This is a genomic window from Ruegeria sp. BF12 (assembly GCF_056538705.1).
Window position 1 is genome coordinate 1 of record NZ_JBQFTP010000002.1, and the last position, 452,770, is coordinate 452,770.

Below are 452,770 nucleotides of genomic sequence, written 5' to 3' on the forward strand. Positions count from 1 at the left end.
CATCTGCTCAGCAGTCAGCCAGAAAAGGTCGCTCATATCACCGCTCCGGTTTTCGAGCCGTGAATCACGCAGCGCTTTGAAAATCAATGCACCCTGACCCTAATGTATTTCGCTGCGAATTTTTCAAAAGTGGTGTAGCCGTGTGCGATTGCCTTGTCGCGCAGTTCTGTTGCCAATCGTTCCTTAGCCAACTGTTTTGCTGCCCGCGCGGATTTGGCCGTGACCCGCGTCCTCTTGCCACTAGGCGTGTAGTAGGCCTGCACCCAATAACTGTTTCCATTTACGATTTCGATCCGCGGGTCACCGGAAAGGCGAGTTTTCATTTTGGACAACTCTTCACCTCAAACATGGACAATGAATAGAGCCAACCACCAAAATATCTCTGAGTTAATGTCCGTAAATATTTGTCTTTAAACAGAAAAATTTAGATTTTTGTCATTTATTGTGACCAAGTCTTTAAGCGATCTCTATTTAAAACAACAATGACAAAAGTACTTACAAAATCTACTGCCCAAATTGCTGCCCAAAGTTTTTTCCGATTCATTTAGTGATTTGAAATACAGAAGATTCCCTCGAAGTTCGGGGTCTCTTGTGGATCCAGAGGTCCCCTGTTCAAGCCAGGGAGGCGGTACCATCTTCCTCAAATATTGGCTCCACATCGGGATCTCGCCGGCAGTTTACGTAAGTCAGAAAAACGGACCTGCAATCGCAAGCCCGTTTTCATCAAAACATTGTGGGAGCGATCAGCGCGCCAGGTTTAAACGGAACCGCATTTTGGCTTTTCGCGCCGCCGGCAAATGGCGGTTCAATCGCTTGTTGACCAGCCCGAACCCCCCGACGATCACCAGCGTCAGCAAGATGAAATAGAAGGCGAGAATCGGGTAGGGGATAAACGGGTTGAACGTTTTGTCCGCGAAATAGCTGGCATAATACAGCGCGTCACCGCGTTGTTGCCAGGCCGGGAAGGCCGAGAAAAAGACCAGTGTGGTGGCGTGGAACAGGAAGATCGCCTCGTTCGTGTAGGCGGGCCATGCCAGACGCAGCATGGTCGGCCAGATGATGCGACGGAACCGCGACCAGCCCGACATGCCATAGGCATCGGCTGCCTCGATATCGCCCTTGGGGATCGAACGCAGCGCGCCATAGAAGATTTCGCCCGAATAGGCTGCGGTGTTCAGGAACAGAACGATCAGTGCCCCCAGCCAGGCCGACGTCAGAGCGTCGAACATGGGGTAGGACTTTTTCAACGACAGGAAGAAGAAGTAGGCAAAGAAGAACTGGATGAAAAGCGGAGAGCCGCGGAAGATAAAGATGAACCATTCCGACGGTTTGCGCAGCCACTTGTTGGCGGACGCCTTGCCCAGGGCCACAGCGGTGGCCAGAAAGAACCCGGTCGCCAGCGCCATGATGCCGAAATAGATGTTCCAGATCATGCCTGAACCGATCAGGGTGAACTGTTCACACAGGGTAAAGTCGTTGCGTGGCAGCAGACGTTCGCCGAGGCCGATGGAGCGCAGGCCGTAGTCCTGGATGGTTTGGATGCAGCTCATGCGGTGGTCTCCTTGCGCAGAAGCTCTCCGCCCGATGTGGCCTGACCATGGGACAGGCGGCGCATCAACTTTTCGAGCCCCAGTTCTGACGCACGGGTCATGCCGAGGTAGAATATCAGCAGGGCCAGAAAGTACCACATGCGCCAGTCGCCGTGGGGGTATTGTGTGAATTTTGAGGTCTTGGTGCCGCCCAACTCGCGGGCCCAATAGACGATGTCTTCGATGCCCAGCAGGAACAGCAGCGGCGTGGCCTTGATCAGCACCATCCACAGGTTCGACAGACCGGGCAGGGCGTACACCCACATCTGCGGAACCAGAATGCGCCAAAAGGTCTGGCGGCGCGTCATGCCATAGGCTTCGGCGGTTTCAAGCTGCGCATGCGGAACAGCGCGCATACCGCCGAAAAGTACGTTGGCCGCAAATGCACCGAAAACGATCGAGAAGGTGATGACCGCGAGGAAGAAACCGTAGGTTTCATGCACCCATTCCGGTGCGGCACTCAGCGGCAGTTTTGCCGATTGGCATACGATGAAGTCGTTGCCCTGACGGATCGGGTCCGTCCAGTCGGGGCACAGAATCTTGTGCCGCGTCCATTCAAAGGCCTGATCCAGTGCGATCACGAAGAACATGAAGAAGGCGATATCCGGTACGCCCCTTACAATGGCGATGTAACCTTTGCCCAGCCAGCTGACGGGCGGGATATGTGATCGGGCGGCCATCGCGCCGACGAACCCAAAACTCAATGCCACGGGGGCGGTGACGGCCAGCAGTAGCAGGACCTTCAGGAACGACAGATAGAACGACCAGTGTACGCCGTTGGTCAGATAGCAGGAAAACCAGCGGAACGTGCCCAGCGTATCGGGATCAGTGCAAAACGAGAAAATGGCGGGCCTCTTGAGGTGCTAAGGCTCAGGGGCTGCGCGCCCCGGTAATCAGGGCGCGCGACCTGGTTCAGATCAGAAGGTCGATGACACTTCCCACTTGGTGATCAGCTCGTTCAGGCTGCCGTCGTCCTTCATGGACTGGATGGCTGCGTTGAGCTTCTCTTTCAGCTCGCCGTCCGACTCGCGGACACCGATGCCGACACCACCGCCCAGCGGGACGTCTTCGGCAACAAAGCGCAGGTCTGCGTCTTCGTCCGCGATCGGTGCCAGGAACGACTTGTCGGCCAGCACGGCGTCAGCTTCGCCGTTGCGCACAGCCGCAATCGTTTCTTCGGGGCTGGCGAACTCGACCAGAGTTGCACCGGATTCCGCGATGTACGCAGCCTGAATGGTGCCTGTCTGCGCGGCAACAACGCCATTCGCGACATCAACGTCGTCCGAGGTTGCAACATAAGCCGACGGATCCGGCGGCGTGTAGTTTTGGGTGAAATCAATCACTTCGTCCCGCTCGTCGGTGATCGACATGCCCGCGATGATGACGTCATAGTTGCCCGACACTAGGTTCGGAATGATCGAGTCCCAGTCGTTCTTGACCCACTCGCATTCCAGATTCGCACGCTTGCACAGCTCATCGCCCAGTTCACGCTCGAAGCCGTCGATCTCGCCGGCGTCATTGATGAAGTTCCACGGAGGGTAGGCGCCCTCGGTGCCCATGCGGACAGTGTCGGCCATGGCCATCCCAGCGCTCAGCGCCAGTGCAGCGGTTGTCAGAATCAGTTTTTTCATTGGTTACTCCCCTTATTGGTTCTGTCCTGAATTTATGCCGCCTTGGTGGCGGATAGAAAGCCCTGAAGCCGCGCGGATTCAGGGGTCGTGAAGATGTCTTCGGGCAGACCTTCTTCTTCGATGAGGCCTTGATGCAGGAACACGACGTGGCTTGAGATATCAGCGGCCATTTTCATATCGTGCGTCACGATGATCATGGTGCGGCCTTCGGCGGCCAAGTCCTTTATCACCTTGATAACTTCCTGTTCCAGTTCAGGGTCCAGCGCCGAGGTCGGTTCGTCGAACAACAGGGCCTCGGGCTCCATGCACAGACCGCGGGCGATCGCGGCGCGTTGCTGCTGACCACCTGACAATTGCGCAGGATAGACGTCGCACTTATCGCCGATACCGACCTTTTCCAGGTACTTGCGGGCACTGTCCTCAACCTCGTCCTTGTCGCGGCCCATGACGGTCACCGGGGCCTCCATCACGTTTTGCAGGATAGTCATATGGGCCCACAGGTTGAATTGCTGGAACACCATCGACAAATTCGTGCGAATGCGCAGCACCTGTTTCGGATCGGCCGGACGGCGGTGATGCGTGTTTCCGGTCCAGCGCACAGGTTCGCCCTTGAACAGGATCTCACCTTCCTGGCTGTCCTCCAAGAGGTTACAGCAGCGCAAAAGTGTCGACTTTCCGGAACCTGACGAGCCGATGAGTGATACGACATCGCCGCGTCTGGCGGTAATATCCACCCCTTTCAATACCTCAAGATTGCCAAAGCTCTTGTGTAGGTTCTTGATCTCGATGACCGGAGTGGAATCTGTCACGGGTGGTCCAGTTGTTATTGGTGTTGGTGCGGTACTAGGGCTTAAAATTTTGCGCAATGCAATGCGCAAATGACGCGGAACGGGCCTGAAACCGTCAAATTGACCAGACGTTCTGACCAAATTGGTTACATATCGAGCAATTCGGTCGCGCCGGGCGGCGGATTGGGAACTGCCAAGTATTGGTCGGCGGGGATGTCAATCAGACCGTTCAAATGCAGAACCTTCCGGTCTGCGAGCGACAGGTCATCGATGGCCGCGCGAACCGCGCGGGCGATGTCCGGCGCGTCTTGCCTGGCGGCGGTGATGTAAGGCAGGGCAGGCGAAGGTTGGGTTCCCGCAACTTCACGCAGTTCACCACCCAGATTCGTATGCTCTTTGAGCAGCTCCCAAGTCAGCGCATCCAAAGAAGCATAATCGGCGCGGCCCTCGGCAACGGCGGTTGCAGACAGGGCGTGGCCACCAGTTTCCAGAACAGCCGTGGGAAGGTGGCTGTGTCGGGACAGATGCACCATGGGGGCTGCCCAGCCAGACTGTGAAAGCGCTTCGTTATAGGCGAACGTACCGTCTGCCAATTGATCCAGATCGCGCGGATCGTCCTGACGGGCTACGATAATGGACCTGTAGTATCCCGTAGGACATTCAGGCAACCCATAGTCAGGCGTGCCTACAAGCTGCACCTTGCCGTGCAGGCGCGTGCGATAGGGCATGCCGCAGGTTTGGGCAAAGACAAGGTCGGGACTGTGCCAGACGTCCCAAACGTCGGCACCTCGGGTCAAATGCGTCGGCCCGAAGCCAATATGGCCTCGAATCAACGACCAGAACCGATCATTGGCCAGTTGCAGAGCGGGCATGTCGTACATGCCCAGCATCGCGATCACGATTTGGCCGCCTTCTGTCGGGCCAGTGCCGAATCAACGTCGCTGACCCCCAGTAGACTGACAACCAGACGCAGCAGAGAGTCCTCTTCCTCTGTGCGATGCCCGTCAGCAAGCACCACAGACCACAGGGCCTGCACAACTCCAAGTCGGTCTTCGTATGCGACGGCTTCTTTGATCGCGCGGGTAAAACGGACTGTGTCGGGGGCTTCGGCCTCCAAATCCTCGGCGCGGGCGCGGAGGCCTGCCGCTTCGAAGGGCGACAGACCATAGCGTTCGGCCGAAATCCTATCGATTCGGGCCATTTCGCTGTCGGCATAGTCATTGTCGGACCGGGCGATGCGCACCAGAAGGGCCGTCAGGGCCAACCGGGCGTCATCATCGGCAAGTGGATCGGGCTGAGGCTGCGTGAGCCGGGACAGAAAATCGCTAAACATGAGAAAGATATAGAAGGGGACTACTTCTCTTCCAAGCGCCTTTGCACCCGTTCTCGCGCTTCCTGACTGTCGTTATAGCTCAGACCCATAGCGATGCGGGCCTCCTCGACGATCTTCATCTCGCCTTCGTCCGAGTTTCCGTCGGCCAGAACGACTTCCCACAACGCGTCCAGCGCAGCCAGGCGTTCGTGCAGATCGGTGGTCTCTCGGATCAGTTTGCCAAACGTGTCGGTCTCAGGTGCGGCTGCGTGCAGTTTTTCGCATGTGGCCCGAACCTTGGCAGCTTCGATCGCGTTGTGCTGGTAAAGCCGCGCAAGAATGCGGTCGATCAGGCTGATCTCTTCCAGCTTGTAGTCCCGATCCGCCTGCGCCACGCGGACCATCAAAGCACCCAGCGCCAGCTCGGCATCCGGGTCGGGCAAATGATCGTGTTGTGGCGGGCGGAAAGCCTGGAGGAATTTTTTCAACATACCGCGAGGTTATTCCATATTTTGTGCACCGCCAAGCGCTGACCACCCGTCATAGCCATGAATGGTCGCAACTTTGCCGGTTTTCGCTTGTCGGGCATTACATCGTATAGAAGATCAATTGCCTTTTTGCAGTGCCTGCTTTGCCTGTTCCTGCAACCAGCCCAGCATATGCCGGTACGGCACAGGGCCATAGCTGATCCGTGCGACGCCCAGCGACGCCAGCGTCGCGGTATCCGGCGTGCCGGGCAAGGCGATGATATTCACCGGCAACTCGGTCGATTCGCAAAGACGTGCGATCATTCCCTCGTCTTTTAGTCCCGGGGCGAAAAATCCATTGGCACCTGCATCGGCATAAGCTTTGGCACGGGCCATGGCATCCTCCAACATGGCCTCATCATGTGTTTCCGGGGCGGCCTTCAGGAAGATGTCCGTTCGCGCATTAATAAAGGCGGGCACACCAGCAACATCGCATCCTTCACGCATCGCGCTGACGCGGGCAGCCTGCGTTTCGATGTCATGCAGGTCTTTCGTGCCTACGACCTGATCTTCAAAGTTGAAACCAATGACGCCTGTCTCAAGCGCACGCTGGACATTGCTGATGATGCCCTCGACGCCCTCGGCATAAGCCCCTTCGAAATCCAGAGTTACGGGAATTTCGACGGCACCAACGATCCTGCGGACGTTATCCAGGGCAACGTCCATCGGGATGTTCTGGCCGTCGCTGAACCCCTGCGCCATTGCCACCGGTGCGCTGCCTGTCGCAACTGCTTTGGCTCCGGCGTCCCGCACGGCCCCAGCGCTGCCTGCGTCCCAGATGTTGTAGAGGATGACCGGGTCGCCCTTTTTATGCAGGGCGGCAAAGGTTTCTGCGCGCGTTGTCTGGTTTGTCATGACCGGTCTCCTGTCGCTGTTATGGCGGCAGTTAACCGTGCAAACCCTCGGCGCGTAAAGATGTTTTGCGCCAAAGGGTACAATCCCGTTACCGGCCCGTGATCAGACCAGACGCGATGTATCTTTTGCTGCGCGCACAAAGTCGCGGAACAGCGGATGGGGGTCAAACGGTTTGGACTTCAATTCGGGGTGATACTGCACCCCGATGAACCACGGGTGGTCCGACCATTCGACAATCTCGGGCAGGCGGCCATCGGGCGACATGCCCGAGAAATTCAGGCCAGCTTTTTCCAGCTTATCGCGGTATTTGATATCGACCTCGTACCGATGACGGTGACGTTCCTCGATATTGGGGCCACCATAGACTTCGGCCACTTTGGACCCTTCGGCCAACACGGCATCATATGCGCCAAGACGCATGGTGCCGCCCTTGTCGTCGCCGACTTTGCGTTCGACCTTGTGGTTGCCCTGTACCCACTCTTTGAGGTGATAAACAACGGGTTCGAAACGCTTTTTACCAGCTTCGTGGTCGAATTCCTCGGATCCGGCCTCAGTGATCCCTGCAGCGTTGCGCGCGGCTTCGATCACAGCCATCTGCATGCCGAGGCAGATTCCAAGATAGGGAACCTTATGTTCGCGCGCGTATTGCGCCGCCTTGATCTTGCCTTCGGTACCACGCTCGCCAAATCCGCCGGGGACGAGGATCGCATGGAACCCTTCAAGATGCGGCGCAACGTCTTCTTTGTCGAACACCTCGGCATCAACCCATTCAACCTTGACCTTAACGCGGTTGGCCATGCCGCCGTGGGTCAGGGCCTCGGCAATCGACTTATAGGCGTCTTCCAACTGAGTGTATTTGCCGACGATGGCAACTTTCACTTCACCTTCCGCATTGTGGATACGGTCGCTGACGTCTTCCCATTTCGCCAGATCGGGCTTGGGTGCGGGGCTGATCTGGAACGCGTCCAGAACGGCCTGATCCAAGCCTTCGCGGTGATAGGCCAGCGGGGCATCATAGATGGTGCTGAGGTCCTGTGCTGCGATAACGCTGTCGGGGCGGACATTACAGAACAGCGCCAGCTTCTCGCGTTCCTTGGTGGGGATCGGACCCTCGGACCGGCAAACCAGAATATCAGGAGCCAGTCCGATCGAGCGCAGCTCTTTCACCGAGTGCTGGGTCGGTTTGGTTTTCAGCTCGCCAGACGCTTTGATATAAGGCAGCAGTGTCAGGTGCATAAACAGGCATTGACCGCGCGGCTTGTCCTGACTGAACTGACGGATGGCCTCGAAGAAGGGCAAGCCTTCGATGTCGCCTACGGTGCCGCCGATTTCGCAGAGCATGAAATCGACCTCATCTTCGCCAATGGCGATGAAGTCTTTGATTTCGTTGGTGACGTGCGGGATTACCTGAATGGTCTTGCCAAGGTAATCGCCGCGGCGTTCCTTTTCCAACACGTTGGAATAAATCCGGCCCGAGCTGACCGAGTCGGTCTTGCGGGCGGCAACACCTGTGAAACGTTCATAGTGGCCGAGGTCCAGATCGGTCTCGGCCCCGTCGTCGGTCACGAACACTTCGCCATGTTCAAACGGCGACATCGTACCCGGATCCACGTTCAGATAGGGGTCCAGCTTGCGCAGACGCACCGAATATCCCCGGGCCTGCAACAGCGCGCCCAAAGCCGCCGAAGCCAGTCCTTTGCCCAAGGATGAAACCACACCACCAGTGATGAAAATAAAACGCGCCATGTTTTCGGCTGCTCCCGTGAGACGTCAAAATCAGCTGCCCGGCGGTTCCGAAAAACCGCTGCATCACGGGACTTCACGTATAAAGGATTCGCGCCAATAGCGCAAGAGAACCGCAAGATGCTGTTGCAGTCCTCTTTCAGGTTTCTAGGTTTTGTGGATCAGTTGGCCTGCGGGATCAGCGGCGCGTTGTCGCCTTCTGCCGGAGGCAGCAGATCATCAGCCGACGGCACCGCCGGTGTGCTTTCTTCGGTCGCCGCAGGGGCCGGAACGCCCAAACGGTCGATCACCGAGCTGCCCGAGGACTTCTGTGCGGCCAGAATGGTCAGCGTGATCGAAGTCACGATGAAACATGCGGCCAGAATCCAGGTCACCTTGCCCAGAGCAGTCGCTGCGGCGCGACCGGTCATAGCACCGCCACCACCGCCACCCATGCCAAGGCCACCGCCTTCGGACCGCTGCATCAGAACAACGGCAATCAGGCCCAGGGCCAGGAGGAGATGGATGATGAGAACGACGTTTTCCATGGTGTTCCTGTACAGCGTGGCGTGTATCGCGTGGTATCTATGCAAGTTTGCCATCGGGGGCAAGGGATGAGTTGGCATCAAGAACGGTGATGTTCCAGATCACGGTAAAGGGACTGGACAGCAAGCCTGCACCTCGCGCAGGCTGCGGCCATGCCACATGACGATCATGACCACCCGCACGCCCATTTGCCGCCTGAACCCGCGTTGCGCGTCAAGGCGCTGGAAACGATTCTGACCCGGAAGGGCCTGATCGATCCGGCCGCGCTGGATGAGATAATCGACACCTATCAGAACAAGATCGGTCCCCAGAATGGCGCGCGCGTTGTTGCCAAGGCTTGGGTTGATCCGGACTTCAAGGCCGCTCTGCTCAAAGATGCCACGCCAGTCATTGCGGATCTTGGCTATTATGGGCGCCAGGGCGAACACATGGTGGTGGTCGAGAACACGCCCGACCAGCACAATATGGTCGTGTGCACCTTGTGTAGCTGCTACCCATGGCCGCTGCTGGGTATTCCACCAGGTTGGTACAAATCCGACGCCTACCGCGCCCGGGCCGTGCGTGAGCCGCGCAAAGTGCTGGCAGATTTCGGGGTGAGCTTACCTGAAACGACTTCGGTTCGTGTTTGGGATTCGACTGCCGAGGTGCGGTACCTCGTTCTCCCGATGCGCCCCGAGGCAACAGATGGCCTCAGTGACGAGGAACTGGCCGCTCTGGTTACCCGCGACAGCATGATCGGCACCGGATTGCCAAAGGTGCCCTCATGACCCGCGTTCACGACATGGGTGGGCGGTTCGGCGACGGGCCTGTATGCCCTGAGCCCGAAGACGCTCCGAACTTCGCAGAAGATTGGCACGCTAGAGCGTTGGCAGTGACGGTGGCCGCAGACTCGTTGGGTCAGTGGAATATCGACGTAAAACGTCACGCGCGCGAGCGTCTGTCGCCCAAGGACTACACGCGGTTCTCATATTACGAGAAGTGGATTTCAGCTCTGGCCGATCTGTTGGTCGAAACTGGCGTGCTGACCGAAAAGGATTTGCGCGGCCAGGCGGGTGACGACTCACACCCGCTGGCAGGCCGCGCTTTGAGGGCTGAAGCCGTTGCCGGTGTATTGGCTAGCGGCGGGCCGGCAGATCGTCCCTCGGACGTTCCGGTGAAATTCGAAGTTGGGCAAGAGGTTGTGACCGCTAACCCGGCAGCAAACCGCCTTGTCGACGGCGGGCACACCCGGTTGCCTATGTATGCCGCCGGAGCGCAAGGCCGCATCCTAAGGGTGCATGGAACGCATGTGCTGCCGGACTCAAATGCGCATAGGTTGGGCGAAGTCCCCGAGCCACTTTATGCCGTGGCCTTCCCCGCGTCCGAGCTTTGGGCAAACCCCGAGCATTCAAAGGACGAAGTCGTTCTGGACCTCTGGCAAAGCTATCTGGAGCCCGCATGAGCACTTGTCTTAACCATACCGCGCCCGAACCGGTTTTCGCCGAGCCCTGGCACGCGCAGGTATTCGCTGTGACGGTCGCTTTGAATGAGGCAGGGCGATTAGGCTGGCCGGATTGGGCAACTCGGTTCTCGGCTACCCTGAAACGTCACGGGCTGCACCGCGAACTAAATGGCGGCGACGACTACTTTTTCGCGTGGCTCGAAACGCTCGAGGCGCTATTGGCCGAGCAGGGGGCTGCAGCCTCCGATGATGTCAGCCAACTGCGCGACAGATGGGAAGAGGCTTATCTGACCACGCCACACGGGCAGCCGGTGCGGTTGGCCAAGGCGTAGGGGGCACTGCCCCCGCCGCCCTTGCGGGCGCTCCCCCAAGGTATTTTCAGCCAGATGAACAAGGGATCCGGGCTTCATCTGGTCAAAAACACTTCCGCCGGAGGCATCGTGCGAAGCGCGATTGCAGCATGCGTCGAATTACCGGTTTCCCTACCGCATTCCCCCCGTTATACGAGCCGAGTTTGATAACTCAGCGCAAAAGGACCTGATATGGCCAATGTGGTTGTTGTCGGCGCCCAGTGGGGTGACGAAGGAAAAGGCAAGATCGTCGATTGGCTCAGCGAGCGGGCAGACGTGATTGCACGCTTTCAGGGCGGACATAACGCCGGTCATACACTGGTCATCGATGGTGAGGTCTACAAGCTGCACGCGCTGCCCTCGGGCGTTGTGCGCGGTGGTAAGCTGAGCGTTATCGGCAATGGCGTCGTTCTGGACCCATGGCATCTGATCAAAGAGATCGGAACTATCCGGGCGCAGGGCGTCGACATCTCGCCCGAGACGCTGATGATTGCGGAAAACACCCCCCTGATCCTGCCCATTCACGGCGAACTGGATCGCGCCCGCGAAGAAGCTGCCAGCAAGGGCACCAAAATTGGAACCACCGGCCGCGGTATCGGCCCGGCCTACGAAGACAAGGTTGGCCGCCGCTCTGTGCGTGTAGCTGACCTTGCGGATGAAGCGACGCTTGAAGCGCGTGTTGACCGGGCGCTGCAACACCATGACCCTTTGCGCAAAGGTCTGGGTATTGAGCCTGTCGACCGGGACGCGTTGATCGCTCAGCTGAAAGAAGTTGCGGCAGAAATCCTGCCCTTCGCGGCACCGGTCTGGAAAGTGCTGAACGAAAAGCGCAAAGCCGGTAAGCGTATCCTGTTCGAAGGGGCGCAGGGCGCGCTGTTGGACATTGACTTTGGTACCTATCCTTTTGTGACATCGTCGAATGTCATCGCGGGTCAGGCCGCCACAGGTGTCGGTATCGGGCCGGGGTCTATCGATTTCGTTCTGGGCATCGTCAAAGCCTACACAACCCGCGTGGGCGAGGGACCGTTCCCGACCGAGTTGGACGACGACGACGGTCAACGCCTCGGCGAACGTGGGCACGAGTTCGGAACCACGACGGGGCGCAAGCGTCGTTGCGGTTGGTTTGACGCCTGCCTTGTGCGCCAGACCTGTGCGACCAGCGGCGTGAACGGCATCTCGCTGACCAAGCTGGACGTTCTGGACGGGTTCGAAACCCTGAAGATCTGCGTCGCGTATGAGCTGGACGGCGAACGTCTGGATTATCTGCCGACTGCCGCCGACCAGCAGGCGCGCTGTACACCGATCTACGAAGAAATGCAGGGCTGGAGCGAATCCACCGAAGGTGCACGCAGTTGGGCGGATCTTCCCGCAAACGCCATCAAATACGTGCGCCGCGTTGAAGAACTGATCGAATGCCCCGTCGCATTGCTATCCACCAGCCCGGAGCGGGACGACACCATTCTGGTGACCGACCCGTTCGCCGACTGATGGGTGAGGGGCAGAAAAGCGGCCTCAGTTACAAGGCGCGCCGCCGCTGGTCGCTGGTGCTGCTGCTGATTGGTCTGCCGCTGTACATTGTGGCGGTGGTGACGGTCGTGAACTGGCTCGACCGTCCGCCGATCTGGCTGGAGCTTCTGGTTTACGTGGTGCTAGGCATCCTGTGGGCCTTGCCCTTCAAATTCGTCTTCAAGGGCGTCGGAAAAGAAGACCCGGATCAGTCGCAGGACTGATCCGGTTTTCCTTATCCCGCATCTTTCGCCTCTGTTTGCGGCCAGCTTAGGATGGCACGAGCCATCGCATGATATTCACCCGAAATCTCTTCGGCCAGGCTGAATGGGGTGGGCCAGGGGGCGGCGACGGTCGCCTCTACCTGCCCGGTGATGAGGTTCAGATCCGCTTTGTGCTTCAGCGCCAGCCGCCGCATCTTTTGGTTCGTAGCCAAGCACAGCATATGGACTTCACGTATCCCGCGGTTACGAGCCGCTGTTATGATCCGCGACAACAGAGCATCGCCCACTCCTTGATCCTGCCATGCAGGTTCAACAGTAAACGCTGCCTCGGCCACGTTGTTTCGGCTGTCGGGGACGATGTGTAGCTCACCCACGCCGCGCAGGTGGGAATCGGGGAATGCGCCGAAGACCAAAGCGGCGTTGTCAAACAACCCGGACAAGTAGAATTCCACGAATTCCGGATCGACCGGGATACCAAAACGCGATTTCAGAGTTTCTTGGTCCAGGCTTCTGAAATGGCTGACGATTTTGGATTTGTCGAAAATTCGCAGACGACGGATCGGTAGTTCGTACATGGCGCAGCCTCTGCTTGAACGTGGGTATCAGGGAAACTCAGACCCTATTGATTCTACCATTTTTCTGCAGCGCAGCATAGGCGGCAGGCAAGCGGAGCCAGCTTTCCTGAGGCTATTGGACCAAGGCGCACAAAAAAAGGGGCCAAAAGTTAACCTCGGCCCCTAAACTTGACGTTTCGTGAGTGGTTTTAACCCGCGGCGCGCTCATCATCGGGGCGGAACCCGATCTGCGTGGATGCCGCGAAACGACCGCCACCGGCTTTCTCGATCTTGCCGTCACGCAGCAGCTGACCGAAAGAGCGCAGGCTTTCTTCGCGATTGAAGTCGTCCTGCTTGAGCGAGCGGATCTTGTTCATCAGTTGCGGGCGCGAAAACTGTTCCTGACCTTCGATGAATGACAAATACGCTGCGGCGGCCTCCAGAAGATCGGGCAACGACTGAGCGCCTTGCTCCTGAGCGAACAGGGCAAAACCACCTTCCTCGCTGGTCTCCTCTTCCGAACTCGAAGTCACGCGACGGGGGGTCACCGGTCCTGCGTCTTGCTCATTGGTGTCGACGCGCTGTTCCGCCACCAGCTTCAGCGGCGTGGACGTATCCGACTGCGGGCGCATGCTGGTGACCTGGATTTCCGGACGGCGCGGGCTGACGACCGAAGTCAGATCGCCGCGATAGCCGCTTTCAACCGAGTCATCGTCTGCCTTGTTTTGATCTGCGCGTTCAGCTTCGGTCGCAGCGACAGCCGAGCGCAGATGCGAATAGGTTTCGCGCTGCTTGTTGGTGGCTGGATCGTCCATCTGAACGTCTGCCTTGTCCATCAGACGCGACATGTCCTGATCCAGAGCGGTCTCGTCAGACGAGGAATGCGATGTAAGACTCGCCATCGTGGCCTCAACCTTCGAGATTTCGCGGAGCACGTTCGTCTCATCCTCGGCGGTCAGATAGCCCTCTCTGGTTTCGGCGACTTCGTCGGTTTGCTCACCCTCGGCCTCTTCGCCCAGAATATTGCCGGCCTCATCTGCGTCTGTGCTTTCCTCAAGATCAGTGAACAGAACGGATGGAGAGGGTGTTTCTTCTTCGTCCTCGTACTCGGTACCCGCACCCATGGCGAACGATTGGGTCGGTTCAATCGGCTCCTCGGCGGTGTCGTCTTCTTCGGCCTGTATCTCCGGCTCCGGTGGGGTGACGATGTTATCGGTGTCTTCCGCTGCGAACGTTGAAGTCGTCGCCTCGGTCACCGCTTCCACGGTGTCTTCTGTTTTCGCTTCGGTCGTATCGGTCAAGTCCGAGGATTCGAGCGAGCCGGCCTCAAACGCGGCTGCGACTGCGTCCATGGGGGCGGCTGGTTGGTTGACCAGGTTTGTTTCTTCGTCTTCGGCATAAATGACCGAATTTTCCTCGGAATGGGACACAACGGCGCGAATGCGCTGCAGTTTGGCGGCGATGCTATCCGCCGCTGGGGGCGGAGCGTTTTCGACTGGCTCGGCGTCGGCAAAGAAGGATGCGGACCCCTGAGCGGGCGGCGTGTTGCTGAGGTGCGTTGGTTCGGGTTGTGCAGTTGGCGAAACCGCCGCGGGCGCGGGCGCAGCCGCTGGCTGGGTCGCGCGCAGCAGCAGGCCCGAGTCGCTTTGGCTGGCTTCTACATGTTTCGAGGCTTCGCGTTGCGCTATCCGTGTCAGCATTTCGGCGTCCGGCTGCGGTGGCTCTGAACCGAAGTAACGATCATCGGCAGCAAGATCACGGAAGTATTCGGCAATGGCTTTCATCGTTTCGAATGAATCGTCAAAACCTTCCAATGTGCAGGAGAAGGTTCCATAAGAAACGGTCAATACCTTGTTATTCTGTACCATCAGACGCACGTCCTCTACAAACTACGAGAGCCAACCAGCCTTGTGCAGGCACACGCATTGGCTCGGAACTCTATGCATGAACCTATCATTTTGTGGTCTCAATGTGTCCAAATCCGGAAAAAATGATCAATCTTAGAAAAAAACAGTCAATTGTGCGGTCAAACGAGCCAATTGCGCTGGTTGGCGGCGGTCAAATTGGCCCGGAGGACCTGAATCTGGTGACGATTCGCGCCGAAACGGTTGTGGCCGCCGATGGCGGGGCAGCCCCGCTGGTGGAATCAGGTCGTATTCCGGATGCGGTGATTGGTGATTTCGATTCGCTTCAAAATCGGCACAAAGACCGGATACCGCCGGACCGTCTGTTTCCGATACGTGAACAAGACAGTACGGATTTCGACAAGGCGCTGCGCAGCATCGACGCGCCTCTTGTGCTGGGTGTCGGTTTTCTGGGCGGGCGGCTGGATCATCAACTCGCGGTGCTCAACACGCTGATTGAAAGACAGGATCGGCCCTGCGTCCTTTTGGGTGAACGTGAGGTGGTTTTCCATGCGCCACCCCGGATTGCCCTCAGCATAACGCCGGGGGACGCGGTTTCCTTGTTTCCGTTTCGACGGGTAACCGGAACGAGCCGGGGGCTGGAGTGGCCGATCGACGATCTTGTGATGGAACCCGGCGGGCAGATCGGCACGTCCAACCGGGCATTGGCCGAGGTCGAGCTAACTGCGGACGCGCCGGGGATGCTGGTTATGGTGCCACGTTACGCTTTGGATCAGGTCACGCAGGCGTTTCTGTCGGGACAGATCGGGCACTGGCCCGCTCGCGAAGAATGACATAAAGGCCCGCCGCGACGGTGATGCCGATGCCCATTGCTGCCAGGCCATTCGGCAGGTCATGGAAGATCAGCCAACCAAAAAACGTTGCAACCGGGATCTCAAGGTATTGCATGGGGGCCAGAGTGGCCGACGGCGCATACCGCAACGACCAGGTCATGAACAAATGCGCGACTGTTCCCAACACACCTATCCCGATGAGCAGGAGGTGGCTGTCGCTTGCGGGCACCACAAGGGACAGCTGCCAAACTCCGCCATGCGTTCCAGCTATCAGAACAGGCAGCAGCAGGACCGTCGCGATCACCCCGGACACGGCTTGCAGCGCAATTGGGTCGGTCTCTTTTGCGATCTGACGCGTCACCAACATGAACAATGAGAAGACCACAGCAACGCCCAAGGGCAAAAGGGCGGCTGCACCGACCTGAATAAAGCTGGGCTGAATGACCAGCAAAGTACCACCGAAGCCGACAATGCAGGCGATCAGGCGACGCATGCCGACCTCTTCGCCCAACACGTATTTTCCAAGCAGCAACATGATGAAGGGCATAACAAATGCGATGGCAACCGCATCCGCCAGCGGCAGGTACAGAAGCGCACTGAACATTGCTGCGATGCCGAGGATGTGCAGAACCGTGCGGATGATTGCAAGCCGCAGGATGCGCCTGCTCATGCGCCAGGGCCGACTAGTCAGTGCTACCAGCGGAATCAGAATCAGCGCCTGAACAGCAAAACGAATGAAGACCAGAATGCCGACCGGGGTCGTCTCGCCCAACAGCTTGGCAATTGAATCGCCCAGCGGCGCGAGCACGCAAAAGCATAGCATCAAGAAGATGCCGAATACGGGACGGTCCTGTGTCATACCCGCGACGCTACGGGTTTTGTCAGTCGGTTGAAAGCGCTTAGGGCAGGGGCTGAACCTTGGTGTAGTCCGGCCCGATGCAAACAGGCAGGTCGTCATCCAGTTTCAGCCATGTCAGCCTTTCTTCGTGGGCGACATGCAGTGTCGGCTGCAGCTGGTTGGGGTCTTCCAGCGTGGCGACATACAGGTGCAGCACGTCTGACATGGATTGTGAGCGGAACGAGATCGGCGTTCCGCAATTGGGGCAAAAGCTGCGCTCGACCCCAGGGGATGAGTTGAAGGTCTTTGGCAGTTCTCCCGTCCAGCGCCATTGCCCGTCCCGCACGCCGAAATAGGTCGTCATCGGGGCAGCGCATTGCCTGCGGCAGCTGTCGCAATGGCAGCTCACGCAGGACAGGACCGGAGGATCAACTTCGTACCGGATGGTGCCGCACAGGCAATGCCCTCGCATCGTTGTCCTCCGTTGCTGTCTTTGTCAGCAGTTTGGCACGTTCACCGCCAGTCCGCCCAGAGACGTTTCCTTGTATTTCTCGTGCATATCATGCCCGGTCTGGCGCATGGTTTCGATTACCGCGTCCAGCGGCACGAAGTGTTTCCCATCGCCGCGCAGCGCCAGCGACGCTGCCGAGACAGCCTTGATCGCCGCCAGCCCGTTACGTTCGATGCAAGGCACCTGCACCAAACCGGCAACCGGGTCACAGGTCATGCCCAGATGATGCTCCAGCGCGATCTCTGCCGCATTCTCCACCTGCTCGGGCGTTCCGCCCATCACGGCGCACAGCCCCGCCGCTGCCATGGCCGAGGCGCTGCCGACCTCGGCCTGACAACCCGCCTCAGCGCCCGAGATCGACGCGTTGTACTTGACCAGACCGCCAATGGCGGCTGCCGTCAGCAAAAAGTCCTCGATATGGCTTTCCGAGGCACCCGGCACATGATCGAGGTAATAGCGTAGCACGGCAGGCATTGTTCCCGCCGCCCCGTTGGTGGGAGCGGTGACGACTTGCCCGCCCGCAGCGTTTTCCTCGTTAACTGCCATCGCATAGACGCTCATCCAATCGTTAATGGTGTGCGGCGCGTTCAGGTTCATGCCGCGCTCGGCCAACAGCGCGTCGTGAATGCCTTTGGCGCGACGGCGTACATTTAGCCCGCCGGGCAGGATGCCGTCGGTCTTCAGACCGCGTTCGATGCAGTTGTTCATGACCTCCCAAAGGCGTGCAGTGCCTTTGGCGAAACTGTCAGCGCAGCCGCGTGCGATTTCGTTCTCGCGCTTCATCTGGGCAATGCTCTTGCCGCTTGTCTTGGCCATCTCCAGCATTTCGGCTGCCGAATGGAACGGGAAGGGCACGGGCGGTCCGTCGTTGGTGGCCTTGCCCTCGGCCAATTCTTCTTCGGTCAGGACAAAGCCGCCGCCGACGGAGTAGTAGACCTGACGCAGGATCACGTCGCCTTGCGCGTCGGTGGCCATCAGGATCATCCCGTTGGCGTGGCCGGGCAGGTTGTGATCGTAGTCGAAGATCAGATCGTTTTTCGGATCGAACTTCAGGGTCGGCAGCCCCTCGGGCGTGACGGAGTGTGTTTTGGCGATAGCGGCCAGTGCGGCCTCGGCCTTGTCGTTGTCATAGGTGTCGGGCACAAACCCCGCCAGCCCAAGGATTGTGGCGCGATCGGTTGCGTGACCGACCCCGGTAAAGGCCAGTGACCCGTGCAACGATCCGCGTAGTCCCGCAAATTCAAACGGAGACTCGCGCATCAGGTCCAGGAACCGTGCGGCGGCAACCATAGGCCCCATGGTGTGTGACGAGGACGGGCCGATGCCCACTTTGAACATATCGAAGACAGACAGGAACATATCAGGTAGCAGAGCCTTCTGGAGGTTTAGCGTAAGCTGGACTGGTGAAGGGGGTAACCCCCAACCCCTCTGCCGAGATGGCAGCCCGGGTTGCGGGGCGGTTTTCTAGGTGCGTCAGAATGGTTTGCAGATAAGGCGTATCCGCCAATTGATACCAACTGCGATCAGCTCGGGCCGGATAAAGGGCCATCCAACGCATCTGGCAGGCAATGTAGTAGGTCAGCACCGAAGGCTGGTCGGTGTGCAACCAGTTGGGTGCTTTACGGGCTACGTCATCAAGAACCCGAAGATGCCGGCGCAGCCGGGGGCGGATACCGTGACGCAATGTGTCGGCTTGCGCCGCTTCGATGTATTTTTCGGCGTAGAACAGAACGCGCAGATCCGCGTGCAGCGTGTTCGAGGCAAAAAAGAGCCACTTTAGGAACGCTGCCCGATCCGGGCTGTCCAGGGCAGGCGCCATCTGGCCGTGCGTATCGGACAGCCATAACAGGATCGCCGCCGTCTCAAAGATTGGGCCTTGCGGTGTTTCGAGAACCGGGATCAGACCGTTTGGGTTTAGCGCCCTGTAGGCCGGACCGTCCTGCGCGTTTTGCCGACGATCCACCAGCGCCGTTTCAAACGACAGGCCCATCTCTTCCAGCACCAGTCTGATCACCAGGGAGGCGTTGTCGGGGGCATAGTGCAGTCTGTAAGGCGCGTTCATGGGGTGTATGTATACACTAGCTTCGGTGTCCAACGCGCCGATTGCGACGTTTCCAATCGGAAACGCGTATTTTTGCGTCATCTTAGCTCAGGCGACGGGCGAATTGGCGCTCGCAGTTGAGCAGAGCATTTCGTATAAGTCCCTTGGTACTATAGGGGAATGTTGCCATGACCGGAGATCTGTCACCCATCGACAAGGCCAAATATGTAGCTGCGCGCCGTGCCGCCGAAATGGTTCAGGACGGAATGCGCGTCGGGCTGGGCACCGGATCGACTGCCGCCTGGATGGTTCGGCGTTTGGGTGAACGGGTGCAGGACGAAGGATTGCGGATCAAGGGCGTTCCAACGTCGACCCGCACCGCGCAACTGGCGCGTGAACTGGGGATCGAGGTCGTCTCGCTGGATCAGGCCGGCTGGCTGGACCTGACCATCGACGGCGCGGATGAGTTCGACGGCGACCTGAACCTGATCAAGGGCGGCGGTGGCGCGCATCTGCAGGAAAAGATCGTCGCAACGGCCAGCGACCAGATGGTGGTGATTGCGGATGCAGGAAAAGAGGTCGAAACGCTGGGTGCGTTCCCTTTGCCGGTCGAGGTGATCCCATTTGGGTGGCAAACCACGCGGACCCTGATCGAAGAGGCGCTGGATACGATGGATGTGCTGGGCACCTCTGGCGCGCTGCGTATGAACGGAGAGGCGCCGTTTGTCACCGATGAGGGTAACCACATCCTTGACCTTCACCTTCAGCGCATCGGAAACCCCCGGCAACTGGCGCTGGTGTTGAACCAGGTGCCGGGTGTGGTCGAGAACGGGTTATTCATCGACATCTGTGACAAAGTTGTGATCGGCCACGGCGATGGCCGGGTCGAGTTGCGCGATATTAACGAAGGAACGATCGAGCTGGACCAGTTGGTCGGGGGCGGAGAGAACCTGTTTTCGGATCTGGCGGACTAAGGGTTGGATGCGGGACCGACCTATTTGGTCAGGGAAACTCGGCTGACGCGATCTATGCGTTTGATGGTCAGGGGCGGCGGGGCTACGTTGCTGGGGCTGATGCCGATTGCCTACTTCAGGTACGCACCGCGCTCGGAAGGTCCAATCGCTTTTTTCTATGATTTGACGTTTGGCATTCTGGCTGTGAGCATCCTTATCTATTTGGTTCAATTGTTACGCAGGACAGATATCGTAGCCTCTGTCGCACCCGAGGGGCTATGTTTTGCTTACAAGAAGCCGGGCGGACTGTGTGAATTAGTATCCTGCGGCTGGAGTGAATTAAGGGCGATTGAGGTTCTGCGGGTTAAACGGTGGGCGCCTATTCCAGCCCGAACAATCTGTATTCGCCTTCGAAACGACCACAGCTTCGCGGATTTTCCGTTGAAAGGCATACCGCAGAGCATATCTGACGAGTTCATCAACGCGTTGCGTCAATATTGGCCGGATTTGGATGCCCTCTGGGAGGCTCAGCTTGCCAATCGGAAGGCTATGGACAGCAGCGCGAGATAGAGTACACCCCTTTGCAACGTCTTTGTGGCGATTGCTGAAGTTTGGAAGAGGCAGGACAAATGAGCTTTGACTATGATCTGTTCGTCATCGGCGGAGGTTCAGGCGGGGTTCGCGCCGCGCGTGTTGCAGCCGGCGAGAACGGAGCCAAGGTGGCGCTGGCGGAAGAGGATCGCTATGGCGGTACTTGCGTCATCCGGGGCTGTGTGCCCAAAAAGCTGATGGTCTTTGCCAGCGAGTTCTCGGGCATGGTGGGCGATGCGCAGGCCTATGGCTGGGACATTCAGCCCGGCGCGCTGGACTGGAAAACCTTCCACGGCAAACTGGTGGCCGAACTGGACCGACTGGAAGGCATCTATCGCAATATCCTGAAGAACAACGGTGTCGAAAGCTTTGATCAGCGTGCCACTGTTGTTGATGCCCACACGGTCGAGCTGGCCGACGGCACATGTAAGACGGCCAAGCACATCCTGATCGCTACCGGCGGTCGTCCGGTCGTGCCCGAATTCCCGGGATCGGACCTGGCGATCACGTCGAACGAAATCTTCCACCTCGACAAGCTGCCGGAAAGCATCCTGATTGTCGGCGGCGGTTACATCGCCAGCGAGTTCGCCGGGATTATGAACGGGATGGGGGTGAAGACCACTCAGTTTTATCGTGGCGCGCAAATCCTGCGCGGCTTTGACGAAGAAGCGCGCGGTCTGATCTGCGAAGAAATGCGCCAGAACGGCATCGACGTTCGCTTGGGCACCAATGTGCTGGAGATGACCAAAGTGGGTGACAAGATCCGCGTCAAAGCCACCGACGGCACCGAGGATCAGTTCGACCTCGTGATGTATGCGACTGGGCGCGCTCCGAACGCTGACAATCTGGGCCTTGAGGCGCTGGGCGTTGAGCGTGGCCGCAAAGGTGAGATCGTGGTGGATGAGTACAGTCAGACTGGCGTGCCGTCGATCTATGCCATCGGGGACGTCACTGATCGCGTGAACCTGACGCCCGTGGCAATCCGTGAAGGCATGGCATTTGTAGAAACCGTGTTCAAGGGCAACCCCACACCGGTGGATCACGAACTGATCCCGACCGCGATCTTTACGCAGCCGGAATTCGGCACGGTGGGCCTCAGTGAAGAAGACGCAGCGGCACAGGAACCGATTGACGTTTATGCGACTTCGTTCAAGCCGATGCAAAAGGCGTTTGCCGGTGGAACACAGCGCGTGCTGATGAAGCTGATCGTCAGCAAGGCGACCCGCAAGGTTCTGGGCTGCCACATAGTTGCACCCGGCGCGGGCGAGATGATCCAGCTGGCGGGTATTGCCGTCAAGATGGGCGCAACCAAGGAAGATTTCGACCGAACGGTTGCCGTTCACCCGGTAATGGCCGAAGAACTGGTGACAATGCGGCAACCTGTGCGCACTGCTTGATTTGCAACCGCGCGCACACAAGTTACAAGGGAACCCGTGATCACACGGTCCAACACGAAGGAATTGATACATATGGCGGGCAACAGCGGTGGCCCCTGGGGGGGCGGAGGCTCATCCGGAGGCGGAGGAAATCGGGGTGACAACGGGGACGGGCGCAAGCCCCCCGAAGGCGACGGCCCGCAGATCCCCGAGATCGATGAGCTGATGAAGAAGGGTCAAGAGCAACTGCGCGTCCTGATGGGCGGCCGCGGCGGTTCGGGCCGTGGCGGCGGTCAGGGTGCAGGTGGGGGCGGTCCCATCTTTACCAAAGGCACTGTGCTGATCGGTGTGGTTGTTGCGGCTGTGCTTTGGGGCGCAGCCAGCTTCTATACCGTCAAGCCCGAAGAACAGTCCGTTGAGCTGTTCCTGGGCGAGTTCTCGGCCGTCGGCAATCCGGGTCTGAACTTTGCCCCATGGCCCTTTGTGACTGCTGAAGTCATCCCGGTCACCCGTGAACAAACCGAAGACATGGGCGGCACGCGTGGCAGCGACGATGGTCTGATGCTGACCGGTGACGAAAACGTGGTCGACATTGACTATCAGGTCGTCTGGAACATCAGCGACCCGGCTAGATTCCTCTTCAATCTGCGGGACCCGCGTCAAACAATCCGAGCGGTTTCGGAATCGGCGATGCGCGAAATCATTGCGCAAAGCGAACTGGCCCCGATCCTGAACCGGGATCGTGGTGTCATCGCGGACCGGCTGCAGGAACTGATCCAATCCACAATGGACAGTTATGATTCAGGCATAAACATCGTACGCGTGAACTTTGACAAGGCCGATCCGCCGCAGGACGTGATTGCCGCATTCCGCGACGTTCAGGCCGCTGCACAGGAACGTGACCGTCTTCAGAACGTGGCCGACGCCTATGCGAACCGCGTTTTGGCGGAAGCGCGCGGTGAAGCTGCACAGGTTCTGGAAGAAGCCGAGGCGTATCGCGCCCAGCAGATCAACAGCGCGCAGGGTGAAGCCAGCCGCTTTAGCGCGGTGCTGGAGGAATACTCCAAAGCCCCGGACGTGACCCGCAAACGCCTCTATCTTGAGCGGATGGAGCAGGTTCTGGGTGACGTGGACAAGATCATTCTTGACGAAAACTCGACCGGTCAGGGGCAGGGCGTCGTGCCTTATCTGCCGCTGAACGAACTGCGCCGCAACCAGGCCGAGGGGAGCAACTGATGCGTAAGTCACCTATCATTCTTATCCTCGTCGTGATCCTTGGCGTTGTCGGGTTGTCTTCGATCTTCATTGTGGACGAGCGTGAACGCGCGCTGGTCCTGCAGTTTGGTCGCGTCGTGGCCGTAAAAGAAGAACCCGGTCTGGCATTCAAGATTCCGGTGATTCAGGAAGTTGTCCGCTATGACGACCGAATCCTGTCCATCGACGTTCAACCGCTGGAGGTTACGCCTTTGGACGACCGTCGTCTGGTTGTTGATGCCTTTGCCCGCTACCGGATCTCGGACCTGAACCGGTTCCGTCAGGCCGTTGGTGTAGGCGGCATTCCTGTCGCCGAAGACCGCCTTGACCGTATCCTGCGCGCTGAAACGCGTGAGGTTCTGGGTTCGGTATCGTCCCGCGATATCCTCAGCTCGGACCGTGCCGCGCTGATGCTGCGTATCCGGAACAGTGCAATTGCCGAAGCGCAGGCGCTGGGCGTGAACGTGATCGACGTGCGTTTGAAGGCCACCGACCTGCCACAAGCCAACCTCGAGGCGACGTTCGACCGGATGAAAGCCGAACGGGAACGTGAGGCGACCGACGAACGCGCCCGTGGTAACGAAGCCGCGCAGCGCGTCCGCGCGCAGGCTGACCGGACCGTGGTTGAACTGGTGTCGGATGCCAATCGTGAGGCCGAGATCATCCGCGGTGAGGCTGACGCCGAACGCAACGCAATCTTTGCCGAAGCCTATGGCGCGGACCCAGAGTTTTTTGAGTTCTACCGTTCGCTGAGCGCGTATGAGAACGCTCTGCAGGGCGGAAACAGCTCGATGGTGCTGAGCCCGGATTCCGAGTTCTTCAATTACCTGAAGTCACCCACCGGGCAGGCGGGCCGGTAATGGGACTGATCCTTCTGGCCTTTGGGCTGGTACTGATTGTCGAGGGGCTGGCCTACGCGCTGGCCCCTTCGCTTATTGAGCGTATGTTGGAGGCGTTGCGCTCCATCCCCGAACAGGCCCGGCGGCTGACCGGGCTTTTGTGTGTCGTGACCGGTCTGGTGCTGCTTTGGGGCGCGTATCAGGTCGGGTTTTGATACTGTCACCTCAATTGCCGGTGATTTCCCCGCGATCCCGAGTTGCGGGCTTGGACAAACTGACTACATTGGTTCCTAAGAAAGGCTGCCTGCGGGCGGTTCGGCAAGATTTGTTGACAAGGAGTTCCCAAGTGCAGGCACAAGCACGCAGTATTTCGGTCCGGCAGGACGAGGGTGTTGGTTTAATGCGGTTGATGTGGCTGGTCTTCGTAGGGATGATGCTTGTTCTGGCTCAGACCGTCTCGGCCCAGGCGCGGGGCGAAAGCCTGGCGCCTCTGGCGGAAAAGATCAGCCCGGCTGTGGTCAATATCACAACTTCCACGTTGATCGAGGGCCAGACTGGACCGCAGGGAATCGTACCCGAGGGATCCCCGTTCGAGGATTTCTTCCGCGAGTTTCAGGACCGCAACGGCGATGAAGGCAACCGCCCGCGTCGCAGCAACGCTTTGGGCTCTGGTTTCGTGATTTCAGAGGACGGCTATATCGTCACCAACAATCACGTTATTGCGGAAGCGGATGAGATTCTGATCGAATTCTTCCCCGGCGATGGCCAGCCCAAGAAAGAGCTGCCTGCCAAAGTGATCGGCACCGACGAGAAAACCGATATCGCGCTGCTCAAGGTCGAAGCTTCAAGCCCGCTGCAGTATGTGCAATTCGGCGACAGCGATATTGCACGCGTCGGAGATTGGGTCATCGCCATGGGCAACCCGCTGGGTCAGGGTTTTTCGGTTTCCGCTGGTATTGTTTCGGCGCGGAACCGTGCGCTGAGCGGATCATATGACGATTACATCCAGACAGACGCGGCAATCAACCGGGGCAACTCGGGCGGTCCGCTGTTCAATATGGACGGCGAGGTGATCGGCGTGAACACTGCGATCCTATCGCCCAATGGCGGTTCGATCGGGATTGGCTTCTCGATGGCATCCAATGTCGTTGTGAAGGTGGTCGATCAACTGCGTGAGTTCGGTGAAACCCGGCGCGGTTGGTTGGGCGTGCGCATTCAGGACGTGACCGAGGATATGGCCGAGGCGATGGGATTGGACAAACCCGGCGGCGCGCTGATCAGCGATGTGCCGGACGGGCCGGCCAAGGATGCCGGGCTGCTTGCCGGTGACGTGATCCTCAGCTTTGATGGGGTCGAAGTCGAAGATACGCGCGGCCTGGTACGTCAGGTCGGCGAGACAACGGTCGGCAAATCGGTGCGCGTCGTGGTCCATCGTGACGGTGGCACACAGACGGTTCTGGTCACGCTGGGCCGTCGTGAGGACGCCGAGCGGGCAGAAGACGGCGATGACGAAACCTCTGAGGCTCCGACCGAAGAAAACGCCGACATTCTGGGCCTGACCATCTCGCCGCTGACCGACACGCTGCGCACGGATCTTGGTCTTGAAGAGGATGCCGAAGGGTTGGTCGTCACCGAAGTTGACGAAGCCTCGGAAGCCTTTTCCAAGGGCCTGCGCGCCGGTGATCTGATCACCGAAGCCGGTCAGCAAAAGGTGACGTCGATTGAAGACCTTGAGGCGCGCATGGAAGAAGCGCGTGAGGCTGGACGTAAATCTCTGCTGTTGCTGGTGCGACGCGGGGGTGACCCACGCTTTGTTGCGCTGAGCCTGGGCGAGTAACGCACCACTTCAATTGTTGTGAAAGGGCCGGGGCAATTGCTCCGGCCCTTTCAATTCTGGCGCCGCTGAAAGCAAGTGAGCCACACGCCGGGGAGGCGCGTGGCTCTGGTACAGGGAGAGGCCAGTGGACAGATATCGGGGATGATTCTCTGACCTCCTACGGTAACGCTTCTCAACATAGCTATTGCGCCGCCTTTCGTATGTGAAGGAGGTCACAAGCTCTCGAATTGAGTTAGATGAGGTCGGATTCGGCCAATTCTTTCAGGGCTTCAAAGTCCTGGATCATCAACCCACCGCGAGAAGCCTCGACGACATTGTCCCGCTTCCATGTGGAAATCGTTTTGGACACGGCCTCACGTGTGGCTCCCACGAACTCGGCCAGTTCGCTTTGCGACAACGTGATGCGGCCCACCGGTTCGCCTTGAAGGGCGGACAAATGCAGCAATTTGCGCGCCAGACGAATGGGCATCGGCAAGAACACCTGTTCATTGAGTTGCGAGCCCATCCACCGCATGCGCAAACCGGCCAGTCGGATCATATCGACGGCAAGGTCGGGATGCTGCCGGATCTGGTCCATGACGTCGCTCCGGCGGACGCGCAGAACCCGCGATGGTTCGACCGCCGCGATTGTGGCCGTGCGCGGTCCGCTGTCAAAAAGCGCGATCTCACCGAACACCTCACCGGGCTTCATAAGGGTCAATGACAACTTGCGGCCACTCATCGCCAAGAAGGAAACTTCAAGCGTGCCTTCCAGAATGGCATACAGCGCGTCGCCTTCGTCCCCTTGTTCGAACAGAACTTCCCCTCGATCCAAAGATATCTCGGATGCCTGCGCGGAAAGCATCGCCCTAAGCCGGTCTGATGCCTCGGACAGAAAGCCGCTGTTGGGGATAGCCGTCATGTGGTTGAGAGTGCTCCGGCTGTTGGTATGAGTGGTGCCCCAATGTTCCACAGCCGGGCAATAAAACCAAGGATTTTGTCGGGTTCGACGCAGCTAGGATACGTCGGCGCCCCGTTTTCCGTGCGAACGCATAGGCAGAATGCGTTTTTTGCCGTTTCGCCTATTGGTGGTCGGGGTCATCCATGTAGCTTTGCAGAAGGCTGAACTGCAGCATCAGAAACACCATCAACGCGATTGGAAAAGCGAAGGTTTCGATCTTGACCCATAGGTCAGTCGACATGGTGCGCCATACAAATTCGTTGGCCACGGCCAAAACGGCGAAGCAACCGCACAGGCGCCGGGTCAGGATCATCCACCCCTCATGGCGCATGGGAAGCATCTCATCCAGAACATACGCCAGATAGGATTTCCCCTGCAGCAGACCAATTCCCAGGATTACCGAGAAGAACCCGTACACCAACGTGGTTTTCATCTTGAAGAACCGCTCGTCATTGAACCAGGCCGTTAGTCCGCCGAAGAAAATGACCATAAATGCGGTGAAGATCTGCATCCGGCTAAGCTTGCCCGTCAGGTACCAGAGGATCCCCATGGCGGCCAGCATCAGCGGTACAAAGATGATGGTGGCCACGATGAAGCCAGAGTATTCAGTTCCACTGATCATAAAGCTGTCGTCCCGCAAGCGCAGGTAGATGAAGAAGAAGGCCAGAGGGGGGCCAAGCTCCAGCGCCTGTTTCAGAAACGGGTTGATTTCTTTTTTGCCTGACATGTCGGTTTCCTGCTGCTTACCCGCCCATTTCAACTATTACGGCGCCCAATGCAATCAATGCCATCAGCGCAATCCGCCTTGGCCCCACGGTTTCCTTCAAAACCAGCCAGCCGATGAGAGCGGCAAACACGGTCGAGGTTTCACGCAGAACAGCGGCCTCGCCGACTTTGTCCAGTCGGGTGGCCAGCATGATCGCTCCGAAGGACATAGGTGCGATGATGCCGCCTGCCAACCCGCGCAACATCAGCGGACCGATGGCGGGGCGGTTGATCATCGCGCGCCACCTGAGGAAGGAATAGATCGGCATGGCGGCCCCGTCGATCATGAAGAACCACGCCAGAAAGGTGAAGGGATCGGCGGTGGCTCGGATGCCGTAGGCGTCATAGGTGGTGTAGAGCGCGACGAACAGGCCGGTTGCGATGGCCAGCGCCAGTGCGATGCCCAGTGTTTCCCGGTTGGTTTCGAGAAACCGAAAGTTATAGGCCGCCAACCCAAAGATACCTGCCAGCAAAACCAGAACGCCAAACCATTGCATGCCCGTAAAGGTCTCGCCGAACAGCAGATAAGCACCGATCACGGTGAACAAGGGGCCGGTGCCGCGCACCACCGGGTAAACAACGGTGTAAGATCCCTTGGTGTAAGCCATTGCCTGCAGCGTCTTGTAAGCAATGTGGATCAGCCAGACGACTGCAAAGATTGGCCACATATAGGGTTCTGGCCACGGCACCACGAAGAACGCAAAGGGGGCTGCCATCAGGCAGTAGCTTGCGTCAATGGCCCCGCGTGACAGCCAGGGGTCGTGGCGACCCTTTTGCAGCGCGCCGAAGACGGCGTGCAAAAAAGCCGCCATCAAAGCGAGACTCAAGGCCAATTGGTGGCCAGCTTCGGTGCCTTCAAGAGAGATCAGCCAGTCGCTCAAGTGTCAGTCTTTTCGCTGGGTGTTGAGGCAGGGGGATTTCCACCCCCAGACGCACGGAAGGTATTTTGGGTCAGATGAAGTTTCGGATCAGCTTTGTTCAAGGCCGGTCAGGGCGGCGGCAAATTCTTCGGGATCGAAGGGCGCGAGATCGTCGATCTGCTCACCGACGCCGATTGCGTGGATGGGCAGGCCAAACTTGTCTGCCAGCGCGACCAGCACGCCGCCCTTGGCGGTGCCGTCGAGTTTGGTCATCACTAGGCCCGAAACATCGGCCAGATTGCGGAAGGTCTCGACCTGGCTCAGCGCGTTCTGCCCGGTTGTGGCGTCCAGAACCAGCAAAGTGTTGTGCGGGGCGGTATCGTCGATCTTACGGATCACGCGGACGATTTTGGCCAGTTCCTCCATCAGGTCGGCCCGGTTTTGCAAGCGACCAGCCGTGTCGATCATGAGAAGGTCCGCACCGTCTTGCTGGGCGCGGGTCAGTGCGTCAAAGGCCAGTGAGGCCGGGTCGGACCCTTCGGGTGCAGTCAGGACGGGCACGCCCGCGCGATCACCCCAGACCTGCAGCTGTTCAACGGCGGCAGCCCGGAACGTGTCTCCGGCAGCGATGACGACCTTCTTGCCTGCGGCTTTGAACTGGCTTGCCAGTTTGCCGATGGTCGTGGTTTTGCCTGATCCGTTCACGCCAACGACCAGCACCACCTGCGGACGTTTGGGGTAGATCGGCAAGGGCTTGGCGACTGGCTTCATAACGCGGGTGACTTCCTGCGCCAGCAACTGCTTGATCTCTTGTGTGGACATTTTTCGGCCCAACCGCCCCTCGGCCATGTTGGAGGTGACGCGCAGCGCGGTATCCACACCCATATCTGAGGCGATCAGCAGCTCTTCGAGTTGCTCGAGCATGTCGTCATCCAACGTGCGCCGAATGATGGTTTTTGTTTCGCTGCGACCAAACAGTCGCCCGAGAACACCCTTGGATGGCGCAGTCTCGGGTGGCGGCGGGGCAGGCGTGGGGTCGACTGGTGCAGGTTCAGGCGTTTCTACTGGCTGCGGCACTGGCGCTGGGTCCGGGGTTTCCGGCACCGGCTGAGGAACTTCGGGAACCGGTTCCGGCTGCGGCTCAGGATCGGGTATAATGGGATCGGGGGCGGCAGTTTCCTCACCACCATCTTCTACGATGGCGTCCAGCCCCTGTTCGAGACGGGACGAGGATTTGAACAGCTTGTCCTTTAGCTTTGAGAAAAACGCCATTTTTGGTCTCCGCAGGTGTTCCCCTCACCTAATGCGGATTTGCGGCAAGTGCAAAGGGTCACGACAACGCAAGTAGCAGCCCCGCCTGCGCGCACCAATACAGGATCCAGATCATGAAGGGTGTAACCCTGAGGGCCGGATGGCCAGCGGGCAGCAAAAACTTCTCGGTCGCCAGGATCAGATCCGACGCGATGAATGCCAGCGCAGCGGGCAAGGCCCATCGCAAAGCGCCCGCTTCGGGTAAGGCAAGAACCGTAACGCCCATGCCAAGGATGATCGGAATGTACCCCAGAACCGGAATCTTGAGGTCTCCGGCGCGTGGGGCCAGCAGGGCTGCAGCCACGATCCCAAGGATGATCAGCGTCCAAAAGATGCCCGGTCTGTCAAAGATCAGGGCGGCGTCACTGGCAGGGTTGCTCAGAAACAATGCGATATAGGCCAGATGACCTGCGGCGAATGCGCCGATACCTGCCATGAAGGTCGACTCCGTTTCGCGCGACAACAGCGCATCGCCTGCGGCGCACAAAGCCAGCGCAATGGTCAACAGGACCGGAGCGCCGCTTAGCGCTGCAACCAGAGCCAGCAGCGCGACTGAGGCAGTTTTGAATACTGATCGCAATGCGCTGGCAGGTCGCGGCGACATGGGCAGGTAAGCCAGTGCGCTTGCGGCGGCGATCCAGATTAATGCCATCGTCATGAAAGGTCCCCCGTTGGCGTTTTTCAAGCAACTTCACCGGGAACGCATGAACAACTCAAGCAGTGACGTTAAGGCAGCTGTGGCGGGGAATTGTCTGTTGGCGATGCGGAACCGCATCTGACAAAATGCGTCCATGCTGACGCGAATTGCGATTCTCTTGATTCTGACCGCTCAGACTGCCGCGGCCCAGCCAGCATTGTCGGGGTCCGAATTCGACAGGTACACACGCGGAAAGACTTTGTTCTATGGATTCCAGGGGACGGTGTACGGGGTCGAACGCTATTTGCCCAACCGGCGCGTGATCTGGTCGTTTCTGGATGGAAGGTGCAAGGAAGGTGTCTGGTACGAACAGGGTGAGCAGATCTGCTTTATCTACGAAGACCGTCTTGATCCGCAGTGCTGGGTTTTCACTGAATCCGGCGGCGGCCTGATCGCTCAGTTCGAAGGCAATCCGGATATGACGGTGTTGTACGAGGCCGACGACATCGATGAAGAGATGGTCTGCCTTGGCCCCGATGTTGGCGTTTAGCGAGCTTAGGTTTAGAACAACGATCCCTGATCTGGCGCGTCTTTCTTAGCGGGATTCTTCGAGGATGTCCGGGCGGCCGGAACCTGCCCGGTCTTCAGTACTCCATCTGCGAACTCGATCTCGAATGCGCTGTGTTTCGATGCCTGCTCTTTAGTTGTCAGAACTTGATCCTCGGCCCGGACAACCGCGTAACCCCGTTGCAGAGTTGCTTTGTAGCTGAGCGTTTCCCTCAACCGGTCGGCGGCATCCAGCTTTTGCCGCATGCGATCCAAACGAGTGACTTGCGCTGCATTCATGCGGTCGGCCAAGCCGTTGATATTCTGCCGCTGTTGCTGGATTTCCCGCTGGATCGGTCGCAGAGATAACCGCGACGATAGATTTCGCAGAGCCTCATTTCTGTTCGAAACCAAATTCCGCAATGTAGACGGTCGCAGATGTGCTGACAGTTCAACGACTTGCAGGCGACGGTTTTGAACGCCGCGCTCTAAAGCAGGTGTGAGTCGATCTGCAATTAAGTCAAGGCGTTGGCGCGGTGTGTTCAACAGGCTATCGGGGCGCGGCAACGCTCGGGACAGGTCGCGCAAGCGCTGAGAACGCCGCTGTACAGCATCTGTGGCCGCCCGGGACAGGCGCGCGCCTTGTTCGCCCGTCCAGGCCAGCAATTCCATGCGAACAGGGACAGCAAGCTCTGCGGCGGCCGTTGGCGTCGGTGCGCGACGGTCCGAGACAAAGTCTATCAGCGTCGTATCCGTTTCGTGGCCTACCGCCGAAATCAAGGGAATCTCCGAGGCGGCGGTAGCCCGCGCGACGATCTCTTCGTTGAACCCCCAAAGGTCTTCGATTGATCCGCCGCCACGCGCGACGATGATCAGATCAGGGCGGGGCAGCGCGCCGCCCGGCGTCAGTTTGTTGAACCCATCAATCGCGCGCGCGACCTCTGGCGCGCAGTTGGCACCTTGTACGGCAACGGGCCAGATCAGCACCTTGCGCGGAAAGCGGTCACGCAGGCGGTGAAGGATATCCCGGATCACGGCCCCGGACGGAGAGGTCACAACGCCAATGATCTGTGGCAGATAGGGCAGTGGTTTTTTCCGCTCGGGAGCGAAAAGGCCTTCGGCTTCAAGCTGCTTCTTACGCTTTTCCAGCAGGGCCATCAGGGCACCTTGTCCGGCGACAGCGACCTCATCGACGTTCAGGTTGTACTTTGACTGAGCGCCGAAGGCCGTCAATCGACCGGTGACGACAACTTCAAGACCTTCTTCGGGAACGACAGACAGACCGGAAATCTGACCTTTCCATGTGGTGCAGGCCAGAACATTCCGGTCATCCTTGATGTCATAGTACAGGTGGCCCGACCGTGCCTTGAACACGCGGCCGACTTCACCGCGGACACGGATTCGCCCGAACGCGCCTTCAAGTGTGCGTTTCACCTCGCCCGAGATGTCCGAAACGGTATATTCAGGGGTGTTTTGGCCCGGGATCGGGTCATCAAGCAGGTCGGACATTTCAGCGCCTTGTGTCAAATGCCCGCCCAGCTTAGAACGCCCGGAAGGCGAGGCCAAGCAGATCGGAGACCTTCATGAACATCCTTATTCTCGGCAGCGGCGGGCGCGAACACAGCCTCGCCTGGGCGGTGATGCAAAACCCCAAATGTGACCGACTGATCGTTGCGCCGGGAAATGCCGGGATCGCTCAGATCGCCGAGTGCGCAGCGCTGGATATCGAGAACGGTGGCGCGGTCGTCAGCTTTGCCGAAGAGAACGCGATTGATTTCGTGATCGTCGGCCCCGAGGCCCCCTTGGCCGCCGGTGTCGCAGATCGGCTGCGTGAAGCGGGCGTTCTGGTCTTTGGCCCGTCTGCCGATGCGGCTCAACTGGAGGCGTCAAAGAGCTTTACCAAGGAAATCTGTGACGCCTCGAATGCGCCTACGGCAGCTTATGCCCGGTTCACTGAGGCTGAGCCCGCCAAAACCTATATCCGCGAACAAGGCGCGCCTATCGTCGTCAAGGCTGATGGTCTGGCGGCAGGCAAAGGCGTGATCGTCGCGATGGACGAACAGACGGCGTTGGACGCCATCGACGACATGTTCGGCGGCGCGTTCGGAGGTGCAGGGGCCGAAGTGGTCATCGAAGAATTCATGGAGGGCGAAGAAGCGTCGTTGTTCGTGTTGTGTGATGGTGAGGACATTCTGTCCATCGGCACAGCCCAAGACCACAAACGTGTCGGAGAGGGTGACACAGGTTTGAACACCGGCGGCATGGGTGCGTATTCCCCCGCGCCAGTTCTGAGTGCCGAGATCGAAACGCGAGCAATGGAAGAGATCGTGCGCCCGACCATGGCCGAAATGAAGCGCCGCGGCATGCCATTTCAGGGCGTTCTGTACGCGGGTTTGATGATCAAGGACGGTCAGCCTCGGCTGGTTGAATACAATGTTCGATTTGGCGATCCGGAATGCCAGGTCCTGATGATGCGGCTTGGAGCGCAAGTTTTAGACCTGCTGCACGCCGCTGCCGAAGGGCGGTTGAGCGAGACGCAGGTGAACTGGGCCGACGACCACGCAATGACGGTTGTAATGGCGGCGCAGGGGTATCCCGGAAACTATACTAAAGGAACCGTAATCAAAGGTTTGGATGCGCTTCCTGAAGACAGCAGTAACATGGTCTTTCACGCAGGCACCAAGGCCGTTGATGGGCAGTTGCAGGCTGCGGGCGGACGGGTTCTGAACGTCACCGCGCGCGGTGAGACGCTAAAAGAAGCGAGGGATCGGGTTTACGAGATGGTCGAAGGTGTTGATTGGCCAGAAGGCTACTATCGTCGCGACATAGGGTGGCGGGCGCTCTAAGGGACTGATCGGCTAGGGGGCTTTGCCCCCTCGGCCTGCGGCCTCGCCCCCCAAGGTATTTTTAGCCAGATGAAATAGCGGATCAGCAGGTCGTGGCACGCTTCAGGCTTTTGGGGCCAGTGAAGGGGCCGAGGTCAGTGGAGATCCAGTCTTGCTGGAATGAGACGCTTTTGACACGCGTCCAGTTGTCATTGACGAGTATCAATTCCGGGGTGTCGCCGCAGTCACGCAGGCCGCCCGAGATAAAATCCTCGCCGATGCGATGATTGGTGAGGTTGGGCAGCGAGGCGATCTCGGTCAGCTTTCCATTTTCGAAGCGCCAGATGCGTAAGGTTTTGGCCAAATGCGGGCGGTCGACATAGGCAATTTCGATATTCCCATCCCCATCCAGGTCGGCGGCTCCGACCGGAGCAAGCCAGCGGAAGCGGGTGCCGATATGGGGCGTGGCGGCGATCTTTTCGCCACGTGAGTCGTAGATTGCCAGCTGTGCACCTTCACGAATACTGGATTCGATGACGATGACTTCGGATGTGCCGTCCTGATCGACATCGACGATGCGCGGCTCCAGGTCTTCGAAGACGCGATCAAACGGTAGATTGACCGTGACTGTCGAGTATTCGGAGGCGGGCTGGTTCAGACGTCTCTGGGACGCAGCGTTGGAAGCCGTAATCTCCAGCGTGCCATATTCGATGTTATCGCCCAAGACTCCATGAGCGTAACGATCTGTTGGTTCAGTGAAACGTGCGCTTATGGCAGTTTCGGCAGCCGCGGAGGCCACGCCGGCCAGCCACGCGCACACCCCGAATAGCGCGCCGCGCGCCCGACCTTGCCAAACGCGGACGGGCAGGCGCGGCGCTTTGGAGGGCATTAGATTTGCTTTTCGGGCATCTGAACGACGAGGCCATCCAATTCGTCGGTGACTTTGATCTGGCAGGTCAGGCGAGAACGGGCGGGGTCGGGCTCGTAGGCAAAGTCCAGCATGTCCTCTTCCATGTCATCCTTGGCAGGAACCTTCTCGACCCAGTCTGGGTGGATGTAGACATGGCAGGTCGAACAGGCGCAGGCGCCGCCGCAGTCGGCCTCGATGCCGGGGATATTGTTGTCGCGGGCACCTTCCATGACGGTCAGGCCGTTGGCGACGTCAACAGTGTGTTCGGTACCGCTGTGCTCGACATAGGTGATCTTTGCCATTGCGTGCGTCTTCCTCTTTCGCTTGTCGAATTCTTCCTTAGTGAAGGCATTTAGCTCTTTCCAGTCTCATTTGCGACTCGTCGCGCCGCCTCTGGACTTTCCTTACGTATGTTCTATCTTTGTTCCCATGATTGTGCTGTCTGCCCGCCCTGCATCCTCGGACCGGACCTGGCCACGCCCACCCGCGTGCCTGCCGGCCAATCGGCTGGATGACCCACCCGACGGCGCGCTGGTGGCCGTTGCGGGGCTGGTGATCCTGCGGCAGAGGCCGGGCACTGCCAAGGGCGTGATCTTTGTCACGCTTGAGGATGAGACCGGCATCGTGAACGTGGTGGTCTGGCGCAAGATCTACGAACAATTCCGCCGTGCGGTGATTTCGGGAAGGCTGCTGCGGGTCACTGGTCGGATGCAGCGGGCGCATTCGGTGACTCATGTGATCGCGGAAGAGGTCGAGGATATCTCGGGAATGCTGGATGTGCTGGTGCGGGGGGAGCATAAACCGCCAACATAACGGCGGGTGCCTGCCAAACTGACATCAGTTGGTTGGAAACGTCATGATTTCGCCAAACTTAAGTGAAGAAAGTGCTGCAACTTAAAGGCGATAAATTATGAACAACAAGTATTTTTACCGTATTATCCGGTTGCGCAGACTCATCATAGCCTGTCTTTTGGCCATATTCGTACAATGGTCACTTGGCTGGTGGCTCTTTGGGCCTTCTGCATTGTTACAGGCCCCCCTGATCCGAGCTGGTGCAGCCCTGTTCTGTATTACGGTCATTATGAGTTTAGTACTTACTTATCCGCGCGTCTGGTGGGAAACGCTTACCACAGCAATTGTGCTTGGGCTGGTTCTGATGCTCTTTCCACTATTCGAAACCTTGCAGGCAACCGCGCCGGACCACAATCGCGGACAAGCCACTGCCTGGTTGATTTTCGGAGTCGTATTCGGCGGATTTTTTTTGTGGCTCGGGCTGAATTGGCTACCCAGTACATTTGAAAAATACTCTCTCGGAACCAAGCGAATGTACTCGCGTATTCGAACGGGCATACCCCCGAATGAGGCGTTTCAAATTCTCAAATCCGCACCAGATAGCGCCGATGATCGCACTAAATCCGGTCCTGTGGGTGAGAATGGGCTCTTTCTCGTTAACACCAACGTTAACACCGTGAACGCTGAGACCCTCGAGCCAGAGGTCGAGATGCTGAGCTATTACTGCAGGATAGAGCAGGAGGATGACCTCAATCAGGTAATTTCAGTATATCATGAGATTGATGGAGAGGCGCGTGTCGAGGTTGAATATCTCAGCGTCCGCCCTGCGGGGCGAATGACCATTTGCGAAAAACGCACAGTATTCGACCAAGCCAATATCCACGCGGAAGCAGGCTTCTGGCTTACGGACTTTGCGGGTGACCACATGTACGGGCAGTTGATGCGGGCACAAGGCCGCGAATCTATTGCACTGGTCGATCTTCCTCACACCTCTCCACTGGTTGGCCTTGCGCGATTTTTTGAACAATTCAACGATGACCCTCCAAGTCGCAGCGGTGGGTCAGTGTAGAAGCTATAGGCAGTCGTCAAGACCACAGCTCGGGCGCATTTCTTAGCGTTTGAACAAAACTTCTTGCGCCTGTTTGTCCCTATGATCGCCTCGCAGCTCGGCGTGTAATGCGCGTCCTGCCTGGACCGCCGGGCGGGCGCTCACCGTTTCAAGCCAGCGGGTGAAATGGGGTTTGTCCTCCAATATCTGCTGCTGACCTTCCCACAGGCTGGCCCAGCCCCAGATCGACATGTCGGCGATCGAGTAGAAATCGCCCGCGACGTATTCGTTCTCGGCCAGCCGTCGATCCAGCACGCCATACAGCCGCCCAACCTCTGCCCGATAGCGGTCTTTGGCGTAGGGTAGGTCCTGTGGTGGGTCCATGTTGGGCGCGTATTTCAGGAAGTGATGTGCCTGACCCGCCATCGGGCCGACACCGCCCATCTGCCACATCAGCCATTCCTCGACCGCGATCCGGTCCCGCTCGGTTTTCCCATAGAAGCGCCCGGTCTTCCGCGCGAGATACATCAGGATCGCGCCGCTTTCGAACACTGAGATCGGTTCGCCGTCCGGGCCGTCGGGGTCCACGATGGCGGGCATGCGATTGTTGGGGGCGATCTTCAGGAATTCGGGATCGAACTGGTCTCCCTTGCCGATATTGATCAGGTGGGTGGTATAGGGCAGGTCCATCTCTTCCAAAGCGATAGATACCTTCCAGCCATTCGGCGTGGGCCAGAAATACAGGTCGATCATGGCGTCTCCTCAAGTTGAGAAGAACATGAGGCTTTCTGCGCAAACGGCAAGAGGTCGTGCGGGCGAGGCAGCGCAAAAAGCCGTGACCAACTGCGGGCGGACTGTTCCGGGATGCTGCCGCGCAGTTGGTGCAGGCTTAGGTGGTCCTGATTGCGCAACAGGGCGTTGTACAGGCGCAGAACGCCGGGACGGGTGTAACTGTACCAGTGGCAGACACGGCGTTGCGGGGCGCCGACCGGGAAGATCATGCGCGAATGATGGTCAAGCGTATCAGAGCAATCGATCTGCAGGGGCACCGCGTTTGGAGCGTCGAACCCGAGGCCGATGCTACGGTCGCCGCGCTGGGGTGGCTGGATCAGCCATTCATACATGAAATCAAACATGTCGTTTTCTCGGCTGGTCACGTTGATGAACTCGGCCTGACGACCTGCCGGGGTTTCCAGCGCGCTCAGCGTTCGGCTTTGATACGCGCCGCCGGTCATCGAAATGATGCGGCTCAGCGATCCGGTTTGGATGTGGTGCAGAGCTTCCAGCGCCAGTTCCGTACCCATCGAATGCTCGATGAAATGGATCGGTCGATTCGGGTTGAGACGGCGCAAGTAGCGGATCACATCCGCAAGCGCACGCCCGGCGTCAACGGCACGTCGGCGGCTCGCCGACAATGGTGCCCGCGCATTCCATCCAAAGGCGATGCCCAGGCCCTCATCATCGAAACCGGAGCCAAAGCCCGTTGTTGCGGACAGCTGGCGCAATGCCACGACATCGGCGTTGGGTGAGGGGACAAAAATATGCCGGTGCGGGCACGCCTTGCCGTCTTCTGGCCGATACTTGAAGCCGTGGGTCATGATGATGACCGGCCCCTGTGTATCTCGGGTCTGACGCAAGGCGCTGCGGGGTGATCGGGGGCTGCGGTGCCGGGTGACGGTGTCTCCGATGGCATTGATCCTGACAACTGGCTTGGCTCCGCCTCACACAAGATGTTGTGGTGCCGATGTGTCATAACGCTATAACGCTTTGGTGAAAGAGCGGTTACAGAACCGTGACGTTGCCCCAGTCAGGGTTGACGAATTCGCAAGTGCGGCGTAAGGGCAACGGCACCACGTGGCGATTTGTTACCGGATTGCGGGCCACGCTAAACAAAACCGCTAAAAGGTCAGGATGAAAGGCCCCTTTCGCTTGACCGCGTCTGGGGTTTTTTTGATGCCCTTGCCTGACAAGGGTCGAGAGGAATGAGATGAGCGAGAGCTGGAACAAACGCACCCAAGCCGTCCATGGCGGCACCCGTCGCAGCCAATACAATGAGGTCAGCGAAGCGATCTTTCTGACGCAAGGCTTTGTCTACGAGACAGCCGAGCAGGCCGAGGCGCGGTTCATTGAGACCGGCCCGGACGAGTTCATCTATGCCCGCTACGGCAACCCAACCGTGTCCATGTTCGAACAGCGTATTGCGGCGCTGGAAGGCGGCGAGGATGCGTTTGCCACTGCGTCGGGCATGGCTGCGGTAAACGCGGCACTGACCTCGATGCTGAAGGCGGGCGATCATGTGGTGTCGGCCAGAGCTTTGTTCGGGTCGTGCCTGTATATCCTCGAGAACATCCTGACCCGCTTTGGTGTTGAGGTTACGTTTGTGGACGGCACCGATCTGGACGCGTGGCAGACCGCTATCCGGCCGGACACGAAAGCCGTGTTCTTCGAATCCATGTCGAACCCAACGCTCGAGGTGATCGACATCGCGGCAGTTGCCGAGCTGGCTCATGCGGTTGATGCGCTTGTGATCGTGGACAATGTCTTTTCCACGCCTGTCTTCTCGCGCGCGATCGAGCAGGGGGCCGACGTTGTCGTCTACTCCGCGACCAAGCATATCGACGGTCAGGGGCGTGCTCTGGGCGGTGTCATCATCGGTACCAAGGACTTCATCCGGGGAACCGTTGAACCCTATCTGAAACACACCGGCGGCGCGTTGAGCCCGTTCAATGCCTGGATCATGCTGAAAGGTCTCGAGACAATGGCGCTGCGCGTTAACGCTCAGGCCGAGACAGCGCAGGTTATTGCCGAGGCGCTGGAAGGGCATTCGGCGCTTGAACGCACCTTGTATCCCGGCCTGAAAACCCACGCTCAGAATGCGTTGGTTCAGACCCAACTGGGCGGCAAGGGCGGAACCGTTCTGTCGCTGGATATCAAAGGCGGTAAGGAAGCTGCGTTTGCGTTCCTGAACGCGCTGACAATCCCGGTGATCTCCAACAATCTGGGGGATGCCAAATCGATCGCGACACACCCGGCCACGACCACCCACCAGCGGCTGAGTGATGAGCAGAAGGACGAGTTGGGCATTACACCCGGCCTCATTCGCTTTTCCGTGGGGTTGGAAGATGCCGGCGATTTGCTTGCCGACATCAAACAGGCCCTGGATGTGTCGCAACGTTAACAGCGACGGCGGTTTACCGAAATCCGGATCGAAACTAAGTGAAAATGACGCAACTCATGCGTTATTCGCCGAATTTCGATCCGGACTGTGATTTCCAGCGTATAAAGGTACACTGGAAAACGCGCCGAAGCTGTATATAGTCCGGCGATCAACCGAGGAACCCGATCGATGAACGTGCACCCCCGCGACATTGAGGACACGCCCGGCAACGACGAAGCCGAAGCCGCACTGAAGACATTGCGGAAGTGGGCCGAGTCAGCGACCGAAACCGAGATCAGTCAGCTGGACCCGGCGATTGCTCGGCTGGTGCCCGGTCTGGTTCCGGTAAATTACCCGTCGTTATCGCGTAACTACCCCGAGGGGTTCGCAGTCGACAGCGCGTATCGCGCCACATTGCCGGACCTACAAAACGGTCCGTCCAGCCTGATCCGCGGTGCCAAGCAACAGATCCAGCATGTCGGGATTTCCAATTTCCGCCTGCCGATCCGGTTCCATCGCAAGCATGGCGAAGACTTAACGCTCGAAACCTCGATCACCGGAACGGTTAGCCTTGATGCCGAAAAGAAAGGTATCAACATGTCCCGGATCATGCGCTCGTTCTACAAGCATGCCGAACGCACCTTCAGCTTTGAGGTGATGGAAGCGGCGCTTGATGACTACATATCCGACTTGGACAGTTTCGACGCACGTATTCAGATGCGGTTTTCGTACCCTGACCGGGTAAAAAGCCTGCGATCTGGCCTGCAAGGGTACCAATACTACGACATCGCGCTTGAGCTGGTAGAACAGGGCGGCGTGCGTCAGAAGATCATGCATCTGGACTATGTCTACTCTTCGACTTGCCCTTGTTCGCTGGAGCTCAGCGAACACGCGCGTTCAACTCGCGGGCAGCTGGCAACGCCGCATTCGCAGCGGTCGGTGGCCCGAATTTCGGTCGTGGTCGATTGTGACGCGGATTGTCTGTGGTTCGAGGACCTGATCGCCATTTGCCGACGTGCAGTGCCGACAGAAACCCAGGTGATGGTCAAACGCGAAGACGAACAAGCCTTTGCAGAGCTCAATGCCGCCAACCCGATCTTCGTCGAAGATGCGGCCCGTCTGTTCTGCGCCGAGTTGCTGGCCGACCACCATGTCGGCGATTTCCGTGTGGTTGCCAGCCATCAGGAAAGTCTGCACAGCCACGACGCGGTCTCGGTTCTGACGGAAGGTCCGACCTTTGTTTCGGCCAGCCTGGATCCAAGGATGTTCAGCACTCTGTTCCACGTCGGGTGACCGTTCAGAACAGACAATAAAAGTATCAAAGTTAGACTAACGGCGGTTTTCCGCCGCAGCGCAGCGAATATTGCTGCGCTCGCACGGTTGTTCGCGGTACACTGGCACGGAATGCAGCCGTGGCAGGTGCGCATTTTTTGCAGGGTCTGCCACCCTGAAAGGAAGCTGGGACGTGCGACGCTCAGAGTTGGTTGACTGCGCAATCCGCCCGAGAAATCGGGACGGGCAGGGCCCTTCACTCTTTTGTCGGCTGCATCGATTTCAGAGGAGAACTAACGTATGAACCCGATTTCCCAACCGCTGGAGTTTCAGGCTGCGGCCATTCGTATGGCCGGATATGCGGTTAGCAACCAAATGAAAATAATGCAGATTTTGACCCGCTCGGCAATGGAACTGCCGTTTGTGTCAGTGCACGCTTTGCACGCGTCAGCCGCAGCTCCGACACCGGTTGCACCATCGGAACAGGTCAAACCCAAGGCAAAACCGGCTGCAAAGGCCAAGCCAGCGCCGGTCGCGAAACCCAAGCCCGTCGCCCGCAAGAAAACGGTTACCAAACCAAAGGTCGAATCACCCAAGCCGGCCGCGCCAAAGACGGCTCCGGTAGCGGCAAAAACTGCCGAGGTTCCAAGTAAACCGGTGGCAAAACCCGCTGTCGCGAAAAATCAGCCGGCAGCGAAACCAGCAATAGCTGCCAAACCGAAGCCGGTTGCGCAAAAACCGGCGGTCGCGAAAACGCCTGCGCCTAAAGCTCAGGCCGCCAAGCCAACGCCGCCTCAGGTGAGCGTCAAGACCGAGGCGCCAAAGGCTCCGGTCAAGCCGGCCGTTAAACCAGTTGAGGCCCAGCCGGCAAACGTAAATCCGTCGGTTGCTGCGTCTGAGGCGGCAAAACCGGCAACGTCTCAAGCGGCTGAGGCTCCGGTGCGTCGTACACGGGCACCGTCCAAACCGCCTGCGATGCCATCACCTGCGGTTAAAACGAAAGAGTAAAACCGGACACCGCTTGACACAGTCGTGCAGGCGCGCCAACGCTGCGCCTCATGACGGACATGCGCCCGGTTGGATATGTGATTGGCCTGTTGGTCGCCATTCTTGGGGCGACCATGATGCTGCCCATGCTTGCGGACTTCATTGAAGGCCGGGGTGAGTGGCACGTGTTTCTGGAAAGCGGCGTCATCACGATTCTGACCGGCGTCATTCTGGCGATGAGCTGTTCCAACGGGGTGGGCGAAGGTCTGACGATCCGTCAAACCTTTTTGCTGACCACCGGCGTTTGGGTCGCGCTGCCCTTTTTCGGAGCGATACCGTTCCTGTTCGGTGCGACCGAACTGCGTTTTGTCGATGCTTACTTCGAGGCAATGTCTGGTCTGACGACAACCGGTTCGACCGTTCTCTCGGGGCTCGATAACCTGCCGCGGGGCCTGTTGCTGTGGCGGGGATTGCTGCAATGGCTTGGCGGTATCGGCATCATCGTCGTAGCAATGGTTTTCCTGCCCGAACTTCGCGTCGGTGGTATGCAGATCTTCCGATCGGAAGGATTTGAAACCATGGGGAAAATCTTGCCGCGCGCGCAGGAGATCGCGGGCCAGATTTCTCTGATCTACGTCTTTTTGACCGTTGTCTGCGCTTTGGTTTACGCGGGCCTGGGGATGGGTTTTTTTGATGCCGTGGTTCATTCACTGACGACCATTTCAACCGGTGGCTTCTCGAACTACGATGCGTCCTTTGGGACGTTTTCCGGCCCTGCCGAATATGCGGCCTCGGTCTTCATGATCCTGGCGGCGCTGCCATTCGTCCGATATGTCCAGTTCGCAAATGGCAATACGAAATCGATTTTTCGCGACAGTCAGATTCGAACTTTCCTGGCTACTATTTTGGTATTGGTTGTCATCATGGCAGTCTTTCTGACGTCTGTCTTTCCACATCATTGGGAACAGGCCGTTCGGGAGTCCTTGTTCAACATAACGTCGATCATTTCTGGCACGGGCTATGCCAGCGTCGACTATATGGGCTGGGGCAGCTTTCCGATCATGATGTTCTTTCTGATCGGTCTGATCGGCGGGTGCGCGGGGTCTACCGCCTGTTCGATCAAGATCTTCCGGTATCAGCTGCTGTTTGCCTCGATCAAAACCCAGATCCGCCGGATTCGTACACCACATGGTGTCTTTACACCTCAGTATGACGGCCGCACGATTGGGCCTGATGTTCTGACCTCTGTGATGAGCTTTTTCATGTTTTTCGTGGTTTCGCTGGGTGTGCTCGCCTGGGCGCTGGCGCTGACAGGACTGGATTTCATCACATCGGTCTCTGGGGCAGCCACAGCTTTGGCCAATGTCGGGCCGGGGCTGGGGGATAAAATCGGACCGGCTGGCAACTTTGCGGGGCTCAGTGACACCGCCAAGTGGTTGCTTTCTATCGGTATGTTGGTCGGACGGCTTGAGCTGTTGGCCGTCTACGCTCTGTTCACTGTCCAATTCTGGAGAAACTGATGAAAAGACCCCTTGGTGCGCAAATTTCGCATATGCTCAGGGATCGCGGTGTGGATGTCATCTTTGGCATTCCCGGCGTGCATAATCAGGAAATGTATCGCGGGATCGAAGAGGCGGGCATTACGCACGTTTTAGCCCGGCACGAGCAGGGCGCGGGCTTCATGGCCGATGGCTATGCTCGAGCGACTGGAAAGCCGGGCGTCGCCTATGTCATCACGGGGCCAGGGCTGTGCAATATCATGACGCCGATGGGGCAGGCCTATACGGATTCGGTGCCGATGCTGGTTTTGTCGTCCTGTCTGGACGAAGCGCAGGCTGTGCATGGCCAATTGCATCAGATGAAAGATCAGCGGGCGGCAGCCGAAACCGTGACTGACTGGTCGCGTCAGGCCAATACGGCTGAGGCAGCCTATGGGTTGGTTGAACGCGCCTTCGAGGAATTCGAACTCAGCCGCCCACGTCCAAAGCATATTCAGGTGCCTATTGCGCAGCTCGAAGCTGACGCTGACCCTGCACCGTTTCCAAACCAACCTGCGTTGCCGACAAAGGTCCTGCCGCCGGACATTGCACCGGTGATGTCCATGCTGAATATCGCGCGGCGTCCGTTGTTCATTCTGGGCGGCGGGGCACGATCCAACTTGTGGCGGCAGATCCTGACCGAATTGGGTGCGGCCTGTTTCACCACCTATGCCGGGCGTGGAATGGCCGGGCTGGGTTATGCACTGGATTTTGGAGCCATGCTTCCACGACCAGGCAGCGCGGATGTCATCGCCTCAGCAGATCTTGTGGTCGTGGTGGGCGCGGAATTGGGCGAAGTGGACCTGTGGCGCGATTCATTGGGCAACTCTGCCAATCTGGTGCGCGTCGATCTCGATCCGAAAGTTCTGTCTGATCGCCACCGGGCAGCGGTCAAGCTGCAGGCAGATGGTGAAAGCTTTGCTCGCGCGCTTTTGGAAGCCACTGATCATGTGAAACCTGCGACCGGCTGGTCAGCGGCAGAAGTAGCCGAGGCGCGCAACCGCTGGCGGGCTGAGGTCGATGTGGAACGCCCTGGCATTGTTCCGGTCATGGACGCATTGCGCGAAGCCATGCCGGGCGACACCATGATCTATTCAGACATGACCCAGTTCGCCTACGTCGCCAAAGAAGTCTGGGACATGGCTTATCCCTACCATTGGCACCACCCAACGGGGTTCGGCACTTTGGGCTATGCGCTACCGGCTGGGATTGGTGGGGCTGTGGCCCGCAGGGGGAAACCGACTGCGGTAATCGCAGGCGATTATGGTTTTCATTATACAATGCAGGAGCTTGGCGTCGCCGTCGAAATGGGCCTGTCTCTGCCGATCATCCTTTGGGACAATGGGAAACTCAAAGAGATCGAAGACAGCATGGTCAGGGGACAGATCGCCCCGAATGCAGTCGTGGCCCGCAACCCGGATTTCTGTAAATTGGCCGAGGCGTTTGGCGCTTTGTCGGCTGCGCCGTCCAATCTGGACGAGATGCAGGCCGCAGTCCGTTCGGCATTCGACGCGCCGGTTCCGACCCTGATCCGCGTCACGCCGGATATCCTCTAGCCAACAAAAAGCGCCGCCCGAAAGAGCGGCGCTTGTTTCTCACTTGGCGCGTATCAATCCCAGCAATGGACCAAAACGGTCATCCCGGTGGCACGTCGGCTAAGCTCGTTGGGGGAAACTTGTGCTGCGGATTGGCCCGATTGGCCCGACACTCCGGCCTTGGCTAATGCCTCGTTTAGTCGGTTCGCAGTGGCGGCAAGGCTGACGGTTTCGGGCAGGGTGCGCCCCTCGGTCGGCGTCGGCAGCAGCATGCCAACAACCTGGCCATTGCCGTCAAAAACCGGCCCGCCAGCGTCGCCCGGCTGAGCTGCCAGCGCCAGACGCTTTACTCCGTCTTCGCCATTCAATCCGCGCAGGTCAGCGATTTGGCCGTAGGTGAGCGTTGGCGCACCCAATGCGCCTTGATAGGAAAACCCGGACACTGCGACCTCGGATTGGATGCGTGGAGCGTCTGTGCTGAATTCTGCCACGTTGACCGGAACCAGATTACGGTTGGGCCGCAGAACAGCGATTCCCAGATCCGCGTCCGACCAGGCGACCTGAAGCTCCTGATCGCCATCCAGCGTGATACGCGTGCAGTTATTGACCGCCTCGGACACGGTCAGGACAGTGCCAGCGGCGTCGGCAAAAAAGCCCGAGCGGGACAGGCGAGGTTTGCGGATCTGCAGGCCTGAGACCAGATCGATACGTTGCTCAGCGTCCGCTCCGGCCGAAGCGTCCAGCACCGCGCCGGTTGGGGTGAAGCTGGCCTTGATTGCCGCCAGCACTCTGGCCCAACGGGCATCGTCGCCCTCGGGCCAAACCAGGGTAAATCCTTTGATCTGGCCGTTATCCAGCCGCGCCTCGCTATAGGACACGATTCCGTTGCCGCGACCTTCAAGGGTGAAGCTGTCGCCACGCAACTGCCGGGGGCCGTCGAGCGGAACGATTTCCAGCGACTGCATCACCTCGTACAAGGCGCGCAACGTGGCTTTGTCGCCTTTCTGGCTGATCAGCAGAGCCTTTGCGCCCAGATCGGTCGAGTTGTTGAAGTGGACAAACGGTGCTTCGTACCGGTCAAACGCAATGACACCCATCGGCAGATCTACATTGATACCGGCCTGCGCGTCCGAATGGCGATCCATCCCCACGCTCAGCAGGGGGGCGTTAAAATCATCCATCAGTGCTTTACGCTGCGCGGTTGTCAAAACGCCGGTCGCCTCGTAGCCGTTGAACCGCTGCCAATCGCCCATCGAACGGCGCGTGCCTTGACCAAACGCACCGTCGATTGTCGAGTTATAGAAGCCAGCCGCCTGAAGGGCTGTCTGCAGGTCCTGACGTTCTTTCGCGGTCAGCAGGCGTTCGCTTTGCAAAGCTTGCGACCGCGTTTCATCAGACGCCTGCGGTGTCAGCCCGACCGACGGCTGTTCCGGCTGGGGTTCAACGGGGGCCGTCGCGACACCCCGGTCGAGGATATTCGCGCCGATTGGCCAGAATTGCTGACCCAGCGCATTCGAGAATGCGATGTAGCTGTCTGCCGGTATCTGCCCCTCGGCCCGGTAAACACGCAAAACCTGCTCGGCGTCATTGCGCAAATAGGGCCCGATAACAATGGCATACCAACCAGAGTTCAGACGAAATCCGTTTACGTCAGGCAGGAAATTTGCATATGCCTGCGCCCGTTCCTGCGCTTCACGCAGCGACGGTTGCGCTTCGACCTGTACCCACACACCAGCATCCTGCTGTGCAAAAACGGCTCGCGTGCCGCATAGAAAAAGAAACAATATAGCCGTGAATATGCGTGTCATTGTCTGCCCGTGTCCGCAGTGTTTTATCTTTGCCGGAGACTACGCGATTTGATGCGCGGAACGCCATGCCCGGAATACGGGGAATTTCCAGTGTGGCCGCGCAGTGACAGCATGGGCGCTGACGCCCGTTGACGCCCGTTGGCCCCTTGCATAGGAAGGACAAAACCGACCGGAACAGGGCGCGGATGTGCCCAAAGGGAATGTCATGACCGAACCGTCCAGCGCACCACGTTCTTTTCAGGAGATTATCCTGCGACTGCAGTCCTATTGGGCCTCGAAAGGCTGCGCCATTCTGCAGTCTTATGACATGGAGGTCGGGGCAGGGACATTCCACCCGGCGACGACTTTGCGCGCTCTGGGCTCCAAAGCCTGGGCTGCAGCTTACGTTCAACCCTCGCGCCGCCCGACGGACGGACGCTACGGTGAGAACCCGAACCGGTTGCAGCACTATTACCAGTATCAGGTGCTGATCAAACCCAGCCCGCCGGATCTGCAGGAACTGTATCTGGGCTCGCTCGAGGCGATCGGCATCGACATGAACCTGCACGACATCCGATTTGTCGAGGATGACTGGGAAAGCCCAACCCTTGGCGCCTGGGGTCTTGGTTGGGAAGTTTGGTGCGACGGTATGGAAGTCAGCCAATTTACCTATTTCCAACAGGTTGGCGGTCACGATTGCGCGCCGGTTTCGGGCGAGTTGACCTATGGTTTGGAGCGTCTGGCAATGTATGTGCTTGGCATTGACCACGTGATGGACATGCCCTTCAACGACCCTCAGTCGCCCAGCCCGCTGACCTATGGCGACATCTTTAAGCAGACCGAAGAAGAATACGCCCGCTGGAACTTTGACGTGGCCAACACCGAGGTTCTGCTGCGCCACTTCGAAGAGGCTGAGGCCGAATGCGCGGCCATTCTGGCGCAGGAACATGACGACCCAAAGACTGGCAAGCGCATCATCATGGCGCACCCGGCTTATGATCAGTGCATCAAGGCCAGCCACGTGTTCAATCTGCTCGACGCGCGCGGCGTGATCTCGGTAACCGAGCGCCAGGCCTATATCGGGCGAGTGCGGGCTTTGGCGAAACAATGCGCGGATGCATTTCTGTTGACCGAGGCAGCCGGGTTCGAGGCTTAATGCGCCGCTCAGGCCAGTCCGGGCAGCAAGACCTTGAGGCCAGCCGCGATCATCCCGATCGCGATGGCCGACAGGATCATGCCCATGAACCGGCTCATGATGACGCGCGCGTTTTCGGACAGGCGTTTCGCTATGGCCGAAGCGTTCCAGAACGTCACGAACAGCAGCAACAGAACGATCAGAAAAACACCTGCGTAAACAGCGGCATCGATGGTGTTTTTGATATGGTGCGCATACAGGATCAGCGTCGTTATCGTGCCCGGTCCCACAAGAATCGGGAAGGCCAGCGGGTAAAAGGCGACCGTATCCGGCTCGGGGTAAGATTGCCGTTCCCCTTCGGTCCCATGGTGCGACGTGCTGGGTTTGCCGTTCAGCATGTTCAGCCCGATCATCAGGACAACCAGACCGCCAGCGACGCGCAGATCATCCACGCTGATACCAAACAGGCCCAGCGTCTGGTTGCCAATGGCCGCAAACGCACCGCCGAGGATCAGGCAGTAGATGGCGGTCTTCGTCGCAACCTTTCGTTGCTCGGCAGGTGGCAAGCCGTCCGTGACGCTGAGGAAAACCGGCAGGTTCGTAATGGGATTCATGATCGCAAAAAGCGCTCCGAAAAATCCTACGGCAAGGGTGCTGTCCATTCCAAAAGTCTCTTTGCGGCCTGTAAACAATTGGAACCTGTCCTATTTTTACCGTTCGTGAAAGAGGCATCGTGAGCAGAAGGAAAAGACGATGACAGGAAAATTGCTTGCGATCATTCTATTGGTCTCGGCTGTTGTGGCCGGTGTCGGGATGTATTACCTGCAGATTTACGGCTTTTACTATGATGTTGAACCCAAGCCGGGGCAGGACGTCATGTTGATGGTGGAAGGCGGCGAAGAGCCCACGCCGATTTCCTACAGCGCGTTTCAGGCGATTGACGCAGACAGCTCTCCTATCCGCTACCGAGCCTGTTTCGAAACCGATTTGACGCCTGCGCAGATCGAGGAAGCTCATATCGTCGTCGAGGATGCAGAGCCGCTGACAGCACCCCGGTGGTTCGATTGCTATGACGCAGTCGCATTGGCGGATGCCCTGAAATCCGGCGATGCCAAAGCATTCATGGGGGCCAAGAACATCCATTTTGGCGTTGATCGTATTGTTGCGGTTACAAATGACGGTAAAGGATATGTCTGGCACGTCCTGAACAATTGCGGGGAAAAGGCATATGACGGCACCGTGATTGGCGAGGAATGCCCGGACCGGCCACAGAATTGAGGACAGGATGACTGCCGAAACCCTGCAGATACCCGATTTTCTAACAACCACGCTGGGATTTGCGGTGTATCTTCTTGGGGCCGAGATCAACACGCGCATCGCCACACTGCGTCAATTCAACATTCCCGAACCCGTTACGGGCGGATTGCTGGCCTCTCTGGTCGTTCTGTTGCTGTATCTGGTCTTCGATATTGAACTGTCCTTTGATCTTGCAGCACGGGATTTCCTGTTGGTGGTGTTCTTTGCAGGTATCGGGTTGAATGCGCGGATTTCCGATTTGATTTCGGGTGGTAAGCCACTGTTTTTGCTGCTGATACTGACGTTGATCACGATCATAGCGCAAAATGGGATCGGCGCGCTGGGGGCGTCGATGTTTGGCTACCCGGCACAGGCTGGGGTTCTCTTCGGCTCGGCTGCGCTGATCGGTGGACACGGCACCGCAATTGCCTGGGCGCCAGAAGTGGCGGAGGCCACCGGCCTGGACGGGGCGACTGAATTGGGGGTCGCTGTCGCAACGCTCGGGCTGGTGCTGGCCGCACTGGTCGGGGGTCCGATTGCAAGGCTTCTGGTCGAAGGGCGCAACCTCAACCCCGCGCGTCCTGATGAAGAGCATACTGTGGGCCTGCCCGCCGACGGGGATGATGCGTCCAGCAGGATCGACCACCTGTCGATCATGCGGGTTCTGCTGTTCCTCAACCTGGCAATCATCGCGGGGTATTCGCTGGGCGAGGCAATCAGCGCTGCCGGTCTGAAGCTGCCTCTGTTCGTCCCCTGTCTGATTATGGGCATTGTGATTGCAAACCTGCGCGCCTGGCTTGCGCCCAACCGGCCACCGGTCGAACGCACGCCTTCGTTGGCGCTGATCTCTGAATTTTCGCTGGGTGCCTTTCTGGCGATGTCTCTGATGAGCCTGCAGCTTTGGACCATCGCGGAGCTCGGCCTGGCGATCGTGGTTATCATGTCCGCCCAGACGCTGTTCACAGTTGCCTTCGTGATCTGGGTTCTGTTTCCTGTCATGGGCTCCAACTATCGCGCCGCCGTTCTGGCCGCCGGGTTCGGAGGTTTTGCTCTGGGTGCCACCCCGACCGCTATTGCAAATATGACCGCAGTCACCAAGCGATATGGCCCATCGCCTATTGCCTTTATCGTGCTGCCCCTTGTATCCGCATTCTTTGTGGATATCGCTAATGCCATCGTCATTCAGACGATCGTCAATTTCTAAGGACCGAATATGCCCGACCTGCTGATCGAATTGTTTTCCGAGGAAATCCCCGCGCGCATGCAGACCCGCGCCGGTGAAGACCTGAAAAAGCGGATCACCGATGGTTTGGTCGAGGCTGGTTTGACCTATGCTTCTGCCGCTTCGCTGACAACACCGCGCCGTTTGACGCTGGCGGTAGAAGGGTTGCTGGCCGAAAGCCCCACCACCCGCGAAGAACGCAAAGGTCCGAAAGTGGGCGCGCCGGACAAAGCCATCGAGGGCTTCCTGCGCGGCGCAGGTCTGAACCGCGATCAGCTGGAAGAACGCGAAACACCCAAAGGTGCGGTCTATTTCGCCACCATCGAAAAACCCGGCCGTCCGGCGGCTGAGATCATCGCCGAGGTTCTCGAGGTGACGATCCGCAACTTCCCCTGGCCGAAATCGATGCGCTGGGGCAGTGGTGGTTTGCGCTGGGTGCGCCCGCTGCACTCGATCCTGTGCATTCTGACCGACGAGACCGGCGCGCAGGTTGTGCCGATGGAGATCGACGGCATCAAGACCAGCGACACTACCGAAGGCCACCGGTTCATGGCACCGGGGCGTTTTGCCGTGTCGTCCTTCGAGGACTATGCCGCCAAACTGAAGCGCGCCTTTGTTGTGCTGTCGCCTGCGGAGCGCGCAGAGCACATCTGGAACGACGCCCAGAATCTTGCCTTTGCGGCGGGACTGGAAGTGGTCGACGACAAGGGCCTGCTGGCCGAGGTTGCCGGTCTGGTCGAATGGCCCGTGGTCTTGATGGGCCAGATCGATGACGAGTTTCTGGAACTGCCGCCCGAGGTTCTGCAGACCTCGATGAAAGAGCATCAGAAGTTCTTCTCGGTTCGCAATCCCAAGACCGGCCGGATCGAACGGTTCATCACCGTTGCCAACCGCGAAACCACCGACAATGGCGCGACCATCCTGGCGGGGAACCAAAAGGTATTGTCGGCGCGTCTGGCCGATGCCAAGTTCTTCTGGGAGAATGACCTGCGCGTTGCCAAATCGGACATCGCCCAATGGACCCGTGCGCTGGAGAATGTGACGTTCCACAACAAGCTTGGCACGCAAGCGGAACGGATCGACCGTATTGCCGCGTTGGCCCGTGAGTTGGCCTCGGTAACTGGCGCAGGTGCCGATCAGGCCGAGAAAGCCGCGCGTCTGGCCAAGGCCGATCTGAGTTCCGAGATGGTCTATGAATTCCCAGAGCTTCAGGGGCTTATGGGGCGGTACTACGTCGAAGCCGCAGGCGAAGACGCCGCCGTGGCCGCCGTGGCGGAGGAGCATTACTCGCCGCTTGGCCCTTCCGATGACGTCCCGACCGCACCGCTGTCGGTGACCGTAGCGCTGGCTGACAAGCTGGACACGCTGACCGGATTCTGGGCGATTGATGAGAAGCCGACCGGCTCGAAAGACCCGTTTGCGCTGCGTCGCGCGGCGTTGGGCGTGACACGGTTGATACTTGAAAACGATTTGCGTCTAACTTTGGATCGGCTTTTTGACAGCCAGTTGGTACGTGCAGAAAGTGCCATCAACGATTCCTTGCCGAAATCGAATGTTGAAGATCTGTTGGACGAAATTGCGGATCACGGTGTCTTCGGTGCGGCCTTCCAAGCGGTCAAAGACAAACTAGGAGACAGCCCGGCTGCTGATTTTCTACGACTGGAAAACAGTGTTCCAGACGCGTCCGACGATCTGCTCTCCTTCTTCCACGACCGCCTCAAGACCTTCCTTCGCGACGAAGGCATCCGCCACGACATCATCGACGCCTGTATCGCGATGGAGGGGAATGACGACCTCAACCTGTTGGTCAAACGTGCCCGCGCTCTGAACGCGGTGATCTCGACCGAGGATGGCGAGAACCTCGTGCAGGGCTTCAAGCGCGCCAACAATATCCTGACGCAAGCCGAGGAAAAGGACGGGGTCGAATATTCCTATGGTGCCGATATCAAGTTTGCAGAGACCGAAAGTGAAAAGGCTTTGTTCGGCGCGTTGGAAGCTGCACAGGCCAAGATTGATCCGGCGCTGACGGCCGAGGATTTCCCCGCCGCCATGTCGGCCATGGCCGATCTGCGCGGCCCGGTGGATGCGTTCTTTGAGGATGTTCAGGTCAATACGGACAACGACATCCTGCGCCGTAACCGTCTAAACCTGCTGAGCCAGATCCGTCAGGTCTGTTCCAGTGTTGCCGATCTGAGCCGCATCGAAGGCTGATCCAGAACGCCCTTGCGCCATTGGTGCAGGGGCTTATGCTGCGTGCAAACCAAAAGGTGCCGCAGTGCAGAATAATCCGAATACCACGCTGATCACGTCCGAAGCCCCCGTTGCCGCCAATACCCATGGCGGCCGGGCGAAATGCCTGCAACGTCTGGTCCGGTTGGACCTGCCGGTGCCGCGGACGGTTGCCTTGTCGTTTGACGCCGTTCATCAGATCTCGGACGGGTTGGTGCCGGACATTAGCGCCATTCTTGACCAGTTCGACCAGACCGCTCTGTTATGTGTTCGACCCAGCTCTGAAGACCCGGACTGGGGCGGCCCGGGAGCCATTCTGAACATCGGCATGAATGATGCACGCTATGTCGACCTGTCGGATTCAATGGGTGTCGAAGCAGCCGCTGCGCTGTACCTGCGCTTTGTGCAAAGCTACGCCGTTCATGTTGCCCGCCTTGACCCGGACGTGTTCGACGAGATCGAAGCGGATGGGCGCGAGGGGCTGAAGGAATCTCTGCGCGCCTATGAGGACGAAACCGACGAAGCCTTTCCGCAGGATCGGGGCGAGCAGTTGATCGCTGTTCTGCGCTCAATGGCGCGGGCATGGGATGGCACCTCGGCCCGGTTGCTGCGTCAGGCCAAGGGTGCGCCTGCGGATGCGGGGCTGGGGCTTGTGATCCAAGAGATGATCCCGGGCGTCGGTCAGGGCGAGTGCGGGTCGGGGGTTCTGCAGCTGATCGATCCGACGACCGGATTGCCTCAGATAACCGGTCGGTATCTGAGCCAGAGCCAGGGCAGGGACGCGTTGGGAGAAGGCGTTGCCGCGCTTTACCTTGAGAAGGACCCGCGCGGAGCGTCTTTGGAAGATGTCGCGCCCGAGGCGTTTGCAGATCTAAAAGCGCATGCGGCGCTGATGCGGATCAAGCTGCGCGAGGAAATGCAGGTCGAGTTTGTGATCGAAAACGGCCATGTTCATATTTTGGATGGCGTGCGTGTGCAGCGCAGTGCCCGGGCTGCGATGCGGATCGCCGTGCGTTTGGCCGAGGACGGTATTATCCCGCCACAAGAGGCGGTGATGCGGGTCGATCCGCACTCGCTGAATGAGTTGCTGCACCGGCAAGTCCATCCGGATGCGCGTCGGGACACGCTGACCACCGGTATCGCCGCCAGCCCTGGCGCAGCGACAGGCAAGATCGTGTTCACCTCGGCTGAGGCGCAGGCAAGCGCCGCGCGGGGCGAGCCCTGCATTCTGGTGCGCCGTGAGACGTCTCCGGAAGACGTGCGTGGGATGCATGCAGCGGTGGCCGTGCTGACCGAAAAGGGCGGCATGACCAGCCATGCGGCGGTGATTGGCCGTGGTTTGGGGCTGCCCTGTATCGTCGGTGCGTCAGAGATGCGCTTTCAGACCAAGACAAAACAGCTGACCGCACCGGACGGGCGCGTTTTCAAGACGGGCGACACACTGACTATCGACGGCAGTTCGGGGCAGGTGCTGGCAGGGATGCCAACTATGCTGGAAGCCGCCTTGGATGACTGTTTCCAAACCCTGATGAGTTGGGCCGACCAAGAGCGCGACATTGCAATTCGCGCCAACGCCGACACGCCGGCTGACGCGCAAACTGCGCGGAATTTCATGGCGCAGGGAATCGGGCTGTGCCGGACCGAGCACATGTTCTTTGATCCCGGTCGTCTGATCGTGATGCGCGAGATGATTTTTGCGCAAACGTCCTCCGGCCGTGCAGCTGTGCTGGAACGCTTGCTGCCGATGCAGCGCGACGACTTTGTGCAGCTATTCAGAATCATGGAAGGGCAGCCCGTCTGCATCCGCCTGTTCGATCCGCCATTACACGAATTCCTGCCGACTACGCGCGGAGGGCAGCACGAGCTGGCCGAGGCTTTGGATTTGCCGGTCTCGGATGTCGAGCGCCGCGTCGCCGCAATGACCGAGTACAACCCGATGCTGGGCCTGCGTGGTGTTCGTCTGGGTGTCACAGTGCCGGAAATCTATGACATGCAGGCGCGTGCGATTTTCGAGGCGACGCTTGAGGCCAGCAAAGATGGTGCGCCGGTCGTGCCCGAGGTGATGATCCCGCTGGTGTCCGCCAAACGCGAGGTCGAACTGGTCAAGGCGCGCATCGATTCTGTGGCTGCCTCCGTCGCTGCCGAACGCGGGCAGGAGTTCGAATACCGACTGGGCGTGATGGTCGAAACTCCGCGGGCTTGCCTGCGGGCCGATGAGATCGCGCCACAGACTGCGTTTCTGAGTTTCGGCACCAACGACCTGACACAGATGACCTACGGGCTGTCTCGGGATGATGCTGGCCGGTTCATGTCGGCCTATGTGCGGCAGGGTGTCTTTGTCGAAGATCCGTTTCATGTGCTGGACCCGGACGGGGTAGGTGAGCTTCTTAAACTTGGGGCTGAACGTGGACGGCAGGCACAACCGGATGTGACCCTTTCGGTTTGCGGTGAACATGGCGGTAACCCCGAATCAATCGCCATTTGCCGTGATTTGGGGTTTGACTATGTGTCCTGTTCCCCCTTCCGAGTCCCCGTCGCTCGGCTGGCTGCCGCTCAACTGGCGATTTCGTCCAGACTTGGGGGTTGACAGCCAACTCCGAAACTAGAATTAGTAGGAGACAGAGATCGCCGTCGTCAAATATTGTTGACGAAACGGCGATTTTCCACTTGCTTTTTCCTCAGAACTGGACGTGGCCGATTGAATTCGGTAAGAGCCTCGTCGCGCCCGCCGGGGGAGGGTATGGCGCAGAATGTGCCTGTGCGAGGTTATCTGATGCTACGATACATAATGGCTGTTGCCACGATGGCGGCAACCGTGCTGCCGAGTGTTTCTTTCGCTGAGAAAGAAGCCACCGAATCTGCCAAACGTGAGCTTGTGACCCGGAGCGAACTGCCGGGACAAAACTTTCGCGACTATCTGAATCTGTTCAAGCCCCGAAAGGCGCCTGTACTGCAAAAAGTCTCTTACTCGAAGGCTTGGCTGGATCAGTTGCCAAAGGCTAACGGGGATGAGCACTTTAAATGCTTGGCCGAAGCGCTGTACTTTGAAGCGCGCGGCGAAAGCGTCCGCGGGCAGTTTGCCGTGGCCGAAGTGATCCTGAACCGGGTCGAAAGTGGCCGCTTTCCGAACTCGCTCTGCGGTGTGATCAAGCAGGGGACGGGCAAGAAGTACCAGTGCCAGTTTACCTACACCTGCGACGGCCAAAAGGAAGTGATCCGCGAGAAAAAGGCCTATGAGCGTGTGTCCAAGGTCGCGCGCGCCGCAATCGACGGCGTTGGCGTTGGGCTGACCGAAGGGGCGACCCACTACCACACCAAAGCGGTGCGCCCGTCCTGGTCGCGCGTCTACAAAGAAACTGCGCGGATTGGCGTTCACATTTTCTATCGCCACAACTACCGCACTGCGAGCAACTGATTGACGCACCCGCGCTGGAACCTTGATGGCGCGGGTCGTTTTATGACCTAAGTAGCGGACCAGGAGGTCCGCCATGATGTTATCCCGCAGACGGTTTCTGCAAACTTCGACCGCTTTGTTGCTGCTGCCCAAGGCTGCGCAGTCGGTCGGGGCTGATCTGGTCGCGCAAGAAGCAATGCAGCAGATCGCGCCGGACGGTTATCCAGCTACTCCCGTTTGGACTTATGGCGGCGGCGTTCCCGGTGTGGAAATCCGATTGCCTCAGGGGCAGCGTGTCAGCCGCACGCTGGTCAACAAGCTTCCTCAGCCGACCGCAGTACACTGGCATGGTATTCGGATCGACAATGCTATGGACGGCGTACCGGGGCTGACGCAGGACGCCGTCGAGCCCGGAGGGAGTTTCGATTACGACTTCCTGGTCCCGGATGCCGGGACATATTGGTACCACTCGCACAATCGATCTGTTGAGCAAGTGGCACGCGGCCTTTATGGACCACTGATCGTTGAAGAAGCCAGCCCGCCGGATGTTGATCAGGATCTGACGTTGATGCTCGACGACTGGCGGCTTGATCCGGAAACCGCGCATATCGTCAATGATTTCGACAATGGGCACGACCTCAGCCATGCGGGGCGACTGGGCAACCTTGTGTCTGTCAATGGCGGCTTTGATCCCGCATATTCCGTCGGATCGGGTGAACGGTTGCGATTGCGTCTGATCAACGCTTCAAACGCCAGGATTTTTGATGTGGCATTGGACGGGCTGACCGGCTGGGTTGTAGCCTTGGACGGGATGCCGTTGGCTGAGCCAATGCCAGTTTCGGATAGTTTTCCTCTTGCCCCGGCGCAGCGGGCTGACCTTTTCGTGGATGTTACCTCTGCTGCTGGCGATGTCGCCAGTCTCGTCAGCGTCGAGGGGGATGGGGGATTTGGGCTTGCGCGGTTCCCGATTTCCACTGGGTCCGCAGCAAAACGGCGGCAGGGCATTGAGCCGTTGCCCGCGAATAACATGCCGGATCTTCAGATTGATGCCGCACCCCTGCACCGCATGGTTTTGCAGGGCGGTGCAATGCGCTGGCTTGAAAGCGCCAGCCTGGGGGATACCGAATTGACCGGCCGAGAGTTGGCCCAGTTGGGCCGGTTCTGGGCATTGAACGGGTATGCGGAGCGCCCCAAAGATCCGTTTCTCGACGCCAGTTTGGGCCAGACTTTTCGGGTTGAGTTTGTCAACGAAACGGCCTTTCCCCATGCGATGCACTTGCACGGCCACCATTTCCGGCTAGTCCTGCCGGACGGCAGCTTGGGGCCTTGGCGTGACACGGTATTGGTCGAGCGGGGCCAGACCCGACAAATTGCGCTTGTTACCGACAATCCCGGCGATTGGCTGCTGCATTGCCATATGCTCGGGCATGCCTCTTCGGGTATGATGAGCTGGTTCCGGGTCACCTAACGCCGCATTCGGTGGCTGGAAAGACGCATGTCGCGGTGTTATACGCGCGCGCATCGTTTAGTTTGGGCAAACACGTCCACGAAGCCCGAAAAGGTTTGCCGCATGAGTTCTGAAATCCGTCTCGCCTTTGCGCATCCGTCCGAGCGGTCCGAAGCGACCGCCACCCGGGGGCCGCTGGATCGTATTTCGCTGCGCGACCACATCGTCGAGGTTGAGATCGGTGCTTTCCAGGCCGAGCGCGGAACGACGCAGCGCATTTGCTTTAACATCGTGGTTGAAGTGCGCCCGTTGACTGACCCGATCGACGATGACGTGGATCGCATTCTGTCCTATGACCGTGTGACCGAAGCCATCGCATATGAGCTCGCGGCTGAGCGTCTCAATCTGCTTGAAACCCTTGCGGACCGCGTGGCAGAGAGGATTCTGCTTGAACCTCAGGCTGTAAGGGCTTTTGTTAGAATAGAAAAACTGGATCGTGGTCCCGGTGCATTGGGCGTCGAGATTGTGCGCGGAAAGGATGCCCTCCACCACGACATGGTCGAGGAAGAACGGCCGCATCCGCGTTTGGTTTTTCTGTCGAACGAAGCAATTGGCTCACCCAACCTGACCGGTTGGATTGATCAACTGGAAAACCGCCAGCGCCCGCTGATCCTTTGTGTCGGCGCGTCGGAAATGCCCGTCGCTCAGACAGGTCACGCGATGACCCAGCGCCGGATTGATCTGCTGGCGATCGAACAGAACGCATGGGTTCTGGCGGCACGCGATCATCGTTGTGTCGTTGTGTCGACGCGGACTGAGTTGGATTGGGCCATGAAGAACGGCCAGATCTGCGTCTGGGCACCATCGAAAATCGTGTTGGACGCCGTTGATGGCCCGTCTGCCGCACCATCGGATGCCGTCGCGCTGGCCGCGTGGTTCGCAGCCACATTCGAGGCAAGTGAGATGCTGGTGATCGGCGGTGCGCTGCCTGATGCGCCGAAAACGCCCTTGCGTGCTGTGCCTGTGGATCAGGCGCAACTGTGACCGAGTACTTCCGGCCTTTGATTCAGCATGGTGCGAACCGGCCTTCGGGTGCGGTGCCTTTGGCTGGGCAATCGCTGTGGTTCACCCATGTTGAACGGCTGAGCCGATCAGAAACGCCGCAGATCCTTGCGGCACAGGATGTCCCACAAGACGCTCTGAGCCGCCTGACGCGTCCGCGCGCGGACATTGCGGGTCTATCCATGGATCGACCGCGCATCATGGGTATTCTGAACGCGACACCGGACAGCTTTTCGGATGGAGGAGTGCACAACTCGGTCCAGGCCGCGTTGTCTGCGGCGGAGCATATGGTGTCTCAGGACGTCGCCATTCTGGATATCGGCGGCGAATCGACCCGGCCAGGCGCGACTTTCGTGCATGAAGGTGAGGAGATCGCCCGGACCCGTCCGCTGATCGAAGCCATCAGAACCCACACTGACGCGTTGGTGTCCATCGATACGCGCAAATCCGCCGTTGCCAAAGCCGCGTGGGAGGCCGGAGCAGGGCTGATCAACGATGTGTCCGGCTTTACATTCGACCCGGAACTGGCTCCGTTTTGCGCCGAAGTCGGCGCTCCGGTTTGCGTGATGCATATGCAGGGCGATCCGGCCACAATGCAGGACGATCCGACCTATGACGACGTTCTGCTGGACGTGTACGATTTTCTTGAAGGGCAAGTGGCCTATCTCGAAAAGCTCGGGTTGAACCGGGATCAGATTGTGGTCGACCCAGGCATAGGCTTTGGCAAAACCGAGGCGCATAACCTTGCCTTGCTGCAGGGTATCAGTTTGTTCCACGGGTTGGGCTGTCCGATTCTGTTGGGCGTGTCCCGAAAAGGACTTATTGGCCAGATTGGCAAAGAGCCGCGCAAGGACGCTCGGGCACCGGGATCAATCGCCGTAGGGTTGGCCGGATTGTCACAAGGCGTGCAGATTCTGCGCGTGCATGACGTAGCCGAAACAGCTCAGGCCTTGCGCCTGTGGGCTGCCGTCCGGTAATCCGGTCGCAGGCAAGAAATAACGGAGTGAAGTAATGCGCAAGCTGTTCGGAACCGATGGTGTGCGGGGCACCGCCAATACGCATCCGATCACGGCCGAGATGGCTTTGCGCATCGGGGCTGCCGTGGGGCGGTATTTCCGCCGCGACCAGTCCGGCGCGCACCGGGTCGTTATCGGAAAGGATACGCGCCTGTCGGGCTATATGCTGGAAAACGCGTTGACCGCCGGACTGACATCGACCGGTATGAACGTGTTGTTGCTTGGTCCGGTGCCGACACCAGCTGTTGGTCTGATGACGCGATCCATGCGTGCGGATTTGGGGGTCATGATTTCGGCCAGTCACAACCCGGCCGAGGACAATGGCATCAAGTTCTTTGGGCCGGATGGCTACAAGCTGTCGGACCAGGCCGAGGTCGAGATCGAAAAACTGATCGAAGAGGGTGTCAAGCCCGCGCAGGCCCAGAATATCGGTCGCGCCCGCCGAGTAGACGACGCTCGGTTCCGTTATGGTGAACGCGTAAAGTCCTCGCTCTCCCGCGACTTGCGACTGGACGGGCTGAAGGTCGTGGTCGATTGCGCCAACGGCGCGGCACACCGAACAGCGCCCGAGGTTCTTTGGGAGTTGGGTGCGGACGTGATCCCAGTGGGCATCGCGCCAAATGGTAAGAACATCAACCTGAATTGCGGATCAACCAACCCGCAGCTGGCTGCAGAGACGGTTGTGGCCCATGGTGCCGATGTCGGCATATGCCTGGACGGTGATGCTGATCGCGTTGTCATGGTCGACGAGCATGGACAGGTGGCGGACGGCGATCAGTTGATGGCGCTTTTGGCGACAAGCTGGGCCGCGGCGGATCGCCTTAAAGGTGGCGCACTGGTTGCAACCGTGATGTCGAACCTGGGGCTGGAGAGGCACCTGACCGAACATGGACTGCGTTTGGAGCGGACGGGTGTCGGAGATCGATACGTTGTGGAGCGGATGCGCGAAGGCGGGTTCAACCTGGGCGGAGAGCAATCGGGCCACATCGTCATGAGCGATTACGCGACAACCGGTGATGGTCTGATGGCCGGGCTCCATTTCCTGGCCGAGATGGTCAATACGGATCTTAAGGCATCAGAGTTGTCGGTCCAGTTCGAAACCGTGCCGCAAATGTTGAAAAACGTGCGCTACGGCGAAGGGCAGACTCCGCTCGAAGCGGCCAGCGTTCAGGCGGCGATTGCCGATGCTGAATCGCGGCTGAACGGGCAGGGGCGTCTGCTGATCCGCAAATCTGGAACGGAACCTCTGATCCGGGTTATGGCGGAGTGCGAGGACGACGCCCTGTTAACGCAAGTTGTCGATGGGATCGTCGCCGAGGTCGAAGCAGTCGCGGGTTAACGCCCGATCAGCATTTTGCGCAGGCTGAACCACTGGCTTATGGCCAGTCCGGTCAGGATCATGGCAAGCGCCACGTAAAAGCGCAGCGGCAGCGCTTCGGACAGGACCCACGCGCCAAAAACCATTGACCAGATCGGTACTTGGTAGTTGACCAGTGTCATGAACACCGATCCCGCACTGCGAATGACGGAGACTCGTAGCAGCGTTGCAAATGCAGTGGGTACAAGTCCGAGCACGATGATGGCAACGCTGGGGCGGCTTCCTTCCCAGGTTGGCACGCCTTCCGTTACGAACATGATTGGCAGCAGGATTACCGCTCCGACCAGCAGGGTCAGCGCGGCCAGAACGACCGGATCAATCGGCGGGCATTGTCGCGTCAGGATCGACGCGCAGGAGTAGCACAGCGCAGCGCCAATGCAGGCCAATTGGGCAAGTGGTTCCGACCCTTGGCCAAGTTGTGTCAAACCGGGGCCGATCAACACCAATGCACCACAGAAACCGAGGGTGACGCCCACGAACCGACGTAAGTTCAAAGGCTCGTCCGAAAAGAAATGCGCAAGCGGCAGCACCATTAGTGGAATCGCTGCCATGGACAGTCCGGCAAAGGCCGACGGCACGTATTGCTGCCCCCAGCTCAGCAGAACGAAGGGCAGCGCAGTTGACAGGATTCCGATTATGATCACCGACGTCCAAAGGGCTGCTGACCCGGAAGGTAGTTTGCGGTTCGTAACTGCCATCAGCCCCAACAGCATCACTGCGCCAAGGGTGGTCCGTGCTGTCGCGACAGTAATCGGCCCGTATCCCTCAAGTGCCATGGCAACAACCATGAAGGTGCCGCCCCAAATGAGGCCCAGAGTAATAACGCCGCTCCAGTCGCGGGATGTCGGGTTCTGGACCATTTGTGGCCTTGGCTCCGAGGGGGACAAAAAAGGGCGACCCGCAGGGCCGCCCTTTCGCGAACTCAGGTTTGGATCAGTTCTTTTCCTTGTCGACCATTTTGCCTGCCGAGATCCAAGGCATCATGGCGCGCAGTTTCGCACCGGTCTCCTCGATCATGTGCTCGTCATTGGCGCGGCGCGACGCTTTGATGGTCGGCTGACCAACAGCGTTTTCCAGCATGAAGTCACGAACGAATTTACCCTGCTGGATGTCGTCAAGAACCTCTTTCATACGCGCTTTGGTTTCGTCGTACTTAAGGATACGCGGGCCGGTGACGTACTGACCGTACTCAGCAGTGTTCGAGATTGAGTAATCCATGTTTGCGATGCCGCCTTCATAGATCAGGTCGACGATCAGCTTCACTTCGTGCAGACACTCGAAGTAGGCCATTTCCGGCGCGTAACCGGCTTCGACCAGCGTTTCAAAACCGCAGCGGATCAGTTCGACCAGACCACCACACAGAACGGCCTGCTCGCCGAACAGATCGGTTTCACACTCTTCGCGGAAGTTGGTTTCGATGATGCCCGAGCGGCCGCCACCGATGGCCGAGCAATACGACAGGCCGATTTCCAACGCTTTGCCGGTTGCGTCGTTGTGTACAGCGACCAGGCAGGGCACGCCGCCGCCTTTGACATATTCGCCACGCACAGTGTGGCCGGGGCCTTTGGGGGCCATCATGATGACGTCGACGCCTTCTTTCGGCTCGATCAGGCCGAAGTGGACGTTCAGGCCGTGAGCAAACGCGATGGCCGAGCCCGGCTTGATGTTGTCGTGGACGTATTTCTTGTAGGTTTCGGCCTGCAGCTCGTCGGGCATGGTGAACATGATGACGTCGCACCAAGCGGCCGCTTCGGCGATGCCCATGACTTCCAGGCCTTCAGCTTCGGCTTTCTTGGCCGATGCGGAACCTTCGCGCAGAGCGACGACAAGGTTCTTCGCGCCAGAGTCGCGCAGGTTCAGTGCGTGGGCGTGCCCCTGCGAGCCATAGCCCAGGATCGCCACTTTCTTGTCTTTGATCAGGTTGATGTCGCAATCGCGATCGTAATAAACGCGCATGTCGCCGGTCCTTTCCGTTTCGATTGCCGAGGTTCTACTGCGAGTTCGCAAGGATTGCGATGCTCATATCCTTGATTTCTGCGCCTGAACGTGAGAACTTATTCGTAATTTTTACGGAAAGTAAAAAATTCATGCTCGATGATGTTGATAGGCGAATCCTGCGCCATTTTCAGGCCGACCCCAGCCTGTCAGCAGGGGAACTGGCCGAGCGTTGCCGGATCAGCCAAGGCGTCTGTTGGCGTCGGCTTGAAAAGATGCAGGCGGCTGGGATCATCCAAGGACAAGAGGCAGTGATTGACTGGGCGACGCTTGGCTACGCGGTCGAGGTTTCGCTGCGCGTTACGCTCGACAAAACGCAGCCACGTGCCTTCGATGAGTTCACGGCCGCCGCCCGACAAGTCCCCGAGGTCATCGAATTGCAAACCTTTTTGGGGCGCGTGGATGTTCGCCTTTCTGTGCTCGCCCGGAACATGTCTCACTATCAGCAGCTGTACCGAGACCGCATTCTTACCCTGCCGCATATCGCGGATATCGAGGCGCTGATGCACATCGCCAGGGTCAAAAGCGAAGAGGTCCTGCCGGTATGACAGACCTTGATGAATTGGACCGAAATATTCTGCTCGCCCTTGCGCAGGACGCCTCGCAAAGTGCCGGGGCGTTGGGGCGCAAGTTGGGCTTGTCGCAACCAGCGACCTGGCGTCGAATTCGGAGGTTGGAAACCGCTGGCGTCATCAAAGGGCGCAGGTTGCGATTGAATGCCGAAGCGCTTGGGTTTGGCGTCACCGTATTCCTCGGTGTGAAACTGGCGCGCAAGGGGCAGATCAGCCTGGAGGACTTTGAGCGTGCAGTAAGCGCCATTCCAGAAGTTCAAACGGTCGAACACGTTTTGGGGCTGTACGATTACCGTCTGCGTGTGGTCGCGCGTGATCTCTCAGACTTTGAACGAGTGCTGCGCCGACGGATCATGACATTGCCCGGCGCAGGGGATGTAGAAGCCAACGTCCTGCTGAGTGAGGAGCGATTGCCCGGCCCGATTGGTTAGGCCGCGTTAATACCGGGTGCGGATGCAATATCCGGGGTGGTGTGTCATCCGTGCAAATGTCATTGGCTGACCGTTTTTCCAGGTGGTGCGTTCCAATTGGATCATAGAAGTGCCCGCGGTTGTACCCATGAATTCAGCCAACCGGCCATCGGCTGAAATCGCGCAAAAGGCGACTTCGGCCTCGGTAAAGGGGGCTGCGTGCAACAGCCACTCGTGCGGGCCATGTGTGTTCAGATCGGCATGTTCCACCTCTGGCACCGCATCGATGTTGATCCAGCGTTCCTCTAGCTGAAACGGGCGATTGTCGGCGTAATGCATGCAAATGACGTGCAGGATGCGCGCGTCGGATGTAACGCCTATCTGCGATGCCAACCAGCCGGGGATATCCACGACATTACGCTCGACCAGCGAATAGCGGTAGGTTGCGTTTTGGCCTTCAACTGTCTGGCGTGTCAGGGAAAATTCAAGTTTTGCATGCTTGCTGGGTTCTTTTTTGACTCGCGTTCCGCTTTTGCGTTTTCTTTCTACAAAGCCTTGTTCTGCAAGCTCACGCAGGGCACGGTTGACTGTGGCGCGTGCGCAATTGAACTCTTCGGCAAGTTGCGTTTCCGTCGGTAGCAATGATCCCTGAGGCCAAACGCGGCTTTCGATCCTTCGTTTAACTTCGTCCCGAACAACTTGAAAACTGATCCGCTTATGCGCATTCACGTGTCGAAATACCTTTCTTCCACAAAGTGAACGTATCTGGTCAGAAACACGTCAAAGTGTAAAGGGTTGCTGACACTAATTGGCGTCATTTGTTGTTTCATTGGACGCAAAATTAGTAAATTAGTCGTTAATATTTTGGGTTCCCTTGGGTCAAGATTTGGGTTTGAGTGCTGGCTGAGAGATACGTGCTGGAGGCGTGAGCCAGCAGTCGACAAATCGAAAGGACAAACCATGCCAGCGCTATTGGATACCGTTGACCCCAATGGGCTCGAAGAATTCTCGGTCGTGTTCACGGACCGGTCGCTGAACCACATGTCGGTTCAGTTTCAGCAGGTGATGCGTGACATATCGGGTCTTTTGAAAGAGGTGTATAACGCGGACGGCGTTGCGGTCATTCCAGGTGGTGGCACCTATGGGATGGAGGCCGTGGCCCGGCAGTTCGCGCGCAACGCCAACGTTCTGGTCGTGCGGAACGGGTGGTTTTCCTATCGTTGGAGCCAGATCATCGAAACAGGCGGGCTGACCGCGTCTGCTACTGTGCTCAAGGCGCGCGAGACCGGCAACTCCAGCCCGTCCCCCTTTGCGCCCGCGCCGATCGAAGAAGTCGTCGCCACCATTCGTGAGCAGCGCCCGGACATCGTGTTTGCGCCGCACGTGGAAACTGCGGCCGGCGTCATTCTTCCGGATGACTACGTGACCGCCATGGCAGCGGCGGCGCATGAGGTCGGAGCTCTGATGGTACTGGACTGTATCGCATCCGGCTGCGCCTGGGTTGATATGAAGGCGACTGGCGTGGACGTTCTAATCTCGGCCCCGCAGAAAGGATGGAGCGCGTCGCCTTGCGCCGGTCTGGTCATGTTGTCGGAACGGGCCGAAGCGCGGTTGGAAGAGACAACCTCGGACAGCTTTGCCGTCGATCTGAAGAAATGGCGTCAAATCATGCAGGCCTATGAAAACGGCGGTCACGCCTACCATGCCACCATGCCAACGGATGCATTGAAGGCCTTCCGCGACACGATGATTGAGACCCGCGACTATGGGTTCGAAAAACTCCGCGATGCGCAATGGGCACTAGGCGATGGTGTCCGGGCAATGCTGCGGGACAAAGGTATTGTTTCGGTCGCTGCGGACGGTTTCGGTGCCCCCGGCGTTGTTGTCAGCTACACGTCCGATCCCGAGATTCAGAATGGCAAGAAATTTGGTGCTCTGGGCATGCAGATCGCAGCTGGCGTTCCCCTGCAATGTGATGAGCCCGAAGGGTTCAGCACATTCCGTCTGGGGCTGTTCGGTCTGGACAAGCTGTATGACGTTGACGGCACAATCGCGCGTCTCAAGCGCGTGTTGGACCAGGTTCTGTGACCTTGGGGGGCCTCAGCGTACGCCGAGGCCCATCTGCATGAGTGTCTTGCGAACAGGCGGCAGGGAGTAGAGTGCGTTCAGCCCCATCGCCCGTACGTCCCTCAATGGCCGTGCTTCGATCATCGACGCGCGGTTCAACAGGTCGATGCCTTTGACCCGCATCTCAATCTCGGTGTGGCGCGCCTTGTGATAGGCGTCCAGCATCTGTGCGTCACCCAAACCATCGGGTCGAGCCTGCGCAAGATCCAGCAGGCTGCGCAAATCGCCCAGTGACATGTTCAGGCCTTGCGCACCGATCGGGGGCACCACATGGGCTGCCTCGGCCATCAGTGCAATTCGCTCACCGGACAAGCGCTCTGCGGACTGGCTGATGATCGGCCAGATCGTCCGGCGCGAGGCCAATTTCAACGGTCCGAACAATCCGCAAGACCGCTCGGTCATCAGCGCCTCGAACGCCTCGGGCTCGGTATTCAGCAGTTCAACCGCGCGGGGGCCGCGCTCCATCCACACAATTGCGGACGACGGCTGACCTTGCCAGTCGGGGAGGGGGACCAAGGTGAATGGCCCGCCTGAGCGGTGGATCTCGGTCGAGACGTTTTCATGAGGGATGGGGTGTGTGACCGCAAAGGCCAGTGCCTTTTGGCCATAGCGTGTGGTGTGAACGTTGATCCCAGCCGCTTCTCGCATGGGGGAACTGCGCCCGTCAGCAGCCACCACCAACTTACAGCGGATGCGGCTGCCGTCACTCAGACCAACGCGCGCTTCGGCGGTGCGGGTGAACAGGCTTACTGTTCCGGTCCCGGGGCGGAAGTCAACATTGGGCAGCTCGGCCAGACGTGCTACCATCTCACGCCGCAGCAACCAGTTGGGCAGGTTCCAGCCAAAGGGCTGGTCCGAGATATCGGCGGCGTTGAAATCACGTACAACGCGGGGTTCAGGCACGTCGCCGCCGGCATCGACAATTCGCATGATCTGCAGGGGGGCCGCGTGTGCGTCCAACCGTTGCCACAACCCACATTGTTCAAGAAGCCCATGTGCCGGTTGCAGAAAAGCGGTGGTCCGCAAATCGGATCCGTCTACGTCGCGTTCGGTAATGGGCGGTGAGGGGTCGACGCAGACTACGTCGAACCCGGCAGTTCCAAAGGCCGCCGCAGCAGTCAGTCCGGCGATTCCGCCGCCGGAAATCAGGATGTCACAGCTGTCTTTCATGGCCTTGGCCTCCGTGTCTTGCGCAGAACCTAGTGCGGTTCCGGGGGGCGTGCCAAGTGACATCCTGTCTCGTGTGTTAGCCGCGTGAAATCAGGATGAGGATCAGGAACATAACCGGCACCATCATCACCGCCGGGATATAAAGTCCGGGCAAGCCAAACAACAGGGCCGAGCAGCCCCACATGCTGAAAATCGCAGCTGCGGTATAGCCCCAATCTTCGCCCTTCGCATGAGCGGCATCGCGGGCCATCCAGCCAAACAGGGGAATTGCAAACAACAGGCGCTGCCAGATTGGCAGGCGCCGAGGCATCTCGATCGCGCTCATGGGGTCTCCAGTTCTGTTCGTCGCAGAAGCGCATATAGGGGCGATTTCGCACCTGCAGAATGTGCAGATCGTCGCAGTGTGACAGCCTATCGCAGGCGGGCCAAAAACGCGGTCAAATCATCGGTGTAATGGTGTATGTGATCAGCTTCATGCGGCTCGGGGGCGACATGAACGGTGCGCATTCCCATCGCGTGCGGAGCAGTCAGATTACGTGGGTCATCCTCGAACATTGCTGCCTTGGCGGTATCAATGCCATCCTTGGTAAATATCGCTTCGAACGCGGCTTTTTCGGGCTTTGGCCGGTATCCTGCGTGCTCGACCCCATAGATGGCATCGAACAGCCCACTCAGGCCCCGTGCCTCCAAGACCCGCTCAGCATAAGGCGCACTCCCATTCGTGTAGACGATGCGACGTCCGGGCAGGGACCGGATGTGGTCGGCAAGTTCGGCGTCAGGGTCCATGTGGCTCATGTCCACCTGATGGACGGCATGAAGATACGGATCGGGGTCCAAGTTGTGTTCGGCCATCAACCCGGCCAGCGTGGTGCCATATTGCCGCCAGTAATGCGAGCGAAGCCGATCCGCTTCGACTCGGTCGACGCCAATAGCCTGCACCACGTAATCCGTCATCAGCACCTCGATCTGATCGAACAGGCGCATATGAGGCGGGTAAAGAGTGTTGTCGAGGTCGAACACCCATTGGGTGACGTGAGCAAAGGAAGGTTTGACCATGGCTTTGGGTTTAGGGCGCGGGCGCATGGTTTTCAATGGTGCACTTGATTGCGGGGGCCAGAGGCGGATAGACATGTCCGAACGAGGAGACAAAACACCCCATGCCGCAATCCCGACAACCCAACAAAGACGCCTACAGCCTTATTCTCGAAGCGATTGACGTGGGCGTGTACAAGCCCGGCGACCGATTGGTCGAAAGTGAGTTGGCGGAACGTTTCGGCGTGTCCCGCACACCGATCCGCGAAGCGCTGCAGCGGCTGGAGACGCAATCCCTGCTGGAACGCGACGGGCGTTCGCTGATCGTGGCCTCGTTGGACCACAATCAGATGGCCGAATTGTATGTTGTGCGGCGCGAGCTTGAAGGGTTGGCAGCAAAGCTGGCTGCAAAGCATGCCACCGAGGAAGAAATCAAAGTGCTTCAGGATATGGTTGAAGCAGATGATGCGCTGGTGAACGACCCGTCGGCGCTGTCTCGGGCGAACCGTCGGTTTCATGAACAGATCCATCTGGCCTCGCACAACCGGTATCTGGTGCAGCAACTGGACCTTGTTCATCGGACCATGGCGTTGATGGCGACCACATCCCTGGCCGTCCAGGGGCGCGGTGAGATCGCGCAAAGCGAACACAAAGGCATTGTCGAGGCGATCGCCGCGCGGGATGAAGAGGCCGCCGAACGCGCGCTGAAGGACCATATCTCTGTCGCGTTCATGACACGTCTGAAACAGGATGCGGTGCTGCGCGAGAACTGATTTCTAGAGCGGCTTAACTTCTTCACTGGCCTGCCCATGCTGGGTTTTGTCCCAGAAGAACGGGTTGCTGGCCAATTCCCACAGCGCTTTGTAGGCGGCGAGAACGCCAAGTGGAAAATACAGAGGCATGGTCGGAACCCATAGCATGAGGAACCGCCTTTCCCGAGCGCTAACCGCGAGCATTCCGGCAATCAAATTCGTGAGTTCGGCAGCAAGAAAAAGGCTGAGCAAGGCGTAGAACACACCTTTGGACAAGATTGGATCGAACGGGCCTGCAATGCCCAACGTCGCCAGCCAGAACACCCACAGCACAGGGGCCAGCAGAAACTGACCGATGGTGCCAAGAAAAAACGCCTGGACCCCAAGAAAACGCTTTAGCCCAAGTTCCCTGAGCAAACGCATCGGCGCGCGCATATGAACCAGATAGGTCACCATGAAACCCTTGAGCCAGCGCGAGCGCTGTTTGACCCATGGCCAAGCGCGAAAGTTCGCTTCTTCATATGTCGTGGTATCGACCATCTCGGTCCGATAACCCGCGCGACTGAGGCGGACACCCAGATCAGCGTCTTCGGTCACGTTGTGGGCATCCCAGCCGCCTAGTTCCAACAGTTTATCTCTGCGGAAAAAGAAGGTCGTGCCGCCAAGCGGAACTACCAGACCCAGACGCGCAATACCCTGCAGGATAATCCGAAACCAGCTGTTGTATTCGATGGTAAAACACCGTGATCGCCAGTTGGTTCGGGGATTGTAGTAATCCAGAACGCCTTGCAAACAGACAACATCCTCACCGGCCCGTGCGAAATGCCCGACGACGCGTTCTATCTGATCGGGCTGCGGAGCGTCCTCGGCATCCCAAACGCCCAGAATGTCGCCACGGCAAAAATTCAGCGCGTAATTCATCGCGCGGGGCTTTGTGGTTAGCCCGTTTAGTTCAGGGACTTCAACGGTACTTATCCAACTGGGCAGATTGACCTTTTTCAGCGCGGTGCGCGTGACATTATCCGAAACTTCGAGAACCAGAATGACGTCGAGCAAGGCTTTGGGATACGTCAGGCGATGAAGCCGCTTTATCAGAGCGCCTGCGATCTCTCTTTCTTTGTAAAGTGGCACCATGACCGAAACACGTGGTAATCGCAGCGGTACCGGAACGGTTTCGGAGTTTGTACGATTCTGCCTGCGTTGCCCAAGGAACGAGAGTAATCCGGCCAGGCGCAAAACCATAAACAGGACCAGGGAAGCAACGGCGGCAGTCAGAAGGATGGTCAGACCGGCAACAGGGAAGGCCGCCAAAAAACAAACGAGCCCGACCAGCGCCACGACAGGCCCCGCGCGGGCCGTTGGCGTCCAGGACCGGCAGCTTTGATCCTCATCAACCCGCGTTTCCGCAGCCTCGGCCAGCGCACCGGAGAAGGTTTGGGCAATTGCCCGATCAATCTGGCTTGCCGACGCAAGCACGGGTGCAATTGTGTGTTCGGTGTCCGACAACGCGGCACGAACAGCAGCAAAGCGATCCGGGCACGCGGTTGCCACCAACAAAATCGGCCCGATGCGCTGCCATGGGACCACATTGTGTTCCAACCAGAAGTCGACAGGTCTGATGTCACACAAATCCCGCGGCGGCGCCATGTTTTCGAGGTCTGCTATTTGCAGGCAGTGCTGTTCCGATAGCGCTTCCATGACCTCCTGGCGGCTGACCCAGCCTTCACCCACAAGAATCTCGCCCAGCGGGGCCTGTTGTCTGGATTGCAGATGCAGCGCTTTTTCCAGTTGCGGGGGAGTAATGCAACCACGCTCAACCAGGCAGGTGCCCAGGGGTTTTCGCGCCCGAACAGAAATCGGCGCGGCGCGCGCGAATTGCTGCAGGTTCAGTTCGACCATAAAAAAACCCTGACGCGGTGACCCGGCGTCAGGGTTGCTCAATCAAGGTTAACAGCGGGTTAACATCGAACGATGAGGCGATTAAGCCTTCGCCTTCCGACCCGCCATCGCCTCGGCAAAGCGTTCGAACAGGTAGAAGCTGTCCTGCGGGCCGGGCGAAGCTTCGGGGTGGTACTGAACCGAATAGACCGGGCGATCCGACATCCGAATGCCGCAGTTCGATCCGTCAAACAGTGAGCGGTGTGTCTCGACTACGCCTTCAGGCAGGGATTGTGCATCCACCGCAAAACCGTGGTTCATCGAGGTGATTTCGACCTTGCCGGTATCCAGATCCTTGACAGGGTGGTTCGCGCCGTGGTGGCCGTGGTTCATCTTGACGGTCTGACCGCCCAGAGCCAGCGCCAGCATCTGGTGGCCCAGACAAATACCAAAGACGGGCAGGTCAGTGGTGTCCAAAACCTCTTTGATCATAGGCACCGCGTATTCACCCGTGGCCGCCGGGTCGCCGGGGCCGTTCGACAGGAAAACGCCGTCGGGGTTGTGGGCCAACACTTCGGCGGCGGTGGCCGTGGCCGGCAGTACGGTCACATCGCAACCAGCGGAGGCGAGGCAGCGCAGAATGTTCCGCTTTGCGCCGAAATCGACGGCGACGACCTTATGCACGGGGGCTTCCTGACGCTTGTAGCCGTCCGGCCAAGCCCACCGCATCTCGTCCCAGCGATAGCTTTGGGCGCAGGTGACGTCTTTGGCCAGGTCCATACCTTCGAGACCGGCAAAGCCACGTGCGGCAGCGACCAGAGCCTCGATGTCGAAATTGCCCTCGGGATCATGCGCCAGCGCCACATGTGGTGCGCCCTGCTGACGGATGGCACGGGTCAGGCGACGGGTGTCAACGCCACCGATGGCGATCCGTCCGCGGCGTTCAAGCCATGTTTTCAGTTCTTCGGCCGAGCGCCAGTTCGACGGCTCTGTCGGGTCCCACTTGACCACCATTCCGGCCGCAACCGGGTCGCCGGTCTCGTCATCCTCGGGGTTCACACCTACATTACCAATATGAGGGAATGTGAAGGTCACGATCTGTCCCGCGTAGGAGGGGTCGGTCATGATTTCCTGATAACCGGTCATGGCGGTGTTGAAGCACAGTTCGGCAACGGTCTGGCCGGTGGCGCCGAAGCCCATACCGTAGAACAATGTACCGTCGGCCAATGCCAGACATGCGGTGGGCTTGGACGGGGCGTTCTGGGCCATGGCGCGACTCTCCTGCAAGGTAAACCGGCGCATACCTAAGGGGGTTGAACGCTCGGGTCAAGTCTGTTCAATTTTTGGGCTATTGTTTTAAATCAATGGGTTAGGTATATTGACCCCCTGTTGTATCGCGCTTTTTGTTTCGATATGGTCAGGGTTCCTTTGCCATGGGGATGGACAGAACATATGGATATGCGATCAAGGGTCAACACAGCCCTTAAGCAAGCAATGAAAGATAAGGACGCCGAGCGGTTGTCGACGCTGCGGCTGATTAATGCTGCGATCAAGGATCGTGACATCGCCTCGCGTGCGTCTGATAACGAAGAAGCCAAAGGTTGCGGCGACGCCGAGGTGCTTGAAATCCTTGGTAAAATGACCAAACAACGCAAGGAAAGCGCCCGTGCCTACGAAGAGGGCGGCCGGCTGGATCTGGCCGAGCGGGAGCTGCGCGAGGTCGAGGTCATCGAGGAATTCCTGCCCAAGCAATTGGACGATGACGAAGTAACCAAAGCCATTCAGACCGCGATCACTGCCACGGGCGCCGGTTCGATCCGCGATATGGGCAAGGTGATGGGCGAGCTCAAAACCCGTTACACCGGCCAGATGGACTTCGGTAAGGTCGGCCCAATGGTCAAGGATCAGCTCTGCGCCTCAAACGGCGGCTGCTGAGCGCTAATCAATCAGAGAATTCTAAGGCTGCGCGACCGGTTCGCGCAGTTTTTTTGTGAGCTCATCATAAAGAGCAATTCGCTCTTCTTCCGACAGAAAAGCACCGATTTCCACTTCGCGCCCCTCTCCGATCAGCGTGACGTAGTTGGGAACCGGGCCTCCATACACGTGCATCTCGGGGCGCGCCCAATAGCGATTGCAGCTCCACTCTTGCTGACCCCGACGCGGATGGTGGTGCACCAACCGGGCCTGCGTGCCGTTCAGCGTCAGAATCTCGAACACGCTGCGTGCCTTGTAATTGGACTGAATCGCCAGCCATAGCCCCAGGACTGTCACAAGTAAAAAGGGCAGCAATCCCCACAGAAGAACCGAGCCAAGCACGGCGAGAAGGGGAATCAGGCCAAACAGGAATACGGAAAACACCACCCACATGGCCCAGCGTGGGGGCAGGGAGTTATGTGGCCACAGGCGCAACTCCTGCTCGGAACTGGAGGTTTGATTCCATCGGTAAGGCATGGTTCAAAAATAGCGCAACACCATCGGGTGTCGAATGGGAAAGATCAGGTGACGTGGCCGACTCTGGCCCAGGACAAAGCGTCGTCAAGGCGGTCATCGCCCCAAAAAACCTCTCCGCGCACGACTAGGCTGGGGGCACCAAATACGCCCAGCTTCGTGGCCTGATCGGTTTGCGTTTCCAGCGCCGCAACTGTGTCGGGGCTGCGGGCACGGGCCAGCGTCAGGCGCGGGTCCTGCTGGCAGCGGTGCAGGGCTTCGGATATGGCCGCTTCGCTTCCGGCTTCGATCCCGTCTTCGAACCAGATGCGGTACAGGTTCTGTGTAAATGCTTTGCCCCAACCGTCCGACATCCCCAGCAAGGCCACCTGATTGGCCAGAGCGAGATCCGAGATCGGATAGGGCGCGGGAAGCTGGGCATGAAGGTGATACTTGGCGGCGCGTCGTTCGATGTCGCGCCACATATACGCGGATTTTATCGGCTTGCCTGCGAAGGGAATATTCTTCTGTTCGGACATCACGGTGCGCACGTTGAACGGTCGCCAGTTGACCGTCGCGTCATGTTCGTCGCACCATTCATCGAGGCGCATGATCGTCAGGTAGCTGTAAGTGCTGCCAATGGAATACCAAAAATCTAATTCGGGCATCTGTTTACTCCGATCGCAGAGTTTCAGAATGCATGATACCCTAAAACCGTCAGGTTTTCGAATTTGCCCTAAAAGCGGGCGGCCAGCCCGCTAATGACCGGTAACTTAAAACAGAGCTTTTTCGATGGGTTGCGCTGGTTGAGGTGCAACCCCACATTCGGTTATCTGACGCAGATCGATTTCGATTGTCCGGCACAAGGCCGAGATTGGGACATCGGTGACATCGCCTTCGAACGGATCTTCCATTGAGGCGCTGACGCGTTCGGTGACGAAGAAAATCCAGCACACCAAAGCGCCAAACGGGGCAAAGGTGAGCCAGTCGACCATCACGGCCTTCATCATCGAAACGTCGTCCCCGGTAATGACCGAACGCTCGTCGTTGAAGGCAAGAGGCAGCATGAAGATGAAGATCCAGCTGAACATGCGGCCGACTTCGGCCACCTGGCGGGGAAAGGGGGTGTTCTTGAGACGCTCACACTGACCTTGAGCCGCTGTGAACCGGCCCAGGCGGTCCATCAGCGATACGTGCCAGTAGGGTGAGATCTTGCCGTCCTGCGCCATTCCCGACAGCCGCCGGGCCTGCAGGTTCAGTAGGCAGGCTGCGCGATTATTCTTTCCCTCAAGGCGCGGCAAGTCCATGTCCAATTGGCTTTTCTGCCAGTTCTCGGGTTTCTGATGCAGCTCTTCACGGTCGGACAACGGCGAATGGCCGAACATCCAAGGCCTGCGTGTGCGTCCACTGGGGGAAGGTTGGCGCAGTTGATAGGCCAGCATGTTCAGCCAGGCGATATGCCGTTCAACCAACTCGCACCTCAGCTCTGGTTCGATCTGAGTGCCGTCCGGTTGGACGAGCGTACCGATTGTGTTCCCCCAATCGCGGCTTGAATTGGCGATTTCGCCCCATACGCGTCTTGCTTCTGTCCAACGCCCATACGCGGATGTGTTCTTGAACCCCAGGAAGAACGCAACGGCCAATCCCAGCATGGCGACCGGCGGGCTGGGGTTCGAAATCAGGTCAATTGGGGTGAGCTCATCGACCACCAAAACCAGAAAGATCCACGCCAGCACGATACAGATAAAGCCAGCGGATCCTTTGATGAGCTTCCGAATAGAAATGCCGTCGTGAAGTAACATGGTTAAGTATCGTCTGCTTGGGCGTCGCTAATTCCTGTTTTTGAATACTATTCGGACGATCTTGCGTGTGTCTACGTGTGCGTCGCAACAGGCAGCGAAAGGCAGGCAAGAAAAAAGCCCCGCACTGGGCGGGGCTTTGATCGGTTTCTATAGTGCCGGGATCAGTGCGCGTGGCCTTTGTCCCAGTCTTCCTGCTTCGGCAGCTGCTCGAACGTGTGCTCGGGCGGTGGTGTGGGCAGGGTCCATTCCAGCGTGTCCGCGTATTCGTTCCACGGGTTCGGACGCGTCTCTTTCGCACCGCGCAGCAGGGCGTAGATCACGATGCCGAAGAACAGCAGGAACGAGGCGAACGAGATGAACGCACCAATCGACGATACAAAGTTCCACTGGGCAAATGCCTCGGGGTAATCGATGTAGCGGCGCGGCATGCCCTGACGGCCCAGGAAGTGCTGCGGGAAGAAGGTCAGGTTGGCGCCGATGAAGAACAGCCAGAAGTGAACCTTGCCCCAGAACTCGGAATACTGACGGCCCGTCATCTTGCTGAAGTAGAAGTAGACACCAGCAAAGATTGCGAAAACGGCACCCAGCGACATCACGTAGTGGAAGTGCGCAACGACGTAGTAGGTGTCGTGATAGGCACGGTCCACACCAGCCTGCGACAGCACAACGCCAGTCACACCGCCAACGGTGAACAGGAACAGGAAACCAAAGGCGAACAGCATCGGCGTCTTGAACTCGATGGAACCGCCCCACATGGTCGCAATCCACGAAAAGACCTTAACGCCGGTCGGAACCGCGATGACCATCGTGGCCAGCATGAAATACGCCTGCTGACGCAGCGACATGCCAACGGTGTACATGTGGTGCGCCCAAACGACGAAGCCCAGAACACCAATCGCGATGATCGCCCAGACCATCGGCAGGTAACCGAAGATCGGCTTGCGTGCGAAGGTCGCAATCACGTGGCTGATGATGCCAAAACCGGGCAGGATCACGATATACACTTCCGGGTGGCCGAAGAACCACAGGATGTGCTGATACAGGATCGGGTCGCCGCCACCGGCCGGATCAAAGAAGGTGAAGCCGAAGTTGCGGTCCATCAGCAACATGGTGATCGCGCCCGCCAGAACCGGCAGCGACAGCAGAATCAGCCACGAAGTCACGAAGATCGACCAGCTGAAAAGAGGCACCTTGAACAGGGTCATGCCCGGGGCACGCATGTTCAGGAAGGTGGTGATCATGTTGATCGCGCCGAGGATCGAGGAGGCGCCCGATACGTGCACGGCGAAGATCGCAAGGTCCATGGACATGCCGCCTTCGGTCGTCGACAGCGGTGGGTAAAGCACCCAGCCCACGCCCGAACCCAGCTGGTCGTTACCGCCGGGGCTCAGCAGCGAGGCCACGCCCAGCGACGTACCAGCGACATACAGCCAAAAGGACAGGTTATTCATCCGCGGGAACGCCATATCCGGCGCACCGATCTGCAACGGCATGAAATAGTTGCCAAATCCACCGAAGAGGGCAGGGATAACAACGAAGAACATCATCAGAACACCGTGGTAGGTGATCATAACGTTCCACAGGTGTCCGTTGGGGGTACATGGGTCGGCCATGAAGCCTTCCAGGCACATGTACTGAACACCGGGGTGCATCAGTTCGAGCCGCATGTAGACGGTCATCAGAACCGAGATCAGACCGGCAAGTGCCGAGACGACCAAGTAGAGAATCCCGATGTCCTTGTGGTTGGTCGACATGAACCAGCGCTGGAAAAAGCTGCGCTCGTCTTCATGCCCATGACCATGAATGGCTGCGTCTGCCATTAGGTGCCTCCTGTTGCAACTACACCGCACAGTTGGACCTCTCCAACGCGCGGGATTCCTGCTGGTTTTAGAATGCGCAGAGGGCACCTTCAATGGTCGAGTTTGATCTGGATCAAGATTAATTGTCGCGGGTAGGAGGCTGACCCGCGGAAAATCGACCAAATTCCGCACTCATTTGGGGATCCGCGCCGGGAATTCAAGGGGGCGAGCCTTTGAGTGCTTTCGCCGCTTGACCCGCGCCCAGGTGCGCCGCAGAACTGTGGCGACGTTGCAACCGGAGACTTGAAATGGCCGCATATGATCCCGAGAACATCTTTGCCAAGATTTTGCGTGGGGAAATCCCTTCGACCCGTGTGTACGAAGATAACGAAACGCTGGCGTTCATGGACATCATGCCACGGGCGGACGGGCATTTGTTGGTGATCCCGAAAACGCCGTGCCGCAACATTCTGGACGCCTCGCCCGAGCAACTGGCAGCCGTGATGGCAACAGTTCAGAAACTGGCGAAGGCTGTGGTCAAGGCATTCGATGCGGATGGCGTCACGATCCAGCAATTCAATGAGGCCGCCGGTGGTCAGGAAGTGTTCCACCTGCATTTCCACATCCTGCCGCGCTATGACGGTGTCGCGGTGCGTGCGCCCGGAACGATGGGCGACTTTGATCTGATCGCAGAGCATGGCGAAAAGGTCAAAGCCGCGCTGAACTGAGCGACCCGATTTACTTTGTATTCGAGTGCGCACCCATGCATTCGCTATGGTTACCAAAGGCGTGAAGCACGGCGCAGACGTGGTCGTGCTTTCCGTCGCAAGCCGCTGAAATTCGGGTCAGTTCAGCCTCGAGATTTTGCAGGCGGGCAATACGGTCCCTGAGGTCGGCCCGTTGCTTCTCGGCAATTTCGTGTGCCCGGTTGAGGTCGCTGCCCGACGCGCCCTCAAGGGACAGCAAGCCCACGACATCGGCCAGCGGCAATCCCAAATCACGGCAATGGCGAATAAAGAGCAGCCGTTTCAATGCTGTCTCATCATACCTGCGCTGATTGCCCGCCGTTCGCTCTGGCTTGGGCAACAGCCCTTTGTCTTCATAAAACCGGATCGTCGGAACTTTTACCCCGGTCCGGCGCGACAGACTTCCAATCGAATGCATATTTTTTGCCTTGGGCTCTTGAACCTCTAGTAACTAGAGGAATTACATGCGGTGTGGAGTCGTAACAAGGGACACACAAAAAAGATGCCGCATGATCATTCTCACAAGGGGCACAGTCACGCGCACACTCACATCGACCCCGAAGCAGGGGATGCGCGAGTGATTTGGGCGATTGCCGTCAACATGTTCCTGACACTGGCGCAGGTTGTAGGGGGTATCTTCTCTGGGTCGCTGGCGCTGATCGCGGATGCCCTGCACAATTTCTCGGATGCTATTGCGTTGGTCATCGCCTTTTTCGCCCGCAAGATTGCCCGGCGTCCGGCAGATCCCCGCATGAGCTTTGGCTATGGCCGGGCCGAGGTCGTCGCCGCACTGGTCAATTACACAACATTGATCGTGCTGTCAGTGTACCTGTTCTACGAAGGCGTCATGCGGTTTTTCGAACCAGAGCCCATTAACGGCTGGATCGTCGTCTGGATCGCAGCCTTGGCCCTGATCGTAGACCTCATCACTGCTGCGCTGACCTATACGATGGCCAAGGAAAGCATGAACATTCGGGCGGCCTTTCTACATAACGTAGCTGACGCTTTGGGCTCCGTTGCAGTCATCATCGCCGGCAGCGCGGTGATCCTGTTCAACTGGACATGGGTGGACCCGACAGTCACGATCATGATTTCTATCTACATCCTGTGGCACGTCAAAAGCGAGATTGGCGAAACCATCCGCGTCCTGATGCTGGCCGCGCCGCCCGAACTCGACCCCGAAGAGGTTGCCTCCGCCATTGAGAGCCTGCCAGGTGTCGCCGAGGTTCACCATATCCACCTTTGGAGCATGCAGGAGCGCGAACCCGCTCTGACGGCCCATCTAGTCATTGAAACCCAAGCTTGGTCACGCGCAGAAGGGGTCAGGTCCAACGTCAGGCAAGCGCTGAGTGATCGGTTCGGTATCGGGCACGCGACGCTGGAGATCGAACAGGAGGATTGCGCCTGCGTCGGGTCATCGCGTTTCGGGCATGGGGAAGGCTAAGCGCGGTGTGGGATGAGAATTGCCGCTCCGATTTGGGGTCGGAACGGCAGACTCGTTAACAAAGAACTTTTCCGACTTCATGGGATGACCCAAGATCACCGGTTAACACACCACTCACTCTAAGAACGGTAAATTCATATTACCCTTAAACGCGCGGGATGTATCTATTTGAGTGAGTTTTTAGTAATTTTACGCCAATTAAACCGTAGCTATTGGGAAATTTTCGATCGCTATGGAAACAGAAGGTGGCTGTTTCCCGGTATTGTTAACCTATAGTTAATACTAAATGATTCGCAGTATCACGCGTTGATCTGGTCAAAAATTTCCGAAAAGGTTTTTTGCAAAGCTATGTCTACATCGGCCAAAGTGACCGGCAGACCCAAGTCGACCAGTGACGTCACTCCATGTTCGGTGATGCCGCAGGGCACAATGCCCGAGAAGTGATCCAGATCCGGTTCAACGTTGATCGATATTCCGTGGAAGCTGACCCATTTGCGCAAACGCAACCCGATGGCGGCTACCTTGTCTTCCGCAGGTTTGCCGGATGCGGTCAAAGGTTTATCGTTGCGTCGCACCCAAACCCCGACGCGACCGTCCCGGATTTCCCCGTGCACGTTGAACTCGGCAAGCGCCGCGATCACCCATTCTTCAAGTTGCTTGACGAAACGGCGCACGTCTTTGCCGCGTTTGTTCAGATCAAGCATGACATACGCTACACGTTGGCCGGGACCGTGATAGGTATACTCGCCGCCGCGTTTGGCCTCATATACCGGAAAGCGATCCGGATCGGTCAGATCCTCGATCCGGGCCGATGTACCAGCAGTATAAAGTGGCGGGTGCTCCAGCAGCCAGACGCATTCGTCTGCTTCGCCAGCCGCAATCGCGGCCACGCGCGCCTCCATAAAGGCGACAGCATCGTTGTAGTCGGTCAGCCCGTCAGTGATCTTCCATTCCATGGCGGTTCCTTATCGCTGGGGCAGGGCGAAGAAAAGAGGTCACGCGGCCTCGGCCAGGCACCGCTGCAGAACGTTCGTGTACGTCTCGGTCCCCTGAGCCCCTGTGACCAAGTACTTCCCACCGAACACCATTGAAGGGACACCGGAAACACCGTTGTTCGTCCAGAATTGCTGTTTCTCACGAACCGGGGCGACGTGATTGCCAGATTCCAGAGCCGCGCGGGCCGCTGCCCGGTCCAGCTCTGCGGCCTGGACGGCATCCAGCAGGACTTCGATCTTGGAGACGTCCTTTTGGTCGGTGAAATATGCCGCGAAAAGGGCCATCTTCAGAGGATGCTGGCGACCCTGAGACTCGGCCCAGTCCAACAGTTGATGCGCGGCAAAAGTGTTCACCATGCGGCTGTCATCACTGAAATTGAAGGTAAAACCAAGTTCATCCCCGAGCTGGGTCAGCCGGTCACGCGCCTGCTGGCTTTGTTCGGCTGTCGAACCGTACTTTTCCATGATGTGCTCTCGCAGGTTCTGACCTTCGGCGGGCATGTTCGGGTTCAGCTCGAACGGATGCCATCTGAGCTGAGCCAGTACGTTTTGTTCCCGCAAAGCCTGGTCTAGTTGGCGAAAGCCAACGATGCACCACGGGCAGACAACGTCCGAGACGATATCAATCTGAACAATTGGACGTGATTCTTGCGCGGTCATGGACGGGCTCCGAGAACAGGGGCGATTAGCGATGTACGCGCTACAGATATGGGCAGTAAAGAGGAATTCAAACCAGCGTGTTTTTTGCCTCTTCACATCCTGTTCGCCACCGTCTATACGCGCCTCTACCAAGTCACTGGCAGTGCGGTCGTGGCGGAATTGGTAGACGCGCAGCGTTGAGGTCGCTGTGGGGTAACTCCCGTGGAAGTTCGAGTCTTCTCGACCGCACCAACATCTAACCCAAACTGATGAATTGTCAGTGCATCTGCTGTGTACAGTTGCACCAGTTCGCGTTGGAATGCTCTCCCGGCAATTTCCTGTCTCGCCCGCGCGGATCGGGATGTGTATGTGTGAGGCAAGACAGTTTCGGGAAGGGTATTAATGTCTCAGTCGATCACCGTATTCACAACGATGAAGAACGAAGGCCCTTACATGCTGGAATGGGTCGCGTTCCACAAAACGTTGGGTGTCGATCATTTTGTGATCTTCACCAATGACTGTGACGACGGAACGGACAAGATTGCAGTTAGGTTGCAAGAGCTGGGCCTGGCCACCCATGTCAGCAACGAGGTGAAAGAGGGCGGGAATCCTCAGCACCAGATGCTGCGCCGTGCGCGGCGCCAACCCAAGGTCAAAGAGGCCGAGTGGCTGCTGTGTCTGGACGTGGACGAATTCTGGAATATCCGCTGCGGCGACAATGGTTTTGGTGCTCTGATCGCTGAAGTCGAAAGCCGGGCAGGGCAGCCGGTCGACGCTATCTCGTTTGCGTGGAAATTGTTTGGGAGTTCCGGGAACATCAGTTTTGAGGACAGGCCGGTGACCGAAACCTTTTCGATGAGCGATCAGGAGTATCCCTATCATTCGGGCCGCGCCTACGGTCTGAAAACGCTGTTTCGGAACAACGGCAAGTTTACGCGATTTGGGCCGCATCGCCCGAAAGGGTTCGAAGAGGAAAAAGCGTCCGAGATTGCCTGGTCCGATGCTGGCGGCAAACTGTTCCCGGCTGAGAAGGTCGGCTGGCGGGCATGGCGCAGGTTTGACCATTCGCTGGGGCGGCTTCATCACTATTCGGTTCGGTCTATGGACGGTTTCCTGATCAAGCGTGATCGGGGGCGGACGAACCATATCAAGGTGGATCAGGGGCAGTCCTACTGGCAGGACATGAATGCCAACAAAGAGACCGACCAGTCCATCCTGCCCGCGGTGCGCCGCGCTGCGCCATTGCTGGAAGAGTTGAAATCGGATGCGGAACTAAAAGAGCTGCACGCGCAGGCCTGCGATTGGCATCGCGCCAAGGTGTCCGAAATCAAGATGCGTCCGGAATGGGTCGAGTTTCGCTCATGGCTGGCCGACAATCTGATCTGATGGCCATGGCAGACGAACTTTCAAAAGAGCAGCTGAAACCGGAACATCCCGACCGCAAGACCGGGTATGAGCGTATTCTGACCGACCCCGCTCCGCCATGGTTTGTAGAGCTTTATCCCGGTGGAGACGGAACCGGTTTCCTGCAAAAGCTGGAGCGTCATTCGATCCTGTTCCATCAGCGCGACACCACACGGCTGGTGGTCAGCTTCGACAATATCGCAAATGCCAACGACCTGTCATTCGCGCGCGAGCCTTGGGGGTGGAAGTTCTTTCGGGACGAAGGGTGGTCTCACATGGGGGTCTTTGCGCGCACCAAAGCGTGGTATCGCGACGCCGAGGTCCTTTCGTATTTCGAAAGCAAGGTCGCTGAAGGGTTTTTTGAGCGGTTCGATCAGGTCGTTTTCGCGGGTGCGTCGATGGGGGGCTTTGGGGCTTTGACTTTTTCGGCGCATGTTCCCGGCGCTAACGTGATTGCATTCAACCCGCAAACGACGCTCGATGAACGACTTGTGCCCTGGGAAACGCGGTATCGGTTCGGTCGTGTGCAGGACTGGGACCTGCCGATGAGCGATGCGGCGCAGACGGTTCAGGCTGCGGGTAAGGTCTACGTGTTCTATGACCCGTTATTCGATCTGGACCGCCAGCAGGTTGGGCGTCTGCAAGGCGACAACGTGATGTTGCTCAAGACGTGGTATTCGAACCACTTTGCTGCGCCGATGCTTCGAAAACTCGATATCCTAAAGCCGGTCATGCTGGGGGCGATGGATGGATCGTTGGATTCAACCGAGTATTACAGGATGATGCGCGCGCGGCGCCGACTGCCACTGTATATGCGGGGGATCGAAGCCGCCGGAGGGGAGCGGCACCCGGATTTGGTGCAGCGGGCGAGGCAGCGGTTTCGCCGACTGCGCCGACAAGCGATGGCCGAGATGGCAAAGGATGCCCAATGACCCCCGCCAAGGGCGTGTTCATCGGCCAGCGGAAGGACCGCATGGGCGCACGGTTGCTGATGATGCTGACCTGCATACGTCTGGCCGAGGATTTTGGTACAACCTTTCGGGTGAACTGGTTCCCTCAGGGAGCTGATGCACCGGAACTGAATCACCCACAGGAGCTGTTTGCGCAAGGATGGATGGATGAACACTTCCTGAGCCAGGAGGCATTCAGCGCCCTTGCGCAGGATGCTCTACCAATCTGGTCTTTTCAGAACGACGCGTCACCTGATCGCCTGATCGCACATCTCAATTCCGGCAGTTCGGTGCTGGTTGAGGAAGGGTTCGAGGTTCTGGCTTTTCCCTGGGAAGATATCGAAGCCATTCGCCCAAGATACCGCGACTTTATCCGACAGGTCGGATTCACCGAAGAAATCCGCAAAGTGATGGACCGCGCGGATGCCAAGCTGTCAGGGCAGGGCGTGTCGGCCTATCATATCCGCCGCGGCGACATTCTGAACGGATTACCATGGAAACACACGACCTGGCCCGCGAAAATCGAGCCAGAAGAGTTGTATGAGGCGCATCTAGAGAAAAATGCCGATAAGACAGCGATCATGTTTTCTGATCAGCCCGAGCTGGTCAGGCGGTTCCAGAAACGGTTTCCGAACCTGCTGCAAATGTCCGACATCGCCGATGTGTCCGGGATGACCCGAGCCAAGCGCGACTTTCTGGAGCTTTATACGATGTCGCGGGCGGATCAGGTAATTGCGCCGGTCATCTCTGCCTTCTCCATGGCCGCCGCCCGCATCTCGGGGCAGCAGCGCAAAGTGTTTCGGGATGTGTTGACCGAGGAAGAGATTGCTCGGGCGAATGAAGTCACTATTAAAAAACTGCACGCAGGTTCAAATGGGTTTTTGAACGCATCCGAAGCGTCGCACATTTATTCCAAAGCGCTGTTTCACATGAACCGATTGCATTCGGACGATCGGACTGTCGAGGCGACGAGTATCGCAGCGCGGCTTCTGGAAGACGGCGCGGACAACGCATTTCTTCCTCTTCTTCAGGCGCTTAACCTGTTTTATGCAGGTAAATGGGATGCGTCTGCCGAAATGGTCGAAAAGGCCCTGCAAGACCCCAATGTTTGGCCTGAAGACCACGCGGTCTGCGGTGCCATGAAGGCCGCGGTATTGGGGGAAAAGCGAAAGCGCTGGCAGGCAGGGCAGGCATTCAGTCGCGCGTTTTGGGCTAAGCCGATCAGACCGGACGTTTTGGTTTTCGGCTCTCGGGTCGTTTATCGGGACCAAATCTCGCTGCGGCTGTTTCCTCCTACCGACTGGTCGCTGCAAAAGGTGATCCGCAGGCCGTGGTTCAACTTCAATTCCCATGTTGCTCAGCGCAAAGTATTGGTGCGCCTTCCATGCAATTTTGATTTCCTGCTGCTGGACTGGTCAGAACTTTCTCTGGACCAAAAGGCTCGCAGACTGTTCGAAAACCAACCGCGTCTGAATCAGCTGCATGATGGGCTTGTTCGCATGACCGACATCCCGGAATCGGACCCGCGCGTTCAGAGTTTCAGTGCCAAACTGGCTGTACATATGGGTGAGACTTCGATTGCAAAGGCAATTGATTCAACGCGGATGGTTTTGGCCAGTGTGCCAGACAATCCGCTCTATCATAAACGATTGGCCGAGCTCCTTCAGGCCGACGGAAACGGGTCTGCGGCTCGGATCACAATGGCGGATGCGTTGGCGTGCGACCCGGGCAACGCCTTTCTGGTTTTTGCGATGGGGCAGCTGCTGGAAAAGAACGGAGCAGTGGAACAGGGTCAGAACCAGATCATTCAGGCGGCAGAGCTTGACGACAACACAGCAGCCATTCAAGGCGAGGCCGGGCGCATTTTGTTGCAGCGCGGTGAAAAAGACGCGGCCCGTGCGTTTCTGCAAAAAGCACGGGACTTGTGCCCGACGCTCAAGAGGTTTTCCAATCAGTTAAAGCGGGCCGGAGGGTAAATGATCGCATTTCCCCTTGGTAGTTCCATCAACTCAACGTAATTTACACACAAATTCTAAATGACCCCAATCTGCATTGGGCAACAAAAAACGAACAGGGCAGTCACGTATGGCCGATCAGGACCCGCGATACATCAGCATCACACCGATGAAGAACGAAGGCCCGTTTGTGCTGGAGTGGGTGGCGCATAATCGCGCGATTGGTGTCGACCAAATGGTTGTGATGACCAACGACTGCACGGACGGAACAGATGCTTTGTTGCAGCGCCTGGACGACACAGGCGTTCTCACCCATGTCGACAACAACTCGCGCCGGAAAACCAGCCCGCAAAAACGGGCTTACAAGACCTTTCTCAGGATGGAGGTTGCACGACCGCAGGACTGGGTCATCGTCATCGACGCCGACGAGCACATCAACGTCAAGACAGGGGATAACACTCTGCGGGCACTGACGGACGCCATCCCCGATGCAAAAACGATTTCAATGACCTGGCGGTTGTTTGGAAATGCTGGGGTCGTGCAATACGAGGATCGATTTTTGTCGGATCAGTTCCGGCAAGCGGCGCCAGAGCGGATATTTCGACCGCCTCAGGCGTGGGGCTTTAAAACCATGTTCCAACGGGGAATTTGGGACGCGCTGGGCGTTCATCGCCCCAAGCGGCCAACGGTTGAGACCATGGAAGAGTGCCACTGGTACAACGGATCGGGTCAGTTGATGCCCGAGCGCTATTTTGACAAAAGCTGGCGGTCGGCACGGGACTCTTTTGGGTATGATCTGGTGCAGGTCAACCATTACGCGTTGAAGTCCTGCGAAAGCTATCTGGTCAAAAAGATGCGCGGTCGCGCCCACCATCTGGGCGAAAGCCTTGGTTTGGAATACTGGAACATGATGAACCAGAATGCCGAGACAAATACCTCGATCGACGCCATTCTGGATCGCAAGCGCGCATATTACTATGAGATGCTGTCCGATCCCGAGACTGCTTCACTGCATCACGCATCCTGTGATCTGCATCGACGGCAGATCGAACAACTGCGCGACTTGCCCGAGATGCAAGACCTCATGCAGCAGATGACCGCAGGGTTCGCGGCAAGCCAACAGGCATGACGCGAAATTTCTCAGGGACAGGAGCGCAATAATGCTTTGGCTGCATATGGGAATGCCCAAGACCGGCACAACTGCCCTGCAGGGGTACTTGCGCGGAAATCCGGGTGTCCTGAACGAGATCGGTTTGCGGTACATGGAAACCGGCCGACGAAGGCTAGAGGGTAAGAGGCGTCTCGCGGTAAGCCACAATATCATTGCGTTTCATATCAATCAGACCTCTCAGCCGATGGATCAGTTTCGCGCTGCCATGACCAGTGAATACGATTCGCATGCCGATCAGACCTGTCTTGTATCTTCCGAGATGTTCTATTCCTGTGATCTGAACAGGTTGGCCGAAGTGTTTGCTGATATACCATCGCGATCGCTGCGGATCACATTCTATTGTCGCCGCTACTCCGACTTTTTCGAAGCGGACTACAAGCAGCGCGCCAAAAACGGGCGATTGCCCAATGGTGGGACCGAGTATATTCGCCATCAATTGGATCAGATCCGCGATAGGCCAGAAATTTATAGTCTTTCCGCCAAGCTGGCGCAGATCCGGACTGCCTTTCCTGGTGTCTCGGTGGCTCCGCTTTTGTACGAACGCTCCGAAATGGTTCAGGGCAGTGTTGTCGATGATTTCCTGTCGCGGATCGGTACGCCGCTGGAGGAAGGCCGTACCGGCGGCCATGCGTCAAACCCGTCTCAGTCGCGTGCTGCCAGCGAGGCATTTGGAATCGTCTCCCGTGCGATTGGCCGCAAGAAAAGCCGTCAATTGCGTCGGCTCGTCGTTGAGGATCCGGTTATGGTGCGCCGAAATGACGTGTTGGAACCCGACGAACGCGCGTGGCTGGACGAGTTTCTAGCCAACGAAGACATCGCGTTCCGGCAGGAGTTCTTTCCCGACCGGTCCGAACTGTTCAGCTCCAAGCAATTGGATGAAGGGGATAAGACGTTCCGCAGGGATTCGCCCGAAGAGTACGAGGCATTGCGCAAAGCGTCAGAAATCGTGTTCCGGATGGCATTGGACAGCTGACCATCATTCCGCGATAGGGATTTCCTGACGCTGCTTTCCGGTCGTCTTGTCGAAGATCAGGATGCGGTTGTCGTCGGTGACGACTGCGTACCAGTTGTTGCCGATCGTTACGGCTTGCGCCTTTGCACCGTCCGGCAACTCGATCTGGTCGGGCAGGGTGGGGGTTCTGTCCGATAGTCGGATGACAATCAGTGCGAATGTCACTAGAACCCCGCCAATCATCACCGCGGTCAGCAGCATGACCATTCTCCGCAGCAGGCGTAGCTGTGGCGTTTCCTGCGGTTCTTGGGGTTCGGAAGGGACAGTCATGGGCACCCGTCAGATTGAATTTCACATCGCGGCCGATCCGCCGCCTCGCCTTGATAAGGCGCTTTCACGGGATGTGCCAGCCGATGAAAACCTGTCCCGAACGCGGCTGACCCGGTTGATCGACGACGGTGCCGTTACGATCGACGGCGCTGAGGTCCGCGACCCCAAGTCCAAGGTGGCCGAAGGGGCGGCGATCGTCATCACTGTGGCCGAGGCTGAGGACAGCCACATAGGTCCCGAAGATATCCCGCTGGAGATTATGTTCGAAGACGCGGACCTGATCGTTATTAACAAACCGGCCGGTATGGTCGTGCACCCAGCGCCGGGATCACCCAACGGCACTCTGGTCAACGCTCTGTTGCATCATTGTGGCGAGGATCTGTCTGGCGTAGGCGGTGTCAAACGCCCCGGCATCGTGCACCGCATCGACAAAGAGACCAGCGGATTGCTGGTCGTCGCCAAGTCGGATGCGGCGCATCACGGGCTTGCGGCGCAGTTCGAAGCACATAGTGTGGAACGCTATTATCGCGCGATTTGCTATGGCGTGCCGGATGCAAATGATCCCCGGTTGCGCGGAATCAAGGGTGTCAGTTTTGAGCCGGGCAATATCATGCGCCTGACCACGCAATTGGCCCGGCATAAGACTGACCGTCAGAAACAGGCTGTGCTGTTTCATGGCGGTCGACACGCGGTGACGCGAGCGCGGTTGGTTGAGACATTTGGTCATCCTGCTGGCATCGCCTTGATTGAGTGTTGGCTGGAAACCGGCCGTACGCATCAGATTCGCGTGCATATGGCCCATGCGGGGCATGGTCTGGTCGGCGACCCTGTGTATGGTGGTAAGCGCAAACTCGCCGCAAAAGCGTTCGGTGCTGCCGCTGCCGAGGCGGTGCGTAGCTTTCCGCGACAGGCGCTTCATGCTGCCGTTTTGGGCTTTGAGCACCCTGTAACCGGTGAAACCATGCGGTTCGAGGCAGATTTACCCGATGACATAGAAAATCTGATTGAACAGTTGCGCGCGCCGCTGACATAATACGCAAAGTTATGTGAGTAACGCGTTCTTAGCTTTCCTTTATCAATCGTTAATTTCAGACTGTTAACGGTACCTCTTGAATGGATCGGGACCTGTTCCCATATCCTATGTTAACAAGGTAAACATTTGTCGGAGGGACATGAAACATGGCAAATTACGCAAATCTCCCCGCGCCGACGCCCGAGGGCGGCCTGAACCGCTATATGCAGGAAATTCGCAAGTTTCCCCTGCTAGAGCCGGAAGAAGAATACATGCTGGCCAAGCGCTGGGTCGAAGAGCAAGACACTGAGGCCGCGCATAAGATGGTCACGTCGCACTTGCGGCTAGCGGCCAAGATCGCCATGGGCTATCGCGGCTATGGACTGCCTCAAGCCGAAGTGATTTCCGAGGCCAACGTGGGCTTGATGCAAGCCGTCAAACGGTTTGATCCGGAAAAGGGATTCCGTCTGGCGACTTATGCGATGTGGTGGATCCGTGCCTCGATTCAGGAATACATCCTGCGGTCGTGGTCATTGGTAAAACTGGGCACTACGTCGGCGCAGAAGAAGCTGTTCTTCAATCTGCGCAAGGCCAAAGCCCGCATCGGCGCCTTGGAAGAAGGCGACCTGCGCCCCGAGAACGTCAAACAGATCGCCAACGATCTGGGTGTGACCGAAGAAGAAGTCATCAGCATGAACCGCCGGATGTCCGGCGGGGACGCCTCGCTGAACGCGACCGTCGGGTCCGAGGGCGAAGGCACTATGCAGTGGCAGGACTGGCTTGAGGATGAAGACGCAGACCAGGCCGGTGACTACGAAGCGCGCGATGAATTGGATGCGCGTCGTGAACTGCTGGCTGCTGCGCTGGATGTACTGAATGACCGTGAAAAGGACATCCTGACCCAACGACGTCTGATGGATCAACCCGTCACGCTGGAAGAGCTGAGCACGCAATACAACGTCAGCCGCGAACGTATCCGGCAGATCGAAGTGCGCGCGTTCGAAAAGCTGCAGAAGAAAATGCGCGAGCTTGCGCGTGAAAAAGGAATGTTGGGCACCGTCTGACCCAACAAGCATCAGCCCGCCGAATTGGCGGGCTGATTTGTTTTACGCGAAGATGAAATCGTTTTCGGACAATTGGCCAGGCCAGACGCCGGTCAGGTCAATGCTGTCGCCGTCATCCAACTCGATCGTCGTGCGGAATAGGCCACCCGAGATGTCGTCTTCGATGTCTTCAAAGCTGGAAATGCCTTCATAACCAGATAGGTCGATCTTGTCTTTTCCGACTTTGAAATCGACAATCCAGTCATCGCCGTCACCGTTTTCAAAGACGAACATGTCTTTGCCGCGACCGCCGAACAGGGTGTCATTGTCGGCTCCGCCATCGATCACATCCGACCCTCGGCCGCCGAATATCGTGTCTTCGCCCTCATCACCGCGCAGAATGTCCTTTCCGCGCCCTCCAAAGATGACATCATTACCGGCGCCACCCAGCGCTACATCATCACCTTTTCCTGTGTTGATGACATCCCGTCCGCCACCGCCATGGACAAAATCCTGACCGCGACCGGTAAAGTAAAACTCGTCCGAGTCATCGCCGAGGATGAAGTCGGTGTTTTTCTGACCCAGAATGTCGCTAACGGATACGGGCAGCAAAACGCCGTTGAGGATGTGGATGATCCCGTTGGACGCTTCCACATCAAACCCGATCAGGCCAGGGTCGGCAATGCCGTCATCCGCGTCGCCCAGGCTTGGCGGCGCGCTTTCCAAATTCAGCTCGACTGATGAGCCCTGAAGCGTCTCGATCTGAGCGCCGTTGCCCAAACCAGCCACTGCTTCGAGATCGAAAGCACCGTTAACCACATGGTACTTCAGGATGTCCGTCAACAGGGGTATCGGGTCTCCGCCACCTAACAGGGTCAGTGCTTTGACAATGTGCCCAAGCGCGCCCGCCTCGTCCGAGCCGGTGTAGCCCAACGTTTGCGCCAGACCGACGAACGCTGCGTCGTTCGGCGCGAAAACGGTCAGGCTGGCTTCAGGATCGTCCAGTGCTCCAGCCAGCCCGGCGGCGACGACGGCCTCGCGCAGGATGTCGAAATCTTCGTTGTTCTCGTCGAACGAGCCGACGGCACCACTCATTAACACGGTTCCCGTGATCGTCGGCGTCATTGTGTCTGTCGGTGTTGGCATTTCTGGCTATCTCCCACCCAGTTGGTCACAACATAAATCCCGGGCGCTCCAGCGGCACACAATGCCAATTGCCCGGTGACATAGTTGCTACGTCGGAGAAAATGAAACGGATCAAGAAATTCAGAGGATTGCTGATGTTGCGCTGATTCATCAGTGGGGAAATTGAAAGTTTTGTGTTTGTTTTTTCAGTGTGTTAGCGCTGCCGCTACTGAGCCTGCGAAACAGTGTTCGCAATCTAATTTCGACAAGCTCAATCCGGGTCCGCAGCCGTTCCCAGTGCCCTGACCGTTGTGAAAAAGTTGGATCGGGAGGAGTTTCAATCTGCCGACGCCAGCCGTTATCAAGACCAAGAAAAACCTGACTTACCCCCAGTTGATTGATACAGTTAGCGCAAGCAGTCAGACAATGAGGATGCGTCATGCAGCAGCCGGTTCAATGGGGCGTTTTGGGTGCCGCGAAGTTTGCGCGCCAACATATGGCTCCAGCAATTAACGCAGCCGATGGTGCACGGTTGGCAGGCTTGGCCACGTCGGATGCAGCCAAAGCTGAGCCGTTCCAGCGGTTCTGCCCTGATCTGACGGTTTACGGCAGCTATGACGCGCTTTTGGCGGATCCCAAGATCGAAGCAGTCTACATCCCGCTGCCCAATCACTTGCACGTCGAATGGAGTCTAAAGGCGCTGGAGGCCGGGAAACATGTGCTGTGCGAAAAGCCGATGACCATGGCGGCGACCGAGTTCGCGCCATTGATCCAAAAGAGGGATGAGACCGGTTTGCTGGCCGCCGAGGCCTATATGATCGTGCATCACCCGCAATGGCAGTTCGTGCGCCAACTGATCGCAGACGGAGCGATTGGAAAGCTCGTGCATGTAACCGGGGCATTTAGCTTTGATAATCGTGCAGACACTGGGAACATCCGCAATAGGGCAGAGACCGGCGGCGGAGGGTTGCGGGACATTGGAGTCTACGTAATCGGCAGCGCCAGGTTTGCGACGGGGCAGGAGCCTCTGTCCGTCGAATCCGCGATCCGGTGGGAGGACGGCATAGACGCCTTTACCGAAATTCGGGCGCAATTTCCGGGCTTTACCTACTCCAGCTACGTGTCCATCCGGATGCATCCGCATCAGGAAATGGTGTTTCATGGCGAAGGCGGCGTAATCCGCCTGACCGCTCCGTTCAACGCACGTGTATTCGGTGAGGCGCGGGTGGAACTACACCGACCGGGCCTTGAAGTGCAGGTCACACGCTTCCCCGGCGATGACCACTATAAGCTTCAGGTCGAAGCCTTCTGCCGTTCGGTCCGCGACGGTATCGATTACCCGTGCCCCTTGGAGTTTTCGCGCGGTACGCAGGAGATGATCGATCAGGTGTTCGAGGGCGCAGTCGCGCTCTGACTTGCCACGTCGCGCCAGGCCGGTCTAATCTGACGGTCACCCGATCAGGAGGGAGACCATGGCAGGCGGCTGGGCCCGCGACGGCGCGGTGAGTGAACAGATTGAAGCGTCCATTTCGGATGAACTGGCCCGGATGCAGGCGCAAAGGCGGCCTGTCGGGGAAAGTCTGACTCATTGCGCCGAATGTGAAGAACCGATCCCTGAGAAGCGGCGCCTAGCTTTGCCCGGGGTGAAATTGTGCCTCGATTGCCAGCAAGAGCGGGACGGGGCTTTCAAGGCCCGGTCTGGCTTAAACCGTCGCGGGTCCAAAGACAGTCAGCTGAAATAGGCAGGGCGAGAGGATGCCCGAAACCAAAGTGAAACAGCCGCTTTTGCAGAATGGGCTGGTTCTTGGGTTTTTGGCGGCGTTCTTGTGGGGCACACACAGTGTCATTGTCCGCTATTTGACCAGCGATCTCGGCGGGCTGCAGATCGCTGTGACGCGATTGTTTATCGCGGCGCTTGCCATCTATTGCATGCTGCGGGTCATGAAGGTCTCGGTGTCGATCCGGATCGGCGACTGGAACTTTCGGCTGGCCGTATTGTCCACGGTGGTCAACTACATCCTGTTTCACATCGGGCTTGAACATACAGGTGCGGCGAACGCCATGGTTCTTGAGAATACAGCGCCGTTCTTTGTGTTGGTTTTCCTGTATTTCTTTGCGGATACACCCGTAACACGCACGGATGTTCTGGCAACGGTCCTGGCAATTTTTGGCGTGTTCCTAACGGTTTATCAGGATTTCCAAGGAGGTGGAGAACCTCTGTTCGGTGATCTTCTTGAAATAGGAGCGGGCCTCAGCTGGGCCGTATTCCTGATTTCCAGCAGCCGGGCGATGCGAAATTCGGAATCAACCGGCGAGCGTTTGAATTTCCTGTTCGGGATCTTCCTGTGCTCAGGGGTGTTGCTGCTTCCGTTGGCTATCTTTTCACTGCAGGTCCCAACGGCCAACGACGTGGTATTCCTGATTCTGCTAGGGGTATTGCCGACTGCCTTGGCTTACTACCTGTGGTACGAGGCTGCGGCGCGGGTTTCGACGCTGACAGCTACGTTGATGTTCGCCGCTTCCGTGGTATTCACGTTCATCAATTCGGCCTTGTTCCTGGGGGCCGCAATCACTCCGATCGCGGCCCTTGGGGCAGTGCTTATCGTGGCCGCAGTGTTCCTGACGACCAAAGCCAAAAGCGATTAATCTTCCATCGCTTCCAGCTCGTCGATAAAGCCGGAAATCATCGACAGGCCTTTGTCCCAGAACTTCGGATCGCTTGCGTCCAGTCCAAACGGGGCAAGCAGTTCCTTGTGGTGCTTCGACCCGCCGGCGCGCAGCATCTCGAAATACTTGTCCTCGAATCCTTCCGATCCGCTTGCGTAAACGGAATAGAGCGCGTTCACCAAGCCGTCGCCGAAAGCGTATGCGTAAACGTAGAAGGGTGAGTGTACGAAATGCGGGATATAGGCCCAGAAGGTTTCGTACCCATCCATGAATTCAAATGCGGGCCCAAGGCTTTCTGCCTGGACGCTCATCCACAGGGCATTGATGTCATCCGGGGTCAGTTCGCCTTCGCGGCGGGCGGCATGCAGTTTGCATTCGAAGTCGTAGAATGCGATTTGGCGAACGACCGTGTTGATCATGTCCTCGACCTTGCCGGCCAGCAGCACCTTGCGCTGTTCGGGGGTTTCGGCCTTGTCCAACATCTTGCGGAAGGTCAGCATTTCACCGAACACGGATGCCGTTTCGGCCAGCGTAAGCGGCGTTGACGACAGCATCTCGCCCTGATCGGCGGCCAGCACCTGGTGGACGCCGTGGCCCAGTTCATGCGCCAGCGTCATCACGTCGCGCGGCTTGCCCAGATAGTTGAGCATCACATAGGGGTGCACCTCGGTGACGGTCGGATGCGCAAATGCGCCCGGTGCCTTGCCCGGCTTTGCAGCTGCGTCAATCCAGCCTTTCGAGAAGAAGGGCGCCGCAATTTCACCCATGCGTGGGTCAAACGCATTGTAAGCGTTCATCACCGTCTTTTCCGCTTCGTCCCAACCGACAATGCGGGTGTCTTCCATCGGCAAGGGAGCGTTACGATCCCAAACCTGCATGACGTCCAGACCAAGCCATTTGCGTTTCAGTTCGTAATAACGATGGCTCAGTTTGGGATAGGCGGCCACAACCGCCTCACGTAGGGCTTCAACCACTTCAGGTTCCACGTCATTGGATAAATGGCGTCCGGTTTGCGCGGTCGGCATGTTGCGCCAGCGATCAACGATTTCCTTTTCCTTGGCCTGCGTGTTGTGGACGCGGGCAAAGGTCTTGATGTTGTTCTGAAACACGCTTGCCAACTCGCGCGAAGCGGCTTCACGTTTGGCGCGGTCCTGCTCGGTCAACAGGTTCAAAGTGCCTTCGATGTTCAGCTCTTCGCCGTCGACGGTGAACGTCAGACCGGCGATGGTTTCGTCGAACAGACGTTCCCAAGCATCGCCAACGACGCCGAGATCGTGGAGGAATTTTTCAAGTTCGTCAGACAGTTGATAGGGCTTCATCGCGCGAATGCGGCGGAAGACGGGCTCATAGCGCGCCAGATCGGCGTTGGCGTCAAAATGAGCCTTCAGCACGTCATCGTCGATGCGGTTGATCTCGAGCGTGAAGAACACCAGCGGGGTGGTGAAAATCGTAATCTTTTCCTGCATGTCTGACAGGAACTTGGCGCGCTCTGCGTCGGTGGTCAGCTGATAGTAGCGCAGACCAGCGAACGACATGACGCGACCTGCGATGGCGTTGATCTTTTCATTGCGTTGAACACAATTCAGAAGGCCCGCGGCGTCCAACTTTGCCAGCTTGCCCTCGTAATCTGCGGCAAACGAGGCGCATTCACCTTCCAGCCAGTCCAGATCTCGGGATAGCTCGGGCGCGTCTTCTGACGTGTACAGATCGGTCAGATCCCATTCCGGCAGGTCGCCCAGATTTTCGGCACCTCCGACTGCGTTTGCGTCACGTACGGGAAAGGGAAGGTCGCGCATGGATCACCTCGATAATAGCTTTCGCCAACATCTAGGCGCGCAAGGCGGGGATCACAAGCGGTGCATGTTCTGACCTAAGAAGACAGAACCGGTTCCGGCACCGCATCAGGCAACGCGGCCTTGAAATGAGCGGCCAGTTGGTCAAAGACCGGCCCGCGCACATCGGGCGCCTCCATCAGAACTTCGTGCTCGCCATCAGGGATTTCGACCAAAGTGCCACTGGGCCAGTTCGCCATGCGGGCGCGAATGGCCTTGCGGTCGACGATCTGTTCATGGCTGCCCAGGAAGGTCAGACTGGGAGTTTCAGGAGCTGTTTGTTCCATCAACCAAGCGCATTCATCCAACGCCTCGCGCAACCAGATTGTCGAAGGCGCGCCAAGGGCAAGTTCAGGATGTGCGGCCAACTGGTCCTTCATCATCTGGAACATTGCCGGATCGCGGGTCAGCACATTGCCTTCAAAGCATTGGGATGCGACGTAGCTCTCCAAAGACGTGGTGGGTGGAGTTTTTTCCCCCAACCCGATCCGGGGCCCCCAATAGGCAGTCAGACGGCTGAGCGGCTTCATGATCGGTGTGAAGAAGATGCCCCACATCGGTCCGGTAAACGCGCAGGCTGCGAAACAGTTCTTCTCCAACGCGGCGCGCAGGCCGATTGCACCGCCCATGGAATGTCCAATGACGAACCATGGCTTTGGCAGGTTAAGCTCGGTCGCCAGATCCAGGGTGGCCTGGACGTCCTTTTGATAGTCCGTGAACTTGTCGACGTGACCAATCCTGGGATCATCCAACAGCCGGTCCGCCAAGCCCTGACCGCGCCAGTCGACGGCCAAAAAGGCAAATCCCCTGCCGGTAAACTCGGCAGAGGCGTCGCCATATTTCTCGATGTATTCAGTACGGCCGGGGAACATCATAACCGTGCCGCAGGCATCGCCTTCGGGCAGCCAGTGGCCAACCCGAATGCGTGTATCGTCCGCTGTGTTCAGCCAATGGGCTTTACCACCGGCGGGGACGCCGGCCATGTCATCAAAGAAAGGGGCCGGCGACAGTTTCATCAGGCCAGCACCGACGCCAGCTGCATGGCCACGCCCATGTCGCCATCTACGGTCAACTTGCCGGACATGAAGGCACCGGTTGGGTTCAGTTCACCGCTGAGGATTTGTTCGAACGTCTCGGCATCCGCGCTCATGGTCACGTCGGTGTCTTCGTCGCTGACGCGCGCACCGCTTGCGTCCAGAACGATCGAGCCCAGATCGGCGATGGCAAATTTTGCCGATGCGCTAAAATCGCCGCCCGACAGTTTTTCGTTCAATGCGGCTGCGGCTTTTTCCAGAGTGTCGCTCATGATTCTCCTCACTATGTTTTGTGCGCCGGGAATGGACATCCACGGGCGCTGCGCTACACTGAACGTTGTTATGAGCATTGCAAGCACCAATCTCAAAGGTATCGTTGCGGCAACAGCGCTTCTAGTCACGTTTTCCTTCCCTTGTTCTGCACAAACGGCGGATTCCCGGGATGAGGAACAGCTATTGCAGCAATTGTCGCAGGCAACCCCCGAACAGTCGATCAACATTGATCGCCAGCTCAAGGCGTTGTGGGCGCAATCCGGATCAGCCTCGGCAGATTTACTGCTGGAGCGTGGTCGAGAGGCGCTGGATGATGGGGACACACAAGCCGCAATTGAGCATCTGACGGCGTTAACGGATCACGCGCCTCAATTTGCCGAAGGTTGGCATGTTCGGGCGTCCGTGTTCTTCGGGATCGATCGTTTCGGCATGGCCGCAGCCGATCTGGAGCATGCGCTGACGCTGAACCCGAACAATTACGAGGCCATCTACGGATTGGGCCTGATTTTCGAGATCATCGGTCAGCCCGACAAAGCTCTGGAAGCCTATGACCGTGCTTTGGCTATACATCCCCATCACGAAGAAGTAACCAATGCCGTGAATCGACTGAAGCCTCAGGTCGAGGGCTCGGCCCTCTAAAGAACCGGGGCAGGGGGCAAAGGTGAGCGGGTCATCCCGAATCGTGGCCGTACTTGGCCCGACTAACACAGGTAAAACCCATTACGCGATTGAGCGGATGCTGGGGCACCGGACTGGTGTGATCGGCCTGCCGCTGCGTCTGCTGGCACGCGAGGTCTATGATAAGATCGTCGCGATCCGGGGGCCGTCGGTTGTGGCGTTGGTAACTGGAGAAGAACGGATCGTACCGCCGCGCACTCAGTATTGGGTCTGTACGGTTGAGGCGATGCCCGAAGGCATGGGGGCGGATTTCGTCGCCATCGACGAAATCCAGCTTTGTGCTGACCCCGAACGTGGCCACGTTTTCACCGACCGCCTGCTGCGTTCGCGAGGCACCAGTGAAACTTTGTTCCTGGGCTCCGATACCATGCGCGGCCCGATCTCGGCGCTTGTCCCCGAGGCACAGTTCGTGCGCCGCGAGAGGATGTCGCAGCTGGTCTATTCCGGCTCGAAAAAGATCAGCCGGATGCCCCCGCGCAGTGCCATTGTCGGATTTTCGGTCGAAAACGTCTATGCCATTGCCGAACTGCTGCGCCGTCAAAAGGGCGGTGCGGCAGTGGTCATGGGGGCGCTCAGCCCACGGACCCGGAACGCGCAGGTAGACCTCTATCAGTACGGTGAGGTCGACTATCTGGTCGCCACGGATGCGATTGGGATGGGCTTGAACCTGGATGTGAACCACGTGGCGTTCTCGTCGCTGACCAAGTTCGATGGCCGGCGGATGCGCCCGCTTGCGCCAAACGAACTGGCTCAGATTGCCGGTCGGGCGGGGCGAGGCATGTCGGACGGAACCTTTGGCGTGACCGGTGAGGCCCCGCCGCTGGACGAAGGTGTCGCGCAGGCGATTATGGACAGCCGGTTTACGCCGATGAAAAAGCTGAACTGGCGGAATGCCGCCCTGCGGTTTGGCTCGGTTGAGGCCCTGATTGCCTCCCTTGAGGTTAGCCCGGACAGCGAACATCTGATCAAGGCGCGTCCTGCGGACGACCTGAATGTGCTGAAATCGCTCTCGCAAGTTGCAGAGGTTGCGGCGCGCGCCAGTGACGGTCCATCGATCCGATTGTTGTGGGATGTGTGCCGAATCCCCGATTTTCGCGGTATCAGTCACTCCGAGCACGCCAGCTTGCTCGAAGTTATCTACGGCCACTTGCACGAACGCGGTTCGATCCCAGATGATTTCATGGCGCGGCAAATCCGCCGTATCGATAAAACGGACGGAGATATTGATGCGTTGTCCAAAAGGTTGGCATATATTCGCACTTGGACATATGTTGCGCAACGAAACGGCTGGGTCCGTGACGAATCGCATTGGCGCGCCGAAACGCGCACTGTAGAAGACAGGCTGTCGGACGCTCTGCACGATCGTTTGACTCAAAGATTTGTGGACCGGCGCACATCTGTGTTGCTGCGCCGGCTCAAACAGAAGGAGGCCCTTTTGGCCGAAGTAAATGACAAGGGTGAAGTGACCGTCGAAGGAGAATTCGTCGGTCGTCTGGAAGGGTTCCGGTTTATCCCGGACAAAAGCGCGCAAGGAACCGAGGCGAAAGCTTTGAAAACGGCTTCCCTGCAAGCACTCGCGCCGCAATTCCATCTGCGTGCCGACCGTTTCTACAATGCGCCCGATACCGAAATTGATTTTACCGATCAGGGTGGCCTGATGTGGGGCGAATATGCCGTCGGCAAGCTGGTTGCCGGGGCAGAGCCACTCAAGCCGATGGTCGAGGTGTTTGTGGATGAGGCCGCAGGCCCTGAAGTCGAGCAGAAAGTGCAGCGCCGCCTGCAGCACTTCATCGACCGCAAAGTGGCCGCTCTGTTCGAACCGCTGCTGAATCTGTCGCGGGATGAAGAACTGTCGGGCCTGGCCAAAGGATTTGCCTTCCGTATGGTCGAGGCGCTTGGTGTTCTGCCCCGTGCGGGAGTCGCGCAAGAGGTCAAGGATCTGGATCAGGACGCCCGTGGCGCATTGCGCAAGCACGGTATCCGGTTTGGCCAGTTCACCATCTTCATGCCGCTGCTGCTGAAGCCCGCCCCGACGCGTCTGCGTCTGGTACTGTGGGCACTGGCCGGCGGTCTGCAGGAATTCCCCGATGCGCCACCTCCGGGTCTGGTCACGGTTCCGGTCGCCAAGGATGCGCCCGAGGGCTACGACACCATGTGCGGCTACCGCGATGCAGGCGAACGTTCCATCCGTATCGATATGCTGGAGCGTCTGGCCGACATGCTGCGCGCAGAAGACAGCCGGGGCGGGTTCGAGGCCAAGCCTGACATGCTGTCGATCACCGGCATGACGCTTGAACAGTTCGCAGACCTGATGCAGGGCCTGGGCTACAAAGCCGAGCGCGGTGAGCGTGAAAAGGTGAAGGCGGCATCGGTTGAGGCCGAAGAGCCCGCGGTAGAAGCGACCGAACAACCTGCCGACGCAGAAACACCGGCACCCGAGGCCGCGACTGAAGAGGTCGCCGTACCCGCCGAGGCAGCAGCCGAGGCCATCGAAAGCACGGAGGCGGCAGCCGAGGCTCCCACTTCGGATGAGACTGAGGTTGAGGTATTTTATACCTTCACCTGGGGTCGTCCGCGTCAGGCCAATCGAGGCCCGAGACGTGAACAGCGGCAGGGTCAGGGGCAGGGCAAAGGCAAGCCGCGTGGCAAGCCTCAGGACGGCCGCGGTAAGCCACAGGGCAAGAAGGGTGGAAAACCGCAAGGTGGTAAGACCTTCTCGTCCCGTCCACCCCGGAAGGAAAAGGCGATCGATCCGGATAACCCGTTCGCAGCAGCGCTGATGGGTTTGAAAGACGGTAACTAAACGCCTATGGCCGAGGCCAAGCTGCGGATCGACAAATGGTTGTGGCAGGCGCGGTTCTTCAAGACCCGCAGCCTGGCCGCCAAGCAGGTCAGCGGTGGCCACGTCAGGTTGAACGGAAACCGGGTCTTGAAACCGGCGCAGGCCGTGGCCCCCGGTGATGTTCTGACCTTCCCGCAGGGCCGTATCGTGCGGGTTGTACGGGTTGAGAAGTTGGGCGATCGCCGCGGCCCGGCACCCGAGGCGCAGACGTTGTACTCTGATATGACGGAAAAGAAGGACGTGCCTTCCAAAAATCCGGGATTTGAGGGAAAAGGTCGTCCGACTAAGAAAGATCGACGCGCGCTTGATCTTTCTCGCACCAAAGAGGGCTGATCCGCCCTTGAAGACAGTATAATACTGGATTAGCTAGACGCCCAAACCGCTAATGGGAATCCCACAATGACCTATGTTGTCACCGAAAACTGCATCGCCTGCAAATACACCGACTGCGTCGAAGTATGCCCGGTGGACTGTTTCTATGAAGGTGAGAACACACTGGTCATTCATCCCGATGAATGCATTGACTGCGGCGTGTGCGAACCGGAATGCCCCGCCGACGCCATCCGCCCCGACACCGAACCGGGCATGGATCAATGGGTTGAGTTCAACCGGAAGTATTCGGAACAGTGGCCGGTGATCGTGACCAAAAAAGACCCTTTGCCCGGTGCAGAAGAACGCGACGGTGAAGAGGGTAAGATGGAGAAGTATTTCTCTGAAGCACCCGGCGAAGGTGGCTAAGCGATTCGCTCATTGAACCGGTAGGTTCAATTGCCAATTCAAGACGTATGCCCCTGAAAAACATCAGGCTTTCTAAGGTTCAGGGGCGCTGGCCTTTCGGGCGTCGCAATTTTGTGATATACTCGGAAGCTGAATGATGAATGAGATGGGGATGACTCCGTAAGTATGCACACTTTGGAGTTCTGATTTTTTGACAAATTCACAGCCTGACCGGGCCTGATGATGGCACGGTTTGGGGTATTTTGTTGTCTGATCCTCGCTCTCGTAACCAAGGATGAACCTGTATGTCTAAGTCGAAAAAGCTTGAGTTCCGCCCGAACGACTATGTTGTCTACCCCGCCCATGGCGTGGGTCAGATCATCTCGATCGAAGAGCAGGAAGTCGCGGGATACTCACTCGAGCTGTTTGTCATTTCCTTTGAGAAAGACAAGATGACCCTGCGGGTGCCGACCAATAAGGTCACGGAATCCGGTCTGCGCTCGCTTAGCTCGCCGGACGTTATCAGCCAGGCGATGAAAACGCTGAAGGGCAAGGCCAAGGTGAAACGCGCCATGTGGTCGCGCCGGGCACAGGAATACGAGCAGAAAATCAACTCGGGTGACCTGATCTCCATCGCAGAAGTTGTTCGTGACCTGCACCGCACCGATGACCAACGCGAGCAGAGCTACTCTGAGCGTCAGCTGTACGAAGCCGCGCTGGAGCGTCTGACCCGCGAAGTCGCTGCTGTTTCCGGTGCCGATGAAGTGTCTGCTGCCAAGCAGGTTGATGAGGTTCTGACCTCGCGCGCTGCTGCCGCGTAACCGCAACAGTTTTCAATGTCCAAGCCGCTCTCGAAAGGGGGCGGCTTTTTTGTGTTCGCGGCTTGGTGAATGTCTGAATTGCCGTTAATTTCCCAATAGGCAGAGGCACGTAGATGGTGAATTTGAAGCAAACAGTTAAGTATCTGTATGTTGGGCACGACCCGATTTCGGTCTGGTTTCGGTATGTCCTGATCTTGTTTGATGCGGTCACAATCATTTTCTTCGTGGCCACAGCTAGGGGCGAGCACGGTCTGGGTTTCACAGTTGCCAGTCTGATCATAGGGTTTTTCATCGTTCTGGATTTTTCTGCACGGATGTGGATTGCGAAAGATCGGTGGAAGTTGCTGCGCAAAATCTACACGCTGGCCGATATAGTTGTGATCGTTTCTCTTCTGGTTGATCTTTTTTTGCCGTGGAACCTGGCGTTCCTGCGAATCTTGCGTGCTTTGCGTCTGATCCATTCCTATCATTTGCTCAGGGATTTGCGGCGCGACAGCGATTTCTTTCGCACGCATGAGGACGCGGTAATTGCAGCGATCAACCTGTTGGTCTTCGTATTCGCCACCTCGACGGCGGTTTTGGTGTTCTTCATCCCCGAAAATAGTCCGAACGCTTATATCGACGCGCTCTATTTCACCATGGCCACTCTAACCACGACCGGGTTCGGAGATATCACTCTGGCCACGCCCGCGGGAAAGCTGTTTTCGGTCTTTATCATGATTGTCGGCGTGGCGTTGTTCGTCCGGTTGGCCCAGGCAATCTTCATGCCGCAGAAAGTGCGCCACAGGTGCGCAAATTGCGGCCTGTACCGGCACGACCCCGATGCAGTGCACTGCAAACATTGTGGCGAAACGCTTAGGATTGAAACCGGTGGGACGAGTTAGATCGCTGCGGTCACTGCAGCCAAAAACGTAAGCTCTGCCAGTTGTTGTGATGCGCCCAGTACATCCCCTGTCTGACCGTTGATTTTGGCTTTGGCCAGCATAGCAAGGCAACCGACGGCCAGAGCCGAAAAAACAGTGGGGATCAAAGCGCTTGATCCAAGCAGCAATAAGGACAAGCCAAAAGCAAGGCCGAAACCAATTGCTGCAGTTTCGGCCTTTGGGCCTCCGACCGAATGGCTCAATCCGCTGTTTCGGGCGTTCGGCAGCACGGACATAAGCATCGGCATGAATGCGCGAGAAATGACGCAGGCCGCCAGAATTCCTGCGTATTCGTTTGCGGCCAGTAGGGCTGCAATCAATGCGACGCGTAGCAATTGCGTGAAGATCAGAGTCAGGACACCGTAGGCACCAATATGGCTGTCTTTCATGATTTCCAGCCGACGCTCGGTGGTGAAACCGCCCCAAAAACCGTCGACCGTGTCTGCAAGCCCGTCCTCGTGCATTGCTCCCGTAGCTATGACCAGACCCGCCACCAGGATCGCCGCGCTAGCCACTGCGGGCAGGCCAACAGCCATAACTGCCCAGCCGAAAGCGCAGGCCAGAAGGCCGACCACCAGCCCCACCAGTGGAAAAGCCCAGGCCGCGTTGGCTTGCCTTGAAAACACGTTTTCCGGCAGGCGCGGTATCGGCAGGCGCGTCAGCAGCACCAGCGACAGCGGAAAATCCCACGCGGAAAAGAGTTTGGTGTCGTTTTTGTTCACTCTCGCGCCTTTCGGGGTCTTGTTGGTTCGGACGCTTCGGTTAAACACACAGGACCACTCTGATGCAACGAGGCTTTGGATGCTGCCCGAACTGAATGACCTGAATACTCTCCGAGAAGCTCTGAAGAACGCGCCGGGACCGGATGGCGACGCGCTACAGGGCGCCGCTGACCGAAACGGACAACTGACGAAACCCCCTGGCGCATTGGGACGGCTAGAGGATCTGGCGATTTGGTACGCTGGCTGGCGTGGGGATGCCCGGCCGCAGATCTCTGCCCCGCAAGTCATCGTTTTTGCTGGCAATCATGGCGTTACTGCACAGGGCGTATCGGCTTTTCCACCAGAAGTGACCGTGCAGATGGTCATGAACTTTGAACATGGCGGCGCGGCGATCAACCAACTGGCCAAGGCGGCCGGTGCGACGATGGATGTCCACGCGCTGGATCTGGACCGGCCAACTGCAGATTTCACCACTGGCCCGGCCATGTCCGAGGATGAACTGCTGGAGGCGCTGCGTGTAGGGTGGGCAGCTGTCGACCCTGACGCGGATTTGCTGGTGGTTGGCGAGATGGGGATCGGCAACACCACCCCGGCGGCTGCCATCGCTTGTGCTTTGTTCGGCGGTGAGGCCGCGGACTGGACCGGTCGCGGTACCGGTGTCGACGATGCTGGTCTGGCCAATAAAACCCGCGTCGTGGCCGAAGGTGTGGCCCTGCATGGCGGATCCGGCGATGGGCTGGAAATCCTACGCTGTCTGGGTGGGCGTGAAATCGCGGCCATGGCCGGTGCCATCGCTGCAGCCCGTGCCCTGCGTATTCCGGTCATTCTGGATGGCTTTATCTGTTCGGCTGCTGCGACCTGCCTGGCCGATGCGTCCGAGGGCGCGCTGGATCACACCGTCGCAGGCCACCAAAGCGCCGAAGGGGCGCACGGTGCTGTGCTGGCCAAACTTGGAAAGGAACCGCTGTTGAGCCTTGGGCTGCGACTGGGCGAAGGCTCGGGCGGGGCGCTGGCCATCAACATCCTCAAAAGCGCTGTCGCGTGCCATTCCGGTATGGCGACATTTGCCGAAGCGGGCGTTTCGGACGGCTGATCAAAATGGCCTGATCCGCAAAAACGGGTCAGGCCGATTTCTTCGCGTGTTTTTCGGCCAGTTCCAGCAATTCGGTCTCAAGGTCTTTCTCAAGCTGCTGCGCGCGTTCAATGTACTTCTTGTTGTCTGCGGTTGGCATACCGGGAATCCACAATTCAGCCAGATCACGCACAGAAGACCGGTCATGGTGGTAAAAGGTCTGCTCGGCCTGCGCGGCCTCATATTCGCTCAGTCCAATGTTCTCCAGGACATAGCGGCCCGCCCGTAGCGACCCGTCGAACATCTCACGCACAATGTCGTTTGCACCGGCCTGATACAGCTCGTAGACATGGGTGCGATCATGCGCCCGTGCCACGATATGCAGGTCGGGGCGTTGGCGGCGGGCATAGCCGACCAGTCGTGTGACCTGTTTGGGGTCATCCATTGCGGCCACCAATACGGCCGCCTTTTCAATTCCAGCGGCGCGCAGCAACTCGGGCCGTGTCGGGTCGCCTAAGAATCCTTTGACGCCAAATCGGCGCATCAGTTGGATCGTCTCGATATCATGGTCCAGCACAACTGTCTTGAATCCGCTGGCCCGGACCAGCCGGTTTACGATCTGACCAAAACGCCCAATCCCCGCGATGATGACCGGGCCTTTTTCGTCGATCTCATCCGGCTCGGCCTGAGGAACGCCGTCACCGATACGGCGCGATAGCTGGTCGTAGATGATGAACAAAAGCGGTGTGATCAGCATGGTCAGCGCGATGATCATCAGCAGCTTTTGGGACAGATCCGGAGGAATGACGTTCTGCTGGGTCGAAAAGGCCAGCAGGACAAAGCCAAACTCGCCCGCCTGAGCCAAGCCCAACGTGAACAGCCAGTGATCCCGGCCGCGCAACCGGAATGCGCGCCCGACCAGAAACAGAATGATCCCTTTGGCCAATATGACCAGCAGTGCCAGCCCGATCAGGTCAAGCGGGTCGTTGAAAAAGTACCCGACATCAATGCCAGCGCCGACGGTGATGAAAAACAGCCCAAGAAACAGTCCCTTGAACGGTTCAAGATCGCTTTCCATTTCGTGCCGGAACTCCGAGCTGGCCAGAACAACGCCCGCCAGAAACGCGCCAAGGGCAGGGGAAAGTCCAACAAGGGTCATCAGGAAGGAAATGCCCACGACGATCATCAGCGCCAGCGCCGTATACATCTCGCGCAGGCGCGTGGCGTGTATGAAGCGGAAGAGGGGGCGTGTCAGGTAGATGCCCGCCAGAATGACAAAGGCAACCGCGCCAATCGTAACCAACGTGACGGCCCAGCCCGGCAAGCCTTCGACCAGAGACAGGCTGTGATGAGCCGCGTCATGCGCTGCGCCCGTACCTCGATCAATCGAGCCGTCGCTTTCGAGATGGGGAATTGCTGGCAGAGCCAGTAGCGGCAGCAAGGCCAGAATTGGAATGACAGCGATATCCTGGGTCAGCAGCACCGAGAACGTGGCCCGACCGCCATTTGTCTGCATAAGTCCCTTTTCCGAAAGGGTCTGCAGAACAATCGCGGTCGAGGACAGAGACAGGGTCAACCCGACAGCCAAAGCGACGGACCACGGGTGGTTTGCATACATGGCTACAGCGGCGATCGCGGCTGTGGACAGCAGAACCTGCAGGCCCCCAAGACCCAGTAGCCGATCCCGCATGTCCCATAGCGCCCTTGGTTCCAGCTCAAGCCCGATCAGGAACAGCATCATGACGACGCCGAATTCGGCCACATGCTGCAGGCTTTCAGTCTCGGCGCCGACCAGTCCAAAAACGGGACCGATGACAATGCCAGCAGCCAGATAGCCCAGAACTGACCCTAACCCCAGACGTGCCGACAACGGCACTGCTATCACGGCGGCAGCCAGATAGATTGAAGCCTGGTAAAGGAAATCGTCCATGTTTGTCCTCTCGGTCCGGTCAGGTAGGCAACGGCGCGTCGCGTTTTAGTTGGTCCATCACGATCTGGCTGTGCACCCGTGCCACTGCAGGATGCGGCAGTATCACTTGGTGAAGCAAGCGATTGAGCGCGGAAAGATCGTCGCAAAAGACATGCAGCAAGTAATCTGCCTCACCGGTCATCGTCCAGGCGCTGGTGATCTCGGGCCGTGTGTTCACCATGCGGGCAAAGCTTTCGGATTGTTCCGGTCCATGGGTGCCCAGATGCACCTGAATGAAGCCCTGAACCTGCAGGCCCAGTTTCAGTGGATCCAGCCGCGCGGCATAACCGGTGATGTAGCCTTCGGCCTCTAACCGTTGACGTCGACGCCCGGCCTGGCTTGGTGAAAGGTTCAGCATTTCACCCAGTTGATGCGCAGTCAGGTGGGCGTCCTTTTGCAGGGCAGACAGCAGACGCGTATCGGTGGAATCCAGCATATGCGGAATTTCTCCAAAATATCTTAAAAATGTGCGTGATTTGCGCGCATGAACAGAGTTTACACAAAAACTATGCGCAGAAACAGCGCTTGATAAGGCGTATTTTGGAATCAGCAAAGAAATTCCTGTTTTTACGGAGACGCGCCATGGGTCCTTTCCCGCATAACGCCCCGAAATCTGTCATCAGCCCTGAAAATCCCGCCGGAACCGATGGGTTTGAATTTGTCGAATTCGCCCATCCCGAACCTCAGGAACTGCGGGATCTTTTCGCCAAGATGGGATTCGAACTGGTCGGGCACCACAAGGAAAGGCCTCTGGTCGAACTGTGGCAGCAGGGCGATGTAACTTACATCCTTAATGCCGATCCCGAGAGCTTTGCCGCCAAGTTCGTCGAAGAGCACGGACCCTGCGCGCCCGCGATGGGATGGCGTGTTGTGGACGCGCAAAAGGCCTATGAGCACGCGGTTTCAAAAGGGGCGAAGCCCTATGACGCTGCCGACAAAACCATGGACGTCCCGGCAATCAAGGGCATCGGTGGGTCGCTTATCTATTTCATCGATCAGTATTACGAAACATCGCCTTACAATCACGAGTTCAACTGGACCACCCAGTCGAAACCGCGCGGCGACGGGTTCTATTACCTCGATCATCTGACCCACAACGTCTACAAGGGCAACATGGACAAGTGGTTCAAGTTCTACGAGGACCTGTTCAACTTCCGCGAAATCCGGTTCTTTGACATTCAGGGCAAGTTCACTGGCCTGTTTAGCCGCGCGCTGACGTCGCCCTGTGGCCGTATCCGCATTCCGATCAACGAAGATCGGGGCGAAACCGGGCAGATCGTGTCTTACCTGCAGAAATACAAAGGTGAGGGTATTCAGCACATTGCCGTCGGTAGCGAAGATATCTACGCCTCGACCGATGCGATTGCCGAAAAAGGCCTGAAGTTCATGCCGGGTCCGAACCAGGCGTATTACGAGATGTCCAGGGACCGCGTCGCGGACCATGAAGAGCCTTTGGACCGGATGATGAAGCACGGCATTCTGATCGATGGCGAGGGGGTTCTGGACGGCGGAGAAACGCGGATCCTGCTGCAAATCTTCTCGAAAACCGTGATTGGCCCGATCTTTTTCGAGTTCATCCAGCGCAAAGGTGATGATGGCTTTGGCGAAGGGAACTTTCAGGCTCTGTTCGAATCCATCGAGCGCGAGCAGATCGAAAGCGGTGAAATTTCAGCCGCTTAAAAGTTCTTCTTGAATCATGTGAAAGGCGGTCATTTAGGCCGCCTTTTTTGTGCCTTTAGCTTCGAGGCATCTTCAAGGTCACGTTCTTGCCACGCTTTTGATATCGCAGCTCGCTGTCACCGATGGCGATGACGCTGCCGCCGTCCAGCCTGTCTCCGACTTTCAGCTTTTTGTACCGGCCACTCGGCAACCGGACCAGGGCGCGCCGGTTGGCCGGGGTGCCGTAGACACCAATCAGGTTCAGTTTACGCAGGTTGATCGCATTGTCGATCGTCGCCTGTCGTGCCACCGAAGCGGTCGAGGGTATTTTGGGCGCAACGCTTTTCGGTTGGAAAGACCCTGGCTCATCGGAGCTTTGATCAATCGCAGCGGTCGACCCAAGATTAGCGGTCTGAGTGCTGGTCGGCGGCGCAAGCCCGGCGGGTCGCGTTTTGGGTCGTGGTACCCGAACGACAGCCAAAGCGGTCGGCGTGTGATCAACCTCGGTCTCTTCCTGCACGGACGCGGGGCGCAATTTCGGGCGCAGTACAGCCAGTTCCTCGCGCGTGCGCCCGCCCAGTTGCTGGCGCTCAAAGCTTTCCAACAGGTTACTGGGCCGTGGTTTTGGGCGGTATTGCGCCAGCCGGTCTGCTGGGTCTTCCTCAATTGGTTCCTGTTCGAACCTGACCGGAACGACCGGAGGAACTTTGGCTGGACGGCCCAGATAAACAACAACCCCGTCGGGGTTCAGTGTTCCATCGGCACTGGGCGTGACCAGGCCGCGTTCGTCCAGATCGAATTGAGCACCAGCTTGCGCAGGCAGCGCGGACTGTTCGAACGGCAGGTCGGTTTCAAAACTGCTGACAGGGGGCAGCGCCACGGCGTCCTGCGACAGGTCTGGTTTGTCCAGTGTTGCAAGATACAGGTCTTCGGGCGGTGCCAGTATCGGGTCAGGCAGAGGGCCTGGAGCGGTAATCTCGATACTTGTCTGCGTTGCAGATTGCTGAGGCTCGGCGTCTTGCTCGACCTGTTCGACGGCGGTCGGCGCAACATTCAGCGCCTCTAGGATCGCGGCGTCGGTGGCGCTCAGGTCCGGAGCCGTTTCCTCGACAAGATCCAGTGCCGCTTCTTCATCCGGCGCAGGTTGCTGGGCTTCCGGTGGGGTAATGACCGCAATTTCCGGCTCGTCGACTACCTCTGGTTCCGGCGCTGCTTGGGTAATCTGGGTGTCACTGGCCAAGGGTTCAACGGCTGACTCGGTATCCTCGACCTGAACGGTGTCCGCTGCGGTAAGTTCCTCATCGTCGGGACCTGTCAGTGACCATATGGCCGCGGCAATGCCAACGATCACACAGGCCGCAGCCGCAGGAATGGCATACCGAGTGATGGGCTGAGTTGCAGGTGCGTTGGCTGGGGACTTCACCGTCGGGGCGGAGCGAAATTCTGTCGGGGTCTCGGATTCGGCAATTGCATGAACGGCGGGGCCGGGTTCGTTGGCAGAGGGTGCTTCTACCTCGTCTGGCTCAGCTACCGTCGGGGTGTTCGCATCGTCGACGTGGAACGTGGGTTCAGACGGGAAGTCCTGTCCTTCGACCAGGGTGCTGTATTGAACGGGGACAAACCCATGCTCAGTCGCAAAGCTCCGCGCTTCTTCCAGGGTTTGTTTGGCAACCGCCGCTACATGGATGACCGGACCATCTGTCGCTGTGTCAAAGGCCAATTCATCCAGTTCGTAAGGCGTGGCATCGGCCAGTTCGGCGCGCGCTTTGTCGGCGCTTTCTTTGGGGCCAAGCCCGTCGGTCGTTATGGACAGAAATCGCACCTGATCCGTTGGGATAACCAGCTTGCAGTTCAGGTCGTTTTCGAGGGCAAAGCCTTTGTCTCGCAATGCGACGATCTGCGTATTCAGGTCCGGCGCATCCAGAGAGACCTCGCCAACGCAGAACCAATCGTCGTCCGAATGGTGGTGCAAGGATATTCCGGTGCTAGAAAAAGACAGCGCAAAGGCGGGTTTCATAATCCGGAAGAACCATAATTGTCAGCATCTGTGCAAACGACTGTTCGTTCGCAGAGTGACATTAAAGCAGGATCCCGCCGAGGGAAAGAAAAAGCCGGTCTTTCCCCTTGTTCGGCAGACCACCGCCACCCCATGTTGGGACAAAGCAAATCGGAGGGAAGACCTTGAATAAAATCGCTTTTCTGGCCGCAGTATTGTCGATGTCGGTGGCCGGCCTCGCCCATGCGGAAGAACGTCGCATCACTGTTGACGCTGCGGGAACTGTGCAGGCCGCGCCTGACATGGCGACCATAACGCTGGGCGTCACCAATGAGGACGCGCAGGCGTCGAACGCCATGAAAGCCACATCGGACGCCGTGGCGCAGGTGCTGAATCGCCTGCAAGAGCTTGGGATCGAAACGCGCGACGTGCAGACCCGTGATGTGTCTTTGTCGCCGGTTTGGAACAATCGGAACAGCTCGACCGGAGATCGGCCGGAGATTTCCGGCTTTGTTGCATCGAATCGCGTTTTCGTCCGCGTTCGTGACCTGTCGCAGCTTGGAACGATCATGGACGCAGTTATTCAGGACGGCGCCAATGACTTTGGCGGGCTGAGCTTTGGTGTACAAGATCCCAAGCCGCTGGAAGCGCGGGCGAGGGCCAATGCGGTTGCAGAAGCAACGGCCAAGGCCGAACAGCTTGCACAGGCGGCAAACGTGACGCTCGGACCGGTTCAGGAGATCAGCGAACAGGTCGGCGGAGTTCGTCCCGTGGCTATGATGCGTGAATTCAGCGCCGCAGAAGCGGGTGGCGTACCGGTCGCTGGCGGAGAGGTTTCCGTTTCGGTCACCGTTACGATGGAATTCGAAATCTCTGAGTGATCTCAGGTGTTGGCGCGGGCCATCAGCGGTTGTCGTTGTTGGCCCGTCTGATCGAAATTGTCCGGTGATAGCCACGCCTCGAAAGCGCTGCGGATACGGGGCCATTCGCTGTCGATGATGGAATACCAAGCAGTATCCCGATTGCGGCCTTTATAGTGCGTAGCCTGTCGGAATGTGCCTTCGTAGGTGAAACCCAACCGCTCGGCCGCCCGGCATGACGGCGTGTTTAGTGCGTCGCATTTCCATTCATAGCGACGATATCCCAACTCGTCGAAGACGCGGCGCATCATCAGGAACATGGTTTCTGTCGACTGAGGTTTCCGTTGCAGCAGGGGCGAGAAGTGGATGTGCCCGACCTCAATCGCTCCCGCCGCGGGTTCAATCCGCAGGAACGAAGCCATGCCGACGGGTGTTTCGTTGCTGTCCAGTACTGTGTGAAACATTGGATCGGCGTCCATACAGTTTGCACGCGCCCAATCTTCAAACGCGTGTTCACTGTCGAACGGGCCATAGGGCAGGTAAGTCCAATTGTGGCCATCCGTGTCGTTGGCAAACGCCCGGAACAATCCGGGCGCGTGCCGGTTCACGTCCAGCGGCACGACGGAACAATGGCGGCCGCCCATCGGCGTATAAGGCGGGGTCGGGCGAGGGAAGTCGCCTGACACCGGCAGTCCGATGGGTTGGCCCAGATCGTTGGTATCGTGCCCGCTCATCTGTCAGGCCGATGCTTTGGCCAGCGCCTGGTCCAAATCCGCGATCAGGTCATCTGCGTCTTCGATGCCAATAGACAAACGCACAACGTTCGGGCTCGCGCCTGCGGCTTCTTGCTGCTCTGGCGTCAACTGACGGTGCGTGGTCGAGGCTGAATGGATGATCAACGACCGTGCATCGCCCAGGTTGGCCACGTGGCTGAAGATTTCCAGCGCGTTGACCAGTTTGATGCAAGCGTCATAGCCGCCTTTGACCGCGAAGGTGAACAGCGCACCCGCGCCCTTCTTGTAATGCGCCTTGACCCGTTCGTGATAGGGCGAGGAGGGCAGGCCAGCATAGGTGACGTATTCCACGCGGTCATCTGCCTCAAGCCAGGCCGCAATCTTTTGCGCGTTTTCGACGTGACGCTCCATCCGCAAGGACAGCGTTTCAATGCCCAGCAGCGTGTAATGCGCCGCCTGTGGGTTCATCGTCATACCCAGATCGCGCAGGCCGATAGCAATCCCGTGGAAGGTGAAGGCAAGCGGGCCGAAGGTCTCATGGAATTTCAGGCCGTGATAAGCCTGCTCCGGCTCGCTCAGCGAGGGGAACTTGTCATTTGCCGACCAGTCGAACTTGCCTGAATCCACGATGCAACCGCCGGTGACGGTACCGTTGCCGGTCAGGTACTTTGTGGTCGAATGCACCACCAGCGTCGCGCCCTGTTCAATGGGGCGGCACAGGTAAGGCGTGGCCGAGGTATTGTCGACGATCAGCGGAATGCCCGCAGCGTCAGCCACATCGGCCAAAGCGCGGATATCGGTGACATAACCACCGGGGTTGGCGATGGACTCGCAGAACACCGCGCGGGTGTTTTCATCTATGGCGTCCTTCACGGCGTCCAGATCATCGGTGTCGACGAACTTCGCCGACCAACCGAACCGTTTGATGGTCTGGCTGAACTGCGTAACCGTGCCGCCGTACAGACGGGTCGAAGCCACCACGTTGCAGCCCGGTCCCATCAGCGGGAACAACGCCATGATCTGTGCCGCGTGGCCCGAAGAACAGCACACCGCGCCGACACCACCTTCCAGCGTGGCGATGCGTTCCTGCAGTACGGCCACGGTCGGGTTGGTCAGGCGGGAATAGATGAAGCCAACCTCTTGCAGGTTGAACAAAGCGGCCGCGTGGTCTGCGTCGCGGAATACGTAGGCCGTGGTCTGGTAGATAGGTGTCTGACGTGCGCCAGTTGCCGGATCGGGCCGCGCGCCCGCATGAATTTGAAGCGTGTCAAAACCGTAGGTAGGGCCGTCAGACATCTTGGAAATCTCCTGTTGGAATGTGTGTTGCTGAATCTCTAGGCGATTGGGCCCGCGCGCACAACAATCCTGTCAACGCATCCAAAGGCCTTTGCTGCGTATCTGATTGCGAATGACCTGCTCGCGCTGGGGCAGGTTTTCACGGTCGAACAGTGCCCGGATCTTGTGGCCCTTGCGCTGAATAACCAGCTTCTTGATCGGGTCATAGCCCTTGAGCACCTTCTTGATCCGGTTTGGTGCCACAACGGTTTCCAGCACCTCGACCGCGTGATCGCTTTCACGGGCGTAGAGCAGCGGAAACAGCCGGTAGTGACAACTGACGGAGCCATCCAGCAGGCCCGGGGGCAGGGCATCACGGCCGCCGCCAAAAGAATGGAGGACCAACGGCAGAGCGGCCTGATCCAACCACGGATCAAGGTTCTGGCCTGCCAGTTCCGGAATATCCCCATCCCGGATCGTGCGGGCATATTCCAGAAAACGCGCGCCGAACTTTCGCGGGCAGGAATAGAAGAAATACCCGGCGTTGAAGTACAGATAGCGCCGCCAGTAATCCAACGGTTGACTGGTATCCAGCGAGCTTTCGAAATCCAGTCCGAACCTCCGGTAGAGCGCGCTCCAGATGCCATCAAATCCGGGGCCGTAGAGAGTGGGCTTGGGCCAGGTGCCTTCAACCTGCAGTGAGGCGCCAGGGCGATCGAAATCAAAGGGCACACTGTTGAGGTCACCGGTGATCAGCGTGTCGCTGTCAAAAAAAACAAACGGTTCGCCCTCGGGCATGGCCAGAAGCGCTTCAATCTTGTTGCCATGCGGATAGCTGTTACCGAAAACCGTGTTGTCGAATGGCAATATCTCAGCATCCAACTGGCGCAGGGCCTTGAGAACGTCCTCATTTTGAATGCTGGGGTCCTGTGGCCAGCGCGGCCCGGGTTGGGGAACAGCAACAAGTAATCGACCGGCAAAATCGGGGCTGCTGTGCCGCAAAGACGCGGCGAATAACAGGGCCTCGTATTGAAGCCGATTGTTTTGCCCGATGATGACGATGTTAAATTTCTGGTCGTTGGCCTTCATCGGGTCACTTTCAGAATTTTCCTGCCGAATTCCGGCGCTGCTCGGTTTGTCCTCGACGTACAGTACGCAGCGCGGGTCGTCAAAACCAGATGTGAAGGATTTTCCAGACGGGAAATTTGAAAACGGTCGAGGCGATCCCATGTAATGCTTTGGGCGTGCAAAGGAGAGGGCTTATGAGGGTCAACGCGGATTTCACCAAGCGGGTCGCAGTTCATTTCGACCAGAGCGAATGGGTCGCGTCACCTGCCGCTGGTGTCGAGCGCAAAATGCTCGATCGTATTGGCGAAGAGGTGGCGCGGGCCACAACTATCGTTCGTTTCGCCCCGGGTAGCGCATTTGCCCCGCATACCCATGACGGGGGCGAAGAGTATCTGGTGCTGGATGGTGTTTTTCAGGACGAAACCGGTGACTTTCCTGTTGGCAGCTATGTTCGCAATCCTCCGACATCTTCCCACACGCCGTCGGCCAAAGAGGGCGCGACGATCTTGGTCAAGCTGCACCAGTTCGACCCCGAAGACCGGACCGAACTGCGCCGCTCGATCAATGGTGAAGGCACGGTTCGGCTTTTTAAGGACGAACATGAAGAGGTTCGTGTTCTTAATCTGGAACCGGGTGAGACACTGGATCTGGATGCAGCTCAGGGTCTGGAACTGTTCGTGATTGAGGGCGGGCTTCAGGAATCTGGTGAAGAATTTGCGACCTGGGATTGGCTGAGATTGCCGCCCGGAACGCAGTCCAACGCCGTCGCTGGGTCGTCAGGAGCGCGTATCTGGGTGAAATCCGGTCACTTGTCCGAAATGATTTGAACATCCATTTGCGTGAAAAACAGGCGAAACCAGCTGAAAACCGCGCCTCGATGCGCGGTTTTTTGATTTTTTGACCATTTGGCAAATTTTACCAATTGATAAAAAATCAGATTGTGGCAAGCTGAGGTCATAACGAACATATCTACAGGGAGTAGAGTGATGGCACAGGGCCAGATTGCCTCCGGCATTGTCTCCGGGCGGCTGTCCAGCGATGAGCTGACCTCGAATTTCACGGATCTGCATCCGCCTCTGGCCGCGCATGAGGCGGCTGTGGCAGCAGATCGGTGCTATTTTTGTTACGACGCGCCATGTGTGACGGCTTGTCCAACGGATATCGATATTCCGCTGTTCATGCGGCAGATACAGGCTGGCCAACCCGAAGCTGCGGGCGAGACCATTCTGGCGCAGAACATTCTGGGCGGCATGTGCGCCCGCGTTTGTCCCACTGAGACATTGTGCGAAGAGGCCTGTGTGCGCGAAACTGCAGAAGGGCAGCCGGTTGAGATCGGTCGTCTGCAGCGCTACGCGACAGACAGTGTCATGGTGGCCGGAGATCACCCGTTTGAGCGGGCTGCGCCCACGGGCAAAACGGTTGCCGTGATCGGGGCAGGGCCAGCAGGCCTGGCCTGTGCGCATCGGCTGGCGATGCTGGGTAATGACGTAGTAATCCACGAAAGTCGCCCCAAACCCGGCGGTCTGAACGAATACGGGATCGCTGCGTATAAATCGACCAACGACTTTGCCCAGGCCGAGGTCGACTGGTTGCTGAAAATCGGCGGGATCTCGATTGAAACGGGTTCTGTGCTGGGTGAAGGCGTCTCGCTGGACGGTCTGGTTGAGAATTACGATGCCGTCTTCCTGTCTATCGGCCTTGCCGGGGTGAACGCCTTGCGAGCGCAGGGTGCTGATCTGGACGGTGTCCGCCACGCGGTCGATTTCATCTCGGACGTTCGGCAAGCCTCGGACCTGTCGCATCTGCCGGTGGGCCGCAATGTCGTGGTGATCGGCGGCGGAATGACCGCAGTGGACGCTGCGGTAAAGTCGAAACTGCTGGGCGCTGAACATGTCACGATCGCCTACCGCCGTGGCCGGGATGCCATGGGGGCCAGCCGGTATGAGCAGGATCTCGCGTCCTCGCACGGCGTCAAGATCATGACCAACGTGCAGCCCGTGGCTGTTCATGGAAACGGGGCAGCGGCCGAGATCGAATTGGAGTATACTTCCAGTCAGGACGGTCAGCTTTCCGGCACCGGAGAGATGATCCGCGTGCCCGCTGATCAGGTGCTCAAGGCCATTGGGCAAAAGCTGGATGGCGCGCCTGAGGGGCTAAAGCTGGATGGCAACAAGATTGCTGTGAATGAGGCCGGGCGCACATCGATGGCCGGTGTTTGGGCGGGTGGCGACTGCGCGGCAGGTGGAGAAGACCTGACCGTGACAGCAGTGGCCGAAGGTCGTGACGCCGCGATGGATATCCACGCAAGTCTGACCGCGTGAAACACAAAAACATGGATGCTGAATCGCATCAGGGAGGCCGGATAAATGGCTGATTTGAAGACAAACTTTCTGGGAATAGAAAGCCCGAACCCCTACTGGCTGGCGTCCGCGCCGCCGACGGACAAGGAATACAATGTGCGCCGCGCATTCGAGGCTGGATGGGGCGGAGTTGTGTGGAAAACGCTGGGATCCGAAGGGCCGCCGGTCGTGAACGTGAATGGCCCGCGCTATGGGGCAATTTACGGGGCTGACCGTCGGTTGCTGGGGCTGAATAACATCGAACTCATCACCGACCGGCCGCTTGAGGTGAACCTCGAGGAGATGGCCCGGGTCAAGGCTGACTACCCGGACCGCGCGCTGATCGCCTCGATCATGGTGCCGTGCGAGGAAGAGGCTTGGAAAGCCATCCTGCCGCGCGTGGCCGAGACCGGCGCAGACGGGATTGAGCTGAATTTCGGTTGCCCTCACGGGATGAGCGAACGCGGAATGGGATCGGCCGTGGGGCAGGTGCCGGAATACATCGAAATGGTGACCCGCTGGTGCAAGCAATACTATGACCGTCCGGTCATCGTGAAGCTGACGCCAAACATTACCGATATCCGCAAGCCCGCCGAAGCTGCTAAAAATGGTGGTGCGGATGCTGTGTCACTGATCAACACGATCAACTCGATCACCAGCGTCAATTTGGACACGTTTAGCCCGGAACCGTCAATTGACGGCAAGGGCAGCCACGGTGGGTATTGTGGTCCGGCGGTGAAGCCGATCGCTCTATCCATGGTGTCCGAGATTTCGCGGGCGCAGGCCACGCATGGCCTGCCGATCTCGGGTATCGGTGGCGTGACCACATGGCGCGATGCGGCAGAGTTCATGGCATTGGGATGCGGCACCGTTCAGGTTTGCACCGCGGCCATGACCTATGGGTTCAAGATCATCGACGAACTGACGGCTGGCCTATCCAAATGGATGGATGAAAAAGGTTACAAAGACGTCTCTGAAATCGTTGGCCTGGCTGTTCCGAACGTCACCGACTGGCAGTATCTGAACCTGAACTACGTGGCCAAAGCCAAGATTGATCAGGATCAGTGCATCAAATGCGGCCGGTGCTACGCGGCCTGTGAGGACACCAGCCACCAGGCGATCTCGATGTCCGAAGACCGGGTGTTCGAGGTTATGGATGACGAATGCGTCGCCTGTAACCTATGCGTGGATGTCTGCCCGGTAGACGGGTGTATCTCGATGGTGCCAATGGAGGCCGGAGAGGTCGATCCGCGTACCGGACGGGAAGTTCAGCCGGAATACGCGAACTGGACAACCCATCCGAACAACCCGATGGCAAAAGCCGCCGAGTAGGTCGACTGCAAAAACAACAAAGGGCTGGCAAATGTTGGCCCTTTTTGGGGAGCCGAATTTCCGTTGACACATTTGTTCGTCCTTCGAAATGACAGCGGTATGTTTGCCCGGTAAAAGCCCCAATGGTCCGCTATTAATTATTATCTATAACCAAAGGGTGAGTTTCCGCCCGGCGGGAAAAACGTTCAAAAAGAATACCTTGCTTAGCTGAGTGCCAGCTAAGTCACCGGGGTAACGGCCAATACATCCCGTGTGTTTGGTGGAAAGAGAGAGACCTCGAAAAAGCCGGGCTTTCTCAAAGCCGCTCAAAAGCCAAAAGGCGGGTATTTTGAAGTATTAGACTTTTTGGGGAGCCATCGTTTTCGCTACCGTCGGTATCTTAGTAATCGTAATCGTCATCGTCTTTGTCTTTGCCGCTGCCTTTCCCTTTGCCCTTACCTTTGCCGCCGCCTTTCCCCTTGTCACTGCCCTTACCGCTGCCAGCACCTTTGCTTTTGTCGCTTCTTTTGCTGTCGCTGCTTTCGCCGAAACGCTTGTCGCCGCGCGTGTCCGTAGCACGGTTACCTTCGTCGAAGTTGTTTCTGCCAACCTGGGGGCTCGTGATTAGGCCTTCGAGACTACTGTTGTTCACTCTGTCGGTCCCATTATCTTTTTCGGAGGAAGCGCGTTCGAAACGGCCGGATCTTGTGCTGCTTGAAAAGCTATTTTTGCGGGGATCACATTCGTTGCGAGACCTCCATACGAAACTGCGCAATTCCCTTGATAGCTCGTCGTCGCCTGTAAGCGCGAAGGGGCGTGCAACCACGTATCGCCACACTTCGCAGTTGCTGCCATGACGGAAAAAAGCTGAGCGACTTTGAGCAGTCTGAAGTAGAAACGCAGCTACGCCAGAATATTGGCAACGCCAAAGCCGCCGCAGGTCGCCTTATGGTCGCGCGCGGAAGTTACTTGCTATGGCCGTCGCACGTTCCCTTTGTCAGGGCGTCAGTAGTTTACGATAAAGCGTATCGATAAACGGTTCGGCCCCCTCGAACGGGTCTTCATGGCCCAGGATCGAACGGACCTGAACATCGAAATCCGCGTAGTGCTGCGTCAGTGCCCAGATCGAGAAAATCAGGTGATAGGGATGCAGCCGTGCTATTTTTCCGTCATCCATCCAACCCGTCAGAATCGCGGTCTTTTCATCGACCAGTGCCTTAAGGTCATTCGAAAGCGCCTCGTGAATGCGTGGTGCGCCCTGAACTAGCTCATTGGCGAACAGGCGGCTTTCGCGCGGTAACTCGCGGCTCATCTGCAGTTTTCGGCGGGTATAGGAGAGGATCTCTTCCATCGGGTCGCCGGATTCGTCGAGATCATGTAGCGGCGCCAGCCATGTTTCCAACAGGCCGGACAGCAGGGCGGTGTGGATCGCCTCTTTGGATGGGAAGTAATACAGCAAGTTCGGCTTGCTCAGCCCGGCCTCAGCGGCGATCTGGTCAACGGTTGCCCCGCGGAAGCCATGCGCGGAAAACACGTTCAGCGCAGCCTCAAGAATCGCGGCGCGGTTCTTTTTCTGAATTCGGGTCGGGGCGCGGTCTTTGGGCATGTTTCCTGGTCGTCTCTTTTTCCACCAAGCGGGCACCAAATATGCCGAATTTTCCGGCGGCACCATGCAATTTCTTGACTGATGTCGAACCCGTGATAGCGTGAGTTTGACCAGATGGTCAAATCAAGACACCAAAAGCGAGCTAAATCGCAAGCAACAGGGAAGAACAAGATGGCAGCTCCGGCGCAAAACCTCAGGATCAATGGCGACAGACTTTGGGACAGCCTGATGGAGATGGCCAAGATCGGCCCCGGTGTTGCGGGCGGCAACAACCGTCAGACCCTGACGGATGAGGATGCGGAAGGGCGCGCCTTGTTTCAGAGTTGGTGCGAGGATGCGGGTTGCACCATGGGGCTTGACCAGATGGGCAACATGTTTGCCCGCCGCGAAGGGACCGACCCGGACGCGCTGCCGGTTTATGTCGGCTCGCACCTGGATACCCAACCTACCGGTGGCAAGTATGACGGCGTGCTGGGTGTGTTGGGCGGTCTGGAGATTATCCGCACGCTGAATGATCTGGGAATCAAGACGAAACACCCGATTGTGGCGACCAACTGGACCAACGAGGAGGGCACGCGTTACGCCCCGGCAATGCTGTCCTCGGGCGTGTTTGCCGGGATGCACACGCAGGACTGGGCCTATGACCGCGAAGATGCCGAGGGCAAGAAGTTCGGCGATGAGCTGAACCGCATTGGATGGCGTGGAGATGAAGAGGTCGGTGCCCGCAAAATGCATGCGTTCTTCGAGTTGCATATCGAACAGGGGCCCATCCTTGAGGCCGAGGGCAAGGATATCGGCGTCGTCACGCACGGGCAGGGCCTGAGCTGGACCCAAGTCACCGTGACCGGCAAGGACGCGCATACCGGCTCGACCCCGATGCCGATGCGCAAAAACGCCGGGCTCGCGATGGCGCGTATTCTGGAAAAGGTGGACGAGATTGCGTGGTCTCATGCCCCTCACGCTGTGGGTGCGGCCGGGCATATCGATGTCTATCCCAATTCTCGTAACGTGATCCCCGGCAAGGCTGTGTTCACGGTCGATTTCCGCTCGCCGGAATTGGACGTCATCACCGATATGGAAAATCGCCTGCAAGTCGCGGCCAAGGATATTGTCGATGAGATGGGCCTGCAGATCGAATTCGAAAAAGTCGGCGGCTTTGACCCCGTGAAGTTCGACGAGGGCTGTGTCGCAGCAGTGCGCGATGCGGCCGAGCGGTTGGGATACTCGCACACCGATATCATCTCGGGCGCAGGGCACGACGCCTGCTGGATCAACCGGGTCGCGCCGACCGCGATGGTCATGTGCCCTTGCGTTGACGGTTTGAGCCACAATGAGGCAGAAGAGATCAGCAAGGAATGGGCCGCGGCAGGTGCGGACGTCTTGTTTCATGCCGTCGTCGAAACCGCAGAAATCGTTGAATAAAAGGGAATTGGCCTAACCGTCGTATTCTCAAGTTAAAACAACATGAGGCGCAAAGCGCCCGCAGGGAGAAAAACATGTCTACTGTGATCAAGAACGGAACCGTCGTTACTGCTGATCTGTCGTACAAAGCCGACGTCAAAGTCGAAGACGGTATAATCACCGAGATCGGAATGGGCCTGAAGGGTGACAAGGAACTGGACGCCACCGGTTGTTATGTGATGCCGGGCGGGATCGACCCGCATACGCATCTTGAGATGCCGTTCATGGGCACGTATTCCAGCGATGACTTCGAAAGCGGCACGCGTGCCGCGCTGGCTGGCGGCACGACAATGGTTGTCGATTTCGCCCTGCCAAATCCGGGTGAAAGCCTGTTGGATGCTCTGAAGCGCTGGGACAACAAATCAACCCGCGCAAATTGCGACTACTCGTTCCACATGGCCGTGACTTGGTGGGGGGAGCAGGTGTTCGATGATATCAAGACCGTGATCGAAACGCGGGGGATCAACACGTTCAAGCACTTCATGGCCTACAAGGGCGCGTTGATGGTGAACGACGATGAATTGTTCGCCTCGTTTAAACGTCTGGCCGAACTGGGCGGTATCGCGATGGTGCATGCCGAGAACGGGGATGTTGTGGCCGAACTCAGCGCCAAGCTGCTGGCCGAGGGCAACACCGGACCCGAGGCGCACGCTTATTCCCGCCCGCCGCAGGTTGAGGGCGAGGCGACCAACCGCGCCATCATGATCGCTGACATGGCAGGTGTGCCGCTCTATGTGGTGCATACGTCCTGCGAAGAGGCGCATGAAGCGATCCGGCGGGCCAAGATGCAGGGTAAACGCGTGTGGGGGGAACCTCTGATCCAACACCTGACATTGGATGAAAACGAATACTTCCATCAAGACTGGGATCACGCCGCGCGCCGGGTCATGAGCCCTCCATTCCGAAACAAGCAGCATCAGGACAGCCTTTGGAACGGCCTGCACTCCGGCACTCTCAGCGTTGTGGCTACGGACCACTGTGCGTTCACCACCGAGCAAAAGCGGTACGGAGTCGGCGACTTTACCAAGATCCCGAACGGTACCGGAGGGTTGGAGGACCGGATGCCGATGCTCTGGACACATGGGGTGAACACCGGGCGCCTGACGATGAACGAGTTTGTGGCGGTTACATCGACAAACATCGCCAAGATCATGAATTGCTATCCGAAAAAGGGCGCGATCCTTGTCGGAGCCGACGCGGATATCGTCGTTTGGGACCCCGAGAAAACCAAGACGATCAGTGCGGATTCTCAGCAATCCTCGATCGATTACAACGTGTTCGAAGGCAAAGAGGTGAAGGGCCTGCCACGCTATACACTGACCCGCGGTCATGTGGCTGTGCATGACGGGGAAATTCGCACACAAGAAGGGCATGGCGATTTCGTGGCGCGTGAACCCAACGGTCACGTGAACAAAGCGTTGAGCACCTGGAAAGAGCTGACAGCGCCGAGGCCGGTTGAACGGACGGGCATCCCGGCTACCGGAGTATGATGGGTGCGGGCCGCAAAACTGCGGCCCAAAATCAAATCTTTTCAAGGCTATGGAATGAATACTGAAAGCACTACCCAGCCCGTGATTGAGGCAAGGCAGCTTGATCTGACCTTCCAAACCAATGACGGACCAATCCACGCGCTGAAAGATGTGAACCTGACCGTCGGAAAGGGCGAATTCGTCAGTTTCATCGGTCCCTCGGGCTGCGGCAAAACCACTTTTCTACGCTGTATCGCTGCGCTTGAAACACCGACCGGAGGAACCCTGACGGTCAATGGTATGACCCCGGATGAGGCGCGGCGGAACCGTGCTTACGGGTACGTGTTTCAGGCTGCGGGTCTGTATCCATGGCGCACCATCGCCAAGAACATCAAGCTACCGCTTGAGATCATGGGGTATTCGGCTGCTGAGCATGATGAGCGTGTGAGAAACGTTTTAGAACTCGTTGATCTTGAAGGGTTTGGTGGGAAATTCCCATGGCAACTGTCCGGCGGAATGCAGCAACGCGCCAGTATTGCCAGAGCGCTGGCTTTCGATGCGGATATCCTGTTGATGGATGAACCGTTTGGAGCGCTGGACGAAATTGTTCGCGATCACCTGAACGAACAACTTCTGGCACTTTGGGCAAGGACGGAAAAGACCATCGGTTTCGTCACGCACTCGATCCCCGAGGCCGTGTATCTCAGCACCAAGATCGTGGTAATGAGCCCGCGACCGGGACGGATAACGGATGTGATCGACAGCCCGCTGCCAAAAGAGCGGCCGTTGGATATTCGAGACACGCCCGAGTTCATAGAGGTCGCTCATCGCGTGCGCGAGGGCCTGCGGGCAGGGCATGCGGATGAATAGTACAGGGATCAAAACTATCGGGGCGGTCCTGACTGTGGTTGGCGTCATTATCCTGTTCTGGTACGCCGCTAGCGTACCAATGAACATCAAGGGCGTTCTGACCGAATTTGAACGGGCAGGAGAGCAGGTTGATCCTCCTAAGGCGGTTGATCGGCGCGATATGAGCGAGTTTGAACTGGTAATCGACAACCCCTACGCCATTGATGAGACTTGGGAGCAAGACCGACCACGCTTGCCTGCTCCGCATCAGGTGGCTGAAGAGTTGTGGGAGACAACAGTCGAGAAGAAAATCACCTCGAAACGGTCCCTGATCTATCATGGCTGGGTCACGCTTAGCGCGACGATGCTGGGCTTTGCGATCGGCACCGGTCTGGGAATTTTGCTAGCGGTGGGGATCGTGCATAGCCGGGTTATGGACTTGTCAGTCATGCCGTGGGCCATCGTCAGCCAGACGATTCCTATCATCGCTTTGGCGCCGATGATCATCGTGGTGCTGTATTCGATCGGCATTCAGGGGATCATCCCCAAAGCAATCATCTCGGCCTATCTGAGCTTCTTCCCCGTCGTGGTCGGTATGGTGAAGGGGCTGCGCAGCCCCGACGCAATGCAACTGGACCTGCTGCGCACCTACAACGCAAGTCGATCTCAGGGCTTTTGGAAACTGCGTTTGCCGGCCTCGATGCCATATCTGTTTACTTCATTGAAGATCGGTGTCGCAGCATCGTTAGTGGGGGCCATCGTGGGTGAGTTGCCGACGGGTGCCGTCGCCGGACTAGGTGCACGCTTGCTGGCAGGCAGCTATTACGGCCAGACGGTTCAAATCTGGTCCGCTTTGTTTGCGGCAGCCATTCTGGCGGCCTGTCTGGTCGGGTTGCTTGGCGTACTAGAACGCTCGGTGCTAAAGCGGATGGGGATGTCGCAATGATCCTTGTTCTCTTTGCAATCTTCCTGTGGCTATTTGGGTGGTGGGTGAACAGCCGTCTCGCCAGCGGACCGCAGGCTGACAGTCGCGCGGTACGGTTTTTGGCCCCGATGATCTTTGGCCTGACCATCATCGCTATGTGGGAACTGGTGGTCCGAGGTCTTGAAGTACCCTTGGTCATCCTGCCTGCGCCATCCGTCATCGCGGTACGCTTCGCCGATAGCCTGCCGATCCTTTGGGCAGACTTCTTTCAGACCATCATCAAAGGGGCGCTCAGCGGCTATATTATTGGCTGTAGCGCCGCCTTCCTGATGGCGATCGCCGTGGATCGGTGGGATTTCCTGCGGCTTGGGCTTCTGCCAGTTGGCAACTTTGTGGCAGCTTTGCCCATCGTCGGTACGGCGCCCATTCTGGTGATGTGGTTCGGGTTTGACTGGCACTCCAAAGCTGCCGTGGTCGTGGTGATGGTCTTCTTCCCGATGCTGGTGAACACCGTCGCTGGTTTGCGAGAGGCCACGGCCATGCAGCGCGACCTTATGGAGACCTACGCGGCAACTTACTGGCAGAGTTTCCTGAAGCTGCGCTTGCCAGCCGCGATGCCCTTTATCTTCAACGGCTTAAAGATTTCTACTACTCTGGCGCTGATCGGCGCTATCGTGGCAGAGTTCTTTGGCTCGCCAACGCTTGGCATGGGCTTCCGGATTTCGACCAGCGTCGGGCAGTTGTCGCTTGATATGGTCTGGGCCGAGATCGTGGTGGCGGCATTGGCCGGGACAGCATTTTATGGGCTGGTCGCAATGATCGAAAAGGCGGTGACATTCTGGCACCCGTCGCAACGCGGATAACAACAATAATTCAACAGACCCCGAAAATGGGGCACCAACAGAAACTAGGAGATATGAAGATGAATAAGCTACTCAGCGGGGCGATAGCCGCCTTTAGCCTGGCCGCCAGTTCGGCTTTCGCTGCGGATGAGGTGACATTGCAATTGAAGTGGGTCACGCAGGCGCAGTTCGCAGGTTACTACGTCGCTAAGGATAAGGGGTTCTACGAGGAAGAGGGGCTGGACGTCACAATTCTGCCCGGTGGCCCGGACATTGCGCCAACGCAAGTTATTGCCGGGGGTGGTGCCGATGTAACCGTTGAATGGATGCCCGCCGCTCTGGCCGCGCGGGAAAAAGGTCTGCCGTTGGTGAACATTGCGCAGCCGTTCAAAAGCTCGGGCATGATGCTGACCTGCTGGAAAGACGCCGGTATTGCCGCGCCCGAAGACCTTAAAAACCGCACGCTGGGCGTTTGGTTCTTCGGCAACGAATTCCCGTTCATGAGCTGGATGAGCCAGTTGGGTATCGACACCGGTGGCAAAAGCGAAAGCGGTGTTGAGGTGCTAAAGCAAGGTTTCAACGTCGACCCGCTGCTGCAACGTCAGGCTGACTGCATCAGCACGATGACCTACAATGAGTACTGGCAGGTCATCGACTCCGGCGTCAGTCCCGATGAGCTGGTGACTTTCAAATACGAAGATCAAGGTGTCGCGACGCTGGAAGACGGTCTGTATGTTCTGGAAGAAAACCTGAGCGACGCGGCTTTCGTCGACAAGATGGAACGGTTCGTTCGGGCATCCATGAAAGGCTGGAAATACGCCGAAGAGAACCCGGAAGAAGCGGCTGACATCGTGCTCGAGAATGACGCGACAGGTGCACAGACCGAAGAGCATCAAAAGCGCATGATGGGTGAGATTGCCAAGCTGACTGCCGGTTCAAACGGCGCGCTCGACCCAGCGGATTTCGAGCGCACAGTGGCAACGTTGCTGGCCGGTGGTTCTGATCCAGTGATCACCAAACAACCGGATGGCGCTTGGACGCATCAGATCACGGATGCCGCTCTGAACTGATCTCTGTCGCACTGAGAATTTGGCGCGGTCCCAATTGGGGCCGCGTTTCCTGTTTCTAGTGTCGGAATTGTGTCTGTACTTGGGTAGGAAAAAGCGTAGAATTCTATGAATAACAGCGCATTTCGTACGAAATGGCAGATTGATTGGATAAAATGCAGGGATTTGCAACAGAATTCAGCACTGCTTTCGCCCTGATCCTGAATGGGAATCCAGAGCTTTGGGCGATTGTGCTGCTTTCCCTGAAAGTTTCCATTTTTGCGGTGTTGATTTCCGCTTTGATTGGAATGCCTGTTGGCGCTGCATTGGCCGTTGCGCGTTTTCCCGGGCGACGGGTGTTGATCATTCTCATGAACGCATTGATGGGCTTTCCGCCGGTTGTCGTGGGTTTGCTGGTCTATCTGATGTTATCGCGGTCGGGACCTTTGGGGGTTCTTGAACTGCTCTACACACCAACCGCGATGATCATCGCACAGGTCGTTCTGGTGACGCCAATCGTGGCTGCGCTGACGCGCCAGGTGGTTGAGATGTTGGCCGAGGAATACTCGGAACAGCTCCGTTCGCTGGGCGTGTCTCGTTTGGCCTCTGTTCCTGTGCTGCTGTGGGACGCGCGGCTGGCGCTTGTTACTGCCCTGTTGGCGGGGTTCGGCCGCGCCATTGCCGAAGTTGGTGCGGTCATCATCGTCGGCGGCAACATAAACCACGTCACCCGCGTCATGACGACGACCATCGCGTTGGAAACCTCAAAGGGAAATCTGGCGCTGGCGCTGGCGCTAGGGGCGATCCTGATCGGTATTGCGGTGGCGGTGAACGCGATGGTCAGCACGCTCAGCCTGCGGGCCGAGAAGGAGGGGTTGCGTCATGCGTGACCTGGTCCCTGAAACGGTTCGTCATATCTCGGTCAGTGGATTGCAGATCTCAAAGAAGGGCACCGCCTTGCTGGATGTTCCGCGCTTGGATTTGGATGGGCCGGGGCCGACTTTGATCCTTGGGCCAAATGGGGCAGGTAAAAGCCTGTTGCTGCGGTGCCTGCACGGCTTGATTGCACCCGACAGAGGGCGCGTGGAACAGGATGGTGTTCCCTTGAATAAGGACCACAAGGCGCGGCAGGCGATGGTCTTTCAGATACCCGTTCTGTTGCGCCGGTCAGTCGCGGCCAACATGGGTTTTGTTTTGAAACGGCAGGGTCTGCATCGCACGGCTCGTAAGGCGCGCATCGCGGAATTGCTGGCCGAAGGCGGGCTGGAAAGCAAGGCGCGCCAATCCGCCAGATCACTGTCTGGTGGTGAGGCGCAAAGGCTGGCCATATTGCGCGCGCTGGCGTTGGACCCGGACACGCTGTTCCTGGACGAGCCGACGAGCGCTCTGGATCCCAGCGCCACACAGATGATCGAACGGATGATCCTGCGCGCCTCGACCCGCGGGGTGCGGATCGTCATGGTCACGCATGACATTGGTCAGGCACGTCGACTGGCGGCGGATATCGTAATGATGCACGGTGGCCGTGTGGTTGAACACGGGGACGCACAGCAGGTATTGGATGCCCCCCAAAGCGATGCCTCTCGCAGGTATCTGGCAGGTGGCTTGGTCACATAACAAAAAAAATGGAGTTCGGAATGATCCGGAACGTCTTTCGGGCAGCATTAGTTTCACTTGGCTTTTTTGCAGGCCCGGCACTGGCCGAAGAGCCTTTTATCGTGGTGCAATCGACAACCTCGACCCAGAATTCGGGGCTGTTGGATTACATACTTCCGTGGTTTGAAGCAGAGACCGGGATCGACGTGCGCGTTGTGGCAGTCGGCACCGGTCAGGCGATTCGAAACGCGATCAACGGGGACGGCGACGTTCTGCTGGTCCATGCCAAAGCGGACGAGGAGCAGTTCGTCGCAGACGGTTGGGGCGTTGAACGGTTTGATGTCATGTACAATGATTTTGTTCTCGTCGGGCCAAAATCCGATCCAGCCAAGATTAAGGGCAGGTCAGATATTGTGGCAGCTCTGACTGCGGTGTCCGAAGCGAAGGCACCATTTGCCTCGCGTGGGGATGACAGCGGCACCCACAAGGCCGAAATGCGCCATTGGAATGCCGCAGGTGTCGATCCGACCGATGTCTCGGGCACTTGGTACCGCGAAACGGGCTCCGGCATGGGGGCGACATTGAACGTAGCCAGCGGCATGGATGCTTATACATTGACCGATCGTGCGACGTGGGAATCATTTGGCAACAGAGGAAACCTTGAAGTGTTGGTCGAAGGCGACCCGCTTCTGTTCAACCAGTATGGTGTAATCCTCGTGAATCCAGAGAAACATTCTGGCGTGCGTGCGGCGGCCGGACAGCGTTTTATTGACTGGCTTGTCGGCCCGGACGGGCAGGCGGCCATTAAGTCTTATCAACTGAATGGCCAGCAGTTGTTCTTTCCGAACGCAAACTGAGGCAGATCACCCGCTGGCACCATTATGGTGGATGGTTCCAAGTCCGGAAAGGTCGTAGCCACCGAACTCATCCGCGCGGATTGCGAACCTTTCCGATTGCAGAAAACTCAGCAGTTTGAGCATCGGTTCGTCGAAATAGGCCCGCCGCCAGATCGCAAGATCCAGACGTTCGGAATGCGTGGGGACAAACCCAAGGTCGTACAGCCCGGCCAGTGCGCCTAGCCCGAAACCGGCCTCGGCCTTGCTGTCATGCAGGGCTATGGCCAACTCCTCTTCGGTGCGGGCGCAGGTCGGCAGGGTTTCCAGATCGTCACGTGTCATGCCGTGGGCGTCCAGTTGTGCATCGAACAACCTTTGGCTGGCCGCACTGTCCTGACGCAGGATGACGCGTCGGCCTTTTAAGTTCGCAAAGTCCTCGATATCCGCCGCGCTCGGAGCCAATAGCAATCCACGCTGCCGTTGCGCGACTTCGAACAGAACGACCGGCGCCTCACCCAAAGCGTCTCGAAGGTTCTGGGTGTTGAACCCGTCATCTTCATGAATATGCAGTGCCGCTGCCTGTGCCGTTCGATCCTTGAGGCGCGTCAATCCGTCGAATGATCCGTCATAGTACGTCGCCAGACCCGAACCACTTTCGCGCAGCGCCCAGTCCAGCAGCGGATCATGGCTGCCCGCGACAATCGGGGGCAGGGGTGGCTTTGCCACCTGCGGGCCGGAACGCGAGGCGTTCAGCCAGGCAATCACCTCGGCCCGTGGAAACAGCAGCTTGCCCATGGCGCGCACGCAGGGAACCTCGCCCGACGAGGCGAGATCGTAGGCCTTCCGCTCGCCAATGCGCAGCAGGTCGGCCAGTTCTTTGGTGGTCAGGTATTCGGACATTCAGTCGAGACGCACAGCCGAGCCGGTCCCTGCATCTGCTGCACTGAAACCGATCTGTTGCAGCGCAAATGGCGCGGCGACAGTTATCACCGCCATTACGGCGACAGCTACAAGAAAGGCTTTCATAGTCTCCTCCGGCTCAGTTTTCCGGTGCCGTTGCGCGGCGCAGGAAGGCGATCAGGTCGTCCCGGTCCTGAGGTTGAGTAATCCGTTGCATCGGCATCTTCGACCCCGGGATGTAATGGTCCGGCCCTTCGTCAAACAAAGTGTTTATCGTTTCGTCATTCCAAATGATATCAGAGTCTTGCAGCGTGTCCGAGTAAAAATATCCCGGAAGTGTACCTGCTTTGCGCCCAAACACGCCATGCAGCGTCGGACCTGCTCGGCGTTGGCCATCCGGGGTCAGGCTATGGCAGATCGAACATTTGCGGGCGAACTGACGTTCCCCATTTTCCATTTCCTCGGGATCTTTCAGAAAGCTGGGCTCAGCCGCAGCCATCTGTTCCTGATCTCCTAGCGCAGCGACTGGCCAGCTATACATGGCCTCGTCAATGCCGCCCGCGTGCAGGTTCTGCCCGTCAGTGGAAAAGGCCAGCGCCCAGACCGGGCCGCGTAAGGTGGCCCTGAAATCCTGCGCGATACGCCATTCGACCGTGTCGATCACCATGATGTAGCCTTCGCCGTCCCCTACAGCCAGCATGTTACGATCAGGGCTGAGGGCCAATGCCAGAATCGGGCGGCGTTCCAGCGTGAAATCGCGTTCGTCCCCGGTCGTCAGATCAAGGATGCGGGTGACGCCGTCAACTGCACCATAAGCAATCCAGTTGTCCTGCTCGTTCAGCACCAGCTCATTGATGCCAAACCCGTGTTCCACGAACCGGTTGGTTTCCTGTCCGCTGGCAACGTCCCATATGCGTAGTGAACCATCGATACCTGCGGAATACAGTTCCGAACCGTCTGCAGAGAATTCGACGGCATTCACACCGCTTCCAGTCGGCCCGAGTAACGATGGCGCCGAGCCATCGACTGGCCATAGTCCGATGGTTCCATCCCAACTGGCCGTTGCCACATGGGTTTTCGACGCGGCGATACCAACAATTTTGCCTTTGTGTTGTCCGACGACCTGACCTCCGGGCCATTGGCGCAAGGTGAAGTCGTCTCCGGCCGAATAGATCGCAGTGCCATTGAACACCACGGAATTTACGGCCGCTTCGTGGCCCTCCAGCCAATTTGGGGTTTCATCCGTCCAAACTCCGACCGAGTTGTCAAAGCTGGCTGTAGCGATCCGTCCGTCTGGTGCCGTGGCAATGCCCATGATGGGTCCGCCATGGCCCTTGAGCGTAAAGAACTCGGCCATCGCGGGCAGGGGCAGCAGCAGCAGTGCCAGAGCAAGCCTGCGCATTTATTCGGCGGGCGAGGCCGCTCCTTCGCTGGCCTCTTTTGCCTGCACCTCTTCCAGCCACAGCGAATGATGCTCGCGGGCCCATTGCTCTTCTACCTCTCCGGTTCCCATGGCGTCGAATGCACCCTCCATTCCGACCGAACCCAAGTAGATATGAGCCAAAATAATGGCGATGAAGGCGTAGGCGACCATGACGTGCCAAACTTGGGCGTATTGCATTTCCTCCTGCGGGGACATTTGCACCGGCAGGTTCAGCCCCAGCATTTGCGGGATGCCTGTGGCGTTGGCGATCGAGAATGTCTTGGCAAACAGCGGCATTTCAAACGGGAACAGCAGCGACAATCCGGACAGACTGATCGAAACGCCAAGCAGTATGCAAAGCCAGAAGATGATCTTTTGTCCGGCATTGAATTTCTTGGCTGGGGGATGGCTGCCTTTCGTGAAAAGGCCGCCGCCCGCGGCGAGCCATTTCAGGTCGACCCGGTTGGGGAAGTTATGGCTGATCCAGTTCACGGTGACGATGATCAGCCCCAGCATGAAAGCCCATGCGAGGTTATTGTGCAGCCATTTGCACCCCTGAGCGATTGCCGCGAAACCTTCCTTGCCGAAGATCGGGATCAGGAAGTCGCGACCGTAAAGGGTCAACAAACCTGTGATGCCCAGGATCAGGAATGACCCGGCAAACAGCCAATGGCCGAACCTTTCAAAGCCACCAAAGCGGGTGACGGTCCGCCCCGTCTTTTCGCCGTCGATCCTTATCTTGCCCCGGATCAGGAAGAACAGCAGCAGAACGACAAGCATTCCGCCAATAATATAGCTGCCATATTCACGCAGCGGACCGGTACGGAAGTTCAGCCACCACATGCCGCCGTCCTGAATTAGTACGCCGGCCGCCGGGCCTTTGGACGACACTGTCACATCAGCCGAACCATAGCGCAGCGCGCGATAGACATCGCTGTCCGAGGCAACTCCGCGCGTACCCAACTGACCAAGTAAACCTTCGGCGTTGTCCTGGCCTGTATTGCCCGAGCGATAGCTGTTATCCACCTTTTCACCGCGCTGTCGCGCCATGATATCCTCAAGCGTCGTCGCGCCCCCGGTCTGCGCCCTGTCAGTAGGGGCAGGGGCTTCGGCTTCACTTGATTGGGCCACAGCGGTCTGGGCCATCGTACACGTCAGCAGCAATACGGCGAGTAAGCGGAACATCTGAACCTCGGTCAAAATCCCTGTTCAGACGACCCACGAACGCGGGTCGTCTGTCTGGTTCCCAAAGACGGTTTTACCCGTCTTTCTGGTCGTAGGCCGTACCCCAACCCCAAGCACCCGAGCCAAACCCGCGCGCGACGACGCGCTCACGGTAGATGGCGGACACAACGTCGCCGTCACCGGCGAGCAGGGCCTTGGTGGAACACATCTCGGCACAGATGGGCAGTTTGCCCTCGGCGATCCGATTGCGACCGTATTTTGCGAACTCTGCGGTCGAGTTGTTTTCTTCGGGACCACCGGCACAGAAGGTACATTTGTCCATCTTGCCGCGCGAACCGAAGTTGCCTGCTTGTGGGTATTGCGGCGCGCCGAAGGGGCACGCATAGAAGCAATAGCCACAGCCAATGCACAGGTCCTTGGAGTGCAGGACGACGCCTTCTTCATTCTGATAGAAGCAGTCGACCGGGCACACCGCCATGCAAGGCGCATCCGAACAATGCATGCAGGCCACCGAGATCGAGCGCTCGCCCGGGTTGCCGTCATTGATCGTCACCACCCTGCGGCGGTTGATGCCCCACGGCACCTCGTGTTCATTCTTACACGCGGTTACGCAGGCGTTACACTCGATGCAGCGTTCAGCGTCGCAGAGAAACTTTGCTCTAGCCATTATCGTCCTCCTTACGCTGCCGAGATCTTGCAGAGAGTACACTTGGTCTCCTGCATCTGGGTCACTGAATCATAGCCATAGGTCTGGGCGGTGTTGGTACTTTCACCCAGCACATAGGGGTCAGCGCCGGCGGGGTATTTGTGCCGCTGGTCTTCGCCCTGGAAATGGCCACCAAAGTGGAATGGCATGAAGGCCACGCCGGCACCGACCCTGTTGGTCAGCATCGCCATCACCTTGACCTTGCCGCCCTCGGGACCTTCGACCCAGACCTGTGATCCGTCACGAATGCCAAGGTTGTTGGCATCGCGGGGATTGATCTCGACGAACATGTCTTGCTGCAGCTCGGCCAGCCACGGATTTGACCGCGTCTCATCACCGCCGCCTTCATATTCGACCAGACGACCAGACGTCAGGATTATCGGGTAATCCTTTGAAAAGTCGTTCTTTTGGATCGAGGCATAAAGGGTGGGCAGGCGATAAGCCTGACGGTCCTCGTAGGTTGGATAATCCTCCACCAGATCGCGCCGCGGTGTATAAAGCGGTTCGCGGTGCAGTGGGATCGGATCCGGGAAGGTCCAGACGACCGCGCGTGCTTTTGCGTTCCCGAAGGGCGCACAGCCATGCTCGATCGCGACCCGCTGGATACCGCCAGACAGGTCGGTTTTCCAGTTGGTCTCTGGTCCTGCAACGGCGTCGATTGCTGCCCGCTCTTCAGCGGTCAGGTCACCGTCCCAACCAAGGTCCATCAGCATCTGCATTGTGAATTCGGGATAACCATCCTGAATTTCCGACCCAGCGCTGTAGACCCCTTCGGCCAGCAGGTTGTCGCCATCACGTTCCACGCCAAAGCGGGCACGGAAGGTCAGGCCACCTTCGGCCACCGGTTTGGACATGTCATAGAGGTTTGGTGTCCCTGTATGACCCATCTCCGGCGTTCCCCAGCAGGGCCAGGGCAGACCGTAATACTCGCCGTCGTTCGGGCCACCAATGGCCTGCAGCGTGGTTCTGTCGAACGTGTGCTGGTTGGCCATATGGCTTTTCAGACGTTCCGGCGACTGACCGGTATAGCCGATGGTCCAGAGGCCCGAGTTGAACTCACGCGTGATGCTTTCAACATTCGGTGTTTCCGGGTCGTCCATTTCGATGTTACGGAACAGACGGTCCGCCCAGCCGAATTTGTTGGCGAACTTGGCCATGATGACTTCGTCCGGCAGGCTTTCGAACAGCGGTTCCACCACCTTGTCACGCCACTGCAGCGAGCGGTTCGATGCCGTGACCGAGCCACGGGTTTCGAACTGCGTACAGGCGGGCAATAGGTAGACGCCATCGGTACGGTCATGCAGCACGGCCGAGACGGTGGGATACGGGTCGATAACGACCAGCATGTCCAGCTTCTCCATCGCCGTCTTCATTTCCGTCATCCGGGTCTGTGAGTTGGGCGCGTGGCCCCACAGCACCATGGCGCGGACGTTGTTGTCCTGATCCATGTTTGCCGGGTCTTCCAGAACACCGTCGATCCAGCGGGAAACAGGGATGCCGCGTTCGTTCTGAAGCGGTTTGTCCTTGCCTTCCTTGTCTTTAATCGTGGCAAACTGGCCAGCGAGCCATTCGGGTTCTTCACCCCAGACGCGTGCCCAGTGGCCCCATGCACCCTTCGACAGGCCATAGTAGCCGGGCAGGGTGTGAGACAGAACACCAAGGTCCGTCGCGCCCTGCACGTTGTCATGGCCGCGGAAGATGTTGGTGCCTCCACCCGAGGTGCCCATGTTGCCCAGAGCAAGCTGAAGCACGCAGTAAGCGCGGGTGTTGTTGTTACCGTTGGTGTGCTGCGTACCGCCCATGCACCAGATCACCGTACCAGGACGGTTGTTGGCCATTGTCCGTGCAACACGCTTTAGCTGTGAGCCTGGTGTTCCGGTGACACGCTCAACCTCGTCCGGGTTCCACTTGGCAACCTCTTCACGGATCTGGTCCATGCCCCAGACACGGGTGCGGATGAATTCTTTGTCTTCCCAACCGTTGTCGAAGATGTGCCACAGAATACCCCAGATCAGCGCAACGTCCGTGCCAGGGCGGAAGCGGACATACTCATCCGCATGGGCCGCGGTGCGTGTAAAGCGCGGGTCGCATACGATCAGCGGCGCGTTGTTTTGCTCTTTCGCGCGCAGAACATGCAGCAGCGAGACGGGGTGCGCCTCGGCCGGGTTGCCGCCGATGATGAAGATGGCACGTGAGTTATGGATGTCATTGTACGAATTGGTCATGGCGCCGTAGCCCCATGTGTTCGCAACACCCGCAACAGTGGTCGAGTGGCAGATACGGGCCTGATGGTCCACGTTGTTCGTACCCCAATAGGCGGCGAACTTGCGGAAAAGATAGGCCTGTTCGTTGTTATGCTTGGCCGAGCCCAGCCAGTAGACGCTGTCCGGCCCGGATTCCTCGCGGATGCTCATCATGCCGTCGCCGATCTCGTTGATCGCCTCTTCCCAGCTGATGCGCTTCCACTCGCCGCCTTCCTTTTTCATCGGATACTTGAGGCGGCGCTCGCCGTGGGCGTGCTCGCGAACCGCAGCCCCCTTGGCACAATGTGCACCCAGGTTGAACGGGCTGTCCCAACCGGGTTCCTGCCCGATCCAGACGCCGTTCTGCACTTCGGCGACGACTGTACAGCCGACCGAGCAGTGGGTGCATACGGATTTGATATTCTCAACGGCCTGATTGGCCGCGGTCTGGGCACTGGCTGGCGTCACGGTTCCACCCGTGGCGCTGATCGCGGCGAGGCCGCCGATCGTCAGGCCCGAGCCACGCAGGAATGCGCGGCGATCGACGGTTTTCTCGCCGATTTGGGACAGGATACTTGTCCGCTGGGGGCGTCTCGCAACCCCGTTGGTCTTTTTCCTAAGCATTTCGTTCCTCCCTTGCGCGCCGTGTAAGCCACGGCTGGCTTGGTACTGCTGATGCCGACGTCAGGGCCAATCGCAACCGTCAGTCGGGTGTGACGTCGTCCGGGTTAGAACCGGGCGCTGTCGAGATATGCGCGGGTATGCGCGGTGTCCTGCATCCGGTTTTCGTCCGCTGGCAGCTCGGCTGCTTCGGCCTGTCCAGTCAGGCTGGCAGCGGCAACGGCAGCAGGTGCAGCGGTTCCGGCCAGTTTGAGGAAGTCACGGCGGGTTGCGCCTTCTTCCTTGGTCTTGCTCATGGGTTTCTCCTCTCCCATTTGCACTTTGACGCCTTTCAGGGCGTCGGCGAATGACAGCGCTTTACGCCGTCGTCATTCGGAAGGCCTCGCGTTCGATTTCCATGAACACCCGACCAGCAGTGCCGACCGAGGCATAGAGAACCGAGTTTTCAGCACCTTCCAAATCCGAATAAAAATGCGTGGCCCAAGGGCCGATGTGTTTGCTCCAGAAAGCCTTCTGGTCTTCCAAAGACGCAGGCTGACCGAAACGCCCAACGATCATGCCTGCCATCATCTCCATCAGCGAGGCGATGTTGTCTTCGGGCTCGAACACGTTTTGGGCGCGGGTGATCCCGCGTGCGGCCATGTCATTGCGTAGCTGTGCTAGTGGTTTCTCGTTCAGGAATCCCGTGAGGTAGAAACTGGCATAAGGCAGAAGCTCGCCACGGCCCAACCCGATGAACAGCGCGTTGAATTCGCGCTCTGCCGCTGCGGGCTTTGTCACTTTCGCGACACGCGCCATGGTCTGAATGGCCTGACCCAGATCGGTGTCGTCTCCGGTCAAACCCGACACCTGATCCAACAGCATCTGATCCGGCGGGGCTGCCAGCAGCAGCCCAAGAAAGTTGTAGAAATCCGCGCGCAGGCGATCCTCGGCCGAGACATCCAGATTTTGCGCGTTGCTTGCGGTCATAGGGTTATCCTTCGAATTCAAATTTCATGCGGCGCGGGGCAGGAGGGCTATCTTCCTCTTCCGGTTCGTCGACTACCGCCACAAACACCGGCTTTGGTGCGGGCTCCTCGGTGGCCACAGGTTCTTCTGACGGCACTTCAATGTTGAGCGTCTCGTCAGTCTCATCTTTGTCAGTCTCGGCCGCCAGCGCTTCGACATGGGCGAGCATGCCTTTTCCCACCTGATACGCGGTCTGGATGTTTTCGATCACGCAGGCGGCGTCCGTGTAGTCTTCGCCATAATCCACCAGCCCATCAACGTTGGCCAATACCGGGTTCAAGCGCCAAAGCCGGCGCAAGGCCCGGCGGCGCAGCCGGTCAGGGACCGCTTTGGCCATAAAGCCAGAAACGTCGTCACCAGCCTGCAGCTGATCGGGGTCGGGAAGATTGAATTCGGCCAGAATCTCAGCGTCGCTCTTTTCTTCCAGCTTGGCCTGCTGAAGGGCAACATCCTGTTTCTCGGCCGCGACAACCTCGGCCTCGGCTTCCGCCTGAACGGCGGCCTTGCGACGGGACCAGAAATCGCGGACTTGGGTCATTGCACGATCCTCCGCGGGGCGCGGTAGACGTCTGACTCCTGCCGGATACGGGCATCACCCTTGCCTTCCTCAACAAGGTCGGTCCGTTTCTTATCTCGGCGGCGTTTGACGAAAACTTCTTCCCGGTGGTGTTCCAGCGCGAAATCCCGAACCCAAGCGATCAATCCTTCGGTCATTGGAATTTTCTCGACGATCTCTTCGCCGGTATCCGCGTAATCCTGTCCTTCGAACGGAGACGCCGTGACCAGCACCGCATTCAGGGGCTGTTCGCCCTTTAGCTCATCACGCAGAACCAGATAGATGGATGGCTGCCCGTCAGAGAGGTTGACCATGTAGGCTTCGCTCTCATCCGCCCACAATGTCAGAGGGAGTGTGGCGGCGTGGTACTCGACAGCTTCGCCCTCGCGGCGCATTTCAAGCCAGTCCGCAGGACCTGCACCGGGCAGGACGGCAACGGCACGCCAGTTCCATTTCGCCCAGCGGGTTACACCGGGTGTTTTGCGCACAACGACGCCTATCGGCATTTCTACCTGGCTTGCGGCCTTGGCCACTGGCTCCTCCCCGAAAGACTCTCCCCTGTCTTTCCTCGGGTCCACTATGGTACACAAAGCGCTTTGGTGCCAAGCCCAAGCCCTACGACCTTAGTCGTAGTCCGGGGTAGCATATTCGTGATTTCATCGCGCAGATGCCTGTGTTTCTTTGATAAGACAGGCATTTGCGTGTGAAATCGCCTCGATTTGTCAAAGGGTTTACATTGCCGCGGGCGGGATACAGCCTACGAAGCGGAGCGACGGAGACTTTCCGGGGGAGGATCATGAGCACCAAACTACTTCTATGCGATTGCGCTGGGTCTCAGCCTCTGAATGCCGAGGAAATTGCCTCAGCCTGCGGGGCCGAATGCTCAAAAGTTCACACTGCGCTATGCACACGCGAACTGGAGCTAGCGGCGGTGTCTATGCAGGGCGGAGACGTCATTATTGCCTGTGGGCAGGAACAGGACACATTCCAGACCCTTGCCGAAGAGCGAAACGTCGAAGTCCCCGGGTTCGTCGATCTGCGTGATCGGGCTGGTTGGTCCGAGCAAGGCGCGGATGCGACGCCCAAGATGGCCGCGCTGGCGGCGGAGGCTATGTTGCCGCAACCTGTCACGCCCAGCGTCGATGTCTTCAGCGAAGGGACGTGTTTGATCATTGGTCCAGGCGAAATTGCCTTTGGGCTCGCTGATCGATTGTCGGGCACACTTGCGGTAACGGTACTGCTCACCGACGAAGCAGAGCCTATGACACGCGCCTTTGACGTTGTGCGGGGTCGTATCAAAACGCTCAGCGGTGCGTTGGGTGGGTTTACTCTGCAGTTAGACGCGTTTCAGCAACTTGAGCCCGGCGGGCGGGGTGCGTTTTCCTGGACTGATGCCAGGGACAAGGCGCGTTCAGCCTGTGATATTGTTCTTGATCTGACAGGGGGAACGCCCTTCGTACAGGCCCCGGCCAAGCGCGAAGGGTACTTGCGGGCCGATCCACAGGACGTATTGGCCGTGGAGCGACTGGCCTTTGAAGCGGCTCAGTTGGTCGGGACCTTTGAAAAGCCGTTGTATGTGCGGATGGAAGAAACGCTGTGTGCCCATTCGCGCGCCGAGCAGGTCGCCTGTACGAACTGTCTGGATATCTGCCCGACTGGAGCCATCACACCAGCCGGAGAACACGTAGAGATTGACCCGATGATCTGCGCTGGCTGTGGCGAGTGCGCTGCGGTTTGCCCCTCGACCGCAATCACTTATGAGGATCCACCGGTATCGGCGTTGTTGTCACGCATGCATATTCTCGCGCGCACTTACCGACGTGCAGGTGGGACTGCACCGCGGCTATTGGTTCACGATGCCCACGGGGCCGAGATGATCCGTCTGGCGGCTCGTTTTGGGCGCGGGTTGCCTGCGGACGTGATCCCACTGGAACTGAACGTGATTTCGGGCTTTGGCCATGCCGAGATGCTGGCCGCTCTGGCCCATGGCTTTTCGCGCGTCGATGTCCTGTTGGCCCCGACGACCGAGCGTGATGCGCTGGATCGAGAACTTGCGCTGGCCCAAGCAATCGCTGCCCCGAATGCTCTGGGTTTGATTGACGAGGCTGATCCGGTCGCCATGTCTGACATTCTTTATCGGCAGGATGTGCCAGAGCCCTTGACTGACCCGGTTCTACCCTTGGGCAACCGCAGACAGATCGCTCGGTTGGCGGCGCAAGCTTTGAATCCGGGCATTGAGGCACCATTGCCGCTGCCGGATAACGCACCCTACGGCGCAATTGCGGTGAACACGGATGCCTGTACCCTGTGCCTCAGCTGTGTGTCGCTGTGCCCGTCGGGCGCGCTGATCGATAACCCGGATAAACCGCAATTGAACTTCCAGCAGGATGCCTGTCTGCAATGCGGCCTGTGCAAAGGTATCTGCCCCGAAGATGCAATCGCGCTCGTTCCACAATTTGATCTGAGCGACGCGGCCCTGTCTCAGCAAGTCCTGAACGAAGAAGAACCGTTTGCCTGCGTGGAATGCGGGGCCTTGTTCGGTGTGAAATCCACTGTTGAGCGGATCATGGAGAAACTTTCGGGCACGCATCCGATGTTTGCCACCTCGGACAAGGCGCGGATGATCCAGATGTGCGACAACTGTCGTGTGAAGGCCCAGTTCCAGCAGCAGGACAATCCGTTTCAATCCAACCCAAAGCCTCGTGTTGTCACGACCGAGGACTACTTCTCAAAACGAAAGGATCATTGAAGCTGTAGCGGGGCACCCAGATCTGCCGCGCTGATGACTGAGACGAAGGCAAGAATGGCTTCAAGGTCCTCAAGCGTCATCTCGACCGGGTATATGGGCGAAGGGCGTTGAGGATCAAACGGGGCGGTCAGCCCGTCAATCTGCGTGAATGCGGGGTGGGGGTTCAAGGCAAAGAACGCCTCAAACCGCTCCGACCAGTCAGGCATGGCGCGCAGGACCGCGAAAGATGGTGTCGAACCCAGCCCGTTCATCCGGTTCTTTGGTCCGATTACGTGGCACCTGCCGCAATGGGTCATCGACAGTTCTTCGCCACGCAGGGCATCGCCGTCGATCACCGTTTCGGTTTCCGCAGCCGCGACATCGAAACTGGCCGAGAAGGGCGCGCCCTGATCCGGCGCAAAGCTTTCAACTGTTCGCTTGCCGATATCGGATAACAGCCAGTCACGGAACCGTTCATGTTTGGCGTCGTCTTCGATCCGCAGGTGATAGATCACACCATCGCGGGCAAAGACGGGATCACCGGGCGGGGCGGTTTCCAAAACCAAAACGCCCGAGTCATCTGCAATAACGCGTATCCCGGTCTTGAGAGAAAAGCGTGGAAGGATATGTTGCAGCAGACCAGAGTCTGAAACCTCAGCCGGTGCTGCAAGACCAATTGCCTCTTGCGACCAAGAGGGGGTGGCAGAGAGCGTCAGGCTCAGGCACAAGAGGACAAAGCGCATGCCGCAACCTAACGGTATGGCACTAAATGCGTCAATTAAACTGAATGAGACGGAGACACATGCAATGAGCGGCAACCACAGCTTGTCGATACGCAGAGCCCTATCAGGCGGGTTCCAAAAGGAGAATGACGCATGAGTGTTCGTGACGCGGTTCTGGCGAACCTGAGAAAAATCACCGACCCCGTTTCCGGACAGGACATCGTAAGTGCCGGTGTTGTCCGCGCATTGAACGTTGAAGGCGACACGGTGCGCTTTGTTTTGGAGATCGATCCGAAGCAAGCCGAGCGGATGGAACCCGTCCGCGCTGCCGCTGAACAGGCCGCTCAGATGGTTGAGGGCGTCGACAAGGTGTCGGCCATGCTGACCGCGCATTCCGATAAGGCTCCGCCAGATCTGAAGCCTAAGCCGAAACCCTCGCAAACCGGCCCGCAGGCTGTCCCCGGTGTGGACCGGATTATCGCGGTCGCTTCGGGAAAGGGCGGCGTCGGCAAGTCGACCGTGTCGGCCAACCTGGCCTGTGCGCTGGCCGCCGAAGGCCGCCGGGTCGGTCTGTTGGATGCCGATGTCTACGGCCCGTCGCAACCCCGAATGCTGGGCGTTTCCGGCCGACCGGCCAGCCCGGATGGGAAGACAATCCTACCGCTGCGCAACCACGGCGTGACCATGATGTCGATGGGGCTGATGACCAATGAAGGGCAGGCGGTTGTATGGCGCGGTCCAATGCTGATGGGCGCTTTGCAGCAGATGATGAGTCAGGTGCAGTGGGGCGCTCTGGATGTTCTGATCGTCGATCTGCCACCGGGCACGGGTGACGTGCAACTGACGCTGAGTCAGAAGTTCAAGGTGGACGGTGCCATCGTTGTATCGACCCCGCAGGATGTCGCCCTGATCGACGCCCGCAAGGGGATTGACATGTTCAACCAACTCAAGACGCCGATTGTCGGGATGATCGAGAATATGTCGACCCATATCTGCTCGAACTGCGGGCATGAGGAGCATGTGTTCGGTCATGGCGGTGTCGCCTCCGAGGCTGAGGCGCTGGGCGTTCCGTTGCTGGGTGAAATCCCGTTGCATCTGGATATTCGTGTGGCAGCAGACGGTGGCGCGCCAATTGTTGTTAGCAAGCCTGACAGTCCGCAGGCTGAGTCCTTCCGCAAGATCGCACGCGACATGATTGCCAAGGGCAACGCATGAACGAGCCGGTCTTCCCCCCTTTGCTGACGGGCCACCCGGTGCAGGGCGGGGAAGACCCGTTCGAGCGCGCGCAGGCGATGGCCGCGCTGGGCTGCGATGCGGGGACGGTAGTCTACAATATTCAGGCAGATCGCCTGCGCGTCGCGATCGTTTTTGCTCCGGAGGTTCTATTGCGCGATGCGATGGCGATGATGCCGCTTTGCGCCGTGGGGTTTCAGAATGCGCTGGGCGCTTTGGCACCGCCCGAGGTCGCGGTTCATCTTGGCTGGGAAGGGTTGATTTGTGTCAATGGCGCGAAATGCGGCATGTTCCGCGTTGCGGCCTCGGGCACGGACGTGGAAACAGAGCCGGACTGGCTGATCGTCGGCTGGGAACTGGCGCTGTTGCAGACCAGCGATGCGCCGGGAGAAACGCCGGATGTCACCGCCCTATATGACGAAGGCTGCGCGGACGTATCGGCAACGCAGCTTGTCGAAAGCTGGTCACGTCATATGCTCACATGGCTCAATCGCTGGCAGGAGGACGGCAACGCCCCACTGCACGCCGAGTGGATGGGCCTATTGAACGGCGTCGGAGAGCCATACGGGGAAGCAGGCGTGTTTCTGGGAACGGATGAGCGGTTCGGGATGTTGATCCGCTCCGGTTCCGACACACAACTTCGCCCACTGACGGAATTGTTGGAGAACGAATGATGAAACTGGCCCGCGCGATCCATTTCGATGAGAGCGATATGAACGTGTTCCACTCTCCGGCCCGAACGGGCGAGTGGTGCATTTCGGGTGGGTTCGAGTTTTCGAACTGGGGCGAAGGCGATCTGGAAGGTAAGTCGCGACAGGCGTTTGCAAACGGTTGGCTGGGGGTTGAAACCTTTGGGCGTGTGACATTTGTCGCGGTCACACAGGTTGAACCTGCTGAACTAGACGGAATTACCCAGAACTTGGCCGAGCACTTTGTCCAATTCTATGGCGCACCTTCGGTTGAGGCCGCCATGGATGTCGCGCGCGCAGAGGTCGCGCATATGTCCGAACTGTGTGATGAGCACGGGCCGAATACTCTGCTGACCGTAGCTCGGGAGTTGTCTGTCACGGGTGTGCGTGAAGCGTTTCGCGTAATCATACCGCAAGAAACCCAGCTTGAAGCCTTGGCCGTTCACGGGTCATTGGACGAGTAGACGTCAGATCAGATCCGCAAAACCGCCGAATTGGCCGCGTTTGAAGATTAGGCCTTCTCCGGTGCGGTACATAACCTTCTGAACCTCGCCGACAAGGATCAGGTGATCGCCCCCATCATGTCGGGCGTGGACCTGACAATCGAACCGGGCCAGGCAACCGGATAGATGTGGTCTGCCGTCGGAATCATGTGCCCACTCGGCATGAGAGAAATCCCGACCGTCGCGCGCAAACCGTAGGGCCTGTTCCTGCTGATCCAGCGCCATCACGTGAATCGAGTAGTGCTGACTAGCGTTGAAGTCATCGAACCGGTTGGATTCTTTGGCCAAACACCACAAGACAAGGGGAGGGGCCAATGAGACCGAGGCGAAGGAGTTGACCGTGATGGCCCGCGGTCCCTGCGCAGTGTTCGTGGTGACCACCGTCACACCGGTGCCGAAACACCCCAACGCTTCGCGAAATGCGATGCTTTGATCCGGAGTTGGGGTAAAGTGTTTTTCCGTCATTGCGCGTTCATCCCGTGGCCGCGCCTGAGGTGCCATGGCGCGCCGGGATTGTCCATGAAAAGCTGAGTTCGGCTCGCGTATTTTTCAGCTTAGTTCAGGTCTTCCAACAGGCGGCCATGTTGTCGTGTTGCCTCAATAACCAGGCCAAAGGTCCTCATTCCGCGCGCCTGTAGCATCGGCAGCATTCTGACCAACGCCTCGGCGGTCGCGACAGCATCCCCCAGCGCCGTATGGCGCAGATCTTCAGGAATGGTGACGCCGAGCCTTTCGCACAAAGCGTCCAAAGTGTGTTTGTCGCTTGCGCCGAACAGGACTGCGGACAGCAGCACCGTGTCCAGGATTGGATGGTCCCATTCGACATTCATACGCTTGGCATGTCGCCGGAGGAAGGCCATGTCAAAGGGGGCGTTGTGGGCCACGATCACCGCGTCACGCGCAAACTGATGCAAAACGCGACCAGCCTCGGCGATGTCGGGGGCGCCCTGAACCATCCGGTCGCTGATCTTGTGTACCTTGGTCGAGGCCGGTGGGATAGGGATTCCTGGGTCGACCAACAGGTCCAACCGCTCGCCGTCGACGATGCGCCCGTTGATAACCCGGACGGCTCCGATCTGAACGATTTCGTCCTTGTGAGGCAGCAGGCCGGTGGTTTCGGTGTCAAACACGACAAAACACAAATCACGCAGCGCGAGACTTTCAAAGGCGTCATCGCTGGCCGCGCTTAGCAGATTGAAGTCGTACACCAAGGGCCGGGCCGCTTCGGGCGCGATATTGGCCGCGCTGTCGTCGAAAATCAGCATGTATCCCGGCGCATCACCCAGTGGTTTCAGACGCGCGCTATAGCTTTGCGTGCCGTCGATGCTGGTCAGGGTGCAGGCGACCTCAAATCCGGTTTTTGCCAGTTTTGCGTATGCGTCCTCCAGCGGACCACGCTTCAGGTACTCAAAAAGGGACGCGTTCAGGCGCGGGTGCGCAATTTGCGCCAGAACTTCGGCCGCCTGACCGTCGTACAAAACAATCTTATGGGTCGGGCTGGCCAGCAGCATCGCAACCGGGATGTCCGTCAAAAGGGCGGTCAGACGCTTTTTTTCCGCCGCGAGGTGTGCAGTTTCTTCGGCGACGGCCTGTGCCACATCCATCGTTTTGTCTGACAGCTGATCTGCCAGTCCGGCTGCTGCAGGCGCCAGATCTCCCAGGTATCGCGCGGCCTGCACGTCCATTTCAGCGCTGACGCCCGCATGCGCCCGCGCCCGAAGTTGGGCCGAAATTCTTTCGATTGGCTTGGCGACGTTGTCATCAAACAAAAGCCAGACCGCCGCTATCAGGGCAAGAAAGCCAAAGGCCATCACGATTTCCGCAAACACGAAAGCGTTGGCCAATTCAGGGTTCGCGGCGCGCCGATAGCTGAACCACAAGGCCAGTGTGCTGACTGCAAGCGACCCCACAGCCAGAAGGCAGAAGAACAGAAAGATGCGCAGGCGCAGGCTCAACCGGGTCAACATGTTACACTCCGCAGGTTGCCTCGACGATCGGGTCGTTGGCGGTGACGTCGATCCAGTCTGCGTTCAACAGGCGGCCGTCATCACCAAATTCGGCTCCGTCCGCAAGGTTTGCGCGGCTGAATGCCTTGCAGTCGACGGCTACCGGTAGTTTCGAAACCGGGGCCCAACGACCGAATAAATACAGATCAACCAGACGCTGTTCGGGTATTTGTTCGTTGGTGCGCACGGTACCCGCATCAATGGCGGCAAAGCGGTCGACGAAGGGCACGGCATAGGTCCAGGGGCGGTAGAAGGCGCGGCTTTCGACCTCTTGGATAACAGTCATACCCTCGGGAAGCGCGTCGCGCGTCCGGTCATACCACGAGTATTCGCTGGCAATTGTCACGCCGATCATGCCCAAGCCAGCAGCGACAGGGGTTATCCAGCGGGGCAGACGGCCACCTGTAAGCTTGTTCAGCACCATTACGATACCGGCAAAGGCGAAGCCTGCAAAAATGGTGCCGATCAGTTCCAGAAACATGATGTCTCTCCGTAGTTCAGGCGCTTCCGCCGATCTTGATTTGCCGGATCTAGCCCAGCACTCCTTTGCCGTGGCCCACCGCAGATTGCATGGTTTTTACCACAACGAACGCATCCCGAAGATGGCTTCTCTCAAAGTCCGAAAGGTCTGAAGGAGGCAGAAAATTGTCCGGCTTTTGGTCTGCTTTTACAAGCCTGACCTGATGTTCCAGACGGGTTTCGGCAATCAAATCATAAGCATCCAGCAAATCCCGCGCGCCAGAGGGGCTGAGGATATTGGCGGCTCCCGCCGCTTTCAGTCGGGCACTGGTATTGGCTTCGGTCAACTGGCCCTGAAGGCTGTAGATGCGCGCAAGATCGACCACCGGCACAACACCGTTGTGTTTGAGGTCCAGTGTGTTGCGATGCTCGCCGGAGCGGATCGTGGCAATCCCGCGCAACAGGCCCAGCGGAGGCGTGTGCTTTAGTGAGTTCGAGATCATATGCGCGACAAAGATCGAGTTTGCCTTGGCCGCCGCCAGTGTTTCGGCCTGCAGATCATCGAACAGGTGGAAGGCACCGCCAATCGGGCGCAGATCGAACATGACCGAGGCGAGCATCTGCGCCTCGGGGTCTGGTTTGGCGATCCAGCCGCTGAAGTAATCGCGCCAGACACGCACTGGCTGACACCACCGCGGATTGGTCGCCATCATATCGCCCGGGCAGTAGAAATACCCGCAAGTGTCGAGACCGTCCGAAACAAACTTCGCAAGGTCCGCGAAGTACCCCATGTCCGCGTCGGTTACGCTGTCATCCAGCATCAGGCAATTGTCCTGATCCGAGACGCCGGTCTGTTCCTGCCGCCCCTGCGATCCGCAGGCCAGCCACAAGTAGGGAACGGGTGGGGGGCCCAGCTTGTCTTCGGCCAGCGAAAGCAGACGGCGGGTGGCCGTGTCTGCGATGTCGGTAATCAGGCGAGTTACGATTTCATGCCGGTTCCCTGCAGCAACCAATTGCACCAGAAGTTGAGGGATTTCAGCGGTCACAACCGCCATTTGATCCGCTGACGTCGCCTGCGCAATCCGACGGACCAGTTCGGCCGAGTTGACCGCCTGATAGTGGGTCAGATCCGTCTGCGTCACGATACCGACCAGACGTCCACCCTCGCTGATCGGAATATGGCCGATCCCGCGTTCCATCATCACGTGAAGAACATCCGAACCGATATCCGAAGGCGACAGTGTGATCGGGTTTGCCGTCATGATCGACGAGATTGGCGTGTCGGCGGGCATGCCGTTGGCCACGTATTTACCCGAGATATCGCGCAGGGTGGCAATGCCCAGAAGGTCATCCGCCTCGGTAACGCAAAGCGAGGAAATGTGCCTGTCGCGCATCATCCGGGCGGCTTCTTGAACCGGCGTGCCCGGTGGGCAGGTCGCGGGGTTATGTGCCATCAGAACATCAATTGCGCTGGTGGCCAGGCTCTGCGGGCCGGACCGGTTCGATCGGGTCCGGTTGAAGAATTTCGAAACGACCTCGTGACCGTCAATGAGCTGGCGCACCAGATCAGGAGGCAGGACCAGCAACACCGATGGCGTATGCGCCCGCGCTTTGGTAGCGGCCTTACCGTCCTTCAGCAGACCGCGCTCTCCGAACGAGTTCCGCAGGCCAAGATGGGACACGACGGCGTCGTTCTCATCGGTAATTTCAACTTGCCCCTCGTAGATCACAAAGACGCCGGGCAGGGTGTGGCCCAATTCGTAGACGGGAAAGTCCTCGTCGACCTCCCACACCTCGATCTGCTTTGCCACCTGATCTAATGTTTCCGGGGGCAGGGCATCATAGGGATGTACGGACTTTAGAAACCGGGTGATCTGGTCATGGGACAGGGGCATCAGTCACTCCTTGGTTTCTGGTTGAAAAATCCCGCCCGGTTGAGTGCCGGGCGGGAACAGTAGATCGAAAAACGCGGCATAAGGAAGTTTACCATATGCCGCATCATGCTCATTTATTCTGAGCTGCGCCTGCGCCACGGGGAATACGCACGCTTTCGACCAATTCTACGATCTCCGGCGGAGTCTCTTTGGTCATTCCAGCGACGACGTAAGCAACGCCGAAGTTGATCATCGCACCGATGGCGCCGAACGAAGTCGACTTGATCGGACCCAGAAGCGGGTCAGCATCGGTGAACGAGTTGGTATCCGGAATGAACAGCCAGCCCTTGTGCAGGAAGATATAGACCAGGGTCACGGTCAGACCAGCCAGCATACCTGCGACGGCACCGGTGTTGTTGATGCGGGTCGAGAAGATCCCCATCATCAGCGCCGGGAAGATCGAGGCAGCCGCCAGACCGAAGGCCAGAGCCACCGTTTGCGCCGCAAAGCCCGGTGGGTTCAGGCCCAGGTAGGTTGCAACAACGATGGCGACAGCCATTGCGATCCGCGCCGCCAACAGTTCCCCTTTTTCAGAGATTTGCGGGTTGATCGCACCTTTGACAAGGTCGTGGGATACCGCAGACGAGATCGCCAGCAACAGACCCGCAGCGGTCGACAGAGCAGCCGCAAGACCACCGGCAGCGACCAGACCGATCACCCAACCCGGCAGGTTGGCGATCTCGGGGTTGGCCAGAACCAGGATGTCGCGGTTGAACTTGGTCAGCTCGTTACCGACCCAGCCTTTTTCTTCCGCAAGCGCCTGCATATCGGCGTTCTGATCGTTGTAGTACTGGATCTTGCCGTCGCCGTTCTTGTCTTCCCAATCCAACAAGCCGGTTTTCTGCCACGTCTGCATCCAGTCGTAACGCGGATCGGTGTCAATCTCTTCAACCGAAACAGCGCCACCTTCGATGCCACCGTTGGGCCACATCATGTCGGTGATGTTCAGTCGGGCCATTGCGCCAACCGCGGGGGCGGTCAGGTAAAGCAGCGCGATGAAGACCAGCGTCCAGCCAGCGGACCAGCGGGCGTCAGACACTTTCGGCACGGTGAAGAAGCGCATGATCACGTGCGGCAGACCAGCGGTACCGATCATCAGCGACAGAGTGAACAGAACCATGTTCAGCGTGTTCGAGTGGTGCGCCGTGTACTCGGCAAAGCCCAGCTCGGTCACGATTGCGTCCAGTTTGGTCAGCAGCGGCTCACCACTTGCAGTGTCGCTGAACAGACCCAGCGCCGGAACAGGCGTACCGGTCAGTTGCAGCGAGATGAAGATCGCCGGGATGGTGTAGGCGGTGATCAGCACGCAGTACTGAGCGACCTGAGTATAGGTCACGCCTTTCATCCCACCGAACACCGCGTAGGCAAACACCACACAGGCGCCGATCAACAGACCAGATGTGTTCGACACCTCAAGGAAACGGCCAAAGGCCACGCCCACGCCGGTCATCTGACCGATCACGTAGGTCACCGACGCGACGATCAGACAGATCACCGCAACAACACGTGCGGTCTGGCTGTAGAAGCGGTCGCCGATGAACTCCGAGACGGTGTACTTGCCGAACTTACGCAGGTAGGGCGCAAGCAGCAGAGCCAGCAGAACGTAGCCACCGGTCCAACCCATCAGGAAGGTCGAGTTGTCATAACCTGTAAAGGCAATCAGGCCCGCCATCGAGATGAACGAGGCCGCAGACATCCAGTCCGCCGCTGTCGCCATACCGTTGGTGACCGGGTGAACGCCGCGACCGGCGGCGTAGAATTCGGATGTGGAGCCCGCACGGGCCCAGATCGCGATGCCGATGTACAGCGCAAAGGACGCGCCGACAAACAGCAGGTTGATGGTAAACTGGTCCATGCTGCTTACTCCTCATCCACGCCGTATTCAGCGTCCAGCTTGTTCATGCGCCAGGCGTAGTTGAAGATCAGCACCAGAAAGACCAGGATCGAGCCCTGCTGGGCGAACCAAAAGCCCAGATCGGTGCCGCCGACTTCGATGCCGGACAGCAACGGACGCAGCAGAATGCCGAATCCAAAAGACACCAGCGCCCAGATGACGAGGCTGATGTAGATGAGACGCAGGTTGGCCTGCCAATAGCCTTTGTCGGCTTCGGCAGTCTGCGCGGAGTTTGTTGATTGATCCGCCATTGCGGGTTCCTCCTTCGCTTCCTCCTAGGGCGGCCCGTTGTCTTATTCCTCCAGCGCGCGGGGCCGCTTTTCGATATGCCGAACGCCGGCTTGGCGTCAGGCAAGACTTCTCCGGTCCGCCAGGGCGGGTCCATTGAAGTTTTCCTTTAGGAATTCGGCCCTTATTCAGGGCAGGCCGTCTTCCCTTAGTTCATCGCGTCGCTGACGATCCTTTCCAGATTGCCAGCGATGTCTTCGATATTGCCCATGGCGTTCAGGCCTTTCAGAACGCCATGGTCTTGGTAATACGTAATCAGCGGCGCGGTTTGTGCGTGATAGGCCGCAAGACGCGAGGCGACGGTCTCGGCGTTGTCATCAGCACGGCGCTTGAACTCGGTGCTGCCGCACTTGTCACATTCACCTTCAACCTTCGGGACCTTGAACGTATCATGGTAACCTTCGCCGCAGCCGCCGCAGGTGTAGCGCCCCGAGATGCGGATCACCATTTCCTCGTCCTCGACCTCAAGACTGATTGCGGCATTGATTTTCTGCCCGGTTTCCGCCAACAACCCGTCCAGCGCTTCGGCCTGAACCGTGGTGCGCGGGAAGCCGTCCAGGATTACGCCCTTGGTGCAATCAGGCTCGGCCAGCCGGTCGCGCAGGATGGCGATGACAATCTCGTCGCTGACCAGATCGCCGGCTTCCATCACCGCCTTCGCGGCCTTGCCCGCCTCGGTGCCCGCAGCAACGGCCGCACGCAGCAAATCACCGGTGCTGAGTTGCACCAGCCCGAACTTGTCTTCCAGCATCCGCGCCTGTGTGCCTTTCCCGGCGCCCGGAGGGCCGAGAAGGATCAGTACGGCGGGAGTTATGGTCGTGGCAGCGTCCATCACATCCTCACTTGTTCGCGCGGTTTTCGATCAGGTCTTCGACAACCGACGGATCGGCCAGTGTCGAAGTGTCACCCAGCGAGCCGAAGTCGTTCTCGGCTATCTTGCGCAGGATACGGCGCATGATCTTGCCCGAACGGGTCTTGGGCAGGCCCGGGGCCCACTGAATTACATCCGGTGAAGCGATCGGACCAATCTCGGTCCGGACCCAGGTGCGCAGTTCTTTCAGCAGCTCATCCGACGGCTCTCGGTCATTCATCAGAGTGACATAGCAATAGATACCTTGCCCTTTGATATCATGGGGATAGCCAACCACAGCGGCCTCGGCCACCGCGGCATGTGCGACCAGGGCACTTTCGACCTCGGCCGTGCCCATGCGGTGACCCGAGACGTTGATCACGTCGTCAACACGGCCCGTGATCCAATAATCGCCATCCTCATCGCGACGGCAGCCGTCACCGGTGAAGTAGTAGCCTTTGTAGTCCGAGAAATAGGTCTTCTCGAAACGCTCGTGATCGCCCCAGACGGTGCGCATCTGTCCGGGCCAGCTGTCTTTGATACACAGAACGCCTTCGACGCCATCGCCTTTGATCTCGACGCCGGATTGCGGGTCCAGAACCACCGGTAGGATGCCAAAGAAGGGCTTCATGGCCGAGCCGGGTTTCATTGCGTGGGCGCCGGGCAGGGGGGTCATCAGGTGACCGCCCGTTTCGGTCTGCCACCAGGTATCCACGATCGGGCAATTGCCTTTGCCGACAACCTCGTTGTACCAGTTCCACGCTTCGGGGTTGATCGGTTCTCCCACGGTTCCAAGGACCTTCAGGTCGCTCAGGTCGCACTTTTCAACAAACTCATTACCCTGACCCATCAGGGCACGGATCGCAGTCGGAGCCGTATAGAACTGGTTCACCTTGTGCTTTTCGCAAACCTGCCAAAAGCGGCTGGCGTCCGGATAGGTTGGAACACCTTCGAACATCAGCGTCGTCGCACCGTTGGCCAGCGGGCCATAGACGATGTAGCTGTGGCCGGTGACCCAGCCCACGTCAGCGGTACACCAGTAAACGTCGCCATCGTGATAATCGAACGTAATCTCGTGGGTCAGCGACGCGTAAACGAGGTAACCACCAGTGGTATGCACAACACCCTTGGGCTGACCGGTCGAGCCGGAGGTGTAAAGGATGAACAGCGGGTCCTCGGCGCTCATCTCAGCAGGCGCGCAGTAGTCATCCGCCTCAAGCGCCATTTCGTTGTAGTCATAGTCACGACCGTTGATCCACGTGGTCTGACCACCGGTGCGCTTGACGACCAGACACTTCACGGTGTCCTTGCAGTGCAGCAGGGCGGCGTCCGCGTTGGACTTCAGCGGGGTTTTGCGACCGCCACGCGGTGCTTCGTCAGCGGTGATGACAACCTTCGCGTCACAGCCATTGATCCGTGCGGCCAGAGCGTCGGGAGAGAACCCAGCAAAAACAATCGAATGGATTGCACCAATCCGCGCGCATGCCAGCATGGCATAGGCGGCTTCGGGGATCATCGGCAGATAGATCACGACCCGGTCGCCTTTGCGGACGCCCATCGATTCCAGAATGTTGGCCATCCGACAGGTGCGACGGTGCAACTCGGCATATGTAATGTGCTGCGCTTCGTCGTTTGGATCATCCGGCTCCCAGATGATCGCGGTCTGATCGCCGCGGGTCTTCAGGTGGCGGTCCAGACAGTTTGCAGAAACGTTCAGCGTACCGTCCGCATACCAGTTGATTCCAACCGAGCCGAAGTCATAGCTGACATCCTTGACCTGCGTGTAGGGCTTGATCCAGTCCACCCGCTTGCCTTGTTCATCCCAGAACGCCACAGGGTCATTGATGGAGGCCGCATACATCTCGTTGTATTTTTCAGCGTTGACATGCGCACGGGCTATAGTGTCGGCGGACGGCGGAAAGGTCGTGGCTTCTGCCTGGGCAGCGGTTGTCATTCTGAGGCTCCTCCCTCTGGACTATATTGAACTGGGCCGATTTTGCCTGCTGAACTGGCAATGTCGACCCATATCCTCCCTGCTTCCAATAATACGGAGAGCTGAAAACAATGAAATAAATTACAGAAATCTCAGGATTAGTTTGTAAATTCATTTCTTTCATTTCGCGAAAGCTGTAAACAAAAACTCAAGAAAATGAAAAATAATAATGAAAACAACATTTAGGATGTAACGGAATTCTACAGTGGCAGCGGCCCGTCCAGTGTAGTGTTGAAGTCATTTGGGACTCGTCTTTTGGTTGTTAGCGTATGACGGCTGCGCTTACCGCTCGTAGGGAATGATGCCCGGGGGTTGGCACATACCGATGTTGGCGCTAGCTTTGAGCGCAAGCGCCTCGGCAAGGGGGTGCAACAAAGGGAGAAATCAATATGAAAAAGATGTTGAGCGGCGCCGCTGTGGCCGCTTTGGGTGTTGCGTTCGTGTCCGAGGCCGCCGCAACCGAGTGGAATGCCTCAGTCTGGGGCAAGCGCCGCGCATTTACCGAACACGTTGAAAAGCTCGCGGAACTGGTCAGCGAGAAGACCAATGGCGATTTCACCATCAACGTCAGCTATGGCGGGCTGTCCAAGCCACGCGAGAACCTTGACGGGATTGAAATCGGCGCGTTCGAGATGGCGCAGTTCTGTGCCGGGTACCACCGCGACAAGAACCGCGCGATTACCGTTCTAGAGCTGCCGTTCCTTGGCGTCAGCAATCTGGATGAAGAGGTCGCGGTCAGCCACGCTGTTTACGATCACCCCGCCGTCAAAGATGAGATGGCGCAGTGGAACGCGCGCATCATCATGACCTCTCCGATGCCGCAGTATAACCTGGTTGGCACTGGCGAGCCGCGCGATGAACTGGCCGAATTCGAAGGGATGCGCGTTCGCGCCACGGGTGGTCTGGGTCAGGCGTTCGAAGCCGTTGGTGGCGTTCCGACATCGGTGCCTGCGACCGAAGCTTTCAACGCGATGGAATCTGGCGTTGTGGACACAGTGGCCTTCGCCCAGCACGCGCATCTGTCCTTCGGCACGATCAACGAGGCCGACTGGTGGACAGCCAACCTGAACCCCGGCACCGTAAACTGCCCGGTCGTGGTCAACATCGACGCCTATGAAGCACTGCCCGCCGAGCATCGCGAAGCGCTGGATAGCTCAATCGACGAAGCGATTGATCACTATCTGGCCAACTACGGCACTTTGCTGGAGCAGTGGGATGGTGTTCTGTCCGAAAAAGGTGTTGAGAAAGTGCAGATCGACGATGCGGTGATCGCCGAGTTCCGCACAAAGGCTGCTGACCCGATCCGCGAACAGTGGATTGCGGACATGTCCGCTCAGGGCCTTCCCGCGCAGGATCTGTATGATCTGGTCCAATCCACGCTGGAACAACAGCGCAGCGGTAATTAATCGCGACATCCGGGTGCCCATGGGGGCACCCGGACAACAATCAAAATACAGGGGAACACCGGTATGGCAGGACAGGCCACGGTGCTTGAGGACAACAGCCTCCTGAGTTCATTGGATCGTAAGCTGCTGAGGTTGGAGCGATTTCTCGCGCTAATCAGCGGTGTTGCCGTGTTTGGGCTTATGGTTCTGGCTGTTGTTTCGGTCAGCGGTCGCAATGCGATCAACGCTCCCTTGCCGGGGTATGTCGACTGGATCGAACAAGCGATGCCGTTGATTGCGTTTTTGGGGATTTCCTACGTTCAGCGCGATGGCGGCCATATCCGAATGGATATTGTGATCTCGCGCTTGCACGGGCGGGCACTGTGGCTGTTCGAGCTGATCTCGGTGATTTTGATCCTGGTGCTGATGCTGGCGCTTGTTTGGGGCAGCTGGTCCCACTTTGACCGCTCGTTCGACTTCGGTGCCCCGATGTGGAGTCGCGACAGTTCAATCGACATCGGCATCCCGCTCTGGCCTGCCAAGCTGCTGGCCCCGGTTGCATTCTCGGTTCTTTGCTTGCGGCTGCTATTGCAGGTTTGGGGCTATGGTCGTGCCTTTTTACTGGGGGTTGAAAGCCCGGTTGCGGTGCCTCTGATACAGGATGCGGCGGCGCAGGCAGCCGCCGAAGCCGAGCAATTCGAAGGGCAGGACTAGCGTATGGACACGATTGAGATTGGCCTGTGGGTCACAGGTGGCCTGCTGGTTCTGGTTGTGACCGGAATGCGCGTGGCCTTTGCTGCCGGTCTTGCGGGGCTGATTGGCTTGGTCTGGATATTCTGGGCGAAGTTCGGCTATGACCCCGACCGCTTTGGCAAAGCACTGACGGTCGCCGTCAAAACGGCGGGGCAGGTGCCGCACTCCAAGGTTGCAGCGCACACGCTCAGCCTGATCCCCACATTCATCCTGATCGGCTATCTGGCCTATTACGCGGGGCTCACGCGCGCGCTGTTCGAGGCCGCGAAACGCTGGGTCGCGTGGGTGCCCGGGGGGCTCGCGGTTTCAACTGTATTCGCGACTGCGGGTTTCGCGGCAGTATCTGGTGCCTCGGTGGCCACATCCGCCGTGTTCGCACGGATCGCGATCCCCGAGATGCTGAAGGTCGGCTACAACAAGCAATTCGCGGCCGGGGTTGTCGCTGCGGGCGGAACGCTGGCATCGCTGATCCCGCCGTCCGCGATCCTTGTGATCTACGCGATCATTGTCGAGCAGGATGTGGGCAAACTGCTGCTCGCCGGGTTTATTCCAGGGGCATTTTCTGCCGTTGTGTACGGCCTGCTGATCGTGGGCATCGCAGTTGTATTCAAATCCGTCGGCCCTCCGGTCACAGGGTTCACTTGGAAACAGCGCTTTGCATCCCTTCCGGGTGCAATTCCGATTGTCGCGGTGATCCTGATCATCATCTGCTTTGTCTATAACCCGTTCGGTGAGAAGGCCTGGGGTACACCGACTGAAGGTGGTGCGATCGGGGCCTTCATCGTGTTCTGTTTTGCCCTGTTTCACGGTATGCGGTGGCCCGAGTTGAAGTCGGCACTTCTGGAAACCGCGAAACTGACAGCCATGATCTTCACGATCATCTGGGGTGTGCTGATCTATGTGCGTTTCCTCGGTTTTGCGGATCTGCCGGGCGCGTTCTCGGATTGGATCACCTCTTTGGAAATGTCGCCGATGCTGATCCTGATCTGCATCCTCTTGGCCTATGCCGTGCTTGGCATGTTCATGGACGCGATTGGGATGCTGTTGCTGACCTTGCCGGTGGTCTATCCGGCAGTCATGGCCCTGAACGGTGGCGAAACAGTCAGTGCTGCCGACAGCGCTTTCGGCATGTCGGGGCCGATGTGCGCCATCTGGTTTGGTATTCTGGTGGTGAAGATGGCGGAATTCTGTCTGATCACACCGCCCATCGGTCTGAACTGTTTCGTGGTCGCAGGCGTGCGCCCGGATCTGAGCGTTCAGGACGTGTTCAAAGGGGTGACGCCGTTCTTCATTGCCGATGGCGTGACCATCGCATTGCTTGTGGCGTTTCCTGGCATCGTACTCTACTTGCCGTCATTAGCCGGATAGAAAAAGCCCCCGGTGGTGAGCCGGGGGCTAGTCGACGTGAAGTGCGGGTTCTTCAGCTCGCCCGCATCAGCATCCCGTAGAGGTCACGCGGGTCATCAGGGTCGGCCAGCATGTCCAGAGGTTCAAAGAAATCAGTGCCTTCGATGGCGGACTGGATGTATCGCAGGGCCGAGAAGTCCTCGATCGCGAAGCCAACGCTGTCAAACAGCGTGATCTGGCGGTCATCCAGGCGACCTTTGGCCTGACCGGTCATCACCTGCCACATCTCAGTGACCGGATGATTGTCATCCAACGCCTGAATCTCGCCTTCGATACGGGTTTGTTCGGGGTATTCGACAAAGATCTCAGACCGCAGCAGGATATCGCGATGCAACTCGGTTTTGCCTGGGCAGTCGCCGCCAATGGCGTTGATATGCACGCCCGGGCCAACCATGTTGTCGGTCAGGATCGTGGCGTATTTCTTGTCCGCCGTGCAGGTGGTGATGATCTGCGCGCCCTCGATGGCATCCTCGGCTGTTTTGCACTGCACGACAGTCAGACCGGAGTTCTTTAGGTTTGCCGCACATTTCTCGGTCGCTGCGCGATCGGTGTCGAACAGACGTACCGTGTCGATCCCACACATGGCCTTGAACGCCAGACATTGGAATTCAGACTGCGCGCCGTTCCCGATCATTGCCATGACGCGTGAGTTTTTCGGGGCCAGATAACTGCCCACCAAAGCCGAGGTCGCGGCGGTGCGCAGCGCGGTCAGCATTGTCATCTCGGTCAACAGGGTCGGGTAGCCGGTATAGACGTCAGCCAGCAGGCCAAAGGCGGTGACGGTCTGCAGACCCTCGGATGTGTTCTTGGGGTGCCCGTTGACGTATTTGAATCCGTAGGCCTCACCGTCCGAGGTCGGCATCAGCTCGATCACGCCATGGGGCGAGTGGGCTGGGATGCGGGGTGTCTTGTCAAAGCTCTCCCAGCGTTTGAAATCGGATTCAATTTGGGCCGCGATCTGGGTGATCATCTTTTCAAGCCCGATGTGATGCACCAGCCGCATCATGTTGTCGACGGATACAAAGGGCACAAGCGCCTTGTCAGAAGGTTGCATCATGATCTCCTATCGGCGGGAAAGGTGGATACCGGCGATCATGCAACGTACTGATCCACCGGCTGTTTCTATGGTCGGAACCGACAAAGGCAGCAGGGTTGCGCTGTCTTCGATGATGTTGATCTGTTTGGGCGTCAGCGCATCCCTGGCGCGGCTGGACAATGCCAGCACAAGGCCGTCACGCCCGCTGAGCTCAATGGTGTTTCCGGCAAAATTCGCGATCTGGTCATGCGACAAGTCGATGACAGTGCGACCGGATTCTTCCAATCGCGCCCGCACGGTTGCACGGCGTTCGGCGTCGGTGATCATGTCAAGACAGATCAGAGCATAATGCGTACCGATCCCCATCAGGACATTGGTGTGATAGACATCTCTGCCTTCAGCATCCCGAGCTTCGAACGCGATGGGTTCGTAGTTGAAGTTCGTGCAGAACCGCTCTAGCAGAACAGGATCAGCGCGGTTGGATTTGACCGTGTAAGCAATGCGCCCGACGTGATCGAGAACCATTGCTCCGGTACCTTCCAGCGCAAGGTTATCCTGTTCCAGCCCTGAATAGTCAATCACGTCCTGAACGCGGTATTCCTGCTTCAGCAATTCGATAACATCTAAGCGGCGTTCGCGTCGGCGCGACGGAACAAACATCGGGTAAATCGCGACGTGCCCACCGGGATGTGTCGAGAACCAGTTATTGGGAAAAACGCTGTCAGGCGTGTTCAATTGGCCGTGATCGTCAAAGACATGAACGGTTACACCTGCCTCGCGCAGTTGTTCGACCGCGCGATCATGTTCGTCGCGCGCGGCTGCTGAAGTCGCTTCGGCGGATCGGTGTGCCAGCGTCTGAAACGCATTGTCGTGGCGTGTCTCAGGGTTCGAAACAAACTCGTGCGGGCGTACCATAACGACGGCAGAGGGAGATTGAAGGGAATTCATCAGAAGCTCCGGGTCGGGCGGTCGAAGATGCGGCGACCCAGCAAGGAGGCGGCCAGATCAACCATAAGTTTCGCAGTGCGTCCACGTTCATCAAGGAACGGATTCAGTTCGACCAGATCCAGTGAGCAGACCAGACCGCTTTCGTGCAGAAGTTCCATCACCAGATGGGCTTCGCGTTCGGTCGCGCCTCCGGGAACGGTGGTGCCCACGGCTGGGGCGACAGATGGGTCCAGAAAGTCGACATCCAGCGAGACGTGAAGAAGGCCGTTTGCCGCCCGGACACGGTCCAGGAATGCAATCAACGGTGCCTTGATGCCATGTTCATCGATGCTGCGCATATCCGCCAGCATGGCCTGATCCTGCTCCAGTCGGGCGCGTTCTGCAGGATCCACGGACCTCAGACCGATCATACCCACGCGGTCTGTCGGAACGGGGGCGGCTAAAGGTGGGAAGGCGTCAAACCCGGGTTGCCCGGTGAAGTAGGCTACGGGAGTGCCGTGCAGGTTACCGCTGCCGGTGCTGTCCGGAGTGTGAAAATCGCTGTGCGCATCCAGCCAGAGCACAAACAGCGGCCGCCCGATCCGGTTGGCATGTGCGGCCATGCCAGCGACGGTGCCCATCGACAAGGCGTGGTCACCTCCCATGAAAATCGGCAGGCCCTTGGGTGCTGTTTCCTGCGCCGCGCGGCTGAGCGCACCGGTCCAGCCTACACATTCGGGCAGGGCGACAAGATGCGGGTGCTCTGGCACATCCGACGGATCGGCGCTGACATTGCCGATATCCGTTACTTGATGCCCAAGATCTGTCAGGGCTTCTTGTAGGCCCGCCACCCGATACGCGTCGGGACCCATGCGGCACCCCTGACGGCGTTTGCCAGCGTCCATCGGCGCACCGACCAATATCACGTTTTCAGTATCCATATGACTATCTAGCCACTCAGGGTGGCTTGCGAAAAGGCAGCAAAATGTTCAAAATGACACTTAGATATACGAACCGGAAAGCAATCATGGACGATTTGGATAGTAGGCTGCTGAGCGCTTTGCACCGGGATGCGCGGGCATCGCTGTCTGAACTCGCTGAAACGCTGGGTGTGACACGCACGACCGTACGCAGCCGGTTGCAGCGCCTGAAACAGTCAGGCGAGATCGTTGGGTTCACCGTTCTCACCCGTCAGGACGTGGCGCAAAGCCCCGTGCGCGGCTTAATGATGCTGGAAATCGAAGGCCGGGGAACCGAGCGCACGATGGCCCGCATCGCCGCCATGCGTCAGGTGCGCGCTGTGCATTCCACGAACGGCAGCTGGGACCTGATCGCTGAAATCTGGACCGAAACACTGGCCGAGCTGGACGAGGTTCTGTTCCAGATTCGCCGCATGGAGGGGATAACCCGGTCCGAGACCAACCTGCTGCTCTCGACCCGAAAGGGGCGGTTCTGACCGCGTAGTGCTTTGAGCCTGAAAGAAAATGTGCAAAAGTTGCTTTGCGTGATCCAACCGCGCAGGACGTGAAAAGGCCTGAGAGCAGGGACAAAGCATGGCAACGCAAGAGAACGTCGAAGAACTCTGGGCTGTACGCTTGGCGGAACGGGTGTCGGGGTTTCTTGAAAAGCCCGTGGTCAGGATCGCAATACCGATTCTTGTGACCCTCATCGCACTGATTGTTCTACACGAGCTGTCATCCCACGTGAAATGGGCTGATGTGCAGACGGACGTTGCGAACACATCGTGGAAACTGATGCTCATCGCGCTGTGTTGGACAGCGTTTAGCTTTTTCTCACTGTCGCTCTATGACGTATTCGCGGTGCAAAGTGTGGCAGATGGAGAGGTGCCGTTGCCAGTGGCTGGCATGGCCGGGGCCTGCGGGTACGCGGTGTCGAATTGTCTTGGATTTTCCTACATTACGGGCACGGCGATCAGGTATCGGATCTACGCGTCTCTTGGACTGGATTTAGGCAGGGTCGCGGGTGTTATTGCCACCTCATGGATCGCTTTCTGGTCGGGTTTTGTTTTGCTGTTGGGCACATTGCTAACGCTGCATCCGGACGGAATCTCCAAGATTTTGCCCATAAGTGATGTCACCGAAACCGTGATCGGTGTGTGCTTGCTGGCAGCGCTGGCAAGCTTGTTCATTTGGCTTTCCAGAGGCGGGCGCAGACTGGCTACGGGAGGGTTGGGCTTCAACCTGCCGGGCGGCAAACTGGCCGGACTTCTGACGCTGGCCGCGGTCGGTGATCTGTTCGGGGCATCGATGACCCTATACGTTTTGATGCCGGATGACATTGGGGTTGGATATCCGTTCTTCTTCACAATCTACATTGGCGCCATCGCCGTCGGCATCCTCAGCCACGCCCCAGGCGGGATCGGCGCGTTCGAAGCAACTCTGATCGCTGGACTAGGAGCCTCGGGGCGGTCCGACGTGATCGCAGCGCTGTTGCTTTATCGGTTGGTCTACACGTTTCTGCCGTTTGCAATTGCCACATTGTCCATCGCGGTTGCGTCAGCGCTGACGCACCGCCACCACATCAGCGGGGCGGCGACATGGGTTTATCGCGTGATCCGCCCGATCATCCCGATGGTTGCCGCGGGGGTTGCTGCCGTCGCCGGGGTCATCCTGTTGGTGTCCGGAGCATTGCCCACAAATAGCCAGAGCCTGGGCGCATTGCGTGACTTCCTGCCCCTGTCATTCGTTGAGGCGTCTCACCTTGCCGGCAGTGCGGTTGGGGTTTTGCTGCTCCTCGTGTCGCGGGGGCTGTTCCGCAAGCTGTACCGAGCCTGGGTGGTCGCCATGTTGTTGATGGTCGCGGGGTTCATTGCATCGCTAACCAAGGGCCTAGACACCCACGAAGCAATCACAATGCTTGGCACCATCGCCCTGCTTGCCACGTTTCGCGGAGCCTTTTACCGGGTCAGCGGCGCGTCGATCTTCCGCCTGAATATTCCGTGGCTGGTCAGCGTTATTGCCTTGCTTCTGGTAATCTTTTGGATCGGACTGTTCGCTTATTCACATGTCGAATACCAGAACGCCCTTTGGTGGGAATTCGCCTGGAACGGTAACGCCTCGCGCTTCTTACGTTCCAGTCTCGTTGTGGCGGTCATCCTTGGTATTGTGGCCGTAAACTCGCTGTTTGGGCGAGAGGTTCCCGAGCCGATGCGGACCGAGATACCGGAAGTTGTCGAACGGCTGGCGCTGGAAAGCGAAGACACCGAGGCGCAAATTTCCCTCACCGGCGACAAACAGTTCCTTATTTCCCCAGACGACAAGGCGTTTCTGGCCTATGCCGATACCGGCAACGCACTGATCAGTAAAGGCGAGCCTGTGGGGGAAGAAAAGGCTGGCCAACAACTGATCTGGCAATTGCGCGAGATGGCGGATCGCGAGGGCAAGCTGTGCGCGTTCTACAGCGTCTCGACCAAGTACCTGCCAACGTTTCTGGATCTGGGCCTCTCGATCCTGAAAATCGGAGAGGTTGCGCGTGTTCCGCTGAAGGATTTTTCACTGGACGGAAAGCCGCGCAAAAGGTTCCGTCAGGCCAAGCACAGGGCCGAACGCGAAGGATACGTGTTCGAGATCCTTCCAAAGGAAAACCTGGCCCCGGCGCTGCCAGAGTTGCGCAAAATCTCAGATGACTGGTTGGAGCACAAGGCCGGAGAGGAAAAGGGCTTTGCGCTCGGTGGCTTTGACGATGAATACCTGTCCTATTTCGATTTCGCGGTGCTGAAAAAGGCTGCTACCGGAAAGATCGTGGCCTTTGCCAACCTCTTTCAGGGCGGGCATAAGTCGGAACTATCGCTGGACCTGATGCGGTATGAGCCTGATGGGTCGAACTTTATTATGGACGCGCTGTTCGCCGAGATGATGACCTGGGGGGCAGAGCAGGGGTTCCATTGGTTCTCGCTCGGGGCTGCACCGTTTTCCGGGATCGAGAACAGGCAACTGGCATCCTTCTGGAACCGGGTTGGCGGGTTCGTTTATGAACATGGCGAGCAGTTTTATCACTTCGAAGGGCTTCGGTCCTTCAAGCAGAAGTTTGACCCGGAATGGAGCCCGAACTATCTGGCCAGCCCTGGTGGTCTGGCGGCCCCGAGGATTCTGTACGAGGTGAATATTTTGATCTCAGGCGGGTTACGCGGGCTGACCAAGTAAGGGTCAGTTCAGGCTGGCGCGCGTTGGGGTTTTCTCCAGCAGGTCGCCCCAATCGGTGCGATATGCCATCTCAGCCAGAACGGTTTCGGGCAGGAATTCCTGGTTTTGGCGGATTTGCCAGCCGCCGCCCAATCCTTTGTAAACAGCAACCAAATTGCTGGACACTTGCTGACGCGCTTCGATCAGATTGGCCTGCGACCGCAGCAGGGAAGTCTGCGTGTTTAGGATCCGAGAATAGCTGGCGATGCCGTCCCGGTACTGGTCGATGGCGATCTCGGCCGCTTTGCGCGAAGCCGCGACGCTGTTTTCATAAAACCCGACCTGCTTGCGGGACTGTGCGTAGGCCACCATCGCGCTTTCAACCTCGGAATAGGCGGTCAGGACCGTATTCTGATAATTGGCGATCAGCGCCTGATAGGCAGCATCCTGCGCTCGCACGTTGTTTTTAATCCGGCCGTAGTTCAGCACGTTCCAGACCACACCAGCATTGGCCAGTCCCGTGCTGCTGGTCGACGAGAACAGGTCACGCCCGCCCGACGCCTGCAGGCCAATTGCGCCGGACAGGATAAACTGCGGATACAGATCCGCCAGCGCGATACCGACCTGAGCTGATTGCGTTGCTGCTGCCAGTTCCGCCGCGCGGACGTCGGGGCGGCGACGCAGCAGTTCGGCCGGAACACCGACCGCCACGTTGGAACGTGCCGACGGGATGCGACCAGAGTTACCCAGCAGGCTGGTCATCCGGGAAGGCGTCGCGCCAAGCAAGACCGCCAAAGCATTCTTAGCCTGTTGAAGGTCGCTTTCGATTTCGGGAACCAAAGCCTTGGTGTTGTTCAGCAAGGCTTGCGATTCCTGAACGTCCAGTTCGGTGGTCACGCCGTTGTTAAACCGCAGCTGGGTCAGGTCGGCGGACTCCTGTTGTAGTTGGATGTTCTCGCGCGCGACCGCCAGCGACTCCTGCAGCGCCCGGATGTTAACGTAGAGCGCCGCGACATCTCCGGTCAGTGTGACCAGCGCGTCGTCATAGTTTGCCACCTGCAAAGCCAGATTGGAGCGCGCGGCCTGTACGCCGCGGCGTTGCTGGCCCCAGACGTCCAGCTCCCATTGGGCGTCGAACCCGACTTGAGACGTTGAAAACTCGGTGTCGAGCGGGATGATCCTGCGGATATCGGAAATTGGCCCGAGGTTGTCGCTGACCTGGCGGCGTTCGATGGATGCGCCGATGGCCTGCGATTGCGGATAGAGCTCACCGAAGGCGATGCCCAATTGCGCGCGCGCTTGCAGGACACGGGCGCCCGCCACCTGCAGATCAAGGTTCTGGGCATACGCTTCGGCGATCAGCTTGTTCAGCGTGGGATCGTTGAAGGTTTCCCACCATTTAACCACCGGTGCGCTGCGCGAGGTCAGCCCACTTTGTCCCGCGCTTGGACTGTTCACCTCGATCCACTGCTTGACGACCGGAGAGTTGGGCCGCACGAAATCCGGACCGACCGGTGCGCACCCCACGAAGAGCGTTGCACACAGGGCCGTGCCCATCAATCGGCGGTAAAGTCTGGCCCGGGTCATGCTAAGCGTCCTCAGATATCCAATGGTCGAATGAAGTTGGCGAAGGAATACAGCCGGATATTGATCCGCCGCAAAAATTCAAAGCTCTTGCCTTGCCCGGTGTAGATCGCGACGGCCGCGTGACCGCCAGCAGGGAAGGTGTGATCGTCAGGGATGTCGACCGAGATCTGCACCGCGATACGTCCTGGCAGTTTCGGCAATTCAAACCCGGGCAGGCGGCCCGAGGGAAGATACTGACCCTGTCGGGTGGCCCACCAGATTGCCTCGACCTTGCCAGTCAGGATTTCTCCGGGATAGAGGTCAAGCGCGACCTCGACGGGTTGACCGACTTCGACAAACTTCAGATTCTGTTGTCTGTAAGTGGCCAGAATGTAGGGGTTGTCCTTGGTTACAAAGCTGGCAATCGCCCCCAGACGGATATCACCAACGACAAGCCCCGGCCGCGCCTGTTGAGACACGATCATGCCGTCTTCGGGTGCATAGATCGTGGTATTGTCGAGAAAATACTGAGCCTTATCCAACTGAGCCTGCGCCTGCAGGATGCCGGTATTGATCCCGTCGATCTGCGAGTCCAAAGCCAGATTGGCCTTCTCCAGATTTGCTTCGGCCTCTTTGATTTGTGCCTGATCCTCGGTTACCTGTTCGTTCCAGCGATCCAGCTCGTCCTGACGCGCACCACCTGCAGGCACCAGATTTTCGTACCGCGCCTGCTGAGTCTGCGCATAAGCCAACTGGGCATTCGCGCGCTCAACGGCTTCGGCCGCGACAATCACGTCCTGTTCGAGGATTTTGGCGTTCTGCTCTGCGGCCACCAATTGCGCGGTAGCGGATTCAACCTCAAGTGAGAAGACCGTGTCGTCAAAGCGATAGAGCGGATCACCTTTGAGAACGGGCGTGTTGGGCTCCACCAGCACTTCGGTCAGGATCGTCGGTTCGGTCAGGCGCGGGACGATCTGGATGGTCGAACGGACCACATGGCTGTCGATCGAGAAGGGTTGGAAGAACCGTAGTGCAACCAGAAAGACCAACAACAGGTGGGCACCCACCCAGAAGGTCACGATCCCCCAAGTGATACTGAACTTCAGCCACTTCACTTTGAAGAAGATAAACCAGACGAAGATGATGTAAAAAAGCGTAATGCCGAGGGCGACGAACATATTTTGTAGTTTCCTTTGGCCTTAGCTTTTTTGCGTCTCGTCCGGGTCAAGCGGGTCGCGGTACTCTTCCGTCAGCTCACCACCCAACCGCTTGATTTCCTTGCGAACAGCCTCCCGTTCATCGTCGGGCATGCGGCGAATATCGACAACGGTTCCGTCGTGGAAAGCCCAGATAAAGGCGTGGACCCATGGGACGATGGCCAGAAACCCCATCCACCCCATGATCTTGATCGCCTCAGCATGAGGGTGGTTACGTTTGATCGCGATGCGTCCCGGTAAACCCATGACGAACAGGAACAGAGCCATCACCGCCGCCAGCAGCAATATCAATGCAAGAAACGTCAGGTAGTCATAGTAGTCCAGCGGCTGCCCAAGTAACCCCATGTTCGTGCCTCCGTTTGGGAAGGTTATCCCATCCTCAATTGTTGGTGCCTAGTTCGTCAATCAATTTGTAGCTGGTTGGCGGGTCGGCGCAAATTCCCGGGCCGCACTCGATCAAGGTTGAAACTGCGTTCAGCACAGCGAGCCCAAGCATGACGAAGAACGCCGTCTTTGCCAAAGTGCTGCCGCCAAAGCGCGGTTGGTCCGACGTGTCGGTGGCATATTGGCGTTCAAACATCAGCATGATTGCCGTGCCCAGCAGGATCAGAAAAAAGCAAATGGCGGCCCAAGTGTAGTAATGCAGTCCCAGAACGGGTGAGCCGTAATGACCGGTGCCCGGTACGATGTGCAGAAGGATTTGCCGCACCGCGACGCTGCCGCCGAACAATGCGGCAATCAGCATTAACGCATAGTGTTGGGGGCGGGCTCCGTATAGAAGGTTCAGTCCCAGACCGACGCCCACGGCGACAAAGCCAACGCGTTGCAGCAGGCAAAGCGGGCAGGGCAGTTCATACAGCGTCAGCTGGTAGATATAGGCCAGCAATAGCACGAGGCTCACGGCAAGCATGCCGATGGCATTCAATGTTCGGGACAGGTCCGGTGTCATCGCCGCCCCCTACAACTGAATCGTCAGCTGGCTGGTGGCGTGAAACTTCAGCCAGTACACACTCAACGCCAGCGTGAAAATGAACAGCGTGTTGGCTGCCGTTGTTCTTCGAAAATAGTTCAGCCCCATCGTGGCTGTAAGTAACGCAAATAAAAGCGCTATCATGGCCCGGTTCTCCCCTTCCGTGCAACGATCGCAATACGGGGATACTGTCAGGCGAAATGGTATCTGGCAAGGAAAGGGTTGCAAGGTTCACCTTTTAGGCGAACCACTTACGCTGTTATTGGCATATGCGCACGGTAGTATCCCATTCGTTGCACCGGTCGCGCAGATAGGCTGTCAGCGGATGGTCGGTGTAGAACGTATCGATTTCGGCCAAGGATGAGATGCGGGCCGGAGCTGCCCTTTGAAACTTCGAATGATCGGCCACAAGAAATGTGCGCCGTGTCTGGGCGAGAATTGACTGGCTGACGTGGACCTCTTGAAAATCAAAGTCCAGTAGATCGCCGTCGGTATCCAGCGCAGAGCAGCCGATAACGGCGTAGTCGAACTTGAACTGCCTAATGGTCGATATCGTCAGATTGCCAATCAGCCCGCCATCCGAACGACGCAGGACGCCCCCTGCAACGACAATTTCGCAATTGGGGTTTTCCACCAGAATGTTGGCGACGTTCATGTTGTTGGTGACGACCATCAGATCCTTATGGTTTAGCAGCTGGCGCGCGACAGCCTCGGTCGAAGTGCCGATATTCATAAACACCGACGCGCCGTCCGGAATGTCACCAGCACAGGTCAGCGCAATACGTGCCTTGGCATCTTCGTTCAGCGCACGGCGGTCTTCATAACCTATGTTTGAGACGCCGGACCGCAGGACCGCACCGCCATGCACGCGGTCCAGTTTCCCCATATCGGCCAGCTCGGAAAGGTCGCGGCGAATGGTTTGGACCGTCACACCGAACCGGTCAGCCAGTTCTTCAACCATTACCCGACCGTCTTTTCTGGCTACGTTCAGAATATCCGACTGGCGAAAGGAAAGAGACATGTTTGGCTCCGGATAAATAAGTAAGTTCGTTTTTGTTCGAACTAGAGGATTTTGCAAGCATTCGAACGCGAATTCAGTGAGTGAAGGTCAAAATTAAACAATCCAACGCTGTTTGGAAGTAAAAACGAAAAAATACGAATAATCGCATTGACGAAACGCGCTTGCGCCGGGTTAATGGCCGCGACTTTTCCAGCATAGGGAATCATCCGGATATGGAACGGCAAAGTGGCGAGGTCACAGACCTTTTCATCATCGGTGGCGGGATCAACGGGTGTGGTATTGCCCGTGATGCGGCCGGGCGAGGGATGTCTGTCACCTTGGCAGAGATGAACGATCTGGCGTCGGCAACTTCTTCGGCTTCAACCAAGCTGTTTCATGGCGGATTGCGATATCTGGAATTCTTCGAGTTTCGCCTGGTGAGAGAGGCTCTGATTGAGCGCGAAACACTACTGCGGGCGATGCCCCATATCAGTTGGCCGATGCGCTTTGTGCTGCCGTATCACGCTGACATGCGGTTTGACTCCGAGACACCGACGTCCCGGTTGCTGAGTACCGTGATGCCGTGGATGCGGGGACAGCGCCCGGCGTGGCTGATCCGTTTGGGGTTGTTTATGTACGACCACCTTGGTGGTCGCAAAATCCTGCCGGGAACAGCTTCGCTGAACCTGCGCAGCGCTCCGGAAGGTGCGCCGCTGCAGGATAAGTTCGAAACCGCTTACGAGTATTCCGACTGCTGGATCGAAGACTCCCGGCTGGTGGTACTGAATGCCCGCGATGCTGAGGCTCGCGGCGCGAAAATTCTGGTGCAGACTGAAGTTCTCTCCGCTGAACGGGTCGATGATCTGTGGAAGGTCACAATCCGCGATCAACAAAGCGGAGAAACAAGTGAAATTCGCGCCAGAATGCTGATCAATGCGGGTGGACCGTGGGTCGGAGACATCATCCAGACCAAGATCCGGATCAACTCCCGCGAAGGAGTTCGCCTGGTGCGTGGCAGCCATATCGTGACGCGCAAACTCTACGACCACGACAAGTGCTATTTCTTTCAGGGTGAAGACGGGCGCATCATCTTCGCCATTCCGTATGAGCGGGACTATACGCTGATCGGTACAACGGATCAGGACCATCCGGACCCGTCGGAGCCACCGGTCTGTACCGAGGAAGAGCAGGATTATCTGTGCGCGTTCGCTACAAAGTACTTCAAGCAGCCGGTGACGCGCGATGATATCGTATGGACCTATTCCGGTGTCCGTCCTCTGTACGACGATGGGGCCAGCAGTGCGACAGCTGCGACTCGCGATTACACGCTGAAGGTCGACGCGCAGGGCGGGGCGCCGGTGTTGAATGTGTTTGGAGGAAAGATCACCACCTACCGGCGCCTGGCGGAAAGCGCCATGGAAAAGGTGGCCGAGCATTTCCCCGATTTGCCCGGCCCATGGACAGCTGGCGTTGCGTTGCCCGGAGGTGACTTTCCGGTCCATGGCGTGCAGGATCTGGTTGAGGGACTATTGGCGGCCTACGGGTTTCTTGACCGCCCTTGGGCCGAGCGGTTGGTCCGCGCCTATGGCACCGAAGCCCGGACAATTCTTGGGGAAGCCACGTCTGCAGCAGATTTGGGCGAAGACTTTGGCGCGACTCTGAGCGCGCGGGAATTGGCGTGGTTGATGGACAAGGAATACGCCCGCACGGCCGAAGACGTCGTGTGGCGCCGGAACAAGATGGGCCTGAGACTGACCGCAGAGCAAATCGAGCACATTCAGCGCTGGATGGATCATCAAAACGCGCCGGCGGTCGTTACGGCCTAGGCAAACGGCCCGAAAAAAGCCCCGCCGGATTGGCGGGGCTTTTTGTTTTGGATCACGCGGCTTCCTCGGATGGGTCGGGATCGTTCTTGGTTCCCTTGATCCACTCCCGCAGGCTTTGCATCAAGGCGTAGAGGACCGGCACAAGGATAACGCCGACCAGTGTGGCCGCCAGCATCCCGCCGAATACGGCCACACCAATTGCCTTCTGGCTCGCTGCGCCCGCGCCGCTTGCTGCGAGCAGCGGAACCACACCCAAGAGGAACGACAAGGCTGTCATCATCACCGCGCGGAAACGCTGATAGGCGGCTTCGGCGGCGGCGTCCCGGATCGACAGGCCTTTGGCCCTTTGCTCCATCGCGAATTCAACGATAAGAATGCCGTTTTTCGAGGCGAGCCCCACAAGCATGATCATCCCGATCTGCGTGTACAGGTTGATGTCGCTGCCAACGATGGCCACAGCGGCCACAGCACCAAACAGCGCCACGATCACCGACAGCAGGATCGATACCGGCATAGTCCAGCTTTCGTATTGCCCCACGAGGAACAGATACCCAAACAGGATCGCCAGCCCGAGGATCACGATGACCAGACCACCCGAAGCCAACTGCTGTTGCGCAGTCCCGGTCCATTCAAAGGCGTATCCAGGTGGCAGGGCGGTGGCCGATTCTTCGGTCATCACTGTGATCGCATCCCCGGTCGAAAGACCCTCAGCCGGAACCGCTGTCACAGTCGCGGATCTGAACAGGTTGTGACGCTTCAGCAAAACCGGGCCCAGAACGTTTTCGACATCGATGAGCGTACCCAAGGGCACCATCTCACCTTTGGTCGAACGCACGTAAAGGTTCGAGATATCGTCGACATTGTCGCGATACGACCCTTCGGCCTGGATCATTACACGATAGACCCGCCCGAACAGGTTGAAGTCGTTCACGTAATACGACCCCAATTGCGCCTGCATCGTCTGGAAAACCTCGGCGACCGAGACTTCCAGCGTTTTGGCTTTTTCGCGGTCCAGATCGACAAACAGCTGTGGCACGTTTGCGCGGAAGGTGGTGTAGGCCTGTCCGATTTCGGGGCGCTGGTTCGCCGCATAGACGAACGACCCCACGGCCGAGGCCAGATCCTGCGGCGTGCCGCCGCCAGTTTGCTGAACCTCCATCTCAACACCTGCCGAGTTCCCGAGGCCTTGAATTGGTGGCGGGTTGAATGCCACGATCGAAGCCGCGGACTCACCGTATGCGATGGCCAAGACCTTTTGCAGAATAGCATCCGCACTCAGGTCGTCTTCTTGACGGTCGTCCCAGTTGTCGAGGTTCACAAAGATCGCGGCGCCGTTTGTGGTTGTGCCGTTGAGGATCGAGAAACCGTTGATCAGAACCGTGCTCGCCACGCCCGGGATCTGCTGAATCTGATCGTCGACCCGGCCGGACACAACCTCGGTCCGTTCCAGAGTCGCGGCATCGGGAAGCTGAATATCAACAAACAGATAACCGTTGTCCTCAAGAGGAAGGAAGCCGCTGGATGTGTTGGACATGATCGTGCCCGTACCCATGGCCAGCACGACAATGACGCCCAGCCCGACAACCGGCAGAATAAGCAGCTTGCGAACAATCGCGACATAGCCCGTCCGAATGGAGCCGATAAAGTTTTCAAACAACGCCAACAGTCCTTTGGGCGGGCCTGAGCGCGGTTTCAGCACAAGCCCACACAAAGCGGGCGAAAGGGTCAAAGCATTGATCGATGAGATCACAACCGCGGTTGAGATCGTCACGGCGAATTGCGAATAGAGCCGCCCCGAGATGCCGGGCATGAAGGTCACAGGCACAAACACCGCCAACAGAACCAGCGTGGTTGCAATCACCGGACCGGTGATTTGCCCCATGGCTTTGCGTGTCGCCTCAGCCGGTGGAAGACCTTCATCTGCGATGATCCGTTCGACGTTTTCGACCACAACGATGGCGTCATCCACCACGATCCCGATGGCCAGCACCAGCGCGAACAACGAAATCGTGTTCAGCGACATGCCGAACAAGAGCAGGAAGGCAAATGTACCGATCAGTGAGACCGGGATCGCAACCGCGGGAATGATGGTTGCCCGCCAGCTGCCAAGGAAAACAAACACAACCGTGATCACCAGCGTGAAAGTCAGGATCAGGGTTGTAACCACGTCATTCAAAGACTGTTCTACAAAGTCAGTGGTGTTGAAGGGGACGTCGTATTCCACATCCGTCGGGAAGGTGCGTGACAACCGTTCCAGTTCGGCTTCGACCCGTTCAGAGACCGCCAGCGCGTTCGCGCCGGGGGCCTGATAGATGCCGATAACGGTGGCAGGAACGCTGTCGAAATAGCCCGAAGCAGCATAGTATTGCGCGCCTAGCTCCACCTTGGCGATATCTTTGACACGCACGATTGACCCTGCATCACCAGTGCGGATGACAATGTCACCAAACTCGGCAGCCGAGGTCAGGCGGCCTTTGGTCTTGATGGTGTATTGAAAGGTTTGTCCTTCCGGCACCGGCGGCGCGCCGATGGAACCGGCCGATACCTCGACGTTCTGTTCACGAATGGCGCTGATCACGTCCCCTGGAGTGATGGACAGAGCTGCCATCTTGTCGGGGTCCATCCAGATACGCATGGCGTATTCCAGATTGGTCAGAACGTCCGCCTTACCAACGCCCTGAACCCGCGCCAGCGCGTCTTTCAGGTTGATCGAGGCATAGTTGGAAAGGAACACGCTGTCATAAGTGCCGTTCGGTGATGTTAGCGTCACCAGCAACAGCATGTTGGTCGACGCTTTTTGCGTGACAACACCTGACGACGTTACCTCGGACGGCAGCGAGGACATCGCCTGCGCCACGCGGTTCTGCACGTTGACCGAGGCAATATCGGGATCGGTGCCCACTTCGAACGTGATATTCAGCGAATACGAGCCGTTATCGGACGAGGTAGACGTCATATAAATCATGTCGTCCACACCGTTGACTTGCGCCTCGATCGGCGCGGCAACGGTGTTTTCCACGGTTTCGGCGTTTGCGCCGGTGTAGGTGGTCGTTACGCTGACCACAGGTGGTGTAATGTCCGGGAACTGGGCAACCGGCAAAACCAGATAGCCGATACCGCCCATGATGGTCAGGACAAGCGAAATAACAAGCGCCAGCTTGGGCCGGCTGATGAACAGGGCCGAGAACATCCGTTATTCTCCCGGCTGTTCAGAGGCGACGACGGCATCTACCGCCACACCTGGGCGAACCCTTTGCAGGCCCTCGACGATCACGCTTTCGCCTTCGCGCAAGCCATCCAGCACGATGATCGCAGTTCCGACGGTATCGCCAGTGGTGATATAGCGCTGTTCGACCAGTTGCTTGTCATTGACCACCAGAACAAACTCGCCACGCTGATCGCGCTGCAATGCGGCCTGCGGGACCAGCACCTGAAGCGTGGGCTCAAGCGCCTCGATCTGAACGCTCAGGAATTGTCCATCGATGATAAACCGATTTTCGTTAGGGAATTCTGCCCGAACCGTGATCGCACCGGTCAGTGGGTCGATGCGGTTGTCGACAAACACAATTCTGCCGGTCTCATCCAAATCTGTTCCGTTGGGCAGTGTGAGGTGCACATTCGGGCTTTTGTTGCTTTCGGCCAACGACGCAGCGCTTTCGCCGTATTGTTCAAGAACCGTGGTGAACTGCTTTTCATTCAACGAGAAATTCACGTAGATGGGTGCCTCGCTCACAAGGTTCACGAGCGGCGGGTTTGTTGGCCCCACCACGTCGCCGACACTTGTTTCCACGCGACCGATCCGGCCCGCAAACGGTGCGTGGATCTCGGTATAGCTCAAATCCAATTCGGCTTGCTGAATGGCCGCATGTGCCGCTTTGACCTCGGCCTCGGCGACCAGTTCATTGGCGCGGGCGATGTCACGCTCGGATTCTGGCGTGGCGTCGCGTTTATACAACTCTTCCTTCCGGGCCAGATCGACCTTGGCCAGTTCAAGATTGGCCTCGGCTCGGTCCAGATCAGCCTTGCGGGCTTCCAATGTCGCCTCGTAAAGATCGGGTTCGATAGTGAACAGCAGGTCGTCTTTTTGAACCAGCGCACCGTCTTCAACATCCTGGGTTTCCAGGAACCCGTTTACCCGGGCAACGATGTCGACCTTGTCGATCGCCTCGGCGCGCCCGATGAACACGGCCTCATCCGTTATCTCTTCGGTATAAGCGGCTGCAATCGAGACTTTCGGTGGCGGGGCTTCGCTTTGGTCCTGTGCGACGGCGGCATTTGCCAGTCCCAGACAGATCACAGCGGCGGAAGGCCAGATGAGCTTGCCGGCACGGCTGCCGTGATGGGATTTCGAAAACGTCGGTACAAGGGACATGGCGATTGCCTCGTTGAAGAAAACTATATGCGACCCGAACCGTCACTGACGGGCCGAGTCGCTGGAACTTTTCGTCAGGATGGCGGGTTTGAATGTATTTCTCAACCTTGTTCACGCCTGTTACCGGAACACGGATCCTGAAATTATCATGACAGGTGGCAGGTTTACCGGCACTTTTCGATAAGTATTCGGCGGATTGGTGCCGTGGCAATAGGCGGGCTCAGCGGATGACCAAAGAAAAGGGGGGGCAAAATTGCCTTCCCGGTTGGTCGTCTGAATGACTTTTTAGTCCCGCGTGCCTGCGAACCGGGACTGCCAGTCTTCACGTTGATCATCCGTGATTTTGGCGAACAGCACATCCGGGACCGTGAAGTCATGTCCGGCGGGAAGGGCGCTCAACGCGGCAGACACATCTTCGGGCCAGCCAGTATCAAGCGTATTCATCGCGCTGAGCATTTTTGCCGAAGTTTCCGGAATGAACGGTGCGCTGAGTACTGCATAGAGGCGGATCAGGTTGAGGCCCAGGCGCACCTGGGCAGCGGCCTGTTCCGGGTCTTCCTTGAAGGTCGACCACGGCGCGGCGGCCTGAAGGTATTCGTTGCCCGCGACCCAGATCGCGCGCAGTTCCTGCGCGGATTTGCGAACCTCCATTGCCTCCAGATGCCCCTCATAGGCGCGGACGCGTTTGGTCAGATCGTCGATCAGGGCTTGCTCACGCTCGCCGTATGCGCCGCCCTCGGGAACGGCCTCACCGAATTTCGAGCGACAGAATTTCGTGATCCGGCTGACAAAGTTGCCCAAAACGTCGGCCAGATCCTTGTTCACCGATTGTTGGAAGTTCTCCCACGTGAACTCACTGTCGCTGCTTTCCGGCGCGTGGCTCAGCAGCCACCAACGCCAGAAGTCGGCGGGCAGGATATCCAGCGCCTGATCCATGAACACGCCACGACCCTGAGAGGTCGAGAATTGGCCACCGTCATAGTTCAGGTAGTTGAAGGATTTCAGGTGATCGACCATCTTCCACGGCTCGCCCGAACCCAGAATGGTCGCCGGGAAAGACAGTGTGTGGAAGGGCACGTTGTCCTTGCCCATGAACTGGACATAGCGCACGTCATCCGCGCCCTTGTCGGTGCGCCACCAGCGTTCCCAGTCGGCATCAGATTTGCCATTCGCATCCGCCCATTCCTTGGCGCAGGCGATGTACTCGATGGGCGCATCGAACCAGACATAGAAGACTTTGCCTTCCATCCCCGGCCAGTCCTGATCGCCCTTCTTGACCGGTACACCCCAGTCCAGATCGCGGGTGATACCACGATCCTGCAGTCCGTCACCATCATGTAGCCACTTCTTGGCAATGGATGTCGTCAGGATCGGCCAGTCGCTCTTGCTGTCAATCCATGCGTCCAACTGATCTTTCATCGCAGATTGACGCAGATACAGGTGCTTGGTCTCGCGCACTTCCAGATCGGTCGAGCCGGAAATGGCCGAGCGCGGTTCGATCAGGTCAGTCGGGTCCAGTTGCTTGGTGCAGTTTTCGCACTGATCACCGCGCGCGCGCTCATACCCGCAGTTGGGGCAGGTGCCCTCGATGTAACGGTCAGGCAGAAAGCGGCCATCGGCGTTGGAATAGACCTGTTTCTCGCTCACTTCGCGGATCAGGCCCGCGTCGTCCAACTTACCGGCAAAATGTTGCGTCAGATGCTTGTTCTGCTCGCTGGAAGATCGGCCAAAGTGGTCAAAGCTCAGCCCAAAGCGGTTTGCGATGTCGGACTGTACGCCATGCATCTCGGCGCAATACTCTGCGACCGGCTTACCTGCTTTTGCGGCCGCTAACTCGGCCGGTGTGCCGTGCTCGTCCGTGGCGCACAGGAACATGACCTCGTTCCCCCGGCCGCGCTGGTAGCGCGCGTACAGATCCGCCGGCAATTGCGAGCCGATCAGGTTTCCGAGGTGCTTGATCCCGTTGATGTAGGGTATCGCCGAGGTGATGAGAATCCGAGCCATGTTCCGTATCCGCGTAACTGTCTGCGCGCCCGTCTACATTATGTAACGGGCCAGCAAAACCCCGCATTCGCGGATAAGCGACCGAAAGGCTGGTAAGAGCGGGTCTGACACGGGCTTTCGCGTAATTTCCCGTAAACGTGTATAATTAGGTGCATCAGTCACGCGGGGGGCAATATGAAACTATTTTCGGTTGAACGCCTGAAACATCTGACCGTTATTCTCTGTTTGGGCCTTTTTGCGGTACCACCCGGCGTTTGGGCCGATCAAAGTAAAGCCATGGACGCTGTTGGGGCCTTCGACAAAGCGATGCTGTCGATTTTTCGCCGGGGTCAGGATGCGCTGACAGCAGAAACCCGGCCGGTTATGGTGATCGCGCGGGACGTCACCATCATGTCCGACAATGGCGAGGTTTCGTTCCCGAGGGGTGCACCGAACTATCTCATTTTCAAGTCAACTTCTCACGTTCTGCTTGGGATTATCGGAGCAGTCACCCCATGGCCGAACGAAGGCAGCGAGAATCCGCGCTGGAAGCAGGATTTTGCAACGATCGCACAGGAAATCGACACCCTGCTGGCCGCGATCAACGACCTCGACCTTCCGAAAGAAGAAATCGCCCGGCAACGGCAGATGCTGGAAGGCGCTAGTAGCTTTGTCAGCGGGGCGGTCAAACGCGGGACACTCACGCGGCAGGACGTGACAGATGCAATCAACGACATGCGCCCGATTTGGGCGGCCAACATGCGCGAAGCGGCGCGGGCCGAGCTGGCCACGTTACACAAGGCGGTGTCGGACGCGCGCGCTGCGGTCAGCAAAGAAGTCTGGGACGATATGTATGTCGTTCATCACGGTGGGTCGAATGTGACGGGAATAAACGTCGTCGAACTGTATCTGGAGCGGGTGATGCCCGAGAAAGTCGCGGCGGGCCAGGTCATGTTTGCCGAAAACGCGCATGGGAACAAAGCGATGGCCGATTTCGTCGGCTATGAGCGAATGCAACGTCTTGTCGGTGCCTGGGCGTTCGGGGATCCGGGGCGTATGGAAGTTGACCTGCTGGGTTATGAAGCGGGCTCGCTTTTGGATGAAATGATCCCGTCCCCGCCGCCGTCGGAGTAGCATTCCGGGCTCCACCCCCCGCGCAATCGCTTGAGAGGTTGACCATCGAGCAAGTCGATGAGTTCGGATCGGTTCACGAGGAATCTGTGGCCAATCGATAACGTTGCCAACCCGGGAAACTCCCGCCTCTTGTGCTATCGCCCTTCGCGGGACCGTTTCAGCAAGCGGCCAATCGTGAACGACGTGCGTGGCGCATAGACATAGTTGGTTCTCTCTTCCGGTGTCGGACGCGACCGCATTCGTGCAAGGCCGAAAACAATCAGGAACACATGCCCCAGTGCCACGAAGGCAAACAGTGCACCCGGGCCGAACTGTTGGATCAAGGTGGACGAAACATAGGGCGAGGCAATTGCACCCAGCGCGTACCAGAACATCAGCGCGGCCGATAACTCAACCCGTTGTTCCGTTGTGGCAAAGTCATTTGCGTGCGCCGATGACACCGAGAAGATGGGGAACGTTGTGAAACCAAACAGAACGGCGGCCGTCATGACGCCTATCGTGCCTGTTCCGCTTGCTGCCATTGTTACTCCGCAACTCAGAACCGCGGCAACGGAAAGCCAGATCAATACCCAGCGCCGGTCGTATTTGTCCGCAAGCCAACCCATCGGATACTGGGCAAGCGCCCCGCCCAGAACAAAAGAGGCCAGAAAGAAGGCGATTTGATCAACGCCCAGTCCAACCTCTTGCCCATAGACGGGGCCCACCATCCGGAATGAAGCCGAGCTCAACGCGGCCACAATCACGCCAGCGACCGCCAATGGTGAACTGCGCCAAGCCAGTTTCGGTCGCAGGCGCGGAGCATCCGGCGTTTCGGGCTGACTGGCTCGCGTCATCGTAAGGGGCAAAAGAGCGGCGCAGCATAGAATCGCCAACAGGTTGTAAGAGACATAAGATGCGGGTGGCAGAACGGCGATGATCAGCTGCGCGCCGAGGGAAGCCCCCATATCGACGATGCGGTAAGTGCCCATGGCGCGCCCGCGCGTCTCATTGGTGACCTTGGTGTTCAGCCATGCCTCGATCACAGTATAGCTGCCCGCGACGCAGGTTCCGGATGCGATCCTAAGCGCTGCCCAGATATACGGGTTGTCGGTCAGGGTGTGACCGATCAGTCCCATCGCACCCAAAGCAGTGCAGACCGCAAAGGCGCGAGAGTGGCCGACGTTGCCCATAAGCCGCGGGGCCCACCAGCACCCAATAAAAAATCCAAGAAAATGCGCCGATCCCAGCAAACCGATTTGTTCGGTTGAGAAGTTTAGCGTCAGGCCCGAAATGGCGTCCAATGGTCCCACGCCGCCCGTCGAGAGCTGCAGAAGAATGACCGAAAGAAATAGGGCGGCAAAAGAAATGATCGTGCGCATAGTAGGGCCAGCATTACTGTATTAGCCCGCATTGCGCGTGCTAATTCGACTTTTGCGCGTCGTTTTTTGCCTTTCGTGTGTCAGGTCTTGCGGACCAGTTCGGCTCGGATGTTGAGAGAGACGGTGTCCGCGACCAGATCCGGGTATCCGGATGCGCCAAACGCATTGCGGTTCAATGCACCGGATAGCCGAATGGACAGAGCGCTCAGAGCATCCGCCGCAGTGCCGGGTCTGCGATAGAGATTGGCTCTGAGCGTCACCGGGCGCGTCACACCGCGAACGGTCAGATCTCCGGTTATGGTCGCGCCTTCGGAGATGCGGCCGGTTGGGCCAAGCTGAATTTGGGTGGATTTGAATGTGATGGTTGGAAAGTCCTGTGCGTTCAGAACGCTTTGACTCAGCATCGGGCCGCGGGCAAAGGGCAGCCTGGTGCGTGCAGCGGCCACATTCAAAACCACGGTGACGCGGCTGTTTTGCAACTGATCGGTGTCGATTTGGATGTTGGCGGATTGGATCGGCATCGTGCCTGACTGGGCGACCCCAGAGAGCGTGAAGGAAAAGCCGACAGATGTCCCGACCGGAGACAACATGTAAGGAATCAAAGCGGCCTGCGTTTGTCGTGCCAACGGCAACGTCGCCAGACCCGCCAGCATGAATCGTCTTGTCAGCGCTCTCATGCCGGAACCTCTTGCCTGCGCGGCCGGGAACGGCTGAGCAGGAACAGCAGAATGCCGATATTCAGGCCGTTCCAGAGGATGCCGTTTATGAAGGCCAGTTGGTAACTGCCGGTGACGTCGTAGATCCAGCCGGACATCCATCCTCCCAAAGCCATGCCCATGATGGTCATCATCATGACAAACCCCACACGTGCACCTGCTTCTTGAGGGGGCATGTATTCGCGCACCACTAGGGCATAGCCGGGGACAATGCCGCCTTGTGACAGTCCAAAGAGCAGGCTGATCACGTACAGCGTAACCATCCCGTCGTAGGGCAGGAACAAAAACAGGGCGAGGCATTGCAGGACCGAGCCAATCAGGACTGTTCGAACGCCACCCAGTTGATCGGCGACAAGGCCCGAGATGACTCGGCTGATGACCCCCCCGAACAGCATCAGAGACAGCATCTCGGCACCAACTGCGGGTCCATATCCCAACCCGACGCAGTAGGACACGATATGCACCTGTGGCATCGACATCGCGACGCAGCACGAGACCCCGGCCAACCCTAGAACATACTGCAGCGTCCGGGGTGATATTCCGACGCTTCGCGCTTTGATTTGCGCCGCGAATGCGGCGGTGCTGTGCGCCTCGTCCGGGACTTGGCGACGCAATAGCAGGGATAGGGGGATGACGACGACCAACGTTATGACCGCCAGTGTCAGGTAAACCTGCTGCCAGCCTTCTCGCGCCAATATGCCGGACAGTAAGGTGGGCCAGATTGCCCCGGACAAGTAGTTGCCGCTGGCCACGAGGCCCACTGCGATCCCGCGTCGCTTCATGAACCAGTGCGAGATATCGGCGATCAAAGGTCCAAAGCCGATTGACGCACCGAGACCCAAAAGAAGATGTGCGACGGACAATAGAACAATGCTGGGGGACAGCGTTGCCAACAGATAGCTGACGGCGCTTAGGATTGCGGCCCCGATCAGGGCTTTGGTTACACCCAGCCGGTCCACCAAATGCCCCATCCACAGATTGCCCAGAGCAAATCCGATCATGGCCAGCGTGTAGGGCATCGCCGCTTCGGCTCGTCCGGCGCCGAACTGCGCTTCGACAGCGGGCATCACGACGATGACGGCCCACATTCCCACATTTGCCACGGTTGCGATGATCAGGGTGATCGCAAGGCGCAGCCAGGAGTACGAACTATCGTGGATCGCGTGGCTCATGCGGAAACGCTAGGGCTCGCCCCATGTTTTGGCCAGTCACAACTCCCGTGAGGGGCGCATGATCACACGGGTGTGTCTTCTGTGGCGATCTGCTGCAGGTGCAGGCCAGCACGCGGTTTGGTCTGGGTGGCGTGCCAGCTGACCGGGGGCAGGGCGCGGGCGCGTCGGCGGGTCAGGGTCCAGCGTCGGGCCTCGGCCTTGTGGGTCGCCGCCATGTGCCAGCGCGTCTCGACCCCCTGCGCGCCGTCGTCACCGGGCGTCAGCAGCAGCCCCAGTGGAGCCCGCCCCATCGCGCCGCCTTGTTCTGCGGCCAGATGCATCCGCCGCACTGGCGTCAGGCCCGGCGCGCCCGGCAGATCACCGATGACCAACGGGATGGCCCCGCTGCGCAGCGCCTCTTCGATACACCACAGCAGGTCTTCGGATCGGGTCGGGCGGACGAACAGGAACCGGGCCGGATCGGCAAAGGCCATCATCCCGTCAGGGTTCAGCTGCCCCGGTTCCCACGCGGGCGAAATCCACAGCACCGGCCCCTGTGCCTGACCAGCCAACCACATGGCAAAGCTGCGCCGGGCAGGGCCGCAGGCCTCGTGCACGCGGGCCAGTTGCAGGCTGATCTGCGGATGGAGATGTATCCCCGGCGCCTCACGCGCGGGTTTGCGGCCAAGAAGGTTTGTAGACATGCCGTCAGATTAGCATGTTCTCACTTTGTTCTCAATTAAGGAATGGGGCCGTTGACCCGTTCAGCGCGCCAAAATCAGACGGCCATCGGCGAACTGGATATTCGAGAACCGATGCAAATAATCCATGCCCAACAGCGATTGATGCAACTCACCCTCATTCACCCAGGCTGACACGTTTCGGTCGGTGATCGGCCCAAGGGTCAGGGTATCGAGTCGCACCGGTGCTGTGCGAACCTCTCCGTTCGCGGTGGCGGCGCGACCAAAATAGTTCAGTTGGTCGGGATCAACGCCAATGCGCTTGGCGTCTTGTTCGCTCAGGACAATCTGGCTTGCGCCCGTGTCGACAAGGAAGGTGATCGGCTCTCCATTCACCTCAACAGGCAGGTAGTAATGCCCGTCATAGGCGCGCGGAACCTCGACCGTTTGGCCCGTGACTGTCATCTGCGGGGCGGGGCTGACGGTTGTTCGGATGTCCTCCCACAGGCCGACAACAGCGATGACGCCGATGAAGATCAGCACCCAGGCAACCACCTGTTGCAGCGTCTTGTTCAGCGATTGGCGATTTTGCGAGAAAAACCACGCCGCCACGGCCGCGCCAAGCAGTCCCAGATACGCCAAACGTGCAATGCTGTCGCCATCCATACTGTTACCCTAACCAATTCACCTTAAAGGTATATGGGGATTTATGACGCAAATCCAAAGGCCTTAAGGCCATCCAGAATGAACTGAACCGACAGCGCCGCCAGCAACATGCCCAGCAACCGCGTCAGCACGTTCAGTCCGGTTTTGCCCAGCATGCGCGCAATCAGGCCGCCTGACAGAAAAAACGTCAACACCACGGCCATGACCGCCAGCATGACGATGCAGGCTTCGGCGATGCCGAGAATGCCGGGATGTTGTCCGGCCAGCAGGATGATCGTCGCAATTGACCCCGGTCCGGCGACCAGCGGAATGGCCAGAGGGAACACCGACGGGTCCGGGTGTTCCTCTTCTTCTTCGACCCGATCCTCGCGGCGTTTGGTGCGGCGCTCGAACAACATGTCCAGCGCGGTCAGGAACAGCAACGCGCCTCCGGCGACCTTGAACGCCTCCATAGAGATACCGACAAAGCCCAAAACCGCCTCGCCGAAGGCGGCAAAGGCGATCAGGATGCCTGAGGCCGTCGCACAGGTACGCAACGCGACCTTACGGCGGGCGCGGGAGTCCATACCCTGTGTCAGCGCCACGAAGATCGGCGTTGTGCCAAAGGGGTCGATCACCACGAACAGGGTAGTGAAGGCGGTGATAAAAAAGGCAAAATCCATCATGCCGCGTTCTCAGCGTTTTCGAGGCGTTCGGCGGCGGCGACCCAGAGGGCCTCGGCCTTTTGCATGGCTTCGACCACTTCGGCGAACTTGCGGTTCCACGCCTCAAGATCGTTGATCTTGTTATCCTCGTACAGGGCAGGGTCCGCCAGTTTGGCCGAGAGCTTCTCGTGCATATCCGTCAGTTTCTCGATCCGGTCCTCGCATTTGCGCAGGTCTGCGCGCAGCGCGAGCACCGCCTCGCGCGAGGGGCGCTTGGGTTTTGCGGTCTGCGGCTTTTCTTTTATCGGTTTGTCGCGGGCCAGCAGCATGGTGCGATAGGTTTCAAGATCGCCGTCGAAAGGTTTGACCGTTCCGTCCGAGACCAGCCATAGCCGATCCGCAACCAGCGACAGCAGGTGCATGTCGTGGCTGACCAGAACCACTGCACCGGAATAGGCGGTCAGCGCCTCAACCAGTGCCTCGCGGCTTTCGATGTCCAGGTGGTTGGTCGGTTCGTCGAGGATCAGCATATGCGGCGCGTCGATGGTGGCGATCAGCAACGACAGCCGTGCCTTTTGACCGCCGGACAGCCGACCGACCAGAGTTTCCGCCTGATCCGCGTTCAACCCGAACCCGGCCAGACGCGAGCGCCACTTGCCGGGAGCTTCATCCGGCCGCAGCCGCCGTAGGTGGTCCAGCGGCGTCTCGTCCACATGCAGTTCGTCCACCTGATGTTGCGCAAAATAGCCGATGCGCAGCCTGTTGCTGCGGGTCATCTTGCCGGCCATCAGGGGCAGGCGGTCGGACAGCAGCTTGGACAAGGTCGATTTACCTTGGCCGTTCTTCCCCAACAGGGCGATGCGGTCGTCCTGATCGATGCGCAGGTTCAGACGGCGCAACACTTCAGTTTTGCCATAGCCGGTCGCACCGCCTTCGATCTGGATGATCGGTGGGGACAGTTCCTCGGGCTCGGGGAATGAGAACGCGCGCAAAGCAGCCTCTTGTGGGGTCGAGACCAGTTGGATGCGTTCTATCATCTTCAGGCGAGACTGCGCCTGAACCGCTTTGGACGCCTTGTAGCGGAAGCGGTCCACAAAGCTTTGTAGATGGGCGATGCGGGCCTTGGCCTTGGCGTTCTCGGATTCAGCCTGTGCCAGACGTTCGGCGCGGCGTTCTGCGAACTTGTCATAGGGAACCGCATAGTAGGTCAGCTTGCGGTCTTCCAGATGCAGGATTGATCCGACCGCCCGGTTCAGTAATCCGCGGTCGTGACTGATGATGATGACCGTGTGCGGATACTTGGCCAGATAGCTTTCCAGCCACAAGGCACCTTCGAGGTCCAGATAGTTGGTCGGTTCGTCCAATAACAGCAGATCAGGCTGGGAGAACAGAACCGCTGCAAGAGCAACCCGCATTCGCCAACCGCCCGAGAAATCGGAACAGGGGCGCAACTGGTCCTCGTCATCAAAGCCCAGACCTTTGAGGATCGAGGCCGCGCGCGCCTCAGCCGACCAGGCGTCGATATCGGCCAGACGGGTTTGGATCTCGGCAATTCGTGCGGGATCGGTGGCGCTGTCGGCCTCAGCCATCAACGAACTGCGTTCGGTATCGGCCGCCAGCACCGTGTTGATCAGCGAGACATCGGAGGAAGGCACCTCTTGCGCCACTCCACCAATCCGGGCGCGTTTCGGCAGCACGATATTGCCCGATTCCAAGGCCAGCTCACCGCGGATAAGTCGGAACAGGGTGGTTTTCCCCGTGCCGTTCCGCCCCACAAGACCAACCTTGTGGCCGTCGGGAATTGTCGCACTGGCCCCGTCGAAAAGGGGGCGGCCTTCAACCGCGTAGGTTATGTCTTCGATCCGTAGCATGACGCGCTCTTAGCAGAGCGGTGATGCAGCCGCCAGCAGCTTGACATGTTCAAAGCTCAGACGATGTGTTAGCGCTGGTCCGATTGATTTTTCTCGACGGTTTTCCTCATGCGCGCGGCCAAGACGCCCCCTTCTTTGATCACATTGATTTTCGCCACGGCGCTGTCGGTGTTGTCGTTGAACATGTTTCTGCCGTCGCTTGCGCGGATGGGAGAGGACTTTCAGGTCGACTACGCCCTGATCAACCTGTCGGTTGCTGGCTATCTGGCTGTGTCCGCCGTACTGCAGTTGATCATGGGGCCTTTGTCGGACCGATTTGGTCGCAGGCCGATCCTGCTTATTTCCATGGGTATTTTCGCGCTCGCCTCTTTGGGTTGCGTCTTGGCCGAGTCGATCTGGGTATTCCTTGGTTTCCGCCTGCTGCAAGCGGCCGTCGTGGCCGGGCCTGTGCTGTCCAGCGCGTCGATCCGCGACCTGTATACCCCCAATGAGGCCGCCAGCAAACTCGGCTACGTCGCTATGGCGATGGCTCTCGCTCCGATGCTGGGACCGATGCTGGGCGGCGCGTTGGATACGCTGTTTGGCTGGAGGGCCGGGTTCGTATTGTACTCCGCTCTTGGTTCCGGAATGCTGCTACTGTTGTGGGCGGACATGGGCGAGACGAATACGAACCGATCCGCAACGTTCTCTGCCCAATTGAAGGAATACCCGCATCTGTTTCGTGCGCGCCGGTTCTGGGGCTATGCGCTGTGCGCCGCTTTCTCGATCGGTGCCTTCTTTAGCTTTATCACCGGTGCGCCCCTTGTGGCCGCTGTTTGGTTTGATCTGAGCCCTGCCTTGCTGGGCCTCGGGATTGGTATCATCACCGGTGGTTTCATGGTCGGCAACTTCATTACCGGGCGGATCGCGGCCAGAACGCAGCTGACGACGATGATCCTGATCGGCCGGGTTTTCGCCTCGATTGGACCTCTCTGTGGCTTGCTACTTTTCCTGGCGGATCAAGGGTCAGTCTGGGTGTTCTTTGGCTCAGCTGTTTTCGTGGGTTTCGGCAACGGGCTGACCAATGCCAATGCCTCGGCTGGGGTGATGTCGGTTCGCCCAAAGCTGGCCGGCAGCGCGGCGGGGCTATCCGGGGCCATGATCGTGGCGTTGGGGGCAGTGCTGACATCAATGACAGGCGCTTTCGTTACGCCTGAAAACGGGCCGTACCTGGTACTTGGGATGATGTTTGCCAGCAGCTTTGTCGGCCTGCTCGCCGTTGTTTACGTTCGCCGGGTCGACGCGCTGGAGCCCTTGCCGGACACAATCTGATCGCCAATTCCCTTGGTCGCAATCATTCCACTTTTCATGAGGCACATACCGTGTTAGGCGGCGCGCGATGGATTTCGGCGCGGACCTCGCGCCATATAGTAAGGAGAGGCCGACATGGCACTGGAACGCACATTCTCGATCATCAAACCCGATGCAACCCGCCGCAACCTGACTGGCAAAATCAACGCCAAGTTCGAAGACGCCGGCCTGCGCATCGTTGCGCAAAAGCGCATCCACATGACCAAAGAGCAAGCTGGCAAGTTCTACGAAGTACACGCCGAGCGTCCGTTCTATGACGAACTGTGCGAATTCATGTCGTCGGCACCGGTTGTTGTTCAGGTTCTGGAAGGCGAAGGCGCCATTGCCAAAAACCGCGAAGTGATGGGCGCAACCAACCCCGCAGACGCAGCAGCCGGCACCATCCGCGCCGAGTTCGCCGAGTCGGTTGGCGAAAACTCGGTCCACGGTTCGGACGCCCCGGAAACTGCGGCTGTTGAGATCGCCTACTTCTTCTCGGGCATCGAACTGGTCGGCTAATCCGACACCAGTCAAAGATCAGGGCCGCATCCCAACCGGGTGCGGCCTTTTTCGTTTCAGACCTGTTTAAGATCCTTCGGCGCAACCCGTATGCCAATCGCATCCAGATCAGAGATCATCTGGGTTTCCGGCGCCGTGCTGATGCTGGATTTAATCGCGTCGAACTTTTTGCGCAGGGCTTTCTTTTCCTCGCCTTTGCAGTCGTTCCACGGGCGACCCTGCAGCCCCATCACCAGCACATAATATCCGATGAAATGTGGACGCGTGCCTGCCTGCAACAGGCGGGCGTAGGCCTCGTCTGCCCCCAATTCCCGCAATTGCTGCGCCGAGTGTATGCCCGCGCGTGCGCAAGATTGTTCAAAGGCAGGGCCAAGGTTGCGGATTGATGAGACGGCGTCAGACATGCCCATGTCTTAACCGGGTGATCGGACAGAGTCATTCGATTGTTACGGATACTCCGTGCAACTAGATTTTCACGTAGGGTCAAGGAAATAGAAATTGATCCGATTTCCAGAATGTGACCTCATGACGTCACGCTGCCATGAGGTCGTCCATGCCGAAGAACAAGGAAACCACCGAAAGGACCGTCGTGGACAAGAAGAACACGTTTTTAACGTTGGACGGAAAAATACTGAAAGTATTGAAAACTCGGGCGGTCGGTAAGGGTATTGGCGTCCAAGAGATCGTGGAAGCCTTTGTTGGCGACTTTTTGGCTATGCGGCGAAAGGGACGGTCCTGATGGCTCTGGTCAAAAGCATCCATGTAATCCCCGGTGCATTTGACGAGGCTGTGTTTTCCGATGGGCTGAAGGGGTTGAAACCCCGGTTTGAGGTCGCGAAGCCGGCACAGGGTTTTGAGCTTCTCGATTGCCATGACCAGTCTCTCAGGGTGGCGGGCAAGGTTCTGATTGAAACCGGTGGAACGTTGCGCCTGTTGGGTAGGGGGGACCCTGCAACCCAGCGATGCAAGGGCAAGGGCAGGTTTGCGCAGGATTTACCCCAGGGCCCCGTGCGCGATGCGCTTGCAGGGTTTCCAAAACTGCGTGCGCTGATGAGCATGGGGGCAGGGCAAATCGAGAAGCGTTCGTTTGCCATTCTCGATGATCTGCAGAAGACGCAGGTGCGTGGTACCATGATGACGTTGTCCTCGGATTACGGTCAGGTATCACTTGTGGCCGTGCAGCCCATGCGGGGTTACGACCGCGCCTTTCAGGCCGTGTGCGACAAGCTGGATGAGATGGCGGCAGGTGCGACCGGATCCGAACCCCTGTTCCAAGCTTTGTTCCCGGCGTTGGTCGTGTACAAAGCCAAACCTGAAATCAGTATTGGCACGCAAGAGCCCTCGATTGAAGTCGCCACAGATATCATCCGCACCTATCTTGCCGTCGCCCGCCAGAATGAGGCGGGCGTAATCGCGGACATTGATACCGAGTTTTTGCACGATTACCGTGTTTCGTTGCGCCGGGTGCGTTCGGTGATCAGCTTGTTCAAAGGGGTTTTTTCGCCGGAACAAACCGCTGAGTTGAAGCGCGAGTTTTCCGCCTTGATGGTCCCAACAGGCCGGGTTCGGGACCTGGATGTCTATCTGCTTGAGAAAGACGACTACTTCAAACTGATCCCTCCCAACCTTCACGAGGGGGCCAAGGCCATGTTCGCGCAGTTCGAGAAAGAGCGCGCCCAAGTGCTCAACAATCTTTCCCGGCGCTTTCGTTCCAAGGCTTATGATCAGAAGATGACGGATCTGGCGGCGTTTTTTGCCGATAACGGCAACTTTCAACCGGGCGAAAATGCGGATCGCGCCGCATATGAATATGCATGTGCCCTGATCTGGAAACGCTATCGTAAAGTCTGCAAGCTGGCACGGCGGATTACTCCTGACACCTCCGACGCAGACGTGCATAAGTTGCGCATAGATTGCAAAAAGCTGCGATATCTGATGGAGTTTTTTGCACCTTTGTTCAAGGCAAAATCATTCAAGACGATTATCAAGCCTCTGAAAAAGTTGCAGGATAACCTGGGTCTGTTCAACGACTTCTCAGTTCAACAAGTGGCGCTTTTGAATTTTGTTGCTCAGCAAAGCAACAATCAGGGCCGTGCCAATGCACAAATTGCCATGTCAGTTGGGGGGCTGATTGCAGTTCTGAATCAACGCCAAAAGTCCGAGCGCGACCGGGTGGTTGCAAGTTTTCAGCATTTCGACAGCCCGGATATCCGGCATCTGTTCCGTAGCTTGTTTCACCAGAAGGAGGGCTGAGGATTGAAGATCATTGCCTGCTACAGCAACAAGGGCGGCGTTGGTAAGACCGCAACTTCGGTCAATCTGGCGTATTCCTACGCCATGGCAGGGCAAACCGTTTTGTTATGTGACTTGGACGCGCAGGGGGCGGCTGGCTTTTACTTTCGGGTCAAGCCGTCGAAAAAGCTGACGGAGGCGCGGTTCTTCGAAGATGTTGAACGGTTTACGGCATCAATCCGCGCCAGCGATTTCGAAGGCTTGGACGTGCTGCCCGCCAACATGAACTTCCGGGATTTCGATGTGTTTCTGTCGCGGATGCGAAACAAGCGCTCCAGACTGAAAAAGGCTTTGGTTTCGGCAGGCAGCGACTACGACGTGATCATTCTGGATTGTCCGCCGAACTTTTCGACCCTGTCCGAAAATGTCTTCAAGGCGGCCGATCAAATCGTTGTCCCGGTCATTCCGACGACCTTGTCGGAACGTACATTCGACCAGCTTGTCAGCTTTTTCGACGCCAAGAAATTGCCGAAGAAAAAACTGAAGGCGTTTTTTTCGATGGTGCAGCGCCGAAAGACCCTGCATCTGGAAACGATGGACGAGATGCAAAAACTGTATCGCAAACGGTTCCTGCGCAGTTCGATCCCCTTCGCGGCAGATATCGAACGCATGGGGCAAAATCGCGCGCCGGTCAGTGTTTTTGCGCCCCACAGCGCGGCCAGCGCCGCCTATCAAGCGCTGTATGATGAGGTTGAAAACGGAGTTGTTTCAAGCCAATGAGCACCGAAATTGAACGTAAGTTTCTGGTGACCGATCTGCCTGACCTGAGCGCTATGCAAAAGGCGGTGGTCCGTCAGGGGTATCTGACGGCGCCGGACGATTCCACCGAACTGCGCCTGCGACAAAAGGATGACAAACACTTTCTGACCCTCAAGGGTGGCGGCACGATGGTGCGGGTCGAACGTGAGGCCGAAATCACCGCTGACCAGTTCAACACCTTCTGGCCCGAGACCGAAGGGCGCCGGGTGGAAAAAGAGCGCTACACCGGGCAATTGCCCGACGGACGGGTCTTTGAACTGGATATCTTTTTGGGGGACCTGGCGCCTTTGCAATTGGTCGAGGTCGAATTCACTTCGGAAACCGAGGCGCGGGAATACACGCCGCCCGCATGGTTCGGAATGGATGTAACCGCGGATAATCGTTACAAAAACAAGACGATGGCCATCAATGGTGTGCCAGATTAAAGCTTGCGCGCCAGTTTGATTGTCGCTTCGAGGCCCGGGTTGCAGTTGCGCGCCTCGAATGCCCCCTGATGCATGTGGGATATCGCCGCGACCAGAGCGAGGCCCAGGCCGGCATTTCGCTCGGTCCGTGCAGGATCGAGCGTTACGAACGGAACTTGTAGTCGGGGCAACTCCTCTTCGGGTACACCGGGGCCTCGGTCACGTACGCTCAGGCAGGCGAAGGGACCGTCTTCTGACAAGGAGATCGTAATGGCCGTTTCTTCCGGCGCGTAGCGCATCGCGTTTTCCAGCAGGTTCGACAATGCTTGCGACAGAAGGGGGCGGTGCCCCTGAACGGCATTTGCAGATCCAGTGACCTCTAGCGTAACGCCTTGATCAGAGGCCACGGGCTCATAAAGCTCGACCACATCGCTGACAAGCTGCTGCAGATCCACGGGCTCGAACTGTTCACGGCCCACGCCGGCTTCGGCACGCGAGATTTCGGTCAGTTGTCCAAGAACGCGTAGGACGTGATCGATCTCGGCGGTTGCGCGGGCCACATCAACTTCGCGGTCCAGATCGCTTTTGTCGGGATCGGAGAGCGACTCGACCCTTTGGCGCAGTCGGGACAGCGGCGATCGCAAGTCATGCGCGATCGAATTGGATGTCGTGCGCAGGTTGCTGATCAGTTCCTCGATACGATCCAACATGGTGTTCAAAGTTCCGGCGACCTGATCAAATTCATCCCCGGTTCCACGCAGTTGCATCCGTCGGGACAGATCGCCGGAAACGATGTTTTCTGCGGTACTTGCGATGTCCGACAATCTGGAAAACACCAACCGGGTGAACAGCCAGCCGGTCAGAAAGCTGAGTGCCAAAGCAATGGCCAGCGCCAGCGCGACGGCGCGCAACAGTGCCCGATCGAATTGCTGGCGTGCCAAGGCATCGCGCCCGACCAACAGGCGTTCGCCACCGGGCAGTCGGACCGAGGCTGCTGAAATTGGCACCAATTGGTCATTGTCAGCCCGCCGCAGTTCCAGATCGACCCAACCGCTGCCCGCGGTAACTTCGGTGGGCCAGTGTTTTAGATTACCAGCCAACTTGACCCCGAAGCGGTCGGTCAAAAGATACAGTGCGTCCCGATCCGATGCGGTCGGAAGGCGCCTTTCAATGGCCTGTAGTAACCCGATCAGACCGCGCCGTTCATATTCATCGGCCAGACCGGTCAGTTCGGCCGAAACCACCGAACGGGTTTCACCCTCAATGCTGCGATTGGCGGTGAAATACACAAGACCCAGAACAATTGCTGTCAGCAAGGTGCTGAGGACCATGCTGGCCAGGACTAATCGGGTGCGCGAATTGTTAAACGAAAGTCGCAGGTTATCCATCGGATATCATGTAACCTGCGCCTCGAACCGTTTCAATCAAAGGTGGTCGGTCGCCTTCATCCAACTGGCGGCGCAGCTTTGAGATATGAACGTCGACCACGTTGGTATTCGGGTCGAAATGGTAATCCCAGACACCTTCCAGCAGCATGGTGCGCGACACCACGCGGTTTTTTCGGCGCAGGAAGAACTCAAGAATCTGAAACTCGCGCGGGGTCAGAGAAATCTCGTGCCCGTCGCGGGTGACCTTGCGGGTCAGCAAGTCCATTTCAAGATCGCGGCAAGTCAACGTTGCAGTTTCCTCGGATTCCTGTGGGCGGCGCAGTAAGGCTTCGATCCGCGCATGCAGTTCCTGAAACGAAAACGGTTTGACCAGATAGTCATCAGCACCCGAGCGCAGGCCTTTGACTCGCTCGTCGACAGCGCTCATCGCGGTCAGCATCAAGGTCGGGGTTTTCACCCCAGCTGCCCGCATGGACCTGATCAGCGAAAGGCCGTCCAGGCCCGGCAGCATGCGATCCAGCACAATGGCGTCAAATCCGCCATCCGTGGCGTGGTACAGACCCTCACGCCCGTCGGCGGCCTGCTCGACCACGTAGCCTTCTTCGCCAAAACCTTTGGCGATGAATTCACGGGTGTCTTCGTCGTCTTCGACGATCAGCAAGCGACGGCTCATGTTTTGCCTTCCTTTCTAGCGGGATTTAAACACAAAAATCAGATAAAGCACAGAATTTGAAAAAATACGTGCCGGGTGCGTTATGGAGCACCCGGCAGTCCCGGCGGAGAGCGGACAATTCAATCCGCCAGGGAGGCGCGCGCCAGAATTCCCCATCAAATGGCGCGCACAGGCTTAAGATCAGGCGATTTCCACCGCCACGAAGATCTGGTTGCCGCCGCGATTGATCAGCACGAGGGCCGGATCGGTCTTTTCGCTGTCCAGCGCGGCTTTCAGCGCGTCTGGGGTCGCGGTTTCCTGGCCACCCAGCTTCACGATCACGTCGCCGCGTTGCAGACCAGCCTTGGCCGCAGGGCTGTCGGGCTTCAGTTCGGTCACGACCACGCCGTCGACGTTTTCAGCAACGCCCATCTGGGCGCGGTTGCTGTCGGTCAGCGGGGCGACGGTCACACCCAGGGCTGTGCCCGAGATGCCTTCGTCCACTGACTTGTCGATCTCGGCCGAGGCGCTTTGATGCTGACCGATTGTCAGCTCAAGCTGTTGCTCCTTGCCATCGCGCAGAACGGTCAAGACACTGTCGGTGCCGACTTTGGTCGTTCCGACGAGGATCGGCAGGTCGCTGCTGGAGTCGACGGCTTCGTCGTTGAACGTCAGGATCACATCGCCTTGCTGCAGGACGCCTTCGGCGGGGCTGCCGGAAACGACGTCCGAAACCAGCGCGCCGGTCGAGGCATCAATGCCCAGGGCTGCTGCGATCTCGGGGCTGACGTTCTGGATTGAAACACCCAGCCAGCCGCGGCTGACCTGACCGTCATCACGCAGGTCCGCTGCAATATGTTCGACGATGTTCGAAGTCACCGCAAAGCCCAGGCCAACCGAACCACCGGTCGGAGAATAGATGGCCGAGTTAACGCCAACAACTTCACCTTCCATGTTGAACAGCGGACCGCCCGAGTTACCCTTGTTGATGGCGGCATCGGTCTGAATGAACTCGGCGTAGGGGCCTGCCGAGATGTTGCGGCCTTTGGCCGAAACGATGCCCGTGGTCACGGTGGAGTGCAGGCCGAACGGGTTGCCGATGGCGACTACGTCCTCGCCGACGCGAATGACGTCGCTGTCGCCCAGTTCAACCGCCTGCAGGGTTTCGCCTGCATCGATTTTCAGGATGGCGATGTCGGTCAGCGGGTCGGTGCCGATAATCTCGGCCTCAAAACTGCGATCATCGCTTAGACGGACGGTCACAGTAGACGCGTTGTCGACGACATGGTGGTTGGTCACGATGTAGCCGGCTTCATCCAGCACAAAGCCTGATCCCAGTCCTTGAGCCGGACCGCGTTGCGGCATTTGAAAGCCCTCAGGGCCGCCGAAACGCTTGAAGAACTCTCCGAACGGGTGTCCTTCGAGATCAAAGTTCTGTCCCTGCGCCTGTGCGGGCACGACGTCCTGCTCGGCGATGATTGTCACCACTGAGGGGGATACACTCTCAACCAGATCAGCCAGTGCCTCGTCCGCCAGCGAGGGCAGGGCGGTTGTGGCCAACAGCGCGGCGCCAAGCGCGGATGCGCCGGCCCAACTGTTTACACGTGGCAAAAGCAGGGAGGATTTACGGATGCTCATTTTGGTCTCCTGTTTATATCGCGCGATTGCGGCCGCGCGTTAAAAGAGGAGATGAGGCATCAGTCTGTGCGTTTCCTGTGCCGCGCATTAAGAAAACTTAATTTCGCCACAAACGTGTCGTTCTATCGCTCCGACCCGAAGAGTTAGATTGGCCGGCTGCGAATCAAATGATTCGAATCAGCCTATTGTTGCCGAGTTGACGGTCAATCTTTGAAATGTCCCGAATTGATTCAGTTTTGGTAACAAAGGGCCGTTCGAAAATCATAGCACGAAGCTGTTCGTCTTTTGGTTGTGGGCTGTTTTTTGGCTTTGTACATAGTTAAAGCATATGCGCCGAATATGATTATTATATGCCAGAAAAAGAATGTGCATAATGCCGATTTTGGCGTATCAGGGGTATTTCTTTAGTCTCCCATAGGTAGATTTGCCTTCGGCGGGATGTTGCGCAAAAACCAACCCGACATGCAAAAAATTAACTGTTCTTTCCAATTTTACGTTGTTTGGACTCGCCGGATGGGTGACGATGATCTTGCCCAAGCGAGGGGGAGCCGACGGCACTAGGGGGTGCCAACGGCTTGTCACAGTCACTGGAAACGCTGAGCGGCATGTTAACGAGGGGGTCTTGTTTAGGTTCAGCAGCGGAATAGCCAGCGTGTCTTAAGACATTTTTGGCCGCGTTTTCGGGATTGGTGAAAAGTGGTAGTCTTGTTTTGGGCAAGCGGCCTGGTCGAAATCGACCGGGCCGCTTCACTTTAGGTGGATCGTTGTATTCGCCAACTTGCCCAGTCTTCGGGCGTATCCAAGTCCAACAAAGCGTTCTGGCCCGGCAAAGGAACAAGGCACACTTTATCCTTGTGGGCTCTTACAACCGATTGCGCACCATCATCACCGGTCAGGCGGGTGAGCTCGTCAAAAAGCTGGCGATCAAATACGACCGGGTGCCCGGGCTTTCCTGCTGAGGTCGCGCCGCGCCAGATCAAGTTATCTGGTTGTTCGTGGACAGAGGCGATGACGCTTTTCAAATCCTCAACTGCAATGTCTGGCAGATCGGCAAGCAAGACCATCACAGCGTTGGCATCGGGCGGCATATGCGCAAGTGCGCCCCGCAAGCTGGCGTTCATACCTTCATCAGCGTCTGGAATACCCACTTTCGTCAGATCCAACCCGGCCAGCGTCTCGTAACGGGGGTGCGGGGCGGGCGGCAGCGCAACAATAACAGGTCCGGCCCTAAGTGCAGTCAGCGCGGATCTGCGCAACAGGGATATACCGTCGATGCGCTGCAACAGTTTATCCGCACCTACCATACGGCGGGATTGTCCGGCGGCCAGAAGGATGACGGGAATTTTGGTCATGCCATTACATAGCCGCCGGAGCAGCCCATTGTCATCCGCGCATGCGCGCGCCGTCCGCGTCAAACAGCGGAACGGAAATCACGCGGGCTTTGCGCATCTGACCCAGAATCTCTATCTCGACTTCCAGCCCATCCCGCGCGCGGTCAGAGGGTAGGAACCCCATGGCGATCGACTTTTCCGAAAAATGCGAATAGCCGCCAGAGGTGCAGAAACCGACGACCTCTCCGTCCAGCCAGATCGGTTCATAGGCGTTTACATCTGCATCGTCGGTGTCGACTTGGAACGACACCAGCTGACGCGCCGTACCTTCGACCCGTTCAAGCTCGGCAGCGGCGCGGCCGATAAAGTCAACGTTCTTCGAGAAGGAAATGAAGCGATCCAGTCCGGTTTCGGCGGCAGTGTAGTCCGGGGAAAATTCGCGCATCCAGGACCCGAAGAACTTGTCCAGACGCAGGCTCATCATTGCGCGCATGCCAAAAGGAACCATCCCGTGCGGCTGACCTGCTTGCCACAGCGTCCACCAGAGTTGCCGTTGGGCCATCGGGTCGCAATAGATTTCGTAGCCCAGATCACCTGTGTAGCTGACCCGCTGGACGGTGCAATCGGTCATGCCGATGATCATGCGACGCACATCCAGAAACTTGAGGTCCGAGATGTCAGCGCGGGTGCATGCCGCCAGCACCTTGGCCGCCTTTGGTCCCGCGATCTGAAATCCGTTCAGTCGGTCACTGACGTTTTCAATGGAAACGCCGTCTTCCTGATGTTGCAGGAACCACCGCATGTGGAAGGCCTGACTGCCGTATGAGGCGGTCAGTTGGAACTCTGTCTCACTCAGGCAGGATACGGTGAAATCTCCGATTAGCTTGCCTTTAGGCGACAGCATTGGTGTCAGAGACAACCGCCCCGGTTTCGGAATACGTCCGGCCATGATCCGGTCCAACCAGTCGCGCGCGCCGGGGCCGGTGATGCGGTATTTTCCGAAATTGTGGACTTCGTTGATCCCGACGCCGTTGCGTACGGCGCGAACCTCGCGGCCCGTCGCGTCGAACGCGTCTGAGCGGCGGAATGAGGGAGTTTCGTATCCGGGTTCTCCGTCCTGCGCAAAGTAATTTGGGACTTCCAGCCCGTATTGTTGACCCCAGACCGCGCCCAGATCGCTGAAGATGTCGTACATCGGCGTTGTCCGGTTCGGACGCGCGGCGGGTAGTTCTTCGTTGGGGTAGGCGACGCTGAAGCGTTTCTGATAGTTCTCGATCACCTTTGGGCGGGTGTAGCCCGGGCTGATCCAGTCGCCGAAGCGGGCGACGTCCATCGCGAAAACATCCCGCTCGGGCTCGCCTTCGATCATCCACTGCGCCAGCGTCAGGCCAACGCCGCCGCCCTGACTGAACCCGGCCATCACACCGCAGGCGGACCAGTAATTGCGCATGCCCGGCACAGGCCCGACCAGAGGGTTGCCGTCCGGCGCAAATGTGAACGGACCGTGGATCACGGATTTGACGCCAGCCTCGGCCAGAACCGGGAAGCGTTTGTAGGCAAACTCGATACTGTCGGTGATCTTGTCGTAATCGTCAGGCAGCAGCTCATGGCCGAACTCCCAGGGCGTTCCGTCAACCGCCCAGGGTTTGCAGGGCTGTTCATAGAACCCGATGCACAATCCGCGCCCTTCCTGCCGCAAATAGCTTTCCCCGGCGGGGTCCATCACATGCGGGTGTTCTCCACCGGCATCGATGATCGCTTCGATCTGTGGGATCGAGTCCGTTACAAGGTACTGATGCTCCATCGGGTGGAGCGGGAAGTAGACACCTGCCATCGCGCCGACCTCGCGCGCCCACAGGCCGCCAGCGTTCACCACGTGCTCGGCATGAATGGTGCCTTTGTCCGTCACCACATCCCAGGTACCGTCACTACGCTGAATGGTTTCTCGCACCATACAATGCGTTTCGATTGTAGCACCGCCCATCCGGGCCGCTTTGGCATAGGCATGGGTGGTGCCTGACGGGTCCAGATGCCCGTCCAGTGGGTCGTATAGCGCTCCGATGACCCCATCCGTGTTGGTGATCGGTGCGATCTTCTTGATTTCATCCGGCCCAACGATTTCGGTCTCCAGCCCCATGAACCGATGCTTGGCGCGTTCGGCCAGCAGCATGTCGAACCGATCCTGATTATCTGCCAGAGTCACGCCGCCCACATGATGCAGGCCACAGGACATACCAGTTATCTCTTCCAGTTCTTTGTACAACCGGATCGTGTATCCCTGCAGCGCCGCCATGTTGGTGTCGCCGTTCAATGTGTGAAACCCGCCAGCCGCATGCCAAGTCGATCCGCTGGTCAGCTCGGACCGTTCCAGCAGCATCACATCCGACCAACCCAGCTTGGTCAGGTGATAAAGAACGGAACATCCAACGACGCCTCCGCCAATGACTGCGACTTGGGTTGTGAGTTTCATAAACGTCTCCTGCTGATTACGCCGCCAGTCTGAATAGGAAGACCGCCAATGCAATAGCTCTAGCGACAGAAAGTGTCGCGGAGGGCAATCCAAGCGCTTTGCATTCCTGCTAAATCTGGTCACAAGACGTTTACAGAATCGAACTACTGGCCTGTCGATCGAACGTCAGGTCAACCACTCTGCAAGGACAGTCCAATGAAGAAGTTCAACCTCAACCCCGAAACGCTGAGCCGTCGCGAATTCATGGCAAAGGCTGGTGCGCTAGGTCTGAGCGCAACGGCAGCCAGCATGATCTGGTCCGAAGCCGGCCTGGCGGACACGCCCAAAAAGGGCGGCCACTTTGTTCTGGGGCTGAAAGGTGGTGAAAGCACCAATTCTCTGGACCCGGCGCTGTCTGCATCGCATGTCACGGCCAAGGCGTTGCGCGCCTATGGCAACACGCTGACCGTGCTGACTGCTGACGGTGGCCTTGCGCCAAGCATCGCAGAAAGCTGGGAATCGTCAGAGGACGGCAAGGTTTGGATCTTTGCCATCCGCAAGGGTGTCGAATTCCACAATGGCAAAACCCTGACCCCTGAGGATGTTCAACTAACTCTGGCGCGGCATTCTAATGAAGAGTCGCAGTCCGGCGCTTTGGGCATCATGCGCGGTGTGGAAGACGTTCGTGTCGACGGCAATAACGTGGTGATCACCCTGACCACACCGAACGCGGACCTCCCGTATCTGATGTCGGACTATCACCTGATCATGCAGCCGGGCGGTGGCATTGATAACCCGGGCGAGGGGATTTCGACCGGCGCCTACAAGGTCATCGCGGATGAACCCGGCGTGCGCTACGGATTTGAGAAATTCGCCAACCACTGGGATGACAGTGTTGGTCATTACGACAGCCACGAGATCCTGGTTCTGAACGACGACACCGCTCGTTCGGCTGCTTTGCAGGCAGGCCAGGTTCACGCGATCAACATCGTGCCGCCGCGCACCGCAAAACTGTTTGGCCGCGCACCCGGCGTAACAATTAACGCCACTTCGGGACGTGGGCACTACATCTTTGTCATGCATTGCGACACCGCGCCGTTCGACAACAAGGACCTGCGTCTGGCGCTGAAATACGCAATCAACCGCGAAGAGCTGGTCGATAAGGTGCTGCGCGGCTTTGGTTCGATTGGCAACGACATTCCGATCAATGAAGGCTATCCGCTTTTTGACAAAACGATGGAGCAGCGCCAATTCGATCCGGCAAAGGCGGCTGAGCATTACAAGGCCTCCGGTCACGACGGTTCGCCCATTGTGCTGCACGTATCGGACGCGGCGTTCGCGGGTGCGATCGACGCAGCACAGCTGTTCCAGCTGTCGGCGCAAGAGGCGGGTATTCCGCTGGAAATTCAGCGTGAACCGGCGGATGGCTACTGGTCGGAGGTTTGGAACAAGAAACCGTTCTGTGCGTCCTACTGGGGCGGTCGTCCGGTGCAGGACCAGATGTGGTCGGTTGGGTATCTCTCGACCGCAGACTGGAACGACACCCGCTTCAAGAACGAAGAGTTCGACGCTCTGCTGCTTAAGGCGCGGGCGGAGCTGGACGAAACCAAGCGCAAAGAGATCTATACTCAGATGGCCCGGATCGTCTGGGAAGAAGGTGGCCTGATCAACCCGATGTTCAATCAGTTCATTGATGGCTACTCGGACAAGGTGGTCGGATGGGGCGCGCATGCCAACGGCGACCTCATGGACGGCTACGTAGCCAGCCGGACTTGGTTCGCCTGATCTGAAACGGGAAACCGGCGCTCAGGATTGAGCGCCGGTTTTTCTTTGAACGCGTTGAAAGTCGTCAGAGAGGGCGGATTTTCAGTCCGGTGATCCGGTTGCCCTGACGTTCGGTGACTTCAAAGCGGAAGCCGTGGAACGAAAAGACCTGACCCACGATGGGGATCATCTGCGCCTCGTGGATGACCAGCCCGGCAACCGTGTTGGCCTCTTCGTCGGGCAGGGACCAATCCATTGCGCGGTTAGCGTCGCGGATTGTCATGGACCCTTCGACCAGGAACTGCCCGTCGTCGGTGCGTGTTACGGGCACGTCTTCTTCGATGTCGAATTCATCGGCAATTTCGCCTACGATTTCCTCGAGAATATCCTCTAGCGTGATCAATCCGCGCAGCGACCCATACTCGTCGACGACCAGCGCAAAGTGGCTGTGCATCCGCAGGAACTCTCGCATCTGGTCGTCCAGAGTGGTCGTTTCGGGTACGAAATAAGGGTCGTTGGCAACTTTGAGGATGTCGAATTCCTGCAGGCGATTTGCATCGCTTTCACTGCCTCCGGCGTGGGCATACATCGCCCGGAACAAGTCTTTCGCGTGGACGACACCGACAATGTTCTCCTGCTCATTCCGGAATACCGGCAGGCGGGTGTGTCGGCTTTTCAGACATTGCTGAAGGATCGCCTCGGGCGGTGCGTCCGCGTCGATCATCTCGATGTCCGAGCGGTGAAGCATGATTTCTTCGACCGCACGGTCGCCAAGGTCCAACGCGCCCAGAATTCGGTCACGGTCTTCTTTTTCGACAACGCCTTCGGAATGGCCAAGCTGCAATGCGCCGGCGATTTCTTCGCGCACCGCCAGAATGTTGCTGTCCGGGTCGATCTGGACGCCGAACACCCTTAGGACGCCGCGCACCAGCAAACGGACCGCTGCAACCATGGGGGAGAAGACGGTGACCACAACGCTGATAATCGGTGCCACAGCGGCGGCGGCCTTTTCCGCGTTGGTGATGGCATAGGTCTTGGGCAAAACCTCGGCAAAAACCAGAACCAGCAGTGTCATCACCAGCGTTGCCAGCGCGACGCCGCTTTCACCGAACAGCCGTGTGAAAAGTGCAGTCGCCAGCGAGGCGGCAAGAATGTTGACCAGGTTGTTGCCCAGCAGAACCGACCCGATCAGCCGTTCGTTGTCATCGGTGATATCCAGCGCTTTTTGTGCCCCGCGCGAGCCCTTGTCAGCCTGCGCACGCAGCTTCCCGCGCGAAGACGCGGTCAATGCTGTTTCAGAACCCGAGAAAAAGCCCGACAGGACAAGTAAAAGCAGAATGGCGCCTGTGGTAAACCAGAATGCGCCGTCGATTAGAGAAGAAGTGGGTTCCATCGGTCCTTGGTTGTTCGTGTAACTGCAACCGTTATGGGGGTGCAGGCCCATCGGTTCAAGGGGTTAGCCATTGTCCTCGGTGCTGTCTTTGGCCAGCGGGTGATGCTGCAACACCAGCTCGGACAGGCGTTCGTCCAGAACATGGGTATAAATTTCAGTGGTCGCGACATCCGCATGGCCCAGCAGGGTCTGGATCGACCTCAGATCAGCGCCATTCGCCAACAGATGCGTCGCAAAGGCGTGGCGCAACGTGTGCGGAGTGACCTTTTCGGGCGAAACGCCACCTTGCACTGCCAGTTCCTTGACCAGCAGGAAAAACCTGTGCCGCGTCAGATGCCCGGATTTGCCGCGAGATGGAAACAGGAATTTTGAGCGCTGCCCTCCGTTTGCCGCGCGTTGATCCTCGGTTTCATCTCGGATTACCAGCCACGCTGCCAAGGCGTCGCGCGCCGAAGGAGACAGGGGAACCATCCGTTCCTTGCCGCCTTTGCCTAGCACAAGCAGCATGCGCGGATCGCCCCTGGCCGAGGACACGGGCAATGAAACCAGCTCGGTCACGCGCATGCCGGTGGCGTACAGAACTTCCATCAGGCAGGTGTTGCGCACCCGGTCAGCTTCGGCACGGCCGGTCCGTCGGGCGGCTTCCAGCAACCGGTCGACTTCGAGAACGTCCAGTGTCTTGGGCAAACGCTTTTGCCGTCCGGGACCCTTGATCTGAATGGCCGGGTTCGTTTCGCGCCAGCCTTCCTCGAACGCGAAGCGATATAGTTGTTTGATCGCAGACAAGCGCCGGGCACGGGTTGAGCGGGACAGGCCCTGTGCGTCGCAATCGATCAGGTATTGCTCGATCTGTTCCCTTTCGGCGCTGGGAAAGTTCGATTTGCGACGATCCAGCCAGCCAGAAAATTCCTTAAGATCGCGCCCATAAGCCAACAGAGTGTTGGTCGCAGCACCCAACTCGGCGGCTTGCGCCTGCAAAAACGTGGAAATCCACAATTCCTGGGTCGCCGGGGCTGCCATGGTCAGCTGTCCTGCAATATCAGCAGGCTCAACGCCGCGCGGCGGGCGGTATCTTCAAGCCCCACGCGCCGCAGCGTTGCGATTGCCGCTGTCAGATCAACAAGGTTACCACGCGATCCATGTGCAAACTTGTCCATGGTTTCCAAAATCGCCTCGCCCAGCTGATCGTTGTCCAGCATCGCCTCGATATTCGATGGAACCGGAGCGGCCCAGGCAAACCCCTGCGCGACGGCGTCTGCCAAAGGTGAAGGCGACTTGGCGCGACCCGGGTCACCCTGTGCCAGCGCTGCCAGGAACTGATTTTCTTCGGCGTCGTCAGGAACGGACAAAGCTGCTGTTTCGTAAAGCTCAGAAAGCAGAAGGATACGCCAGCGCAATTGCTCGACCGCTGGGTCTTTCAGCGTTACCTGCGACAGGCGCGCGGCAAAAAGCTCGGCGAAGGGCACTTCCAATCCGACCGAACGCATCTGCGCCCAGACTGTTTGCAAGGCTGCAGCGATCTTCTCAACATTTCCCGAATCCAGAGCAGCCTCAAACCGTTGAACGGCCGAGACCCGGTCCCAAACCGCACCGGACGCTGCCGGGGACCGTTCGGTGTAAAGTCCCAGCAATTGATTAGGTGTCAGCGCGCCGATCCGGGTCAACCGTTCCGCTGCTTCGATCTGAGCTTTCCACCCGGCCACATCACGTAGATCTGCATTCGCAAAGGCGCGGGGCAGGGGCGTGGAAGGCAGACGTTCGCCTATCGCTTCGAACAAGCGAAAGCTCAGAGGGTCCGGATCGTCGGGCTGCGGCAGATATGCGGCGTCCTCGAAAAGCTCGGGGCTGAGAAAGCGGTCCAGTACGTCCAGCTCTTCGGGCGACAGAATTTGCAGCGCGTGCGCCGCTTCCAATGTCAGGGCGGCTGAGGGCCAGTCTCCGCGACGGGCTTTGCAGAATATCTGGGCGCCGTAGTCCTGCGACAGATGCGGGGCGGCGATCAGAGCTGTGCAGCTGCGATCCTCGTCCCCGGTCAGCAAGGTGGCGTCAAACCAGCGCTGAAACCGTGCGCGAGTGTTTGTCGGCCCTGCCATCTGAACCAATGATTGCGCCGGGTCGGCCGCCCCGAGCTGCATCAAACGGTCGATGCGGGCCAGCAGTAGGGTTTCTTCGGCGTCCGAGCCGGCAGGCGCGCGCCCTTCGGTCAGGATCAGGGTGAAAAGCAGGCGCTGCATTGCAGGGTTATATTTGACCGGCACATGGGCGATCAGCTCGGCCAGTCGATCCGCATCGCTGTTCTGCCACAGGTTTACCGGCAGACCGGTTACGGATGAGGACACAAGGCCCAGCGGTTGCGATATGGCTTCAAGCGGCGTGACTTCGATATCTGGCTGGATACCTGTCTGTGTCACCGGCGGTTCCAGAAGGACCGTGCCCGGTAAATTCTCGGGCGGGTCACTCAACCATTCGATGACAGAGAGAGGTGCCTGCTGCGCTTGTGCCGATCCGGCCAGCAACAGTGCAGCCACTGCGGCTCTATTCAACATTCAGAATTACCGGCTCTCGGATTTCGCCTTGCGGCGCCGAGAAGTCCACGCCAAAAATGGGGCCAAGATAGGCGTACCCCACCAACCCGATAAAACACAGGCACACAAGATATATCAGGAACTTGATCAGACGGCCCATTGCTCAACGCTGCCCCAATTTTGTCTTTTGCCATAGTTATAGCTGGCATTTTTCCTAAGATCACGTCATTCACAGTGAAATGAGCGAAATTAAGCATAACACCCACTCCGGGGACACCGAAGCGGGCTTTGCACTGCACAAAACGGTTGTTCTTGTGGGCATGATGGGGGCTGGAAAGACAGCCGTGGGCCGTGCATTGGCCGCGCGGCTTGGGGTTCCTTTCCTCGATAGCGATGCCGAGATCGAATCGGCTGCCAACATGACAATCCCAGAAATCTTCGAGCGTGATGGCGAGGCCTTCTTTCGAACCAAGGAAAGTCAGGTTATAGGGCGGCTGCTGGATGAGGAAAAAGGTATCCTGTCCACCGGCGGAGGTGCCTTTCTGGCCGAGCAGAACCGCCAGATGATCACCGAACGCGGCGTGTCGGTCTGGTTGCGGGCTGACCTGAACGTTCTTTGGAACAGGGTCAAACACAAAGATACGCGGCCTCTGCTGCGCACGGCCGACCCCTATGCGACTCTGCGCACCTTGTACGACTCCCGCGTGCCGGTTTATGCGCAGGCAGATCTGACGGCTGAGTCCGATGGCGAAACCTCGATCGAGAATATGGTGGAGCGGGTAGTGAACGCCTTGCTGACACGCCCCGACGTATTGGAACGGAAATAGATGCACCAAACTGTACATGTAGAGCTGGGCGAACGGTCCTATGACGTAGAAATCGGCCCCGACCTGCTGGCCCAATCGGGTTCGCTGATCGCACCGTTGCTGCATCGCCCCAAGGTCGCCGTTCTGACGGACGAGAACGTGGCGAAGCTGCACCTTGAAGCACTGCGCGATGGCCTGGCTGCAGCAGGGATCCAGATGACGTCGCTTGCCTTGCCCGCTGGCGAAGCCACCAAAAGCTGGCCGCATTTCGAACGTGCAGTCGAGTGGCTGTTGGCGGAAAAGGTTGAACGTCGCGACGTGGTTGTCGCCTTCGGGGGCGGGGTCATTGGCGATCTGGCGGGCTTTGCCGCTGCCGTTCTAAGGCGCGGCGTCCGGTTTGTACAAATCCCGACATCTTTGCTGGCGCAAGTGGACAGTTCCGTCGGAGGCAAGACCGGGATCAACGCGCCGCAGGGCAAAAACCTGATTGGTGCCTTTCATCAGCCTTCGCTGGTTCTGGCCGATACTTCGGTGCTGGGCACGATGACCCAGCGAGATTTCCTGTCAGGTTATGGCGAAGTGGTAAAATACGGCCTGCTGGGCGATGCCGAGTTCTTTGAATGGCTTGAGGTCAACGGCCCTGACGTCTCGGGCGGTGAAATGGATGCGCGGGTACGGGCGGTCACGCGTTCGGTGCAGATGAAAGCGGATATCGTGGCGAGGGACGAGACCGAGCAAGGCGACCGCGCACTGTTGAACCTTGGTCATACTTTCTGTCACGCGCTCGAGGCTGCTACCGGGTATTCTGACCGTCTGCTCCATGGCGAAGGCGTTGCCATTGGCTGTGCGCTGGCGTTCGAGCTGTCGTCGCGTCTGGGCTTGTGTTCGCAGGAAGACCCAAGCCGCGTAAGGTCGCATCTGCGCGCGATGGGGATGAAAACCGATCTGGCCGACATTCCCGGAGATTTGCCGGATGCCGAGGCGCTGGTCGATTTGATGGCGCAGGACAAAAAGGTCATTGACGGTCAGCTGCGCTTTATCCTGGCGCGAGGGATCGGGCAGGCGTTTGTCACCTCTGACGTTCCGCGCGACGCGGTGTTGTCGGTGCTTGAGGATGCTCTGGCGACGGCCTGATCAGCGCCCGCGGATCACCATCAACTCACCGATGTTTTCGCGGGTGATGTAGCCCACCATATGACCAGCCTGCGTACAGACGGCAACGGCCGGGGCGCCTTTGTGCAGCTTTTCCAGAACGGTTTCCAAACCGCTGGTTAGTTCTACATGTGGAATATCGGTTTCCATGATTGAAGTCGCCAGATCAGACCGAGGCGTTTCCTGTGCCAGGGCGGCGAAGAGCGTGCCCCGCGCGACAAAACCCAGCAGGGTTCCATCCGACTCCAGCACTGGGAACTCGTGCTGTGTGGTATGGATGACGGCCTGAGCCGCCGTGGCAAGGGTGTCAGCTGGGGTCAGGGCGTGGAATTCGGTGATCATCGCGTCACGCGCAAGGACCCGCCGGGCGACCGAGCGCATTGCGACATCCTGACTTTCCGCATTGGCCGCGACGAAGACAAACACAGCAATCAGGACCAGCAGCGGGTTGCCCGTACTCAGTCCGAGAAATCCAAATGCGACGGCAACAGCTTGCCCGGCTAGCGCGGCGACCCGCGTAGCTGTGACGCGGTCCATCTTTAGGCACAGCAACGCGCGAAACACGCGACCGCCATCCATCGGGAACGCGGGGATCATGTTAAATACGGCGAGCAGCAGATTCACATAGGCCAACCGGTTCAACAGCCCCGCATTGGCCGAGTCGATCCGGGCCAATGACTCCAGTGGCATTCCGGCACCCAAAGCAACCAGCACGATCCAGATCACCACGTTCACAGCAGGCCCGGCCAGCGCTACCCAAACCTCTTGCATGGGCTTCTCAGGCATCCGTTCCAGTCGAGCCAACCCACCGATGGGTAGTAAAGTGATGTCCGGGGTTTTGATGCCATAGCGCCGGGCCATCAGCGCGTGGCCGAATTCATGCGCGACAACACAGGCAAATAGGGCCAGAACGAAGATCAGGTTTTCGACGGCGGCCGACACCCCGCCATTCGAGTAGGCGGCAAACCCGACCCAGGCCAACAGCAGGAAAAAGGTGACATGGACCTTCAGTTCCGACCCGAGTAGGCGGCCGAGTGAGAAGGACCATGTCATGTCGTGTCTCCGTTTGCTTTAGAACGGAATCTCGTCGTCGTCGATTCCGCCGGATGCAGGGGCAGGGGCGCTGGACGGTCCGCCATAGGGGTCGCCATAGCCACCGCCGGCCTGACCGCCGCCATAGCCGCCCGCTTGGCCGCCACCATAACCGCCGCCGCCACCGCCTTCACCGCGGCTGTCCAGCAGGGTCAATTCACCGCGATAGGGGCGCAGGACGACCTCGGTCGAATACCGATCCTGACCGGATTGATCCTGCCATTTGCGGGTTTCAAGCTGGCCTTCGATGTAAACTTTGCTGCCTTTACGCAGGTATTGTTCAGCAATCCGCGCCAATGGCTCTGAGAAAATCGCCACCGAGTGCCATTCCGTACGCTCACGACGTTCACCGGTGTTGCGATCTTTCCAGGTCTCAGAGGTAGCGATGCGCAGGTTGCAAACCTTGCCGCCGTTCTGGAACGACCGGACTTCGGGATCGCGGCCGAGATTCCCGACCAGAATGACCTTGTTGACTGAACCTGCCATGTATTTCCCCGTTCTTATCTAACTCGAATGCGCCCGAATCTGGCGCGATGTATCTATGCGACCCTATACGGCCTGCGTCATGGTTAAAACACAGTTGATGAGTGCAACAGTCGGTAAGAAATCCCCCTGTTCCTGTTTACCAAGCTTTCATTTTTTCCTGAAATATTTATACTGGATTGGTTCGAGGACGAGCGGGATTGGCATTAATGCGATTTCTAGTTGGTTGTTTTTTTGTTCTGTGCCTTGCGCTGGTTTCGGTCCCGGCTACGGCTGACACTCTGTCCACCAAAAGCCGTAAGGACATTTTCCTGAAGCAATCAAAGATACTGGATACCCGTGCCGCGACCCAATACCGCGACTCCGACCGTCTGAAACCAAAGACCGCTCAGCCGAAGTTCAGCAAGCGGTATAACGGTAAATATCGCGGGCAATATTTGGCGCTGGCGCGGCAGGCAGCCCGAAAGCACAGTGTCCCGGAAGAACTGTTCCTGAGACTGGTTCAGCAAGAGAGTGGATGGAATCCGCACGCGGTTTCGCACAAGGGTGCATTGGGTCTGGCTCAGCTTATGCCAGGTACAGCGCGCCTGTTGGGTGTGAACCCCCACGATCCCAAACAGAACCTCGAGGGTGGGGCTCGGTACTTGTCCTGGCAGTACCGCAAGTTCAAATCCTGGCGTTTGGCGTTGGCTGCGTACAACGCTGGACCGAAGGCCGTGGAAAAGCACGGCGGCGTGCCGCCGTATAAGGAAACCCAGAACTATGTGAAAGTGATCTGGGGCGGCTAACCGGCTTCCGTTATTCAGAAGAACGAAACTGCGCGGGCGTCTGCGTTCGAGTCGTCACGACCAATACAATCAAAGCAGGAACCATCGGTGCGCAAGCCGCAAGAATTACGGTCTGAAAGCAGGTGAAGTGGGCGATGACCCCGACCGATGGACCGGCGACCAACGCTCCGATGAACAAGCTGTTGACGTATAGCGTATTGGCCCGCGCCATACGCCCAGTGGCCAGGTTCTGAACAAAGGTCAGACTGACCCCGGCAAAAAGACCGTAATAAATACCTTCAAGCGCGGCGCCAGCGATCATCCCGGCCAAGCTCGAGACCTGTGACAACACAAGAAACGCGCTAAGCCGCGGCCAACGAGAGTGGATCAACCAGGTCAAAGGTGAAAGGAAACGCCACGGAGCCGGAGTCGTCAGAATGACAACAATCTTGGCGGCTGTTTTGATCGAAAACGACAGCCCCGGCACAAATCCTGGCAGGCCGACCTCACGGACGTAGAATAGGGACAGGGCATTGCTGCACAGCACGTGCGAGGTTGAAAAAGCAGGCAGGCGGAAACCGCCAACCATAGAATCCTGTCTGTATCTGCTTCATCTTTGCCAGTTGTTATTGCCGCCTCAGACCTTGCGTCGGCGGGTATAACCTAACCCGCGATGGACAGACTCACTAGCGGCGCAAACCGATGCCCATTATCCACTCGCTCGGCGAAGCTCTGGTTGAACCTGACAGTCAGCAATATCCCCAAGGTGCTGTACACGCTGAATTGCCATGGCGGATGCCCCAGTTCCGGCACGATTTAGAATGGGATAAACGGGGCAGTTATGCTTGCGCAGAACGTCCCGGACAAGTGCAGACCCAGAATAGCCCGCGCACGGCTGTCGCCGAGAGGTGTGATCGAATACTCACCTTTAATACACAATGCCGTAAGACGCGGCCTTCCAGCGCATCGGATGTGTCCTGCAGAAATAGGACACGGCGCCGACTTTGTGCCGACGCCGTGGAATTGTCTGTGGCGGTTACTCCGCAGCGATTTTGATGACAGGCTCCATTCGGGCCAATATGTCGTCGGCGAGGTGACACTTCACCTGATGACCCTCCGCCAGATGCTTGACCGGTGGCACGTCCTTCTCGCACAGCCCGCCCGGTACTTCGGACTTCCAGCGACAGCGCGTCTGGAACGGGCAGCCGGGTGGCGGGTTCATGGCCGAAGGAATGTCGCCCTCCAATACGATATGCTGCTTTTCAATCGACGTGTCCGCGATGGGTACGGCGCTCAGCAAGGCTTCGGTATACGGGTGATAGGGCGGCGAGAATACCTGATCGGTCGTGCCCAGTTCGACCACATGCCCCAAATACATCACCATGACCCGGTCACTGAGATAGCGCACGATGGACAGGTCATGACTGATGAACAGAAGGGTCGTCTTGTGCTCGCGCTGAATCTCCATCAGCAGGTCGGTGACAGCGGCCTGAACGGACACGTCCAGCGCCGAGACCGGCTCGTCCGCGACCACGATCCGGGCATCCCCGGCAAAGGCACGGGCAATACCGACACGCTGTTTCTGGCCGCCCGATAGCTGACGTGGCATCCGGTCGGCAAAGGCACGGGGCAGTTTCACCAGGTCCAGCAGCTCCAGCATACGCTTTTTGCGCTCAGCCTCGGAATTGCCAACGCCGAAGATTTCCAGTGCACGGATGATTTGGCGACCGACCGTCATGGACGGATTTAGTGTGTCGAATGGGTTCTGAAACACCATCTGAACTTCACCCACCGTCTTGGCGTCGCGCTCTTCGATGGGCACGTCTTCGATGTTGCGGTTGTCCAGCAGGATTTGGCCGTCCGTGGCCGTTTCAAGCCCCATCAAAACCTTGGCAAAGGTGGACTTGCCGCATCCGGATTCGCCCACGATGGCAAGCGTTTCAGATTCGTGGGCTTCGAAACTGAGGGTTTCGTTGGCTTTCACAACCTTCTTTTCGCCACCGCCGAACAGGGCGTTGGCTGCGACCTCATAGTATTTCTTGAGGTTGTCCATTTTCAGAACGGTTCGACCAATCTCGCCTTTTTCCTTCTGGTCGCCCACCGTGATCGGAGCATTCCAGTCGATTTCCTTGAATTTCAGGCACCGTGTATGGTGACGGTCATTGCCCGGCACAGCCTCCATCAGGATGTTCTGCGCGTCGCAGCGACCTTCTTCGAAATAGTCGCAGCGTGGTCCAAAGTTGCAGCCCGGCGGACGCTCATGCGGAAGTGGGAAATTGCCTGGAATGGCCACCAGCGGGCGCGAGTTCTTGTCCGCGCCGGGCAGGGGGATCGACCGGAAAAGTGCCTGCGTATAAGGGTGCTGCATCTCATCGAACACATCATGGATGGAACCGCGCTCGACCGCCTCACCTGAATACATCACGCACAAGCGGTCGCAGGTCTCAAGCACCAGCCCGAGGTTGTGCGAGATGAACAGCATTGAGGTGCCGTATTTCTTGCCCAGATCCTTGACCAATTCGACCACGGCGGCCTCAACCGTCACGTCCAGCGCGGTTGTTGGTTCGTCCAGGATCAGAAGTGAGGGTTTCGACATTAGCGCCATCGCGATCACGATACGCTGCTGTTGACCACCCGACAGCTGGTGCGGGAACGAGTTCAGCATCCGCTCAGGGTCGGGCAGGCGCACGTCTGTCACCACTTCCAGTGCACGGGCATAAGCTTCTTCAGCCCCGACACCTTCGTGGATCATCGGCACTTCCATCAGTTGCTTGCCGATCTTCATTGCCGGGTTCAACGACGCCATCGGTTCCTGATAGATCATCGCGATCTCATTGCCGCGGATGTCGCGCAACTCGTCCGCGCTCATCTCGGACAGATCGCGCCCTTTGAACTTGATGGTGCCTCCAACGACGCGGCCGTTCTTGCCGAGATCCTGCATGACCCCAAGCGCAACCGTGGACTTGCCGCAGCCGGATTCTCCGACCAGCCCCACGGCTTCACCGGGTTGGACGCTGACCGAGAAATCCATCACGGCGGGAATTTCCCGCAAACGGGTGAAGAATGAAATCGACAGCTTGTCGATCTCCAGAATTGGCCCGTCATAATCCGCCAGTTTGTTCATCTGTGTTTCTCCTCGCGAGAGTCAGGGGGTCCCCTTCATCTGGCTAAAAATACCTCGGGGGTCCGGGGGCGGGGCCCCCGGCCTCGATCACATCAGTCCTTAAGACTTTCCTCACGAAGACCATCGGCCAGCAGGTTCAGACCAAGAACCAGTGACAGCAGCGCCAGCGCAGGCGGCAGAGCGGGATGCAGGTAGATCGACAGCAGCTTGCGCCCTTCGTTGATCGTCGAACCCCAGTCCGGGCTTTCCGGTGGCAGACCCAGTCCAAAGAAACCCAGGGTTCCCAGCAGGATGGTGGTATAGCCGATGCGCAGGCAGAAATCGACGATCAGCGGACCACGCGCGTTGGGCAGGATTTCCCACAGCATGATGTACCACGGACCTTCACCACGGGTCTGTGCCGCCGCCACGTAGTCGCGCGTCTTGATGTCCATCGCAAGGCCCCGCACGATACGGAACACGGTGGGCGAGTTCACAAAGACAACTGACACGAACACGACAAGAATACCGCCCGGAATATCGAACAGATCCAGATAAGTAGGCAGACCCCAGATGCGGTAGTCATCAGTGTTGATGATGTATCCGCCGGTCGAAATCAGTGACAAGTACAGCCACAGCGCGATGCCCAGAACGCCGATTAACAGCGGCGTGCGGAAGTTCGGGCGAGTGTAGTACCGCGAGTTCAGCAGAACGCCAATGAACAGGATCGGGAACACGAACAACACGGCCGCCATATAGTTCGGCACGCCCGTTGCCACGATTTCCGGCGTCACCAGCAGGTAGAACAACAGGATAACCGGGAAGGCCAGGATCAGGTTTGCCAGGAACGACAAGAACGTGTCCAGACGCCCGCCGTAGTACCCTGCTGGCAGACCCAGAGTGATCCCAACCATGAACGCGAACATGGTCGCCAGCGGTGCGATCTGAACAACGATCCAGGCGCCCTTGACCATGCGGCTAAAGACGTCGCGGGCAAGGTTATCGCCACCCAGCAAGTACCAGGTATACTCGCCTTCTTCCGGGCTTGGCAGGGGCGTTCCGGGCACCTTGTTCTTCATGCCAGACACTTGCACGAGCGGGTCGTGCGTAACGATCAGATCCAGTGCGCCGAAGATGCCGGTGAAGACCCAGAACATAACCAAGCCAAAGCCGATCATGCCGATTGGGCTGTCAAACAGCTTGCCATAAAGGCCAAGGCGCCGTTTGAAGGCGATCGACATTGCGAACAGGATGATCAACGACAGCCACACAGGCAGAAACTGCTGCGAGATTGCTCCGATAATCCCGGCCCCGGTGCCCATGAAGATACCAAGCAGAATATACGCAAGCGAAAGCGCGACACAGGCGAAAAAGCTGTATCTCAAGGCCGATTGCGTCAGTCCGCGCAGACCACTGCCCGAGCTGATGGTGCCGTCGACATTCACGGTCATCGGTGTTTCCGGCAGAATGATGCTGCCGATAATCCAGATGACGATCGAAACAAGCAGCGCCGCCAATGCGATCAGAAGGATAGGGTTCAGAAAGGCGATAGAGCCGGTCCAGCTAAGAGGTTCCATGATCTATCCTCCCTTACGAAATACGGATGCGCGGGTTGAGGTAGACATAACCGATATCGGATATCAGCTGCGTCACCAGCACCACAAAGACCGACACGACCGAAATCGCCAGCAGAAGCTGGATGTCGTTGTTGCCCGCCGCCTGAACCAGTGCCCAGCCGAAGCCCTTGTAGTTGAACAGGGTTTCAACGATCACCACGCCGTTCAGCAGCCACGGGAACTGCAGCATGATGACGGTGAAGGGCGCGATCAGCGCGTTACGGAGCGCGTGTTTCAAAACGATGTTGCCGAAAGACACACCCTTTAGCCTTGCGGTCCGGATGTATTGTGCCGTCATCACTTCGGTCATCGAAGCGCGGGTCATCCGGGCAATATAGCCCATGCCATAAAGCGCAATGGTCAGAACCGGCAGGAAGAAGTTTTCGAATGTCGGGTTGTCCATCGCTTGTGTTGCCGTGCCCTTGAACCACTTCAGGCCAACGGTGGACGAGGTAAAGATCGCGATGAAAATAACGCCCGAAACATATTCCGGTGTCGCCGTAGTGATGATCGAGAAGGTGGACAGGGACCGATCTAGGGCTGACCCTTCGCGCATCCCGGCCAGCACGCCGACCAGCAGCGCGGATGGCACCATCAGGACCAGAACCCAGAACATCAGATAACCGGTATTGCCAAGGCGCTTGCTAACGATACTGCCGACTTCATCCTTGAAAACGGTTGAGTATCCCCAGTCGCCTTGAAGAACGCCACAAAATCTTGGGGTGGTTTCTTCGGTCGATCCCGGTCGTGTGCAGGTGCCCACGAACGTGCCGTCTTCCAGCGTTTTGGTAAAGCCCGGCATGACGCCCAGCCATTGGCCGTATTTTACGAGCGTGGGCTGCAGGTAACCGCGGTTTTCCAGCCAGGTTTCGACCTGCTCGTCGGACATACGCTGGTTGCCCTGCGTTTTCGCAAGCTTTTCCAGGTTCGGGTAGAGGTTGGTCAGAAAAAAGACCACGAAAGTCAGGCACAATGCTGTCAGTAGCATGACGCCGAACCGTCGAAGGATGAATAGTCCCATGATGGCCCCTGTTGTTCGGGTGTTCCGCAGATCATTGGACCATTTGCTGGCCTCGGACATCCGACCCCGTGTCGGCCTGTCTGCGGCTGGAAAGGGGCGCCCGGATCAGGCGCCCCCGTTTATCGTCCGGCAGGTTTTAGGCTGCCCAGCCCCACTTGTAGTGGTGGTGCTCGAAGGACACGTGCATGTCGGTGCCGACAAGACCGTCCTTCATGTGGCGATACAGCGAACGCCAGTAGGGCTGAATGGTCACGCCTTCTTCCTGGATCATCGCTTCGCCCTTGGCGACCACTTCACGGCGCTTGTCCGCATCCGCGATGGCCAGAGCTTCGGTCAGCAGGGCGTCGAACTCAGGGTTCGCCCAACCGAACTCGTTCCAGGCTTCGCCAGAACGATAGGCCAGAGCCCAGATCTGAACACCCAGAGGACGGTGGTTCCAGTTGGTCGAGCTGTACGGATACTTCGCCCAGTCGTTCCAGAAGGTGTTGCCCGGCAGAACGGTCCGCTTGACCTTGATACCTGCGTCGCGCAGTTGAGCTGCAACCGCGTCGGTGGTGTTCCGGCGCCAGTCGTCGTCGATCGAGATCAGTTCGTGCTCGAAATCGATCATTCCGGCTTCTTCCATCAGCGCGCGTGCGCCTTCCGGGTCGACCTTCTGCGGTGGCAGTTCGAAGTAATCCGGGTGGATCGGACCAACGTGGTGGTTCTCCGCAGGCGAACCACGACCACCATAGCCCAGTTCCAGGCAGATCGAGTTATCAACGGCCATTTGCAGGGCCTGACGTACACGTTTGTCTTCGTAAGGCTTCTTGCCGTCGATCTCGGCCAGCTGGTTCGGACGGATGACGATGGTGTTCATGGTCACAACTTCGGATTTGATGTACCCGAGGCTGTCCATCACGTCGATAAACTCACCAACCGATTCATACAGCATGTCCACTTCGTCGGATTCCAGCGCCGCCAGCCATGCGGACGGGTCGGTTCCGTAGTCAATGTAGACGATGCTGTCCAACGCCGGGCGACCAAACACCTCTTCACCCCACCATGTGTGGTTTTCGTTGCGAACAAGAGTGGCCTTAACACCAACTTCGAGGTCCTGAACCAGGTATGGTCCTGTCCCAACGTTGTTGAGAAGGTCCGTTTCGCTGAACGAGCTGTGAACGATGGCCGCCGGATAGTCCGCCATGCCCGCAATCAGCGAGATGTCAGAGGCTGGCAGGTTCAGCTTGACGGTGTTGGCATCGACAATCTCGATTGCGCCGTCGATTGCCTGACCGGATTCCGGATCGATCAGTGTCGCAAAGCGACCGGCCATCGAGTTGGTTTCCGAGCTTTTGTCACACCAGCGCCCGATGTTGCGGGCCACGTCATCCGCAGTGAAGTCGTCACCGTTATTCCACTTGACGCCCGGGCGGACTTTCAGAGTGTACTCGGTCGCGTCGTCGTTTACTTCCCAGCCTTCCAGCAACATGCCGCGGAAGGTACCGTCCGAGTTGTACTCGACCAGGTACTCCAGCGTGCCGCGGGTGACGTTCGCGATCTGCGACCAGTCATAGGTGCGTGGATCCTTCAGTGCGCGTACTTCCTGCTGAACGCGCAAAGTGCCGCCTTCTTTCTTGGCGTCTTCGCCTGCTGCGTGTACCGGCGCGGTCAGGCCGATCATGCCATAGGCTGCTGCTGCGGTGACGCCAAGCCCGGTGGCGCGGGTCAGGAATTCGCGTCGGTTCAGTTTACCGTCCCGATATTCCTGAGCATGCATTTCAGCCGCCCAGTGAATCGGTGCTCCGGTCGTTGTTTGGTTTTTCATTAACATTACTCCCTGTGATACGGTAATTTTTTGGATGTAGCTTGGAACCGCTCAGGCCGGCATGCTCCGGTTGGCAGGTTCATGGTTTTTCTTATTTCGGATTCTGAACATCCCCATACCGACATTCCGCACCAGAAATCGGGTTAGGTCAATGTTCGAAATCGTCATTCGCGGTACAAAAACGACATTGGTGACCAGAGTTTACCATGCTCGGCTCAGCCAAGCTTGGGGAGACCACTTTGTTCACCCCTTAAAGCAAAGAGGATTCGCTGCTTTGTTCCTACGCGCCTGACTGCTGTTTTTTCACCTCAGCTTTTTGATGTATCAATTTGATAAATCAATCCGATTCCAGGATTTCATACGCGCACGGAACCAGGTGCGCTGTCGCTTTGCGAATTGCCGCGTTGAAATCGTTGCCCGATCACGGGCCTCTTCCAGTGTCATGGTGCCATTCAGATAGGCCATAAGTTCGGGTACGCCGATGGCCTTGAATGCGGGCAGGGTTGGATCGTACTGCTCGCGCATCCTTTCCACTTCTTGCAACGCACCTGTTTCCAGCATCTGATCAAATCGGCGCGTTATCCGTTCCAGAAGCCATTGTTTGTCTACGTCAAACACGATGGGAACAGTATTCTTAACATCCAATACTGGCGGCGGGGTTTCTTCTTGCCAGTCGCTGAGACTACGGCCCGAGGCCTGTTGCACTTCCCACGCACGCTGAACCCGCGCGCGGTTCTGGGTATCGATCCGGGCCAGCGTCCGGGCATCAATCCCTTCGATCAGGGTTTCCAGTGTCAGCGTGTCGGCTTCGGCCCGGATTTCGGGTGGTGTGGCAGGTATGTCGGCCATCCCTTCGGTCAGCGCGGAAAAGTAGAGCCCCGTGCCGCCAACGATGATCGGGCGCGTACCGCCTTGCAGCAGCGGTTTCACCTCGCGCAGCCAGTGGCCGGTGGAATAGGTCTGGTCATAGGGGATATGGCCGTACAGCAGATGCGGTACGCGGGCTTCTTCCTCGGCCGACGGCCGGGCAGAAACCACACGCCAGCAATTGTAGACCTGGCTTGCATCGGCGTTCACGATCACGCCGCCGAACCGCTCGGCGATCAGCAGGGCGAGCGCTGACTTTCCGGACGCCGTCGGCCCGGCAATCAGCAAGGGCGCGTCGTTGGGAATTGGGGGCAGGCGGTCCAAAATCTGCGTTTCTGCGGGATCGGTCATTAAGCGCCGCCTCATTCCTTACCAACCGCATTGAACCTGCGGCGGTTTTGCTTCATTTTGCGCCGGAAAATAAACCCGTGCCAGCCCGGAGCGCAACATGAGCCTTTCCCCGACCGCCGCCGTAACCGAAGAAACCCCCAAGACAAAGTATGACCGCGTGATGCTGAAGATCTCGGGCGAAGCGCTTATGGGCGATCAGGGGTTTGGCCTGCATCCGCCAACCGTTCAGCGTATCGCGCAAGAGGTCAAATCGGTGCACGATCTGGGCGTCGAGATCTGCATGGTGATCGGGGGCGGGAACATCTTCCGCGGTCTCAGCGGTTCGGCGCAGGGGATGGAGCGGACGACGGCCGACTATATGGGCATGCTGGCCACGGTGATGAACGCGCTGGGGATGCAGTCCGCGCTGGAAGAGATCGGCGTGTTCACACGGGTTATCTCGGCCATCCGTATGGACGAAGTCTGCGAGCCCTATATCCGCCGCCGCGCTGTGCGCCACCTGGAAAAGAAACGGGTCTGCATCTTTGCCGCCGGCACCGGCAACCCATATTTCACTACCGACACTGCTGCGACGTTGCGCGCGAACGAAATGGCCTGTCAGGCGATCTTCATGGGTAAGAATGGCGTGGACGGGGTCTATGACAAAGACCCCAAAGAGCACGCGGATGCGGTGCGCTATGACACGGTCACCTATGACGATGTGCTGGCCAAACGGCTGCGGGTCATGGATGCTTCGGCCATTGCGCTGGCGCGCGACAACAACCTGCCTCTGATCGTGTTCGGACTAGATGAGCCCGGCGGGTTCCGCGGAATTCTGGCGGGCGAGGGGACTTATACCAAGGTACAAGGCTAACGACTGTCTCTTGATCCTGAATAAGGCCGGGCCAAGCTGCCCGGCCTATTTTCTTAAGTGCCTTCAAAGAAACCAACGGAGTTGCCATCGGGGTCTGTCGCATAAAAGAACCGACCGGCTGGTATTTGAATCGGCTCGGACACGACTTTCCCTCCTGCATCTTCGACTCGTTTCATAACGTCTTCTAAGGCGCCATCAGCGGCCAGGTGCAATGTCGGTCCCTTCCCATTTTCGGCAGTTTTGCCGGGGTAAAGATGCAGGGCAACTCCGGTCGCGGGATCGGCGGGCTTGAACACCGCCATGGGGTTTGGCGCATCCTGCTCCAATTCCAGTGTCGCTCCGGTAACTGTAGAGTAAAAGGCGATGGCCCGTTGCATATCCCGCACAGGTAATTCTCCCCATACAAGAAAGTCCTTGGGTTTGAAGCTCATGTTCGTTCCTCACGGTCGTTTGAATGTGGCTAGAGTGCCAAAGGCTGATGACAGAATCCGGCATCAGCGGCAGAGCTTGACCGGGTCGTAATCGTCAGGTTATCTGAGCCCGTCGCAGGAGCGGGAGGATAACTGTCCCTGTGGCTGCCGCCGGACCAAGGACTCGTGACTGGGCTGCGGCTTGGCTGGAAGACCTGCCATGTTTTCGGAGCGGTCCGGGATCATGTGCGGACCGACAATCAAGACGTGGACAACGACCAAGGAGTGAGGCGGGATGACATCCCTTGATATTGATTTTGTTCGGGCGCAGTTTCCGGCATTTTCGGAACCCAACCTGCAGGGGCAAGCATTCTTCGAGAATGCAGGCGGGTCATACACTTGCAAGCCGGTGCTCGACCGTCTGACGCGGTACTATACACAGCGCAAAGTTCAGCCCTATGGCCCCTACGTAGCAAGCCGCCTGGCCGGTGAGGAAATGGACGAGGCCCGCGCCCGGATGGCTGCCATTCTTGGTGTCGACACCGACGAACTGAGTTTTGGGCCTTCAACTACGCAAAACACGTATGTTCTGGCACAGGCTTTTCGCCAATGGATGAAGCCCGGCGAGGCCATCATTGTCACCAATCAGGATCACGAGGCGAACTCTGGCCCGTGGCGGCGTCTGGCTGATGAAGGCATTGAAATCCGCGAGTGGCAGATTGATCCGGAAACGGGGTCGCTAAACCCGATGGATCTGGAGAACATGCTGGACGAAAGCGTGCGTCTGGTGTGCTTTCCCCATTGCTCCAACGTAATCGGAGAGATCAACCCGGTCACCGAAATCACCGCGATCGCCCATGCCGCCGGTGCATTTGTGTGTGTGGACGGCGTATCTTATGCTCCGCACGGGTTCCCGAATGTGGGCGATCTTGGGCCAGATATCTACCTGTTCTCGGCCTACAAGACATACGGTCCGCATCAGGGCTGCATGGTGATCCGCCGTACCCTGGGTGAAATGCTGCCGAACCAGGCGCACTATTTCAACGGGGACGTTTTGTACAAACGGTTCACCCCGGCCGGTCCAGACCACGCCCAGATCGCAGCCAGCGCTGGCATGGCAGATTACGTCGATCTGCTGAGCACTCATCACAACGGGCCCGAATCCAGCGCAACCGAACGCGGCGCCTTTGTGCACGACTTGATGCGTGCGCAAGAGGTCGCTCTGCTGCAACCGGTTCTTGATGCTGTCAAAGATCGCAATGCTGCGCGCCTGATCGGGACGTCCGATGCCAATCGCCGTGCGCCGACAGTTGCATTGGCGCTGAACCGTAATGCCGAATCCGTTGCCGCGGATCTGGTCGGGCACGGCATTATGGCAGGTGGCGGTGACTTTTACGCTGTACGCCCACTGCAGGCGATGGGGGTAGATTTGGATGAGGGCGTTCTGCGGGTTAGCTTTACGCACTATACCTCTCAACAGGAAATTGATCAGCTTTTGAACGCACTTGACGACGTTTTGTGATCCAGTTTCCGCTCTGCTTCGTAACCGAAGAAAACAGCAGGGCGAACATGGAAAACGAGCGGTCACCGATCATCATGTGGTTCCGACGGGATTTGCGCCTGTCGGACCATCCGGCGCTAACTGCAGCTATTGAAACGGGTCGTCCCATCATACCAGTGTTCATTCTGGATGACACTGTGGAGGCTCTTGGGGCAGCTCCGAAATGGCGGCTGGGACTGGGCCTTGAGACCTTTGTCCGCTCGCTCGAGCAAGTTGGCAGCCGCCTGATCCTAAGGCGCGGAGATGCGCGGGCTGTCCTGCAAGAGTTGATTTCCGAAACCGGGGCGGATCTCGTTTTTTGGTCGCGCGCCTATGATCCTGACGCGATCGCGCGGGATACGAAGATTAAATCGGTTCTGAAGGAACAAGGCGTTTCGGCCAGGTCGTTTGCTGGTCATCTTTTGTTCGAACCTTGGAGTGTGGCGACAAAGTCTGGCCAGCCTTTCCGCGTGTTCACACCGATGTGGAGGGCTGTGCAAAACCGCGACGTTCCCGCACCAAAAAACACCGCGACCCATGTGCCTCCACCCGCGCGGTGGCCTACGTCAGACAACCTTGTCGACTGGCATTTGGGAGCGCAGATGAAGCGTGGAGCACTGGTCGTCGCGCCTTATGTTCGCCCCGGAGAGTCGGCAGCGTTTGAGGCCTTGCATCTGTTCTTGGATCGCATCACCCCATATGCTGACAACCGGGATCGTCTGGATTTGGACGGAACCTCTAACCTTTCAGAATATTTGTCTCTGGGCGAAATCGGTCCCCGCAGCGTCTGGCATGCTATTCAGAGGGCGGGGATGACCGGCGTTCGTGCAGTCGAACCCTATTTGCGTCAACTGGTCTGGCGCGAGTTCGCCTATCACCTTTTGTTTCACAATCCCCGTCTGTTAAGCGGAAACTGGAAGCCGGAATGGGATACCTTTCCGTGGAACACGGATGCCGATCTTCCCGAGGTGGCGGCATGGAGGCAGGCCAGAACCGGTGTGCCTGCAGTCGATGCCGGTTTACGCCAGATGTATGTGACCGGACGGATGCACAACAGGGCTCGGATGATCGTGGCGAGTTACCTGACCAAGCATCTGATGACCCACTGGAAAATCGGAATGGACTGGTTTGCGGATTGCTTGACGGATTGGGACCCGGCGGCAAATGCCATGGGATGGCAATGGGTTGCGGGGTCCGGGCCTGACGCATCGCCATTCTTCCGCATCTTCAACCCACAGACGCAGCAGGAAAAATTCGACCCGCAGTCAACCTATGTCAGGCAGTGGATTGCCGAGGGTCAGTCCGATCCTCCCTCGACGGCGTTGGCTTATTTTGATGCGGTTCCGGAGTCTTGGAACCTCAATCCAACCCATCCGTATCCGCAACCGGTCGTCGCTTTGGCTACCGGAAGAGCGCGAGCCTTGGCGGCGTATGAAGGCCAAAAAAACCAGTAAGGAATTGAAAACTTGCCAGAAACACAAACTCGTCCTAGCCTATTTGCGCGGCCGCATAGGGGAGAGCGGATGATATTGACGACGACGGACGGGCAGAACGAGCTGCCCAGATACTTTGCTCAAGTCTTCAAGATGCTGAACCGGATGGAGACCGGACGGCTGGATATCACGTTACCGGACGGTCGGGTGTTTCGATCTGAAGGCGCGAAACCGGGACCTGTTGCGAGCGTTGAGATTCATAACCCGGATGTTTTCTCACGTCTAATCCGGGAAGGCGAACTGGGCTTTTCGGATGCTTATTTGGAAGGCGACTGGAGTACACCCGACCTGCGATCCTTCATGGATCTTGTGCATTTGGGTAGTGAAACCGTTTATGACGACTTTACCGGCAAAGTTCTGGTCCAGATGTATGAACGTCTGCGGTTCTGGCTGCATAGCAACAACCGGACCCAAGCCAAAAAGAACATCTCGTACCACTATGATCTGGGAAATGAATTCTATGGGTTATGGCTGGACGATACGATGACCTACTCCAGCGCTCTGTTCGAGACGGGGCAGGAAAGCCTGGAGAACGCACAGACTGCCAAATACGCAAGTCTTGTTGACGAAATGGGTGCAAAACCGGGTGATCATATCCTGGAAATCGGCTGCGGGTGGGGTGGCTTTGCCGAATACGCCGCGAAAGAGCGTGGCCTGCGGGTCACAGGTCTGACGATCAGTCAGGAACAATTGAAGTTTGCCAGGCAACGTATGGAAAAGGCTGGACTTTCCGACATGGTCGAGCTCAAGTTGCAGGACTATCGGGATGAGCGCGGACTCTATGATGGTATTGCATCTATCGAGATGTTCGAGGCCGTTGGTCAGAAATATTGGCCGGTGTACTTCGAAACCGTGCGCGAACGCCTGAAACCCGGCGCAAAAGCGACCCTGCAGATCATCACAGTGGCGGATCATAGGTGGGATGTGTACCGTAATGGTATTGATTTCATTCAGAAATACATCTTTCCCGGCGGGATGCTCCCGGCCCCGTCCATTTTGAAGGAACAGGTGGCAAAAGCCGGCCTGAAGGTCGTGAAATCCAAGGAATTCGGCAAAAGTTACGATCTGACACTGCGTCGCTGGTATGAAACTTTCAACGACAAGTGGGACGAAATTTCGGAAATGGGTTTTGATGAGCGTTTTCGCCGCATGTGGAATTATTATTTGACCGCCTGCGGCGCAGCCTTTGACACCGGTAATTGCGATGTGACACAGATCACTATAGCGAAACCGAGTTAAGGAACGGACCCACCTAATGCCCAGTGCCGCACGTCTAATTGCCGCTGTATGCCTTTTGGTCGTGGCGTTTTTGGTTTCGGGCATGGTCATCGAGAACGGTGAAGAGGGTAAGGCCTACGGGTCATTCACTTACGTCAACATGGTCCTGGGCCTGGTCTGCGGGTGGTGGATCATGGGCAAGCGTGCCGGACGGGGCTGGACCGCTGCAGTCAACAACGGGCTCACAGGAATCGCGGCGCTGGTGTTCTGGGGCCTGTTTGTTCAGGGCGTCTATGAAATGTTCCGACTGGCCATGCGGCATCGGTTTGACGGCCCGTTCGAGGCGCTGATCGCCATTTTTCAGATCGGGATCGAATATGGCCAACAATTGCTGGCGCCTGAGATCTTGTGGACGCTGGCGATCGGTGCTCTGATTGCGGGCCTTGCTACCGAAGAAGCCAGCCGTCGCTGGCGTTGATCCAGTAATTCAAAAACCGAAAGTCTCTATCTGTGTCCGATCTGTTTTTCTACGGCACGCTCCGGCATATGCCGTTGCTCGAGCTTGTTTTGGGGCGCGCCTCGTCCCAACTTGACATATCCCAGGCATCTTTGAGCGACCACGCTGTCTATGGCGTGCAGGATCAGGTGTTTCCGATGATCTTGCGGGAAGATGGCGGAGTCGCCCAGGGTCTATTGGTCAAGGGGTTGAGCGACGAGGACCGTAAGCGGTTAATCTTTTATGAGGGCGGATTTGATTACGACCTCAGCCCTCAGTCGGTGGATTTGCCCGATCGCTCAAAGGCTCAAGCCAGCGTGTTTTACCCCGAACCCGGTCTTTGGACCCCGGATCAACCGTGGTCTTTGCAGGATTGGGCGGACGAATGGGGAGAGTTGACTGTTCTCGCCGCGCAAGAAGTCATGGCGTATTACGGCAGGGTCGATGCCGACAGGATTGCGCGCAGCTTTCCGTCGATCCGAACGCGCGCGTGGGCCAAACTGGCTGCGCGCAAGCGTTCCACGGGTGATCCAAGGGATGTAGCCAAGGATGTCATCGTCCACAGCCATACGCACGCGTACATTGACTACTTTGGCATGGAAGAGATCGCGCTGCAGCATCGTCAGCACGACGGGTCGATGGGAAAAACCCTGAACCGAAGTGGCTTGATGCAAGGCAGCGCCGTGATTGTTTTGCCCTACGACCCGGTGCGGGACACCGTGCTTTTGGTCGAGCAGTTCAGAACGCCGATCTTTCTGGCCGACGACCCCGAACCCTGGATGTGGGAACCTGTCGCCGGAATGATCGATCCCGGTGAAACACCGGAACAAGCTGCGCTGCGAGAGGCCGAGGAAGAGGCCCAGATCATATTGGACCGGCTGGAAGATGCCGGTGGAGCCTACACCTCCAGCGGGTCATCGACCGAGTATGTGTATCTCTATGTCGGTTTGGCCGATCTGACCAAAACTATCGAAGATGGCGGGCTGGCGACCGAGGGTGAGGATATTCGAACGCAAATTCTGCCATTTGAAAGCTTCATAGACCAGGTGGACAGTCACGGGTTCAAGGATTTGCCGCTTTTGGCGCTGGCTCATTGGCTTGCGCGCCATCGCGACCGTCTGCGTGGATGACTTTCGCCGCTTGTGGTTGCCGCACGGCAAAGGTAAATCTGCGTTGATCCGTAATGAAATGAGGGCGCCATGCGCATTGCACGAGACCTTGCCGACGCAGTAGGAAAAACACCGTTGATCCGGCTGCGTCGCATCAGTGAAGAGACCGGGTGCGAAATTCTCGGCAAGGCCGAATTCATGAACCCGGGCCAATCGGTCAAGGATCGTGCCGCGCTCTACATCATTCGCGATGCGATTGCGCGTGGAGACCTGAAACCAGGCGGCACCATTGTCGAGGGTACGGCAGGCAACACTGGCATCGGTCTGGCACTGGTCGGTGCATCCATGGGATTCAAGACCGTCATCGTCATTCCGGAAACGCAGTCCGAAGAGAAAAAGGACATGCTGCGGTTGGCTGGCGCCCAGCTGGTACAGGTACCGGCCGCGCCTTATCGCAACCCCAACAACTTTGTGCATTACTCGCGTCGTCTGGCCGAGGAACTGGCACAGACCGAACCCAATGGCGCGATTTGGGCAAACCAGTTCGATAACGTTGCCAACCGTCAGGCGCATGTTGAAACCACCGGTCCCGAAATCTGGGAACAGACCGATGGAAAGGTTGACGGTTTCGTTTGTGCCGTTGGTTCGGGCGGAACGCTGGCTGGTGTGGCCGATGCATTGCAGCCCAAGGGTGTCAAGATTGGTCTGGTCGATCCGATGGGGGCGGGGCTGTACTCGTACTACACCACCGGAGAGATCGCGATGGAGGGCGGCTCGATCGCGGAAGGTATCGGTCAGGTGCGCATCACCAAAAATCTGGAAGGGTTCAAACCGGATTTCGCCTACCAGATGACGGACAACGAGGCGCTTCCTTACATCTTCGACCTGCTGCGCGAAGAAGGTCTGGTCATGGGCGGTTCGACGGCGATCAACATGGCGGGCGCGGTGCGTCTGGCCAAGGATCTGGGGCCGGGCCACACCATTGTGACCATCCTGTGCGACTACGGCACCCGCTATCAGTCCAAGCTGTTCAACCCCGAGTTCCTGCGGGAAAAAGAACTGCCGGTTCCCGACTGGATGACCGAGGCCCCGCGAAGCATTCCCGGCGTGTTCGAGGACGTATGATGCTGCGGCAGGCTCGCCTGTTCGTAACTCTGATCGCAGTATGTTTTGCCATACTGGGCGGCCCTGTGGCTGCCCAGCTTACTGACCGACAAAGCGAGTACTACCAAGGGTGGGTTAAAACGGCGAACCGGGCCGAGACGGTTATCGAGGCCAATCGCGCCTCGAATGCATCGCTCGAGAACTTGCGGGCTGAAATCAATGATTACAGGGAAGATTTCAACAAAGCGCGCGGCTTGAACACCGAACGTATCCAGACGCTGGAAAACCAGATCAAGGCGCTTGGACCCGAACCGGAAGGCGACGCGACCGAGCCCGAGGATATTGCCACTCTTCGCAAACACCTGGATGAGCAGCTCAATAGCCTGGCTGTCCCGAGAATTATATCGGAAGAGGCATTCAGCCGAGCCAATGGCCTGATTTTCGAGATCGATCAGCTGCTTCGTGATCGCCAGACAAAAGAGTTGTTAGAGCGTGGTCCATCCCCATTGAACCCGATCCATTGGGGTCCGGCCTGGGTGGACGTAAACGAAGCCGCGCGGTCTCTGTTTAACGAGGCGCACCGAAATCTGAAAACCGACGTAGTGCATGAGCGGTTGCGCGACCGCGGTTTGGGTATTCTGTTTCTGGTCGTCGTTGCAGGCATTTTGCTGTTTTTTGGCAAGCGTTGGTCGGAAGCCGCCGGCGAATACCTGCGGGGCTTGGGCGGGCAGGGAAGCGGTGTCTGGTCGTTCCTGACCTCTTTGCTGCGTATTCTGTTGCCCTGGCTGGGGGTCTGGTTGCTGGTCGAAGCCATCGTTCTGACCGGAGTTCTGGGGCTGCGTGGTACGCTGCTTATGGAGAACGTTCCGTACTGGGCCGCGATTATTCTCTATTACGACTGGATCGGCCGGCAGGTTTATGTGCTGCAAGAGGCACAGGGATTCCAAAAGCTGTCCCGGCAGAAAGTAACTGAACTGCGTGTTTACCTCGACTTGTTGGCAGCCTTCCTGATCCTGCATGAACTGGTGAATCTGTTCGAACAGATCGAGAATATCTCGGACGCAACGCGTGCCGTCGTCGCCTTTCCGGTCATTATCGCCACCGCGCTGCTTTTGTTGCGTGTTCGCCGGGTCAGAAGTGTGGATATCCCGGTCGACGCGGACGAACCATCCGCAACGGCGCGCGCCGCCGGGTTCAGCCAACTGGTCGAGTTCATTCGCCGGGCCTTGTTCTTCCTTGGTATCGCCAGCCCGATCCTGGCGATTCTGGGCTATACGAACGCAGCCGAAGCCATTGTTTTCCCCGCCGTTAGGTCGCTGGTCCTGATTGCGGCGTTGGTAATTGTCCAACGCTTCCTGACATCCGTTTACGGATGGCTCAGCGGGCAGGGCGATAAGGCGAAGGACTCACTGTTTTCGGTGCTCATCGGTTTCGCCATGGCTATTCTGGCCATGCCGATCCTCGCCCTGTACTGGGGGGCGCGAAAAACCGATCTGCAAGAGGTCTGGTCGCGCCTGCTGCAGGGTTTTGACATCGGCGGTGTGACGATCTCGCCCACCAATTTCTTTACTTTCCTTGCCATTTTCGCTGTCGGCTACGGCCTGACGCGGATGTTGCAAAGCGGATTGCGAAATTCGCTGCTTCCGAAGACCAGCATTGATCCGGGCGGACAGAACGCGATTGTGGCAGGTACCGGGTATGTCGGTATTTTCATCGCGGCTTTGGTGGCAATCACGATTGCCGGTTTCAACCTGTCGTCACTGGCGATCGTCGCAGGTGCCTTGTCGGTTGGTATCGGCTTTGGTCTGCAGACCATCGTGTCGAATTTCGTGTCCGGCATCATTCTTCTGGTCGAGCGCCCGATCTCGAAGGGCGACTGGATCGATGTGAACGGGATGATGGGCTATGTCCGTGATATCTCCGTCCGGTCCACACGGATCGAGACGTTTGACCGAACCGACGTGATCGTTCCCAACTCGGACCTGATCAGCGGTGTGGTCACCAATTACACGCGCGGAAACACGATTGGGCGAGTCATTGTCCCAGTGGGCGTGGCCTATGGCACCGATACCCGGATGGTGGAGAAAATCCTGGGCGAGATAGCAAATGCACACCCGATGGTTCTGGCGAATCCGGCACCCAGCGTCGTGTTCCAAGGCTTCGGTGCAGATTCGCTGGACTTTGAAATTCGCGCCATTCTGCGGGACGTGAATTGGGTTCTGTCGGTGAAGTCCGACATGAACCACGAGATCAACCGCCGCTTTGTCGAAGAAGGGATCGAGATCCCGTTTGCCCAACGCGATGTCTGGTTGCGCAATCCTGAGACACTACAATCGAGCAAAACCCAACCCGGCAAGGGCACCGACGATTCGCCATCTGCGAATCCATCATCAGAGCCGGTCGAGATGACCGAGGCTGATTTGGCTGATGGTGACGGTGACGAGGTCTGACCCCGTTTGCGAGGCTTTTGATTGGGGGTGAATTTTCACTCTAATCGGGCCTTGCAAATCCCCCGGCGATAGTCCAAATATCGCCGGCACGGAGAGGTGGCCGAGTGGTCGAAGGCGCACGCCTGGAAAGTGTGTAGGCGGGAAACCGTCTCCAGGGTTCGAATCCCTGTCTCTCCGCCACCCACACCAGAATTTTCTAGTTTTCTGCCTGCTGGCTTTTGGTAGCAGCGCTGTTGCGTGAATGATCGTGGAGCGGACGACTATTCCCGTGACTTGGACCAGCGCAGAAGTAGATTGGCCACGATTGGCGCGCCAATGATCACCAGAACGATGCGCGTCAGATGGTGGGTGATAACGAATCCCAGATCGGCACCTGACACGATGGCCAAAACCGTCATTTCAGCCTGACCGCCCGGCGCGAACGCCAGAAAGGCTTCGACCGGCCGCCCGAATCCGAGGGTGGTGACCACCGCCGTAAATCCAGCGGCCAATACGGCCAAAACGACAACATAAGCCACGCCCGCCGCGACAACACGCCTGAGTTCCGGCCACGTGACGCCGACAAATTTGACGCCGATTTCGCACCCGATGAAGAACTGCGCCAACAGGATCGCTTCCCGCGGAGGTCGGGTATGAATGAAATCTCCGAGCGACAGCGCGGCCGTCAAGATCATTGGTCCAAGGATCGAGGCACCGAAAAGCCCGATTTTCTCTCCGCCTTTCCAACCTACAATGGCCGCGACAACCATCAGCAGCAGCTCATGCAGGGGCAGGGCAGAGGCAGGTTCACCAACCGGGTTGGTCAATTCGGCGTCGTAAAACACCGTCAGGAACAAGGGCGCCAGCGTCACGATGATCAGAACCCGTGTTCCGTGGATCAGGGATAGTGTACGTGGATTGGCGCCTGCCTCGGTGCCAAAGATGATCATGTCCTGCAATCCGCCCGGCATGGCCGCATAAAACGCCGTCTTGTCGTCAAACCCCCAGACTTTGCGGAAGAACGGTACGCCGACCAATGCAATCAGAATGATAAAGAAGGGGATCAGCATGATTGACGCCGCCATCTTGGGCAGCTCGGCAAACAGACTTGGTGTGATCGAAGCACCGACAGCGACGCCAAGGATGGTTCTGGCAGCGATTGAGATCTGTCCAAATCCCTGCAACGGCGCATGCGAAAGTGCCGCGATCAGACACGCAGACATTGGGCCGAACAGAAACGGCAAGGGCAGGCTCAACGCCCAGAAAATTGCCGTTCCCAAAATGGCCAGCGCGAATGTCAGCGACTTCCGCCTCAGGGCAGTTCGAATGGGGTTTCGGGAGGACAAAGACGGCTTCCATTTCCGTTGACTCGCGTGTGTATCCAATTGTATACAAGACGAGGAGATTTGCAATATTGAGAACGATGAAAACTCAAGATGAGACGACGCAGCCCGGTCCACAGGGCAATTCGGCCTATCAGCGATTGCTGGATGAAGTCCGTGAAGGCACATTGATGCCAGGTGACAGGCTGCGGGAAATCGAACTTTCCGAACGGCTTGGCGTCAGTCGAACGCCGGTGCGCGAGGCTATCCGGCAACTTGAAGCCGACGGGTTGGTGACGCATATCCCCAGGCTGGGCGCGACGGTCCGCAGCCTTGGTTATGCCGAAGTCATGGAACTTTATGAGATGCGCGCGGTGCTCGAAGGCACTGCGGCCAGACTGGCGGCACGTGCGGCATCAGATGTTGAGCTGGATGAGCTGAACGCGCTGAACGATCGTCTGGCCGAAGCGGGCACCGGCCCCGAGGCCGCGCGGATAAACCGGGTGTTTCACGCCACATTGCTAGATGCGGCCAAGAACCGTTTCCTTTCCAAATCCATGCTGTCGCTGCAAAAAGCGCTGTTGATTCTGGGGCCGTCTCAATTGTTGGATAGCGACCGTGCCGAGGCAGCCGTGGACGAACATCGCGCCGTTATGGAAGCCTTGAAATCCCGGGACGGTGCTGCCGCAGAGCAGGCAATGCGCGCCCATATTCACGCGGCCCAGCGAATGCGTATTCGCGCATTGCAGGAACGTGATCGGGGTATTGACGAGACATGATCAAAAGGGCGGATCTTTCGGACTTTAGCAGATCCGGCAGTCCGGATCCGCCGCCTCGGGACTTATTGACGATTGGCTTGGCACTTCGGCCATAATTCGCCGCACAATTAGGAGCACATGCGCCTATTGAATTTGTCCTGGGCTCATTTTTCCGCTCGGCAGGTTGTTTACCAAAACAAATAAGATAAATTAAATCTATCAATTTGAAACCTAATGCTGTTTCTGGGGCAAGTGTCTGACCACATGAAGAAAAACGACATGATCGACCTGAGCGATTTTCAGCCTTTGCGCGCAAGCCGCAATTACCGGATTTTCCAGCATCCGGCCATTGATTGTGCGCTGTTGAAGGTCAGGGTGGATGAGCCGGTTCGCCATCATGCCGTTCCGCGCTTTGCGGAAAGGCGATATGGCAATCTGCGCCAGTGGAACCGCGAAGCGAATGAGTATCTGGCCGCGTTAAACCGCAAATGTCCCGAAATTGAACGGCTGGCGCATTTTATGGGATACGCAGCCACATCGTTGGGCCCGGCGCTGATCGTGGAAAAACTGACCGGTCCTGATGGCGATCTGGCTCCGACGCTTGAGTCCGAACGTGTGGCGGCGCTCAACGACCCGGAAAAGAGCAAGCAGCTGCACAGTGAGTTTCTGGAACTGATGGATGACCTGGAACGAGGTCGGATCATTGTTGGCGACCTGAGCTTTGACAATATCGTTCGCGCGGAAGAGCGGAGCGGGAAGCTGGTTGTCATAGATGGTGTAGGTGAAAGGGTTTTGATACCACTCACCCTATTTTCCGATTGGGCTTTCCGTCAGTCGATCCAGCGCCGTCGGGCGCGCATGGCCAAGGAATTCGCTTTGGGTTGAAGGCGCACAAGCCGCCAGGTTCAGCTGGCGGCCTTTAGGGGGTTGGTGCTGTTGACCTCTCGACCGACTTCGCGGATCAACGCCATTGCGGCGGGGTTTCGACGTTTGACATGCATGCGTGCGACATATGCGATAGTCGGAGGGGCAGGGAAGACTCCGTCGATCATCTCCATGTCCGGCGTGACATGTATCCCGTTCAGCAAAGCGACCCCCAAGCCTGAGCGCACCGCGGATTGGATGCCGGCGGCGCTGGGGCATTCCAAAACGTTGTCGAACCTGTGCCCCTGCAAGCCAAATCCCCACTTCCGATAGAAGCATTGGCTGTCGAAGGAAAGAAATGGAACGGGCGCTGACAGCTTCATCTGAAAATCCGGCGATTTGACCCAATGCAGCGAGTCCTCGAACAAGATCAGATCGTCCGGCAGGACGTCTCGAAGAAAGATCTGCATCACGGCCACATCAAGTTCACCGGCTTTCAGCCACTTTTGGACATTCAGGCTTTGGCTGGTGCGCGTGCGGACCTGAACGTCTGGGTATAACCGGGTGAAACGACCCAAAATGCGGGCGATGCCGCTGGTGGTAGTGTCCTCGGTCATGCCGAGGCGAATGGCTCCTGCCATGGGTTTCTTGCCCAACCCAGCAAGCGCCTCGTCGTGCAGTTCGCATATCCGGCGGGCGTAGTCGCACAGGCGCAAGCCTGCATCAGTAAACAACGGGGCTCCCGCACGGCGCGCTAGCAGATCGCAGTCTAAAGCTTGTTCCAACCGCCTGATTTTGTGGCTCACGGCCGACTGTGACAGTGCAAGATGTTCGGCAGCGCGGGTCACTCCGCCATGGCTTGCGATGGCCAGAAGGGCACGCAACGCATCAATTTCCAACCGTTCGGCCATATTTTTCTCCATGACAAATCAAGATCAGAACATGCCAATCATTCATTTGTGTCACATTGTAACGCTGGGCTACTGACAGGAAAAGTCAAAATTGCGGAGCTTGGACATGGAACACCTCGTAAAAGACCACGCGCTGATCAACGGCACGCGCATTGCAAATGGAACCTTCGGTGACGGAGACCCCGTCGTTCTGATCCATGGTACGCCGTCCTCGTCCTTCATCTGGCGCAACGTCGTGCCCGAACTGACGGCAGCGGGTTATAGGGTCCTTGTGTTCGATTTGTTGGGCTATGGACTGTCCGAACGACCTTCGGACCCGGAGGTCGATACGTCGGTGACAGGTCAGGTACCGATCCTTGAGGGGGTGCTGGACCTGTGGGGCGTGGATGATCTGCACATTATCGCTCATGACATCGGCGGCGGTGTGGCGCAGCGTTTCGCGCTTCAATCGCCGCAGCGCGTGCGGTCCCTGACCATGATCGATGTCGTCAGTTTTGACAGCTGGCCGTCTGAACGGACGCACCAGCAGATGCAGGCCGGGCTTGAGTCGCTGATCAAGGCTTCGGACGCCGATCATCGCGCGCATTTTCGGGACTGGTTGTATTCGGCGGTTCAGAACAAGCAGCGGCTGGCGGACACGTCTTTGGAAACTTACCTCGATTTCATTAGTGGCCCGATTGGGCAGGGCAGTCTGTTTCAACATCAGGTCCGGCATTACGCCCCGGATCACACCAATGATGTTGCCCCGCGCTACGGCGAACTTGGCGCGCTGCCGGTTCAGTTGATTTGGGGCGCTGACGATGCGTGGCAAGTAGTGGACTGGGCGCACAAGCTGCACGCAGCGATCCCCGGATCGGAACTGCACGTGTTGGAAGACTGCGGCCACTTCGCGATGGAGGATCAACCCGAGCGGATCTCGGCGTTGCTGGTCGATTTTCTAAAGCGAAAGGGTTGAGGTATGACCAACCGAATTGAATCCCCCAACCGACGTAACCTGACAACCGTGTTCGAGATCACCGGATCGGTTTTGGCGATGGCCTACGCCTTGCTGATCGCCTCGAACATAGGGGCCGAATTGTTGGGCTTTACCTTACTGCTGTTGTCCTCGGCGCTGTTTGCCGCTTGGGCGGTTATCGATCGCCGCTGGACGTTCCTCTTGCTGCAAGGGTTTTACGCGACCTCAGCAATAATCGGGTTGGTCCGTTGGGCATGAACTTCGCATAGGGCTGGCGCGGAAATCCTGCTAGGACAGCCCTATGCGTAAGGAAAACAGAATCGAAATCGTCTTTTTGCTGTTTGACGGATTTCCCATGGCTTGCCTCACTTCGGTGATCGAACCCTTGCGGGCGGCCAATGAGATCGCGGGGCAGGAGGCGTTCTGCTGGTCATTGGTGTCCGAGCACGGGCAAAAGGTCCGATCCAGCGCTGGAGTCCGGTTCGAGGCCGAACGGCCTCTTGCCGAATGCAGAAACGCGGACATTCTGTTCCTGCTTAGCAGCCCGACTTCGGGCTTCGATAATGCAAATGTCGGCAATGGTGCATTGCGCAACCTTGGGCGACACGGCACCGTTTTGGGCGGGATCAGCGGCGGCGTATTTCCGTTGGTTCGCTCCGGGTTGATGAATGGCCACCCGGTTTCGGTGCATTGGTGTTACGAGGCGGCATTCCTGGCCGAGTTCCCCGAGATTGATGCCCGCAGCGAGGTGATCGTCAAAGCGGCCACCCGTTACACTGCGGCTGGTGCAGCAGCCGGGTTCGATCTGGCCCTGCACCTGATCGAGGAGCGGCTGGGTGGTGACGTGGCCCACGAAGTCGCGTGTTGGTTCCAGCATCCGATGATGCGTGGAGCGGGGGTCCGTCAGCAGGTACCTGCTGCCACCGCGCCGGACACTGGTGACAGCCTTCCGCCGCTGGTCGCGCGTTGTGTCGAGCTGTTTGCCGGGCAAATGAGCGAGCCGATCTCGATTGCGGATGTTGCTCTGCAGATAGGCGTGACACCGCGACAGGTCGAGCGGGCGTTCAAACAGGCCACAGGCCAGAGCCCCAGCCACTACTATCGCGCCATGCGCATGAAGGCGGCGCGGCAGATGGTGGTTTATACCAAGGACCCGATCGCAGAGATTGCAGCTGCGATCGGTTACGGGTCCGTTGCACCTTTGGTGACGCATTACCGCTCGGCCTTCGGGTTGAGCCCCAGCGAAGATCGCCGTCGAATCAACCGGTTCCGGGTCGAGGATAATGCGCCGCTGCCGTCGGTCTGAGTGTTGACCTAAAGCGCTGACCGCATGGCCGTGACGATCGCGTGGTGCAGCGACCCGGCTGATGATCGCGGGCCGTAGATGCTGAACAACTCAGGTGAGCGGCAAAGGACAAAGCAGCCGATGTGGTGGATCGAACACCTTGATGCGCTGCCCGTGTCGATCTTGCGCAGATCAAGCATGCACATCAATTCCAACACGGCGGAAATCTTGTCGCCACTCAGGTCAAACCGGGTCCACCCATCCGTTTGCTCTGTCACGGACGCGGTGTCGCCCACAGCGGCCTTCACCTGATCCGCGATGTTTTCGTGCGTTTCGAACGGTGCTTCGATCATCCATTGATCCGGGCTTGCCCAGAAGGCTTTCACTGTTTCACCGGCAAGCCGACCAACATCAGGCGTAGGTACTTTGATCAGATCAGAAAGGGCCGTTCGGGCAGCGGCTTCCTGTCCCAGGCGGGCCGCGACCGAGGCGAGGGCGACGCCCGGGTATTCCGTACAAATGACACCGCCAACAGCGTCGACGCGGGGTTCAGTTCCGCCCAATGCGGTTATTGCAATTAGATCAGGCACGCAGACGCTCTCCTTCGGGATCAACGAAATGGGCCGACACGATTTCGACGTCGATAGTCAGGTCGGTCAGAGGGGAAACTAGGCGCATCTTCTCGCCCAGACGATCAGAGCCGTTCTTCAGCAGCCCCAGCCCGATGTTACTGTTCAGAATGGGCGAATACGCAGCCGAGGTGACATATCCCTGATCATGTGCCGCATCGACCGGTCCGTCGGTGTTCATCAGATGGCCGCCGGCAGTGATCTTCTCTTCCGGTGATACCGGTTTGATCCCGACCAGTTTCAGAACGTCCGGTTCGTTCAACGCCTCACGCTCTGACAGGGTCGAGCCGATGCTGTCTTTTTTCTTTGACACCATCTTGCCCATGCCAAGGTTCAACGCAGTCGTTGTACCATTCAGCTCGTTACCGGCTGCGTGACCTTTTTCGATCCGCATAACGCCCAGCGCTTCGGTGCCATAGGGGACAACGTCAAACTCTTCACCTTCGGCCATCAAACGCCGCATCATGGCATCGCCATAGCGTGAGGGCACCGCGATTTCGAATGCCAACTCTCCCGAGAACGAGATCCGGAACAGCCGCGCGCGCAACCCGCCGCAGACGGTGATGTTACCACAGGCCATAAACGGAAACGCCTCGTTCGAGATATCGAACTCCGGATCGACGATTTTTTGCAGCAACTTGCGCGAGTTGGGACCCGCGACAGCGTATTGCGCCCAGGCCTCGGTGGTCGAGATCAGCTGCACGTCCATGTCCGGGAACAGACATTGGCGCACGAATTCCATGTGACGATAGACACTTACAGCATTTGCCGTGGTGGTCGTGACAACAAAATGGTCCTCGGCCAGACGTGCCGCCGTACCATCATCCATCACCATGCCGTCTTCACGCAGCATCAGTCCATAGCGGGTTTTACCGATGGCGAGCTTTGCGAAACCGTTGGCGTAAACCCGGTTGAGAAAGGCCGCCGCATCCGTGCCCTGAACGTCGATTTTGCCCAGTGTCGTACAGTCGCAAACACCGACGGACGCGCGGGTCTGACGGACTTCGCGATCAACGGACTCGCGCCAATGGGTTTCGCCGGGCAGGGGGAACCACTGCGCGCGCAACCAATTGCCGACTTCGACAAAAACGGCTCCACGTTCCTTGGCCCAGTAATGCGAAGGCGTCAGACGTGTGGGATGGAACTCCTGTCCCTTCATCCGGCCGGCAAAGGTGGCAATCGGGACGGGAGTGTAGGGCGGGCGGAAGATGGTGGTGCCGGTCTCGGGAATGGATTTCCCGGCCACCTCGGCCATGATCGCCAGAGCTGAGATGTTCGAGGTTTTGCCCTGATCGGTCGCCATGCCCAGCGTGGTATAGCGTTTCAGGTGTTCAACCGACCGGAAACCTTCCTGATAGCTGAGTTTGACGTCTTTGACAGTCACGTCGTTCTGCTGATCCAGCCATGCGCGCTTGCAGCCTTCGACATACCAGAACGGCTTTTGCGAGACCGGGGCGTCTTCGGCTGCGGGCAGGTCGGGCAGAGCATTGGACAGCTCCAGAGCCTCAACTGCACCGCTTACACCGGACTGCAATGCGCCATGGGTCGACATCACCCCATTCGCAGCGCCCGCGACGGACATGCCCACTGGCAGATTTGACCCCGGTGCAAACGCGTCCAGATCCTCATTCCAAACCGGTCGTCCTCGTTGATGGCAGGTCAGGTGAACGTTCGGGTTCCACCCCCCGGAAACGCCCAGCGCGCCGCAATCCAGCGTACGGATCGAGCCGTCGGGCAGGGCAACTTCGACAAAGGTCAACCCAAGACGCCCCTTGGTATCAATGACTTGCGCGCCACTCAGGACCTCGTAGTCATAGCTGGTCGGGGCATCCTTGCGCACATCGATAACGGCGCTGATGTGAACGCCCTTGGCATGCAGATCGGCGGCCGTGCGGTGACCGTCGTCGTTGTTGGTAAAGATCGCCACACGCTGAGAGGCCGTCACCGCAAACCGGTTGGAATAGGTCCGCAGCGCGCTTGCCATCATGATGCCGGGACGGTCGTTGTTCTCGAACGCAATGGGCCGTTCGGTTGCGCCAGCGCAGAGCAACGCCTTCTTGGTATAGATGCGCCACAGGATTTGGCGTGGCTTTCCTGCGGGCAGGGTGGCCAAGTGGTCTCCGGTCCGTTCAACGGCACCATAGATGCCGTGATCGAATGCGCCGATGACGGTTGTTCTGGTCATCAAGCGAACATTCGGCATGGCGGATAGCTCCGCCACGGCTTGTGCGGCCCAGTCGGGGGCGCTTTGATCGCCAACCGAGAATGTCTCGCTGTTCAAGCGCCCGCCAAATTTGAAGTCCTCGTCTGCCAGAATGACATCCGCACCGGCACGACCGGCTGTAAGAGCCGCCATCAACCCCGATGGTCCGGCACCGATGATCAGCAGGTCACAATGGCGGAAGCCTTTGTTATACTCGTCAGGATCAGCCTCCATCGACAATGAACCAAGGCCCGCAGCGCGACGGATGATCGGCTCGTAGACCTTTTCCCAAAAGGCAGCGGGCCACATGAAGGTCTTGTAGTAGAATCCGGCGGACAGGAAATTCGAGAACAGGTCGTTCACCGCCATGGCGTCGAATTTCAGGCTGGGCCAACGATTCTGCGAATGCGCCTCCAGCCCGTCAAACATCTCAATCGTCGTGGCGCGGGTGTTGGGTTCTTTGCGGGCACCGGTGCGCAGTTCCACGATGCCGTTGGGCTCTTCGGAGCCCGCAGTCAGAAGCCCACGCGGGCGGTGGTACTTGAACGAGCGTCCGATCAGCCGCACGTTATTGGCCAGTAGGGCCGAGGCCAGCGTATCGCCGGGATGTGCGGTATAGCTGCGGTTATCAAACCGGAAGTTCACTGTGGTGTTGCGGTCGATCTGGCCGCCGTTCAATCGGTTGTTTTGCGTCATTTGGATCGCCCCCGCGCGCGGGCCACGTCGCGGGCCAGTTCTACCTTGGATATCTCGTGTGTGGTGGTGTCGCGGGTCACGACCAGCCAGGACCGGTCGCCCGCCTCGTGAAACCACAACTCCTGATGCTTGCCTGCGGGATTGTCGCGCAGATAGCCATAGTCATAAAAAGCCTCAGCCGCGTTTTCGTCCTGCCAGTCCGGGCGGTCGATCAGTGACGCGTCACCCAGATAGGTGAACTCCGAGGCGTCGCGCGGGCCCAGAAGGGGATGGTTGATAATCATTTTTGTGCTCCCCTCAGTGCAGGTTGGGCTGGTTGCCCACGCCTTTTTCGTCGATCATCCGGCCCGTGCGGAACCGGTCGAGACGATAGGCGGTGGCAACTGGATGCGGTTCATCTTTTGCCAGCAAATGGGCAAAGCAATGGCCCGAGGCCGGGGTTGCCTTGAACCCGCCATAGCACCAACCGCCATTGAAATAGAGGCCTTCGACCGGGGTGCGGTCGATGATCGGCGAGCCGTCCATCGACATGTCCATGACACCGCCCCACATGCGCAGCAGGCGCGCGCGGCCGATCATCGGCATCAGGGCAACGCCGCCTTCGCACACGTCTTCAACCACGGGCAGGTTCCCTCGTTGGGCATACGTGTTGTAGCCGTCGATATCGCCCCCAAAGACCAGACCACCCTTGTCGGATTGGCTGACATAGAAATGACCGGCGCCAAAGGTGATGACGCTGGGCAAGACAGGTTTCAGACCTTCGGACACAAACGCCTGCAGAACGTGGCTTTCAATGGGCAGACGCATTCCCGCCATGCCCATCACCCGGCCAGAGTTGCCCGCAACAGCACAGCCGACTTTGTTGGCACCGATAAAGCCTTTCGACGTTTCAACGCCCAAGCATTTTCCATTTTCGATCCGCAGGCCAGTGACTTCGCAATTCTGGATGATGTCGACGCCGTGGCTGTCCGCGGATCGGGCAAAGCCCCACGCGACCGCGTCGTGGCGTGCGGTTCCTGCGCGTCGTTGAACCAAACCGCCTTTGATTGGAAAACGGGCGTCGTCAAAGTTCAGATAGGGATGTTCCTTGCGAACTTGATCGGCATCCAACAGCTCGGCATCTGCACCGTTGAGGATCATCGCGTTACCGCGCCGGGTGTAGGCGTCGCGTTGACCGTCCGTATGGAACAGATTGATGATCCCGCGCTGACTCATCATGGCGTTGTAGTTCAGGTCTTGTTCCAACCCTTCCCACAGCTTCATGGAGAATTCGTAGAACGGCTCGTTCCCGTCCAGCATGTAGTTCGAGCGAACGATGGTGGTGTTCCGCCCGACATTGCCGCCGCCGATCCAGCCTTTTTCGACAACGGCAACGTTGCGCTGGCCGTAGACCCTGGAAAGGTAGTGGGCAGTTGCTAACCCATGACCTCCACCGCCAATGACGATGATGTCGTAGTGGGCCTTGGGTTCAGGGTCGCGCCAGACCGGTTTCCACCCCTTGTGGCCGGTAAGCGCCTCTTTGATGACTCGGAAGCCGGAATATCGCATGAATCGGACCTTTTTTGCCAGAATTCACTATTTTGGTGCAGTGCGATATCCTCAGATGCGACATCGGTATGTCTGAATCAGACCCTTTCCTGCACAGTTTCTGGGATCTATTGCAAAACCCATGAAAAGAATGCGCCTTCCTCGGGTGTCGCGCCTTGCGAGGCAAGAAAATACCCCTCGGTGGCGGGCGCGGAGACCTCGGGCATACGCTCAACCTAGCCGGCATTCAGCCCGATCTGTTTTTTCTGACCTGAACCGAATTTAGACATCTGCCCGAAGCTCAAAGTGCTCATCTGGCCAGGTCGTACTGACGAAAGAACTGACATCTCTAGGTGCTGAACCTGAAGGTGAGGCAAGGCCGGAGAGATCACGCATTCAATGACACTGGTTGAGGCGCCACAGTGACGTTCCGCGCGTTCTTCTGTCAGATAAGGCGAGGCAGCGCTTTGCAGCAACTCAAGCGCGGGTATCTGCCACATAATGATCCGCTATGTCGTTGAAGCCCGCGAAGGTGAGTTTTGTGCTTTCCCCTCTGCGACTTCGGCCACTAAACCTCGTCAGGATGGTGGTCCGCCGATCTGGATCGCCGCACGTGACCCAAACAACCATGAGTTCGGTGTTCATAATGGGTTCAATATCCAGGTCACGCCGCTGTGGCTGGGCATGGAAGAGATCGAAACCCTTATGGGTTGTTCAATGAGGCGTGGGACATCTGCCCTGGACCTCGTCCAAAGATCATGCTGCTGCATCAAACCTTTGTCGGAAAAGACGATGAGGACGTGGCGCAGGCTCGAAAGATCGAAGATACCCTGAGCAAGGCGCAGGGACAGGGGCAGGCTGCCGTATTTCAATTTGTCGGAGAAATTGCTGATCGTCCCAATAGCTACATGATTCCAACTCTGGTCGACGTACGTCGTCCCGGACAGAAACGCTGAAAATCGAATTGTTCGGGCCGGTGATGTCGTTACTGCCATTCGACACCGAATAAGAGGCCATCACTCCGGCCAACATCAAGCCATACGGGCTGGGGGTCGGGGTATTCACTCAAAACCTGACACGAGCGCATCGTGTGTCCCAACGGATCAGAGCCGAAATCTGCTGGGTGAGCACCTCTCGCGCGATCTCTCTGATCGCACCGTTTGGCGGGTTCAATCATTCCGGATATAGTCGCGGGGCTGGGGGCGAGGCGATACTGGATTACACCTGAACCAAGACGACCTGGATCAGCACGGCGCATGAGCCGATGGCGAACCCTTTCGTAATGCGCTAGAGATTCGCAAAAGCAGGGCTTTAGGCCGGGAAGGGAGGCGCTTATGAAACTTGCAAAACCAATCTTCCCGCCGCCGCAAGATGCGTCGGAACGCAAAGCGATCACGCCGGTTATCTGCTATCCGCCAGACACACTGAAGCAGGCCGATCTGGCCGCTTTGCAAGTGCTTCGCGAGGGCGCGACCAAGACTGCGGAAGCCACCGCGGCGCCCCGCGATGCGGTGTGTATCGAGGTTCCGGCTGGTGCTTTTGTCCGAGTGGTTTCGGTGGATGGCCCGCAGGTCGGCGACCTGAACATGTGGAACAAACATGACCTGACTGAGCGGTTTTACTCTGGCAAAACCCGCGCATTGCATGGCACGCACTTGTCGACCGGTGACCGAATGTGGTCGAGTTTCCCGAACATGCGGCCCATGGCGACTATCGTTGCAGATACGTTGGACTGGTATGGGTTTGATGCCTATGGCGGCTCAGTCCATGACGTGATCGGGACACGGTGTGATCCGTATACCGGACGTCTGCTCTCGGGGGATGATTATCACTACTGCTGCCATTCGAACCTGACACGCGCATTGGCAAGTCACTGCGACTTGCCGTTGCACGAAGCGGAAATGCTGGTGCATGATGTTCTGAACGTGTTCATGTGCACCGGGTTCACGCGTGACACCGGCCAGTATTTCATGAAGGCTAGCCCGGTTCGGCCCGGAGATTACCTTGAGTTCTATGCCGAAATCGACCTGATTGTCGGGCTATCGGCGTGTCCCGGCGGGGATTGTTCGTCGGAGCATTCCTCGGACGCGGCAGCATGCTATCCGCTGTTGATGGAGGTTTATGACCCGGGCGCAGACGCACGCGCCGCTCATGTGCAACCGGATCGGTCAAAGTACGACCGTTCGCACGGAAGCACCTAGCCCATCAGGCGGCGTCCCAGCCGGTTCAGCATTCGGCAGCACAGGTCCAACTGTTCGATTTCCAGAAATTCGTCCGCCTTGTGCGCCTGTACGATTGAGCCCGGTCCGCACACGATCGCGTGCACGCCCAGTTTCTGGAAAAGCCCGGCTTCGGTCGCAAAGGCGACAACACCGGTTCCATTTGCGCCCGTCAGTTCTGCAACCAGATCACGGGCCGCGTTTTCCTCCATGGGTTCAAGGCCTTCGACCTCGGCGACGGCTTCTTGCGTGATGCTCGATTCGCTGTGAACCGCCTGCATCGCGGGCAACAGAGAATGCTCGACGTAGTCGGCGAGCGTACTTTTGACGAGGTCCGCATCGCTGGCCTGCACGGGGCGCATCTCCCACGCGACCTCTGCCTTGCTGGCGATGACATTGTGCGCAACACCGCCAGAGATTTTTCCGATGTTGACTGTAGTCCAGGGCGGCTCGAACCGGCTTTCGGTTGGCGCTCGCGACTTGAGGATATGGCGCAGCTCCAGCAGTTTTCCGATATAGCGCGCGGCGTATTCCGCAGCATTCACGCCGTCATCGGGGGCCGAGCTGTGACCCTCCAAACCTGTGAACCGCGTCGTGTATTCAAAGCAGCCCTTGTGCCCCTCGATCACCCGCATTTCGGTCGGTTCGCCGATGATGGCGATGTCTGGGACAATGCCACGCTCGGACAGATCGTTGATGAGGGTTTGCGCGCCAAGGCAGCCGACTTCTTCGTCATAGGTAAAGGCAAAGTGCAACGGTTGGGTCAGTTTGCCGGCATCCAAAGTTTCGCCAAAGGCCAGTGCGGCTGCGATAAACCCCTTCATGTCGCAAGTACCCCGGCCGTAGAGCTTGCCGTCACGCTCGGCCATCTGAAACGGATCAGAGGTCCAGTCCTGATCGGCCACGGGAACCACATCCGTATGGCCCGACAAAAGGATGCCGCCCGGCATGTCCGGTCCTAACGTGGCAAACACGTTGGCCTTTGCGCCAGTCACGTCACGGGTTTCGATGCAGCGCGCACCCAGCGCTTCCAGCCGTTGGGTCAGATAACTGATCATGTCCAGATTCGAGTCCGCCGACACCGTTTCAAAGGCGATCAGGTCAGTGAGTATTTCTTTGGACCTTTGTACACTCATGGCTTTACGAACAGCTTTCTGGGCCGGTTGCAGAAACACTCGGCAGGCCCGGTTTCAGTGATCAGGATCGACTCGGTGATTTCAAGGCCCCAATCGTCCATCCAGAGGCCGGGCATGAAGTGAAATGTCATGCCGGGCTCCAGAACAGTTTCATCTTCGGGGCGTAGGGAAATCGTGCGTTCACCCCAGTCCGGCGGATAACTGAGGCCAACCGGATAGCCGCACCGCGCACCCCGTTCGATCCCGGCCCGTTCAAGAGGAGCAGCCAGCGCCGACGCAATATCGCGCGCCTGATTGCCGGCGCGGGCGGCGTCCAGACCGGCCTCGAGCCCTTCGACCAACGCAGCTTCGGCCCGACGTAGATGATCGGGCGGATCACCCAAAAACACGGACCGGCAGAACGGTGTGTGATACCGGCGATAGCAGCCAGATAGCTCGAAGAACGTGCATTCACCTGATTTGAACGGCGCGCCATCCCACGTCAGGTGTGGGGCAGCAGCGTCAGCACCGGACGGGAGCAGGGGAACGATGGCCGCGTAATCGCCCCAATCATCACCAACCCCGGTGATTGCGTCATGGTAGATTTGCGCGACGAGGTCATTCTTGCGCATGCCCGGTTCTATGCGATCCAGAACACCGTCGATCACATGCTCGGAAATCCGAGCGGCCTTACGCATCAGAGCGATTTCTTCGTCAGATTTCACTGCGCGCTGCCAATTCACCAACGCGTTTGCATCGATCAACTCCGCCTCGGGGAGTTCCGCCAGCAGTGTCAGATGCGCCTTGGCCGAATAATAGTAATTGTCCAGTTCAACGCCGATGCGGCCTTTTGCCAAACCTAATTCTGCAATCAGTGTTGCAAGGTCCTGCATCGGGTGGCGAACCGTCGATTGCACATACTCGTCCGCATAGCCATGGATGCGATCGTCCAGCATCCAAACCGTTCTGCGCGCGCCGTTGGCATCCTGATTCCTCCCCCACCAGATCGGGTCGGCGTTGTGTAGAATCAGAACCCCCTGGTGCACGTAGAATGACCAGCCTTCATATCCGGTCAGCCAGGCGATGTTCGATGGATCCTCGACAAACATCGCGTCCAGTCCTGCGGCAGACATGGCAGCGCGCGTCTTGGCCAATCTCCGGTCGTACTCGGCACGGCCGAAGGCCGGATCAGCATGAGGCATTGTGGGCTCCTGTCTGGGGCGAGTTCTGTTGACAGAACTTGACGAATACGTTCACGTCAATGGGCATCACAGGGAAGACACCAATTTGAAAATCTCATCCAACCCCTATCGCGGCGGTGAAAAGCTGATCGACAGCGCTCCGTTTCCTTCGACCAATGTCGCGCGCGCCTCAGAGTTGATTGCGCGTTGTTTGTCAGCGGACGAAACCCCTTTGGTTCGGGTCGACGGGCTGGCCGAGATCGCGGACCTTTGGATCAAGGACGAACGTGGTCGGATGAATCTGGGGTCTTTCAAGGCGTTGGGGGCGGCGTATGTCATTGCCAGACACGCTGCAGATCTGGCTAAGATACCGGATGACACCACTCTGTCCGGCCGTACATACGTGACCGCAAGTGCAGGCAACCATGGCTTGAGCGTCGCGGCGGGTGCAAAGAAGTTCGGCGCAAAAGCCGTTGTTTATATTGCGGAAACCGTACCGGAGAGTTTTGCTGACCGCCTTCGGGCGCAAGGTGCTGAGGTTGTGCGCAGCGGCGCGGACTACGCCGCAAGTATGGATGCCGCCAGCCAGGCCGCGCAGGATAACGGATGGATCTTGCTGTCAGACAGTTCGTGGGAGGGGTACTATGAACTGCCGCACACGCTGATGGAGGGTTATCTGAAGATGGCCGCTGAAGCTGCCGAGCAATGTCCGGAAACTCCAACACATATCATGCTGCAGGCCGGCGTTGGCGGTATGGCCGGAGCGTTTGCTGCTTATGCGCGCACGGTTTGGGGGGATGAGCCTCAGATCATCGTGGTTGAACCCGATGCAGCTCCCGCGCTGCAGGCAAGTATTGAAGCCGGCGCTTGCGTCTTCGCGGATGGTCCCGACAGCATCATGGGGCGTCTGGACTGCAAGGAACCATCGCTGATCGCATTGAACGGCCTGGCGCGAGACGCGGACCGTTTCCTGACGCTGAGCGATGATGAAGTCGCGAGCGCACTACCGGTCATGGCGAATGCGGGCATTGCCACAACGGCGTCCGGAGGGGCAGGCGTCGCTGCCGTCATGAACGCCGATGTGCGCGCCGCTTTGCGAATTGACCCGGAGGCGCGGGTTTTGTGCATTCTCTCCGAGGTCGCTGAATGAGGGGGTTCGACGCTTTAGAATTCACCATGCGAACGGAACGGGCACAGAGCATGATGCGCGACGTTGGTCTGTCGGCGTTGTTACTGACCACGGAACCCGAAATCCGATATTTCACTGGTTACCTGACCCGTTTCTGGGAAAGTCCGACACGCCCTTGGTACCTGATCGTACCCGCCAGCGGCAAGCCAATCGCCGTGATCCCGTCGATCGGGGCCGCGCTTATGGCAGAAACCTGGATCGACGACATCCGGACCTGGGCGGCTCCGGATTTGACGGACGATGGCGTCAGCCTATTGGCCGATGCCCTGCGCGAGGTTGCTCCAACGCACGGCAAAATCGGTTTGCCCGACGGACATGAAACACATGTCCGGATGCCATTGGCGGATTTTCGGCGTTTGCAGGAGGCGATCGGTAAGCGCGATCTGTGCGGTGATGAAGGGATATTACGAACCCTTCGCATGGTCAAATCTCCAGCTGAAATCACCAAAATCGAAACGGCCTGTTCCATTGCTGGGCGCGCATTTCATCGCGTTCCCGAAATTGCTGGTGAGGGTGTCGCGCTGGATACAGTATTCCGCCGGTTCCAGATGTTGTGTCTTGAGGAAGGCGCGGACTGGGTGCCTTACCTTGCCGGCGGTGCGGAACAGGGTGGTTACACCGATGTGATTTCCCCGGCAGCCGATACGCAGCTACAGCAAGGTGACGTTCTGATGCTGGACACCGGTTTGGTCTGGGACGGGTATTTCAGCGATTACGACCGCAACTGGTCGATCGGTCCGGCCAGTGCGTACGTCCGGAGCGCACACTCAGCACTGATCGAGGCTTCGGACGCCGCATTTGATATCGCCCGCCCGGGTGCGACTGCCGCCGATCTGTTTCATGCAATGAACGCGGTCCTTTCGCGCCACGATGCCGATACCGGGGCAGGGCGACTGGGGCATGGTCTGGGCATGTCACTGACGGAATGGCCGTCATTGATACCAACTGATCACACGGTGCTGGAACCCGGTATGGTTCTGACCCTCGAACCGGGGATCGCTGTGGGCGGGAAGATCCTCGTTCATGAAGAAAACATCGTCATCACCGAGGGGGCACCCCGCTTTATCAGCCCCCGCGCAGGTCCGGAGTTGCCCGAGTTATGACGCGCTTAACTTATTCAATTGATGCCGACGACCTGACAGCATCCCCGATGGGGTTGATCGTTTTGCAGACCGACGAAACGCTGGAGCCCGAATTCTCCGCGTATTTTTCGGACCGGACCTGCCCGATTTACGTGTCCAGAATTCCCAGCGGTAAAAAAGTCACGACCGACACTTTGGCGGAAATGGAAAAGGCACTGCCGGCTGCGGCGGACCTTCTGCCCAAGACAAGGCCTTACCGGGTTGTGGGGTATGGCTGCACCTCCGCCAGCTCGGTCATCGGGTCCGAGCAGGTTGAAAGAATGGTTCAACAGACCTGCGATGCCGCGATTGTCACAAACCCTTTGCGGGCGGCGTCTGCCTGTGCTCATGACCTTGGTGTTAGAAAGTTCGCACTATTGTCTCCTTACATAGAGGAAGTGAACGATCCCTTACGGGAAGCCTTTGCTCGAAACGGCATTTCGATGGATGTTTTCGGAACATTCGGCGAGGCGGAAGAGGCCATGGTTGCCCGAATTTCCCGGCAGTCCGTGGTCGACGCGGCAATGAATCTTGGTCGGGATAATTCAGTTGAGGCTGTCTTTATAAGCTGCACAAATTTAAGAACTTTTGATGTTCTTTCCGAGGTGCAGGAACGGTTGCAGAAACCGGTTCTGTCCAGCAATCAAAGCCTTGCGTGGCACATGCGTAAGTTGAATTGTGACTGAATAATACGCGGCATGAAACACAATCGTTGCATGAGTGACATATTTTGGTTGCGTGCTGCGCCCTGCATGTCCTTAAATAGAACGGACAGGTCTTTGAGATCCGGATGAACCGGGCAACCAAGGGCCGCACAGGGAGACAAATCGGTAAATGTCAAATGACGCAGCGTTCGTCGAGTTTCAGCATGTCCAAAAATCATATGATGGTGAGATCCTCGTTGTAAAAGACCTCAACCTTTCGATGCCGAAGGGAGAGTTTCTTACAATGCTTGGGCCCTCGGGGTCGGGTAAAACGACCTGCCTGATGATGCTGGCAGGATTTGAAACAGCCACTCATGGCGAGATCATGTTGGACGGGCGTCCAATCAATAACATCCCTCCGCATAAACGCGGCATTGGCATGGTTTTTCAAAACTATGCCTTGTTCCCGCACATGACGGTGGCCGAGAACCTGTCCTTCCCATTGGAAGTGCGGAAAATCGGCAAGGACGAGCGGGAAGAGAAAGTTCGGCGCGCGCTGGACATGGTTCAGATGGGGGCCTTTGGCAGTCGCCGACCGGCGCAGTTGTCGGGCGGTCAGCAACAGCGGATCGCGCTAGCCCGCGCACTGGTATTCGAACCCGAGCTGGTTCTGATGGACGAACCCCTTGGAGCGCTCGACAAGCAATTGCGCGAACATATGCAGTTTGAAATCACGCGTCTGGCGCACGATTTGGGTATCACGACTGTATACGTGACGCATGACCAGACCGAAGCTCTGACGATGTCCGATCGGGTGGCGGTGTTCGATGACGGGCGCATTCAGCAGCTCGCGCCACCGGATATGCTGTACGAAGAACCGGAAAACAGCTTTGTCGCGCAGTTTATTGGCGAAAACAACACGTTGGAGGGTGTGGTTAAGTCGATTGACGGTGACACCTGTGTTGTGGCGCTGGACGATGGATCCGAAATTGACGCCAAGCCGGTCAATGTTCACGCGGCTGGTGAGCGGACCAAAGTGTCGATCCGGCCCGAACGGGTTGAGTTCAACAAGGATCGCTTGCACGCGGATGCGCATACGCTGAAGGCAATGGTGAAAGAGTTCATCTATATGGGCGATGTATTCCGCTTCCGCCTGTCGGTCGCGGGCAATGACGACTTCATCATCAAGACGCGAAACGCTCCGGACGCTGTCAGGCTATCACCGGGGCAGGAAGTCGAAATCGGCTGGCTGGCCCAGGATTGCCGGGCGCTGGACGCCTGATACAGGAATTCCCCGTGTGATCCGCCCGGGTGCGCGGGACATTAGATGATCGGGTTGCCCCGTGATCCGATCTTCAAAGCTAAAATTAACGGGTACAACAGGGAGTTAACAATGAAAGTTACCAAAACCACTCTGATGGCGAGTGCACTTGCCGCGGTTGCCGGTGGCGCGATGGCCCAGGAGATGACGATCGTCTCGTGGGGCGGCGCATACTCCAAATCGCAACTGAAAGCTTATCACGAGCCCTATTCGGAAAAGACTGGCGTTACGATCCTGAACGATGACAGCTCTAACGAAGCTGTGGCCAAGCTGCGTGCGATGAACGAGGCGGGTAACATCACCTGGGATGTCGTGGACGTTGTGGCATCGGACGCGATCCGCTTGTGCGACGAAGGCCTGGCAATGGAAATCGATCATGATACGATGCTGGAGCCAGCGCCCGATGGTTCGCCGGCCTCCGAGGACTTCGGTGAACTGATTGTCAGCGACTGCTACATCCCGAGCATCGTGTACTCGACCACCTTTGGATATCGCACTGATCTGGTAGGCGACAACCCTCCGACCGAAATCTGCGCGGTGTTCGATCTGGAAACCTATCCGGGCAAACGTTCTCTGGAGAAACGTCCGATCAACAACATGGAATGGGCGCTGCTGTGTGACGGTGTTGCCAAGGATGACGTCTATGACGTGTTGGCAACCCCTGAAGGGCAGGATCAGGCGCTGGCCAAGCTGGACACCATCAAGGACAGCGTCGTTTGGTGGTCTGCAGGGGCCGACACGCCGCAGCTGCTGGCCGATGGTGAGGTCATCATGGGCTCGACCTATAACGGTCGTCTGTTCAGCGTGATCGAAGAGCAGAACCAACCGGTTGCGATGCTGTGGGACGCGCAGGTGTTTGACATTGACGGTTGGATCATTCCCGCAGGTCTGGATGAAGAGCGCAAGCAGCGCGCGCTGGATTACCTGCGCTTCGCGACCGACACGCAGCGTTTGGCGGATCAGGCCAAGTACATTTCGTACGGCCCGGCACGCGCCTCTTCGGCACCGCTGGTTGGTCAGCACGCTGAACTGGGCATCGACATGGCACCGCACATGCCGACCGATCCGGAAAACGCCAAGAACACGTTCCTGTACAACTACGAGTTCTGGGCTGATTACCGCGACGATATCGACGCGAAGTTCCAGGCATGGCTGGCACAATAAGCCTGCCTTGAAACGCAAGGTCGGGGCCGCCAATGGCCCCGACCCACCAAAGACCAAGGGACGCAGATGACTGACGCAACTCAATCCGGTCCGATGCTTGCTGCCGACGGCACACCGCTGAAGAAATCTCTGGCGCGATCTTTGCGCCGCCGCAAACTCAGGGCACTGGCCCTAATTGCGCCCTTGTTGTTGTTTGTATTGCTCTCGTTCGTCATCCCGATTGTGTCGATGTTGTTTCGGTCGGTCGAGAACGGCATCGTTGCTGAAACGCTCCCGCTGACTGTGGTTGAGCTGCAGAACTGGGATGCAGAAGGCGGAGAGCTGCCCGACGAAGCTTTGTACGCTGCGTTTACGAAAGACATGGTCGAGGCCGTTGAAGCGAAAACGCATACGAGACTCGGTACACGCCTAAACTATGAGCAGACGGGCATGTCCTCGATGTTCCGGAAGTCAGGGCGTAATATCAAGCGTTTGGACCCCGAAGCTGACGCGCCGTTCAAGGAAAAGCTGATCGAGATTCACGATGGCTGGGGCGATGTCGAGACCTGGCGCACGATTAAAACTCATGCTGTTCCGATCACGAACGGTTACTTCCTGAACGCCATCGACATGCGTCGTACACCCGAAGGTGCGCAGGCGCAGCCCGAGGACAAACAGATCCTAATCAAACTGTTCGGTCGTACGCTGATGATGTCGCTGATTATTACTGGCGCCTGCATTCTGTTGGCCTATCCGGTTTCGTATCTGCTGGCGACGTTGCCGATGCGCGTGTCGAACCTGCTGATGATCCTGGTATTGCTTCCCTTCTGGACTTCGCTGCTGGTGCGAACGTCTGCGTGGAAGGTCATGTTGCAACAGCAGGGCGTGATCAACGAAACGCTGGTCTGGCTGGGTTTGGTCGCTGATGATGCGCGACTTGTGATCATCAACAACCAATTTGGCACGATCATTGCGATGACCCACATTCTGCTGCCGTTCATGATCCTGCCGATGTATTCGGTGATGCAGACGATCCCGCCATCCTACACGCGCGCGGCCAAGTCGATGGGCGCGACCAACTGGACAACCTTCTGGCGAATCTACTTCCCGCAATCCATTCCGGGCATAGGGGCAGGGTCGATCCTCGTGTTCATTCTGGCCATCGGCTACTACATCACGCCCGAGATTGTGGGCGGCACCAAAGGTGTCTTTATCTCGAACCGGATTGCCTATCACATCTCGTCCTCGCTGAACTGGGGTCTGGCGGCGGCGCTGGGGACGATCCTGCTGGCGGTCGTTCTGTTGCTCTACTGGTGCTACGACAAGATCGTGGGCATCGATAACGTGAAGTTGGGATAAAGATCATGGCAGCACTTACACCTATATCCCGCAAGCCGTTGTCGGTCGTTCTGCCAGCTGTCTTCATTGCCGGAGGTTTTGTCGGCATGTTCGTCGGCGCCGGGCAGGGCAATGTCCTGCTGGGCATCCTGATCGGCGCCGCGCTGATGGCGGCGCTGGCCTGGGTCTATATCACCGTGCTCGACAATGAACGTGTCGCGCGCTGGATTACGGTCCTGGGACTTGCCGCCATCGGGTTCTTCTTTGCCGGGATCACCGGTTTGATCGCCGGGCTGCTGGTCGGCTGGTTCTTTGCCTTTTTCATCTTCTGGCTCTACGAGGGGCGCTATCGGCAAAAGCTGTTGCCTTATCTGACAGGTCCGCAGGTGTTCGAGCATTACCTGTTCCGTGTGATTTGCGGCGCTATTTTTGTCTTCCTGATCACGCCAATCCTTGTGGTTCTGCCGCTGTCGTTCAACGCTCAGGACTTCTTTACCTTTACGCCCGAGATGCTGCGGTTGGACCCCGAAGGATATTCGCTGAAGCATTACCGCGATTTCTTCACCAACAATGAATGGCAGCGCAGCTTCAAGAACTCGCTGATCATCGCTCCGATTGCAACGATCATCTCCGTGTCTTTGGGGACTCTGGCAGCCATCGGTCTCAGTCAGAGCCACGTGCCAGGGCGTCGGGCCATCATGGGGATTCTGATCTCGCCCATGATCGTGCCGCTGATTATCTCGGCGACGGGAATGTTCTTCTTTTACAGCGACATCGGACGCTTTCTTGAAGGCACGCTGGGCATGGATAAAAACTTTGTCGGGTATATCAAAGTCATCCTTGCACATGCCGTCCTTGGTATCCCCTTCGTGATCATTACCGTGACGGCCACTCTGGTCGGATTCGATCAATCGCTGACGCGGGCTGCTGCAAACATGGGGGCCGGTCCCGTCAAGACGTTCTTCAAGATTCAGATGCCGCTAATTCTGCCCGGTGTAATCTCGGGCGGGCTGTTCGCCTTCATCACGTCTTTCGACGAGGTTGTCGTGGTGTTGTTCGTTGGCTCGGCCAGTCAGAAAACGCTGCCGTGGCAAATGTTCACCGGTTTGCGTGAGCAGATCAGCCCGACAATTCTGGCGGTTGCGACGATCCTTGTGGTGATCTCGATCGCGTTGCTGACCACAGTCGAACTGCTGCGCCGCCGGTCCGAGCGTTTGCGGGGTCTCAGCCCCGCTTGACGCGACTCGAAAGCTGATTTAGCGATTTCACCATGCACTTCGGTCACGATGGCGTCGTGACGCAAAGCGTGGTGCATGGCTCTCGGTTCCCGAGGCCGCTTGTCCTGAACGCCGGGGCTTGTGGCCGGGCGATGCCAGTCCGGCATTGAGGAGAGACCACATGACTGATCTACAAAGCCGCCCCGAGTTCTTCACATGCCACAATGGCGACAAGGCTCCGCTGCCTTTCAGCAAGGCGGAATACGCCCGGCGTCTGACTAGTCTACGCGCGACCATGGCGGCCCGCGATATCCCGGCGGTGCTGCTGACGTCGATGCACAACATCGCCTATTACTCGGGCTTTCTGTACTGCTCGTTTGGCCGCCCGTACGGGTGCGTGGTGACGCAGGATGCCTGTACGACCGTGTCCGCCAATATCGACGCGGGCCAGCCATGGCGTCGCTCGGTCGAAGAAAACGTGATCTATACCGACTGGAAGCGGAACAATTACTGGCGCGCGGTGGCGAGCCTGATTGGTTCGACTAAGCGGGTCGGTATTGAAGGCGATCACATGACGCTGGCCATGCGTGACACTGCGCTGGACATGCTGGGTGGGCCAGAGCTGGTGGATATCGCACCCGACACGATGGCCGCACGTATGGTGAAATCTTCGGAAGAGATCGAACTAATCAAGGGCGGCGCGCGTACGGCGGATGTGGGCGGCGCGGCCATTCACGCAGCCATCCGCGAAGGTGCGACCGAGATCGAGATCGCCATGGCCGGCCGTGACGCAATGGAAGCCGAAATCGCGCGCGCCTATCCGGACGCAGAATATCGCGACACATGGGTTTGGTTCCAATCTGGCCTTAATACGGACGGTGCGCACAACCCCGTCGCCAAACGTGCTCTGGAGAAGGGTGATATCCTGTCTCTGAACACGTTCCCGATGATCTCGGGCTATTACACCGCGCTGGAACGTACCCTGTTCCTGGGCGAGCCTGATGCGGACAGCCTGCGCATCTGGAAGGCCAACGTTGCCGCGCATGAACTGGGGCTGAGCCTGATCAAACCCGGTGCGACCTGCTCAGGTATCTGCGAAGAGATCAACCGGTTCTTTGCCGATGAGGGCCTGCTGCAATACCGGTCGTTCGGATACGGGCACTCCTTTGGTATCCTTAGCCACTACTATGGCCGTGAGGCAGGTTTGGAACTGCGCGAGGACATCGATACAGTTCTTGAGCCCGGGATGGTTGTCTCGATCGAACCGATGCTGTGGATTCCTGAAGGCCAGAACGGTGCGGGCGGCTATCGCGAGCATGACATCCTGGTCGTCGAGGAAGCCGGTGCCGAGAACATCACGGGCTTCCCATATGGTCCTGAACATAACACGATCAGCGCCTGATCGATTGGGCGAGAGGGGCGACCAGCCCTTCTTGCCATTCCCACGGAAGGTGACCAGGTCAACGCCGCTGGGGGGCAAATCTTGGATATTTGGGAGATTGAGGTGCCCCCAATGGATGGTTCATGTGGTCGCCGGATAAGCCGCGGGACGGAGACGCGCGTTTGCCACGTTTCGATTTACCGGTGCAGTCCAATCAGGACGTCCAATTCATGACAGGCGTTAGTGGAGGGACATTGGCCAGTCACGGGGTTGATTGTCTGCTGCGCGGATGTGTATCTGGCACAACCGCTTGAAAGGACTAGCCGTGGAACGTCACGAATTGCCACCAGAGACGGGTGCCTTTTACATCAACCTGGATCGGGTTCCAGCGCGTCGGGCCTTTATGGAAACGCAGTTTACCCATTCGGGACTGGCCGGAGCCACACGGTTCAGCGCGACCGATGCTCAGCAACCCGACGCACTGGAAGGCAATGGCTATGTTCCGGGCGCCGGCAGTCGTTGGGGATTGAAGCAAAGCGAAATCGCCTGTTTCGAAAGCCATCGTGCCGTTTGGCAGACCGCAGTGGAACGAAATCTGAAGGCGGTTGCTGTATTCGAAGACGACGTAGAAATGTCCGATCAGGCGGGCTCGGTGATCTCGACCTTGCTGGACGCAGGTGACGCGTACGACATGATCAAGCTCGACTACTCGCCTCGTTCCCTCCGATTTGGGCCCGAGGTGCAAATTGCGGGCGTAAACGTTCGCCCAATGCTCGAGATGGCTCCAAGCGCGGCCGCCTACATTCTTTCGCACAAGGCTTGCTGCAAGCTTTTGACCTGGTCAGAGAAGTATTCTGATCACCTGGACGATTTTGTTTCTATCCCCCGACCGGACTGGCGGATGTACCAGTGTTTTCCTGCAGTTGGGGTCCAAATGATCTGGTCAAAACAACAGGAACAGACGGTCGAGGCGGTGAAAATTAGCGAACGGTCGCAGGACCGAAAGATCAATAGCGGCTTGGATAAAGGCCCGCTCTGGTTCCGCATCCGGCGCGAGTTACAGGCCGCGCGACGCAAGTTGTACTGGCGAATGGGCGGTCAGACGCGACTTCTGGAACAAGGCGGGTTTGTTGGCTTCATTCCCTGCGCCAACGACCTGAGCGTTTGAGGTCAACCTATGGCAAACGCTAGTGCAGGGACCGCAGAGCACCTCAATTGTCTCATAAGCGTTAACAAAACTGTCAATATGATATAATCTTGTGGCGTTAGTGGTGCGTAATGCGTGGGTATTGGTGTGGGTCAGACAATTTACGAAAGGTATGGCGGCTTCAAAACGATCAGTCGGATCGTGATGACTTTTTACGAGATGGCATTGGATTCCGACCAGATCGGTGGCCATTTCGAAGACATAGACATGCCGCGCTTGATTGATCATCAGACGAAATTCGTTTCATCCCTCGTTGGTGGGCCCGCGTCCTTTAGTGACGACAGGATTGAAGCGGTGCATCGGCACCTAAATATCTCTCACGCAGATTTTGACGAGATGGCCGCGCTGTTCAGCGAGGCCCTGTCGATGCACGGGATGGAAGATGCGCACATAAAGATTGCCCTTGATGCCATTGAATCGAAACGCGCAATCATAGTCGCGCGTGACGCCGCATGAGTATTCTGGCCATAAATGAACAACTGCTGCGCGCGATAGGTGTCGGTGTTGCCGTTGTGCGCGCCTCTGATTTGACGTTCGTTTTTCACAACGGCCCGTTTGCCGAGTGGTTCGGGGCGCCGAGCGACGGGCAAACCCTGTTGGACTTTTTTCCCGATCTCGATCGAAAGGAACTTGAGGACGTGAAGCAATCGGGCCTGCGCTACTCGGTCGAGTTGCAGGTCAAACCCAAGCGCCGGACGCTCATATTCGCAGCAGCGGTGTCTTTGGCCAACGGTCTGTCCGAACAGGTTCTGGTGGTCGAGTTCCAGAACATCACCCGCATTCGCGAACTTGAAAGCATGATCGACAGCTATTCGACAATGGTCGAACGCAACACCCGCGAGTTGGAACGCGAGAAGGAGCGGGTAGAACGGTTATTGCTGAACCTTATGCCGCGCGCCGTGTATGAAGAGTTCAAGACCTTTGGCGTGGTCACGCCGCAGCTTTTCGATCAGGTCTCGGTAGTGATGCTGGATTTTGTCGGATTCACGGACTTTGCGGCCAAGACCGATCCGACGGTCACGCTCAGCGAGTTGAATGATATTTTCACGGCCTTCGACCGGATCGTCGAACAGTTCGGGTGTGAGCGGATCAAGACCATCGGCGACGCGTATCTGGCGGTCTCAGGTATGCCTGATCCAACGCCGGATCATGCTACTGCGGTGGCACATTGTGCCGTTCGATTCCTGCGCTACTTAGAGCGGCGCAACGAAAGCCATCCCCACAAATGGCAGGCAAGGGTCGGTCTGGGCATGGGGGCGGCTGTGGGTTCAGTCGTGGGCATTCAGAAGTACGTCTATGACGTGTTCGGACCTGCGGTGAACATTGCTTCGCGCCTGCAAGTCTTTGCAAATCCGATGAATATCGTTGCCCCGGAAGAGATGAAATATGCGCTGATCGACGAATTCCAGGTCTCGGATCTGGGGCGCGTCGATATCAAGGGGATGGGTGAGATGAACTTGATAAACGTCACATCCGGCCTTAGTGCGCCTGTGTCGCGGCCTATGTTCTAGCCGGCGTTCATTCGTCTTGCGGCACCAGACCCAGACCCCGCAAATAGATGCCGATTCCGCTCTCCAACAAATCCTCGGGTGAAAAAGGCGAACTGGCACCCGTGTTTCGCGCATATAGCTCAACCACGCCGTGGCTCATGGCCCAGATATGAGCACTGAACATCGATGCGGGCGGGCGCTTTTCTGGGGGGATATGTTGCGAAAGGTCTGAAGCGGCTTTTTCCAAAACGTTTTTGGCCCGGTTCGCGGCCAGCGCCAGTTCAGGCGTGCGATTGACGGATATCCCGCTTTCGAACATCGCGATGTAGTGGCCAGGGTGCTTGCGGGCAAAAGCCAGATAAGCGCGACCCGTCGCCTCGAATGCAGCCAGAGCGGAAGGCTGACCCTTGTCGTATGCGTATTGCATCAGGTCCGCGAACATTTCGAACCCTTGCCGGGCGGCTTCGGCAATCAGATCCTCGCGGCCCTGAAAATGCCTATAGACTGCGGCAGGCGTCACCCCGGCGGTTTTAGCCGCTTCGGACAGGGTAAAGCCGGTCGGACCCTTTTCTTCGATCAGCGACAGCGCGGCCTCGATCAGGGCTTGTTTGAGATTGCCGTGGTGATAGCCGCGTTTCGTCATCCCTTAGTCAGGAGCCTTTTTTGTTTAAGCCTTGGGGAACCAAGACATAATCCACGTGCAGGCATTCGTCCAATACTCAGCAACCATAAGGCAGGAATTTGTCATCAGGAATCCCATATCTCGGGCCCGCCACAGATTAGGGGATCGTTCTTGCCGATCGCCTTCTTGTCTTTTTCGTCGTAATCCAATGCATGCAGCACAGTTCTAATGGCCGCCAGTCGGGCGCGTTTCTTGTCGTCAGAGCGGACGATGGTCCAGGGACAGTGTTGCGAATGGCTGCGGGTAAGGGTTTCCGAGATCGACTGAGTATACTCGTCCCACTTGCCGAGACCCGCAACGTCGATTGGGCTAAGTTTCCATTGCTTTAACGGATCTGTTTCACGGGCCAGAAACCGGTTGAGTTGCTCGGCGCGCCCAACGTTAAGCCAGAACTTGAACAACTTGATCCCATCGTTAACCAGCCCGGTCTCCAACGGCAGAACTTGCCGGAAGAACCGCTCGCGTTCCTCGGGTTCGCAAAAGCCAAAGACGTTCTCGACAACGCCGCGATTGTACCAACTGCGGTCAAAGAACACGATTTCACCAGCCGAAGGAAGGTGCGATAGGTAGCGCTGAAAATACCATTGGCTGCGTTCGATATCCGACGGCTTGCTCAGCGCAACGTTCCGGGCACCACGAGGGTTAAGGTTTTCACGAAAACGCTTGATTGTGCCGCCTTTTCCGGCTGCGTCCCGACCTTCGAAAATGATGGCGACGCGGTGGCCTGTTTCCTTGACCCAAGATTGCATCTTGACCAGTTCGATCTGCAGCAGCTCGATTTGTTGGTCATAATCCTTACGCTTCATTTTTTCGTCGTAAGGGTATGTCGGGTTCAGAATGTCGTCTTTCTTGGCGTTTTCGATTGCGGTGCGCACGTCGTTGGGCGCGTCTTTGCGGAAATACTTTTCGATGGAGCCTTTTTCGGAACGGGCCATGAGTTACCTCGCCATAAAATCCATATCCTACTATGGATTAGCTAAAGGCCTAACGCAAACCCGCTCGTTGCGCGGCACGATCGATTGCCAGCGCAACTTCTGGTGCGGCTACAACCTGCGGCATGTGCCCTATACCCGGAAGTTCGATCAGTTCCGCGCCTGGTATCTGTTCGATCAGCCGTTCAGAGTGCCAGTCTAAGCCGACGGTGGTATCCGCCGTTCCGTGAACGATTTCAGTGGGAACTGAAATCTCGCGATACCGCGGTTGCAGCGCGCGGACCTCGTCCAACAGGTTTGCCCGCTGTTTGGCATTGGCATGCATCGAGGCCCGCCGCATGGTCAGACCCGGGCCGAAATGTTCGGCATATCCGTCAGGCGCAGTCTGAGGGGCAAAGACCCGGTCCAGCGCGCTTTCTACGTACCACTCAGGGACGAACGCTGTGATCAGGGGCAGGGCAAGGGCATTACCCGCAGTCGTGGATGCGATTTGGTTGAAGCCGTCCAAGGGTGTTTCCCATGGGATGGCGGCCGGCGCGATCAGGACCAAAGCCGATATGTTGTCGGGCCGTGTAACAGCCCAGGCCAGCGACACCGACCCGCCATAGCTTTGTCCTGCGACTATGGGTTTTTCGGCACCGAGTTGCGCGGCGGCCTTTTGCAGGATTAACGCTTGCTCTTCAAGCGTCTCGCCATCGGGGTTGAAGCTGTCGCTATAGCCCAATCCGGGTCGGTCGAACGTAATCACCCGAAAGTTTTCGGCCAGGATCGGAGCCAGCGCAAAAGTCATGTCGCGGGTGTTGCCGCTGGACCCGTGGAGTAACACCACATCCGGTCCTTCCCCCATGACAACCGCATGCACCGCGATACCGTCGATCATGACAATCTGGCCTTCGGGTGGAAAGCTGGCCTCGGCCTCAGCTTCTTTCTGCGCTGCCCGCCAGGCGGTCAGCAGAACCAGGCCTATAAAGACGAGGCCGAGAGCTATGAGAGCTTTAACGGCCAATGTCTTCCATATTGAAAGGTGTGGACTGGTAAATCTCGTTGATCCAGTTGCCGTAGAGCAAATGCGCGTGGCTGCGCCATCTGTTCTGCGGCGGGCGTGAGGGATCGTCTTCGGGATAGTAATTGATCGGTACGTTTATCGGCGTACCGTTCGAGATGTCGCGGTCATATTCCTGCTTCAACGTATCGCTGTCATACTCGAAGTGGTTGAAGATATAGATCGCACGATGCGAGGGGTCTTCGACCAGGCAAGGGCCAACCTCATCGCTGCCCAACAGGGTCGTCAGACCGGTGGCGGTGTCGATCTCGGCCTGTTTCATTTCAGTCCATCGGCTAACCGGAATCACGCAATCGTCCGAAAACCCCCGCAGGAACGGAGAAGCAGGGGAAAGGTTTTGATGACGAAAGCACCCGAAGGCCTTGGCGTCCAGCATGTGTTTTCGAACGCCGTGGAAATGGTTGATCATCGCCATGCCGCCCCAGCAGACGCCAAAGGTGGAATGGACATTCGTCTGCGTCCACTCAAAGACTTCGGTCATTTCGTCCCAATAGGTGACGTCATCGAATTCCAAATGTTCGATTGGAGCGCCGGTGATGATCAGGCCGTCGAACTTCTGATCTTTCACCTCTTGGAAGGGTTGATAGAACTCGGCCATATGATCGGCGGCGGTGTTCTTCGTGCGATGTTCCGTCATGCGGATAAGCGAAAGGTCGATCTGCAGCGGAGTCGCTCCGATCAAACGCGCGAACTGGTTCTCGGTCTGAATCTTCTTGGGCATCAGGTTCAGCAACCCGATCCGCAAGGGCCGGATGTCCTGACGCATCGCCTGATCCTCGGCCATGACCATGACGCCCTCGTTGGTGAGAACGTCAAATGCAGGTAGGTCGGAGGGAATCTTGATTGGCATCAGGTGCAAGCCTTTGGAGTTTCAGTGTAGAGGCGGTAATTAAGCCCGGTTTGCCCGGGTCTCAAGGGTGCGTTCGATCAACTCATCGAAATCACCCGCGTCACGGACCTTGTGCATGTCATCGGCGGTGATGGTGACACCCCAATTGTCGGCCATGGCCTGATAGCGCGGCTGACGGTGCGCCAGCGCCCGTGCATAGGTCCAGCGGATAAAGGCATCCGGGTCGACTTCCTGAGCCGTGCAGTCGTGCTGGGCGAGGTATTCATCCCAGACCCTGGTCAGAAACTCGGGCTGGTAGGACATTGGCTTAGGAGCTTTGTCGAAACGGCGGACCAGTTCCGCCGTGTGATCCTCGTCGCCCTTTATCCAGATCATAAGGGTCTGCCGGGACAGCTCTGACAGGACGTGATCGGCGGGGTTATCGGGATCGACCCACTCACAAATCGAACCGCCGGTATCGCAGATGAAATGCGGATACTGGTACAGACGTTGGGCGCGGTCGATGAAGTATTCCGTGTCAAGCAGGGCGTGGATTTCCGCTTGCCGGAACTGCTCTTGCCGGCGACGGTATTCGGTCAGTTCCAATCCGCCCAATGCCGGATTGCCAGGCTTGCCCAAATAGGTCGCAACCGGCTTCAGGTTTTCAAACGAGATATTCGATCCGATATAGATCGAATCCGATAGCAGCAGATCCCGCAGGAACGGGACCTCCATCGCCTGAGCCTTGGCGTTGTCAATTATGTACTCGCCCATGTAGCGCGTACCGATGCGGTAATCGATCGAGTAATGGAACCAGTCACCGGAATCGCGCAGCACGTTCGACACGTAGGTCTTTCCCAGCCCTGACATGCCGAAGAACAGCACCTTTTTTCGCGCCGCATCGCGCCAGTCTTTTGCCGAGCTGTAGATCATCGTCCGCTGTCCCTTTTTCTGACCTAGCTAAATCGGGCAGGGGGCGGCGTCAATCGCGTGTGCGGGACCGGTTCAGGATCAACAGTCCCACTGCCAGCACTGCAAAGCCCAGAAACGCCTGAGCGGGCAGGGCTTCGTCTCGCAGCAGCGCGCCCAGAACGATGGCCACAGGCGGAATGACAAGCGTCACCAGCATCAGGTTTCCTGCGCCGGCCATCGCAAGGACACGGTAGTACAGCAGATACGCTCCGGCGGTCGCGATCAGGGCATAATAGGCAATTGCCGTCCAAGTGATCACCGGCAGGTTCAGAGTGGGGATGCCGTCGACGACGAGCGTAACCGGCAATATCAGCAGGGTTGACCCGGTCAGCATCCCGGCGGCCGCGACGATGGGCGACAGGCCGGACAGTTTGCTTCGCGCCCAGGCGCTGGCAAAGGCGTAGGATACGGTACCCGCGACAATCGCCAATTGCGCAGCGCTTTGAAGGTCGAACGTGGCAAAGTTCCGCAGGCCAATTGCAATAGCAACACCCAGAAAGCCCAGCCCGACACCCATTCCGCGCGCCAGGGTCAGGCGCTCATCCTTGAAAAACATCGCGGCGATCAGGACGCCGAACACTGCTGTCGCTGCATTCAGGATCGAGGTCAGACCCGTCTCGATGTAAAGCTGCCCCCACGCCATGAGCGAAAACGGGATCGCATTGTTCAGCAGGCCCATAATCAGGAACGCACCCCAGATGTGCGGACTTGTCGGGACCTTCAGTTTCCTGATCCAGACAACGATCCACAATGCAAGCATCGCCCAGAAGACTCGATGCAAGACCGAGGTCATTACCGGGATCGTGTCCAGCGCGATTCGGATAGAGATAAACGAGGCACCCCAGATCAGGCCCAGAAGTAACAGTTCGGCCCAAGCTCTTGGGGACAGGTGTTTTTGTGGTTCCATGCCCCGTTCTCACATTCCCCAAGCGATTGATCGACCCGAAACTTGCGCAATCAAAAAACCCCGCCGATTTGGCGGGGTTTCAATGTCTTCACTCGTGTGCGGATCAGTTCAGCGAATATGTCAGCTGCAGACCCACGCTCCACGCCGAGTTACCCGAGAACTGGCCGCCCGTGGTTGTAGTCGCGTCGCCGATATCGGTGTAGCGAATGCCGCCCGAAATCTGCGCCTGCTCAAAGGTGTAGGTACCACCTACGCCAAGGCTCCAGAACCCGTCGGTCGGGCCAAGGTTTGAAACCGGCTCATTCGAGGATGTTTCATAACCGGCAGAGATCGCGCCTGAAAACTCCTCGGTGAACTTGTAGCCCAAACCCAGAGTGTAGGTGAACGTGTCCGTTGAATAGTCAACAAGGTTCTGTCTTGCGGCAGCGGTGTAGACCGGCGGAGCCAGTACTGTCTGCGGCCAGTCGACCCAGCGGATCGAACCGAACAACAGAGTTTTGGGTGCCACACCGGTCTGGAAGTCCAGGTTGACCGACTGGGGCGTCACAACTTCGGTTTCGGTTTCCGCGGTCACAAGCGCGGCCGGAATGGGCGGCACACGGTTGATAGATTCCGTCGAGTCGAAATCGTGCGTGATTTTTGAGTTGTAGGTCAGTGCCACGCGCGCTGCGATGTCGGGGCGTTCCCAGGCGACACCTACGACGTATCCGAAGTCGATTTCCGAGCCCGACTCAAACTCATAACCTGCCACGACCGGCACCGCGACGTTCGCCTTGGCCCGCTGTGCACGGATACCACCGATCGCGCTAAATCCGCCATCGAACTTATAGCGAAGCAGGGCCGTAATCGCGTCTACATCTGCCTTGGCGCGCAGAACATCGGTGCGGCCACCGGCCGGGGCCGTGGGATTGCGCGACAGCGGATAGTTCGACGGATACTCGACATTGGCACCATATGGTTCGTCATAGATAAGTGCGAAGTCCAGCTGATCGGTAAACGAATGCTTGTATGCCAGATGTGGGGTCCAGAAGCTTTTGGCGATGTTTCCGGAGTCGACACCGTTCTGCTGACCGCTCACGTCAGGGTTTGCGTACCCTAAACGGAACTGCACGACAGAACCTTCCTCAAACAAAATGTTGACGCCCTGGCCGCTGCGGTCCAGACCGCCCGCGTAAGCACCCGTTGCGCCAACGCAAACCGCGCACGCCTGTAATAGCGCTTTCTTCATTATTTCCTCCCTCTGATGCCTGAAGGTCAGTGCCTGTAAAAATGTGGTGCAGACTGACCTGCATTGTGGTGCTCGATACTTTCTTAAGGTTTACTTTATCGTCAACACGTGACCGTGCGTTACTTGTGTTGAGTGTCCTGCGAGAGTGTTGCCAAACTGTTACGATTCTCTGCCTGAACGTTCAGGAAGATGCCGGAAAAGATCACCGCGGCCCCCAATAAGGTCCAGTGATCCAGCGGTTCATGGTAAAGAACCATGCCGACCACCGCGATTGTCGGCAGGCGGGCAAAGTCAAAGGGCACCACGACGGTCGCCGGAGCAATCGCGAGCGCGTTGGTGATGCAGTAATGCGCCAGAAGCCCGGCCAGACCGACCAGCAACAGAAACGGAGCCGTACTTGCCGAGGGTAGGGTGATCTGGCCGTCGATCCCTGCCGCGATCAGTCCCAACCCGGCTTGCATGACCGTCAGCCAGAACATGATGCAGCCGATGCTTGCAAAACGCGTCAGGGACTTTGTTGAAATCGTTGTTAAAGCGAAAAAAACGGCGGACAGCGCGGCTGTAAGCACACCGGCGCTCAGCGGCACCGCTCCGGGACGGGCAACAAGCAAAATACCAGCAAATCCAATAAGCGCGGACATGACTCGCACTGTTGTAAGGCGTTCTTTCAACAACAGTGGGGAAAGCAGGATCACCCAGATCGGTTGGGTGAATTCAAGCGCAAAAACCTGCGCAAGCGGGATGACACTGACGGCATAGAACCAGAGGTTCTGTCCGGTGAAATGCAGGACGTTCCGAACCCCGTGCAGGCTTAGACGTTCGGTCGAAACCTGATACCATTTCCGTGTTGCGGTCAGGACCACAGCGACCACGAAAATCCCCACGAGGCTGCGGTAGAACATGATTTCGAACGTGTCGTGCGTCACACTCAGCTCGCGTCCAGCGACGGCCATAGAAGAAAACGAGGCAATTGCTCCGGTCATCCAAAGCGCGGCCTTACCAATCTGTGGTTTGGCAGTGTCCATCCCTATCCCTGCGAACTCCCTTCGATATCGGTTTGATAGATATAGAATTTTGGACAGGGTGAAATAAAAAAAGCCGGGCTGTGCCCGGCTTTCCGATCATTCCCACTCGATGGTTCCGGGTGGTTTGGATGTGATGTCATAGGTGCATCTGTTGATGCCCTTGACCTCGTTGATGATCCGCGTCGCTGTTTCCCCAAGGAATTCGTGGCTGAACGGGTAATAGTCGGCGGTCATGCCATCAACGGATGTTACGGCACGTAACGCGCAGGCATAGTCATATGTACGCCCGTCGCCCATGACGCCCACGGTGCGCACCGGCAGAATGGCAACGAAGGCTTGCCAAATGTCATCGTACAAACCGTGCTTGCGGATCTGATCGATGTAGACCGCATCTGCTTCGCGCAGGATGTCCAACTTTTCGCGTGTGATCTCACCGGGGCAGCGAATCGCCAGACCGGGTCCGGGGAAGGGGTGACGCCCGATGAAGCTTTGGGGCAGGCCCAACTCGCGACCCAGCGCGCGAACCTCGTCCTTGAACAGCTCACGCAACGGTTCGACCAGTTTCAGGCCCATCTTTTCAGGCAGGCCACCGACATTATGGTGCGACTTGATCGTGACCGAGGGGCCGCCAGAGAAAGACACTGATTCAATGACGTCCGGATACAGCGTGCCTTGCGCCAGGAATTCGGCTCCGTCGATGGTGTCGGCATGTTTCTGGAACACATCGATGAACAGCTTACCGATGATTTTGCGTTTGGTTTCCGGATCGCTCTGACCTTCCAGTTCGCCCAGAAACAATTCGCTCTCATCCGCATGGATCAGCTGGATGTTGTAGTTGTCGCGGAACATGCCGACGACTTCCTCGGCCTCGTTCTTGCGCAGTAGCCCGTGGTCCACAAACACACAGGTCAGCTGATCGCCGATCGCTTCGTGGATCAGGATCGCCGCGACCGAACTGTCTACGCCGCCGGACAGGCCGCAAATGACTTTCTTGTCACCAACCTGCTCGCGAATCTTACGGATCATCTCGTCGCGGTAGGCCCCCATGGTCCAGTCACCCTGGAAACCGGCCAGCTTTATGAAATTCTCGTACAGTTTTGCACCCTTGGGGGTGTGGTGCACCTCGGGGTGGAACTGAACCGCATAGAAGTGGCGCTTGCTGTCGGCCGTGATTGCGAAGGGCGCGTTGGGCGAGGTGCCATAGACATCAAATCCGGGTGCGATTTCACTGACATGGTCACCGTGGCTCATCCAGACCTGCTCGTCACCATCCGTGAACCAGCCATCCAGAATGTCGAGCTTTTCTTTCGGAGTGACATAGGCGCGGCCGAACTCTGCCGTGCCATGCCCGCTTTCGACCTTGCCGCCCAACTGGTGCATCATCACCTGCTGGCCATAGCAGATCCCCAGGATCGGAACGCCATAGTCAAAAATCTCTTGCGGAGCGCGAGGCGATCCCTCACGCGTCACGCTGTCCGGGCCACCCGAGAATATCACGGCTTTGGGGGCCATTTCGCGCACGAAGTCCATCGTGACATTTTGGTAGGGGTGGATTTCGCAATAGACATTCAGCTCTCGCAGGCGGCGGGCAATAAGCTGCGTAACCTGGCTGCCGAAGTCGATGATCAGAAGGCGGTCATGAGATGTCTGGGTCATGGTTGGCTATTAGGTGCCAAGCCTTGCATGTGCAAGCGCAATGACGTCATTTGTGCAATTGTGCTTCAGGATTATACGGAAAGGGGGTCAGATGTCTCAAATCATGTTGCGCCAGGCACTCCCCACTGATGCAGGCGCTGCTAAGGACTGCATCGCTTCGGCCTATGCGGATGCTATGCGGGACATTCCCGATCTGCCCGACGTGACCGAAGGCGTCGGCGATGACATAGCAGCGCATCAGGCATGGGTTGCGGAAACAGGTGAGGAAATTGTTGGCTTTATCGTTTTCGACCGTGTCGATGATGTGGTGATGATCTTCAATCTAGCGGTTTCGCCAAAGGCACAGGGCGCAGGACTTGCGCGAAAGCTGATTGCCAGGGCCGAGCAGGCGGCCTGTGCGGCGGGTGTCCTCCGTCTCAAACTGCGAACGCATCGGTTAATGCAGAGTACAGTTTCCATGTATCTCCATTTGGGATGGAGCCAGGCAGAGGTTAAGGACAACGGAATCGTCATGGAAAAGCAACTTGCCTGAGCGGCTGAGCCGCCTGACGGTTCTGTTTCAAACGGATGTCGCTTTTCCCCCTATAGCGCCGTAAACCAGATGCTTTGCGTTTGAGGCTTCCTATAACAATTTGACCAAACCAACCAATTGACGGGATCTTCTCATGGCAGAGGCAAACACCCGGCGCAGGGCAAGAGGTGGCGGTGGCGCCGCCCGCCGGGCCGAACGCACCGCAGTTCGCATCGAAACTGCAAAATACATCGAACGGAATATTCCGAACTTCGAGATTCTTAACGAAGAAGCGTTGGAAATCATCGAGACCAACGCGGAAACCATTCTGGCCGAAGTCGGCGTTAACTTTGTCGACAACCCGGAGGCGTTGAAGCGCTGGAAAGATGCCGGTGCTGATGTTGATGGTGAACGCGTCCGTATTCCGCGCGGTCTGGCCCGCGAGCTGATCAAAACAGCACCCAGCGAGTTCACGCAGCACGCACGCAACCCCGAAAAATCGGTGGTGATTGGTGGCCGTAACCTGGTCCTGGCCCCGGTGTACGGACCTCCGTTCGTGCGGGATGCACAAGGTGGCCGTCGCTATGCGACCATGGACGATTTCAACAAGTTCGTGAAACTGGCGTATATGTCCAAGTGGTTGCACCACTCGGGCGGTACGGTGTGCGAGCCGACGGACGTTCCGGTGAACAAGCGTCACCTGGACATGCTGATGGCGCACATGACCCTGTCGGACAAGCCGTTCATGGGCTCGGTTACCGATCCCAGCCGCGCGCAGGATTCGGTTGAGATGTGCGAGATTCTGTTCGGCAAAGAGTTCGTACAGGAAAACACGGTCATGACCTCGCTGACCAACATCAACTCGCCGATGACATTCGACGATGTGATGATGGGGTCGTTGGAAGTTTATGCAAAAAACAACCAAGCTTGCATTATCTCGCCCTTTATTGTTGGCGGTGCGATGGCCCCGGTTTCGGTTGCCGGTACGCTGACGCAGGTTCTGGCCGAAGTTCTGGCCGGTGTGGCCTACAGCCAGATCATCCGTCCGGGTGCACCTGCCATCTTTGGCGCCTTCGTGTCGTCGATCGACATGAACTCCGGCGCGCCGACCTTTGGTACGCCCGAGGCTTCTATGGTCACATATGGCGCAGGTCAGCTGGCACGGCGTCTGAACCTGCCGTACCGCTCGGCCGGGTCGTTCTGCGGATCGAAACTACCTGATGCTCAGGCGGCGTACGAAACTGCAAACTCGCTGAATATGGGTCTGATGTCGGGCGTGAACTTCATGCTGCACTCCTGCGGCTGGCTGGAAGGCGGTCTGGTTGCCGACTTTGAAAAGTTCGTCATGGATGCCGATCAGTTGGGTGTGCTGCACGGTCTGGCCAAAGGCGTGGCCTACGATGAAAACGCACAGGCGATGGATGCAATCCGTGAAGTTGGCCCCGGCGGCCACTACCTGGGTTGCGCCCATACGCAGGCCAACTTCAAAGAGGCGTTCTGGAAGACCGAGGTTCTGGATTATAAACCGTACGAGACCTGGGAAGACGAAGGCGGTCGTGACACTCGACAGTTGGCCACAGCGCGGGTCGAGCATCTGCTGGCCAACTACCAGCAACCGCAACTCGACCCCGAACTCAATGCCGCGCTGAATGAATACGTGGCGGAAAAGAAAGCATCCATGCCGGATGCTTTCACCTGATCATTGATATTGCGAGGCGCGGCTGGCTTTGAACAGTTGCGCCTCGCCCAATAGCGCAATCAGCAAGTCCAGATGGCGGACCAGTGAATAGGCGGCATCCTCAGCCAGCCTTTGCGCGTTAACCTCTCGTTCCATTTCCACCAATCGCACCAGCGCGGCCCCGGTACCGGGGAGCGATCCGTATCCCAGAATGCGTTGTAGGTGCCGGTCCCGATCATAGTCCTGCGCTCCGAACTTTGCGGCCCGTGCCAGCAGGCGTGGGCGGCGGAGCGTTGTAATCATGGTCATCAGGTCCTGCATTTCGGTGTTCCCTTGGTTGAACAGAATTTATCTGTTTGTCACACAACCTAAACGGGTGTTGCCTTGATTGGGCTCTCGCCGAACTCTGACTTCATGAGTGTTTATGATTTTGAATCAAATCTGGTGCTTGCCTCTTTTGGTTAACGAACGAGTAACGAAAGCGACTCTAGTTAGGATTGGTTAACAAATTCACCGGGGGCGATTGGAACAGATTGTTTTGTCGACGAGGGCAAGAAACTATGGAAGATAACATGGCTTTCACCATTCCGGCTTGGGTACCTGAAGGGGCGCAGCGATACCTGGCTCATACCGAAACCGGTCAATCGATCCGCGATATTGCGCGATCTGCGGGGTGCCATGCGTCAACCATACTCCGACAAATTCGCCGTATCGAAATGCGCCGCGACGATCCTTTGGTTGACGCCGCGTTGCAATCGCTTGCGGAAACCCACTTTTCAGAAGCAGATGACCGAGCAGGCTTTGAAACACTGGGGGCATCCCATGAGGACGTAGCGGCGGCAAAAGACGAAGAGTTCAATCGCGAGGCACTTCGGGTTTTGCGCAGGTTATGCGAAACGGGTGCTGTCCTTGCCGTGGCTGAAGAGATGGACAAAGCCGTGGTTGTCCGGGACTCTGGTGACAGCGGTGCAACCAGAACAGCCGTTGTCGACTGCAAAATCGCCCAGGCCCTGGCGCTGAAGGATTGGATCTCTTGCGACAATCCGGGGCGCATCTCGCGCTATCGGATTTCGTCATCGGGCCGCGCAGCGTTGAGCCAGTTGATTGCTGAGGCGGAGAACAAGGCACGGGCGAGAAACGAATTCGGCATGGCCGAGGCGCAAGCGCCGTTTCAGTCGCAAATAGGTCAAGGCAAAGCGGTGCCGTTGAGCCGTTCCAAACGCATTCGCTACAGTGCCGCCGAAAGCCCTCTGATCGCGCTGGCGCGCAGACGGGACCGGGATGGCAAATCCTTTCTGGATGAAACCCTCGTCAGCGCAGGTGAACGTTTGCGAGAGGATTTTGAACTGGCTCAGATCGGACCGCAGGTTGCCCAAAATTGGGATCACTTTCTAACAGCTGGAGGGCGGGGAAGTTTCGGCAATGGTGCCAGTGCCGGACAAGGATCGTCAGATGCGCGCGCACGGGTCGAACGAGCCTTGTCAGATCTTGGGCCGGGACTGAGCGACGTGGCGCTGCGGTGTTGTTGCTATCTGGAAGGGCTGGAAATGGCCGAAAAACGGATGGGCTGGTCGGCGCGGTCCGGGAAGATCGTACTTCGTATCGCTCTGCAACGTCTAAAGCGCCATTATGAAGATCAGGCAGAGAAAACACGGCTGATCGGTTAGAGCCGCCATAATTCACGGTTGAGGTTTCGAGGGGTAGTGATAGGAATTGCCTATGAACTACACCCTCAGACAGCTTCAATATTTTAGCGCGGTGGCAGATCAGCGCAATTTTGGCCGGGCGGCGCAGGTCTGTCATGTTTCACAACCCGCATTGTCGGTTCAGATCAAGGCGCTGGAGGAAACTCTGGGTGGGCCGCTGTTCGAACGTCAAGCACGCGACATTCTACTGACGCCGCTGGGTCGGGACGTGCTGGACTATGCGCGTCAGGTGTTGGGCGCAGCGGATAGGCTGGATCAATTCGCAAAGGATCACTCAGGCGGACACAGGTCGTTGTCGATCGGAATCATTCCGACCATCGCCCCTTATCTGTTGTCCGGCGTCCTCGCTGGCCTGCGGACGGCGGATGTCTCGCTGCGCGTACAAATTCGCGAAGCGAGAACCGAGCGGTTGCTAACGATGCTGCGTGCGGGCGAGATTGACGCGGCTGTTATGGCGCTGCCTGCGGGCGGGAGCGAGCTGTTTGAGCTCCCTCTGTTTGAGGATCGCTTTTTACTGGCCGGCAGTGCAGGGCGGATTCAAACCGTGTCGACCGATCCTGACGCTTTGCGACCGATTGATTTGCAGACCGCGCAATTGATGTTGCTGGATGACGGGCATTGTTTGACGGATCAGGCGCTTGAGGTCTGCGGTCAGGACAGAAACAGCGGTTTGATCAATATGGGCGCGTCCTCGTTGGCAACATTGTCCCGATTGGTTGCTGACGGGTTTGGTCTGACGCTGATGCCCGAACTTGCGGCGAGATCGGAAACCGAAGCCGTGCCGGGACTTAAACTCATGCGTTTTAGAGCGCCGCAGCCCTCACGTACTGTCGGCTTGGTTCGCCGTGTGTCGACCGGCCGCGAAGACTGGTTTGACAGTCTGGCCGATGTCATCCGGCGCGTTGGTGAGCACATCGTCAGCGAGACGCGGCAATAAAATAGGGCCCGCCAATGGCGGGCCCTGAATGTCTCAGCGATAAAGAACTCAGGCCAGTGCCGGCTCTTTCGCTTCGTCCAGATGCTTCATCAGGTTTTCCGGGGACGACACGCCGTATGGGTCTTCGGGGCAGTTGTCCATCAGACCGGGCTCTTCGAACCACGCCTCAACCACACCGTCGTTCACGATGGCCGCATAGCGCCACGAGCGCATGCCGAAGCCCAGGTTATCCTTGTCGACCAGCATGCCCATCTTGCGGGTGAACTCGCCCGAGCCGTCAGGGATGACCTTGACGTTTTTCAGACTCTGATCCTGTGCCCATTTGTTCATGACAAAGCTGTCGTTCACAGACATGCAGTAGATCTCGTCTACACCTTTTGCGGTGAAATCGGCATAGCCGTTTTCAAAACCGGGCAGTTGGTAGGTCGAGCATGTGGGCGTGAATGCACCGGGCAGCGAAAACAGGATGACGCGCTTGCCTGCGAAGTAATCCGCAGTGGTCTTGTCTTCCCAACGGAATGGGTTGGGTCCTTCGACAGCTTCGTCGCGGACGCGGGTGTGGAAGGTAACGGAAGGCAGTTTTGCGCCAGTTTTCATCTACGGGCTCCTGTGATTCACATTAGAATTGGGGGTGATTTAAAACAGTTCTAAACTGTCTTCAATGACGGAAATGCCGCAATTGCAATATGGTCTCAAGTGGCAGGGATTTAAGCAATAAGCCGAATGAAGCCGTTAAAAGTATGGCGAAATTCTGCGAGCGCAAATCGGCGTTGCATGGCGGGTATACCCGGGTGGCATAGTACACGCGGGCATACTATGTTAGGGCAAAGCAAATTGACCCAAAGTCAGGAAAGCCAGCCGTGCGTGATCTGAAGATCCCCGAACAACGTCATCCCGAAAAAGCGCATCGCCCGGACAATGCGCAGCCCAAAAAGCCAAAGTGGATTCGCGTCAAGGCACCCGGCGGTAAGGGCTATGCCGACACGCACAAGATCATGCGCGAGAACAACCTGGTCACGGTTTGTGAAGAGGCCGGGTGTCCGAACGTTGGCGAGTGCTGGAGCCAGGGCCACGCTACCATGATGATCATGGGAGAAATCTGTACGCGCGGCTGTACCTTTTGCAATATCGCGACTGGCCGTCCAGATGATCTGGATGTTTTTGAACCGGGTCGTGTGGCCCACGCGGTCGAAAAGCTGGGTCTGAACCACGTGGTGATCACGTCGGTTGACCGCGATGACCTGAAAGACGGTGGTGCCGATCATTTCGCGCAGACGATTCGGGCCGTCCGACACCGGTCACCCAAAACAACGATCGAAATTTTGACGCCGGATTTCCTGAAATGTGATCCTTCGGTGCTTGAGACCGTCGTCGAGGCCAAGCCGGACGTGTTCAACCACAATCTGGAAACGGTTCCGGGCCTTTATTTGGAGGTTCGTCCGGGTGCCCGTTATTTCCACTCACTGCGTTTGCTGCAACGGGTCAAGGAATTGGACCCATCGATCTTTACCAAGTCGGGAATCATGGTCGGTCTGGGCGAAAATGAACAAGAGGTCCGGCAGGTCATGGATGACATGCGCGCTGCCGACATCGATTTCCTGACCATCGGTCAGTATCTGCAGCCCACACCCAAGCACCACGGCGTGGACCGGTTTGTGACACCGGAAGAGTTTGCCTCGTATGAAAAAGCTGCGTTCGGCAAAGGCTTCCTGATGGTATCGGCTACGCCTCTGACCCGGTCGTCTTACCACGCGGGCGACGACTTTGCCCGATTGCGCGAAGCGCGCCAGAAAAAACTGGAGCAGGGGTGACGCCTGAAACGCTTGCACGGCTGACGCGCCTGCGCCACGACCTGCATCAATATCCCGAAATCTCCGGGCAGGAGCGTGAGACCGCTGCCCGAGTGTCAGAAGTGTTGCACGGGTACGGTGCGGACCAGGTCCTAACCGGGCTGGGCGGTCATGGCGTAGCGGCCATTTTTGACAGCGGGCAGGCCGGGCCGACGGTCGGTGTGCGTTGTGAATTGGACGGGCTGCCGATTCAGGAACTCAGCACCCAGCCTTATGTGTCGAAGGTTGCGGGCAAAGGGCACCTGTGCGGTCATGACGGCCACATGACGATGGTCCTTGGCGTGGCCGAGGAGCTGTCGCGTCAGCGCCCCGCCAAAGGCCGGGTGGTTCTGATTTTTCAACCGGCCGAAGAAACCGGGCAGGGTGCGGTGGCCTATCGGGCGGATTCACAATTCGCGCAAATCGCGCCGGATTACGTATTTTCGTTGCACAATCTGCCGGGATTGGCGCTGGGGGAAGTTGAGCTGTGCCAAGGCCCTGCAAATTGTGCCTCTCGCGGGATGAAGGTTGTTCTGACTGGTAAGACATCTCACGCGGCAGCACCACAAGACGGTGTGTCCCCGGTCGGGGCGTTGTCGGAACTGATGCCTAAGCTGGCTAGGCTGGGTACAGGTGGCGCGCTGGATTCTGAATTTGCGCTGACAACCGTCACGCATGCCAGTTTAGGCGAGCCGACGTTTGGTGTCGCACCGGGGCGGGCCGAGCTTTGGGTGACTTTGCGCACTGTTTCTGATGCGCGGATGACAAGCCTGATGGCCGAAGCCGAAACATTGGGGAGGCAAACCGCATCTGCCAACGGTCTGGGTGTCGAGATCACTTATGACGATGTCTTCGAAGCCTGCGTCAATCATAGTGAGGCGGTTGCCACACTCGAAATGGCCTGTGCCGAACATGGTGTTCCCTGCAAGTTAACGCACTCGCCGCAAAAGTTCTCAGAGGATTTCGGGCAATTCGGCAAGGGCGCGAATACGGCCATGTTCTGGCTGGGAGCCGGAGTAGATCATCCGCAGTTACACAACCCCGACTATGACTTCCCGGACGCACTGATACCCGTCGGAACCGGGATTTTCCTGTCTGCCATTGCGCGAGTTCTGAACGACACTAAGGCCTGAACCGGGTCCACTCCCCTTTGGCCCATTCCGGCCACCAACCCATGTATTCGATCCCGCCAATCACAAGGCACAGGATAATGATGCCGAACACCAGCTTAACCCGCTTTTCTGATGGCGGATTGCGGGCCCATTGGGACATGCGCAGCAGGTGGCGAGGGTTCATGTGGTCCTCGATCAGTCTTCGACAAATCGAACCTTGCCGATAAACGGTAGGTTCCGGTTGCGCTGAGCATAGTCGATCCCGTAACCCACAACAAATTCGTCCGGAATTTCAAAGCCGACCCAATCCGACCGGAAATCGACCTCGCGCCGGCTGGGCTTGTCTAACAGGGCAATGGATTTCAGGCGGCTTGGCTTACGGCTACTCAGCAACTTGGTGACGTGGTTAAGCGTGTGGCCCGTGTCGACGATATCCTCGACCACCAGAACATCACGTCCTTCAATTGCGCCGCGCAAATCTTTTAGAATGCGGACTTCCCGGCTGCTTTCCATCGAATCGCCATAGGAAGACGCCTCAAGAAAATCCACTTCGATCGGCAGGTCCAGCTCGCGCACCAGGTCGGCGATGAAGACGAAGCTGCCGCGCAGCAGACCAACGACGACCAGCTTGTCCGTATCTCCGAACTCTGCGGTAATTTCACGACATAACTCTTCGATCCGTGCGGCGATGGCCTTGGCCGAGATCATCTCATCTATCACATATGCGCGGTCGCTCATCGCTGCCCCCTTGATCTTTGGCGCGCAACATACGACATGACGCGCCATTGTCACCTTAAAATGCCCGGAAGCTATGCCTACACATTCGGAAACACGTCACCTTCCTTACACTGCGCAGCAGATGTATGAGCTGGTCGCCGATGTGGCCAAATATCCCGAGTTTCTGCCTTGGTGCGCAGCAGCCCGTATTCGTCGCACTTATGCGGCTGGCGAGGCGCAGGTGCTTGAGGCGGATCTGGTGATCTCGTTCAAGGTGTTCCGCGAACGCTTCGGCAGCCGGGTGACTTTGTATGCCGATCAGAAAAAGATCGACACCGAATATCTGGACGGACCATTCAAATACATGAAATCCGACTGGCAGTTCGAAGATGCGCCAGACGGTGGCTGCAACATTTCCTTCCACGTGGATTTCGAATTCAAGAACGCCATCCTCCAGGGCATCATCGGTGTGGTGTTCAACGAAGCCATGCACCGGATCGTTCAGGCGTTCGAAAACCGTGCCACGGATTTGTACAGCTAAGTCTTTACCCCGTATTATCGGGCGTTAGACTGCGCCTATGACTGATTTCACTGCATCGCTTGCGGCCTTTGCAGCCGCCCCGGTAACGACGAATCTGCAGACGCGGGTCGTCACGTCGCTTTCTGTTCTGGACTGGGTTGCCGTTGGCCGGGCTGGCGTTGACGAGCCGGTTTCCCGCACTCTGCGTGAACTGGTGCTGGGCGAGGGCGGCGCTGAACAGGCCCAACTGTTTGGCGGTGGTGCAGCGCCTTTGCGCGGCGCGGCGCTGGTGAACGGAACCGTGTCGCATGCGCTGGATTATGACGACACGCATTTCGCGCATATCGGCCACCCGTCGGTTGCCGTTCTTCCGGCAGCACTTGCCGCCAGTGAGTGGGACGATCGTATTCTGGTCGATTTTCTTGAGGCGGCGCTGGTCGGTATGGAAACGTCCATCCGCATCGGGCTCTGGCTGGGGCGCGATCACTACCAGGCGGGATTTCATCAGACGGCCACCGCGGGAGCATTCGGTGCTGCAGTCGCGGCCGGGAGAATTCTGGGATTTGATGCCAGCAGGATGCATAAGGTTCTGGGGCTCACGGCGACCCGTTCCGCCGGGCTCAAGGCGCAGTTCGGCACGATGGGCAAACCTTACAACGCGGGCTTGGCCTCGTCGGCGGGTGTTGAAGCCGCTTTGTTGATAGCGGCCGGGTTTGATCCGAATCCCGGGGCGCTTGAAGGGCCTTTTGGGTTCGGCGCGACTCACAAGGGGCAGTCCGACATTGCCGCTTCGCTGCAAGGCTTGGGCGAAGAATGGTTGTTCGAGAGCGTCAGTCACAAGTTCCATGGCTGTTGCCATGGATTGCACGCGGCGCTTGAGGCCGCGCGGGATCTGGATATCGCGGAACCAGAAGTGGCCGAGATCAAGATCAAGACCCACCCAAGGTGGATGACCGTCTGCAACCAGATGTCGCCAACAACCGGATTGGGTGCCAAGTTTTCCTACCGGACGGTTATTGCGATGCAGGCGTTGGGGTATGACACGGCGTTGCCTGATAGCTACTCGGAAAAGACCTGTGCCGATCCGCGTCTGATTTCTTTACGGGATCGTGTCACAGTTGAAGCGGATGACACATTATCCGAAACGCAGGCGCACTTGACACTTCTGCGCCGCGACGGCGCAAGGCGTGAGGCAATGCACGACCTTCTGGCCCCAATGACACTTTCCGACCGCGAAGACCGGGTGCGTGGCAAAGCCAACAAGCTGATCGGAGCGGAAGATGCGGACGCGATCTGGTCGATGCTTCGCACCGGTGGCCGCGCCCGCGATTTGGCTGCGTTACTGGCGGGTTAGACCACGCGCCAGTGTAGCGGGAAACCCGGATCGAAAACGGTCACTGGCCCGTCGCCAGATTCGATCTTATCCGGATATACAACCGGATCGCCTTTGGTCAGGGTGATGGTGCCTTCATTCACCGGCAGACGATAGAATGCTGGCCCATTCAGCGAAACAAACCCTTCCAGCTTGTCCAAAGCAGCCTCGCGGTCGAACATCTCTGCCACCAGTGACATCGTGTTGGTCGCGGTGAAACACCCGGCGCACCCACAGGCCATTTCCTTGTTCGCGTTGGTATGCGGGGCACTGTCTGTGCCCAGGAAAAAGCGCGCATCGCCCGAGGTTGCCGCGGCCAGCAGGGCCAAACGGTGCTCTTCGCGCTTGGCAACCGGCAGACAGTAGTAGTGCGGCTTGATACCACCCACGAGGATGTGGTTCCGGTTGATGATCAGGTGATGCGCGGTGATCGTTGCACCCAGATCGGTTTCGTTGGATTTGACGTAGTCGGCGCCGTTTGCGGTCGTGATGTGCTCCATCACCACGCGCAGGCCCGGTGTCGCCTTGCGGATCGGGTCCAGAACCCGGTCGATGAACACGGCTTCGCGGTCGAAGATGTCGATCTCGGCGTCGGTCACTTCACCATGCACACACATTGGCAGGCCGATCTCGGCCATCTTTTCCAGCACCGGGCGAACCTTATCGAAATCACGAACGCCAGAGGCGGAGTTTGTCGTTGCTCCGGCGGGATAGAGTTTCACCGCTTTGACCAGACCGCTGGCGTGCGCTGCCGCGACATCTTCGGCGTCGGTATCTTCGGTCAGATACAGCGTCATCAGCGGCTCGAAGGTCATGTCGTCAGGCAGGGCGGCCATGATGCGGTCGCGATAGGCAGCGGCCTGATCTCCGCGCACGACAGGCGGAACGAGGTTCGGCATGATGATCGCGCGGCCAAAGTGGCGCGCGGTTTCGGGTAGGACGGCCTGCAGCATGGCGCCATCACGCAGGTGCAGATGCCAGTCGTCGGGGCGGCGGATCGTGAGGGTATCGGTCATGGCCTTCCGCTAGCACAGTGGGCTCGGCGGTGAAAGGCCTTCAATCCGGTCGCAGCCCTTGTCAACTTGTCCGATCGTCGTAAGTCCCGGAAAGACCACGGTCTTGACGCGCGCGGGTCGTCGTGACCTGTTGTGGCAAGGGAGAGATCAGAACATGACACAGCCAGATTCCATCGACGCGGTCCAATCCATGCTTGGCGGGCAGGGCTATGTTTGCGGGCGGGCGCTGGCCACTGTGGTGTTTCTGTCGCTGAAACTGGGCCGGCCTTTGTTTCTGGAAGGCGAGGCAGGAGTGGGCAAGACCGAGATCGCCAAGGCTCTCGCTGCCGGCCTGAACCGGCGCTTGATCCGGTTGCAGTGTTACGAGGGTCTCGACGCTTCGTCGGCAGTTTACGAATGGAACTTTCCGGCCCAGATGGTTGCGATCCGGACTGCCGAGGCCTCGGGTGGGGCGGATCGTGGTTCGCTGCAATCTGAACTGTTTTCTGACGAATATCTGATCGAACGCCCTTTGCTGCAGGCAATGCGCCCGGACGAAAACGGCGCGCCGGTTCTGCTGATCGACGAACTTGATCGCACAGATGAACCGTTTGAAGCGTTCCTGCTTGAGGCGCTCAGCGATTTTCAGGTGACGATCCCCGAGTTGGGGACAGTCAAAGCACCGGAACCACCCATCGTGATCGTCACCTCGAACCGTACACGTGAGGTGCACGATGCGTTGAAACGGCGTTGCCTGTACCATTGGGTCGACTATCCCGATTTCGACCGCGAGATCGAAATCCTGCACGCCCGCGCGCCCGACGCCGCCGAAGCGCTTAGCCGCGAGGTCGTTGCCTTTGTTCAGCAATTGCGAACCGAGGATCTGTTCAAAAAGCCCGGCGTGGCCGAAACCATAGACTGGGCCAAATGCTTGCTTGCGCTGGATGTGATCAACCTCAGTCCCGAGGTGATCGGGGACACTCTGGGTGCGATACTGAAATATCAGGACGACATCCAAAAACTGCAGGGGTCCGAGGCGAAACGCATATTGGATCAGGCCAAAGCTTCTCTGGAACCAGCCTGATGCCTGAGGAGCCCCTAACGATTCACATCGTTGGTTGGCCGGGTTCGGGAAAACGGACAATCGGTTTGGCGCTGGCCGATATGCTTGGGGGGCGCTTGATCGACAATCATCTGATGCTGAATCCAGCTAGCGCGTTGTTTGATCGATCGGATCCAAGACATGCTGCGCTTCGTCGCATCGTGAGAAGTTCGATCTATGACGCAGCAATGACGCTGGCTGCGAGCGTGCCGCTGATCTTCACCGATGCCCTTGAAGAGAGCCCGGCGGATCGTGCGCTGATTGCTCCAACTTTGGATTTCGCCCGTCGCCGAGGCGGGCGTATCCAGCCGTTTACGCTTCAGATAAGCGAGCAAGAAAATCTGCGGCGTCTCTGTGATCCCGAACGGCGTGGTCAGAGTAAGCTAATGGATCCTGATATCTTGAAAAAGTACCGACGTGATCTCTCTTTGCTTCGTCTTGAGGGTCAGATTGAAATACCGGTCGGCTCGCTGAGCCCAAAAGAAGCGGCGGGCGTCATTGTCCAGGCTTTGAAGAAGGGAGCAAAACGTGGCTGAACAACTCCCGATCGAGATCCCTGACAATCCCAAGCTGGCGCAGAACATCACCCATTTTGCACGGGCACTGCGGAAGGCCGGTTTGCCCATCGGGACGGGGCGAGTTGTCGATGCTATACGCGCCGTACAGGCTGCGGGGTTTACTGAGAAACGCGATTTCTACTGGACCCTGCACGCGTGTTTCGTGAACCGACCGGAGCATCGCACTGTGTTCGCGCAGGTCTTTCGCCTGTACTGGCGTGACCCCCGATATCTGGAGCATATGATGTCCATGATGCTGCCTGCTATTCGTGGCGTGCAGGAAGAACGCAAGGCGGATGCGGCTGAAAAACGCGCAGCCGAGGCGTTGCTGGACGGTGTTGAAAGCGATCTGCCTGAAGTGGCCGAGCAGGAGGAAGAGACCGAACTGGAGATTGACACCTCGCAGACCGTGTCTTCCGAAGAACGTCTGCGCAGTTTGGACTTTGAACAAATGAGCACCGCTGAAATCGCGCAGGCCAAGCGGATGTTGTCGCGGCTTACTCTGCCGGTCCAACCCATTGAATCCCGGCGCGGTCAGGCAAGCCATCTGGGGCACCGCATTGACCGGGCGCGAACCCTGCGCGCCGCGATGCGTCAGGGGGGGGAATTGCGTGACATCGCCAGACTCAAACCCAGACCCCGATGGCCCAATCTTGTTGTGCTCTGCGATATCTCGGGGTCGATGAGCCAGTACAGCCGGATTGTGCTGCACTTTCTCCACACGGTTTCGAATGCGAAAGGGGCCGGTTGGGCCAAGGTCCACGCATTTACCTTTGGCACGCGCCTGACCAATATCACCCGTCACCTGCAGCAACGCGATGTCGACGCTGCCTTGGCCGCAGCCGGTGCCGAGGCACAGGATTGGGAGGGCGGGACGCGGATCGGCGAATGCCTGCACGCGTTCAACCGCGACTGGTCGCGTCGTGTCATGGGGCAGGGCGCGGTGGCGTTGTTGATCTCGGACGGACTGGATCGCGGAGATCCCGAGGCACTGGGGAAAGAGATGGAGCGACTGCACCTGTCGGCGCGTCGCCTGATCTGGCTGAACCCGTTGCTGCGCTGGGATGGATTTGCGCCAAAGGCTCGGGGCGTCGCGACCATGCTGCCCCATGTGGACAGTTTCCGCGCAGGGCACTCGATTGCGTCGCTGGAAGATCTGGCCAACGTCATCTCGAAACCAGACGACGTGGGTGAGAAAGCGCGGCTGATGATCGCGCTTTCCCAGTGAGCGTCAGCTCAGTTGTTCTTCGTTGCACTTACGCGCCAATTCCATGGCCTTGTAGGTGCCGGTCAGGTCGACGGTGAAGGCGAACTCTTTCTCAGGGAACACGACCATGACCTTTTGCTTGGCAATGTCATCCGCGAACTGAGGGTCATCGGACAGTACATAGCCTCCGGAGTAGCCCTTGGTGATATTACCCTTCATGCCGGTCGCTTCGCCGACATAGATGTTGTCGCCCAGAAGGATCGCTACGGCTTCTTTCTCACCGCGTTTGATGTCAGTTTTCTCTTTCGTGAAAACGCCGACATACCCAACGCCGCGATCCTCGGTCAGACCCATCTGAACAACATTCTCCGCGTCATCAACGGCTTCGATCAGGCAGGTTTTTTTGTCCTGATCGACGAAGACTTTCCAGCCTTCAACTTCGCCATAGCGCAGGAACGTGTCGGCGGATGCAACAGTGGAAGTCAGCAGGCCAATTGCCATTCCGAGTGTAATAATGCGTTTCAACTCTTTGTCTCCGTTGTGAAAAATTTATATGCGCATACTGGAATGCAGCAGTCACGCGTGTAGGCTAGAATCTGGAACATGTGCAATCAATGATTTGCGCTGCGGCGGCATTTCTGGGCTTGTATACGCCGATACCGGATCAAAATGCTGGGGCGTGGCGCGATCAGCCCCTTATTCGCCTTTAGGCTTACTTTTCATTGCGCTAAACCTGCCTATGTTGGATCAGAACACGCCGGGAGGGTGCAATGGACAGATTCCACAACAGCCCAGAGACGGCCCTGAATTGGTACAGTGAGGGCAAACCGACGGCTCTTGCCACGGTCGTCGAGACATGGGGCAGCGCGCCGCGCCGTGTTGGCGCGCAGTTGGTAATTGCCGGGGACGGGCGGATCGAAGGGTCGGTGTCCGGCGGCTGTGTCGAAGGTGCGGTCATTGTCGAAGCGCTTGAGGCTATGGACGAGGGCGAGGCACGCCTGCTGGAGTTCGGTGTCAGCGACGAGGATGCGTTCGCCGTGGGTCTGGCCTGTGGCGGTACGATCCGTGTGCTTGTCGAACCCGTTGGATCGGTGCTGCCGGAACCCATGCTGCGAGATCTGGTCGAAGCTCGCGCCCGACGGGAACCCGTCGCTTATGAAGTGAACATTGAGACCGGTCAGCGGGCTTTGCGCCGCAATGCGTATCGTGATCGAATGCGTATGGACCGGTCCGGGTTCGAAGAGGACGGTCAGACTTTTGTTGCGGTCCATAACCCCCCGCTACGACTGATTATTGTTGGTGCGGTGCATATCGCTCAGGCGCTGGTGCCGATGGCGCGGATCGCCGGATATGATCCTGCCATCATCGACCCGCGCGATGCTTTTGCCTCGAACGCCCGTTTCCCGGGTGAAACCATCCTGACAGACTGGCCGGACGAAGCCGTCGCCAAGTTGGGCTTGGACTCACGAACTGCCGTCGTTCTGCTGACACACGATCCCAAACTGGATGATCCGGCCCTGGAATCTGCGCTTAAGGCCGGGGTGTTTTACATCGGTGCGTTGGGGTCCACGCGAACGCATGCCAAGCGCGTGGCACGTATGAAAGATGCCGGCTTTTCGGATGAGCAGATATCGCAGATTCATGGACCAATAGGTTTGGATATCGGTGCGGCCGACCCATCTGAGATCGCGGTCTCCATTCTTGCCCAAATGACAGCCGTGTTGCGGGGTAAGGTATGAAGTTCGGCCCCGTTCCCGTCGCCGATGTCACCGGCGCAATCCTGGCTCATTCCGTCAAGGTTCAGGATGTCAAGTTGCGCAAGGGCCTCGTTCTGACGGTCGAGCATCGCGATCAGCTTGTTGTCGCAGGGTACGACACTGTTACGGTTGCCCAGTTGGAGCCCGGGGATTGCCACGAAGACGAGGCGGCCGAAATGCTGGCGGCCGCGCTGGCACCTGACCCTCAAGCTGCTGGTTTACGGGTGACGCAACCGTTTACAGGCCGCGTAAATCTGTTGGCGGATGGGCCGGGTGTGGTCGTGCTGAATGTGGATGCGTTACGAGAATTCAACCGCGTCAATCCCATGATCACAGTCGCAACAGTGCCGCAATATCAGCAAATGGGCGCGGGCGGGATGGTCGCCACGATCAAGGTGATTTCCTACGCGGTTCCAAGGGATGATGTCCTGACCGCAACCAACCTTGCCCGATCGTCTGTAACTCTGGTGCGTCCGGTCCACAAAACCGCGGGGCTGATCGTCACGGATATACCGGGTGGCCCGCCCAACGAAAAAGGCATCGCCGCAATACGCGGTCGGGTCGAGGCATTGGGAATGGACCTGTGCGATGTGCGCATCGTTCCACACAAACCAGAGCCTCTGTCGAATGCGGTTTCGGATACGGACGGGGACATCGTGATGATCCTGACCGGTTCTGCGACGTCTGATGTGTTCGATGTCGCGCCTGAGGCCGTGCGGGCAGCTGGGGGGCAAGTGGACAGGTTCGGTATGCCGGTCGATCCCGGTAATCTGCTGTTTCTGGGCTCGCATGGTGCTCGGCCGGTGATCGGTTTACCGGGGTGCGCCCGCTCGCCGGCATTGAACGGGGCGGATTGGGTCCTGTCGCGTGTCGCCTGCGGGATCGAGACGACCGGTGCCGACATCGCCGAAATGGGGGTTGGCGGTTTGCTCAAGGAAATCCCGACGCGGCCACAACCAAGATCCGGGCGAAAAGGCTGACTCTGAGGTCATTTGTTTTTGTGCTTAGGCGCCTTGGATCGTAAAGGCGACCCCTACGAACGTCGGATATTGGCGCTAGATATTTTTGTTCTCAAACAAATTTTCCCGTGTTTAACTCGGCTTTAGCGATAATAGCCAAAATAGGGGAGGATCTTATGACCAAGGTCTCTATGACCGTGAACGGTAAAACCGTGAGCGGTGAAGTGGAAGGCCGGACGCTATTGTCCGGTTTTTTGCGCGACCATCTCAATTTAACTGGAACTCATGTTGGCTGCGATACCGCGCAATGCGGTGCGTGTGTGGTTCACGTGAACGGCGAGGCGGTCAAATCCTGCAACATGCTGGCGCTTGAAGCGGATGGGGCCGACGTTGGCACCATCGAAGGGCAGGCCAATGCGGATGGCTCTCTGAATGTGATCCAACAGGCATTTCAGGATCATCACGGATTGCAATGCGGTTTCTGCACGCCCGGCATGGTGATGAGTGCGGCAGCACTGCTGAAGGAGAACCCGCGCCCGACCGAGGCCGAGGTCCGAAAGTATCTCGAGGGCAACCTGTGCCGCTGCACCGGCTACCACAACATCGTCAAGGCGATCATGGCCGCATCTGGTCAGGACGTGGGCAGCATCGCTGCCGAATGATGCCGCTGCGGGCGTCAGGGGAGACGCCCGTGGGATGACAAAGGATGCACACGCATCCGTTTATGGGAGGAGAACAAGCAATGCCCAAAGACAGTGGCATCGGAGCCAGTTCCAAGCGGCGCGAGGACGTGCGCTTTCTGACCGGAGCGGGCAATTACACCGACGACATCAACGTACATGGCCAGGCTTATGTGCATTTCCTGCGGTCCGACATCGCGCATGGCCGGATCAAATCCGTGGACACGTCGGCAGCCGAGGATATGCCGGGCGTGGTCAAGGTCTTCACCGGCAAGGATTTCGAAGGCGTGGGCGGGATGCCCTGCGGCTGGGAAGTGACCGACAAACACGGCGCGCCGATGCAGGAGCCGCCGCACCCCATTCTGGCACAAGGCAAGGTGCGCCATGTTGGCGACCCGATCGCAGCCGTTGTGGCCGACAGCCTTGAGCAGGCCCGCGACGCGGCCGAGGCCATTGACGTGGATATCGAGGAACTGCCCGCCGTGATCGACATGAAGGCCGCCGCGCAAGAGGGTGCGACGCTAGTTCATGACGATCTGAAGAACAACATTTGCTATGACTGGCAGCTGGGTGAGACTGACGACGTCAAGGTCGATGAGGTCTTTGCCAACGCAGCCCACGTAACGACTCTGGATCTTGTGAACAACCGCCTGGTCGCAAACCCGATGGAACCGCGTGTGGCGGTGGGCGAGTACAAGCGTGGCACGGATGAGTACACGCTGTTTACCACTTCACAGAATCCGCACGTGATCCGCTTGCTGATGTGCGCCTTTGTTCTGGGTCTGCCCGAGCACAAGGTGCGCGTGGTGGCCCCGGATGTGGGCGGCGGCTTTGGCACCAAAATCTTCCACTATGCCGAAGAGGCGTTCTGCACCTTTGCCGCCAAGGCCTGCAATCGCCCCGTGAAGTGGACGTCCAGCCGGTCCGAGGCGTTCATGTCCGATGCCCACGGACGCGACCATGTCAGTAAGATCGAGCTGGCGCTGGATGCGGACAACAACTTCATCGGCCTGCGAACCAACACCTATGCAAATCTGGGCGCGTATCTGTCGACCTTCTCCAGCTCGGTTCCGACCTGGTTGCACGGCACCCTGATGGCAGGCAACTACAAGACGCCGGTCATTCAGGTGAACGTGAAAGCGATGTTCACCAACACGGTGCCTGTCGATGCTTATCGCGGCGCGGGCCGCCCCGAGGCGACGTTCCAGCTGGAGCGGGTCGTGGACAAGGCCGCACGCGAACTGGGCGTTGATCCGATTGCCCTGCGTCGTCAGAACTTTGTCACTCAGTTCCCCTACGACACGCCGGTGGCGCTGACCTATGACACGGGCGACTATAACGGGACGATGGACAAGCTTGAGACTGCGGCTGATTTGGCAGGTTTTGCCGCACGCCGTGCGCAAAGCGAAGCCAACGGCAAGCTGCGCGGTCTGGGCGTCAACTGCTATATCGAGGCCTGCGGCATCGCACCTTCGAACATCGTCGGCATGCTGGGGGCCCGCGCGGGCCTTTACGATGCGGCGACCGTTCGGGTGAACGCCACCGGGTCGATCAGCGTCATGGTCGGTGCGCACAGCCACGGTCAGGGGCATGAAACCGCCTTCCCGCAGGTTGTGGCGGACATGATCGGTATCGACGAGTCGATGGTCGAAATTGTGCATGGCGACACCTCGAAGATCCCGTTTGGCATGGGCACATACGGCTCGCGCTCGCTGGCCGTTTGTGGCTCGGCCATGGTCAAGGCGACCGAGAAGGTGATCGAGAAGGCCAAGCGGATCGCGGCCCACCTGCTGGAGGCCGCCGAGGCGGATATTGAGCTCAAGGATGGTCAGTTCAGCGTAGCGGGCACGGACAAATCGGTGGCCTGGGGCGACGTGACCCTGACCGCCTATGTGCCGCACAACTATCCGCTGGAAGTCGAACCAGGGTTGGAGGAAACCGCGTTTTACGACCCGGCGAACTTCACCTTCCCGGCAGGTGCCTACGCCTGTGAGGTCGAGGTCGATCCCGAGACTGGGCAGGTCACCATCGAGGCCTTCACTGCCGCCGATGACTTTGGCAACATCGTCAATCCGATGATCGTTGACGGTCAGGTCCATGGCGGTATCGGGCAGGGCATCGGCCAGGCGCTGCTGGAGAACTGCGCCTATGACGAGAATGGTCAGCTGCTGAGTGCGTCTTTCATGGATTACGCGATGCCGCGTGCTGATGATGTGCCGTTCTATGGTGTCGATCATTCCAGTCAGACTCCCTGTACCCACAATCCGTTGGGTGTGAAGGGCTGTGGCGAGGCTGGGGCGATCGGTTCGCCTCCGGCGGTGGTAAACGCGGTTTTGGATGCGCTGAATTCGGGTGGCAAGGCGGTTGATCATATCGACATGCCCATGAGCCCGTCGCGCGTCTGGGCGGCGATGAACAGCTAAATTGAGAGGGCGGACCGGGGGCCAGCCCCCGGACCCCCGGGATATTTATAGCCAGATGAAGGGCGGATCCGCGCCTTTCGGAAAGGAAGACGAAATGTACAATTTCGAGTATGAGAAACCCTCGACCATTGCTGACGCCGTTTCGGCGTTGGGAGGCGAGGATGCGCAGGCGCTGGGGGGAGGTCAGACACTCATCCCGACCCTGAAGCAACGGCTGGCGGCGCCGTCGACGCTGGTGTCGCTTGGTGGGATTCCCGAGATGCGGGGCGTTTGCATCGAGGATGATGGATCTGTGTCAATCGGCGGCGCAACGAGCCATGCGACCGTGGCCGCAGAGGCAGCCAGCAGCTATCCGGCTTTAGCGGCACTGGCTGGTCAGATCGGAGACCCTGCAGTGCGCAATCGCGGAACCATTGGTGGGTCGATCGCCAACAACGACCCGGCAGCCTGCTATCCGGCGGGCGCTTTGGGATCGGGCGCGGCGATTATCACCAACACCCGCCAGATCGCAGCGGATGACTTCTTTGAGGGGATGTTCTCGACCGCATTAGATGAAGGCGAGATCATCACCTCAGTCCGGTTCCCGGTGCCACAGGCGGCCAGCTATCAGAAATTCCTGCAACCGGCCTCGCGTTTTGCGCTGGTCGGCGTCTATCTGGCGCGGTTTGCCGACGGCGTCCGTGTCGCCGTGACCGGAGCCAGCGAAGACGGCGTGTTCCGCTGGACCGAGGCTGAAGAAGCGCTGAACAAAGAGTTTCGGCCTGACTCGTTGACGGGTTTGCACATCAACCCAGCGAACATGATTGGTGATCTGCACGGTAGTAAAGAATACCGCGCGCACTTGGTCAGCGTCATGACCAAGCGGGCCATTCAGGCCTGCATGTAAGCCACCAACACAAAAGCCCCGGAACAACCGCCGGGGCTTTTTTTATTTGCGCCTTATTCTGGGCGGCTTTGATGGCTGCCAGTAAGCGCCAGTGTCTTCTCGGGCTTTTTGGTAATTGTCCACACGGTCGCGCGCAGCGTCTCCGCCAGCATTGAACAAGTGGCCCAACAGGCATTCCAGTACCGCCATCGCGCCGGAATAGCTTGAAAAGTGGTGCAGAGACCGGGTGCTGACGGGGAACACCACATCTGGCTCGATCCCAGGCGCGATCACCTCACTGTCCGAGACAAGGATGATCGGTAAGTTCCTTCGCCGTGCCATGCGCATGGATTGAATCGTGTCGGCCGAATAAGGGCGGACAGTAATCGCAATCAAGCAATCGTCTTGATCGGCGTCCAACAAGTCATCTGTTGCGGCACCCATGTGGCGCGGCACAAGCTGAATTCCCGGATGCGCCATTCGCCCGGCATAGGAAAAGTAATAGGACAAGGCAAAGCTTGCGCGCGTCGCGGTGACAAAACACCTGTTTGAAGATGTAATGATATTTAAGGCTTGCCTGACCCTTTCTGGTTTCATCAGCCGTAACGACCGCATGACGACGTTCTGTTCGTTCTGGGCGTATTTCGCCTGTGCATGGTCCAATGCGTCTCCGCCTCGCATATCGGCCAGCCAACTTTGCCCCAGGTGTTCCTCTTTGTCGGTAACCAGAGCATCGCGAAACGGAGCGCGAAAAGCATCGAAACCATCAAACCCCATATGGTGTGCCAGCCGTACCAACACATTCGAGCTGACACCGATTTTGTCTGCTGTCCCGCGGATTGGGTCCAGCCCAAAATCTCCGGGGTGGTCGAGAATGTACTTCGCGGCGGCCTGCAAGGCCGGTGGTAATTCGTCTATAGTCTGCCGCAGGTGATCGGCCAGTTGGGTCAACGTATCTGTCATCGATAGAAGAAAAACATATGTTATATAGAATGCAAATTGAAAACGTACGAAAGGTCGATAACTGGGGTACAGGTTGCAAAGGTTGCTCTGATGTATGAAATCCCGTCACAAACTCAAACGACGCCCAAACCCTATATCCTGGTAGCGCCGAATGGTGCGCGTCGAGGGCACGTGGACCACGCAAAACTGCCGGTTTCGCTTCAGGAAATCGTGGACACGGCTCAAAGCTGCTTTGACGCTGGCGCCCATGGCATCCATTTGCATGTTCGAGACCAGCAAGGTCAGCACTCGCTGGATTCAGGGCGTTATCTTGAGACGATGGCGGAGCTGCGCCGCGTTGTGCCCGATATGGACATTCAGATCACGACCGAAGCCGCCAGTATCTTTGACGTTTCGGCGCAATTGGCTTGCTTGCAGCAGGTGCAACCGCAGTGGGCCTCGATCTCGGTGCGAGAGGTTGCGCGGGCACCGGAATTTGCCGCCAAGGTCTACGGCTTGTGCGCCGAACAGGGAACCCGCGTTCAGCACATTCTCTATGACGCCGAGGACGCCGGACTTTTGTCTCAATGGCAATCCAGCGGGATTGTCCAGAGCGGGCAAACGGATCGATTGTTGGTTCTGGGGCGGTATACGTCCGGGCAGGAATCGAGGCCGGAAGATCTTGATCAGTTTCCGCAGGACACGTCGCGCTGGATGATTTGCGCGTTCGGAAAGCAGGAACACGCCTGTCTGCAACTGGCCGCCACGCGCGGCGGAGACCTGCGGGTCGGGTTTGAAAACAGTATGACCGACAGCAATGGTAACAATTGGGCCACCAACGCCGTGTCGGTTGCGGCGCTTGTCGCAGCTTTGAAGGGAGTAATCGCATGAGTCACGTTTTTCCACGCCACACCAAATCGGACTTGCCGGTCGCGGTTGGCGGAGACGGATGTTATCTGATTGATGCACAAGGACAGCGTTATCTGGACTGCGGTGATGCCGCAGTGTCATGTCTGGGGCACTCGAATCCGGCCGTGATAAAGGCCGTGCAGGATCAGGTTGAGAAGATCGCCTTTGCGCACACCGGCTTTATGACATCTGAGCCGGCCGAAGCGTTGGCCGATCTGTTGATTGAACATGCACCGGGAGACCTTGACCGGGTCTATTTCGTTTCGGGTGGGTCCGAGGCGACCGAGGCTGCCATGAAGCTAGCGCGGCAATACTATTTGGAAATCGGGCAACCAGAACGGCGCCGGGTGATTGCGCGGCGGCAGAGCTATCACGGGAATACTCTCGGAGCCTTGTCCGCAGGGGGCAACGAATGGCGTCGTGCCCAATTCGCTCCGATGCTGATCGAGATGACGCATATCGCGCCGTGTTTCGAGTACGCCGAAAAGCCCGATGGCGAGAGTAGTTTTGATTACGGTCAGCGCGTGGCCAATGAACTTGAGGCGGAAATCCTTCGTTTAGGCCCCGAAACAGTCATGGCCTTCATGGCCGAACCGGTTGTTGGGGCAACGCTTGGCGCTGTGCCGGCGGTTGATGGTTACTTCAAACGGATTCGTGAGATTTGCGACCAGTATGGGGTCTTGTTGATCCTTGATGAAGTTATGTGTGGCATGGGTCGGACGGGACACCTGTTTGCGTGCGACCATGACGGTGTCGCGCCAGATATCCTGTGTATCGCCAAAGGGCTGGGCGCTGGGTATCAACCAATTGGTGCGATGATGTGCACCGGGAAAATCTACGACGCAATCCGAGATGGCTCTGGCTTTTTTCAACACGGACACACCTATATCGGGCACCCGGTCGCCACTGCTGCGGCGTTGGCCGTTGTTACTGAGTTGGCTGCGCGCGACCTGCCCGCGCGCGCTGGAGTGATGGGCGAGAAACTGCACGCAGCCCTGCAAGCCGAGTTTGGCCAGCACCCGAATGTCGGAAATATTCGCGGCAGGGGCCTGTTCCGCGGGTTGGAATTGGTGTCTGATCGCGAGTCAAAAACGCCGTTTGATCCAGCGCTCGGCGTTGCGGGCAAGATCAAGAAGGCCGCCTTGGCCGAAGGTCTGATCTGCTATCCCATGTCCGGCACGCGGGATGGACGGCTTGGGGATCACATCCTGTTGGCGCCCCCATTCATCATCGAGGACGGGCAGATCGACGAGCTCGTCAGCAAGCTGAGCAAAGCAATCTCAACGTCGGTACCGACATAATCGGACAGATGACGCAATTCAGGGGGCTGGGATGTCCATGGCCCTCTGATACAGGGCATTGAAGGCCATGATCGGATGTTCGGACTGGGACGAGCACGCATCGTCCACAACCAACGCTCCAGTCCCGATTGCACCGGTTTCAAGCCCGCGCTGGACCGAGTCTACAATTGGGCCGTCCTCGGCAAACGTAGTGGTTCGGTGCTGGTGAATGATCTCGCGCTCAACGGCGTTTGGTTCAGACTCAGGCAGCCACCAGTCGACTTCGATTTTGGTCCGGTTCACGCTTAACGGTTTCCAGCGGTAAGTGTTCACGATGCCGCCGGGATACACCTGTAAGGCGAACAATGGGAAAAACCACCAGGTCAGAAATTTGTCCGTGCGCGCCTCGGGGTCTGCAACATAACTGTACGACTTCTGAGAATCCGGACGGGCAGGGCTTGCGTGTCGAATTCCGTACTCGAACCCTCGGGTGCGGTATTGATCCGGATCGACGACACCTGTGGTCAACGTTTTGTGTACGACAGCGCAGTGATAGCATTCATTGAAGTTTTCGGCGACCACCTTCCAATTCGCCTGGGCCAGCCGCTCGGTCCGGTCCGCGCGTCTGTAGCGGGGCAGGTTGGGCGCATATTCCGAGATTTCGGGCAGGGCGCCCTCTGCCACGCTTGCCAGCGGTTGGGCGTTGTCATCCAGATTCACCAAAATGAGCCCAAAGAACAGTTCTACCCGAACCGAACGCAGTTTGTATTTCTCTTTCTCAAACCCCGGAAACGATGCAGCGTTTGGGGCTGCCCTCAACTGACCGGTCGTGTCATAGGTCCAGGCATGGTACGGGCAGGTCATCTTTTTGGTACAGCCGCTGCCTTGCAGTAATTCATGCCCACGATGCACGCAGACATTATAGAAGGCCCGGATTTCACCGTCCTGACCCCGTATTACGATGATTGATATCCCGTCAATTTCTTCGACGACGTAGTCCCCGAAATTGGCGATATCGGTCGAGTGGCCGATCAGGTGCCAACTGCGACGAAATATGTGGGCGCGCTCTCGAATGAAAACCGTTTCATCGCAATAGCTATTGGACGGTAGCGATTGATACACGCCGCCTGAGAATGACATCTCGCCCATCGCTGTCTCCGTAGCTCGTTCCCGTTAAGTGTCGGGCGCTTTGGGCGATGAGTCTTATCCCTTTCCGCCAAGACAAAGTCGAAATCAGGGAGCCGGTTTCCGACATGGTGTCGGTTTCTGTCTTTGGGTCGTGGAGCTTAGCGGTCGAGAAAACTTGCTGAGTTACACAAAGCGAGCACAAAAAACCCTGCCAGAGCGTATCTGACAGGGTTCGAAATCAGGTATTTGCAGGGCTTATTTCTGCGGAAGCGGGCCGATCATCATGATCATCTGACGGCCTTCCATCTTCGGCATGTTTTCGATCTTGCCGATTTCCTTGATGTCTTCGGCTACACGTTCCAACAGCTCACGACCCAGGTTCTGGTGCGCCATTTCACGTCCACGGAAGCGCAGGGTAACTTTGACCTTGTCACCCTTTTCCAGAAACTTCACGACGTTCTTCATTTTGACGTCGTAGTCATGCGTGTCGGTGTTGGGCCGGAACTTGACCTCTTTCACCTCGATGACTTTTTGTTTTTTACGGGCTTCGCTTTCGCGTTTCTGCTGTTCGTACTTGAACTTGCCGAAATCCATGATCTTGCAGACCGGCGGGTTCGCGTTCGGCGAAATCTCGACCAGGTCTAGGCCTGCATCGGCCGCAAGTTGCATGGCTTTGGCGGGATGAACCACCCCGACGTTATCACCGTCAGCGCCGATCAGGCGAATTTCGGGGGCACGGATTCTTTCATTGACGCGCGGTCCAGTATCTCTTTGCGGCGGCGCGTTGTGAGGTCTGCGGGCTATGGGTTCATTCCTTTGATGATTGCAGAATTTCGAGCCCGAAATTTAGACCGGCCTGCACGCCGTTTCAAGCGGCATAAGCAACGGGTGACGTGAAAAATCCGGGTTTTGTCAGGGGTCTTTAGGTGTTCCGGGGCAAATTGCCCCGGAACCGGTGTGCTAGATTAACCAACAAAGGCTTTTTCGATGACAAATTCCTTAGGTTCGGAGTTTGCGCCTTCGCGCAGACCGAACTCTTCCAGAATCTCTTTGATGTCGAGGTTGAAGGCCAACGAACCACAGACCATTGCCCGGTCGGTGTCCGGTTTGATGCCGCCTTCGATGCCCAGATCGGCAAACACGGTGCCGTCTTTCAACAGGTTGGTGATGCGGCCCATTTTGGGGCTCTCTTCCCGCGTTGTGGTCGGGTAGTAGCGGATCTTGTCAGCAAAACCTTCGCCCATCAACTCGGCCAGCATCTCGTCCTGACGGATACTGTCGATCAACTGGCGGCCATATTCCAACTCGGCCACTTCACGGCAGGTGTGGGTGATGATGACCTCGTCATAATCCTCATAGGTCTGCGGTTCGCGCAGTAGCGACGCGAACGGAGCGAAACCGGTGCCGGTGGCAAAGAACCACAGGCGCTTACCGGGCAGCAGGGCGTCGTGGACCAGCGTGCCCACTGGCTTGGGCCGCAGGATGATCTGGTCGCCCGGCTTGATGTGCTGCAGCTTGGATGTCAGAGGGCCGTCCTGCACCTTGATCGAGTAGAACTCCAGCTCTTCGTCCCAGGACGGCGACGCGATCGAATAGGCGCGCAGCAACGGCTTGCCGTTGTCGCCCAGCAGGCCGATCATGACGAACTCACCCGAACGGAACCGCAGGGACGCAGGGCGCGACACCTTGAAAGAGAACAGGCTGTCGGTCCAGTGTTTGACGTCTGTTACGGTCTGGGCGTCCGGCAAGACGGGGGCCTTTACGGCGGTTGCTTCGGTCACGGGCTTCATCTCTGTCATCGTTATCACTGTCGGCGGGGTAAACCGACATCTCCGTTTAATCTTTGATCCAAGTCAGGAAAAGGGGCTGAATGCCCCTTTCTTTTCACAAGCTAGCGATTGGCGGATTCAGCCGCGCAGGCGGGCCTGATAGTTATGGTTCTGCCAGTCTGAGCGGGCAAGCCACTGATCCTCGGGCTGGCGGGCGGCCAGCGTGTTGTCAATCTCGACCTCGTCGAACCCGCTGCGACGCGCCATGGCGTATTGGTCGGCCAGAACATGGCCCCTGGCGCGCAAACGACCGGTATAGCCTTTCAGGCGCAGCACACGCGCAATGGTGAAACCACGCCCGTCGGCTGAGGACGGAAAGTCCACGCGCACCATTTGGGCACTGCCCAGCCGGTCAAACAGTTCATCCGGGTCCGTGTCCGATGCCACATCCAGCGCAACAACGTCATTCGCTGCGTCCTCAAGCGTGACAAAGCCATCGGTCCAGTCGTCGGGGGCAAAGCCCTCATCGGTAACGATTACGTTCATGTTTTCTCTCCGGAGCGGACCATCTTGCCGTCGACAAAATGAATACCGCATTCTTCTTTGTTCTGATCGCGCCAACGTCCGGCGCGGGGGTCTTCGCCTTCTTTGACCGGCGAGGTGCAGGGGGCACAGCCGATCGAGGGGTAACCTTTGGCCACCAGCGGGTGCCGGGGCAGGTTGTTTTCGTCCATATACGCGCGCACGTCTTCAGGTGCCCAATGGGCCAGCGGGTTGACCTTGATCCGACCGGTGCCGTCTTCGACTTCGAAGAACTCAAGCGCGGCACGTGTGCCCGACTGGAACCGTTTTCGACCGGTGATCCAGCCGTCATATCCCGCCAGTGCCTTTTGCAACGGGAAGGTCTTGCGCAGGTTACAGCACGCATCCGTGTCGCCCAAGCGCAGTGCACCATAGGGGTCATCGCGTTCCACATCCTCATCCTCGGCGCGGATGATGTGAATGTTTCTTAGGCCCAGACGCTCGCTCACCTCTTGCTGGTATTCCAGCGTTTCGGTGAACAGCATCTGAGTGTCCACGAACAGCACTGGCGTCATCTTGTCGACCACCGCTGCCATATGCAGCAACACGACCGATTCCGCACCAAAACTGGAGACCAGAGCAAGCTCTTCGATCTCCTCCAGCGCGCCATGCATTACGTCATGGGCGCTGTGGTGGCGGAACTGGGCATTCAGCGCGTCGACCTGTTCGGTCAGTTCGCGTCGATCCCGGCCCAGCTCCGTCTGGATCAGGTCAAGCGGCATTAGCCTGCGCCTCGGGGTAAAGCGCCGCTTTGAACGGTGCCATGCCTACGCGGCGATAGGTCTGCAAAAAGGTCTCCTCGGCGCTGTCGCGCTGTTCCAGATAGGTATCGACGATGCGTTCGACCGCCGGAACGATCTCATCATAGGCAAAGCCCGGACCGGTGCGGTCGCCAACGGCCGCGGTTTCGGTCGCATCACCACCCAGCGTGATCTGGTAATTCTCGACGCCTGCACGATCCAGACCCAGGATGCCGATGTGACCCACGTGGTGGTGACCACATGCGTTAATGCAGCCTGAAATCTTGATCTTCAGGTGGCCGATATCATGCTCGAGCTTCAGCTCGTCGAAGCGGGTCGCAATCTCTTGCGCAACCGGGATCGAACGGGCTGTTGCCAGCGCACAGTAATCCATGCCGGGGCAGGCGATGATGTCGCTGATCAGGCCGATATTGGCGGTGGCCAGTTCGTATTCTTTCAGCTTCGCATGGATCGCCGGCAGGTCCGACTTGTGGACATGCGGCAGGATCACGTTCTGCTCGTGGCTGATGCGCAGCTCGTCATAGGCGAACTGTTCGGCCAGATCGGCCATTGCGCGCATCTGCTCGGCGGTCGCATCGCCCGGCGTCTGGCCGTGCTTCTTGATCGAAATCGTCACGATCGCGTGGTCCGCATTCTTGTGCGGCGCGATGTTGGTGTCGACCCACGAGCGGAAGACTGGATCGTTGGTGTAGGCGCTTTCGAACGAGGCCACCGAACCTTCGCGGAAGGCCGGAGGCGCAAAGTGGCCTTTGATCTCATCCAGCAGCGCCATGTCGGCGCCTTTGAACTGCGGGCGGACCTTCAGGAAGCGCTCGCTCACCTTGGCACGGATGGCGTCGATGCCATGCTCGTGCACGGTGATCTTGATGCGCGCCTTGTACTTGTTGTCGCGTCGACCGATCTGGTTCCACACGGAAACGGTGGCTTCGAGGTAAGCCAGCAGGTCGTCAAAGGCGACGAACTCGGACAGCTCCTTGCCGATCATCGGGGTACGGCCCAGACCACCACCAACGATGACGCGGGCACCCAGGACGCCGTCGCGTTCAACCAGTTGCAGGCCGATGTCATGCGCCTTGATCACGGCACGGTCGTTTTCCGAGCCGGTGATCGCGATCTTGAACTTACGCGGCATGAACTGGAATTCCGGGTGGTCGGTGGACCACTGGCGCAGCAGTTCCGCATAGGGTCGCGGGTCCGCGACTTCGTCCGCGGCGGCACCTGCGAAATGGTCGGCGGTCACGTTGCGGATGGTGTTGCCCGAGGTCTGGATGGCGTGCATGCCAACCTCGGCCAGCGCGTCCAGCATGTCCGGAACGTCGTTCAACTTGGGCCAGTTATACTGGATGTTCTGACGGGTGGTGAAATGGCCGTAGCCCTTGTCCCACTTCTCGGCCAGCAGTGCCAGTTGGCGCATCTGCCCGCTGTTCAGCGTGCCGTATGGGATCGCCACGCGCAGCATGTAGGCGTGCAGCTGCAGGTACAGGCCGTTCATCAGACGCAGGGGTTTGAATTCATCCTCGGTCAGCGAGCCGTCAATGCGGCGCTCGACCTGAGCACGGAATTGCGCGTTACGCTCTGCCAGAAAATCTTTGTCAAACTCGGAGTAGCGATACATGTCTAGCTGTCCTTAGTTGCAGCCCCGAACCTTGGGGCCTTTAGAAGGGGAGAGAGAAGGGCCAGAGGTCAGGCCCGGGGCTGCGGGGAAGTTTCCTGTTTGCCGTGGGCATAGTTGGACGGACCAGTGCGGCGGAAGTCTTCCCGGAAATGGGCGGGCTCGGGGCCGTTTTCGCCGGCGACGGCGTCGGCCAGATAGGCACCTACGATCTTGCTGGCCTGACGTGTGGCATCCAGCAGGCGCACCTGAGCGTGCGCTTCGTCGGTGATCAGTTCGGCCTCGGACAACTCGCGCGACCAGCGATCGTCTTCGGTCAGGTAAATAACGTCACCTTCCAACAAATCGTTGGCGGTGACCACTTTGGGGGTAAAAGCGCGGGCCATCAGGCGTGCTCCTTCTTGAATTCGGTCAGGGCCGCGGCCGCCTGGCGCGGGGCGAGGCCATAAAAGGTCAGGGTGGGGCCGTCCATTTCGGCGGCGTTCAAATCGGTGGGCAACTGATCCAACGTAGTGGACAGGATGCATTGATCGGGGCGCGTTGCATTTTCGATCAGCGTCACTGGCGTCTGACGGTCTGCGCCGTGCATGATCAGGCGGCCCTGAATGAAGCGGGCGGATTTCTTGCCCATGTAAATCGCCGCAACCGAACCTTCGCGGGCCAGCGCGTTCCAATCGTGATCGGCAAAACCCTTCATGTCGTGGCCAGTCAGGAAACGCACCGACGAATTGCGGCCGCGCCTCGTCAGGCTTTGACCGATGCCGGCCACGGCCGCCGAAGCTGCGGTAATGCCAGGAACGATCTGCCACGAAATACCTGCGGTCTCAACCGCTTCGATTTCTTCGTCCAGACGACCGAACACAGTCGGGTCACCGGATTTTAAGCGTACGACGCGCTGCCCTTTCAGGGCGTATTCGACAAGCAGGGCATCAATGTCTTCCTGCTTCCACGAAGGCCCGAACCCGACCTTACCGACATCTACCATTTCAGCGGACTTGCCGGCCAGTGCCAGTACTTCAGCGCTGATCAGGCGGTCATGCAGCACAACGTCCGCGCGCTCGAAGGCTTTCAGCGCCTTGAGCGTCAGCAATTCAGGATCGCCGGGACCCGCGCCGACAAAGTCGACGTGCCCTGTGCCATCGTATGATTGCGTATGCTGCATTTCGTGTCCCGAGTGTGGTTTGACTTAAGTTGCAATATAGGAAATATTCCCGCCGATGCGCCATATGGGGCGATAAATAAGAACAAACGTTTCGTAAGGCTTGCCGATCGGGACGCTGGTTTCGAAACGAAAGGAAAATTGGAATGTCGGTGCGCATTGACGATACGGATCGGAAAATTCTGATTGAGCTGCAGCGGGACGCCAGCCAATCACTGGACGAAATAGCCGCCCGTGTTGGCAGTTCCAAGACCCCGGTCTGGAATCGGATCCGCAAGCTGAAAGGGGCCGGAGTGATCGGTCAGCAGACCGTATTGCTGGACGCCGAAGCCTTGGGATTTGAGGCCACGTTTTTCGTTCTCATCCGAACCTCAGAGCACGAGGCCGAATGGCAGCATAAGTTCCTCAAGGCGCTTCGCGACAGGCCCGAAGTGCAAGAAGCGCACCGATTGGCCGGGGACATCGACTATATCCTAAAGGTGCGGGTCAAGAACGCGCGCGCCTATGACGAGTTCTATCAGGCTTTGATCTCTGAGGTGCGTGTGCACAACGTGACCGCCTTGCTGTCGATGGAAGAGATTAAGTCGACAACTATGCTTCCGCTGAACGCGCTGATCGACAACTGAGGTCAGACCTGAACCATCAACTTGGTCAGCCCGTGGAAATGATAGGTGTTCGAGTATTCCGGCTCGGCACTCAGTCGCAGATTGGGACACCGTTCAAACAACGCGGACAGCGCGATGCGCATTTCCATCCGGGCCAGTGGTGCCCCGACACAAAAATGCAGCCCGGCGCCGAAACTGGTGTTCGTGGTGATCGGGCGGGCGGGATCAAACTTGTTCGGGTTGGTCCAGACCGAAGGGTCTCGGTTCGCTGCGCCTAGAAGTAACGCGACCTCATCACCGCGTTTGAACCTGTGCCCGAAAACTTCGACGTCCTCGTAGGCAAAGCGGGTGAACATGTGCAGCGGCGGGTCATAACGCAGAATTTCTTCTATCGTGCCGTCAATTGTATCCGGCGCAAAGGCCTGAGGCCCGATACCCAGTTGCAGAACGGTCTTCACGCCATTGCCCAATGAATGCACAGTCGCCTCATGACCGGCATTCAAAAGCAGGATGCAGGTGGCCACCAATTCATCGCGCGAAAGTTTCTCACCATCTTCCTCGGCCACAATCAATCGGGTGATCAGATCGTCCTGCGGGTCTCTGCGGCGCCGCTCGATGTATCCGGTCAGAAAATCGGTGAATTCCTGAGATGAAGCGGCCGCGGCGGTCTCGGTCTCAGCCGTTCGACTGGCCTGATACATCGCTACCATGTCGTGCGACCAGCGCAGCAAGCTAGGGGCCATTTCCTCTGGCACGCCCAGAAGACGGCATATCGTGATGACCGGAACCTGTGTACAAAACGCGGGCAGCAAATCAAAAGGCGCGTCTGGAAATTCGTCTATCAGGAAGTGGCTTAGATCGTGAAGCGAAGGTTCAAGCGCCGCGATTGCACGTGATGTGAAAGCCCGCATGACCAAAGCGCGAAGGCGGGTGTGCCTGGGAGGTTCGGCTTCCAAAAGCGAATGCGCCTCGACAGCCAGCCACGCCGCAAGATGGGCTGGACCGGGTGTTCGCATTTCCTCCGGAACTTCTCGTCCAAACCGGCGGTCCTTTAGCAGGGCTGAAACCGCGCGCTGCGATACAGCTGCGACCTTCCCGTAGTCGTCCCAATAGACAAGGTCGCCGTATGCGCGGGCCTGATCATAGAACGGGTAGGGGTTCTGAACGAAATCCGGGTCGACCGGAGATTGAAATACCGTCTTCATGCGGCGCAGACTTGCCATGCGGCGCGCCGAATGCAAGACCCTATGTCATGCACAGAGTTTGGGTCATTCTGGGATTTCTGTTTGCCGTCGGTCTGTTGTCGGCTGGCGTCTGGTCCTATGGCTATCGGCAGGCGCTGTCGCAGTTGAGCGAAAAGGCCGAAGCCGATCTTGAGTTGGCGGCCGACCGACTGAGCACTCAGATGCAGGTATATCAGGAACTGGCGGTTCTGATGGCCACCCATCCCGCCCTGCGCACCCTTGAGACTGCCGCGCAGCAACAGGCAGCCCGGGCGATATTGCTGGATGTGGCTGACAAGACCTCGGCCGTGAACATGATGTATCTGGATCGAGAGGGGCGGGTGCTGGCCTCGGCGCAACCAGTGGCGCGACCAGTCATAGCCGACCATCCGGCTTTCAGACGTGCCTTGCAGGGCGCGATGGGCAGCGCTCATGGGGTTGTGGAAAACAGCGGAGATCGCACCTATTCCTATGCGGCTCCGGCCTTTGGACCCGCTGGTCAAGTCGAGGGCGTGCTGATCGTTGTTGCCGATGTGCAGGACGTGGAACAGACTTGGCGCGGCAGTACCGAGGCGGTGTTCTTTATTGATGGGGACGGCGTCGTCTTTATCTCGAACCGATCAGATCTGTTGTTCTGGCGTCGCGATGACGGGCAACTTGGCTTGACACCTCCGGATGGTGGCGAGGTAGAGTTCGGGTCGGTTCTGGTTGGCCCGCATGAGGTTTGGAAACTGAACTGGGGGCGTTATCTGCCCAGCCGCGCCTTGCATCTGATGCTGGAATTGCCCGTGATTGACATGACGGCTGAGGTTTTGGTGGACGTCGCACCGGCGCGGCGTTTGGCGGGGTTGCAGGCGGCAACAGTCGCAGCGATCTGTTTGGCCTTCGGTGCGCTGCTCTTTCTGGCGACCGAACGCAGACGCACATTGGCAGAGGCCAACGCGATTTTGGAAAGCCGGGTGGCGCAAAGAACCCAGGCGTTGACGGCCGCAAACGTTGCATTGCGCCGTGAGGTGCGCGAACGTGAAGACGCAGAAGCCGCGCTGAAACACGCGCAGGAAGAGCTGATTCAGGCAGGCAAGCTGAGCGCCCTGGGCCAAATGTCAGCTGGTATCAGCCACGAGTTGAACCAACCTTTGATGGCAATCCAGCAGTTTGCGGACAATGGTGCTGCCTTTCTGTCCCGCGGGAGGGAAGAAAAGGCATCAGAAAACCTGTCGCGAATTTCAGCGATGGCGGCGCGGATGGCGCGCATCATCAAGAACCTGCGCGCCTTTGCCCGAAATGAAAGTGAACCGATGGGCAAGGTCAATCTGGTTCAGGTGATCGACACGGCGGTTGAACTGACCGAAGCACGGTTGCGTACCGAAGGCGTTGCCATGGATTGGGTGCCTCCGGAAAACCCGGTTTTTGCATGGGGTGGCGAAGTGCGCTTGGTTCAGGTGTTCGTCAACCTGATCAACAACGCAGCCGATGCCATGAGCGGACAGGATGATCGCCTTGTCCGCATCAGAATCGAAAGCGGCAACAAGCTGGCCGTGACCGTGCGCGATATCGGGCCGGGGATCGAAAACTCGGAAAAGCTGTTCGAGCCGTTCTATACGACCAAAGCTGTTGGATCGTCCGAAGGTATGGGGCTTGGGCTGTCGATCTCGTATGGTCTGGTGCAAAGCTTCGGAGGAAACATCCGGGGCACCAATCTGGAAACCGGGGCGCAGTTTACGGTCGAACTTGAGCCCTTCACGGAGCATGAGGTCGCATGACTCGGAAAGTACTACTGGTCGATGACGATGCTGCTGTTCGCGAGGCTTTGGCCCAGACCTTGGAACTGGCGGATTACACTCCTGTCACGGCGGGCTCGTTTGTGGCGGCGAAGGACCATATCCGTGCGGATTTTCCGGGCGTCATTGTATCGGACATTCGTATGCCCGGTCGGGATGGATTTCATCTGTTGAATTACGCGCGCGAGATTGATCCCGAACTTCCCGTCATCCTGCTGACTGGCGAGGGCGACATTCCGATGGCCGTCCAGGCCATGGGGCAGGGCGCGTTCGACTTTCTGGAAAAACCGTGTGCTGCCACGGATTTGCTGCCCGTTTTGCAGAGCGCGTTGAACGCACGCGCGCAAGTGATCGAGCAGCGGGCATTGAAATCGGAACTTGAGCGTGGCGATCCTGCAGCGCGGCTATTGTTTGGCTTGTCCGCCCAAGCCGAAGCGTTGCGTGAACGTGTGCGGTCCGTTGCGCCGACTGGCGCTGAAGTTCTGGTCACTGGACCTCCGGGCAGCGGGATTTCGAAAGTGGCTGAGGTGGTGCATATGATGTCACCCGTCGGGCAGGGGCCTTTCGTCAAGCGCCCAGCGTCTGGCCTGACGCCCGATGGGTTGGCACGCGTCTGTGAAGATGCGGCTGGCGGGTCCCTGTTTCTGGACGAGGTTTCGGCCATGCCGGAGGCTACGCAATACGCTGCATTGGAATTGGTGGAGCAGGGCACCGATGCCCGGATCGTTGCAGGTACGACTGCCGATCTGGCCGTCCTGTCCGAAAAGGGCAGGTTCAACGCGGACCTGTTCTATCGGTTGGATGTGATGCGCGTGCGGATCCCTTCACTCGCTGAGCGGCCCGAGGATATTCCGGTCATCTTCCGTCATTACGTCGCGCAGGCGGCCGAGCAGGCCGGCATCGCCGAGCCAGAGATCACCTCGGAACATCTTGCCTCGCTGATGGCCAGTGATTGGCCGGGCAATGCCAGATCGCTGATGTCGGCGGCCATGCGGTTCGTGCTGGGAATGCCGGAAGAAGTCGCGCAGGCGGCGGATCTGGGTCTGAGCGAACAAATGGCGCGGGTCGAACGGTCTTTGCTGATTGCGGCGCTGGGGCGGCACAACGGCAAAGCTTCGGATGCGGCAAAGGCGCTGAAGCTGCCGCGCAAGACTTTTTACGACAAGCTGGCACGCTATCAGATTCGTCCCGAGGACTATCGTCGCTAGGGAGGCTCCCGCCGCCTTTGGCCGCATTATCATGCGTTTCAAGGCGTTGGGCCGGGCAGCCCGCTGTCGCGGGCTGCAGTTGCGGCTGGAGAATCGCCACGCGCATATGTCGTCTGATTCGCTGCCTGTGCGGAAAACCGCACATCCGCGACGATAGTTGTGCGGTTTTTCGCACGGGAAGAACGGGTGTTGCCCTATCCAGATATGGGGCGGATTTTAAGTTATCGATAATAAAGGATAAATTCCGATCCGTTTAAATCAACAACAAAAAGTTGAGCGGTGCCCCTTGATTCGCTTCACTGCCCGCCATGTGGCGTCGATGCGGCGTCAACTGAAGGTTTCATGGAAGTCTGGGAGGAAAAGACAAATGAAATTCCTGACAACTGCAGCCACTGCTCTGGCGCTGAGTGTATCTGCCACTGCCGCCATGGCTGCGTGTGATGACGGAGAAATCGTCGTCAAGTTCGCGCATGTTACGAACACCGATAAGCACCCCAAAGGCATTGCGGCATCTCTGCTGGAGCAGCGCGTCAATGACGAAATGAACGGCGTGATGTGCATGGAGGTCTACCCGAACTCCACGCTCTATAACGATGACAAGGTTCTTGAGGCGATGTTGCAGGGCGACGTGCAACTGGCCGCGCCTTCGCTATCGAAGTTCGAGAAATTCACCAAGCAGTTCCGCCTGTTTGACCTGCCGTTCATGTTCAAGAACATCGACGCTGTCGACGCGTTCCAGGCCTCGGCTGACGGTCAGGCCATGAAAGACAGCATGCAGCGCCGCGGCTTGCAGGGGCTGGCTTTCTGGCACAACGGCATGAAGCAGATGTCCGCCAACAAGCCGCTGGTCGAGCCGACGGATGCGGATGGCCTGAAATTCCGTGTTCAGTCTTCGGACGTGCTGGTTGCTCAGATGGAAGCCATCGGTGGTAGCCCCCAGAAGATGGCCTTCTCGGAAGTGTATGGCGCGCTGCAGCAGGGCGTTGTGGACGGGCAGGAGAACACTTGGTCGAACATCTACGGCAAGAAGTTCTTCGAAGTTCAGGACGGCATCACCGAGACCAACCACGGTATCATCGATTATCTGGTCGTGACATCGGTTGATTGGCTGGACAGCCTTGACCCCGAGGTGCGTGATCAGTTCCTGACCATTCTGGGCGAAGTATCCGAGACCCGGAACAAAGAAGCCTTCGCCGTGAACGAAGCGGCCAAAGCTTCGATCACCAATGCGGGCGGAATCATCCGCGAACTGAACCCAGAGCAGCGTCAGGCGTGGGTCGATGCGATGAAGCCTGTTTGGGACAAGTTCGCTGGCGACGTGGGTCAGGACAAGATCGACGCCGCTCAGGCGATCAACGCCGGGTTCTGATCCCGGACCAGGCCGCGCGTCCGGGAACTGGGGAGTAATCGACGCGCAGGCCAGGCGGGCCGGGATAAGGCCCGCCACACTTACTCTCATCACCAATAATGTGGGGACAGAAAAATGTCTGGTTCGAAACCCGGCCAAGGCGGGCTGGTCGACCATATCGAAGAAACCATGATTGCGTTGCTGTTGGGCCTGATGACGGTCGTGACCTTTGCCAACGTGATCGCGCGGTTTGTATTCAATTCCAACATCCTGTGGGCGCTTGAGCTGACAGTATTCACCTTTGGTTGGCTGGTTCTTCTGGGCGCGTCATACGCAGTTAAGAAACACGCGCATCTGGGTGTCGATGCGATCCTGAACATGCTGGCACCGGCTCCGCGCCGTATTCTGGCGTTGATCGCGGTCGCATGTTGCCTGGTGTTCTCGCTGCTGTTGCTGAAAGGGTCATACGACTACTGGGCGGTCTTCGCCGACCTGCCACCGACCTCCGGCCGCTGGTTCCCAACCGGATTTGACACCGGTGCGCGCAGCCAGAGCTTTTATGAAGTCGATGATATCCCGATGGTCGCCCCGCTGCGTTTTCTGGAGGACCTGATCAACTACGGCGAGGGCTATGAAAAGCTGCCCAAGGTTGTGCCGTATCTGGTGCTGCCCGTTTCCATGTTGTTGTTGGTGATCCGCTTTTCGCAGGTCGCAGTACAAATCTGGCGTGGTGAAACCGATCGGCTTGTCGCCAGCCACGAAGTCGAGGACGAGATCGAAGAAGTTCGTGCTCAGCAAGGAGAGCATGACTGATGGACGTAATTCTTCTTTTCTCGATGGTCATTGGCCTGCTGCTGATCGGTGTGCCGATCGCGGTGGCCCTGGGCCTCAGCTCGACCCTGTTCCTGCTGATCTATTCTGACAGCTCGCTGGCATCGGTTGCGGGCACGCTGTTTGAGGCGTTCGAAGGGCATTTTACCCTGCTGGCGATTCCGTTCTTCATCCTCGCGTCGTCCTTCATGACGACAGGCGGTGTGGCGCGGCGTATCATCCGGTTCTCGATTGCCTGTGTGGGGCACTTGCCGGGCGGTCTGGCGATTGCGGGCGTGTTCGCCTGTATGCTATTCGCCGCGCTTTCCGGGTCGTCTCCGGCCACCGTAGTCGCTATCGGTTCGATCGTGATCGCAGGGATGCGTCAGGTTGGGTACTCGAAAGAATTCGCGGCCGGTGTGATTTGTAACGCCGGTACGCTGGGAATCCTGATACCGCCGTCCATCGTGATGGTGGTCTATGCTGCGGCTGTCGAGGTCTCGGTTGGGCGCATGTTCCTGGCGGGCGTTATTCCCGGCCTAATGGCGGGCCTGATGCTGATGGTTACGATCTACGTCATGGCTAAGGTCAAAAACCTGCCCAAAGGTGACTGGAAAGGCTGGGGTGAGATCTTTGTCTCAGCGCGCGAAGCCGGGTGGGGCTTGTTCCTGATCGTAATCATTCTGGGCGGTATTTATGGCGGTATCTTCACCCCGACCGAGGCCGCTGCAGTTGCTGCCGTCTATGCCTTTTTCATCGCCAGCTTTGTTTACAAGGACATGGGGCCGCTCAGCACTGAAGAGGGCACACCGAACCTTCCGCTGCTGAAAAAGCCTTATGCGCTCGTCACGGCGTTCTTCCATCCCGACACCAAGCACACGCTGTTCGAGGCTGGCAAGCTGACGGTGACGTTGCTGTTCGTCATCGCCAACGCGCTGATCCTCAAGCACGTGTTGACAGACGAGCAGGTGCCTCAGCACATCGCCAGCGCCATGCTGTCGGCGGGTTTGGGGCCGGTGACGTTCCTGATCGTGGTCAACGTCATCCTGTTGATCGGCGGTCAGTTCATGGAGCCATCGGGCCTGCTGGTCATCGTGGCGCCGCTGGTGTTCCCGATTGCGATCGAGCTGGGTATCGACCCGATCCATTTGGGTATCATCATGGTGGTGAACATGGAGATCGGAATGATCACACCTCCGGTCGGTCTGAACCTCTTCGTGACCTCGGGCGTGGCCGGTATGCCGATGATGAGCGTTGTGAAAGCAGCGCTGCCGTTCCTGGCTGTACTGTTCGTCTTCCTGATCATGGTCACTTACATTCCATGGCTCTCAACCTTCCTGCCCAACACCTTCATGGGGCCGGAAATCGTGACGAACTAGCTGCTCAAAAGAAGCATAAAGGCCGGGTCTGCGATCAGACCCGGCCTTTTTTTGTTACGTGCCGTATCGTTTCAGATAATCGGCAACCCATTCGATCCCGCCATATGCGCGGCGGCGGCGTGACCCCCAATACCCGATACTGTCATCCATCAGTTCAACCGGGTTTGGGCGACCATTGAAGATAACGATCTTGGGTCGGCCCGGGCGCTTTTTGTATTTTTTGAAGATCAGGCCGAACGGCCAGTAATACACCAGATGGATAATGCCGATGCACCAGTTCTTTGGATAGCATTTTCGATCCGTAGCAAGCGCCGAGATATAGTTCTGGTCATTCTCGTACTTCGGCAGATGTTTGGCGCCGTCAAAATCGTCGTACAGATGAAACTGTTCGGCCGGTACAAATCCTACCACCGATGAGTTGCCGCGCGTGACCTTGTTCATGAACCCTGGAACCCGGTCCCAGATGGCTGCAGGGATCAGGCGCCAGACCAGCCCACGGAACTTGGGCATCAGAAACAGACCGCCTTTGTCCATCATGATCGACAGCAACGGATCCAATTTGCCGGTGACGACCAGATCCAGGTCAAGGAACAGAGCAGCGTCGTAACCCGCAACAATCTGCCTGTCGAACATCAAGACCTTTGGCCATTTGCCGTGAATCCAAAGATCCCGATCAAGCTGCGGAAATTCGAGAGGGTGGGCCTTGATGCCAGGGTCGAGACCATCGGAATTGTCGGTGATGCAGATGAAGTCATGATCCAAGGAAAGGTGGTCCTGGACCGCAGCGTAAAGCAAGTTGACGTAGTCAGCGCCGAACGCATCGCCCCATTTCATGCAGATGACGCAGGTTTTGGGCGCTTTCAGGTTGGTTTTGTCCATTTATTGTTCCTTACCTGAGTAAGTTCTTTTTTTCTGAAGGCTGGCTCGTGCGATCGGGCACCAGCTTGCTGCCATTGGTCTCTGCGCTGTCGCGGAGTGGCTGTCCCTGAGGTTGTGTGTTTTGCACCTCGCATCCTCTTGAATACCGGTCAAGAGATTTTATGTACCGACACGAGGACGACCTCCCCCTATCGGTTTATCATTCGGGACGACCCGAACAGATATGAGGTGTCCCTATGCCTTGGATTTTGTTGTTGTTTGCCGGCTTGCTGGAAATCGTTTGGGCGGTTGCGATGAAGCAATCAGCTGGTTTTTCTCGTTTATGGCCCACGGCTGTGATGGGCGTCTCAATGATCGGATCGTTCGGCTTGCTGGCTCTCGCGATGCGAGACCTGCCATTGGGAACTGCCTATACGATCTGGACCGGGATCGGTGCCGTGGGCGCGTTCATGGTCGGCGTGATGTTTCTGGGCGAGGCGCTGACCGCACCCCGCCTTATCGCGGCGGCCCTGATTGTGGCAGGGCTGATAACGATGAAACTGGCCTGACTTTACGCTTTTTGCAGGGCGTCGATGATTCCTGAAAAGTCCTTGGCTTTCAGGCTGGCACCGCCCACCAGTGCTCCGTCCACGTTTGATACCGCGAAAATGTCGGCCGCGTTGCTCGGTTTGACCGAACCGCCGTAAAGCAATCGGACCGAGCGGCCGACACCTTCGCCGAACCGCCGTTCGAGCCGGGCGCGGATAAAGTCGTGAACCTCACCGATCTCGTTTAGGGTAGGGACCTTGCCGGTGCCAATGGCCCATATGGGTTCATAGGCGACGATCAGGTTCTCACCGGTCGACTGGTCCGGGATCGAGCCGGACATCTGGCCGCCGATAATGTCCAGCGTGTTGGCCGCCTCACGCTGTTCCAGGCTTTCACCGACGCAAATGATCGTCTTCAACCCGGCATCCATCGCAGTTCGCGCCTTTGCCCGGACATCCTCGTTCTGCTCGCCGTGGTCCTCGCGCCGTTCGGAATGGCCAAGGATGACGCTGCTCGCACCGGCATCCACCAACATTTCGGCACTGATGTCGCCGGTATGGGCGCCAGACTCAGCGGCGTGGCAGTTCTGACCCCCAACCGTAATCTCTGTTTCTTTCAAGGTCTCCGCAGCGCGGTGCAGCAGAGTCGCCGGTGGGCAGATCAGCACATCTACCGCTGCCGCGGGGTAGGAACGTGCTAACGCCTGAAGCTCAGTCAAGGCTGCCGAAGTTCCGTTCATTTTCCAGTTTCCAGCTGCCAACTTGCGCCGCATAACGCATACCCCCAAAATAAGTCGTTGTTTCCTCACCGGATAGCACCACAAGTCCAGCGTGACAATTCCGGTTGCAAACAGCTACCCACAACGGCAAGTTCCGCGCCAGATTGGAGGGCGGCATGATCGACGATCTGGACCTGAAAAAACTCGACAACAGGGATAAGGCTGAGCTGAAACAACTGCTGCATGCTGTCGGCGAAGTCGGATTTTTGACGGTGTCGAACACCGGTCTGACCGGCGATCAGGTGCGCCATGTGATTGCGGCCTACCACGATTTCTTTCACCTGCCAGTAGCCGAGAAACGGATTGTCGATATGGCTGCGACCGGTTCGAACCGAGGGTGGGGCGCACCACAATCCGAACAGGTGGATCCGGCGGCCAATCCGGATTTCAAAGAGGTGTTCGATTGCGGCTTTGAGCTGGCCAAGAACAACGCCTACGCGGATCAGGGCCTGAGTGTTTATGCACCAAACCTGTGGCCGGAAAACCCGCAGGGTTTTCAACGCACAATCCGTGAGTATTACAGTGAGGCCTGTGCGGTGGCGATGCGTGTGCTTCGCGCCATTGCGGTTGCTCTGGGGCGTGACGAATCCAGTTTTGATCGCGCCTTTGATACGCCAATGGCGCTGTTGCGGGGCAACTTCTATCCCGAGCGCCCAGCATGGGCTGGCGACCGGGACTTTGGTATCGGAGCGCACACGGATTACGGCTGCCTGACCTTGCTGGCGACTGATGGCTCGTCAGGGTTAGAGGTCCGCATGCCCGACAACGGCTGGCAACCGGTTTCGGCAGATCCCGGCACCTTCATCATCAATTTCGGTGAGATGCTGGAATTCTGGACGGCGGGTCAGGTCAAAGCCACTCAGCACCGGGTGATCGGAGGTGCACGGGAGCGAATCTCGGTGCCGTTGTTCTTTAATCCATCCTACGACACCAATGTCGCCCCGCCACAGTCAGGTGAAACGATCAGCGCAGGTCAGCACCTGACACAACGCTACAACGAGACTTACGTGCACCTGCAGGCGACTTAGTTTTGCGAGGAAAGGGCGTCGTCGAACTTGATGGATTCGCCACAGCCGCAGGCGTCCACGACGTTCGGGTTCCGGAACTTGAAGCCGGACTCCAGCAACGAGACTTCATAGTCGATTTCGGTTCCGAACAGGAACATCTGCGCCATCGGCGCGATCATGACTCGAGCGCCGTCCTGCTCGACGACTTCGTCATTCGCGTCGGGCTCGTCCACGTAGTCCATGGTATATTCCATGCCAGCGCAGCCGCCCTTTTTGACGCCGATGCGCAGGCCAGCATGACCGCCCGACGCCATCAGGCGTGCGATCTGTTCGGCCGCTTTGGGCGTTATTGTCACGGCCTGTTTGCCGGGAATGCCAAACATGGGGTTCTCCGTTGCGCTGCGTTACCGCCAATTTAGGGCCGAGGGGCGGCGGGCTCAAGACATAGCAGACCTTCTGACCTAACTTTTACCGACGGTTACATGGCCAATCGACTTGAAAGCCAAAGTGAACTTGCGTCGTTAACAAAGTTCGCCTTAGCTTGACCACAGTATCATGAAATTTGAGCACAGGGTGAATGAATATGGCAGAGATGGGATATTTCTTTAAAAGAACCTTTCTGATTCAATCGGTTGGCGCGTTGTTGTTAAGCGCAAGTTTCGTATCTGCCGCGGCAGATTCTGAACGCCATCCAGTGAACTGCTCAACAGCCGAAGGTGACTTGCGCGCCATTGCAGCCGAAAAGAAACATGCGGAAGACCAGCAGGCGGAGAGTATCTTTGCGATCACGCCAGCCGGTGCCTTGCTGGGCTTGGCCACGGGCACTGAAAAGAAAAGGCTGAGCATGTTGAATGGCGATTATGTCAAAGAGCTGGATCAACGTGCTGCCGAGATCAAATCGACCTGCGGCGTAGAATAGGACGCACGGCCCTTTTAATGAACAAGTGCCGCCCTGTCTGAGGCGGCCTTATTAGATATATTTCAAGTCTTTATCTTGAGAACCTGAACCAAAACTCACATGAAGCCGAGCTCGAGACGTGCTTCGTCCGACATCATCTCCATACCCCAGGGGGGCTCCCATGTCAGTTCGACATCAACTTCTTTGACGCCTGCGACCGGTTCAATCGCCTCGACGATCCATCCGGGCATGTCACCGGCAACCGGGCATCCGGGTGCGGTCAGGGTCATGATCACCTTCACCGCGTTTTCTTTGTTGATGTCGATGGTGTAGATCAGACCCAAATCGTAGATATTAACCGGGATTTCAGGGTCATACACAGTCCGACAAGCTTCTACCACTGCGTCGTACAGGGGATGCTCGATGGTCGAAGGCGCAATCAGTGGCGTGCCTTCAAACTGTTCACTTGGATGAGTCATTCATGCCTCGGGGCTGTTACCTGAGAAATTATATAGGGAAAGCCTTTGGCAGCGTCCAGTGGGGCTTTGTGACCCATGGGCGCTGCCATATTCGCCTCAGTCGTTGATATCATGTCTGAAGAATTTTACCTGGCCATGGGGCAGGGCGAACATGCGCCGCAAAACCAGCCAGGCAACCAGCGACAAGACTGCGAAGATCAAAAGCAGCACGGGCAAGTTGGGAGCAATACCGGGGATAACAAGCAAAAGACCCGTTATCGCAGCGCCTATCGCAAATCCCAGAAAGATGAACCCCGGCAGAATGATCTCAAGAATACCCAGGGCCAGCGCCCCGGCCAGCCAGAGCCACCATGTCAGCCAGATGGGATCGGCCATTATCTTCCTCCTTTCAGCATCTTGAAGGCATCGCCAAAGGCTTCAAGCGCATTTGCGGGGACCACGATGGTTTGCTTTCCGTTGCCGTTACCCAGCGCGTTCAATGCTTCGACCTGTTTCAATGCTACTTGATACTGCGCGGCCTCGATACCGTTGTCCTGAATGGCCTTGGCAACGACACCGGTCGCATAGGCTTCGGCCTCAGCCTGAATCCGGCGGGCCTTGGCGGACTGCTCGGCCGCATAGAGTTCTGCATCGGCCTGCAATTCAACTGAACGTTTCTGACCTTCGGCCTCGGTCACCTGTGCGCGGCGGGCACGTTCAGCGTTCAACTGCTGCAACATTGCGTCGCGGGTGGCCTGATCAAGGTTCACGTCCAGAATCTCGGCGCGGGTGACTTCGATACCCCAGTCATCAACGGCGGTTTCGACGCTTTCCTGAATGCGTTCTATCAGTTGCGCGCGGTTGGACTGCACCTCATCGAGATCCATTTTACCGATCTCGGCCCGGACGATACCGGCAACGGTGGTCGCAATCGCGCCATCAACGTCGCGGATTCGGTAAACGGTCTTTTCGGGTTCAAGAATGCGGTAAAACACCGACGTATCGATCTGGACCAGAACGTTGTCTTTGGTGATGGCGTCCTGGGTTGCGTTTGGCAACTGACGTTCCAGAATGGATATCTTGTGGCGTGCAACATCAAGAAAAGGCACGATAAAGTTGATGCCTGGCCCGAGCACTGAGTGCAGGCGGCCAAAGCGTTCGACCACGTATTTCTCGGATTGCGGCACGATTTTGATGCCCTTGAAGATAATAGTGATAATCAGTACCGCGGCGAGCAGGTAAATGATGTTTGACGTTAGCAATCCAATGATCTGGTCTTCGGTCATATCTGTCCTCTGTATTTTTGTGTACTATGGTATACACTTGGGGATTGACTCGCCCAATTTCAACTCTGGTATGGCGGGAGTGCCGGGGGATGCAAATCGCCGACGTTATGGATGTTGCACGAAAATTCTGAATGTGGCCGCTTTGCATCCTGTCGTGATTGCGCTATCGGGCGGGGATGAAACTTATTATCGACACAGACCCTGGTATCGACGATGCGATGGCCATTGCATATGCCGCCGCAGCCCCGGAAATCGAGCTGATTGGCCTGACCACCGTGTTCGGCAACACGCATGTACACCAATCCAGCCGCAACGCGCGTTTTTTGCTGCATAAGCTGGGTTTGGACGCACCTGTGGCCGAGGGCGCTCCATATCCGCGGGGTGCCGATGCACATGCGCCGTCCGAGCATGTGCATGGCACTGAAGGGTTCGGGGACATCACCGAGATTCCGCAGGTTGGGGCAAATCACACTATGACCGCGGCGGAGTTCCTTGTTGACCAGGCGCGGGCGCATAAAGGCGAACTGGTGGTTTGCGCGGTTGGACCGCTGACCAACATTGCCGATGCCATGCAATTGGATTCTGGTTTTGCGTCCAATCTCAAGCGTTTGGTGATCATGGGAGGGGCTGTGTATTGCCCGGGAAATATCACCGAACACGCCGAAGCCAATATCTATCATGATGTGCAGGCTGCAGATGCCGTGTTCGCGTCGCCACCGGATACCGTTTTGGTTGGTTTGGATGTCACGCTGAAGACCTTGTACGAGACCGCCGATTTCGAGGCTTTGGCGAAACGTTCAGCAGGAATGGGCGCATTTTTGCGCGATATCTCAAAGTTCTATCTGAAGTTTTACAAGGATATCGGTGGGTTGGAAGGGTGCGGCCTGCACGACTCGACAGCCGTGATTGCCTGCACGCATGCGCCGATGTTCGATATGGTCGAAACGGGGCTTCAGGTTGCGGTTGATGGGCCTGAAATTGGGGCGACCCGACCCGATCCGGCCAGACCGATAGTCCGGGTTTGCAGGGACGTGGACGGAGAAGGAGTTGTAAGCCTTTTCACAGACCGCGTTGCGTCATTGCCCTGACGGCTTGAAAATACCGGAAAGATCGGGCAATTGCTGCCCGGTTCCGCGACCCCCTCGAGGCATATACATGACAGACCGCTTCTCATTCGATTTGAAAGCAACCGACGGCAAGGCCCGCACCGGAGTCATCCATACTCCGCGCGGCGAAGTGCGCACGCCCGCGTTCATGCCTGTTGGCACGGCCGCGACAGTCAAAGCAATGATGCCGGAAAGCGTGCGCGCGACCGGGGCCGATATTCTGTTGGGTAATACCTATCACCTCATGCTGCGCCCGACCGCCGAGCGGATCGACCGACTGGGCGGGTTGCACAAGTTCATGAATTGGGAGCGTCCGATCCTGACGGACTCGGGCGGATTTCAGGTCATGTCGCTCGCCGGGCTGCGGAAACTGACGGAAAAGGGCGTCACATTCAAATCTCATATCGACGGTTCGGCGCACGAGCTTACGCCCGAACGATCGATGGAGATTCAGCGCCTTCTGGGATCCGACATCGTGATGTGCTTCGACGAATGCCCGGCCTTGCCAGCCGACCGGGACCGCATCGCGGACTCGATGCGCTTGTCGATGCGGTGGGCTGAACGATCGCGCGACGCCTTCGGGGATCGTCCCGGCCATGCCTTGTTCGGTATTCAGCAGGGTGGGTTGGAGCAAGACTTCCGCGAAGAATCTGCCGAAGCGCTGAAAGAGATCGGGTTCGAAGGCTACGCCGTCGGCGGTCTGGCCGTCGGCGAGGGGCAGGAGGCGATGTTTGGCGTTCTGGACTTTGCGCCGGACATGTTGCCGGTGGACAAGCCACGCTATTTGATGGGCGTCGGCAAGCCTGACGATATTGTCGGGGCCGTTGCCCGCGGCATAGACATGATGGATTGCGTTCTGCCGTCGCGCTCGGGGCGTACCGGGCAGGTCTTCACGCGCCACGGTGTGGTGAATATCAAAAACGCCCGCCACGCTGACGACCCGCGCTCATTGGATGAGGCGTGCAGCTGTCCCGCTTGCTCGAACTATTCCCGAGCGTATCTGCACCACGTGTTCCGCTCGAACGAGATGATTTCGGGCATGCTTCTGACCTGGCACAACCTGCACTATTTCCAGGAAATCATGCAGGGTATGCGCGACGCCATTGCCGTCGGAACGTTCGACGCCTGGCAGGCCGAGTTCCATGCGCAGCGTGCGCAAGGCGATATTGACGCGCTGTAACAACTGTGTCTTTGCTCCGCTCGGACAATAACGAACAGAAAGCCGTGTAATGCAGGCTGGCGGAACGACCGGGCATGGGGAACATATCCAGTTAAAGCCGAAGAATTCCAACGCCGTAGTTGTGTGCGTAGACTCTCGCCTGATCTGGCAGGCGGTATTCTTTTTGCTTCGCGCAATTCAGAAGGATACACGTCGCGACGCGGATTACTTTTTGTATCTGTCGGAACCTGTTTCCAAGAAGTACACGGATCTGCTTGGCGCGGATGTCACGGTCGTTCAACACGAAGAAGAGATTATCCCCAGCAACAAGTTTCGCTCTTTTAGGCATGTTACGCCCGCTACACTTTTGCGGGTCAGGGCAATCGAGCAACTCAGCCAAAAATATGAGCGCGTGATCTATTGTGACGTGGACATGTTTCTTCGGTGGGGGTCTCTGACGGATTTGCCGGAAATCGACTGGTCGGGGCGTCCAGTTGCTGCAGTTCGAGAGGCTGTTTATTGGGGAAGAAACAGTGAGGAAGGGGTTCGTGACGCGCATTTTTTGCAACCAGATCAGCGCGAACGTTACTTCAACGCGGGCATGCTCATTGCCAACGGGCCCGAGTTTGTATCCCAGGACATAGCGAACCGGGCAGTCGAGTTTCTGCTTGAGCATGGTAAGGCCGCCTCCATGGCGGACCAGACGGCGTTGAATGTTGTTCTGTCCGGCAATTGGGCTGAATTGCCCCCAAGCTGGAACTGGCAATGTCACATGGGTGATGGTGTTCTGGCCTCGGCACTAAATCCAAGGATCATGCACTTCTCAGGTGACAAGAAACCTTGGGATGCGCCGCTGTTTCTGTTTGATGAGCATTACCCGCGTTGCATGCACGAGTTCCTCGTGGATCGCGGGCTGGATGATGAGGCAAAAGCTCTGCACGCAAATGTTTGGGCAGAGGATTTCAATCCGGTGGTTTTGCGTCGGCGCGTGCGTCTAATGCGCAGGGGGATCGACAGATATGCGGATATCGAAGAGTTTTTGCAGCGAAACGATTTCGCAGCGACTTGGTAGTGGGAAACCGGTAGACAATTCGGAGTTCGCAGGCATTTCGCCGTTCAAAGCGACAAGGGAACATCAATGAAAAATCTGACGAAACTGGCGGAAGACTATGGCTCGGACAAGGGCTTTGTTAGCTATGCGCATGGCTACACGCGCCTGTACAATCTGCTGTTCTTTCCTATGCGCGATCAAAACGTCCGTCTCCTGGAAATGGGCTTGCAGATCGGCGGGCCGGAAAAGGGGCAAAGTGCGGATCGAGAGACGACGGCTCTTCCGTCGGTTTCCATGTGGCTGGAGTATTTCCCCAAGGGTCATGTGACGGGGTTGGACGTTTCCGATTTCTCGTGGTTCGAAGACGCGCGGTTTGATTTCGTTCAATGCGATATGGACAAGCGCGAGAACATCAAAGATGCCGCGGCCAAGCTTGAGCCTGGTTTCGATATTATTCTGGATGACGCATCCCATGCCTCGCATCACCAGCAGTTCGGTCTGTTGGAGATGTGGCCTCTGCTCAAGCCCGGTGGGATGTACATTATCGAAGATCTTCATTGGCAACCACGCACCTACGAACCCAAGGGTTTCACAAAAACCGGTGACCTCTTTCAAGGGTTTCAGCGCCGCCGGAGTTTCGAGCACTCGGATCCTGAGATCGAGCGTGACTTGAACGCGCTGACCCCGGAAATCGGCTTTGCCTATGTATTTCCTGACGGGTTCCGGAAACGTGGCGCGCAGAAGGTTCTTGTTCTGCAAAAGGAATTTTGAGCGCCGATCAGTTGTCCAGGCAAGATGTGATGATTGTTTGGGCAGCGGGGGTATGACTGCTTGAAAACCAGAGCAATCTGCACCACTTTGGAAATCTAAAGGAGCCTTCCGATGCTGCCGCAAAGCGGGGCGAGCAGAAGGTTTGCCAATAAAATAAGGATAGAGCATGCAAGAGCCCCTGAACTCCTCATACCCAGTGCTGCCGCTGCGCGATATCGTGGTGTTCCCACACATGATCGTGCCGCTTTTCGTTGGTCGGGAAAAATCCGTCCGCGCGCTGGAAGAAGTGATGCAGGACGACAAGCAGATTCTGTTGTCCAGTCAGATTGATCCGAGTGACGATGACCCCACAATTGATGGCATCTACCGGTCGGGCGTGCTGGCCAATGTATTGCAATTGCTGAAATTGCCGGATGGCACCGTGAAGGTGCTGGTCGAAGGTCAGGCCCGTGTTCAAATTACGGAATTCCTTGAAAACGAAGAATTCTTTGAGGCCCGCGCCGAGTATCTGACCGAAATTCCGGGTGACGTAACCACGACCGAAGCACTGCAGCGCACGGTTGCGGATGAGTTCGAGCGTTACGCGAAAGTGCGCAAGAACATCCCCGAAGAAGCGCTGACTGCCGTGGGTGAGACTGCCGAGCCCGCCAAACTGGCCGACCTTGTGTCGGGTCATTTGGGTATCGAGGTCGAGCAAAAGCAGGAGCTGCTGGAGACGCTTTCAGTCAGCGAACGGCTTGAGAAGGTCTATGGCCTGATGCAGGGCGAAATGTCCGTTCTGCAGGTCGAGAAAAAGATCAAGACCCGCGTCAAAACCCAGATGGAGAAGACGCAGCGCGAATATTATCTGAATGAGCAGATGAAGGCCATTCAGAAGGAGCTTGGCGATGGTGAGGACGGCAGCAACGAAGTCGCCGAACTGGAAGCCAAGATCGAAGAGACCAAGCTGTCGAAGGAAGCGCGAGAAAAGGCTGAAGGCGAGCTGAAAAAGCTGCGCAATATGAGCCCGATGTCGGCTGAGGCCACCGTCGTGCGCAACTATCTCGACTGGATTCTGGCCTTGCCGTGGGGCACCAAATCCCGCGTCAAAAAGGATCTGGGCCGTGCGCAGGACATTCTGGACGCCGATCACTACGGGCTTGAGAAGGTCAAGGAGCGGATCGTCGAGTATCTGGCGGTACAGCAGCGTTCGAAAAAGCTGAAAGGCCCCATCTTGTGCCTTGTTGGCCCTCCGGGTGTGGGTAAGACCTCGCTTGGTAAGTCTGTGGCAAAAGCAACGGGGCGCGAGTTCATTCGCATCTCGCTGGGTGGCGTGCGCGACGAATCCGAGATTCGTGGCCACCGTCGGACCTATATCGGTTCGATGCCCGGCAAGATCATTCAGGCGCTGAAAAAGGCGAAAACCACGAACCCTCTTATCCTGCTCGATGAGATCGACAAGATGGGGCAGGACTTCCGTGGTGATCCGGCCTCGGCAATGCTGGAAGTGTTGGACCCGGAACAGAACAGCACGTTCATGGACCACTACCTTGAGGTCGAATATGACCTGTCCAACGTGATGTTCCTGACCACGTCGAACAGCTACAACATGCCTGGGCCTCTGCTGGACCGGATGGAGATCATCCCGCTGGCTGGTTACACCGAAGAGGAAAAGAGCGAGATCGCCAAACAGCACCTGATCGACAAGCAAGTCAAAAACCATGGTCTGAAGGCCAAGGAATTTGAACTGACCGATGAAGCGCTGCAGAAGATCATCCGCACTTACACCCGCGAGGCGGGCGTGCGGAACCTCGAACGTGAGATCGCCAAAGTGGCGCGGAAGTCGCTGACCAAGATCATCAAGAAAGAGGCGGAAGAGGTCACTGTGACGCCCGACAATCTGGATGAGTTCCTTGGCGTGCCGAAGTTCCGTTATGGCCTTGCCGAACAGGACGATCAGGTTGGTGTTGTCACCGGTCTGGCGTGGACTTCCGTTGGCGGTGATCTGCTGCATATCGAGGCGCTGAAACTGCCTGGTAAAGGCCGGATGAAGACCACGGGTAAGCTGGGCGATGTGATGAAGGAATCCATCGACGCGGCCTCGTCCTATGTGCGGTCGATCTCGCCCCAGATCGGGGTGAAACCGCCGAAGTTCGACTCGCTGGACATTCACGTCCATGTGCCGGATGGGGCGACGCCCAAGGATGGCCCAAGTGCCGGTCTGGCAATGGTTACTTCGATCGTTTCGGTACTGACCGGTATTCCGGTGCGCAAGGATATCGCCATGACGGGCGAGGTATCTCTGCGTGGTAACGCGATGCCGATTGGCGGCTTGAAAGAAAAGCTTCTGGCGGCCCTGCGTGGCGGTATCAAGACCGTGCTGATCCCGGAAGAGAACGAAAAAGATCTGGCCGAGATCCCGGACAACGTGAAGGAAGGTCTCAAGATCATTCCCGTCAAGCACGTGTCCGAAGTGCTGAAGGAAGCGCTTGTGCGTGAGCCTGCGGCCATCGAATGGGATGAGGCCGCCGAAGAAGCAGCGGCAGCTGCCGCGAAGGCTTCCGAAAGCTCTGGTCAGGCAGCCACAACGCACTGATCAAATTAAGCAAACGAAAGGCGGGGATTTCCCCCAGCCCTTTGCAATAAATGATGCAACATGGTGCCGAACGCATAGTAGGAGCGGCACCATGTTACAAAACAACGCCCGAAGATATCTTCGGGCGTTGTCTGTGAAGGATGGCGACTATGCGGGACAAAGCGGTCTATGGTTCTCCAAACAAATCGGCCAACCTTGGGTTTACAGTACACGGTTGTGGAGAGTGAGAAGGATTAGTTGTCTTTACTTCCGGAAGTACAGTGTCTCAATTGGCACCCTTATTGCATGCTGAGCAGGACGTTATGGCTAACAGGCGTCCAGATACCCTCCGGTTAAGCCCTTTTGCGTGTCAGATGGTATCATCCCAAAATTAGGTTGTTGGCTGCTCGGGTGCATCACCCAAAGCCAGCAGCAAAAGGATAGCCAAAAGGGGTGATCCAACCAGACCGATCAGGAACCAGATCAAACCGGACCGGTTGCGCCGCCCTGCCATCGTGATCGGCAGGATATAAAGCCAGATCACGACAACCAGCAAGATGAGCATAAAAATCAACTGGATAACTGGTGCGTCCATGAAATTTTGCCTTTCGTATCTTGACGCCACTTTTAACACGGCTGATCCGTTTTGAAAGGCGATGGCCCGAAAGCGTTCTCGGGTATTAATTTAGCCCGACATGGGCCCCGGGCGTCCCAACCCTCTCCCGTTAGGTTCCTTGGCTATCAGACGGTGTCGTCCCAATGGTCGGTGCTTTCCGGATCACACGGTAGCAAGATCGGCAAAACGGATAAAGTGGGTGTTCAAGGATCCTTTTAAAGTGCCTTTTCAATGAACTTTGAAAAAAGCTCACCCTGCGAGTTGATCCTAAGTTTCGCGTAAATGTTGCGTCTGTGGATGCGGACTGTGCCTGGAGAGATGCCGAGAATTGTGCCAACAGCTTCTGCCGAATGGCCCTTCAATGTGAACTCAACGACTTCTCGTTCTCGTGGTGTCAGGACGCCATCGCCAAATGCCTGGAATGCTAGATCGACGCGACGACTAACGCCATTCGCTGCGGCGCCGCGGGCCATCGTTGGAAAGTCACTCCAATGTTTGCAGCAGGCTGCCCGAACGAGCGGCCATAGAGCGTGCAAATGACGAATTTCCTTGGCGGAAAAAGGCTTCTCTGCGCGCATGAGCGAGACCACAACCATCCCAGCGCCTGGGATATCGGTAAAGTAACCAATCTCCTCGGCTAACCCAGTCCTTTTGTAATAGCTGCGATAGTATTCGCCCTGATAGAACCTGTCCGGTGCGATATCGCGCATGCGGTACAGACCCGGTGTTATCGGTTTTGTCGCGGCCAAAAAAAATGGATCAAGTACGTAGGGCCCGGCTTGGTAGTCCTCAACAAAAATACGCCGTTTGCTTTTGGGGAAATCGTCGTGAAGGTCTATTGGTGCTTCGGTTCCGACATGGCCAAACACTACAGTAAAATCGAATGGTGCGACCTGCCGTAAGCCATCTGCCAAAGCACATGGAAACTCTGGGGTTCCGATCTTCTCCACGACCCTGCCGGCCTCTTCCATCCAATCGTACACACGCCGCTCCAGATTTTCGAAAAGAACCTCTATACCCCAATTGTGGTATATACAGCTATTTCGAGTTATTGTTACTTTTTCCTTGTTTGAGTGGTATGCCAATAAATGCCAAAAAATCAAGCAAAAGGAAAACGGCAGTATATGAGCTTTGACATGAGCGTCACCATGCAGACGATTGCGGAACTCCGAGGAGTGACCAAGACCTTCGGGAATGTGGTCGCTGCCAAAGACCTGAATCTTTCCATTGGGAAAGGAGAGTTCCTGTCATTCTTGGGCCCATCTGGTTGCGGCAAAACCACAGCACTAAGAATGCTGGCAGGTTTCGAGAAACCAACCGAAGGCCAGGTGTTGCTCGATGGCGAAGTCGTCAACGACTTGGATGCGCACCATCGCCCAGTCAACATGGTGTTTCAGCACTACGCTCTTTTTCCTCACCTGAGCGTTTTCGACAACATCGCGTACGGCCTGCGCCAACAACGACCACGCGTAGATAAGCAAACAATCGCGACAAAGGTTAAGCAGGCGCTGGAAACTGTCCGTCTTGGTGGGTTTGGCCCACGTCGCATCTGGGAGATGTCTGGTGGTCAGCAGCAACGCGTCGCTTTGGCGCGTGCGATCGTAAACGAGCCCAAGCTTTTACTGCTCGATGAACCAATGGCTGCTCTGGATCGAAAGCTTCGAAAAGAAATGCAGTTTGAACTGCAGAACCTGCAACGACAACTGGGAATAACTTTTGTCCTCGTCACGCACGACCAAGAAGAAGCGCTTTCGATGTCCGACCGAATTTGTGTGATGGAAGGTGGCAGTATTGTGCAGGTAGGCAGCCCACGCGAACTCTATGACATGCCCCGCAGCCGTTACGTGGCTGGATTTGTAGGCACCTCGAATTTCTTTGATGCAACTGTAACTGACGCAGTAGCCGACCAAATCACTGTGCGTTTAGCGAGTGGCCAAAAGGTGCACGGAACTCCAGAGATTCCAATAGATGCAGGGCAGGAAGTGTGCGTCAGTATCCGTCCTGAACAGATCACGCTGACCCGCGCGCTGCCCGCAGCTGAAATTGCTCTGCCAGTTACCATTCAAAATCGGATCTTCCTTGGGGAGCACACAGAATACCTTGCGCGCAACGAAGCACTGGGTGATTTCCACGTACTTGTGCCAAGGCAAGCGGAATTGAACGAGGGGACGTTCAATGCAGGAGAGCAGGCCTTTGTTTCATGGGGCGAAGGCGCACTGCTGATCCTGGAAAATTAACAAATCCCGCAATCCAACAACAGAGAGGTTCACAATGGCCAAGGATAATGGGACTATTTCCAAGCAAAAGTTCATGGAAGAGCTTCGCCGGTACCAAAAGGGTTCGGTCACACGGCGACATTTTTTGGGCGTGACAGGTCTTGGGATGGCAACGGCCGTTCTGGGCACGGCTATGCCTGGGTTGCGTCCACGCCCGGCATTTGCTGCCGGAGACATTGGCGACCGAGTGATCCTCGCCACGTGGCCGAACTACCATGACGAGATGAACTTCGAAGCCTTCACGGAAGCCACTGGCGCTCATGTTCAGGTCAATGTTTTTGGCTCGAACGAAGAGATGTTGGCAAAACTGCAGGCCGGAGGGTCTGGTTGGGACGTTTTCGTACCGACAAATTACACGATCACTACGTATGTGGGCGAAGATCTGATTATCCCGCTCGATACGTCCAAACTACCAAACTACGACGCAGGTTCATTCGAACAGCGCTTTTCGGATGCCGGCTCTGTCGATGGCCAGCTTTACGCGGTGCCGAAAAACTGGGGCACGACCGGCTTTGCAGTGAATACTAGCAAGCTTGACGGCGCTCCGACTCCAACCACATGGAAAGAGTTCTGGGACCTTACTATGGAAGGTTACTCAGGTCGGACAATGGTGCATGATTACCAACTCACCACCATCGGTAATGCCCTGAAATACTTCGGCTACTCCTTCAACTCGGTCGATGAGAAGGAACTGGCGGATGCCGAGAAATTGTTGCTGGATGCTAAACCGCATCTGTTTGCAATCTCGTCGGATTATCAGCCGCCGATGCGTAACGGTGACGCCTGGATGACGATGTGCTGGACAGGTGACGGCAAGCAGATGAATGTCGACATGCCTGAAATCGCCTACGTTCTGGGAGCTGAGGGCGGTGAACTCTGGTCCGACTACTACGCTATTCCGAAGGGCGCCCCCCATATGGATGCCGCCTATGCTTTGATCGACTTCCTGCTGAACCCGGAAGTTAATGCGAGAGAAGTCCTCGCTCATGGCTATCCATCGGCTGATGCTCGCACCAATGCGTTGCTGCCGAAGGAATTGCTGGAAGATCCGATCCTTTATCCGGCAGCTGACCTTCTGAATGCGCTCGAGTTTGGCGCGGCGGCTACGCTAACCGATCCAAACCGTGCCGAGTTGCTCGCCCGCTTCAAGTCGGCCTAAGCGGCAAGGCCGCAATATCGGAAAAGACGAGGACAATATGACCGAACGAGGCAGAAAAGCACTGTTGCTGGCACCGGCAGGAATATGGCTTTTGGTAATGCTTGCCCTTCCACTACTGGTCGTCTTCGTCTTTTCCTTTGGCGAACGGGGTGCCGCCGGAGGCTATGTTCCAGCGTTCACTTTGGAACAATATGCCAACCTTCCTGCGCGATGGACGGCGTTTAAGAACACCTTGATCCTTGCACCTCTGGGGACTATCGCTGCGTTGGTAATTGCCTACCCGCTCGCCTACTTTCTTGCGGTGCGTTGTTCGCCAAAGTGGAGAACTTCGCTGTTGATCCTGGTGATCGTGCCGTTCTGGACATCGATCCTGATCCGGTCATACGCATGGATTTTCATCCTTGGGGGGCGTGGCATGCCCGCTTTACTGGAGTCGATCGGCATCGATGATGTCCGCCTGATAAATACGCCGTTCGCTGTGCTTGTGGGGATTGTCTATGGGTATCTACCTTTGATGGTTTTCCCAATTTTTGTAAGCTTGGACAAACTGGATAAACGCCTTCTTGAAGCCTCAGCTGATCTCGGCTCTACCCCATGGCGTACGTTCCGTCAGGTGACACTTCCTTTGTCGGTACCCGGTATCGCAACTGGCTGCATGCTGGTCTTCATCTTGCTTATGGGCGAGTTTCTGATTCCAGCGATCTTGGGCGGCGGAAAGGTGTTTTTCGTCGGAAATGCGCTGGTGGACCTGTTCCTACAGTCTCGAAACTGGGCGTACGGATCGGCGGTCGCAATGACGCTAGTTGTCGTAATGCTTGTCACCGTCTCAATTTACATGAAATTCATCTCGCGCCTGGGTGGCCAGCGCGAAGATGTCTCGCTGATGTGAGGGTCCGATGCGCTTTTACGCGATTTGCGTCTACCTTTTTCTCTATATTCCAATCGGCATCATCGCGCTTTTCAGCTTCAATGCCGGACGACACGCAAGCCAGTTCATGGGGTTCTCGACCCAATGGTATGGCAAAGCGCTCAACAACCCATTTGTTATGGACGCGCTCGAGACCAGTCTGCTTGCGGCATTCATAACTGCTTGCCTCGCATCCACACTCGGAACCATGGCGGCCATCGCTTTACAAGGGGTTAAGGGGTGGCTCCGAACTTTGTTCGATGCGATGATTTATATTGCGATAATGATACCAGGTATCGTCATCGGTATCGCGACACTCATTGCCCTGGTCACCGTATTCGGCTGGCTAAACCCGCTTCTTGCGAGCCTATGGCCCGATGGAGCAAATCCCCCGCAACTTTCCATGGGGATGCCCACGCTTGTCGCCGCACACACCATGTTCACAATGGCGCTGGTCATAATCATCGTACGTGCAAGGCTATCGGGTATGGACCGTGCCCTCATGGAAGCTTCGGCTGACCTCTTTGCGACGCCCTGGGGCACCTTTCGGCAGGTGACCCTGCCGTTGATAGCACCGGCAATTTTGGCGGGCTTCCTGCTCAGCTTCACTTTCTCATTTGATGATTTCATCATGGCGTTCTTCGTAGCTGGCTCAGAAACAACCCTGCCTATCTACATATTCTCATCCATCCGGCGCGGCGTAACGCCCGAGATCAATGCCATAGGCACTATGGTTATGGGCGCGTCGCTCTTGTTGCTCGTTGCAGCGCAACTGCTTTTGCGCCGAGGCGCCTCAAAATCCAATAGTTAAATAAAGGAGCCAAGTGAAATGCGGCTTGCAGGTAAAGTCGCGCTCGTGACGGGCGCGGGATCAGGAATTGGTCGGGCAGGTTCAATGGCAATGGCACAAGAGGGTGCGCATGTTGTGGTAACGGATCGCGATGCAACACTTGCTGAAGCCACTGTGGCCGCGATCGTTGCGCAGGGGAATCAAGCATCTGCCATACAGCTTGATGTGACCGATGACGATGCCCTTACCAAAGCCATAGACGAAGCAGTAAAAAACTTCGGTCGGCTTGACGTGTTGCACTCTCATGCTGGGTTGCAGATCGAAGGAACGCTGGAAGAAGTGGAACCAGATGGAATGGATGCTTCTTGGACATTGAATGTCCGCGCTCACTTCATTGCCGCGCGCGCAGCTGTCCCCCATATGAAATCACAAGGTGGAGGCAGCGTGATCGTCACGGCCTCCAATTCTGGGGTTCAATACGACCGGGGTATGATCGCCTATGCGACTACAAAGCACGCAGCTGTTGCGATGGTCCGGCAGATGGCAGCCGACTACGCTGTCCATGCAATCCGTTTCAATGCCCTTTGTCCAGGATTTGTAGACACCCCCTTCAATGCAGGCTTCGAAAAGCAGATGGGTGGCCGTGCCAAACTGGAAAGCTACATCGAGCAGGCGATCCCTATGAGTCGGTGGGCGACAGTTGAAGAGATTGGCCATGGGATCGTCTATTTAGCTTCAGATGAGTCCGCTTTTATGACGGGGCAAGCCTTGGTTATCGATGGCGGTGAATGCATTTAGTGATGGGTTAGACCGCTCAAGAGAATGTCGATCGCCGCACTTCATTTTTGGCGAGCACATTTCAGTCCGCTTTGGGCTCAAAGCGGCCATTGCGCTTTGAGCTTTCACATGCATCATTCATTGAAAAGGGCTAAGGATTTCCCCGTCTTTTTCAGAAACCGATGATGGGTTTTTTGGGGTCCAGAACCTCTTCTTCAGCGATGTAAGTGCGGAACTTCTTTAGAGACAGGGCCGACCGAACCGCAAGGCCGAATATGACCGCTGAAAACAGAACGCACAGCACGATATCCCATCCGAATGGAATTTGATTTTGCGCGCCTTCTCCGAACTGACCCAGAAACGAGATCAGACCGATCCCGATAAAGTAGGGAACCAGCCACAGTGCCTCGGTCACGTCCATTTCATCCAGCCTATTGTGAAACCGGGCCAGTAAAAGAACAAACCCGACGACCAGAGCTATTCCGAGCCTCCAGACGGTATCCCAGCCGCTCCAGTAGATGACGAGCGTCGCGATGGCGAATGCGGAAATGGCCACAACTTTGACGGCGGGAATTCGGATGGAGCGGGGGTGGTCGGGCATCAATTGGCGCAGGCAAACTACAGCGATGGGCCCGACTGCAAACGACATTACGATGGCCGCGCCGTTCAACGCGATGACGGTGGTGAACGGAACGGTGAGCAGGAACAATATCCCGATCAGAAAGTTCAATGCCAGAGCCCACAAAGGGACACCGAAAGAGGACAACATCTGCAGGCGTTTCGGCAAGAACCCGTTTTGTGACAGCGCCAATGCAATTCGCGCGTTTGAACCGGTAGACACCAAGCCATTTCCGAACGGTCCAATAACCGAACCGACGTTCAGAACGCTCAGAAACCAGACGATGCCCACTGACATAATGACGCCATCCAACGGACCCTGGCCGCCGAAGTTCAGGCTCGCCCAACCGCTCTTGAGCATCTCCGGGTCAAGCGCGCCGATAAATGCAATCTGCAGACCAATATAGATCGCTGCGCAGAGAATAATGGACAGAACCAGCGCCGCAGGGATCGCGACCTTCGGGTTTCTGACTTCACCGGCCATGTCGACGACATGGCGAAATCCGATGAAAGAAAAGATCACGCCGCCGGTCGAAACAGCCGCCATTATTCCTTGCAGCCCGTAGGGCGCGAAGCCACCGGGACTTGAGAAATTTGCGGTGTCAAACCGACTGGCGATCAACAGACCCGAAAGCACAATGGGGATGGCGATCTTGGCCCAGGTCAGGGTCGCGTTGACCTGAGTAAAGAACTTCACACCCAACGCGTTGATAACTACAAACAACAACATAAAAAACAGGGCCACGGTTATCCCGGCGCCGGTCAAATCGCCCGTGTCGGCCGCGTGCAACCACGGCGCGTAGGGGGCGAGATATTTCAGCATGGCCTCAACCTCGATCGGGGCAGTGGTGTTGTACCCAATCCAGGCTGTCCATCCCATCGCCATGGAAACGATGTTGCCATGCGAGAACTGAGGGACGCGCGCGATCCCTCCGGGGATGGGTAGCATGGCCGAGATTTCGGCAAATGTAATGGCCAGTATGAACATGGCCGCCGCGCCGATGATCCACGAAAGGATCGCAGCGGGCCCGGCATGCTGAACGGCCAAAAGGGGACCGAACAACCAGCCTGATCCAATGATTCCGCCGACCGAAATAAACGTCAGGCCAACAAGGCCAATATCCCGTTTCAACTTGGCCATGCGAAACCCCGCCCACCAGCGCCGATTGATCACACGGCAGATACAGGAACGATACGCAGGCGACTCGCAAGCTGGCAAGCCCTGCAGTTTCAAGCCTTTAGCGAAGGTTGACGCTCAGATGGGGAATGGTGGGTGATAAGAGATTTGAACTCCTGACATCTTCGATGTGAACGAAGCGCTCTACCACTGAGCTAATCACCCGTAGGCGGTGCTGTTATAGTGACTCGGGATGCTTGGCAAGACGGCCGGCTGTGAAAACCACCCTGGCCTGAAAAAAGCAGGTTTCCGGACCTTGAGGGCAGGCGGCTTTTTCGGAAAAAATCATGTTCTTCAAAAAAACTTCAAAACGCCGCTTGACGCTGCCCAAGCGTAGCCATAATACACCCCAACGTTCAGCAACGAACGGACAGCGGGCGGTTGTAGCTCAGTTGGTTAGAGTACCGGCCTGTCACGCCGGGGGTCGCGGGTTCGAGCCCCGTCAACCGCGCCACTGCTGTCAGCCTGGATCCGGGTTAAGGGATCACGAAAATAGATGCGCGGTTGTAGCTCAGTTGGTTAGAGTACCGGCCTGTCACGCCGGGGGTCGCGGGTTCGAGCCCCGTCAACCGCGCCATTTTCTCCAAAGTCAGCATCAGTCTAATAACTTATTTGGCGCCCCGGCGTGCAAATTGCATTGCGAGTTTGTCGAATAGGCGAACAATTGACAGTTCTCTCTTTGTTCTAACTTTTTTGTTGGAGACTCAGCGTCGTTCACCTATTTCTAAGACACTTGTGTGTTGGGGGCCAAAATGGCTGAGCTGAAGAATATCGAAGTGCGCGGCGCGCGCGAACATAACCTCAAAGGTATCGACGTCGACATCCCGCGCGATCAGCTTGTGGTGATCACCGGGCTATCTGGTTCCGGCAAGTCTTCTTTGGCGTTTGACACGATCTATGCCGAGGGGCAGCGCCGCTATGTCGAGAGCCTTTCCGCGTATGCGCGCCAGTTTCTGGACATGATGGAAAAGCCGGATGTAGACCATATCAGCGGTCTATCACCCGCGATTTCGATTGAACAGAAAACCACGTCCAAGAACCCGCGTTCGACCGTCGGAACGGTGACTGAGATCTATGATTACCTGCGCTTGTTGTTTGCCCGTGCCGGCACGCCATACAGCCCGGCGACAGGCCTTCCGATCGAGGCCCAGCAGGTTCAGGACATGGTCGACCGCATCATGACGATGGAGGAGGGGACGCGCGGCTATCTGCTTGCTCCAATCGTTCGGGACCGCAAGGGTGAATACAAGAAAGAGTTTCTGGAGCTGCGCAAGCAGGGTTTTCAACGTGTGAAGGTCGATGGAGAGTTCTACGAGCTGGACGAACCGCCAACACTGGACAAAAAGTTTCGCCATGACATCGATGTGGTTGTTGACCGGCTTGTCGTACGCGAGGGTATGGAAACGCGGCTGGCCGATAGTCTGCGGACTGCGCTGGATCTGGCGGATGGCATCGCGATTCTTGAGACCGCCCCGCGTGAGGGAGATCCGGAACGTATCACATTCAGCGAGAATTTTGCCTGTCCAGTCAGTGGCTTCACGATCCCTGAAATCGAACCGCGTCTGTTTTCTTTCAACGCCCCGTTCGGGGCCTGTCCGGATTGTGACGGGTTGGGGGTCGAGCTTTTCTTTGACGAACGGCTTGTGGTGCCGGACCAGACCCTGAAGCTGTACGATGGGGCGCTTGCCCCCTGGCGTAAGGGCAAGTCGCCTTACTTCCTGCAGACCATCGAAGCTATCGCCCGGCACTATGAGTTCGACAAGAACACGCCTTGGAAAGATCTGCCTGCAAAGGTGCAGCAAGTGTTCCTGCGGGGGTCGGGCGACGAGGAAATCCAGTTCCGCTACGACGAAGGCGGGCGGGTTTATCAGGTGACCCGCAGCTTTGAGGGCGTGATTCCGAATATGGAGCGCCGCTATCGCGAAACTGACAGCGCGTGGATTCGTGAAGAGTTTGAGCGGTATCAGAACAACCGGCCATGCGGGGCGTGTGAAGGCTACCGCCTGCGCCCAGAGGCTCTGGCAGTCAAGATCGCAGGCCTGCACGTCGGTCAGGTGGTTCAGATGTCCATCCGCGAGGCATTAGCCTGGATCGAAGACGCTCCCAACCATCTTAGTGTCCAGAAGAACGAGATCGCCCGAGCGATCCTCAAGGAAATCCGTGAGCGCCTCGGGTTCTTGAATAACGTGGGTTTAGAATACCTTACGTTGTCGCGATCAAGTGGCACTTTGTCTGGTGGAGAAAGTCAACGCATTCGTCTGGCCAGCCAGATTGGGTCCGGTCTGACCGGTGTTCTCTACGTTCTCGACGAGCCCTCAATTGGCCTTCATCAGAGGGACAACGACCGCCTGCTTGGCACGCTGAAGAACTTGCGGGATCAGGGCAACACCGTGATTGTCGTCGAGCATGACGAGGAAGCGATCCGCGAGGCTGACTATGTATTTGACATTGGCCCTGGGGCCGGTGTGCATGGGGGACAGGTTGTCAGCAAGGGCACACCTGATCAAATTGCGGCGGATGCGGCTTCGATTACGGGTCAGTATCTGTCGGGCACTCGCGAAATCTCGGTTCCAACAAAGCGGCGCAAGGGGAACAAAAAGAAGGTCACGGTCGTTAAAGCGACTGGGAACAACCTGAAAAACGTAACCGCCGAGTTCCCGCTTGGGAAATTTGTCTGCGTCACGGGGGTTTCCGGCGGTGGGAAGTCGACCCTGACGATTGAGACTCTGTTCAAGACTGCTTCGATGCGACTGAACGGCGCGCGTCAAACTCCGGCGCCCTGCGAAACCATCAAAGGGTTAGAGCATCTGGACAAGGTCATCGACATCGATCAACGCCCGATTGGGCGAACTCCACGTTCGAATCCAGCGACTTACACCGGGGCCTTCACCCCGATCCGCGACTGGTTTGCCGGTCTGCCGGAAGCCAAGGCCCGCGGGTACAAACCCGGGCGGTTCAGCTTTAACGTCAAGGGCGGCCGGTGCGAGGCGTGTCAGGGTGACGGTGTCATCAAGATCGAGATGCACTTCCTGCCCGACGTCTACGTGACTTGCGAAACCTGCAAGGGCGCGCGCTACAATCGCGAGACCCTAGAGATCAAGTTCAAGGGCAAGTCCATCGCAGATGTCCTTGATATGACTGTGGAAGATGCGCAAGAGTTCTTCAAAGCGGTGCCTTCGATCCGGGACAAGATGGATGCGCTGGCGCGCGTTGGTCTTGGCTATATCAAAGTTGGCCAGCAGGCCACGACGCTGTCCGGAGGCGAAGCGCAGCGGGTTAAGCTTTCCAAGGAACTGTCCAAACGGTCAACCGGGCGGACTCTGTACATCCTGGACGAACCTACGACCGGTCTTCACTTCGAAGACGTGCGTAAGCTGTTGGAAGTTCTGCATGAACTGGTCGACCAGGGAAACACGGTTGTCGTGATCGAACACAATCTGGATGTCGTGAAAACGGCCGACCACATCATCGATATCGGTCCGGAGGGCGGCGATGGTGGTGGCCAGATAGTTGCCACCGGAACTCCCGAGGATGTGGCTGAGATCGAGCGCAGCCACACGGGTCAATATCTGAAGCAAATGTTGGACGGCGCGCGCGTCGCAGCGGAATAGCGGCTGATATCTAGTAGAGAATATCAGCCACCGCGCCGATCAGGTTCAGCACTTTACGCGTTTCGGGGTCGACGCGGTAAACGTAATCGCCAGCACGAACATAGGACCCGCCGCGTTTCAGGCCATAGCGATAGGGATCATTGATCCAACGGTAATCGCGCGTGATATAGTCGCCCGTTTTGTAGAAGTTCTTCGCTTGGCCGGGCGGAACACAGGGCACTGCCTTTTTCGCCAGACCCGGCGGGCAGTGGCCCGCTTTTCCCTTACCGTTCCCGGCCATTGCTGAGGCAGGGCCTAGGATAAGCGCGAAAATGGTCAAAGTGATTGGCAGGATTCGCGACATCATGTTTCCTTTCGCGTTAACGCGGGTTTGGAAAACAGATGGCTGCAGTTTGCCCACCGGTCAACCCGATGGGCAGGAAACTGCCGCCTGACGCAATCTAGGTTCGGCTGCGTTTTTCAAACCGCGGCAGCATGGCTGAGAAATCCTTTCCCAGACCATCTTCAGACTCGACGAACTGCTCGTAAAGCGCCGTTGCAACTTGTCCCATAGGCGTGTCCGCGTCCGAGCTTTCCGCTGCCTGCTGGCTCAGGCGGAGATCCTTGAGCATCAGCTCTGCTGCAAAACCGGGCTGATAGTCATTGTCTGCGGGGCTGGCAGGTCCGACACCAGGAGCGGGGCAATATGCATTCATGGTCCAGCTATAGCCCGAGGATGTGCTGACCACATCGAACATCTTTTGCCGGTCCAGTCCAAGCTTGTCGGCTAGAGCAAAGGCTTCGCAGGTTGCAATCATGGTGACGCCGAGGATCATATTGTTGCAGATCTTGGCGGCCTGGCCGGCCCCGGATTCGCCGCAATGAACAGCTTTTTGTCCCATGATGTCGAAGAGCGGAGCGGCTTTCTCAAAAGCTGCGTCACTGCCACCGGCCATGAAGGTCAGCGTACCTGCTGCGGCGCCACCGATGCCTCCCGACACTGGGGCGTCGACGGCCAGAATGCCGGCATCTTTTGCCTTGTCGGCCACGGCACGGGCGCTGTCGACATCGACGGTTGAGCAATCAATCCAAACGGCACCCGAGGTCATAGCGGGAACGATCTCATCTGCCACCGCCCGCAGGATTTGGCCGTTCGGCAGCATAGTGACAACAATGTCGGCCGCTGTTGCGGCCTCAGTTCCAGAGCCAGCCATCGAGACACCGGGAACACTGACATCTGCCATGTCAAAACCGACGACATCGTGCCCGGCCTTGGCTAGGTTGGCCGCCATCGGATTGCCCATGTTTCCAAGGCCGATAAACCCGATTTTCATTCTCTATTCCTCCTCGAATGTCAGCGCATCCGCGCCCAGGGGCTGCAGCATTTTCGATACGTCAACTGCGGGCACGGCTTGATCCTTATGGCGCCAGATGGGATTGCGATCCTTGTCGATGATCTGAGCCCGAATGCCTTCCAGAAAATCGCCGTTCTCCATGGCGCGGTAAGTAAACCGATATTCCAGTTCCAAGGCCTTGCGCATTGTCAGGCTAGGGGACCGAAGACGATGCAGCATTTCTACGGTGCATGCCATTGAAAGCGGCGAGTTGCGGCCCATGAGTTTGTGCGTATCAGCGGACGTATCGCTGTCCGAATGCCGCAAGTTATTCAGTATGTCACTTAACGCTTCGCCGTCGAAAACAGTATCGATCCCGGCTTGCAAACCGGGCAGCTCACCCTCCGGCGGAGCCTCGGCATGCCTTTCAAGCACACTGGCGTCGCCGGATGCTTCGAGCATTTCGATCAGGTCCGACCATTGCGCGATCGGGATGAAATGGTCCGCAAAACCGGCGAAGATGGCGTCGGCCGGCCCCATGCGGTGGCCCGTCGTGCCCAGATACTCGCCCAAACGTCCGGGGGCCAACGCCAGTATCAGGGTACTTCCGACATCCGGCACCAATCCGATGGAGCATTCGGGAAGGGCGATTTTTGAGGTTTCTCCAACAATGCGGTGGCTGCCATGACAGCCTATGCCGACGCCGCCGCCCATGGTGAAACCCTGAAGAAAGCTGACGACCGGTTTTGGGTATTCGAAGACCAACGCATTCAGACGGTACTCATCACGCCAGAACTTTCGCCCATATTCGAAATCGCCCTTGGTTCCGGTTTCGTAGAGTTCGGCAATGTCTCCGCCCGCGCAAAAGGCCTTGTCACCTTCGGCATCGAAAATGACCAGATCGACCGCGTCATCCTCGCGCCAATTCCGCAGGGCGGTATCGATGGCCAAACACATGTCATAGCTCAGGGCATTTAATGCCTTGGGTCTGGTCAATGTGATGCGACCGGCGCGGCCTGTCGTGCGAATATAGATGTCTGACATATAGTCCTCAGCGCTGAGCGAGCATCTGGCGCGCGACGATGACCCGCATGATCTCGTTTGTGCCTTCCAATATCTGATGTACGCGCAGATCGCGCACAAGCTTTTCGATCCCGTAATCGGCCAGATAGCCATAGCCGCCATGCAGTTGCAGGCATTGGTCGACCACTTTCGACCCGGTCTCGGTCACGAATTTCTTGGCCATGGCGCAGAACTTGGTGGCATCCGGCGCACCATGATCCAGCTTCCATGCGGCCTGACGCAGAAATGTTCGGGCGGCCTGCAATTCGATCTCCATATCCGCCAGGCGGAACTGAAGGGCCTGGAACTGGTCGATGGACTGCCCAAAAGCTTTCCGTTCGGACATGTACTGCAGCGTCAAGTTCAGTCCGGTCTGCGCAGCGCCCAAGGAACAGGACGCGATGTTCAACCGTCCGCCGTCCAGCCCCATCATTGCATATTTGAACCCGTCGCCCTCGGTGCCGACAAGGTTTTCGGAGGGGATCTTGCAGTCGTCGAATTGTACTTGCGCTGTGGGTTGGCTCTTCCATCCCATCTTCTGTTCCAGCGCGCCAAAGCTGAGGCCGGGGGTACCATCCTCGACATAGACCGTCGAAATGCCTTTGGGTCCGTCCTGCCCGGTACGCACCATACAGACATAGGCATCAGAGTAACCGCCACCGGAGATAAACGCCTTGGTCCCGTTTAAGGTGTAGCCTTCGTTTGTGCGCTCGGCGCGCGTCTTCAACGCTGCTGCATCCGAACCCGAACCCGGTTCGGTGAGGCAATAGCTGAGCACCGTGTTCAGGCTTAGTACATCGGGCATGATGCGCGATTTCAACTCGTCACTGGCAAAGCTGTCGAGCATCTTGGCGCACATGTTGTGGATGGACAGAAAGGCCGCAACAGAGGGGCAGGCCATAGAAAGAGCCTCAAAGACGAGGGTGGCGTCCAGACGAGTCAGTCCCGAACCGCCGCTGTCTTCCGACACATAAAGGCCGCCAAATCCCAGTTCGCCAATGCGTGGCCACAGGTCCTTGGGAATGGTACCATCGGCTTCCCACTGCCGGGCATAAGGGGCGATGTTCTCTTGCCCGAAATCGTAGGCCATGTCGAAGATTGCATTTTGTTCTTCGGTGGTTGCGAAATCCATGGCTTGCCTCCCACGCTGCCCGATGAATTGAACGAGTGTTTATTTCTCAATCCTTACAGAAATTTTGCACGGCCAGCAATCGTCGGCGCGGCAAGGCGCGGGAAAATTCGCGAAAATCGTCGGCGTCGTTCAGAGGTCCTGATGAAACTCTTCGATCAGGTGCCGGACGACGGCCTGGCCAGGATCCTCGCCTTTAGCGGCGGCTTCGGCATGAACCCGGCGCTGGCGGGTGGCCGATGTCCCGTTCTGGGCGATTTGTACCAGTTTCGCCAGTTCGGGCATGGTGCCCAGTGCCTCGGCGTCTTCGGCGAGCAGTCCCATCAGTTCGCCCATAAGGTCAGGCATGGGTTTGATCGAACGCTCGCCAAAGTCGATCATGCCTTCGCCGACGCCGTAACGTTGCGCGCGCCAGCGGTTTTCTCCGATCAGGAACCGGTCATATTGCCGCCACCTGAGGTTCCGATCCTTCAGACGGCACAGCATACGCGTCAGGGCTTGCACCATCGCAGCCAGTGAGAGGGCATGCTCCAGCCGGGGCTGCACGTCCATGATCCGAGTCTCGAGTGTGGGAAACCGATGTGATGGCCGCAAGTCCCACCAGATTTTTGTTGTGTCCTCGATCACGCCCAGTTCGACCAGCACACCCGTTGTACGTTCATATTCTGACCAGCTTGAAAAGACTGGCGGCAACCCGGTGCGGGGCAGGTTGTCGAACACGGTTAACCGGTACGACGACAAGCCGGTGTCTTCCCCGTTCCAATACGGTGACGAGGTAGACAGTGCCAAGAGATGTGGAAGGAAGTAAGACAGCTGCGGCATCAGGTCCGCGCGCAAGGCCGAGTCGGCCACGCCCACGTGAACATGCATACCGCAAATCAGCATGCGCCGGGCCACGCCGCCCAGTGCGTGTTGCAACGCGTCATAGCGGTCTTTGCGGGTGTGGTGCTGTTTTTTCCAATCGGCAAACGGGTGGCAGGACACGGCGATCGGAGCAAGGTTGTGTTCGGCGGCGCGTTTCGAGACGCATGACCGAAGGCGCTTTAGATCCTCGCGCGCGGAGTTGATCGTTACATGTGGCCGGGTGCCGACCTCGATCTGGCACTGCAGGAATTCCGGGCTGACCTGTCCTTCGAAATCGGCCTGGCAGGCTTCCATCAGGGCTGCGGGTGCTTCGGCAAGTTCAAGGCTGTCGCGATCGACCAGCAGATACTCTTCCTCGATGCCCAGCGTGAATTCCTGCTGCATAGCGGCCCTCGCAATTCTGTTCGGACCAGTGAATACGGAAATTGCCGTTTTGCCAAGTGTTTGGCCGTGGGGTTCTTGCGAAACCCCTGCCTGCGAAGGTAAGGAACGGGCCAGATTGTGACCAAACCCCGGAGCCCGTCGTGAAACCCAGGAAATTCCCCCGGCTGAATGCCGTGCTTGACCGGTTTGGTGTGAAACTGATCGACAAAGTAACCGAAAATGACGAGCGCGCCCGCCTTGAGGCATTTGAACGGGCAGGGGGGCTGACCCGTCCCGCCTACGCCCTGTCACCGGGCATGGAGGCGTTCGACATTGCCCAGCTGACGGCCGAGTTCCATGAGCATTCCGGCGCCCTTGAAGCCCTGAAAGATCCGGAGCGCAACAAGACAGGGTACCGCATCAATAACGGATATTACGATAGCCCGGACGCGGATGCGCTGTACCTGATGATCCGCCGGTTCAAACCCAAGCGCGTGATCGAGGTCGGTTGTGGGAACTCGACCCGCGTAACCCGACAGGCGATCATCGATGGGGGTCTGGAAACGCAGGTCACTGCAATTGATCCCTATCCCCGGGCGGATATCGCTCATGTTGTGGATCAGTTCGAGCAGAAGCGTCTGGAAGAGGTCGACCCGGCGCTATTCGAACAGCTAGAGGCGGGCGATGTGCTGTTCATCGACTCCAGTCACGTTGTTCGTATGAGCAACGACGTCGCACATCTGTTCTGTCGCATCATTCCGACGCTTAAACCCGGTGTGGTCATCCATGTGCACGATGTTTTTCTGCCCTATGAGTATCCCAAGCGTTTTTTCTACGATTGTCCGGGTTGGGGCGAGCAGTACATGCTGCACGCATTGCTGCAATCTGGTGCATATTCAATGCTTTGGCCGGGATACTACCTGCAACAGGACCGCCCCGATGCGGTCGAGGCACTGCCGTTTCTGAAAGATGGTCGCGCCCAGAGCATCTGGGTCCAGGTCAAAGAAAACTGAACTCATAGTGATCCGGTGCGGCAAAACGCCCGTAACCCTTTCCATAACAAGCTGGAGAGGAGATGACAGCCATGTTTCGCCGCACGTTTATGGGCGCCGCCGCCGCACTTGCACTGACCCTGCCTGTAAAGGCACAGGCCGCGGACATCGTGGACACCGCAGTATCAGCGGGTTCGTTCAACACCCTTGTCGCCGCCGTTCAGGCCGCCGGTCTGGTCGATACGCTGAAAAGCGACGGACCGTTCACCGTTTTCGCTCCGACGGACGAGGCTTTTGCTGCACTGCCCGAAGGTACGGTAGAAACTCTGCTGCTTCCCGAGAACAAAGATCAGTTGGTCGAAATCCTGACCTATCACGTCGTACCGGCCAAGGTCATGTCGGGTGACATTGCCGGCAAGCGCGCCAAGGTGCTGACTGTTCAGGGCGACCGCCTGAGCGTGAATGCGAAGAACGGCGTCAAGGTTAACGATGCTGAGGTTATTCAAGCTGACATCGAGACCAGCAACGGTGTGATCCATGTCGTCGACGCTGTGATCCTGCCGGAGTAAAATCAGGTATTGAAAAACAGAAGCCCCGGTCCTTGCGGCCGGGGCTTTGTCGTCAGACCAGTCTGACCTGAGTTCCGATTTGAACCAAAGGATAAAGCTCCTCGACATGCTGATTGTAGAGACCGATGCAGCCGGATGAGCTCTGGCGTCCAATTTTCCGCGTGTCGTGCGTTCCGTGCACCAGATAAGCGGGCCAACCCAGATACATGGCGCGTGTGCCCAGCGGGTTGCCGGGGTCGCCACCTTCCATCCGGACGGGCAGCAAAGGGTCTCGTTCACGCATCGAGGCGGTGGGCGTCCAGCTTGGGTTTTCCGCTTTGCGGACAACTTTGGTATAGCCGCGTTTGGTCAACTCTTCGCTCATCGGCACCGAGCTTGGGTACAGCTTGTAGGTGCCATCCGGCCCCCAGTAGTGCACTGCGCGGCTGGTAATGTCAGCTAACAGGCATCCTGTGCCCAGTTCATCAAAGTGGTCCTGCCAGTTCTGCTGCGAAAACGAGGACACATTGCGGCGCACCGGCAACTGCGTGCTGATCGCTTCTTCCGTCTCGGGGAACGCATCGCTACTTTGCGCGCGCAGAAGCGTTGGTGCCGCGATTGTGGAGGCAACCCCCAACAGGGCGGCACGACGTGTAATACGGGAACTGGACAACTAAGCCTCCTGAAAGACTGCTCGGGGTTTTCCGGCAATTTAGTGACTGCTTGCCGTCAGGGCCAGATGCACCGTTTAAATTTTCCGTGAGAATTGGGGCGCGCATGCGGTTTTTTGCTTGTCCCGACGGTAGTCAGACCGGTGTCCGGACACGTTTTTCCTGTTTGCCGGACACGGCTTGGGGTATTTTCCGGGCCATGTCTGCTCCAACTCCAGGGAACAGGCCCACAGTATTTCGGAGACCGCACGATATGGCCAAGAAATCGGAAACCTTGGAAATTCGCGTATCTTATGAGTTGAAAACCAAATTGGCCGATCTGAGCGAGGAGCGCGGATCGTCGATGAGCGAACTCGTGCGCGGTGTGATTGATCGGGAACTGGCGGGGCCTTCACCTGACACTGTTGGAGAAGATGACATGCCTTTACGCTCACTAAGCCATTTTGCCCCCAAGACCCTTTATGTGTTGCCGGTCCTTTTATTGGCGGGCTTATACTGGGGGGCTGCGCAAACACCTGCACAGGCCACTCCGAACGCACGGATTTTCTTTACCGAGCTTGATAGGGACGGAGACGGCGTGATTACCCAATCCGAACTCCACCGGTTCCTGACGGAAGAGGAAGTTCTCTTCGTACCCGAGGATTGTGATGCCAACTCGGAACCTTGCACGGCCGAGGCCATCGCTGCGGATGAGATTAGCCGGGCGGATTCCAACGCCGACGGCAAAGTCGAGTACTCCGAGTTCGAGATATTCTATCTGGCTGAACGTGCCGTGGAATTTTTGGAGTACGATGCGGACGAAAACGGCGTCGTGTCTCCGGATGAATTTGTAGCTGTCGAGGCACGGGATATCGTCGAGTTTCCCGATCCTGAAATGGACGAGCCTCTGTCCGCTGAGTGCCTGACGATGGTTGAAAATGAAAAGATCGACGGCATCGCCAAAGCCTGCATGCCCGCGTATGAATTGCGGATGCTGATGGCTGAACTCGACGCTGATTTTGACGGTAAGATCACTCTGCGCGAATTCCTCCAGAACTGAAGACGCGCTGAGAAATGCGAAAGGCCGCCCGGCTGGGCGGCCTTTGGTGATTTAGGGGACCGAAGATTAGTCCATCGCTTTGAAGTTGAACTCGCCACCTTCCTTGATGCCCGACGGCCAACGCGACGTGACTGTCTTGGTGCGGGTGTAGAACTTGAAGCTGTCCGGGCCGTGCTGGTTCAGGTCGCCAAACATGGATTTCTTCCAGCCGCCAAAGGTGTGATAGGCCAGCGGAACCGGGATCGGAACGTTGATGCCGACCATGCCGATATTCACACGGCTGGCAAAGTCACGTGCGGTGTCACCGTCACGGGTGAAGATCGCGGTGCCGTTGCCGTACTCGTGATCCATCGCCAGTTTCAGCGCTTCTTCATAGGAGCCTGCGCGGACGGTCGACAGAACCGGACCGAAGATCTCTTGCTTGTAGATGTCCATCTCGGGTGTCACGTGGTCGAACAGGTGGGGGCCGACAAAGAAGCCGTCCTCATATCCCTGCAGGCTGAAGTCGCGGTTGTCGACGACCAGTTTCGCGCCTTGCTCCACGCCCGAGTTGATCAGGCCGAGAATACGTTCTTTCGCAGCTCCGGTGACAACTGGGCCCATGTCGACATCATCACCAGCGGTGTAGGGGCCGACCTTCAGCTTTTCGACACGAGGGATCAGTTTTTCGATCAGCGCATCGGCGGTTTCCTCGCCAACGGGAACAGCAACCGAAATGGCCATGCAGCGTTCGCCAGCAGCGCCAAAGCCAGCGCCGACCAGAGCGTCGGCAGCCTGGTCCAGATCCGCGTCGGGCATAACGATCATATGGTTTTTTGCGCCGCCAAAGCACTGCGCACGTTTGCCATTCGCGGTTGCGCGCGAATAGATGTATTGCGCGATCGGGGTCGAGCCTACGAAGCTAACACCCTGAATGATCTCGCTGTCGAGGATGGTATCTACGGCCTCTTTGTCACCGTTCACCACCTGGAATACGCCCTTGGGCAGACCGGCCTCAACGAAAAGCTCAGCCAGCATCAGTGGAACCGAGGGGTCACGCTCGGACGGTTTCAGCACCACGGCGTTGCCGCAGGCCAGCGCCGGTCCAACGTGCCACAGTGGCATCATCGCGGGGAAGTTGAACGGCATGATCGAGCCGACAACACCCAGCGGCTGGCGCATCGAATACATGTCGATGCCGGGACCCGCGCTGTCGGTGAATTCACCTTTCAGCATTTGCGGTGCGCCGATGCAGTATTCGATCACTTCCAGGCCACGCTGCAAGTCGCCCTTGGCGTCAGGGATAGTTTTGCCGTGCTCGCGGCTAAGAGCCTCGGCCAGTTTGTCCATGTCGCGGTTCATCAGGCCGACCATGGCCATCATGACGCGGGCACGTTTCTGCGGGTTGGTTGCACCCCATGCAACCTGAGCGGCTGCGGCGTTTTCGATGGCGGCGGTTGTTTCAGCAGCACTCGCCATCGGGCATTTGTACTGAACCTCGCCGGTGGCGGGGTTGAAGACGTCGTCAAATCGTCCTGAGGTTCCGGCGACATTCTCGCCGTTGATGAAATGGGACAGCTCGGTCATTGCAGATCTCCTCCGATGCGTTTGGGCGCACAATAGGCTTGCATAAATCGCATGAACAGAGGCAATGTCTCAAAGATGTTTTGCAAAAATGCAAAGGATGGTGTGTGACACCGAATTGGGACGATATGCGGGTCTTTCTGGCCGTCGCACGCGAGGAAAGCCTGTCCGCCGCCGGGCGACAGCTGAAAATCGACCCGGCTACCGTCGGGCGCCGGATCGCTCGGCTTGAGGCGTCTTTGGACGCCCCGCTGTTCACCAAATCTCAGCAAGGCTATCTTTTGACCACGGCGGGCGAGCGTCTGATGGAGCACGGGCTGAAAGCCGAAGAAGCCATGCGCGCAGCGGCCGGAGCGATGGCGGGAACTTCGAAAACCCTTAGCGGGCAAATTCGGATCGGTGCCCCGGACGGCTCGGCAAACTACCTTCTGCCACAGGTCTGCGCGAGAATCAGCGACGCGAATCCGGATCTGGATATTCAGATCTTGGCTCTGCCACGCGTGATCAACCTGTCACGGCGCGAGGCCGACATGGCGGTAACCGTCAGTGCGCCAACAGCCGGGAGCCTTCTGGTTCAGAAAATTTCTGACTACAAACTGCATCTTGTTGCGACGCGCGAATATCTTGCCGCTTGGCCCGAGATCCGGGCGATCGAAGACCTCAAAGGCCATCGAATGATTGGTTACATCCCGGATATGATTTTCGACCGCGAGCTGGATTATCTTGTTGATATCGGTGTTGACCGTGTCGCACTTGCATCGAACTCGGTCTCGGTACAGCTGCGGCAGGTTACGCTTGGCACGGGGATTTGCGTGGCGCATGACTTTACCCTGCCGTTCCATCCGAAACTGCAGAAAATCCTGACGGATCAGGTGAGTTTGACCCGAAGCTTCCATCTGGTGCGCCACCAGGGCGATCAGCGCAACGAAAGGCTGAACCGGTTCGCGCAGGCCTTGTCGCAAGGTATTCGCGAAGAGGTTGAGCAACTTGAGGCACAAGTGTCACCTTGACAGGTTTGCGCATTCCGGCAACGCTTTGGAAAACAGGACATTATTCCGGAGGTTACGCATATGCTCGTTCAGGCCATTCTGAAATCCAAGGCCACCGGGGGTGTCGTCACTGTTTTGCCATCGATCACAGTGTCCGAAGCTGCGAAAATCCTGTCGGAAAAGCGGATCGGTACGGTGGTCGTGTCCGAGGACGGCGGCGAAACGGCTACAGGCATCCTGTCGGAACGCGACATAGTACGGGAATTGGCGGCAAGCGGGAGCGGGTGCCTCACGCAACCGGTCAACGCATATATGACCCGAAATCTTGTGACGGCCACGCAGCAGGATACTGTTCAGGATATCATGAGCCGTATGACCGAAGGGCGCTTTCGCCACATGCCCGTGGTCGAAGATGGTAAGCTGGTTGGGATTGTGACTCTCGGTGACGTGGTTAAGGCGCAACTGACTGAGCTGGCTATGGAAAAGGATGCGTTGCAGGGCATGATCATGGGGCATTGATGCTCTTGATGCCCAACGCTGCCTCTTGCACCTGCGGCGAAGTTGTGTTTGCTTGCGCAGAAATTTTGTTGCGCAGGAGGCCGCAATGAGGGTTGGATTATACCCTGGTACTTTTGACCCGATTACCCTGGGTCATATCGATATCATCCGGCGCGCCTCGGCTCTGGTGGATAAGCTGGTCATTGGAGTTGCCATTAACCGCGACAAAGGTCCCCTGTTTTCGTTGGAAGAGCGCGTTGCAATGATCGAAGCCGAGTGCGCCCATTTGACCGAGCAAACCGGAACCGAGATCGTTGCCCACCCGTTTGAAAATCTGTTGATCGATTGCGCCCGCGACGTCGGTGCGCAGATCATTGTCCGCGGACTGCGGGCGGTCGCGGATTTCGAGTATGAGTTCCAGATGGTCGGCATGAACCGGGCGCTGGACGATTCGATTGAGACCGTGTTCCTGATGGCTGAGGCTCGGCATCAGGCGATTGCGTCAAAGCTGGTCAAGGAAATCGCACGGTTGGACGGGGACGTATCCAAATTCGTCACGCCCCGCGTCAAAGCTGCGTTGCAGGAACGGTTAGGCTAGGGCACCCATCGCTGCGGCGGTATCCAGCATCCGGTTTGAAAAGCCCCATTCGTTGTCGTACCACGCAAGTACGCGGACCAGCGTGCCATCGGTGACTTTGGTTTCGGGCAGCGACACAGTCGAACTGTGCGAGTCGTGATTGAAGTCGACCGAAATCAGCGGGCGTTTCTCGGCCGCCAGGACACTGGGGATTTTGGCCGCAGCTTCAACAAACAGCGCGTTCACTTCCTCTTCGGTAGTCGGGCGCGACACTTCGGCGACTAAATCAACCACTGAAACGTTTGGCGTAGGCACCCGAATGGCTTGACCGGTCAGTTTGCCGGCCAGTTGAGGCAGGACCAGTCCGACGGCCGAGGCTGCGCCAGTGGTGGTCGGGATCATCGACAGGGCGGCGGCGCGCGAAAGGTAGGGGTCTTTGCCCGCAGTGTCGTGGACCGGCTGGCTTGCCGTGTAGGCGTGAACTGTTGTCATGTTGCCGTGTACAATGCCAAGGCCCGCATCCAAAGCGGCAGCCACCGGCGCCAAGCAGTTGGTCGTGCAGGACGCATTGGAAACAACCGTATCTTCTGCAGTCAATTCGTGATCATTGACGCCGAAGACGATGGTTTTGACGGCGCCATCGCCGCGGGCAGGGGCCGAGATCAGAACTTTCTTCGACCCGTTTTCGAAATGGCGAGATGCGGTTTCACGCGTTCGGAATACGCCGGTGCATTCCAGCACGACGTCGACATCGGCCCAGTCCAGCTTTTCGGGCTCCCGTTCGCTGGTGAGGCGGATAGGGCCAGCACCGACGTCAAGTCCCGCCTCTGTCAGCGTCACAGGTTTGCCGTAGCGCCCATGCACGCTGTCGAATTCAAACAGATGTGCATTCATTTCGGGTTTGGCGAGGTCGTTTATCGCGACAATTTCGACATCCGTGCGTCCGGTTTCCATAACCGCACGCAGAACCCCGCGTCCGATCCGACCAAATCCGTTAATTGCCAGCTTGAGTGTCATGTCCTGCTCCGTCCGAAATGCGACTGTACTAAGTTAGCGCTAACAAAGCCAGATGAACGGAAATGTCAAGCAAAACCTCTGTCACCGCCAGAAGGCGAGCCAGTCCAGAAAGGCGTAGAGTTTCTTGCCGAGGAACACGAAATGTTCAGTACCTACAAGAACATAGTCGACGATGATCAAGCCCAGGATCAGAAGGGCAAGCCAGATGGCGATTTGATTTGTCATGAAAGCCCCGGACGAAAACGCCCGCCCAGATAACCTGAGCGGGCGAAAAGGTTCAAGATTTCAAAAGCGTCTTAGTTAAGGCGGCCCATGGCAACCGCGACGTCAGCCATGCGAACCGAGAACGCCCACTCGTTGTCGTACCAAGCCAGCACACGGACCATGCGGTCGCCGACGACGCGGGTTTGATCCGGCGCAAAGATCGAGCTTTCCTCGGTGTGGTTGAAATCGGTCGAGACCAGCGGCGCAGGCTCATAGCCCAGAACGCGCTGCATCGAACCCTGTGATGCTTCGCGTACAATGGCGTTCACTTCTTCTGTGGTGACATCACGTGAGGCTCGGAAAGTAAGGTCCACGGCCGAAACGTTCGGGGTAGGCACGCGGATGGCCGAACCGTCCAGACGACCTTTCAGGTTGGGCAGAACCTCACCCAGAGCTTTTGCTGCGCCGGTCGAGGTCGGGATCATCGACATGGCCGCCGCGCGAGCACGGTACAGGTCGCTGTGGCGGCGGTCCAGGGTCGGCTGATCACCCGTATAGGCGTGGATCGTGGTCATGATGCCGTGCTCGATGCCGATACCTTCGTCCAGAACCTTGGCAAGCGGAGCAAGGCAATTCGTGGTGCACGAGCCATTGGAGACCATTTTGTCATCGGCAACAAGGCTGTTGTGGTTCACGCCATAGACGATTGTTTTGTCGACGTTTTTACCTGGTGCCGAAAGCAGGACCTTTTGCGCGCCGCGCTCCAGATGCGTGCTGGCCTTCAGACCGTCATTGAACTTGCCGGTGCATTCCAGAACGACATCGCAGCCGTCCCAGTCCAGTTCGTTCATGTCGTAGGTCGAGAACATCTCCATCGGGCCGCGGCCCAGATCCATATTGTTGCCGTTGATGGCAACGTCGCGCGGAAAGCGACCGTGGACGCTGTCGTATTTCAGCAGATGCGCCGTGGTTTCCAACGGGCCGGTTGCGTTGACCTTGATCACTTCGATGTCGTTACGGGCGGATGCCGCGATATGCGACAACGTGCAGCGGCCAATGCGGCCAAAACCATTGATACCGACCTTGATGGTCATGTGCTGTCTCCAAATGCGCTTGCGTTGCAGGCCATATAGCCCCCAAAACGCTTTCTCAAAAGACCAAAAGTGACATATTTTTAACGTGTTAGCGCAAACCTGCGCCGGTTGCGCTAACGCTTGCGCTAGCCGTCTGATCAGGTAGGCTCTGGCTGCGGCAGGTGAGAGGAAGGAAGCACTATGAGCGGTCTGTTGGCCTTGTTGGATGACGTTGCGGGTATTGCAAAGGTTGCGGCGGCGTCCGTTGATGATGTGGTTGCGGCTGCAGGAAAGGCAGGCGCAAAAACTGCAGGGGTCATCATCGATGATGCGGCCGTAACGCCAAAATACGTTCAGGGATTCGCGCCTGCGCGGGAACTGCCGATCATCTGGCGCATCGCGCGCGGGTCTATTTTTAACAAGATTATCCTCTTGCTTCCGGTTGCCTTGCTGCTGGCGAACTTTGCGCCTTGGCTGATAACGCCACTATTGATGATCGGCGGATCATATCTGTGTTTCGAGGGCGCCGAAAAGATTTTTCACGTTCTGTTCCCTCATGGCAGTCACGTCATCGAAGAGGATATGGCCATTCGCGATCCCGGCCATCTCGAAGAGCAGAAGGTCAAAGGGGCGATCAAGACCGACTTTATCCTGTCCGCTGAAATCATGACAATAGCGCTGGCCGCAATCGAAGCGCCAAACCTGTGGATGCAGGCTGCGACGCTTGCAGTTGTCGGGATAGGGGTGACAGTCGCGGTTTACGGATCAGTGGCCCTGATCGTGAAAATGGACGATGTCGGGTTGTACCTGGCCCAGAACGCGCCAACGCCGATTGGCCGCGGATTGGGGCGCGGGTTGGTCAAGGCGATGCCTGGCGTGATGAAGACCCTGTCAATTGTTGGGACCGCTGCGATGTTGTGGGTCGGAGGATCGATCATCATCCACGGGATGGAGGTTCTGGGCTTTGGCTGGCTGGGACACCACATCCACGATTGGGCTTATGCGATTGGGCATTCAGTGTCAGAGCAATGGACTGGAGTCGTTGAATGGGTGTCCAAGGCTACCATGGACGGCGTGTTCGGATTGGCCTGGGGGATGGCGCTGATTCCGTTGGCGACAAAGGTGATCGGGCCGCTGTTTTCGAAGAGCTCCGACAAGAATGATGCGCATTGATTGAACGGAATAGGTGAGTTTATGGCCGAAAAAACCAAGCCAATCTTGCGCATCTTCTCTGGCCCAAGTCCGACGCAAAAAGGTGCGCGGAACGCGTCGAGTGATGGACTTGCGCCGATTGTCTCCGCAATGAGCGCTGCCGCCGATTTAATACCGTTTGATGCCAAAGAGCTTTTTGGAGTTTTGCATTTTCGCCTGCATACCGCGCTGGAGTCAAAAAAGCGCAGCGGGTGGTTCGGAGGGCGGATGTATAACCGTTTTTCAGGGCAATCGGGGGGCTACATTCCGCTGTCAGGAACGCACCTGATCCAGACGTTTTCGGCGGCAGGTATTGAGGCCCCGGACTTTGTTATCGCACGCGGACAGTATGAATTGAGGCTGGACTACGCTCAAAAAGCCTATGACGCTTTAAGAAAACAGATTGATGCTTAGGCTAACAAAAAGGGCGGCCAAAGCCGCCCTTTGCTTGGTTCTTTGTAATTGGCTTACAGGCCCAGCAGTTCCTTGACCTTGGCAACCGTTGCCTCGGCGGTGATGCCGAAATGCTTGTACAGTTCTCCTGCCGGAGCCGATGCACCAAAGCTGGACATCCCGATGAAGCCTGCTTTTGCCTCACGACCACGTTCGCCCAACAGCCAGCGGTCCCAGCCACCGGCGCGAACGGCGGCCTCGATGCCAACACGCACGGCGCCAGCGGGCAGAACACGCTTGCGATAGGCTTCGTCCTGCTCAGCGAACAGCTCCATACAGGGCATAGAGACGACACGGGTGCCGATGCCTTCGGCTTCGAGCATCGCCTTGGCTTCCATCGCCAGCGAAACCTCAGAGCCGGTAGCGATCAGGATGGCCTGACGTTTGCCTTCGGCTTCGGCCAGAACGTAGGCGCCCTGGGCCGTCAGGTTTTTGGTTTTGTGCTGAGTCCGAACAGTCGGAACACCCTGACGGGTCAGCGACAAAACCGAGGGACTGTCCTTGAAGGTCAACGCCAGTTCCCAGGCCTCGGCGGTTTCAACGGAATCTGCGGGGCGGAAGACATAGGTGTTCGGGGTCGCGCGCGAGATCGCCAGATGTTCGACCGGCTGGTGGGTCGGGCCGTCTTCGCCCAGACCGATGGAGTCGTGGGTCATTACGAACACGCTGGGTACCTTCATCAGCGCAGCTAGGCGCATGGATGGGCGGGCGTAGTCGGTAAAGGCCATGAACGTGCCGCCGTAGGGGCGGATTCCGCCGTGCAGCGCCATGCCGTTCATCGCTGCGGCCATACCATGTTCACGGATGCCGTAGTGGATGTAGCGGCCTTTGCGGTTTTCCGGCAGGAACACGCCCATATCGGCCGACTTGGTGTTGTTCGATCCGGTCAGGTCTGCCGAACCGCCCACGGTTTCCGTCATGATCGGGTTCACAACGTTCAGAACCTTCTCGGACGACGCCCGCGTAGCCAGCTTGGGCTGATCTTCCGAAATCTGCTTTTTGAACGCGCGGATCGCGCCGGCCAGCTTTTTCGGGGTCTCGAACGCGTAAGCGCGGTTGAACTCGGCCTGCTTGCGCTCGGACAGCTGTGCGAAGCGCTCATCCCACGCGGCGCGTTCAGCGGCACCACGGGCACCGATGGCTTCCCATGCCGATTTGATGTTTGCTGGGATTTCGAATGCGTCATGAGGCCAGCCATAGCCTTCTTTCGCGGCTTTCAGTTGATCCTGATCGGTCAACGCGCCGTGGCCTTTCGACGTTCCCTGTGCGGCGTGACCCAGAGCGATGTGGCTTTCGCAGGCGATCATGGTCGGTTTGGTCGACGCTTTTGCCTGAACGATCGCTGCGTCGATAGCCTTGGGGTCATGGCCGTCGATTTCGATAACATGCCAGCCCGAAGCCGCAAAACGGCGCACCTGATCGGTGCGGTCGGCCATATCAACAGTGCCATCGATGGTTATGTTGTTGTTGTCCCAGAATACGATCAGCTTGCTCAGCTCATGACGACCAGCCAGGGTGATCGCCTCTTGGCTGACACCTTCCATCAGGCAGCCGTCACCTGCAATCACATAGGTATAGTGATCGACGACCTTTTTGCCGTAATGAGCGCGCTGAATTTCCTCGGCCATTGCAAAGCCCACAGCGTTCGAGATGCCCTGACCCAGCGGACCGGTGGTGGTCTCGATCCCTTCGACCAGGAAGTTTTCGGGGTGACCAGCAGTCTTTGCGCCCAGCTGACGGAAGTTCTTGATCTCTTCCAGAGTCACATCCGCATGGCCCGTCAGGTACAACAGCGAATAGACAAGCATCGAGCCGTGGCCCGCAGACAGGATAAAACGGTCGCGGTCGGGCCAGTTTGGGGCCGAAGCATCGAATTTCAGGTGCTTTTCGAACAGCACGGTCGCAACGTCGGCCATGCCCATCGGCATACCGGAATGGCCGGAATTGGCGGCAGCGACGGCGTCAAGGGTTAGGGTGCGGATAGCCGCAGCCTTGTCCCAGTGTTCAGGATTGGCATTGCGCAGCGCAGTCAGGTCCACGGGCGTTGTTCCTTTGGATTACAGGCAGATGGGGCGCTCAATACCATTCACCCCTCAAAGTGCAAGTAGAACCGGGGGTTACATCGGCTTGATGCTTCAAGAATGCTTTCCAAGTGATTGAAAGCAAACAGTGGGTATTTTCCGTTCCATTCGGTTAGACTAGGCCAAGATACGGGCTTTGTTGATTCGGACGGCCCGAGAAAAAGTGAACCTTGGTAAAGAGGTGGCAGGGGCATGAGCCAGATCGAAGAATTACAGCGCCGTATCGTTGCCGCGATGGAGAGGATCGGAACCGGAGTCGACGCTCTGCGGGACGCGGCGCCTGCTGGTGGTGGTGAAGACACCGCACTTCGCGTGGCTCTGGAAGATGAACGTGTTGCAAACGCCCAGCTTGAAGAACGATTGATATCTCTCAAGGAACGGCATGAGAAAGAGGTCGACGCGATGCGCGCCGACATGGAAAGCCTGAAAGCGGCTCCCATTGAAGACCCGGAAAACGGGGCGTTGCGCCAACAGTTGTCCGAGGCCACCACGAAGCTTGCGGCAGTCGAAGCAGCAAGATCAGAGTTGGCCGAGGCTAAGGCCGCGTTGGAAAGCCAGGGCGAACTCGCTGTTCTGAAAGCGGAAAACGAAGAACTTAAGACCGTCGCCAACAAGGCGCAGGCGCTTGAAGCCGAAAATACGCAACTGCGCTCGGAACTGGCCGATAGCGAACGCGTGGCCGAACTTAACGCCGAGCTTGAGATGCTGCGCGCCGAACGTGCCAGCCATGGAGCGGCGATGTCGCGTTTGGACGATGACCTGCAACGTATGCGCAAGGCAAACGAGCAATTGCGCAAATCTGTCGACGAACTGCGGGCCGCCAGCGAAAATGGCCTGCCGGATGCCGAACTGTTGAACCGTGCCACAGCGGCCGAGCTTGAGGCGACAAAGGCCGCGCAGGCCACGGACGCCGCCGAAGCTCAGGCCGTGCTGGCCCGGCTGGAGCCGTTGCTGTCGAAGGCAAAGCTGGCTGAGGGAGAGGTAGAGTGATGCCCGAATTGACCATTCATATCGGTGGGCGCGGCTTTGATGTCTCGTGCCAGGAAGGCGAAGAACAGTTCTTGACGACTGCGGCAAAGATGCTGGATGACGAGGCGCAGGTCTTGTCTGATCAGATCGGTCGGATGCCAGAAGCGCGAATGCTGCTGATGGCCGGGCTTATGCTGGCTGACAAAACCGCCGCAATGGACGACAAGCTCAAGGCAGCCGAAGCCAAGTTGGCAGATATCGAGGCAGAACTACAGACTCTGCGCAACAGGCCGGAACCAGAACCCGAGCGGATTGAAGTTGCCGTCGTTCCACCGTCCGTGACCGATACGCTGGCCGAACTGGCTGCGCGTGCCGAAGCGCTGGCGACGGTGATCGAGGAGAAATCTACAAAATGAACGTGTTGAAAACGGGCGCCGTGGCCGGGCTGATCAGTCTGCAGGGCAGTTTGGCATGGGCCGAAATGGACATCCTGCCGGTCACATTCACCTGCGAGAATGGCATTCCGTTGCAGGTTGCGTATTTCAATGCGCCTGACGGATCGGGTGCCGCTGCCATGATGGTGGACAACCAATTGGTTGCCCTCCAACAAGTGCCAAGCGGGTCTGGCATCCGTTATGAATCCCAAGGAACCGCCGGGTCTTACATCTTGCGTTCCAAAGGCTGGGACGCCACGGTCAGCTTTCTGGCGACCGGGGGGGCCACCAGTGAGCAAGTTGTTCTGGAAAACTGTACCAGTCGCTGATCAGGCGTTTGCTTCGCGGATCTTGTCGGCGGCTTCTTTGCTGTACTCAACGCCGTTCTCGTCAAACAACGTGTCCAACTCGCCCGACAAGGTCATCTCGGTGATGATGTCACAACCGCCGACGAACTCACCCTTTACGTAAAGCTGGGGCACTGTCGGCCAATCGGAGTAATCCTTGATACCCTGACGGACTTCTTCGTCGGCGAGAACATTTACGTCGGCATAGTTTACGCCCATATAGTTCAGAACACCGGCGACGCGGGACGAGAACCCACACTGCGGCATCTCTTTGGTGCCTTTCATGTACAGCACCACATCGTTGGCTTTGACGGTTTCGTCGATCTGAGTTTTAACGTCGGTCATCTTGCTTGTCCTTTTCACCCGCATCTGGGGCGGTCGTTTCGTTCTGTGACGGGGTAGAGGTCCATCCTTCTTCCTCCAGCCGCCTGTGTTCGGCTTGCGCCAGGGCCAGCGGATCCAGCCCGTATCGTTCGATGCCACCAACCTTGCTGATTTTGTCCGGGTCTGGGCGCATATCGGCAAGGTTACGCTTTCTGTTGCGCTTCACATAGGCTTCGATCAGCGCGGCGGCAACTACCAATGCTGCGGGTACACCTATCCAGAACAGCCAGGCACTCATTTTAGGCACTCACCTTTTGCGTCATTCGTACTCGCGCCGCCTCATATTCCTCGTGACGCGCGAATACCTGGGGCCGTATCTCAGTAGTTTCGACAGATCACAAAACAAGGTGGCTATGAAGTTTACAATATCAATGATCAGAAAGGTTAGTCCCAGCAGAACCCATCCGATCGGTTCATCCACTATTCAGGCGCTTTCGTCGTCAACGCCAGCGCGTGCAGCTCTCCATCCGGACCATCCATCTTGCCTTTCAGAGCCGCGTAGACGGCACGTTGCTGCTGGACCCGGTTTTTCCCGCGAAAGCTTTCGTCCACGACCATGGCGGACATATGTACACCGTCCTGCCCGCCGACCTGAATTTCCGCATCGGGAAAGGCTTCGCGCAGCAGGTGTTCGATTTCGTGGGCGCTCATCGGCATGTAGGTAACTCCTGAAGGTATTTATCAAGATGTAGAGCGCCCGGGCAGGGCGCGCAAGGGTGTGATAGGGGCCTTGAAACGACAAAACCTGCACCGGAACAGGCGCAGGTTTTGTGTTTGAATGCCTGCTCAATGCTTAGGCGACGGCCTCAGCAAAGCTGTTGCGGAATGTGGTTGCCAGATCCACAAGCGAGGCTTCAGAGCTTCCGATGCGAACACTGTCGCCGGTGAAGCGGCCGACCGACACTAGGGGAACGCCAGCCTGACCGGCAGCGATCATCAGGGCCTCGGCCTGATCAAAGTTACAGGCGACCAGATAGCGAGCCTGATCTTCGCCAAACAGGAACTCGGTCGAGGCTTCATCGAGGTGAACACCGACGCCTGCAGACTCGGCCAGTTCAAACGCCGCCAGCGCGAGACCACCATCACCCAAATCGGTGCAGGCCTTGATCATCTCGCGATTGGCGCGGATGAAGTCGCCGTTACGCTTTTCGGCGTCCAGATCGACATGCGGGGCGTCGCCGTCCTCGCGGTTGAACACTTCGGCCAACAGGGCGGATTGACCCAGGTGACCATTGGTTTCGCCGATCACCAGAGCGACGTGGCCCTCGCGGACCTCATTGCCGATGATTTCGTCGGTGTGGTTCAGCAGACCTACAGCGCCGATGGTCGGCGTCGGCAGGATCGCCTGACCGTCGGTCTCATTATACAGCGATACGTTGCCCGACACGATTGGCATATCCAGTGCAGCAACGGCCTCACCAATACCCTGGATCGCGCCGACGAACTGACCCATTATCTCGGGCTTTTCGGGGTTGCCGAAGTTCAGGTTATCGGTGGTGGCCAGAGGTTTGGCCCCGACTGCGATCAGATTGCGGTATGCCTCGGCCACCGCCTGTTTGCCGCCTTCTACCGGGTTGGCGCGGACGTAGCGGGGCGTCACGTCGCTGGTGAAGGCCAACGCTTTGTTTGTACCGTGCACGCGAACCATGCCAGCGCCCAGGCCCGGCGTACGGGCGGTGTCTGCCATGACCATGGTGTCGTACTGCTCATACACCCACTGCTTGCCCGCGTAGTTGGGCGAGGCGAGCAGGGCGCGCAGGCCGTCGATTGGGTCGATCTGAGGGACTTCGGCCAGTTCCTCGGCCTCGGGCGTCGCGACCCATGGGCGGTCGTATTCCGGCGCGGTCGAAGAAAGTTTGGACAGAACCAGATCCGCTTTGACTTCGCCATTGTGAACGATCAGGAAACGGTCCTCGGCAATCGTTTCACCAACGATAGCAAAGTCCAGATCCCATTTCTCGAAAACGGCGCGGGCTTCGGCTTCAAGCTCGGGTTTGAGGACCATGAGCATGCGCTCCTGAGACTCGGACAGCATCATTTCATATGCAGTCATGTCCTCTTCGCGCTGGGGGACGTTTTCCAGATCCAGACGTACGCCCAAACCACCTTTGTCGCCCATCTCAACAGCCGAGCAGGTCAGGCCTGCCGCGCCCATATCCTGGATTGAGATCACGGCACCTGTCTGCATCAGCTCAAGCGTGGCTTCCATCAAGCGCTTTTCGGTGAAGGGGTCGCCAACCTGAACGGTGGGGCGCTTTTCTTCGATGGTGTCGTCGAACTCGGCCGAAGCCATGGTAGCACCGCCAACACCGTCGCGGCCTGTTTTTGCACCCAGATAAACAACGGGCATGCCGACGCCGGATGCCGCCGAGTAGAAAATCTTGTCGCTGTCGGCCAGACCCGCAGCGAATGCGTTTACAAGGCAGTTGCCGTTATATGCGGGATGGAAGCGAACCTCGCCGCCGACGCATGGTACGCCGAAACAGTTGCCGTAACCGCCGATGCCTTCGACCACACCGTTGACCAACTGACGGGTCTTGTGGTGGCTGGGTTCACCGAAGGACAGTGCGTTCATGGATGCGATGGGGCGCGCACCCATGGTGAAAACGTCTCGCAGGATGCCGCCAACACCGGTTGCCGCGCCCTGATAGGGTTCGATGTAGGACGGGTGATTGTGGCTTTCCATCTTGAACACCACAGCCTGGCCGTCGCCGATATCAACTACACCAGCGTTCTCGCCCGGTCCGCAGATGACTTGAGGGCCAGAGGTTGGCAGGGTCCGCAGCCACTTTTTGGAAGACTTGTAGGAACAATGCTCGTTCCACATGGCCGAGAAGATGCCGAGTTCGGTAAATGTCGGCTCGCGCCCGATGATCTCGAGGATCATATCGTATTCGTCGGGCTTAAGCCCGTGTGCGGCAATCAGATCCGGGGTGATGGCGGGCTCTTGCATCGTCTGTCCTTGTCCAGGGTGGCCGAGATTGCGGGCCTTTTACGGCAAGGTCGCGCCGGTGGGAAGGGTCAAGAGGGCGCAGGCCGTTCAGAACCTCTGACCGACGTAAATATACAAGTTGTTTTCCTGTTCATCGTTGCGGCTGACATCGACCGAGAAATCCAGCGGGAACTTCTTCGACACCCGATAGCGCGCTCCGAGGCCATAGGCGGAGTGAGCACCCCCGTCACCAAGATCGCTAAAGCTTGATCCGACCAGACCGGTGCCCGCAAAGGCTACCATGCCGATACGTTTGGTCAGACGCTGGCGGGCTTCAATCTGGAGCGACGTGGAATAGAAATCAAGAAATTGGGTCGCCGAGAATCCCCGGAATGCATCCACCGTGCCCAGACCGCACTGATCGAAGAACGGAGTTCCGGATGACGACCCGCAGACGGATAGCCGCGTCGCGACGACCGTTTGTTGTGTTGGGTTCAGATAGTGCGTGTAATTCGAGTAAACCTTTGAATAATCGTCAAGCAATCCCTTCAGCGAATAGCCATTAAACGCTTCGACATGCAGGTTGAACCCTGTTTGCGCGTAGATCGTATCGTCGCGCGTGTCCCAATCGGCCACAAGGCCGACATTGCCGTATGTTGTTTCGAGAAACTGATCGAACGGCGGAGGAATGGGCGGAAGGCCCGGAAACTCTGGCGAGATCATCGTGTCGAGGTAACGAAGCGACAGGCCAAAGGACAGGTCAGGCGTTACGCCGTACGATACGCTTAGCCTTGCAAGGTCGCCGTCCTGTTGGATTGGAAGAACGCCGATGTCTGTAAACAGGTCGTAGCGGACGTCAGCCCGGGCGTACAAGCTTTTGATAATCCATTTGTCGCCACCGAAAGCGAGGTTGATAGACGCGCCGCCGGCGGTGCTTCCATTGTCGGATTTCAGCCCGGCAATCCCGATGACCGAAGGTTTTGACCCCGGATCAATCGTAAACAGATAACCAGCCCCCAGAATGAGACCGGATCCGATGGTGGGATTCGAAAAAGGAATTGGGGCCACAATAACCGAGCCGCTACGGAACCCGATATTGTTGTCGTCCGTCGTCCCACCTAGGCCACCTGTTTGCACATCGACGACACCGCTTGGCTCTTGTGCAGTTGTTTTGCTCGGGTAAAGCGCAGGTAAAGCCAAAAGGGCTGTCCGGATTGCGGCGCGAAGCATTTCGGCCTCTTCTATGGTCAGTCCAAAACCGAAGCGAGCGACCCGATTGGGGCCGCTCGTTTAGAGAAGTTACTTCTTCGCTTCTTGTTGTTGCTGCGCTTGTTGCGCTACGGCGTCACCTGCCGCTGCACCGATTGCAGCCTTCTGTTCTTCACTCACATGCTCTGCCTCATCCAACCCGGGGATGGCGACACGAACTTCGCGACGGGCAAAGTCGATGCCGTTTTCCTTAAAGGCCGCCTTGACCCGGTTGAAGATTTCCTTGCGCAGCGTGAACTGCTTGCCCGGCTTTGCCATGAACTTGCCGCGGATGATCATGCCGACATCATCGAAGTCGAACACGCCCTGAGATTTGAAGGGCTGCAGGAAGCCGTCCTTGTGGGTCTCGTCCTCCATCATCTCGGCGCCGATTTTCTTGAAGATCTTCTTGACCTTGTTCGGATCGGTGTCGAAAGGCACGGTGAACTTCAGCTTCATAATGACCCAGTCACGGCTGTAGTTGGTCAGCTTCTGAATTTCACCATAAGGAATGGTGTGCACAGGCCCGCGGTGGTGACGCAACTGCATCGAGCGGATCGAGATTTTCTCGACGGTGCCGGTGGTGCCGCCCACATCAACATATTCTCCAACGCGGAAGGCATCGTCGATCAGGAAGAAAATCCCGCCAACGATATCCGAGACCAGTTTCTGGGCACCGAAACCGATGGCCAGACCCAGAATACCGGCACCGGCCAACAGCGGTGTGATGTCCAGACCCAGCGCCCCGAGGGCGAGCAGGACAAAGATCACCGCGATGGCGACCTGAGCAGTCACACGCAACAGCGGCAGAACCGTGGCCAGACGCGAGCCGCCCGACCCGCCGCCTTCACCGGCTTCTTCATCTGGGCTTTGCTCGGCTGCGGTCTGTTCTTTCGCCAGACGGCGGTTGATCCAGAGCGATACGACCTCGTTCAGAATGTAGCCGATCGCGATGATGATGAAGAACTGGATCAGTTGACTACCGGAATCTTCCCGGCCGCCCGCAATCTCTCTGAGATCAAGGTCCCAGGCTCTGGCAATCATCAGAATGACCAGAATACCGGCCAACACCCTGCCGATGCGGATGTAGCTGCGTTTGGTCGACTTGTAGGCTTGCTCGGCCACAGGGCCTTCACCCATCATCGGCGGCTGCAAGTGGCGGACCAATCCGCGTATCAACGTGTCCAGCGCTGGCGCGATCAGCAGCCAGAACATGGTGGTGTAGTGAGCGCCCTGAACCAGCATATGCAGGTAAACCGGATTGCGCTGTGCGACCAGGAACTCGACAAGCAACCAGATCACCGCCGACACGCCGATGGCGAAATAGGGGTAATAATGAGCAACTTCCTCGTCGAACTTGGTGTGATCGGGGTCTGTGCCCAACATCATTTGCGAAAGCCCCTCGCGGGCTTTCCAGGCTATTACTCCAATATAGATGTGGGTCGCAGCGTTCAGCCAGAATCCGATACGTGTTTCACGGCCGGTAATGCCGTTCAGTTCGTTGAAATGAAGAATGAACAGCGTGAAACCGATCAGGAACAGAAGGCCAATCAGATTACGGTGCAGGTATTTCGCCCAATGATCATCAATATTTACCAGCCGATAGTGCGGTTTGTTCGGAGCCAGAATGAACCGGGAGGCGGCAGCTCCCAATCGGGGAATCCAGATCAGGTAGAAAACAAAGGGCGCGGCGTAGATGATTTGTTCGGGCGTCAGAAGGCCGCGTCCCAGCGCTCGGATAACGACGTAAAACACGACCAGTCCTGCGATTTCGCGGCAGAAACGGCGAAACAGGTATCTGACTGCCCCCCACAGGTCGTTTTCATCGGCCGCTTCGACCCCGCGAAGCCAATTGCGGGTAAGGAAGCCGAACAGCTTTTCCGCAACGAACCCGACGACCAGGACGCTTAAGATCAATCCCAAAAGAGATAGTGCGCCGGTGGTCCCAAAGGTGCCGACAAAGGTCTCGACCGCTTGAACCTGCGCTGTGAAGAGGTTCGGTATCGTGACCGCAACATGCGTCCACGATGCCACCATTTCGGCCCAAATCTCGTTGAGTTCCGTTATCGGGTCTTCACGATCAGCTGCCTCTGCGGCGTGTTTTTCCGCGACGGCATCCAAGCGCTCCAGCAGGATTGCGCGGACCTGGTCGTCGGACATGCGCGCGACCAGATCGTCCACCTGCTCAGGGGTCAGGTCCTCGGGAATGCTGATAGTGGCAGGCGCACTGCTGGTGCCGGTTGTCTGCGCGAGGACCGGCCCCGAAAGCAGAACAACGGAAATCAACGCCATTAAAAGGCGAATGGGGTGAAACATCGAATCTGTCCTCGACCTTAAGTCTTGATAGTTTTTTCGTGATCATAGGCTTAAGTGTCGGATTTTCCCAGATGTTTCGCCCGCTGGACCGATAAATGCACGCCGCAGGCAAAAAAAAGGCCGAGCACTAAGCTCGGCCGTAGTCCAACAGGGAGGTATGAAGATGATGAGCGTTTCAGCATCACCGCCTTCGACTGCCGATTTAGGTGGCGGTTTGTGAACTATCAAGAGTTTTAAGACTGATCGCAGGTCATTCCCGCTATGCTATTGGTGCATAGCTATAGTTTTCCCATCTGCTTCAATTGCTTGCGCTGAGCTATGATCTCGTCCTGAACAAAGTCTCTGAACGCCGCGACGCGTTTTGAGTGGCGTAATTCTTCGGGGTAGGCAAGGTAAACGGGGACATCCGCCGTTTCGATATCCGACAGGATCGGAACCAGATGCGGAAAGTCCTGTGTTACGTAATCCGGCAGCACACCGATGCCCAGGTTGTGCAACACACCCTGCAAAACGCCAAAGTAGTTGTTGACCGTCAACAAAGAGGTGGGATTGAAGGTCATAAGATGCCGGACCATCATCGCGCTGGCGCCCACTTGCGGAGCGGATGGGGTCTGACAAATCAACCTGTGTTTGGAAATTTCTTCGGGCGTTGCAGGCGTACCGTGTTCCTCGATGTATCCCTGTGTTGCGTATAGCTGCATCTGCACGGTCATTAGGCGCTTGCGCACAAGGTCGGCCTGGCTTGGCTCTTTCATGCGGATGGCGACATCAGCCTCACGCATGGGCAGGTCCAGAACACGTTCCTCCAGCATCAGGTCGATGTTGAGGTCGGGGTATTGCTCGTACAGTTTCGGTAAGCGCGGGGCGAGCCAAAGGGTGCCAAAGCCAAAGGTCGTTGTGACGCGCAGCACGCCGAAAACTTCTTCTTCACTGTCACGAATGCGGGCAGCGGCGGCGTCCAGTCGTTTGGACATGGCCGATGTCGCGTCGAACAGAAGTTCGCCTTGTTCAGTCAGAATCAGGCCACGTGCGTGGCGATGAAACAGGGTCGAATCGAGCGACTCTTCAAGTGCTCGTATCTGCCGGCTAACTGCGGATTGAGACAGGTTCAGTTTGTCTCCCGCGTGTGTGAGGCTGCCCGCGTCGGCAACCGCGTGAAATATCCTTAGCTTGTCCCAATCCATCGCCGCAACTTTCGTGATCCTTTCGAAGCCCTATATGAAATAGGTAACAAGTTCTACAATCAAACTGGTGAAACGTTACGATAACAGTGCGGTAAGCGCTATACAGGTCAGGTATTTTGACCTAAAATGTGAAGGAATGAAGCATACTGATCTGACGAGGGGAGGCGTCTGATGAGTCAGCCACAGATATCGCTAAACGACCGGTTTGATCTGGAGAAAAGCCCTGTTCTTCTAAACGGGACGCAGGCGCTGGTGCGTTTGATGCTGATGCAAAAGGCCCGCGACAGACAAGCGGGACTGAACACAGCGGGGCTGGTCACCGGTTACCGCGGCTCACCCCTTGGTGCTGTAGATCAGCAGATGACGCGCGCCCAGAAACAACTGGCCGAAAGCGATGTTACTTTTCAGTACGGCTTGAACGAGGACCTCGCCGCAACGGCGCTTTGGGGCAGCCAGCAGGCGGGACTGCGCGGCGATGGTAAGTTCGATGGCGTATTCGGTCTTTGGTACGGCAAAGGGCCGGGCGTAGACCGTTCCGGCGACGTGATGCGCCACGCGAACATGGCGGGTACGGCCAAGCATGGCGGCGTCTTGATGGCGATGGGTGACGATCATACGGGTGAAAGCTCGACCGTGTTGCATCAGTCCGAATGGTCCTTGGTCGATATGTATATGCCGGTAGTCAGTCCTGCGGGTGTTCAGGAGGTTTTGGACTACGGTATCTACGGTTTCGCACTCAGCCGGTTTGCCGGAGTTTGGGTCGGCTTGAAGACGATGAAGGACACGATTGAGGTCACATCAGTCGTGGATGGCAGCCCTGACCGAATGAAGCTGGTGACACCAGAATTCGATATGCCCGAAGGGGGGCTTAACATTCGGTTGGTCGACACGCCGCACCTGCAAGAGGCACGGGTGATCGATAACAAACGCTTCGCGGCCGAGGCATTTTCGCGCGCCAACAAGATGGACAAGCGCGTTTGGGGCAGGCCGGGTGCGAAGATCGGGTTTGTGGCAGCGGGCAAGAATTGGCTGGACCTGACCCACGCCATGTCGTTGTTGAACATCGATGAGGTCGAGGCCGAGCGCCTGGGGATTACCACCTACAAGATCGGACAGACCTTTCCACTGGACATGGTGGGGTTTCGGGACTGGGCCGAAGGGCTGGATCTGATTGTAATCATTGAGGAAAAGCGCAAGCTAATCGAGGTTCAGGTCAAGGAGACCATCTTTGATGACCGCCGCGGTCGCCGTGTTTATGGATGGTACAAAGGCGGTGCAGGGACCTTGCACCGCGAAGAATTATTCCCGACGCGGGGCGCGCTGGATCCGATCATGATCGCCGAAAAGTTGGGGGACATTCTGATCGAAGAAGGCCGGGACACCGATGGTGTTCGCGCCGGGATGACCAAACTGTCCGAAGCCCGTCGGGCTGACAATGCCGAGGAAATCGCAACCCGGTTGCCCTACTTCTGCTCGGGGTGTCCCCATAACAGTTCGACCAAACTACCGGAAGGTAGCCGTGCCTATGCAGGGATCGGCTGTCACTACATGGTGCAGTGGATGGACCGGGAAACGACCGGTTTCACGCAGATGGGCGGTGAGGGCGCGAATTGGATCGGCGAAGCACCGTTTTCAACGACCAATCACGTATTCCAGAACATTGGCGACGGCACATACAACCATTCGGGCGTTCAGGCGATCCGGGCGGCTTTGTCGGCGGGGACCAATATCACTTTCAAGATACTGTTTAACGACGCCGTGGCCATGACCGGCGGTCAGGGTAACGATGGCGACCTGACTGCAGAGCGGATCGTAGCCGAGGTCAAGGCCATGGGCGTTCAGGACGTGGCTTTAGTCTATGACGAAAAAGAAGACGTGAACCTCAAGGCCTTGCCTTCGGGCGTGGAGACTTTTGAACGCGCCGAGCTTATGAACGTGCAGAAGAAGTTCCGCGATATCGAGGGCGTATCCGTCATCGTTTACGTTCAGACCTGCGCGGCGGAAAAACGTCGGCGTCGCAAGCGCGGCGCGTTTCCGGATCCGGACAAACGGGTGTTTATCAACTCGGACATCTGCGAAGGCTGCGGCGATTGCGGTGTTCAGTCGAACTGTGTCTCGATCATTCCGAAAGAGACGGAATTGGGCCGGAAGCGTGCCATCGATCAATCCAGCTGCAACAAGGATTTCTCATGCCTGAACGGGTTTTGCCCGTCGTTCGTAACCTTGGAGGGTGCCAAAATCCGTAAGGAGGCAACCACCGAGATTGATCTGCCGGACCTGCCGATGCCCACACTTCCGGTGATCGAAGGCACCCACAACGTGGTGATCACCGGCATAGGCGGAACCGGAGTTGTGACTTTGGGGGCTGTCTTGGCGCAGGCAGCCCAGATCGACGGCAAAGGTGCCGGGATGATGGAGATGGCAGGACTGGCCCAAAAGGGCGGCGCGGTGCACATCCATTGTCGTCTGGCGAACAAACCCGAAGACATCAGCGCCATTCGGGTGGCGACCGGAGAAGCACATGCGCTGATCGGTGGTGACCTTGTCGTATCTGCCGGCGCGAAGACCCTTGGGCTGACTCGGACAGGGCAGACTGGTGCGGTCGTCAACAGCCATGAAACGGTGACCGGTGACTTCACGCGGGACACGAATTTCCAGATCCCTGGCGATCGTTTGGAACTGGCACTGCAAGCACGGCTGAAAGAGGATATTTCTCTGTTCGATGCCACAGAGCTCGCGCGTGCCGTGATGGGCGACTCGATTTACTCCAACATGATGGTCTTTGGCGCGGCGTGGCAACGCGGCCTGCTGCCGATCAGCCATGAGGCCGTAATCAAGGCGATTGAGCTGAACGGAACCGCTGTTGAGCGCAACAAACGCGCGTTTGACATCGGTCGCTGGGCGGTTCTGCATCCCGGTGAGGTCAGCGAAATCTTGACGCCGAAATTGGCCGAACTGCCTAAGACGCTGGATCAGTTGATCGAGTTCCGGGCGCGGCATCTGACGGATTATCAAAGTGCTCGTTTGGCAAAACGGTACCGCAGACTTGTTGATAGCTTCGAAGATGCTTCTATCCGTGAAGCCGTTGCCAAGGGGTATCACAAATTGCTGTCTTACAAGGACGAGTACGAAGTTGCGCGTCTGCTTCTGAGCAGCCGAGAGCAGGCCGAGGCTGAGTTTGACGGAGATTTCAAGATGACCTTCCACCTCGCGCCGCCGATTTTGGGTGGCAAAGCCTCCGATGGTCGTCCGCGTAAACGAACATTCGGCGAATGGATGTTGGGCCCGCTGAAGCTTCTGTCCAGGCTAAAAGGTCTGCGCGGATCACCTCTGGACATCTTTGGTTACAGCGCAGAACGGCGGATGGAACGGGCTTTAATCCGGCAATATGAACGCGATCTGGAAGAGATAACACCTTTGATCACACCTGAATCTCGCGATGCGGTTGTTGCATTGGCCAGTTTGCCGTTGGAAATCAGGGGGTTTGGGCCTGTTTTACGCGAAAACGAAGCTAAAGCTGCAAAAAGACGAGAGGAATTGCTGTCAGCCGTCCGTAAAGGCGGACCGGAAATGCGGACTGCGGCGGAATAATTCGTCACAACGCTGTCACGATAACTAGGCAAAATTGTTACTTACACTTATCTAGCAGTAGCCAATAGCCGGAGACTTCAATGCCCTCGCGCCGCCACGTCGCTCGTGACATCTCTTATGCTCATTCCGCCGAAACCAAAGGCGGACGCATGGTCATCAAGCTGATGGAGAACACAACGGGTCGGCTGCGCCTGATTAAACGCGCGGACGGGTACGAGAAAGAAGTCGCCAACGGTCGTGATTTCTGGTCGGTCATGGTGGATCGCTATGGTTTGTCACTGGATGTCGTTGGCGGGTCGCTGTCGAATATCCCGCGATCCGGCCCTCTGATCCTGATTGCGAACCATCCGTATGGAATTCTGGACGGGTTGATGATGGGTCATATGCTGTCGGAAACCCGCGGGGATTTCCGCATTCTGGCGCATCGCGTGTTCCGAAAGGCGGAAGATATCAACCGCATTATTCTGCCGATCTCGTTTGACGAGACGAAGGAGGCGATGAAGCTGAACCTAGAGACGCGCAAGACAGCGTTAAATTACCTGGGCGATGGCGGTGCCATCGGGATTTTCCCGGGTGGCACGGTCAGCACCGGGTTGAAGCCGTTTTCGCATCCAATGGACCCGGGTTGGCGCGGTTTCACAGCGCGAATGGTGGCGAAATCGAATGCCACGGTCGTGCCGGTTTTCTTTGACGGCCACACTTCGCGCCTGTTCCAGATCGCCAGCCATATGCACAACACTCTGCGCATGGGACTGCTGATCAAAGAATTCAAAAAGCGTGTCGATACGCCGGTGAAAGTCGTGATTGGGGAACCGATCGGTCGCGACGTTTTGGACCCGTTGGGCAAGGATACGCGCAAGATGATGGATTTCCTGCGCAAAGCCACGTATGAGCTGTCCCCAAAGCCGTTAAAGTCCTATGACTACGGCTATGAATTTGAGGAACGGCATCGCGCCTGAAGGGGCAAATGGCAGTAGGCATCTTTGATTCTGGATTGGGCGGTCTGACCGTCCTGAACGCCGCACAGAAACGTCTGCCTGACGTGGATTTTCTGTATTTTGCGGACAGCGCGCACGCGCCATACGGGGTGCGGGACGCCGAAAATATTTATGACCTGACGCGCAAAGCCGTAAACGAGCTTTGGAACCGCGGCTGTGATCTGGTGATTCTGGCCTGCAATACCGCCAGCGCGGCGGCTCTGCGGCGTATGCAGGAAGAAGGTGTGCCCGAGGGCAAGCGTGTTCTTGGTGTATTCGTGCCTTTGATCGAGGCGCTGACCGAACGGCAATGGGGCGACAACAGCCCGCCGCGCGAGGTCGCGATCAAACACGTGGCCCTTTTCGCAACGCCGGCGACGGTTTCCAGCAGGGCTTTCCAGCGTGAGCTGGCTTTTCGCGCCATTGGCGTGGACGTTGAGGCGCAGGCCTGCGGTGGTGTGGTTGATGCCATCGAAGATGGTGACATGATCCTGGCCGAGGCGTTGGTGCGGTCCCATGTGGATGCGCTGAAACGCAAGATGCCGGAACCGCAAGCGGCCATTCTCGGCTGCACGCATTATCCGTTGATGGCTGAAACCTTCCAGCAGGCTCTTGGTCCGGATGTTCAGGTGTTCAGCCAAGGCGATCTGGTGGCTGAAAGTCTTGCCGATTACCTGCAAAGGCACCCGAATATGCAGGGCAACGGGCAAGGCGGTTTTCTGACAACTGGAAAGCCGGATTTCGTCAGCGACCGGGCGACCCAGTTTCTCCGACGACAAATCTCGTTCGAGGCAGCCTGACTTAGGTCAAGGACTGAGCCTGTCTGATTCCGTAAATCAACGACCGTCACATCGGCGGTCGAACTCTGTGACACACCCAAGCAAGAGGTCTGACATGACGCACAAAATCGCAATTCTGGGCGCATCTGGTTACACGGGCGCCGAATTGGTGCGGCTGATCGCCGAGCACCCGAATATGGACATTGTCGCGCTGTCCGCCGAGCGTAAGGCAGGCCAGTCCATGGCTCAGGTTTTTCCGCATTTGCGCCATATGAACCTGCCTGACCTCTGCAAAATCTCCGAGATCGATTTCTCGCAGATCGATCTGTGTTTTTGCGCCCTGCCGCACAAGACCAGTCAAGAGGTCATTCGGGACCTGCCCAAGACGCTGAAGATCATTGACCTGTCTGCTGACTTCCGTCTGCGCGACCCGGAAGAGTACGAAAAATGGTACGGAAACCCGCATGCCGCACTGGAGCAGCAGGAAGAAGCCGTCTATGGCCTGACCGAGTTCTACCGGAACGAAATCCGGACTGCCCGGCTTGTCGCTGGCACCGGTTGCAACGCGGCCACAGGGCAGTACGTGCTGCGCCCATTGATCTCTGCCGGTGTCATTGATTTTGACGACATCGTTTTGGACCTGAAATGCGCGGTATCCGGGGCAGGGCGGTCACTAAAGGAAAACCTGCTGCACGCGGAACTCAGCGAGGGCTATAATGCCTATGCGATCGGCGGAACCCATAGGCATCTGGGCGAATTCGATCAGGAATTCTCGGCACTGGCCGGTCGGCCTGTGCATGTGCAGTTCACGCCACATCTGATCCCGGCCAACCGGGGCATTCTGGCGACAACCTACGTCAAAGGCGATGCTGTAAGCGTGTATGAGACGCTGGCCAAAGCCTATGAAAACGAACCTTTTATCCAGATGCTACCGTTTGGCGAAGCACCCTCGACCCATCATGTGCGGGGATCGAACTTCTGCCATATCGGCGTGGTTGGCGATCGGATCGAACGTCGCGCCATCGTAATCGGTGCGCTGGATAACCTGACAAAAGGTAGCAGTGGGCAAGCCTTGCAGAACGCCAACCTGATGTTAGGTGAAGATGAAACTCAGGGGCTGATGATGGCCCCTCTATTCCCGTGAGGACGGTATGAAAACGCTCAAGAAACGTCGTCGAATTCAGGTCATTGTGCTGGCAGCGGTTGCTTTGGCATTGTCCACGGCGTTGATTGGGTACGCGATGCGGGATGGCATCAACTTTTTTCGCTCGCCCAGTCAGGTGATCGCTGAGCCGCCCAAACCGACCGAGGTGTTCCGGATAGGCGGGCTTGTCGAAGAAGGCTCGATCATTCGCGGTCAGGGGGAAACGGTGCATTTCGTCGTGACCGACGGCGGTGAAAGCGTGCCTGTCGCATTTACCGGTGTTTTGCCGGACCTGTTCTCAGAAAACCAGGGCATGGTTGGCACTGGTTCATACGTGAACGGTGTCTTTGAAGCCACTGAAATCCTGGCAAAACACGATGAAACCTACATGCCGAAAGAGGTGGTGGACGCCCTGAAAGAGCAAGGCGTTTACCAAGAGGCCGACGAAGGCTGAGCTAGGAATAGTTCCAACATCTAAACAGGGCGTTGCGTGCAAAAGGCATGCAGCGCCCTTTTCGATTCCTCGAAGTTAGGATTTTTGTCTGAGCCTTCGCCCAACCACATGCGGAGGGTACGATGCAGACGGTTCGGCAAATTGCGACTGAAATCGTGGGGCGCGAAGGCGGGTTCGTTGATGACCCGGACGATCCGGGCGGCGCGACCAAGTATGGCGTGACCGTTCACACGATGCGGCGACTGGGTCTGGACCTGACAGGGGACGGCACAATTGATAAATCGGACGTGCGACGTCTAAGTCAGCCTCAGGCAGTCGATATCTTTGTCCGGCACTACTTTGAGCTTCCGCGCTTGGGATTACTGCCCTCCGCGATCCAGCCATCGGTTTTCGACATGTATGTCAATTCCGGCTCTCAGGCCGTTCGTATTCTTCAGCGACTGCTACAACAAATGAACTACGAAGTCGCCGTTGACGGAGTTGTCGGCCCTCACACCGCCCAAGCGTGCCAAAACGCTACGCGGCCGGACCCGGTAACGTTTCGAGACGCTTATGGAATCGCGCGGCGCAATTACTACTTTCGCCTTGCGGATCGCAGGCCGTCTTCCCGGAAATATGCGCGAACAAGGGCAGGCGGAAAAGGTGGCTGGATACGACGCGCCGAAGAGTTCGTGTCGCCGTCCTATCATCTGAGTGATGAAGAGTTCAAAAGGAGGATTTCGGGGTGGGATTGATCTCGGGTGTGCTGGCGTTTTTATTTGGTAGTAACCGTAATGTCATCCGTGAAACCGTTGAAGTATTTCGGGAAAACTCGGAAAATGGGGCCGAGCGAAATCTGGTGGTGCGCCAGCAGGCGGTTAGCCAGTTCGGGGCCGAATTCCAGGGAGCGACGAAAAGCGCGTTCGACCGGTTTGTCGACGGTCTCAATCGTCTGCCGCGGCCTGCAATGGCGCTTGGAACGCTTGGGCTCTTCGTTGCGGCGATGGTCGACCCGATCTGGTTTTCTGCGCGGATGCAGGGAATCGCCTTGGTGCCAGAGCCATTGTGGTGGCTTCTTGGGGTGATCGTGTCCTTCTATTTCGGTGCACGGCATCAGGCCAAAGTACAGGAGTTGCAGAGGGAAATTTCGGCTACGATGGCCCGTACACCGAAGGTTCTCAGGAATCTGCAGGCATTGGAGGATATGCGGGTTGAACCCGTCGGCTTGGCCAGCCCAGGTTCGGACGTGAGTTTGGCCGAAGACGCCACGCAGCCTGACGCGAATCCGGCGCTGGAGGACTGGCGACGCATTAGATCAGGCTGACCCGCGACACTATGTTCGCCGAATAAGGGCGAAAGTGATTGGTGCTTGCCTGGCAACGGGATTATATCCGGAGCCATGATTACAGAACTTGGCCACTTTGCCCTGATCCTCGCTTTTCTCGTCGCCATTGTGCAGGCGGTCGTGCCTTTGATCGGCGCAGCCAAACGGTGGACCGGGTGGATGACGTTTGCGGAACCTGCCGCAATTGTTCAGTTCCTTTTGGTTTCGTTCTCGTTTGGCGCGTTGGTCTGGGCTTTCATTACGTCAGACTTTTCGCTGAGAGTGGTTGTCGAGAACAGCCATTCCGCCAAACCAATGCTCTACAAGATCAGCGGCACATGGGGGAATCACGAAGGCTCGATGCTGTTGTGGGTCCTGATCGTGTCGTTGTTCGGCGCGATGGCCGCGTTCTTCGGCGGGGGCTTGCCGCCGACCTTAAAAGCCCGCGTGCTGGCCGTTCAGTCGGCTATTGCGGTGGCCTTTTTCGCGTTCATCCTGTTCACGTCGAACCCGTTTGATCGATTGATCGTAGCGCCGTTTGATGGGCGCGACCTCAACCCGTTGTTGCAAGACCCGGGTTTGGCGTTCCATCCACCGTTCCTGTATCTGGGTTATGTCGGCTTGAGCATGGCCTTCAGCTTCGCCGTGGCGGCCCTGATCGAAGGGCGCGTGGATGCGGCTTGGGGCCGTTGGGTGCGTCCTTGGACATTGGCGGCGTGGGTCTTTTTGACCATTGGTATCGCCTTGGGGTCGTGGTGGGCTTACTACGAGCTTGGTTGGGGTGGCTTTTGGTTCTGGGACCCGGTCGAGAACGCCTCGTTCATGCCATGGCTTCTGGCCGCTGCTCTGCTGCATTCTGCCATCGTGGTTGAAAAACGCGAAGCGCTCAAAAGCTGGACTATCCTTTTGGCGATCATCGCATTTGGGTTCTCGCTTATCGGAACTTTCATCGTTCGTTCGGGACTTCTGACTTCGGTTCACGCCTTTGCCAATGACCCAGAGCGCGGCGTATTCATCCTGTTCATTCTGGTAATCTTCATCGGCGGCGCGCTAACGCTGTTTGCGGCTCGCGCGCAAGCGATGGAGGCCAAGGGCGTATTCAGCATGGTCAGCCGGGAAAGCGCGCTTGTGCTTAACAATATCCTGCTGGCCGTCAGTTGCTTTGTCGTGTTCTTCGGCACGCTGTGGCCGATGGTGGCCGAGATGGCTTTTGACCGTAAACTCTCGGTCGGTGCGCCGTTTTTCAACGCAGCCTTCACGCCCTTCATGGTCGCATTGGGGATCGCCTTGCCAATCGGGGCCATGCTGCCCTGGAAACGTGGTAAACTAGGTAAGACGGCGTATTCACTGCGCTATGTGTTCGCGTTGGCTGTTGCGCTGGCCCTGTTGGTTTGGGCTATGCAGACCGGCCGCAGCGCCCTTGGTCCTGTTGGCCTGTTCCTTGGCGCTTGGATCACTTTCGGTGCCGCGGTGGATTTGTGGAGCCGGACGGGTCGCAAGGGCAACTTGAAGCGCTTGTTCCGCCTGCCCGGAGCTGATTGGGGCAAAGCCGTCGCTCATACCGGCCTGGGCGTTACCATCTTTGCGATCGCCGGTCTGACCGCGTGGGAAGTCGAAGACATCCGGGTTGCGCAAAAAGGGCAGTCATTCGAAGTAGGAGAGTTCACTCTGACTCTGGAAGGCGTCCGCGAGGTCGAAGGTCCGAACTATTTCTCGACGATGGCCGATGTGCGGGTCGAAAAGAACGGCCGCCCGATGAAAACGCTGCATCCTGAGAAACGCAACTACCCGGTTGCCCGGATGCCCACGACGGAGGCCGCGATCGACTATCGCTTTTTCGGTGACCTCTACGTAGTGATTGGTGACCAGCAGGCTGACGGTGGTTGGGTCATGCGGACCTACATCAAACCACTTGCAAACTGGATCTGGGGCGGGTGTATCCTGATGGCTCTGGGAGGGTTCCTGAGCTTGTCGGACCGCAGGTTCCGGGTCGCGGCAGGCGCGCGCAAGGCGCCGACTGGTGGAGTACCGGCTGAATGAAGCGTCTGATCCTGATATTCGCTTTGATCGCATCGCCTCTGTTTGCGGTGCAACCGGATGAAGTTCTGGATGACCCTGTTCTGGAGCAGCGCGCACGCGATCTGAGTGCGGGTCTGCGCTGTCTCGTCTGCCGGAACGAGAGCATCGATGAAAGCAACGCCGAACTTGCCCGCGACCTGCGCCTGCTGCTGCGCGAGCGTTTGGTCGCCGGTGACACGGATCAAGAGGCCATTGCCTATATCGTGGACCGTTATGGCGAGTACGTGCTTCTGAAACCGACCACTACAGGTTCAAATCTGATGCTATGGCTGGCTGGTCCGATCATGCTGCTGATCGCCGCTGCAATGGGCTGGAACTTCTTGCGCAAACGGTCTCAGGCCGTTGGAAAAGAAACCAAAGACAGCCTGAGCGAGGACGAAAAAGAACGTCTGCGCCAGATTCTTGACGACTGACCTACCGTCCGTCTTTCCCTTCGTCACTAATTGAGTCAGGGTTCCCCCATGTCGTGAGCATGGGGAGAGGACTGCATGGACTATGAGGCTATACTGCTGGATATCACTGACAATTTGGCAGTGGTCACTCTGAACCGGCCCGACAAGATGAATGCGTTGACAGCGCAGATGCGCGCCGAGGTCACTCATGCGATGACACATGCGGCCCGCCATGTCCGTGCAATCGTGTTAACCGGGGCAGGCAATGCGTTTTGCTCTGGCCAGGACCTGGGAGATTCCTCCAGCACCGGCAAGATCGATCTGGAACGGACCCTGCGCGACGAATACGATCCGATGCTTGAATCGATCTATAGTTGCCCGGTCCCAACCATCGCCGCCGTAAACGGACCAGCTGCCGGGGCAGGGGCCAACATCGCGCTTAGCGCAGATGTGGTGATTGCCACCGAAAGCGCTTACTTTCTGCAGGCATTCTCGCGCATTGGCCTGCTGCCCGACGCTGGCGGCACCTGGTTTCTGCCGCGCCAGATGGGCTTTGCCAAAGCAATGGGTGCTGCTTTGTTCGCCGAAAAAATCAGCGCGCGGCAGGCTGATGAATGGGGCATGATCTGGGAAGCCGTAGCGGACGATGAATTCGACGCACAATGGCGCAAGAGGGCTGCGTATTTGGCCAATGGGCCGACAACCGCATTCGGCGCGATTAAGCAAGCGATCCGTGGGACCTACGACAATACGCTACCGCAACAACTGGCGATTGAGGCGCATCTGCAGGGCGATTGTGGCCGGTCACGTGACTTTGCCGAAGGCGTGGTGGCCTTTATGGAAAAACGCCCCCCGAAATTCGAGGGGCGCTGAGCGACTTAAGCGCGGCGGCGGCGGCGGGAGCGCCGCTCGGGCACTGCCGCGTCATCTTCTGTTCCGTCTGACGCCGAGGAGAATGGGCCCAGAGCGTCTGTAATCTGATCCAGGGTCGGCCGTGTTCCGCGGCTGGTCGTGTCCAGAGCCTCACGCATTTTGCGCAGGTGGTCCGGCATGGTGCCGCAGCAACCGCCGATGATTTTGGCGCCGGCATCTCGCGCCATGGCTGCATACTGTCCCATCAACTCGGGCGTACCATCATAGTGGATGTGGCCATCCACGTATTTCGGAATTCCGGCATTACCCTTTGAAATCACCGGGCGTTCCGTGCCCTGCGCCGCAAAACCGAGCACAGTGCGCAGGATGTCCGATGCGCCGGTTCCGCAGTTCGCACCAAAGGCGATGGGCGGGTTGGGCAAGGTTTCAACCAGTTGCGCCAAGTCCGCCGAGGTGACACCCATCATGGTGCGTCCGGCGGTGTCAAAGCTCATGGTGCCGCACCAGGGCATGTCGGCCAGTGCAAAGGCTTCGGCCGCAGCCTTGAATTCCTCGGGCGCGCTGATCGTTTCCACCCACAGAACGTCCACGCCACCTTCTTTGAGCGCTTCGGCTTGCTCATGAAACATCTCGACGGCACCGGCATGTGACAGGCTGCCAACCGGCTCCATGATTTCCCCGGTCGGGCCAACGGAACCTGCAACAACCACGGTGTGTCCGGCCCTGTCGGCCACTTCGCGACCCAGTTCGGCCCCGATCCGGTTCAGCTCTCCGACACGGTTCTGAGCGTCATGCAATTTCAAGCGCGCCGATGTACCGCCAAAGGTGTTTGTCAGAAACAGGTCGCTGCCCGCGTCAACTGATCCTTGGTATAGCGCGCGGATCTTGTCCGGGGCATCGACGTTCCAAAGTTCAGGAGCGTCACCCGATTGCAAACCCATGTTGAACAGATTCGTGCCCGTGGCGCCATCGGCCAGCAAAGCGTCTTTTGATTCCAGAAGTTTATTGAGCGCGTTTGTCATGGGGTATTCCCAAAAAGCCAATTTTGGCCGTTAAAAATATAGACGCCCCGTGTCTCATGACCGGGGCATCAAATCAAATTCATAAAACTCATGAAGATCATGAGTTGAGTAATTTACGTTACTCGGTCTCGGTCATAACCTGTGTTTTGGCTTCGGGCAGCAGTTCGGCCAGTTTGGCGCGGACTTCGTCGTCGGAAGACATTGAACCCAGATCGCCCGAGACTTTGCGCACGACGTCCTCGTGACCGGCTTCTTCAAAGTCGGCGATTACCACGGTTTTGGCGTATGCTTCTGCTTCTTCGCCGGACTTTCCCAGCTTTTCCGCGGCCCAAAGGCCCAGCAATTTGTTGCAGCGCGCTTCGACTCTGAACCGCATTTCTTCATCATGGGCGAATTTGGCTTCAAAAGCTTGTTCACGTTCGTCAAAAGTGGTCATTGGTTGGGGACCTCATGGATTACATCTTCTTTACTGATGATATGACTATAGGTGCGCCCCGGTGCAAGGGATTTGCGCTGCGTCAAAGCCTCTCGGCCTACTGAACTTGCGGGAAAGGGGGGCTTAGACTATGAGGGCGCCAACGCGAAGGGACTCATTCCCTCGCCCCGGACTGGAAAGGTCGCTCATGGCGCGTCGCAAGAAAATCTACGAAGGTAAGGCCAAGATTCTGTATGAAGGCCCTGAACCGGGAACCATCGTGCAGTATTTCAAGGATGATGCCACCGCGTTCAATGCGGAGAAAAAGGACGTCATTGACGGCAAAGGGGTTCTGAACAACCGCCTGAGTGAGTTCTTCATGACAGGCCTGAACCAGATTGGAGTGCCCACGCACTTTATCCGCCGCCTGAACATGCGTGAGCAGCTGGTGCGCAACTGCGAGATCATTCCGCTTGAGGTGATCGTGCGCAACTACGCCGCCGGCTCGATCTCGAAACGTCTGGGCATCGCGGAAGGCACGCAGCTGCCGCGTCCTATTGTCGAGTATTGCTACAAAGACGATGCGTTGGGTGATCCGCTGGTGACCGAGGAACACATCGCCGCCTTTGGTTGGGCCAGCCAGCAGGACATGGACGATATCCTCAGCCTCGCTCTGCGTGTGAACGACTTTATGAGCGGTGTGATGTTGGCCGTCGGTATTCGACTTGTAGATTTCAAGATCGAGATCGGCCGCGTGTTCGACGGAGACTTCCAGCGCTTGATCGTGGCAGATGAGATCAGCCCTGATAGCTGCCGTCTGTGGGATATCGAAACCGGCCGAAAGCTGGACAAGGACGTATTCCGCCGGGATCTGGGCAACCTGACCGACGCATATTCCGAGGTCGCGCGCCGTCTGGGCGTTTTGCCCAAAAGCAACGTGAACAAACCCACGCTGATCAACTGATCATTCGCAGGGCTAACAATTTTACGAAAGCGCCGCCGGGAAACCAGCGGCGCTTTTTCTTCACGCAGTGAAATTGACAGCTTGATCAATTGTCTCACATTGTCGGGTTAGATTATCGGATGGTGACCTAGGCAATGGCTGAATTATTCGACCAGGCGGTTTTTCTTAAATTTCTCGCGGCCCTGTTGGCTATTTTTAATCCGCTGTACGGGATTCCCATCTTTCTGAGCATGACCGAAGGGTACACACCGGCCGAACGTAAACGTGTGGCGCTGGTCGTGACAGGTACCGTTGTGACGGTCGCTTTGATCGCTGTACTGATCGGCGAAGAAATCCTTGCCGTTTTTGGCATCGATATTCCGTCGTTTCGCATCGCGGGCGGCCTGATCATTCTGGGCGTTGGCATGTCGATGCTGAATGCGTCCGACCGGCCGCAGGGCGATAAGAATGCGGTCGAAGAGGGCACAAGGAAGAAAAGCAATATCGCCGTGGTGCCCTTGGCCATTCCGCTGACAATCGGTCCGGGCACGATTGCGACCACCATTGTATTTGCTCATACGTTGTCCGATGGGGCCGAGATCGTGACTTTGGGTTCGGCGGTTCTGATCGCCTGCGCAATCGTTGGGCTGGGGCTTTTGTTTGCCGACCCGATTTCGCGGTTCTTTGGTCCGACTATGATCAACGTGATCACGCGGGTGATGGCGATCATTCTGGTGGCTGTGGCCGTCGAAATGGTCCTGACCGGCACCTTCAATGCAATCGACAAACATTACCCGGGACTTTCAGGCGGCAACTGAGCAAATACCAACTGCGTCAAACTGCGTGCTGACAAGGGTTGTCGAACGCCCTTTGGCACGTTATCCCCCGCGCAACGGAACGGGCCGGAAACATCGGTCCTCAGCTGGAGTTGCGAGAATGAAAGCACGTGTGCATGTGATGCTCAAGAACGGGGTTCTGGACCCGCAGGGTGAGGCAGTGCGTCACGCATTGGGTGCCATGGGCTTTGATCAGGTCGAAGGTGTGCGTCAGGGCAAGGTGATTGATCTAGAACTGGCCGACGGCGCGACCGAGGCGGACATCACCGAGATGTGCGAAAAGCTGCTGGCCAACACGGTCATCGAACGCTACGAAATCGAACTGGTCTGAACCCAACACCGGAGGGCCCGCCATGCGCGCAGCTGTCATCGTATTCCCCGGGTCCAACTGTGACCGGGATCTTGCCGTCGCTTTTGAACAGGCGGGTTTTCAGGTCGAAATGGTCTGGCACAAGGATGCCGCGCTGCCTGAAGGCGTGGACATCGTAGGTGTGCCGGGTGGCTTTTCCTACGGGGACTACTTACGTTGCGGCGCGATCGCCGCGCAGTCGCCGATCTGTAAAGCCGTCGTCGATCATACCGAGCGCGGTGGTTATGCTGTCGGGATCTGCAACGGATTTCAGATTCTGACCGAAACCGGAATCCTTCCGGGTGCACTGCTGCGAAACGCGGGTCTGAAATACATCTGCCGAACTGTCGGCCTTAAAGTGGAAACCAGCGATAGCGCGTTTACCGAAGGCTATAATGCAGGCGATGTCATCGGTATCCCGATCGCGCACCACGACGGCAACTATTTTGCGGATGATGCCACGCTATCCAAACTGCAGGATCAGGACCGGATCGCATTCACCTATACCGAGAATCCGAATGGCTCGGTCGGCGATATCGCCGGTATCCTGTCCGAAAACCGTCGGGTGCTGGGAATGATGCCGCACCCCGAACGTGCGGCGGATGAAGGCCACGGCGGAACCGACGGGACGGCATTGTTCCGCGCATTGTCGGGTGTTCTCGCACCAGCGTGACTTGAGCTTGCGAACCAGCCCGCGTAACTTCCCTGGATGAGTTCCGAAGATCGCTCAGTCTGGTCCTTTCTGACAAAACCATTTCGCGGCGCGCCATTGGGTTGGCGGCTGCGTGTGGCGGTTTTGTTGCTGTTGATTGCCACGGTCACGACGGTTTACGTCACTAACCGGCTGTTAACAGACCGTTTTACCGAATCCACCCGTAACCGGGCCGAACTGCGCCTGGCGTTGTATTCCGGAAACCTGCTGAGCGAATTGCGCAGAAATGCCATTGTTCCGCAGCTTTTGGCGCGCGATCCCATATTGATTTCCGCGCTGCAATCCAGCGACTATTCGCTGTCCAGTCAAAGGCTGATTTCTTTTGTCGAAGAAATTGGCGCGGCGTCTCTAATGCTGTTGGACAGCGATGGTCTTACCAGGGCGGCTACGGACAGAAACCGATTGGGCGAAGGACACCGCAGTTCCCCGTATTTTATTGATGCCGTCCGATCGAACTCAACGATCTTTACGGTCATCGAAAACAAGTCCGGCGGCTACAGTTTCGTCTATTCGCGACGCATAGACGCCAATGCCGAAATTCTTGGCGTCATTGTTGTTGAGGTTGACCTTCACAAGTTCGAACGAGCCTGGGCTGGGATTTCCGATGCGGTGATGGTTACGGATAGTACGGGCAACATCATCCTATCGACCGAACCTCAGTGGCGCGGCCTCGAGGAAAACGCTGCGATGCGTCGCCAGCCGCCACAAGGGGCCATTCAGCGGGCCATTCGCGCCACGACCGACTGGACCGCGCTGCCGCCAGACGCCTATTTGCAAGGCGAGGCGGTCATGCGTATGGAAACGCGCATCCCATTTCGGGGCTGGAAAATGACCTCGTTCACCACCTACGCGTCGATTCGTGAAAAGGTGAACAGCGTCCTCGCGCTCGAGATCATGGGCTTTGCGATTCTTCTGGCGCTGGCGTTCTACGCGCTGAGTCGCCGGGCCACGTTCCGTATGGCCCTGTTTCAGCGCGAGTCGGCAGAGCTTCGCGCATTGAATACTAGGCTAAAGCGGGAAATTGCTGAGCGTGAACGGGTTGAAAAAACGCTGGAAGTTGCCGAGCAGACGCTTGCGCAAAGCTCGAAACTGGCAGCGTTGGGTGAGATGTCGGCGGCGGTCAGTCACGAGCTCAATCAACCTCTGGCTGCAATGAAAACCTATCTGGCCGGGGCGCGTCTTTTGTTGCGCCGAAACCGGGCGGAAGAGGCGCTGGCCAGCTTTGGTCGGATCGACGGCCTGATTGAGCGGATGGGGGCGATTACTCGCCAGCTCAAATCTTATGCACGGAAGGGCGCGGATACGTTTTCCCCTGTAAACCTTGGCGAAGCGCTGGCCTCATCCCTGTCTATGATGGAGCCGCAACTGCGTCAGCGCCACGTCAAGATCACTCAGATCCTGCCGGATGAACCGGTCTTGGTCATGGGCGACCGGATGCGGATCGAACAGGTTATGGTCAACCTCTTGCGTAATGCGCTGGACGCCACCAAATCTGTATCAGAGCCGGATGTGGAAATTATCCTGGCCGCAGGTGATATGGCGGTTCTGACTGTGCGCGATAACGGGTACGGAATAGAAGACATCGAAAACCTGTTCGAACCGTTCTATACTACCAAACAGCCCGGTGACGGCGTTGGTCTGGGGCTTGCCATCTCATCCGGGATCGTGAACGACCATGGCGGACGGCTGACAGCACGCAACAGCCCGCAAGGCGGGGCGGTGTTTGAAATGCAGTTGCCGAGACTTGGAAGCGACGGCCTTGAGGCCGCGGAATAACGAGGAATGATTATGGCACAGGCCATGAAGATAGCCATTGTGGATGACGAACAGGACATGCGCCAGTCGATCAGCCAATGGCTGGCGTTGTCAGGTTATGACACCGAAACCTTTGCCAGCGCAGAGGACGCCCTGAAAGTACTGGGGCCGGATTATCCGGGCATCGTGATTTCGGATATCAAAATGCCCGGCATGGATGGCATTCAATTGCTGAAAAAGCTGATGGGTGCCGACAGCACGCTGCCCGTCATTATGATTACGGGCCACGGGGACGTTCCCATGGCGGTCGAGGCGATGCGTGTAGGCGCGTTCGATTTCCTCGAAAAACCGTTCAATCCTGACCGAATGTCCGAGTTGGCGAAGCGCGCCAGCAATGCGCGCCGGCTTACCCTGGACAACCGCGCTTTGCGGCGCGAACTGTCCGGCGGCACGCAAATCATGAACAAACTGATCGGCGCCAGCCCGGTGATGGAGCGCCTGCGTGAGGACATTCTGGATCTGGGGCAGGCGGACGGTCATGTTCTGATTGATGGCGAAACCGGTACTGGTAAGACGCTTGTTGCGCATGCCCTGCACGCAGTCGGCAGCCGTGCGGGCAAGAAATTCGTTCTGGTGTCCTGTGCGGCGCTGGAAGAAGAGGCGCTTTCGAAACGCCTGTTTGGCCCGATGATGCCGGAAGACGCACAACTGCCCGCGATCGAAGAGGCGCGGGGCGGCACCCTGGTGCTTGAGGACGTCGAGGCGCTGAGCGACACGCTGCAGGCCCGGTTGCTGAGCGTGATGAATGATCAGGGGACTCCGGCCGAAACACGGATCATCGCGATTTCCAATCTTCAGGAAGCTGGCAAGACCAGCGAAGATGTTCTGCGCCCCGACCTGTTCTACCGTCTGGCCGCGCTGCGGATCACGATGCCGCCGCTGCGCCAGCGCGGAGAGGACATTCTGACTCTGTTCACCCGTCTGAGCGAGCAATTCTCCGAGGAATACGGCTGCGATGCCCCTCAGGTGAGTGCGCAGGAAGCGGCGCAGCTGCTGCAGGCGCCCTGGCCGGGCAACGTGCGTCAGCTGATCAATATCGCCGAACGCGCGGTCCTGCAGTCCAGACGCGGATCAGGGACCATTGCGTCGCTGCTGATGTCCGATCACGAGGAAATGCAGCCTGTCATGACGACCGAGGGCAAACCGCTCAAAGAATATGTCGAAGCGTTCGAACGGATGCTGATCGACAATACAATGCGGCGCCACAAGGGCTCGATCGCGTCCGTGATGGATGAATTGTGCCTGCCGCGCCGGACATTGAACGAGAAGATGGCGAAATACGGGCTTCAGCGCTCGGATTATCTGTAACAATAGAGAGGGGGCCAGCCCCCTCTTGAGCCTGCGGCTCAATTCACCCCCGGGATATTTTGGGCCAGATGAAGCGATCCCCGGGGCCTTGTGTTGATCTTCTCGCAGTTTGCCCATTGTGTTTTCCACAGGACTGCTTTTATTGTGTCCGAACGGGCAGGGCTAATTCGCGCCCAAAAGTCCCGAATCTTTGAGTTTCGCTGTTCTGCCGCTGATGGTGATCAATCCCGCATGGCAAAGCAGACCGATTGTGCCCCGAACGGGGCAGTTGAACGCCTGAGCCCGCAAGAGCGGGCGAAAGGAATAAATGGGCAGGCGGAGGTATTGACCGCGCCTGTCGGAGAAGAACCGCGATGACGCGCGCGCAACGACTGAGTATACGGGCAGGGGGCCACAGCGCCAGACCCTGCCGCGCGCCGTCCGATATCGCCCTGACAAGACACCACCCCAAAAGCGCCTGTCCTCCCGGACGGGTAAGGACAACGCATTTGGCGCGGTGCACCAAGGACACATGGCTAAGAAAATGCTTATCGATGCCACCCACGCGGAGGAAACCCGCGTCGTGGTGGTTGACGGAAACAAGGTCGAGGAGTTCGATTTTGAATCCGAAAACAAACGTCAGCTTGCTGGCAACATCTATCTAGCAAAGGTAACGCGGGTCGAACCGTCCCTGCAGGCGGCCTTTGTGGATTATGGCGGGAACCGCCACGGGTTCCTGGCGTTCTCAGAAATTCATCCGGATTACTATCAGATCCCGGTCGCCGACCGCGAAGCGCTGATGGAAGAAGAGCGCGCTTATGCCGAGGCGATGAAGGCGCGCGATGAGGCCGATGAGGCGAAGCCGAAAAAACGTCGGTCTCGTTCGCGGACCAAGGCCGCAGATGTGAAATCTGATGATGCCGTGGAATCGATCGAGGTTTCCTCGGAACCCACCGGGATGGAAACCATAGATCTGGATGAAGGCGAAGAAGGTGCTGACGTTGCAGTGCCTGAAGGAACGTCTCCTGCGGATCACGTTGCTGAAACGCCGGTTGAAGAGCCTGTCGACGAAGAGGAGACCTCGGACGCGCAGATTGAGGCAGAAGCGGTCGTAGACGCCGAAACTGAGGTCAGCCCTGAGGATGAAGGCGCTGCGGCTGAGGTTGAAGTAGGAGCTTCGGAACAGGCTGATGAAAGCCCGGCGGAAGCTGCTGAGGAAAAGCAGGCCGACGTAGAAGAGGCGTTGGCTGAAGCAACTGACGAATCCGAAGATACGTCTAGCGAAGCTGAGGCTCCGTCGGAAGAAGATGAAGCCTCTGAAGACGTGTCGTCTGAGGATGACGAAAAGTCTGAGGACGAGGCCCGGGCTGACGCAACTTCTAAGGATGACACGATCGAGTCTGTTGCGGACGAAGATGACAGCGAAGACATTCGCCCGATGCGCAAGCCGCGTCCACGCCGGTACAAGATCCAGGAAGTCATCAAGGTCCGTCAGGTCTTGCTGGTCCAGGTTGTCAAGGAAGAGCGTGGTAACAAGGGTGCAGCCCTGACCACCTACTTGTCGCTGGCGGGTCGGTACTGCGTTCTGATGCCGAATACCGCGCGTGGTGGAGGGATCAGCCGCAAGATCACCAACGCGCCTGACCGTAAAAAACTCAAGGAAATAGCGGCGGATATCGATGTACCGACAGGTGCCGGTCTGATTATCCGGACCGCCGGCGCCAAGCGTACTAAATCCGAGATCAAGCGCGATTATGAGTACCTGCAACGCATGTGGGAGCAGATCCGCGAACTGACGCTGAAATCGATTGCGCCAGCGAAGATTTATGAAGAAGGCGATCTGATCAAGCGTTCGATCCGCGATTTGTACAACCGCGAGATTGATGAGGTTCTGGTCGAAGGTGAAGGTGGTTACCGCATCGCCAAAGACTTCATGAAAATGATCATGCCTTCGCATGCCAAGAACGTAAAACGGTATGAGGACGCGCTGCCGCTGTTCGCACGCTATCAGGTGGAAAGCTATCTGGCTGGGATGTTCAATCCGACCGTTCAGCTGAAATCCGGTGGCTATATCGTGATTGGGGTGACCGAAGCGCTGGTTGCAATCGACGTGAACTCTGGTCGGGCGACCAAAGAGGGTTCGATTGAGGAAACTGCGCTCAAGACGAACCTTGAGGCCGCCGAAGAGGTGGCCCGTCAGCTGCGGTTGCGCGATCTGGCGGGGCTGATCGTTATCGACTTTATCGATATGGACGAGCGCAAGAACAACGCGGCCGTCGAAAAGCGTCTGAAGGAAAAGTTGAAAACCGACCGGGCGCGCATTCAAGTTGGTCGCATCTCGGGCTTTGGCCTGCTGGAAATGAGCCGTCAGCGTCTGCGCCCTGGTATGTTGGAGGCGACCACACAACCTTGCCCGGCGTGCCACGGCACCGGCCTGATCCGTTCGGATGACAACATGGCGCTGACCATCCTTCGCCAGATTGAGGAAGAAGGAACGCGTCGCCGTTCGCGCGAGGTTCTGGTGCGCTGCCCGGTCAGCATTGCCAACTTCCTGATGAACCAGAAACGCGAACATATCGCTCAGATCGAAGCGCGTTACGGTCTGTCCGTGCGTGTCGAAGGCGACGTGCACCTGGTCAGCCCTGATTTCTCGATGGAGAAGTTCAAGACCGCCAGCCGGATCGTACCCGAGGCCACCGCGCCGGTGGTCTCGGTCGATGCGTCTTTGATGGATCTTGTCGACGCCAGCGAAGAAGAGCAGGCCGAAGAAGACTCCGTTCAGGCCGAAGAAGAAACCAAGCCCAAGCGTAAGCGCCGTCGCCGTCGTCGGAAAAAGAGCAATGGCTCCGGCGATACTCCTGAGGTAAGCGCCGAAGAGGGTGAAGCTGTTGCAGCTGAGGCTTCGGAAGAGGCTAAGGACGAATCGACGGAAGAAGCTGAGCCTGAGGGTGACGCCGCCGAAACTGCAGAAGAGGAAAAAGCTGCTAAGCCCAAACGCCGCCGTGCGCCGCGTCGCAAGAAGAAAGACGCGGAACCGGTTGAATCCGAGGTGGAAACCGCCGCTGAGGACGCTCCGGAAGAAGTTGCGACCGGTGAGGAGACCGTAGCGGTCGAGGAAACCGTAGTTGTGGAAGTGACGGCTGAGGCGGTTGACGTTGCTCCGGCCGAAGAAGCTTCGCTGGAAGTAGTTGAAGAAACTGCCGCAGAGGTGGAACAGGTTGAACTAGAGGTCGAGCTGCCTGAACCTGAAGCACATGTTTCAGCCGAGTCTGAGGCTGAGGTCGAGCAAGCAGCGGACGAACAGCCCGAACCCGTGGCTGCAGCTGTCGCTGATGAATCGCAAGAACCCGCAGAAATCGCTGCTGAGGAAACTGCTGAGCCTGTTCTAGAGGTTGTCGCCGAAGAACCTGAGCAGCCTGCTAAGCCTAAACGGCGCGGCTGGTGGTCGTTGGGTCAGTAACAAGAAAAGGCGGGCCAAGTGCCCGCCTTTTTCTTTTGGAAATGTATCAGTCGGATTTTTGGATCAGATAGACTTGATGTCCGTCTGCGTCTTCCTGAGACAACAGTCGATGACCGCTTTCAGAACAGAAATGTGGAACATCAATGATGGCGGCCGGGTCATCTGCCAGCACGCGCAGAACGGCTCCGGCTGGCATGGATTTCAGACGTTTGCGCGCTTTGAGAACGGGCAAGGGGCACAGCAGACCCAACGCATCGAGAGTTTCTGGCGGATTTGACATATGGGTCAGATATTTCGACTTTGTCGCAGTGTCCAGCACGCAACCACGAGGATGTGACTGAATGGCCCCGTGACGTCGCCGGTTACATGACATATGTGCTGAGGCATGTTCGGAATTGAAATCATAGACGCGGGCCTGCTGCCTGCCATGTTCGTCGCCATGTTAGGCGGGCTCATCAGCTTTTTGTCGCCCTGTGTTCTGCCCATCGTTCCTCCGTATCTGGCATATATGAGCGGTGTGACGATCAATGAGATGCAGGATCAGGCCCAAGCGCGGCGCAAGGCAACGCTGGCTGCGCTGTTCTTTGTTCTGGGCCTTTCTACTGTGTTTTTGCTTCTGGGGTTCACGGCCTCGGCCTTCGGGGCCTTCGTTCTGCAGAATCAGGTTCTGTTTGCGAAGGTGTCCGGCGCAGTGGTGATCGTCTTTGGTCTGCACTTTCTGAACGTCATCCGCATTCCCTTTCTTGATCGCGAAGCGCGGATCGAAACCGGCGACTCAGGGGGATCGGTGTTTGGCGCCTATATTCTGGGTCTTGCTTTTGCGTTTGGCTGGACACCGTGCATTGGTCCTCAGTTGGGCGCGATCCTGTCTTTGGCTGCGTCCGAGGCATCGGTGGCGCGGGGAACGCTGCTGCTGGGTGTTTACGCGGCGGGCTTGGGCATACCGTTCCTTCTGGCAGCGATGTTCCTGAACCGGTCGATGACCGTGATGAACCGGATCAAGCCTTACATGGGCACGATCGAAAAGGTGATGGGCGGCTTGCTTTTGTTCGTCGGCATCATGTTGATCACCGGCCTGTTCACTGAGTTCAGCTGGTGGCTGTTGGAAACCTTCCCGGCGCTTGCGAATTTCGGATGATCTGCTGATCTGACTTACCTTGACGCTCAGGCTGCGTTAACCTGCGCCGCAGAAGGTAAGGCTATGAGCAGTCAGAATAATCAACCACGGGTGCGGAAACGCCGGGTGTTCTATATTCCCGGCTACGACCCGATTCATCCACGGCGCTACCGCGAGCTCTATAGAACCGAAGGCGGTGTTCAGGCCGATGTTTCTGGTTATCAAATAGCAGTTTCGGCAAAGTCCGGCGACGGCCCTTATGGCTGGCACGTCCAATCGCATCAGGATGGTTTGGACGTTGTGGCCGATGTTGAGGTCCTCGTCTGGTCCGATATCGTCCGCGAGAGCATGTCGAACTCGATACCCGCTACCTATCTGCAATTGATTCGAACCGCGTGGATTTACATCTCCACTGGAACTTTGTGGCGGCTGATGCGGTTGCGAAAAGGGCCAGTAATCGCAGCGCTGTACCCGGTTTGCATGTTATTGGCGCAGCTTATGCTGGCGATAGGGTTGGCATGGGTTGTGTGTTTGCTTTTGTTTCCGGTTCTCGGTTGGCTCGGTGTGGTCCCAGCCGTTGCTATGGCTTTTGGGCTGACGCGTTGGTTTCGGAAAATCGATAACCGGTTGTTCGCCTATTACCTGATGCACGACTATGCTTATTCCGCTGAACTGCGTGGGGCGATGTCACGAGAGCTGCGCCAGCGCCTGAAAACGTTCAGCGCCCTGATCCGAGACGCGCTGCATTCCGATGTCGACGAGGTTTTGGTCGTTGGGCACAGTTCAGGTGCCCACCTGGGCGTCACCGTACTGGCCGACGTAATCCGAGAGGATGGCCCTTATGCAAATGGCCCGCAATTCTCGTTTCTCACGTTGGGGCAGGTCGTGCCCATGGTTTCCTTTCTACCAGATGCGCAGGATTTGCGCGCGGATTTGCAATTCCTGTCCACGCAGGATTGTCTGGCTTGGGTGGACGTCTCGGCCCCCGGTGACGGCTGTGCCTTTGCCCTGTGTGATCCGGTCTCAGTCAGCGGTGTTGCGACCGATGAAAAAAAGTGGCCCCTGGTTCTTTCAGCAGCCTTTACTCAGACCCTGTCTCCAGAGCGTTGGCGGAGCTTGCGCTGGCGTTTTTTTCGGCTGCATTTCCAGTACCTTTGTGCGTTTGATAACCCCGGTGGTTACGACTATTTCCGCATTACGGCGGGAAGCCAGACACTAGGGCAACGGTTTCAGGATAGGACGCCGTCGAAATCCCGGGTGGAAAAGCCGGTGTCCAAGTATCAATCGGTGAAAGCATGATCCCACCCAAGCCCAAGCCGCGCCCGGATAAAGTGTCGCTTTGGCGATATATAAAGCTGTTTCGCAAAGACATCCTGTCCGCCCAACCGCAAAGACTGTACCGCGCGTGGATGGCCGAATTCCGCACTCCGTTCTTTCGATCGTATCTGATAAACCAGCCAGAACTCGTTGAAACAGTTCTAAAAAAACGCTCCGTTGACTTTCCGAAGTCCAATCGTATCAGTGAGGGGTTGCGCCCATTGCTGGGAAACTCGGTATTCCTGACGAACGGAGAGACCTGGAAACGGCAGCGCAGGATCATTGACCCGGCTTTTGAAGGTGGTCGGCTGAAGGATACGTTCTCGGCCATGCATGCGGCCGGTCAGGCCGCAGTGGAGCGTTTACGTCCGCAGGCCGGCGAGGTTCTGGAGTTCGAAGAGGTCACCAGTCATATCGCGGCTGATGTCATCTTCCGAACCCTGTTTTCTGTTCCTATCGAGAATGAGATTGCCGCGAAGGTGTTTGACAAGTTTCGCAGTTATCAGCGTGCACAGCCAATACTGAACGTGGCGGCGTTTGTCCCGTTGCCCAAGTGGCTGCCACGGCTTCATTCTCGGAACACGAGGAAGAATGCAAAAGATATCAGAAGGTTGATTGCGCAGCTTACAGCCGAACGCTCGGACCTGATTGCCAGGGGTCAGGCGCCCGATGATCTTGCGACCAAGATAATGACGACGCACGACCCCGAAACCGGACGCGCGTTTGATACCCGGGAAATGGTTGATCAGGTCGCGATCTTCTTCCTCGCCGGGCATGAAACCAGCGCATCCGCTTTGGCCTGGACGCTCTATCTGATGGCTTTGTACCCAGAGTGGCAGGAAAGGTTGGCGGACGAGGCATCTGCGCTGGACGCTGCAAGTTTTGCCGCGATGTCGCGCCTCAAGCTCAGCAGGGATGTGTTTCGCGAAGCACTGCGCCTTTACCCGCCTGTCCCGATGATGGTGCGCGAGGCCACGTGCCCTGAGCGTTTTCGCGACAGAGATATCGCAGAAGGTTCGCAAGTGGTAATCAGCCCCTGGCATTTGCACCGACAAGAACGGATTTGGGACAGGCCGGACGAGTTTGACCCAACGCGTTGGAACACCGAGAATGGCAAGTCCTGTCAGCGCATTGCCTATATCCCTTTTTCGGCTGGGCCGCGCGTGTGCACAGGCGCTGGTTTTGCGATGATCGAAGGGCCACTGCTTTTATCGATGCTGCTGCGAAACTTCCGGTTTGAGCTTGTTAAGGGCCGAACGCCAGTTCCGGTCGCCCATCTCACGGTTCGATCCCAAGACGGAATTTGGTTGCGCTTGGTTGAGCGCTAACAAACTACCATCGCCCTACGCCTTGCTGTATGCGATTGGAAAATGCGGAATCATATTAACGGGAAAGTCTTATGTCCTTAGCAGAACAGCGCGCGCAAATGTCCAACGGTGCAGGCTTCATCGCAGCACTGGATCAAAGTGGTGGCTCGACGCCCAAAGCGCTGGCGCTTTATGGGGTGGACGCATCGGAATACAACTCGGACGAAGAAATGTTCGGTGAAATCCAGAAGATGCGCGCGCGGATCATTCTGGCGGATGACTTCACTAAGGACAAAGTAATCGGAGCGATCCTGTTTGAACGCACGCTGGGCGAGCAAATTGACGGCCGCAAGGTCGCGGATTACCTGTGGTCCGTCAAAGGTATCGTACCTTTCCTCAAGATCGACAAAGGTTTGGAAGACGAAGCGAATGGCGTTCAGATGATGAAGCCGATCCCAGGTCTGGCCGAAACACTGGCCAAGGCCGAAGGCGTTTTCGGCACTAAGGAGCGTTCGGTTATTCATGATGCAAACGCCGAAGGCATCGCGGCCGTTGTCGCGCAGCAGTTCGATGTCGCGCTTGAGGTTGTTGCCGCCGGCATGGTTCCGATTGTTGAACCCGAAGTGAACATCAACTCGGCGACCAAAGCCGAAGCCGAAGACATCCTGAAGGCCGAAATCCTGAAAAACCTCGACCAGTTGGACGAGGGGCAGGACATCATGCTCAAGCTGACCATCCCCAGCCAGGCCAACCTGTATGATGAAGTGGCTGATCACCCGCGTGTCCTGCGCGTTGTCGCGCTGTCCGGCGGTTATTCGACCGAACAGGCGTGCGATTTGCTGGGTCAGAATGGCAAGATGATCGCGTCCTTCTCGCGTGCATTGACCGAAGGTCTGTCAAAGCAGCAGTCGGATACAGAGTTCAATGCGGCTCTGGGCGGCAATATCGACAAGATTTTCCGCGCGTCTGTCTAAGCGCTATACGGGTTTGGTGAAATCGCGGCGCATCAGCGCCGCTTTTTTCCGCATCACACAGTCCTCAGCGTGATCGTTCACCAGACCCATTGCCTGCATGAAGGCAAAGACGGTCGTAGGACCGACAAATTTCCAACCCCGCTTTTTTAGATCCTTCGACATGGCCACAGACTCAGCCGATGTTGAGGTTGACTGCGGGTCCAATGGGGCATCGGCCTCAAATCTCCAAACATAGGCGGCCAAAGACCCTTCGGCCTCGATCAGTTCCTGAGCGCGGCGCGCGTTGTTGATCACAGCCTCGATCTTGCCACGGTGCCGAACGATGCCTTGATCCTGAATCAAGCGACCAACATCTGCATCATCAAAAGCGGCTACGGAATTAATTTCAAAGCCATTAAATGCTTTTCGAAAGTTCTCTCGTTTGGACAGGATAGTGCGCCAACTGAGGCCAGACTGAAAGCTTTCGAGGCACAGTTTCTCGAATAAGCGCTGATCATCTGCGACCGGGTAGCCCCATTCGTGATCATGGTAATCAAAGAACTCCGGTGCGGCCTGACACCATGCACACCGTGGTTTACCATCCGGGCCTTCAATCGTTTTCGTCACTGAATTGTACCCCTTTTGTTCCCCTTCACTTTAGGCGGTTTCGAAGTCAAAGGGCAAGCCTGATTTCTCAGGCCCGATACCAATTCAGAATGAAAACCCGTATGGCGGATGCCAACCCGACCTCAGGATCTCGGTTAACATCAATTTCGGCCGCCAGTGCGTTGATTGGTTGATTTTTTTCTTTGGCAATCGAACGAAACGCCTGCCAGAATTCATCCTCAAGCGATACGGATGTTCGATGGCCTTTAAGCGTCAGGGAACGTTTGACCGGGCGACCACTCATGTGTCCAACTTACGGCCATCCAGGTCTCGATTCAGCTTGCGCCGCTGCTTTTTCGCCAGATCTTTTTCGGCCTTGGTTCTCCCAAAAGCGACGGCGTTCTGCTCCGCGCGGGCCTTGTTTTCAGCCCGGGCTTTTTCTTTTCGGTATTTGTTCAGATTGACCGGAGTTGTCATTGCTCGTGCCTCACCTTTGTCAGACTATCGAACAATTCCGCGCGGCTGTCATCTGAAAGGCAGTCAACGCGCACGGCCTCAGAAAACTCGGCTTGTGATGATGGCGAAACGGGCAGCTGGGCGGATAGCGCCTCTAGGATTTGCCCGCCAAGTTCCAAAAGGGCAGGCCGGATTTCCGTTGTCAGGTCGGCGTAGTTTTCTGGAACGGAGGTTTTCTCCTCGGTCCACCGCGCGATCCAACAGGACTGAATGTCTTGCGCCGCTTCGATTTGTGCCTCAAAGAAGAGTTGTGCCGTGTCTGGGTCAACGCCAACCAGGGCAGCCTGTTCCAGCGTTTTGGTAATCACAACTCGCTCGCGCTCGAGGTCTTCGACCCTGCGGTCGTTGGCGTGCTTGAACGCGGCAACGTCTTGCATCAACTCCAGCCGAGTGTCGATCAGATCGAACAATTCCGCTTGCGCGGAGGTTGCTGTGCCCGCGATGAGCAGGCACAGACAGACAGGCTTCCCCCAAGCGGTCATTTGGGCCCGATCATGTGTTCGGGCCGGACAACCGCGTCAAAGGTCTCTTCATCGACAAAGCCCAGCGCGATCGCTTCTTCCTTGAGGGTCGTGCCGTTCTTGTGCGCCGTTTTAGCGACTGTGGTGGCGTTGTCATAACCGATGGTCGGGGCCAACGCCGTGACCAGCATCAGCGATTCCTTCATCAGCTTGTCGATGCGCGGCTCATTCGCCTTGATGCCAAGCAGCATACGCTCAGTAAAGCTGTCGGTGGCATCGCCCAGCAGCTGAATGGATTGCAGCAGGTTATACGACATCATCGGGTTGTAGACGTTCAGCTGGAAATGGCCCTGCGAACCCGCGAACTTGATCGCGGCATCGTTGCCCATCACATGCGCGGCCACCTGAGTCAGAGCCTCGGCCTGTGTCGGGTTCACTTTGCCCGGCATGATTGACGAACCAGGCTCATTTTCCGGCAGGATCAGCTCACCCAGACCCGAACGCGGGCCTGAGCCAAGGAACCGGATGTCGTTCGCGATCTTGTAGCAAGAACCAGCAACGGTCGCCAGCGCGCCCGACAGGAACACCATGGCATCGTGGGCGGCCAGAGCTTCGAACTTGTTGGGCGCGGTGACGAAGGGCAGGGCAGTGATGTCGGCCATGTTCTTGGCAACGGCCTCGTCCCAGCCGTCATGCGTGTTCAGGCCGGTGCCAACAGCGGTTCCGCCTTGCGCCAGTTCATAGATCCCGGGCATTGCGGCCTCGACCCGAGTGATGCCCTGACGGATCTGGTGCGCGTAGCCACCGAATTCCTGTTCCAGCGTCAACGGGGTCGCATCCTGTGTGTGCGTACGGCCGATCTTGATGATCCCTGCAAACTCCTTTGCTTTCGCCTCCAAAGCCGAGGCGAATTTCTCGAGGCCCGGTAGCAGAACATCACGAACGCTCATCGCGGTCGCGATATGCATTGCAGTGGGGAACGTGTCGTTCGACGACTGGCCCATGTTGCAGTGATCGTTCGGATGCACTGGGTCTTTCGAGCCGATCACGCCGCCCAGAATTTCGATAGCGCGGTTTGCGATAACCTCGTTCGAGTTCATGTTCGATTGTGTGCCCGAACCGGTTTGCCACACGACCAGAGGGAAGTTGTCATCGAACTTACCCTCGATCACTTCACCCGCAGCCTGAATGATCGCATCAGCGATTTTTCCGTCCAGTTTTCCGATAGCCTTGTTCTCGATCGCGCAGGCCTTTTTGATCACGCCCAGCGCGCGCACGATGGCAATGGGTTGCTTTTCCCAACCGATCGGAAAATTCATGATCGAACGTTGGGTCTGAGCCCCCCAATACTTGTCGGCTGGAACTTCCAACGGGCCAAAGCTGTCGGATTCGGTGCGGGTCTGAGACATCGGTCACTCCGTCTGGTATGCAGTCGTATGCCGTTTACCCGTGACGACGTCATCGCGCAATCGGCCAGTTGCGCGCACCATAAACTTAAGGCTGCCAAAGGTATAGGCGCGGGGGTGCGTCATTTTTCTTGGTTGCGCTGCAATTACGGCCATTGTGCGCGCTCACGTCTCAGCTAGAATGCCTAAACCACAGTGATGGAGGTCAAAGTGCTCCTATTTCCCCGGTTTCACCCGCTGAAACTACTCGCGTTTTCCTTGGGTGCGTTGTTTTGGATCGCTTTTGCCAACCTTCAGGCCCATGCAGGGGATATCAAACCCTTTGTCGGCGATTATGTCGGGTCTGCAAATGTCGTTGACGATGACGGCAGCGAGACCCCTCGCGACATGAGCGTTTCAATCCACGAAATATCGGACGGTTTCAACGTCAGTTGGAAGACAACAACTTATAAGCAGGACGGCCGCGTCAAAGAGCAATCCTTTTCCATCGACTTCAAGCAGTCGGATCGCTCCGACGTCTATTCCGCTGCCATGAAACGAAATGTTTTCGGGCATGAGGTTCCGCTGGACCCGATGCAGGGGGAACCATTCGTTTGGGGCCGGATCGAAGGTAAGACGTTGACGGTCTTTTCCTTATTTATCGATGAAAGCGGTGGTTACGAGCTGCAGCAGTTTGATCGCACGCTGGCGGATGGCGGGCTGAACCTGTCATTTTCCAGGTTCCGCAACGGGATAAAATCCCGATCCGTGGAAACGTTCCTCGAAAAACAATAAACCCCACGCGAGGCGGGGTCTGTGTGACAGGCGCTATTTTCTGAAACTGTCCAGAGAGACGACATCCGCATCCTGCTGGACCGGCGATTCCTCAACTTCGAACCCATCTTCGACGATGTGCGTTTCGACCTCTTCTTCGTCATCGGGGCTTTCGAAGCGCAGCCCGAATTCAACGGAAGGGTCGACGAAGGTTTTTATCGAGGAATAGGGGATATACAGCGGTTCGGGTGCGTCACCGAAATTCAGCGTGATCGCAAAGCCGTCGTCGCCAACCTCAAGGTTTTCGAACCAGTGCTGCATGACAATCGTCATTTCTTCGGGGTAACGATCGCGCAGCCAATCGGCCAGTTCGACACCGTCTTGCCGGGTGTCGAAGGTGATGAAGAAATGATGCGCTCCAGGCAGGCCGTTTTCGGATACGCTGGTGAGAACCTTTTGGATGAGACCGCGCATCGCGGTGTGCATCAGGGTTCCATAGTCGATGTCCTGCGACATGTGTCATCCTCAAAAGTGATTACCCCAAGCATAGGGGATTCCTTAGGAAACGAAAGACCGGGAGTGGGTGGATTGTTCAAAGAAAATGAATGCCGACTCCGGCGGCGGCCATCACAGCCAAGGTCACTCCCATGCCGAATTTTAGCTTAAATATCAACACCCCTGCGATCAGAGTTAAAAGCAATGCGGGCAGGTTTAACGAAATCAGATCGGGCCAGGGCAGCGTGATCGCGCCCCATGTTTTTTCGGGAATGTCCGCAAAAAGAACGTTCAAAGCGAACCACACGGAAAGGTTGAGAATCACGCCAACCACCGCTGCGGTGATTCCATGCAAAGCTGCGGACAGCCTGGGGCGGGTCGCCAGTTGATCCAGATAGGGGGCGGCGAGAAAGATCCAAAGGAAGCACGGTACAAAAGTCGCCCACAGTGCAACGGCTCCTGCGGCAAGGGCAAGGGAAAACCCACCCGAGATCTGGCCCGTCAGCATGGCCACAAATTGAGTCACTAAGATTAACGGCCCCGGCGTGGTTTCAGCCAGTCCCAAGGCGTCAATCATCTGATCCGTTGTTACCCAATGGTATTTGTCCACGACGGTCTGGGTCATATAAGCCAGAACGGCATAAGCCCCTCCGAACGTGACAACGGCAAGACGGGCGAAGAACCATCCGAGGTCGCTGAGCAGTTTTTGGCCCGTTACGCTCAGCAAGACCAGCGGACCCAGCCACAGCGTTAGCCAAATGGCACAGGTTCGAAATGGTCGCACAGCGCTAGGGGCAGGGGGCGCTTCTGCAGACCGCGTTTCGCCCTTGAAGCTGACGTAACCCCAAATGGCGGCAGCGAGAATGATTAATGGGAAAGGCAGGTTGAACGCAAAGATCGCGACAAAGCCAAGCCCGGCGATGGCGCGATGCTCGATATCCGTCAAGGCTTTGCAGTACAGGTTTTTTAGTGCCTGAAGCACAATGATGATAACGGTAGCTTTGACCCCAAGAAAACCGGCCTGTACCAGTGGTAAGTCACCAAAAGCCGCGTACAACCGGACCAGCAGAGCAATGATCAGCGCGCCGGGCAGAACAAAGAGACCGCCGGCGATTAGCCCTCCGATCACGCCGCGCAAACGCCAACCAGCATAGGTGGCCAGTTGCATCGCCTCGGGGCCGGGCAACAACATGCAAAGTGAAAGCGCTCGCAGATAGCTCTGTTCGTCCAGCCACGGCCGCTTTTCCACCAGTTCTTGATGCATCAGGGAGATCTGCGCCGCGGGTCCCCCAAAGGACAAAAGGCCGATGTGCCCAAAGACCCTGACCAGATCCGAAATCGTTGGTGTCATGATTTGCGATCCGCCGGCCAGTCGTGGCGTTCCTCGAACCCGTCGCGCGCCCAGCGATACAGTGCGTCATACAGGTGCATTCCTGCCTCAAGGTTTTCGTGATCGTCCCGGTATTGGCGCGAAAGCCCGACGGACACTGCAAGCAACCCTGCGGCCTCTGGGGCTAGGTCGTGACGGTCGGTATCCGCGGCCCGAATGACCGTCGCGAGCCGATCCAGCGCTGGCGTGTGCAGAGCGAACTCATCCAGCATCGTATCAAAGGTGCACCGGTCCTGCCTGTGGCTCCAATGGGTGTTTTCTATGTCGAACGGAGTCGCGCCAAAAATCTCGGCCGTGGCTTCAACTTCCGCGGGCGCAACAAACAAAAACCGGGCCTTCGGGTCCGCGAACCTACGGATCAGCCACGGGCAGGCAATGCGGTCGATCTTTGGACGGTGACGCGTGACCCAAACCGACCCCTCAGGTCTGAGAACCGGCAAAGCGGCGGCGGGCACACGCGGCGCATCCGGCGTGTCACGCCAGGCATACATGCCGCCTTCCAGATACTCGGCCTGGACATCTTCGCCGCGCAGCCACGAGACGACGGCCTGACTGAGTTTCTTGCCCTTCTGGCAAATCACAACCGCAGGGCGGCTACCGATCAAATTCACAAGGCCTTCAATGTCTTTCGCAGGATGGCGGATAGAACCGGGGATGAGATAGGGATCGGCTTCAAAGTCGGCGTCCATGCAAATGTCGATCAGCATGGGGGCCTGAGGCGTTCCTATCAGTCTTAACAATTGCTTGGCGGTGATAGAGTTCGGCGCGGGCACAGCATGTCTCCTGGTTTTGTCGGATACATGCGAAACTTGGGCTGACGCCTCACGGGGTGTTCGCAATCTTACCCCATGGCCCTAGCTACCGCGTAAGCGCCAAAGGGGTCAAGATTGCTCCGGTCTGGTTCAGGCCCAATCCAGCCTTTGTCCGGTCATGCAAACCGGAAGGGTGTCTTCCGGAAATTGGCCGAGTTGTTCGAACAATGAGATGAAATCGAACTGGTTATACGCTTCGACCATGCGCCCGTCTTTGATCCGTCCGATGACGCTGCCTGTCGCCTGAAGGGGCGCGCCGTTATCCGCCCGCGTTGTGCGCAGGTGAATGATGGCGGACACCCAGTCACCGTTTTCGATGATTTTGGGCATATCGACCTGAATGTCCCCAAGAATGTGCCGAAACGCCATGACCAGATCGCGGAAGTCATCCGCGCCGACCTGCATCTCTGGGATTAACCCTTCGGCAGTGGTTTCAGGAGCAAAATACCGATCAATCGCGTCAGTATTCCCGTTTTCCCAAACCTCGGAATACCATTCTCTGAGTAGATCAGCGTGAGACATCCCAGCTCTCCTTTTTCTGTCGGGATCAGCATGAGATGAAAGAGTGAAAAAAATCTGAACATGTACATGCTCGGCGGAATAACACAGACATTTGGCGGGAAATGCAGGTTTCTGTTGCCAGGTACCTGCGAACCCCGCCTTACGCGGCTAGGCGCAAGGGCTTAAGTTTCGGTCTTGTTACTGCTTACGCAGCAACTGCAACCGGAGCACGATTGTCGTTTGCAATTGTACTATTTTCGCCGGTAACGGTGGCAGACAGCCGAGACAAAGCTAACCCCTTTAGACGTTCGTCGATCCTATTTCGGCCCCATGATCTTCAAACGAAAGATGTATGGTGGAGCCGCCGGGTACCGCCCCCGGGTCCGATCCGCTTATTACGAGCGCGTTTATGTCCATAGTCCCGAAGGACATTACCTATATAGGTGACCGAGCGGCCGGATGCAAACCGGGAATTTAGTCGGGCGTACGAAATAAAAACAGTGGGTTAAGCGGTTCTATTGATGTTGGCCAGTATCAGCCAAAGCGCCAGGGCCAACTCGATTCCTCCAAAAGTCACAGCTTTGACCACAGGCGGGTTGTCCAGAACAACGGATACAAATCGGCCCAACGCCGCGCCTGCGTAGACGACACCCAGCATGGCATAGGCCATTGGGTTGTTCAGCCACAGAACGGCGAGACCCGTGACAACGAACAGCCCGCCGACTGAGGCCCGCATCTCGCTCAAGCCCATATTGCTTTCGGTTGGGGTCAGATCCAGCGCACCCAAAGTAAAGCTGGGGGCCAGAAAACCGAACAAGCCAAATCCAACGGTCAGGAGTGCGGCAATCACGTTCAAGACAGTCGTCATCCGGTTCTCCTTATGCGGGCTTGCGTCGCTGCTGCGCGACGTCCTGCGCCAGCTGTCGTGTGTAGTTCTCAAGTTCAACTAGTGTCGCGTCCACTTTGGTCGAGTCGCGGTCTTCCAGCGCATCAGCGATCTGGTTGTGCAGTGCAATGATTGCCTCGCGGGATCGAGCCGTGAAGGTAATCATGTTCATCAAGGGCTGCATGGCCTCGACCGCTCCGGCCAATTGATAGGACAACACGGGGTTGCCGGCGCCATCGACAAGGGCGCGGTGAAACGCAACGTCTGAGGCACAGAAGGCCTCATCTGTCAGACCCGGTTGTGACTGCCGGTGGATTTCGGCCCGCATTGTGGCCAGTTGATCTGCCGTTCGGCGCTGCGCCGACAAGGGAGCACAGGCGCGCTCCAATGCAAATCGCGCTTCGCAGGCGGTATCAAAACTGACGGCATTCATCGACAACAACAAGGTCGAGGTGGTGATCTGCTGTGAATACGCGTTTTCAAAGCTCAACCGGTTTACAAATGCGCCACCGCTTGCACCGCGTTGCGTTCGGATCAGGGACTGCGCAGCCAGACGTTTCAATGCTTCGCGTACTGTTGGGCGTGAAACCTGAAACTGATCGGACAGTTCGGCCTCGGACGGTAAGCGCTCGTCTACGATCAACTCGCCCGAGATGATTGCATCGCGAATAGCCTGAGCGATCTGTGCCGACAGATCAGCAGGCTTCTTTGGGTCAATTTTCATATTCCGGGGACCATTGGTGAATTTTTATTTGTCTGACATTTAAAAGTCTGACATTTGAAAAGCAAGGACTGAGTCGGGAGGAAGGCGTGAGTCGCACAGTTCTACGCAATGCATTTTGGCTGGGGTTTTACGTTCTGATCCTGTGGGCGTGGTGGATGATGTTCACCATGAGCCGCGACATGGATCTGGATTGGATCGGCCGGCCCGGCCCGGTGGGGCAGGCAATGGCGGCGATGGACCCTCGCATGGACATGTATATGCCTATGGCCGAGTTTGGCCCCTTGTTCTCGATGTGGGCCATCATGATGGCGGCCATGATGTTGCCAACGCTGGTTCCAACCCTGCGCAGCTATGACGACCTGATCCGCAGCGCCAATGGCTCGCGCGCAGGTTGGTTGGGGGTCCTGGCGGGATATCTTGCCGTCTGGGTCGGGTTCGCAGCTTTGATTACTGGAGTTCAATTGGCTCTGCTGTTCGGCGGTGTCATCGACATGTTGGGTATCGGGAAATCCGGGTATTTTGCCGGGGTCCTCATGATCGTAGTCGGCGCATTTCAATTCACCCGTGCGAAAGAAGTGTGTCACGGCGTTTGTCACGCCCCCATGACCTATTTCCTGGGGAACTGGAAAATCGGGTTCACTGGCGGTTTGCGCATGGGGCTGGGCTTGGGCGCATTTTGTGTGGGCTGCTGTTGGGGCTTCATGGCGCTTGGTTTTGTCGGTGGTGTCATGAGCCTATTGTGGATGGGCCTCGCGACCTTGTTCATGGTTTTGGAGAAACTTCCCCAGATCGGGCACGCAGTGACCCGACCGATGGGATTTGCATTGATTGCGGGTGGTCTTATTCTGCTCGTATATCCAATTAGCTACGGAGGATAAGCCTATGGCTAAGAACAGAAAACCCGAGGCTGACAAGCTGCCGATCAGCCAGCGTATTGACAGCCGTATGCCAAATCCCAAACGGCGCGAGATGAGCCCGACGGATTGGGCAATCAAAGGCGAATTGATCCTTAACTGCTCGTGCGATGTATTCTGCCCCTGTGTGGTCTCACTGGGCGCGCATCCTCCGACTGAAGGGCATTGTCACGCATGGATGGGCGTCATCATTGATGAGGGTCATTACGAGGGCGAAGATCTGTCCGGTCTGAATGTCGGACTGCTGGTCGATATCCCGGGCCGTATGGGCGAGGGCCAGTGGAAAGTGGCCGCCTATGTCGATGAGCGCGCCAGCGGCAAGGCCTATAACGGACTGCTGCAAATCTTCAGCGGTCAGGCGGGCGGGACCACGGGGCTTTTCACCATGCTGGTCAGTGAGATTATCGGGGCCGAGCGCGCTCCGGTACAGATTGAGCGAGACGGCAACAAGCGCCGTATCGCCATTGGCCGGAAGATTCAGGGTGAGATTGAGATGTTGGGCGGAAAAGACCCGGAACACCCGGTCATGGTGTCCAACTCGAAATACTGGATGGGGCCAGATATCATTGTGGCTCGAGGTACCAAGTCCAAGGTGCGCGATTACGGGCGCGTTTGGGATTTTGGTGGGAAATCTGCTGAAATCTGCCCAATCGACTGGCACGGACCCAAGTGATGGTCACCGCCGCCTACGCTCAGGAGATGGCCCGGTATAATCACTGGCAGAACAGTCAGTTGAAGGGATTTTTTTCAGCTCTGCCTAGTGAGGAACTGACCCGTGAGCGCGGGGCGTTTTTTGGATCTATCCTAGGCACGGCAAATCATCTGCTTTGGGGGGACTGGATATGGATGTCGCGGTTTGACAAGGGCGAAAGTCCGGGCGGCGGTATTCCGGAAAGCCCGTCCTTATGCGCCAATCTGGCTGCATGGTTGCCTCTGCGGGATGAGATTGACGAACGGATCACCAAATGGGTTGCGACACTAAATGATGAAGACCTGAATGGTCCATTCACATGGTTCTCAGCCGCCAAAGAAGCCGATGTCACGAAACCCTACGCGCAATGCGTCATCCATTTCTTCAACCACCAAACACATCACCGGGGTCAGTTGCATCAGATGCTGACCGAAACAGGCTCGGTCGCTCCGGTGAGCGATCTGGTTTTTCTGCCTGAGGAGGCCTAAGTGGCTCAGATATCACTCTCTCGTCGCTTGCGTCGCACGCCATTTTCCGAGGGTGTCGAAGCGGCTGGTGTCAAGGGATATACGGTTTACAACCGTATGTTATTGCCCACTGTTTTCGAATCCGTCGAAGCGGATTACCGGCATCTGAAAAGCCATGTACAGGTGTGGGATGTATCCTGCGAACGGCAGGTGGAACTAAGAGGGCCGGACGCCGCGCGGCTGATGCAGATGCTGACGCCGAGGGATTTGCGGGGCATGCTTCCCGGTCAGTGTTTTTACGTGCCCATCGTCGACGAAACGGGTGGCATGCTGAACGATCCAGTCGCCGTAAAACTGTCGGAAGACCGGTGGTGGATTTCGATCGCCGACAGCGATCTTCTGCTTTGGGTCAAAGGGATTGCCAACGGTTATCGCCTGGATGTGCTTGTGGATGAACCTGATGTGTCACCACTGGCGGTTCAGGGACCAAAAGCGGACGAGTTGATGGCGCGTGTTTTTGGCGACCGCGTGCGCGACATCCGGTTTTTCAGGTTCGACAAGTTCGCCTTCGAAGGGCGTGAACTGGCGATTGCTAGGTCAGGCTATTCCAAACAGGGCGGGTTCGAAATCTACGTTGAGGGGTCGGACATTGGCATGGCTTTGTGGAACGCCTTGTTTGCAGCGGGAGAAGACCTGCAGGTTCGCGCCGGATGCCCGAACCTGATCGAGCGGATCGAGGGCGGGTTGCTGTCCTACGGCAACGACATGACCGACGATAACACCCCGCATGAATGCGGTTTGGGCAAGTTCTGCAATACGCATACTGCAATCGGCTGTATTGGACGGGATGCACTTTTGCGGGTGGCCAAGGAGGGGCCGGTGCAGCAAATCCGCCCAATAGCAATTGATGGAGACCCTGTACCGCCGTGCGATCGCCCCTGGCCGGTTGTGGCCGGAGGCAAACAGGTCGGGCAGGTGACTTCGGCCGCTTGGTCTCCTGATTTCTCCACGAATGTCTCCATAGGGATGGTCAAACTGAGCCATTGGGACCCGGGAACGAAAACCGAAGTTGCAACACCAGACGGAATGCGCAGCGCAACCGTTCAGGAAAAATTCTGGATCTAAACGGGCGCTATTCACTTCAGTAGCACCTGGTGAGAGATTGAAAATGAAAGGAAAGTTGGAATGTTCAGTGCATTGGTAATGGATAAGGACGAAGAAAGCGGTCTGGCAAGCGCTTCGATCAAACAGCTTTCCGAAGGGGACTTGCCCAATGGCGAGGTGACGATTGCCGTTGAGTACTCGACCGTGAATTACAAAGACGGGCTGTGCATGTCGCCGAAGGGCGGCGGTCTGGTCCGGAATTACCCTCATGTTCCCGGTGTTGATTACAGTGGCACTGTCGAAACGTCCTCGGACGAGCGCTACAAACCCGGCGACAAGGTGGTTCTGACCGGTTGGCGTGTCGGCGAGGCACATTGGGGCGGGTATTCGCAAAAGGCCAGCGCATTGGCCGATTGGCTGGTTCCTTTGCCCAATGGTCTGGACACACGGCAGGCCATGGCGGTGGGCACCGCCGGCTTCACCGCAATGCTGGCGGTCATGGCGCTTGAGGATCAGGGCATGACGACGGGACATGGGCCAGTCCTGGTGACCGGGGCCGCCGGGGGCGTCGGCTCGGTCGCGACGGCCATCCTGGCCAACCTGGGTTACGAAGTGGCCGCGGTCACAGGTCGTCCAGAGGCGGGCGAGTATCTGAAGTCATTGGGCGCCACGACCATTGTTCCGCGCGAAGACCTCAATGAAACCGTGAAACGTCCGCTGGAAAGTGAAACCTGGGCAGGCTGTGTTGACGCTGTTGGCGGCGAGATGCTGGCGCGCGTGCTGGGGCAGATGAAATACGGTGCTTCGGTTGCAGCTGTTGGTCTGGCTGGTGGGGCAGGGTTGCCTGCAAGCGTAATCCCATTTCTGCTTCGCGGCGTGAACTTGCTGGGTATCGACAGCGTGATGCAGCCATATGACAACCGTGTCCGCGCGTGGCAGCGCGTGGCAACCGACCTGCCGATGGATAAGCTTGAGGCGATGGTCCATCCCGCGACTCTGGGTGATCTGCCACAATTGGGCGCTGATATTCTCAATGGACAGGTGAAAGGTCGCGTGGTCGTCGACGTAAACGCCTGATTCCCGTGTAAATGAGATGAACCGGGCGATCATTGCATCGGTCGGTTCAATTGCCCCTGAAAGAACCCGAAATTGCCAGAAACAACTCTGGCCATTGGCGCAATTCCACATCATCATGTGCTATACATCCCAATTGCGATGGACTATGAGCCAAGCAAACAGCACCTGAAGACGGGGAGTGAGCAGCATGTCTGACGATTTTGAACTGGACACCGACGATCTGAAGCGCCGTATGGAAGGCGCGATGGGCAACCTTAGAACCGAGTTTGCGTCCTTGAGAACGGGCCGTGCATCGGCATCGATGCTGGAGCCGATCATGGTTGATGCCTATGGATCGATGACCCCAATCAATCAGGTCGGAACCGTCAATGTTCCGGAGCCCCGCATGGTTACCGTGAATGTTTGGGACAAAGGTCTGGTCGGCAAGGTCGAAAAAGCGATCCGCGAAAGCGGTCTGGGTATCAACCCACAGCTGAACGGCACCATCATCATGCTGCCGATTCCCGAACTGAACGAGGAACGTCGTCGCGAACTGGGCAAAGTTGCTGGCCAATATGCTGAACACGCTCGCGTTTCGATCCGCAACGTGCGCCGCGATGGCATGGACCAAATCAAGAAAGCCAAAGCCGACGGTATGTCCGAGGACGATCAGAAGTTCTGGGAAACCGAAGTTCAGGACCTGACCGACGAGATGATCAAAAATGTGGACGCCGCGCTTGAGACCAAGCAGGCAGAGATCATGCAGGTCTGAGCCCGGAATATGCCCGATACTGCTCATACTTCGACCGTTTCCGGACCTCGCCATGTTGCCATCATCATGGATGGCAATGGCCGGTGGGCGCAGGCGCGCAACCGGCCTAGGTTGTTTGGGCACCAGGCAGGCGCGCGACGCGTCAGGGAAGTGGTCGAAGCCTGTCCGGACTTGGGCATCAAATATCTGACGGTATTCGCCTTCTCCACCGAGAACTGGAAGCGTACCCAGGTCGAGGTGGCGGGGCTGATGAGTCTGTTTCGGCGGTATATCATCAAAGAGGCGCGCAACCTGACCAAGGCAGGGGTGCGCGTACGATTTATCGGTGACAGAGTCCGGCTGGATTCGAAACTGACCGATCTGATGGACACGCTGGAAGACGCCACCAAACATAATGACCTTGTTCATCTGACCATTGCGCTTAATTACGGTGGGCGGGACGAGGTTGCGCGGGCGACCAAACGTTTGGCGCGCGACGTGTCCGAGGGCCGTTTGCGCCCCGAGGATGTAGATGAGGAAACACTTCCCAAGTATCTGGATACGCATGTTCTTCCCGACCCAGACCTTGTAATCCGGACAAGTGGCGAGGCGCGTATTTCCAACTTCCTTTTGTGGCAATCGGCTTATTCCGAATACGAGTTCATCGACACGCTGTGGCCGGACTTCACCGCCGCCGAGCTTGAAAGGTTGTGCCAGAACTTTGGGACCCGCGACAGACGCTTTGGGGCGGTCTCGGCATGAGCGAAGGCCGATGGTCTGACTTAACCGCCCGAGTACTATCTGCCGCGGTTCTGGTTTGTATAGGTTCGGTCGAAGTGTGGCTGGGTGGCCTGTGGTTCGAATCCTTTATTGCAATCGCCTGCGGTTTGATGACCTGGGAACTGGTTCGGATGATCGATCCCGAACGGAACGGCGTTGCAATCCAATTGGGGATATTGACTGGCGTCGCAGTTATTCTGAGCTATCACCTGCCACCGTTATACAAGCTTCCGTTCCTGCTGGCGCCGGCGTTGGTTGGGGCAGGGCAGATCAGCAAGTCTAAGGGAACGTACGCCCTGTTTGCGGTCTGGATCGCGGCCGCAGGTCTGGGTTTTATTTCGATCCGGGAAAATATGGGGTTTGGCTGGATGGTCTGGTTGATTTCGGTGGTCGTGGCCACTGATGTCGCCGGTTACTTTGTTGGCAAAACCTTTGGTGGCCCTAAGTTCTGGCCAAAGGTAAGCCCAAAGAAAACGTGGTCCGGCACCGCTGGAGGATGGCTCGCAGCAGCTGTTGTTGGTGCCATTTTTGCCGTCCATGCCGGATTTGGTTTTATGTTTGTCGTCGTCTCAGTGCTTGCGTCCATGGCCAGCCAGCTTGGTGACATTGTCGAAAGCGCCACCAAACGAAAGTTCGGGGTCAAGGACAGCTCGAACCTGATACCGGGCCACGGCGGTTTTCTGGATCGCTTTGACGGCATGATGGGTGCGGCCTTGTTCGTATTGATAGCCGGGATACTCTATTCCCCCGGAGCCATGTGATGCGCAAAATCTCAATTTTCGGTGCGACCGGATCAATCGGGCAGAACACCATTGATCTGATCGACCGCAACCCGGCGGCTTATGATGTTGTTGCGCTGACGGGCGGGGCTAATATCGAAAAACTGGCCCATGATGCCGTGCGTCTAAACGCAACAGTTGCCGTGACGGCCTATGAGAATAGGCTGCATGATCTGCGCGCAGCACTGGCGGGCTCCGGAGTCGAAGCCGCAGCCGGTCAAAACGCCCTGACGGAAGCTGCGGCGCGGCCGACTGATTGGGTCATGTCCGCCATCGTTGGTGCAGCCGGCCTTGAGCCGGGCCTGGAGGCGCTGAAACAGGGCGCTACGCTGGCGTTGGCCAATAAGGAAACTCTGGTTTGCGCGGGCGCACTGGTTTTGGAAACGGCCAAAGCCAATGAAGCGCGGCTGCTGCCTGTCGACAGTGAGCATTCGGCTGTGTTTCAGGCGCTTGTCGGCGAAGATATGGACGCGGTTGAGCGTATCATCATCACCGCAAGCGGTGGCGCGTTCCGGGACTGGCCGCTTAGCGATCTGGCGCGGGCGACAGTAGAGCAAGCCTCAAGCCATCCGAACTGGAACATGGGGCAGCGGATAACCATCGACAGCGCGTCGATGTTCAACAAGGCGCTGGAGCTGATTGAAACCAAAGAATTCTTTGGTGTTGCGCCGGATCAGATCGAGGTTCTGGTGCATCCGGAATCCATCGTGCATGCTCTGGTCGGCTTCGCGGATGGCGGGGTCATGGCGCATTTGGGTGCTCCGGATATGCGGCACGCAATCGGCTATGCGCTTCATTGGCCGGACCGTCGCGACCTGCCGGTCGAGCGTTTGAACTTGGCAAAACTGGGCCAGTTGAGGTTCCACGAACCGGACGAGGCCCGTTATCCGGCCCTGCGCCTTGCCAGAAACGTGATGAATCGGGGCGGTCTGTCCGGCGCCGTTTTCAACGCCGCAAAGGAACGGGCGCTGGATCGGTTCATCGCCCGCGAGATCGGATTTCTTCAGATGGCCGACATTGTCGAGGCCGTTCTGGACAGGTTTGAGGCCGCAGATGGCCTTATTGATGCCCCTTTAACCCTTGATAACGTGCTGCAAACGGACCATCTGGCACGTACGTGGGTTGATGATGCTGTCATCCAACGAGCAGGATAGAATTTTGGACGTACTCTCTCTGATCCCTCAGTTTGGCAATTTGCTATACACGATCATTGCCTTTGTCATCGCGCTTTCCGTGATCGTTGCGGTGCATGAATACGGCCATTACATCGTTGGGCGCTGGTCGGGTATCCATGCCGAGGTCTTCTCGATAGGATTTGGTCCTGTACTCTGGAGCCGGGTCGACAAGCGCGGCACACGCTGGCAGATCGCGGCGTTACCCTTTGGTGGATATGTGAAATTCCTGGGTGACGCGAACGCGGCATCGGGCAAAGACGAAACCGCCATGAGCGAGATTTCGGAACAGAACCCCGAAGAGTTGCGCCGCACCATGCACGGGGCGCCATTGTGGGCGCGCGCAGCTACAGTTGCTGCGGGGCCGGTGTTCAACTTCGCAATGTCCATATTGGTTTTCGGTCTGATCTTCCTGACCCAAGGCGTCACCAAAGAACCTCTAACGGTCGGCACATTGCATCCTTTGCCGGGCACCATTCAGGAGCTGCGGGACGGGGACGAGATCGTCGCGATCGCAGATATCCCGGTTCCGGATTTCGATAAGGACGGTGCCTGGACCGACTTCACCGACGCTTTGCCGGTTGAGCCGGTTCTGGATTACACGGTCCTTCGGGACGATCAGACTTTGAATGTGTCGGCGCCATGGTTGTTTCCGCCGCTGATTCAGCAGGTTGCTCCGCGAAGCGCTGCAATGGATATCGATCTCAAACAGGGTGACGTCATCACGGCCGTGAACGGTGATCCCATCTTTGCCTTTGATCAGTTGAAAGATCACGTTGAAGGATCAGACGGGAAGGTCCTGCTGTTGGATGTGTGGCGCGATGGTGCCGAACTGGAATTTGCGCTGGCGCCGCGTCGCACGGACGAACCGCAACCGGATGGCGGTTTTGTTACCCATTGGCGTATTGGGATCGTTGGCGGCATGATGCTGGAACCCGCGACCGAACCGGCCGGCATTCTGGAGTCGTTGTCCGGCGGAGCGCAGCAAACCTTGCGTATCATCGAAGGGTCTCTGTCCGGGATCTGGCACATGGTTACGGGCGCAATCAGCACGTGCAACATGTCCGGACCGATTGGTATCGCCGAAACCTCAGGTGCAATGGCCAGCCAGGGCGCGCAAAACTTCATCTTCTTCATCGCTGTATTGTCTACGGCCGTAGGTCTGTTGAACCTCTTTCCGATACCGGCATTGGACGGTGGACATCTGGTTTTTTACGCTTACGAAGCTGTCGCGGGCAAACCGCCCAGCGATGGCGTGCTCAAGGTGCTGATGGGGGTAGGGGTGTCGTTGATCCTTGGCCTGATGATCTTTTCGGTCTCAAACGATCTGTTCTGCTGATTGTGGCTGAGTGAGCGCACAAAAGCCGCAATTTCGCCCCAATCCCTGGGTAGGTTTTCGCACGGCTAATTCTTGTGTCAGAGGACCAAATGACTAAGGCGCTGCGGAAATCATATCAAAGCTTCAGCTTTCTTTTCATGCTGAACTGGGACACACTTCTGTTTTTCGGTGCCACCGCTCTGGCGATGGGCGGTTGGGCCTACGTGATCAGCATGTGATTCTTGCTCCTTTTTGAAAAGGACATGCAGCGGCCCACCGGGCCGCTTTGTTTTTTGGTCTTTTGACAAGGGTAATTAATCTCGCTACTCAACAATAAAGTCCTGAAATTCTGGGTAGAGAAAAAAATGACAGATAGGCGAGGCGCAGGCACATCCTGCGGGGGGCAGATGCCAACAAACAAGATTTTGTGGCGAACGCTACGTATTTTTTCCTTTGTTTTTATAGCTGGATTTGCGTCTCTGCCGGGGGTCGCACACGCACAGAGTTACACCATCAATTCGTTCGATGTTGAGGGCAACAGGCGGATTGAAAGCTCGACAGTCATAGCCCGGACAGGGATCCAACCGGGGCAGACAGTGACTGCCGGGGAATTGAATGATGCCTATCAGCGTTTGCTTGACAGTGGTGTTTTTGAAACAGTCGAATTGACCCCGCGCGGCAATACTCTGGTGATCGAAGTCGCGGAGTATCCGACGATCAACCAGATCAGCATCGAAGGCAATCGCCGGGTGAAGGACGACGTCCTGTTAGAGGCCATCAACTCTCAGCCTCGCCGGGTTTTCACACCCCAGGTCGCAGAAGCGGATGCAGACCAGATCGCAGCGATCTATTCGGCGCAAGGTCGTGTGTCTGCGACGGTCATTCCCCGCATTATTCGCCGCAGCGACAACCGTGTCGATCTTGTGTTTGAAATTGCCGAAGGAACCACAATTGAGGTCGAGCGCGTTAGCTTTGTAGGGAACCGGGCGTTCTCGGATCGCCGCCTGCGCCGCGTTTTGGAAACCAAGCAAGCGAACGTCCTACGTACTTTCCTGCGCGGTGATACGTTTATCGCGGATCGGATCGAGTTCGACAAACAGGTCATTCGTGACTTTTACCTTTCCCGTGGCTACGTGGATTTCCGCGTCAACAGCGCAAACGTGGAATTCACGCGTGAGCGCGACGCGTTCTTCCTTGTGATGAACATCACCGAGGGACAAAAGTTCTCGTTCGGCAAAATCTCGACCGTCAGCGAAATTCCGGGTGTCGATCCGGCCGCCTATCAGGCAGCGCTGAAGATCAAACCAGGTGTCACCTATTCTCCGTCGCTTGTTGAAAACTCGATTGCACGTCAGGAACGTCTGGGTCTGAAACAGGGCGTGGATTTCCTGCGGGTTGAACCTCGGGTCACTCGCAACCCGCGCGACCTGACGCTGGATGTTCAATTCGTACTGACGCGTGGCCCCCGGATCTTTGTTGAACGCATCGACATCGAGGGCAACACGACAACTCTGGACCGCGTGATCCGGCGCCAGTTCGACACGGTCGAAGGCGACCCGTTCAACCCACGTGAAATCCGCCAGAGCGCCGAACGCATCCGCGCACTTGGGTTCTTTGCCGTAGCTGATGTCGAGCCGCGCGAAGGTTCGACTCCAAGCCAGGTGATCGTTGATGTGGACGTCGAAGAACAGCCCACCGGGTCGTTGAGCCTGGGTGGTAGCTACTCGGTTTCCGACGGTTTCGGGATTGCGATTGGTCTGAACGAGTCGAACTTCCTGGGCCGTGGTCAGAACCTCGGCGTGACGCTGTCGACCGCACAGGACTCGGAGCAATACACTCTGAACTTCACCGAGCCGTATCTGCTGGGCCGCCGGTTGCAATTCGACCTGGGTCTGGGACTGGCTTCGACCAACTCGAGCTTTGCGAGCTACGATACCAAGCGGGTCTTCTTCAATCCTCAGCTAAGCTATGCAATTGGCGAGCTGTCGTCTCTGCGGTTGCGGTACGGCTGGGACCGGAGCGAGATGACGCAGCAGGACAATGAAACCAATGGTGCGGTCATTGCGTCCGAGATCGCGCAAGGCAAACGGACGACCAGCTCGCTGGGCGTGTCCTACGTCTATGACAGCCGTCGTGGTGGTCTGAACCCGAATGCAGGTGTTTTGTTTGAAGTTGGTGTTGATGCAGCCGGGCTTGGCGGCGACAACGAATACTACAAAACCACCGCCCGTGGTATCGCGCAGACCCGCGTTCTGAGCGAAGAAGTGGTGCTGCGAGCGACATTGGAACTGGGCGCGCTGCATTGGAGAGGCGACGACTTCAGCCGGACCATCGACCGCTTTGTTCTTGGACCGAACACGTTCCGGGGCTTCGAGCCCGCGGGTCTGGGTCCGCGCGACCTGTCCAACGGTCAGGACGATGCGATCGGCGGTAACTACTACTGGGTTGCACGTCTTGAATCAGACTTCCCTCTGGGTTTGCCAGAAGAGCTGGGTCTGCGCGGTGGCGTGTTCTATGACTTCGGTAACCTGTACAACATCAACAACGTGAACACTGCTGGAGCTGATATCGTCGGTGCCGACGGCTCCATCCGTCACGTCATCGGTCTTTCGGTTCTGTGGACCACACCTTTTGGTCCGCTGCGCTTCAACTTCTCGCAAGCCATTAAGAAAGAGGACTTCGACAAGGAACAGAATTTTGACCTGACCATTCAGGCACGGTTCTGATCCCAGGATGTTGAACGTAATAATCTCAAGAGTGCAGGGCCCGTTTCGGGCCCTGTGCGTTTTTTTGACGGTGGTCTGCACAGGGCCAATACAAGCCCAACAGTTGGGTGTGCCGCAATCCAGCGTCCTGACATTGTCAAGCGAACGCCTGTTCGCCGAGTCGGAATTCGGTCAACGTGTTATGCGAGAGATCGAGGCCGAAGGCGTTCTGTTGGCCGAGGAAAACGAACGGATCGTTGCCGAGCTGAGCCGGGAAGAAAAAGATCTGACAGAAAAGCGCACCGAGATGCAGCCGGATGAATTTCGGCCACTTGCCGAAGCGTTTGACAGAAAGGTTCAGTCTCATCGAGATGGCCAGCGGGCAAAGCTGGACGCGCTGTCCCGCCAGAGCGAGGAAGCCCGGCAAGCCTTTTATGAACTGGTTCAGCCGGTTCTGATCGATCTGTTGCGCGAATCCGGGGCCTCGGTCGTCATTGAACGCTCCAACGTGTTTCTCAGCTCGGACAGGACCGACGTCACGGATGCTGCAATCGCACGGATCAATGAATTGATTGGCGACGGAAGCCAGCTTGAAACCAAAGGCGACGAATAGGGTCGCTTGCCCTTGGGGCGCGGTGTTGCTAACCACGCGTCAAAGAGAACTCCATAACGGGACGACTGCAAGATGAGCACGGAAACCAAAAGCGCCGACATTCAGCTGATCCAGCGGATATTGCCACACCGCTATCCGTTTCTGCTGGTTGACAAGGTGGTGGACATCTCGGGCTATCAGTCGGCTGTTGGCATCAAGAACGTCACCATGAACGAGCCGCATTTCCAGGGGCATTTCCCGGGCACTCCGATCATGCCGGGTGTGACCATCGTCGAAGCTATGGCCCAGACCGCAGGTGTGATGCTTGGCGTTGGCATGGATGTGATCGACAGCGAGCTGTTGATTTACTTCATGAACATCGACAAATGTAAGTTCCGCCGCAAGGTAATCCCGGGCGACGTGCTTGAGATGCATGTCGAAACCGTTCGGGGCAAAAAAGGCGGAAAGATCTTCAAATTCGCCGGTCGTGCCACGGTTGACGGCGAAGTCGCGGCCGAGGCCGAATTCTCGGCCTATGTCGATTGGGACATGGAAAAAACGACATGAGCGGCATCCATCCAAGCGCGATTATCGAAGACGGTGCGCAAATTGGTGAGGGCTGCGTCATCGGCCCGTTCTGCTATGTGGGCAGTCAGGTAACGCTGGATGACCGGGTCGTGTTGAAATCCCATGTCGTGGTCACGGGGGAAACCTCTGTTGGTGAAGACACCGTAATTTTCAACTTTTCCGTCATCGGGGAAATCCCGCAGGATCTGAAATTCGGCGGTGAGAACACGCGGCTGGAAATCGGTAAGCGCAACCGGATTCGCGAACATGTCACTGTGAACACCGGAACCGACGGTGGCGGCGGCGTCACCCGGATCGGCGATGACTGCCTGCTGATGGCCGGCGTACACGTCGCGCATGACGTCCAGATCGGCAATCGGGTGATCATGGTGAACCATGCAGGCGCCGCCGGTCATTGCATCATTGAGGACGACGTGATTGTCGGCGGCATTTCGGGGCTGCACCAGTTTGTCCGAGTGGGCCGCGGCGCGATCATTGGTGCTCTGACGATGGTTCCGAACGACGTGATCCCCTATGGTCTGGTGCAGGCCCCGCGGGGCGAGCTTGATGGGCTGAACCTTGTTGGGCTCAAGCGGCGCGGTGTATCTCGTGAGGATATCGCAGCATTGCGCGCCGCCTTCCGTGAACTTTCGACCGGCGACGGTACTTTCATGGAGCGGGCGCATCGGGTCGGGGCAGATAACGAAAGCGAATACGTTCAGCGGATCGTCGATTTCGTGACCGGGCATTCGGACCGTTCCTTCCTGACACCGGGGAAATAGACCCATGCTGGCGCTGATTGCCGGAACGGGCATATTGCCTGGCGAAGTCGTAGAGCAGCTGGCCGAGCGCCCGGTGATCTGTGCAATGGAGGGATTCAACCCGGATACCCTGACGCCGGATGTCGAATTTCCGCTGGAACAGCTTGGCAGCTTCATCGCTGACATCAAAGCGCGCGGCGTGACCGAGATTTGCATGGCAGGGGCCGTTGGGCGTCCGCCTATTGATCCCGGGCGGATCGACGCAGCAACCATGCCGTTGGTCCCGATCCTGCAACAAGCGATCCTCTCCGGGGACGATGCCGCGCTGCGGGCCGTGATTGGAATATTTGAAGAGGCCGGATTCAAAGTGCGGGCGGCACACGAAATCGCACCGAACCTGCTGCCGCAGCTTGGGTGCCTGACGCAGTCGCAACCGTCCGAGGCTGATATGGCCGATTCAGACCGCGCGTCCGCAATCGTGCGTGCATTGGGGGCTGCAGATGTTGGGCAGGCTTGTGTTGTGTCCAAACGGCAGGCTCTGGCCATCGAAGGGATATTCGGTACCGCGTGGATGTTGCAGTCTCTGACGCAAAGACCGGATGCGGGCGGCGGCGTGTTGTTCAAGGCACCTAAGCCGGATCAGGATCGCCGCGCTGATCTACCCGCCATCGGACCGGATACTGTGTCTGGTGCCGTTGCGGCTGGGCTTTCCGGGATTGTGATCGAAAAGGGCGGCGTTCTTGTTCTGGAGAAGGACCGCGTCATCGCCGAATGTGATCGGCTCGGGTTGTTCCTGTACGTCCGCGAGCGGACGAACTGATGCGCGTTTTCGTTGTCGCCGGCGAACCCTCGGGGGATCGGCTTGGCGGCGCATTGATGGAAGGGCTGCGAACCCTTGTACCGGATGTCGAATTCGACGGTGTCGGCGGCCCGTTAATGCATGCGCAGGGCTTGGAAAGTCGTTTCCCGATGTCTGAACTTTCGGTCATGGGGCTGGTCGAGGTCCTGCCCAAGTTCTTTCATCTCAAACGTCGGATTTCCGAGACGGCACAGGCTGTTCTGGATACCCAGCCTGATGTTCTGATCACCATCGACAGCCCCGATTTCTCGCTGCGCGTCGCCAAACTGGTGAAGGCGCAAAGCAAGATTCGTACCGTCCACTATGTTGCCCCCAGTGTCTGGGCCTGGCGTCCGGGTCGTGCGGACAAAATGGCAAAGGTCATCGACCACGTGTTGGCCTTGCTTCCATTTGAGCCGCCCTACATGGAGCGTGCGGGCATGGAATGCGACTTTGTCGGCCATCCGGTCGTCAGCGAACCAGTGGCATCAGATGAGGACATTCAGAAGTTTCGGGACGCCCACGATCTTGGGCAAACCCCAATTCTGCTGGCCTTGCCAGGATCGCGCCGCGGCGAAGTGGATCGTCTAGCCCCCGTATTTGGTGAAGCGTTAAACCTGTATCTGAAAGAGCACCCCGAAACCCGCGTTGTCGTCCCGGCTGTTACCCATATTGTCGAAACGGTGACGGAGCATGTCCAAAACTGGCCGGGTTCGCCGGTCGTGGTGGACCCGCGCCAATTGCCCTCTGACGAGGCTCAGGCTCAGAAAAGGGCAGCGTTTGCAGCAGCCGATCTGGCCTTGGCGGCGTCCGGAACAGTTTCTTTGGAACTGGCCGCGCAAGCGACGCCTATGGTGATTGCCTATAATCTGAACTGGCTGACAACCGTGATCGCTAAGCGAATGGTGGACCTGGACACGGTGACCCTTGTCAACTTGGTGGCGGAGACCCGTGCAGTTCCCGAATGCCTGCTGGACGATTGCGAGCCGGGAAAGATTGCTGCAGCTTTGGCGGCTGTGTCCGCTGATCCTGAGGCGCAGCAGAAGGCCATGGACCTGACAATGGACCGGTTGGGACGGGGTGGAGAAGCGCCGGGCCTGCGCGCAGCCCGTGCCATTCTGAACAGACTGCCCGAAAGCCATGATTGAACACATCCTGTTCGGTATTTCGGCGGGGGTCGTAACCGTCTCAACCAATCTCGACAATCTTGTCGTTATGTTCGGACTGATCATGGTGATGGACACACGTCGCGTGGTGATTGGGTTTGCGGTTGCTCAGACTATTGTCATTTCGCTGGCACTGGTGATTGCGAGCGGCTTGGACCAAAGCGGATTTCTAAACTGGGTTGGCTACCTCGGGATTATTCCCTTGTGTCTGGGGCTTTATGGAATCTGGCAACAAATCAGGGGCACTGACAGCCGCAAGATGCCCGATACGGGGGCCATCACTTCGGTCGTTGCTCTGTTTCTGAGTCTTTCGATTGATACGCTGGTCGCAATGACACCATTGTTTGCGGATTCCACCCCGGCGTTCCGGATGACGGCGTTGATCGGAGCGGCCTGCGCGCTTGCCGGGTTGATCGGTGTTGCAAGCTGGGGTGCGCCACGAGCGCAGGTGCTGGGACCACGTTTCGCAAGACTCGACAGAATTGCACCTTACATCATGGTCTCCGTCGGACTGTATATTCTGGTCAACAGCCCGACAGACGTTTTGTGACCTGAAGGCTAGGGCCTCAGTAGCCGCGCCATATCCAGCCGCCACCAAAGATGCGAGAGCCCTCGTTGGCATAGAAAACGCAGGCCTGACCGGGCGAGATGCCTTCCTCGGGTGTCAGCAGTTCAACCTCGGCTGTCGTTTCCGACAGTGGCCGGACAATCGCCTCGCGCGGAGGGCGGGTCGAGCGGACTTTGACCGACAATTGCCATTCTTTCCTTGAGGTGAATGCCTCATCACCCAGCCAGTTAATTTCGCGTACGGGAACGGTCCGGGTGGCCAGCAATTCCTTGGGGCCGACCACGACCTGCTTTTTGTCCACGTCGAGCTTCACGACATACAGGGGCTCGCTCAGCCCACCAATACCCAGACCGCGGCGCTGACCAATTGTGTAGTGGATGACGCCATTGTGCTGTGCCAGGACACGACCGTCGGCATGAACGATTTCACCCGGCTCGGCGGCACCGGGGCGGAGTTTTTCGATCACGCTGGCGTAGTTGCCATTCGGGACGAAACAGATGTCCTGACTGTCAGGCTTGTCCGCAACCGACAGACCGTACTGCGCGGCCATCTCACGCGTTGCGTCCTTGGAGGGCAAGTGTCCCAGAGGGAAGCGCAGGAAGTCCAGCTGCTCGGGCGTGGTCGAGAACAGGAAATATGATTGATCCCGGTTCGCGTCTTCGGCGCTGTGTAGCTCAGGTCCGTTCGCACCCATCTTGCGCTGGATGTAGTGACCGGTGGCCATACAATCAGCCTCAAGGTCCTTGGCGGTTTCCAACAAGTCCTTGAACTTCACGCGTTCGTTGCAGCGAATGCAGGGCACCGGAGTTGCACCGGCCAAGTAACTGTCGGCGAACTCGTCAATCACGGCGTCCTTGAAGATGTTCTCGTAGTCCAGAACGTAGTGTGGAAAACCGCGTTCCTCGGCCACACGGCGCGCGTCATGGATATCAATCCCTGCGCAACAGGCACCTTTTTTGGCCAGGGCCGCGCCATGGTCATATAGCTGCAACGTCACACCAACCACGTCATAGCCCTGATCGGCCAGATAAGCGGCGACAACAGAACTGTCCACGCCACCGGACATGGCAACAACCACCCGCGTTTCCGACGGGGGTTTGGCGAAGCCAAGCGAGTTCAGCGGTGTCTCGGTATCGAGGGCCATGACGATTCCAGTTCGGGTTAAGAAAGACCGGCAGAATATAGGAAAATTCTACACACTCTCAAGGGGCGGTTTCACCCGGCATTAAGTAGGCTGTTGGCAGCTTTGTCGCAGTTGGAAAAGGGTCGAGAGATGTATTTGCACAAAGTCGAAGGGCCAAGGTCTGTAACGCTGCCGGATGGAACAGTTTTATCGCGCGCGGACCTTCCGCCGGAAGACACGACCAGATGGGTCGCCTCGCGCAAAGTGATCGTCGTGCGCGGCGTTCTTTATGGGCTAATTTCGCTATCCGACGCCAAAAAACGTTATGGCCTCAGCGATGAAGAGTTCAATTCATGGGTTTCAGCGGTTGCGGAACACGGATTGGACGCGCTGAAAGCCACCGCTTTAAAAAAATATCGACAACCTAAAGGCGAAAGTGAATAAATGATTCAACGGTAACGTCAGATTAACCATTTTTGATCAGGTTCAATTTTAATTGGTAATTGACCCGAATTGGAGCAGTAAATGCGTATACTTCTTGTCGAGGATGATCCCACTACGTCCAAAAGCATCGAATTGATGCTGACGCACGCAAACCTCAACGTCTATGCGACGGATCTGGGCGAAGAAGGCATCGATCTTGCAAAATTGTACGACTATGACCTGATCCTTTTGGACCTGAACCTACCGGATATGAACGGTCACGAAGTGCTGCGGCAGCTTCGCATTGCACGGGTTGAAACACCTATTCTGATCCTGTCGGGTGCTGACGACACCGAAAGCAAAATCAAGGGCTTTGGTTTCGGCGCTGACGATTACATGACCAAACCCTTCCACCGAGAGGAGTTGGTTGCCCGCATCCACGCAATCATTCGTCGGTCCAAGGGCCATTCCCAATCCATCATACATACGGGCCGGGTCGCAGTGAATCTGGATGCCAAAACGGTTGAGGTCGAAGGCAAGGCCGTCCATTTGACTGGTAAGGAATACCAGATGCTCGAACTGCTAAGTCTGCGTAAAGGCACGACGCTGACCAAAGAGATGTTCCTGAATCATCTCTACGGCGGTATGGACGAGCCCGAGTTGAAAATTATCGACGTTTTCATCTGCAAACTGCGCAAGAAGCTCAGCAATGCGACGGGCGGCGAAAACTATATCGAAACTGTCTGGGGCAGGGGATACGTGCTGCGCGACCCTCAGGCCAACGGTATGGGCGAGCATCGGATTGCTGTTGGAGCCTGACCTAAAATGAAATCTGGTCGTCGTTGGTCCAAGGCGGCCACCTCACTCATGGAACAGCACATCTGGACCTAGCCATGGCCTCGCCCTATCACTGGGTTCAAAGACTATGTGACAGGGCAAGGCCATGAGCGATTCAATTGCGGTATCAGAGCTGACGGAAGATCAGGCACGTGCTGAGCTGGCGCGGTTGGCAGAATTGATTGCGCGAGCCAACACGCGGTATCATGCAGAGGACGCACCTGAGATATCTGACGCGGACTACGATGCATTAAAGCGGCGAAATACCGACATTGAGGCGCGTTTTCCGCAGTTGAAGCTACCCGATAGCCCCTCTGACCAGGTCGGCGCAAGACCGGCGGAAGGGTTTTCAAAACTCGTCCACGCCGTCAGAATGATGTCCCTTGGCAATGCGTTCAACGACGAAGATGTCGCAGATTTTGATCGGTCTATCCGCAAATATCTGGGATTGGGCGACTCAGCCGGGCTTACATTTACCGCCGAACCCAAGATTGACGGTCTGTCCTTGTCGTTAAGGTATGAACAGGGAAAGCTCGTACAGGCGGCGACCCGCGGCGACGGAGAAGTTGGCGAAAACGTAACTGCGAACGCCTTGACGATTTCTGACATTCCACACAGCGTTGAAAATGCACCTGATGTTCTAGAGGTTCGCGGCGAAGTTTATATGTCGCATGAAGACTTCGAAAAGCTGAACGCGCGACAGGTAGAGCTGGGCGAAAAGACCTTTGCAAACCCGAGGAACGCGGCGGCGGGGTCGCTTCGGCAACTGGATCCCAAAATCACTCGATCCCGTCCTCTCAGGTTCTTTGCCTATGCGTGGGGCGAACTGTCTGAACCTCTGGCGGAAACGCAATCAGGCGCAATAGAACGATTGGCCAGTTTCGGTTTTTCGACCAACCCACTGACGGCATTGTGTGAAACGACCGGTCAGATGCTGGATCACTATCGCAGCATAGAAGAGCAGCGGGCCACGCTTGGGTATGACATCGACGGTGTCGTCTACAAGGTGAACAATCTGGCGCTCCAGGCCCGACTGGGGTTCAGGTCCACGACCCCCAGATGGGCCATTGCTCACAAGTTTCCGGCCGAGCTGGCGTGGACACGGCTGGAAGCGATCGACATTCAGGTTGGACGAACAGGCGCGCTTAGCCCCGTCGCCCGATTGCACCCCGTAACTGTCGGGGGGGTCGTTGTGTCAAATGCCACCTTGCACAACGAAGACTATATCGCCGGTCGGGATGCCAAGGGCGGTACGATCCGGGATGGCAAGGACATTCGGGTTGGAGACTGGGTACAGGTTTATCGCGCGGGCGATGTGATCCCGAAAGTGGCGGATGTAGACATTTCGAAACGCCCTGAAGGTGCGGAACCTTATGTCTTTCCTACGTCCTGTCCGGAATGCAACAGCGATGCAGTTCGCGAAGAAGGCGACGCTGTTCGGCGCTGCACGGGTGGGATTATTTGCCCCGCACAGGCCGTTGAAAAATTGAAACATTTTGTGTCTCGTAAGGCGTTCGACATTGAAGGTCTGGGCGCAAAGCAGATCGAAATGTTCTACGACGACCCCGATCTGGCGGTCAGAACGCCCGTTGATATTTTCACGCTGCAGAACCGGGACGCGGCCAACTTGAACAAGCTGGCCAACCGCAAGGGCTGGGGCGCACAAAGTGCTGGCAATCTGTGGGACGCAATCGACGAGAAACGCAAGATTCCGTTCGGACGCCTTCTGTTCGCATTAGGCATTCGTCACGTGGGTGAAGCGGCTTCAAACCTGATCGCCAACCATTATGGTGCCTGGTCTGACTTTGAACGGGCTATCACCGCAGCTGCGAGTTTCGAAGGCCCTGAATGGGACGAGTTGCTGGGCATCGATGGCGTAGGAGAGGTTATGGCCCGCGCACTGGTGTCCGCATTCGCTCAGGAGGCCGAGCGTTCGAGTATTAACGCTCTTGTCGATCAGTTGGATGTGCAGGACGCCAAACGCCCGGACACTTCGGGCAGCCCGGTGGCAGGAAAAACGGTCGTTTTCACCGGTACGCTGGAAAAGATGACCCGCGCCGAAGCCAAGGCACGGGCCGAGGCTCTTGGCGCCAAGGTTTCGGGTTCGGTCAGCAAGAAAACCGACATTCTGGTTGCAGGACCGGGGGCCGGGTCCAAAGCCAAGAAAGCGGCAGAGCTGGGCATCAGGACCTTGGATGAGGACGAATGGCTGCAACTGATCGGCACCGCATGAGTGGTCGTCCCGAAGTTTTGTTTCCGCTGTTCGCGGGGCTAGAGACGCTTGAGGGGGTTGGTCCCAAGACCGCTCAGGTCATGGCGCAGACTGGCATCGAGTCTCCACGTGATGTGTTGTTCGGATTGCCATATGCGGTCGTGGACCGGCGTCGGCGAGACACAATCAAAGGGGCCGACCTGCCGACGACGCTAACAGTTGAGGTTACGGTCGGAACTCACAGGCCGCCGCGCAACAAGGGCGGGGCCTATCGGGTTCATGTCGAGGACTCGCAAACTGACTTCCAATTGGTGTTTTTTCATGCGCGCGGCGACTATCTGAAAAAGGTTCTGCCGGAGGGAAGTCGCCGGGTGATTTCTGGCAAGCTCGAACTGTTCGATGGCATGGCACAGATGGTCCACCCAGATCATATGCTGCCGTTGGAAAACGCAGGTGACATCCCCGAGTTTGAGCCCGTCTATCATCTGACCCAGGGCATCACTCAAAAGACAGCCTACAAGGCGGCCCGCAGCGCGTTGGCGCGTGCACCACAACTGGCCGAGTGGATTGATCCTGCTCAGGTTGCCCAACAAGACTGGACGAACTGGGCGGCGGCCATTTCAGCAGCGCACAACCCTCAGGGGGCGGATGATGTTGCCGCACACGCTCCGCCCCGGGAGCGATTGGCTTATGATGAGTTGTTTGCGCACCAAGTGACTCTGGCATTGGCCCGGCAGCGCGAGCGCAAGGCGCGGGGTATCGTCAGTGTTGGCACCGGTGTCCTGCAGGCGAAAGTTTTGCGCAGTCTTCCGTACAATCCCACCGGCGCCCAGATGCGGGCGATCGAGGAAATCACTGCCGATATGGCCTCGGACGCGCGCATGAACCGGTTGCTGCAAGGCGATGTCGGCGCGGGAAAAACTCTGGTTGCCTTCATGGCTCTGCTGGTCGCTGTCGAGGCGGGCGGTCAGGGTGTGATGATGGCGCCAACCGAGATCCTGGCTCGGCAGCATCTTGAAGGTTTGCGCCCACTTGCCGAAGAAGCGGGTGTCGTTCTGGAAATCCTCACGGGTCGGGATAAAGGGGCCGAGCGGCGCGCCAAATTGGCAGCATTGAAACAGGGCGACATTCACATCCTTGTCGGCACGCACGCGGTTTTTCAAAGCGATGTTGAGTTCCGCGCTTTGCGTCTGGCAATTGTCGATGAGCAGCACCGGTTTGGGGTCCGTCAGCGGATGGAGCTCTCCGAAAAAGGGCAGGGCGCGGATGTTCTGGTCATGACCGCCACGCCAATTCCGCGCAGCCTCGCTTTGGCGCAATACGGAGACATGGACGTTTCCGTTCTGGACGAAAAACCACCGGGACGGAAGCCGATCAAAACCGCCATCGTCAGTACTGAACGCATGGATGAGGTCGTCGCGCATTTACGGCGGGCGATCGACGAAGGCCGCCAGTGCTACTGGGTTTGCCCGCTGGTCGATGAATCCGAAGTGTCGGACCTGACAGCTGCAGAGGAACGGTTCAAGCGGCTGCGTGCTGTGTTGGGCGAAGGCATGGTTGGCTTGGTCCATGGCCAGATGCCAGCAACGGATAAAGATGCCGCTATGGCTGCCTTTCAGAAAGGCGAGACAAAGGTATTGGTTGCCACAACCGTCATCGAAGTTGGCGTAAACGTTCCCAATGCCTCGATCATGGTGATCGAACGTGCCGAGATTTTCGGGTTGGCCCAGTTGCACCAGTTGCGCGGGCGGGTCGGACGGGGTGAAGCGGACTCGACCTGTTTGCTTATGTATCAACCCCCTCTGAGCGAAGGGGGACGCAAACGACTGGAAGTCCTGCGTGAAACTGAAGACGGGTTTCGGATTTCCGAGACTGACTTGCAGATGCGCGGCGCAGGTGACCTGATCGGTACAGCGCAATCAGGGTTGCCAAAGTTCCGGATTGCGGATCTGGAACGTCAGGCCGGATTGATGGCTGTCGCTCAGACGGATGCACGCAACCTGCTGAGTAAAGACCCGAAACTTGAAAGTGAACGGGGGCAGGCGGTCCGCGTCCTTTTGTGGCTCATGAAGCAGGATCAGGCAATCCGTTTGATTTCAGTGGGTTAGCAAAATCGTTCCCATAAGTTCACAAATGTTCTCAAAAAGTTCTTTACCGACTCGGTGAAATATGAGAACAAAAGGTCAACAAAGGATTAAATCCCGACCGGAGGTGAGACCATGCTGACCCAGATCAAGACCGCCATTAGCCGCTCGCACGCAACGCTGTTGCAAGACGCTGCCGGTGCTGTGTCTTTGGTGGTGATGCTGGTGGTTGCCCTTCACCTTCCCGGAGCGTTCTGACCCTTTCTGCCTGCGATCTCGTGCCGTTCAAACCGTGCGCTGTCATCCCCATATCAGTCAAGGGTGACCTGCCTGTCCCAATTCCCTTGAAAGGGCCATGCCTCGGCCCTGCGCGGATATCCGGGTCCCACACGAGAAACGCAATGCCTGCCGCCGCCCTTTCCGCCCGGAAGGTGCGGCGGTTTTTTTACAACTGACCGGTTTTGAAGATTTCCAGCATCGCTGACAGCACGGAATTCACCGCAACTGACGCCAGGATCATGCCCATGATCCGGCTGATGATCGCCGCACCGGAATGTCCAATCAGACGAATGATTGGTTCGGCCAGCAGCATCAAAATAAAGGCAATTGCGATCACCGACAGCATGACTAGGGCGGTGATGCCCTGATCGGTTGCGCTGTAGCGGCTGTTATCCGTCAGAATAACCACCGCCAGCATCGCGCCCGGAGAGGCAAGCGACGGCACGGCCAACGGGAAAATCGCCGGGTTATGCTGGTGGAACTTGTCCTCCTGATCATCTTCGGCTTCACGTTGCTCGATGTCTTGTTTGCTTTCACCGAAGATCATCGTCAGGGCGAACAGGAACAGAATGATCCCACCGGCCACCTGAAACGAGTTGAGCCCGATATCCAGCGCCTCGATCAGCCACTGTCCGCAAACCAGGAAAAACAGAAGAACGCCGGCGCTGATAGCCGCAGCCAGCAATGCCGTTTTCCGACGCGCCGCGGCTTCAAGCCCGGCCGTCACCGCGATAAACACAGGGATAGTGCCAATCGGATCAATGACCACCCAAAGGGTGACGAAGTGCTCCAATAAATTATTCAAACCAATTTCTCCCCCTGATTGGGCGAGAGGTTAGATGGGTTTGAACCGAAATACCATAATCAGGCGCAATTGGCTTGTTCGGCCTGCTCCATCGCCTCGGCAGTCGCATCAAGCGCCAGCAGAATCGAGGCGTGACGGTTTTTGTAGTCGCGTGCGGGCATAAGGACCTCCAGGCCGTCGAACGGAGCATCCGGGGCAGGGCCATCTTTCTTCAACATGGCGGCCAACTGATCCCGTGCCGTTTCGATTTGCGCGCGCGTGGTCCCAATCACGGTAGAACCAACAACCGAAGCCGAGGCCTGACCTAGCGCGCAGGCCTTCACATCCTGTCCGAACTCGGCAACCCGACCGTCCAGAACCTTGACGTCCACGGTCACGGTCGATCCACACAAGGGCGACCGCTTTTTCACGGTCGCGTCAGGGTTTTCCAGCCGTTCCAGATGCGGAATATCAGCGGCAAGCGCTAGTATGCGGCCGGAATATAGCTTTATCAGGTCGTTCTCGCCGGACATGGCTTCCCCTCGTTGCGTGTTCCCCATACATAGTGAGCATCCACCGGGATGCAAAAGGTTTTTATGATGTCCGAGATCATCACATTCGATCCGTCGAGCTTGAAGTATAACGAGGCTGGTCTGATCCCTGCCATCGCACAGGATGAGGCCTCTGGCGAAGTTCTGATGATGGCTTGGATGAATGCCGAAGCAGTTGAAAAGACGCTGGAAACGCGCCGGGTGACCTATTGGTCGCGCTCGCGGCAGTCGTTTTGGATCAAGGGCGAAACATCAGGCCACGTTCAGGATTTGGTGGATTTTCGTGTGGACTGCGACCGGGACTGTCTGTTGGTCCTGGTGCGGCAGACAGGCGCAGCATGCCACACAAACCGCCGCACCTGTTTCTACACTGCTGTTCGCGATGGCGACGAAGTCGAACTGATGTCTCCGGTGGAGTAGGGCTCAAAGTCCAACCATGGCTCGAATTTGACCTGCGGACACACCCTCGGCGCGGTATTTGGAAATCGCCCGCGCGTCGTCGCGCTTGGCCAGCCTTTTGCCAGTGTCGTCGCGGATTAGGCGGTGATGGTGATACACTGGAGTTGGCAGCCCGAGAAGCGCCTGAAGCAGCACATGAATACGGGTCGCCTCGAACAAGTCCTGACCACGCACGACATGGGTCACGCCCTGAGCCGCATCATCCAGAACGACGGATAGATGGTAGGACGTCCCCATATCGCGCCGTGCCAGTACAACGTCGCCGATGGTTTCCCTAAGCTCTTTAGCTGTGAAGGCGATATGTCCGCTTTCGCCATCTGGACCGATGCCGGTTTCCTCAAAAAAGGCTGCGTTTGCAGGTTGTTGAGAGGCAGTATTGAACAACTCGGGAACTATGCTTGCGACCATGGCGATGTCCAATCGCAGGGGCGTGTCGGTTGGCATGGGTCCAGTTCTGTCTGACACCTCCCGGCACGTGCCCGGATAGATAATCCCGTCCGGCCCATGCAAGGGCAGCCCTTCTTGCGGTGCACTGGCTGCGGCGGCGATATCCCTGCGATTGCACGTGCAGGGATACAGCAGTCCATGCGACCACAGGTCTCGCAATGCCTCTTCGTACGTGGAAAGGCGAGATGACTGGCGCATCACCGGTTCCGGCCATACCAGCCCCAACCAACTCAGGTCATCGTAAATCTGATCTTCCCAGTGCTGTCGGCATCTGGAGCGGTCTATATCCTCAATGCGCAACAGGAATTGGCCACCTTCTTTAGCAGCCATATCACTGGCTAGAAGTGCGGAATAAGCATGGCCAAGATGAAGCGGGCCCGTTGGAGAAGGGGCGAACCTGGTGATAAATGTCACGTTTTCTCAACAACATATACGTCTGATTTAAGGTCCATCCCCGGAAGATGAGGCCCATACTCCTTAAACAACAGCCTTGCCGCCCCCATGTCCAGCCAATCGTTCAGGCGGCCGGTATAGGACCGGTCGTTGAGCGTATGATCATTGAACGAAAACGCCAGAAAACCACCCTTGGGCAGCGCATTCATCAACAGGTCGAAGGTCTTTGGCGGGGCTGCTCCGGTTCCGATCACGCCTATCGCGGTGATCGCCTTGTATGCGCCTCGCTCCAATGGATCCGGGTCGTTGATCTCAAACGACGTCAGATTCCTGTAAATGCCTTTGGCTTTGGCCTCCTCAAGCATCTTCGGTGTAGGATCAATCCCGTCGATCACCTGAAATCCCGCCGCGTGCAGTGCCTTTCCCGACAGCCCAGTTCCACAGCCGTAGTCCAGAACAGGGGTCCGAGGTTCGGGCATCTTTGACCATAGTGCTTCGGCGACGCGACCAGGCGTAGCATAGCCATGCGACCCGACTTCTGCGTCATAAGATGATGCCCATTTCTGATAGTGCGCGCGGGTGGCCTCGGGCGTTTCCAACCCATAGACATCCTTAAGGTATTTGTCGCTCATATACGCATGTTAGGCTGGTTGGACGCGGTGCGTCCAGTCAGCAATGCGCCAGCCAGTCAAACCATTCCGCCTTGGCGCGGTCAGTATAGGCTTTGTAGCGGTCTTTCCGTCCACGCCGACCGCCCTTTAGCCCTTCGACAGGGCGGAACAGGCCAAAGTTCACATTCATCGGTTGAAACGTCTTGGCCTCGGCCCCGCCTGTGATGTGGTGGATCAATGCGCCCATGGCGCTATCCTGCGGCACTTCAGGAAGCGTCCGACCGAGAATCTCGGCAGCGGCCAGCCGTCCGGCCAGCAGTCCCATGGCAGCACTTTCGACATAGCCCTCAACACCGGTGATCTGACCGGCGAACCGGATATTCGGTTTTGTTTTCAGACGCATCTGCGCGTCAAGCAATGTCGGAGAGTTGATAAACGTGTTACGATGAATGCCGCCCAGACGCGCAAAACTCGCGTTTTCGAGGCCGGGGATCATCCGGAATACTTCGGTTTGCGCACCGTACTTCATCTTGGTCTGGAAACCCACGATGTTGAACAGCGTTCCAAGCGCGTTGTCGCGGCGCAGCTGCACAACCGCATGAGGTTTCACGTCTGGCTCATGCGGATTGGTCAGGCCAACCGGCTTCATCGGGCCGTGGCGCAGCGTCTCGCGGCCGCGTTCGGACATCACCTCGATGGGCAGGCATCCGTCAAAGTATCCCGCGGTTTCGCCTTCGTGAAACTCGGTCTTGTCAGCGGCCAGAAGGGCATCAACGAACGCCTCATACTGATCACGGTCCATGGGGCAGTTCAGGTAGGCCGTGCGCTCTTCCTCAGTCTCACCTTTGTCGTAACGTGATTGCATCCAGGCTTTGCTCATGTCGATGCTATCGGCATAGACGATGGGGGCAATCGCATCAAAAAAGGCCAGCGACTCTGCACCGGTTTCGGCCCGGATCGACTCTCCCAGCGACGCTGAGGTCAGTGGACCGGTCGCGATGATCCAATGACCGCCATCGGGCAGGGCGGTGACTTCCTCTCCGGTCACCTCGACCCGTGGATGGGCGTGCAGTTTTGCGGTGACCGCTTCGGCAAAGGGATCACGATCCACGGCCAGCGCGCCCCCGGCGGGCAGACGATGCGCATCGGCCGTGGTCATAATCAACCCGTTGGCTTCGCGCATTTCCCAATGCAGCAGCCCAACCGCGTTTTGTTCGTCATCATCCGAGCGGAATGAGTTCGAGCACACCATTTCGGCCAAGTTGCCGGTCTGGTGCGCAAAGGTGCCAACTTTGGGCCGCATTTCGTGGATCACTACATCCACGCCCATTTCAGCCGCCTGCCAGGCCGCCTCGGACCCTGCCATGCCGCCGCCCACGATATGCAATTTCTGTGTCATGAGGTGCCACATAGGGCAGAGCAAGGCGCAACGCAACACAAGCTGCGCACCGTATCAGATCGTCAACAATTTAAGGGGAACTTGGGGTCGCCGCAGCGGGAATGTCAACGCCGGTGAGAGAAACCAGCTTGGAGGGACCTTCCGCTTACAGCGACCCAAAAGCTATCTGGGGCCTAAGCCTTGTCTCAGCTTTGCCACAGTGTCGCCCTTTTGAAAAGTCCAAAAATGCGAACAGTCGTTAAAATTTACCATGACAATCGCGTTATTGATCCCAATTCGGAGGTCTTTTTTCGATAAATGCGGAAATCCCTTCCTCGGTATCCCGATGCATCATATTCTGCGCCATTACCTCTCCGGTATAGGCGTAAGCCTGTTCGATTGGCATATCGAGCTGTTGGTAAAAAGCTTGTTTGCCGATTTTGACCGCTGATCCAAGCTTATCCGCCAATTGTTCCGCAAGCGACGTCGCTTCCTGCTCCAACAGCGTTTCGGGCACGGCGCGGTTGATCAACCCTAGTTCGGCTGCACGGTCCGCAGAAATGAATTCACCGGTGGTCAACATCTCGAAAGCCTGCTTCCGCGGGATATTCCGGCTGAGCGCGACCATCGGTGTCGAACAGAACAATCCGATATTGACCCCGTTCACCCCAAACCGCGTGCCCTCAGCGGCAACGGCAAGGTCGCACGTCGCAACCAGTTGACACCCCGCGGCCGTAGCGATCCCGTGGACCTGAGCGATAACCGGTTGGGGCAGGGACTGGATCGACAGCATCATCTTGGCGCAACGCGCAAACAGATCCTGAAAATAGGCTTTTCCGCCATCCTCGCTTTGGCGCCCTGCAGTCATCTGCTTGAGATCGTGTCCCGCGCAGAACGCCTTGCCTTCACCAGACAAGATCACGGCACGGATACTTGGGTCACCACCAAGAGCGTCGAATTCGGATTGTAGCGCCGCCAGCATCTCGTCGCTCAGAGCGTTAAGACGGTCCGGCGCGTTCATTTTCAGCCGCGCGACACCCCCTGTGTCGTTACGTTCCAGAATTCCCATCTTGCCCTCCGATCTGATGTCGGGCCAACTCTAGGGCGGCAAATCGAGGAGGGGAAGTATGTCGTTGGTTTTGAACCGCGAACAGCTGTCGGAGTATCTGCATCAGGTGTTTCCACAGGTCCAGCGGGACTTTGCGGTGGACAGTTTGGACGAAAATTCGATCGTAATGCGATTGCTGGTCGAGGACAGGCACTTGCGACCGGGGGGAACGGTGTCGGGCCCGTCAATGTTCGGCCTGGCAGATGTCAGTGTTTACGCAATGATCCTGGCCCGCAAAGGACGCCAGTCATTGGCCGTGACAACAGGCTGCTCAATGGACTTTATGCGCAAACCGGACGGCAGTGCGGATATGATCGGCCGATGCACGTTGCTGAAACTTGGCAAAACGCTTGCCGTTGGCGATGTCCTGATGTTCTCGGCCGGTTCAGACAAGCCCGTTGCCCGAGCCACGATGACTTATTCTCTACCGCCCGAAGGGTCCGCTGCGGCGGCGTTCGGATAAAAAATGGCCGGGTAAGACCCGGCCAAGGAAGAGGTCCCGATAGGGACTGGGGATTGGTTAATACTGCCAGAAATAGCGTTTGATCTCTCGGTCGGCCTGATCGCGGGTCAGCCCGACGTCTTTCAACATGCGATCATCCAACTGCGACAGGTTAACCCTGCTGCGGCGCTGTCGTTCCCACTTTGTGACAGTCGCCGCAAACCGCACGGCCAGCGCGGCAATCATCGGCAGCCGGGGGCTATCGTTCAGCAGCATGAGGGCGGGGGTGTGCATGTGGCGTGTCATCTTGGGTATCCTTTCAAATTGTATTGACACAAAGCTAATATGTTCGGTACATGTGCTTGATACATTCAGCATTGTGTCAAAAGCAAAGGAAGAATTGTAATGGATACAATTTGGCCAGAGGCGCTGCCAAAATCCAAAGGTCCAAAGTACACCCTGGTGGCCGACACAATACGAAAAGCTATTAAGAACAAAGCACTGGAAGTCGGAACGAAACTGCCTCCGGTGCGTGAGCTTGCGTATCGGTTACAAATCACACCTGGTACAGTTGCCAGGGCGTATACGATTCTGACGGAAGAAGGCTTGTTACAAGCCGAGGTCGGACGTGGTACATTTGTAGCGCCGCCAAAATCACCCCTGCTGGACGATGTATGGGCAAGGCAGCTTTATCTGCGCGAAGACAAATACAGCGCCAATGTCAGCCTGTTTAGCCCGCGACTGGCCGATGTCGGACAGGTTGCATTGATCCGTGAATGCCTGAATAAGGTGGCGCAGGCAGATCCGCAGTTGCTGATGAACTATCCCACCCGCGATGCCTACAAGCCCATGAGGCAGGCGGTGGTCGAGTGGCTCTCGGATCTCCCGCTGGGCGCCCTGACCCATGATGACGTGGTTCTGACCCACGGTGGGCAGAACGGTCTGTGCCTTGTTTTCCAAACAATATTGCGTGGTCCCAAGCCGGTCGTTCTGGTCGAGGACTTGTCTTACGCAGGGTTCCGTCGGGCAGGGGAGTTAATGCGGGCCGAGGTAGTTGGCGTCAAAATGGACAAATGGGGCGTTGATCCCGATGCAATGGATCACGTCCTGCGCCAAACACCGGCGCAGGCAGTTTGTGTCTCGCCCGAAGTGCAGAACCCCACCGGCTCTCACACGCCGTTGGAACGTCGAAAGGAGATCGTCGAGGTCGCGCGCCGCCACGATCTGCAGATTATCGAAGACGATTGTTATCGCATGGGGGACGCCCACGCACCCAGCTTTCGCGCCTTGGCACCAGAACGGGGGTGGCATGTATCTTCGATCTCAAAAATCCTGACCCCGGCGTTGCGTGTTGGGTTCGCGATAGCTCCACGGGAACGCAGCGTGGACCTGCGGCGGTCGGCTGAATACGGTTATTTCGGGCTGGCGCAGCCTTTGGCGGAACTAACCCGGTTGCTGCTGTCCGACCCCCGGACGCGCCAAATCGCTAAGGATGTCCGAGTTCGGATGGGCGAGTATGTTCGCGTGGCCGTTAACGCTCTGGGCGGGTTTGATCTGAACTGGGCACCCGACGTTCCGTTCGTCTGGCTGAACCTGCCCTCGGGCTGGCGCGCTGCTGCATTCAGTCGTGCGGCCGAGCGAGACGGCATACAGTTGCGGTCCGCTGACGAATTCGCGCTGCGTGACGGGCGCGCACCGAACGCCGTACGCATTGCAATGAACGGCCACGTGTCGTTGGAGCGGTTCGAGGCCGCGATGCAGCGCCTGAGGGCGCTTCTGGATAACCCCCCCGAGCAGATCAGCGTCTGAAGGTTCAGCCCAAAGGTTCAGGATCGCCAAAGAACCCGGCCAAATGTGCGAACCTTCCCTCGGCATCCAGATGCGCAAAATCGTGGCCGGCAACGACGATGCCGCCATCCGGACCAACCAAACGCCAGGTGAAGTGGATGACATCGTTATGACCACTGGCCTTGCTGGTCAGCTCTAGCTTGCCGCCCGTGCTTTGCGACACTTCTCCGATATGATCGCACAGGTTTGACCGGCCCTTCACCTCGGCCATGGGGTCGACATATATTCCGTTCTCTGCAAAGCACGCAGTCAGAATTTCAAGCCGTTTGCTCCGGTCTGCTTCCTGCCATGCCGCCCCATAGTCGGACACAGTTTGTTGCCAGTTCATTATGTGATTTCTCCCATATCGGATATCGGATTGTAAATTAACGTTCACTCTGTATGTCGATTTACCCAACGAAGTATGGGGTAAAATAATACCTATTTTTTAATTCATTGATTTTGCAGAATTTAAATAGGATTGGCGTGGTTGACCTGCGCGACGCAGCCCTCTAAATACGCTCCATCGAATTCGGGCCGCTCCGCCTTGGGGCGGTCTTTCACATCAAACAGGACTATCCTGCCATGAAAACCTTTTCTGCAACACCTGCAGACATCGACAAGAAATGGATCCTGATCGACGCCGAGGGCGTGGTTCTGGGCCGTCTTGCCTCGATCGTCGCCATGCGTCTGCGTGGCAAGCACAAAGCGTCGTTCACCCCGAACATGGACATGGGCGACAACGTCATCGTGATCAACGCTGACAAAATCCAGATGACCGGCAAGAAGCGCGAAGAGAACTTCTACTGGCACACTGGCCACCCGGGCGGCATCAAGTCGCGCACCAAACAGCAGATCCTGGAAGGTGCACACCCCGAGCGCGTGGTCGTTCAGGCCGTCAAACGCATGTTGCCGGGCAACCGTCTGGCGCGTCAGCAGATGACCAACCTGCGCGTTTACGCCGGTGCCGAGCATCCCCATGAGGCGCAAGCGCCCGAAGTTCTGGACGTTAAGTCCATGAACAAGAAAAACACCCGGAGCTAATGACCGATGGCTGATCAGATCAATACTCTCGAAGAGCTGAGCGCCGTCGCAGGCGTTGAAACCGTGGCCGAAGAAGTCATCGTGCGTGAACCCGTACGTGATGAACTGGGTCGCTCGTATGCCACCGGCAAACGTAAAGACGCTGTTGCCCGCGTTTGGATCAAGCCGGGTTCCGGCAAGGTCACCGTGAACGGCAAAGACCAGGACAAGTACTTTGCTCGTCCCGTTCTGCAACTGATCCTGCGCCAGCCGTTTCAGGTTGCCGGCGTAGAAGGTGAGTTCGACGTTGTTGCAACCGTCAAAGGCGGTGGCCTGACCGGTCAGGCCGGTGCGGTCAAGCACGGCATCTCGAAAGCCCTGCAACTGTACGATCCCAGCTTGCGTGGCGCGCTGAAAGCCGCTGGCTTCCTGACCCGCGACAGCCGTGTTGTGGAACGTAAGAAATACGGTAAGCGCAAAGCGCGTCGTTCGTTCCAGTTCTCGAAGCGTTAATTCGCTGCCGAGTGCACAAAATCAAAGGGCTCGCATTTGCGAGCCCTTTTTCGTTTTGGAGATGTGTGGAACTTACTCCTCGTACACCATCTTCCACGCCCCGTTTTCCACGACATTCACATAGACTGAATCGGCGCCTTGGTGATCATCCGGCCCAAAGGTCATATGGTTGCCGACCAGTTCATCCTGATAATCCAGCGTTTCCATTGCAGCGATGAAACTTTCATGTGTCAGGTCGGGACCCGCGGCCTCAAGTGCTTTGACCATCATTTCAGCGGCTGCGTAACCGAGCATGGCAAAACCAACCGGATCTTCGCCTGTGGCCGCCTTATACTCTTCGATGAAAGCCGCAGGGGCAGGGTCGTCCGCACGGGCCCACAGATCTTGCCATGAGGCCGCGGCATAGAACCCGTCCGTCACGCCACCGGGCACTTGGGCAACAACGGTCAGGAAACTGGCCGAGGTACCCATGAACTTCATGTCGTTCAGGCCCATCTTTTTGGCAGTTCCGACCACCGTAATCGCCTGACGCACACCCAGAGCAATCGTGACGATATCGCAGCCTTCTTCCTTGAGCTTGCTGAGCGAACCCACAAAGTCCGTTTCATCCGGTTTATGTGTCGTCTCGGCGGCAAAGTTGATGCCCGCTTCTTCGGCACCGGCTTTGCTGCCTTCCAGAATCTCTTCCCCAAAGTCGGTAGGCAGGTACATGGTGCAGACGTTTTGCGACCCGAACTGCTCGGCCAGATATTTCACACCGACGCGGCTTTGATCGAAATAGGTCGAGAAAGACGTGAACTTATTGTCCATCGGATCCTGCAGCATCTGCCGGGCGGCGGTCAGAGGCGCGACATTTGGAATACCTTTAGGATCCAACAACTTGAACCCGGCAAGGTTCATTGGTGTTCCAAGTGATTGCAGCATGGCAAAGACTTTGTCGCGGTTCAGCAGCTTGTTGTAGCCCTGCATCGCGCGCGGCATCTGATATCCGTTGTCTTCGACCACATAACGGATCGTGCGACCGTGGACGCCACCGTCGGCGTTCACGCGGTCGAACACGACATTGGCACCCTTAATCGCCGGAACACCAACGGCCGCGAAAATACCGCTCAGATCATTGACCGAACCAATGATGATCTCGTCATCGGTAACGCCTTGGGTCTGCGCGTTTGCAAGGGTCGCCGAAGCCGTCAAAGCGGTGGCCGTCGCCAACCGCATGATCATTTTCTTCATCTTTCTCCTCCCTTTGGGTTTTCCCTTATTCTATTTGTACATGTCCTCAATGAGATGGCTGTGTTTCTTTTCAACAAAACTGCGCTTCAGCTTCATGGTCGCGGTCAGTTCGTCGTCATCGGCGGTCAGCAAAACGTCGATCAGCCGAAAGTCCTTGATCTGTTCAACCCGGGCAAAGTCCTTGTTGACTGCATTGATCTCGGCCTGGATCCGCTCTTTCACCTCAGCGGCAGCACATAGCGAGGCAAAGTTCGAGAACGGAATTTTCCGGTCCTGAGCAAATTTCTCGACGTTTTCCTGATCGATCATGATGAGTGCGGTCAGATACTTGCGCTTGTCACCGATAATAACCGCGTCCGAGATGTAGTGGCTGAACTTCAACCTACTTTCGATCTCGGCAGGAGTGATGTTCTTGCCCCCGGCTGTAATGATGATGTCCTTCATTCGGCCGGAAATGGTGACGTAGCCGTCATCGTCGACAGTCCCCAAATCACCGGTGCGCAGCCAACCGTCAGCGGTAAAGGTCTCGGCCGTTTTGGCATTATTGCGCCAATAGCCCTGAAAGATATTCAGGCCTTTCAGCTGGATTTCGCCTTCGTCCGAGATACGGATGTCATTACCGGGAACGGCGCGTCCGATGGTTCCGATCTTGTTGTGCTCAATTGTGTTCAGCGTCGCCAGCCCCGAGGTTTCGGTCATACCAAAGCCTTCGATCAAAGGCACGCCAATGGCCCAGTACCACTTCAACAGATCGGTTGAGATAGGGGCCGCACCCGTCCCGCCACGGCGCATTTTGTCCATGCCCAGCATCCTCCGCAAGTTGCGAAGTACCAGACGATCCCACAGCCAAAACTTTGCCGCGACACCTGTGGGCACGGGCTTGCCGGTCAGAATATACTCGGCCCGGGCCAAACCCGCTTTTAACGCCATACCAAAGGCAGCGCGACCCGTCGGCGTTGCGTCCTGCGCCATGATCTGCACGTGGGAATAGATCTTTTCCCAAACTCTGGGCACGGCAGTGAAGGTCGACGGGGACACTTCCTGTAAGTTCGCAAAGACGGTTTCCGGGCTTTCCGCGAAGTTGACAATGCACTTGGCGGCCAGCGGGAAATAGACCGAGACATCTCGCTCGAGAATATGACACAGAGGCAGAAAACACAGCTGTTCGTCGGTCATGAAGGTGGGCAAGGAATGCGCGCCGCACTCGATGGCGGCCAGAACGTTTTCATGGCTGAGCATCGCGCCTTTCGGCATGCCTGTCGTACCAGACGTGTAAACCAACAAGGCCGTATCCTGCGGTGATGCCAGCGCGATTTCGGCCTCAAAGCTGCCGGGTCGTTCCGCCTCGGCCTGTCTTCCCACCGCATAGAGTTCGTCGATCATCATGCAGCGCGGGTGGTTCAGGTCATGAAGGCCCTCATCGTCCAGAATGATGACGTTCAGCAGCCCCGGCAGTTCGCCTTCAACCTGAAAGAACTTGTCCAGCTGTTCTTCGTTTTCGACGATCAGAAAGCGACTGTCGCTGTCATTGATAAGGTATTTCAACTGGTTGGCGGAGTCTGTGGTGTAAACGCCCGAAGCGATACCACCGACGCCTTGAATACCCATGTCGAACCACGCCCATTCCTTGCGGTCCTCGGACAGGATCGAGACGACTTCACCACGCTGCAGCCCCAGTTTACGCAGGGCTAGACCAATCCACTTCGCGTGTTGCCAATAATCAGCCCAAGAATACGACTTCCAGATGCCAAAATCTTTTTCGCGATGCGCGGTGCGATCGCCAAGCTCGGCGCAGCGGCTCTGAAACAACTGGCAGATCGTGATGCATTCGTCGACGCGGATCGGACGTTGACCGGGTGTTGCGTTCAGACGAACGCCGTTGACCGTGATCTGAGGGGGCAGGGTGCTGATATTCATCTGGCTCACCTCCACGTCTTCTTGCGCTTCCAGCGGCGGTTCTCTCTCGCGCCTTCCTCCTGAACGCCCAGATAAAAGTTCTGGATGTCCTCGGACTGCATCAAAACACCCGCCGCGCCGTCCATGACGATGCGCCCCACCTCCATCACATAGCCATGATGGGCCAGTTCCAACGCGGCATTGGCATTCTGTTCGACCAGCATCATCGTCATGTTCTGTTCGTCGTTCAGGCGTTTGAGGATGCCGAAAATCTCTTGCACCAGCAGCGGCGACAAACCCAAAGACGGCTCATCCAGCAGCATGATTTTCGGATTCGCCATAAGGCCCCGACCGATTGCCAACATTTGCTGTTGCCCGCCTGACAGGGTACCAGCCTCTTGGTTGCGCCGTTCCTTGAGGATGGGGAAGTACGAAAACACCAGATCGCGGTCGTGGTCGATTTGCCCTTTGTCCGAAAGGGTATAGGCGCCAAGGCTAAGGTTTTCGTCGACGGTCAGAAGCGGGAACACCTCGCGCCCTTCTGGCACATGGACGATGCCTTTCCGCACGACCTTGTGCGGCTCGGACCCCTGAATTTCGTCACCGTCAAACGTGATCTTACCCTTTTCCGGGTCCATAACGCCTGACACTGTTTTCATCAGAGTGGTCTTGCCCGCACCATTCGCGCCTAAAATTGAAACGATCTTCCCCTGATGAACGTCCAGCGACACGCCCCGGATGGCCATGATGGGGCCGTAGAAGCTTTCGACATTGCGGATCGTCAGGATAGGCTCACTCATGAGGCTTTCCCCAGATATGCTTCGACCACCGCAGGATGCGACTGCACCTCGGTCGGGGTTCCCAACGCCAGTTTTGCGCCGTCCGCCATCGCCAGAACTCGGTCCGACACCCCTGAGACCAGACCCATATCGTGCTCGACCATCAGAACCGTGATCCCCATTTGCCGCCGGATATCGTCAATCCACCAACGCATGTCTGTGGTCTCTTCAACCGATAGCCCCGATGCCGGTTCGTCCAACAGCAGTAGCTTCGGATCGGTGGCCAGTGCGCGCGCCACCTCAACAACTTTGCGCACACCATAGGGCAGACCCGAGATCATTTTGTCGCGAAAAGCCTGCAGGTCGAGAAAGTCGATGATCTCTTCAACTTTCTGCCGGTTCTCAAGCTCCTGCCGCCGTGCAGTGGGTAGGAACAGAACTTCCGAAAGAAAGTTCGTTTTGCGATGGCGATGCCGACCGACAAGAAGGTTTTGGAGAACGGTGGCGTGTTCGAACAACTCAATGTTCTGAAATGTCCGCGCAACCCCATAGGCTGCCACGCCCGAGGGTTTCACCTGTAGAAGATCGTGCCCGTCATAGCGGATCGAACCGGCATATGGATCGTAGAAACGCGAGATGAGGTTAAATACGGTGGACTTTCCCGCGCCGTTGGGGCCGACAATGGCGAAGACCTCACCTTCTTCGACCTCGAAAGACAGGTCGTTCACCGCAGTCAGGCCACCGAATTTCAGGGTGACATTTTCGAACTCAAGCAGGCTCATCTCAGGCGCTCCGTCTTGAGGTAGGATTTCTGACGCTTGAACATGTCTTTGCGATAGAAAGGGAACAATTCGAACCACGTGCGGATCTTGAGCCAGCGACCATACATGCCCATCGGTTCGAACAGGATGAAGGCGATCAGGATCATACCGAAGATGCCGAACTCCAGGCCCGGAATGGCGACAGTGTTGCCGCCGAAAATGGCGCCAACATATTCCTTCGAGATCGACAGGAACTGCGGAAGAAACCCTATCACAATGGCACCCAAAAACGCGCCGTGGATCGAGCCCAGCCCACCGATCACGATCATCATCAGAAGCTGGATGGAGATCACGACACTGAAGGTCTCGTTGTTGAACGCCCCGGCATACATGCCCATTAGGGCACCGGCCCATCCGGTGACGGCGCAGGACAAGGCAAACGAGATCATCTTCGTCCTGGCGATGTCCACACCCATGGCCTGGGCAGAGACTTCGGAGTCCCGCACGGCGATAAAGCTACGCCCTAATGGGGCACGCAGAAGGTTAATGTAACCCAGCGTCACCAGCACTGCCACACCGAGGACCAGCCAGAAGAACTGAACCGGTGTGCCCCAGCGATCAACCAGAAAGCCAAAGATTTCTACCCCGCCCAGATACTTGCCAGCGACGCCGCCCGTGATGGGTTCGGCCAGAACGATGACATCGTCCATCAGGATGGACAAAGCCATTGTGAAGATGGCCAGATAGATGCCGTGCAGACGAAGGGCAGGGATCGCGACGGTTACTCCGGCGATCCCGGTCAAAATGCCCGCCAGAGGGAAGGCGATCAGGAACGGCACCCCCGCCTCCAGCAGAACAACATTGGCGTAGCAGCCAAAGGCCAGAAACGCCGCGTGGCCCAGGCTGACCTGCCCGGTGTGGCCCGTCAGGACCATCAGCCCCAAGCCGGCGATGGCCCAGATCAGGACGTTTGTCAGTTCACCCAGATAGAAGTCATCCAGCCACCAGGGCGCAGCGGCAACAATGATCAGCAGGATCAGATACAGGGTCAGCTGGTATGTGTCTTTCCACGGCCGGATATCCTGCATGTAGTTGGTTTTGAAGACAATCCGCATAGCTTAGACCTTCTTGACCCGAACCTGACTGAACAGCCCGTTGGGACGGAAAATCAAGACCAACAATAGCAACGCGTATGGGGCAATCTGGCTGTACCCGGCGGCGATATAGCGGCTGGCAAAGGGTTCGATCACACCAACAACCAGCCCTCCGGCCAAAGCTCCGGGCAAACTGCCAAAACCTCCGATCACGGCTGCCGCAAAGGCCTTGATCCCAAGCAAACCGGTGTTCGGGTCAACCGAGCCTTTGGCAGCAAACAGGATACCCGCGATCCCGGCGACAACCCCGGCCAGAGCCCAGATGAACCCCTGCACACGCTTGACAGGGATGCCCATGTAGTAAGCCGCGAGTTGGTTCTGCGACGCGCCTTGCATCGCCAATCCCAGCTTGGTCCGGCTGAAAAAGACGTACAGACCCCAGGTCAACAGGATGGTGACCACTATGACCGCCACGTCCTCCATCCCAAGAACCAATCCACCAAACCGAACCTCTTTTCCAGCGAGGGGGTTCTGCAGCGTCTGCGGCTCGTGCCCCCAAATCAGGCCGGCCACAAAGCGGATCACGAACCCAAGCGCAATAGTGAGGATCACAACCGCCGTCTGACTTTCACCGAACAAACGCCGGATGATCAGACGATCAAGGAGATAACCCAAGGCCCCCATGATCGCCAGAGAGATCGGCAGCGCAAGCCAGAACGGAAGCCCCATATACTCGGTATTCGTAAGTCCGATAGTCACAAAGGCGCCCAGCATCATAAAATCGCCCTGTGCGAAATTCACCGCCTCGGTGGCCTTGTAGATCAACACAAAGCCAAGCGCGATGAGGCCATAGACACAGCCATTCGCCAGCCCGCTGATCAGCAGCTGCGCGTTATCCAAATTCACCCTCCCATGCCGGTGTACCCGGCGTTTTTGGCGCCCCGGGCATCCTCCGTGCGCCGGGGCTTTGTTCTACTATGGCGTGATAATCACCTTTCCGTCACTCTTTTTTAGTGCGGTGGCCAGATTTGACACCACATCCTTCAGTGCAAGCCGTTCAGAAACATCGGTTTTCCAACGGCCATCGGCAAAGCGGGCTTGAACGTCACCGACGACACGCATCTGGTCTGCCGGCGGTGTCGAGGTCATCCATTGTGTCAGCCAAAACCCTTCGATCCGCTTGCCCATAAAGATCAACTGACCCGTCTGCGTCAGCTTGGGAAGTTCGGGGCTTAGTTTGCCATAAACAACCCAACGCGCGCCATTTGGCATCGCGCAAAAAATCTGCTCGGATGTTTGGTCCGCGACCGCGTCCAAAAATACACGCGGTTTGAGTTCGGCGCTTAAAGCTGCGAATTTCTGCAACATCTCTGGGTCGGAAGTGACCAGAACATCATACGCGCCAAGCTCTTTCAAAGAGTCTACCGCTTCAGCCCGGCGGACGATTGCGATAGGTTTCAGCCCCAAGTCACGACCCAGCGAACACATCAGCTTACCCAGCTGGCTTGTCGCGGCCGAGACGATAAACGCGTCTCCGGCGGTTCGGGCGATGTCGACCATCGCCATCGCGGTCATGGGATTGACGATCTGCGCCGACCCGTCCTCGTCCGAAATGTCGGGCCGAAGCGGGATGCACATCATCGCCTGTGTCACAACATATTCCGCCCAAGCGCCAGAACCGGCGGCAACAAACGCCACGCGCTGACCCTGCAGGGCTTCGGCTCCGGTGCCGGTGGCGACCACATCTCCGCATCCTTCGAATCCGGCTGGCATGCCTTTTACGCGCGGTTGACCGTATTCGCCTTTGATAAAGTGGATGTCGGACGGGTTTACCGACGAAGCCCGCAGTTTGATCAGAACCTGTCCGGGGCCGGGTTCTGGAACGGGAAGCTCCGCTTCGGCCAGCCACTCAGCAGCGTCTTCGATAAAGGGTCCAGAGGCCGATCCGGAATACCCGTCATGGGTCTGAATGACGGCAAACATGTTTGTGGGCAGGGCGGTCATGGTATCTCCTAATTCCTGTGCGGGCACAGCAAAGACTGGGTCTGTCGCAATTGGTGTGGCTTCGGATTTTGGGGGCAGCCAATCAAACCACAGCAGGCACGTCAATCTGAAGGACGGCTGACGTAGCTGGAGTTCCGGGGCGCGCGAAAGAAAAGGGCCGCTCGAATTCGAACGGCCCCCTGACTTATTGTTGCCCCGACAGCAGTGCACGAAGCTCTTCTATCTTTTCGGCGATCAACTGAGGCGATGCTTTGATGTCATCCAGAATTTTCACGGCCTGATCTTTCAGGTCCTGCGTCAGATCGCTGTTCTGCACCGACGTGACCATGGCGTCATAGTCGAAATTCTGGACACTCAGAGAACCTTGTTCGATCCACGTATTGACTAGATCCTGGCCCTGACTCGCCAAAGATGCGACCTGATCACCTGCCTGATTGGCCAGATCAGTAGCTGTCTGTCCGGCTTGCTCGGCGGCCTGCGAAGCCTGATCGGCGACAGAAGAGGCGGCTTCGTTCACCTGCTCGGTTGCCGCATCCACGGCTTCGTTTACCGCATCACCCGCATCTTGGGCTGCTGACTGAAGTTGCTCAGCCGGGGTGGGTTCTGGTTGGTTGAGGTAGTAATAAATGCCAGCGCCGATGGCGGCGACGAATACAGCTAACAAGATAGTACGCGACATGTGTCTCTCCTTGAAATAAGTGCCGCTTAGATGGGTTAAAACTAATGATAATCAAAGGGGAATTCCCCAAAGTTCTTTTCAATACGGGGTATTGAGCCAGCCTGCGCCGATACGACTGGCGCTGATGGCAATAACACGCCGTCGCGCGTGCCATCGACTAACAACACAGTTGTTGAAAACGATATGGCGACCAAATCGGAAGGATTATGGCGGAGAGACAGGGATTCGAACCCTGGGTGGGCTTGCACCCACAACGGTTTTCGAGACCGTTTTTGATATCTATGCAGAAATCGTCACATCAATAAAACAAGGGCTTTGTGGCGGCAAAATAAGCAGGCACGGCACAGAAAGCGGGTGGGGGTGTCTTAGGAAAGCGTCATAGTGATTTGAGATGGGTGAACTTCTTCAGTTGTCACCGAAGGTGCATTGAGGTTCCGAAGGGCGGATAGCAGACCTTCGTTACCTTTCCCGATTGGACAGTCCATTTCCAGAAACCGGATGTTCGGATCAACCAGCCATGAGAGAATTTTTCACCGACGCCTTGCAGGATTGGTAATTGCACTGCGCAAAAAAGATCGGCTGCTTTAGTATGTGCGGCCAATCAATGAAGCGGTTTCAACGCAGCTCGAGACAGTTGGTTGTCACTCAATTGGGGCGAGTTTGGTTTGGATGACGAACCGCGTTACCGGATCAACGTTTTCGTTTTCGAGCAAAGATACAAACTGGCTGTCCAGAAGCGTTTCATTCCAATTGCGCATGGCAATAGCAATCTCCAAAGCCGACGAGTGATCTTGTTCCAACTCGCGGGAAATAATCCTGATGATCTGATCTCTGAGTGCAGACGACACCAAACCTGAGTCAGTCAGGGCGCGAATGAGGGATTGCTTATGGTCCTGTTTGAGGTTTACCGAACCTAACGCGGCGTCGACAACGGTGATAGCGTCCGGCCCATCGACAGATATCCCAGCCACAGCCCAATCATACGCATACCCCGAACTTTGAAAAACCGAATTGGGATATCGTGTTCGGACAATTTGTCTGGCCTTGCCATCGTCGCCCTGGAGGCCCAGCAACCGGAACGAAACTCATACGAGAGAGGCTGTCGAACTCGCGCAATAACTCGTCTGCAGCAACCGTATTGCGCAATATTTGGATACTTCCGTACGACGCTCGATCGATTTCGATAAGGGAAGTATCTCTTAGCACCCGATCTCCTTGCGAAAGGTATCGGGCAAAAAACGCGACGCGCGCATTGGATGCCGTAGTGCGGTCCTGCCACAGTTCTGCTTCGGCCCAAAGCGCTTCCAGGAACTTTTCGCGCTCGGGGGTCAGCGTGAATATCCTTGTCCTCTTGCGTGACAAGCCACGTCCAGCGCCATCCTTAGAAACGGTACCGTAGGTCAGCAGAACTGTCATCTCGGGGTCAGCGCGGCAGGCAGCGCGGGTTGCGCTGTCAATCAAGAATGGAATTTCAGGGACTCTCTCCAGATCGTCTGAAGTGCTTTTGATGATCTGACGCGGAGCAAATTTGAACGGGTTATCCTGCGCCGGTACCGCCAAAACGACGACATCAGCCGTGATCAAGTGATCCGCAAGTGAGGTCTCGGGCAGCGTGACGCAAACTGGACATGCCAAAGCTGAACGCGGGCCGAACACCCCAAGACAGAAGATCGAAAAATTATTTAATCCTGAGAAAAGGGCAGAGGAAGCTTTTTCCAAGATTGGCTACAGTTATGACATGTGCCAGCACACATCAATCTACTCCTCGACCACGCATCGCAATCCATCCAAGTCGATCAAGACGGTGCGACCATATTCCAAGCGTATTAGGCCTTCGGCCGCCATTTCTCCCAAATAGACAGAAATCTTGGACAGGGCGATATTCGACAGGTCCGCGAGTTCCTGCTGGCTGGCAACAACGGTGTCTGTCGGTTCGGTTCCCTGCAAAACGCCTCGCCATCCGCCCAATCGCAAAAGCGCGGCCGTAATGCGCTTGCGGGTATTTCGTTGTGCAAGGTCATTGGCCGCGGACATGGCCAACAGTTGGTTCATAGAACTTAGGCGGGCAATTGCCGCCCACAGATCAGGGCGCGCATTTGCCAGTGGCCGAAACCGGGAATATGCGATCCTGACCAATCTGACATCGCCTGCTGCCTTCATCTCCACCAAACCGTCAACGTCAAGCAACAACTCTGATTCACCGAACCAGGCACCAGGGTGATGGATATGACCCAGAACCGGTTCCATTTCGGTAAGTGTGAGGCGAACCTGAACCTTTCCCGAGACGGTGCCATAGAGAAAGTTTTGCGCCCCACCAATTGCGTAAATCGTTTCCTTGTCCTTGTACGTGACGATTTCCGAAATCTGCTCAAGTTTTTCTAAGCTTTCTCGAGATACGCCTCTTAGCCATGCTGAAGAAAAGATAGGGAAAAATGTATCTTTAGATTCCTTCTTCATCGCAATTACCCCATTTGGGAAAGTATTTGGCAAACTGTTCTGTTAGCTTTGCCCAACAACGTTTACGTTACAATAGCATAATTACCTGATAATAAACAATATTATGAGGGCATAGGAGATGTACTCCGCTCAGAGTTCTCGTGGGTTTCTATTCTCAGCTTCCGCGATTAGCTACGCTGCTATAACTTGCATTGTAGGCATATTAGCACATTCGGCAGTGGCGCAGGATGCGCCCAATGTAGCACCAGATCGGGCAGGATATTCCCCATACCCGGAACAAAGTTTTCCTAATCAGGTCTTTTTCGGCGACACGCACCTCCACACGTCCTACTCGTGGGATGCCGGATTGGTTTTTAACAAACTGTCCCCTGCGGATGCCTATAAATTTGCCAAAGGCGAAACGGTGGTTGCGTCCACGGGCATCCCCGCAAAACTGCAGAGACCATTGGATTGGCTGGTGGTCGCCGACCACTCTGACGGTCTTGGCATTGCGCCGCTGCTGACGCGCGCTGATCCGACTTTGCTGGAAGACCCTCTGGGCGCAGAGCTGTATGAGTTGGTCAGCCAGAAGACGATCGAAAGCACGCAGGCCGCTTATAACCTGTGGCTCGGCCGCGCCTATGAAGGCACGAACCATCTGGCGTCAGATCAAAACGTGCCCAAGGTTCCTTGGGAAGAAATCATCGACGCCGCCGAAGTGGCCAATGTGCCCGGCAGCTTTACCGCCTTTATCGGATATGAGTGGAGTTCGGCCCCGGACGGCAACAATCTGCACCGTGTCGTCGTTTACCGGGATGGCAAGGAAGAGGCCAATACCCGTATTCCGCTGTCCAATGGGCTTAGCAATGATCCCGAGGCGCTGTGGGACTGGATGGAGGACTACCAGTCCGAAACCGGTGGCCAGCTATTGGCCATCCCACATAATGGGAATCTGTCCAACGGGCTGATGTTTGATGACAAACGGTTCTCGGGGGAACCTCTGTCCGCAGAATATGCCGAGCGACGGCAACGTCTGGAGCCTCTGTACGAGGTGACCCAGATGAAAGGGGATGGTGAGACCCACCCGGCCTTGTCTCCGGATGACGCCTTCGCGGATTTCGAAACGTGGGACAAAGGCAGCTTTGGCACCGAGGTCAAAACACCCGAAATGTTGCCGCGTGAATATGCGCGCTCGGCCTATCGTCTGGGGCTACAACATGAGGCCGCGCTCGGCGTCAATCCGTTCAAGTTCGGGATGATCGGGTCAACGGACGCACATACGTCCCTGTCCACCTCTCGCGAAGAGAACTTCTTTGGCAAGATCACCGCGCTTGAACCTTCAGCCCATGAAATGCGCTTCTACGAGGCGATTACCGGTCGCCTTGGTGACGAAGCTAATCAGATCAAGGCATGGGAGACCTCAGCCTCGGGGCTGGCCGCCGTCTGGGCGCGTGAAAACACACGCGAGGCCATCTTTGACGCGATGATGCGCAGAGAGGTTTTTGCGACGACCGGGACGCGCATGCGCGTGCGTGTCTTTGCAGGATATGACTTTGAGGAGACAGACCTGCCACGCTCGGATTTCGACACTTACGGCTATGAAAACGGAGTGCCGATGGGCGCTGACCTTTCCACGAGCGATGGCCGCGCACCTCGTTTCATGGTGCGGGCGCTGCGTGATCCTGATGGCGCAAATCTGGATCGTATCCAGATCGTCAAAGGCTGGGTGAACGCGGACGGAACCACTACCGAACGGGTCGTCGACATCGCGTGTGGCGGGCGCGAACTGATAGATGGGGCGTGCGATGGTCCGGTCGGTGATACGGTCGTTGAGGAAACGGCCACCTGGACCAACGATATCGGTCAGGCCATTCTGGCCGGTTTCTGGGAAGACCGCGATTTCGACCCGACGCAGTCGGCTTTCTACTACGTCCGCGTGCTTGAGATTCCGTCCCCGCGCTGGACAACTTTCGACGCCAAGTTTTTTGGCACCGAACTGCCCGACGGTGCTCCGGTTTCAATCCAGGAACGGGCCTATACATCCCCCATCTGGTACACGCCATCTTGAGGTTTTAACCATGTATCTAAAAGCACTTACGGTATCCATCATTGCTTTGTCCTCAGCGGCCTTCGCTCAGGACGCACCACCGCCAAATCCGGGCGACCGTGAGTACTCACCTTACCCCCAACAGGATTTCCCTAATCAGGTTCTTTTTGGTGATACCCACCTGCACACATCCTATTCGCCAGATGCCGGAATGATCGGCAACAACCTTGGCCCTGCCGAAGCGTTTCGGTTCGCTAAGGGCGAAGAGGTAGTGTCTTCGATGGGTGTTCCCGTGCGCCTCATTCGTCCGTTAGACTGGCTGGTGATCTCAGATCACGCCGAAGGGCTTGGCGTCGCGCCCATGCTCAAGCGGGACGACCCCGCAGTACTGGATACCGAATTCGGTCAAACGTTGCATGGTTATGTCAAGGATGGTTCAGCCGAGGCGGCTGGAGAGGCGTGGAATCTGTGGGCCGGCTCCCGGTTTGAAGGCAAGAACCCGTACTCGAACAATCCCGATTTCTCACGTGGTCCGTGGGAAGAGACAATTGACGCCGCAGAAGAAGCAAATGAGCCTGGTCTGTTTTCCGCGATCATCGGTTTCGAATGGTCCTCAACGCCAAATGGCAACAACATGCACCGCGTGGTCGTGTACCGAGACGGCAAAGATGTCGCTAACTCTCGCGTTCCGCTTTCGTCTGACGGAGGTTTTAACCCTGAGAGCCTTTGGGATTGGATGGAGGCGCTGGAGACGGAAACCGGCGGGCGCGTGTTGGCCATCGCACATAATGGCAATCTGTCCAACGGGTTGATGTTCGACGACACCCCGTATGGTTCGGAAGACCCTATTGATCAGGCGTACGCGGAACGTCGAGCCAGGTTTGAACCGATCTATGAAGTTACGCAGATGAAAGGCGACGGTGAAACGCACCCGATGCTGTCACCCGATGATCCTTTCGCGGATTTTGAGACATGGGACTCGGCCAATTTCGGATCTGAACCCAAGACACCCGATATGTTGCCGAAGGAGTATGCCCGACCGGCGCTGCGGCGGGGGCTGGCCTACGAGGCGCAGTTAGGTGCGAACCCTTTCAAATTTGGCATGATTGGATCGACCGACGCCCATACTTCGTTGCCGACAACGCGTGAGGAAAACTTTTTCGGCAAGGTGACGCAGCTTGAACCCACGGCCGATCCAGTGAGGTTCGAAGAAGCCATAGCAGGGCGGTTAGGCGCCCCGGAAAATACGATCCGCGCGTGGGAAACCAGCGCATCGGGCCTTGCAGCGGTTTGGGCACAAGAGAACACACGCGAGGCCATCTTTGACGCGATGATGCGCAGAGAGGTTTACGCGACTACTGGCACGCGCATTAGGGTCCGTGTCTTTGCCGGGTATGACTTTAAGGAATCTGACCTCCCTCGGTCGGACTTCGCGGCGCACGGCTACGCCAATGGCGTACCTATGGGGGGTGATCTGGGAAAGAGTGAAGGCCGTGCGCCGCGTTTCCTAATTCGGGCGTTGCGAGACCCCGATGGTGCTAATCTGGACCGGGTTCAGGTCATCAAGGGCTGGCTCAACGCAGACGGCACCACATCCGAAAAAGTCTATGACGTTTCTTGTGGTGGGCGCGAGGTTGTTGATGGTGCGTGCAATGGTCTGGTGGGCGATACGGTTAATGCCGAAGAGGCTTCATACACCAATGACATCGGCCAAGCCATTCTTGGCGGCTATTGGGAAGATCCGGATTTCGACGCTGATCAGAGCGCTTTCTACTACGTTCGGGTACTGGAAATTCCGACCCCGCGCTGGACCACCTATGACCGCAAGTTCTTTGGTGTCGAATTGCCAGTGGGTGCGCCTGAATCCATTCAGGACCGGGCCTACACATCGCCCATTTGGTATGCTCCGGAGTAATTCTAATGAACACTCTATCAATTGCTTCAAGCATTTTTGTTTTCGCTGCGGCCGCAGCATTATGCCAGGAGACGCCAACCAACGCGACCGCCAACGCTTTGAAAGGTAGACCCTATTCGCCCTACGCAGACCGGGCGTACCTCGAGCGCGTTTTCTTTGGAGATACACATTTCATACCAGCCTTTCAGCGGATGCAGGCGGCGGCGGAACGCGGCTGATGCCTCGGGATGCATACAGGTTTGCGCGAGGTGAACAGGTGATCTCAAACACTGGCCAACCTGTGAAACTCGCGCGGCCTTTTGACTTTTACATGATCACAGATCACTCCGATGGGATGGGCGCGATCACTGATATAATTTCGGGTGCTCCCAATATAATGGCGGATGAACAGGGGCGCAGTTTCCACGAAGCATTCAATCAGGGCGGCGAAGCTGCACTCAGGGCAGCGCAGGAGATGACCGCAAGTTTCGCGCAAGGCACCCTCAGTCCTGCCCTAAACTATCAACTGGGCAACGAAGCTTATGTGCGCGTTTGGGACAATCTGGTCACTATTGCCGAGGAGTATTACCAACCCGGCGTTTTTACGACGTTCGCCGCTTTCGAATGGACTTCGCTTGTGAGCGGCAACAATTTGCATCGCAACGTCATTTTGCGCGATGGGCCGAACAGGACCAGGCAGCTTGTACCTTACACCACGACGCCGCCGATGGGATCACCGAACCCGCGCGATCTCTATGCTTGGCTTCAAGCTTATGAGGATACCACGGGCGGTGACGCGCTGGCGATTGCCCACAACGGCAATCTGTCCAACGGCTGGATGTTTTCATTGGTTGACGACTTCGCTGACGGCACCCCGCCTTTGGACCGGGAATACGCCGAACTGCGCCAGAAGTGGGAGCCGCTTTATGAATGGACACAGTACAAGGGAGATGGTGAAGCGCATCCGTTCCTGTCGCCTGATGACATATTCGCCGACTTTGAAACATGGGACTACGGCAATCTCGATAGTTCTGAACGCAAAACAAAGGAAATGCTTCCGGGTGAATACGCCCGCTCTGGCCTTTTGAGGGGGTTGGCGCTGGAGGCGGAATTGGGCGCGAACCCATACAAATTCGGCGCGAGTGCTGCAACGGACACGCATACCGGGCTTACAACGGTGACAGAGGATAATTTCTTCGGGAAATTCACCGCCTTTGAACCGAAAGCGGACCGCGCAGTCCACGTGGGCCGGACATTTCCGGATGGAGAGGCAGCCTATTACTCTTCCCAAAACAACGCCGCCGGATTGACGGCCGTTTGGGCGCGGGAAAATACACTCGAGTCGATCTTTGACGCGATACAACGACGCGAGACTTATGGGACGACCGGGCCACGCATGACAGTGCGTTTCTTCGGAGGGGACTACGACCGCGATGCTCTGGCGCGGCGAGGTTTCGCTCGCATCGGTTGTTCCGGCGGGGTGCCAATGGGCGGCGACTTGGCAACACCTGCCGACGGGGACGCGCCAGATTTCCGCGTCTACTCTTTGCGTGATCCAAATGGCGCCAACCTCGACCGCATTCAGATCATCAAAGGCTGGATCGACGCGGAAAGCGGAGAAACTATGGAAATGGTCTACGATGTGGCGTGGGGTGGTGATCGGTCGCCGGATGCAGCCGGCAAGATGCCTCCTGTCGGCAATACCGTCGATCTGTCCATTCCCACTTGGACCAACTCGATAGGCGCGCCTGAATTAGGCACCGTCTGGACCGGCCCCGATTTCGACCCTTCAGAACCTGCATTTTATTACGCTCGCGTGATCGAAATCCCAACGCCACGCTGGACAGCTTACGACGCGGTAAAGTTTGACGCAGAAATGCCAGAAGGCACTCCGATGACCACGCAGGAACGCGCTTACAGGTCGCCCATCTGGTACACACCCTGATCCCAAAAACCCAAAAAAGCACGGCAAACGCGTCAAGAAGTTAGAACGAGGTGAAAAATGAAAGTGCTTTTGCGCGAGATGCGCTCAGCGATGGGTGCCGTGGCTATAGCTACGATTACAGTTCTGCCAGTCAAACCGGCGATTGCGGTTGAAGGGGGTCTGGGTGCTTACTTTCTGGGAACCAGAGATACGTTTTCGGGATTTGTGCCCGAGCCGGGATCCTACACAAGTCTGACATTCGACTATCTGGACGGTAGCGTGGACGGCGTTTCGCTTGCAGGGCTTCCGATTGCAGCAGACGCAGACCTCGAACTGAACCTATGGCGACTGGGTTTAACTCAGGTTTTCGACGCGCAGCTCTTTGGCGGGACCCCTGCCATAAACCTGACCGTTCCCTTTCCCGTCGCCGAACTCACCTTTACCGCGATCCGCCCCCCTTTGCAGGGTGCGAACATTGACAACACGCTCTCAAGCTTCGGTGACATCAGCCTGACAGGTTTGGTGGGGTGGCACCGGGGCAATCTTCATTACAGCACGGGCATAACCGTTTTTGCGCCGACTGGCGAATACAATACCGCATCTATTAACGTTCAGCAGCGCACCGTCCAAGTTTTGAATGCCGGCAAGAATGTCTGGTCTTTCCAACCCTTCTTTGCTGCGACCTGGTTTGTTCCGGAACGTGGTTTTGAGGTTTCGGGTGCGGCCAGCCTGCTGTTCAGCGAAGAAAACGATGCTACCGACTATCAGACTGCTCCTGCATTTCAATTAGAAGGAGCCGTTGTGCAACGCTTCCGCTCGGGCTGGGGGGTTGGTCTTGCCGGGTACACTTACCATCAGCTTGAAGATGACAGTGGTGCAGGCGCCGAACTCACCCGGATCGCCTTGGGGGCCAGCAGCCTGCGGGCTCAGGTCAGCGGTATTGGCCCGCTTGTCACCTATGATGGCGGAACATTGCTGGGAGCCGACGCCTCCCTAAAGCTCAAATATACGCATGAGTTTGCGGCAAAACGGCGATTTGAAAGCGATGTCCTGACGGCCTTGATCTCTCTGTCTTTCTGAAAATGAAATCACGGTGTTAAACGTGTCTAAGAATATGTACCTGTCTTGGTTGGTGGCTTTTTTGGTCCCTTGGGGTGTTCAGGCGCAGGAAAACTCAGAATCGCTGGAATCGGCCGCTAATGACCCGACGGCTTCGATTATGTCGTTTCAGTTGCAAGGGTTTTTCAATTTTAATCTACACAACTCGCCGGAGGACAGCAGCTTGCTGCAGTTTCGGGCTGCGATCCCATTTACACTGGGATCAACCAACCACATTGCACGGCTCACGCTGCCATATGTGACGGGCAGCGCCAATGGGCAGTCGGGCCTGAGCGACACCACTTTGTTCGACCTCATGACCTTCGATAGGTCCTGGGGTCGTTTCGGCGTCGGCGCGGTGGCCTTACTGCCGACCGGCGAAGACGGGTTGAGCGCAGAGAAATGGGCCTTAGGGCCTGCGGCAGGGTTTGCGAAACAGGAAAAATGGGGCTCTGGGGACTTTTCAATCAAAACCTGTTTACCGTCGCTGGGGACGATGAACGGTCGGATGTTAACCTGTCCACAATCCAGCCTGTCTTCAACTACAACCTTAGCAATGGTTGGTCTGCCGGAACATCCGAAATGGTTTTTGTCTACGACTGGGAGGCCAGCGAATTCAACAGCCTGCCGCTGGGGGTCAAGGTGTCCAAGCTCGTCAAGGGTGGAGGGCTACCGTGGCAATGGTCACTGTCCTACGAGCACAACTTTTTCGATGGGGCGGTTTCAGCTGCCGACACCGTCAGCTTCACGCTGAAACTGTTGGTTCCAAAGGGGGTGTGAACCCATGAACAGGGCAAAGCGATGAATGCGCACTGGCAAACAACGAACCCTCCGCGTCGGACCATGCCACCCTCATTCAAACCAAGTGTGATCCGCCGGATTGTCACCGAGCCGTTTGTCCATTTTGCAGTTCTCAGCCTTGCGATCTTTGGCTGGTTCAAGCTTGCACAACCGGACGCCTGGTACGCTGACCCGGATGCGCGGGTCATCATTGTCGATCAGCGTCAGATCGACATTCTGGCCGGTCAGTACGAAAACACATGGCGGCGCCCTCCGACGGCGGAGGAACTGGCGAAACTCAAAGAGGATTGGCTGAACCGGGAAGTGTTGGTGCGCGAAGCTTTGGCGCTGGGGTTGGATGGGAATGACGAGATCATCCGCAACCGGTTGGTGCAGAAGATGAACTTCCTTTTGACCTCCGAGGCAGGCGCGGCCCGCCCCGAGGATGAGGTGCTGCAAACTTACCTGTCCGACAATGCCGACGCGTTCACGACCCCCGCACGGCTTGCAGTCAGCCTTGTTTATCTGGGGCAAAACCCAAGCGAGGCATTTGTCGAACAGACCCGGGCGCGTTTGACGGCAGGCGAAGACCACCGCCAGTTGGGTCAGGCGTCACTGCTTCCGGCCGGGTTTGATCTGAGCGCGCACAACTCAGTAGATGGCAACTTTGGAACGGGCTTTTTTGATCAGTTGCAACCTCTGCCGCTGGGTGAATGGAGCGGACCTGTTCAATCGTCTTTCGGACTTCACATGGTTCGGATCGACAACAGATTGGACGCCACTCTGCCGCCTTTTGGCGCGATCCGGGATCGTGTTTTGGCCGACTGGCGTGAGAAGCAGGCTGAACGCGCGACGGAGACCCTTCTGCAAAACCTGCGATCCACTTACACGATTCAGGAACCCGCAGAGACCGACGCGCCAGCGGGTGCCACATGAGTCGCCTTCTGACGCTGATTGTGCTGTTGGCGGGGCTTCTGGTTCCCGCCTTTGTAAATGCTCACGCGCTGGAACCCGGTTATCTGGAAATCTCGCAGGAAACCGAGAGTGACTGGCACGTCTTTTGGCGCAAACCCGACGTTCTGGGAGCACCGATGGATATCGACGTTGCGCTTCCGGATGTCTGTACCGCACCCACCTTTGACGCGCCGGTCTTTGACGGTCGCGCCTGGACTCAGATCTGGCGTATGACCTGCGCCGAAGACCTGCGCGGCAATATGATCCTAATCGACAAGCTTGATGCGCAGCGAACGGACGTCTTACTGCGGGTGGGGTATCTGGACACGGTGAACATTGCGACCTTCCGACTGACGCCGGATGCACCGGCCGTCACGCTGCCCGCGCAACAGGGGCTTGTTCAGACGCTGTGGCAGTATGGGGTTCTGGGCTTTGAACATATCCTTGAAGGCTGGGACCACTTGCTGTTTGTCTTTGCCCTGCTGGTATTGATCCGCAATCTGCGGCAGCTGATCTCGGCAGTGACTGCTTTTACCGTCGCGCATTCCATCACGCTGGTTCTGGCCACGTTTGGCGTGCTGAACGTACCGGGCCCTCCGGTCGAGGCCGTGATTGCCCTGTCGATCGTCTTTTTGGCGACAGAGGTTCTGCGCTCTGACGACAAACCAAAGACTTTGGCCAGCCGTTTCCCCTGGGTGACATCCTTTGGGTTCGGCCTGCTGCACGGTCTGGGCTTTGCCGGAGCGCTGGCCGAGATTGGTCTTCCCGAGCAGGACATCCCGGCGGCCTTGCTGGCCTTTAACCTCGGCGTTGAGGCAGGGCAACTGGCATTCATCTTTGCCGTATTGGGCGTGTTCCTGACGCTGAAAAAGACACTGCAAATGGTCTGGGGCTGGTCGATGGCACATGAGCCGTCGCGCCAATTTCTCGGATATCCCATCGGATGCATTGCAGCGTTCTGGCTGGCCGAACGGCTGGCAGGATTTTGAACAAAAAGATGGAGAAGGGACAATGATTAAAATACTTGGAGGCGTGATGATGGTCGCTGTAGTCGCGCTTGCTGGCTGCGACGTGGTGGACCCGGATTGCACACCGGAAAAGGCCGCGAAACGCCAAGTCCAGCAGGCAACGATCGGGGTGAGCAATCGTTGCACTCCGGCCGAAACAGCACGCGATACTGCCGGTATCGACGGTTGAGGAATTCGGACGTTCCAATACACTGAGCGCAATTTGAGTGGTGGCGAAGTGACACCCGATATCGTCCATTAGTTACGGTTGTCACTGCCTCAGGCTTTGGAAGCCCGGATCGGTTCCCCGTTCAAACCTCGTAGATCGGGGAACCGTGAAAACTGTGGTAGACTACCCGAATTGTTCGGAGGCCGCATGCGCTGGAAAGGACGACGTACAAGCAAAAACATCGACGACCGACGCCATGGGTCGCGCGGCACGTCCCGTGCTGGTATCGGCGGTCTTGGATTGATCGTGGTCGTTGTCGTAGGGTTGTTTCTGGGCGTGGATGTGACCCCGTTTTTGACCGGTGGTGGTCAACTTTCGGCGCCGCAAGCGAATGCGCCGGTGCAGATTGACGACGAAACCGAAGAGTTTGTGGCCGTCATCCTGGCCGATACCGAAGAAATTTGGTCAGAGATATTCCGGAACTCCGGCATTCAATACACGCCACCCATACTGGTCTTATTTGCGGACCGGACCCATTCAGCCTGCGGGCGTGCCATGTCCGCGACCGGTCCGTTCTATTGCCCAGTCGATCAACGCGTCTATCTGGATACGTCCTTCTTTCAGGTCATGGAACAGCGCCTCGGCGCGCGCGGCGACTTTGCCAAAGCCTATGTGATCGCGCATGAAGTGGCCCATCATGTTCAGAACAGCCTTGGCGTTCTGGAACAGGTGAACCGTGCCAAAAGCCAGTCCAGCCAATCCCAGGCGAACGCCCTTTCGGTGCGCGTGGAGCTTCAGGCTGATTGTTATTCCGGTGTCTGGGCCCGCGCCGTTGATCAGCGGTTTGGCGTACTTGAGGCCGGTGATATAGAAGAAGCTCTTAACACCGCAGCCGCGATTGGAGATGACGCTTTGCAACGCGCGCAACAGGGAGTGGTGGTTCCGGACAGCTTTACTCACGGCACAAGTCAGCAACGGCAAAACTGGTTCTATCAGGGATATGAAACCGGGGACCCCAACAGTTGCGACACCTTCTCGACGAACCGGTTGTAGGAACTGGTGATGCCAGCGGACTTATTCAAACTAAAGGCCAAATTTTGCTTTGAAAAAGCTCTGAGTTTCGTTCTTCGAAAACCAATCTATTTCAATGATGTGAGTTTGAAACGTAAATTTTCTTTGATCCTGAGTATTTCTGTGCTGTTCACTTTGGCATTATTGCCCGACAACGGCAGAGCACAGGATAGTAGAGGCTCGGTGCCAATCGCTGGAGCGGTTTGTCCACCTTTCGTGATGCAGGAAGGTGGCAACCTGGATGGGCTGGCCATTTTCTTGTGGGACCGCGTCGGCAGGGAATTGGACATTACGTACGGCTTTTCGGTCATGAATTTCGGTGACATGATCGAAAGTGTCGCCACCGGTCGATCCGCAGTTGGTGTCTCCCGCCTTTCGATCACGCCGGAACGCGAAGAACTGGTCGACTTTTCTCATTCCTTTTTTGAGACCCACAAGGCGATTGGGATAAAGAAGGTCAGCTATCTAAGTTCGATCCGGCAATTCCTTCTGAGTCCGCGAATTCTGACTGCGATCATCATCGTCTTCGGCGCGGCAGCTGTGGTTGGCGGCATCTTTTATCTGCTTGAGCATAAGATCAACTCGAAGCTCTACGCGATGAAAACTCGAGGTGGGAAAGTGATGGAGGCTCTGGTCATCGGACTGCTGTTCGTGACGCGCGGTCCCATTCGCTATTACGAGTTCAAAACACCGAATGCACGGATTCTCTCGGCTTTGTTGGCGGTGGGAAGTACCATCATGGTAGCCAGCATCACGGCTATTTTAGCCAGCGCATTCACGCTGGAGCAGATCCGATCCGAAATCCGTTCACCAGAAGATCTGGCGAAGGTGCGGGTTGCGACGCTGGCGGATTCAACGTCGGCAGAATATCTGCAACGGTCAGGCATTGCCGCGCGCACCTTTGCTACCTTGTCAGAAGTAGTCACTAGCCTGGAAACGGACCGGGTCGATGCGGTTGTCATGGATGCACCCGCCCTAAAATACGAAATCCTACAGGGCCGAGAGCAGGGTCGTTTCGAGACCCTCGAAGTGCTGCCCTATGAGTTCGAAGAACAAAACTATGCCTTCGCCCTGCAGGATGAAAGTGAATATGTCGAAGTGCTCAATCGCGCTTTGCTGTCTGTCCGCAAAAGCCCGGCATGGGAGGCCGAGGTGCTAAGGTACATCGGGAAATGAGACGTTCCAGCTCCACCGATCTGGTTTGGAGAATAAGGCCAAAGGAAGAAAGATGATGTCGAGAAAATTTCTATGGGTTTTGCTGGGACTTATCGCGCTGGCAGCCTGTTCGACAGGGCCTCGGGATTTTGTCCAAACTCCATCGCGGGTCGTCGAGACGCCGTCCAACAGCAGGTTGACATCGGCGGTGCGCAAACTGGGTGACCCGCGCGACGGGCGGTCGGGCGTCAAGCTGATCAGCAACGGAGAAGAAGCCTTGGCGGCGCGCATGGTGCTGGTGGCACAGGCGGATGTGTCAATCGATGCGCAATACTACCTTTTGCACAACGACCTAACCGGGCAGTTGTTCGCCCAAAGCCTGCTTGATGCGGCGGATCGCGGTGTGCGGGTTCGGCTGCTGCTAGATGACATGGATACATCCGGATATGACGCGATGACGGCGGCACTGGATTCCCATGAAAATATCGAGATCCGGCTTTTCAATCCATTCTGGCGCGACCAAAGCCTGCTGATCGCGGGCCTGACGGATTTCAAACGTATCAACCGGCGGATGCACAACAAGTCCATCACCGCAGACAACACCATTTCCATCGTCGGTGGCCGCAATGTGGGCGATGAGTATTTTCTGGCCAAGGAAGAGTTTAACTATGCCGATCTGGACATCCTCGTGGCTGGGCCGGTGGTGAATGAGGTGTCGAATAATTTCGACGAATACTGGAACAGCGAATTTGCCGTTCCCGCCCGCGCGGTGATTGACGAACCCGAGACTCTGGGGTTGGACGACGCCCGCGTGCTGTTGAATGCGCTGGTCGATGAATCCCTGAAAACCCCGTATGCAGCGGCGGTCAAAAAAGCAGCGCAAGAGAACTTTACGCTTAGGACGCTCAGGTTGAACTGGGTTCCGGCCAAACTGTATTCCGACCCGCCGTCCAAAGCGGCCGGGGCCGATAACGGTCAGCCCATTCTGGCATCGCAAATGGTGCCCTATTTCCGGAAAGCCGAAAGCTCGGTCAACATCGTGTCGGCCTACTTCGTTCCGCGCAAGAAAGGGGTTGAATGGCTGAGCGAACTTGAGGATCGCGGGGTCGAGGTGCGCGTCGTTACCAATTCACTGGCATCAAACGATGTGGCGCCTGTCTATGCGCATTATGCAAAAGAGCGGCGCGCGCTGCTGGACGGGGGCGTTGAGCTGTTTGAATTGCGCCCTGATTCCGATCGGGTGCATCAGAGGGGCGTGAACTGGGGTCAGTCGCGCGCGGGCCTTCACACCAAGGCGTTTACCATTGATGACCGATACCTGTTTGTGGGCTCGTTCAACTGGGATCCACGGTCGGTCAACATAAACACCGAAATGGGTGTGCTTGTTGACTCACCGGATCTGACAAAACGCGCAGTGGTCGTGCTGGATGAAGCTTTGAAGGAAAACACCTATTCGGTCCAGTATGACGAGGATGACCGTCTCACCTGGCGATCCCGCCGCGAGGATGGCGCGATCCTGCTGTATAAAAACGAACCCACCGGCAGTTTCTTTGATCACATCAAGGCCGGGATATTGGCGATCCTGCCTATTGGGTCGCAGCTTTAATGCGGGTCCAAAAAGAGTGGGCGCAATTTAAGAGAAAGAGTTTTAGATGGATTTTTTTGTTGATGGTCTGAACGGTATTCTCTGGAACTATGTCCTTGTTTACGCGCTGCTGGGGGCTGGGCTTTATTTCACGATCCGACTCGGTGCCCCGCAGTTCCGACATTTTGGCGAGATGCTGCGCGTCATCACGGCAGCCCCCAGCACCGACAAACGCGGGATCACTCCGTTTTAGGCTTTGACTGTCAGCCTTGCGTCGCGGGTTGGCACCGGGAACTTGGCAGGTGTCGCGGGTGCCCTGACGCTGGGCGGACCGGGAGCAATCTTCTGGATGTGGATGGTGGCGCTGCCCGAATGGACGGTGAGGCTGATCGCGGAGAGGTGCCAACTAAATCCCGGAACTCGCGAGCGTCCCGCTAAACCGGTTTGGCATAGCGTTTGCACCGTTGAACGGAGAACCTATCATTGCAGGTGATGCTGGCGTGCCGTTTTCCATCCAAAGCATCTCGAAAGTGTTCGCGCTGGTCGTGGCGCTTGGGCATGTCGGTGCATCACTCTGGCAGTGCGTGGGCCGAGAGCCGTCGGGTGATCCCTTCAACTCGACCGTTCAGCTTGAGTTCGAGCGCGGCAAATCTCGAAACCCCTTCATTAACCCGGGCGCGATTGTTGTGTCCGATGTAATTTTAGAACACCAATCCGGCGAACCCGGTTTGCATCCGGTTCTTGAGCTTTGCCGACGTCTGGCAGACTCGCCGGATATCATGGCGGACGACGATGTCTTTTCCTCTGAGGTAGCAACGGGCGACCGCAACCGGGCCTTGGGCTACTTCATGCTGGCCGAAGGCAACATTCGCGGCGATGTGACAGAGGTCACCGAAATATATTTCCGTCGGTGCAGCAACGAGATGAGTTGCCGTCAGTTCGCTGCGTCCACACGGTTTTTGGCAACCGAGGGCAACGGGCCTGACGCGGAAACCGCGGGTGTCACGCCAGAACGCGTACGCCGCGTGAATGCGCTGATGATGACCTGTGGGTGTTATGACGCCTCAGGTGAGGTCGCCTTTGGGATCGGTTTGCCCTGCAAAAGCAAGGTCGGCGGAGGGCTTGTCGCCATTGTCCCCGGCGTTGGGTCCATCGCCGCGTGGAGCCCCGCATTGGACAAGAAAGGCAACGCGGTCTTGGCGATCAAAGCAGTCGAGGAATTGGCGCATAGGCTCAGCTGGTCGGTGTTCTGAACTTGATCAAATTAAAGTGGGTGGAAAAAATGAACCTGATCAAGAGTAATTTCCTGAAAGCCGTCCCGGTCGCTTTATTGTTTGCTCCGAACACGGCGCTAAGCATCGAATACGAAGTGCCGCCCGTATTGTCTGCGCAGGAAAGCGTCCAGGGCATTCCGCTTTCGACCGAGATTTACCGCATCGAAGAACAGGTGCCGACCGATGGTTTCATGTCAACTTACCGTATTGAAACGACATTCGGACAATTCTCAGCCTCGGGTCCAGGCATGTTAAAAGCGCGTCTGACCGAAATTCGAGCTCTTGCTGCGCTTGACCATATCCAGAACGATCAGCAGTTCATCGATGCAGCTGAGGAAACAGCCGGAGAGACCTTCGAAAACCTGCGCCAGTTTGCCAAACAGCCGAAAGAAACTCTGAAAGGCGTGCCCGAGGGGATCGGGCGGTTTTTCAAACGCTCCGGACGGTCGGCAAAGACGGGTCTGCAAAAACTGGGGGATGTCCGAGAGGGTAACTTGCCGGGCGTCGACCCCGAGAGTGTTTCCAACCTCCCCGGAGGCTCGGCAGATCAGCAAGCCAGCCCACAGGGAAGCTTTACCGAGAATGTCGCGCGGGCAGGGGGAGATGTCGCGGTAAACATCCTTAGATTCGACAAACAACGCCGCCGATCTGCGAATGAAGACGGATCTCTTCGACGTGTTGGAAGTTCAGGCGAGCAAACCAACAGTCCTTGTCTGGCAGTTTTCGATTTATGCCGCTGCATTGATGTCCATGCGAAGACCCTATGCACTCATGCACACCAAAGACATCGCCCGCATGAACACCGATTTAGAGCCCGGTTTCATCACCTTGTTGACACTGCACGAAAACATGGATTGGCCGGAGTTCTCGCGCTTTAAAGCGGTTCTCACGGGCATTACAAGGATGCATCGAATCTGTTCTGGGAATACGGGCAGGAGACCGGTTTCGGCTCACGCCTGCATGATATCAGGCACAAATTTGCAATCGAACCCCTGCAGGAAGGCTGGAGTATATATCGGGTCAGCCGATATATCGGCCATTTGTCGGTGAGGACAACCGAGCGGTATTATCTTCGATATCTGACACAGGAAGAGCAAGATGCTGTGCGCTCTGATGGGGACAATGGTTTCTGGCAAGCCTCAGTTGCTCATGACCTGAAATCGGGCCTCGCAGTATTTGCGAGACCTGTTTTATTTGCAGTCAGGAGATATCATTTGCGGCCATCTGGCGAGGTCCGGGAACCAGGTTCCGGCGTCTCGAGACGGCATAGTCGGCGCAATTGGAACCTCAAATCTCGGCATAGTATGCCGAGTTTCGAGGTTATGCAGGCGATTTGGCGGCTCTCACAAGTGGCCACGTATTTTTTTAAGGGGATAGTGGCGGAGAGACAGGGATTCGAACCCTGGGTGGGCTTGCACCCACAACGGTTTTCGAGACCGCCCCGTTCGACCACTCCGGCACCTCTCCGCGGGGGTCTGTGAGGGGGGGATTTAGTGATGAACGCGAGAGGGTGCAAGCAGAAAATTCCCGAAATTAACAAAGCTGGGATTTTCCATTGCCTGACGACGTATTTCGCCTAGGCTCATCCTTATGACATATCTTGCACGCCACATCGGTTTTCCGCTTTTTCTGTTGCTTCTGACCCTTACAGCCGCATCTCAACACGCTGCCGCTGCCGGAAGGGACCGGATCGAAGCCTTTCTCACCACTACGGGGTTTGACGTTGCGCTGGAGAGCATCGCGCTTGCGTCCGCTTCTGCGCCGCAAATGCTGGGAATCGACCCCGAGGGTTTCGGGTCCGACTGGGCACGTCTGACCGAAGAAGTTTTTGACACCAAGGACATGCACGAAACCGCGGTGTCGATTCTTGAGCAGACGCTGAGCGACGATGCGCTGAACCACGCGGTTGAATTCTATGCTTCGGATCTTGGTCAACGTCTGGTCGACGCTGAAAATGCGTCTCATATGATCGAGGATGACGAGGCAAAACAACTAGAAGGCCAAGAGATCGTTTCCGAACTGATCAAGAATGGCTCCATGCGCGTTGAAAACCTGAAGCGTATGAACAATGCGATTGATTCCAGCGGCACGGCTTTGCGCGCGCTGCAGGAAATTCAGGTGCGGTTCCTTCTTGCTGCAAGCGCTTCGGGTGTGATCGACCTGCAACTGGACGCGGATGAGTTGCGTCAGATGATGAAGCGCAACGAAACTGGTATGCGCCAGGCGCTACAACTGTCTGCGCTTGCCGGCGCGGCCTACACCTATCAGGACTTTTCGGATTCCGAAGTCATCGCATATGCGGAGGCGCTGGAGCAGCCTTTGATGCAGGAAGTCTATGAGTTGCTGAATGCCATTCAGTACGAAATCATGGCTATGAAGTTCGAAGTTCTCGCGGCACGGATGGCTGACCTGCACCCGGCTCAGGATATCTGATGCGCTTATTTGCCTTCTGTTTGCCCCTTTTGCTTTGCGCTGCGCCCCTGGCAGCGGAAGAAAGGGTTGAGCGCCTGATGCAGGCACTCCATTTGGAACAAGTCATCGACATTCTGCGCGAAGAGGGCAGGGTGCAGGGACAGGATCTGAATGACACGTTCCTTGGCAGTAACGGCGGCCCTCTGTTCGAAGCACAGGTGGACGACATTTATGATCCGATCTGGATGCGCGAGCAGATCACTCAGACCTTCGAGGCCAGCCTGACAGGCAGCGAATTGGACCGCGCCATCGTGTTCTTTGAAAGCGACCTTGGGCAAACCATTGTTTCGCTGGAAAACTCGGCGCGACAGGCATTTGCGGATGAAACCATCAAGGACATGGCGCGTGAGAACTATGTCAACGGCTCGCGCGACAGTCAATTCTATCGCCTTGTTGACGAATACATCGAAGTCAATGAACTGATCGAGAAGAACGTTCACAGCTCTCTCAGTTCGGATTACAATTTCTTTCGCGGTCTGAGCGCAGATATCGGTGCCAGTTCAGAAGACATTCTGGCGCAGCTGTTGTCGGACAAGGACAGCGTCACCGAAGAAACCAGAATCTGGATGTACTCCTTTCTGTTGGTTGCCTATCAGCCCCTGAACGAGGCACAGATGCGCGAGAACATCGCATTTTCCCGGACCGAGACCGGACGCGCCGTGAATGAAGCCTTTTTCGATGGTTTCGATCTGATGTATGACCAGATCTACTATCAACTTGGGCAGGCGGTCTCGAGGGTTCTGAGCGCGTCGGATCTTTGACCGCTTTTGATGTTGACTTTCACCGGTATTCTATGGATAAGCGCGCATCCCGGCCGGTTTCTCCGCGCCGGGTATCGTTATTATTGACCCATCGGGCTGGTCCCATGGGTCGTCACACAGCCCGAAAAGGGCGCGCTGTTCGAGGTGGCCTAGGCCGAAACACCCAGACGGGGACCACAGAACGCGGGTTAGAAAAGGAAAGACGCATGTTTGCGGTCCTCAAGACTGGCGGCAAGCAGTACAAGGTTCAGGCGGGCGATGTGCTCCGCGTTGAAAAGCTGGCTGCCGACGCAGGTGAAAAAGTTCAATTCAACGATGTTCTGATGCTGGGCGGTGACGCTCCGGTGGTTGGCGCACCTTTCGTTGAAGGCGCAGGCGTTCAGGCCGAAGTGATCGAACAGATCAAAGGTGACAAGGTCATCAAGTTCGTCAAGCGTCGTCGTAAGCACAGCTCGAAGCGCACCGTTGGCCACCGTCAGAAACTGACTCTGGTCAAGATCACCGACATCCTGTCGTCGGGCGCTGACAAGTCGGGCATCAAAGCTGCAACCGGTTCGGCACCGGCTGGCGAAGCTGCTCCGGCGGCTAAAAAGCCTGCTGCGAAGAAAGCTGAAGCCAAAGCAGAGGCACCCGCTGCTGCTGCCACTGACGATCTGACCAAGCTGAACGGTGTCGGCCCTGCCGCTGCCAAGAAGCTGGCCGAAGCCGGTATCGAGAGCTTTGCTGCTCTGGCCGCCTTGTCGGACGAGCAGATTGCTGCTATCGAAACGGTCAAAGTGAAGCCCGAATGGGTTGAGCAGGCCAAAGAGCTGGCCAAAGGCTAAGGAGAGAGAGAATGGCACATAAAAAAGCTGGCGGTTCCTCCCGTAACGGTCGCGACTCAGCTGGTCGCCGCCTTGGCGTGAAACTGTACGGTGGCCAAGCAGCCATCGCAGGCAACATCATCGTACGTCAGCGCGGCACCAAGTTCTGGCCGGGCGAAGGCGTAGGCATTGGCAAAGACCACACCATCTTTGCAACTGTTGATGGCGCCGTGAAGTTCCACAAGGGACTCAAAAACCGCACCTTTATTTCGGTCCTGCCAGTGGCGGAGGCCGCAGAGTAAGCCGAAACCCAGAAGGTTTAAGAAAAATTCATGGGGGACCGGCACAAAGTGCCGGTCCCCTTTCTCGTTTTCAGGAGCGGTCCCATGACCGAAGTGATTAAAACAGAGCTTCTTGTCTTGCGTCGGTTCCGGCGTGAAGACTCGTCGCGTATGGTTGCGCTCCTGAACGATCTGGATGTTGTGCGCTGGGTGAACAGCATTCCGTTTCCCTTTACCATTGAAGACGCGGAAAACTTCGTCACCAATCTGGCTTCACAGGTTTATGACGCGTTTGCGATTGAAAAAGATGGCCAACTGATCGGCACTGTTTCTGCAGGTGAAGAGCTCGGGTATTGGTTGGGACAGTCCTTTTGGGGTCAAGGCCTTGCGACCGAGAGCGCAAGCGCTGTTGTTCACCGTCACTTTAATGGTGATAGCAACAGCCTGAAGGCTTCTTACCATCTTGGCAACGAACGCTCTCGTTCCGTGCTGTCCAAGCTTGGCTTCGTTCCAACTTCGCAGTCCGAAACCGTTGTGCGATCGACCGGCAAAACCGTGACGCTACAATGGATGGAATTGGACAGGAACGCATGGGAGGCGAAAAAATGACAGTCGCCACCGCCAGTTTCCTGATTTTTGCTGCCAGTCAGGTTGGCACGCCAGGTCCCGCCAACATGGTATTGTTGGGCACGGGTGCGCGGTATGGGTTTCAGGCGGCGCTGCCGTTTGTGGCCGGCGTTATCCTGGGCAAGCAGTTGATCATCTGGCCGGTGGGATTTGGTCTGCTGCAACTCGCAGACCAGGCA

446 protein-coding genes, 6 tRNA genes, 1 other RNA gene and 1 riboswitch (1 of these 454 cut by a window edge) are annotated in these 452,770 nt (G+C 57.6%); of the genes, 242 read left to right on the forward strand and 211 right to left on the reverse strand.

Annotation, left to right across the window (positions count from 1 at the left end; genetic code table 11):
• Positions 1-83: 83 nt before the first annotated feature.
• The 11 genes from ACR0J0_RS02930 to secG all read right to left on the reverse strand — a co-directional run bounded on the left by ACR0J0_RS02930 (position 84) and on the right by secG (position 8,972).
• The gene (locus ACR0J0_RS02930; protein ID WP_480661219.1) at positions 84-323 is read right to left on the reverse strand and encodes a hypothetical protein; all 240 of its coding nucleotides are present in this window, start codon (positions 321-323) and stop codon (positions 84-86) included.
• Between the two features lie 420 nt (positions 324-743).
• Complete coding sequence (locus ACR0J0_RS02935; RefSeq protein WP_480661220.1) at positions 744-1,550, reverse strand: ABC transporter permease; 807 nt, start codon at positions 1,548-1,550, stop codon at positions 744-746.
• Complete coding sequence (locus tag ACR0J0_RS02940; protein WP_480661907.1) at positions 1,547-2,434, reverse strand: ABC transporter permease; 888 nt, start codon at positions 2,432-2,434, stop codon at positions 1,547-1,549. The genes ACR0J0_RS02935 and ACR0J0_RS02940 overlap by 4 nt, the downstream gene beginning before the upstream one ends.
• A 72-nt stretch (positions 2,435-2,506) precedes the next feature.
• Positions 2,507-3,220, reverse strand: a complete 714-nt coding sequence (locus ACR0J0_RS02945; protein ID WP_480661221.1) for a transporter substrate-binding domain-containing protein — start codon at positions 3,218-3,220, stop codon at positions 2,507-2,509.
• Positions 3,221-3,252: 32 nt separating this feature from the next.
• Positions 3,253-4,029, reverse strand: a complete 777-nt coding sequence (locus tag ACR0J0_RS02950; RefSeq protein WP_480661222.1) for an ABC transporter ATP-binding protein — start codon at positions 4,027-4,029, stop codon at positions 3,253-3,255.
• A 125-nt stretch (positions 4,030-4,154) separates the two neighbouring features.
• Positions 4,155-4,907: a phosphate/phosphite/phosphonate ABC transporter substrate-binding protein gene (locus ACR0J0_RS02955; protein ID WP_480661223.1), complete on the reverse strand. Its 753-nt coding sequence runs from the start codon at positions 4,905-4,907 to the stop codon at positions 4,155-4,157.
• Complete coding sequence (locus tag ACR0J0_RS02960) at positions 4,904-5,341, reverse strand: tellurite resistance TerB family protein (RefSeq protein ID WP_480661224.1); 438 nt, start codon at positions 5,339-5,341, stop codon at positions 4,904-4,906. Before ACR0J0_RS02960 ends, ACR0J0_RS02955 begins: the two co-directional genes overlap by 4 nt.
• Positions 5,342-5,361: 20 nt before the next feature.
• The gene (locus ACR0J0_RS02965; protein ID WP_480661225.1) at positions 5,362-5,811 is read right to left on the reverse strand and encodes a tellurite resistance TerB family protein; all 450 of its coding nucleotides are present in this window, start codon (positions 5,809-5,811) and stop codon (positions 5,362-5,364) included.
• A 114-nt stretch (positions 5,812-5,925) separates the two neighbouring features.
• Positions 5,926-6,702, reverse strand: a complete 777-nt coding sequence (locus ACR0J0_RS02970) for an isocitrate lyase/PEP mutase family protein (RefSeq protein ID WP_480661226.1) — start codon at positions 6,700-6,702, stop codon at positions 5,926-5,928.
• Positions 6,703-6,804: 102 nt separating this feature from the next.
• Positions 6,805-8,448, reverse strand: a complete 1,644-nt coding sequence (locus ACR0J0_RS02975; RefSeq protein ID WP_480661227.1) for a CTP synthase — start codon at positions 8,446-8,448, stop codon at positions 6,805-6,807.
• 158 nt (positions 8,449-8,606) lie between these two features.
• Entirely contained in the window at positions 8,607-8,972 is a 366-nt protein-coding gene (secG, locus tag ACR0J0_RS02980; protein WP_480661228.1) for a preprotein translocase subunit SecG, read from the reverse strand.
• A 150-nt stretch (positions 8,973-9,122) separates the two neighbouring features.
• Here secG and nthA point away from each other — a divergent pair, with 150 nt between their 5' ends.
• The 5 genes from nthA (at position 9,123) to ACR0J0_RS03005 (ending at position 12,491) form a co-directional block, all read left to right on the forward strand.
• A complete protein-coding gene (gene nthA / locus ACR0J0_RS02985; protein WP_480661229.1) occupies positions 9,123-9,737 on the forward strand; it encodes a nitrile hydratase subunit alpha in 615 nt (204 codons plus the stop codon).
• Positions 9,734-10,411, forward strand: coding sequence for a nitrile hydratase subunit beta (nthB, locus tag ACR0J0_RS02990; RefSeq protein WP_480661230.1), 678 nt, complete (start codon positions 9,734-9,736; stop codon positions 10,409-10,411). Before nthA ends, nthB begins: the two co-directional genes overlap by 4 nt.
• A complete protein-coding gene (locus ACR0J0_RS02995; RefSeq protein WP_480661231.1) occupies positions 10,408-10,743 on the forward strand; it encodes a nitrile hydratase accessory protein in 336 nt (111 codons plus the stop codon). The genes nthB and ACR0J0_RS02995 overlap by 4 nt, the downstream gene beginning before the upstream one ends.
• A gap of 210 nt (positions 10,744-10,953) precedes the next feature.
• Positions 10,954-12,249 (forward strand): adenylosuccinate synthase, encoded by a 1,296-nt coding sequence (locus tag ACR0J0_RS03000; protein WP_480661232.1) that lies wholly within the window; start codon positions 10,954-10,956, stop codon positions 12,247-12,249.
• Entirely contained in the window at positions 12,249-12,491 is a 243-nt protein-coding gene (locus tag ACR0J0_RS03005; protein WP_480661233.1) for a DUF2842 domain-containing protein, read from the forward strand. Before ACR0J0_RS03000 ends, ACR0J0_RS03005 begins: the two co-directional genes overlap by 1 nt.
• Positions 12,492-12,502: 11 nt before the next feature.
• Here the strand turns inward: ACR0J0_RS03005 and ACR0J0_RS03010 are convergent, their stop codons facing one another.
• Both ACR0J0_RS03010 and ACR0J0_RS03015 read right to left on the reverse strand, forming a co-directional pair.
• Entirely contained in the window at positions 12,503-13,066 is a 564-nt protein-coding gene (locus ACR0J0_RS03010; RefSeq protein WP_480661234.1) for an N-acetyltransferase family protein, read from the reverse strand.
• Positions 13,067-13,254: 188 nt separating this feature from the next.
• Positions 13,255-14,913: a hypothetical protein gene (locus ACR0J0_RS03015; protein WP_480661235.1), complete on the reverse strand. Its 1,659-nt coding sequence runs from the start codon at positions 14,911-14,913 to the stop codon at positions 13,255-13,257.
• 122 nt (positions 14,914-15,035) lie between these two features.
• Between ACR0J0_RS03015 and ACR0J0_RS03020 the strand changes: the two genes are divergently transcribed.
• Positions 15,036-15,743 carry a thiamine diphosphokinase gene (locus ACR0J0_RS03020; protein WP_480661236.1) on the forward strand — a complete coding sequence of 236 codons (708 nt, stop codon included), beginning with the start codon at positions 15,036-15,038 and terminating at the stop codon, positions 15,741-15,743.
• On the opposite strand, the gene ACR0J0_RS03025 is transcribed toward ACR0J0_RS03020, so the two are convergent.
• From ACR0J0_RS03025 to ACR0J0_RS03040, 4 genes are read right to left on the reverse strand one after another with little or no spacing between them, the layout of a single operon-like run.
• A complete protein-coding gene (locus ACR0J0_RS03025) occupies positions 15,688-16,602 on the reverse strand; it encodes a DMT family transporter (RefSeq protein ID WP_480661237.1) in 915 nt (304 codons plus the stop codon). The genes ACR0J0_RS03020 and ACR0J0_RS03025 overlap by 56 nt on opposite strands.
• Positions 16,603-16,642: 40 nt before the next feature.
• On the reverse strand, positions 16,643-17,053 hold the full coding sequence (locus ACR0J0_RS03030) for a GFA family protein (RefSeq protein ID WP_480661238.1): 411 nt from the start codon (positions 17,051-17,053) through the stop codon (positions 16,643-16,645).
• A 24-nt stretch (positions 17,054-17,077) separates the two neighbouring features.
• On the reverse strand, positions 17,078-18,451 hold the full coding sequence (locus ACR0J0_RS03035; RefSeq protein WP_480661239.1) for an L-serine ammonia-lyase: 1,374 nt from the start codon (positions 18,449-18,451) through the stop codon (positions 17,078-17,080).
• Between the two features lies 1 nt (position 18,452).
• The gene (locus ACR0J0_RS03040) at positions 18,453-19,154 is read right to left on the reverse strand and encodes a glutathione S-transferase family protein (RefSeq protein WP_480661909.1); all 702 of its coding nucleotides are present in this window, start codon (positions 19,152-19,154) and stop codon (positions 18,453-18,455) included.
• Between the two features lie 167 nt (positions 19,155-19,321).
• Between ACR0J0_RS03040 and rpiA the strand changes: the two genes are divergently transcribed.
• The 7 genes from rpiA (at position 19,322) to ACR0J0_RS03075 (ending at position 25,983) form a co-directional block, all read left to right on the forward strand.
• Complete coding sequence (gene rpiA, locus ACR0J0_RS03045; protein WP_480661240.1) at positions 19,322-20,107, forward strand: ribose-5-phosphate isomerase RpiA; 786 nt, start codon at positions 19,322-19,324, stop codon at positions 20,105-20,107.
• A 54-nt stretch (positions 20,108-20,161) separates the two neighbouring features.
• Positions 20,162-20,656: a hypothetical protein gene (locus ACR0J0_RS03050; protein ID WP_480661241.1), complete on the forward strand. Its 495-nt coding sequence runs from the start codon at positions 20,162-20,164 to the stop codon at positions 20,654-20,656.
• A gap of 59 nt (positions 20,657-20,715) precedes the next feature.
• Positions 20,716-22,074, forward strand: a complete 1,359-nt coding sequence (gor, locus tag ACR0J0_RS03055; RefSeq protein WP_480661242.1) for a glutathione-disulfide reductase — start codon at positions 20,716-20,718, stop codon at positions 22,072-22,074.
• A 72-nt stretch (positions 22,075-22,146) separates the two neighbouring features.
• Positions 22,147-23,289 carry an FtsH protease activity modulator HflK gene (gene hflK, locus ACR0J0_RS03060; RefSeq protein WP_480661243.1) on the forward strand — a complete coding sequence of 381 codons (1,143 nt, stop codon included), beginning with the start codon at positions 22,147-22,149 and terminating at the stop codon, positions 23,287-23,289.
• On the forward strand, positions 23,289-24,167 hold the full coding sequence (gene hflC, locus ACR0J0_RS03065; RefSeq protein WP_480661244.1) for a protease modulator HflC: 879 nt from the start codon (positions 23,289-23,291) through the stop codon (positions 24,165-24,167). The genes hflK and hflC overlap by 1 nt, the downstream gene beginning before the upstream one ends.
• Complete coding sequence (locus tag ACR0J0_RS03070; protein ID WP_480661245.1) at positions 24,167-24,361, forward strand: DUF2065 domain-containing protein; 195 nt, start codon at positions 24,167-24,169, stop codon at positions 24,359-24,361. The genes hflC and ACR0J0_RS03070 overlap by 1 nt, the downstream gene beginning before the upstream one ends.
• Before the next feature lie 185 nt (positions 24,362-24,546).
• Complete coding sequence (locus tag ACR0J0_RS03075; RefSeq protein WP_480661911.1) at positions 24,547-25,983, forward strand: Do family serine endopeptidase; 1,437 nt, start codon at positions 24,547-24,549, stop codon at positions 25,981-25,983.
• Positions 25,984-26,215: 232 nt separating this feature from the next.
• On the opposite strand, the gene ACR0J0_RS03080 is transcribed toward ACR0J0_RS03075, so the two are convergent.
• The 5 genes from ACR0J0_RS03080 to ACR0J0_RS03100 all read right to left on the reverse strand — a co-directional run bounded on the left by ACR0J0_RS03080 (position 26,216) and on the right by ACR0J0_RS03100 (position 30,517).
• Positions 26,216-26,884 carry a Crp/Fnr family transcriptional regulator gene (locus tag ACR0J0_RS03080; protein WP_480661246.1) on the reverse strand — a complete coding sequence of 223 codons (669 nt, stop codon included), beginning with the start codon at positions 26,882-26,884 and terminating at the stop codon, positions 26,216-26,218.
• Positions 26,885-27,044: 160 nt separating this feature from the next.
• Positions 27,045-27,650: an inner membrane-spanning protein YciB gene (locus ACR0J0_RS03085; RefSeq protein WP_480661247.1), complete on the reverse strand. Its 606-nt coding sequence runs from the start codon at positions 27,648-27,650 to the stop codon at positions 27,045-27,047.
• A gap of 16 nt (positions 27,651-27,666) precedes the next feature.
• Complete coding sequence (locus ACR0J0_RS03090; protein WP_480661248.1) at positions 27,667-28,569, reverse strand: EamA family transporter; 903 nt, start codon at positions 28,567-28,569, stop codon at positions 27,667-27,669.
• An 87-nt stretch (positions 28,570-28,656) separates the two neighbouring features.
• Positions 28,657-29,820, reverse strand: a complete 1,164-nt coding sequence (gene ftsY, locus ACR0J0_RS03095) for a signal recognition particle-docking protein FtsY (RefSeq protein ID WP_480661249.1) — start codon at positions 29,818-29,820, stop codon at positions 28,657-28,659.
• 58 nt (positions 29,821-29,878) lie between these two features.
• The gene (locus ACR0J0_RS03100; RefSeq protein WP_480661250.1) at positions 29,879-30,517 is read right to left on the reverse strand and encodes a lysoplasmalogenase family protein; all 639 of its coding nucleotides are present in this window, start codon (positions 30,515-30,517) and stop codon (positions 29,879-29,881) included.
• Positions 30,518-30,650: 133 nt separating this feature from the next.
• Here ACR0J0_RS03100 and ACR0J0_RS03105 point away from each other — a divergent pair, with 133 nt between their 5' ends.
• Positions 30,651-31,046, forward strand: a complete 396-nt coding sequence (locus ACR0J0_RS03105; RefSeq protein ID WP_480661251.1) for a hypothetical protein — start codon at positions 30,651-30,653, stop codon at positions 31,044-31,046.
• Positions 31,047-31,057: 11 nt separating this feature from the next.
• On the opposite strand, the gene xseA is transcribed toward ACR0J0_RS03105, so the two are convergent.
• Positions 31,058-32,551, reverse strand: coding sequence for an exodeoxyribonuclease VII large subunit (gene xseA / locus ACR0J0_RS03110; RefSeq protein ID WP_480661252.1), 1,494 nt, complete (start codon positions 32,549-32,551; stop codon positions 31,058-31,060).
• A 74-nt stretch (positions 32,552-32,625) separates the two neighbouring features.
• On the opposite strand from xseA, the gene purD reads away from it, so the two are divergent.
• Positions 32,626-33,888, forward strand: coding sequence for a phosphoribosylamine--glycine ligase (gene purD, locus ACR0J0_RS03115; protein ID WP_480661253.1), 1,263 nt, complete (start codon positions 32,626-32,628; stop codon positions 33,886-33,888).
• An 82-nt stretch (positions 33,889-33,970) separates the two neighbouring features.
• Here the strand turns inward: purD and ACR0J0_RS03120 are convergent, their stop codons facing one another.
• Both ACR0J0_RS03120 and ACR0J0_RS03125 read right to left on the reverse strand, forming a co-directional pair.
• Complete coding sequence (locus tag ACR0J0_RS03120) at positions 33,971-34,591, reverse strand: FG-GAP repeat domain-containing protein (protein ID WP_480661254.1); 621 nt, start codon at positions 34,589-34,591, stop codon at positions 33,971-33,973.
• 164 nt (positions 34,592-34,755) lie between these two features.
• Complete coding sequence (locus ACR0J0_RS03125) at positions 34,756-35,079, reverse strand: 2Fe-2S iron-sulfur cluster-binding protein (RefSeq protein ID WP_480661255.1); 324 nt, start codon at positions 35,077-35,079, stop codon at positions 34,756-34,758.
• Between the two features lie 127 nt (positions 35,080-35,206).
• On the opposite strand from ACR0J0_RS03125, the gene ACR0J0_RS03130 reads away from it, so the two are divergent.
• Together ACR0J0_RS03130 and ACR0J0_RS03135 are read left to right on the forward strand one after the other, a co-directional pair.
• A complete protein-coding gene (locus ACR0J0_RS03130) occupies positions 35,207-35,590 on the forward strand; it encodes an OB-fold nucleic acid binding domain-containing protein (protein WP_480661256.1) in 384 nt (127 codons plus the stop codon).
• Between the two features lie 97 nt (positions 35,591-35,687).
• Positions 35,688-36,638: a hypothetical protein gene (locus ACR0J0_RS03135; protein ID WP_480661257.1), complete on the forward strand. Its 951-nt coding sequence runs from the start codon at positions 35,688-35,690 to the stop codon at positions 36,636-36,638.
• Between the two features lie 42 nt (positions 36,639-36,680).
• Here the strand turns inward: ACR0J0_RS03135 and ACR0J0_RS03140 are convergent, their stop codons facing one another.
• Both ACR0J0_RS03140 and ACR0J0_RS03145 read right to left on the reverse strand, forming a co-directional pair.
• The gene (locus tag ACR0J0_RS03140) at positions 36,681-37,370 is read right to left on the reverse strand and encodes a glutathione S-transferase N-terminal domain-containing protein (protein WP_480661258.1); all 690 of its coding nucleotides are present in this window, start codon (positions 37,368-37,370) and stop codon (positions 36,681-36,683) included.
• Complete coding sequence (locus ACR0J0_RS03145; RefSeq protein WP_480661259.1) at positions 37,367-38,254, reverse strand: alpha/beta hydrolase; 888 nt, start codon at positions 38,252-38,254, stop codon at positions 37,367-37,369. Before ACR0J0_RS03145 ends, ACR0J0_RS03140 begins: the two co-directional genes overlap by 4 nt.
• 207 nt (positions 38,255-38,461) lie before the next feature.
• Positions 38,462-38,539, forward strand: a riboswitch (SAM riboswitch).
• A 65-nt stretch (positions 38,540-38,604) separates the two neighbouring features.
• Here ACR0J0_RS03145 and metZ point away from each other — a divergent pair.
• The 5 genes from metZ to ACR0J0_RS03170 all read left to right on the forward strand — a co-directional run bounded on the left by metZ (position 38,605) and on the right by ACR0J0_RS03170 (position 45,127).
• A complete protein-coding gene (gene metZ, locus ACR0J0_RS03150; RefSeq protein ID WP_480661260.1) occupies positions 38,605-39,795 on the forward strand; it encodes an O-succinylhomoserine sulfhydrylase in 1,191 nt (396 codons plus the stop codon).
• 168 nt (positions 39,796-39,963) lie between these two features.
• On the forward strand, positions 39,964-41,067 hold the full coding sequence (gene folE2 / locus ACR0J0_RS03155; protein ID WP_480661261.1) for a GTP cyclohydrolase FolE2: 1,104 nt from the start codon (positions 39,964-39,966) through the stop codon (positions 41,065-41,067).
• 279 nt (positions 41,068-41,346) lie between these two features.
• A complete protein-coding gene (locus ACR0J0_RS03160; protein WP_480661262.1) occupies positions 41,347-42,054 on the forward strand; it encodes a hypothetical protein in 708 nt (235 codons plus the stop codon).
• Positions 42,055-42,104: 50 nt separating this feature from the next.
• Positions 42,105-43,553: a TrkH family potassium uptake protein gene (locus tag ACR0J0_RS03165; RefSeq protein WP_480661263.1), complete on the forward strand. Its 1,449-nt coding sequence runs from the start codon at positions 42,105-42,107 to the stop codon at positions 43,551-43,553.
• Positions 43,553-45,127: a thiamine pyrophosphate-binding protein gene (locus tag ACR0J0_RS03170; RefSeq protein ID WP_480661264.1), complete on the forward strand. Its 1,575-nt coding sequence runs from the start codon at positions 43,553-43,555 to the stop codon at positions 45,125-45,127. The genes ACR0J0_RS03165 and ACR0J0_RS03170 overlap by 1 nt, the downstream gene beginning before the upstream one ends.
• A 53-nt stretch (positions 45,128-45,180) precedes the next feature.
• On the opposite strand, the gene ACR0J0_RS03175 is transcribed toward ACR0J0_RS03170, so the two are convergent.
• Complete coding sequence (locus tag ACR0J0_RS03175) at positions 45,181-46,914, reverse strand: serine protease (protein WP_480661265.1); 1,734 nt, start codon at positions 46,912-46,914, stop codon at positions 45,181-45,183.
• Between the two features lie 205 nt (positions 46,915-47,119).
• Here ACR0J0_RS03175 and ACR0J0_RS03180 point away from each other — a divergent pair, with 205 nt between their 5' ends.
• Positions 47,120-48,049, forward strand: coding sequence for a glycine--tRNA ligase subunit alpha (locus ACR0J0_RS03180; protein WP_480661266.1), 930 nt, complete (start codon positions 47,120-47,122; stop codon positions 48,047-48,049).
• A gap of 8 nt (positions 48,050-48,057) precedes the next feature.
• Here the strand turns inward: ACR0J0_RS03180 and ACR0J0_RS03185 are convergent, their stop codons facing one another.
• Positions 48,058-48,690, reverse strand: coding sequence for a MarC family protein (locus ACR0J0_RS03185; protein WP_480661267.1), 633 nt, complete (start codon positions 48,688-48,690; stop codon positions 48,058-48,060).
• 91 nt (positions 48,691-48,781) lie between these two features.
• On the opposite strand from ACR0J0_RS03185, the gene ACR0J0_RS03190 reads away from it, so the two are divergent.
• From ACR0J0_RS03190 to glmM, 9 genes are all read left to right on the forward strand, one after another.
• The gene (locus tag ACR0J0_RS03190; protein WP_480661268.1) at positions 48,782-49,306 is read left to right on the forward strand and encodes a DUF6446 family protein; all 525 of its coding nucleotides are present in this window, start codon (positions 48,782-48,784) and stop codon (positions 49,304-49,306) included.
• 7 nt (positions 49,307-49,313) lie between these two features.
• Positions 49,314-50,528 carry a sodium/glutamate symporter gene (gene gltS / locus ACR0J0_RS03195; protein WP_480661269.1) on the forward strand — a complete coding sequence of 405 codons (1,215 nt, stop codon included), beginning with the start codon at positions 49,314-49,316 and terminating at the stop codon, positions 50,526-50,528.
• A gap of 9 nt (positions 50,529-50,537) precedes the next feature.
• Positions 50,538-52,757 (forward strand): glycine--tRNA ligase subunit beta, encoded by a 2,220-nt coding sequence (gene glyS, locus ACR0J0_RS03200; protein ID WP_480661270.1) that lies wholly within the window; start codon positions 50,538-50,540, stop codon positions 52,755-52,757.
• A gap of 64 nt (positions 52,758-52,821) precedes the next feature.
• Entirely contained in the window at positions 52,822-55,362 is a 2,541-nt protein-coding gene (locus tag ACR0J0_RS03205; RefSeq protein ID WP_480661271.1) for a putative PEP-binding protein, read from the forward strand.
• 186 nt (positions 55,363-55,548) lie between these two features.
• Entirely contained in the window at positions 55,549-56,190 is a 642-nt protein-coding gene (locus tag ACR0J0_RS03210; RefSeq protein ID WP_480661272.1) for a cell wall hydrolase, read from the forward strand.
• A gap of 73 nt (positions 56,191-56,263) precedes the next feature.
• On the forward strand, positions 56,264-57,637 hold the full coding sequence (locus ACR0J0_RS03215; protein ID WP_480661273.1) for a multicopper oxidase family protein: 1,374 nt from the start codon (positions 56,264-56,266) through the stop codon (positions 57,635-57,637).
• Positions 57,638-57,739: 102 nt separating this feature from the next.
• Positions 57,740-58,660 (forward strand): dihydroneopterin aldolase, encoded by a 921-nt coding sequence (locus ACR0J0_RS03220; protein ID WP_480661274.1) that lies wholly within the window; start codon positions 57,740-57,742, stop codon positions 58,658-58,660.
• Positions 58,657-59,655, forward strand: coding sequence for a dihydropteroate synthase (folP, locus tag ACR0J0_RS03225; protein WP_480661275.1), 999 nt, complete (start codon positions 58,657-58,659; stop codon positions 59,653-59,655). Before ACR0J0_RS03220 ends, folP begins: the two co-directional genes overlap by 4 nt.
• A 34-nt stretch (positions 59,656-59,689) precedes the next feature.
• The gene (gene glmM / locus ACR0J0_RS03230; protein ID WP_480661276.1) at positions 59,690-61,033 is read left to right on the forward strand and encodes a phosphoglucosamine mutase; all 1,344 of its coding nucleotides are present in this window, start codon (positions 59,690-59,692) and stop codon (positions 61,031-61,033) included.
• On the opposite strand, the gene ACR0J0_RS03235 is transcribed toward glmM, so the two are convergent.
• Together ACR0J0_RS03235 and ilvC are read right to left on the reverse strand one after the other, a co-directional pair.
• Positions 61,030-61,932, reverse strand: a complete 903-nt coding sequence (locus tag ACR0J0_RS03235; protein WP_480661277.1) for a DMT family transporter — start codon at positions 61,930-61,932, stop codon at positions 61,030-61,032. The genes glmM and ACR0J0_RS03235 overlap by 4 nt on opposite strands.
• Before the next feature lie 73 nt (positions 61,933-62,005).
• A complete protein-coding gene (ilvC, locus tag ACR0J0_RS03240) occupies positions 62,006-63,028 on the reverse strand; it encodes a ketol-acid reductoisomerase (protein ID WP_480661278.1) in 1,023 nt (340 codons plus the stop codon).
• 131 nt (positions 63,029-63,159) lie between these two features.
• Here ilvC and ACR0J0_RS03245 point away from each other — a divergent pair, with 131 nt between their 5' ends.
• Complete coding sequence (locus ACR0J0_RS03245) at positions 63,160-63,615, forward strand: Lrp/AsnC family transcriptional regulator (RefSeq protein WP_480661279.1); 456 nt, start codon at positions 63,160-63,162, stop codon at positions 63,613-63,615.
• A complete protein-coding gene (locus ACR0J0_RS03250; RefSeq protein WP_480661280.1) occupies positions 63,612-64,070 on the forward strand; it encodes an Lrp/AsnC family transcriptional regulator in 459 nt (152 codons plus the stop codon). Before ACR0J0_RS03245 ends, ACR0J0_RS03250 begins: the two co-directional genes overlap by 4 nt.
• A 6-nt stretch (positions 64,071-64,076) precedes the next feature.
• Here the strand turns inward: ACR0J0_RS03250 and ACR0J0_RS03255 are convergent, their stop codons facing one another.
• Positions 64,077-64,778, reverse strand: a complete 702-nt coding sequence (locus tag ACR0J0_RS03255; RefSeq protein WP_480661281.1) for a GntR family transcriptional regulator — start codon at positions 64,776-64,778, stop codon at positions 64,077-64,079.
• A 231-nt stretch (positions 64,779-65,009) separates the two neighbouring features.
• On the opposite strand from ACR0J0_RS03255, the gene ACR0J0_RS03260 reads away from it, so the two are divergent.
• On the forward strand, positions 65,010-66,137 hold the full coding sequence (locus ACR0J0_RS03260) for an aminotransferase class V-fold PLP-dependent enzyme (RefSeq protein ID WP_480661282.1): 1,128 nt from the start codon (positions 65,010-65,012) through the stop codon (positions 66,135-66,137).
• A 12-nt stretch (positions 66,138-66,149) separates the two neighbouring features.
• Here the strand turns inward: ACR0J0_RS03260 and ACR0J0_RS03265 are convergent, their stop codons facing one another.
• From ACR0J0_RS03265 to ACR0J0_RS03275, 3 genes are all read right to left on the reverse strand, one after another.
• Complete coding sequence (locus ACR0J0_RS03265) at positions 66,150-67,346, reverse strand: UbiH/UbiF family hydroxylase (RefSeq protein WP_480661283.1); 1,197 nt, start codon at positions 67,344-67,346, stop codon at positions 66,150-66,152.
• A 76-nt stretch (positions 67,347-67,422) separates the two neighbouring features.
• Entirely contained in the window at positions 67,423-67,671 is a 249-nt protein-coding gene (locus ACR0J0_RS03270) for a hypothetical protein (RefSeq protein WP_239337897.1), read from the reverse strand.
• 86 nt (positions 67,672-67,757) lie between these two features.
• Entirely contained in the window at positions 67,758-68,402 is a 645-nt protein-coding gene (locus ACR0J0_RS03275; protein ID WP_480661913.1) for a pyrimidine 5'-nucleotidase, read from the reverse strand.
• Positions 68,403-68,503: 101 nt separating this feature from the next.
• Here ACR0J0_RS03275 and ACR0J0_RS03280 point away from each other — a divergent pair, with 101 nt between their 5' ends.
• The gene (locus tag ACR0J0_RS03280) at positions 68,504-69,151 is read left to right on the forward strand and encodes a GntR family transcriptional regulator (protein ID WP_239337894.1); all 648 of its coding nucleotides are present in this window, start codon (positions 68,504-68,506) and stop codon (positions 69,149-69,151) included.
• Between the two features lie 3 nt (positions 69,152-69,154).
• On the opposite strand, the gene ACR0J0_RS03285 is transcribed toward ACR0J0_RS03280, so the two are convergent.
• Both ACR0J0_RS03285 and carA read right to left on the reverse strand, forming a co-directional pair.
• On the reverse strand, positions 69,155-71,029 hold the full coding sequence (locus tag ACR0J0_RS03285) for a glycosyltransferase (RefSeq protein WP_480661284.1): 1,875 nt from the start codon (positions 71,027-71,029) through the stop codon (positions 69,155-69,157).
• Between the two features lie 81 nt (positions 71,030-71,110).
• Positions 71,111-72,277, reverse strand: a complete 1,167-nt coding sequence (gene carA, locus ACR0J0_RS03290; RefSeq protein ID WP_480661285.1) for a glutamine-hydrolyzing carbamoyl-phosphate synthase small subunit — start codon at positions 72,275-72,277, stop codon at positions 71,111-71,113.
• A 183-nt stretch (positions 72,278-72,460) separates the two neighbouring features.
• Here carA and ACR0J0_RS03295 point away from each other — a divergent pair, with 183 nt between their 5' ends.
• The gene (locus ACR0J0_RS03295; protein WP_480661286.1) at positions 72,461-72,943 is read left to right on the forward strand and encodes a GatB/YqeY domain-containing protein; all 483 of its coding nucleotides are present in this window, start codon (positions 72,461-72,463) and stop codon (positions 72,941-72,943) included.
• 21 nt (positions 72,944-72,964) lie between these two features.
• Here the strand turns inward: ACR0J0_RS03295 and ACR0J0_RS03300 are convergent, their stop codons facing one another.
• The 4 genes from ACR0J0_RS03300 to ctaD form a co-directional block, all read right to left on the reverse strand.
• On the reverse strand, positions 72,965-73,459 hold the full coding sequence (locus ACR0J0_RS03300) for a DUF2244 domain-containing protein (RefSeq protein WP_480661287.1): 495 nt from the start codon (positions 73,457-73,459) through the stop codon (positions 72,965-72,967).
• Between the two features lie 44 nt (positions 73,460-73,503).
• A complete protein-coding gene (locus tag ACR0J0_RS03305; protein WP_480661288.1) occupies positions 73,504-74,103 on the reverse strand; it encodes a DsbA family protein in 600 nt (199 codons plus the stop codon).
• Positions 74,104-74,208: 105 nt separating this feature from the next.
• Positions 74,209-75,237, reverse strand: a complete 1,029-nt coding sequence (locus ACR0J0_RS03310; protein WP_480661289.1) for a bestrophin family protein — start codon at positions 75,235-75,237, stop codon at positions 74,209-74,211.
• A 161-nt stretch (positions 75,238-75,398) separates the two neighbouring features.
• Positions 75,399-77,057 (reverse strand): cytochrome c oxidase subunit I, encoded by a 1,659-nt coding sequence (gene ctaD, locus ACR0J0_RS03315; protein ID WP_480661290.1) that lies wholly within the window; start codon positions 77,055-77,057, stop codon positions 75,399-75,401.
• Between the two features lie 287 nt (positions 77,058-77,344).
• On the opposite strand from ctaD, the gene ACR0J0_RS03320 reads away from it, so the two are divergent.
• Entirely contained in the window at positions 77,345-77,764 is a 420-nt protein-coding gene (locus tag ACR0J0_RS03320; RefSeq protein WP_480661291.1) for an HIT family protein, read from the forward strand.
• Positions 77,765-77,774: 10 nt separating this feature from the next.
• On the opposite strand, the gene ACR0J0_RS03325 is transcribed toward ACR0J0_RS03320, so the two are convergent.
• On the reverse strand, positions 77,775-78,200 hold the full coding sequence (locus ACR0J0_RS03325) for a MerR family transcriptional regulator (RefSeq protein WP_480661292.1): 426 nt from the start codon (positions 78,198-78,200) through the stop codon (positions 77,775-77,777).
• An 84-nt stretch (positions 78,201-78,284) separates the two neighbouring features.
• On the opposite strand from ACR0J0_RS03325, the gene ACR0J0_RS03330 reads away from it, so the two are divergent.
• Positions 78,285-79,226, forward strand: coding sequence for a cation diffusion facilitator family transporter (locus ACR0J0_RS03330; protein ID WP_480661293.1), 942 nt, complete (start codon positions 78,285-78,287; stop codon positions 79,224-79,226).
• A gap of 299 nt (positions 79,227-79,525) precedes the next feature.
• Here the strand turns inward: ACR0J0_RS03330 and lipB are convergent, their stop codons facing one another.
• Together lipB and ACR0J0_RS03340 are read right to left on the reverse strand one after the other, a co-directional pair.
• Positions 79,526-80,182 carry a lipoyl(octanoyl) transferase LipB gene (gene lipB / locus ACR0J0_RS03335; RefSeq protein WP_480661294.1) on the reverse strand — a complete coding sequence of 219 codons (657 nt, stop codon included), beginning with the start codon at positions 80,180-80,182 and terminating at the stop codon, positions 79,526-79,528.
• 39 nt (positions 80,183-80,221) lie between these two features.
• Complete coding sequence (locus ACR0J0_RS03340) at positions 80,222-80,881, reverse strand: DsbA family oxidoreductase (protein ID WP_480661295.1); 660 nt, start codon at positions 80,879-80,881, stop codon at positions 80,222-80,224.
• 144 nt (positions 80,882-81,025) lie between these two features.
• On the opposite strand from ACR0J0_RS03340, the gene ACR0J0_RS03345 reads away from it, so the two are divergent.
• The 6 genes from ACR0J0_RS03345 to ACR0J0_RS03370 all read left to right on the forward strand — a co-directional run bounded on the left by ACR0J0_RS03345 (position 81,026) and on the right by ACR0J0_RS03370 (position 87,313).
• Positions 81,026-81,112: transfer RNA gene (locus ACR0J0_RS03345), tRNA-Leu, on the forward strand.
• A gap of 150 nt (positions 81,113-81,262) precedes the next feature.
• Positions 81,263-82,246 carry a glycosyltransferase family 2 protein gene (locus tag ACR0J0_RS03350; RefSeq protein WP_480661296.1) on the forward strand — a complete coding sequence of 328 codons (984 nt, stop codon included), beginning with the start codon at positions 81,263-81,265 and terminating at the stop codon, positions 82,244-82,246.
• Positions 82,222-83,196, forward strand: coding sequence for a hypothetical protein (locus ACR0J0_RS03355; protein ID WP_480661297.1), 975 nt, complete (start codon positions 82,222-82,224; stop codon positions 83,194-83,196). Before ACR0J0_RS03350 ends, ACR0J0_RS03355 begins: the two co-directional genes overlap by 25 nt.
• The gene (locus ACR0J0_RS03360) at positions 83,193-85,190 is read left to right on the forward strand and encodes a tetratricopeptide repeat protein (protein ID WP_480661298.1); all 1,998 of its coding nucleotides are present in this window, start codon (positions 83,193-83,195) and stop codon (positions 85,188-85,190) included. Before ACR0J0_RS03355 ends, ACR0J0_RS03360 begins: the two co-directional genes overlap by 4 nt.
• Before the next feature lie 109 nt (positions 85,191-85,299).
• Positions 85,300-86,298 carry a glycosyltransferase family 2 protein gene (locus ACR0J0_RS03365; protein WP_480661299.1) on the forward strand — a complete coding sequence of 333 codons (999 nt, stop codon included), beginning with the start codon at positions 85,300-85,302 and terminating at the stop codon, positions 86,296-86,298.
• A 31-nt stretch (positions 86,299-86,329) separates the two neighbouring features.
• Positions 86,330-87,313 (forward strand): hypothetical protein, encoded by a 984-nt coding sequence (locus tag ACR0J0_RS03370; RefSeq protein ID WP_480661300.1) that lies wholly within the window; start codon positions 86,330-86,332, stop codon positions 87,311-87,313.
• Positions 87,314-87,316: 3 nt separating this feature from the next.
• On the opposite strand, the gene ACR0J0_RS03375 is transcribed toward ACR0J0_RS03370, so the two are convergent.
• Positions 87,317-87,622: a DUF6476 family protein gene (locus tag ACR0J0_RS03375; protein WP_480661301.1), complete on the reverse strand. Its 306-nt coding sequence runs from the start codon at positions 87,620-87,622 to the stop codon at positions 87,317-87,319.
• Between ACR0J0_RS03375 and ACR0J0_RS03380 the strand changes: the two genes are divergently transcribed.
• Complete coding sequence (locus ACR0J0_RS03380) at positions 87,621-88,655, forward strand: RluA family pseudouridine synthase (RefSeq protein ID WP_480661302.1); 1,035 nt, start codon at positions 87,621-87,623, stop codon at positions 88,653-88,655. The genes ACR0J0_RS03375 and ACR0J0_RS03380 overlap by 2 nt on opposite strands.
• Positions 88,656-88,801: 146 nt before the next feature.
• Positions 88,802-89,698 carry an RNA polymerase sigma factor RpoH gene (gene rpoH, locus ACR0J0_RS03385; RefSeq protein ID WP_170421709.1) on the forward strand — a complete coding sequence of 299 codons (897 nt, stop codon included), beginning with the start codon at positions 88,802-88,804 and terminating at the stop codon, positions 89,696-89,698.
• A gap of 42 nt (positions 89,699-89,740) precedes the next feature.
• Here the strand turns inward: rpoH and ACR0J0_RS03390 are convergent, their stop codons facing one another.
• Positions 89,741-90,823, reverse strand: coding sequence for a fasciclin domain-containing protein (locus ACR0J0_RS03390; protein ID WP_480661303.1), 1,083 nt, complete (start codon positions 90,821-90,823; stop codon positions 89,741-89,743).
• Between the two features lie 418 nt (positions 90,824-91,241).
• Here ACR0J0_RS03390 and ACR0J0_RS03395 point away from each other — a divergent pair, with 418 nt between their 5' ends.
• The 3 genes from ACR0J0_RS03395 to ACR0J0_RS03405 are packed head-to-tail and all read left to right on the forward strand — an operon-like array spanning position 91,242 to position 93,448.
• A complete protein-coding gene (locus tag ACR0J0_RS03395; RefSeq protein WP_480661304.1) occupies positions 91,242-92,216 on the forward strand; it encodes a Gfo/Idh/MocA family protein in 975 nt (324 codons plus the stop codon).
• A 58-nt stretch (positions 92,217-92,274) separates the two neighbouring features.
• Complete coding sequence (locus tag ACR0J0_RS03400) at positions 92,275-92,544, forward strand: DksA/TraR family C4-type zinc finger protein (protein WP_480661305.1); 270 nt, start codon at positions 92,275-92,277, stop codon at positions 92,542-92,544.
• Between the two features lie 13 nt (positions 92,545-92,557).
• The gene (locus ACR0J0_RS03405) at positions 92,558-93,448 is read left to right on the forward strand and encodes a DMT family transporter (RefSeq protein ID WP_480661306.1); all 891 of its coding nucleotides are present in this window, start codon (positions 92,558-92,560) and stop codon (positions 93,446-93,448) included.
• On the opposite strand, the gene ACR0J0_RS03410 is transcribed toward ACR0J0_RS03405, so the two are convergent.
• The 3 genes from ACR0J0_RS03410 to ACR0J0_RS03420 all read right to left on the reverse strand — a co-directional run bounded on the left by ACR0J0_RS03410 (position 93,445) and on the right by ACR0J0_RS03420 (position 96,607).
• Positions 93,445-95,265 carry a M3 family oligoendopeptidase gene (locus ACR0J0_RS03410; RefSeq protein ID WP_480661307.1) on the reverse strand — a complete coding sequence of 607 codons (1,821 nt, stop codon included), beginning with the start codon at positions 95,263-95,265 and terminating at the stop codon, positions 93,445-93,447. The genes ACR0J0_RS03405 and ACR0J0_RS03410 overlap by 4 nt on opposite strands.
• 74 nt (positions 95,266-95,339) lie before the next feature.
• The gene (locus ACR0J0_RS03415) at positions 95,340-96,317 is read right to left on the reverse strand and encodes an alpha/beta fold hydrolase (protein ID WP_480661308.1); all 978 of its coding nucleotides are present in this window, start codon (positions 96,315-96,317) and stop codon (positions 95,340-95,342) included.
• A complete protein-coding gene (locus ACR0J0_RS03420) occupies positions 96,317-96,607 on the reverse strand; it encodes an SCP2 sterol-binding domain-containing protein (protein ID WP_480661309.1) in 291 nt (96 codons plus the stop codon). The genes ACR0J0_RS03415 and ACR0J0_RS03420 overlap by 1 nt, the downstream gene beginning before the upstream one ends.
• A gap of 70 nt (positions 96,608-96,677) precedes the next feature.
• Between ACR0J0_RS03420 and ACR0J0_RS03425 the strand changes: the two genes are divergently transcribed.
• From ACR0J0_RS03425 to ACR0J0_RS03450, 6 genes are all read left to right on the forward strand, one after another.
• The gene (locus ACR0J0_RS03425; protein ID WP_480661310.1) at positions 96,678-97,247 is read left to right on the forward strand and encodes a tetratricopeptide repeat protein; all 570 of its coding nucleotides are present in this window, start codon (positions 96,678-96,680) and stop codon (positions 97,245-97,247) included.
• A gap of 22 nt (positions 97,248-97,269) precedes the next feature.
• Positions 97,270-100,089, forward strand: a complete 2,820-nt coding sequence (locus tag ACR0J0_RS03430; protein WP_480661311.1) for a helicase-related protein — start codon at positions 97,270-97,272, stop codon at positions 100,087-100,089.
• A 6-nt stretch (positions 100,090-100,095) separates the two neighbouring features.
• Entirely contained in the window at positions 100,096-100,461 is a 366-nt protein-coding gene (locus ACR0J0_RS03435) for an RNA-binding S4 domain-containing protein (protein WP_480661312.1), read from the forward strand.
• 66 nt (positions 100,462-100,527) lie between these two features.
• Complete coding sequence (gene fdxA / locus ACR0J0_RS03440; protein ID WP_480661313.1) at positions 100,528-100,866, forward strand: ferredoxin FdxA; 339 nt, start codon at positions 100,528-100,530, stop codon at positions 100,864-100,866.
• 284 nt (positions 100,867-101,150) lie between these two features.
• On the forward strand, positions 101,151-101,666 hold the full coding sequence (locus ACR0J0_RS03445; protein WP_480661314.1) for a CarD family transcriptional regulator: 516 nt from the start codon (positions 101,151-101,153) through the stop codon (positions 101,664-101,666).
• A gap of 113 nt (positions 101,667-101,779) precedes the next feature.
• Positions 101,780-102,550: a potassium channel family protein gene (locus ACR0J0_RS03450; RefSeq protein WP_480661315.1), complete on the forward strand. Its 771-nt coding sequence runs from the start codon at positions 101,780-101,782 to the stop codon at positions 102,548-102,550.
• On the opposite strand, the gene cobS is transcribed toward ACR0J0_RS03450, so the two are convergent.
• A complete protein-coding gene (cobS, locus tag ACR0J0_RS03455) occupies positions 102,547-103,311 on the reverse strand; it encodes an adenosylcobinamide-GDP ribazoletransferase (protein ID WP_480661316.1) in 765 nt (254 codons plus the stop codon). The genes ACR0J0_RS03450 and cobS overlap by 4 nt on opposite strands.
• A gap of 79 nt (positions 103,312-103,390) precedes the next feature.
• Here cobS and cobT point away from each other — a divergent pair, with 79 nt between their 5' ends.
• Entirely contained in the window at positions 103,391-104,404 is a 1,014-nt protein-coding gene (gene cobT, locus ACR0J0_RS03460) for a nicotinate-nucleotide--dimethylbenzimidazole phosphoribosyltransferase (protein WP_480661317.1), read from the forward strand.
• A 28-nt stretch (positions 104,405-104,432) separates the two neighbouring features.
• On the opposite strand, the gene ACR0J0_RS03465 is transcribed toward cobT, so the two are convergent.
• Positions 104,433-106,313 (reverse strand): monovalent cation:proton antiporter-2 (CPA2) family protein, encoded by a 1,881-nt coding sequence (locus tag ACR0J0_RS03465; RefSeq protein ID WP_480661318.1) that lies wholly within the window; start codon positions 106,311-106,313, stop codon positions 104,433-104,435.
• Between the two features lie 19 nt (positions 106,314-106,332).
• Entirely contained in the window at positions 106,333-106,788 is a 456-nt protein-coding gene (locus tag ACR0J0_RS03470) for an Lrp/AsnC family transcriptional regulator (protein ID WP_480661319.1), read from the reverse strand.
• A gap of 146 nt (positions 106,789-106,934) precedes the next feature.
• Here ACR0J0_RS03470 and hppD point away from each other — a divergent pair, with 146 nt between their 5' ends.
• Positions 106,935-108,032 carry a 4-hydroxyphenylpyruvate dioxygenase gene (gene hppD, locus ACR0J0_RS03475; RefSeq protein ID WP_480661320.1) on the forward strand — a complete coding sequence of 366 codons (1,098 nt, stop codon included), beginning with the start codon at positions 106,935-106,937 and terminating at the stop codon, positions 108,030-108,032.
• A 55-nt stretch (positions 108,033-108,087) separates the two neighbouring features.
• Here the strand turns inward: hppD and ACR0J0_RS03480 are convergent, their stop codons facing one another.
• Entirely contained in the window at positions 108,088-109,983 is a 1,896-nt protein-coding gene (locus ACR0J0_RS03480; protein ID WP_480661321.1) for a hypothetical protein, read from the reverse strand.
• Between the two features lie 209 nt (positions 109,984-110,192).
• Between ACR0J0_RS03480 and ACR0J0_RS03485 the strand changes: the two genes are divergently transcribed.
• Positions 110,193-110,888, forward strand: coding sequence for an SIMPL domain-containing protein (locus ACR0J0_RS03485; RefSeq protein ID WP_480661322.1), 696 nt, complete (start codon positions 110,193-110,195; stop codon positions 110,886-110,888).
• A gap of 2 nt (positions 110,889-110,890) precedes the next feature.
• On the opposite strand, the gene ACR0J0_RS03490 is transcribed toward ACR0J0_RS03485, so the two are convergent.
• The 3 genes from ACR0J0_RS03490 to ACR0J0_RS03500 form a co-directional block, all read right to left on the reverse strand.
• Positions 110,891-111,601: a GNAT family N-acetyltransferase gene (locus tag ACR0J0_RS03490; RefSeq protein ID WP_480661323.1), complete on the reverse strand. Its 711-nt coding sequence runs from the start codon at positions 111,599-111,601 to the stop codon at positions 110,891-110,893.
• A gap of 3 nt (positions 111,602-111,604) precedes the next feature.
• Positions 111,605-112,897 carry an O-acetylhomoserine aminocarboxypropyltransferase/cysteine synthase family protein gene (locus ACR0J0_RS03495; RefSeq protein WP_480661324.1) on the reverse strand — a complete coding sequence of 431 codons (1,293 nt, stop codon included), beginning with the start codon at positions 112,895-112,897 and terminating at the stop codon, positions 111,605-111,607.
• Between the two features lie 72 nt (positions 112,898-112,969).
• Positions 112,970-113,965, reverse strand: coding sequence for a hypothetical protein (locus tag ACR0J0_RS03500; RefSeq protein ID WP_480661325.1), 996 nt, complete (start codon positions 113,963-113,965; stop codon positions 112,970-112,972).
• 173 nt (positions 113,966-114,138) lie between these two features.
• Here ACR0J0_RS03500 and ACR0J0_RS03505 point away from each other — a divergent pair, with 173 nt between their 5' ends.
• The 3 genes from ACR0J0_RS03505 to preA all read left to right on the forward strand — a co-directional run bounded on the left by ACR0J0_RS03505 (position 114,139) and on the right by preA (position 117,615).
• A complete protein-coding gene (locus ACR0J0_RS03505) occupies positions 114,139-114,771 on the forward strand; it encodes a cupin domain-containing protein (protein ID WP_480661326.1) in 633 nt (210 codons plus the stop codon).
• Positions 114,772-114,930: 159 nt separating this feature from the next.
• The gene (locus ACR0J0_RS03510) at positions 114,931-116,265 is read left to right on the forward strand and encodes an NAD(P)-dependent oxidoreductase (protein WP_480661327.1); all 1,335 of its coding nucleotides are present in this window, start codon (positions 114,931-114,933) and stop codon (positions 116,263-116,265) included.
• Positions 116,266-116,310: 45 nt separating this feature from the next.
• A complete protein-coding gene (gene preA, locus ACR0J0_RS03515) occupies positions 116,311-117,615 on the forward strand; it encodes an NAD-dependent dihydropyrimidine dehydrogenase subunit PreA (RefSeq protein ID WP_480661328.1) in 1,305 nt (434 codons plus the stop codon).
• A gap of 379 nt (positions 117,616-117,994) precedes the next feature.
• On the opposite strand, the gene ACR0J0_RS03520 is transcribed toward preA, so the two are convergent.
• Both ACR0J0_RS03520 and ACR0J0_RS03525 read right to left on the reverse strand, forming a co-directional pair.
• Positions 117,995-118,246, reverse strand: coding sequence for a hypothetical protein (locus ACR0J0_RS03520; RefSeq protein WP_480661329.1), 252 nt, complete (start codon positions 118,244-118,246; stop codon positions 117,995-117,997).
• A 345-nt stretch (positions 118,247-118,591) separates the two neighbouring features.
• Entirely contained in the window at positions 118,592-119,200 is a 609-nt protein-coding gene (locus ACR0J0_RS03525) for a TetR family transcriptional regulator C-terminal domain-containing protein (protein ID WP_480661330.1), read from the reverse strand.
• Between the two features lie 171 nt (positions 119,201-119,371).
• On the opposite strand from ACR0J0_RS03525, the gene ACR0J0_RS03530 reads away from it, so the two are divergent.
• The 9 genes from ACR0J0_RS03530 to ACR0J0_RS03570 all read left to right on the forward strand — a co-directional run bounded on the left by ACR0J0_RS03530 (position 119,372) and on the right by ACR0J0_RS03570 (position 128,245).
• Positions 119,372-120,622 carry a Zn-dependent hydrolase gene (locus ACR0J0_RS03530; RefSeq protein WP_480661331.1) on the forward strand — a complete coding sequence of 417 codons (1,251 nt, stop codon included), beginning with the start codon at positions 119,372-119,374 and terminating at the stop codon, positions 120,620-120,622.
• A 74-nt stretch (positions 120,623-120,696) separates the two neighbouring features.
• The gene (gene hydA, locus ACR0J0_RS03535) at positions 120,697-122,151 is read left to right on the forward strand and encodes a dihydropyrimidinase (protein WP_480661332.1); all 1,455 of its coding nucleotides are present in this window, start codon (positions 120,697-120,699) and stop codon (positions 122,149-122,151) included.
• A 54-nt stretch (positions 122,152-122,205) separates the two neighbouring features.
• The gene (locus ACR0J0_RS03540; RefSeq protein ID WP_480661333.1) at positions 122,206-123,000 is read left to right on the forward strand and encodes an ABC transporter ATP-binding protein; all 795 of its coding nucleotides are present in this window, start codon (positions 122,206-122,208) and stop codon (positions 122,998-123,000) included.
• A gap of 7 nt (positions 123,001-123,007) precedes the next feature.
• Positions 123,008-123,925: an ABC transporter permease gene (locus ACR0J0_RS03545; protein WP_480661915.1), complete on the forward strand. Its 918-nt coding sequence runs from the start codon at positions 123,008-123,010 to the stop codon at positions 123,923-123,925.
• The gene (locus ACR0J0_RS03550; RefSeq protein WP_480661334.1) at positions 123,922-124,767 is read left to right on the forward strand and encodes an ABC transporter permease; all 846 of its coding nucleotides are present in this window, start codon (positions 123,922-123,924) and stop codon (positions 124,765-124,767) included. The genes ACR0J0_RS03545 and ACR0J0_RS03550 overlap by 4 nt, the downstream gene beginning before the upstream one ends.
• Before the next feature lie 59 nt (positions 124,768-124,826).
• Complete coding sequence (locus ACR0J0_RS03555) at positions 124,827-125,816, forward strand: ABC transporter substrate-binding protein (RefSeq protein ID WP_239337797.1); 990 nt, start codon at positions 124,827-124,829, stop codon at positions 125,814-125,816.
• A gap of 152 nt (positions 125,817-125,968) precedes the next feature.
• Positions 125,969-126,682, forward strand: a complete 714-nt coding sequence (locus tag ACR0J0_RS03560; RefSeq protein WP_480661335.1) for an ABC transporter permease — start codon at positions 125,969-125,971, stop codon at positions 126,680-126,682.
• Entirely contained in the window at positions 126,675-127,409 is a 735-nt protein-coding gene (locus ACR0J0_RS03565) for an ATP-binding cassette domain-containing protein (protein ID WP_480661336.1), read from the forward strand. The genes ACR0J0_RS03560 and ACR0J0_RS03565 overlap by 8 nt, the downstream gene beginning before the upstream one ends.
• 20 nt (positions 127,410-127,429) lie before the next feature.
• Entirely contained in the window at positions 127,430-128,245 is an 816-nt protein-coding gene (locus tag ACR0J0_RS03570) for an ABC transporter substrate-binding protein (RefSeq protein ID WP_480661337.1), read from the forward strand.
• A 6-nt stretch (positions 128,246-128,251) separates the two neighbouring features.
• Here the strand turns inward: ACR0J0_RS03570 and ACR0J0_RS03575 are convergent, their stop codons facing one another.
• The 10 genes from ACR0J0_RS03575 to ACR0J0_RS03620 form a co-directional block, all read right to left on the reverse strand.
• Positions 128,252-129,124, reverse strand: coding sequence for a substrate-binding domain-containing protein (locus ACR0J0_RS03575; RefSeq protein ID WP_480661338.1), 873 nt, complete (start codon positions 129,122-129,124; stop codon positions 128,252-128,254).
• Positions 129,125-129,250, reverse strand: coding sequence for a hypothetical protein (locus tag ACR0J0_RS03580; RefSeq protein WP_480661339.1), 126 nt, complete (start codon positions 129,248-129,250; stop codon positions 129,125-129,127). It abuts the gene before it with no gap.
• Between the two features lie 13 nt (positions 129,251-129,263).
• Positions 129,264-130,526: a c-type cytochrome gene (locus ACR0J0_RS03585; RefSeq protein ID WP_480661340.1), complete on the reverse strand. Its 1,263-nt coding sequence runs from the start codon at positions 130,524-130,526 to the stop codon at positions 129,264-129,266.
• Positions 130,527-131,732 carry a formate dehydrogenase subunit gamma gene (locus ACR0J0_RS03590; RefSeq protein ID WP_480661341.1) on the reverse strand — a complete coding sequence of 402 codons (1,206 nt, stop codon included), beginning with the start codon at positions 131,730-131,732 and terminating at the stop codon, positions 130,527-130,529.
• Positions 131,733-131,805: 73 nt separating this feature from the next.
• Positions 131,806-132,399 carry a formate dehydrogenase FDH3 subunit beta gene (gene fdh3B, locus ACR0J0_RS03595; protein ID WP_058273836.1) on the reverse strand — a complete coding sequence of 198 codons (594 nt, stop codon included), beginning with the start codon at positions 132,397-132,399 and terminating at the stop codon, positions 131,806-131,808.
• Between the two features lie 11 nt (positions 132,400-132,410).
• A complete protein-coding gene (locus ACR0J0_RS03600; RefSeq protein ID WP_480661342.1) occupies positions 132,411-135,305 on the reverse strand; it encodes a formate dehydrogenase subunit alpha in 2,895 nt (964 codons plus the stop codon).
• 104 nt (positions 135,306-135,409) lie between these two features.
• Positions 135,410-135,598, reverse strand: a complete 189-nt coding sequence (locus ACR0J0_RS03605; RefSeq protein WP_480661343.1) for a ubiquinol-cytochrome c reductase iron-sulfur subunit N-terminal domain-containing protein — start codon at positions 135,596-135,598, stop codon at positions 135,410-135,412.
• Between the two features lie 61 nt (positions 135,599-135,659).
• Positions 135,660-136,271, reverse strand: a complete 612-nt coding sequence (locus tag ACR0J0_RS03610; RefSeq protein WP_480661344.1) for a TorD/DmsD family molecular chaperone — start codon at positions 136,269-136,271, stop codon at positions 135,660-135,662.
• A 4-nt stretch (positions 136,272-136,275) separates the two neighbouring features.
• Positions 136,276-136,848: a DUF3306 domain-containing protein gene (locus ACR0J0_RS03615; protein WP_480661345.1), complete on the reverse strand. Its 573-nt coding sequence runs from the start codon at positions 136,846-136,848 to the stop codon at positions 136,276-136,278.
• Positions 136,845-137,399: a DUF3305 domain-containing protein gene (locus tag ACR0J0_RS03620; protein WP_480661346.1), complete on the reverse strand. Its 555-nt coding sequence runs from the start codon at positions 137,397-137,399 to the stop codon at positions 136,845-136,847. Before ACR0J0_RS03620 ends, ACR0J0_RS03615 begins: the two co-directional genes overlap by 4 nt.
• A 263-nt stretch (positions 137,400-137,662) precedes the next feature.
• Between ACR0J0_RS03620 and ACR0J0_RS03625 the strand changes: the two genes are divergently transcribed.
• Entirely contained in the window at positions 137,663-139,615 is a 1,953-nt protein-coding gene (locus tag ACR0J0_RS03625) for a 4Fe-4S binding protein (protein WP_480661347.1), read from the forward strand.
• On the opposite strand, the gene ACR0J0_RS03630 is transcribed toward ACR0J0_RS03625, so the two are convergent.
• Positions 139,609-140,337 (reverse strand): c-type cytochrome, encoded by a 729-nt coding sequence (locus ACR0J0_RS03630; protein WP_480661348.1) that lies wholly within the window; start codon positions 140,335-140,337, stop codon positions 139,609-139,611. The genes ACR0J0_RS03625 and ACR0J0_RS03630 overlap by 7 nt on opposite strands.
• Before the next feature lie 132 nt (positions 140,338-140,469).
• Here ACR0J0_RS03630 and ACR0J0_RS03635 point away from each other — a divergent pair, with 132 nt between their 5' ends.
• Genes ACR0J0_RS03635 through ACR0J0_RS03645 form a run of 3 tightly spaced genes read left to right on the forward strand, consistent with a single transcriptional unit; the run spans position 140,470 to position 142,702 of the window.
• Positions 140,470-141,531: an Mrp/NBP35 family ATP-binding protein gene (locus ACR0J0_RS03635; RefSeq protein WP_480661349.1), complete on the forward strand. Its 1,062-nt coding sequence runs from the start codon at positions 140,470-140,472 to the stop codon at positions 141,529-141,531.
• Positions 141,528-142,223 (forward strand): biotin/lipoate--protein ligase family protein, encoded by a 696-nt coding sequence (locus ACR0J0_RS03640; RefSeq protein ID WP_480661350.1) that lies wholly within the window; start codon positions 141,528-141,530, stop codon positions 142,221-142,223. The genes ACR0J0_RS03635 and ACR0J0_RS03640 overlap by 4 nt, the downstream gene beginning before the upstream one ends.
• Positions 142,223-142,702 (forward strand): DUF6505 family protein, encoded by a 480-nt coding sequence (locus tag ACR0J0_RS03645; RefSeq protein WP_480661917.1) that lies wholly within the window; start codon positions 142,223-142,225, stop codon positions 142,700-142,702. Before ACR0J0_RS03640 ends, ACR0J0_RS03645 begins: the two co-directional genes overlap by 1 nt.
• Before the next feature lie 3 nt (positions 142,703-142,705).
• On the opposite strand, the gene ACR0J0_RS03650 is transcribed toward ACR0J0_RS03645, so the two are convergent.
• The 8 genes from ACR0J0_RS03650 to acs all read right to left on the reverse strand — a co-directional run bounded on the left by ACR0J0_RS03650 (position 142,706) and on the right by acs (position 152,126).
• Positions 142,706-143,206 (reverse strand): flavin reductase family protein, encoded by a 501-nt coding sequence (locus ACR0J0_RS03650; RefSeq protein ID WP_480661351.1) that lies wholly within the window; start codon positions 143,204-143,206, stop codon positions 142,706-142,708.
• Between the two features lie 89 nt (positions 143,207-143,295).
• Positions 143,296-144,708, reverse strand: a complete 1,413-nt coding sequence (locus tag ACR0J0_RS03655; RefSeq protein WP_480661352.1) for a 3'-5' exonuclease — start codon at positions 144,706-144,708, stop codon at positions 143,296-143,298.
• A 1-nt stretch (position 144,709) separates the two neighbouring features.
• A complete protein-coding gene (locus ACR0J0_RS03660) occupies positions 144,710-145,228 on the reverse strand; it encodes a hypothetical protein (RefSeq protein WP_480661353.1) in 519 nt (172 codons plus the stop codon).
• Between the two features lie 49 nt (positions 145,229-145,277).
• Positions 145,278-147,101, reverse strand: coding sequence for a DUF294 nucleotidyltransferase-like domain-containing protein (locus ACR0J0_RS03665; RefSeq protein ID WP_480661354.1), 1,824 nt, complete (start codon positions 147,099-147,101; stop codon positions 145,278-145,280).
• A gap of 109 nt (positions 147,102-147,210) precedes the next feature.
• A complete protein-coding gene (locus ACR0J0_RS03670) occupies positions 147,211-148,995 on the reverse strand; it encodes a sodium:solute symporter family protein (protein WP_480661355.1) in 1,785 nt (594 codons plus the stop codon).
• A 5-nt stretch (positions 148,996-149,000) separates the two neighbouring features.
• Positions 149,001-149,285, reverse strand: a complete 285-nt coding sequence (locus tag ACR0J0_RS03675) for a DUF4212 domain-containing protein (protein ID WP_239337767.1) — start codon at positions 149,283-149,285, stop codon at positions 149,001-149,003.
• Positions 149,286-149,470: 185 nt separating this feature from the next.
• Positions 149,471-150,154 carry an adenylate kinase gene (locus ACR0J0_RS03680; RefSeq protein WP_480661356.1) on the reverse strand — a complete coding sequence of 228 codons (684 nt, stop codon included), beginning with the start codon at positions 150,152-150,154 and terminating at the stop codon, positions 149,471-149,473.
• 7 nt (positions 150,155-150,161) lie between these two features.
• Positions 150,162-152,126, reverse strand: coding sequence for an acetate--CoA ligase (acs, locus tag ACR0J0_RS03685; RefSeq protein ID WP_480661357.1), 1,965 nt, complete (start codon positions 152,124-152,126; stop codon positions 150,162-150,164).
• Positions 152,127-152,554: 428 nt separating this feature from the next.
• Between acs and ACR0J0_RS03690 the strand changes: the two genes are divergently transcribed.
• The 3 genes from ACR0J0_RS03690 (at position 152,555) to ACR0J0_RS03700 (ending at position 155,671) form a co-directional block, all read left to right on the forward strand.
• Entirely contained in the window at positions 152,555-153,571 is a 1,017-nt protein-coding gene (locus ACR0J0_RS03690) for a C4-dicarboxylate TRAP transporter substrate-binding protein (RefSeq protein WP_480661358.1), read from the forward strand.
• A 63-nt stretch (positions 153,572-153,634) separates the two neighbouring features.
• A complete protein-coding gene (locus ACR0J0_RS03695) occupies positions 153,635-154,264 on the forward strand; it encodes a TRAP transporter small permease subunit (RefSeq protein ID WP_480661359.1) in 630 nt (209 codons plus the stop codon).
• 3 nt (positions 154,265-154,267) lie between these two features.
• Positions 154,268-155,671 carry a TRAP transporter large permease gene (locus tag ACR0J0_RS03700; RefSeq protein WP_480661360.1) on the forward strand — a complete coding sequence of 468 codons (1,404 nt, stop codon included), beginning with the start codon at positions 154,268-154,270 and terminating at the stop codon, positions 155,669-155,671.
• Between the two features lie 52 nt (positions 155,672-155,723).
• On the opposite strand, the gene ACR0J0_RS03705 is transcribed toward ACR0J0_RS03700, so the two are convergent.
• Genes ACR0J0_RS03705 through rocF form a run of 3 tightly spaced genes read right to left on the reverse strand, consistent with a single transcriptional unit; the run spans position 155,724 to position 158,614 of the window.
• Positions 155,724-156,767 carry an ornithine cyclodeaminase gene (locus ACR0J0_RS03705; RefSeq protein ID WP_480661361.1) on the reverse strand — a complete coding sequence of 348 codons (1,044 nt, stop codon included), beginning with the start codon at positions 156,765-156,767 and terminating at the stop codon, positions 155,724-155,726.
• Positions 156,768-156,773: 6 nt separating this feature from the next.
• Complete coding sequence (ctlX, locus tag ACR0J0_RS03710) at positions 156,774-157,694, reverse strand: citrulline utilization hydrolase CtlX (protein ID WP_480661362.1); 921 nt, start codon at positions 157,692-157,694, stop codon at positions 156,774-156,776.
• Positions 157,694-158,614, reverse strand: coding sequence for an arginase (gene rocF / locus ACR0J0_RS03715; protein ID WP_480661363.1), 921 nt, complete (start codon positions 158,612-158,614; stop codon positions 157,694-157,696). The genes ctlX and rocF overlap by 1 nt, the downstream gene beginning before the upstream one ends.
• An 86-nt stretch (positions 158,615-158,700) precedes the next feature.
• On the opposite strand from rocF, the gene ACR0J0_RS03720 reads away from it, so the two are divergent.
• Together ACR0J0_RS03720 and mprF are read left to right on the forward strand one after the other, a co-directional pair.
• Entirely contained in the window at positions 158,701-159,129 is a 429-nt protein-coding gene (locus ACR0J0_RS03720) for an Lrp/AsnC family transcriptional regulator (protein WP_480661364.1), read from the forward strand.
• A 97-nt stretch (positions 159,130-159,226) separates the two neighbouring features.
• Positions 159,227-161,836, forward strand: a complete 2,610-nt coding sequence (gene mprF / locus ACR0J0_RS03725; RefSeq protein ID WP_480661365.1) for a bifunctional lysylphosphatidylglycerol flippase/synthetase MprF — start codon at positions 159,227-159,229, stop codon at positions 161,834-161,836.
• A 3-nt stretch (positions 161,837-161,839) separates the two neighbouring features.
• Here mprF and ACR0J0_RS03730 read toward each other — a convergent pair whose 3' ends face one another.
• The 6 genes from ACR0J0_RS03730 to ACR0J0_RS03755 form a co-directional block, all read right to left on the reverse strand.
• Entirely contained in the window at positions 161,840-163,402 is a 1,563-nt protein-coding gene (locus ACR0J0_RS03730) for an efflux transporter outer membrane subunit (protein ID WP_480661366.1), read from the reverse strand.
• 11 nt (positions 163,403-163,413) lie between these two features.
• Positions 163,414-164,559 carry an HlyD family secretion protein gene (locus tag ACR0J0_RS03735; protein ID WP_480661367.1) on the reverse strand — a complete coding sequence of 382 codons (1,146 nt, stop codon included), beginning with the start codon at positions 164,557-164,559 and terminating at the stop codon, positions 163,414-163,416.
• A 21-nt stretch (positions 164,560-164,580) separates the two neighbouring features.
• Positions 164,581-164,943, reverse strand: coding sequence for a DUF3302 domain-containing protein (locus tag ACR0J0_RS03740; RefSeq protein ID WP_480661368.1), 363 nt, complete (start codon positions 164,941-164,943; stop codon positions 164,581-164,583).
• Between the two features lie 34 nt (positions 164,944-164,977).
• On the reverse strand, positions 164,978-165,547 hold the full coding sequence (locus ACR0J0_RS03745) for a disulfide bond formation protein B (RefSeq protein WP_480661369.1): 570 nt from the start codon (positions 165,545-165,547) through the stop codon (positions 164,978-164,980).
• Positions 165,548-165,556: 9 nt separating this feature from the next.
• Positions 165,557-165,712, reverse strand: coding sequence for a DUF5993 family protein (locus ACR0J0_RS03750; protein ID WP_239337747.1), 156 nt, complete (start codon positions 165,710-165,712; stop codon positions 165,557-165,559).
• Positions 165,713-165,827: 115 nt separating this feature from the next.
• Positions 165,828-166,589, reverse strand: coding sequence for a DeoR/GlpR family DNA-binding transcription regulator (locus tag ACR0J0_RS03755; RefSeq protein ID WP_480661370.1), 762 nt, complete (start codon positions 166,587-166,589; stop codon positions 165,828-165,830).
• A gap of 212 nt (positions 166,590-166,801) precedes the next feature.
• Here ACR0J0_RS03755 and glpD point away from each other — a divergent pair, with 212 nt between their 5' ends.
• Positions 166,802-168,394: a glycerol-3-phosphate dehydrogenase gene (gene glpD, locus ACR0J0_RS03760; RefSeq protein WP_480661371.1), complete on the forward strand. Its 1,593-nt coding sequence runs from the start codon at positions 166,802-166,804 to the stop codon at positions 168,392-168,394.
• 52 nt (positions 168,395-168,446) lie between these two features.
• Here the strand turns inward: glpD and ACR0J0_RS03765 are convergent, their stop codons facing one another.
• The 3 genes from ACR0J0_RS03765 to metG form a co-directional block, all read right to left on the reverse strand.
• The gene (locus ACR0J0_RS03765) at positions 168,447-171,584 is read right to left on the reverse strand and encodes an efflux RND transporter permease subunit (protein WP_480661372.1); all 3,138 of its coding nucleotides are present in this window, start codon (positions 171,582-171,584) and stop codon (positions 168,447-168,449) included.
• Between the two features lie 3 nt (positions 171,585-171,587).
• Positions 171,588-172,766, reverse strand: coding sequence for an efflux RND transporter periplasmic adaptor subunit (locus ACR0J0_RS03770; protein WP_480661373.1), 1,179 nt, complete (start codon positions 172,764-172,766; stop codon positions 171,588-171,590).
• Positions 172,767-173,051: 285 nt separating this feature from the next.
• A complete protein-coding gene (gene metG / locus ACR0J0_RS03775) occupies positions 173,052-174,770 on the reverse strand; it encodes a methionine--tRNA ligase (RefSeq protein WP_480661374.1) in 1,719 nt (572 codons plus the stop codon).
• Between the two features lie 174 nt (positions 174,771-174,944).
• Here metG and ACR0J0_RS03780 point away from each other — a divergent pair, with 174 nt between their 5' ends.
• A complete protein-coding gene (locus ACR0J0_RS03780) occupies positions 174,945-175,883 on the forward strand; it encodes a hypothetical protein (protein WP_480661375.1) in 939 nt (312 codons plus the stop codon).
• 134 nt (positions 175,884-176,017) lie between these two features.
• Here the strand turns inward: ACR0J0_RS03780 and ACR0J0_RS03785 are convergent, their stop codons facing one another.
• The 7 genes from ACR0J0_RS03785 to ACR0J0_RS03815 all read right to left on the reverse strand — a co-directional run bounded on the left by ACR0J0_RS03785 (position 176,018) and on the right by ACR0J0_RS03815 (position 182,969).
• Positions 176,018-177,241, reverse strand: a complete 1,224-nt coding sequence (locus tag ACR0J0_RS03785) for an MFS transporter (RefSeq protein WP_480661376.1) — start codon at positions 177,239-177,241, stop codon at positions 176,018-176,020.
• An 80-nt stretch (positions 177,242-177,321) separates the two neighbouring features.
• A complete protein-coding gene (locus tag ACR0J0_RS03790; RefSeq protein ID WP_480661377.1) occupies positions 177,322-177,918 on the reverse strand; it encodes a YceI family protein in 597 nt (198 codons plus the stop codon).
• Complete coding sequence (locus ACR0J0_RS03795; protein WP_480661378.1) at positions 177,915-179,129, reverse strand: MFS transporter; 1,215 nt, start codon at positions 179,127-179,129, stop codon at positions 177,915-177,917. The genes ACR0J0_RS03790 and ACR0J0_RS03795 overlap by 4 nt, the downstream gene beginning before the upstream one ends.
• Positions 179,130-179,191: 62 nt before the next feature.
• A complete protein-coding gene (locus ACR0J0_RS03800; protein ID WP_480661379.1) occupies positions 179,192-179,812 on the reverse strand; it encodes an ImuA family protein in 621 nt (206 codons plus the stop codon).
• 60 nt (positions 179,813-179,872) lie between these two features.
• Positions 179,873-180,454, reverse strand: a complete 582-nt coding sequence (locus ACR0J0_RS03805) for a retropepsin-like aspartic protease family protein (protein ID WP_480661380.1) — start codon at positions 180,452-180,454, stop codon at positions 179,873-179,875.
• 41 nt (positions 180,455-180,495) lie between these two features.
• Positions 180,496-181,119 (reverse strand): MarC family protein, encoded by a 624-nt coding sequence (locus ACR0J0_RS03810; RefSeq protein WP_480661381.1) that lies wholly within the window; start codon positions 181,117-181,119, stop codon positions 180,496-180,498.
• Complete coding sequence (locus ACR0J0_RS03815; protein WP_480661382.1) at positions 181,116-182,969, reverse strand: ABC-F family ATP-binding cassette domain-containing protein; 1,854 nt, start codon at positions 182,967-182,969, stop codon at positions 181,116-181,118. Before ACR0J0_RS03815 ends, ACR0J0_RS03810 begins: the two co-directional genes overlap by 4 nt.
• Before the next feature lie 108 nt (positions 182,970-183,077).
• Between ACR0J0_RS03815 and ACR0J0_RS03820 the strand changes: the two genes are divergently transcribed.
• On the forward strand, positions 183,078-184,280 hold the full coding sequence (locus tag ACR0J0_RS03820) for a multidrug effflux MFS transporter (RefSeq protein ID WP_480661383.1): 1,203 nt from the start codon (positions 183,078-183,080) through the stop codon (positions 184,278-184,280).
• Positions 184,281-184,394: 114 nt separating this feature from the next.
• Positions 184,395-184,817, forward strand: a complete 423-nt coding sequence (gene ndk / locus ACR0J0_RS03825) for a nucleoside-diphosphate kinase (RefSeq protein WP_170352964.1) — start codon at positions 184,395-184,397, stop codon at positions 184,815-184,817.
• 56 nt (positions 184,818-184,873) lie between these two features.
• Here ndk and ACR0J0_RS03830 read toward each other — a convergent pair whose 3' ends face one another.
• Complete coding sequence (locus ACR0J0_RS03830; protein WP_480661384.1) at positions 184,874-185,221, reverse strand: TfoX/Sxy family protein; 348 nt, start codon at positions 185,219-185,221, stop codon at positions 184,874-184,876.
• A 149-nt stretch (positions 185,222-185,370) separates the two neighbouring features.
• On the opposite strand from ACR0J0_RS03830, the gene ACR0J0_RS03835 reads away from it, so the two are divergent.
• From ACR0J0_RS03835 to ACR0J0_RS03850, 4 genes are read left to right on the forward strand one after another with little or no spacing between them, the layout of a single operon-like run.
• The gene (locus ACR0J0_RS03835) at positions 185,371-185,556 is read left to right on the forward strand and encodes a hypothetical protein (protein ID WP_480661385.1); all 186 of its coding nucleotides are present in this window, start codon (positions 185,371-185,373) and stop codon (positions 185,554-185,556) included.
• The gene (locus tag ACR0J0_RS03840; RefSeq protein WP_480661386.1) at positions 185,556-187,070 is read left to right on the forward strand and encodes a CHAD domain-containing protein; all 1,515 of its coding nucleotides are present in this window, start codon (positions 185,556-185,558) and stop codon (positions 187,068-187,070) included. The genes ACR0J0_RS03835 and ACR0J0_RS03840 overlap by 1 nt, the downstream gene beginning before the upstream one ends.
• A 3-nt stretch (positions 187,071-187,073) precedes the next feature.
• Positions 187,074-187,829: a ParA family protein gene (locus ACR0J0_RS03845; protein ID WP_480661387.1), complete on the forward strand. Its 756-nt coding sequence runs from the start codon at positions 187,074-187,076 to the stop codon at positions 187,827-187,829.
• The gene (locus ACR0J0_RS03850) at positions 187,826-188,293 is read left to right on the forward strand and encodes a CYTH domain-containing protein (RefSeq protein ID WP_480661388.1); all 468 of its coding nucleotides are present in this window, start codon (positions 187,826-187,828) and stop codon (positions 188,291-188,293) included. The genes ACR0J0_RS03845 and ACR0J0_RS03850 overlap by 4 nt, the downstream gene beginning before the upstream one ends.
• On the opposite strand, the gene ACR0J0_RS03855 is transcribed toward ACR0J0_RS03850, so the two are convergent.
• From ACR0J0_RS03855 to ACR0J0_RS03875, 5 genes are all read right to left on the reverse strand, one after another.
• On the reverse strand, positions 188,290-189,660 hold the full coding sequence (locus ACR0J0_RS03855; RefSeq protein WP_480661389.1) for a sensor histidine kinase: 1,371 nt from the start codon (positions 189,658-189,660) through the stop codon (positions 188,290-188,292). The genes ACR0J0_RS03850 and ACR0J0_RS03855 overlap by 4 nt on opposite strands.
• A complete protein-coding gene (locus ACR0J0_RS03860; RefSeq protein WP_480661390.1) occupies positions 189,653-190,333 on the reverse strand; it encodes a response regulator transcription factor in 681 nt (226 codons plus the stop codon). The genes ACR0J0_RS03855 and ACR0J0_RS03860 overlap by 8 nt, the downstream gene beginning before the upstream one ends.
• A 180-nt stretch (positions 190,334-190,513) precedes the next feature.
• Positions 190,514-191,950, reverse strand: a complete 1,437-nt coding sequence (locus ACR0J0_RS03865; RefSeq protein ID WP_480661391.1) for a Do family serine endopeptidase — start codon at positions 191,948-191,950, stop codon at positions 190,514-190,516.
• A 752-nt stretch (positions 191,951-192,702) separates the two neighbouring features.
• A complete protein-coding gene (locus tag ACR0J0_RS03870) occupies positions 192,703-193,302 on the reverse strand; it encodes a nucleotidyltransferase family protein (RefSeq protein WP_480661392.1) in 600 nt (199 codons plus the stop codon).
• Positions 193,303-193,333: 31 nt separating this feature from the next.
• The gene (locus ACR0J0_RS03875; protein ID WP_480661393.1) at positions 193,334-195,751 is read right to left on the reverse strand and encodes a GcvT family protein; all 2,418 of its coding nucleotides are present in this window, start codon (positions 195,749-195,751) and stop codon (positions 193,334-193,336) included.
• 195 nt (positions 195,752-195,946) lie between these two features.
• Between ACR0J0_RS03875 and ACR0J0_RS03880 the strand changes: the two genes are divergently transcribed.
• The gene (locus ACR0J0_RS03880) at positions 195,947-197,515 is read left to right on the forward strand and encodes an ABC transporter substrate-binding protein (protein ID WP_480661394.1); all 1,569 of its coding nucleotides are present in this window, start codon (positions 195,947-195,949) and stop codon (positions 197,513-197,515) included.
• Positions 197,516-197,579: 64 nt separating this feature from the next.
• Here the strand turns inward: ACR0J0_RS03880 and ACR0J0_RS03885 are convergent, their stop codons facing one another.
• From ACR0J0_RS03885 to ACR0J0_RS03895, 3 genes are all read right to left on the reverse strand, one after another.
• On the reverse strand, positions 197,580-198,887 hold the full coding sequence (locus tag ACR0J0_RS03885; protein WP_480661395.1) for an HlyC/CorC family transporter: 1,308 nt from the start codon (positions 198,885-198,887) through the stop codon (positions 197,580-197,582).
• Between the two features lie 63 nt (positions 198,888-198,950).
• The gene (locus tag ACR0J0_RS03890) at positions 198,951-199,907 is read right to left on the reverse strand and encodes a tyrosine recombinase (RefSeq protein WP_480661396.1); all 957 of its coding nucleotides are present in this window, start codon (positions 199,905-199,907) and stop codon (positions 198,951-198,953) included.
• Between the two features lie 2 nt (positions 199,908-199,909).
• Entirely contained in the window at positions 199,910-201,433 is a 1,524-nt protein-coding gene (locus ACR0J0_RS03895; RefSeq protein WP_480661397.1) for a hypothetical protein, read from the reverse strand.
• A gap of 218 nt (positions 201,434-201,651) precedes the next feature.
• Here ACR0J0_RS03895 and ACR0J0_RS03900 point away from each other — a divergent pair, with 218 nt between their 5' ends.
• Both ACR0J0_RS03900 and aroB read left to right on the forward strand, forming a co-directional pair.
• Positions 201,652-202,239, forward strand: coding sequence for a shikimate kinase (locus tag ACR0J0_RS03900; protein WP_480661398.1), 588 nt, complete (start codon positions 201,652-201,654; stop codon positions 202,237-202,239).
• Positions 202,240-203,352 (forward strand): 3-dehydroquinate synthase, encoded by a 1,113-nt coding sequence (aroB, locus tag ACR0J0_RS03905; protein WP_480661399.1) that lies wholly within the window; start codon positions 202,240-202,242, stop codon positions 203,350-203,352.
• Here the strand turns inward: aroB and ACR0J0_RS03910 are convergent, their stop codons facing one another.
• Both ACR0J0_RS03910 and ssb read right to left on the reverse strand, forming a co-directional pair.
• The gene (locus ACR0J0_RS03910; protein WP_480661400.1) at positions 203,353-204,423 is read right to left on the reverse strand and encodes a site-2 protease family protein; all 1,071 of its coding nucleotides are present in this window, start codon (positions 204,421-204,423) and stop codon (positions 203,353-203,355) included.
• A gap of 18 nt (positions 204,424-204,441) precedes the next feature.
• A complete protein-coding gene (gene ssb / locus ACR0J0_RS03915; RefSeq protein WP_239335674.1) occupies positions 204,442-204,948 on the reverse strand; it encodes a single-stranded DNA-binding protein in 507 nt (168 codons plus the stop codon).
• A gap of 206 nt (positions 204,949-205,154) precedes the next feature.
• On the opposite strand from ssb, the gene ACR0J0_RS03920 reads away from it, so the two are divergent.
• Positions 205,155-205,733, forward strand: a complete 579-nt coding sequence (locus tag ACR0J0_RS03920) for a lytic transglycosylase domain-containing protein (RefSeq protein WP_480661401.1) — start codon at positions 205,155-205,157, stop codon at positions 205,731-205,733.
• 10 nt (positions 205,734-205,743) lie between these two features.
• On the opposite strand, the gene ACR0J0_RS03925 is transcribed toward ACR0J0_RS03920, so the two are convergent.
• The 6 genes from ACR0J0_RS03925 to miaA form a co-directional block, all read right to left on the reverse strand.
• Entirely contained in the window at positions 205,744-206,301 is a 558-nt protein-coding gene (locus ACR0J0_RS03925; protein ID WP_480661402.1) for an MFS transporter, read from the reverse strand.
• Positions 206,302-206,748: 447 nt separating this feature from the next.
• Positions 206,749-208,836: a dipeptide ABC transporter ATP-binding protein gene (locus ACR0J0_RS03930; protein ID WP_480661403.1), complete on the reverse strand. Its 2,088-nt coding sequence runs from the start codon at positions 208,834-208,836 to the stop codon at positions 206,749-206,751.
• A gap of 92 nt (positions 208,837-208,928) precedes the next feature.
• The gene (locus tag ACR0J0_RS03935; protein WP_480661404.1) at positions 208,929-210,392 is read right to left on the reverse strand and encodes an ABC transporter permease; all 1,464 of its coding nucleotides are present in this window, start codon (positions 210,390-210,392) and stop codon (positions 208,929-208,931) included.
• 13 nt (positions 210,393-210,405) lie between these two features.
• The gene (locus tag ACR0J0_RS03940; RefSeq protein WP_239335664.1) at positions 210,406-211,452 is read right to left on the reverse strand and encodes an ABC transporter permease; all 1,047 of its coding nucleotides are present in this window, start codon (positions 211,450-211,452) and stop codon (positions 210,406-210,408) included.
• A 136-nt stretch (positions 211,453-211,588) separates the two neighbouring features.
• Positions 211,589-213,259, reverse strand: coding sequence for an ABC transporter substrate-binding protein (locus ACR0J0_RS03945; RefSeq protein WP_480661405.1), 1,671 nt, complete (start codon positions 213,257-213,259; stop codon positions 211,589-211,591).
• A 324-nt stretch (positions 213,260-213,583) separates the two neighbouring features.
• Positions 213,584-214,477, reverse strand: a complete 894-nt coding sequence (miaA, locus tag ACR0J0_RS03950; RefSeq protein ID WP_480661406.1) for a tRNA (adenosine(37)-N6)-dimethylallyltransferase MiaA — start codon at positions 214,475-214,477, stop codon at positions 213,584-213,586.
• Between the two features lie 97 nt (positions 214,478-214,574).
• Here miaA and pyrH point away from each other — a divergent pair, with 97 nt between their 5' ends.
• Positions 214,575-215,330 carry a UMP kinase gene (gene pyrH / locus ACR0J0_RS03955; protein WP_480661407.1) on the forward strand — a complete coding sequence of 252 codons (756 nt, stop codon included), beginning with the start codon at positions 214,575-214,577 and terminating at the stop codon, positions 215,328-215,330.
• Between the two features lie 53 nt (positions 215,331-215,383).
• Here pyrH and ACR0J0_RS03960 read toward each other — a convergent pair whose 3' ends face one another.
• Entirely contained in the window at positions 215,384-215,761 is a 378-nt protein-coding gene (locus tag ACR0J0_RS03960) for a VOC family protein (protein ID WP_480661408.1), read from the reverse strand.
• 274 nt (positions 215,762-216,035) lie between these two features.
• Here ACR0J0_RS03960 and ACR0J0_RS03965 point away from each other — a divergent pair, with 274 nt between their 5' ends.
• From ACR0J0_RS03965 to ACR0J0_RS04000, 8 genes are all read left to right on the forward strand, one after another.
• A complete protein-coding gene (locus ACR0J0_RS03965) occupies positions 216,036-217,262 on the forward strand; it encodes an aminotransferase class V-fold PLP-dependent enzyme (protein ID WP_480661409.1) in 1,227 nt (408 codons plus the stop codon).
• 47 nt (positions 217,263-217,309) lie between these two features.
• Positions 217,310-218,734, forward strand: coding sequence for a cryptochrome/photolyase family protein (locus ACR0J0_RS03970; protein WP_480661410.1), 1,425 nt, complete (start codon positions 217,310-217,312; stop codon positions 218,732-218,734).
• Positions 218,735-218,803: 69 nt separating this feature from the next.
• Positions 218,804-220,012: a class I SAM-dependent methyltransferase gene (locus ACR0J0_RS03975; RefSeq protein ID WP_480661411.1), complete on the forward strand. Its 1,209-nt coding sequence runs from the start codon at positions 218,804-218,806 to the stop codon at positions 220,010-220,012.
• Positions 220,013-220,028: 16 nt separating this feature from the next.
• Positions 220,029-220,469, forward strand: a complete 441-nt coding sequence (locus tag ACR0J0_RS03980) for a TrgA family protein (protein WP_480661412.1) — start codon at positions 220,029-220,031, stop codon at positions 220,467-220,469.
• 32 nt (positions 220,470-220,501) lie between these two features.
• Positions 220,502-221,617, forward strand: coding sequence for an NUDIX domain-containing protein (locus tag ACR0J0_RS03985; protein WP_480661413.1), 1,116 nt, complete (start codon positions 220,502-220,504; stop codon positions 221,615-221,617).
• A 69-nt stretch (positions 221,618-221,686) separates the two neighbouring features.
• Complete coding sequence (locus ACR0J0_RS03990; protein ID WP_480661414.1) at positions 221,687-222,721, forward strand: cysteine synthase A; 1,035 nt, start codon at positions 221,687-221,689, stop codon at positions 222,719-222,721.
• Positions 222,721-225,150: a DUF3772 domain-containing protein gene (locus tag ACR0J0_RS03995; RefSeq protein ID WP_480661415.1), complete on the forward strand. Its 2,430-nt coding sequence runs from the start codon at positions 222,721-222,723 to the stop codon at positions 225,148-225,150. The genes ACR0J0_RS03990 and ACR0J0_RS03995 overlap by 1 nt, the downstream gene beginning before the upstream one ends.
• Positions 225,151-225,240: 90 nt before the next feature.
• Positions 225,241-225,330, forward strand: a tRNA-Ser gene (locus tag ACR0J0_RS04000).
• 80 nt (positions 225,331-225,410) lie between these two features.
• On the opposite strand, the gene ACR0J0_RS04005 is transcribed toward ACR0J0_RS04000, so the two are convergent.
• Entirely contained in the window at positions 225,411-226,475 is a 1,065-nt protein-coding gene (locus ACR0J0_RS04005) for an AbrB family transcriptional regulator (RefSeq protein WP_480661416.1), read from the reverse strand.
• Between the two features lie 77 nt (positions 226,476-226,552).
• Between ACR0J0_RS04005 and ACR0J0_RS04010 the strand changes: the two genes are divergently transcribed.
• Together ACR0J0_RS04010 and ACR0J0_RS04015 are read left to right on the forward strand one after the other, a co-directional pair.
• Positions 226,553-227,230: a GntR family transcriptional regulator gene (locus ACR0J0_RS04010; RefSeq protein WP_480661417.1), complete on the forward strand. Its 678-nt coding sequence runs from the start codon at positions 226,553-226,555 to the stop codon at positions 227,228-227,230.
• A 243-nt stretch (positions 227,231-227,473) separates the two neighbouring features.
• Positions 227,474-228,094 (forward strand): YrbL family protein, encoded by a 621-nt coding sequence (locus ACR0J0_RS04015; protein ID WP_480661418.1) that lies wholly within the window; start codon positions 227,474-227,476, stop codon positions 228,092-228,094.
• Between the two features lie 20 nt (positions 228,095-228,114).
• Here ACR0J0_RS04015 and ACR0J0_RS04020 read toward each other — a convergent pair whose 3' ends face one another.
• Positions 228,115-228,984, reverse strand: coding sequence for a LysR family transcriptional regulator (locus tag ACR0J0_RS04020; protein WP_480661419.1), 870 nt, complete (start codon positions 228,982-228,984; stop codon positions 228,115-228,117).
• 106 nt (positions 228,985-229,090) lie between these two features.
• Between ACR0J0_RS04020 and ACR0J0_RS04025 the strand changes: the two genes are divergently transcribed.
• The 3 genes from ACR0J0_RS04025 to ACR0J0_RS04035 are packed head-to-tail and all read left to right on the forward strand — an operon-like array spanning position 229,091 to position 231,245.
• Complete coding sequence (locus ACR0J0_RS04025; protein WP_480661420.1) at positions 229,091-229,939, forward strand: alpha/beta fold hydrolase; 849 nt, start codon at positions 229,091-229,093, stop codon at positions 229,937-229,939.
• A gap of 3 nt (positions 229,940-229,942) precedes the next feature.
• Complete coding sequence (locus ACR0J0_RS04030; protein WP_480661421.1) at positions 229,943-230,197, forward strand: hypothetical protein; 255 nt, start codon at positions 229,943-229,945, stop codon at positions 230,195-230,197.
• A 43-nt stretch (positions 230,198-230,240) separates the two neighbouring features.
• Positions 230,241-231,245: a GlxA family transcriptional regulator gene (locus tag ACR0J0_RS04035; protein WP_480661422.1), complete on the forward strand. Its 1,005-nt coding sequence runs from the start codon at positions 230,241-230,243 to the stop codon at positions 231,243-231,245.
• Between the two features lie 8 nt (positions 231,246-231,253).
• Here the strand turns inward: ACR0J0_RS04035 and ACR0J0_RS04040 are convergent, their stop codons facing one another.
• Genes ACR0J0_RS04040 through ACR0J0_RS04055 form a run of 4 tightly spaced genes read right to left on the reverse strand, consistent with a single transcriptional unit; the run spans position 231,254 to position 236,300 of the window.
• Positions 231,254-231,814, reverse strand: a complete 561-nt coding sequence (locus ACR0J0_RS04040) for a sarcosine oxidase subunit gamma (protein WP_480661423.1) — start codon at positions 231,812-231,814, stop codon at positions 231,254-231,256.
• The gene (locus tag ACR0J0_RS04045; protein WP_480661424.1) at positions 231,807-234,752 is read right to left on the reverse strand and encodes a sarcosine oxidase subunit alpha family protein; all 2,946 of its coding nucleotides are present in this window, start codon (positions 234,750-234,752) and stop codon (positions 231,807-231,809) included. Before ACR0J0_RS04045 ends, ACR0J0_RS04040 begins: the two co-directional genes overlap by 8 nt.
• Positions 234,749-235,036, reverse strand: a complete 288-nt coding sequence (locus ACR0J0_RS04050; protein ID WP_480661425.1) for a sarcosine oxidase subunit delta — start codon at positions 235,034-235,036, stop codon at positions 234,749-234,751. Before ACR0J0_RS04050 ends, ACR0J0_RS04045 begins: the two co-directional genes overlap by 4 nt.
• Before the next feature lie 13 nt (positions 235,037-235,049).
• On the reverse strand, positions 235,050-236,300 hold the full coding sequence (locus tag ACR0J0_RS04055) for a sarcosine oxidase subunit beta family protein (protein WP_480661426.1): 1,251 nt from the start codon (positions 236,298-236,300) through the stop codon (positions 235,050-235,052).
• A 737-nt stretch (positions 236,301-237,037) separates the two neighbouring features.
• Here ACR0J0_RS04055 and ACR0J0_RS04060 point away from each other — a divergent pair.
• From ACR0J0_RS04060 to ACR0J0_RS04070, 3 genes are all read left to right on the forward strand, one after another.
• Positions 237,038-237,235 (forward strand): hypothetical protein, encoded by a 198-nt coding sequence (locus ACR0J0_RS04060; protein WP_480661427.1) that lies wholly within the window; start codon positions 237,038-237,040, stop codon positions 237,233-237,235.
• A gap of 89 nt (positions 237,236-237,324) precedes the next feature.
• Entirely contained in the window at positions 237,325-237,507 is a 183-nt protein-coding gene (locus ACR0J0_RS04065) for an aldehyde dehydrogenase family protein (RefSeq protein WP_480661919.1), read from the forward strand.
• A 106-nt stretch (positions 237,508-237,613) separates the two neighbouring features.
• Positions 237,614-238,480, forward strand: coding sequence for an urea carboxylase-associated family protein (locus ACR0J0_RS04070; RefSeq protein WP_480661428.1), 867 nt, complete (start codon positions 237,614-237,616; stop codon positions 238,478-238,480).
• Here the strand turns inward: ACR0J0_RS04070 and argE are convergent.
• Together argE and ACR0J0_RS04080 are read right to left on the reverse strand one after the other, a co-directional pair.
• Positions 238,477-239,634 carry an acetylornithine deacetylase gene (gene argE, locus ACR0J0_RS04075; RefSeq protein WP_480661429.1) on the reverse strand — a complete coding sequence of 386 codons (1,158 nt, stop codon included), beginning with the start codon at positions 239,632-239,634 and terminating at the stop codon, positions 238,477-238,479. The genes ACR0J0_RS04070 and argE overlap by 4 nt on opposite strands.
• Positions 239,631-240,815: a M24 family metallopeptidase gene (locus ACR0J0_RS04080; RefSeq protein ID WP_480661430.1), complete on the reverse strand. Its 1,185-nt coding sequence runs from the start codon at positions 240,813-240,815 to the stop codon at positions 239,631-239,633. Before ACR0J0_RS04080 ends, argE begins: the two co-directional genes overlap by 4 nt.
• A gap of 85 nt (positions 240,816-240,900) precedes the next feature.
• On the opposite strand from ACR0J0_RS04080, the gene ACR0J0_RS04085 reads away from it, so the two are divergent.
• The 11 genes from ACR0J0_RS04085 (at position 240,901) to ACR0J0_RS04135 (ending at position 252,866) form a co-directional block, all read left to right on the forward strand.
• Positions 240,901-241,944, forward strand: coding sequence for a pyridoxal-phosphate dependent enzyme (locus tag ACR0J0_RS04085; RefSeq protein WP_480661921.1), 1,044 nt, complete (start codon positions 240,901-240,903; stop codon positions 241,942-241,944).
• Entirely contained in the window at positions 241,941-243,086 is a 1,146-nt protein-coding gene (locus tag ACR0J0_RS04090; RefSeq protein WP_480661431.1) for a M24 family metallopeptidase, read from the forward strand. The genes ACR0J0_RS04085 and ACR0J0_RS04090 overlap by 4 nt, the downstream gene beginning before the upstream one ends.
• Complete coding sequence (locus tag ACR0J0_RS04095; RefSeq protein ID WP_480661432.1) at positions 243,083-243,790, forward strand: maleate cis-trans isomerase family protein; 708 nt, start codon at positions 243,083-243,085, stop codon at positions 243,788-243,790. Before ACR0J0_RS04090 ends, ACR0J0_RS04095 begins: the two co-directional genes overlap by 4 nt.
• Before the next feature lie 148 nt (positions 243,791-243,938).
• A complete protein-coding gene (locus ACR0J0_RS04100; protein ID WP_480661433.1) occupies positions 243,939-245,030 on the forward strand; it encodes an ABC transporter ATP-binding protein in 1,092 nt (363 codons plus the stop codon).
• A gap of 111 nt (positions 245,031-245,141) precedes the next feature.
• Positions 245,142-246,233: an extracellular solute-binding protein gene (locus ACR0J0_RS04105; RefSeq protein WP_480661434.1), complete on the forward strand. Its 1,092-nt coding sequence runs from the start codon at positions 245,142-245,144 to the stop codon at positions 246,231-246,233.
• Between the two features lie 66 nt (positions 246,234-246,299).
• On the forward strand, positions 246,300-247,571 hold the full coding sequence (locus tag ACR0J0_RS04110; RefSeq protein WP_480661435.1) for an ABC transporter permease: 1,272 nt from the start codon (positions 246,300-246,302) through the stop codon (positions 247,569-247,571).
• Between the two features lie 5 nt (positions 247,572-247,576).
• Entirely contained in the window at positions 247,577-248,788 is a 1,212-nt protein-coding gene (locus tag ACR0J0_RS04115; protein WP_480661436.1) for an ABC transporter permease, read from the forward strand.
• A 160-nt stretch (positions 248,789-248,948) separates the two neighbouring features.
• Entirely contained in the window at positions 248,949-250,169 is a 1,221-nt protein-coding gene (locus tag ACR0J0_RS04120; protein WP_480661437.1) for an aminopeptidase P family protein, read from the forward strand.
• A 304-nt stretch (positions 250,170-250,473) separates the two neighbouring features.
• Positions 250,474-251,316 carry a glycosyltransferase family 25 protein gene (locus tag ACR0J0_RS04125; protein ID WP_480661438.1) on the forward strand — a complete coding sequence of 281 codons (843 nt, stop codon included), beginning with the start codon at positions 250,474-250,476 and terminating at the stop codon, positions 251,314-251,316.
• Positions 251,317-251,442: 126 nt separating this feature from the next.
• Entirely contained in the window at positions 251,443-251,811 is a 369-nt protein-coding gene (locus ACR0J0_RS04130; RefSeq protein WP_480661439.1) for a group I truncated hemoglobin, read from the forward strand.
• A complete protein-coding gene (locus tag ACR0J0_RS04135) occupies positions 251,808-252,866 on the forward strand; it encodes an adenylate/guanylate cyclase domain-containing protein (protein WP_480661440.1) in 1,059 nt (352 codons plus the stop codon). Before ACR0J0_RS04130 ends, ACR0J0_RS04135 begins: the two co-directional genes overlap by 4 nt.
• 7 nt (positions 252,867-252,873) lie before the next feature.
• Here the strand turns inward: ACR0J0_RS04135 and ACR0J0_RS04140 are convergent, their stop codons facing one another.
• The 9 genes from ACR0J0_RS04140 to guaA all read right to left on the reverse strand — a co-directional run bounded on the left by ACR0J0_RS04140 (position 252,874) and on the right by guaA (position 262,139).
• A complete protein-coding gene (locus tag ACR0J0_RS04140) occupies positions 252,874-253,488 on the reverse strand; it encodes a TetR/AcrR family transcriptional regulator (RefSeq protein WP_480661441.1) in 615 nt (204 codons plus the stop codon).
• A 104-nt stretch (positions 253,489-253,592) separates the two neighbouring features.
• On the reverse strand, positions 253,593-254,462 hold the full coding sequence (gene ppk2 / locus ACR0J0_RS04145; RefSeq protein WP_480661442.1) for a polyphosphate kinase 2: 870 nt from the start codon (positions 254,460-254,462) through the stop codon (positions 253,593-253,595).
• Positions 254,463-254,511: 49 nt separating this feature from the next.
• The gene (locus tag ACR0J0_RS04150) at positions 254,512-255,465 is read right to left on the reverse strand and encodes an alpha/beta fold hydrolase (protein ID WP_480661443.1); all 954 of its coding nucleotides are present in this window, start codon (positions 255,463-255,465) and stop codon (positions 254,512-254,514) included.
• The gene (metA, locus tag ACR0J0_RS04155; protein ID WP_480661444.1) at positions 255,455-256,372 is read right to left on the reverse strand and encodes a homoserine O-acetyltransferase MetA; all 918 of its coding nucleotides are present in this window, start codon (positions 256,370-256,372) and stop codon (positions 255,455-255,457) included. Before metA ends, ACR0J0_RS04150 begins: the two co-directional genes overlap by 11 nt.
• 39 nt (positions 256,373-256,411) lie before the next feature.
• The gene (locus ACR0J0_RS04160) at positions 256,412-257,284 is read right to left on the reverse strand and encodes an ATPase (protein ID WP_480661445.1); all 873 of its coding nucleotides are present in this window, start codon (positions 257,282-257,284) and stop codon (positions 256,412-256,414) included.
• Positions 257,285-257,333: 49 nt separating this feature from the next.
• Positions 257,334-258,230 (reverse strand): DMT family transporter, encoded by an 897-nt coding sequence (locus ACR0J0_RS04165; RefSeq protein WP_480661446.1) that lies wholly within the window; start codon positions 258,228-258,230, stop codon positions 257,334-257,336.
• Positions 258,231-258,333: 103 nt separating this feature from the next.
• Complete coding sequence (locus tag ACR0J0_RS04170; protein WP_480661447.1) at positions 258,334-259,458, reverse strand: OmpP1/FadL family transporter; 1,125 nt, start codon at positions 259,456-259,458, stop codon at positions 258,334-258,336.
• Between the two features lie 119 nt (positions 259,459-259,577).
• Positions 259,578-260,483, reverse strand: coding sequence for a DMT family transporter (locus ACR0J0_RS04175; protein ID WP_480661448.1), 906 nt, complete (start codon positions 260,481-260,483; stop codon positions 259,578-259,580).
• A gap of 96 nt (positions 260,484-260,579) precedes the next feature.
• Positions 260,580-262,139 carry a glutamine-hydrolyzing GMP synthase gene (gene guaA / locus ACR0J0_RS04180; protein ID WP_480661449.1) on the reverse strand — a complete coding sequence of 520 codons (1,560 nt, stop codon included), beginning with the start codon at positions 262,137-262,139 and terminating at the stop codon, positions 260,580-260,582.
• 91 nt (positions 262,140-262,230) lie between these two features.
• On the opposite strand from guaA, the gene ACR0J0_RS04185 reads away from it, so the two are divergent.
• Positions 262,231-262,671: a GNAT family N-acetyltransferase gene (locus tag ACR0J0_RS04185; RefSeq protein WP_480661450.1), complete on the forward strand. Its 441-nt coding sequence runs from the start codon at positions 262,231-262,233 to the stop codon at positions 262,669-262,671.
• Between the two features lie 133 nt (positions 262,672-262,804).
• Complete coding sequence (locus tag ACR0J0_RS04190) at positions 262,805-264,349, forward strand: trimethylamine methyltransferase family protein (protein WP_480661451.1); 1,545 nt, start codon at positions 262,805-262,807, stop codon at positions 264,347-264,349.
• On the opposite strand, the gene ACR0J0_RS04195 is transcribed toward ACR0J0_RS04190, so the two are convergent.
• Complete coding sequence (locus ACR0J0_RS04195) at positions 264,350-264,649, reverse strand: DUF6477 family protein (protein WP_480661452.1); 300 nt, start codon at positions 264,647-264,649, stop codon at positions 264,350-264,352.
• 239 nt (positions 264,650-264,888) lie between these two features.
• Here ACR0J0_RS04195 and ACR0J0_RS04200 point away from each other — a divergent pair, with 239 nt between their 5' ends.
• Positions 264,889-265,995, forward strand: coding sequence for a DUF6456 domain-containing protein (locus ACR0J0_RS04200; protein ID WP_480661453.1), 1,107 nt, complete (start codon positions 264,889-264,891; stop codon positions 265,993-265,995).
• A gap of 52 nt (positions 265,996-266,047) precedes the next feature.
• Positions 266,048-266,971 carry a hydrogen peroxide-inducible genes activator gene (locus ACR0J0_RS04205; RefSeq protein ID WP_480661454.1) on the forward strand — a complete coding sequence of 308 codons (924 nt, stop codon included), beginning with the start codon at positions 266,048-266,050 and terminating at the stop codon, positions 266,969-266,971.
• 48 nt (positions 266,972-267,019) lie between these two features.
• On the opposite strand, the gene ACR0J0_RS04210 is transcribed toward ACR0J0_RS04205, so the two are convergent.
• A complete protein-coding gene (locus tag ACR0J0_RS04210) occupies positions 267,020-267,568 on the reverse strand; it encodes a redoxin family protein (protein ID WP_480661455.1) in 549 nt (182 codons plus the stop codon).
• 263 nt (positions 267,569-267,831) lie between these two features.
• Here ACR0J0_RS04210 and lipA point away from each other — a divergent pair, with 263 nt between their 5' ends.
• Together lipA and ACR0J0_RS04220 are read left to right on the forward strand one after the other, a co-directional pair.
• Positions 267,832-268,782 carry a lipoyl synthase gene (gene lipA, locus ACR0J0_RS04215; RefSeq protein ID WP_480661456.1) on the forward strand — a complete coding sequence of 317 codons (951 nt, stop codon included), beginning with the start codon at positions 267,832-267,834 and terminating at the stop codon, positions 268,780-268,782.
• Positions 268,779-269,933, forward strand: coding sequence for an amidohydrolase (locus ACR0J0_RS04220; RefSeq protein ID WP_480661457.1), 1,155 nt, complete (start codon positions 268,779-268,781; stop codon positions 269,931-269,933). Before lipA ends, ACR0J0_RS04220 begins: the two co-directional genes overlap by 4 nt.
• On the opposite strand, the gene ACR0J0_RS04225 is transcribed toward ACR0J0_RS04220, so the two are convergent.
• On the reverse strand, positions 269,923-270,096 hold the full coding sequence (locus tag ACR0J0_RS04225) for a hypothetical protein (protein ID WP_480661458.1): 174 nt from the start codon (positions 270,094-270,096) through the stop codon (positions 269,923-269,925). The genes ACR0J0_RS04220 and ACR0J0_RS04225 overlap by 11 nt on opposite strands.
• An 11-nt stretch (positions 270,097-270,107) precedes the next feature.
• Entirely contained in the window at positions 270,108-270,650 is a 543-nt protein-coding gene (gene hpt / locus ACR0J0_RS04230) for a hypoxanthine phosphoribosyltransferase (protein WP_480661459.1), read from the reverse strand.
• A 73-nt stretch (positions 270,651-270,723) separates the two neighbouring features.
• Here hpt and ACR0J0_RS04235 point away from each other — a divergent pair, with 73 nt between their 5' ends.
• Together ACR0J0_RS04235 and ACR0J0_RS04240 are read left to right on the forward strand one after the other, a co-directional pair.
• Positions 270,724-271,170, forward strand: coding sequence for a type II toxin-antitoxin system RatA family toxin (locus ACR0J0_RS04235; protein WP_480661460.1), 447 nt, complete (start codon positions 270,724-270,726; stop codon positions 271,168-271,170).
• 37 nt (positions 271,171-271,207) lie between these two features.
• Entirely contained in the window at positions 271,208-272,503 is a 1,296-nt protein-coding gene (locus tag ACR0J0_RS04240; RefSeq protein WP_480661461.1) for an MmgE/PrpD family protein, read from the forward strand.
• On the opposite strand, the gene pyrC is transcribed toward ACR0J0_RS04240, so the two are convergent.
• The gene (pyrC, locus tag ACR0J0_RS04245) at positions 272,500-273,537 is read right to left on the reverse strand and encodes a dihydroorotase (RefSeq protein WP_480661462.1); all 1,038 of its coding nucleotides are present in this window, start codon (positions 273,535-273,537) and stop codon (positions 272,500-272,502) included. The genes ACR0J0_RS04240 and pyrC overlap by 4 nt on opposite strands.
• Before the next feature lie 154 nt (positions 273,538-273,691).
• On the opposite strand from pyrC, the gene ACR0J0_RS04250 reads away from it, so the two are divergent.
• From ACR0J0_RS04250 to ACR0J0_RS04260, 3 genes are read left to right on the forward strand one after another with little or no spacing between them, the layout of a single operon-like run.
• A complete protein-coding gene (locus ACR0J0_RS04250; protein WP_480661463.1) occupies positions 273,692-274,600 on the forward strand; it encodes an AAA family ATPase in 909 nt (302 codons plus the stop codon).
• Positions 274,600-275,154: a hypothetical protein gene (locus ACR0J0_RS04255; protein WP_480661464.1), complete on the forward strand. Its 555-nt coding sequence runs from the start codon at positions 274,600-274,602 to the stop codon at positions 275,152-275,154. Before ACR0J0_RS04250 ends, ACR0J0_RS04255 begins: the two co-directional genes overlap by 1 nt.
• On the forward strand, positions 275,147-276,403 hold the full coding sequence (locus ACR0J0_RS04260) for a vWA domain-containing protein (protein WP_480661465.1): 1,257 nt from the start codon (positions 275,147-275,149) through the stop codon (positions 276,401-276,403). Before ACR0J0_RS04255 ends, ACR0J0_RS04260 begins: the two co-directional genes overlap by 8 nt.
• Before the next feature lie 3 nt (positions 276,404-276,406).
• On the opposite strand, the gene ACR0J0_RS04265 is transcribed toward ACR0J0_RS04260, so the two are convergent.
• Complete coding sequence (locus ACR0J0_RS04265; protein ID WP_480661466.1) at positions 276,407-276,907, reverse strand: hypothetical protein; 501 nt, start codon at positions 276,905-276,907, stop codon at positions 276,407-276,409.
• 245 nt (positions 276,908-277,152) lie between these two features.
• Here ACR0J0_RS04265 and ACR0J0_RS04270 point away from each other — a divergent pair, with 245 nt between their 5' ends.
• From ACR0J0_RS04270 to ACR0J0_RS04290, 5 genes are all read left to right on the forward strand, one after another.
• Positions 277,153-278,121, forward strand: coding sequence for an XdhC family protein (locus ACR0J0_RS04270; RefSeq protein ID WP_480661467.1), 969 nt, complete (start codon positions 277,153-277,155; stop codon positions 278,119-278,121).
• Complete coding sequence (locus tag ACR0J0_RS04275) at positions 278,118-279,119, forward strand: molybdopterin-binding protein (RefSeq protein WP_480661468.1); 1,002 nt, start codon at positions 278,118-278,120, stop codon at positions 279,117-279,119. The genes ACR0J0_RS04270 and ACR0J0_RS04275 overlap by 4 nt, the downstream gene beginning before the upstream one ends.
• A 155-nt stretch (positions 279,120-279,274) precedes the next feature.
• Positions 279,275-279,760, forward strand: coding sequence for a (2Fe-2S)-binding protein (locus ACR0J0_RS04280; protein ID WP_480661469.1), 486 nt, complete (start codon positions 279,275-279,277; stop codon positions 279,758-279,760).
• Between the two features lie 80 nt (positions 279,761-279,840).
• Complete coding sequence (locus ACR0J0_RS04285; protein WP_480661470.1) at positions 279,841-282,201, forward strand: xanthine dehydrogenase family protein molybdopterin-binding subunit; 2,361 nt, start codon at positions 279,841-279,843, stop codon at positions 282,199-282,201.
• A 94-nt stretch (positions 282,202-282,295) separates the two neighbouring features.
• Positions 282,296-283,087 (forward strand): FAD binding domain-containing protein, encoded by a 792-nt coding sequence (locus ACR0J0_RS04290; RefSeq protein ID WP_480661471.1) that lies wholly within the window; start codon positions 282,296-282,298, stop codon positions 283,085-283,087.
• 42 nt (positions 283,088-283,129) lie between these two features.
• On the opposite strand, the gene ACR0J0_RS04295 is transcribed toward ACR0J0_RS04290, so the two are convergent.
• Positions 283,130-284,029 carry a MurR/RpiR family transcriptional regulator gene (locus tag ACR0J0_RS04295; protein WP_480661472.1) on the reverse strand — a complete coding sequence of 300 codons (900 nt, stop codon included), beginning with the start codon at positions 284,027-284,029 and terminating at the stop codon, positions 283,130-283,132.
• A gap of 90 nt (positions 284,030-284,119) precedes the next feature.
• Here ACR0J0_RS04295 and ACR0J0_RS04300 point away from each other — a divergent pair, with 90 nt between their 5' ends.
• Complete coding sequence (locus ACR0J0_RS04300; RefSeq protein WP_480661473.1) at positions 284,120-284,899, forward strand: beta-keto acid cleavage family enzyme; 780 nt, start codon at positions 284,120-284,122, stop codon at positions 284,897-284,899.
• Positions 284,896-286,218: an aspartate aminotransferase family protein gene (locus tag ACR0J0_RS04305; RefSeq protein WP_480661474.1), complete on the forward strand. Its 1,323-nt coding sequence runs from the start codon at positions 284,896-284,898 to the stop codon at positions 286,216-286,218. Before ACR0J0_RS04300 ends, ACR0J0_RS04305 begins: the two co-directional genes overlap by 4 nt.
• Positions 286,219-286,236: 18 nt before the next feature.
• Here the strand turns inward: ACR0J0_RS04305 and ACR0J0_RS04310 are convergent, their stop codons facing one another.
• The 8 genes from ACR0J0_RS04310 to cobA all read right to left on the reverse strand — a co-directional run bounded on the left by ACR0J0_RS04310 (position 286,237) and on the right by cobA (position 293,211).
• Entirely contained in the window at positions 286,237-287,346 is a 1,110-nt protein-coding gene (locus tag ACR0J0_RS04310) for an aromatic ring-hydroxylating oxygenase subunit alpha (RefSeq protein WP_480661475.1), read from the reverse strand.
• Positions 287,347-287,580: 234 nt separating this feature from the next.
• Positions 287,581-288,171: a translation initiation factor IF-3 gene (gene infC, locus ACR0J0_RS04315; protein ID WP_480661923.1), complete on the reverse strand. Its 591-nt coding sequence runs from the start codon at positions 288,169-288,171 to the stop codon at positions 287,581-287,583.
• A gap of 119 nt (positions 288,172-288,290) precedes the next feature.
• Positions 288,291-289,124, reverse strand: a complete 834-nt coding sequence (locus tag ACR0J0_RS04320) for a ferredoxin--NADP reductase (protein WP_480661476.1) — start codon at positions 289,122-289,124, stop codon at positions 288,291-288,293.
• Between the two features lie 108 nt (positions 289,125-289,232).
• Positions 289,233-289,640 carry a DUF934 domain-containing protein gene (locus tag ACR0J0_RS04325; RefSeq protein WP_480661477.1) on the reverse strand — a complete coding sequence of 136 codons (408 nt, stop codon included), beginning with the start codon at positions 289,638-289,640 and terminating at the stop codon, positions 289,233-289,235.
• Positions 289,637-290,398 (reverse strand): phosphoadenylyl-sulfate reductase, encoded by a 762-nt coding sequence (locus tag ACR0J0_RS04330; protein ID WP_480661478.1) that lies wholly within the window; start codon positions 290,396-290,398, stop codon positions 289,637-289,639. The genes ACR0J0_RS04325 and ACR0J0_RS04330 overlap by 4 nt, the downstream gene beginning before the upstream one ends.
• Positions 290,388-292,052: a nitrite/sulfite reductase gene (locus ACR0J0_RS04335; protein ID WP_480661479.1), complete on the reverse strand. Its 1,665-nt coding sequence runs from the start codon at positions 292,050-292,052 to the stop codon at positions 290,388-290,390. Before ACR0J0_RS04335 ends, ACR0J0_RS04330 begins: the two co-directional genes overlap by 11 nt.
• 68 nt (positions 292,053-292,120) lie before the next feature.
• Complete coding sequence (locus ACR0J0_RS04340; protein WP_480661480.1) at positions 292,121-292,435, reverse strand: DUF2849 domain-containing protein; 315 nt, start codon at positions 292,433-292,435, stop codon at positions 292,121-292,123.
• Positions 292,435-293,211 carry a uroporphyrinogen-III C-methyltransferase gene (cobA, locus tag ACR0J0_RS04345; protein WP_480661481.1) on the reverse strand — a complete coding sequence of 259 codons (777 nt, stop codon included), beginning with the start codon at positions 293,209-293,211 and terminating at the stop codon, positions 292,435-292,437. Before cobA ends, ACR0J0_RS04340 begins: the two co-directional genes overlap by 1 nt.
• A 143-nt stretch (positions 293,212-293,354) precedes the next feature.
• Between cobA and ACR0J0_RS04350 the strand changes: the two genes are divergently transcribed.
• Positions 293,355-293,834, forward strand: coding sequence for an Lrp/AsnC family transcriptional regulator (locus ACR0J0_RS04350; protein ID WP_480661482.1), 480 nt, complete (start codon positions 293,355-293,357; stop codon positions 293,832-293,834).
• 2 nt (positions 293,835-293,836) lie between these two features.
• Here the strand turns inward: ACR0J0_RS04350 and ACR0J0_RS04355 are convergent, their stop codons facing one another.
• A complete protein-coding gene (locus ACR0J0_RS04355) occupies positions 293,837-295,018 on the reverse strand; it encodes a cytochrome P450 (RefSeq protein ID WP_480661925.1) in 1,182 nt (393 codons plus the stop codon).
• A gap of 47 nt (positions 295,019-295,065) precedes the next feature.
• On the opposite strand from ACR0J0_RS04355, the gene ACR0J0_RS04360 reads away from it, so the two are divergent.
• From ACR0J0_RS04360 to ACR0J0_RS04380, 5 genes are all read left to right on the forward strand, one after another.
• Positions 295,066-296,799: a sensor histidine kinase gene (locus tag ACR0J0_RS04360; RefSeq protein ID WP_480661483.1), complete on the forward strand. Its 1,734-nt coding sequence runs from the start codon at positions 295,066-295,068 to the stop codon at positions 296,797-296,799.
• Positions 296,796-298,025 carry a sigma-54-dependent transcriptional regulator gene (locus tag ACR0J0_RS04365; RefSeq protein WP_480661484.1) on the forward strand — a complete coding sequence of 410 codons (1,230 nt, stop codon included), beginning with the start codon at positions 296,796-296,798 and terminating at the stop codon, positions 298,023-298,025. Before ACR0J0_RS04360 ends, ACR0J0_RS04365 begins: the two co-directional genes overlap by 4 nt.
• 367 nt (positions 298,026-298,392) lie before the next feature.
• On the forward strand, positions 298,393-299,394 hold the full coding sequence (locus tag ACR0J0_RS04370) for a DctP family TRAP transporter solute-binding subunit (protein WP_480661485.1): 1,002 nt from the start codon (positions 298,393-298,395) through the stop codon (positions 299,392-299,394).
• A gap of 114 nt (positions 299,395-299,508) precedes the next feature.
• A complete protein-coding gene (locus ACR0J0_RS04375) occupies positions 299,509-300,186 on the forward strand; it encodes a TRAP transporter small permease (protein ID WP_239335488.1) in 678 nt (225 codons plus the stop codon).
• Entirely contained in the window at positions 300,186-301,562 is a 1,377-nt protein-coding gene (locus tag ACR0J0_RS04380; RefSeq protein ID WP_480661486.1) for a TRAP transporter large permease, read from the forward strand. The genes ACR0J0_RS04375 and ACR0J0_RS04380 overlap by 1 nt, the downstream gene beginning before the upstream one ends.
• A 54-nt stretch (positions 301,563-301,616) precedes the next feature.
• Here ACR0J0_RS04380 and ACR0J0_RS04385 read toward each other — a convergent pair whose 3' ends face one another.
• Complete coding sequence (locus ACR0J0_RS04385) at positions 301,617-302,441, reverse strand: hypothetical protein (RefSeq protein WP_480661487.1); 825 nt, start codon at positions 302,439-302,441, stop codon at positions 301,617-301,619.
• A 236-nt stretch (positions 302,442-302,677) separates the two neighbouring features.
• On the opposite strand from ACR0J0_RS04385, the gene ACR0J0_RS04390 reads away from it, so the two are divergent.
• Entirely contained in the window at positions 302,678-302,989 is a 312-nt protein-coding gene (locus tag ACR0J0_RS04390; protein ID WP_480661488.1) for a DMT family transporter, read from the forward strand.
• Between the two features lie 2 nt (positions 302,990-302,991).
• On the opposite strand, the gene tpiA is transcribed toward ACR0J0_RS04390, so the two are convergent.
• Positions 302,992-303,741, reverse strand: coding sequence for a triose-phosphate isomerase (gene tpiA / locus ACR0J0_RS04395; protein ID WP_480661489.1), 750 nt, complete (start codon positions 303,739-303,741; stop codon positions 302,992-302,994).
• 122 nt (positions 303,742-303,863) lie between these two features.
• On the opposite strand from tpiA, the gene ACR0J0_RS04400 reads away from it, so the two are divergent.
• A complete protein-coding gene (locus tag ACR0J0_RS04400; protein ID WP_480661490.1) occupies positions 303,864-304,775 on the forward strand; it encodes an isopenicillin N synthase family dioxygenase in 912 nt (303 codons plus the stop codon).
• On the opposite strand, the gene ACR0J0_RS04405 is transcribed toward ACR0J0_RS04400, so the two are convergent.
• The gene (locus tag ACR0J0_RS04405; protein WP_480661491.1) at positions 304,772-305,137 is read right to left on the reverse strand and encodes a HesB/IscA family protein; all 366 of its coding nucleotides are present in this window, start codon (positions 305,135-305,137) and stop codon (positions 304,772-304,774) included. The genes ACR0J0_RS04400 and ACR0J0_RS04405 overlap by 4 nt on opposite strands.
• Before the next feature lie 200 nt (positions 305,138-305,337).
• Here ACR0J0_RS04405 and ACR0J0_RS04410 point away from each other — a divergent pair, with 200 nt between their 5' ends.
• A complete protein-coding gene (locus tag ACR0J0_RS04410; protein WP_480661492.1) occupies positions 305,338-305,673 on the forward strand; it encodes a hypothetical protein in 336 nt (111 codons plus the stop codon).
• A gap of 95 nt (positions 305,674-305,768) precedes the next feature.
• Here the strand turns inward: ACR0J0_RS04410 and ACR0J0_RS04415 are convergent, their stop codons facing one another.
• The 3 genes from ACR0J0_RS04415 to ACR0J0_RS04425 form a co-directional block, all read right to left on the reverse strand.
• Positions 305,769-306,131 (reverse strand): SUF system Fe-S cluster assembly protein, encoded by a 363-nt coding sequence (locus ACR0J0_RS04415; RefSeq protein WP_480661493.1) that lies wholly within the window; start codon positions 306,129-306,131, stop codon positions 305,769-305,771.
• Between the two features lie 96 nt (positions 306,132-306,227).
• Positions 306,228-306,506, reverse strand: coding sequence for an NfeD family protein (locus ACR0J0_RS04420; RefSeq protein ID WP_480661494.1), 279 nt, complete (start codon positions 306,504-306,506; stop codon positions 306,228-306,230).
• Positions 306,506-307,396 (reverse strand): SPFH domain-containing protein, encoded by an 891-nt coding sequence (locus tag ACR0J0_RS04425; RefSeq protein WP_480661495.1) that lies wholly within the window; start codon positions 307,394-307,396, stop codon positions 306,506-306,508. The genes ACR0J0_RS04420 and ACR0J0_RS04425 overlap by 1 nt, the downstream gene beginning before the upstream one ends.
• Positions 307,397-307,572: 176 nt before the next feature.
• Between ACR0J0_RS04425 and ACR0J0_RS04430 the strand changes: the two genes are divergently transcribed.
• From ACR0J0_RS04430 to lon, 5 genes are all read left to right on the forward strand, one after another.
• Positions 307,573-308,484 (forward strand): nucleoside hydrolase, encoded by a 912-nt coding sequence (locus tag ACR0J0_RS04430; RefSeq protein WP_480661496.1) that lies wholly within the window; start codon positions 307,573-307,575, stop codon positions 308,482-308,484.
• Between the two features lie 67 nt (positions 308,485-308,551).
• On the forward strand, positions 308,552-309,682 hold the full coding sequence (gene tgt, locus ACR0J0_RS04435; RefSeq protein ID WP_480661497.1) for a tRNA guanosine(34) transglycosylase Tgt: 1,131 nt from the start codon (positions 308,552-308,554) through the stop codon (positions 309,680-309,682).
• A gap of 49 nt (positions 309,683-309,731) precedes the next feature.
• A complete protein-coding gene (locus ACR0J0_RS04440; RefSeq protein WP_480661498.1) occupies positions 309,732-310,733 on the forward strand; it encodes a glycosyltransferase family 8 protein in 1,002 nt (333 codons plus the stop codon).
• A 66-nt stretch (positions 310,734-310,799) separates the two neighbouring features.
• The gene (locus ACR0J0_RS04445) at positions 310,800-311,483 is read left to right on the forward strand and encodes an O-methyltransferase (RefSeq protein ID WP_480661499.1); all 684 of its coding nucleotides are present in this window, start codon (positions 310,800-310,802) and stop codon (positions 311,481-311,483) included.
• A 166-nt stretch (positions 311,484-311,649) separates the two neighbouring features.
• The gene (gene lon / locus ACR0J0_RS04450) at positions 311,650-314,058 is read left to right on the forward strand and encodes an endopeptidase La (RefSeq protein WP_480661500.1); all 2,409 of its coding nucleotides are present in this window, start codon (positions 311,650-311,652) and stop codon (positions 314,056-314,058) included.
• Between the two features lie 370 nt (positions 314,059-314,428).
• On the opposite strand, the gene ACR0J0_RS04455 is transcribed toward lon, so the two are convergent.
• Both ACR0J0_RS04455 and ACR0J0_RS04460 read right to left on the reverse strand, forming a co-directional pair.
• The gene (locus ACR0J0_RS04455) at positions 314,429-314,632 is read right to left on the reverse strand and encodes a hypothetical protein (RefSeq protein WP_058283652.1); all 204 of its coding nucleotides are present in this window, start codon (positions 314,630-314,632) and stop codon (positions 314,429-314,431) included.
• Positions 314,633-314,868: 236 nt separating this feature from the next.
• Positions 314,869-315,624, reverse strand: coding sequence for a helix-turn-helix transcriptional regulator (locus tag ACR0J0_RS04460; RefSeq protein ID WP_480661927.1), 756 nt, complete (start codon positions 315,622-315,624; stop codon positions 314,869-314,871).
• Between the two features lie 165 nt (positions 315,625-315,789).
• Between ACR0J0_RS04460 and ACR0J0_RS04465 the strand changes: the two genes are divergently transcribed.
• Genes ACR0J0_RS04465 through ACR0J0_RS04485 form a run of 5 tightly spaced genes read left to right on the forward strand, consistent with a single transcriptional unit; the run spans position 315,790 to position 320,583 of the window.
• Positions 315,790-316,890 (forward strand): ABC transporter ATP-binding protein, encoded by a 1,101-nt coding sequence (locus tag ACR0J0_RS04465; protein WP_480661501.1) that lies wholly within the window; start codon positions 315,790-315,792, stop codon positions 316,888-316,890.
• 34 nt (positions 316,891-316,924) lie between these two features.
• The gene (locus ACR0J0_RS04470) at positions 316,925-318,088 is read left to right on the forward strand and encodes an ABC transporter substrate-binding protein (RefSeq protein ID WP_480661502.1); all 1,164 of its coding nucleotides are present in this window, start codon (positions 316,925-316,927) and stop codon (positions 318,086-318,088) included.
• A 37-nt stretch (positions 318,089-318,125) separates the two neighbouring features.
• The gene (locus ACR0J0_RS04475) at positions 318,126-318,977 is read left to right on the forward strand and encodes an ABC transporter permease (protein ID WP_480661503.1); all 852 of its coding nucleotides are present in this window, start codon (positions 318,126-318,128) and stop codon (positions 318,975-318,977) included.
• A gap of 7 nt (positions 318,978-318,984) precedes the next feature.
• Complete coding sequence (locus ACR0J0_RS04480; RefSeq protein ID WP_480661504.1) at positions 318,985-319,806, forward strand: ABC transporter permease; 822 nt, start codon at positions 318,985-318,987, stop codon at positions 319,804-319,806.
• Between the two features lie 18 nt (positions 319,807-319,824).
• The gene (locus tag ACR0J0_RS04485) at positions 319,825-320,583 is read left to right on the forward strand and encodes an SDR family NAD(P)-dependent oxidoreductase (RefSeq protein ID WP_480661505.1); all 759 of its coding nucleotides are present in this window, start codon (positions 319,825-319,827) and stop codon (positions 320,581-320,583) included.
• A gap of 151 nt (positions 320,584-320,734) precedes the next feature.
• Here the strand turns inward: ACR0J0_RS04485 and ACR0J0_RS04490 are convergent, their stop codons facing one another.
• Entirely contained in the window at positions 320,735-322,321 is a 1,587-nt protein-coding gene (locus ACR0J0_RS04490; RefSeq protein WP_480661506.1) for an APC family permease, read from the reverse strand.
• Positions 322,322-322,447: 126 nt separating this feature from the next.
• Positions 322,448-322,522: transfer RNA gene (locus tag ACR0J0_RS04495), tRNA-Val, on the reverse strand.
• A gap of 212 nt (positions 322,523-322,734) precedes the next feature.
• On the opposite strand from ACR0J0_RS04495, the gene ACR0J0_RS04500 reads away from it, so the two are divergent.
• The 3 genes from ACR0J0_RS04500 (at position 322,735) to uvrA (ending at position 325,968) form a co-directional block, all read left to right on the forward strand.
• Positions 322,735-322,811: transfer RNA gene (locus ACR0J0_RS04500), tRNA-Asp, on the forward strand.
• A gap of 46 nt (positions 322,812-322,857) precedes the next feature.
• A tRNA-Asp gene (locus ACR0J0_RS04505) sits at positions 322,858-322,934 on the forward strand.
• 175 nt (positions 322,935-323,109) lie between these two features.
• Positions 323,110-325,968 carry an excinuclease ABC subunit UvrA gene (gene uvrA / locus ACR0J0_RS04510; protein WP_480661507.1) on the forward strand — a complete coding sequence of 953 codons (2,859 nt, stop codon included), beginning with the start codon at positions 323,110-323,112 and terminating at the stop codon, positions 325,966-325,968.
• Between the two features lie 10 nt (positions 325,969-325,978).
• Here uvrA and ACR0J0_RS04515 read toward each other — a convergent pair whose 3' ends face one another.
• The 5 genes from ACR0J0_RS04515 to ACR0J0_RS04535 form a co-directional block, all read right to left on the reverse strand.
• Complete coding sequence (locus ACR0J0_RS04515) at positions 325,979-326,311, reverse strand: hypothetical protein (RefSeq protein ID WP_480661508.1); 333 nt, start codon at positions 326,309-326,311, stop codon at positions 325,979-325,981.
• A gap of 97 nt (positions 326,312-326,408) precedes the next feature.
• The gene (mmsB, locus tag ACR0J0_RS04520; protein WP_480661509.1) at positions 326,409-327,281 is read right to left on the reverse strand and encodes a 3-hydroxyisobutyrate dehydrogenase; all 873 of its coding nucleotides are present in this window, start codon (positions 327,279-327,281) and stop codon (positions 326,409-326,411) included.
• A 3-nt stretch (positions 327,282-327,284) separates the two neighbouring features.
• On the reverse strand, positions 327,285-328,325 hold the full coding sequence (locus ACR0J0_RS04525; protein ID WP_480661510.1) for an enoyl-CoA hydratase/isomerase family protein: 1,041 nt from the start codon (positions 328,323-328,325) through the stop codon (positions 327,285-327,287).
• A 7-nt stretch (positions 328,326-328,332) separates the two neighbouring features.
• On the reverse strand, positions 328,333-329,475 hold the full coding sequence (locus ACR0J0_RS04530) for an acyl-CoA dehydrogenase family protein (protein ID WP_480661511.1): 1,143 nt from the start codon (positions 329,473-329,475) through the stop codon (positions 328,333-328,335).
• Positions 329,476-329,604: 129 nt separating this feature from the next.
• Positions 329,605-330,720, reverse strand: a complete 1,116-nt coding sequence (locus ACR0J0_RS04535; protein WP_480661512.1) for a carboxylate-amine ligase — start codon at positions 330,718-330,720, stop codon at positions 329,605-329,607.
• A gap of 140 nt (positions 330,721-330,860) precedes the next feature.
• Between ACR0J0_RS04535 and ACR0J0_RS04540 the strand changes: the two genes are divergently transcribed.
• Entirely contained in the window at positions 330,861-331,712 is an 852-nt protein-coding gene (locus tag ACR0J0_RS04540) for a class I SAM-dependent methyltransferase (RefSeq protein WP_480661513.1), read from the forward strand.
• A gap of 71 nt (positions 331,713-331,783) precedes the next feature.
• Entirely contained in the window at positions 331,784-332,260 is a 477-nt protein-coding gene (locus ACR0J0_RS04545; RefSeq protein WP_239335696.1) for a fasciclin domain-containing protein, read from the forward strand.
• A 52-nt stretch (positions 332,261-332,312) separates the two neighbouring features.
• Here ACR0J0_RS04545 and ACR0J0_RS04550 read toward each other — a convergent pair whose 3' ends face one another.
• Entirely contained in the window at positions 332,313-332,912 is a 600-nt protein-coding gene (locus tag ACR0J0_RS04550; protein ID WP_480661515.1) for a L,D-transpeptidase, read from the reverse strand.
• A gap of 251 nt (positions 332,913-333,163) precedes the next feature.
• On the opposite strand from ACR0J0_RS04550, the gene ACR0J0_RS04555 reads away from it, so the two are divergent.
• Positions 333,164-333,949 (forward strand): EF-hand domain-containing protein, encoded by a 786-nt coding sequence (locus tag ACR0J0_RS04555; protein WP_480661517.1) that lies wholly within the window; start codon positions 333,164-333,166, stop codon positions 333,947-333,949.
• A gap of 66 nt (positions 333,950-334,015) precedes the next feature.
• Here ACR0J0_RS04555 and ACR0J0_RS04560 read toward each other — a convergent pair whose 3' ends face one another.
• Complete coding sequence (locus ACR0J0_RS04560; protein ID WP_480661519.1) at positions 334,016-335,515, reverse strand: CoA-acylating methylmalonate-semialdehyde dehydrogenase; 1,500 nt, start codon at positions 335,513-335,515, stop codon at positions 334,016-334,018.
• Between the two features lie 104 nt (positions 335,516-335,619).
• Here ACR0J0_RS04560 and ACR0J0_RS04565 point away from each other — a divergent pair, with 104 nt between their 5' ends.
• From ACR0J0_RS04565 to coaD, 3 genes are all read left to right on the forward strand, one after another.
• Positions 335,620-336,522, forward strand: coding sequence for a LysR family transcriptional regulator (locus ACR0J0_RS04565; RefSeq protein WP_480661521.1), 903 nt, complete (start codon positions 335,620-335,622; stop codon positions 336,520-336,522).
• 60 nt (positions 336,523-336,582) lie between these two features.
• Positions 336,583-337,020, forward strand: coding sequence for a CBS domain-containing protein (locus ACR0J0_RS04570; protein WP_480661523.1), 438 nt, complete (start codon positions 336,583-336,585; stop codon positions 337,018-337,020).
• 85 nt (positions 337,021-337,105) lie between these two features.
• A complete protein-coding gene (gene coaD, locus ACR0J0_RS04575; RefSeq protein WP_480661525.1) occupies positions 337,106-337,597 on the forward strand; it encodes a pantetheine-phosphate adenylyltransferase in 492 nt (163 codons plus the stop codon).
• Here coaD and gap (ACR0J0_RS04580) read toward each other — a convergent pair.
• The 3 genes from gap (ACR0J0_RS04580) to gap (ACR0J0_RS04590) form a co-directional block, all read right to left on the reverse strand.
• Positions 337,589-338,593, reverse strand: coding sequence for a type I glyceraldehyde-3-phosphate dehydrogenase (gap, locus tag ACR0J0_RS04580; RefSeq protein WP_480661527.1), 1,005 nt, complete (start codon positions 338,591-338,593; stop codon positions 337,589-337,591). The genes coaD and gap (ACR0J0_RS04580) overlap by 9 nt on opposite strands.
• 81 nt (positions 338,594-338,674) lie before the next feature.
• Positions 338,675-338,818, reverse strand: a complete 144-nt coding sequence (locus tag ACR0J0_RS04585; RefSeq protein WP_480661529.1) for a hypothetical protein — start codon at positions 338,816-338,818, stop codon at positions 338,675-338,677.
• 71 nt (positions 338,819-338,889) lie between these two features.
• Complete coding sequence (gap, locus tag ACR0J0_RS04590; protein WP_480661531.1) at positions 338,890-339,891, reverse strand: type I glyceraldehyde-3-phosphate dehydrogenase; 1,002 nt, start codon at positions 339,889-339,891, stop codon at positions 338,890-338,892.
• Between the two features lie 180 nt (positions 339,892-340,071).
• On the opposite strand from gap (ACR0J0_RS04590), the gene ACR0J0_RS04595 reads away from it, so the two are divergent.
• Positions 340,072-341,043 carry a DUF808 domain-containing protein gene (locus tag ACR0J0_RS04595; RefSeq protein ID WP_480661533.1) on the forward strand — a complete coding sequence of 324 codons (972 nt, stop codon included), beginning with the start codon at positions 340,072-340,074 and terminating at the stop codon, positions 341,041-341,043.
• Positions 341,044-341,064: 21 nt separating this feature from the next.
• Positions 341,065-341,475 carry a hypothetical protein gene (locus ACR0J0_RS04600; RefSeq protein WP_480661535.1) on the forward strand — a complete coding sequence of 137 codons (411 nt, stop codon included), beginning with the start codon at positions 341,065-341,067 and terminating at the stop codon, positions 341,473-341,475.
• Between the two features lie 53 nt (positions 341,476-341,528).
• Here ACR0J0_RS04600 and tkt read toward each other — a convergent pair whose 3' ends face one another.
• Entirely contained in the window at positions 341,529-343,553 is a 2,025-nt protein-coding gene (gene tkt, locus ACR0J0_RS04605) for a transketolase (RefSeq protein ID WP_480661537.1), read from the reverse strand.
• A gap of 234 nt (positions 343,554-343,787) precedes the next feature.
• Between tkt and ACR0J0_RS04610 the strand changes: the two genes are divergently transcribed.
• The 3 genes from ACR0J0_RS04610 to ACR0J0_RS04620 are packed head-to-tail and all read left to right on the forward strand — an operon-like array spanning position 343,788 to position 345,327.
• A complete protein-coding gene (locus tag ACR0J0_RS04610; RefSeq protein WP_480661539.1) occupies positions 343,788-344,585 on the forward strand; it encodes a hypothetical protein in 798 nt (265 codons plus the stop codon).
• Positions 344,585-344,980 (forward strand): cell division protein ZapA, encoded by a 396-nt coding sequence (locus tag ACR0J0_RS04615; protein WP_480661541.1) that lies wholly within the window; start codon positions 344,585-344,587, stop codon positions 344,978-344,980. Before ACR0J0_RS04610 ends, ACR0J0_RS04615 begins: the two co-directional genes overlap by 1 nt.
• Positions 344,977-345,327 (forward strand): MliC family protein, encoded by a 351-nt coding sequence (locus ACR0J0_RS04620; protein ID WP_480661543.1) that lies wholly within the window; start codon positions 344,977-344,979, stop codon positions 345,325-345,327. Before ACR0J0_RS04615 ends, ACR0J0_RS04620 begins: the two co-directional genes overlap by 4 nt.
• On the opposite strand, the gene grxD is transcribed toward ACR0J0_RS04620, so the two are convergent.
• The 7 genes from grxD to ACR0J0_RS04655 form a co-directional block, all read right to left on the reverse strand.
• Positions 345,328-345,690 carry a Grx4 family monothiol glutaredoxin gene (grxD, locus tag ACR0J0_RS04625; protein ID WP_480661545.1) on the reverse strand — a complete coding sequence of 121 codons (363 nt, stop codon included), beginning with the start codon at positions 345,688-345,690 and terminating at the stop codon, positions 345,328-345,330. It abuts the gene before it with no gap.
• A complete protein-coding gene (locus ACR0J0_RS04630) occupies positions 345,677-345,967 on the reverse strand; it encodes a hypothetical protein (RefSeq protein ID WP_480661547.1) in 291 nt (96 codons plus the stop codon). Before ACR0J0_RS04630 ends, grxD begins: the two co-directional genes overlap by 14 nt.
• Before the next feature lie 182 nt (positions 345,968-346,149).
• Positions 346,150-346,386: a BolA/IbaG family iron-sulfur metabolism protein gene (locus tag ACR0J0_RS04635; RefSeq protein WP_480661549.1), complete on the reverse strand. Its 237-nt coding sequence runs from the start codon at positions 346,384-346,386 to the stop codon at positions 346,150-346,152.
• A gap of 136 nt (positions 346,387-346,522) precedes the next feature.
• Positions 346,523-348,682 carry a phosphoribosylformylglycinamidine synthase subunit PurL gene (purL, locus tag ACR0J0_RS04640; protein WP_480661550.1) on the reverse strand — a complete coding sequence of 720 codons (2,160 nt, stop codon included), beginning with the start codon at positions 348,680-348,682 and terminating at the stop codon, positions 346,523-346,525.
• Between the two features lie 87 nt (positions 348,683-348,769).
• Positions 348,770-349,891, reverse strand: a complete 1,122-nt coding sequence (locus ACR0J0_RS04645; RefSeq protein WP_480661552.1) for a BamA/TamA family outer membrane protein — start codon at positions 349,889-349,891, stop codon at positions 348,770-348,772.
• Between the two features lie 69 nt (positions 349,892-349,960).
• Entirely contained in the window at positions 349,961-352,225 is a 2,265-nt protein-coding gene (locus ACR0J0_RS04650) for a mechanosensitive ion channel family protein (RefSeq protein WP_480661554.1), read from the reverse strand.
• A gap of 278 nt (positions 352,226-352,503) precedes the next feature.
• Positions 352,504-353,409 (reverse strand): LysR family transcriptional regulator, encoded by a 906-nt coding sequence (locus ACR0J0_RS04655; RefSeq protein WP_239335382.1) that lies wholly within the window; start codon positions 353,407-353,409, stop codon positions 352,504-352,506.
• 171 nt (positions 353,410-353,580) lie between these two features.
• Between ACR0J0_RS04655 and ACR0J0_RS04660 the strand changes: the two genes are divergently transcribed.
• The 10 genes from ACR0J0_RS04660 (at position 353,581) to ACR0J0_RS04705 (ending at position 365,001) form a co-directional block, all read left to right on the forward strand.
• The gene (locus ACR0J0_RS04660) at positions 353,581-357,000 is read left to right on the forward strand and encodes an indolepyruvate ferredoxin oxidoreductase family protein (RefSeq protein ID WP_480661556.1); all 3,420 of its coding nucleotides are present in this window, start codon (positions 353,581-353,583) and stop codon (positions 356,998-357,000) included.
• An 80-nt stretch (positions 357,001-357,080) separates the two neighbouring features.
• On the forward strand, positions 357,081-357,959 hold the full coding sequence (locus ACR0J0_RS04665; protein ID WP_480661558.1) for a lysophospholipid acyltransferase family protein: 879 nt from the start codon (positions 357,081-357,083) through the stop codon (positions 357,957-357,959).
• A gap of 8 nt (positions 357,960-357,967) precedes the next feature.
• Positions 357,968-358,777, forward strand: a complete 810-nt coding sequence (gene murI / locus ACR0J0_RS04670) for a glutamate racemase (RefSeq protein WP_480661560.1) — start codon at positions 357,968-357,970, stop codon at positions 358,775-358,777.
• 94 nt (positions 358,778-358,871) lie between these two features.
• Positions 358,872-359,900 (forward strand): N-acetyl-gamma-glutamyl-phosphate reductase, encoded by a 1,029-nt coding sequence (argC, locus tag ACR0J0_RS04675; protein WP_480661562.1) that lies wholly within the window; start codon positions 358,872-358,874, stop codon positions 359,898-359,900.
• Positions 359,901-359,907: 7 nt separating this feature from the next.
• Positions 359,908-360,354 carry a cytochrome c maturation protein CcmE gene (gene ccmE / locus ACR0J0_RS04680; RefSeq protein WP_480661564.1) on the forward strand — a complete coding sequence of 149 codons (447 nt, stop codon included), beginning with the start codon at positions 359,908-359,910 and terminating at the stop codon, positions 360,352-360,354.
• Positions 360,355-360,476: 122 nt separating this feature from the next.
• Positions 360,477-361,088, forward strand: a complete 612-nt coding sequence (locus tag ACR0J0_RS04685) for a holin-associated N-acetylmuramidase (RefSeq protein WP_480661566.1) — start codon at positions 360,477-360,479, stop codon at positions 361,086-361,088.
• Positions 361,079-361,657, forward strand: coding sequence for a holin family protein (locus ACR0J0_RS04690; protein WP_480661568.1), 579 nt, complete (start codon positions 361,079-361,081; stop codon positions 361,655-361,657). Before ACR0J0_RS04685 ends, ACR0J0_RS04690 begins: the two co-directional genes overlap by 10 nt.
• A 75-nt stretch (positions 361,658-361,732) precedes the next feature.
• Entirely contained in the window at positions 361,733-363,697 is a 1,965-nt protein-coding gene (locus ACR0J0_RS04695; protein WP_480661570.1) for a heme lyase CcmF/NrfE family subunit, read from the forward strand.
• Entirely contained in the window at positions 363,694-364,149 is a 456-nt protein-coding gene (locus ACR0J0_RS04700) for a cytochrome c-type biogenesis protein (RefSeq protein WP_480661572.1), read from the forward strand. Before ACR0J0_RS04695 ends, ACR0J0_RS04700 begins: the two co-directional genes overlap by 4 nt.
• A gap of 75 nt (positions 364,150-364,224) precedes the next feature.
• Complete coding sequence (locus ACR0J0_RS04705; RefSeq protein WP_480661574.1) at positions 364,225-365,001, forward strand: enoyl-CoA hydratase-related protein; 777 nt, start codon at positions 364,225-364,227, stop codon at positions 364,999-365,001.
• Positions 365,002-365,006: 5 nt separating this feature from the next.
• Here ACR0J0_RS04705 and bmt read toward each other — a convergent pair whose 3' ends face one another.
• Entirely contained in the window at positions 365,007-366,023 is a 1,017-nt protein-coding gene (gene bmt / locus ACR0J0_RS04710; RefSeq protein ID WP_480661576.1) for a betaine--homocysteine S-methyltransferase, read from the reverse strand.
• A gap of 118 nt (positions 366,024-366,141) precedes the next feature.
• Positions 366,142-366,459: a DUF1476 domain-containing protein gene (locus tag ACR0J0_RS04715; protein ID WP_480661578.1), complete on the reverse strand. Its 318-nt coding sequence runs from the start codon at positions 366,457-366,459 to the stop codon at positions 366,142-366,144.
• A gap of 187 nt (positions 366,460-366,646) precedes the next feature.
• On the opposite strand from ACR0J0_RS04715, the gene purC reads away from it, so the two are divergent.
• The 7 genes from purC (at position 366,647) to ACR0J0_RS04750 (ending at position 375,840) form a co-directional block, all read left to right on the forward strand.
• Positions 366,647-367,402: a phosphoribosylaminoimidazolesuccinocarboxamide synthase gene (gene purC, locus ACR0J0_RS04720; RefSeq protein WP_480661579.1), complete on the forward strand. Its 756-nt coding sequence runs from the start codon at positions 366,647-366,649 to the stop codon at positions 367,400-367,402.
• 134 nt (positions 367,403-367,536) lie between these two features.
• Positions 367,537-368,199, forward strand: a complete 663-nt coding sequence (locus tag ACR0J0_RS04725; protein WP_480661581.1) for a MarC family protein — start codon at positions 367,537-367,539, stop codon at positions 368,197-368,199.
• Between the two features lie 118 nt (positions 368,200-368,317).
• Complete coding sequence (gene purS, locus ACR0J0_RS04730; protein ID WP_170354098.1) at positions 368,318-368,548, forward strand: phosphoribosylformylglycinamidine synthase subunit PurS; 231 nt, start codon at positions 368,318-368,320, stop codon at positions 368,546-368,548.
• A 22-nt stretch (positions 368,549-368,570) separates the two neighbouring features.
• Positions 368,571-369,239, forward strand: a complete 669-nt coding sequence (gene purQ, locus ACR0J0_RS04735) for a phosphoribosylformylglycinamidine synthase subunit PurQ (RefSeq protein ID WP_480661584.1) — start codon at positions 368,571-368,573, stop codon at positions 369,237-369,239.
• A 36-nt stretch (positions 369,240-369,275) separates the two neighbouring features.
• Positions 369,276-371,054, forward strand: a complete 1,779-nt coding sequence (locus tag ACR0J0_RS04740) for a sensor histidine kinase (protein ID WP_480661585.1) — start codon at positions 369,276-369,278, stop codon at positions 371,052-371,054.
• A gap of 12 nt (positions 371,055-371,066) precedes the next feature.
• Positions 371,067-372,401, forward strand: a complete 1,335-nt coding sequence (locus tag ACR0J0_RS04745) for a sigma-54-dependent transcriptional regulator (protein WP_239335358.1) — start codon at positions 371,067-371,069, stop codon at positions 372,399-372,401.
• A 511-nt stretch (positions 372,402-372,912) separates the two neighbouring features.
• A complete protein-coding gene (locus ACR0J0_RS04750; protein WP_480661587.1) occupies positions 372,913-375,840 on the forward strand; it encodes an Rne/Rng family ribonuclease in 2,928 nt (975 codons plus the stop codon).
• A gap of 46 nt (positions 375,841-375,886) precedes the next feature.
• On the opposite strand, the gene ACR0J0_RS04755 is transcribed toward ACR0J0_RS04750, so the two are convergent.
• Positions 375,887-376,120, reverse strand: coding sequence for a sulfurtransferase TusA family protein (locus ACR0J0_RS04755; protein ID WP_480661590.1), 234 nt, complete (start codon positions 376,118-376,120; stop codon positions 375,887-375,889).
• 105 nt (positions 376,121-376,225) lie between these two features.
• Here ACR0J0_RS04755 and ACR0J0_RS04760 point away from each other — a divergent pair, with 105 nt between their 5' ends.
• The 4 genes from ACR0J0_RS04760 to ACR0J0_RS04775 all read left to right on the forward strand — a co-directional run bounded on the left by ACR0J0_RS04760 (position 376,226) and on the right by ACR0J0_RS04775 (position 380,555).
• Positions 376,226-376,978 carry a cytochrome c biogenesis CcdA family protein gene (locus ACR0J0_RS04760; RefSeq protein ID WP_480661592.1) on the forward strand — a complete coding sequence of 251 codons (753 nt, stop codon included), beginning with the start codon at positions 376,226-376,228 and terminating at the stop codon, positions 376,976-376,978.
• Positions 376,979-377,041: 63 nt separating this feature from the next.
• The gene (locus ACR0J0_RS04765) at positions 377,042-378,256 is read left to right on the forward strand and encodes a hypothetical protein (RefSeq protein ID WP_480661594.1); all 1,215 of its coding nucleotides are present in this window, start codon (positions 377,042-377,044) and stop codon (positions 378,254-378,256) included.
• Entirely contained in the window at positions 378,253-379,602 is a 1,350-nt protein-coding gene (locus tag ACR0J0_RS04770) for a cytochrome P450 (RefSeq protein WP_480661596.1), read from the forward strand. Before ACR0J0_RS04765 ends, ACR0J0_RS04770 begins: the two co-directional genes overlap by 4 nt.
• A 71-nt stretch (positions 379,603-379,673) precedes the next feature.
• Positions 379,674-380,555, forward strand: coding sequence for a fructose bisphosphate aldolase (locus ACR0J0_RS04775; RefSeq protein WP_480661598.1), 882 nt, complete (start codon positions 379,674-379,676; stop codon positions 380,553-380,555).
• Positions 380,556-380,558: 3 nt separating this feature from the next.
• Here the strand turns inward: ACR0J0_RS04775 and ACR0J0_RS04780 are convergent, their stop codons facing one another.
• From ACR0J0_RS04780 to fumC, 5 genes are all read right to left on the reverse strand, one after another.
• Complete coding sequence (locus ACR0J0_RS04780; protein WP_480661600.1) at positions 380,559-381,161, reverse strand: DNA-3-methyladenine glycosylase I; 603 nt, start codon at positions 381,159-381,161, stop codon at positions 380,559-380,561.
• A 67-nt stretch (positions 381,162-381,228) separates the two neighbouring features.
• Entirely contained in the window at positions 381,229-381,444 is a 216-nt protein-coding gene (locus ACR0J0_RS04785) for a ribbon-helix-helix domain-containing protein (RefSeq protein WP_480661602.1), read from the reverse strand.
• Complete coding sequence (locus ACR0J0_RS04790; RefSeq protein WP_480661603.1) at positions 381,441-381,617, reverse strand: DUF4169 family protein; 177 nt, start codon at positions 381,615-381,617, stop codon at positions 381,441-381,443. The genes ACR0J0_RS04785 and ACR0J0_RS04790 overlap by 4 nt, the downstream gene beginning before the upstream one ends.
• Positions 381,614-382,138, reverse strand: coding sequence for a gamma subclass chorismate mutase AroQ (gene aroQ, locus ACR0J0_RS04795; RefSeq protein WP_480661605.1), 525 nt, complete (start codon positions 382,136-382,138; stop codon positions 381,614-381,616). Before aroQ ends, ACR0J0_RS04790 begins: the two co-directional genes overlap by 4 nt.
• On the reverse strand, positions 382,135-383,526 hold the full coding sequence (fumC, locus tag ACR0J0_RS04800; protein ID WP_480661607.1) for a class II fumarate hydratase: 1,392 nt from the start codon (positions 383,524-383,526) through the stop codon (positions 382,135-382,137). The genes aroQ and fumC overlap by 4 nt, the downstream gene beginning before the upstream one ends.
• Positions 383,527-383,733: 207 nt before the next feature.
• Here fumC and ACR0J0_RS04805 point away from each other — a divergent pair, with 207 nt between their 5' ends.
• Positions 383,734-384,297 carry a hypothetical protein gene (locus ACR0J0_RS04805; RefSeq protein ID WP_480661609.1) on the forward strand — a complete coding sequence of 188 codons (564 nt, stop codon included), beginning with the start codon at positions 383,734-383,736 and terminating at the stop codon, positions 384,295-384,297.
• A 33-nt stretch (positions 384,298-384,330) separates the two neighbouring features.
• Here ACR0J0_RS04805 and ACR0J0_RS04810 read toward each other — a convergent pair whose 3' ends face one another.
• The 7 genes from ACR0J0_RS04810 to ACR0J0_RS04840 form a co-directional block, all read right to left on the reverse strand.
• Positions 384,331-384,792 (reverse strand): SspB family protein, encoded by a 462-nt coding sequence (locus ACR0J0_RS04810; RefSeq protein WP_480661611.1) that lies wholly within the window; start codon positions 384,790-384,792, stop codon positions 384,331-384,333.
• A gap of 76 nt (positions 384,793-384,868) precedes the next feature.
• Positions 384,869-386,122, reverse strand: a complete 1,254-nt coding sequence (gene chrA, locus ACR0J0_RS04815) for a chromate efflux transporter (RefSeq protein WP_480661613.1) — start codon at positions 386,120-386,122, stop codon at positions 384,869-384,871.
• On the reverse strand, positions 386,119-386,934 hold the full coding sequence (locus ACR0J0_RS04820; RefSeq protein ID WP_480661615.1) for a chromate resistance protein ChrB domain-containing protein: 816 nt from the start codon (positions 386,932-386,934) through the stop codon (positions 386,119-386,121). Before ACR0J0_RS04820 ends, chrA begins: the two co-directional genes overlap by 4 nt.
• Positions 386,935-387,063: 129 nt before the next feature.
• Positions 387,064-387,495: an ester cyclase gene (locus ACR0J0_RS04825; protein WP_480661617.1), complete on the reverse strand. Its 432-nt coding sequence runs from the start codon at positions 387,493-387,495 to the stop codon at positions 387,064-387,066.
• A gap of 100 nt (positions 387,496-387,595) precedes the next feature.
• Positions 387,596-387,943, reverse strand: a transfer-messenger RNA (tmRNA) gene (gene ssrA / locus ACR0J0_RS04830).
• A 36-nt stretch (positions 387,944-387,979) separates the two neighbouring features.
• A complete protein-coding gene (locus ACR0J0_RS04835) occupies positions 387,980-388,342 on the reverse strand; it encodes a DUF4345 family protein (RefSeq protein WP_480661619.1) in 363 nt (120 codons plus the stop codon).
• 10 nt (positions 388,343-388,352) lie between these two features.
• Complete coding sequence (locus ACR0J0_RS04840) at positions 388,353-389,084, reverse strand: FadR/GntR family transcriptional regulator (protein ID WP_480661621.1); 732 nt, start codon at positions 389,082-389,084, stop codon at positions 388,353-388,355.
• 86 nt (positions 389,085-389,170) lie between these two features.
• On the opposite strand from ACR0J0_RS04840, the gene ACR0J0_RS04845 reads away from it, so the two are divergent.
• The 18 genes from ACR0J0_RS04845 (at position 389,171) to ACR0J0_RS04930 (ending at position 405,295) form a co-directional block, all read left to right on the forward strand.
• Complete coding sequence (locus ACR0J0_RS04845; RefSeq protein ID WP_480661623.1) at positions 389,171-389,962, forward strand: DUF2182 domain-containing protein; 792 nt, start codon at positions 389,171-389,173, stop codon at positions 389,960-389,962.
• A 4-nt stretch (positions 389,963-389,966) separates the two neighbouring features.
• Positions 389,967-390,671, forward strand: a complete 705-nt coding sequence (locus ACR0J0_RS04850) for a DUF1326 domain-containing protein (protein WP_480661625.1) — start codon at positions 389,967-389,969, stop codon at positions 390,669-390,671.
• Positions 390,671-391,177: a DinB family protein gene (locus ACR0J0_RS04855; protein ID WP_480661627.1), complete on the forward strand. Its 507-nt coding sequence runs from the start codon at positions 390,671-390,673 to the stop codon at positions 391,175-391,177. Before ACR0J0_RS04850 ends, ACR0J0_RS04855 begins: the two co-directional genes overlap by 1 nt.
• Positions 391,178-392,281 carry a dimethylsulfoniopropionate demethylase gene (locus tag ACR0J0_RS04860; protein WP_480661629.1) on the forward strand — a complete coding sequence of 368 codons (1,104 nt, stop codon included), beginning with the start codon at positions 391,178-391,180 and terminating at the stop codon, positions 392,279-392,281.
• Positions 392,282-392,341: 60 nt separating this feature from the next.
• Positions 392,342-393,337, forward strand: coding sequence for an acryloyl-CoA reductase (gene acuI / locus ACR0J0_RS04865; protein WP_480661630.1), 996 nt, complete (start codon positions 392,342-392,344; stop codon positions 393,335-393,337).
• A gap of 187 nt (positions 393,338-393,524) precedes the next feature.
• Positions 393,525-394,088 (forward strand): ribosome recycling factor, encoded by a 564-nt coding sequence (gene frr / locus ACR0J0_RS04870; RefSeq protein WP_480661632.1) that lies wholly within the window; start codon positions 393,525-393,527, stop codon positions 394,086-394,088.
• A gap of 9 nt (positions 394,089-394,097) precedes the next feature.
• Entirely contained in the window at positions 394,098-394,829 is a 732-nt protein-coding gene (locus tag ACR0J0_RS04875) for an isoprenyl transferase (protein ID WP_480661634.1), read from the forward strand.
• Positions 394,826-395,608, forward strand: coding sequence for a phosphatidate cytidylyltransferase (locus ACR0J0_RS04880; protein ID WP_480661636.1), 783 nt, complete (start codon positions 394,826-394,828; stop codon positions 395,606-395,608). The genes ACR0J0_RS04875 and ACR0J0_RS04880 overlap by 4 nt, the downstream gene beginning before the upstream one ends.
• Positions 395,608-396,780: a 1-deoxy-D-xylulose-5-phosphate reductoisomerase gene (gene dxr / locus ACR0J0_RS04885; RefSeq protein WP_480661638.1), complete on the forward strand. Its 1,173-nt coding sequence runs from the start codon at positions 395,608-395,610 to the stop codon at positions 396,778-396,780. The genes ACR0J0_RS04880 and dxr overlap by 1 nt, the downstream gene beginning before the upstream one ends.
• Positions 396,781-396,784: 4 nt before the next feature.
• Entirely contained in the window at positions 396,785-398,137 is a 1,353-nt protein-coding gene (gene rseP / locus ACR0J0_RS04890) for an RIP metalloprotease RseP (protein ID WP_480661640.1), read from the forward strand.
• Positions 398,138-398,226: 89 nt separating this feature from the next.
• A complete protein-coding gene (locus ACR0J0_RS04895; RefSeq protein WP_480661642.1) occupies positions 398,227-398,355 on the forward strand; it encodes a hypothetical protein in 129 nt (42 codons plus the stop codon).
• A 126-nt stretch (positions 398,356-398,481) separates the two neighbouring features.
• On the forward strand, positions 398,482-400,842 hold the full coding sequence (bamA, locus tag ACR0J0_RS04900) for an outer membrane protein assembly factor BamA (protein ID WP_480661643.1): 2,361 nt from the start codon (positions 398,482-398,484) through the stop codon (positions 400,840-400,842).
• Positions 400,843-400,951: 109 nt separating this feature from the next.
• Positions 400,952-401,434 (forward strand): OmpH family outer membrane protein, encoded by a 483-nt coding sequence (locus tag ACR0J0_RS04905; protein WP_480661645.1) that lies wholly within the window; start codon positions 400,952-400,954, stop codon positions 401,432-401,434.
• 72 nt (positions 401,435-401,506) lie between these two features.
• A complete protein-coding gene (fabZ, locus tag ACR0J0_RS04910; RefSeq protein ID WP_480661646.1) occupies positions 401,507-401,980 on the forward strand; it encodes a 3-hydroxyacyl-ACP dehydratase FabZ in 474 nt (157 codons plus the stop codon).
• Complete coding sequence (lpxA, locus tag ACR0J0_RS04915; RefSeq protein WP_480661648.1) at positions 401,977-402,762, forward strand: acyl-ACP--UDP-N-acetylglucosamine O-acyltransferase; 786 nt, start codon at positions 401,977-401,979, stop codon at positions 402,760-402,762. The genes fabZ and lpxA overlap by 4 nt, the downstream gene beginning before the upstream one ends.
• 4 nt (positions 402,763-402,766) lie before the next feature.
• On the forward strand, positions 402,767-403,561 hold the full coding sequence (locus tag ACR0J0_RS04920; RefSeq protein ID WP_480661650.1) for an LpxI family protein: 795 nt from the start codon (positions 402,767-402,769) through the stop codon (positions 403,559-403,561).
• Positions 403,561-404,727 carry a lipid-A-disaccharide synthase gene (gene lpxB / locus ACR0J0_RS04925; protein ID WP_480661652.1) on the forward strand — a complete coding sequence of 389 codons (1,167 nt, stop codon included), beginning with the start codon at positions 403,561-403,563 and terminating at the stop codon, positions 404,725-404,727. Before ACR0J0_RS04920 ends, lpxB begins: the two co-directional genes overlap by 1 nt.
• Positions 404,720-405,295: a hypothetical protein gene (locus ACR0J0_RS04930; protein WP_480661654.1), complete on the forward strand. Its 576-nt coding sequence runs from the start codon at positions 404,720-404,722 to the stop codon at positions 405,293-405,295. The genes lpxB and ACR0J0_RS04930 overlap by 8 nt, the downstream gene beginning before the upstream one ends.
• Before the next feature lie 16 nt (positions 405,296-405,311).
• Here ACR0J0_RS04930 and mnmA read toward each other — a convergent pair whose 3' ends face one another.
• Entirely contained in the window at positions 405,312-406,457 is a 1,146-nt protein-coding gene (mnmA, locus tag ACR0J0_RS04935; protein WP_480661656.1) for a tRNA 2-thiouridine(34) synthase MnmA, read from the reverse strand.
• Between the two features lie 129 nt (positions 406,458-406,586).
• Between mnmA and sciP the strand changes: the two genes are divergently transcribed.
• The 5 genes from sciP to ACR0J0_RS04960 all read left to right on the forward strand — a co-directional run bounded on the left by sciP (position 406,587) and on the right by ACR0J0_RS04960 (position 412,250).
• Positions 406,587-406,880, forward strand: coding sequence for a CtrA inhibitor SciP (gene sciP, locus ACR0J0_RS04940; protein ID WP_480661658.1), 294 nt, complete (start codon positions 406,587-406,589; stop codon positions 406,878-406,880).
• Between the two features lie 81 nt (positions 406,881-406,961).
• Positions 406,962-407,678, forward strand: coding sequence for a response regulator transcription factor CtrA (ctrA, locus tag ACR0J0_RS04945; RefSeq protein ID WP_480661660.1), 717 nt, complete (start codon positions 406,962-406,964; stop codon positions 407,676-407,678).
• 124 nt (positions 407,679-407,802) lie between these two features.
• Positions 407,803-409,929, forward strand: coding sequence for an NAD-dependent DNA ligase LigA (ligA, locus tag ACR0J0_RS04950; RefSeq protein ID WP_480661662.1), 2,127 nt, complete (start codon positions 407,803-407,805; stop codon positions 409,927-409,929).
• The gene (gene recG / locus ACR0J0_RS04955) at positions 409,926-412,016 is read left to right on the forward strand and encodes an ATP-dependent DNA helicase RecG (protein WP_480661929.1); all 2,091 of its coding nucleotides are present in this window, start codon (positions 409,926-409,928) and stop codon (positions 412,014-412,016) included. Before ligA ends, recG begins: the two co-directional genes overlap by 4 nt.
• Before the next feature lie 111 nt (positions 412,017-412,127).
• A complete protein-coding gene (locus ACR0J0_RS04960; RefSeq protein ID WP_480661664.1) occupies positions 412,128-412,250 on the forward strand; it encodes a hypothetical protein in 123 nt (40 codons plus the stop codon).
• A 187-nt stretch (positions 412,251-412,437) separates the two neighbouring features.
• Here ACR0J0_RS04960 and ACR0J0_RS04965 read toward each other — a convergent pair whose 3' ends face one another.
• Both ACR0J0_RS04965 and ACR0J0_RS04970 read right to left on the reverse strand, forming a co-directional pair.
• Positions 412,438-413,076 carry a MarC family protein gene (locus ACR0J0_RS04965; RefSeq protein ID WP_480661666.1) on the reverse strand — a complete coding sequence of 213 codons (639 nt, stop codon included), beginning with the start codon at positions 413,074-413,076 and terminating at the stop codon, positions 412,438-412,440.
• 59 nt (positions 413,077-413,135) lie between these two features.
• Positions 413,136-413,588 (reverse strand): iron-sulfur cluster assembly scaffold protein, encoded by a 453-nt coding sequence (locus tag ACR0J0_RS04970; protein ID WP_480661668.1) that lies wholly within the window; start codon positions 413,586-413,588, stop codon positions 413,136-413,138.
• A 48-nt stretch (positions 413,589-413,636) separates the two neighbouring features.
• Between ACR0J0_RS04970 and hisI the strand changes: the two genes are divergently transcribed.
• A complete protein-coding gene (gene hisI, locus ACR0J0_RS04975; RefSeq protein WP_480661670.1) occupies positions 413,637-414,026 on the forward strand; it encodes a phosphoribosyl-AMP cyclohydrolase in 390 nt (129 codons plus the stop codon).
• 3 nt (positions 414,027-414,029) lie between these two features.
• On the opposite strand, the gene gluQRS is transcribed toward hisI, so the two are convergent.
• The 4 genes from gluQRS to ACR0J0_RS04995 all read right to left on the reverse strand — a co-directional run bounded on the left by gluQRS (position 414,030) and on the right by ACR0J0_RS04995 (position 417,963).
• On the reverse strand, positions 414,030-414,926 hold the full coding sequence (gene gluQRS / locus ACR0J0_RS04980; RefSeq protein WP_480661672.1) for a tRNA glutamyl-Q(34) synthetase GluQRS: 897 nt from the start codon (positions 414,924-414,926) through the stop codon (positions 414,030-414,032).
• Positions 414,923-415,537 carry a class I SAM-dependent DNA methyltransferase gene (locus ACR0J0_RS04985; protein ID WP_480661674.1) on the reverse strand — a complete coding sequence of 205 codons (615 nt, stop codon included), beginning with the start codon at positions 415,535-415,537 and terminating at the stop codon, positions 414,923-414,925. The genes gluQRS and ACR0J0_RS04985 overlap by 4 nt, the downstream gene beginning before the upstream one ends.
• Before the next feature lie 37 nt (positions 415,538-415,574).
• Positions 415,575-416,915, reverse strand: a complete 1,341-nt coding sequence (gene trmFO / locus ACR0J0_RS04990; RefSeq protein WP_480661675.1) for a methylenetetrahydrofolate--tRNA-(uracil(54)-C(5))-methyltransferase (FADH(2)-oxidizing) TrmFO — start codon at positions 416,913-416,915, stop codon at positions 415,575-415,577.
• Positions 416,916-417,177: 262 nt separating this feature from the next.
• Positions 417,178-417,963: an enoyl-CoA hydratase gene (locus ACR0J0_RS04995; RefSeq protein WP_480661677.1), complete on the reverse strand. Its 786-nt coding sequence runs from the start codon at positions 417,961-417,963 to the stop codon at positions 417,178-417,180.
• A 58-nt stretch (positions 417,964-418,021) separates the two neighbouring features.
• On the opposite strand from ACR0J0_RS04995, the gene ACR0J0_RS05000 reads away from it, so the two are divergent.
• Positions 418,022-418,465: a PaaI family thioesterase gene (locus ACR0J0_RS05000; RefSeq protein WP_480661679.1), complete on the forward strand. Its 444-nt coding sequence runs from the start codon at positions 418,022-418,024 to the stop codon at positions 418,463-418,465.
• Positions 418,466-418,522: 57 nt separating this feature from the next.
• On the opposite strand, the gene ACR0J0_RS05005 is transcribed toward ACR0J0_RS05000, so the two are convergent.
• The gene (locus ACR0J0_RS05005; protein WP_480661681.1) at positions 418,523-418,750 is read right to left on the reverse strand and encodes a DUF1127 domain-containing protein; all 228 of its coding nucleotides are present in this window, start codon (positions 418,748-418,750) and stop codon (positions 418,523-418,525) included.
• A gap of 99 nt (positions 418,751-418,849) precedes the next feature.
• Between ACR0J0_RS05005 and ACR0J0_RS05010 the strand changes: the two genes are divergently transcribed.
• Entirely contained in the window at positions 418,850-420,253 is a 1,404-nt protein-coding gene (locus ACR0J0_RS05010) for an aminotransferase-like domain-containing protein (RefSeq protein ID WP_480661683.1), read from the forward strand.
• 4 nt (positions 420,254-420,257) lie between these two features.
• Here ACR0J0_RS05010 and ACR0J0_RS05015 read toward each other — a convergent pair whose 3' ends face one another.
• Positions 420,258-420,620, reverse strand: coding sequence for a nuclear transport factor 2 family protein (locus tag ACR0J0_RS05015; RefSeq protein WP_480661685.1), 363 nt, complete (start codon positions 420,618-420,620; stop codon positions 420,258-420,260).
• Between the two features lie 236 nt (positions 420,621-420,856).
• Here ACR0J0_RS05015 and rplM point away from each other — a divergent pair, with 236 nt between their 5' ends.
• Complete coding sequence (gene rplM / locus ACR0J0_RS05020) at positions 420,857-421,315, forward strand: 50S ribosomal protein L13 (protein WP_170373746.1); 459 nt, start codon at positions 420,857-420,859, stop codon at positions 421,313-421,315.
• Between the two features lie 6 nt (positions 421,316-421,321).
• Positions 421,322-421,807 (forward strand): 30S ribosomal protein S9, encoded by a 486-nt coding sequence (gene rpsI / locus ACR0J0_RS05025; RefSeq protein ID WP_039535473.1) that lies wholly within the window; start codon positions 421,322-421,324, stop codon positions 421,805-421,807.
• A 72-nt stretch (positions 421,808-421,879) separates the two neighbouring features.
• On the opposite strand, the gene ACR0J0_RS05030 is transcribed toward rpsI, so the two are convergent.
• From ACR0J0_RS05030 to ACR0J0_RS05080, 11 genes are all read right to left on the reverse strand, one after another.
• Complete coding sequence (locus tag ACR0J0_RS05030; RefSeq protein WP_480661687.1) at positions 421,880-423,040, reverse strand: ABC transporter substrate-binding protein; 1,161 nt, start codon at positions 423,038-423,040, stop codon at positions 421,880-421,882.
• 30 nt (positions 423,041-423,070) lie between these two features.
• Positions 423,071-424,957, reverse strand: coding sequence for an AMP-dependent synthetase/ligase (locus ACR0J0_RS05035; protein WP_480661689.1), 1,887 nt, complete (start codon positions 424,955-424,957; stop codon positions 423,071-423,073).
• A gap of 5 nt (positions 424,958-424,962) precedes the next feature.
• A complete protein-coding gene (locus tag ACR0J0_RS05040) occupies positions 424,963-425,736 on the reverse strand; it encodes an ABC transporter ATP-binding protein (protein WP_480661691.1) in 774 nt (257 codons plus the stop codon).
• Positions 425,733-426,497: an ABC transporter ATP-binding protein gene (locus tag ACR0J0_RS05045; RefSeq protein WP_480661692.1), complete on the reverse strand. Its 765-nt coding sequence runs from the start codon at positions 426,495-426,497 to the stop codon at positions 425,733-425,735. Before ACR0J0_RS05045 ends, ACR0J0_RS05040 begins: the two co-directional genes overlap by 4 nt.
• Positions 426,494-427,591, reverse strand: coding sequence for a branched-chain amino acid ABC transporter permease (locus tag ACR0J0_RS05050; RefSeq protein WP_480661694.1), 1,098 nt, complete (start codon positions 427,589-427,591; stop codon positions 426,494-426,496). Before ACR0J0_RS05050 ends, ACR0J0_RS05045 begins: the two co-directional genes overlap by 4 nt.
• A gap of 3 nt (positions 427,592-427,594) precedes the next feature.
• A complete protein-coding gene (locus ACR0J0_RS05055) occupies positions 427,595-428,470 on the reverse strand; it encodes a branched-chain amino acid ABC transporter permease (RefSeq protein WP_480661696.1) in 876 nt (291 codons plus the stop codon).
• A gap of 75 nt (positions 428,471-428,545) precedes the next feature.
• A complete protein-coding gene (locus ACR0J0_RS05060) occupies positions 428,546-429,574 on the reverse strand; it encodes a zinc-binding dehydrogenase (RefSeq protein WP_480661698.1) in 1,029 nt (342 codons plus the stop codon).
• 184 nt (positions 429,575-429,758) lie between these two features.
• Positions 429,759-430,253: a hypothetical protein gene (locus ACR0J0_RS05065; protein ID WP_480661700.1), complete on the reverse strand. Its 495-nt coding sequence runs from the start codon at positions 430,251-430,253 to the stop codon at positions 429,759-429,761.
• A 641-nt stretch (positions 430,254-430,894) separates the two neighbouring features.
• Positions 430,895-431,224 carry a hypothetical protein gene (locus tag ACR0J0_RS05070; protein WP_480661702.1) on the reverse strand — a complete coding sequence of 110 codons (330 nt, stop codon included), beginning with the start codon at positions 431,222-431,224 and terminating at the stop codon, positions 430,895-430,897.
• A 7-nt stretch (positions 431,225-431,231) separates the two neighbouring features.
• On the reverse strand, positions 431,232-431,972 hold the full coding sequence (locus tag ACR0J0_RS05075) for a hypothetical protein (protein ID WP_480661704.1): 741 nt from the start codon (positions 431,970-431,972) through the stop codon (positions 431,232-431,234).
• A 39-nt stretch (positions 431,973-432,011) separates the two neighbouring features.
• The gene (locus ACR0J0_RS05080) at positions 432,012-432,710 is read right to left on the reverse strand and encodes a Crp/Fnr family transcriptional regulator (RefSeq protein ID WP_480661706.1); all 699 of its coding nucleotides are present in this window, start codon (positions 432,708-432,710) and stop codon (positions 432,012-432,014) included.
• A 118-nt stretch (positions 432,711-432,828) separates the two neighbouring features.
• Between ACR0J0_RS05080 and ACR0J0_RS05085 the strand changes: the two genes are divergently transcribed.
• From ACR0J0_RS05085 to ACR0J0_RS05155, 15 genes are all read left to right on the forward strand, one after another.
• Entirely contained in the window at positions 432,829-434,757 is a 1,929-nt protein-coding gene (locus tag ACR0J0_RS05085; protein WP_480661707.1) for a DUF3604 domain-containing protein, read from the forward strand.
• A gap of 10 nt (positions 434,758-434,767) precedes the next feature.
• Positions 434,768-436,651 carry a DUF3604 domain-containing protein gene (locus ACR0J0_RS05090; protein WP_480661709.1) on the forward strand — a complete coding sequence of 628 codons (1,884 nt, stop codon included), beginning with the start codon at positions 434,768-434,770 and terminating at the stop codon, positions 436,649-436,651.
• A gap of 217 nt (positions 436,652-436,868) precedes the next feature.
• Entirely contained in the window at positions 436,869-438,575 is a 1,707-nt protein-coding gene (locus ACR0J0_RS05095) for a DUF3604 domain-containing protein (RefSeq protein ID WP_480661711.1), read from the forward strand.
• Between the two features lie 258 nt (positions 438,576-438,833).
• Positions 438,834-439,634, forward strand: a complete 801-nt coding sequence (locus ACR0J0_RS05100) for a SphA family protein (RefSeq protein ID WP_480661713.1) — start codon at positions 438,834-438,836, stop codon at positions 439,632-439,634.
• 462 nt (positions 439,635-440,096) lie between these two features.
• Positions 440,097-440,432, forward strand: coding sequence for a hypothetical protein (locus ACR0J0_RS05105; RefSeq protein ID WP_480661715.1), 336 nt, complete (start codon positions 440,097-440,099; stop codon positions 440,430-440,432).
• Between the two features lie 63 nt (positions 440,433-440,495).
• Positions 440,496-441,368, forward strand: coding sequence for a peptidyl-prolyl cis-trans isomerase (locus ACR0J0_RS05110; RefSeq protein WP_480661717.1), 873 nt, complete (start codon positions 440,496-440,498; stop codon positions 441,366-441,368).
• The gene (locus ACR0J0_RS05115; protein ID WP_480661719.1) at positions 441,365-442,375 is read left to right on the forward strand and encodes a HupE/UreJ family protein; all 1,011 of its coding nucleotides are present in this window, start codon (positions 441,365-441,367) and stop codon (positions 442,373-442,375) included. The genes ACR0J0_RS05110 and ACR0J0_RS05115 overlap by 4 nt, the downstream gene beginning before the upstream one ends.
• 22 nt (positions 442,376-442,397) lie before the next feature.
• The gene (locus tag ACR0J0_RS05120; RefSeq protein WP_480661720.1) at positions 442,398-442,583 is read left to right on the forward strand and encodes a hypothetical protein; all 186 of its coding nucleotides are present in this window, start codon (positions 442,398-442,400) and stop codon (positions 442,581-442,583) included.
• A 186-nt stretch (positions 442,584-442,769) separates the two neighbouring features.
• Positions 442,770-443,615: a KPN_02809 family neutral zinc metallopeptidase gene (gene ypfJ / locus ACR0J0_RS05125; RefSeq protein ID WP_480661722.1), complete on the forward strand. Its 846-nt coding sequence runs from the start codon at positions 442,770-442,772 to the stop codon at positions 443,613-443,615.
• Positions 443,616-443,720: 105 nt separating this feature from the next.
• A complete protein-coding gene (locus tag ACR0J0_RS05130) occupies positions 443,721-444,809 on the forward strand; it encodes a transporter substrate-binding domain-containing protein (RefSeq protein WP_480661724.1) in 1,089 nt (362 codons plus the stop codon).
• Between the two features lie 52 nt (positions 444,810-444,861).
• Positions 444,862-446,394 (forward strand): phospholipase D family protein, encoded by a 1,533-nt coding sequence (locus tag ACR0J0_RS05135; protein WP_480661726.1) that lies wholly within the window; start codon positions 444,862-444,864, stop codon positions 446,392-446,394.
• Between the two features lie 46 nt (positions 446,395-446,440).
• Positions 446,441-446,626, forward strand: a complete 186-nt coding sequence (locus ACR0J0_RS05140; protein ID WP_480661728.1) for a hypothetical protein — start codon at positions 446,441-446,443, stop codon at positions 446,624-446,626.
• A gap of 42 nt (positions 446,627-446,668) precedes the next feature.
• Entirely contained in the window at positions 446,669-446,866 is a 198-nt protein-coding gene (locus tag ACR0J0_RS05145; RefSeq protein ID WP_480661931.1) for an alanine:cation symporter family protein, read from the forward strand.
• The gene (gene glsA / locus ACR0J0_RS05150; RefSeq protein WP_480661730.1) at positions 446,838-447,626 is read left to right on the forward strand and encodes a glutaminase A; all 789 of its coding nucleotides are present in this window, start codon (positions 446,838-446,840) and stop codon (positions 447,624-447,626) included. Before ACR0J0_RS05145 ends, glsA begins: the two co-directional genes overlap by 29 nt.
• Before the next feature lie 29 nt (positions 447,627-447,655).
• Entirely contained in the window at positions 447,656-448,525 is an 870-nt protein-coding gene (locus tag ACR0J0_RS05155) for a hypothetical protein (RefSeq protein WP_480661732.1), read from the forward strand.
• Positions 448,526-449,024: 499 nt separating this feature from the next.
• On the opposite strand, the gene ACR0J0_RS05160 is transcribed toward ACR0J0_RS05155, so the two are convergent.
• Positions 449,025-449,114 (reverse strand) — tRNA-Ser (locus ACR0J0_RS05160).
• Positions 449,115-449,237: 123 nt separating this feature from the next.
• Between ACR0J0_RS05160 and ACR0J0_RS05165 the strand changes: the two genes are divergently transcribed.
• The 6 genes from ACR0J0_RS05165 to ACR0J0_RS05190 form a co-directional block, all read left to right on the forward strand.
• On the forward strand, positions 449,238-450,080 hold the full coding sequence (locus ACR0J0_RS05165) for a DUF2059 domain-containing protein (protein WP_480661734.1): 843 nt from the start codon (positions 449,238-449,240) through the stop codon (positions 450,078-450,080).
• A 77-nt stretch (positions 450,081-450,157) separates the two neighbouring features.
• A complete protein-coding gene (locus ACR0J0_RS05170; RefSeq protein WP_480661735.1) occupies positions 450,158-450,880 on the forward strand; it encodes a DUF2059 domain-containing protein in 723 nt (240 codons plus the stop codon).
• 206 nt (positions 450,881-451,086) lie between these two features.
• Positions 451,087-451,704 (forward strand): 50S ribosomal protein L21, encoded by a 618-nt coding sequence (locus ACR0J0_RS05175; RefSeq protein ID WP_480661737.1) that lies wholly within the window; start codon positions 451,087-451,089, stop codon positions 451,702-451,704.
• Positions 451,705-451,715: 11 nt separating this feature from the next.
• Positions 451,716-451,985 (forward strand): 50S ribosomal protein L27, encoded by a 270-nt coding sequence (gene rpmA / locus ACR0J0_RS05180; RefSeq protein WP_050602452.1) that lies wholly within the window; start codon positions 451,716-451,718, stop codon positions 451,983-451,985.
• An 84-nt stretch (positions 451,986-452,069) separates the two neighbouring features.
• The gene (locus ACR0J0_RS05185; protein ID WP_480661739.1) at positions 452,070-452,573 is read left to right on the forward strand and encodes a GNAT family N-acetyltransferase; all 504 of its coding nucleotides are present in this window, start codon (positions 452,070-452,072) and stop codon (positions 452,571-452,573) included.
• Positions 452,570-452,770 carry the 5' end (the start) of a LysE family translocator gene (locus tag ACR0J0_RS05190; RefSeq protein WP_480661740.1) on the forward strand. 408 nt of this gene lie beyond the right edge of the window, so only the first 201 of its 609 coding nucleotides appear in the window; the start codon lies at positions 452,570-452,572; the stop codon falls past the right edge of the window. The genes ACR0J0_RS05185 and ACR0J0_RS05190 overlap by 4 nt, the downstream gene beginning before the upstream one ends.

Coding starts and splice junctions, on each gene's coding strand:
- ACR0J0_RS02930 (WP_480661219.1), bottom strand. CDS start 323: ATGAAAACTCGCCTTTCCGGTGACCCGCGGATCGAAATCGTAAATGGA.
- ACR0J0_RS02935 (WP_480661220.1), bottom strand. CDS start 1,550: ATGAGCTGCATCCAAACCATCCAGGACTACGGCCTGCGCTCCATCGGC.
- ACR0J0_RS02945 (WP_480661221.1), bottom strand. CDS start 3,220: ATGAAAAAACTGATTCTGACAACCGCTGCACTGGCGCTGAGCGCTGGG.
- ACR0J0_RS02960 (WP_480661224.1), bottom strand. CDS start 5,341: ATGTTTAGCGATTTTCTGTCCCGGCTCACGCAGCCTCAGCCCGATCCA.
- ACR0J0_RS02965 (WP_480661225.1), bottom strand. CDS start 5,811: ATGTTGAAAAAATTCCTCCAGGCTTTCCGCCCGCCACAACACGATCAT.
- ACR0J0_RS02970 (WP_480661226.1), bottom strand. CDS start 6,702: ATGACAAACCAGACAACGCGCGCAGAAACCTTTGCCGCCCTGCATAAA.
- ACR0J0_RS02975 (WP_480661227.1), bottom strand. CDS start 8,448: ATGGCGCGTTTTATTTTCATCACTGGTGGTGTGGTTTCATCCTTGGGC.
- secG (WP_480661228.1), bottom strand. CDS start 8,972: ATGGAAAACGTCGTTCTCATCATCCATCTCCTCCTGGCCCTGGGCCTG.
- nthA (WP_480661229.1), top strand. CDS start 9,123: ATGCCACATGACGATCATGACCACCCGCACGCCCATTTGCCGCCTGAA.
- nthB (WP_480661230.1), top strand. CDS start 9,734: ATGACCCGCGTTCACGACATGGGTGGGCGGTTCGGCGACGGGCCTGTA.
- ACR0J0_RS02995 (WP_480661231.1), top strand. CDS start 10,408: ATGAGCACTTGTCTTAACCATACCGCGCCCGAACCGGTTTTCGCCGAG.
- ACR0J0_RS03000 (WP_480661232.1), top strand. CDS start 10,954: ATGGCCAATGTGGTTGTTGTCGGCGCCCAGTGGGGTGACGAAGGAAAA.
- ACR0J0_RS03005 (WP_480661233.1), top strand. CDS start 12,249: ATGGGTGAGGGGCAGAAAAGCGGCCTCAGTTACAAGGCGCGCCGCCGC.
- ACR0J0_RS03010 (WP_480661234.1), bottom strand. CDS start 13,066: ATGTACGAACTACCGATCCGTCGTCTGCGAATTTTCGACAAATCCAAA.
- ACR0J0_RS03015 (WP_480661235.1), bottom strand. CDS start 14,913: ATGGTACAGAATAACAAGGTATTGACCGTTTCTTATGGAACCTTCTCC.
- ACR0J0_RS03020 (WP_480661236.1), top strand. CDS start 15,036: ATGATCAATCTTAGAAAAAAACAGTCAATTGTGCGGTCAAACGAGCCA.
- ACR0J0_RS03025 (WP_480661237.1), bottom strand. CDS start 16,602: ATGACACAGGACCGTCCCGTATTCGGCATCTTCTTGATGCTATGCTTT.
- ACR0J0_RS03030 (WP_480661238.1), bottom strand. CDS start 17,053: ATGCGAGGGCATTGCCTGTGCGGCACCATCCGGTACGAAGTTGATCCT.
- ACR0J0_RS03035 (WP_480661239.1), bottom strand. CDS start 18,451: ATGTTCCTGTCTGTCTTCGATATGTTCAAAGTGGGCATCGGCCCGTCC.
- ACR0J0_RS03040 (WP_480661909.1), bottom strand. CDS start 19,154: ATGAACGCGCCTTACAGACTGCACTATGCCCCCGACAACGCCTCCCTG.
- rpiA (WP_480661240.1), top strand. CDS start 19,322: ATGACCGGAGATCTGTCACCCATCGACAAGGCCAAATATGTAGCTGCG.
- ACR0J0_RS03050 (WP_480661241.1), top strand. CDS start 20,162: ATGCGTTTGATGGTCAGGGGCGGCGGGGCTACGTTGCTGGGGCTGATG.
- gor (WP_480661242.1), top strand. CDS start 20,716: ATGAGCTTTGACTATGATCTGTTCGTCATCGGCGGAGGTTCAGGCGGG.
- hflK (WP_480661243.1), top strand. CDS start 22,147: ATGGCGGGCAACAGCGGTGGCCCCTGGGGGGGCGGAGGCTCATCCGGA.
- hflC (WP_480661244.1), top strand. CDS start 23,289: ATGCGTAAGTCACCTATCATTCTTATCCTCGTCGTGATCCTTGGCGTT.
- ACR0J0_RS03070 (WP_480661245.1), top strand. CDS start 24,167: ATGGGACTGATCCTTCTGGCCTTTGGGCTGGTACTGATTGTCGAGGGG.
- ACR0J0_RS03075 (WP_480661911.1), top strand. CDS start 24,547: ATGCGGTTGATGTGGCTGGTCTTCGTAGGGATGATGCTTGTTCTGGCT.
- ACR0J0_RS03080 (WP_480661246.1), bottom strand. CDS start 26,884: ATGACGGCTATCCCCAACAGCGGCTTTCTGTCCGAGGCATCAGACCGG.
- ACR0J0_RS03085 (WP_480661247.1), bottom strand. CDS start 27,650: ATGTCAGGCAAAAAAGAAATCAACCCGTTTCTGAAACAGGCGCTGGAG.
- ftsY (WP_480661249.1), bottom strand. CDS start 29,820: ATGGCGTTTTTCTCAAAGCTAAAGGACAAGCTGTTCAAATCCTCGTCC.
- ACR0J0_RS03100 (WP_480661250.1), bottom strand. CDS start 30,517: ATGACGATGGCATTAATCTGGATCGCCGCCGCAAGCGCACTGGCTTAC.
- ACR0J0_RS03105 (WP_480661251.1), top strand. CDS start 30,651: ATGCTGACGCGAATTGCGATTCTCTTGATTCTGACCGCTCAGACTGCC.
- xseA (WP_480661252.1), bottom strand. CDS start 32,551: ATGTCCGACCTGCTTGATGACCCGATCCCGGGCCAAAACACCCCTGAA.
- purD (WP_480661253.1), top strand. CDS start 32,626: ATGAACATCCTTATTCTCGGCAGCGGCGGGCGCGAACACAGCCTCGCC.
- ACR0J0_RS03125 (WP_480661255.1), bottom strand. CDS start 35,079: ATGGCAAAGATCACCTATGTCGAGCACAGCGGTACCGAACACACTGTT.
- ACR0J0_RS03130 (WP_480661256.1), top strand. CDS start 35,207: ATGATTGTGCTGTCTGCCCGCCCTGCATCCTCGGACCGGACCTGGCCA.
- ACR0J0_RS03135 (WP_480661257.1), top strand. CDS start 35,688: ATGAACAACAAGTATTTTTACCGTATTATCCGGTTGCGCAGACTCATC.
- ACR0J0_RS03140 (WP_480661258.1), bottom strand. CDS start 37,370: ATGATCGACCTGTATTTCTGGCCCACGCCGAATGGCTGGAAGGTATCT.
- metZ (WP_480661260.1), top strand. CDS start 38,605: ATGAGCGAGAGCTGGAACAAACGCACCCAAGCCGTCCATGGCGGCACC.
- folE2 (WP_480661261.1), top strand. CDS start 39,964: ATGAACGTGCACCCCCGCGACATTGAGGACACGCCCGGCAACGACGAA.
- ACR0J0_RS03160 (WP_480661262.1), top strand. CDS start 41,347: ATGAACCCGATTTCCCAACCGCTGGAGTTTCAGGCTGCGGCCATTCGT.
- ACR0J0_RS03165 (WP_480661263.1), top strand. CDS start 42,105: ATGACGGACATGCGCCCGGTTGGATATGTGATTGGCCTGTTGGTCGCC.
- ACR0J0_RS03170 (WP_480661264.1), top strand. CDS start 43,553: ATGAAAAGACCCCTTGGTGCGCAAATTTCGCATATGCTCAGGGATCGC.
- ACR0J0_RS03175 (WP_480661265.1), bottom strand. CDS start 46,914: ATGACACGCATATTCACGGCTATATTGTTTCTTTTTCTATGCGGCACG.
- ACR0J0_RS03180 (WP_480661266.1), top strand. CDS start 47,120: ATGACCGAACCGTCCAGCGCACCACGTTCTTTTCAGGAGATTATCCTG.
- ACR0J0_RS03185 (WP_480661267.1), bottom strand. CDS start 48,690: ATGGACAGCACCCTTGCCGTAGGATTTTTCGGAGCGCTTTTTGCGATC.
- ACR0J0_RS03190 (WP_480661268.1), top strand. CDS start 48,782: ATGACAGGAAAATTGCTTGCGATCATTCTATTGGTCTCGGCTGTTGTG.
- gltS (WP_480661269.1), top strand. CDS start 49,314: ATGACTGCCGAAACCCTGCAGATACCCGATTTTCTAACAACCACGCTG.
- glyS (WP_480661270.1), top strand. CDS start 50,538: ATGCCCGACCTGCTGATCGAATTGTTTTCCGAGGAAATCCCCGCGCGC.
- ACR0J0_RS03210 (WP_480661272.1), top strand. CDS start 55,549: ATGCTACGATACATAATGGCTGTTGCCACGATGGCGGCAACCGTGCTG.
- ACR0J0_RS03215 (WP_480661273.1), top strand. CDS start 56,264: ATGATGTTATCCCGCAGACGGTTTCTGCAAACTTCGACCGCTTTGTTG.
- ACR0J0_RS03220 (WP_480661274.1), top strand. CDS start 57,740: ATGAGTTCTGAAATCCGTCTCGCCTTTGCGCATCCGTCCGAGCGGTCC.
- glmM (WP_480661276.1), top strand. CDS start 59,690: ATGCGCAAGCTGTTCGGAACCGATGGTGTGCGGGGCACCGCCAATACG.
- ACR0J0_RS03235 (WP_480661277.1), bottom strand. CDS start 61,932: ATGGTCCAGAACCCGACATCCCGCGACTGGAGCGGCGTTATTACTCTG.
- ilvC (WP_480661278.1), bottom strand. CDS start 63,028: ATGCGCGTTTATTACGATCGCGATTGCGACATCAACCTGATCAAAGAC.
- ACR0J0_RS03245 (WP_480661279.1), top strand. CDS start 63,160: ATGCTCGATGATGTTGATAGGCGAATCCTGCGCCATTTTCAGGCCGAC.
- ACR0J0_RS03250 (WP_480661280.1), top strand. CDS start 63,612: ATGACAGACCTTGATGAATTGGACCGAAATATTCTGCTCGCCCTTGCG.
- ACR0J0_RS03260 (WP_480661282.1), top strand. CDS start 65,010: ATGCCAGCGCTATTGGATACCGTTGACCCCAATGGGCTCGAAGAATTC.
- ACR0J0_RS03265 (WP_480661283.1), bottom strand. CDS start 67,346: ATGAAAGACAGCTGTGACATCCTGATTTCCGGCGGCGGAATCGCCGGA.
- ACR0J0_RS03270 (WP_239337897.1), bottom strand. CDS start 67,671: ATGAGCGCGATCGAGATGCCTCGGCGCCTGCCAATCTGGCAGCGCCTG.
- ACR0J0_RS03275 (WP_480661913.1), bottom strand. CDS start 68,402: ATGGTCAAACCTTCCTTTGCTCACGTCACCCAATGGGTGTTCGACCTC.
- ACR0J0_RS03280 (WP_239337894.1), top strand. CDS start 68,504: ATGCCGCAATCCCGACAACCCAACAAAGACGCCTACAGCCTTATTCTC.
- ACR0J0_RS03285 (WP_480661284.1), bottom strand. CDS start 71,029: ATGGTCGAACTGAACCTGCAGCAATTCGCGCGCGCCGCGCCGATTTCT.
- carA (WP_480661285.1), bottom strand. CDS start 72,277: ATGGCCCAGAACGCCCCGTCCAAGCCCACCGCATGTCTGGCATTGGCC.
- ACR0J0_RS03295 (WP_480661286.1), top strand. CDS start 72,461: ATGGATATGCGATCAAGGGTCAACACAGCCCTTAAGCAAGCAATGAAA.
- ACR0J0_RS03300 (WP_480661287.1), bottom strand. CDS start 73,459: ATGCCTTACCGATGGAATCAAACCTCCAGTTCCGAGCAGGAGTTGCGC.
- ACR0J0_RS03305 (WP_480661288.1), bottom strand. CDS start 74,103: ATGCCCGAATTAGATTTTTGGTATTCCATTGGCAGCACTTACAGCTAC.
- ACR0J0_RS03310 (WP_480661289.1), bottom strand. CDS start 75,237: ATGTTACTTCACGACGGCATTTCTATTCGGAAGCTCATCAAAGGATCC.
- ctaD (WP_480661290.1), bottom strand. CDS start 77,057: ATGGCAGACGCAGCCATTCATGGTCATGGGCATGAAGACGAGCGCAGC.
- ACR0J0_RS03320 (WP_480661291.1), top strand. CDS start 77,345: ATGGCCGCATATGATCCCGAGAACATCTTTGCCAAGATTTTGCGTGGG.
- ACR0J0_RS03325 (WP_480661292.1), bottom strand. CDS start 78,200: ATGCATTCGATTGGAAGTCTGTCGCGCCGGACCGGGGTAAAAGTTCCG.
- ACR0J0_RS03330 (WP_480661293.1), top strand. CDS start 78,285: ATGCCGCATGATCATTCTCACAAGGGGCACAGTCACGCGCACACTCAC.
- lipB (WP_480661294.1), bottom strand. CDS start 80,182: ATGGAATGGAAGATCACTGACGGGCTGACCGACTACAACGATGCTGTC.
- ACR0J0_RS03340 (WP_480661295.1), bottom strand. CDS start 80,881: ATGACCGCGCAAGAATCACGTCCAATTGTTCAGATTGATATCGTCTCG.
- ACR0J0_RS03350 (WP_480661296.1), top strand. CDS start 81,263: ATGTCTCAGTCGATCACCGTATTCACAACGATGAAGAACGAAGGCCCT.
- ACR0J0_RS03355 (WP_480661297.1), top strand. CDS start 82,222: ATGGCTGGCCGACAATCTGATCTGATGGCCATGGCAGACGAACTTTCA.
- ACR0J0_RS03360 (WP_480661298.1), top strand. CDS start 83,193: ATGACCCCCGCCAAGGGCGTGTTCATCGGCCAGCGGAAGGACCGCATG.
- ACR0J0_RS03365 (WP_480661299.1), top strand. CDS start 85,300: ATGGCCGATCAGGACCCGCGATACATCAGCATCACACCGATGAAGAAC.
- ACR0J0_RS03370 (WP_480661300.1), top strand. CDS start 86,330: ATGCTTTGGCTGCATATGGGAATGCCCAAGACCGGCACAACTGCCCTG.
- ACR0J0_RS03380 (WP_480661302.1), top strand. CDS start 87,621: ATGGGCACCCGTCAGATTGAATTTCACATCGCGGCCGATCCGCCGCCT.
- ACR0J0_RS03375 (WP_480661301.1), bottom strand. CDS start 87,622: ATGACTGTCCCTTCCGAACCCCAAGAACCGCAGGAAACGCCACAGCTA.
- rpoH (WP_170421709.1), top strand. CDS start 88,802: ATGGCAAATTACGCAAATCTCCCCGCGCCGACGCCCGAGGGCGGCCTG.
- ACR0J0_RS03390 (WP_480661303.1), bottom strand. CDS start 90,823: ATGCCAACACCGACAGACACAATGACGCCGACGATCACGGGAACCGTG.
- ACR0J0_RS03395 (WP_480661304.1), top strand. CDS start 91,242: ATGCAGCAGCCGGTTCAATGGGGCGTTTTGGGTGCCGCGAAGTTTGCG.
- ACR0J0_RS03400 (WP_480661305.1), top strand. CDS start 92,275: ATGGCAGGCGGCTGGGCCCGCGACGGCGCGGTGAGTGAACAGATTGAA.
- ACR0J0_RS03405 (WP_480661306.1), top strand. CDS start 92,558: ATGCCCGAAACCAAAGTGAAACAGCCGCTTTTGCAGAATGGGCTGGTT.
- ACR0J0_RS03410 (WP_480661307.1), bottom strand. CDS start 95,265: ATGCGCGACCTTCCCTTTCCCGTACGTGACGCAAACGCAGTCGGAGGT.
- ACR0J0_RS03415 (WP_480661308.1), bottom strand. CDS start 96,317: ATGAAACTGTCGCCGGCCCCTTTCTTTGATGACATGGCCGGCGTCCCC.
- ACR0J0_RS03420 (WP_480661309.1), bottom strand. CDS start 96,607: ATGAGCGACACTCTGGAAAAAGCCGCAGCCGCATTGAACGAAAAACTG.
- ACR0J0_RS03425 (WP_480661310.1), top strand. CDS start 96,678: ATGAGCATTGCAAGCACCAATCTCAAAGGTATCGTTGCGGCAACAGCG.
- ACR0J0_RS03435 (WP_480661312.1), top strand. CDS start 100,096: ATGGCCGAGGCCAAGCTGCGGATCGACAAATGGTTGTGGCAGGCGCGG.
- fdxA (WP_480661313.1), top strand. CDS start 100,528: ATGACCTATGTTGTCACCGAAAACTGCATCGCCTGCAAATACACCGAC.
- ACR0J0_RS03445 (WP_480661314.1), top strand. CDS start 101,151: ATGTCTAAGTCGAAAAAGCTTGAGTTCCGCCCGAACGACTATGTTGTC.
- ACR0J0_RS03450 (WP_480661315.1), top strand. CDS start 101,780: ATGGTGAATTTGAAGCAAACAGTTAAGTATCTGTATGTTGGGCACGAC.
- cobT (WP_480661317.1), top strand. CDS start 103,391: ATGCTGCCCGAACTGAATGACCTGAATACTCTCCGAGAAGCTCTGAAG.
- ACR0J0_RS03465 (WP_480661318.1), bottom strand. CDS start 106,313: ATGGACGATTTCCTTTACCAGGCTTCAATCTATCTGGCTGCCGCCGTG.
- ACR0J0_RS03470 (WP_480661319.1), bottom strand. CDS start 106,788: ATGCTGGATTCCACCGATACGCGTCTGCTGTCTGCCCTGCAAAAGGAC.
- hppD (WP_480661320.1), top strand. CDS start 106,935: ATGGGTCCTTTCCCGCATAACGCCCCGAAATCTGTCATCAGCCCTGAA.
- ACR0J0_RS03490 (WP_480661323.1), bottom strand. CDS start 111,601: ATGAGCGGGCACGATACCAACGATCTGGGCCAACCCATCGGACTGCCG.
- ACR0J0_RS03495 (WP_480661324.1), bottom strand. CDS start 112,897: ATGTCTGACGGCCCTACCTACGGTTTTGACACGCTTCAAATTCATGCG.
- ACR0J0_RS03500 (WP_480661325.1), bottom strand. CDS start 113,965: ATGAAGGCCAACGACCAGAAATTTAACATCGTCATCATCGGGCAAAAC.
- ACR0J0_RS03505 (WP_480661326.1), top strand. CDS start 114,139: ATGAGGGTCAACGCGGATTTCACCAAGCGGGTCGCAGTTCATTTCGAC.
- ACR0J0_RS03510 (WP_480661327.1), top strand. CDS start 114,931: ATGGCACAGGGCCAGATTGCCTCCGGCATTGTCTCCGGGCGGCTGTCC.
- preA (WP_480661328.1), top strand. CDS start 116,311: ATGGCTGATTTGAAGACAAACTTTCTGGGAATAGAAAGCCCGAACCCC.
- ACR0J0_RS03525 (WP_480661330.1), bottom strand. CDS start 119,200: ATGCCCAAAGACCGCGCCCCGACCCGAATTCAGAAAAAGAACCGCGCC.
- ACR0J0_RS03530 (WP_480661331.1), top strand. CDS start 119,372: ATGGCAGCTCCGGCGCAAAACCTCAGGATCAATGGCGACAGACTTTGG.
- hydA (WP_480661332.1), top strand. CDS start 120,697: ATGTCTACTGTGATCAAGAACGGAACCGTCGTTACTGCTGATCTGTCG.
- ACR0J0_RS03540 (WP_480661333.1), top strand. CDS start 122,206: ATGAATACTGAAAGCACTACCCAGCCCGTGATTGAGGCAAGGCAGCTT.
- ACR0J0_RS03550 (WP_480661334.1), top strand. CDS start 123,922: ATGATCCTTGTTCTCTTTGCAATCTTCCTGTGGCTATTTGGGTGGTGG.
- ACR0J0_RS03555 (WP_239337797.1), top strand. CDS start 124,827: ATGAATAAGCTACTCAGCGGGGCGATAGCCGCCTTTAGCCTGGCCGCC.
- ACR0J0_RS03560 (WP_480661335.1), top strand. CDS start 125,969: ATGCAGGGATTTGCAACAGAATTCAGCACTGCTTTCGCCCTGATCCTG.
- ACR0J0_RS03565 (WP_480661336.1), top strand. CDS start 126,675: ATGCGTGACCTGGTCCCTGAAACGGTTCGTCATATCTCGGTCAGTGGA.
- ACR0J0_RS03570 (WP_480661337.1), top strand. CDS start 127,430: ATGATCCGGAACGTCTTTCGGGCAGCATTAGTTTCACTTGGCTTTTTT.
- ACR0J0_RS03575 (WP_480661338.1), bottom strand. CDS start 129,124: ATGTCCGAATACCTGACCACCAAAGAACTGGCCGACCTGCTGCGCATT.
- ACR0J0_RS03580 (WP_480661339.1), bottom strand. CDS start 129,250: ATGAAAGCCTTTCTTGTAGCTGTCGCCGTAATGGCGGTGATAACTGTC.
- ACR0J0_RS03585 (WP_480661340.1), bottom strand. CDS start 130,526: ATGCGCAGGCTTGCTCTGGCACTGCTGCTGCTGCCCCTGCCCGCGATG.
- ACR0J0_RS03590 (WP_480661341.1), bottom strand. CDS start 131,732: ATGTTCCGCTTACTCGCCGTATTGCTGCTGACGTGTACGATGGCCCAG.
- fdh3B (WP_058273836.1), bottom strand. CDS start 132,399: ATGGCTAGAGCAAAGTTTCTCTGCGACGCTGAACGCTGCATCGAGTGT.
- ACR0J0_RS03600 (WP_480661342.1), bottom strand. CDS start 135,305: ATGCTTAGGAAAAAGACCAACGGGGTTGCGAGACGCCCCCAGCGGACA.
- ACR0J0_RS03605 (WP_480661343.1), bottom strand. CDS start 135,598: ATGAGCAAGACCAAGGAAGAAGGCGCAACCCGCCGTGACTTCCTCAAA.
- ACR0J0_RS03610 (WP_480661344.1), bottom strand. CDS start 136,271: ATGACCGCAAGCAACGCGCAAAATCTGGATGTCTCGGCCGAGGATCGC.
- ACR0J0_RS03615 (WP_480661345.1), bottom strand. CDS start 136,848: ATGACCCAAGTCCGCGATTTCTGGTCCCGTCGCAAGGCCGCCGTTCAG.
- ACR0J0_RS03625 (WP_480661347.1), top strand. CDS start 137,663: ATGAGCACCAAACTACTTCTATGCGATTGCGCTGGGTCTCAGCCTCTG.
- ACR0J0_RS03630 (WP_480661348.1), bottom strand. CDS start 140,337: ATGCGCTTTGTCCTCTTGTGCCTGAGCCTGACGCTCTCTGCCACCCCC.
- ACR0J0_RS03635 (WP_480661349.1), top strand. CDS start 140,470: ATGAGTGTTCGTGACGCGGTTCTGGCGAACCTGAGAAAAATCACCGAC.
- ACR0J0_RS03640 (WP_480661350.1), top strand. CDS start 141,528: ATGAACGAGCCGGTCTTCCCCCCTTTGCTGACGGGCCACCCGGTGCAG.
- ACR0J0_RS03645 (WP_480661917.1), top strand. CDS start 142,223: ATGAAACTGGCCCGCGCGATCCATTTCGATGAGAGCGATATGAACGTG.
- ACR0J0_RS03650 (WP_480661351.1), bottom strand. CDS start 143,206: ATGACGGAAAAACACTTTACCCCAACTCCGGATCAAAGCATCGCATTT.
- ACR0J0_RS03655 (WP_480661352.1), bottom strand. CDS start 144,708: ATGTTGACCCGGTTGAGCCTGCGCCTGCGCATCTTTCTGTTCTTCTGC.
- ACR0J0_RS03660 (WP_480661353.1), bottom strand. CDS start 145,228: ATGTTTCTGGAACTGATCGGCACCATTTTTGCAGGCTTCGCCTTTGCC.
- ACR0J0_RS03665 (WP_480661354.1), bottom strand. CDS start 147,101: ATGCCCCTGTCCCATGACCAGATCACCCGGTTTCTAAAGTCCGTACAT.
- ACR0J0_RS03670 (WP_480661355.1), bottom strand. CDS start 148,995: ATGGACCAGTTTACCATCAACCTGCTGTTTGTCGGCGCGTCCTTTGCG.
- ACR0J0_RS03675 (WP_239337767.1), bottom strand. CDS start 149,285: ATGGCGGATCAATCAACAAACTCCGCGCAGACTGCCGAAGCCGACAAA.
- ACR0J0_RS03680 (WP_480661356.1), bottom strand. CDS start 150,154: ATGGACGCTGCCACGACCATAACTCCCGCCGTACTGATCCTTCTCGGC.
- acs (WP_480661357.1), bottom strand. CDS start 152,126: ATGACAACCGCTGCCCAGGCAGAAGCCACGACCTTTCCGCCGTCCGCC.
- ACR0J0_RS03690 (WP_480661358.1), top strand. CDS start 152,555: ATGAAAAAGATGTTGAGCGGCGCCGCTGTGGCCGCTTTGGGTGTTGCG.
- ACR0J0_RS03695 (WP_480661359.1), top strand. CDS start 153,635: ATGGCAGGACAGGCCACGGTGCTTGAGGACAACAGCCTCCTGAGTTCA.
- ACR0J0_RS03700 (WP_480661360.1), top strand. CDS start 154,268: ATGGACACGATTGAGATTGGCCTGTGGGTCACAGGTGGCCTGCTGGTT.
- ACR0J0_RS03705 (WP_480661361.1), bottom strand. CDS start 156,767: ATGATGCAACCTTCTGACAAGGCGCTTGTGCCCTTTGTATCCGTCGAC.
- ctlX (WP_480661362.1), bottom strand. CDS start 157,694: ATGAATTCCCTTCAATCTCCCTCTGCCGTCGTTATGGTACGCCCGCAC.
- rocF (WP_480661363.1), bottom strand. CDS start 158,614: ATGGATACTGAAAACGTGATATTGGTCGGTGCGCCGATGGACGCTGGC.
- ACR0J0_RS03720 (WP_480661364.1), top strand. CDS start 158,701: ATGGACGATTTGGATAGTAGGCTGCTGAGCGCTTTGCACCGGGATGCG.
- mprF (WP_480661365.1), top strand. CDS start 159,227: ATGGCAACGCAAGAGAACGTCGAAGAACTCTGGGCTGTACGCTTGGCG.
- ACR0J0_RS03730 (WP_480661366.1), bottom strand. CDS start 163,402: ATGACCCGGGCCAGACTTTACCGCCGATTGATGGGCACGGCCCTGTGT.
- ACR0J0_RS03735 (WP_480661367.1), bottom strand. CDS start 164,559: ATGTTCGTCGCCCTCGGCATTACGCTTTTTTACATCATCTTCGTCTGG.
- ACR0J0_RS03740 (WP_480661368.1), bottom strand. CDS start 164,943: ATGGGGTTACTTGGGCAGCCGCTGGACTACTATGACTACCTGACGTTT.
- ACR0J0_RS03745 (WP_480661369.1), bottom strand. CDS start 165,547: ATGACACCGGACCTGTCCCGAACATTGAATGCCATCGGCATGCTTGCC.
- ACR0J0_RS03750 (WP_239337747.1), bottom strand. CDS start 165,712: ATGATAGCGCTTTTATTTGCGTTACTTACAGCCACGATGGGGCTGAAC.
- ACR0J0_RS03755 (WP_480661370.1), bottom strand. CDS start 166,589: ATGTCTCTTTCCTTTCGCCAGTCGGATATTCTGAACGTAGCCAGAAAA.
- glpD (WP_480661371.1), top strand. CDS start 166,802: ATGGAACGGCAAAGTGGCGAGGTCACAGACCTTTTCATCATCGGTGGC.
- ACR0J0_RS03765 (WP_480661372.1), bottom strand. CDS start 171,584: ATGTTCTCGGCCCTGTTCATCAGCCGGCCCAAGCTGGCGCTTGTTATT.
- ACR0J0_RS03770 (WP_480661373.1), bottom strand. CDS start 172,766: ATGTCCCTTGTACCGACGTTTTCGAAATCCCATCACGGCAGCCGTGCC.
- metG (WP_480661374.1), bottom strand. CDS start 174,770: ATGGCTCGGATTCTCATCACCTCGGCGATACCCTACATCAACGGGATC.
- ACR0J0_RS03780 (WP_480661375.1), top strand. CDS start 174,945: ATGAAACTATTTTCGGTTGAACGCCTGAAACATCTGACCGTTATTCTC.
- ACR0J0_RS03785 (WP_480661376.1), bottom strand. CDS start 177,241: ATGCGCACGATCATTTCTTTTGCCGCCCTATTTCTTTCGGTCATTCTT.
- ACR0J0_RS03790 (WP_480661377.1), bottom strand. CDS start 177,918: ATGAGAGCGCTGACAAGACGATTCATGCTGGCGGGTCTGGCGACGTTG.
- ACR0J0_RS03795 (WP_480661378.1), bottom strand. CDS start 179,129: ATGAGCCACGCGATCCACGATAGTTCGTACTCCTGGCTGCGCCTTGCG.
- ACR0J0_RS03800 (WP_480661379.1), bottom strand. CDS start 179,812: ATGTCTACAAACCTTCTTGGCCGCAAACCCGCGCGTGAGGCGCCGGGG.
- ACR0J0_RS03805 (WP_480661380.1), bottom strand. CDS start 180,454: ATGGATGGCGACAGCATTGCACGTTTGGCGTATCTGGGACTGCTTGGC.
- ACR0J0_RS03810 (WP_480661381.1), bottom strand. CDS start 181,119: ATGATGGATTTTGCCTTTTTTATCACCGCCTTCACTACCCTGTTCGTG.
- ACR0J0_RS03815 (WP_480661382.1), bottom strand. CDS start 182,969: ATGCTACGGATCGAAGACATAACCTACGCGGTTGAAGGCCGCCCCCTT.
- ACR0J0_RS03820 (WP_480661383.1), top strand. CDS start 183,078: ATGCGCGCGGCCAAGACGCCCCCTTCTTTGATCACATTGATTTTCGCC.
- ndk (WP_170352964.1), top strand. CDS start 184,395: ATGGCACTGGAACGCACATTCTCGATCATCAAACCCGATGCAACCCGC.
- ACR0J0_RS03830 (WP_480661384.1), bottom strand. CDS start 185,221: ATGTCTGACGCCGTCTCATCAATCCGCAACCTTGGCCCTGCCTTTGAA.
- ACR0J0_RS03835 (WP_480661385.1), top strand. CDS start 185,371: ATGCCGAAGAACAAGGAAACCACCGAAAGGACCGTCGTGGACAAGAAG.
- ACR0J0_RS03840 (WP_480661386.1), top strand. CDS start 185,556: ATGGCTCTGGTCAAAAGCATCCATGTAATCCCCGGTGCATTTGACGAG.
- ACR0J0_RS03850 (WP_480661388.1), top strand. CDS start 187,826: ATGAGCACCGAAATTGAACGTAAGTTTCTGGTGACCGATCTGCCTGAC.
- ACR0J0_RS03855 (WP_480661389.1), bottom strand. CDS start 189,660: ATGGATAACCTGCGACTTTCGTTTAACAATTCGCGCACCCGATTAGTC.
- ACR0J0_RS03860 (WP_480661390.1), bottom strand. CDS start 190,333: ATGAGCCGTCGCTTGCTGATCGTCGAAGACGACGAAGACACCCGTGAA.
- ACR0J0_RS03865 (WP_480661391.1), bottom strand. CDS start 191,950: ATGAGCATCCGTAAATCCTCCCTGCTTTTGCCACGTGTAAACAGTTGG.
- ACR0J0_RS03870 (WP_480661392.1), bottom strand. CDS start 193,302: ATGACCAAAATTCCCGTCATCCTTCTGGCCGCCGGACAATCCCGCCGT.
- ACR0J0_RS03875 (WP_480661393.1), bottom strand. CDS start 195,751: ATGAAACTCACAACCCAAGTCGCAGTCATTGGCGGAGGCGTCGTTGGA.
- ACR0J0_RS03880 (WP_480661394.1), top strand. CDS start 195,947: ATGAAGAAGTTCAACCTCAACCCCGAAACGCTGAGCCGTCGCGAATTC.
- ACR0J0_RS03885 (WP_480661395.1), bottom strand. CDS start 198,887: ATGGAACCCACTTCTTCTCTAATCGACGGCGCATTCTGGTTTACCACA.
- ACR0J0_RS03890 (WP_480661396.1), bottom strand. CDS start 199,907: ATGGCAGCCCCGGCGACCCAGGAATTGTGGATTTCCACGTTTTTGCAG.
- ACR0J0_RS03895 (WP_480661397.1), bottom strand. CDS start 201,433: ATGTTGAATAGAGCCGCAGTGGCTGCACTGTTGCTGGCCGGATCGGCA.
- ACR0J0_RS03900 (WP_480661398.1), top strand. CDS start 201,652: ATGAGCGAAATTAAGCATAACACCCACTCCGGGGACACCGAAGCGGGC.
- aroB (WP_480661399.1), top strand. CDS start 202,240: ATGCACCAAACTGTACATGTAGAGCTGGGCGAACGGTCCTATGACGTA.
- ACR0J0_RS03910 (WP_480661400.1), bottom strand. CDS start 204,423: ATGACATGGTCCTTCTCACTCGGCCGCCTACTCGGGTCGGAACTGAAG.
- ssb (WP_239335674.1), bottom strand. CDS start 204,948: ATGGCAGGTTCAGTCAACAAGGTCATTCTGGTCGGGAATCTCGGCCGC.
- ACR0J0_RS03920 (WP_480661401.1), top strand. CDS start 205,155: ATGCGATTTCTAGTTGGTTGTTTTTTTGTTCTGTGCCTTGCGCTGGTT.
- ACR0J0_RS03925 (WP_480661402.1), bottom strand. CDS start 206,301: ATGGTTGGCGGTTTCCGCCTGCCTGCTTTTTCAACCTCGCACGTGCTG.
- ACR0J0_RS03930 (WP_480661403.1), bottom strand. CDS start 208,836: ATGAACAAACTGGCGGATTATGACGGGCCAATTCTGGAGATCGACAAG.
- ACR0J0_RS03935 (WP_480661404.1), bottom strand. CDS start 210,392: ATGGAACCTCTTAGCTGGACCGGCTCTATCGCCTTTCTGAACCCTATC.
- ACR0J0_RS03940 (WP_239335664.1), bottom strand. CDS start 211,452: ATGGGACTATTCATCCTTCGACGGTTCGGCGTCATGCTACTGACAGCA.
- ACR0J0_RS03945 (WP_480661405.1), bottom strand. CDS start 213,259: ATGAAAAACCAAACAACGACCGGAGCACCGATTCACTGGGCGGCTGAA.
- miaA (WP_480661406.1), bottom strand. CDS start 214,477: ATGACCGATCCCGCAGAAACGCAGATTTTGGACCGCCTGCCCCCAATT.
- pyrH (WP_480661407.1), top strand. CDS start 214,575: ATGAGCCTTTCCCCGACCGCCGCCGTAACCGAAGAAACCCCCAAGACA.
- ACR0J0_RS03960 (WP_480661408.1), bottom strand. CDS start 215,761: ATGAGCTTCAAACCCAAGGACTTTCTTGTATGGGGAGAATTACCTGTG.
- ACR0J0_RS03965 (WP_480661409.1), top strand. CDS start 216,036: ATGACATCCCTTGATATTGATTTTGTTCGGGCGCAGTTTCCGGCATTT.
- ACR0J0_RS03970 (WP_480661410.1), top strand. CDS start 217,310: ATGGAAAACGAGCGGTCACCGATCATCATGTGGTTCCGACGGGATTTG.
- ACR0J0_RS03975 (WP_480661411.1), top strand. CDS start 218,804: ATGATATTGACGACGACGGACGGGCAGAACGAGCTGCCCAGATACTTT.
- ACR0J0_RS03980 (WP_480661412.1), top strand. CDS start 220,029: ATGCCCAGTGCCGCACGTCTAATTGCCGCTGTATGCCTTTTGGTCGTG.
- ACR0J0_RS03990 (WP_480661414.1), top strand. CDS start 221,687: ATGCGCATTGCACGAGACCTTGCCGACGCAGTAGGAAAAACACCGTTG.
- ACR0J0_RS03995 (WP_480661415.1), top strand. CDS start 222,721: ATGCTGCGGCAGGCTCGCCTGTTCGTAACTCTGATCGCAGTATGTTTT.
- ACR0J0_RS04010 (WP_480661417.1), top strand. CDS start 226,553: ATGAAAACTCAAGATGAGACGACGCAGCCCGGTCCACAGGGCAATTCG.
- ACR0J0_RS04015 (WP_480661418.1), top strand. CDS start 227,474: ATGAAGAAAAACGACATGATCGACCTGAGCGATTTTCAGCCTTTGCGC.
- ACR0J0_RS04020 (WP_480661419.1), bottom strand. CDS start 228,984: ATGGCCGAACGGTTGGAAATTGATGCGTTGCGTGCCCTTCTGGCCATC.
- ACR0J0_RS04025 (WP_480661420.1), top strand. CDS start 229,091: ATGGAACACCTCGTAAAAGACCACGCGCTGATCAACGGCACGCGCATT.
- ACR0J0_RS04030 (WP_480661421.1), top strand. CDS start 229,943: ATGACCAACCGAATTGAATCCCCCAACCGACGTAACCTGACAACCGTG.
- ACR0J0_RS04035 (WP_480661422.1), top strand. CDS start 230,241: ATGCGTAAGGAAAACAGAATCGAAATCGTCTTTTTGCTGTTTGACGGA.
- ACR0J0_RS04045 (WP_480661424.1), bottom strand. CDS start 234,752: ATGACGCAAAACAACCGATTGAACGGCGGCCAGATCGACCGCAACACC.
- ACR0J0_RS04050 (WP_480661425.1), bottom strand. CDS start 235,036: ATGATTATCAACCATCCCCTTCTGGGCCCGCGCGACGCCTCGGAGTTC.
- ACR0J0_RS04055 (WP_480661426.1), bottom strand. CDS start 236,300: ATGCGATATTCCGGCTTCCGAGTCATCAAAGAGGCGCTTACCGGCCAC.
- ACR0J0_RS04060 (WP_480661427.1), top strand. CDS start 237,038: ATGCTGCTGCATCAAACCTTTGTCGGAAAAGACGATGAGGACGTGGCG.
- ACR0J0_RS04070 (WP_480661428.1), top strand. CDS start 237,614: ATGAAACTTGCAAAACCAATCTTCCCGCCGCCGCAAGATGCGTCGGAA.
- argE (WP_480661429.1), bottom strand. CDS start 239,634: ATGAGTGTACAAAGGTCCAAAGAAATACTCACTGACCTGATCGCCTTT.
- ACR0J0_RS04080 (WP_480661430.1), bottom strand. CDS start 240,815: ATGCCTCATGCTGATCCGGCCTTCGGCCGTGCCGAGTACGACCGGAGA.
- ACR0J0_RS04090 (WP_480661431.1), top strand. CDS start 241,941: ATGAGGGGGTTCGACGCTTTAGAATTCACCATGCGAACGGAACGGGCA.
- ACR0J0_RS04095 (WP_480661432.1), top strand. CDS start 243,083: ATGACGCGCTTAACTTATTCAATTGATGCCGACGACCTGACAGCATCC.
- ACR0J0_RS04100 (WP_480661433.1), top strand. CDS start 243,939: ATGTCAAATGACGCAGCGTTCGTCGAGTTTCAGCATGTCCAAAAATCA.
- ACR0J0_RS04105 (WP_480661434.1), top strand. CDS start 245,142: ATGAAAGTTACCAAAACCACTCTGATGGCGAGTGCACTTGCCGCGGTT.
- ACR0J0_RS04110 (WP_480661435.1), top strand. CDS start 246,300: ATGACTGACGCAACTCAATCCGGTCCGATGCTTGCTGCCGACGGCACA.
- ACR0J0_RS04115 (WP_480661436.1), top strand. CDS start 247,577: ATGGCAGCACTTACACCTATATCCCGCAAGCCGTTGTCGGTCGTTCTG.
- ACR0J0_RS04120 (WP_480661437.1), top strand. CDS start 248,949: ATGACTGATCTACAAAGCCGCCCCGAGTTCTTCACATGCCACAATGGC.
- ACR0J0_RS04135 (WP_480661440.1), top strand. CDS start 251,808: ATGAGTATTCTGGCCATAAATGAACAACTGCTGCGCGCGATAGGTGTC.
- ACR0J0_RS04140 (WP_480661441.1), bottom strand. CDS start 253,488: ATGACGAAACGCGGCTATCACCACGGCAATCTCAAACAAGCCCTGATC.
- ppk2 (WP_480661442.1), bottom strand. CDS start 254,462: ATGGCCCGTTCCGAAAAAGGCTCCATCGAAAAGTATTTCCGCAAAGAC.
- metA (WP_480661444.1), bottom strand. CDS start 256,372: ATGCCAATCAAGATTCCCTCCGACCTACCTGCATTTGACGTTCTCACC.
- ACR0J0_RS04160 (WP_480661445.1), bottom strand. CDS start 257,284: ATGATCTACAGCTCGGCAAAAGACTGGCGCGATGCGGCGCGAAAAAAG.
- ACR0J0_RS04165 (WP_480661446.1), bottom strand. CDS start 258,230: ATGGAACCACAAAAACACCTGTCCCCAAGAGCTTGGGCCGAACTGTTA.
- ACR0J0_RS04170 (WP_480661447.1), bottom strand. CDS start 259,458: ATGAAGAAAGCGCTATTACAGGCGTGCGCGGTTTGCGTTGGCGCAACG.
- ACR0J0_RS04175 (WP_480661448.1), bottom strand. CDS start 260,483: ATGGACACTGCCAAACCACAGATTGGTAAGGCCGCGCTTTGGATGACC.
- guaA (WP_480661449.1), bottom strand. CDS start 262,139: ATGACCCAGACATCTCATGACCGCCTTCTGATCATCGACTTCGGCAGC.
- ACR0J0_RS04185 (WP_480661450.1), top strand. CDS start 262,231: ATGTCTCAAATCATGTTGCGCCAGGCACTCCCCACTGATGCAGGCGCT.
- ACR0J0_RS04190 (WP_480661451.1), top strand. CDS start 262,805: ATGGCAGAGGCAAACACCCGGCGCAGGGCAAGAGGTGGCGGTGGCGCC.
- ACR0J0_RS04195 (WP_480661452.1), bottom strand. CDS start 264,649: ATGCAGGACCTGATGACCATGATTACAACGCTCCGCCGCCCACGCCTG.
- ACR0J0_RS04200 (WP_480661453.1), top strand. CDS start 264,889: ATGGAAGATAACATGGCTTTCACCATTCCGGCTTGGGTACCTGAAGGG.
- ACR0J0_RS04205 (WP_480661454.1), top strand. CDS start 266,048: ATGAACTACACCCTCAGACAGCTTCAATATTTTAGCGCGGTGGCAGAT.
- ACR0J0_RS04210 (WP_480661455.1), bottom strand. CDS start 267,568: ATGAAAACTGGCGCAAAACTGCCTTCCGTTACCTTCCACACCCGCGTC.
- ACR0J0_RS04225 (WP_480661458.1), bottom strand. CDS start 270,096: ATGAACCCTCGCCACCTGCTGCGCATGTCCCAATGGGCCCGCAATCCG.
- hpt (WP_480661459.1), bottom strand. CDS start 270,650: ATGAGCGACCGCGCATATGTGATAGATGAGATGATCTCGGCCAAGGCC.
- ACR0J0_RS04235 (WP_480661460.1), top strand. CDS start 270,724: ATGCCTACACATTCGGAAACACGTCACCTTCCTTACACTGCGCAGCAG.
- ACR0J0_RS04240 (WP_480661461.1), top strand. CDS start 271,208: ATGACTGATTTCACTGCATCGCTTGCGGCCTTTGCAGCCGCCCCGGTA.
- pyrC (WP_480661462.1), bottom strand. CDS start 273,537: ATGACCGATACCCTCACGATCCGCCGCCCCGACGACTGGCATCTGCAC.
- ACR0J0_RS04250 (WP_480661463.1), top strand. CDS start 273,692: ATGACACAGCCAGATTCCATCGACGCGGTCCAATCCATGCTTGGCGGG.
- ACR0J0_RS04255 (WP_480661464.1), top strand. CDS start 274,600: ATGCCTGAGGAGCCCCTAACGATTCACATCGTTGGTTGGCCGGGTTCG.
- ACR0J0_RS04270 (WP_480661467.1), top strand. CDS start 277,153: ATGGACAGATTCCACAACAGCCCAGAGACGGCCCTGAATTGGTACAGT.
- ACR0J0_RS04275 (WP_480661468.1), top strand. CDS start 278,118: ATGAAGTTCGGCCCCGTTCCCGTCGCCGATGTCACCGGCGCAATCCTG.
- ACR0J0_RS04280 (WP_480661469.1), top strand. CDS start 279,275: ATGACCAAGGTCTCTATGACCGTGAACGGTAAAACCGTGAGCGGTGAA.
- ACR0J0_RS04285 (WP_480661470.1), top strand. CDS start 279,841: ATGCCCAAAGACAGTGGCATCGGAGCCAGTTCCAAGCGGCGCGAGGAC.
- ACR0J0_RS04290 (WP_480661471.1), top strand. CDS start 282,296: ATGTACAATTTCGAGTATGAGAAACCCTCGACCATTGCTGACGCCGTT.
- ACR0J0_RS04295 (WP_480661472.1), bottom strand. CDS start 284,029: ATGACAGATACGTTGACCCAACTGGCCGATCACCTGCGGCAGACTATA.
- ACR0J0_RS04300 (WP_480661473.1), top strand. CDS start 284,120: ATGTATGAAATCCCGTCACAAACTCAAACGACGCCCAAACCCTATATC.
- ACR0J0_RS04305 (WP_480661474.1), top strand. CDS start 284,896: ATGAGTCACGTTTTTCCACGCCACACCAAATCGGACTTGCCGGTCGCG.
- ACR0J0_RS04310 (WP_480661475.1), bottom strand. CDS start 287,346: ATGGGCGAGATGTCATTCTCAGGCGGCGTGTATCAATCGCTACCGTCC.
- ACR0J0_RS04320 (WP_480661476.1), bottom strand. CDS start 289,124: ATGACAGAGATGAAGCCCGTGACCGAAGCAACCGCCGTAAAGGCCCCC.
- ACR0J0_RS04325 (WP_480661477.1), bottom strand. CDS start 289,640: ATGAACGTAATCGTTACCGATGAGGGCTTTGCCCCCGACGACTGGACC.
- ACR0J0_RS04330 (WP_480661478.1), bottom strand. CDS start 290,398: ATGCCGCTTGACCTGATCCAGACGGAGCTGGGCCGGGATCGACGCGAA.
- ACR0J0_RS04335 (WP_480661479.1), bottom strand. CDS start 292,052: ATGTATCGCTACTCCGAGTTTGACAAAGATTTTCTGGCAGAGCGTAAC.
- ACR0J0_RS04340 (WP_480661480.1), bottom strand. CDS start 292,435: ATGGCCCGCGCTTTTACCCCCAAAGTGGTCACCGCCAACGATTTGTTG.
- cobA (WP_480661481.1), bottom strand. CDS start 293,211: ATGCAGCATACGCAATCATACGATGGCACAGGGCACGTCGACTTTGTC.
- ACR0J0_RS04350 (WP_480661482.1), top strand. CDS start 293,355: ATGTCGGTGCGCATTGACGATACGGATCGGAAAATTCTGATTGAGCTG.
- ACR0J0_RS04355 (WP_480661925.1), bottom strand. CDS start 295,018: ATGAAGACGGTATTTCAATCTCCGGTCGACCCGGATTTCGTTCAGAAC.
- ACR0J0_RS04360 (WP_480661483.1), top strand. CDS start 295,066: ATGCACAGAGTTTGGGTCATTCTGGGATTTCTGTTTGCCGTCGGTCTG.
- ACR0J0_RS04365 (WP_480661484.1), top strand. CDS start 296,796: ATGACTCGGAAAGTACTACTGGTCGATGACGATGCTGCTGTTCGCGAG.
- ACR0J0_RS04370 (WP_480661485.1), top strand. CDS start 298,393: ATGAAATTCCTGACAACTGCAGCCACTGCTCTGGCGCTGAGTGTATCT.
- ACR0J0_RS04375 (WP_239335488.1), top strand. CDS start 299,509: ATGTCTGGTTCGAAACCCGGCCAAGGCGGGCTGGTCGACCATATCGAA.
- ACR0J0_RS04380 (WP_480661486.1), top strand. CDS start 300,186: ATGGACGTAATTCTTCTTTTCTCGATGGTCATTGGCCTGCTGCTGATC.
- ACR0J0_RS04385 (WP_480661487.1), bottom strand. CDS start 302,441: ATGGACAAAACCAACCTGAAAGCGCCCAAAACCTGCGTCATCTGCATG.
- ACR0J0_RS04390 (WP_480661488.1), top strand. CDS start 302,678: ATGCCTTGGATTTTGTTGTTGTTTGCCGGCTTGCTGGAAATCGTTTGG.
- tpiA (WP_480661489.1), bottom strand. CDS start 303,741: ATGCGGCGCAAGTTGGCAGCTGGAAACTGGAAAATGAACGGAACTTCG.
- ACR0J0_RS04400 (WP_480661490.1), top strand. CDS start 303,864: ATGATCGACGATCTGGACCTGAAAAAACTCGACAACAGGGATAAGGCT.
- ACR0J0_RS04405 (WP_480661491.1), bottom strand. CDS start 305,137: ATGTTTGGCATTCCCGGCAAACAGGCCGTGACAATAACGCCCAAAGCG.
- ACR0J0_RS04410 (WP_480661492.1), top strand. CDS start 305,338: ATGGCAGAGATGGGATATTTCTTTAAAAGAACCTTTCTGATTCAATCG.
- ACR0J0_RS04415 (WP_480661493.1), bottom strand. CDS start 306,131: ATGACTCATCCAAGTGAACAGTTTGAAGGCACGCCACTGATTGCGCCT.
- ACR0J0_RS04420 (WP_480661494.1), bottom strand. CDS start 306,506: ATGGCCGATCCCATCTGGCTGACATGGTGGCTCTGGCTGGCCGGGGCG.
- ACR0J0_RS04425 (WP_480661495.1), bottom strand. CDS start 307,396: ATGACCGAAGACCAGATCATTGGATTGCTAACGTCAAACATCATTTAC.
- ACR0J0_RS04430 (WP_480661496.1), top strand. CDS start 307,573: ATGAAACTTATTATCGACACAGACCCTGGTATCGACGATGCGATGGCC.
- tgt (WP_480661497.1), top strand. CDS start 308,552: ATGACAGACCGCTTCTCATTCGATTTGAAAGCAACCGACGGCAAGGCC.
- ACR0J0_RS04440 (WP_480661498.1), top strand. CDS start 309,732: ATGCAGGCTGGCGGAACGACCGGGCATGGGGAACATATCCAGTTAAAG.
- ACR0J0_RS04445 (WP_480661499.1), top strand. CDS start 310,800: ATGAAAAATCTGACGAAACTGGCGGAAGACTATGGCTCGGACAAGGGC.
- lon (WP_480661500.1), top strand. CDS start 311,650: ATGCAAGAGCCCCTGAACTCCTCATACCCAGTGCTGCCGCTGCGCGAT.
- ACR0J0_RS04455 (WP_058283652.1), bottom strand. CDS start 314,632: ATGGACGCACCAGTTATCCAGTTGATTTTTATGCTCATCTTGCTGGTT.
- ACR0J0_RS04460 (WP_480661927.1), bottom strand. CDS start 315,624: ATGGAAGAGGCCGGCAGGGTCGTGGAGAAGATCGGAACCCCAGAGTTT.
- ACR0J0_RS04465 (WP_480661501.1), top strand. CDS start 315,790: ATGAGCGTCACCATGCAGACGATTGCGGAACTCCGAGGAGTGACCAAG.
- ACR0J0_RS04470 (WP_480661502.1), top strand. CDS start 316,925: ATGGCCAAGGATAATGGGACTATTTCCAAGCAAAAGTTCATGGAAGAG.
- ACR0J0_RS04475 (WP_480661503.1), top strand. CDS start 318,126: ATGACCGAACGAGGCAGAAAAGCACTGTTGCTGGCACCGGCAGGAATA.
- ACR0J0_RS04480 (WP_480661504.1), top strand. CDS start 318,985: ATGCGCTTTTACGCGATTTGCGTCTACCTTTTTCTCTATATTCCAATC.
- ACR0J0_RS04485 (WP_480661505.1), top strand. CDS start 319,825: ATGCGGCTTGCAGGTAAAGTCGCGCTCGTGACGGGCGCGGGATCAGGA.
- ACR0J0_RS04490 (WP_480661506.1), bottom strand. CDS start 322,321: ATGGCCAAGTTGAAACGGGATATTGGCCTTGTTGGCCTGACGTTTATT.
- uvrA (WP_480661507.1), top strand. CDS start 323,110: ATGGCTGAGCTGAAGAATATCGAAGTGCGCGGCGCGCGCGAACATAAC.
- ACR0J0_RS04515 (WP_480661508.1), bottom strand. CDS start 326,311: ATGTCGCGAATCCTGCCAATCACTTTGACCATTTTCGCGCTTATCCTA.
- mmsB (WP_480661509.1), bottom strand. CDS start 327,281: ATGAAAATCGGGTTTATCGGCCTTGGAAACATGGGCAATCCGATGGCG.
- ACR0J0_RS04525 (WP_480661510.1), bottom strand. CDS start 328,325: ATGTCAGACATCTATATTCGCACGACAGGCCGCGCCGGTCGCATCACA.
- ACR0J0_RS04530 (WP_480661511.1), bottom strand. CDS start 329,475: ATGGATTTCGCAACCACCGAAGAACAAAATGCAATCTTCGACATGGCC.
- ACR0J0_RS04535 (WP_480661512.1), bottom strand. CDS start 330,720: ATGCAGCAGGAATTCACGCTGGGCATCGAGGAAGAGTATCTGCTGGTC.
- ACR0J0_RS04545 (WP_239335696.1), top strand. CDS start 331,784: ATGTTTCGCCGCACGTTTATGGGCGCCGCCGCCGCACTTGCACTGACC.
- ACR0J0_RS04555 (WP_480661517.1), top strand. CDS start 333,164: ATGGCCAAGAAATCGGAAACCTTGGAAATTCGCGTATCTTATGAGTTG.
- ACR0J0_RS04560 (WP_480661519.1), bottom strand. CDS start 335,515: ATGACCGAGCTGTCCCATTTCATCAACGGCGAGAATGTCGCCGGAACC.
- ACR0J0_RS04570 (WP_480661523.1), top strand. CDS start 336,583: ATGCTCGTTCAGGCCATTCTGAAATCCAAGGCCACCGGGGGTGTCGTC.
- coaD (WP_480661525.1), top strand. CDS start 337,106: ATGAGGGTTGGATTATACCCTGGTACTTTTGACCCGATTACCCTGGGT.
- gap (WP_480661527.1), bottom strand. CDS start 338,593: ATGACACTCAAGCTGGCAATTAACGGATTTGGTCGGATCGGACGCGGG.
- ACR0J0_RS04585 (WP_480661529.1), bottom strand. CDS start 338,818: ATGACAAATCAAATCGCCATCTGGCTTGCCCTTCTGATCCTGGGCTTG.
- gap (WP_480661531.1), bottom strand. CDS start 339,891: ATGACCATCAAGGTCGGTATCAATGGTTTTGGCCGCATTGGCCGCTGC.
- ACR0J0_RS04595 (WP_480661533.1), top strand. CDS start 340,072: ATGAGCGGTCTGTTGGCCTTGTTGGATGACGTTGCGGGTATTGCAAAG.
- ACR0J0_RS04600 (WP_480661535.1), top strand. CDS start 341,065: ATGGCCGAAAAAACCAAGCCAATCTTGCGCATCTTCTCTGGCCCAAGT.
- ACR0J0_RS04610 (WP_480661539.1), top strand. CDS start 343,788: ATGAGCCAGATCGAAGAATTACAGCGCCGTATCGTTGCCGCGATGGAG.
- ACR0J0_RS04615 (WP_480661541.1), top strand. CDS start 344,585: ATGCCCGAATTGACCATTCATATCGGTGGGCGCGGCTTTGATGTCTCG.
- ACR0J0_RS04620 (WP_480661543.1), top strand. CDS start 344,977: ATGAACGTGTTGAAAACGGGCGCCGTGGCCGGGCTGATCAGTCTGCAG.
- grxD (WP_480661545.1), bottom strand. CDS start 345,690: ATGACCGACGTTAAAACTCAGATCGACGAAACCGTCAAAGCCAACGAT.
- ACR0J0_RS04630 (WP_480661547.1), bottom strand. CDS start 345,967: ATGAGTGCCTGGCTGTTCTGGATAGGTGTACCCGCAGCATTGGTAGTT.
- ACR0J0_RS04635 (WP_480661549.1), bottom strand. CDS start 346,386: ATGCCGATGAGCGCCCACGAAATCGAACACCTGCTGCGCGAAGCCTTT.
- purL (WP_480661550.1), bottom strand. CDS start 348,682: ATGCAAGAGCCCGCCATCACCCCGGATCTGATTGCCGCACACGGGCTT.
- ACR0J0_RS04645 (WP_480661552.1), bottom strand. CDS start 349,891: ATGCTTCGCGCCGCAATCCGGACAGCCCTTTTGGCTTTACCTGCGCTT.
- ACR0J0_RS04650 (WP_480661554.1), bottom strand. CDS start 352,225: ATGTTTCACCCCATTCGCCTTTTAATGGCGTTGATTTCCGTTGTTCTG.
- ACR0J0_RS04655 (WP_239335382.1), bottom strand. CDS start 353,409: ATGGATTGGGACAAGCTAAGGATATTTCACGCGGTTGCCGACGCGGGC.
- ACR0J0_RS04660 (WP_480661556.1), top strand. CDS start 353,581: ATGAGTCAGCCACAGATATCGCTAAACGACCGGTTTGATCTGGAGAAA.
- ACR0J0_RS04665 (WP_480661558.1), top strand. CDS start 357,081: ATGCCCTCGCGCCGCCACGTCGCTCGTGACATCTCTTATGCTCATTCC.
- murI (WP_480661560.1), top strand. CDS start 357,968: ATGGCAGTAGGCATCTTTGATTCTGGATTGGGCGGTCTGACCGTCCTG.
- argC (WP_480661562.1), top strand. CDS start 358,872: ATGACGCACAAAATCGCAATTCTGGGCGCATCTGGTTACACGGGCGCC.
- ccmE (WP_480661564.1), top strand. CDS start 359,908: ATGAAAACGCTCAAGAAACGTCGTCGAATTCAGGTCATTGTGCTGGCA.
- ACR0J0_RS04685 (WP_480661566.1), top strand. CDS start 360,477: ATGCAGACGGTTCGGCAAATTGCGACTGAAATCGTGGGGCGCGAAGGC.
- ACR0J0_RS04695 (WP_480661570.1), top strand. CDS start 361,733: ATGATTACAGAACTTGGCCACTTTGCCCTGATCCTCGCTTTTCTCGTC.
- ACR0J0_RS04700 (WP_480661572.1), top strand. CDS start 363,694: ATGAAGCGTCTGATCCTGATATTCGCTTTGATCGCATCGCCTCTGTTT.
- ACR0J0_RS04705 (WP_480661574.1), top strand. CDS start 364,225: ATGGACTATGAGGCTATACTGCTGGATATCACTGACAATTTGGCAGTG.
- bmt (WP_480661576.1), bottom strand. CDS start 366,023: ATGACAAACGCGCTCAATAAACTTCTGGAATCAAAAGACGCTTTGCTG.
- ACR0J0_RS04715 (WP_480661578.1), bottom strand. CDS start 366,459: ATGACCACTTTTGACGAACGTGAACAAGCTTTTGAAGCCAAATTCGCC.
- purC (WP_480661579.1), top strand. CDS start 366,647: ATGGCGCGTCGCAAGAAAATCTACGAAGGTAAGGCCAAGATTCTGTAT.
- ACR0J0_RS04725 (WP_480661581.1), top strand. CDS start 367,537: ATGGCTGAATTATTCGACCAGGCGGTTTTTCTTAAATTTCTCGCGGCC.
- purS (WP_170354098.1), top strand. CDS start 368,318: ATGAAAGCACGTGTGCATGTGATGCTCAAGAACGGGGTTCTGGACCCG.
- purQ (WP_480661584.1), top strand. CDS start 368,571: ATGCGCGCAGCTGTCATCGTATTCCCCGGGTCCAACTGTGACCGGGAT.
- ACR0J0_RS04740 (WP_480661585.1), top strand. CDS start 369,276: ATGAGTTCCGAAGATCGCTCAGTCTGGTCCTTTCTGACAAAACCATTT.
- ACR0J0_RS04745 (WP_239335358.1), top strand. CDS start 371,067: ATGGCACAGGCCATGAAGATAGCCATTGTGGATGACGAACAGGACATG.
- ACR0J0_RS04750 (WP_480661587.1), top strand. CDS start 372,913: ATGGCTAAGAAAATGCTTATCGATGCCACCCACGCGGAGGAAACCCGC.
- ACR0J0_RS04755 (WP_480661590.1), bottom strand. CDS start 376,120: ATGTCAAATCCGCCAGAAACTCTCGATGCGTTGGGTCTGCTGTGCCCC.
- ACR0J0_RS04760 (WP_480661592.1), top strand. CDS start 376,226: ATGTTCGGAATTGAAATCATAGACGCGGGCCTGCTGCCTGCCATGTTC.
- ACR0J0_RS04765 (WP_480661594.1), top strand. CDS start 377,042: ATGAGCAGTCAGAATAATCAACCACGGGTGCGGAAACGCCGGGTGTTC.
- ACR0J0_RS04770 (WP_480661596.1), top strand. CDS start 378,253: ATGATCCCACCCAAGCCCAAGCCGCGCCCGGATAAAGTGTCGCTTTGG.
- ACR0J0_RS04775 (WP_480661598.1), top strand. CDS start 379,674: ATGTCCTTAGCAGAACAGCGCGCGCAAATGTCCAACGGTGCAGGCTTC.
- ACR0J0_RS04785 (WP_480661602.1), bottom strand. CDS start 381,444: ATGAGTGGTCGCCCGGTCAAACGTTCCCTGACGCTTAAAGGCCATCGA.
- ACR0J0_RS04790 (WP_480661603.1), bottom strand. CDS start 381,617: ATGACAACTCCGGTCAATCTGAACAAATACCGAAAAGAAAAAGCCCGG.
- aroQ (WP_480661605.1), bottom strand. CDS start 382,138: ATGACCGCTTGGGGGAAGCCTGTCTGTCTGTGCCTGCTCATCGCGGGC.
- fumC (WP_480661607.1), bottom strand. CDS start 383,526: ATGTCTCAGACCCGCACCGAATCCGACAGCTTTGGCCCGTTGGAAGTT.
- ACR0J0_RS04810 (WP_480661611.1), bottom strand. CDS start 384,792: ATGTCGCAGGACATCGACTATGGAACCCTGATGCACACCGCGATGCGC.
- chrA (WP_480661613.1), bottom strand. CDS start 386,122: ATGACACCAACGATTTCGGATCTGGTCAGGGTCTTTGGGCACATCGGC.
- ACR0J0_RS04825 (WP_480661617.1), bottom strand. CDS start 387,495: ATGTCTCACGCTGATCTACTCAGAGAATGGTATTCCGAGGTTTGGGAA.
- ACR0J0_RS04835 (WP_480661619.1), bottom strand. CDS start 388,342: ATGACGACTGTCTTGAACGTGATTGCCGCACTCCTGACCGTTGGATTT.
- ACR0J0_RS04840 (WP_480661621.1), bottom strand. CDS start 389,084: ATGAAAATTGACCCAAAGAAGCCTGCTGATCTGTCGGCACAGATCGCT.
- ACR0J0_RS04850 (WP_480661625.1), top strand. CDS start 389,967: ATGGCTAAGAACAGAAAACCCGAGGCTGACAAGCTGCCGATCAGCCAG.
- ACR0J0_RS04855 (WP_480661627.1), top strand. CDS start 390,671: ATGGTCACCGCCGCCTACGCTCAGGAGATGGCCCGGTATAATCACTGG.
- acuI (WP_480661630.1), top strand. CDS start 392,342: ATGTTCAGTGCATTGGTAATGGATAAGGACGAAGAAAGCGGTCTGGCA.
- frr (WP_480661632.1), top strand. CDS start 393,525: ATGTCTGACGATTTTGAACTGGACACCGACGATCTGAAGCGCCGTATG.
- ACR0J0_RS04875 (WP_480661634.1), top strand. CDS start 394,098: ATGCCCGATACTGCTCATACTTCGACCGTTTCCGGACCTCGCCATGTT.
- ACR0J0_RS04880 (WP_480661636.1), top strand. CDS start 394,826: ATGAGCGAAGGCCGATGGTCTGACTTAACCGCCCGAGTACTATCTGCC.
- dxr (WP_480661638.1), top strand. CDS start 395,608: ATGCGCAAAATCTCAATTTTCGGTGCGACCGGATCAATCGGGCAGAAC.
- ACR0J0_RS04895 (WP_480661642.1), top strand. CDS start 398,227: ATGACTAAGGCGCTGCGGAAATCATATCAAAGCTTCAGCTTTCTTTTC.
- bamA (WP_480661643.1), top strand. CDS start 398,482: ATGACAGATAGGCGAGGCGCAGGCACATCCTGCGGGGGGCAGATGCCA.
- fabZ (WP_480661646.1), top strand. CDS start 401,507: ATGAGCACGGAAACCAAAAGCGCCGACATTCAGCTGATCCAGCGGATA.
- lpxA (WP_480661648.1), top strand. CDS start 401,977: ATGAGCGGCATCCATCCAAGCGCGATTATCGAAGACGGTGCGCAAATT.
- ACR0J0_RS04920 (WP_480661650.1), top strand. CDS start 402,767: ATGCTGGCGCTGATTGCCGGAACGGGCATATTGCCTGGCGAAGTCGTA.
- lpxB (WP_480661652.1), top strand. CDS start 403,561: ATGCGCGTTTTCGTTGTCGCCGGCGAACCCTCGGGGGATCGGCTTGGC.
- ACR0J0_RS04930 (WP_480661654.1), top strand. CDS start 404,720: ATGATTGAACACATCCTGTTCGGTATTTCGGCGGGGGTCGTAACCGTC.
- mnmA (WP_480661656.1), bottom strand. CDS start 406,457: ATGGCCCTCGATACCGAGACACCGCTGAACTCGCTTGGCTTCGCCAAA.
- sciP (WP_480661658.1), top strand. CDS start 406,587: ATGTATTTGCACAAAGTCGAAGGGCCAAGGTCTGTAACGCTGCCGGAT.
- ctrA (WP_480661660.1), top strand. CDS start 406,962: ATGCGTATACTTCTTGTCGAGGATGATCCCACTACGTCCAAAAGCATC.
- ligA (WP_480661662.1), top strand. CDS start 407,803: ATGAGCGATTCAATTGCGGTATCAGAGCTGACGGAAGATCAGGCACGT.
- recG (WP_480661929.1), top strand. CDS start 409,926: ATGAGTGGTCGTCCCGAAGTTTTGTTTCCGCTGTTCGCGGGGCTAGAG.
- ACR0J0_RS04960 (WP_480661664.1), top strand. CDS start 412,128: ATGCTGACCCAGATCAAGACCGCCATTAGCCGCTCGCACGCAACGCTG.
- ACR0J0_RS04970 (WP_480661668.1), bottom strand. CDS start 413,588: ATGTCCGGCGAGAACGACCTGATAAAGCTATATTCCGGCCGCATACTA.
- hisI (WP_480661670.1), top strand. CDS start 413,637: ATGCAAAAGGTTTTTATGATGTCCGAGATCATCACATTCGATCCGTCG.
- ACR0J0_RS04985 (WP_480661674.1), bottom strand. CDS start 415,537: ATGAGCGACAAATACCTTAAGGATGTCTATGGGTTGGAAACGCCCGAG.
- trmFO (WP_480661675.1), bottom strand. CDS start 416,915: ATGACACAGAAATTGCATATCGTGGGCGGCGGCATGGCAGGGTCCGAG.
- ACR0J0_RS04995 (WP_480661677.1), bottom strand. CDS start 417,963: ATGGGAATTCTGGAACGTAACGACACAGGGGGTGTCGCGCGGCTGAAA.
- ACR0J0_RS05000 (WP_480661679.1), top strand. CDS start 418,022: ATGTCGTTGGTTTTGAACCGCGAACAGCTGTCGGAGTATCTGCATCAG.
- ACR0J0_RS05005 (WP_480661681.1), bottom strand. CDS start 418,750: ATGACACGCCACATGCACACCCCCGCCCTCATGCTGCTGAACGATAGC.
- ACR0J0_RS05010 (WP_480661683.1), top strand. CDS start 418,850: ATGGATACAATTTGGCCAGAGGCGCTGCCAAAATCCAAAGGTCCAAAG.
- ACR0J0_RS05015 (WP_480661685.1), bottom strand. CDS start 420,620: ATGAACTGGCAACAAACTGTGTCCGACTATGGGGCGGCATGGCAGGAA.
- rplM (WP_170373746.1), top strand. CDS start 420,857: ATGAAAACCTTTTCTGCAACACCTGCAGACATCGACAAGAAATGGATC.
- rpsI (WP_039535473.1), top strand. CDS start 421,322: ATGGCTGATCAGATCAATACTCTCGAAGAGCTGAGCGCCGTCGCAGGC.
- ACR0J0_RS05030 (WP_480661687.1), bottom strand. CDS start 423,040: ATGAAGAAAATGATCATGCGGTTGGCGACGGCCACCGCTTTGACGGCT.
- ACR0J0_RS05035 (WP_480661689.1), bottom strand. CDS start 424,957: ATGAATATCAGCACCCTGCCCCCTCAGATCACGGTCAACGGCGTTCGT.
- ACR0J0_RS05040 (WP_480661691.1), bottom strand. CDS start 425,736: ATGAGTGAGCCTATCCTGACGATCCGCAATGTCGAAAGCTTCTACGGC.
- ACR0J0_RS05045 (WP_480661692.1), bottom strand. CDS start 426,497: ATGAGCCTGCTTGAGTTCGAAAATGTCACCCTGAAATTCGGTGGCCTG.
- ACR0J0_RS05050 (WP_480661694.1), bottom strand. CDS start 427,591: ATGCGGATTGTCTTCAAAACCAACTACATGCAGGATATCCGGCCGTGG.
- ACR0J0_RS05060 (WP_480661698.1), bottom strand. CDS start 429,574: ATGACCGCCCTGCCCACAAACATGTTTGCCGTCATTCAGACCCATGAC.
- ACR0J0_RS05065 (WP_480661700.1), bottom strand. CDS start 430,253: ATGTCGCGTACTATCTTGTTAGCTGTATTCGTCGCCGCCATCGGCGCT.
- ACR0J0_RS05080 (WP_480661706.1), bottom strand. CDS start 432,710: ATGAAGAAGGAATCTAAAGATACATTTTTCCCTATCTTTTCTTCAGCA.
- ACR0J0_RS05085 (WP_480661707.1), top strand. CDS start 432,829: ATGTACTCCGCTCAGAGTTCTCGTGGGTTTCTATTCTCAGCTTCCGCG.
- ACR0J0_RS05090 (WP_480661709.1), top strand. CDS start 434,768: ATGTATCTAAAAGCACTTACGGTATCCATCATTGCTTTGTCCTCAGCG.
- ACR0J0_RS05095 (WP_480661711.1), top strand. CDS start 436,869: ATGCCTCGGGATGCATACAGGTTTGCGCGAGGTGAACAGGTGATCTCA.
- ACR0J0_RS05105 (WP_480661715.1), top strand. CDS start 440,097: ATGGGGCTCTGGGGACTTTTCAATCAAAACCTGTTTACCGTCGCTGGG.
- ACR0J0_RS05110 (WP_480661717.1), top strand. CDS start 440,496: ATGCCACCCTCATTCAAACCAAGTGTGATCCGCCGGATTGTCACCGAG.
- ACR0J0_RS05115 (WP_480661719.1), top strand. CDS start 441,365: ATGAGTCGCCTTCTGACGCTGATTGTGCTGTTGGCGGGGCTTCTGGTT.
- ACR0J0_RS05120 (WP_480661720.1), top strand. CDS start 442,398: ATGATTAAAATACTTGGAGGCGTGATGATGGTCGCTGTAGTCGCGCTT.
- ypfJ (WP_480661722.1), top strand. CDS start 442,770: ATGCGCTGGAAAGGACGACGTACAAGCAAAAACATCGACGACCGACGC.
- ACR0J0_RS05135 (WP_480661726.1), top strand. CDS start 444,862: ATGATGTCGAGAAAATTTCTATGGGTTTTGCTGGGACTTATCGCGCTG.
- ACR0J0_RS05140 (WP_480661728.1), top strand. CDS start 446,441: ATGGATTTTTTTGTTGATGGTCTGAACGGTATTCTCTGGAACTATGTC.
- ACR0J0_RS05155 (WP_480661732.1), top strand. CDS start 447,656: ATGAACCTGATCAAGAGTAATTTCCTGAAAGCCGTCCCGGTCGCTTTA.
- ACR0J0_RS05165 (WP_480661734.1), top strand. CDS start 449,238: ATGACATATCTTGCACGCCACATCGGTTTTCCGCTTTTTCTGTTGCTT.
- ACR0J0_RS05170 (WP_480661735.1), top strand. CDS start 450,158: ATGCAGGCACTCCATTTGGAACAAGTCATCGACATTCTGCGCGAAGAG.
- ACR0J0_RS05175 (WP_480661737.1), top strand. CDS start 451,087: ATGTTTGCGGTCCTCAAGACTGGCGGCAAGCAGTACAAGGTTCAGGCG.
- rpmA (WP_050602452.1), top strand. CDS start 451,716: ATGGCACATAAAAAAGCTGGCGGTTCCTCCCGTAACGGTCGCGACTCA.
- ACR0J0_RS05185 (WP_480661739.1), top strand. CDS start 452,070: ATGACCGAAGTGATTAAAACAGAGCTTCTTGTCTTGCGTCGGTTCCGG.